General features: G+C 70.9%; 415 protein-coding genes, 1 tRNA gene, 3 rRNA genes, 8 pseudogenes and 1 riboswitch (2 of these 428 running past the window's edge). Of the genes and pseudogenes, 255 read left to right on the forward strand and 172 right to left on the reverse strand.

The window, feature by feature from the left end:
- The 6 genes in view from sufD to EDD90_RS40490 are tightly spaced (at most 18 nt apart) and all read left to right on the forward strand, a layout consistent with a single transcriptional unit that may run on beyond the window.
- Window positions 1-223: the 3' end of a Fe-S cluster assembly protein SufD gene (gene sufD, locus EDD90_RS40465; RefSeq protein WP_123978057.1), read on the forward strand. Its footprint begins 962 nt before the window's first position; only the last 223 of its 1,185 coding nucleotides appear in the window; its start codon lies beyond the left edge, outside the window; it ends in the stop codon at window positions 221-223.
- Window positions 220-549 carry a non-heme iron oxygenase ferredoxin subunit gene (locus EDD90_RS40470; RefSeq protein ID WP_123978058.1) on the forward strand — a complete coding sequence of 110 codons (330 nt, stop codon included), beginning with the start codon at window positions 220-222 and terminating at the stop codon, window positions 547-549. Before sufD ends, EDD90_RS40470 begins: the two co-directional genes overlap by 4 nt.
- 7 nt (window positions 550-556) lie before the next feature.
- Window positions 557-1,321 carry a Fe-S cluster assembly ATPase SufC gene (sufC, locus tag EDD90_RS40475; protein ID WP_123978059.1) on the forward strand — a complete coding sequence of 255 codons (765 nt, stop codon included), beginning with the start codon at window positions 557-559 and terminating at the stop codon, window positions 1,319-1,321.
- Window positions 1,318-2,574, forward strand: a complete 1,257-nt coding sequence (locus tag EDD90_RS40480) for a cysteine desulfurase (protein ID WP_123978060.1) — start codon at window positions 1,318-1,320, stop codon at window positions 2,572-2,574. Before sufC ends, EDD90_RS40480 begins: the two co-directional genes overlap by 4 nt.
- 18 nt (window positions 2,575-2,592) lie before the next feature.
- The gene (gene sufU, locus EDD90_RS40485) at window positions 2,593-3,063 is read left to right on the forward strand and encodes a Fe-S cluster assembly sulfur transfer protein SufU (protein ID WP_123978061.1); all 471 of its coding nucleotides are present in this window, start codon (window positions 2,593-2,595) and stop codon (window positions 3,061-3,063) included.
- A complete protein-coding gene (locus EDD90_RS40490; protein WP_123978062.1) occupies window positions 3,060-3,392 on the forward strand; it encodes a metal-sulfur cluster assembly factor in 333 nt (110 codons plus the stop codon). Before sufU ends, EDD90_RS40490 begins: the two co-directional genes overlap by 4 nt.
- Before the next feature lie 60 nt (window positions 3,393-3,452).
- Here the strand turns inward: EDD90_RS40490 and EDD90_RS40495 are convergent, their stop codons facing one another.
- Window positions 3,453-4,364 carry an AbfB domain-containing protein gene (locus EDD90_RS40495; protein WP_123978063.1) on the reverse strand — a complete coding sequence of 304 codons (912 nt, stop codon included), beginning with the start codon at window positions 4,362-4,364 and terminating at the stop codon, window positions 3,453-3,455.
- A gap of 341 nt (window positions 4,365-4,705) precedes the next feature.
- Here EDD90_RS40495 and EDD90_RS40500 point away from each other — a divergent pair, with 341 nt between their 5' ends.
- The 5 genes and pseudogenes from EDD90_RS40500 to EDD90_RS54975 all read left to right on the forward strand — a co-directional run bounded on the left by EDD90_RS40500 (window position 4,706) and on the right by EDD90_RS54975 (window position 7,952).
- Window positions 4,706-5,026, forward strand: a complete 321-nt coding sequence (locus EDD90_RS40500; protein ID WP_185149403.1) for a multidrug efflux SMR transporter — start codon at window positions 4,706-4,708, stop codon at window positions 5,024-5,026.
- Entirely contained in the window at window positions 5,026-5,589 is a 564-nt protein-coding gene (locus tag EDD90_RS40505; protein ID WP_123978065.1) for a TetR/AcrR family transcriptional regulator, read from the forward strand. Before EDD90_RS40500 ends, EDD90_RS40505 begins: the two co-directional genes overlap by 1 nt.
- 45 nt (window positions 5,590-5,634) lie before the next feature.
- On the forward strand, window positions 5,635-6,621 hold the full coding sequence (dapD, locus tag EDD90_RS40510; protein WP_123978066.1) for a 2,3,4,5-tetrahydropyridine-2,6-dicarboxylate N-succinyltransferase: 987 nt from the start codon (window positions 5,635-5,637) through the stop codon (window positions 6,619-6,621).
- Between the two features lie 862 nt (window positions 6,622-7,483).
- Window positions 7,484-7,843: pseudogene (locus tag EDD90_RS59170) on the forward strand (ATP-binding protein); the annotation flags it as partial.
- Complete coding sequence (locus EDD90_RS54975; RefSeq protein WP_148098576.1) at window positions 7,791-7,952, forward strand: ATP-binding protein; 162 nt, start codon at window positions 7,791-7,793, stop codon at window positions 7,950-7,952. The pseudogene EDD90_RS59170 and the gene EDD90_RS54975, both read left to right, overlap by 53 nt.
- A 29-nt stretch (window positions 7,953-7,981) precedes the next feature.
- On the opposite strand, the gene EDD90_RS40520 is transcribed toward EDD90_RS54975, so the two are convergent.
- Together EDD90_RS40520 and EDD90_RS40525 are read right to left on the reverse strand one after the other, a co-directional pair.
- Window positions 7,982-9,616: a PQQ-binding-like beta-propeller repeat protein gene (locus EDD90_RS40520; RefSeq protein ID WP_123978068.1), complete on the reverse strand. Its 1,635-nt coding sequence runs from the start codon at window positions 9,614-9,616 to the stop codon at window positions 7,982-7,984.
- 109 nt (window positions 9,617-9,725) lie between these two features.
- The gene (locus EDD90_RS40525; protein WP_185149404.1) at window positions 9,726-10,739 is read right to left on the reverse strand and encodes a glycoside hydrolase family 26 protein; all 1,014 of its coding nucleotides are present in this window, start codon (window positions 10,737-10,739) and stop codon (window positions 9,726-9,728) included.
- A 222-nt stretch (window positions 10,740-10,961) separates the two neighbouring features.
- Between EDD90_RS40525 and EDD90_RS54980 the strand changes: the two genes are divergently transcribed.
- The 4 genes from EDD90_RS54980 to EDD90_RS40545 all read left to right on the forward strand — a co-directional run bounded on the left by EDD90_RS54980 (window position 10,962) and on the right by EDD90_RS40545 (window position 15,975).
- Window positions 10,962-11,342, forward strand: coding sequence for a hypothetical protein (locus tag EDD90_RS54980; RefSeq protein ID WP_148098577.1), 381 nt, complete (start codon window positions 10,962-10,964; stop codon window positions 11,340-11,342).
- Window positions 11,343-11,367: 25 nt separating this feature from the next.
- The gene (locus EDD90_RS40535) at window positions 11,368-13,542 is read left to right on the forward strand and encodes a bifunctional polysaccharide deacetylase/glycosyltransferase family 2 protein (RefSeq protein ID WP_123978070.1); all 2,175 of its coding nucleotides are present in this window, start codon (window positions 11,368-11,370) and stop codon (window positions 13,540-13,542) included.
- The gene (locus EDD90_RS40540; RefSeq protein WP_123978071.1) at window positions 13,539-14,816 is read left to right on the forward strand and encodes an acyltransferase; all 1,278 of its coding nucleotides are present in this window, start codon (window positions 13,539-13,541) and stop codon (window positions 14,814-14,816) included. Before EDD90_RS40535 ends, EDD90_RS40540 begins: the two co-directional genes overlap by 4 nt.
- A gap of 340 nt (window positions 14,817-15,156) precedes the next feature.
- Entirely contained in the window at window positions 15,157-15,975 is an 819-nt protein-coding gene (locus EDD90_RS40545; protein ID WP_123978072.1) for a sugar nucleotide-binding protein, read from the forward strand.
- A gap of 10 nt (window positions 15,976-15,985) precedes the next feature.
- Here the strand turns inward: EDD90_RS40545 and EDD90_RS40550 are convergent, their stop codons facing one another.
- Together EDD90_RS40550 and dapA are read right to left on the reverse strand one after the other, a co-directional pair.
- The gene (locus EDD90_RS40550) at window positions 15,986-16,486 is read right to left on the reverse strand and encodes a hypothetical protein (protein WP_123978073.1); all 501 of its coding nucleotides are present in this window, start codon (window positions 16,484-16,486) and stop codon (window positions 15,986-15,988) included.
- Between the two features lie 123 nt (window positions 16,487-16,609).
- Window positions 16,610-17,527, reverse strand: a complete 918-nt coding sequence (gene dapA / locus EDD90_RS40555) for a 4-hydroxy-tetrahydrodipicolinate synthase (protein ID WP_185149405.1) — start codon at window positions 17,525-17,527, stop codon at window positions 16,610-16,612.
- Window positions 17,528-17,697: 170 nt separating this feature from the next.
- Between dapA and EDD90_RS55910 the strand changes: the two genes are divergently transcribed.
- The 5 genes from EDD90_RS55910 (at window position 17,698) to EDD90_RS40575 (ending at window position 20,588) form a co-directional block, all read left to right on the forward strand.
- Window positions 17,698-17,835 (forward strand): hypothetical protein, encoded by a 138-nt coding sequence (locus EDD90_RS55910; RefSeq protein WP_185149406.1) that lies wholly within the window; start codon window positions 17,698-17,700, stop codon window positions 17,833-17,835.
- Complete coding sequence (locus EDD90_RS40560; protein ID WP_123978075.1) at window positions 17,832-18,515, forward strand: hypothetical protein; 684 nt, start codon at window positions 17,832-17,834, stop codon at window positions 18,513-18,515. The genes EDD90_RS55910 and EDD90_RS40560 overlap by 4 nt, the downstream gene beginning before the upstream one ends.
- Before the next feature lie 73 nt (window positions 18,516-18,588).
- Entirely contained in the window at window positions 18,589-19,110 is a 522-nt protein-coding gene (locus EDD90_RS40565; RefSeq protein WP_123978076.1) for a circumsporozoite protein, read from the forward strand.
- Between the two features lie 114 nt (window positions 19,111-19,224).
- Window positions 19,225-19,833, forward strand: coding sequence for a helix-turn-helix domain-containing protein (locus EDD90_RS40570; protein ID WP_123978077.1), 609 nt, complete (start codon window positions 19,225-19,227; stop codon window positions 19,831-19,833).
- Window positions 19,834-19,850: 17 nt separating this feature from the next.
- Complete coding sequence (locus EDD90_RS40575) at window positions 19,851-20,588, forward strand: SRPBCC domain-containing protein (protein WP_123978078.1); 738 nt, start codon at window positions 19,851-19,853, stop codon at window positions 20,586-20,588.
- Between the two features lie 28 nt (window positions 20,589-20,616).
- Here the strand turns inward: EDD90_RS40575 and EDD90_RS40580 are convergent, their stop codons facing one another.
- Window positions 20,617-22,443 carry an endonuclease/exonuclease/phosphatase family protein gene (locus EDD90_RS40580; protein WP_123978079.1) on the reverse strand — a complete coding sequence of 609 codons (1,827 nt, stop codon included), beginning with the start codon at window positions 22,441-22,443 and terminating at the stop codon, window positions 20,617-20,619.
- Between the two features lie 360 nt (window positions 22,444-22,803).
- Between EDD90_RS40580 and EDD90_RS40585 the strand changes: the two genes are divergently transcribed.
- The 5 genes from EDD90_RS40585 (at window position 22,804) to EDD90_RS40605 (ending at window position 29,762) form a co-directional block, all read left to right on the forward strand.
- A complete protein-coding gene (locus EDD90_RS40585; protein ID WP_123978080.1) occupies window positions 22,804-24,234 on the forward strand; it encodes a hypothetical protein in 1,431 nt (476 codons plus the stop codon).
- A 212-nt stretch (window positions 24,235-24,446) separates the two neighbouring features.
- Window positions 24,447-25,919, forward strand: a complete 1,473-nt coding sequence (locus EDD90_RS40590; RefSeq protein WP_123978081.1) for an alkaline phosphatase PhoX — start codon at window positions 24,447-24,449, stop codon at window positions 25,917-25,919.
- A gap of 451 nt (window positions 25,920-26,370) precedes the next feature.
- Window positions 26,371-27,954, forward strand: a complete 1,584-nt coding sequence (locus EDD90_RS40595; protein ID WP_123978082.1) for a TROVE domain-containing protein — start codon at window positions 26,371-26,373, stop codon at window positions 27,952-27,954.
- Window positions 27,955-28,066: 112 nt separating this feature from the next.
- Complete coding sequence (locus EDD90_RS40600) at window positions 28,067-28,723, forward strand: GntR family transcriptional regulator (protein ID WP_123978083.1); 657 nt, start codon at window positions 28,067-28,069, stop codon at window positions 28,721-28,723.
- 22 nt (window positions 28,724-28,745) lie between these two features.
- Complete coding sequence (locus tag EDD90_RS40605) at window positions 28,746-29,762, forward strand: 1-aminocyclopropane-1-carboxylate deaminase (RefSeq protein WP_123978084.1); 1,017 nt, start codon at window positions 28,746-28,748, stop codon at window positions 29,760-29,762.
- A gap of 73 nt (window positions 29,763-29,835) precedes the next feature.
- On the opposite strand, the gene EDD90_RS57840 is transcribed toward EDD90_RS40605, so the two are convergent.
- Window positions 29,836-30,318: an alpha/beta fold hydrolase gene (locus EDD90_RS57840; protein ID WP_260328445.1), complete on the reverse strand. Its 483-nt coding sequence runs from the start codon at window positions 30,316-30,318 to the stop codon at window positions 29,836-29,838.
- Between EDD90_RS57840 and EDD90_RS40615 the strand changes: the two are divergent.
- Window positions 30,293-30,715, forward strand: a pseudogene (locus EDD90_RS40615) (carbohydrate ABC transporter permease); the annotation flags it as partial. The gene EDD90_RS57840 and the pseudogene EDD90_RS40615 overlap by 26 nt on opposite strands.
- Before the next feature lie 62 nt (window positions 30,716-30,777).
- On the opposite strand, the gene EDD90_RS40620 reads toward EDD90_RS40615, so the two are convergent.
- Window positions 30,778-32,217 (reverse strand): MFS transporter, encoded by a 1,440-nt coding sequence (locus EDD90_RS40620; protein WP_123978085.1) that lies wholly within the window; start codon window positions 32,215-32,217, stop codon window positions 30,778-30,780.
- Between the two features lie 171 nt (window positions 32,218-32,388).
- Here EDD90_RS40620 and EDD90_RS40625 point away from each other — a divergent pair, with 171 nt between their 5' ends.
- Window positions 32,389-32,955, forward strand: coding sequence for a TetR/AcrR family transcriptional regulator (locus EDD90_RS40625; protein WP_123978086.1), 567 nt, complete (start codon window positions 32,389-32,391; stop codon window positions 32,953-32,955).
- 31 nt (window positions 32,956-32,986) lie between these two features.
- On the opposite strand, the gene EDD90_RS40630 is transcribed toward EDD90_RS40625, so the two are convergent.
- The 7 genes from EDD90_RS40630 to EDD90_RS40660 form a co-directional block, all read right to left on the reverse strand.
- Window positions 32,987-34,156: a TerD family protein gene (locus tag EDD90_RS40630; protein ID WP_123978087.1), complete on the reverse strand. Its 1,170-nt coding sequence runs from the start codon at window positions 34,154-34,156 to the stop codon at window positions 32,987-32,989.
- A 52-nt stretch (window positions 34,157-34,208) separates the two neighbouring features.
- Window positions 34,209-35,198 carry a zinc-dependent alcohol dehydrogenase family protein gene (locus tag EDD90_RS40635; RefSeq protein ID WP_123978088.1) on the reverse strand — a complete coding sequence of 330 codons (990 nt, stop codon included), beginning with the start codon at window positions 35,196-35,198 and terminating at the stop codon, window positions 34,209-34,211.
- Complete coding sequence (locus EDD90_RS40640) at window positions 35,195-36,040, reverse strand: carbohydrate ABC transporter permease (protein WP_123978089.1); 846 nt, start codon at window positions 36,038-36,040, stop codon at window positions 35,195-35,197. The genes EDD90_RS40635 and EDD90_RS40640 overlap by 4 nt, the downstream gene beginning before the upstream one ends.
- Window positions 36,037-36,972: a carbohydrate ABC transporter permease gene (locus tag EDD90_RS40645; RefSeq protein ID WP_123978090.1), complete on the reverse strand. Its 936-nt coding sequence runs from the start codon at window positions 36,970-36,972 to the stop codon at window positions 36,037-36,039. Before EDD90_RS40645 ends, EDD90_RS40640 begins: the two co-directional genes overlap by 4 nt.
- Window positions 36,969-38,336, reverse strand: coding sequence for a sugar ABC transporter substrate-binding protein (locus tag EDD90_RS40650; protein WP_123978091.1), 1,368 nt, complete (start codon window positions 38,334-38,336; stop codon window positions 36,969-36,971). The genes EDD90_RS40645 and EDD90_RS40650 overlap by 4 nt, the downstream gene beginning before the upstream one ends.
- 77 nt (window positions 38,337-38,413) lie before the next feature.
- Window positions 38,414-39,184, reverse strand: coding sequence for a DeoR/GlpR family DNA-binding transcription regulator (locus EDD90_RS40655; protein ID WP_123978092.1), 771 nt, complete (start codon window positions 39,182-39,184; stop codon window positions 38,414-38,416).
- A 333-nt stretch (window positions 39,185-39,517) separates the two neighbouring features.
- Window positions 39,518-40,327, reverse strand: coding sequence for an NAD(P)-dependent oxidoreductase (locus tag EDD90_RS40660; RefSeq protein WP_123978093.1), 810 nt, complete (start codon window positions 40,325-40,327; stop codon window positions 39,518-39,520).
- A gap of 224 nt (window positions 40,328-40,551) precedes the next feature.
- On the opposite strand from EDD90_RS40660, the gene EDD90_RS40665 reads away from it, so the two are divergent.
- Window positions 40,552-41,493 carry a 5-dehydro-4-deoxyglucarate dehydratase gene (locus tag EDD90_RS40665; RefSeq protein WP_123978094.1) on the forward strand — a complete coding sequence of 314 codons (942 nt, stop codon included), beginning with the start codon at window positions 40,552-40,554 and terminating at the stop codon, window positions 41,491-41,493.
- A gap of 20 nt (window positions 41,494-41,513) precedes the next feature.
- Entirely contained in the window at window positions 41,514-42,674 is a 1,161-nt protein-coding gene (locus tag EDD90_RS40670; protein ID WP_123978095.1) for a hypothetical protein, read from the forward strand.
- Here EDD90_RS40670 and EDD90_RS40675 read toward each other — a convergent pair.
- Window positions 42,617-43,846 carry an MFS transporter gene (locus tag EDD90_RS40675; protein ID WP_123978096.1) on the reverse strand — a complete coding sequence of 410 codons (1,230 nt, stop codon included), beginning with the start codon at window positions 43,844-43,846 and terminating at the stop codon, window positions 42,617-42,619. The two genes, EDD90_RS40670 and EDD90_RS40675, sit on opposite strands and share 58 nt — an antisense overlap.
- 144 nt (window positions 43,847-43,990) lie before the next feature.
- Between EDD90_RS40675 and EDD90_RS40680 the strand changes: the two genes are divergently transcribed.
- A complete protein-coding gene (locus EDD90_RS40680; RefSeq protein WP_123978097.1) occupies window positions 43,991-44,434 on the forward strand; it encodes a DUF6010 family protein in 444 nt (147 codons plus the stop codon).
- An 89-nt stretch (window positions 44,435-44,523) separates the two neighbouring features.
- The gene (locus EDD90_RS40685) at window positions 44,524-45,276 is read left to right on the forward strand and encodes an MBL fold metallo-hydrolase (protein WP_123978098.1); all 753 of its coding nucleotides are present in this window, start codon (window positions 44,524-44,526) and stop codon (window positions 45,274-45,276) included.
- A 13-nt stretch (window positions 45,277-45,289) separates the two neighbouring features.
- On the opposite strand, the gene EDD90_RS40690 is transcribed toward EDD90_RS40685, so the two are convergent.
- A complete protein-coding gene (locus EDD90_RS40690; RefSeq protein WP_123978099.1) occupies window positions 45,290-45,967 on the reverse strand; it encodes a hypothetical protein in 678 nt (225 codons plus the stop codon).
- A 185-nt stretch (window positions 45,968-46,152) separates the two neighbouring features.
- On the opposite strand from EDD90_RS40690, the gene EDD90_RS40695 reads away from it, so the two are divergent.
- The 16 genes and pseudogenes from EDD90_RS40695 (at window position 46,153) to EDD90_RS40770 (ending at window position 63,028) form a co-directional block, all read left to right on the forward strand.
- Window positions 46,153-46,809, forward strand: a complete 657-nt coding sequence (locus EDD90_RS40695) for a GntR family transcriptional regulator (protein ID WP_123978100.1) — start codon at window positions 46,153-46,155, stop codon at window positions 46,807-46,809.
- A complete protein-coding gene (locus tag EDD90_RS40700) occupies window positions 46,806-47,717 on the forward strand; it encodes a dihydrodipicolinate synthase family protein (RefSeq protein ID WP_123978101.1) in 912 nt (303 codons plus the stop codon). Before EDD90_RS40695 ends, EDD90_RS40700 begins: the two co-directional genes overlap by 4 nt.
- The gene (gene araD, locus EDD90_RS40705) at window positions 47,714-49,465 is read left to right on the forward strand and encodes an L-arabinonate dehydratase (RefSeq protein WP_123978102.1); all 1,752 of its coding nucleotides are present in this window, start codon (window positions 47,714-47,716) and stop codon (window positions 49,463-49,465) included. Before EDD90_RS40700 ends, araD begins: the two co-directional genes overlap by 4 nt.
- Before the next feature lie 104 nt (window positions 49,466-49,569).
- Window positions 49,570-50,505: a carbohydrate ABC transporter permease gene (locus EDD90_RS40710; RefSeq protein ID WP_123978103.1), complete on the forward strand. Its 936-nt coding sequence runs from the start codon at window positions 49,570-49,572 to the stop codon at window positions 50,503-50,505.
- Entirely contained in the window at window positions 50,502-51,389 is an 888-nt protein-coding gene (locus tag EDD90_RS40715; RefSeq protein WP_398927063.1) for a carbohydrate ABC transporter permease, read from the forward strand. Before EDD90_RS40710 ends, EDD90_RS40715 begins: the two co-directional genes overlap by 4 nt.
- Window positions 51,390-51,495: 106 nt before the next feature.
- Window positions 51,496-52,635, forward strand: coding sequence for a Gfo/Idh/MocA family protein (locus EDD90_RS40720; RefSeq protein ID WP_123978104.1), 1,140 nt, complete (start codon window positions 51,496-51,498; stop codon window positions 52,633-52,635).
- Complete coding sequence (locus EDD90_RS40725) at window positions 52,632-53,516, forward strand: PmoA family protein (RefSeq protein ID WP_123978105.1); 885 nt, start codon at window positions 52,632-52,634, stop codon at window positions 53,514-53,516. The genes EDD90_RS40720 and EDD90_RS40725 overlap by 4 nt, the downstream gene beginning before the upstream one ends.
- A pseudogene (locus EDD90_RS40730) lies at window positions 53,513-53,719 on the forward strand (family 43 glycosylhydrolase); the annotation flags it as partial. The gene EDD90_RS40725 and the pseudogene EDD90_RS40730, both read left to right, overlap by 4 nt.
- Window positions 53,720-53,835: 116 nt before the next feature.
- On the forward strand, window positions 53,836-55,170 hold the full coding sequence (locus EDD90_RS40735; protein ID WP_123978106.1) for a sugar ABC transporter substrate-binding protein: 1,335 nt from the start codon (window positions 53,836-53,838) through the stop codon (window positions 55,168-55,170).
- Window positions 55,171-55,267: 97 nt separating this feature from the next.
- Window positions 55,268-56,041 carry a rhamnogalacturonan acetylesterase gene (locus tag EDD90_RS40740; protein WP_123978107.1) on the forward strand — a complete coding sequence of 258 codons (774 nt, stop codon included), beginning with the start codon at window positions 55,268-55,270 and terminating at the stop codon, window positions 56,039-56,041.
- Window positions 56,042-56,058: 17 nt separating this feature from the next.
- A complete protein-coding gene (locus EDD90_RS40745) occupies window positions 56,059-57,375 on the forward strand; it encodes a polysaccharide lyase family 1 protein (protein ID WP_398927070.1) in 1,317 nt (438 codons plus the stop codon).
- A 120-nt stretch (window positions 57,376-57,495) separates the two neighbouring features.
- On the forward strand, window positions 57,496-58,632 hold the full coding sequence (locus EDD90_RS40750) for a pectinesterase family protein (RefSeq protein WP_123978109.1): 1,137 nt from the start codon (window positions 57,496-57,498) through the stop codon (window positions 58,630-58,632).
- Window position 58,633: 1 nt separating this feature from the next.
- Entirely contained in the window at window positions 58,634-59,662 is a 1,029-nt protein-coding gene (locus tag EDD90_RS40755) for a pectinesterase family protein (protein ID WP_123978110.1), read from the forward strand.
- Between the two features lie 36 nt (window positions 59,663-59,698).
- Window positions 59,699-60,811, forward strand: a complete 1,113-nt coding sequence (locus tag EDD90_RS40760) for a right-handed parallel beta-helix repeat-containing protein (RefSeq protein ID WP_123978111.1) — start codon at window positions 59,699-59,701, stop codon at window positions 60,809-60,811.
- A 130-nt stretch (window positions 60,812-60,941) separates the two neighbouring features.
- Window positions 60,942-61,739 (forward strand): HAD family acid phosphatase, encoded by a 798-nt coding sequence (locus EDD90_RS40765; RefSeq protein ID WP_123978112.1) that lies wholly within the window; start codon window positions 60,942-60,944, stop codon window positions 61,737-61,739.
- A gap of 134 nt (window positions 61,740-61,873) precedes the next feature.
- Entirely contained in the window at window positions 61,874-63,028 is a 1,155-nt protein-coding gene (locus EDD90_RS40770; protein ID WP_123978113.1) for a right-handed parallel beta-helix repeat-containing protein, read from the forward strand.
- A gap of 238 nt (window positions 63,029-63,266) precedes the next feature.
- On the opposite strand, the gene EDD90_RS40775 is transcribed toward EDD90_RS40770, so the two are convergent.
- A complete protein-coding gene (locus EDD90_RS40775; RefSeq protein WP_123978114.1) occupies window positions 63,267-64,118 on the reverse strand; it encodes a hypothetical protein in 852 nt (283 codons plus the stop codon).
- Window positions 64,115-64,684 carry a SigE family RNA polymerase sigma factor gene (locus EDD90_RS40780; RefSeq protein WP_123978115.1) on the reverse strand — a complete coding sequence of 190 codons (570 nt, stop codon included), beginning with the start codon at window positions 64,682-64,684 and terminating at the stop codon, window positions 64,115-64,117. The genes EDD90_RS40775 and EDD90_RS40780 overlap by 4 nt, the downstream gene beginning before the upstream one ends.
- Before the next feature lie 272 nt (window positions 64,685-64,956).
- Between EDD90_RS40780 and EDD90_RS40785 the strand changes: the two genes are divergently transcribed.
- Window positions 64,957-66,408, forward strand: coding sequence for an NCS2 family permease (locus EDD90_RS40785; RefSeq protein ID WP_123978116.1), 1,452 nt, complete (start codon window positions 64,957-64,959; stop codon window positions 66,406-66,408).
- A 112-nt stretch (window positions 66,409-66,520) separates the two neighbouring features.
- Here EDD90_RS40785 and EDD90_RS40790 read toward each other — a convergent pair whose 3' ends face one another.
- Window positions 66,521-67,978, reverse strand: coding sequence for a penicillin-binding protein 2 (locus EDD90_RS40790; protein ID WP_123978117.1), 1,458 nt, complete (start codon window positions 67,976-67,978; stop codon window positions 66,521-66,523).
- Between the two features lie 81 nt (window positions 67,979-68,059).
- Window positions 68,060-68,833 (reverse strand): IclR family transcriptional regulator, encoded by a 774-nt coding sequence (locus tag EDD90_RS40795; protein WP_123978118.1) that lies wholly within the window; start codon window positions 68,831-68,833, stop codon window positions 68,060-68,062.
- A gap of 140 nt (window positions 68,834-68,973) precedes the next feature.
- Between EDD90_RS40795 and EDD90_RS40800 the strand changes: the two genes are divergently transcribed.
- From EDD90_RS40800 to EDD90_RS40815, 4 genes are all read left to right on the forward strand, one after another.
- A complete protein-coding gene (locus EDD90_RS40800) occupies window positions 68,974-70,503 on the forward strand; it encodes an aldehyde dehydrogenase (NADP(+)) (protein WP_123978119.1) in 1,530 nt (509 codons plus the stop codon).
- A 153-nt stretch (window positions 70,504-70,656) separates the two neighbouring features.
- Window positions 70,657-71,265 (forward strand): DUF1349 domain-containing protein, encoded by a 609-nt coding sequence (locus EDD90_RS40805; RefSeq protein ID WP_123978120.1) that lies wholly within the window; start codon window positions 70,657-70,659, stop codon window positions 71,263-71,265.
- Window positions 71,266-71,427: 162 nt separating this feature from the next.
- Window positions 71,428-72,144, forward strand: a complete 717-nt coding sequence (locus EDD90_RS40810) for a DsbA family oxidoreductase (protein ID WP_123978121.1) — start codon at window positions 71,428-71,430, stop codon at window positions 72,142-72,144.
- A gap of 98 nt (window positions 72,145-72,242) precedes the next feature.
- Window positions 72,243-73,304, forward strand: coding sequence for an aminotransferase class V-fold PLP-dependent enzyme (locus tag EDD90_RS40815; protein WP_123978122.1), 1,062 nt, complete (start codon window positions 72,243-72,245; stop codon window positions 73,302-73,304).
- 56 nt (window positions 73,305-73,360) lie between these two features.
- On the opposite strand, the gene EDD90_RS40820 is transcribed toward EDD90_RS40815, so the two are convergent.
- Window positions 73,361-73,861 carry a MarR family winged helix-turn-helix transcriptional regulator gene (locus tag EDD90_RS40820; protein ID WP_123978123.1) on the reverse strand — a complete coding sequence of 167 codons (501 nt, stop codon included), beginning with the start codon at window positions 73,859-73,861 and terminating at the stop codon, window positions 73,361-73,363.
- A 153-nt stretch (window positions 73,862-74,014) separates the two neighbouring features.
- On the opposite strand from EDD90_RS40820, the gene EDD90_RS40825 reads away from it, so the two are divergent.
- Complete coding sequence (locus tag EDD90_RS40825; protein WP_123978124.1) at window positions 74,015-75,076, forward strand: alkene reductase; 1,062 nt, start codon at window positions 74,015-74,017, stop codon at window positions 75,074-75,076.
- A gap of 55 nt (window positions 75,077-75,131) precedes the next feature.
- On the opposite strand, the gene thpD is transcribed toward EDD90_RS40825, so the two are convergent.
- The 6 genes from thpD to EDD90_RS40855 all read right to left on the reverse strand — a co-directional run bounded on the left by thpD (window position 75,132) and on the right by EDD90_RS40855 (window position 80,262).
- Window positions 75,132-76,019: an ectoine hydroxylase gene (gene thpD, locus EDD90_RS40830; protein ID WP_123978125.1), complete on the reverse strand. Its 888-nt coding sequence runs from the start codon at window positions 76,017-76,019 to the stop codon at window positions 75,132-75,134.
- A 2-nt stretch (window positions 76,020-76,021) separates the two neighbouring features.
- The gene (locus EDD90_RS40835; RefSeq protein WP_123978126.1) at window positions 76,022-76,420 is read right to left on the reverse strand and encodes an ectoine synthase; all 399 of its coding nucleotides are present in this window, start codon (window positions 76,418-76,420) and stop codon (window positions 76,022-76,024) included.
- A gap of 31 nt (window positions 76,421-76,451) precedes the next feature.
- Window positions 76,452-77,705: a diaminobutyrate--2-oxoglutarate transaminase gene (gene ectB, locus EDD90_RS40840; protein ID WP_123982160.1), complete on the reverse strand. Its 1,254-nt coding sequence runs from the start codon at window positions 77,703-77,705 to the stop codon at window positions 76,452-76,454.
- An 86-nt stretch (window positions 77,706-77,791) separates the two neighbouring features.
- Window positions 77,792-78,307, reverse strand: coding sequence for a diaminobutyrate acetyltransferase (gene ectA / locus EDD90_RS40845; protein WP_123978127.1), 516 nt, complete (start codon window positions 78,305-78,307; stop codon window positions 77,792-77,794).
- A 239-nt stretch (window positions 78,308-78,546) separates the two neighbouring features.
- Window positions 78,547-79,095 (reverse strand): DinB family protein, encoded by a 549-nt coding sequence (locus EDD90_RS40850; protein ID WP_123978128.1) that lies wholly within the window; start codon window positions 79,093-79,095, stop codon window positions 78,547-78,549.
- A gap of 66 nt (window positions 79,096-79,161) precedes the next feature.
- Window positions 79,162-80,262: an alanine--glyoxylate aminotransferase family protein gene (locus EDD90_RS40855; protein ID WP_123982162.1), complete on the reverse strand. Its 1,101-nt coding sequence runs from the start codon at window positions 80,260-80,262 to the stop codon at window positions 79,162-79,164.
- A 198-nt stretch (window positions 80,263-80,460) separates the two neighbouring features.
- On the opposite strand from EDD90_RS40855, the gene EDD90_RS40860 reads away from it, so the two are divergent.
- The 6 genes from EDD90_RS40860 to EDD90_RS40885 all read left to right on the forward strand — a co-directional run bounded on the left by EDD90_RS40860 (window position 80,461) and on the right by EDD90_RS40885 (window position 85,817).
- On the forward strand, window positions 80,461-81,315 hold the full coding sequence (locus EDD90_RS40860; protein ID WP_123978129.1) for a transporter substrate-binding domain-containing protein: 855 nt from the start codon (window positions 80,461-80,463) through the stop codon (window positions 81,313-81,315).
- Window positions 81,312-82,145, forward strand: a complete 834-nt coding sequence (locus tag EDD90_RS40865; RefSeq protein WP_123978130.1) for an amino acid ABC transporter permease — start codon at window positions 81,312-81,314, stop codon at window positions 82,143-82,145. Before EDD90_RS40860 ends, EDD90_RS40865 begins: the two co-directional genes overlap by 4 nt.
- Window positions 82,142-82,933, forward strand: coding sequence for an amino acid ABC transporter ATP-binding protein (locus EDD90_RS40870; RefSeq protein ID WP_123978131.1), 792 nt, complete (start codon window positions 82,142-82,144; stop codon window positions 82,931-82,933). The genes EDD90_RS40865 and EDD90_RS40870 overlap by 4 nt, the downstream gene beginning before the upstream one ends.
- A gap of 295 nt (window positions 82,934-83,228) precedes the next feature.
- On the forward strand, window positions 83,229-83,612 hold the full coding sequence (locus EDD90_RS57845) for a hypothetical protein (protein WP_260328446.1): 384 nt from the start codon (window positions 83,229-83,231) through the stop codon (window positions 83,610-83,612).
- Window positions 83,613-83,617: 5 nt separating this feature from the next.
- Complete coding sequence (locus EDD90_RS40880; RefSeq protein ID WP_123978132.1) at window positions 83,618-84,709, forward strand: amidohydrolase family protein; 1,092 nt, start codon at window positions 83,618-83,620, stop codon at window positions 84,707-84,709.
- A gap of 142 nt (window positions 84,710-84,851) precedes the next feature.
- Window positions 84,852-85,817, forward strand: a complete 966-nt coding sequence (locus tag EDD90_RS40885) for an SCO1860 family LAETG-anchored protein (RefSeq protein WP_123978133.1) — start codon at window positions 84,852-84,854, stop codon at window positions 85,815-85,817.
- Between the two features lie 102 nt (window positions 85,818-85,919).
- Here the strand turns inward: EDD90_RS40885 and cobC are convergent, their stop codons facing one another.
- From cobC to cobM, 6 genes are read right to left on the reverse strand one after another with little or no spacing between them, the layout of a single operon-like run.
- Window positions 85,920-87,011 (reverse strand): Rv2231c family pyridoxal phosphate-dependent protein CobC, encoded by a 1,092-nt coding sequence (gene cobC, locus EDD90_RS40890; protein ID WP_185149658.1) that lies wholly within the window; start codon window positions 87,009-87,011, stop codon window positions 85,920-85,922.
- Window positions 86,986-87,912, reverse strand: coding sequence for a sirohydrochlorin chelatase (locus EDD90_RS40895; RefSeq protein WP_123978134.1), 927 nt, complete (start codon window positions 87,910-87,912; stop codon window positions 86,986-86,988). The genes cobC and EDD90_RS40895 overlap by 26 nt, the downstream gene beginning before the upstream one ends.
- The gene (locus EDD90_RS40900; protein WP_123978135.1) at window positions 87,909-88,493 is read right to left on the reverse strand and encodes a precorrin-8X methylmutase; all 585 of its coding nucleotides are present in this window, start codon (window positions 88,491-88,493) and stop codon (window positions 87,909-87,911) included. The genes EDD90_RS40895 and EDD90_RS40900 overlap by 4 nt, the downstream gene beginning before the upstream one ends.
- Window positions 88,490-90,190, reverse strand: coding sequence for a precorrin-3B C(17)-methyltransferase (gene cobJ / locus EDD90_RS40905; protein WP_123978136.1), 1,701 nt, complete (start codon window positions 90,188-90,190; stop codon window positions 88,490-88,492). Before cobJ ends, EDD90_RS40900 begins: the two co-directional genes overlap by 4 nt.
- Window positions 90,187-91,470: a precorrin-6y C5,15-methyltransferase (decarboxylating) subunit CbiE gene (gene cbiE / locus EDD90_RS40910; RefSeq protein WP_123978137.1), complete on the reverse strand. Its 1,284-nt coding sequence runs from the start codon at window positions 91,468-91,470 to the stop codon at window positions 90,187-90,189. Before cbiE ends, cobJ begins: the two co-directional genes overlap by 4 nt.
- Entirely contained in the window at window positions 91,467-92,327 is an 861-nt protein-coding gene (cobM, locus tag EDD90_RS40915) for a precorrin-4 C(11)-methyltransferase (protein ID WP_185149407.1), read from the reverse strand. The genes cbiE and cobM overlap by 4 nt, the downstream gene beginning before the upstream one ends.
- 84 nt (window positions 92,328-92,411) lie before the next feature.
- On the opposite strand from cobM, the gene EDD90_RS40920 reads away from it, so the two are divergent.
- Window positions 92,412-93,143 (forward strand): ZIP family metal transporter, encoded by a 732-nt coding sequence (locus tag EDD90_RS40920; protein ID WP_123978138.1) that lies wholly within the window; start codon window positions 92,412-92,414, stop codon window positions 93,141-93,143.
- 11 nt (window positions 93,144-93,154) lie between these two features.
- Here the strand turns inward: EDD90_RS40920 and cobI are convergent, their stop codons facing one another.
- From cobI to EDD90_RS40975, 10 genes are all read right to left on the reverse strand, one after another.
- On the reverse strand, window positions 93,155-93,901 hold the full coding sequence (gene cobI, locus EDD90_RS40925) for a precorrin-2 C(20)-methyltransferase (RefSeq protein WP_123978139.1): 747 nt from the start codon (window positions 93,899-93,901) through the stop codon (window positions 93,155-93,157).
- The gene (locus EDD90_RS40930; RefSeq protein ID WP_123978140.1) at window positions 93,886-95,448 is read right to left on the reverse strand and encodes a cobyrinate a,c-diamide synthase; all 1,563 of its coding nucleotides are present in this window, start codon (window positions 95,446-95,448) and stop codon (window positions 93,886-93,888) included. The genes cobI and EDD90_RS40930 overlap by 16 nt, the downstream gene beginning before the upstream one ends.
- A gap of 4 nt (window positions 95,449-95,452) precedes the next feature.
- Window positions 95,453-96,052, reverse strand: a complete 600-nt coding sequence (gene cobO / locus EDD90_RS40935) for a cob(I)yrinic acid a,c-diamide adenosyltransferase (protein WP_123978141.1) — start codon at window positions 96,050-96,052, stop codon at window positions 95,453-95,455.
- Window positions 96,052-98,040 (reverse strand): putative cobaltochelatase, encoded by a 1,989-nt coding sequence (locus tag EDD90_RS40940; RefSeq protein WP_123978142.1) that lies wholly within the window; start codon window positions 98,038-98,040, stop codon window positions 96,052-96,054. The genes cobO and EDD90_RS40940 overlap by 1 nt, the downstream gene beginning before the upstream one ends.
- Window positions 98,037-101,693 carry a cobaltochelatase subunit CobN gene (gene cobN / locus EDD90_RS40945; protein ID WP_123978143.1) on the reverse strand — a complete coding sequence of 1,219 codons (3,657 nt, stop codon included), beginning with the start codon at window positions 101,691-101,693 and terminating at the stop codon, window positions 98,037-98,039. The genes EDD90_RS40940 and cobN overlap by 4 nt, the downstream gene beginning before the upstream one ends.
- Window positions 101,690-103,198: a cobyric acid synthase gene (locus EDD90_RS40950; RefSeq protein ID WP_123978144.1), complete on the reverse strand. Its 1,509-nt coding sequence runs from the start codon at window positions 103,196-103,198 to the stop codon at window positions 101,690-101,692. Before EDD90_RS40950 ends, cobN begins: the two co-directional genes overlap by 4 nt.
- The gene (locus EDD90_RS40955; RefSeq protein WP_123978145.1) at window positions 103,195-104,145 is read right to left on the reverse strand and encodes a cobalamin biosynthesis protein; all 951 of its coding nucleotides are present in this window, start codon (window positions 104,143-104,145) and stop codon (window positions 103,195-103,197) included. Before EDD90_RS40955 ends, EDD90_RS40950 begins: the two co-directional genes overlap by 4 nt.
- A gap of 99 nt (window positions 104,146-104,244) precedes the next feature.
- Window positions 104,245-104,387, reverse strand: a riboswitch (cobalamin riboswitch).
- Between the two features lie 153 nt (window positions 104,388-104,540).
- Window positions 104,541-104,768 (reverse strand): hypothetical protein, encoded by a 228-nt coding sequence (locus tag EDD90_RS40960; protein WP_123978146.1) that lies wholly within the window; start codon window positions 104,766-104,768, stop codon window positions 104,541-104,543.
- 19 nt (window positions 104,769-104,787) lie between these two features.
- Complete coding sequence (locus EDD90_RS40965) at window positions 104,788-106,029, reverse strand: inorganic phosphate transporter (protein WP_123978147.1); 1,242 nt, start codon at window positions 106,027-106,029, stop codon at window positions 104,788-104,790.
- Between the two features lie 144 nt (window positions 106,030-106,173).
- Complete coding sequence (locus tag EDD90_RS40975; protein ID WP_123978148.1) at window positions 106,174-106,962, reverse strand: lysozyme; 789 nt, start codon at window positions 106,960-106,962, stop codon at window positions 106,174-106,176.
- A 196-nt stretch (window positions 106,963-107,158) separates the two neighbouring features.
- Here EDD90_RS40975 and EDD90_RS40980 point away from each other — a divergent pair, with 196 nt between their 5' ends.
- The 3 genes from EDD90_RS40980 to EDD90_RS40990 all read left to right on the forward strand — a co-directional run bounded on the left by EDD90_RS40980 (window position 107,159) and on the right by EDD90_RS40990 (window position 110,778).
- Window positions 107,159-107,893, forward strand: a complete 735-nt coding sequence (locus EDD90_RS40980) for a class II aldolase/adducin family protein (RefSeq protein WP_123978149.1) — start codon at window positions 107,159-107,161, stop codon at window positions 107,891-107,893.
- An 82-nt stretch (window positions 107,894-107,975) separates the two neighbouring features.
- Window positions 107,976-109,103 carry an alpha/beta hydrolase gene (locus EDD90_RS40985; RefSeq protein ID WP_123978150.1) on the forward strand — a complete coding sequence of 376 codons (1,128 nt, stop codon included), beginning with the start codon at window positions 107,976-107,978 and terminating at the stop codon, window positions 109,101-109,103.
- A gap of 286 nt (window positions 109,104-109,389) precedes the next feature.
- On the forward strand, window positions 109,390-110,778 hold the full coding sequence (locus tag EDD90_RS40990) for a hypothetical protein (protein WP_123978151.1): 1,389 nt from the start codon (window positions 109,390-109,392) through the stop codon (window positions 110,776-110,778).
- Between the two features lie 22 nt (window positions 110,779-110,800).
- On the opposite strand, the gene EDD90_RS40995 is transcribed toward EDD90_RS40990, so the two are convergent.
- A complete protein-coding gene (locus EDD90_RS40995; protein WP_123978152.1) occupies window positions 110,801-111,214 on the reverse strand; it encodes a VOC family protein in 414 nt (137 codons plus the stop codon).
- A 761-nt stretch (window positions 111,215-111,975) separates the two neighbouring features.
- Between EDD90_RS40995 and EDD90_RS41000 the strand changes: the two genes are divergently transcribed.
- From EDD90_RS41000 to EDD90_RS41010, 3 genes are all read left to right on the forward strand, one after another.
- Window positions 111,976-113,574, forward strand: coding sequence for an ABC-F family ATP-binding cassette domain-containing protein (locus tag EDD90_RS41000; RefSeq protein WP_123978153.1), 1,599 nt, complete (start codon window positions 111,976-111,978; stop codon window positions 113,572-113,574).
- A gap of 361 nt (window positions 113,575-113,935) precedes the next feature.
- Window positions 113,936-114,154, forward strand: coding sequence for a helix-turn-helix domain-containing protein (locus tag EDD90_RS41005; RefSeq protein WP_046727957.1), 219 nt, complete (start codon window positions 113,936-113,938; stop codon window positions 114,152-114,154).
- Window positions 114,155-114,282: 128 nt separating this feature from the next.
- Complete coding sequence (locus tag EDD90_RS41010) at window positions 114,283-115,086, forward strand: enoyl-CoA hydratase/isomerase family protein (protein WP_123978154.1); 804 nt, start codon at window positions 114,283-114,285, stop codon at window positions 115,084-115,086.
- Between the two features lie 70 nt (window positions 115,087-115,156).
- On the opposite strand, the gene EDD90_RS41015 is transcribed toward EDD90_RS41010, so the two are convergent.
- Complete coding sequence (locus EDD90_RS41015; protein ID WP_123978155.1) at window positions 115,157-115,855, reverse strand: nucleopolyhedrovirus P10 family protein; 699 nt, start codon at window positions 115,853-115,855, stop codon at window positions 115,157-115,159.
- Window positions 115,856-115,942: 87 nt separating this feature from the next.
- On the opposite strand from EDD90_RS41015, the gene EDD90_RS41020 reads away from it, so the two are divergent.
- From EDD90_RS41020 to amaP, 5 genes are read left to right on the forward strand one after another with little or no spacing between them, the layout of a single operon-like run.
- Window positions 115,943-116,407, forward strand: coding sequence for an Asp23/Gls24 family envelope stress response protein (locus EDD90_RS41020; RefSeq protein WP_123978156.1), 465 nt, complete (start codon window positions 115,943-115,945; stop codon window positions 116,405-116,407).
- A gap of 36 nt (window positions 116,408-116,443) precedes the next feature.
- Window positions 116,444-116,638: a hypothetical protein gene (locus EDD90_RS41025; protein WP_123978157.1), complete on the forward strand. Its 195-nt coding sequence runs from the start codon at window positions 116,444-116,446 to the stop codon at window positions 116,636-116,638.
- A gap of 8 nt (window positions 116,639-116,646) precedes the next feature.
- On the forward strand, window positions 116,647-117,006 hold the full coding sequence (locus tag EDD90_RS41030; protein WP_123978158.1) for a hypothetical protein: 360 nt from the start codon (window positions 116,647-116,649) through the stop codon (window positions 117,004-117,006).
- On the forward strand, window positions 117,006-117,611 hold the full coding sequence (locus EDD90_RS41035) for a DUF6286 domain-containing protein (protein ID WP_123978159.1): 606 nt from the start codon (window positions 117,006-117,008) through the stop codon (window positions 117,609-117,611). Before EDD90_RS41030 ends, EDD90_RS41035 begins: the two co-directional genes overlap by 1 nt.
- A gap of 4 nt (window positions 117,612-117,615) precedes the next feature.
- Window positions 117,616-118,194, forward strand: a complete 579-nt coding sequence (amaP, locus tag EDD90_RS41040) for an alkaline shock response membrane anchor protein AmaP (RefSeq protein ID WP_123978160.1) — start codon at window positions 117,616-117,618, stop codon at window positions 118,192-118,194.
- A gap of 107 nt (window positions 118,195-118,301) precedes the next feature.
- Here amaP and EDD90_RS41045 read toward each other — a convergent pair whose 3' ends face one another.
- The 5 genes from EDD90_RS41045 to EDD90_RS41065 form a co-directional block, all read right to left on the reverse strand.
- Complete coding sequence (locus EDD90_RS41045; RefSeq protein ID WP_123978161.1) at window positions 118,302-119,057, reverse strand: SDR family oxidoreductase; 756 nt, start codon at window positions 119,055-119,057, stop codon at window positions 118,302-118,304.
- Between the two features lie 5 nt (window positions 119,058-119,062).
- On the reverse strand, window positions 119,063-120,847 hold the full coding sequence (locus EDD90_RS41050) for a glycoside hydrolase family 15 protein (protein ID WP_123978162.1): 1,785 nt from the start codon (window positions 120,845-120,847) through the stop codon (window positions 119,063-119,065).
- 90 nt (window positions 120,848-120,937) lie between these two features.
- Entirely contained in the window at window positions 120,938-121,732 is a 795-nt protein-coding gene (locus tag EDD90_RS41055) for an SURF1 family protein (RefSeq protein WP_123978163.1), read from the reverse strand.
- 95 nt (window positions 121,733-121,827) lie between these two features.
- On the reverse strand, window positions 121,828-122,061 hold the full coding sequence (locus EDD90_RS41060) for a hypothetical protein (RefSeq protein ID WP_123978164.1): 234 nt from the start codon (window positions 122,059-122,061) through the stop codon (window positions 121,828-121,830).
- A gap of 92 nt (window positions 122,062-122,153) precedes the next feature.
- Window positions 122,154-123,146: a DEDDh family exonuclease gene (locus EDD90_RS41065; protein ID WP_123978165.1), complete on the reverse strand. Its 993-nt coding sequence runs from the start codon at window positions 123,144-123,146 to the stop codon at window positions 122,154-122,156.
- 160 nt (window positions 123,147-123,306) lie between these two features.
- On the opposite strand from EDD90_RS41065, the gene EDD90_RS41070 reads away from it, so the two are divergent.
- From EDD90_RS41070 to EDD90_RS41105, 8 genes are all read left to right on the forward strand, one after another.
- A complete protein-coding gene (locus tag EDD90_RS41070) occupies window positions 123,307-124,101 on the forward strand; it encodes an acetoacetate decarboxylase family protein (RefSeq protein ID WP_123982168.1) in 795 nt (264 codons plus the stop codon).
- Window positions 124,101-124,985 carry an SDR family NAD(P)-dependent oxidoreductase gene (locus EDD90_RS41075; protein WP_123978166.1) on the forward strand — a complete coding sequence of 295 codons (885 nt, stop codon included), beginning with the start codon at window positions 124,101-124,103 and terminating at the stop codon, window positions 124,983-124,985. Before EDD90_RS41070 ends, EDD90_RS41075 begins: the two co-directional genes overlap by 1 nt.
- 13 nt (window positions 124,986-124,998) lie before the next feature.
- Window positions 124,999-126,285 carry an amidohydrolase family protein gene (locus EDD90_RS41080; RefSeq protein ID WP_123978167.1) on the forward strand — a complete coding sequence of 429 codons (1,287 nt, stop codon included), beginning with the start codon at window positions 124,999-125,001 and terminating at the stop codon, window positions 126,283-126,285.
- Entirely contained in the window at window positions 126,282-127,505 is a 1,224-nt protein-coding gene (locus EDD90_RS41085) for an amidohydrolase family protein (RefSeq protein ID WP_123978168.1), read from the forward strand. The genes EDD90_RS41080 and EDD90_RS41085 overlap by 4 nt, the downstream gene beginning before the upstream one ends.
- A gap of 45 nt (window positions 127,506-127,550) precedes the next feature.
- Window positions 127,551-128,264, forward strand: coding sequence for a VIT family protein (locus EDD90_RS41090; RefSeq protein ID WP_123978169.1), 714 nt, complete (start codon window positions 127,551-127,553; stop codon window positions 128,262-128,264).
- A 123-nt stretch (window positions 128,265-128,387) separates the two neighbouring features.
- A complete protein-coding gene (locus EDD90_RS41095) occupies window positions 128,388-129,254 on the forward strand; it encodes a sterol desaturase family protein (protein ID WP_123978170.1) in 867 nt (288 codons plus the stop codon).
- Entirely contained in the window at window positions 129,251-129,916 is a 666-nt protein-coding gene (locus EDD90_RS41100) for a lysoplasmalogenase (protein WP_123978171.1), read from the forward strand. Before EDD90_RS41095 ends, EDD90_RS41100 begins: the two co-directional genes overlap by 4 nt.
- A gap of 36 nt (window positions 129,917-129,952) precedes the next feature.
- Window positions 129,953-130,999, forward strand: a complete 1,047-nt coding sequence (locus EDD90_RS41105; RefSeq protein ID WP_123978172.1) for a zinc-dependent alcohol dehydrogenase family protein — start codon at window positions 129,953-129,955, stop codon at window positions 130,997-130,999.
- Window positions 131,000-131,058: 59 nt separating this feature from the next.
- Here the strand turns inward: EDD90_RS41105 and EDD90_RS41110 are convergent, their stop codons facing one another.
- From EDD90_RS41110 to EDD90_RS41125, 4 genes are all read right to left on the reverse strand, one after another.
- Window positions 131,059-132,066, reverse strand: a complete 1,008-nt coding sequence (locus EDD90_RS41110; protein ID WP_260328449.1) for a CopD family protein — start codon at window positions 132,064-132,066, stop codon at window positions 131,059-131,061.
- A 120-nt stretch (window positions 132,067-132,186) separates the two neighbouring features.
- Window positions 132,187-133,563: a CoA transferase gene (locus tag EDD90_RS41115; RefSeq protein ID WP_123978174.1), complete on the reverse strand. Its 1,377-nt coding sequence runs from the start codon at window positions 133,561-133,563 to the stop codon at window positions 132,187-132,189.
- 61 nt (window positions 133,564-133,624) lie between these two features.
- On the reverse strand, window positions 133,625-135,151 hold the full coding sequence (locus EDD90_RS41120) for a S8 family serine peptidase (protein ID WP_123978175.1): 1,527 nt from the start codon (window positions 135,149-135,151) through the stop codon (window positions 133,625-133,627).
- 65 nt (window positions 135,152-135,216) lie between these two features.
- The gene (locus tag EDD90_RS41125; protein ID WP_123978176.1) at window positions 135,217-136,743 is read right to left on the reverse strand and encodes a S8 family serine peptidase; all 1,527 of its coding nucleotides are present in this window, start codon (window positions 136,741-136,743) and stop codon (window positions 135,217-135,219) included.
- A 334-nt stretch (window positions 136,744-137,077) separates the two neighbouring features.
- Here EDD90_RS41125 and EDD90_RS41130 point away from each other — a divergent pair, with 334 nt between their 5' ends.
- From EDD90_RS41130 to moaA, 3 genes are all read left to right on the forward strand, one after another.
- Window positions 137,078-137,434 (forward strand): DUF485 domain-containing protein, encoded by a 357-nt coding sequence (locus EDD90_RS41130; protein WP_123978177.1) that lies wholly within the window; start codon window positions 137,078-137,080, stop codon window positions 137,432-137,434.
- Complete coding sequence (locus EDD90_RS41135; protein ID WP_123978178.1) at window positions 137,431-139,059, forward strand: cation acetate symporter; 1,629 nt, start codon at window positions 137,431-137,433, stop codon at window positions 139,057-139,059. Before EDD90_RS41130 ends, EDD90_RS41135 begins: the two co-directional genes overlap by 4 nt.
- 156 nt (window positions 139,060-139,215) lie before the next feature.
- Window positions 139,216-140,205: a GTP 3',8-cyclase MoaA gene (moaA, locus tag EDD90_RS41140; protein ID WP_123978179.1), complete on the forward strand. Its 990-nt coding sequence runs from the start codon at window positions 139,216-139,218 to the stop codon at window positions 140,203-140,205.
- 13 nt (window positions 140,206-140,218) lie between these two features.
- Here the strand turns inward: moaA and EDD90_RS41145 are convergent, their stop codons facing one another.
- Both EDD90_RS41145 and EDD90_RS41150 read right to left on the reverse strand, forming a co-directional pair.
- Window positions 140,219-140,446, reverse strand: coding sequence for a hypothetical protein (locus tag EDD90_RS41145; RefSeq protein WP_123978180.1), 228 nt, complete (start codon window positions 140,444-140,446; stop codon window positions 140,219-140,221).
- A gap of 216 nt (window positions 140,447-140,662) precedes the next feature.
- Complete coding sequence (locus tag EDD90_RS41150) at window positions 140,663-141,061, reverse strand: DUF3099 domain-containing protein (protein ID WP_123978181.1); 399 nt, start codon at window positions 141,059-141,061, stop codon at window positions 140,663-140,665.
- Between the two features lie 245 nt (window positions 141,062-141,306).
- On the opposite strand from EDD90_RS41150, the gene EDD90_RS41155 reads away from it, so the two are divergent.
- A complete protein-coding gene (locus tag EDD90_RS41155) occupies window positions 141,307-141,585 on the forward strand; it encodes a GlsB/YeaQ/YmgE family stress response membrane protein (protein ID WP_123978182.1) in 279 nt (92 codons plus the stop codon).
- 161 nt (window positions 141,586-141,746) lie between these two features.
- Here EDD90_RS41155 and tyrS read toward each other — a convergent pair whose 3' ends face one another.
- Genes tyrS through EDD90_RS41170 form a run of 3 tightly spaced genes read right to left on the reverse strand, consistent with a single transcriptional unit; the run spans window position 141,747 to window position 145,987 of the window.
- Window positions 141,747-143,015, reverse strand: coding sequence for a tyrosine--tRNA ligase (gene tyrS / locus EDD90_RS41160; RefSeq protein ID WP_123978183.1), 1,269 nt, complete (start codon window positions 143,013-143,015; stop codon window positions 141,747-141,749).
- Between the two features lie 57 nt (window positions 143,016-143,072).
- Window positions 143,073-144,467: a metallopeptidase TldD-related protein gene (locus EDD90_RS41165; RefSeq protein WP_123978184.1), complete on the reverse strand. Its 1,395-nt coding sequence runs from the start codon at window positions 144,465-144,467 to the stop codon at window positions 143,073-143,075.
- On the reverse strand, window positions 144,464-145,987 hold the full coding sequence (locus EDD90_RS41170; RefSeq protein WP_123978185.1) for a TldD/PmbA family protein: 1,524 nt from the start codon (window positions 145,985-145,987) through the stop codon (window positions 144,464-144,466). Before EDD90_RS41170 ends, EDD90_RS41165 begins: the two co-directional genes overlap by 4 nt.
- A gap of 377 nt (window positions 145,988-146,364) precedes the next feature.
- On the opposite strand from EDD90_RS41170, the gene fabG reads away from it, so the two are divergent.
- The 3 genes from fabG (at window position 146,365) to EDD90_RS41185 (ending at window position 148,407) form a co-directional block, all read left to right on the forward strand.
- Complete coding sequence (fabG, locus tag EDD90_RS41175; protein WP_123978186.1) at window positions 146,365-147,084, forward strand: 3-oxoacyl-[acyl-carrier-protein] reductase; 720 nt, start codon at window positions 146,365-146,367, stop codon at window positions 147,082-147,084.
- Window positions 147,085-147,089: 5 nt separating this feature from the next.
- On the forward strand, window positions 147,090-147,857 hold the full coding sequence (gene fabI, locus EDD90_RS41180; protein WP_046727988.1) for an enoyl-ACP reductase FabI: 768 nt from the start codon (window positions 147,090-147,092) through the stop codon (window positions 147,855-147,857).
- Window positions 147,858-148,056: 199 nt separating this feature from the next.
- Window positions 148,057-148,407 (forward strand): hypothetical protein, encoded by a 351-nt coding sequence (locus EDD90_RS41185; RefSeq protein ID WP_123978187.1) that lies wholly within the window; start codon window positions 148,057-148,059, stop codon window positions 148,405-148,407.
- Here EDD90_RS41185 and EDD90_RS41190 read toward each other — a convergent pair.
- Window positions 148,385-149,077: a FadR/GntR family transcriptional regulator gene (locus tag EDD90_RS41190; protein WP_123978188.1), complete on the reverse strand. Its 693-nt coding sequence runs from the start codon at window positions 149,075-149,077 to the stop codon at window positions 148,385-148,387. The genes EDD90_RS41185 and EDD90_RS41190 overlap by 23 nt on opposite strands.
- 88 nt (window positions 149,078-149,165) lie before the next feature.
- Between EDD90_RS41190 and EDD90_RS41195 the strand changes: the two genes are divergently transcribed.
- The 4 genes from EDD90_RS41195 to EDD90_RS41205 all read left to right on the forward strand — a co-directional run bounded on the left by EDD90_RS41195 (window position 149,166) and on the right by EDD90_RS41205 (window position 151,638).
- Window positions 149,166-150,464 (forward strand): CynX/NimT family MFS transporter, encoded by a 1,299-nt coding sequence (locus tag EDD90_RS41195; protein WP_123978189.1) that lies wholly within the window; start codon window positions 149,166-149,168, stop codon window positions 150,462-150,464.
- Window positions 150,465-150,549: 85 nt separating this feature from the next.
- Entirely contained in the window at window positions 150,550-150,666 is a 117-nt protein-coding gene (locus tag EDD90_RS57850; RefSeq protein WP_260328452.1) for an SGM_5486 family transporter-associated protein, read from the forward strand.
- A gap of 167 nt (window positions 150,667-150,833) precedes the next feature.
- Entirely contained in the window at window positions 150,834-151,040 is a 207-nt protein-coding gene (locus EDD90_RS41200; RefSeq protein ID WP_123978190.1) for a hypothetical protein, read from the forward strand.
- A gap of 79 nt (window positions 151,041-151,119) precedes the next feature.
- Window positions 151,120-151,638, forward strand: a complete 519-nt coding sequence (locus tag EDD90_RS41205) for a histidine phosphatase family protein (protein WP_123978191.1) — start codon at window positions 151,120-151,122, stop codon at window positions 151,636-151,638.
- A gap of 119 nt (window positions 151,639-151,757) precedes the next feature.
- Here EDD90_RS41205 and serB read toward each other — a convergent pair whose 3' ends face one another.
- Both serB and EDD90_RS41215 read right to left on the reverse strand, forming a co-directional pair.
- Complete coding sequence (serB, locus tag EDD90_RS41210; protein ID WP_123978192.1) at window positions 151,758-152,966, reverse strand: phosphoserine phosphatase SerB; 1,209 nt, start codon at window positions 152,964-152,966, stop codon at window positions 151,758-151,760.
- Window positions 152,967-153,174: 208 nt separating this feature from the next.
- Window positions 153,175-155,322: a streptophobe family protein gene (locus EDD90_RS41215; protein WP_123978193.1), complete on the reverse strand. Its 2,148-nt coding sequence runs from the start codon at window positions 155,320-155,322 to the stop codon at window positions 153,175-153,177.
- A gap of 232 nt (window positions 155,323-155,554) precedes the next feature.
- Between EDD90_RS41215 and EDD90_RS41220 the strand changes: the two genes are divergently transcribed.
- Window positions 155,555-158,089 (forward strand): FHA domain-containing protein, encoded by a 2,535-nt coding sequence (locus tag EDD90_RS41220; protein ID WP_260328454.1) that lies wholly within the window; start codon window positions 155,555-155,557, stop codon window positions 158,087-158,089.
- Between the two features lie 89 nt (window positions 158,090-158,178).
- On the opposite strand, the gene EDD90_RS41225 is transcribed toward EDD90_RS41220, so the two are convergent.
- The 3 genes from EDD90_RS41225 to EDD90_RS41235 all read right to left on the reverse strand — a co-directional run bounded on the left by EDD90_RS41225 (window position 158,179) and on the right by EDD90_RS41235 (window position 160,981).
- Window positions 158,179-158,910 carry a transglycosylase SLT domain-containing protein gene (locus tag EDD90_RS41225; protein WP_123978194.1) on the reverse strand — a complete coding sequence of 244 codons (732 nt, stop codon included), beginning with the start codon at window positions 158,908-158,910 and terminating at the stop codon, window positions 158,179-158,181.
- Window positions 158,911-159,206: 296 nt separating this feature from the next.
- Window positions 159,207-160,289 carry an S-adenosylmethionine:tRNA ribosyltransferase-isomerase gene (locus EDD90_RS41230; protein WP_123978195.1) on the reverse strand — a complete coding sequence of 361 codons (1,083 nt, stop codon included), beginning with the start codon at window positions 160,287-160,289 and terminating at the stop codon, window positions 159,207-159,209.
- Window positions 160,286-160,981 carry an SDR family oxidoreductase gene (locus EDD90_RS41235; protein WP_123978196.1) on the reverse strand — a complete coding sequence of 232 codons (696 nt, stop codon included), beginning with the start codon at window positions 160,979-160,981 and terminating at the stop codon, window positions 160,286-160,288. The genes EDD90_RS41230 and EDD90_RS41235 overlap by 4 nt, the downstream gene beginning before the upstream one ends.
- Before the next feature lie 225 nt (window positions 160,982-161,206).
- Between EDD90_RS41235 and EDD90_RS41240 the strand changes: the two genes are divergently transcribed.
- The 4 genes from EDD90_RS41240 (at window position 161,207) to EDD90_RS41255 (ending at window position 163,880) form a co-directional block, all read left to right on the forward strand.
- Complete coding sequence (locus EDD90_RS41240; RefSeq protein ID WP_123978197.1) at window positions 161,207-162,352, forward strand: GAF domain-containing sensor histidine kinase; 1,146 nt, start codon at window positions 161,207-161,209, stop codon at window positions 162,350-162,352.
- Window positions 162,345-162,986 carry a response regulator transcription factor gene (locus EDD90_RS41245; RefSeq protein ID WP_123978198.1) on the forward strand — a complete coding sequence of 214 codons (642 nt, stop codon included), beginning with the start codon at window positions 162,345-162,347 and terminating at the stop codon, window positions 162,984-162,986. Before EDD90_RS41240 ends, EDD90_RS41245 begins: the two co-directional genes overlap by 8 nt.
- 169 nt (window positions 162,987-163,155) lie before the next feature.
- A complete protein-coding gene (locus tag EDD90_RS41250) occupies window positions 163,156-163,404 on the forward strand; it encodes a chaplin (protein ID WP_123982172.1) in 249 nt (82 codons plus the stop codon).
- Window positions 163,405-163,640: 236 nt separating this feature from the next.
- Window positions 163,641-163,880, forward strand: coding sequence for a chaplin (locus tag EDD90_RS41255; protein WP_123978199.1), 240 nt, complete (start codon window positions 163,641-163,643; stop codon window positions 163,878-163,880).
- 41 nt (window positions 163,881-163,921) lie between these two features.
- Here EDD90_RS41255 and EDD90_RS41260 read toward each other — a convergent pair whose 3' ends face one another.
- Window positions 163,922-164,707, reverse strand: a complete 786-nt coding sequence (locus tag EDD90_RS41260; protein ID WP_123978200.1) for a hypothetical protein — start codon at window positions 164,705-164,707, stop codon at window positions 163,922-163,924.
- Between the two features lie 150 nt (window positions 164,708-164,857).
- Here EDD90_RS41260 and EDD90_RS41265 point away from each other — a divergent pair, with 150 nt between their 5' ends.
- The 3 genes from EDD90_RS41265 to EDD90_RS41275 all read left to right on the forward strand — a co-directional run bounded on the left by EDD90_RS41265 (window position 164,858) and on the right by EDD90_RS41275 (window position 167,220).
- Complete coding sequence (locus EDD90_RS41265; protein ID WP_123978201.1) at window positions 164,858-165,649, forward strand: ABC transporter ATP-binding protein; 792 nt, start codon at window positions 164,858-164,860, stop codon at window positions 165,647-165,649.
- Window positions 165,650-165,710: 61 nt separating this feature from the next.
- Window positions 165,711-166,142 carry an NfeD family protein gene (locus EDD90_RS41270; RefSeq protein WP_123978202.1) on the forward strand — a complete coding sequence of 144 codons (432 nt, stop codon included), beginning with the start codon at window positions 165,711-165,713 and terminating at the stop codon, window positions 166,140-166,142.
- A gap of 130 nt (window positions 166,143-166,272) precedes the next feature.
- Window positions 166,273-167,220 carry an SPFH domain-containing protein gene (locus EDD90_RS41275; RefSeq protein ID WP_123978203.1) on the forward strand — a complete coding sequence of 316 codons (948 nt, stop codon included), beginning with the start codon at window positions 166,273-166,275 and terminating at the stop codon, window positions 167,218-167,220.
- A gap of 109 nt (window positions 167,221-167,329) precedes the next feature.
- On the opposite strand, the gene EDD90_RS41280 is transcribed toward EDD90_RS41275, so the two are convergent.
- From EDD90_RS41280 to EDD90_RS41290, 3 genes are all read right to left on the reverse strand, one after another.
- On the reverse strand, window positions 167,330-167,839 hold the full coding sequence (locus EDD90_RS41280) for an HNH endonuclease (RefSeq protein WP_123978204.1): 510 nt from the start codon (window positions 167,837-167,839) through the stop codon (window positions 167,330-167,332).
- 167 nt (window positions 167,840-168,006) lie between these two features.
- Entirely contained in the window at window positions 168,007-168,546 is a 540-nt protein-coding gene (locus EDD90_RS41285) for a YbhB/YbcL family Raf kinase inhibitor-like protein (RefSeq protein WP_123978205.1), read from the reverse strand.
- A 44-nt stretch (window positions 168,547-168,590) separates the two neighbouring features.
- Window positions 168,591-169,373 carry a sporulation protein gene (locus tag EDD90_RS41290; RefSeq protein WP_123978206.1) on the reverse strand — a complete coding sequence of 261 codons (783 nt, stop codon included), beginning with the start codon at window positions 169,371-169,373 and terminating at the stop codon, window positions 168,591-168,593.
- 136 nt (window positions 169,374-169,509) lie between these two features.
- Here EDD90_RS41290 and EDD90_RS41295 point away from each other — a divergent pair, with 136 nt between their 5' ends.
- The 4 genes from EDD90_RS41295 (at window position 169,510) to rrf (ending at window position 175,886) form a co-directional block, all read left to right on the forward strand.
- Complete coding sequence (locus tag EDD90_RS41295) at window positions 169,510-170,160, forward strand: DNA-3-methyladenine glycosylase (protein ID WP_123978207.1); 651 nt, start codon at window positions 169,510-169,512, stop codon at window positions 170,158-170,160.
- 598 nt (window positions 170,161-170,758) lie between these two features.
- A 16S ribosomal RNA gene (locus tag EDD90_RS41305) occupies window positions 170,759-172,282 on the forward strand.
- 280 nt (window positions 172,283-172,562) lie between these two features.
- Window positions 172,563-175,666, forward strand: a 23S ribosomal RNA gene (locus EDD90_RS41310).
- 103 nt (window positions 175,667-175,769) lie between these two features.
- Window positions 175,770-175,886: ribosomal RNA gene (gene rrf / locus EDD90_RS41315) — 5S ribosomal RNA — on the forward strand.
- Together the 16S, 23S and 5S rRNA genes form the textbook arrangement of a ribosomal RNA operon.
- Window positions 175,887-175,916: 30 nt before the next feature.
- On the opposite strand, the gene EDD90_RS56465 is transcribed toward rrf, so the two are convergent.
- On the reverse strand, window positions 175,917-176,744 hold the full coding sequence (locus EDD90_RS56465) for a hypothetical protein (protein ID WP_221305233.1): 828 nt from the start codon (window positions 176,742-176,744) through the stop codon (window positions 175,917-175,919).
- On the opposite strand from EDD90_RS56465, the gene EDD90_RS56470 reads away from it, so the two are divergent.
- Window positions 176,707-177,339 (forward strand): hypothetical protein, encoded by a 633-nt coding sequence (locus tag EDD90_RS56470; RefSeq protein WP_221305234.1) that lies wholly within the window; start codon window positions 176,707-176,709, stop codon window positions 177,337-177,339. The two genes, EDD90_RS56465 and EDD90_RS56470, sit on opposite strands and share 38 nt — an antisense overlap.
- Window positions 177,231-178,046, forward strand: a complete 816-nt coding sequence (locus EDD90_RS56475) for a tetratricopeptide repeat protein (protein ID WP_221305219.1) — start codon at window positions 177,231-177,233, stop codon at window positions 178,044-178,046. Before EDD90_RS56470 ends, EDD90_RS56475 begins: the two co-directional genes overlap by 109 nt.
- Before the next feature lie 101 nt (window positions 178,047-178,147).
- Here the strand turns inward: EDD90_RS56475 and EDD90_RS41330 are convergent, their stop codons facing one another.
- On the reverse strand, window positions 178,148-179,431 hold the full coding sequence (locus EDD90_RS41330) for a DUF1015 domain-containing protein (RefSeq protein ID WP_123978208.1): 1,284 nt from the start codon (window positions 179,429-179,431) through the stop codon (window positions 178,148-178,150).
- Between the two features lie 85 nt (window positions 179,432-179,516).
- On the opposite strand from EDD90_RS41330, the gene EDD90_RS41335 reads away from it, so the two are divergent.
- From EDD90_RS41335 to EDD90_RS41350, 4 genes are all read left to right on the forward strand, one after another.
- Window positions 179,517-180,545 carry an HAD-IIA family hydrolase gene (locus EDD90_RS41335; protein ID WP_123978209.1) on the forward strand — a complete coding sequence of 343 codons (1,029 nt, stop codon included), beginning with the start codon at window positions 179,517-179,519 and terminating at the stop codon, window positions 180,543-180,545.
- A gap of 91 nt (window positions 180,546-180,636) precedes the next feature.
- The gene (locus tag EDD90_RS41340; protein ID WP_123978210.1) at window positions 180,637-181,680 is read left to right on the forward strand and encodes an iron ABC transporter permease; all 1,044 of its coding nucleotides are present in this window, start codon (window positions 180,637-180,639) and stop codon (window positions 181,678-181,680) included.
- A complete protein-coding gene (locus EDD90_RS41345) occupies window positions 181,677-182,714 on the forward strand; it encodes an iron chelate uptake ABC transporter family permease subunit (protein ID WP_123978211.1) in 1,038 nt (345 codons plus the stop codon). The genes EDD90_RS41340 and EDD90_RS41345 overlap by 4 nt, the downstream gene beginning before the upstream one ends.
- Complete coding sequence (locus tag EDD90_RS41350; RefSeq protein WP_123978212.1) at window positions 182,711-183,577, forward strand: ABC transporter ATP-binding protein; 867 nt, start codon at window positions 182,711-182,713, stop codon at window positions 183,575-183,577. Before EDD90_RS41345 ends, EDD90_RS41350 begins: the two co-directional genes overlap by 4 nt.
- Here the strand turns inward: EDD90_RS41350 and EDD90_RS41355 are convergent.
- On the reverse strand, window positions 183,561-183,908 hold the full coding sequence (locus tag EDD90_RS41355) for a sterol-binding protein (protein WP_123978213.1): 348 nt from the start codon (window positions 183,906-183,908) through the stop codon (window positions 183,561-183,563). The two genes, EDD90_RS41350 and EDD90_RS41355, sit on opposite strands and share 17 nt — an antisense overlap.
- 42 nt (window positions 183,909-183,950) lie before the next feature.
- Between EDD90_RS41355 and EDD90_RS41360 the strand changes: the two genes are divergently transcribed.
- The 5 genes from EDD90_RS41360 (at window position 183,951) to EDD90_RS41380 (ending at window position 189,383) form a co-directional block, all read left to right on the forward strand.
- Window positions 183,951-184,274 (forward strand): hypothetical protein, encoded by a 324-nt coding sequence (locus EDD90_RS41360; RefSeq protein ID WP_123978214.1) that lies wholly within the window; start codon window positions 183,951-183,953, stop codon window positions 184,272-184,274.
- A gap of 7 nt (window positions 184,275-184,281) precedes the next feature.
- Entirely contained in the window at window positions 184,282-185,097 is an 816-nt protein-coding gene (locus EDD90_RS41365; RefSeq protein WP_123978215.1) for a TlyA family RNA methyltransferase, read from the forward strand.
- Window positions 185,094-185,999: an NAD kinase gene (locus tag EDD90_RS41370; protein ID WP_123978216.1), complete on the forward strand. Its 906-nt coding sequence runs from the start codon at window positions 185,094-185,096 to the stop codon at window positions 185,997-185,999. Before EDD90_RS41365 ends, EDD90_RS41370 begins: the two co-directional genes overlap by 4 nt.
- Window positions 186,000-186,247: 248 nt before the next feature.
- The gene (gene recN / locus EDD90_RS41375) at window positions 186,248-187,975 is read left to right on the forward strand and encodes a DNA repair protein RecN (protein ID WP_123982176.1); all 1,728 of its coding nucleotides are present in this window, start codon (window positions 186,248-186,250) and stop codon (window positions 187,973-187,975) included.
- Between the two features lie 271 nt (window positions 187,976-188,246).
- Entirely contained in the window at window positions 188,247-189,383 is a 1,137-nt protein-coding gene (locus tag EDD90_RS41380; protein ID WP_123978217.1) for a glycosyltransferase family 4 protein, read from the forward strand.
- On the opposite strand, the gene EDD90_RS41385 is transcribed toward EDD90_RS41380, so the two are convergent.
- The 3 genes from EDD90_RS41385 to EDD90_RS41395 all read right to left on the reverse strand — a co-directional run bounded on the left by EDD90_RS41385 (window position 189,380) and on the right by EDD90_RS41395 (window position 194,353).
- The gene (locus EDD90_RS41385; RefSeq protein WP_123978218.1) at window positions 189,380-191,023 is read right to left on the reverse strand and encodes a PucR family transcriptional regulator; all 1,644 of its coding nucleotides are present in this window, start codon (window positions 191,021-191,023) and stop codon (window positions 189,380-189,382) included. The genes EDD90_RS41380 and EDD90_RS41385 overlap by 4 nt on opposite strands.
- Before the next feature lie 43 nt (window positions 191,024-191,066).
- Complete coding sequence (locus EDD90_RS41390; RefSeq protein ID WP_123978219.1) at window positions 191,067-192,449, reverse strand: FAD-binding oxidoreductase; 1,383 nt, start codon at window positions 192,447-192,449, stop codon at window positions 191,067-191,069.
- A gap of 101 nt (window positions 192,450-192,550) precedes the next feature.
- Window positions 192,551-194,353, reverse strand: coding sequence for a glycoside hydrolase family 15 protein (locus tag EDD90_RS41395; RefSeq protein ID WP_123982178.1), 1,803 nt, complete (start codon window positions 194,351-194,353; stop codon window positions 192,551-192,553).
- A 515-nt stretch (window positions 194,354-194,868) separates the two neighbouring features.
- On the opposite strand from EDD90_RS41395, the gene EDD90_RS41405 reads away from it, so the two are divergent.
- The 12 genes from EDD90_RS41405 (at window position 194,869) to EDD90_RS41460 (ending at window position 208,467) form a co-directional block, all read left to right on the forward strand.
- Window positions 194,869-196,539, forward strand: coding sequence for a CTP synthase (locus EDD90_RS41405; RefSeq protein WP_123978221.1), 1,671 nt, complete (start codon window positions 194,869-194,871; stop codon window positions 196,537-196,539).
- Between the two features lie 86 nt (window positions 196,540-196,625).
- On the forward strand, window positions 196,626-197,252 hold the full coding sequence (locus tag EDD90_RS41410) for an NUDIX hydrolase (RefSeq protein WP_123978222.1): 627 nt from the start codon (window positions 196,626-196,628) through the stop codon (window positions 197,250-197,252).
- 196 nt (window positions 197,253-197,448) lie between these two features.
- Window positions 197,449-199,515, forward strand: coding sequence for a tetratricopeptide repeat protein (locus EDD90_RS41415; RefSeq protein WP_123978223.1), 2,067 nt, complete (start codon window positions 197,449-197,451; stop codon window positions 199,513-199,515).
- Window positions 199,516-199,649: 134 nt separating this feature from the next.
- Complete coding sequence (ald, locus tag EDD90_RS41420; protein WP_123978224.1) at window positions 199,650-200,774, forward strand: alanine dehydrogenase; 1,125 nt, start codon at window positions 199,650-199,652, stop codon at window positions 200,772-200,774.
- Window positions 200,775-201,166: 392 nt separating this feature from the next.
- Entirely contained in the window at window positions 201,167-202,294 is a 1,128-nt protein-coding gene (locus EDD90_RS41425; protein ID WP_123978225.1) for a ParA family protein, read from the forward strand.
- Complete coding sequence (locus EDD90_RS41430; RefSeq protein ID WP_123978226.1) at window positions 202,279-202,896, forward strand: hypothetical protein; 618 nt, start codon at window positions 202,279-202,281, stop codon at window positions 202,894-202,896. Before EDD90_RS41425 ends, EDD90_RS41430 begins: the two co-directional genes overlap by 16 nt.
- Window positions 202,897-202,914: 18 nt before the next feature.
- Entirely contained in the window at window positions 202,915-203,985 is a 1,071-nt protein-coding gene (locus EDD90_RS41435) for a ScpA family protein (protein ID WP_123978227.1), read from the forward strand.
- The gene (scpB, locus tag EDD90_RS41440; protein WP_123978228.1) at window positions 203,982-204,632 is read left to right on the forward strand and encodes an SMC-Scp complex subunit ScpB; all 651 of its coding nucleotides are present in this window, start codon (window positions 203,982-203,984) and stop codon (window positions 204,630-204,632) included. The genes EDD90_RS41435 and scpB overlap by 4 nt, the downstream gene beginning before the upstream one ends.
- An 11-nt stretch (window positions 204,633-204,643) precedes the next feature.
- Window positions 204,644-205,768: a pseudouridine synthase gene (locus EDD90_RS41445; RefSeq protein WP_123978229.1), complete on the forward strand. Its 1,125-nt coding sequence runs from the start codon at window positions 204,644-204,646 to the stop codon at window positions 205,766-205,768.
- Between the two features lie 203 nt (window positions 205,769-205,971).
- Complete coding sequence (locus EDD90_RS41450; RefSeq protein ID WP_123978230.1) at window positions 205,972-206,691, forward strand: NUDIX domain-containing protein; 720 nt, start codon at window positions 205,972-205,974, stop codon at window positions 206,689-206,691.
- Entirely contained in the window at window positions 206,688-207,710 is a 1,023-nt protein-coding gene (locus EDD90_RS41455) for an ADP-ribosylglycohydrolase family protein (protein ID WP_123978231.1), read from the forward strand. Before EDD90_RS41450 ends, EDD90_RS41455 begins: the two co-directional genes overlap by 4 nt.
- Before the next feature lie 4 nt (window positions 207,711-207,714).
- Complete coding sequence (locus tag EDD90_RS41460) at window positions 207,715-208,467, forward strand: DNA polymerase beta superfamily protein (protein WP_123978232.1); 753 nt, start codon at window positions 207,715-207,717, stop codon at window positions 208,465-208,467.
- On the opposite strand, the gene EDD90_RS41465 is transcribed toward EDD90_RS41460, so the two are convergent.
- Genes EDD90_RS41465 through EDD90_RS58675 form a run of 5 tightly spaced genes read right to left on the reverse strand, consistent with a single transcriptional unit; the run spans window position 208,393 to window position 210,610 of the window.
- Entirely contained in the window at window positions 208,393-209,136 is a 744-nt protein-coding gene (locus tag EDD90_RS41465) for a DNA polymerase beta superfamily protein (protein WP_123978233.1), read from the reverse strand. The genes EDD90_RS41460 and EDD90_RS41465 overlap by 75 nt on opposite strands.
- Before the next feature lie 22 nt (window positions 209,137-209,158).
- Window positions 209,159-209,644, reverse strand: a complete 486-nt coding sequence (locus EDD90_RS41470) for a Rieske (2Fe-2S) protein (RefSeq protein WP_123978234.1) — start codon at window positions 209,642-209,644, stop codon at window positions 209,159-209,161.
- Entirely contained in the window at window positions 209,641-210,222 is a 582-nt protein-coding gene (locus tag EDD90_RS41475) for a DUF6529 family protein (RefSeq protein ID WP_123978235.1), read from the reverse strand. Before EDD90_RS41475 ends, EDD90_RS41470 begins: the two co-directional genes overlap by 4 nt.
- On the reverse strand, window positions 210,219-210,428 hold the full coding sequence (locus tag EDD90_RS58670) for a hypothetical protein (RefSeq protein WP_311737241.1): 210 nt from the start codon (window positions 210,426-210,428) through the stop codon (window positions 210,219-210,221). The genes EDD90_RS41475 and EDD90_RS58670 overlap by 4 nt, the downstream gene beginning before the upstream one ends.
- Entirely contained in the window at window positions 210,425-210,610 is a 186-nt protein-coding gene (locus tag EDD90_RS58675; protein ID WP_311737242.1) for a hypothetical protein, read from the reverse strand. Before EDD90_RS58675 ends, EDD90_RS58670 begins: the two co-directional genes overlap by 4 nt.
- Before the next feature lie 158 nt (window positions 210,611-210,768).
- Here EDD90_RS58675 and EDD90_RS41485 point away from each other — a divergent pair, with 158 nt between their 5' ends.
- From EDD90_RS41485 to der, 6 genes are all read left to right on the forward strand, one after another.
- Window positions 210,769-210,963: a hypothetical protein gene (locus tag EDD90_RS41485; protein ID WP_123978236.1), complete on the forward strand. Its 195-nt coding sequence runs from the start codon at window positions 210,769-210,771 to the stop codon at window positions 210,961-210,963.
- A 97-nt stretch (window positions 210,964-211,060) separates the two neighbouring features.
- A complete protein-coding gene (gene aroH, locus EDD90_RS41490; protein WP_123978237.1) occupies window positions 211,061-211,423 on the forward strand; it encodes a chorismate mutase in 363 nt (120 codons plus the stop codon).
- A complete protein-coding gene (locus tag EDD90_RS41495; RefSeq protein ID WP_123978238.1) occupies window positions 211,420-212,511 on the forward strand; it encodes a prephenate dehydrogenase in 1,092 nt (363 codons plus the stop codon). The genes aroH and EDD90_RS41495 overlap by 4 nt, the downstream gene beginning before the upstream one ends.
- 91 nt (window positions 212,512-212,602) lie before the next feature.
- Window positions 212,603-213,289 carry a (d)CMP kinase gene (gene cmk, locus EDD90_RS41500; protein WP_123978239.1) on the forward strand — a complete coding sequence of 229 codons (687 nt, stop codon included), beginning with the start codon at window positions 212,603-212,605 and terminating at the stop codon, window positions 213,287-213,289.
- Between the two features lie 53 nt (window positions 213,290-213,342).
- Window positions 213,343-213,930: a 1-acyl-sn-glycerol-3-phosphate acyltransferase gene (locus EDD90_RS41505; protein WP_123982180.1), complete on the forward strand. Its 588-nt coding sequence runs from the start codon at window positions 213,343-213,345 to the stop codon at window positions 213,928-213,930.
- Window positions 213,931-214,007: 77 nt separating this feature from the next.
- On the forward strand, window positions 214,008-215,492 hold the full coding sequence (gene der, locus EDD90_RS41510; RefSeq protein ID WP_123978240.1) for a ribosome biogenesis GTPase Der: 1,485 nt from the start codon (window positions 214,008-214,010) through the stop codon (window positions 215,490-215,492).
- A 69-nt stretch (window positions 215,493-215,561) separates the two neighbouring features.
- Here der and EDD90_RS41515 read toward each other — a convergent pair whose 3' ends face one another.
- Together EDD90_RS41515 and EDD90_RS41520 are read right to left on the reverse strand one after the other, a co-directional pair.
- Window positions 215,562-215,969 (reverse strand): hypothetical protein, encoded by a 408-nt coding sequence (locus EDD90_RS41515; protein WP_123978241.1) that lies wholly within the window; start codon window positions 215,967-215,969, stop codon window positions 215,562-215,564.
- Window positions 215,970-216,132: 163 nt separating this feature from the next.
- On the reverse strand, window positions 216,133-216,915 hold the full coding sequence (locus EDD90_RS41520; RefSeq protein WP_123978242.1) for a hypothetical protein: 783 nt from the start codon (window positions 216,913-216,915) through the stop codon (window positions 216,133-216,135).
- 541 nt (window positions 216,916-217,456) lie between these two features.
- On the opposite strand from EDD90_RS41520, the gene EDD90_RS41525 reads away from it, so the two are divergent.
- Together EDD90_RS41525 and EDD90_RS41530 are read left to right on the forward strand one after the other, a co-directional pair.
- Window positions 217,457-218,131, forward strand: coding sequence for a transglycosylase family protein (locus tag EDD90_RS41525; protein ID WP_123978243.1), 675 nt, complete (start codon window positions 217,457-217,459; stop codon window positions 218,129-218,131).
- A gap of 439 nt (window positions 218,132-218,570) precedes the next feature.
- On the forward strand, window positions 218,571-218,786 hold the full coding sequence (locus EDD90_RS41530) for an I78 family peptidase inhibitor (protein ID WP_123978244.1): 216 nt from the start codon (window positions 218,571-218,573) through the stop codon (window positions 218,784-218,786).
- A 107-nt stretch (window positions 218,787-218,893) separates the two neighbouring features.
- On the opposite strand, the gene EDD90_RS41535 is transcribed toward EDD90_RS41530, so the two are convergent.
- The gene (locus tag EDD90_RS41535; protein ID WP_123978245.1) at window positions 218,894-219,928 is read right to left on the reverse strand and encodes a phosphatase PAP2 family protein; all 1,035 of its coding nucleotides are present in this window, start codon (window positions 219,926-219,928) and stop codon (window positions 218,894-218,896) included.
- 238 nt (window positions 219,929-220,166) lie between these two features.
- Window positions 220,167-221,426, reverse strand: coding sequence for a mannosyltransferase family protein (locus EDD90_RS41540; RefSeq protein ID WP_123978246.1), 1,260 nt, complete (start codon window positions 221,424-221,426; stop codon window positions 220,167-220,169).
- A 260-nt stretch (window positions 221,427-221,686) separates the two neighbouring features.
- On the opposite strand from EDD90_RS41540, the gene EDD90_RS41550 reads away from it, so the two are divergent.
- Both EDD90_RS41550 and EDD90_RS41555 read left to right on the forward strand, forming a co-directional pair.
- A complete protein-coding gene (locus EDD90_RS41550) occupies window positions 221,687-223,294 on the forward strand; it encodes an MFS transporter (RefSeq protein WP_123978247.1) in 1,608 nt (535 codons plus the stop codon).
- Window positions 223,295-223,618: 324 nt separating this feature from the next.
- A complete protein-coding gene (locus EDD90_RS41555) occupies window positions 223,619-224,812 on the forward strand; it encodes an acyl-CoA dehydrogenase family protein (protein WP_123978248.1) in 1,194 nt (397 codons plus the stop codon).
- Window positions 224,813-224,849: 37 nt separating this feature from the next.
- On the opposite strand, the gene EDD90_RS41560 is transcribed toward EDD90_RS41555, so the two are convergent.
- On the reverse strand, window positions 224,850-225,293 hold the full coding sequence (locus tag EDD90_RS41560) for a cell division protein SepF (RefSeq protein ID WP_123978249.1): 444 nt from the start codon (window positions 225,291-225,293) through the stop codon (window positions 224,850-224,852).
- A gap of 255 nt (window positions 225,294-225,548) precedes the next feature.
- On the opposite strand from EDD90_RS41560, the gene EDD90_RS57855 reads away from it, so the two are divergent.
- The 12 genes from EDD90_RS57855 (at window position 225,549) to EDD90_RS41625 (ending at window position 241,877) form a co-directional block, all read left to right on the forward strand.
- Entirely contained in the window at window positions 225,549-226,787 is a 1,239-nt protein-coding gene (locus EDD90_RS57855; RefSeq protein WP_260328458.1) for a DUF5685 family protein, read from the forward strand.
- 590 nt (window positions 226,788-227,377) lie between these two features.
- Window positions 227,378-229,135, forward strand: coding sequence for an FAD/NAD(P)-binding domain-containing protein (locus EDD90_RS41575; RefSeq protein ID WP_123978250.1), 1,758 nt, complete (start codon window positions 227,378-227,380; stop codon window positions 229,133-229,135).
- 87 nt (window positions 229,136-229,222) lie between these two features.
- Window positions 229,223-230,065, forward strand: coding sequence for an LLM class flavin-dependent oxidoreductase (locus tag EDD90_RS41580; RefSeq protein ID WP_123978251.1), 843 nt, complete (start codon window positions 229,223-229,225; stop codon window positions 230,063-230,065).
- A gap of 44 nt (window positions 230,066-230,109) precedes the next feature.
- Entirely contained in the window at window positions 230,110-230,886 is a 777-nt protein-coding gene (locus EDD90_RS41585; RefSeq protein WP_123978252.1) for a DUF1684 domain-containing protein, read from the forward strand.
- A gap of 218 nt (window positions 230,887-231,104) precedes the next feature.
- Window positions 231,105-232,004, forward strand: coding sequence for a S1 family peptidase (locus EDD90_RS41590; protein WP_123978253.1), 900 nt, complete (start codon window positions 231,105-231,107; stop codon window positions 232,002-232,004).
- A gap of 122 nt (window positions 232,005-232,126) precedes the next feature.
- Window positions 232,127-232,954, forward strand: a complete 828-nt coding sequence (locus EDD90_RS41595; protein WP_123982185.1) for a slipin family protein — start codon at window positions 232,127-232,129, stop codon at window positions 232,952-232,954.
- Window positions 232,955-233,185: 231 nt separating this feature from the next.
- On the forward strand, window positions 233,186-234,265 hold the full coding sequence (locus EDD90_RS41600) for a S1 family peptidase (protein WP_123978254.1): 1,080 nt from the start codon (window positions 233,186-233,188) through the stop codon (window positions 234,263-234,265).
- Between the two features lie 316 nt (window positions 234,266-234,581).
- The gene (locus EDD90_RS41605) at window positions 234,582-235,391 is read left to right on the forward strand and encodes an ABC transporter ATP-binding protein (RefSeq protein ID WP_123978255.1); all 810 of its coding nucleotides are present in this window, start codon (window positions 234,582-234,584) and stop codon (window positions 235,389-235,391) included.
- Window positions 235,388-236,149, forward strand: a complete 762-nt coding sequence (locus EDD90_RS41610; protein WP_123978256.1) for an ABC transporter permease — start codon at window positions 235,388-235,390, stop codon at window positions 236,147-236,149. The genes EDD90_RS41605 and EDD90_RS41610 overlap by 4 nt, the downstream gene beginning before the upstream one ends.
- Window positions 236,150-236,164: 15 nt before the next feature.
- Window positions 236,165-236,956 (forward strand): MerR family transcriptional regulator, encoded by a 792-nt coding sequence (locus EDD90_RS41615; RefSeq protein WP_123978257.1) that lies wholly within the window; start codon window positions 236,165-236,167, stop codon window positions 236,954-236,956.
- Window positions 236,957-237,468: 512 nt separating this feature from the next.
- Window positions 237,469-240,906, forward strand: coding sequence for a DNA polymerase III subunit alpha (locus tag EDD90_RS41620; RefSeq protein WP_123978258.1), 3,438 nt, complete (start codon window positions 237,469-237,471; stop codon window positions 240,904-240,906).
- Window positions 240,903-241,877, forward strand: a complete 975-nt coding sequence (locus tag EDD90_RS41625; protein WP_123978259.1) for a DNA polymerase thumb domain-containing protein — start codon at window positions 240,903-240,905, stop codon at window positions 241,875-241,877. Before EDD90_RS41620 ends, EDD90_RS41625 begins: the two co-directional genes overlap by 4 nt.
- A gap of 17 nt (window positions 241,878-241,894) precedes the next feature.
- Here EDD90_RS41625 and EDD90_RS41630 read toward each other — a convergent pair whose 3' ends face one another.
- Window positions 241,895-242,269 carry a cupin domain-containing protein gene (locus tag EDD90_RS41630; protein WP_123978260.1) on the reverse strand — a complete coding sequence of 125 codons (375 nt, stop codon included), beginning with the start codon at window positions 242,267-242,269 and terminating at the stop codon, window positions 241,895-241,897.
- A 95-nt stretch (window positions 242,270-242,364) separates the two neighbouring features.
- On the opposite strand from EDD90_RS41630, the gene EDD90_RS41635 reads away from it, so the two are divergent.
- The 3 genes from EDD90_RS41635 (at window position 242,365) to EDD90_RS41645 (ending at window position 244,494) form a co-directional block, all read left to right on the forward strand.
- Window positions 242,365-242,811 (forward strand): MarR family winged helix-turn-helix transcriptional regulator, encoded by a 447-nt coding sequence (locus tag EDD90_RS41635; RefSeq protein ID WP_123978261.1) that lies wholly within the window; start codon window positions 242,365-242,367, stop codon window positions 242,809-242,811.
- Window positions 242,812-242,984: 173 nt separating this feature from the next.
- Window positions 242,985-243,845, forward strand: a complete 861-nt coding sequence (locus tag EDD90_RS41640; RefSeq protein WP_123978262.1) for a triacylglycerol lipase — start codon at window positions 242,985-242,987, stop codon at window positions 243,843-243,845.
- 199 nt (window positions 243,846-244,044) lie between these two features.
- Window positions 244,045-244,494, forward strand: coding sequence for a GNAT family N-acetyltransferase (locus EDD90_RS41645; RefSeq protein ID WP_123978263.1), 450 nt, complete (start codon window positions 244,045-244,047; stop codon window positions 244,492-244,494).
- Window positions 244,495-244,519: 25 nt separating this feature from the next.
- On the opposite strand, the gene EDD90_RS57860 is transcribed toward EDD90_RS41645, so the two are convergent.
- A complete protein-coding gene (locus EDD90_RS57860; RefSeq protein ID WP_123978264.1) occupies window positions 244,520-244,654 on the reverse strand; it encodes a hypothetical protein in 135 nt (44 codons plus the stop codon).
- Between the two features lie 141 nt (window positions 244,655-244,795).
- Here EDD90_RS57860 and EDD90_RS41655 point away from each other — a divergent pair, with 141 nt between their 5' ends.
- Window positions 244,796-245,410: a class I SAM-dependent methyltransferase gene (locus tag EDD90_RS41655; protein ID WP_123978265.1), complete on the forward strand. Its 615-nt coding sequence runs from the start codon at window positions 244,796-244,798 to the stop codon at window positions 245,408-245,410.
- A gap of 8 nt (window positions 245,411-245,418) precedes the next feature.
- Here EDD90_RS41655 and EDD90_RS41660 read toward each other — a convergent pair whose 3' ends face one another.
- Window positions 245,419-245,922: a DUF402 domain-containing protein gene (locus EDD90_RS41660; RefSeq protein ID WP_123978266.1), complete on the reverse strand. Its 504-nt coding sequence runs from the start codon at window positions 245,920-245,922 to the stop codon at window positions 245,419-245,421.
- Window positions 245,903-246,832: a GNAT family N-acetyltransferase gene (locus EDD90_RS41665; protein WP_123978267.1), complete on the reverse strand. Its 930-nt coding sequence runs from the start codon at window positions 246,830-246,832 to the stop codon at window positions 245,903-245,905. The genes EDD90_RS41660 and EDD90_RS41665 overlap by 20 nt, the downstream gene beginning before the upstream one ends.
- Window positions 246,833-246,901: 69 nt before the next feature.
- On the opposite strand from EDD90_RS41665, the gene EDD90_RS41670 reads away from it, so the two are divergent.
- On the forward strand, window positions 246,902-247,270 hold the full coding sequence (locus tag EDD90_RS41670) for a GntR family transcriptional regulator (RefSeq protein WP_185149410.1): 369 nt from the start codon (window positions 246,902-246,904) through the stop codon (window positions 247,268-247,270).
- A gap of 103 nt (window positions 247,271-247,373) precedes the next feature.
- On the opposite strand, the gene EDD90_RS41675 is transcribed toward EDD90_RS41670, so the two are convergent.
- Together EDD90_RS41675 and EDD90_RS41680 are read right to left on the reverse strand one after the other, a co-directional pair.
- Complete coding sequence (locus tag EDD90_RS41675) at window positions 247,374-248,144, reverse strand: DUF72 domain-containing protein (protein WP_123978269.1); 771 nt, start codon at window positions 248,142-248,144, stop codon at window positions 247,374-247,376.
- 41 nt (window positions 248,145-248,185) lie between these two features.
- Window positions 248,186-249,280, reverse strand: a complete 1,095-nt coding sequence (locus tag EDD90_RS41680) for a DUF5925 domain-containing protein (RefSeq protein ID WP_123978270.1) — start codon at window positions 249,278-249,280, stop codon at window positions 248,186-248,188.
- A 175-nt stretch (window positions 249,281-249,455) separates the two neighbouring features.
- Here EDD90_RS41680 and EDD90_RS41685 point away from each other — a divergent pair, with 175 nt between their 5' ends.
- Entirely contained in the window at window positions 249,456-250,877 is a 1,422-nt protein-coding gene (locus tag EDD90_RS41685; RefSeq protein WP_123978271.1) for a GH39 family glycosyl hydrolase, read from the forward strand.
- A 56-nt stretch (window positions 250,878-250,933) separates the two neighbouring features.
- Here EDD90_RS41685 and EDD90_RS41690 read toward each other — a convergent pair whose 3' ends face one another.
- From EDD90_RS41690 to EDD90_RS41715, 6 genes and pseudogenes are all read right to left on the reverse strand, one after another.
- Complete coding sequence (locus EDD90_RS41690) at window positions 250,934-254,749, reverse strand: lipopolysaccharide biosynthesis protein (RefSeq protein ID WP_123978272.1); 3,816 nt, start codon at window positions 254,747-254,749, stop codon at window positions 250,934-250,936.
- A complete protein-coding gene (locus EDD90_RS41695) occupies window positions 254,742-255,542 on the reverse strand; it encodes a polysaccharide deacetylase family protein (protein WP_185149411.1) in 801 nt (266 codons plus the stop codon). The genes EDD90_RS41690 and EDD90_RS41695 overlap by 8 nt, the downstream gene beginning before the upstream one ends.
- Window positions 255,535-256,524, reverse strand: coding sequence for a glycosyltransferase family 2 protein (locus EDD90_RS41700; protein WP_123978273.1), 990 nt, complete (start codon window positions 256,522-256,524; stop codon window positions 255,535-255,537). The genes EDD90_RS41695 and EDD90_RS41700 overlap by 8 nt, the downstream gene beginning before the upstream one ends.
- Entirely contained in the window at window positions 256,521-257,342 is an 822-nt protein-coding gene (locus EDD90_RS41705; protein WP_123978274.1) for a glycosyltransferase family 2 protein, read from the reverse strand. The genes EDD90_RS41700 and EDD90_RS41705 overlap by 4 nt, the downstream gene beginning before the upstream one ends.
- 427 nt (window positions 257,343-257,769) lie before the next feature.
- Window positions 257,770-258,204, reverse strand: a complete 435-nt coding sequence (locus EDD90_RS41710; RefSeq protein WP_260328465.1) for a hypothetical protein — start codon at window positions 258,202-258,204, stop codon at window positions 257,770-257,772.
- A gap of 182 nt (window positions 258,205-258,386) precedes the next feature.
- A pseudogene (locus EDD90_RS41715) lies at window positions 258,387-259,366 on the reverse strand (S8 family peptidase); the annotation flags it as partial.
- Window positions 259,367-259,495: 129 nt separating this feature from the next.
- Between EDD90_RS41715 and EDD90_RS41720 the strand changes: the two are divergent.
- On the forward strand, window positions 259,496-260,296 hold the full coding sequence (locus tag EDD90_RS41720; protein ID WP_123978275.1) for an SGNH/GDSL hydrolase family protein: 801 nt from the start codon (window positions 259,496-259,498) through the stop codon (window positions 260,294-260,296).
- Between the two features lie 3 nt (window positions 260,297-260,299).
- On the opposite strand, the gene EDD90_RS41725 is transcribed toward EDD90_RS41720, so the two are convergent.
- The 4 genes from EDD90_RS41725 to EDD90_RS41740 all read right to left on the reverse strand — a co-directional run bounded on the left by EDD90_RS41725 (window position 260,300) and on the right by EDD90_RS41740 (window position 266,705).
- Window positions 260,300-261,919, reverse strand: coding sequence for a serine/threonine-protein kinase (locus EDD90_RS41725; protein ID WP_123978276.1), 1,620 nt, complete (start codon window positions 261,917-261,919; stop codon window positions 260,300-260,302).
- A gap of 26 nt (window positions 261,920-261,945) precedes the next feature.
- Window positions 261,946-263,640 (reverse strand): nickel transporter, encoded by a 1,695-nt coding sequence (locus EDD90_RS41730; protein WP_123978277.1) that lies wholly within the window; start codon window positions 263,638-263,640, stop codon window positions 261,946-261,948.
- Window positions 263,637-265,046, reverse strand: coding sequence for a lipopolysaccharide assembly protein LapB (locus EDD90_RS41735; RefSeq protein WP_260328467.1), 1,410 nt, complete (start codon window positions 265,044-265,046; stop codon window positions 263,637-263,639). The genes EDD90_RS41730 and EDD90_RS41735 overlap by 4 nt, the downstream gene beginning before the upstream one ends.
- A gap of 129 nt (window positions 265,047-265,175) precedes the next feature.
- The gene (locus EDD90_RS41740) at window positions 265,176-266,705 is read right to left on the reverse strand and encodes a DUF4331 domain-containing protein (RefSeq protein ID WP_123978279.1); all 1,530 of its coding nucleotides are present in this window, start codon (window positions 266,703-266,705) and stop codon (window positions 265,176-265,178) included.
- Window positions 266,706-266,912: 207 nt separating this feature from the next.
- Here EDD90_RS41740 and EDD90_RS41745 point away from each other — a divergent pair, with 207 nt between their 5' ends.
- The 3 genes from EDD90_RS41745 (at window position 266,913) to EDD90_RS41755 (ending at window position 268,651) form a co-directional block, all read left to right on the forward strand.
- A complete protein-coding gene (locus EDD90_RS41745; protein WP_123978280.1) occupies window positions 266,913-267,455 on the forward strand; it encodes a sigma-70 family RNA polymerase sigma factor in 543 nt (180 codons plus the stop codon).
- Window positions 267,452-268,255: an anti-sigma factor domain-containing protein gene (locus EDD90_RS41750; protein WP_123978281.1), complete on the forward strand. Its 804-nt coding sequence runs from the start codon at window positions 267,452-267,454 to the stop codon at window positions 268,253-268,255. Before EDD90_RS41745 ends, EDD90_RS41750 begins: the two co-directional genes overlap by 4 nt.
- 126 nt (window positions 268,256-268,381) lie before the next feature.
- Window positions 268,382-268,651, forward strand: a complete 270-nt coding sequence (locus tag EDD90_RS41755; RefSeq protein WP_123978282.1) for a hypothetical protein — start codon at window positions 268,382-268,384, stop codon at window positions 268,649-268,651.
- 24 nt (window positions 268,652-268,675) lie between these two features.
- Here the strand turns inward: EDD90_RS41755 and EDD90_RS41760 are convergent, their stop codons facing one another.
- The 3 genes from EDD90_RS41760 to EDD90_RS41770 are packed head-to-tail and all read right to left on the reverse strand — an operon-like array spanning window position 268,676 to window position 271,641.
- Window positions 268,676-269,872, reverse strand: coding sequence for a CaiB/BaiF CoA-transferase family protein (locus EDD90_RS41760; protein ID WP_123978283.1), 1,197 nt, complete (start codon window positions 269,870-269,872; stop codon window positions 268,676-268,678).
- Window positions 269,873-269,932: 60 nt separating this feature from the next.
- Window positions 269,933-270,709 carry an ABC transporter permease gene (locus EDD90_RS41765; protein WP_123978284.1) on the reverse strand — a complete coding sequence of 259 codons (777 nt, stop codon included), beginning with the start codon at window positions 270,707-270,709 and terminating at the stop codon, window positions 269,933-269,935.
- A complete protein-coding gene (locus EDD90_RS41770; RefSeq protein ID WP_123978285.1) occupies window positions 270,706-271,641 on the reverse strand; it encodes an ATP-binding cassette domain-containing protein in 936 nt (311 codons plus the stop codon). The genes EDD90_RS41765 and EDD90_RS41770 overlap by 4 nt, the downstream gene beginning before the upstream one ends.
- A 63-nt stretch (window positions 271,642-271,704) precedes the next feature.
- Here EDD90_RS41770 and EDD90_RS41775 point away from each other — a divergent pair, with 63 nt between their 5' ends.
- Complete coding sequence (locus EDD90_RS41775; RefSeq protein ID WP_123978286.1) at window positions 271,705-272,415, forward strand: TetR/AcrR family transcriptional regulator; 711 nt, start codon at window positions 271,705-271,707, stop codon at window positions 272,413-272,415.
- A gap of 51 nt (window positions 272,416-272,466) precedes the next feature.
- On the opposite strand, the gene EDD90_RS41780 is transcribed toward EDD90_RS41775, so the two are convergent.
- From EDD90_RS41780 to hmgA, 3 genes are read right to left on the reverse strand one after another with little or no spacing between them, the layout of a single operon-like run.
- Complete coding sequence (locus tag EDD90_RS41780) at window positions 272,467-273,621, reverse strand: type ISP restriction/modification enzyme (protein ID WP_185149412.1); 1,155 nt, start codon at window positions 273,619-273,621, stop codon at window positions 272,467-272,469.
- Between the two features lie 12 nt (window positions 273,622-273,633).
- Window positions 273,634-274,383: a GntR family transcriptional regulator gene (locus EDD90_RS41785; RefSeq protein WP_123978288.1), complete on the reverse strand. Its 750-nt coding sequence runs from the start codon at window positions 274,381-274,383 to the stop codon at window positions 273,634-273,636.
- A gap of 27 nt (window positions 274,384-274,410) precedes the next feature.
- The gene (hmgA, locus tag EDD90_RS41790) at window positions 274,411-275,766 is read right to left on the reverse strand and encodes a homogentisate 1,2-dioxygenase (protein WP_123978289.1); all 1,356 of its coding nucleotides are present in this window, start codon (window positions 275,764-275,766) and stop codon (window positions 274,411-274,413) included.
- A 168-nt stretch (window positions 275,767-275,934) separates the two neighbouring features.
- Here hmgA and EDD90_RS41795 point away from each other — a divergent pair, with 168 nt between their 5' ends.
- From EDD90_RS41795 to EDD90_RS41825, 7 genes are all read left to right on the forward strand, one after another.
- Complete coding sequence (locus EDD90_RS41795; RefSeq protein WP_260328470.1) at window positions 275,935-276,510, forward strand: hypothetical protein; 576 nt, start codon at window positions 275,935-275,937, stop codon at window positions 276,508-276,510.
- A 248-nt stretch (window positions 276,511-276,758) separates the two neighbouring features.
- Window positions 276,759-277,373 carry a TetR/AcrR family transcriptional regulator gene (locus EDD90_RS41800; protein WP_123978290.1) on the forward strand — a complete coding sequence of 205 codons (615 nt, stop codon included), beginning with the start codon at window positions 276,759-276,761 and terminating at the stop codon, window positions 277,371-277,373.
- A 107-nt stretch (window positions 277,374-277,480) separates the two neighbouring features.
- A complete protein-coding gene (locus EDD90_RS41805; protein WP_123978291.1) occupies window positions 277,481-279,721 on the forward strand; it encodes a molybdopterin oxidoreductase family protein in 2,241 nt (746 codons plus the stop codon).
- Window positions 279,722-279,908: 187 nt separating this feature from the next.
- Window positions 279,909-281,246, forward strand: coding sequence for an ABC transporter ATP-binding protein (locus EDD90_RS41810; protein ID WP_123978292.1), 1,338 nt, complete (start codon window positions 279,909-279,911; stop codon window positions 281,244-281,246).
- A gap of 51 nt (window positions 281,247-281,297) precedes the next feature.
- Window positions 281,298-281,750 carry a DUF3574 domain-containing protein gene (locus tag EDD90_RS41815; protein ID WP_123978293.1) on the forward strand — a complete coding sequence of 151 codons (453 nt, stop codon included), beginning with the start codon at window positions 281,298-281,300 and terminating at the stop codon, window positions 281,748-281,750.
- 166 nt (window positions 281,751-281,916) lie between these two features.
- The gene (locus tag EDD90_RS41820) at window positions 281,917-283,305 is read left to right on the forward strand and encodes an aldehyde dehydrogenase family protein (protein WP_123978294.1); all 1,389 of its coding nucleotides are present in this window, start codon (window positions 281,917-281,919) and stop codon (window positions 283,303-283,305) included.
- A gap of 13 nt (window positions 283,306-283,318) precedes the next feature.
- On the forward strand, window positions 283,319-284,407 hold the full coding sequence (locus EDD90_RS41825) for a Zn-dependent alcohol dehydrogenase (RefSeq protein WP_123978295.1): 1,089 nt from the start codon (window positions 283,319-283,321) through the stop codon (window positions 284,405-284,407).
- 13 nt (window positions 284,408-284,420) lie between these two features.
- Here EDD90_RS41825 and EDD90_RS41830 read toward each other — a convergent pair whose 3' ends face one another.
- Window positions 284,421-285,365 carry a DMT family transporter gene (locus EDD90_RS41830; protein ID WP_123978296.1) on the reverse strand — a complete coding sequence of 315 codons (945 nt, stop codon included), beginning with the start codon at window positions 285,363-285,365 and terminating at the stop codon, window positions 284,421-284,423.
- Between the two features lie 291 nt (window positions 285,366-285,656).
- On the reverse strand, window positions 285,657-286,313 hold the full coding sequence (locus EDD90_RS41835) for a TetR/AcrR family transcriptional regulator (protein WP_123978297.1): 657 nt from the start codon (window positions 286,311-286,313) through the stop codon (window positions 285,657-285,659).
- A 63-nt stretch (window positions 286,314-286,376) separates the two neighbouring features.
- Between EDD90_RS41835 and EDD90_RS41840 the strand changes: the two genes are divergently transcribed.
- The 3 genes from EDD90_RS41840 (at window position 286,377) to EDD90_RS41850 (ending at window position 288,655) form a co-directional block, all read left to right on the forward strand.
- On the forward strand, window positions 286,377-287,528 hold the full coding sequence (locus tag EDD90_RS41840; protein WP_123982200.1) for an acyl-CoA dehydrogenase family protein: 1,152 nt from the start codon (window positions 286,377-286,379) through the stop codon (window positions 287,526-287,528).
- Window positions 287,529-287,610: 82 nt separating this feature from the next.
- Window positions 287,611-287,898, forward strand: coding sequence for a YiaA/YiaB family inner membrane protein (locus tag EDD90_RS41845; protein WP_123978298.1), 288 nt, complete (start codon window positions 287,611-287,613; stop codon window positions 287,896-287,898).
- A 133-nt stretch (window positions 287,899-288,031) separates the two neighbouring features.
- Window positions 288,032-288,655, forward strand: a complete 624-nt coding sequence (locus EDD90_RS41850; protein ID WP_123978299.1) for a TetR/AcrR family transcriptional regulator — start codon at window positions 288,032-288,034, stop codon at window positions 288,653-288,655.
- Window positions 288,656-288,667: 12 nt separating this feature from the next.
- Here EDD90_RS41850 and EDD90_RS41855 read toward each other — a convergent pair whose 3' ends face one another.
- Window positions 288,668-289,129, reverse strand: coding sequence for a MaoC family dehydratase (locus EDD90_RS41855; RefSeq protein WP_123978300.1), 462 nt, complete (start codon window positions 289,127-289,129; stop codon window positions 288,668-288,670).
- Between the two features lie 122 nt (window positions 289,130-289,251).
- On the opposite strand from EDD90_RS41855, the gene soxR reads away from it, so the two are divergent.
- Entirely contained in the window at window positions 289,252-289,713 is a 462-nt protein-coding gene (gene soxR, locus EDD90_RS41860) for a redox-sensitive transcriptional activator SoxR (RefSeq protein ID WP_123978301.1), read from the forward strand.
- 188 nt (window positions 289,714-289,901) lie between these two features.
- Here the strand turns inward: soxR and EDD90_RS41865 are convergent, their stop codons facing one another.
- Both EDD90_RS41865 and EDD90_RS41870 read right to left on the reverse strand, forming a co-directional pair.
- Window positions 289,902-290,969, reverse strand: coding sequence for an RNA ligase (ATP) (locus EDD90_RS41865; RefSeq protein WP_123978302.1), 1,068 nt, complete (start codon window positions 290,967-290,969; stop codon window positions 289,902-289,904).
- A gap of 140 nt (window positions 290,970-291,109) precedes the next feature.
- Window positions 291,110-291,712 (reverse strand): hypothetical protein, encoded by a 603-nt coding sequence (locus EDD90_RS41870; protein ID WP_123978303.1) that lies wholly within the window; start codon window positions 291,710-291,712, stop codon window positions 291,110-291,112.
- 269 nt (window positions 291,713-291,981) lie between these two features.
- Between EDD90_RS41870 and EDD90_RS41875 the strand changes: the two genes are divergently transcribed.
- A complete protein-coding gene (locus EDD90_RS41875; RefSeq protein WP_123978304.1) occupies window positions 291,982-294,765 on the forward strand; it encodes a penicillin acylase family protein in 2,784 nt (927 codons plus the stop codon).
- A 47-nt stretch (window positions 294,766-294,812) separates the two neighbouring features.
- Here the strand turns inward: EDD90_RS41875 and EDD90_RS41880 are convergent, their stop codons facing one another.
- Window positions 294,813-296,156, reverse strand: a complete 1,344-nt coding sequence (locus tag EDD90_RS41880; protein ID WP_123978305.1) for a serine-threonine protein kinase — start codon at window positions 296,154-296,156, stop codon at window positions 294,813-294,815.
- A gap of 80 nt (window positions 296,157-296,236) precedes the next feature.
- Window positions 296,237-297,472, reverse strand: a complete 1,236-nt coding sequence (locus tag EDD90_RS41885) for an exo-beta-N-acetylmuramidase NamZ domain-containing protein (protein ID WP_123978306.1) — start codon at window positions 297,470-297,472, stop codon at window positions 296,237-296,239.
- A gap of 181 nt (window positions 297,473-297,653) precedes the next feature.
- Between EDD90_RS41885 and EDD90_RS41890 the strand changes: the two genes are divergently transcribed.
- From EDD90_RS41890 to EDD90_RS41915, 6 genes are all read left to right on the forward strand, one after another.
- Window positions 297,654-298,418, forward strand: a complete 765-nt coding sequence (locus EDD90_RS41890) for an SDR family oxidoreductase (protein ID WP_123978307.1) — start codon at window positions 297,654-297,656, stop codon at window positions 298,416-298,418.
- On the forward strand, window positions 298,415-300,091 hold the full coding sequence (locus EDD90_RS41895) for a class I adenylate-forming enzyme family protein (protein WP_123978308.1): 1,677 nt from the start codon (window positions 298,415-298,417) through the stop codon (window positions 300,089-300,091). The genes EDD90_RS41890 and EDD90_RS41895 overlap by 4 nt, the downstream gene beginning before the upstream one ends.
- 29 nt (window positions 300,092-300,120) lie before the next feature.
- Window positions 300,121-300,714: a TetR/AcrR family transcriptional regulator gene (locus EDD90_RS41900; protein ID WP_123978309.1), complete on the forward strand. Its 594-nt coding sequence runs from the start codon at window positions 300,121-300,123 to the stop codon at window positions 300,712-300,714.
- A 153-nt stretch (window positions 300,715-300,867) separates the two neighbouring features.
- Window positions 300,868-305,235, forward strand: coding sequence for a LamG-like jellyroll fold domain-containing protein (locus EDD90_RS41905; RefSeq protein ID WP_311737244.1), 4,368 nt, complete (start codon window positions 300,868-300,870; stop codon window positions 305,233-305,235).
- Window positions 305,236-305,350: 115 nt separating this feature from the next.
- Window positions 305,351-312,235: a polymorphic toxin-type HINT domain-containing protein gene (locus EDD90_RS41910; protein ID WP_123978311.1), complete on the forward strand. Its 6,885-nt coding sequence runs from the start codon at window positions 305,351-305,353 to the stop codon at window positions 312,233-312,235.
- Window positions 312,220-313,104: a hypothetical protein gene (locus EDD90_RS41915; protein WP_123978312.1), complete on the forward strand. Its 885-nt coding sequence runs from the start codon at window positions 312,220-312,222 to the stop codon at window positions 313,102-313,104. Before EDD90_RS41910 ends, EDD90_RS41915 begins: the two co-directional genes overlap by 16 nt.
- 82 nt (window positions 313,105-313,186) lie before the next feature.
- Here EDD90_RS41915 and EDD90_RS41920 read toward each other — a convergent pair whose 3' ends face one another.
- From EDD90_RS41920 to EDD90_RS41930, 3 genes are all read right to left on the reverse strand, one after another.
- A complete protein-coding gene (locus tag EDD90_RS41920; RefSeq protein ID WP_123978313.1) occupies window positions 313,187-314,401 on the reverse strand; it encodes an acyl-CoA dehydrogenase family protein in 1,215 nt (404 codons plus the stop codon).
- A 6-nt stretch (window positions 314,402-314,407) separates the two neighbouring features.
- Window positions 314,408-315,430, reverse strand: a complete 1,023-nt coding sequence (locus EDD90_RS41925; RefSeq protein WP_123978314.1) for a phosphotransferase family protein — start codon at window positions 315,428-315,430, stop codon at window positions 314,408-314,410.
- 169 nt (window positions 315,431-315,599) lie between these two features.
- Entirely contained in the window at window positions 315,600-315,896 is a 297-nt protein-coding gene (locus EDD90_RS41930) for a hypothetical protein (RefSeq protein ID WP_123978315.1), read from the reverse strand.
- 129 nt (window positions 315,897-316,025) lie between these two features.
- On the opposite strand from EDD90_RS41930, the gene EDD90_RS41935 reads away from it, so the two are divergent.
- Window positions 316,026-316,319: a zinc-binding dehydrogenase gene (locus tag EDD90_RS41935; protein ID WP_123978316.1), complete on the forward strand. Its 294-nt coding sequence runs from the start codon at window positions 316,026-316,028 to the stop codon at window positions 316,317-316,319.
- 44 nt (window positions 316,320-316,363) lie between these two features.
- Here the strand turns inward: EDD90_RS41935 and EDD90_RS41940 are convergent, their stop codons facing one another.
- The 4 genes from EDD90_RS41940 to EDD90_RS41955 all read right to left on the reverse strand — a co-directional run bounded on the left by EDD90_RS41940 (window position 316,364) and on the right by EDD90_RS41955 (window position 318,653).
- Window positions 316,364-316,678 carry a DUF202 domain-containing protein gene (locus EDD90_RS41940; RefSeq protein WP_260328471.1) on the reverse strand — a complete coding sequence of 105 codons (315 nt, stop codon included), beginning with the start codon at window positions 316,676-316,678 and terminating at the stop codon, window positions 316,364-316,366.
- Entirely contained in the window at window positions 316,675-317,067 is a 393-nt protein-coding gene (locus EDD90_RS41945; RefSeq protein ID WP_123978318.1) for a YidH family protein, read from the reverse strand. The genes EDD90_RS41940 and EDD90_RS41945 overlap by 4 nt, the downstream gene beginning before the upstream one ends.
- A 116-nt stretch (window positions 317,068-317,183) precedes the next feature.
- On the reverse strand, window positions 317,184-317,699 hold the full coding sequence (locus EDD90_RS41950; protein WP_123978319.1) for an NUDIX hydrolase: 516 nt from the start codon (window positions 317,697-317,699) through the stop codon (window positions 317,184-317,186).
- Between the two features lie 42 nt (window positions 317,700-317,741).
- Window positions 317,742-318,653 carry a DMT family transporter gene (locus tag EDD90_RS41955; RefSeq protein WP_260328472.1) on the reverse strand — a complete coding sequence of 304 codons (912 nt, stop codon included), beginning with the start codon at window positions 318,651-318,653 and terminating at the stop codon, window positions 317,742-317,744.
- A 372-nt stretch (window positions 318,654-319,025) separates the two neighbouring features.
- Here EDD90_RS41955 and EDD90_RS41960 point away from each other — a divergent pair, with 372 nt between their 5' ends.
- From EDD90_RS41960 to EDD90_RS41970, 3 genes are all read left to right on the forward strand, one after another.
- Window positions 319,026-319,997, forward strand: a complete 972-nt coding sequence (locus tag EDD90_RS41960; RefSeq protein WP_260328473.1) for a hypothetical protein — start codon at window positions 319,026-319,028, stop codon at window positions 319,995-319,997.
- Window positions 319,998-320,070: 73 nt separating this feature from the next.
- Window positions 320,071-320,811: a molybdopterin-dependent oxidoreductase gene (locus tag EDD90_RS41965; protein WP_123978321.1), complete on the forward strand. Its 741-nt coding sequence runs from the start codon at window positions 320,071-320,073 to the stop codon at window positions 320,809-320,811.
- A complete protein-coding gene (locus EDD90_RS41970; RefSeq protein ID WP_123978322.1) occupies window positions 320,795-321,418 on the forward strand; it encodes a cytochrome b/b6 domain-containing protein in 624 nt (207 codons plus the stop codon). Before EDD90_RS41965 ends, EDD90_RS41970 begins: the two co-directional genes overlap by 17 nt.
- A 229-nt stretch (window positions 321,419-321,647) precedes the next feature.
- On the opposite strand, the gene EDD90_RS41975 is transcribed toward EDD90_RS41970, so the two are convergent.
- From EDD90_RS41975 to EDD90_RS41990, 4 genes are read right to left on the reverse strand one after another with little or no spacing between them, the layout of a single operon-like run.
- The gene (locus EDD90_RS41975) at window positions 321,648-322,655 is read right to left on the reverse strand and encodes an L-idonate 5-dehydrogenase (protein WP_123978323.1); all 1,008 of its coding nucleotides are present in this window, start codon (window positions 322,653-322,655) and stop codon (window positions 321,648-321,650) included.
- A gap of 14 nt (window positions 322,656-322,669) precedes the next feature.
- A complete protein-coding gene (locus tag EDD90_RS41980) occupies window positions 322,670-323,428 on the reverse strand; it encodes an SDR family oxidoreductase (RefSeq protein WP_123978324.1) in 759 nt (252 codons plus the stop codon).
- Between the two features lie 11 nt (window positions 323,429-323,439).
- A complete protein-coding gene (locus EDD90_RS41985; RefSeq protein ID WP_123978325.1) occupies window positions 323,440-324,837 on the reverse strand; it encodes a gluconate:H+ symporter in 1,398 nt (465 codons plus the stop codon).
- A 47-nt stretch (window positions 324,838-324,884) separates the two neighbouring features.
- Complete coding sequence (locus EDD90_RS41990; protein ID WP_123978326.1) at window positions 324,885-325,406, reverse strand: gluconokinase; 522 nt, start codon at window positions 325,404-325,406, stop codon at window positions 324,885-324,887.
- 182 nt (window positions 325,407-325,588) lie between these two features.
- Here EDD90_RS41990 and EDD90_RS41995 point away from each other — a divergent pair, with 182 nt between their 5' ends.
- Window positions 325,589-326,290 carry a FadR/GntR family transcriptional regulator gene (locus EDD90_RS41995; protein WP_123978327.1) on the forward strand — a complete coding sequence of 234 codons (702 nt, stop codon included), beginning with the start codon at window positions 325,589-325,591 and terminating at the stop codon, window positions 326,288-326,290.
- A gap of 3 nt (window positions 326,291-326,293) precedes the next feature.
- Here EDD90_RS41995 and EDD90_RS42000 read toward each other — a convergent pair whose 3' ends face one another.
- The 5 genes from EDD90_RS42000 to EDD90_RS42020 all read right to left on the reverse strand — a co-directional run bounded on the left by EDD90_RS42000 (window position 326,294) and on the right by EDD90_RS42020 (window position 333,067).
- Window positions 326,294-326,716, reverse strand: a complete 423-nt coding sequence (locus EDD90_RS42000) for a YchJ family protein (protein WP_123978328.1) — start codon at window positions 326,714-326,716, stop codon at window positions 326,294-326,296.
- A gap of 48 nt (window positions 326,717-326,764) precedes the next feature.
- Window positions 326,765-326,926, reverse strand: coding sequence for a hypothetical protein (locus EDD90_RS42005; RefSeq protein ID WP_311737245.1), 162 nt, complete (start codon window positions 326,924-326,926; stop codon window positions 326,765-326,767).
- Between the two features lie 46 nt (window positions 326,927-326,972).
- Window positions 326,973-328,346, reverse strand: coding sequence for a M1 family metallopeptidase (locus tag EDD90_RS42010; RefSeq protein ID WP_123982202.1), 1,374 nt, complete (start codon window positions 328,344-328,346; stop codon window positions 326,973-326,975).
- Window positions 328,347-328,423: 77 nt separating this feature from the next.
- The gene (locus EDD90_RS42015) at window positions 328,424-332,290 is read right to left on the reverse strand and encodes a Pls/PosA family non-ribosomal peptide synthetase (protein ID WP_123978329.1); all 3,867 of its coding nucleotides are present in this window, start codon (window positions 332,288-332,290) and stop codon (window positions 328,424-328,426) included.
- 333 nt (window positions 332,291-332,623) lie between these two features.
- A complete protein-coding gene (locus EDD90_RS42020) occupies window positions 332,624-333,067 on the reverse strand; it encodes an ATP-binding protein (RefSeq protein ID WP_123978330.1) in 444 nt (147 codons plus the stop codon).
- Window positions 333,068-333,308: 241 nt separating this feature from the next.
- Between EDD90_RS42020 and EDD90_RS42025 the strand changes: the two genes are divergently transcribed.
- Both EDD90_RS42025 and EDD90_RS42030 read left to right on the forward strand, forming a co-directional pair.
- On the forward strand, window positions 333,309-334,175 hold the full coding sequence (locus EDD90_RS42025; RefSeq protein ID WP_123978331.1) for a helix-turn-helix transcriptional regulator: 867 nt from the start codon (window positions 333,309-333,311) through the stop codon (window positions 334,173-334,175).
- A gap of 3 nt (window positions 334,176-334,178) precedes the next feature.
- Window positions 334,179-334,406, forward strand: a complete 228-nt coding sequence (locus EDD90_RS42030; protein WP_123978332.1) for a DUF397 domain-containing protein — start codon at window positions 334,179-334,181, stop codon at window positions 334,404-334,406.
- An 83-nt stretch (window positions 334,407-334,489) separates the two neighbouring features.
- Here EDD90_RS42030 and EDD90_RS42035 read toward each other — a convergent pair whose 3' ends face one another.
- Entirely contained in the window at window positions 334,490-335,353 is an 864-nt protein-coding gene (locus tag EDD90_RS42035; protein WP_185149415.1) for an aminoglycoside phosphotransferase family protein, read from the reverse strand.
- Between the two features lie 98 nt (window positions 335,354-335,451).
- Window positions 335,452-335,539, reverse strand: a tRNA-Leu gene (locus EDD90_RS42040).
- Between the two features lie 198 nt (window positions 335,540-335,737).
- On the opposite strand from EDD90_RS42040, the gene EDD90_RS42045 reads away from it, so the two are divergent.
- The 3 genes from EDD90_RS42045 (at window position 335,738) to EDD90_RS42055 (ending at window position 338,507) form a co-directional block, all read left to right on the forward strand.
- On the forward strand, window positions 335,738-337,063 hold the full coding sequence (locus EDD90_RS42045) for a M20/M25/M40 family metallo-hydrolase (RefSeq protein ID WP_123978333.1): 1,326 nt from the start codon (window positions 335,738-335,740) through the stop codon (window positions 337,061-337,063).
- Window positions 337,064-337,208: 145 nt separating this feature from the next.
- Window positions 337,209-337,442, forward strand: a complete 234-nt coding sequence (gene chpH / locus EDD90_RS42050; RefSeq protein WP_123978334.1) for a chaplin ChpH — start codon at window positions 337,209-337,211, stop codon at window positions 337,440-337,442.
- Between the two features lie 144 nt (window positions 337,443-337,586).
- The gene (locus tag EDD90_RS42055) at window positions 337,587-338,507 is read left to right on the forward strand and encodes a chaplin (protein ID WP_123978335.1); all 921 of its coding nucleotides are present in this window, start codon (window positions 337,587-337,589) and stop codon (window positions 338,505-338,507) included.
- A gap of 85 nt (window positions 338,508-338,592) precedes the next feature.
- Here the strand turns inward: EDD90_RS42055 and EDD90_RS42060 are convergent, their stop codons facing one another.
- A complete protein-coding gene (locus tag EDD90_RS42060; protein ID WP_007380901.1) occupies window positions 338,593-338,781 on the reverse strand; it encodes a DUF5703 family protein in 189 nt (62 codons plus the stop codon).
- A gap of 47 nt (window positions 338,782-338,828) precedes the next feature.
- Here EDD90_RS42060 and EDD90_RS42065 point away from each other — a divergent pair, with 47 nt between their 5' ends.
- Window positions 338,829-339,548 carry a hypothetical protein gene (locus EDD90_RS42065; RefSeq protein ID WP_123978336.1) on the forward strand — a complete coding sequence of 240 codons (720 nt, stop codon included), beginning with the start codon at window positions 338,829-338,831 and terminating at the stop codon, window positions 339,546-339,548.
- Window positions 339,549-339,649: 101 nt separating this feature from the next.
- On the opposite strand, the gene EDD90_RS42070 is transcribed toward EDD90_RS42065, so the two are convergent.
- Window positions 339,650-342,088, reverse strand: a complete 2,439-nt coding sequence (locus tag EDD90_RS42070) for a helix-hairpin-helix domain-containing protein (RefSeq protein ID WP_260328474.1) — start codon at window positions 342,086-342,088, stop codon at window positions 339,650-339,652.
- Complete coding sequence (locus EDD90_RS42075; protein ID WP_123978337.1) at window positions 342,085-343,068, reverse strand: aldo/keto reductase; 984 nt, start codon at window positions 343,066-343,068, stop codon at window positions 342,085-342,087. The genes EDD90_RS42070 and EDD90_RS42075 overlap by 4 nt, the downstream gene beginning before the upstream one ends.
- Window positions 343,069-343,230: 162 nt before the next feature.
- On the opposite strand from EDD90_RS42075, the gene EDD90_RS42080 reads away from it, so the two are divergent.
- Both EDD90_RS42080 and EDD90_RS42085 read left to right on the forward strand, forming a co-directional pair.
- A complete protein-coding gene (locus EDD90_RS42080; protein ID WP_123978338.1) occupies window positions 343,231-344,286 on the forward strand; it encodes an LLM class F420-dependent oxidoreductase in 1,056 nt (351 codons plus the stop codon).
- Window positions 344,287-344,521: 235 nt separating this feature from the next.
- Window positions 344,522-345,310 (forward strand): ferritin-like domain-containing protein, encoded by a 789-nt coding sequence (locus EDD90_RS42085; protein ID WP_123978339.1) that lies wholly within the window; start codon window positions 344,522-344,524, stop codon window positions 345,308-345,310.
- A gap of 24 nt (window positions 345,311-345,334) precedes the next feature.
- On the opposite strand, the gene corA is transcribed toward EDD90_RS42085, so the two are convergent.
- Window positions 345,335-346,339 (reverse strand): magnesium/cobalt transporter CorA, encoded by a 1,005-nt coding sequence (gene corA / locus EDD90_RS42090; RefSeq protein ID WP_185149416.1) that lies wholly within the window; start codon window positions 346,337-346,339, stop codon window positions 345,335-345,337.
- 62 nt (window positions 346,340-346,401) lie between these two features.
- Here corA and EDD90_RS42095 point away from each other — a divergent pair, with 62 nt between their 5' ends.
- The 4 genes from EDD90_RS42095 (at window position 346,402) to mshC (ending at window position 349,897) form a co-directional block, all read left to right on the forward strand.
- Window positions 346,402-347,088, forward strand: coding sequence for a histidine phosphatase family protein (locus tag EDD90_RS42095; RefSeq protein ID WP_123978340.1), 687 nt, complete (start codon window positions 346,402-346,404; stop codon window positions 347,086-347,088).
- A gap of 96 nt (window positions 347,089-347,184) precedes the next feature.
- On the forward strand, window positions 347,185-347,775 hold the full coding sequence (locus tag EDD90_RS42100) for a DUF3090 domain-containing protein (protein WP_123978341.1): 591 nt from the start codon (window positions 347,185-347,187) through the stop codon (window positions 347,773-347,775).
- Window positions 347,739-348,554: an SCO1664 family protein gene (locus EDD90_RS42105; protein ID WP_123978342.1), complete on the forward strand. Its 816-nt coding sequence runs from the start codon at window positions 347,739-347,741 to the stop codon at window positions 348,552-348,554. The genes EDD90_RS42100 and EDD90_RS42105 overlap by 37 nt, the downstream gene beginning before the upstream one ends.
- A gap of 113 nt (window positions 348,555-348,667) precedes the next feature.
- Window positions 348,668-349,897, forward strand: coding sequence for a cysteine--1-D-myo-inosityl 2-amino-2-deoxy-alpha-D-glucopyranoside ligase (gene mshC, locus EDD90_RS42110; RefSeq protein ID WP_123978343.1), 1,230 nt, complete (start codon window positions 348,668-348,670; stop codon window positions 349,895-349,897).
- A gap of 137 nt (window positions 349,898-350,034) precedes the next feature.
- On the opposite strand, the gene EDD90_RS42115 is transcribed toward mshC, so the two are convergent.
- From EDD90_RS42115 to EDD90_RS42160, 9 genes and pseudogenes are all read right to left on the reverse strand, one after another.
- Entirely contained in the window at window positions 350,035-351,063 is a 1,029-nt protein-coding gene (locus EDD90_RS42115) for a PAC2 family protein (RefSeq protein ID WP_123978344.1), read from the reverse strand.
- A gap of 162 nt (window positions 351,064-351,225) precedes the next feature.
- The gene (locus EDD90_RS42120; protein WP_123978345.1) at window positions 351,226-351,897 is read right to left on the reverse strand and encodes a FadR/GntR family transcriptional regulator; all 672 of its coding nucleotides are present in this window, start codon (window positions 351,895-351,897) and stop codon (window positions 351,226-351,228) included.
- A 42-nt stretch (window positions 351,898-351,939) separates the two neighbouring features.
- Window positions 351,940-353,253, reverse strand: coding sequence for an amidohydrolase (locus tag EDD90_RS42125; protein ID WP_123978346.1), 1,314 nt, complete (start codon window positions 353,251-353,253; stop codon window positions 351,940-351,942).
- Window positions 353,250-354,002: a nucleoside phosphorylase gene (locus tag EDD90_RS42130; RefSeq protein WP_123978347.1), complete on the reverse strand. Its 753-nt coding sequence runs from the start codon at window positions 354,000-354,002 to the stop codon at window positions 353,250-353,252. Before EDD90_RS42130 ends, EDD90_RS42125 begins: the two co-directional genes overlap by 4 nt.
- Window positions 353,999-354,805: pseudogene (locus tag EDD90_RS42135) on the reverse strand (ABC transporter permease); the annotation flags it as partial. The gene EDD90_RS42130 and the pseudogene EDD90_RS42135, both read right to left, overlap by 4 nt.
- 285 nt (window positions 354,806-355,090) lie before the next feature.
- The gene (locus tag EDD90_RS42145) at window positions 355,091-356,707 is read right to left on the reverse strand and encodes a glycerol-3-phosphate dehydrogenase/oxidase (protein WP_123978348.1); all 1,617 of its coding nucleotides are present in this window, start codon (window positions 356,705-356,707) and stop codon (window positions 355,091-355,093) included.
- Between the two features lie 44 nt (window positions 356,708-356,751).
- Entirely contained in the window at window positions 356,752-358,293 is a 1,542-nt protein-coding gene (glpK, locus tag EDD90_RS42150; RefSeq protein WP_123978349.1) for a glycerol kinase GlpK, read from the reverse strand.
- A 76-nt stretch (window positions 358,294-358,369) separates the two neighbouring features.
- Window positions 358,370-359,164: an MIP/aquaporin family protein gene (locus EDD90_RS42155; RefSeq protein WP_123978350.1), complete on the reverse strand. Its 795-nt coding sequence runs from the start codon at window positions 359,162-359,164 to the stop codon at window positions 358,370-358,372.
- A 397-nt stretch (window positions 359,165-359,561) separates the two neighbouring features.
- A complete protein-coding gene (locus EDD90_RS42160) occupies window positions 359,562-360,326 on the reverse strand; it encodes an IclR family transcriptional regulator (RefSeq protein WP_123978351.1) in 765 nt (254 codons plus the stop codon).
- Between the two features lie 361 nt (window positions 360,327-360,687).
- Here EDD90_RS42160 and metH point away from each other — a divergent pair, with 361 nt between their 5' ends.
- From metH to EDD90_RS42175, 3 genes are all read left to right on the forward strand, one after another.
- Complete coding sequence (metH, locus tag EDD90_RS42165; protein ID WP_123978352.1) at window positions 360,688-364,203, forward strand: methionine synthase; 3,516 nt, start codon at window positions 360,688-360,690, stop codon at window positions 364,201-364,203.
- A gap of 127 nt (window positions 364,204-364,330) precedes the next feature.
- Complete coding sequence (locus tag EDD90_RS42170; protein WP_123978353.1) at window positions 364,331-365,032, forward strand: HAD family phosphatase; 702 nt, start codon at window positions 364,331-364,333, stop codon at window positions 365,030-365,032.
- Window positions 365,033-365,454: 422 nt separating this feature from the next.
- Window positions 365,455-367,059 carry an ABC transporter substrate-binding protein gene (locus EDD90_RS42175; protein WP_123978354.1) on the forward strand — a complete coding sequence of 535 codons (1,605 nt, stop codon included), beginning with the start codon at window positions 365,455-365,457 and terminating at the stop codon, window positions 367,057-367,059.
- A gap of 103 nt (window positions 367,060-367,162) precedes the next feature.
- Here EDD90_RS42175 and EDD90_RS42180 read toward each other — a convergent pair whose 3' ends face one another.
- Both EDD90_RS42180 and EDD90_RS42185 read right to left on the reverse strand, forming a co-directional pair.
- Window positions 367,163-367,834, reverse strand: coding sequence for a response regulator transcription factor (locus EDD90_RS42180; protein WP_030608351.1), 672 nt, complete (start codon window positions 367,832-367,834; stop codon window positions 367,163-367,165).
- A 15-nt stretch (window positions 367,835-367,849) separates the two neighbouring features.
- A complete protein-coding gene (locus tag EDD90_RS42185; RefSeq protein ID WP_123978355.1) occupies window positions 367,850-368,794 on the reverse strand; it encodes a RecB family exonuclease in 945 nt (314 codons plus the stop codon).
- A gap of 139 nt (window positions 368,795-368,933) precedes the next feature.
- Between EDD90_RS42185 and EDD90_RS42190 the strand changes: the two genes are divergently transcribed.
- The 3 genes from EDD90_RS42190 (at window position 368,934) to EDD90_RS42200 (ending at window position 372,592) form a co-directional block, all read left to right on the forward strand.
- Window positions 368,934-370,772 carry a site-2 protease family protein gene (locus tag EDD90_RS42190; protein WP_123978356.1) on the forward strand — a complete coding sequence of 613 codons (1,839 nt, stop codon included), beginning with the start codon at window positions 368,934-368,936 and terminating at the stop codon, window positions 370,770-370,772.
- 71 nt (window positions 370,773-370,843) lie between these two features.
- Window positions 370,844-371,746: a tRNA (adenine-N1)-methyltransferase gene (locus EDD90_RS42195; RefSeq protein ID WP_089103073.1), complete on the forward strand. Its 903-nt coding sequence runs from the start codon at window positions 370,844-370,846 to the stop codon at window positions 371,744-371,746.
- Between the two features lie 264 nt (window positions 371,747-372,010).
- Window positions 372,011-372,592 (forward strand): hypothetical protein, encoded by a 582-nt coding sequence (locus EDD90_RS42200; protein ID WP_123978357.1) that lies wholly within the window; start codon window positions 372,011-372,013, stop codon window positions 372,590-372,592.
- A 44-nt stretch (window positions 372,593-372,636) separates the two neighbouring features.
- Here the strand turns inward: EDD90_RS42200 and EDD90_RS42205 are convergent, their stop codons facing one another.
- Window positions 372,637-372,942: a ferredoxin gene (locus EDD90_RS42205; RefSeq protein ID WP_123978358.1), complete on the reverse strand. Its 306-nt coding sequence runs from the start codon at window positions 372,940-372,942 to the stop codon at window positions 372,637-372,639.
- A gap of 525 nt (window positions 372,943-373,467) precedes the next feature.
- On the opposite strand from EDD90_RS42205, the gene arc reads away from it, so the two are divergent.
- From arc to prcA, 6 genes are all read left to right on the forward strand, one after another.
- Complete coding sequence (arc, locus tag EDD90_RS42215) at window positions 373,468-375,234, forward strand: proteasome ATPase (protein WP_123978360.1); 1,767 nt, start codon at window positions 373,468-373,470, stop codon at window positions 375,232-375,234.
- A 245-nt stretch (window positions 375,235-375,479) separates the two neighbouring features.
- On the forward strand, window positions 375,480-376,991 hold the full coding sequence (dop, locus tag EDD90_RS42220; protein WP_394365595.1) for a depupylase/deamidase Dop: 1,512 nt from the start codon (window positions 375,480-375,482) through the stop codon (window positions 376,989-376,991).
- A 189-nt stretch (window positions 376,992-377,180) separates the two neighbouring features.
- Window positions 377,181-377,399, forward strand: coding sequence for a ubiquitin-like protein Pup (locus tag EDD90_RS42225; RefSeq protein ID WP_123982212.1), 219 nt, complete (start codon window positions 377,181-377,183; stop codon window positions 377,397-377,399).
- Window positions 377,400-377,448: 49 nt separating this feature from the next.
- A complete protein-coding gene (locus tag EDD90_RS42230) occupies window positions 377,449-378,054 on the forward strand; it encodes an endonuclease VII domain-containing protein (protein ID WP_123978361.1) in 606 nt (201 codons plus the stop codon).
- Window positions 378,006-378,851: a proteasome subunit beta gene (prcB, locus tag EDD90_RS42235; RefSeq protein ID WP_123978362.1), complete on the forward strand. Its 846-nt coding sequence runs from the start codon at window positions 378,006-378,008 to the stop codon at window positions 378,849-378,851. Before EDD90_RS42230 ends, prcB begins: the two co-directional genes overlap by 49 nt.
- A 70-nt stretch (window positions 378,852-378,921) precedes the next feature.
- The gene (gene prcA, locus EDD90_RS42240) at window positions 378,922-379,683 is read left to right on the forward strand and encodes a proteasome subunit alpha (RefSeq protein ID WP_123978363.1); all 762 of its coding nucleotides are present in this window, start codon (window positions 378,922-378,924) and stop codon (window positions 379,681-379,683) included.
- Between the two features lie 74 nt (window positions 379,684-379,757).
- Here the strand turns inward: prcA and EDD90_RS42245 are convergent, their stop codons facing one another.
- On the reverse strand, window positions 379,758-380,774 hold the full coding sequence (locus EDD90_RS42245; protein WP_123978364.1) for a LacI family DNA-binding transcriptional regulator: 1,017 nt from the start codon (window positions 380,772-380,774) through the stop codon (window positions 379,758-379,760).
- 89 nt (window positions 380,775-380,863) lie between these two features.
- Between EDD90_RS42245 and EDD90_RS42250 the strand changes: the two genes are divergently transcribed.
- From EDD90_RS42250 to EDD90_RS42280, 7 genes are all read left to right on the forward strand, one after another.
- Window positions 380,864-382,123, forward strand: a complete 1,260-nt coding sequence (locus EDD90_RS42250; protein ID WP_123982214.1) for an MFS transporter — start codon at window positions 380,864-380,866, stop codon at window positions 382,121-382,123.
- A gap of 9 nt (window positions 382,124-382,132) precedes the next feature.
- Window positions 382,133-383,494: a Pup--protein ligase gene (gene pafA, locus EDD90_RS42255; RefSeq protein WP_028801611.1), complete on the forward strand. Its 1,362-nt coding sequence runs from the start codon at window positions 382,133-382,135 to the stop codon at window positions 383,492-383,494.
- A gap of 115 nt (window positions 383,495-383,609) precedes the next feature.
- Window positions 383,610-384,611: an FKBP-type peptidyl-prolyl cis-trans isomerase gene (locus tag EDD90_RS42260; RefSeq protein ID WP_123978365.1), complete on the forward strand. Its 1,002-nt coding sequence runs from the start codon at window positions 383,610-383,612 to the stop codon at window positions 384,609-384,611.
- Between the two features lie 74 nt (window positions 384,612-384,685).
- Complete coding sequence (locus EDD90_RS42265; protein WP_123978366.1) at window positions 384,686-385,057, forward strand: FKBP-type peptidyl-prolyl cis-trans isomerase; 372 nt, start codon at window positions 384,686-384,688, stop codon at window positions 385,055-385,057.
- A 206-nt stretch (window positions 385,058-385,263) separates the two neighbouring features.
- Window positions 385,264-386,217, forward strand: a complete 954-nt coding sequence (locus EDD90_RS42270; RefSeq protein ID WP_123978367.1) for a YafY family protein — start codon at window positions 385,264-385,266, stop codon at window positions 386,215-386,217.
- 19 nt (window positions 386,218-386,236) lie between these two features.
- Window positions 386,237-387,244 (forward strand): YafY family protein, encoded by a 1,008-nt coding sequence (locus EDD90_RS42275; protein WP_123978368.1) that lies wholly within the window; start codon window positions 386,237-386,239, stop codon window positions 387,242-387,244.
- Window positions 387,241-387,546: a hypothetical protein gene (locus EDD90_RS42280; RefSeq protein ID WP_123978369.1), complete on the forward strand. Its 306-nt coding sequence runs from the start codon at window positions 387,241-387,243 to the stop codon at window positions 387,544-387,546. Before EDD90_RS42275 ends, EDD90_RS42280 begins: the two co-directional genes overlap by 4 nt.
- A gap of 67 nt (window positions 387,547-387,613) precedes the next feature.
- Here EDD90_RS42280 and EDD90_RS42285 read toward each other — a convergent pair whose 3' ends face one another.
- Window positions 387,614-387,889, reverse strand: a complete 276-nt coding sequence (locus EDD90_RS42285; protein ID WP_123978370.1) for a hypothetical protein — start codon at window positions 387,887-387,889, stop codon at window positions 387,614-387,616.
- 295 nt (window positions 387,890-388,184) lie between these two features.
- On the opposite strand from EDD90_RS42285, the gene EDD90_RS42290 reads away from it, so the two are divergent.
- The 4 genes from EDD90_RS42290 to EDD90_RS42305 all read left to right on the forward strand — a co-directional run bounded on the left by EDD90_RS42290 (window position 388,185) and on the right by EDD90_RS42305 (window position 392,845).
- Window positions 388,185-388,379 (forward strand): hypothetical protein, encoded by a 195-nt coding sequence (locus tag EDD90_RS42290; RefSeq protein WP_123978371.1) that lies wholly within the window; start codon window positions 388,185-388,187, stop codon window positions 388,377-388,379.
- A 257-nt stretch (window positions 388,380-388,636) separates the two neighbouring features.
- The gene (gene tatA / locus EDD90_RS42295) at window positions 388,637-388,921 is read left to right on the forward strand and encodes a Sec-independent protein translocase subunit TatA (RefSeq protein ID WP_123978372.1); all 285 of its coding nucleotides are present in this window, start codon (window positions 388,637-388,639) and stop codon (window positions 388,919-388,921) included.
- Between the two features lie 48 nt (window positions 388,922-388,969).
- A complete protein-coding gene (gene tatC, locus EDD90_RS42300) occupies window positions 388,970-389,911 on the forward strand; it encodes a twin-arginine translocase subunit TatC (RefSeq protein ID WP_185149417.1) in 942 nt (313 codons plus the stop codon).
- A gap of 81 nt (window positions 389,912-389,992) precedes the next feature.
- Window positions 389,993-392,845 carry an RNA helicase gene (locus tag EDD90_RS42305; RefSeq protein ID WP_123978373.1) on the forward strand — a complete coding sequence of 951 codons (2,853 nt, stop codon included), beginning with the start codon at window positions 389,993-389,995 and terminating at the stop codon, window positions 392,843-392,845.
- Between the two features lie 95 nt (window positions 392,846-392,940).
- Here the strand turns inward: EDD90_RS42305 and atzF are convergent, their stop codons facing one another.
- From atzF to EDD90_RS42325, 4 genes are read right to left on the reverse strand one after another with little or no spacing between them, the layout of a single operon-like run.
- A complete protein-coding gene (atzF, locus tag EDD90_RS42310; RefSeq protein ID WP_123978374.1) occupies window positions 392,941-394,596 on the reverse strand; it encodes an allophanate hydrolase in 1,656 nt (551 codons plus the stop codon).
- Between the two features lie 17 nt (window positions 394,597-394,613).
- Window positions 394,614-398,123, reverse strand: coding sequence for a 5-oxoprolinase/urea amidolyase family protein (locus EDD90_RS42315; protein WP_123978375.1), 3,510 nt, complete (start codon window positions 398,121-398,123; stop codon window positions 394,614-394,616).
- Window positions 398,120-398,734, reverse strand: coding sequence for an urea amidolyase associated protein UAAP2 (locus EDD90_RS42320; protein ID WP_123978376.1), 615 nt, complete (start codon window positions 398,732-398,734; stop codon window positions 398,120-398,122). Before EDD90_RS42320 ends, EDD90_RS42315 begins: the two co-directional genes overlap by 4 nt.
- Complete coding sequence (locus tag EDD90_RS42325) at window positions 398,731-399,555, reverse strand: urea amidolyase associated protein UAAP1 (protein ID WP_123978377.1); 825 nt, start codon at window positions 399,553-399,555, stop codon at window positions 398,731-398,733. Before EDD90_RS42325 ends, EDD90_RS42320 begins: the two co-directional genes overlap by 4 nt.
- Before the next feature lie 176 nt (window positions 399,556-399,731).
- Here EDD90_RS42325 and EDD90_RS42330 point away from each other — a divergent pair, with 176 nt between their 5' ends.
- The 6 genes from EDD90_RS42330 to EDD90_RS42355 all read left to right on the forward strand — a co-directional run bounded on the left by EDD90_RS42330 (window position 399,732) and on the right by EDD90_RS42355 (window position 405,253).
- On the forward strand, window positions 399,732-400,358 hold the full coding sequence (locus EDD90_RS42330) for a TetR/AcrR family transcriptional regulator (RefSeq protein ID WP_123978378.1): 627 nt from the start codon (window positions 399,732-399,734) through the stop codon (window positions 400,356-400,358).
- 322 nt (window positions 400,359-400,680) lie between these two features.
- Entirely contained in the window at window positions 400,681-402,303 is a 1,623-nt protein-coding gene (locus EDD90_RS42335) for an ATP-binding protein (RefSeq protein WP_123978379.1), read from the forward strand.
- Window positions 402,300-402,707: a roadblock/LC7 domain-containing protein gene (locus tag EDD90_RS42340; protein WP_123978380.1), complete on the forward strand. Its 408-nt coding sequence runs from the start codon at window positions 402,300-402,302 to the stop codon at window positions 402,705-402,707. The genes EDD90_RS42335 and EDD90_RS42340 overlap by 4 nt, the downstream gene beginning before the upstream one ends.
- Window positions 402,704-403,129, forward strand: coding sequence for a DUF742 domain-containing protein (locus EDD90_RS42345; RefSeq protein WP_123978381.1), 426 nt, complete (start codon window positions 402,704-402,706; stop codon window positions 403,127-403,129). Before EDD90_RS42340 ends, EDD90_RS42345 begins: the two co-directional genes overlap by 4 nt.
- Window positions 403,110-403,730 (forward strand): ATP/GTP-binding protein, encoded by a 621-nt coding sequence (locus tag EDD90_RS42350; RefSeq protein ID WP_123978382.1) that lies wholly within the window; start codon window positions 403,110-403,112, stop codon window positions 403,728-403,730. The genes EDD90_RS42345 and EDD90_RS42350 overlap by 20 nt, the downstream gene beginning before the upstream one ends.
- Before the next feature lie 23 nt (window positions 403,731-403,753).
- The gene (locus tag EDD90_RS42355; protein ID WP_123978383.1) at window positions 403,754-405,253 is read left to right on the forward strand and encodes a cytochrome P450; all 1,500 of its coding nucleotides are present in this window, start codon (window positions 403,754-403,756) and stop codon (window positions 405,251-405,253) included.
- On the opposite strand, the gene EDD90_RS42360 is transcribed toward EDD90_RS42355, so the two are convergent.
- Window positions 405,250-406,206, reverse strand: a complete 957-nt coding sequence (locus EDD90_RS42360; RefSeq protein ID WP_123978384.1) for an RluA family pseudouridine synthase — start codon at window positions 406,204-406,206, stop codon at window positions 405,250-405,252. The two genes, EDD90_RS42355 and EDD90_RS42360, sit on opposite strands and share 4 nt — an antisense overlap.
- Window positions 406,207-406,313: 107 nt before the next feature.
- On the reverse strand, window positions 406,314-407,840 hold the full coding sequence (locus tag EDD90_RS42365) for an amino acid permease (RefSeq protein ID WP_123978385.1): 1,527 nt from the start codon (window positions 407,838-407,840) through the stop codon (window positions 406,314-406,316).
- Between the two features lie 265 nt (window positions 407,841-408,105).
- Between EDD90_RS42365 and EDD90_RS42370 the strand changes: the two genes are divergently transcribed.
- The 3 genes from EDD90_RS42370 to EDD90_RS42380 all read left to right on the forward strand — a co-directional run bounded on the left by EDD90_RS42370 (window position 408,106) and on the right by EDD90_RS42380 (window position 410,734).
- Entirely contained in the window at window positions 408,106-408,759 is a 654-nt protein-coding gene (locus EDD90_RS42370; RefSeq protein ID WP_123978386.1) for a PadR family transcriptional regulator, read from the forward strand.
- A 194-nt stretch (window positions 408,760-408,953) separates the two neighbouring features.
- The gene (locus EDD90_RS42375) at window positions 408,954-409,961 is read left to right on the forward strand and encodes an ATP-binding cassette domain-containing protein (RefSeq protein ID WP_123978387.1); all 1,008 of its coding nucleotides are present in this window, start codon (window positions 408,954-408,956) and stop codon (window positions 409,959-409,961) included.
- A complete protein-coding gene (locus EDD90_RS42380; RefSeq protein ID WP_123978388.1) occupies window positions 409,958-410,734 on the forward strand; it encodes an ABC transporter permease in 777 nt (258 codons plus the stop codon). Before EDD90_RS42375 ends, EDD90_RS42380 begins: the two co-directional genes overlap by 4 nt.
- A gap of 59 nt (window positions 410,735-410,793) precedes the next feature.
- Here the strand turns inward: EDD90_RS42380 and EDD90_RS42385 are convergent, their stop codons facing one another.
- Both EDD90_RS42385 and EDD90_RS42390 read right to left on the reverse strand, forming a co-directional pair.
- A complete protein-coding gene (locus EDD90_RS42385) occupies window positions 410,794-411,642 on the reverse strand; it encodes a siderophore-interacting protein (protein ID WP_123978389.1) in 849 nt (282 codons plus the stop codon).
- A gap of 136 nt (window positions 411,643-411,778) precedes the next feature.
- Entirely contained in the window at window positions 411,779-412,708 is a 930-nt protein-coding gene (locus EDD90_RS42390; RefSeq protein ID WP_260328796.1) for a 5'-3' exonuclease, read from the reverse strand.
- A gap of 678 nt (window positions 412,709-413,386) precedes the next feature.
- On the opposite strand from EDD90_RS42390, the gene EDD90_RS55920 reads away from it, so the two are divergent.
- Complete coding sequence (locus tag EDD90_RS55920) at window positions 413,387-413,542, forward strand: hypothetical protein (protein ID WP_185149418.1); 156 nt, start codon at window positions 413,387-413,389, stop codon at window positions 413,540-413,542.
- Between the two features lie 151 nt (window positions 413,543-413,693).
- Window positions 413,694-414,266, forward strand: coding sequence for a helix-turn-helix domain-containing protein (locus tag EDD90_RS42395; protein WP_123978391.1), 573 nt, complete (start codon window positions 413,694-413,696; stop codon window positions 414,264-414,266).
- Between the two features lie 23 nt (window positions 414,267-414,289).
- Here the strand turns inward: EDD90_RS42395 and EDD90_RS42400 are convergent, their stop codons facing one another.
- Window positions 414,290-415,408 carry a TDT family transporter gene (locus tag EDD90_RS42400; protein ID WP_123978392.1) on the reverse strand — a complete coding sequence of 373 codons (1,119 nt, stop codon included), beginning with the start codon at window positions 415,406-415,408 and terminating at the stop codon, window positions 414,290-414,292.
- Window positions 415,409-415,479: 71 nt separating this feature from the next.
- Between EDD90_RS42400 and EDD90_RS42405 the strand changes: the two genes are divergently transcribed.
- Window positions 415,480-416,400 carry a LysR family transcriptional regulator gene (locus EDD90_RS42405; RefSeq protein ID WP_123978393.1) on the forward strand — a complete coding sequence of 307 codons (921 nt, stop codon included), beginning with the start codon at window positions 415,480-415,482 and terminating at the stop codon, window positions 416,398-416,400.
- A 150-nt stretch (window positions 416,401-416,550) separates the two neighbouring features.
- Window positions 416,551-417,507, forward strand: coding sequence for a phosphotransferase family protein (locus EDD90_RS42410; protein WP_123978394.1), 957 nt, complete (start codon window positions 416,551-416,553; stop codon window positions 417,505-417,507).
- Here EDD90_RS42410 and EDD90_RS42415 read toward each other — a convergent pair.
- Together EDD90_RS42415 and EDD90_RS42420 are read right to left on the reverse strand one after the other, a co-directional pair.
- Window positions 417,491-418,177: a gamma-glutamyl-gamma-aminobutyrate hydrolase family protein gene (locus EDD90_RS42415; protein ID WP_123978395.1), complete on the reverse strand. Its 687-nt coding sequence runs from the start codon at window positions 418,175-418,177 to the stop codon at window positions 417,491-417,493. The genes EDD90_RS42410 and EDD90_RS42415 overlap by 17 nt on opposite strands.
- A gap of 70 nt (window positions 418,178-418,247) precedes the next feature.
- Entirely contained in the window at window positions 418,248-418,982 is a 735-nt protein-coding gene (locus EDD90_RS42420; RefSeq protein WP_123978396.1) for a FadR/GntR family transcriptional regulator, read from the reverse strand.
- A 134-nt stretch (window positions 418,983-419,116) separates the two neighbouring features.
- On the opposite strand from EDD90_RS42420, the gene EDD90_RS42425 reads away from it, so the two are divergent.
- Genes EDD90_RS42425 through EDD90_RS42440 form a run of 4 tightly spaced genes read left to right on the forward strand, consistent with a single transcriptional unit; the run spans window position 419,117 to window position 423,521 of the window.
- A complete protein-coding gene (locus EDD90_RS42425) occupies window positions 419,117-420,475 on the forward strand; it encodes a glutamine synthetase family protein (protein WP_123978397.1) in 1,359 nt (452 codons plus the stop codon).
- An 8-nt stretch (window positions 420,476-420,483) separates the two neighbouring features.
- Window positions 420,484-421,863 carry an aldehyde dehydrogenase gene (locus tag EDD90_RS42430; protein WP_123978398.1) on the forward strand — a complete coding sequence of 460 codons (1,380 nt, stop codon included), beginning with the start codon at window positions 420,484-420,486 and terminating at the stop codon, window positions 421,861-421,863.
- A 35-nt stretch (window positions 421,864-421,898) separates the two neighbouring features.
- Window positions 421,899-422,678 carry a 3-oxoacyl-ACP reductase gene (locus EDD90_RS42435; RefSeq protein WP_123982218.1) on the forward strand — a complete coding sequence of 260 codons (780 nt, stop codon included), beginning with the start codon at window positions 421,899-421,901 and terminating at the stop codon, window positions 422,676-422,678.
- 39 nt (window positions 422,679-422,717) lie between these two features.
- Entirely contained in the window at window positions 422,718-423,521 is an 804-nt protein-coding gene (locus EDD90_RS42440) for a DUF2510 domain-containing protein (protein WP_123982220.1), read from the forward strand.
- 20 nt (window positions 423,522-423,541) lie between these two features.
- Here EDD90_RS42440 and EDD90_RS42445 read toward each other — a convergent pair whose 3' ends face one another.
- Window positions 423,542-424,744 (reverse strand): amino acid deaminase/aldolase, encoded by a 1,203-nt coding sequence (locus EDD90_RS42445; protein ID WP_123978399.1) that lies wholly within the window; start codon window positions 424,742-424,744, stop codon window positions 423,542-423,544.
- 1,689 nt (window positions 424,745-426,433) lie between these two features.
- On the opposite strand from EDD90_RS42445, the gene EDD90_RS42450 reads away from it, so the two are divergent.
- Both EDD90_RS42450 and mycP read left to right on the forward strand, forming a co-directional pair.
- Entirely contained in the window at window positions 426,434-427,396 is a 963-nt protein-coding gene (locus tag EDD90_RS42450; RefSeq protein ID WP_311737246.1) for a hypothetical protein, read from the forward strand.
- Entirely contained in the window at window positions 427,393-428,565 is a 1,173-nt protein-coding gene (gene mycP / locus EDD90_RS42455) for a type VII secretion-associated serine protease mycosin (protein WP_123978400.1), read from the forward strand. The genes EDD90_RS42450 and mycP overlap by 4 nt, the downstream gene beginning before the upstream one ends.
- A gap of 130 nt (window positions 428,566-428,695) precedes the next feature.
- On the opposite strand, the gene EDD90_RS42460 is transcribed toward mycP, so the two are convergent.
- Window positions 428,696-429,712, reverse strand: coding sequence for a serine hydrolase (locus EDD90_RS42460; RefSeq protein WP_123978401.1), 1,017 nt, complete (start codon window positions 429,710-429,712; stop codon window positions 428,696-428,698).
- Between the two features lie 150 nt (window positions 429,713-429,862).
- On the opposite strand from EDD90_RS42460, the gene EDD90_RS42465 reads away from it, so the two are divergent.
- Window positions 429,863-430,597, forward strand: a complete 735-nt coding sequence (locus EDD90_RS42465) for an SseB family protein (protein ID WP_123978402.1) — start codon at window positions 429,863-429,865, stop codon at window positions 430,595-430,597.
- A 13-nt stretch (window positions 430,598-430,610) separates the two neighbouring features.
- On the opposite strand, the gene EDD90_RS42470 is transcribed toward EDD90_RS42465, so the two are convergent.
- Window positions 430,611-430,985 (reverse strand): DUF1844 domain-containing protein, encoded by a 375-nt coding sequence (locus EDD90_RS42470; RefSeq protein ID WP_123978403.1) that lies wholly within the window; start codon window positions 430,983-430,985, stop codon window positions 430,611-430,613.
- Between the two features lie 376 nt (window positions 430,986-431,361).
- Between EDD90_RS42470 and infC the strand changes: the two genes are divergently transcribed.
- The 3 genes from infC (at window position 431,362) to rplT (ending at window position 432,862) form a co-directional block, all read left to right on the forward strand.
- Window positions 431,362-432,048: a translation initiation factor IF-3 gene (infC, locus tag EDD90_RS42480; RefSeq protein WP_185149419.1), complete on the forward strand. Its 687-nt coding sequence runs from the start codon at window positions 431,362-431,364 to the stop codon at window positions 432,046-432,048.
- Window positions 432,049-432,183: 135 nt separating this feature from the next.
- On the forward strand, window positions 432,184-432,378 hold the full coding sequence (rpmI, locus tag EDD90_RS42485; protein WP_046726698.1) for a 50S ribosomal protein L35: 195 nt from the start codon (window positions 432,184-432,186) through the stop codon (window positions 432,376-432,378).
- 100 nt (window positions 432,379-432,478) lie between these two features.
- Complete coding sequence (gene rplT, locus EDD90_RS42490; RefSeq protein WP_053658616.1) at window positions 432,479-432,862, forward strand: 50S ribosomal protein L20; 384 nt, start codon at window positions 432,479-432,481, stop codon at window positions 432,860-432,862.
- 92 nt (window positions 432,863-432,954) lie between these two features.
- Here the strand turns inward: rplT and EDD90_RS42495 are convergent, their stop codons facing one another.
- Window positions 432,955-433,518, reverse strand: coding sequence for an alpha-L-rhamnosidase C-terminal domain-containing protein (locus EDD90_RS42495; protein WP_398927262.1), 564 nt, complete (start codon window positions 433,516-433,518; stop codon window positions 432,955-432,957).
- A 67-nt stretch (window positions 433,519-433,585) separates the two neighbouring features.
- Here EDD90_RS42495 and EDD90_RS59175 point away from each other — a divergent pair.
- From EDD90_RS59175 to EDD90_RS42540, 10 genes and pseudogenes are all read left to right on the forward strand, one after another.
- Window positions 433,586-434,110, forward strand: a pseudogene (locus EDD90_RS59175) (transketolase family protein); the annotation flags it as partial.
- Window positions 434,111-434,205: 95 nt separating this feature from the next.
- A pseudogene (locus EDD90_RS59180) lies at window positions 434,206-434,358 on the forward strand (sugar-binding transcriptional regulator); the annotation flags it as partial.
- A 76-nt stretch (window positions 434,359-434,434) separates the two neighbouring features.
- The gene (locus EDD90_RS57865; protein WP_260328476.1) at window positions 434,435-434,932 is read left to right on the forward strand and encodes a sugar-binding domain-containing protein; all 498 of its coding nucleotides are present in this window, start codon (window positions 434,435-434,437) and stop codon (window positions 434,930-434,932) included.
- Window positions 434,933-435,032: 100 nt separating this feature from the next.
- Window positions 435,033-435,893: an RNA methyltransferase gene (locus tag EDD90_RS42510; protein ID WP_123978404.1), complete on the forward strand. Its 861-nt coding sequence runs from the start codon at window positions 435,033-435,035 to the stop codon at window positions 435,891-435,893.
- Window positions 435,894-435,947: 54 nt separating this feature from the next.
- Window positions 435,948-437,093 (forward strand): ATP-binding protein, encoded by a 1,146-nt coding sequence (locus EDD90_RS42515; protein WP_123978405.1) that lies wholly within the window; start codon window positions 435,948-435,950, stop codon window positions 437,091-437,093.
- 127 nt (window positions 437,094-437,220) lie between these two features.
- A complete protein-coding gene (pheS, locus tag EDD90_RS42520; RefSeq protein ID WP_123978406.1) occupies window positions 437,221-438,342 on the forward strand; it encodes a phenylalanine--tRNA ligase subunit alpha in 1,122 nt (373 codons plus the stop codon).
- Window positions 438,342-440,855 carry a phenylalanine--tRNA ligase subunit beta gene (gene pheT, locus EDD90_RS42525; RefSeq protein WP_123978407.1) on the forward strand — a complete coding sequence of 838 codons (2,514 nt, stop codon included), beginning with the start codon at window positions 438,342-438,344 and terminating at the stop codon, window positions 440,853-440,855. Before pheS ends, pheT begins: the two co-directional genes overlap by 1 nt.
- Before the next feature lie 293 nt (window positions 440,856-441,148).
- Window positions 441,149-442,285: a PP2C family protein-serine/threonine phosphatase gene (locus tag EDD90_RS42530; protein WP_123978408.1), complete on the forward strand. Its 1,137-nt coding sequence runs from the start codon at window positions 441,149-441,151 to the stop codon at window positions 442,283-442,285.
- 212 nt (window positions 442,286-442,497) lie between these two features.
- Window positions 442,498-443,838 carry a transcriptional regulator gene (locus tag EDD90_RS42535; RefSeq protein WP_123978409.1) on the forward strand — a complete coding sequence of 447 codons (1,341 nt, stop codon included), beginning with the start codon at window positions 442,498-442,500 and terminating at the stop codon, window positions 443,836-443,838.
- A 67-nt stretch (window positions 443,839-443,905) separates the two neighbouring features.
- A complete protein-coding gene (locus tag EDD90_RS42540) occupies window positions 443,906-444,442 on the forward strand; it encodes an NUDIX hydrolase (protein WP_123978410.1) in 537 nt (178 codons plus the stop codon).
- On the opposite strand, the gene EDD90_RS42545 is transcribed toward EDD90_RS42540, so the two are convergent.
- Window positions 444,439-444,696 carry a hypothetical protein gene (locus tag EDD90_RS42545; protein WP_123978411.1) on the reverse strand — a complete coding sequence of 86 codons (258 nt, stop codon included), beginning with the start codon at window positions 444,694-444,696 and terminating at the stop codon, window positions 444,439-444,441. The two genes, EDD90_RS42540 and EDD90_RS42545, sit on opposite strands and share 4 nt — an antisense overlap.
- A 265-nt stretch (window positions 444,697-444,961) precedes the next feature.
- Here EDD90_RS42545 and EDD90_RS42550 point away from each other — a divergent pair, with 265 nt between their 5' ends.
- On the forward strand, window positions 444,962-446,452 hold the full coding sequence (locus tag EDD90_RS42550) for an FGGY-family carbohydrate kinase (RefSeq protein ID WP_123978412.1): 1,491 nt from the start codon (window positions 444,962-444,964) through the stop codon (window positions 446,450-446,452).
- A gap of 156 nt (window positions 446,453-446,608) precedes the next feature.
- Here the strand turns inward: EDD90_RS42550 and EDD90_RS42555 are convergent, their stop codons facing one another.
- Complete coding sequence (locus tag EDD90_RS42555) at window positions 446,609-447,466, reverse strand: 3-hydroxybutyryl-CoA dehydrogenase (protein WP_123978413.1); 858 nt, start codon at window positions 447,464-447,466, stop codon at window positions 446,609-446,611.
- Between the two features lie 186 nt (window positions 447,467-447,652).
- Here EDD90_RS42555 and EDD90_RS42560 point away from each other — a divergent pair, with 186 nt between their 5' ends.
- Complete coding sequence (locus EDD90_RS42560; protein WP_123978414.1) at window positions 447,653-448,882, forward strand: glycoside hydrolase family 10 protein; 1,230 nt, start codon at window positions 447,653-447,655, stop codon at window positions 448,880-448,882.
- Between the two features lie 33 nt (window positions 448,883-448,915).
- On the opposite strand, the gene EDD90_RS42565 is transcribed toward EDD90_RS42560, so the two are convergent.
- Both EDD90_RS42565 and EDD90_RS42570 read right to left on the reverse strand, forming a co-directional pair.
- On the reverse strand, window positions 448,916-449,116 hold the full coding sequence (locus tag EDD90_RS42565) for a DUF1918 domain-containing protein (RefSeq protein ID WP_123978415.1): 201 nt from the start codon (window positions 449,114-449,116) through the stop codon (window positions 448,916-448,918).
- A gap of 13 nt (window positions 449,117-449,129) precedes the next feature.
- Window positions 449,130-450,071, reverse strand: a complete 942-nt coding sequence (locus EDD90_RS42570) for a DMT family transporter (RefSeq protein WP_123978416.1) — start codon at window positions 450,069-450,071, stop codon at window positions 449,130-449,132.
- On the opposite strand from EDD90_RS42570, the gene EDD90_RS42575 reads away from it, so the two are divergent.
- The 3 genes from EDD90_RS42575 to EDD90_RS42585 all read left to right on the forward strand — a co-directional run bounded on the left by EDD90_RS42575 (window position 450,070) and on the right by EDD90_RS42585 (window position 452,715).
- Window positions 450,070-451,515, forward strand: coding sequence for a PLP-dependent aminotransferase family protein (locus EDD90_RS42575; protein WP_123978417.1), 1,446 nt, complete (start codon window positions 450,070-450,072; stop codon window positions 451,513-451,515). The genes EDD90_RS42570 and EDD90_RS42575 overlap by 2 nt on opposite strands.
- Window positions 451,516-451,558: 43 nt before the next feature.
- Window positions 451,559-452,005, forward strand: a complete 447-nt coding sequence (locus tag EDD90_RS42580; RefSeq protein ID WP_123978418.1) for a GNAT family N-acetyltransferase — start codon at window positions 451,559-451,561, stop codon at window positions 452,003-452,005.
- Between the two features lie 116 nt (window positions 452,006-452,121).
- On the forward strand, window positions 452,122-452,715 hold the full coding sequence (locus EDD90_RS42585) for a histidine phosphatase family protein (protein ID WP_123978419.1): 594 nt from the start codon (window positions 452,122-452,124) through the stop codon (window positions 452,713-452,715).
- A 109-nt stretch (window positions 452,716-452,824) separates the two neighbouring features.
- Here EDD90_RS42585 and EDD90_RS42590 read toward each other — a convergent pair whose 3' ends face one another.
- On the reverse strand, window positions 452,825-453,271 hold the full coding sequence (locus EDD90_RS42590) for a DUF6314 family protein (RefSeq protein WP_123982229.1): 447 nt from the start codon (window positions 453,269-453,271) through the stop codon (window positions 452,825-452,827).
- A gap of 2 nt (window positions 453,272-453,273) precedes the next feature.
- Window positions 453,274-453,537, reverse strand: a complete 264-nt coding sequence (locus EDD90_RS42595; protein ID WP_123978420.1) for a hypothetical protein — start codon at window positions 453,535-453,537, stop codon at window positions 453,274-453,276.
- Window positions 453,538-453,624: 87 nt separating this feature from the next.
- Here EDD90_RS42595 and EDD90_RS42600 point away from each other — a divergent pair.
- Window positions 453,625-454,614: pseudogene (locus EDD90_RS42600) on the forward strand (alpha-L-arabinofuranosidase C-terminal domain-containing protein) (its annotated part continues 959 nt past the right edge of the window); the annotation flags it as partial.

Consider the following 454,614-nt stretch of genomic DNA (forward strand, 5'->3'; position numbering starts at 1 on the left):
CGAGACCGGCGAGATCGTCGGCGCCGGCCACGCCTCCGCCACCGGCCGCTTCGACGACGAGCAGCTCTTCTACCTGATGGCCCGCGGCATCCCGGAGCAGGACGCCCGCCGCCTGGTGGTCCGCGGCTTCTTCGCCGAGCTGGTCCAGCAGATCGGTGTCGCCGACATCGAGGAGCGCCTGCTCGCCAAGATCGAGGAGGAGCTGGAGGCCTCGGTCGCATGACAGCCCCGACCGCGTTCGTACGCGCCTGCGCGCTGAGCGAGCTGGAGGAGGACACCCCCAAGCGGGTGGAACTCGACGGCACGCCGGTCTCGGTCGTCCGCACCGAGGGAGAGGTGTTCGCGATCCACGACATCTGCTCCCACGCCAACGTCTCGCTCTCCGAGGGCGAGGTGGAGGACTGCCAGATCGAGTGCTGGCTGCACGGCTCCAGCTTCGACCTGCGCACCGGCAAGCCGTCCGGCCTCCCGGCCACGCGCCCCGTCCCCGTATACCCCGTAAAGATCGAAGGGGACGACGTGCTCGTCTCCCTCACCCAGGAGTCCTGAGGCACCCATGGCAACGCTTGAAATCCGAGACCTGCACGTCACCGTCGAGGCCGACAACGCCACGAAGGAGATCCTCAAGGGCGTCGACCTCACCGTGAAGCAGGGCGAGACGCACGCCATCATGGGCCCCAACGGCTCCGGCAAGTCGACCCTCGCCTACTCCCTCGCGGGTCACCCGAAGTACACGATCACCGAGGGCACCGTGCTGCTCGACGGCGAGGACGTCCTGGAGATGTCCGTCGACGAGCGCGCCCGCGCGGGCCTGTTCCTGGCGATGCAGTACCCGGTCGAGGTCCCCGGTGTCTCGGTCTCCAACTTCCTGCGCACCTCCGCCACCGCCGTCCGCGGCGAGGCCCCCAAGCTGCGCACCTGGGTGAAGGAGGTCAAGGAGGCCATGGAGCGCCTCAACATGGACTCCTCCTTCGCCGAGCGCAACGTGAACGAGGGCTTCTCCGGCGGTGAGAAGAAGCGTCACGAGATCCTCCAGCTCGAACTGCTCAAGCCGAAGATCGCGATCCTCGACGAGACCGACTCCGGCCTCGACGTCGACGCCCTTCGCATCGTCTCCGAGGGCGTCAACCGCGTCCGCGAGACCGGCGAGGTCGGCACCCTGCTGATCACGCACTACACGCGCATCCTGCGCTACATCAAGCCCGACTTCGTCCACGTCTTCTCCGCCGGCCGGATCGTGGAGTCCGGCGGCGCCGAGCTCGCCGACAAGCTGGAGGACGAGGGCTACGAGGCATACACGAAGGGTGGCGTATCCGCGTGACGCAGCTGCCGGGCCTCCTCGACACCGAGGCGATCCGCAAGGACTTCCCCATCCTGGACCGTCAGGTCCACGACGGGCGGAAGCTCGTGTACCTGGACAATGCGGCGACCAGCCAGAAGCCGCGCCAGGTACTGGACGCCCTGAGCGAGTACTACGAGCGCTACAACGCCAACGTCCACCGCGGTGTGCATGTGCTCGCCGAGGAGGCCACGGCACTGTACGAGGGCGCGCGCGACAAGGTCGCCGAGTTCATCAACGCGCCCAGCCGCGACGAGGTGATCTTCACCAAGAACGCCTCCGAGTCGCTGAACCTCGTGGCGAACATGCTGGGCTGGGCCGACGAGCCCTACCGGGTGGACCATGAGACCGAGATCGTCATCACGGAGATGGAGCACCACTCCAACATCGTGCCGTGGCAGCTGCTCGCGCAGCGCACGGGCGCGAAGCTGAAGTGGTTCGGCCTCACCGACGACGGCCGCCTCGACCTGTCCAACATCAACGAGGTCATCACCGAGAAGACGAAGATCGTCTCCTTTGTGCTGGTCTCGAACATCCTGGGCACGGTCAACCCGGTCGAGACCATAATCCGCCGCGCCCAGGAGGTCGGCGCTCTCGTCTGCATCGACGCCTCCCAGGCCGCGCCCCACATGCCGCTGGACGTCCAGGCCCTCCAGGCCGACTTCGTGGCCTTCACCGGCCACAAGATGTGCGGCCCGACCGGTATCGGCGTCCTCTGGGGCCGCCAGGAGCTCCTGGAGGACCTGCCTCCGTTCCTCGGCGGCGGCGAGATGATCGAGACCGTGTCGATGCACTCGTCGACGTACGCCCCGGCGCCCCACAAGTTCGAGGCGGGCACCCCGCCGATCGCCCAGGCGGTCGGCCTCGGCGCGGCCATCGACTACCTCAACGCCATCGGCATGGACAGGATCCTCGCCCATGAGCACGCGCTCACCGAGTACGCGGTGAAGCGGCTGACCGAGGTCCCGGACCTGAAGATCATCGGTCCCACCACGGCCGAGGACCGGGGCGCCGCGATCTCCTTCACCCTCGGGGACATCCACCCGCACGACGTGGGCCAGGTCCTCGACGAGCAGGGCATCGCGGTCCGGGTCGGCCACCACTGCGCCCGTCCCGTCTGCCTGCGCTACGGAATTCCTGCGACCACCCGAGCGTCGTTCTATCTGTACTCCACGCCGGCCGAGATCGATGCTCTGGTCGAGGGCCTGGAGCACGTTCGGAACTTCTTCGGCTGAAGGGCGTGAGCTGAAACCGTGAAGCTGGATTCGATGTACCAGGAAGTCATCCTGGACCACTACAAGCACCCGCACGGGCGCGGTCTCCGGGATGGCGACGCCGAGGTGCACCATGTGAACCCGACGTGCGGCGACGAGATCACCCTCCGAGTGAAGTACGACGGCACGACGATCGAGGACGTCTCGTACGAGGGCCAGGGCTGCAGCATCAGCCAGGCCTCGGCCTCCGTGCTGAACGACCTCCTCGTCGGCAAGGAGCTGGCCGACGCGCAGCGGATCCAGGAGACCTTCCTGGAGCTGATGCAGTCCAAGGGCAGGATCGAGCCCGACGACGCGATGGAGGAGGTGCTGGAGGACGCGGTCGCGTTCGCTGGTGTCTCCAAGTACCCGGCCCGGGTCAAGTGCGCCCTCCTGAGCTGGATGGCGTGGAAGGACGCGACGGCCCAGGTGCTGGGTGGCGCGGTCGACGCCGAAAGGAAGACGGCATGAGCGAGACCGTTGAGATGAAGCCGGCCTCGGAGGAGGAACTCCGCGAGGCGCTGTACGACGTCGTTGACCCCGAGCTGGGCATCGACGTCGTCAACCTCGGCCTGATCTACGGCATCCACATCGACGACGCGAACATCGCGACCGTCGACATGACCCTGACGTCGGCGGCCTGCCCGCTGACGGATGTCATCGAGGACCAGGCCAAGTCCGCCACGGACGGCCTCGTCAGCGAACTGCGCATCAACTGGGTCTGGATGCCCCCGTGGGGTCCCGACAAGATCACCGACGACGGCCGTGAGCAGCTCCGGGCGCTCGGTTTCAACGTCTGAGCATCCCGCGTACGTGAAAGCGGCGGCACCCGGCTCGGGATGCCGCCGCTTTTCTGCGTCTCAGCTCAGTCCGTCCACCAGGTCGAAGTAGAAGTCCTGGCGGTTGGTGGTGTTGTAGCCGTACGGGTCCAGGTACAGCTGGAAATTCTTGTGACGCAGGGCGTAATTGGGGTAGTTCACCGACTGGAACAGCACGTCGTTCGAGAACGCCATCTTCTGGGGGCAGAAGGTGGCGTCCTGCTGGAACAGGCCGCTGCCGTCGTTGCGCTCGGCGCGCAGCACGAAGTTCTGGTGGCGCAGGTACAACCCGTCGTGCGTGGCGAAGGAGTAGCAGGAGCTGTTCGCCAGGCCCTTGACCAGCGAGAAAGTGGAGTCCGCTCGGGACTCGGAGCCGCGGGGCTGGTCCAGTTTGACGTAACTGCCGCTCACGTGCCAGTAGCGGTCCGGGTAGTTGACCGAGCGGACCGAGGTGCCGTTGGCGCCGGTCTGCGTACTCGAACCGCCTGAACCACCAGAGCTGCTGGAGCCGCCTGAACTGCCGGAGCCGCCCGCGCCGCCGGAACCTCCTCCGGCCGCGGTTGACTTGGAGGGCTTCGCGGCGGACGGTGAGGCCTTCGCGCCGCCGGCGCCGTGCTGCGCGCCGGTCGCCTCGGGGGACGGGCTGTCGGCCGCGGTGGCCGACGACATGCCCGAGGTGCCCTTCGGCTGGGTGGCCCCGCCCGAGGTCGTCGGAGAGGCGAAGGAGAGCAGGCCGGGGCCGTTGTCGGTGTTCGCGTCGGCCGCCGGGGCGGCCGACGCCCGGTCAGGAGTGGTGTGGCTGACGGCTATCGCCGTGACACAGGCGACGACCGTGGCGATCGCCAGCGTGCCGGCCAGCCAGAGTCTTCGGGTTCCGGGAGCCCGGGAGGTGTCGGGGACCCAGCCGTTCTCCCACTGGGGATGGGGCGGGGGTTGGGGGGTGGTTTCTGGCATGCGCATTTCCTCCAGCGGCGCCAAGGCAGCGGCAGCCGGGGGTGTGAAGGGGAGGTGAGTGAAATGTGAATCAGTGATGGATCACAGAGGTGCACACACTAGTGGAGTTGCGGGGCTGCTGGGAGCCGTTTCTGCTAGCGGTTTCTATGAGCATTAAACATCTTCGTGTGGCGGATGGGAGTTCGAACGCCGTACTCGGTCCCCGCCGGGTGCTGTCTGACGCCGGATCAGATGTGGGTGGCCGACGCCGAGTCGGCCGCACGCGCCGTTCAGGATCTGTCGGCGCTCCGTGCGGCCGCCGTTATGTACGCCAGTACACAACGTTGCGTACACTCGTACACATGGGATACCTGACGCTCGCCGGCGCCATAGCCGCCGAGGTCGCCGCCACGACGGCGATGAAGTACAGCGACGGCTTCAACAGACTCTGGCCCTCGCTGCTGACGGCACTGGGATATGTCGTCTCGTTCCTGCTGCTGGCCCGCACACTGAAGACCGTGCCGATCGGCACGGCGTACGCGATCTGGTCCGGCGCCGGCACCGCGACCGTCGCCGTCATCGGCCTGATGCTGTTCGGGGAAGGGCTGAACCTCGTCAAGGTCGCCGGGATCGTGCTGATCGTCGGGGGAGTGGTGGTCCTGAACCTGGGGGGCGCGCACTGATGCCACGCCGTTACGACCCCGAGCGCCGGCAGCGGATCATCGAGGCGGCGATCCGGGTGGTCGGGGAGAAAGGGCTTGCCGGCCTGACCCACCGCTCCGTCGCCGCCGAGGCCGATGTACCGCTCGGCTCGACGACGTACCACTTCAAGACCCTCGACGAACTGATGGTCGCCGCACTGCGCCAGGCCAACGAGGGCTTCGCCAAGGTGATCGCCTCGCGCGGCGGCCTCGCGGACCCGCGCACCGACCTGGCCGCGGAACTGGCGGGCTGGATGGGCGAGTGGCTCGCGGGCGACCGCACGGGCGTGGAGCTCGAGTACGAGCTCTACCTCGCCGCTCTCCGCCGCCCCGCCCTGCGCCCGGTCGCCGCCGAGTGGGCCGACGACCTCGCCCACCGCCTCGCCCACCGCACCGACCCCGTCACGGCGCGGGCGCTGGTGGCGCTGATGGACGGGATCTGTCTGCAGGTGCTGCTGACGGGGGCGGAGTACGACGAGGGGTATGCGCGGGAGACGCTGCGAAGGGTGATCGGAGGGAACCGGGTTTCCGATACCGGCACCTGAGACGCGGTTCGCCCTGGAAGGCCCGCTCACGTTAGGTTTCTGTGCATGACCGACACGAACGTTCGCACCACCGGCGCCGTGGCCGCCGGGCTTGCCACCATCGCCGCCGACGGCACCGTTCTCGACACCTGGTTCCCCGCTCCCGAGCTGGTCGCCGAGCCCGGCCCGGCCGGCACCGAGACGCTCTCCGCCGAGCAGGCCGTCGAGTTCCTCGGCGAGGGTGCGGCGGCAGCGATCGGCCCGGACCCCCGCCGCAATGTCGAGGTCGTCGCGGTCCGTACGGTCATCGCCTCGATCGACGAGAAGCCGATCGACGCACACGATGTCTACCTGCGCCTCCACCTGCTCTCGCACCGCCTGGTCAAGCCCCACGGCCTCAGCCTGGAAGGCCAGTTCGGCTTCCTCGCCAACGTCGCCTGGACCTCTCTCGGCCCGGTCGCCGTCGACGAGATCGAGACCGTCCGGCTGAACGCCCGCGCCGAGGGCCTGCACCTCCAGGTGACCTCGATCGACAAGTTCCCGCGGATGACGGACTACGTCGTCCCGAAGGGTGTCCGCATCGCCGACGCCGACCGGGTCCGCCTCGGCGCGCACCTCGCCGAGGGCACCACGGTCATGCACGAGGGCTTCGTCAACTTCAACGCCGGTACGCTCGGCACCTCGATGGTCGAGGGCCGTATCTCGGCCGGTGTCGTGGTCGGTGACGGCTCGGACATCGGCGGCGGCGCCTCCACCATGGGCACGCTGTCCGGTGGCGGCAACGTGATCATCTCCATCGGTGAGCGCTGCCTGATCGGCGCCGAGGCGGGTGTCGGCATCGCGCTCGGCGACGAGTGTGTGGTCGAGGCCGGCCTGTACGTCACCGCGGGCACCCGGGTCACCATGCCCGACGGCCAGATCGTCAAGGCCCGCGAGCTGAACGGCGCCTCCAACATCCTCTTCCGCCGCAACTCGGTCTCCGGCGCCGTCGAGGCCCGCCCGAACAACGCGGTCTGGGGCGGGCTGAACGAGGTCCTGCACAGCCACAACTGACCGACGGCGGCCGTGATCTGCGGTCGCCTGTCCGGTGAATGCCCTGACCTGCCGCCGAGCGGTCGGCAGTCGTCGACGTGTTGACGTCGCCGACGCAGGTCATCGCTGAGCGCCCTTCCACGGCCCGAGGACGGCCCGGGGAGGGCGCTCACTCGTTTCCTCCCCACCCTCGGTCCGGCAACCGAGAGCACGCCCTGCCGTACGGACTGTGACCGCCGGTCAAGCGGCCGGGCCCGTGCGATTGACTCCCTGTCGTCGTAGAGCAAACTTGCCCGAAGTGCACTATAGGAAGAAAGCGGACATATCCGCGGACGGTTGCTCGGGGCGAAGCCTCTGCCCGGACCCGGCAGGAACGAGGGTGTGCTGCCATGGCCAGCGACGGAGCGTTCATGCTGGTCTCCGATGAGGGGCGGGTGATCGAGTGGTCGGCCTCGGCCCAGGAGACATTCGGACTGTCCCCGCAGGAGGCCGTGGGCGGGCGCGTCGGCGAACTGGTGCGCGATGGCGGTGGCGTACCCGGGGCCGGGGTGCATCGCGGAGCCTCGGTGTCCCTGGCCGTGAGACCGGTTCTCACCGGTTCCGCCCTGGTGTGGGAAGTGGGTACGGGAGGCGGCCCCGACGACGGGTGGACCTCGGCCGTGCTGCAGACCCTGTCCACCTGCTCACCGATGAGCAGAGCGGCCTTGGTGCCCGTGCCCGAAGGCCCGGTGCTCGCCGGCAGTGATCACGCCCCGCGTTTCCCGCGGCCACGGTCGAGCTCCCCGAGGGAAGCATCCTCGCACTCGGCAACGAGGACCTGCTGGCGTCGTCCGGCCTGGTGTGCCCACTCCTCGCCGAAGGGGTGGACCAGTCGCTCGAGGACGTGTGCGACAGGATCGCGTACGCGCTGAGGGACCGCCATGAAACCGAGAAGCTCCTGTTGCTGGCCCGCGTCCGGGCCTTCCCCGCCGATCGGGTCCTGGTCCTGCCCCTGCCCGCGGAGGAGCAGGCGGCGCCCCTGGCCCGTGCCGCGACCCGACGGCAGCTGGAAGCCTGGAACATCGGGGAGGAAGACGCCTTCACCGCCGAGATCATCGTCAGCGAGCTCGTCGGCAACGCGGTCCGCTACGGTGCCCCACCCCTCGGGCTGCGTCTCGTCCTGGACCACCACCTGACCTGTGAGGTCAGCGATGCGGCGCAGTGCGCCCCCCCACCTCAAACACGCCCGCACCGTCGACGAGGACGGGCGAGGCCTGTTCATCATCGCCGGCCTCGCCGGCAGCTGGGGCACCCGCTATTGCGGCAACGGCAAGAAGGTGTGGGCCCAGCAGTCCATGAGCCCGGCACCCTGATCGACGCGAGGCGCTACCGGAGGGAGGCGCTACCGGTAGAGCCGCACGCCGCCGTTCGACCCGAGGGCGTTGAGTTCCAGCACGCCGCCGTCCGAGGTGACGTACACCGTGCCGGAGGTGAAACTCCACTTGCCGGTGCCCACGGGCAGGCTCGCGACCGGGGTGGCGCGACCGGTGCGCGGGGCGATGGTGATGAGCTGCGGGGAGCCGGAGGTGGTGACGGCGTACACCTTGTCGTCCGCGTCGGACGCGGGGACGGCGAGCGCGGCGGAGCGGTAGGTCCAGAGTTTGGCGCCGGTGGTGGTGTCGAAGCCGTCGATCACCGTTCCGCCCGAGGTCGAGGCCGGCGTGACCAGGACGTTGCCGTAGAGCCGGGCGGAGTGGTCGGCGTTGGTGTTGTTGCCGGTCGTGAGCTCGTCGTCGCCCACGGCCAGTTTGCGGCCGGTCCCGGTGGAATCGAAGACCCGCACGGCGTCCTGGCTCGCCGTGTGGACGGCGGCGACCAGCGGTGAGCCGGACAGTATGTGCGTCACGTCCGAGTGGGCCTTTTCGGCCTTCCGCCAGATCACGTGCCCGGTCTTGCCGTCGTATGCGGTCAGGGTGAACCTGGTCTTCTCGTCGAGGCAGAAGTCGTCCACCAGCACGGTGCCGTCGGTGCCCCAGTCGTAGGCGTTGCAGTAGTGACCGCGGGCCTTGTAGCCCCAGACGCGGCTGCCGGTGCGGATGTCCACACCACCGAGGAAGTTCTCGCTGACGACGGTGGCGACATTGCCCTGCAGATACGTTCCTGCGGTCGCTGACGTGGGGTGCTTGGTGTTGGTCAGCGGTATGGACCAGAGGATCTTGCCGGTGGACGCCTTGACACCGGCCAGCCAGGTACAGGTGCTGCCGTCCGTGCCGAAGGCGACCGTGCCGATGCCCTGGGCACCGAGCGTCGGCGACATCGCGCAGGGGACGGTGCCGTGCTTGGCGTCGGTGGCGGAGGACGTGGCGCGCCACACCTGCTTGCCGTCGGTGAGGTCGTAGGCCCGCAGGCCGCCCCGGCTGCTGGCCCGGACGAGCAGCTTGTCGGTGAACCAGCTGCCGATCAGCGCGTCGTCGGCGGCGGGCGCCGGTGTCTTCCACACCTGCGTCAGCTTCGTCGAGGCGGTGGTGGCGTCGTCCTGCTGCTTGAGCACGACGGCGGCGGTCCCGCCGGCGGCGAGGACGGCGAGGGCGAGCGCGATCCTGCCCGACCGCCTGGTCTTTCGGGCCCGTTTGCCGCTCGCGTCCGCAGGGGGCTGCGGCTGCGCGGCGACCGGCTCGGGCCGGTGGCGGGCCGCCCGGTCGAGGACGGCGGTCGCCGCCGGCGGGTATCCGGACTCCTGGTCCGCCGATTCGCCGCCGCGCCGGGTGTGCGGGGGTGTCCGGCGACCCGGCTCGCGCATGGCCTCGTGGGCGTCGGCGCGGGGCCCGGGGACCCGCAGCGGCATGGTGGCGTCCCACCGTGTGCCGGAGGGCCTGCCGTACGGCTCGGTGGGCGACCGGCCGTCCGACGACGTGCCGGGCTCCGTCCGCTGCTGCTCCCGGTACGGCCGCGGGGCGGCGGCCGGCCTCCGGGGCCGGAAGGCCCAGCCGTCCTCCTCCTGAGGAGCCCCCTGGCCCGGCGACGATTCCGTCGTCATCTCCGTGATCTCCCCTGATCGGGCATCCGCATGCGCCAGCCGCGGTGATGCGCCATGGTAAAGGTCGTTCTTGGCGGGCTTTCGCCCGGCTTCCCCTGACCGTCCTGGATCAGCCGTTCTTGAACGAATGACCGAAGGTGTTCCGGGCCGACTCCACCCGGAACGCGGCCAGTGCACCCACCGAGGTGCTGATCCGCCAGTCCATCAGCTGCTTGCTGCCCGGCCAGTTCTTGCGCTGGTCGTACCAGACCAGCCCGATGACGCCGGACTTCGCGGCGCCCTTGAACAGGTCACCGATCTCCGCCTCCTTGTGCCTGCTCTGCGCCACCCCGGTCTCCGCGATCAGCACCGGCTTGCCGGAGAACTCCGCGATCTGACGCATGGTGGGGGTGAACAGACTGGAGAAGGCGACGCCGTCGATCGGCCCGTAGTAGCCGATGAGACCGACCCAGTCGACGTAGGCGTCGCCCGGGTAGTAAGGGCGCAGCGCGGCGGTGGTGCCCGAGTCGACCACGTGCGGAGTCCACACCCAGATCACGTTGGTGACGCCCTGCGCGGTGAACAGGTCGTGCACATGCTTCCATGACGCGACGAAGTCGGCGGGCCTGGTGTGCTCGGGGCCCCAGGAGTTCCACGGGCCGTTCATCTCACCGGCGAAGGAGAGGGCCAGTGGGCCGTCGTAGGCGGCGATCTGGCCCGCCAGCCGGCGGATGTAGGTGTCGTCCTTGCCCTTGGCGATGTCGGCGAGCGAGGTGTCGGAGGGCACCAGCGCCATCATGGGGAGCTGGCCGTGCTGCCACAGGAAGGCGTTGCCCTCCGTGTCGAAGTCGTCGCCCCAGGAGCTGTAGTACTCGCGGATGTCAGGGGCCCGCCCGGCCTCCTTGGTGAAGGTCCTGGCGATGCCGTACTGCCAGGGGGTCTTGTCGTCGATGACGCCCAGCGCGCGGCCGGACGGCTTGAGCAGGGACGACGGGACCCGGAAGCGCGTGGCCGAGGCGCCGGCCGTACCCGCCCTGGCGCTGCCCCCGTTTCCCCCGCCGCCGCAGGCGTCCACCAGGAACAGGACGGCAACCATGAGGATCGCGGCGGCCGTCAGGCGGCTGCGGCGACGGGGTACGGCCATGCGCGAGGGTCCGATCGAGGCAGGAGGCAAGCTACTTCGCCGGGACTCTACGAGACCCATGCTACTTTCACCGAATCTTCATATTAATCTTGTTACAAGATCGGGAGTCGGTCGAATAATCTCCCTTTCCTTGCACATGCATCACTTTTCCGCACTACCACCTGCTTGCGGCAGCGCCGAACCGGCAGATGCGACACGACGATGGAAGGCTCGAACCTCTCGATGACCAGTACCTCCACGGAGGTCGAGCCGGCTCCCGTCTTTGTGGACCAGACCGGTCTGCGCGGCCGCCGCCTGCGCGGTCTCGGCTGGCTGCTGGGCATCATCTGTACCGGGTGTGTGGTGGCGATGATCTCCGGCCTGGTCGGAACCCAGTCCCAGGCGCCCGCGCTCACCGTGCCCGGCACCGCGGACACCACACCGCCCAGCCAGTACCTGAACGCGCCGCTGCCCGCGGCTCCCGGCGCCGCCGGGCCCGGAAAGAGCAGCACCGCCACACCGACCGCCGCCGCAGCGACCGCATCCGACGCCACCGCGCCGGTCACCGCGGCGACGGCGGCCGGTACGGCAGCGTCAAGCTCCGTGACCGGCACCGCGCAGTAGCCAGACGCGATCGACCAGGAAGACCATGTCCCGCTCCCGCCACCAACGCCCCCGGCAGTCCATCGCGCGGCCGCGCCGACTCGCCGCACCTCCCCTGCGTTTCTTCCTCCCGGTGACCGTGCTGGCGACCCTGCTGGCGCTGATGGTGCTTCGGGGCATGGCGAACAACGAGGTCTTCCACGACGAGCGCATCGCCGTCTCGGTGGACAAGGGCACCGTCCCGACCAGCGTGCTGGAGGGCGGCCCGGTCGTCGACGCACGCGGCGACAGGAACAGCCAACCGGTCAACTACACCATCCCGGACAAGACCGTCGTCCTCTCCTTCGACGACGGGCCGTCCACCCAGTGGACGCCGAAGATCCTCAAGGTGCTGAAGCAGGAGAACATCAGCGCCGACTTCTTCGTCACCGGCTCGATGGTCACCCGCAACCCTTCGCTGATCCGCCGGATCGTGGCCGACGGCCATGAGATCGGTGTGCACACCTTCACCCACCCCGACCTCGCGCTGCACTCCGGCACCCGGCTCACCTGGGAGCTGGGCGAGACCCAGCTCGCGCTGGCCGGTGTCGCCGGCATCCACTCCAGCCTGTTCCGCCCGCCCTACTCCTCCACCGTGGACGCGCTGGACGACTGGTCGTGGCCGGTGACGAAGCAGGCCGGGTCGGAGGGGTACCTGACCGCCTTCATCGACAAGGACACCGACGACTGGAAGCGCCCCGGGGTCGACTCCATCGTCAAGTCCGCCATGCCCGACCTCCCGGGCCAGGGCGAGATGGTCCTGCTGCACGACGCGGGCGGCAACCGGGCGCAGACGCTGGCCGCGCTGCCGGTCATCATCGAGAAGCTCAAGGCCCAGGGCTACACCTTCAAGACCGTCGGCGAGGCGCTCGGCACCGGCTCCGCCAACACCAAGGTCACCAGCTACAGCCTGTGGCTCGGCAAGGCGTTCCTGTGGTCCACCACCTTCTCGGTGTGGCTGCTGCCGTGGCTGGTCGGCCTGCTCGCGGTCGTCGGTGTGCTGGTCATGGCGCGGTTCGCGCTGATGCTGGTGCTCTCGGCCGTCCATGTGCGGCGCACCCGCAGACCGGGCTTCTCCTGGGGCGACCCGGTCACCGAACCGGTCACCGTGGTGGTACCCGCGTACAACGAGCAGGAGACCATCACCAACACCCTGCTCTCCCTGGCCAGAAGCGACCATCCCATCGAGGTGATCGTGGTCGACGACGGGTCGACGGACGACACGGCCGCCATCGTGGCGCAGCTCGACCTGCCGATGGTCCGGCTGATCCGGCAGCAGAACGGCGGCAAGCCGTCCGCGCTCAACACCGGTGTGGCCGCCGCCTCGTACGAACTGATCGTCATGATGGACGGCGACACGGTCTTCGAACCCGCCACCGTCCGCGAACTGGTGCAGCCCTTCGGCAACCCGCGCGTCGGCGCGGTGGCCGGCAACGCCAAGGTCGGCAACCGCGACACGCTGATCGGCGCCTGGCAGCACATCGAGTACGTGATGGGCTTCAACCTCGACCGCCGGATGTACGACGTGCTCGACTGCATGCCGACCATCCCCGGCGCCGTGGGTGCCTTCCGCCGTACGGCGCTGCAGCAGGCGGGCGGCATGAGCGACGACACCCTCGCCGAGGACACCGACGTGACCATGGCCCTGCACCGGGCAGGCTGGAAAATCGTTTATGCCGAGGACGCCCGCGCCTGGACCGAGGCGCCCGCCAGCATGAAGCAGCTGTGGTCGCAGCGCTACCGCTGGAGCTACGGCACCATGCAGGCGATGTGGAAGCACCGGCACGCGGTGCTGGAGCGCGGTGCGGCCGGCCGCTTCGGCCGGGTGGGGCTGCCGTTCGTCGCCCTGTTCATGGTGGTCACGCCGCTGCTCGCGCCCGCCATCGACATCGGCATGATCTACGGCGTGGTCTTCGTCGACGCGTACAAGACCCTGGCCGCCTGGTTCGCGGTGATGGCCCTTCAGGCCGTCTGCGCCTGGTGGTCCTTCCACCTGGACAAGGAGAAGGCGTGGCATCTGGTCACGCTGCCGGCTCAGCAGGTGGTCTACCGGGTGCTCATGTACATGGTGCTGCTGCAGTCCGCCATCACCGCTCTGACCGGAGGCCGGTTGCGCTGGCAGAAGCTGCGCCGCACCGGCGAGGTGGGGCTCGATGTCACAACGGGGGCGACGTCTTCATGAACACCGCTGAACGAGGTGCCTTCGGCATCCCGGACTCTTCCGACACCGTCGCCCTGCGGGTGGTGGACCCTGCTGCGCTTCCCACGGTTCCCGGGCAGCGCGCCCCGCAGCCCGAGGAGGCCGCCCCGGCGCCCGCGCAGAAGCCCGGCCGCGACCGCTACCTCGACCTGCTGCGGGCGCTCGCCCTGGTCCGCGTGGTGGTCTATCACAACTTCAGCTGGACCTGGCTGCCGATCGTCTTCCCCTCCATGGGTGTCATGTTCGCGCTGGCCGGGTCGCTGATGGCGCGGTCCCTCAACCGGCCGGCGCTGAGCGTGATCCGCGGCCGGCTGCGCCGTCTGCTGCCGCCGATGTGGCTGTTCGGCGCGGTCGTGGTGCCGCTGATGCTCCTGGAGGGCTGGCGGCCCGACCCCCACCACCACCCCAACTGGTGGTGGGCCGACCTGGCCTACTGGGTCCTGCCGCTCAGTGAGCCGCCGTTCGGGGCCACGCTGCACACCTTCGGCGGGCACCTGCCGAGTTCCTGGGCCGAACAGATCTCCGTGCCGCTGTGGTACCTGCGCGCCTACCTCTGGTATGTACTGCTGTCGCCGCTCATGCTCAAGGCGATGCGGAAGCAGCCCTGGGTCACCCTGCTGGTGCCGATAGCACTCGCGTTCCTCGTCAACTCCGGACTGGTCGACCAGTCCGGCCGGCTGATGGAAGCCGTCACCGACTTCACCACCTTCGGCTCCTGCTGGCTGCTCGGCATGGCCCACCAGGAGGGGCTGCTCCGCAAGATCCCGCAGTACGTCGTGCCGTCCCTCGCCCCGCTGGTGCTCATGTTCGGCTACTGGTGGCTGATGCGGTCGCCGGTGGACAACCCCCGGACCGGGCACGATCTGGAAGCGGTACCGGTCGCCCAGGCGATCTGGTCGTTCGGCGCGGTACTGCTGCTGCTCCATCTGAGCCCGTCCTGGGAGCGGTGGCCCAAGCCGCTGGAGCGGTTCAACGGCGTGATCAGCCTGCTCAACTCCCGCGCGGTCACCGTCTACCTGTGGCACTCCTTCGCACTGGTGCTGACCGAGCCGCTGATCGACCCGCTGTGGAGCAACTCCTTCTTCTACGACCACGCGCAGTGGCTGCTGGCCAGCCAGTGGACCCCGCTGGTGATCGCCGTCCCGCTGATCTGCCTGGCGATCCTGCTCTTCGGCTGGATCGAGGACGTCGCCGCCAAGCGCCGCCCACGGCTCTTCCCCTACCCTCGCCGCGCCAAGGGGGTTCGCGGCCGCTAGCAACTGGACACCCGCCGGGACTCTGGCGCCTGCATCCACGGTGATGCCCCGCTGTTCCCCGCTCGATCCGGTGCGGTTGCGGTGCGGCCGTTGAGACATGGCGACGAGGTCAGTGCTCGCGGCGGCCGCACTCGGCCGGGCACAGGGTCGACCCCGGAAGGGGCTCGGACTGCGTTCGCGGAGGACTTGGAGGCTGCTCGACCGTCCCGAGGTGTCCAGTACCCGATTCGTCTGGCGCACCTGGCTCGCCGACTCCGGCGGCCGGTGAGTACGAGACCTGGGACCCTGCTTCGCCAGGAGCCGATCCGCCATCGTGCCCTCTCCGCTACCGTGGCGGCCCATGACGGTCCTGATCATCGGCGGCAGCGGCTTTCTGGGAACTGAACTGGTCCGCCAGGCCATCGCGGCGGGGCACGAGACGGCCGCGACATTCACCTCCCGGCCCGGCAGAACCCCGGGTGTCGCCTGGCAGCCGCTCGACGTCCGGGACCCTGCGCGTATCGCCGGGCTGATCACCGACGTCGCGCCCTCGGTCGTCGTCAACGCGTCCAGCGGTCACTCCGACTGGGCGGTCACCGCCGACGGCGCGATCCGCGTGGCGCTGGCCGCCGCCGAGCAACGCTGCCGCCTGGTCCACGTCTCCAGCGACGCGGTGTTCTCCGGCACGCACGTCCACTACGACGAGAGCAGCCTGCCCGACCCGGTCTCCCCCTACGGCGCCGCGAAGGCCGCCGCCGAGACGGCGGTGCGGCTGCTGCTGCCGGATGCCGTCGTCGCCCGCACCTCGCTGATCCTCGGACACGGCAGGTCCGGGCACGAGCGGATGGTGCATGCCCTGGCCGCCGGCACCCGTGACGGGGTCCTGTTCACGGACGACATCCGTTGCCCGGTACATGTCGAAGATCTGGCCGCAGCCTTGTGGGAGCTCGCGCTGTCCGACACGGCCGGTGTGTTCCACCTCGCCGGGCCGGATGCCCTGAGCCGCTACGACCTCGGTGTCCTCATCGCCCGGAACCAGGGACTTGACGGTGCGCGCCTGCCCGCCGGGCGACGAGCCGACACCGACCTGCCCGGGCCCCTCGACGTACGCCTCGACAGCCACGCGACGCAGGAGCGGTTGCGGACCAGGCTCCGGGGCGCCCACGAGTTCCTCCGCTGAACCGCCCGCATCAGGGGAGAGACGCCCTGAACTCCGCCAGTGCCGTGAAATCGTCCTCCCGCAGCCCCACCCGGGGGCTGACGTGACGCAGCAGGGCCGGGCCGGGATGGTGGGCGCGGACGTACAGGGTGTCCGCCGGGCTCTGCTCGTCGTCCACCCACGCGAACGGCCGTCCCGCGGCGTACTCGACGATCGCCTCGGTCTTCCAGTGGACCCCGTCCGGCCGTTCCGCCAGCAGGCCCCGGCCGAAGTCGACGTAGGGCAGCTCGGGCAGGCCCACGACCGGGGCGATCCAGCGGTTGGCCTCGGCCATCCAGGTGGTCGCCCAGCACAGCTCGTAGCCGAGGGCGAGCAGCGCCGGGCCGTGGCCCGGGTTGAGCCAGACCCGCAGTGGGCGTCCGGGGCGGACGGTCGCCCGGATCGTCGTATAGCCCTCCGGCCGTCGTTCGGGCTGCGCCGCGTAGGGGTTGAGGGGGCCGTCGACGTCCAGGAACAGCAGAGGGCGGCTCATGGGGACAACGTAGGGCAGCGGAACCGGTCAGCGCCGCCGAGTTCTCCGCGCCCAACCTGACGAGCGCCAAGCGGCGAACGCCAAGCGGCGAACGCCGAACGGCGAACATCGGCGTTGTCGCCGTCATGCCGCCATGAAGTGCTCATATACCGCCCCCAGCCCGTCGACCGCCTCCCGGCCGGCGGGCCGCAGCGGTGCCCGCACCGGTCCGGACGGCAGGCCCAGCACGGTGAGCAGTGCCTTCGAGGTGACCGTGCCCGGCAGCCCCGCGGCCATCATCGCCTCGATCAACGGCGTGATCCGCAGCTGGAGTTCGGCCGCGCCGGCGGTGTCACCCGCGTCGAACGCGTCGAGGATCGCGGCGACCCGTCCCGGTACGACGTTCGCCACCGTACTCACACACCCCGCCGCGCCCACCGCGTACAGGGCGAGAACATGCTCGTCGCAGCCCGCGTAGTACGCCAGCTCCGTGCGTGCCAGCACCTTCTGGGCGCCGAGGAAGTCATACGAACAGTCCTTCACGGCCACGATCCGGGGGTGCGCGGCGAGCCGGACCAGCGTCTCCGGCTCGATACGGGTGCCGGTGCGGCCCGGGATGTCGTACAGCATCACCGGCAACCCGCTCGCCTCCGCCACCTCCAGGAAGTGCGCCTCCAGCGCGTCCTGCGGCGGCCTGCTGTAGTACGGCGACACCACGAGGACGCCGTCCGCGCCCGCCTTCTCCGCCGCCAGCGCCAGTTCGACGGTGTGCCGGGTGTCCGCGGTGCCCACGCCCGCCACCAGCGACACCCGCTCGCCCACCGCCTCCCGGACGGCCGCGATCAGTTCGGCCTTCTCCGTGTCCGACGTGGTCGGTGACTCGCCGGTCGTGCCGTTCAGCACCAGGCCGTCACAGCCCTCCGCCACCAGGTGCGCGGCCAGCCGCCGGGCACCGTCGAGGTCGAGCGCCCCGGAACCGGTGAAGGGCGTGACCATCGCGCAGAGGGTGCGGCCGAAGGGACGGGGCCGGGGTGAGCGGGCGGTGTCGCGTGCGTTCGTCATGGGGGTAGTCTCGGCAGCGCGACGGCTTAGCTCCACTTAATTCTTCTACCTACTACGTCTTAGGATTGCTAAGACGTGGCCTCCGGTGCGCCGAGGCCCTATGTCCAACTCGGCCACTCATGGGCCACTATGGGCCGGACGGTCACCGACGGCAAGTCATGGGAGGCGTCATGAAGCTCGGCAGGGCACTGGCCACCGGGGTCGCTGAGGAGCGGCCATTCGTCCACGACGAGGAACCCGAACTCCCCGTAGAGATCCACCAGCCCCAGGCGGTGTCGGTGCCCGAAGAGGTTCCGGCCGTCCGATGAGGCTGCGGCTCCCGGCGGAACGCCCGACGGAGCCGCCGACCGGCTACAAGATCGCCCACCCGATGCTGTCCCAGGACGGCGCCCGGGCCGGGTTCACCGGTGTGTCGCTGGGCGGTGCGCTGCCGTACGGGGTCCTGGACGACGCGTCCTGCGTCTACGGCCGACGGCACCGCCCGCCCGCGCGGCTGTGCGACTGCGGATTCCACTGCGTGCACGAACGCCGGGCCGCCGAGGCCCTGTTGTGCACCGCCGAGCACCGGGCGGCCGTACTGCTCGAAGTCTCCGTCCTCGGCGCCTACATCCGCTTCGAACGCGGCTTCCGCTACGCCCGGCAGCGGGTCCGTACGGCCACCGTCGGGCCCTGTGCCTGCGGCGCTCCGGCCGTCGCGCTCGCCGACGCGGGCTGGGGCAGGCCCGGGTGGCGTGCGTTGGCGGCCACCTGTGCGGGATGCGTCCGTGCGCGTACGTCCGTCTCGCTCGCCGGGTTCGCCCGGCTGTCCGGGCAGGGGCTGCGGGTGATCGCCGGGGGCGAGGGTGAGGGCGGGGCTGCTGGTGGGCGGGTGCCGGGAGAGGAGTACGGCGTGCCCGAACTCGTCGCCGAGGCCGCCCTGTTGCAGGCCCGCCTCGACTGGTTCCAGAGCCAGTTGGCGAAGCTCGGCGAACGGGGGGAGCCGGGCTGACCGCCGCCGACCTGGGTACTCGGAATGTACGCAAGCACAGCGGACGCCGACGAGACCAGGAGGGGTAGCACCGATGACGAAGAGGACCGCACACGGAACGGGGGCTCGACCGGCCGGTACCGCCGGCGCGTTCGCGGCGAAGGCCGGTCTCAAGGGGCGCACCCGGGCCCGCGCCGCCGACCTCAAGGACAAGGCCGGAACACTGACCGTACACCTGCGCGCGGGCGCCGCCAGGACCGGACACCGGGTCCAGGACCGGGCGGTGAGGAGCGGCCACACGGCCCAGGAGCAGGTGCTGAAGGCGCGGCATGTGCTTCAGGAGCGGTCGTTGAGGGCCGGACACGCTGTTCAGGAACGGTCGCTGAAGGCCGGGCACACCGTTCAGGAACGGGTCGGGCGGGCGGGGCGGCCGACGGCCGGCAGGGCGGCCGAAGCGGGGCGTGGCGCCGAGGGGAGTCTCCCGCAGCCCACGCGCATGGTCGTCAGGGCCGTCGTACGGCACCCCCGCCCGGTGCTGATCGCGGGCGCCGCCCTCGCCGCCGCGGGCATCGCGGCCGTGGTCAGGGGCGTGCTGCGCCGGAGCCGTCACCACTGAGATCCGCCGAGGTCTGCTGAGGTCCGCCGGGGTCCGGTGAAGGGTCCGTTCGGCCGGCTCACCGAAAATTCCAGCCTCCTGGACAAAAAAAGTTTTCGGTGAGACGGTGGAGCCATGCTGGACGTGACCGTGATCGAGGACCCCGAGGCGGCGGCCGTATCGCTGGACCCCATACGGGCCAGGCTGCTCGCCGAACTGGCCGCCGCGCCCGCGTCGGCCACCATGCTGGCCGGCAAGGTCGGGCTGCCCAGACAGAAGGTGAACTACCACCTGAAGGCGCTGGAACGGCACGGCCTGGTCGAGCTGGCGGATGAGCGGCGCAAGGGCAATGTCACCGAGCGGCTGATGCGCGCGACCGCGGCGTCGTACGTCATCTCGCCGGCCGCCCTGCCCGCCGTACAGCCGGACCCGGACCGCTTCCGCGACCAGCTCTCCGCGCGCTGGCTGCTCGCGCTCGGCGCCCGGCTGGTGCGCGATGTCGGCACGCTGATCACCGGCGCCGCCAAGGCCCGCAAACGCCTGGCGACCTACGCCCTGGACGGCGAGGTCCGTTTCGCCTCCGCCGCCGACCGGGCGGCCTTCGTGCAGGAGCTGACGGCGGGCGTGAGCGCGCTCATCCGCAAGTACGACGCACCGGAGACGGAGGGCGGCCGGGAGCACCGGATCGTCGTCGCGGTGCACCCCACGGTCAAGGACCAGCCCGTACCCGAACTGGATCATTAGGCAGCAGGAGCTCCATCATGTCCAAGGAATTCGAGATCGTCCGCGAGTTCGAGGTCGACGCCACGCCCGCGGAGGTGTGGGAGGCGATCACGAACGGCACCGGTGGCTATCTGTGGCCGATGCAGCCGCCCGAGCCCAGGGTCGGCGGTGCGGCGGCCTTCGGCTCCACCGTCACCGCGTACGACCCGCCGCACCACCTGGTCACCCGCAGTGAGAACGTCGGCTTCCCGACCCAGAGTGTCAACCAGCTGGAACACGTCATCGAGGAGCGCGAGGGCGGCCGCCGCGCCTGGGTGCGCTACGTGCACAGCGGGATCTTCACCGACGACTGGGACAACCAGTACGACGGCGCGAGCCGGCACACCGACTTCTATCTGCACACCCTGCGCGAGTACCTCACCCACTTCGCGCCCCGCCCGGTCGCCTTCGCCCAGCTCAACGGCCCCGAGGCGGCCCAGGCGCCGGACGCCTTCGACGCCGTGGGCCGGGCCCTCGGACTGCCGGACGACACGGCCGAGGGCGCCAAGGCGAGCGTCCGGGGGCCCGGCGGACGGGCCCTGGACGTGGTGGTCGACTACCGCAACCCGTACTTCATCGGGCTGCGCACCGACGACGCCCTCGTCCGGTTCTTCGGACGCAACCACTGGGGCGCCCCGGTCGGCATCAGCATCCACGACTTCGCGCCGGACGCCGACGCCGACGCGGACGAGACCGCCTGGCAGGACTGGCTGAACGGCGTGTTCGGCCAGTCCTGAGCCACCTGCGGTCCCGCTGCTCTGCCGCTTACGGGCGGAAGCGCAGCACCTGCGGGTCGTGGTCGCTGATCTGGTCGTGGAACTCCGAGTTGATGTGCACGCTGTCGTACTCGAAGTCGCAGCCGCGCCGGATCGCCGGGCTCACCAGGATCTGGTCCAGGACCTGCTCGTTGCCCTGGTAGTCGTAGGTGTAGCGCTCGCTCCTGGGCAGCGACTGGATCGCCGACCACAGCTCGCCGTCACCCTGGAGGATCTTGGTGGTGTCGGAGAAGTCGAAGTCGTTCATGTCGCCGAGCGCGATGACCTCGGCGTTCTTCTGAACGTCCAGGATGTTCTTGACGAACGCGTTGACCAGCGTCGCCTGCGCGTGGCGCTGGATCTCCGAGCTGCGGGTCGGGGGCTGGTACTGCGCGGTCAGCCCCTGGTCGCCGCCCTTGGAGTTGAGGTGGTTGGCGATCACGAAGACCGTCTTGCCGTGGAAGACGAACTCGCCGGCCAGCGGCTTGCGGCTGCTCGTCCACGCGGCGTCGGACGGGGCGATACGGCCCGGGGAGGCCGTCAGCTGGGCCTTGCCGTGCACCTTGGTGACGCCCACCGCGGTGGTGGAGTCGCCGCCCGCGCGGTCCACGAAGGACACCCGCTCGGGGTTGAAGAGGAAGACCTGGCGGATGTTGCCGCCGGGCTCGCCGCCGTCCTGGTCGTTGACCGGGTTGATGGAACGCCAGTCGTACCTCGGGCCGCCGGCCGCGACGATCGCGTCGATCAGCTTGTTGACGGTCACGCTCGCGTCGACCGTGCCGTCGTCCGTCGCGCCGTTGTTGTCCTGGATCTCCTCCAGGGACACGACGTCGGGCGACTGCAGGTTGTTCACGATCGCGGCCGCGTGCTTGTCGAACGTGGCGTCGGACGGGTCGAGGTTCTCGACGTTGTACGTGGCGACCGCGAGCTCGCTCCGCGACTGCTTCTTCGTCGTCTCGCGCTCCAGGCCGCCGCTCTTGAGGGTGCCGAGCCGGCTCGCGACGAGGGTGTAGCCGCCGTACTGGTTGTAGTCCATCGGGCCGGTCGTGGTGCCGGTCAGGGTGTCGCCGACGTTCGCCACCGGGAAGTCGGCGGTCGAACCGAGGGACTGGATCTGCAGACGGCCGGTGTTCTGGTCGTCGTAGGAGGCGTACAGCGAGCCGCCGCGGCGGGTGCGGTTCTCGTGCGGCTTCACCGTGACCCACAGCTCGCTGTAGGGGTCGGTGGCGGTGACCACACGAGTGTCGGCGACCTGGACGTTCATGCCCTCCAGGGACTCGTAGTAGTCCAGGGCGTACTTCGACGGCTGAAGGGCCAGGCCGTTGACCGAGCCGCTCGCGGCGGTGTCGCCCGCGGGGGAGTACTCGGCCGGCACCGACTTCGCGTCGATCACGACCGGCGCCGGGACCGCGTTGCCGGTGGAGACCGTGGTGATCGTCGGCTTGGTGATCTCGGTCAGCGACTGGTTGCCGGTGGAGGCACCGCCCGGGACGTACTCGGAGACCGTGCCGCTCACGGTGACGGAGTCGCCGACGGCGACCTTCGGGGTGGAGCTGGTGAAGACGAAGATGCCCTCGCTGGTGGCCGGGTTGTCGTCCGGCGTCGGATCCTGGAGCCAGAAACCTCTGGAGGAGCCGTAGGTGCGGGTGGCCGTGACGATGCCGGGGACGTCCGCCACCTTCTGGCCGGCGTACGGCGATACACGGGTGGTGCCCTGGATGTCGTGGATGCGCAGGCTGTCGGCCTGGGCGGGCGAGGTGAGGGCGACGGTGGAGGCCGCACTGCAGACGGCGGCGACGGTGAGCGCGGCGAGACGCGCGGAAGACCTGCTCGGCAAGGGAATCCCTCCGGGGACATGCAACGGTGCCGGGACGAGGGTGGCGTATGTGGAGCGTATGTATGGCGCGGGCATGACATCTGGATGTCTTGTGGACGACGCGGATGTGACACGCGTAGAAAGGGAGTGAACAGTTGTCCCCCCAGCTTCTACGCGCGTCAATCTCCTGCCTGCTCGGGGCAGTTGTCAAGGTTTCAGCCATGGACCGGACCCGGCGGGGAGATGAACCGGGCGGCATGGGTGGAAATCCGTCTAGGCTGAGCGGCTGAGTCGTACGGCCCCCAGGCGGTGGTCGTACGGTCGTCCGTACGGCGTCCATGTCGCCGTACGACCGCCCAGGCGTCCGAGGAGAACCAGCCGATGTCAGACAGCGCCCCCCTGCCCCCGGTGCGGCTGCGTTCCGAAGCGGAGCTGGCGCTCGCCGCGCTGTCCACGCCATTGCTGTCCCGGGCCGCCCGGCTGGCCCGCTGGGCCGGCCCCGACACCCGCGTCGACGCAGGCGGCGAACTGGTCGAGGAGCAGCTCCCGGCCGCCGCCGAGCTGCTCGGCCTCACCGGGGACGACTCGGCCGCATACGCCGACGAGGCCTGGCGGGTCGCCCTGGACGCCGGGCTCGTCGAGATCGCCGACGAGGAGACCGGGACCGTGGCCGCGGGGGAGGAGCTGACGCTGCTCACCGGGGGCTCCCCGCACGACGTCCTCGCGGTCTGGCAGGCCGCGCTGGAGACCGTGATCGCCGACGCGAGCGTGCCCGACCTGGACGGAATTGTCGACGCGCTGGACGAGGGCGGAGAGGTCGATTTCTCGTCACTCGGCTGGGACCCCGAAGCGGAGGCGGACTTCCTCGACGGCGTCCTCGGCAACCTGTATCTGCTGGCGGTGAGCGAGGGCGGCCCCGGCGCGGCTCCGGTGCCGCTGCCCGCGCTCGCCGCGTCGATGATCGTGCCCAGTGACATGGGGGAGCCGACCAACGACGTTCTCGAACAGGTCTCCGACGCGATGATGCGGCTCGACGACCAGTTCCGGGCGCTGGAGCCGATCGGACTGGTCGAGTACCAGCCGGTCGACGAGGCGCTCATGGGCGACGCGGAGGAGGAGCCGGCGGCGGGGCCGGTCGGCGAGGCCGATGTCGCCCGGTACGGCATGGTGCGGCTCACCCCGCTCGGCGCGTACGGACTGCGGGCGCGACTGCTGGAGGCGGGCTTCGAGGCGCCGGCGGTGGGAGAGCTCGCCGACAAGGGCGCGGACGCGCTGCTCGACGGGACGTCCGGGTTCCCGCAGGGCGCCGCGCAGGCCGAGACCGAGCAGTGGCTGGCACGTCGCGAACCGCTGCCCGCGGCGCGGGAGCTGCTCGCCGCGGCGCGCGGGGAGGACGCCGGCGCGCCACTGCGCCGGCTCCGCTGCCAGCAGGCGCTGTCCCTGGTCGGCCCCGAGGCCGAACCGGCGCTCCGCGAGGTCCTCGACGACCCCGAACTGGGCGGTCTGGCCAGGGTGTGGCTGACCGAGGGCGGCGCCGTGGACGTGCCGGCGCCCTCCCAGGACATGATCTTCTGGCTGACCATCGACACGGTCGCCGCGCAGCTGGCCGCCGAAGGCAACTCCGTGGAACTCCAGGCCCTGGTGGAGGGGTTGGCCCGGCAGCACGCCGGGTTCTTCGCCGAGGCATGGCGGGTGGACCACCCGGACACGGCCGATGTCCTGGAGGCGATGGGCCGCCTGCACCCGGACAAGAAGGTGGCGAAGGAGGCCAGGAAGGCGGCCTTCAAGGCGCGCTCGCAGCACGGGGGTTAGCGGCGCGCAGGCCCCGTCGGCAGAACGCCGCCCTCCGTGGGGTGTTCTTGGGCGGGGCTTTTGGCTGTCGTGGGGCGGTGCATACGGATTCATGGAACTGGTGAATCCGAAGTCGCCCGTTGTTCAACCGGTGTTCAGGGACGGCCGGGAACGTGTGCGCCGGATCGAGGCCCGCCACCCTCCACGGCACTCCCACCGTCACAGGAGACACCATGTCGCTCACCCGCAGGGATTTCGCCGGCAGAACCGCGATCACCGGCGCCGGTGTCGCGCTGGCGGGCAGCGTCGGCGCCCTTGCCACCGCCCCGAACGCCCTCGCCGCCACCGAGTCCGCCGCCACCGGGTCCGCCGCCACCGGGTCCGACGAGGCCGGGCGGGCCGACGCGCACGGCGGTGTCGGCTACGGACCGCTGATCGCCGACCCCGACGGCATCCTCGCGCTCCCCGCCCACTTCAGGTACGAGATCATCACCTACAGCGGGAAGACCCGGCTGGAGTCGGGCGAGTTCACCCCCTCCAACCACGACGGCACCGCCACCTTCGACGGCCCGCGCGGCGCCACCCTCCTCGTCAACAACCACGAACTGAAGGGCCCGCGCGCCGACTGGGCCCACCCCGTGCCGCTCACCGAGGGCCTCGTCTACGACCCCGCCGCCGCCGGTGGCTGCACGGTCGTCGAGGTCCGCCCCGGCGGCCATGTCGCGGAGTGGGTCGGCATCGCCGGCACCTCCACCAACTGCGCGGGCGGCCACACCCCTTGGGACACCTGGCTGACCTGCGAGGAGACCGAGGACAAGGCCGGGGCCAACGGCATGACCAAGGACCACGGCTATGTCTTCGAGGTCGACCCCGAGGACCGCCGGGCCAACCGCGACCCCAAGCCGGTCAAGGCGCTCGGCCGGTACGCCCACGAGGCCGTCGTCGTCGACCCCAAGCGCGGCCACCTCTACCTCACCGAGGACGCCTCCGGCCCCAACGGCCTGCTCTACCGCTGGACCCCGCCGACGGGCTTCCACCACGGCCGCGGCCGGCTGCGCACCCTCGCCGACGACGCCGGCGTGCTCCAGGCCTTCAAGTGCTTCGACTCCGGCGGCCAGTTCGTCGACGACCTCTCCCGTGCCACGAAGACCGGCACGGTCTACGGGGTCGACTGGGTGGACGTCCCCGACCGCGACGCGAGGACCACCTCCGTCCGCAAGCAGTTCGGCACCGGCCAGGTCACCCGCGCCCGCAAGCTGGAGGGCATGTGGTGGGGCGACGGCGGCGCTTACATCGTCTCCTCCTATGCCCGCGGGGAGAGCCCGGTCCAGCACGACGGCGCCGTCTGGTTCTACGACCCGAAGCGCCGCACCCTCACCCTGAAGGTCCTCATCGGCGTCAACCCGGACCCGTCGGTGGAAGGCAACTTCGACGGCCCCGACAACATCACCGTCTCCCCGTACGGCGGTCTGGTCATCGCCGAGGACGGCGAGGGCCTCCAGCACCTGTTCGGCGCCACCGACACCGGCCGTACCTACCCCATCGCCCGCAACGAACTGAACATCGGGACCGAAGACGAGCCGGAGTACAGCGAGTTCACCGGCGTCACCTTCTCGCCCGACGGCCGGACCCTGTACGCCAACATCCAGACCCCGGGCATCATGCTCGCCATCACCGGGCCCTGGAAGCGCCAGAAGCGCTGCTGAGCTTAATTCGTTCGCTCGATTCGCGGCCGTCCTCCTAAAGTGATGCACGTCCAGGTGCGAAGGCAGGACCTACTTCCACTCTTAATGGGGCGGCCGCGGGTTCGAGTCCCGCCACCGGTACAACGTGCCGGTGTAGCTCAGGGGTTAGAGCACCTATGTCGGTTCCGCCGACTTCGATCTCTGGACACCGAAAACTTCATGCACCTCCCGGTGCGTGTGCTCTTGAACTCGGGAGGCGCAGCTCATGGTGGGTGTCCGGTGCGCAGGCAGCGGTTACTTCAGGTCTTGGTCCCCGACAGGGGGTGCGGGTTCGAATCCCGCCATCGGCCCAGGCCGGTGTGGCGGAATGGCAGACGCGCCAGGTTATGGTCCCGTCGCCGATCCCTGAACTCGGACATCCTCCTTCTGTTGCGCCTCCTCCGAAACTCCAATGAATTCGGGGGAATTCACCATGGCGCGATTCAACACCAAGGCGGCCCGGGCGCAGCCCACTTCCCGTGTCACGTCGACGGGACGGGTGCTCCGTACCTACCAGGGCGGCCGCGGCCGGGAGCGGGACGCGCGTTCCGAGCTCTTCCTGCTCGCGATCTCCAACTTCGTCTCGCAGCAGACCTTCTACGAGTCCGGTGCCGACCGCGACGACCGGTTCGCGGGGCTCGTGCGCGAGCTCGCCGTCACCGACCCGGACTGGACGGCCGGCCTGCTCGGCTGGCTGCGCGGCGAGGGCAACATGCGGACCGCGTCGCTCGTCGGCGCCGCTGAGTACGTGCACGCCCGCCTGGCGGTGGGCGCCACCGGCGGACCGTCGAACCGGCAGGTCGTCGCCTCCGTGCTGCAGCGGCCCGACGAGCCCGGCGAGCTGCTCGCCTACTGGACCGCCACCTACGGCCGCGCCGTCCCCAAGCCCGTCAAGCGCGGGACCGCGGACGCCGTACGGCGGCTCTACCACGGCAGGTCGCTGCTCAAGTACGACACCGCGTCCAAGGGCTACCGGTTCGGCGACATCCTCAACCTGGTGCACGCGGCGCCGGACCCGGACAAGCCGTGGCAGGGCGAGCTGTTCCGGTACGCGCTGGACCGGCGGCACAACCCGGACACTGCCGTACCGCCCGGGTCGAGCCCGGTGCTCGCCGCGCACCGCGAGCTGATGGGACTGCCCGTCGAGCGGCGGCGCGCGGTCGTCACCGCGCCCGGCGGCGCCGAGCGGCTCGCCGCGGCGGGACTGACCTGGGAGGCGCTGGCCGGCTGGCTCCAGGGGCCGATGGACAAGGCGGCCTGGGAGGCCGTGATCCCCTCCATGGGGACCATGGCGCTCGTCCGCAACCTGCGGAACTTCGACGAGGCCGGAGTCTCGGACGAGGTCGCCGCCGAGGTCGCGGCCCGGATCAGCGACCCCGCGGAGGTGGCGCGGTCGCGGCAGTTCCCCTTCCGCTACCTCGCCGCGTACCGGCACGCGCCGTCGCTGCGCTGGTCCTACCCGCTGGAGCGGGCGCTCGGCCACTCGCTGGCCAACGTGCCCGCGCTGCCGGGCCGGACCCTGGTGCTCGTCGACCGTTCCGGCTCGATGTTCTACTCGCCGCTGTCGGAGCGCTCGCAGCTCAACCGGGCCGACGCGGCGGCGATCTTCGGCACCGCGCTCGCGCTGCGGGCGGCGGACGCGGACCTCGTCGAGTTCGGCACGACGAACAAGCGGCTGGACTTCGACCGGGCCGAGTCGGTGCTGAAGATCCTCGGCCGCTTCGGCGACCTGGGCGGCACCGACACCACCTCGGCGATCCGCGCCCACTACCGGGGACAGGACCGGGTGCTGATCGTCACCGACGAGCAGTACACGTACAACCGGCACGGCGACCCGACCCAGCAGGTCCCGGCGCACATCCCGGTCTACACCTGGAACCTGGCCGGCTACCGGGCGGGCCACGGCCCGTCGGGCAAGGCCAACCGGCACACCTTCGGCGGCCTCACCGACGCGGCCTTCCGCATGGTGCCGCTGCTGGAGGCGGCCCGGCACGCCGACTGGCCGTGGGCGGCCTGACCGGCCGACCGCCGGCTCTGAACGTGACCCGCACCTTCACGGGGGGTGCGGGTCACACCCATGCCCGCCGCACTCTTGTCCTCGTCCCCACTGATATCTAACATTTCAGTTCATGGAGGCCCTGCGACCCCTGCCCCGCACCCTGCTCCGGGACCGCGCGTACACCGCGATCCGGGACGCGATCGTCACCGGGGAGATCGAACCCGGTGCGGTGGTGCGCGACGCCGAGTTCGCGGAGCGGCTCGGGCTGTCCCGGGCGCCGGTGCGGGAGGCGTTCGCCCGGCTCGTCGACGAGGGGCTCCTGGAGAGCAAGCCGCAGAGCTACACCCGGGTCACCCCGGTCGTGGCCGCCGACGTACGGGACGCGGCGGCCGTGGTCGGCGCCATGCACGAGTTGGCCACCCGGGCCGCCGTACCCCGGCTGCAGGACGCCGACCTGGCGGGGATGCGCACGGCCAACGACCGGTTCGCCGCCGCCGTACGCGCCGGCGACGTGGACGAGGCCCTGCGCGCCGACGACGAACTGCACGACGTGCTGGTCCGGGCGAGCGGCAACCGCGCGGCCGCCGCCACCGTCGCCCGCTACACCCCGCTCATCCGCCGCCTGGAGCGCCGCCGCTTCGGCGAGGGCGGCTCCTGCCGCTCGGCAGGTCTGCACGAGCGGCTCATCGAGGCCTGCGCGGCCGGTGACACGGAGGCAGCGGTCCGGGTCACGGCCGACATCTGGAACACCCTCGCAGAACTGGCCGACGACGACACCACCGACTGAACCGCTCCTCCAGGAGGCCCCCATGTCCCTTTCCTCGTACGACCGTTACCCCCTCCTCTTCGGCCCCTCGCCGGTGCACCCGCTGGAGCGCCTCACCGCTCACCTCGGCGGCGCCGCGCTGTGGGCCAAGCGGGAGGACTGCAACTCGGGCATCGCGTACGGCGGGAACAAGACGCGCAAGCTGGAGTACCTGGTCGCCGACGCCCTCGCCAAGGGCTGCGACACCCTCGTCTCCATCGGCGGGGTGCAGTCCAACCACACCCGCCAGGTCGCCGCCGTCGCCGCCCGCGCCGGACTCAAGTGCGTGCTGGTGCAGGAGAGTTGGGTGGAGTGGCCGGACTCCGTGTACGACAAGGTCGGCAACATCCTCATCAGCAGGCTGGCCGGGGCCGATGTACGCCTCGTCCGGGCCGGGTTCGGGATCGGCTTCAAGGAGAGCTGGGAACTGGCGCTGCGTGAGGTGGAGGAGTCGGGCGGCAAGCCGTACGCCATCCCGGCCGGCGCCTCCGACCACCCCTTCGGCGGCCTCGGCTTCGCCAACTGGGCGTACGAAGTCGCGGAGCAGGAGCAGCAGTTGGGCGTCTTCTTCGACACGGTGATCGTCTGTTCGGTGACCGGCTCGACCCAGGCCGGCATGGTCGCCGGGTTCGCCGCGCTGGAGGAGGCGGGCGGTCGCGAGCGCCGGGTCATCGGCATCGACGCCTCCGCCAAGCCCGCCGAGACCCGCGAACAGGTGGCCAGGATCGCCCACCGCACCGGCCGGCTCATAGGCGTCAAGCGGGAGCTGACCGTCGACGACGTCGAACTCGACGAGCGCTACCACGCGGGCATCTACGGCGTCCCGGACGACACCACCCTGGAGGCGATGCGCCTCGCGGCCCGCACGGAGGGCATGGTGACGGACCCGGTGTACGAGGGGAAGTCGATGGCGGGGATGGTCGACCTGGTCGAACGGGGCGAGATCGGCACCGACTCCACGGTCCTCTACGCCCACCTGGGCGGCCAGCCTGCACTGAACGCGTACAGCGCGGTGATCTAGCCGCGGGCTCGGCTCGGCGGGGAAGGTGCCCCGGTCGGTCCGTGCCGGTGGACCGGGGCACCTGTCGCGAGCGTCAGCTGATCGCCTCGGCGGCGTCACCGATGAGATCGGCGACGACCTTGGGGTGGCTGATCATCACGACGTGGGACGAGTTCGGCACTTCGACGACCTTGCGCGCGCTCGCACGGCTGTACATCCAGCGCTCGCAAGCCGGCGGAATCGCCTTGTCCCGGCCGGCGACCAGGCCCCACGACGGGATCGTCTTCCAGGCCGCGGCCGTGGTCGGGTGGATGAAGGAACCGGCGTCGAACGGCCGCTGCGTGGCCTGCAGGACCCGGAAGTCAGCGGTCGGTATCCGCCGACGGTTCGCCGAAGCGGCTCGCAGTGGCTGTGGAGTCTGCTGGAGCGGTTCGACTTGGGGCTCGACCGCGTGGCCGTGACCAGCCCCCACCCACCCGCAGCCGACACACGACCCCACAGCGACAAGGTGCACTTCGTGCGGGCCGACGATCAACAACGCGAGACGCGCGCCGGGCGGCCAACTCCTGCACGACATGCGGGAGGTGATCCACCGGATCGACTTCTTCACCTCGCTCTTCCACACGGTCGTGGTGGCCACGGTCGGCACCCTGCTCGTGCTGTTCTTCGACTCCCTGGCCGCCTTCGTGTTCGCCAAATACGCGTTCCCGGGCCGGAAGATCCTGTTCGGCGTTCTGCCGGCCACCTACATGATCCCGGCGCAGCTGTCGCTGGTCCCGCAGTTCGTCACCATGGCCCACTTCGGCTGGGCCGGCACCCTGAAGGCGCTGATCGTCCCGGGGGCGGCCAACGCGTTCGGCATCTTCTGGATGCGCCAGTACGCGCAGAACTCCCTGCCCGACGAACTCCTCGACGCCGGACGTATCGACGGGGCCGGCTTCTTCCGCCTGTACTGGCAGGTGGCGATGCCGCTCTTCGGAGCCCGGCGGTTCCTGCGGGACCTGGCGGCGGGGGCGACGAAGATGTAGCCGGCCTCCTAGGCCTCCTGTCGGCGTGGGCTCGTGATCACGAACGCCGCCACCAGGAAGGCGGCCAGCGCGACCAGCGATCCGATGCCGAAGGCGCGGGCGGCGCCATGGGTGAGGATCTCGGCGGGCGTGCCGGTCGTGTGCCTGGTCACGGTGCCGTACACCGTGACCAGGACGGCGAGTCCCAGAGTCCCGCCCAGCCACTGCAGGGTCTGCAGCAGTCCGGAGGCGGCGCCCGCCTCCCGGGGCTCGATGCGGGCGAGGATGGTCGCGTTCAGGGGCATGAAGCTCAGGCCGACGCCCGCGCCCAACAACAGCAGCGGGCCGAGCAGCCCGGTGGCGTAACCGTCGCCGGGCCGCAGCCGCCACAGCCAGCCGCCGGCGACGGCGAGCAGGGCGATGCCGGTGAGCAGCAGTGGCTTGGCCCCGAAGCGGGCCAGCAGCCGCGGCAGCACCCGCACCACCGCGAACATCGTCAGGGTCATGGGAAGGAACGCGAACCCGGCGCGCAACGGGCTGTACTCCAGGACCTGCTGGCAGATGAGGGTGAGGAAGTAGAAGGCGCCGAACATGCCCGCGGGCAGCAGCATGACGGTGAGGTAGCCGCCCGCCCGGTCGCGGTCGGCGAACAGCCCGAGCGGCATGACCGGTTGACCGGCCCGGGACTCGATCAGGGCGAAGCCGAAGAGCAGCGCGACCGCGCAACTGAACCCGAGCAGGGCCTGGGTGTCGCTCCACCCGTCCTCGGAGACCCGGATGAACGCGTACACCAGCGAGGTCGTCCCGGCCGTCCCGGTCAGCGCGCCGGCCAGGTCGAAGCGGCCCGCGTGCCGCGGGGTCTCGGTCACGAAGCGGGGCAGGGCCAGGAACAGGCCGATGCCGATGGGCACGTTGATGAGCAGGGCCCAGCGCCAGGACGCCCACGAGGTGAGCATGCCGCCCAGGACCAGACCGACGGAGCCGCCGATACCGGCCATGGAGGAGTAGACGCTCAGGGCGTGATGGCGGCGCGGTCCCTGGGGGAAGTTGGTGGTGATCAGGGCCAGGGTGCTGGGGGCGATCAGCGCCGCGCCGACGCCCTGCAGCGCGCGTGCCGCGAGCAGCCAGCCGCCCGCTCCGGCGATTCCGCCGAGCAGCGAGGAGAGCGCGAACAGCAGTGCGCCGGTGCCGAGCGTACGGCGGCGGCCGACGATGTCGCCGACCCGCCCGCCGAGCAGTAACAGACCGCCGAAGGCGAGGGTGTAGGCGTTGAGCACCCAGGAGAGGCCGGTGCGGCTGAACCCCAGGTCCTGCTGGATGTCGGGCAGTGCGACGTTGACGACGGTGGAGTCGACGCCGACCATCATGTACGCGGTGACGATGACGAGGAGGGCGGAGCGGAGCCTGGCGGGGTGCGCGGAGGCCGGCGGGGTACCTGCGGTGGTGGACGGGCTGGACGGGGCTGACATGAGCTTCTCCCGTTCTGGACGTCCCCGGATACCGACACCGACGCGGGCACGGGCATGGGCGCGTATGGGCAGGCGGACTGCCCGGGGAGCACACGGCGATAACCGGGGACTGTCTCCGTTTGGTGCTCGATAAGATACGGAGACGGTCCCCGGTTTGCAAGGAGTAACTGGATGACGCAGGTCAGGCCGATGCGCGCGGACGCTCGTCGCAACTACGAGCGATTGCTCGAGGTGGCCGTCGAGGCCTTCGCCGAGCATGGGGAGAACGCCTCGCTGGACGACATCGCCAAACGGGCGGGCGTCGGCTCCGGCACGCTCTACCGGCACTTCCCGACCCGGCAGGCACTGCTGGAGGCCGCGTTCGTGGACCGGCTGGAGGGACTGGCGGCGAAGGCCGACGAGTTCGCGGCGGAACTTCCTCCGGCCGCGGCGCTGACGGAGTGGCTGAACGAACTGTGCGTCGCCACCATCCAGGTGCGCGGTCTGAAGGCCCTGCTGGGCTCGGCCGTCACGGACGGCAGCTCGGCCACGGTCACGGCCTGCGGCGTCACGGTCCGCGGCGCGGCGACCCGGCTGGTGGACGCGGCCAAGAAGGAGGGCACCTTGCGCCCCGACATCGAGCCGATCGAACTTCTGCGCCTGGCCCATGGACTGGCCACGGCCTCGGAACTGGCCGACGGGCAGGGCAGGGAGATCCGGCGCTATCTGTCCCTGCTCACGGAGGGGCTGCGGCCGTAGCGCCCACGGCCGCGCACCCGCTCCTGAGCGCCTACAGCGCCTCCGCCCCCGGCTTCACCATGTTCCGTACCGTCCGGGCCTTCACGAACTGTCCGATCGCCGTCATGTCCCACTCCCCGGAGAACTGCCGGACGAGCTTGGCCATCATCACGCCAGTCTGCGCTTCCGCGTTGGTGAGGTCGAAGCGCACCAGTTCCTCGTCGGTCGAGGCGTCCAGGAGGCGGCAGTAGGCCTTGGCGACCTCCGTGAACTTCTGCCCGGAGAAGGAGTTGACCGTGAAGACCAGGCCGGTGACCTCCGGGGGGATCCGGCCGAGGTCGACCACGATCACCTCGTCGTCGCCGCCTCCCTCACCGGTGAGGTTGTCGCCCGAGTGCTTGATCGCGCCGTTCAGGATGGACAGTTTGCCGAAGTAGCAGCTGTCGACGTGGTCGCGCTGCGGGCCGTACGCGATGACCGACGCGTCCAGGTCGATGTCCTTGCCGCGGAACGCCGGCTCCCAGCCCAGGCCCATCTTCACCTGGGCGAGCAGCGGGCGGCCGCCCTTGACCAGGGACACGGTCTGGTTCTTCTGGAGGCTGACCCGGCCCTTGTCGAGGTTGATCTTCCCGGCGCCGGGGGCGGGAGGAGCGGGCGGGGCGGCCGGCATCGGGGGAGCGGCGGCCGGCGCCGGCTGGACCGCCGGGGCCTCAGGTGCCGCCGCGGCCGGTTCCTCCACCGTCACGCCGAAGTCCGTCGCGATGCCGGCCAGGCCGTTCGCGTACCCCTGGCCGACCGCGCGGGCCTTCCACGCGCCGCCCCGCAGATAGATCTCCACGACCACCAGGGCCGTCTCCGTGCCCAGGTGCGGAGGCGTGAACGTGGCCAGCACCGAGCCGTCGTCCGCGTTGCGGATCGTCGCCGTCGGCTCGATGCCCTGGAAGGTCTGCCCTGCGGCGTCGGGGCTCGCGGTGACGACGATCTTCTCGATGCCGGGCGGCACGGCGGCCGTGTCGACGGTGATCGCGTCCGGGGACGCACCGCCGCCGGAGCGGTACGTCACACCCGGGCCGTTCGGCTGGTTGTAGAAGATGAAGTCGTCGTCGGAGCGCACCTTGCCGTCGCCCGTGAGCAGCAGGCCCGACACGTCGAGCCGCACCGGGGCGGCGACGTCCACCGCCACCCGGGAGACGGGGAGAGGGATGTTCGAGCCAGGGGTCATAGCTGTCATGCCGGGTGAACGAACCACCTCGCTTTACCGTTCCCTTAAACTTCTACGGCACCACGACGACCTTCCGTCCCACGCCCGCCGCGAACTGCTCCAGTGCCTGCGGATAGCTGTCGAGCGGCAGCCGGTCGCTGATGAAGACCTCCGGGTCCAGGACCCCGTTCGCGAACAGCTCCGCCGCCCGTTCGTAGCTGTGCAGCACGGCCATGGAGCCGGTGATGGTGATCTCCTGGTTGTAGATGCGGTACGGGTCGATCGTCACCCGGGCCGCGTAGTTGGCGACGCCGAACTGCAGGAACGTGCCGGCCTTCGACACCCGCTCCAGGCCGTCCTGGATCGCCGCCGCGTTGCCGGTCGCGTCGATCACCACGTCCCAGCCCTGCGGACGGTCCAGCTCGTCGGCGTTCGCCGCGGACGCCGAGACGCCGAGCCTGCGGGCGGTCTCCAGCCGGGCCGGGTTCAGGTCGACCACGTCGACGCTCGCCGCGCCGGTCCGCTTGGCCAGCTCCAGCATCATCAGGCCCATGGTTCCCGAGCCGTAGATCAGGACGTGGGTGCCGAGGCGGGACCGCAGGACGTCGTAGCCGCGCACCGCGCACGACAGCGGCTCGACCAGGGCCGCGTCCTGGGTGCGGACGTGCTCGGGGAGTTTCACGCAGTTGGCGACGGGGGCGACGGCGTACTGCGCGGCCCCGCCCGGGACCGTGACCCCGATCGCGGCCCACCGCTCGCAGAGGTTGTTGTGGCCGGCCCGGCAGTAGCGGCACTCGAAGCAGTACAGGGACGGGTCGACCGCGACCCGGTCGCCGATCGCCACCTCGGTCACCTGGGAGCCGACGCCCACCACCTCGCCGGCGAACTCGTGTCCCGGCACGATCGGCAGCTTGGGCGCGAACTCGCCCTGGAGGATGTGCAGATCCGTGCCGCACAGGCCGCACGCGGCCACCTCCACGACGACCTCGCGGGGGCCCGGTGTCGGGTCCGGGACCTCGGTGACGACGGCGCGGCCCACGGACTCGATGACGGCGGCCTTCATTTGACGGCTCCCAACGACAGGCCCTGGACCAGCTTGTCCTGGGCGGCGAACCCCGCGGCGAGCACCGGCAGGGAGACCACGAGCGACGCGGCGCACACCTTGGCCAGGAACAGGCCCTGGCTGGTGATGAAGCCGGTCAGGAAGACGGGGGCGGTCTCGGCGACCACGCCCGTCAGGACTCGGGCGAAGAGAAGTTCGTTCCAGCTGAAGATGAAGCAGATCAGGGCGGTCGCGGCGATGCCGGGCAGGGCGATCGGGGCGACCACGCGCCACAGGATCGTCGGCAGCCGGGCGCCGTCGATCTGCGCCGCCTCGATCACCGCGACCGGGACCTCGGCGAGGAAGGACTGCATCATCCACACCGCGATCGGCAGGTTCATGGAGGTGTAGAGGACGACCAGGAACCAGATGTTGTCCAGCATCCCGGTGTTCTTCGCGAACAGGTAGATCGGCAGCAGCCCGGCCACCACCGGCAGCATCTTCGTGGAGAGGAAGAAGAACAGGACGTCCGTCCACTTCCTCACCCGCCGGATCGACAGCGCGTAGGCCGCCGGGAAGGCCAGGACGAGGACGAAGAGGGTCGAGACGATCGACGCGACCGCCGAGTTGATCAGCGCCGGCCAGGGGCTCGCGCCGCCGCCGGCCCCGAAGAACTCGCGGTAGCCGTCCAGGGTGAGGGCGGCGCCGAAGGACGGCGGGTTGGCCGCCGCGTCCGCCTCGGAGTGGAAGGACGTCAGCGCCATCCAGGCGATGGGGAAGAAGAAGACGATACCGGCCAGCCAGGCCACCAGGCCGATGCTCAGGCCCCGGTGCTTCCTGACGCGTAGGGCGAGGCTGCTCATGCGCGGGACGCCTCCTCTCGGAACAGGGACGACACCACGCGCAGGGCGAAGGTCGCGATGATGATCGAGCCGATGACCACCAGGACTCCGGCGGCCGAGGCGAGGCCGTTCTCGTGGGCCTGGTAGAAGCTCTGGTAGACGGTGTAGGGGAGGTTGGCGGTGCCCAGGCCGCCGGACGTGATGGTGAAGACCGCGTCGAAGTTCTGGACGATGTAGATGCAGCCCAGCAGGGCGCCGAGTTCGAGGTAGCGGCGCAGGTGCGGAAGCGTCAGATGGCGGAAGATCTGCCACTCGCCCGCGCCGTCCACCCGTGCGGCCTCGATCTGTTCGGGGTCCCGGCTCTGCAGTCCGGCGAGCAGGATCAGCATCATGAACGGCGTCCACTGCCACACCAGGGCGGCCTCGACCGCCAGCAGCGGGGTGTTGGAGATCCAGTCGGGCTGCGGACCGCCGACGTAGTGCAACAGGCCGTTGAGCAGGCCGTATTCGGGGTTGTAGAGGACGTGCTTCCAGAGCAGCGCCGCGGCCACAGGGACCACCAGGAAAGGGGCGATCAGCAGGGTGCGGACGATGCCCCGGCCGCGGAACCTGTTGTCCAGCAGCAGCGCGAGCGCGAGGCCCAGCACCAGGCTGACCAGCACCACCGTCACGGTGAGCAGCACGGTCGTCCAGACCGAGTGGCGCAGGTCCGGGTCGGTGAGGACCTGGCGGTAGTTGTCGACGCCGGTGAAGTGACGGGCCTTCGGGTAGAGGGCGTTCCAGTCGAAGAAGGAGATGACCACCGTGGCCACGAACGGCAGCTGGGTCACGACGATCATGAAGACCAGGGCGGGCAGCAGAGGGGCCCGGGTGGCCCAGGCGCGCAGACGGGCCGAGGGCGGCCGCGAGGCGCGTGCGGGGGTTGCTGCGTAGGGGGCTGTCGTCGCGGTCATCGTCCCTCGTACTCCTTGGAGATCTTCTCGGCGAGCTGCTGGGACTTCTTCAGGGCCGAGTCGACGGACTGCCGTCCGGCGATGGCCGAGCTGATCTCCTGGGAGACCTTGGTGCCGAGATCGGTGAACTCGGGGATGTCGACGAACTGGATGCCGGGTGCGGGGCGCGGCTGGACGCCCGGGTCGTTCGGGCGGGCGCTCTCGATGGCCTCCTTGGTCATCTCCTGGAACGCTGCGGCCGACTTCACGTAGTCGGGGTTGGTGTACGTCGACGCCCGCTTGCCCGCCGGGACGTTGGACCAGCCGCTGGTCTGGCCGACCAGGTCCTCGTACTGCTTGCTGGACGCCCAGGACACGAACTTCCAGGCCTTGTCGGGATTGCGGGAGGCCTTCTGGATGCCCCAGGCCCAGGTGTAGAGCCAGCCGGCGGACTTGGTCCGTTCGACGGGGGCGGGGACATAGCCGAGCTTGCCCTTGACCGGGGAGCCGTTCGCTTCAAGGAGGCCGGCCGCTGAGGTCGCGTCGTACCACATGGCGACCTTGCCCTGGGTCATGTTGTTGAGGCACTCGGCGAAGCCGGACTGCGGGGCGCCCGACTCACCGTGCTTGCGGACCAGGTCGACATAGAACTTCGTCGCGTTCTCGAACCCGGGCGAGGTCAGCCGGGCCTTCCAGTTCTTGTCGAACCAGGTGCCGCCGAAGGTGTTCACGACCGTGGTCAGCGGCGCCATCATCTCGCCCCAGCCGGGCAGCCCGCGCAGACAGACGCCGCGCATGCCGGGCTGCGCGCCGTCCACCTTGGCGGCGAGGTCGGCGACCTGCTGCCAGGTGGGGTGCGCGGGCATCGTCAGGCCCTTCGCCGCGAACACGTCCTTGCGGTACATCAGGAAGGACGACTCGCCGTAGAAGGGCTGGCCGTAGAGCTTGCCGTCGCTCGCGGTCAGGGACTCGCGCATCGGCTGGAGGATGTCCTGCTCGTCGTAGCCCGGGTCCTTGGCGACATACGAGTCCATCTCGTGCAGCCAGCCGTTGCGGGCGTAGATCGGTATCTCGTAGTTGGACAGGGTGGCCACGTCGTACTGGCCGGCCTGGTTGGCGAAGTCCTGGCTGATCTTGTCGCGGACGTCGTTCTCGGGCAGCACGGTGAAGTTGACCTTGATGCCCGTCTCCTTGGTGAAGCGCGGGGCGAGCTTTTGGAGTTCCGTCATCTGAGGGTTGTTGACCATCAGCACATTGATCGAGTCGCCGCCGGAACCGGACCCGCCCGCACCGACCCAGCAGCCGGAGAGCAGCGGGGCGAGCAGCGTCCCTGCGGCGGCCATGGCGAGGGTGACTCGCGGCCTCCGTCGGCTCGGGGTTCGCATGGATCGCTCCTGGGTGAATCGGGATATATGGGGCAGTGCGGGGTGTGGAAAGGCCTTCAAGGGGTGAGGGTGGCGGGTCAGACCCGGATGACCTGTGGGCCCAGCAGGGAGTAGCGGTGGGCCTCGGCGCTGGGGAGCAGGGTGCTCGTCACGATCGCCTCCAGGGCGCCGACCTCGGCGAAACGGCAGAAGCTGACGGCGCCGAACTTGGTGTGCACGCCCGCGAAGACCGTCCGGCGTGCGGCGCGGATGGCCTGGGCCTTGACCTCGCCGACGGCGGGGTCCGGGGTGGTCAGCCCGTGCTCGCGCGAGATGCCGTTGGCTCCAATGTAGGCGAGATCGAGAACGAAACCGGCGAGCATCTTCGTCGTCCAGTGGTCGACGGTCGCCAGTGTGCCGGCCCGCACCCGTCCGCCGAGCAGCAGGACCGACATGTTCTCGGTCTCGGCGAGCGTGCCCGCCACCGGCAGCGACGCCGTGACCACGGTCAGCGGCCGGTCCGTCGGCAGCGCTTCGGCGATGAGCTGGGGGGTGAAGCCCTCGTCGACGAAGACGGTCTCGGCGTCGCCCAGCAGCTCGGCGGCGGCCGACGCGATCCGCCGCTTCTCCGGGACATGGCTGGTCGAGCGGAAGGCGAGCGTGGTCTCGAAGCCGGCGCTCTCGACGGGATACGCGCCCCCGTGGGTGCGGCGCACCAGGCCGTGGTCCTCCAGCGCGCGCAGGTCGCGGCGGATGGTCTCCTTGGCCACGCCCAGGGCGTCGGAGAGGGCGGTGACATCGACGGAGCCCGTGGCCCGCGCGACCCGCACGATCTCGCGCTGGCGCTCTTCCGCCGTGTTCGTGCTCATCCCGTCACCCACTCCCTCGTGGAAACGCCGTGCAACCGCCCGTGGAACCGCCCGTGGAACCGGCCGTGGGACCGCTTGGGGCTGCCCGCGGAACTGCCCGTTCGGGCCATGCAGCAAGTTCTACAGCGGGTGTGCGACGCTGACCAGGCCTGTTGCGGGCCCGATACTGCCCGTGTGTGCCCGTTTGCCGGGCGGAGTGCCCGCCTCGGACCTGCGCGGCTGCCGGGGGAGGGGTGGGAGCGGGCGGCCCGGATGCCCGAATACGACGGCGGGCGGGCCCGTTCGGTGCCCGCCCGCCGTCGTACGTGACCGTTTTCCGCCGCCGCGTGTCTTTCAGTACGGCCAGATCGGCGGGTCGTTGACGAAGCGGCCGCCCAGGTGGGTGTGGGCCGGGTTCTCCGGGTCCAGTTCGCCGTGCTCGGCGATCAGCTTGTCGGCGTACTGCTCGGAGTCGTCCTGGGGCTCGTAGCCGAGCGCCCGTGCGCCGGTCAGGTCCCACCACAGGCGGGTGTTGGCTGAGGAGCCGTAGACGACGGTGTGGCCGACCTCCTCGGCGGTCAGGGCCGCGTGGAAGAGCCGGGCGCCGTCGGCGGGGCTCATCCACACCGAGAGCATGCGCACGTCCGTCGGCTCGGCGAAGCAGGAGCCGATGCGGACGGAGACGGTCTCCAGGCCGTGCCGGTCCCAGTACAGCTGGGCGAGGTCCTCGCCGAAGGACTTGGACAGGCCGTAGAAGGTGTCCGGGCGGTGCGGGGTGTCGACCGGGATGAGCGGGTCGCCCGCCCGCGGGGCGGGGGTGTAGCCGACCGCGTGGTTGGAGGAGGCGAAGACGATGCGCGGCACACCGGCCTCACGGGCGGCCTCGTACAGGTTGTAGGTGCCCTCGATGTTCGAGCGGAGGATCTTCTCGAAGGGCGCCTCCAGGGAGATCCCCGCGAGGTGCAGGACCGCGTCCACACCCCGCACGGCCTCTCGCAGCGCTTCCTTGTCGGAGAGGTCGGCGGTGATCGCGTCCGGCTCGCCCTCGACCGGACGCACGTCGAACAGGCGCAGTTCATAGCCGTACGCCGGGAGCAGGGACCGCATCAGGGTGCCGAGCCCGCCTGCGGCGCCGGTCAGCAGTAGCGTGCGGGGAGTGGGCATCCACGGTCTCCTTGACTCGGCGCCGGTCGCGTACATGCATGATATTCACATTCATGGACACGCTAAGGAGCTGGGGTGTATGGCGTCAAGTGTGCCGTGGAGTGCGGAAATCCGCTCGCATGTTGCTCGTTTGTCTCCTTGACCGGCCCTCGCGGGGGCTCGTAACGTGGTCGCGTTCATGAATATGGACGCCGATCAGAGACATGCATGGACAGGGAGCGCCCGTGACGCCAGCCCCTCTCGCCGCCCGGCTTCGTGACCCGCGCGGGCCGCTCTTCTTCCCCGTCACGGCCTACGGCCCCGACGGCTCCCTCGACCTCGACGCCTACCGCGAGCACGTCCGCCGGGGTGTCGAGGCCGGTGCCGCCGCCGTCTTCGCCTGCTGCGGCACCGGGGAGTTCCACGCGCTGCTGCCGGAGGAGTACGAGGCCTGCGTGGCCGCGGCCGTGACGGCGGCCGAGGGCCGGGTCCCGGTGGTCGCGGGCGCCGGATACGGCACCGCGCTCGCCGTGCGCTACGCGCGTCTCGCCGAGGCCGCGGGCGCCGACGGACTGCTCGCCATGCCGCCCTACCTGGTGGTCGCCGGCCAGGAGGGACTGCTGCGCCACTACCAGGAGGTGGCCGCGGCCACCGACCTCCCGGTGATCGTCTACCAGCGGGACAACGCGGTGTTCACCCCGCCCACGGTCGTCGAACTCGCCCGCACCGAGGGCATCATCGGCTTCAAGGACGGCCTCGGCGACCTGGACCTGATGCAGCGCATCGTCAGCGCCGTCCGCACCGAGGTCCGCGGCGACTTCCTCTACTTCAACGGCCTGCCCACCGCCGAACAGACCCAGCTCGCCTACGGGGCCATCGGTATCACCCTCTACTCCTCCGCCGTCTTCTGCTTCGTCCCGGAGATCGCCCTCGCCTTCCACGCGGCCCTGCGCGACGACGACCGGCCCACCGTGGAACGCCTCCTGGACGGCTTCTACCGCCCGTTCGTCGAACTCCGCGCGCAGGGAAGGGGATACGCCGTCTCGCTGGTCAAGGCGGGCGTACGGCTGCGCGGCCTGGACGTCGGCGAGGTCCGCCCCCCGCTGCACGAGCCGGGCGAGGACCATGTGAAGCAGCTCGCCCAGCTGATCGAGCGCGGGTACGCACTGCTGGAGGGGGACGCGTGAAGGCGTCGGAAGAAGGGCGAATGAACGCGTCGGCGTTCGTCTACCCCTGGGACGTCAACGGGGACCCGGAGGCCGCGGACCGCATCGCCGCGCTCGGCGTGGACCAGGTCACCCTCGCCTCCGCCTACCACTCCACCCGCGCACTGACCCCCCGTCACCCCCGCCGCCGTATCGTCACCGCCGAACACGCGGCCGTGTACTACCCGGCGGACGGCGACCGCTGGACGGGCCGCCGGCTCCGCCCGTACCCGGCGGGCGACTGGGCCCCCGGCGACGCCTACGCCGAGGCGGCCGAAGCCCTGCGCGGCGCCGGCCTCGAAGTGCACACCTGGGTGATCCTCGCGCACAACTCCCGGATGGGCGCCGAACATCCGGACACCTCGGTCGTCAACGCCTACGGCGACCGCTACCCCTGGGCCCCCTGCATCGCCCAGCCCGCCACGCGCGCGTACCTGACCGACCTCGCCGCCGAGGCCGCCGTACGCCCGGGCGCGGCCGGCACCGAACTGGAGTCCCTCGGCTGGTACGGCCTCCAGCATCTGCACGCCCACGACAAGACCGCGGGGATCCCGCTCGGCGACGCCGGCCAGTACCTGATGGCACTGTGCTTCTGCCCGACCTGCCGGGCCGGATACGGCGATCAGGGCCTGGACGCCGACGAGTTGGCCGCCGCCGTACGCGAGGCCCTGGAGCCGCTGTGGCGCGGCGCGGGTGACGACGCCGGCTGGCCGACCGTCGAGAAACTGCTCGGCGAGCCGGTGGCGGCGGCCACGCGCGCGTGGCGGGACGGACGGGCCCGCACGCTCCAGGAGACGGCCGTCGCCGCGGTGCGGGCGGCGGCCCCCGAGGGTTTCCAGGTGCTGCTGCACGCCGACCCGGTGACCTACCACTGCGGAGCCAACGCGGGCGTGGACCCCGCACACGTGCTGTCGGTCGCCGACGGAGTCGTGGTCCCCTGCGCGGGCGGTACGGCCCTGCTTGCGCCCTTCGCCGAGCACACGCGCCGGGACACGGTCCTGGCCGCCAACTTCACAGTCGTCTCCGGGATGGGCGGCAGCCCCGGCACCCTCGCCGCGGACGCGTCCCGGGCCCGCGAGCTGGGCGCGACCGAACTGCGGCTCTATCACGCCGGGTTGGCGTCCGACGGCGACCTGGCGGAGGTACGGGAGGCGTTGCGCTGAACCAGTGACCCGGCGGTGGCGAGCAGCGCACCGCCGAGGACCGCCAACAGCGGGCGAAGGTCGACGAGTTCGACGAGCGCGGCCCCGACCGCCAGCCCGATCACGTTCGGTGTGAACATCAAGGTGTCGGCGGTCGCGGTCGCCCGGCCCAGCGCGGCGGCCGGGATCTCCCGCTGTACGGCGGTGTAGGCGGCGATCAGCACACAGGGGAGTCCGAGGCCGCCGGCCAGGCTGCACGCCAGCAGTGCGATGTCACATGGCACGGCCCGCCCCGCCACCGCCACCCCCGTCAGCGCGATGCCGTACGTGGCGAACCGCCGCTCACCGAGCCGCCGTAGCGCGGGCCCGGAGACCAGCCCGACCGCGACCGAGCCGACGCCCTGCACGGCGTACATCACACCGACATAGGCGGGGGAGCGGCCGAGCGCGGCGACCACGGCGTAGTTCAGGCTGCTGCCGAGCGAGGCGAGACACAGCGTGGCGCCACCGGCGCGGACCAGCGGGCGTACGGCCGGGTGCGCCCAGAGCAGGCGGGCGCCCTCGGCGGTCTGCCGCCGCCAGTTCCCGACAGCCGGCCCGGGGCGCTCCTCGCGCACCCGGAGCAGCGCGCACAGCCCCGCCGCCAGTACGAAGGTCAGCGCATCCAGCAGCGCCACGCTCGGCCCGCCGTACGCCGTGTACAGCGCGGCGCCGGTCAGCGGGGCGACCAGCTTCATGCCCTCCCGGGCGGTCATCCGCAGCCCGTTGAAGTCGCCGAGCAGGGCGGGGTCGACGGCGGCGGCGACGAGGGCGGAGCTGGCCGCGTCCTCCACGACGCCCGCGGCGCCGTAGAGGAAGAGGACGGTGAGGAGCAGCGGGACGGAGCCGGGGGAGCCGACCGTCCAGAGGGGGAGAAGGAGGACTGCGAGGGCGAGGTTCGTGCAGATCAGCAGGGGCTTGCGGCGGACGCGGTCGGCGAGCGTGCCGAGGACGGGGCCGGCGAGGGTGGGGGCCCAGAGGGTGGCGGTGCACAGGGCGGCGAGGCCGTTGGATCCGGTGAGGTCCTTGACCCAGACGCCCGACACCAGCCAGAGCGCGGAACTGCCGAAGCCGGACACCACGACACCGGTGAGGTAGAGGGTCGCGTTGCGGTCGCGGAGAAGACGGGTCACGGACCAGGAGGTGGTCGTCATGCCTGGTCATCGTGGGCCTAAGGCGGGGGCGCGGGGATCGGGAAGGTGCCCTATCAGGGGCGGCGGGGACGGCGGCGGGAATCCGTCGGAACCTGTCGGCAATGCCCGTGGGACGTACACGGCGGCCACCCTGGCGTCGGCCCCATGCGCTGCATCGCACCGATTCTCATCGGACTCGTCTACGTCCTTGTGATGTCCCTCATCCGTGAACCGCACCGGCGCCGCTTCAACGCGGTCATGGTGGCCGGCGCGGGCGCCGCGTACCTCAGCGGCGGCGGCCTCGGCGGCTGGGAGTTCGTGTTCACGTCCGTGGCCACGTACGTCGCCTGCCGGGGCCTGGACTCCTGGACCTTCATCGGCATCGGCTGGCTGATGCACACGACGTGGGACATCGTGCACGACATCAAGGGCTCACCGCTGATCCCGTTCTTCCTCGACTCGTCGTTCGGATGCGCGATCTGCGACCCGGTGATCGCGCTGTGGTGCTTCCTGGGCGGGGTGTCGGTGTGGCGGATCGACGAGTTCCGGCGGTCGCTCAGGTCCACCTTCCGACGGCTGCGACCGAATCGGCAGGAGGCACCGCAGTGACCGGCACGACCATGAGGGATCCGGGCCGGAAGCCGTGAAGGGGCTCGAACGGTGAGCGGGCGGGGACCCGGATCCGTACTCTCCTCGCCATGCCACTGAGTCTCACCGTCCTCGGCACCGCCTCTCCGCACCCTCGTCCGGGCCGCCCGTGCTCCGGCTATCTGCTGCGGGGCGGCGGTGCCGAGGTATGGGTGGACGCGGGCACCGGGACCTTCGCGGAATTGCAGCGGCACACGGATCCCGCACGGCTGACGGCGATCTGGATCTCGCACCTGCACGCGGACCACAGTGCGGACCTGCTGGCCGCCGCCTACGCGTACGCCTTCGGCGGGATGGCACCGGCCGCACCGATCGCGGTGTACGCGCCGCAGGACTGCGCACAGCGACTGGCGGCCTTCTTCGGCCGGCCGGACGTGGGCTTCCTGCGCGGAGTGTTCGACTTCCGGCCCCTGTACGACGGCCACATCGTCCAGCACTGGAACCTGCGGCTCGCCGCGCGGGCGGTCGCGCACGGCACGGAGGCGTACGGCCTGCGCGCCGAGTGCCAGGGAAGCGTGCTCGCGTACTCCGGGGACACCGGACCGTGCGACGCACTGACCGAACTGGCCGCACGCGCGGACGTGTTCCTGTGCGAGGCCGATCTCGACGAGCATCGCGACGGCGAACAGGTGCATCTGACACCGGAGGACGCGGGGCGGGTCGCCAGGGAGGCCGGGGTACGGGAGTTGCTGATCACGCATGTGGGCCCGACGCTGACGCGGGAGATGGCGGCGGCCCGGGCGGAGGCGGTCTTCGGGCGGGGGACGAGTGCGGCCCGGGAGGGGGAGGCCAGGGGGATCTGATTCCCGGGGGCGGTCAGAGCGGCGCGCCTGCCGGGCCCAGCCACGGCCGCAGGCCCCGTTGATCCCTCTTCAGCACCTCGACCGGGGGCAGTTCGTCGGCTCGCTCGATCACCACGAGGTTCCAGTCCTTCCGGGCGGCCGCGTCAAGGGTCACCTCACGTTCGCGCCGCAGGTACGTCACCGCCGACGCGAGATCTGTCACCGGAGGCCGGACCTCGTACCGGGCGAGCTTCCCGACGTACCAGTCCAGCCATTGCTCCCCCTCCCTCCCGACGGCCCGGGACAACGCGGCCACGGCATCACCGTCGAGAAAGACCATGACCGGGGAGACGGGCGCGAGCACGGTCGTCAGGTCGGTCATGAACGCGTCGATCGTGTCTTCGCCGTGCCCCATGGCCAGCAGCGTCGGCACGAACGGCACCAGGGCGTCGGCGATCACCACGTCGTCGCCGCCCGCCCGGACCGAATCGACGAACTCGGCGGTCGCCGCGATCAACGTCTCCGGACCGACGGCGCCGGTCGTCCTGAAAGCCCCGGCCACCGCGGCGAACTGCGGCCGGGTCAGGATCTCCTCCTCGCGGAAGTGGTCCACCCGCAGTCCGGCTTCGGCCGGCCGTCGGGCCAGTCCGCCGCACAGCGTCGACTTGCCCACCCCGGGAGCCACTCCCCACACGGCGATCAGAACCGTCATGGCCGCCCAGCCCAGGAACTCCGGCCGTCCCCGCCAACCAGCTTTGTCAGAAGCATTGACGAAACACAGCCGTCCTCCTACCTTCATCCGCGTCGTACTTCGTACGTCATATATGAGACGCGATACGCGAGATCAGATACGTCAGACCAGGTCCCGGACCCGGTACGTGACCCCGAGAGGCGCGCATGACCTCTGTGCCCATGCCGATCCCGTCCCGCACGCAGTTCGTGCTGGACGCGATCAAACACCGCATCCTCACCGGACAGCTGACGCCCGGTCAGGCCCTGGTGGAGACCGAGCTCGCCGCTCAGTTCGGGGTGTCCAAGACCCCCGTGAGAGAGGCGCTCAAGACCCTCGCCGGGACCGGGCTGGTCGTGATGAACCAGTACAAGGGCGTCACGGTGCGCATGGTGGACGCGGACATGGCACGCGAGGTCTACGACGTCCGGCTCCTCCTCGAACCCGAGGCGCTCCGGCGGGCCGTGCAGCGAGGCGCCTCCCTCGACGCCGCCCGCGACGCCCTCACCCGCGCCGACGACGCCACCGACACCGCCGAACGCTCCCTCGCCAACCGGGACTTCCACCGCGCCCTCTACCTCCCGTGCGGCAACCCGCTCCTCGGCCGGATGCTCGACGAGGTCCGCGACCAGGCCGCCCTCGTCTCCGCCGTGGCCTGGGCCGCGTCCCCGTCCTGGGAGCGCGAGGCCGACGAACACCGCGAGATCCTTCGGCTCGCCCTGGCCAAAGACGCCGACGGCGCCGCCCGCACCCTGCACGCCCACATCGCGTCCTTCGTCGAGCGCGCCTACCCCGAAGCCCAGGCAAAGGAAGGCCAGGAATGAGCAGCGTGGCATTCGAGACCCAACGGGCGGCCCTGGCCGACGTCGTGGCCATCCCGGTGACCCCGTTCGCCGAGGACGGCAGCGTCGACCAGACCGCCCACCGGGCCCTGCTGCGCCGCCTCCTCGACGGCGGGATCCGCACCCTCACCCCCAACGGCAACACCGGCGAGTTCTACGCCCTCACCCCCCAGGAGCGGCAGCTCGTCACCGAGTCGACCCTCGACGAGGCCGGGGAGCGGGCCACGGTCCTCGTCGGCGTCGGGCACGACGTGCCGACCGCCGTCGCCTCCGCCCGGCACGCCCGTGAGCACGGCGCCCACATGGTCATGGTCCATCAGCCCGTCCACCCGTACGTCGCGCAGTCCGGCTGGGTCGACTACCACCGCGCGATCGCCGAGTCCGTTCCCGAACTCGGCGTCGTCCCGTACGTCCGCAACGCCCAGCTCGCCGGCGCCCGCCTCGCCGAACTCGCCGACGCCTGCCCCAACGTGATCGGCGTCAAGTACGCCGTCCCCGACGCCGCCAAGTTCGCCGCCTTCGCCCGCGACGCGGGGCTCGACCGCTTCGTCTGGGTCGCCGGACTCGCCGAGCCCTACGCCCCGTCCTACTTCTCGGCCGGCGCCACCGGCTTCACCTCCGGTCTGGTGAACGTCGCCCCGGCCGTTTCGCTGAACATGATCGAAGCGCTTCGATCCGGGGACTACCCGGCCGCCATGAAGGTCTGGGAACAGATCCGCCGCTTCGAGGAACTCCGCGCCGCCAACGGCTCCGCCGACAACGTCACCGTGGTCAAGGAGGCCCTCGCCGCACTCGGCCTCTGCCGCCGCGACGTCCGCCCGCCCAGCAGGCAGCTGCCCGAGGAAGAGCGCGCCGAGGTCGCCGCCATAGCCGCCGGATGGTCGATATGAACGCGCCGCGAGAGACGGGCAGTCCTCGCAAGAAGCCCGAGGAGCTGCGCAGCCACCAGTGGTACGGCACCGACGGCCTGCGCTCCTTCAGCCACCGCGCCCGTACCCGCCAGCTCGGCTACCTCCCCGAGGAGCACCTCGGCAAGCCCGTCATCGCGATCCTCAACACCTGGTCGGACATCAACCCCTGTCATGTGCACCTCCGTGACCGGGCGCAGGCCGTCAAGCGGGGTGTCTGGCAGGCCGGCGGTTTCCCGCTGGAGTTCCCGGTCTCCACCCTCTCCGAGACCTTCCAGAAGCCGACCCCCATGCTCTACCGCAACCTCCTCGCCATGGAGACCGAGGAACTGCTGCGGTCGTATCCCGTGGACGGCGCCGTCCTCATGGGCGGCTGCGACAAGTCCACCCCGGCCCTGCTCATGGGCGCCGCCTCCGTCGACCTGCCCACTGTCTTCGTGCCCGCGGGACCCATGCTCCCCGGCCACTGGCGCAACGAGGTCCTCGGCTCCGGCACCGACATGTGGAAGTACTGGGACGACAAGCGCGCCGGTCTGATCGGCGACTGCGAGATGACGGAGCTGGAGAGCGGCCTCGCCCGTTCCCCCGGCCACTGCATGACCATGGGCACGGCCTCCACGCTCACCGCCGCCGCCGAGGCCCTCGGGGTCACCGTGCCGGGCGCGTCCAGCATCCCGGCCGTCGACTCCGGGCACGACCGGATGGCCGCCAAGGCGGGGCTGACCGTCGTCGAGCTGGTGCACAAGGGCCGGATGCTCTCCCAGCTCCTCACCCCCGACGCCTTCGGGGACGCGGTCACGACCGTCCTCGGACTCGGCGGCTCCACCAACGCCGTCATCCACCTGATCGCCATGGCCGGGCGGGCCGGTGTCCGTCTCACCCTCGACGACTTCGACCGCATCGCCCGCACCGTGCCCGTCCTCGCCGACGTCAGGCCCGGCGGCCGGACCTACCTCATGGAGGACTTCCACTTCGCGGGCGGCCTGCCCGGCTTCCTCTCCCGCATCCCCGACCTGCTCCACCTCGACCGGCCGACGGTGTCGTACGACACCTACCGCGAACAGCTCGCCGGCGCCCAGGTGCACAACGACGACGTCATCCGGCCCCGCGACAACGCGGTGGCCGCCGAAGGCGGAGTCGCCGTGCTGCGCGGCAACCTCTGCCCGGACGGCGCCGTCATCAAGCACATCGCCGCCGAACGGCACCTGCTCAGGCACACCGGTCCCGCCGTCGTCTTCGACGACTACCGGACCATGCAGCGCACCATCAACGACCCGGACCTCGGCATCACCGCCGACACCGTGCTCGTCCTGCGCAACTCCGGGCCCAGGGGCGGGCCGGGCATGCCCGAGTACGGCATGCTCCCCATCCCCGACCATCTGCTGAAGCAGGGCGTGCGGGACATGGTGCGGATCTCCGACGCCCGGATGAGCGGCACGAGTTACGGCGCCTGTGTGCTGCACATCGCGCCCGAGTCGTACATCGGCGGACCCCTCGCCCTCGTCCGCACCGGCGACTCCATCACCCTCGACGTCGAGGCACGCACCCTCCGGCTCGACGTGGACGAGGAGGAGCTGGCCAAGCGCCGGAGCGAGTGGACGCCGCCGCACCCGCGGTACGAGCGCGGTTACGGGGCGCTCTACGACCAGCAGATCACCCAGGCCGACACCGGCTGCGACTTCGAGTTCCTGGCCCGGCCGGGAGAAGTCCCGGACCCGTACGCGGGCTGACACCCCACTTCCTCTGCCGATCGTCGAAGCGCTTCAACCATGTGCACTTAGCAAGCGCTTCCTGTACCCGCTGTGCATGTCCCATCGCGAACGGAGAACAGGTCATGGCCCAAGCCGCAGCCGTGGCGAAACCGCCCGCGCCACCCCGGCGGCGCCGTGCCTCCGCGACGCCGCGCAGGCTGCCGTATCTGCTGATCGCCCCGGCGGCCCTGCTGATGCTGGGCTTCATCGCCTACCCGGTGCTCAGCGTCTTCTACTACAGCCTGCAGAACTACAACCCGACCAAGCCCTGGCGGAACGGCTTCGCCGGCCTCGGCAACTTCACACAGGCCTTCGCCCACGACCCGCAGTTCTGGGACACGCTGACCTTCAGCGCCAAGTGGGTCGTGGTGGAGGTCGGGTTGCAGCTGCTGTTCGGGCTCGCGCTCGCGCTGATCGTCAACCAGACCTTCGTGGGGCGGGCGCTGGGGCGCGCCCTGGTCTTCTCACCGTGGGCCGTCTCCGGTGTGCTGACCTCCGCGATCTGGGTGCTGCTCTACAACTCCCAGACGGGCATCACACGGTACCTCGCGGACGCGGGGATCGGGTCGTACGGCACCAGCTGGCTCTCCGACACCTCGACCGTCTTCCCGGCCGCCGTGGTCGCCGACCTCTGGCGGGGCGTGCCCTTCTTCGCGATCCTCATCCTCGCCGACCTCCAGTCCGTGTCGAAGGACCTGTACGAGGCCGCCGAGGTCGACGGGGCGAGCCGGCTCAAGCAGTTCTGGCACATCACACTGCCGCACCTGAAGGACGCCATCGTCCTGTCCACGCTGCTGCGCGCGGTCTGGGAGTTCAACAACGTCGACCTGCTCTACACCCTGACGGGAGGCGGTCCGGCGGGGGAGACGACGACCCTTCCGCTCTACATCGCCAACACCAGCGTCGACGCCCACAACTTCGGCTACGCCTCCGCCCTGACCACGGTGGCGTTCGTGATCCTGCTCTTCTGCTCGGTCGTCTATCTGCGGCTGAGCAAGTTCGGAGGCGAGGCGAAGTGATCACCGAGATCGCCCCCGCGGAGGAGAAGCGCATGGCCGGCGCACCCGCCCGGCCGGGGAAGAAGCGCCGCGCCTGGGACGAGGTCCCGCGCTGGCAGATCTACCTCCCCCTGGGGATCTACCTCCTCTTCACCCTGATCCCCTTCTACTGGATCCTGCTCTTCGCCCTCCGCCCGGCCGGCTCCACCTCGCTCGTCCCGTGGCCGGTCACCTTCGGCCACTTCCAGAAGGTGTGGACCGAGCGCAGCTTCGCCACCTACTTCACCAACAGCGTCTACGTCGGCATCGCGACCCTCGTCCTGACCACCGTCGTCGCGCTGGCCGGCGGCTACGCCCTCGCCCGGTTCGACTTCAGGCTCAAGCGCGGCTTCATGCTGGCTCTGCTCTGCTCCCAGTTCGTGCCGGGCGCACTGCTGTTGGTGCCGCTCTTCCAGATCTTCGCCAACCTGCGGATGATCAACTCCCTCGGCAGTGTCGTCATCGCCGAGACCGTCTTCCAGCTCCCGCTGTCGATGATCCTGATCAGCGGCTTCATCCGGAACGTGCCGTACTCCCTGGAGGAGGCCGCCTGGGTCGACGGCTGCAACCGGTTCACCGCCTTCCGGATCGTCGTACTCCCGCTGCTGCGGCCCGGGTTGATCGCGGTCGGCTCCTTCGCCTTCGTGCACGCCTGGAACCACTTCCTCTTCGCCCTGATGTTCCTGTCCGACCAGAGCAAGCAGACCATCCCGGTCGGCCTCAACACCCTGATGAGCGCGGACAGCGTCGACCTGGGCGCGCTGGCAGCGGGCGGGATCATCGCCGCCGTACCGGTCGTGATCGTCTTCGCCTTCATCCAGAAGTGGCTGATCACCGGCTTCAGCGCGGGGGCGGTGAAGGGATGAGTGCTCCCGTGCGACACCCCGTGCGACACCCCATGAGACACCTGCCTGGCCGACCGGGCCGGACGCTTACCCTGCACGCAAAGATCGACAATGCAGGGGAGACCTCATGACCATCGACATCGTGCTGGCGGGAGCACGCGGCCACGGCCGCTGGCACCTGGAGAACATCCGGCGATTGCAGGAGAAGGGGGCCGTACGCCTCGCGGGCATCTGCGAGCTGACCCCGCTGGGCGCGGACGAGCTGCCGGAGGGGCTCGGGCAGCCCGTCCAGTCCGGCGACTTCGGCGCGCTGCTCGACGAGACCGGTGCCCGTGTCGCCGTGATCTGCACACCGATCCCCACCCACACGGACCTGGCCCTGATCGCCGCCGAGCGGGGCGTGCACCTGCTCCTGGAGAAGCCCCCGGCGCCGTCGTACGCCGAGTTCCGGCGGATGGCCGACGGGGTCGCCAAGGCGGGCGTGGTCTGCCAGATCGGCTTCCAGTCGCTGGGTTCGCACGCCGTGCCCGCCATCCGGAAGCTGATCGCGGAGGGTGCCATCGGTGACGTGACGGGTGTCGGCGGGGCCGGCGCCTGGGCCCGGGCCGAGTCCTACTACCGGCGGGCGCCCTGGGCCGGCAAGCGGCGGCTGAACGGCGTGGACGTGGTCGACGGGGTCCTCACCAACCCCCTCGCGCACGCCGTCGCCACCGGTCTCGCCCTGCTCGGCACCGTCCGCGCCGAGGACGTCACCGGCATCGAGACCGAGCTGCTGCGCGCCAACGACATCGAGTCCGACGACACCTCCTGCGTCCGCGTCAGCACCCCGCGCGGCCCGGTCACGGTCGCCGCCACGCTCTGCGCCGAGGAGCCGGGGGACCCGTATGTCCTGGTGCACGGTGCCACCGGCCGGATCACCTTCTGGTACAAGCAGGACCGCGTGCTCGTGCAGCGGGCGGGCCACGGCCCGGAGGAGAGCGAGTACGGCAGCACGGACCTGCTGGAGAACCTCGTCGACCACCTCACCACCGGCGCCGAGCTGCTGGTCGAGCCGGACGCGACCGGCGCCTTCATGAAGGTCGTTGAAGCGATTCGACTGGCCGGCGACCCGGTCGCGCTGCCCGCCGGCGCCTGGACCTTCCTGGCCGCGGAGGAGCGCCGGGTCGTGACCGGCATCGACGCACTGGTCGCGGCCTCCGCCGACACCCTCGCCCTCTACTCCGAGCTGAGCGCCCCCTGGGCCCCGCCGAAAGAGGTGAGCACATGACGGACAGCGAGACGAAGCGCCTGGTGCTGAAGGTCGCCGGGCGGCCGGTGGCGTGGTACGTGACGCACCACAGGCTCCCCGCCCGGCTCTCTCCGCGCCCCTACCTCCACCCCGTCACCACCCTGGCCGGCACGGGGGTCACCGAGCTGACCCCCGCCGACCACCTCCACCACCTCGGCGTCGGTGTCGCCGTTCCCGACGTCGAGGGGCACAACTTCTGGGGCGGCCGGACCTACGTCCGGGACCAGGGGCCGACCGAGCTGGACGACCACGGCACCCAGCGCCATGTGGCCTTCCAGCTCGGCGACCCGGACGGCTTCGTGGAGGAGCTGCGCTGGGTCGCCGCAGGCACCGACCTGCTGCGCGAACGGCGCACCGTCGCCGCCGTCGAACTCACGGACACCGCTTGGGCGTTGGACTTCACCTTCTCCCTCACCAACGTCACCGGCGCCCCGCTCTCGATCGGCAGCCCCGCCACCAACGGCCGCCCCGGAGCGGCCTACGGCGGTTACTTCTGGCGGGCCCGCAAGGAGGCCTCGGCGCCGGACGTCTTCACGGCGGACCGGGCGGGCGAGGAAGCGGTGCACGGCAGGACCGCGGACTGGCTGGCGCTGGCCGGCGCCGACTGGACACTCGTCTTCGCCGGGGCCACCGAGGACACCCGCCGCGACCCCTGGTTCGTCCGCACCGCCGAGTACCCGGGCGTCGGCTCCTCGCTGGCGTCCGCCGAGCGGCTGCCGGTCCCTCCCCCACTGCCCGAGAGGCGTGGGAGGTGCCCCCATGGCGAGACCGTCGTACGCCGCGTCGTCACCGTCGTCGCCGACGGCCGCCTCGGACGCGGTGAGGCGACCACGCTGGTCCGGAAGGCGGTGACCCAGTGACGACGTACACCAACCCCGTCCTGAACGCCGACTGGTCCGACCCCGACGTCGTCCGTGTCGGCGACGACTTCTACCTCACCGCGTCCAGCTTCGGCCGCGTCCCGGGGCTCCCGCTCCTGCACTCCCGCGACCTGGTCGACTGGACCCTGGTCGGCCACGCCCTCGAACGCCTGGAACCGGAGGAGCGGTTCGCCTCCCCGCGCTGCTCCAGTGCTTCTCCGGTCCGCAGGCGCGGATCGGCCACTGACTCCCCCCACGACTTCATATCTCGATATCTCGCTGGATCCCGAAGAAGAGACCCAAAGAAGAGAGCCGATCAATGAAGAGCAGCATCCGCAGAAGCAGGCGTGCGGCCGTCGCCGTCGCCCTGGGCTCCGTGCTCGCGCTGACCGCCACCGCCTGCGGCGACGACGGCAGCGGCAGTGCGGGGGACAAGGGCGACGAGGGCTCCGGCAAGGGCACGATCACGTTCTGGGACAACAACGGCGGTGTCCGCACCGACGTCTGGAAGCAGATCATCTCCGACTTCGAGAAGCAGAACCCCGACATCAAGGTCAAGTACGTCGGCGTGCCCGCCGCCAGCGTCCAGTCCAAGTACGACACCGCCATCCAGGGCGGCGGACTGCCCGACGTCGGCGGGGTCGGCACCGCGATGCTCGCGGAGGTCGCCGCGCAGGGTGCGCTGGAGCCGCTGGACAGCAGGCTCTCCAAGAGCTCGCTGAACGGCAAGCTCAACGACAAGTTCCTGGACAGCGTCAAGGCCGCCGGCGGTGACGGCAAGACCTACTCGGTGCCGACGTCCGCGAACAACGGCACGCTCTGGTACCGGACCGACCTGTTCGCCGCGGCCAAACTGGCGGCGCCGACCACCTGGACGAACTTCTACGCGGCCGCCGACAAGCTCACCGACCAGGCGAAGAACAGGTTCGGGTACACGATCCGGGGCGGTGAGGGGTCGATCGCCCAGGCGCTGGACGCCACTTACGGGCAGAGCGGGATCACCTCGTTCTGGAACGGCGACAAGACCACCGTCAACGATCCGAAGAACGTGGCCGCACTGGAGAAGTACGTCGGGCTGTACAAGAAGGACACCCCGTCCGCCGACGTCAACAACGACTTCACCAAGATGGTCGCGCAGTGGGACTCCGGCACGATCGGGATGCTGAGCCACAACCTCGGTTCCTACGCCGACCACGAGAAATCGTTGAGCGGGAAGTTCAAGGGGATTCCGAACCCGACGCTGGACGACGGGACGCGGGTGCAGGTCTCCAACCCCGTCGACGGTCTCGGGCTGTTCAAGTCCAGCAAGAACAAGGCCGCCGCCTGGAAGTTCATCGAGTTCGCGGCCTCCCATGAGTCCAACAGCAAGTGGAACGAGTCGGCGGGGCAGGTGCCGGCGAACAACGAGGCGGCGCAGGACTCGTGGGTCCAGGCGTCCGAGCCGACGAAGCTGGCCGCCGAGGCGCTGGGCGGGGCCACGACGAAGATCGTGCAGCTTCCTTACTATCTGCCGGACTGGAACACCATTTCCAAGGCCGACAACGAGCCGAACTTCCAGAAGGTGCTGCTCGGGAAGATGACGGCGAAGGAGTTCCTGGACACGCTGGCCGATCAGATCGACAAGGCGCAGGCGGACTGGAAGAAGAACCACTGAGGTCGGGTGGTTTCGGTTTGCGGGGGACTGCAGGTCGGTTGTGGCTGGTCGCGCAGTTCCCCGCGCCCCAAGAAAAAGACCTGAAAGGTGCACCCTCGTGTCCCTTACGCGCAGACAGGTGACATCCGCGGCTCTCGCTGCCGTTCCGCTCGTCGGTCGCGGTCCTGAGAGAAGCCGTCGCACCCTCTGCATCGCCGGTGATTCCACCGCCGCCCGGAAGACCGCCGACGAGGCTCCCGAGACCGGGTGGGGAATGGCGCTGCCGTTCTTTCTCCGGAAGGACATCACCGTCTCCAACCAAGCCGTGAACGGCCGGAGTTCCAAGAGTTTCGTCGAAGAGGGGCGGCTGGACGCCATCCTCGCCACCCTCCGGCCGCACGATCTGCTGCTCGTCCAGTTCGCGCACAACGACGAGAAGAGCACCGATCCCACCCGGTACACCGAGCCCTGGACCACGTTCCAGGAGTACCTGCGGATGTACATCGACGGTGCCCGGGCGCACGGTGCCCGGCCCGTGCTCGCCACCCCGGTCGAGCGTCGCCGGTTCGACGCCGACGGCAACGCCGTGCCGACCCACGGCGACTATCCGGCAGCGATGCGCGCTCTCGCCGAGCAGGAGCACGTGGCGCTGCTCGACATCGAGGCGCTGTCGCTCGCGCTGTGGCAGTCGCTCGGGGTCGAGGCGACCAAGACGTACTTCAACTGGACCGCCACCGAGCAGGACAACACGCACTTCAACCCGCCGGGGGCCATCGCCGTGGCCCGGCTCGTGGCGCAGGAGCTGCTGCGCACCCGGGTGCTGGCCCGGCACGACATCATCCGGCTGCACAAGGACATACCGACCTCCTGGATCACCTGGCCACCCGCATAGCCGAGGAGAACCGCACAGTGCGTACACAGATATGTCATGGACGCGTCATTGGGGCGCTGGCCGGCTGCACGGCCCTAGTGCTCGCCATGACCGGGACCGCCCGGGCCGCCGCCCCGCACCGGACCGCGCCCGACCGGCAGGTACTGGCCGCGAACGACGGCTGGGGCTCGGCCACGACCGGAACCACCGGCGGGTCCGCCGCCGACTCCGCGCACGTCTACACCGTCACCACCTGGGACGAGTTCAAGGCCGCCCTCGCCGACGGCGGCAGCGCGCCGAAGATCGTCAGAGTCGTGGGGACCATCGACGCGGACGGGCCGAGCTGCGACTCGTTCGCCGTGCCCGGCTACGACTTCGCCGCCTACCTCGCCAAGTACTCACCGGAGGCCTGGGGGCACTCCACCAACCTGGACAACGAGCCCGACGACAGCCCGGAGGGGCTGCGCCGCGCCTCCCAGGCCCTGCAGGACGCCTACATCAAGGCCTATGTCCCGGCCAACACCACGATCGTCGGCGTCGGCAAGGGCGCCGGCTTCAAGGGCGCCAGCCTGCAGATCAAGGCCGTGGACAACGTCATCGTCCGCAACCTGGACTTCGAGAGCCCCCTCGACTGCTTCCCGCAGTGGGACCCGACCGACACCGCCGACGGCAACTGGAACTCCGAGTACGACAGCGCGGTGATCTACGGGTCCACGCATGTGTGGATGGACCACAACACGTTCACCGACGGCGACCACCCGGACAGCACCCTGCCCTACTACTTCGGGCGGATCTACGAGCAGCACGACGGTGAGCTGGACATCGTCAAGGGCGCCGACTACGTCACCGCCTCCTGGAACGTCTTCGAGGACCACGACAAGACGATCCTCATCGGCAACAGCGACAGCGCGTCGACCGCCGCCGTCGACCGGGGGCACCTCAGGGTCACCTTCCACCACAACCTGTTCCGGAACCTGGTGGAGCGCGCGCCGCGGGTGCGGTTCGGGCAGGTCGACTCCTACAACAACCACTTCGTCGCCGAGACCGGCTACGGCTACAGCTACGGCATCGGCATGGAATCCCAACTCGTCGCCGAACACAACGCGTTCACCCTCGCGGACGGGGTCAGCGCCGGCTCGATCCTGAAGAAGTGGAAGGAGTCGCCGCTCACCGCCGACGACAACTACGTCAACGGCGAGCTGACCGACCTCATCGCCGTCCACAACGCCGACGTCCCCGGCGAGATCCTTCAGTCCGGCACCGACTGGACCCCGGCCCTGCGCACGAGGATCGACCCCGCCCAGGCCGTGCCGCGCATCGTCGACTGCGGCGCGGGCGCCGGCCGACTGCGCTGACGCACGACCGCTCGGGCCGGGGCCCCCGCAGGAACCCGCCCCGGCCCCCACCCCCCCCACACAGCAAGGACGTACCGCCACCCACCTCCGTCTCTGTCTCCGTCGCCAAGGAGCACCCGCATGTCCTCGCCCCACCTCCCTCTGTCCAGACGGGGTTTCCTGCTCGCGGGCTCCGGGGCGGGCGCCGCGCTCGGCCTGACCGCCCTGCCCGCGTACGCCAGTGCCCGCCCCGCGTACGCCACCGGTCGCCCCTTCGGGCGGTACGGGTCGCCCGAGCACCGCCGCACCCCGCAGACCCTGTACGTCGACCCGGACGGGCGCGGTGACTTCACCACCGTCCAGGCCGCCGTGACCGCCGCCACCGGCAGCGGCTGGACCCTGGTCCTCGCCCCGGGGGTCTACCGGGAGACGGTCGCCGTCGACACCACCCGCACCGGGGCCACCTGGATCGGCGCCTCGGAGAACCCCCGTGACGTCGTCATCGTCTACGACAACGCGGCCGGCACCCCCAAGCCCGGCGGCGGCACCTACGGCACCACCGGCTCCGCCACCGTCACCGTGCAGGGCGACGGCTTCACCGCCCGCTGGATCACCTTCGCCAACGACTGGCTGCGCGCCGACCATCCGGACATCAGCGGGACCCAGGCCGTCGCCGTCAAGGTGCAGGGTGATCGCAGCGCCTTCCACCACTGCCGGTTGCTCGGCCACCAGGACACCCTGTACGCGGACTCGATGGCGCTCGGCGTCTTCGCCCGCCAGTACTTCGCGCACTGCTACGCCGAAGGTGACGTCGACTTCGTCTTCGGGCGGGCCAGGGCGGTGTACGAGCACTGCCACTTCCGCACCCTGAACCGGACCGACCTGGCGGCCGCCCCGTACGGGTTCGTGTTCGCGCCGTCGACGGCGGGCGCCAACCCGTACGGCTACCTGGTGTCCCGCAGCCGGGTCAGCAGCGAAGCTCCGGACGCCTGCTACAAGTTGGCCCGGCCCTGGGTGCCCAGCTCCGACACCACCGCCCGGCCCTCGCTCGTCGTCCGGGACTCGTGGCTGGGCTCCGGCATCGACGCCGTCGCGCCCTACACCGACATGTCGGCGAGCTTCCCCTGGCAGAACCAGCGCTTCGCCGAGTACCGCGACCTCGGCCCCGGTGCCGAGATCACCGTCGCCGGGAACCGGCCCCAGCTCACCGACGAACAGGCCGGGTCCGCGACCCGGGAGACCTACCTCGGCGACTGGACCCCGTGGAAGGAGTGCTGACATGCCCACCCGACGCGCACTTCTCGCCGCCGGAGCCGCGGTGGCCATGGGGTCGGTCACGGCCTTCGGCCGCGACCGCCGGGTCCTGCACGTCCGGCCCGGTGACTCCGTCCAGGCGGCCGTGGACGCGGTGCCCGGGCCGGGCTGGACGATCGTCGTGCACCCGGGGACATACCGCGAAGTCGTCAACGTGCCAGCCGACAAAGCGGAGTTGACCCTGCGCGGGGCAGGCCGCGATCCGCGCGCCGCCGTCATCGTCCACGACAACGCCAACGGGACGCAGAAGCCGGACGGTTCCGGGACCTACGGCACCGCCGGCTCCGCCACCTTCACCTCGGCGGCGGCCGGGCTACGGGTCCGCGACCTCACCCTCGCCAACGACTGGCTGCGCGCCAACCACCCGGACATCACCGGGACCCAGGCCGTCGCCGCGTATCTGACCGGGGACCGGACGTACTTCGAGAACGTACGGCTGCTCGCCCACCAGGACACCCTGTTCGCCGACACCACCGAACTCGGCTCCTTCGACCGGCAGTTCTTCCACCGCTGCCACATCGAGGGCGACGTCGACTTCGTCTTCGGGCGGGCAAGAGCGGTGTACGAGCACTGCCACTTCCGCACCCTGCAACGGGACGTGACCTTCACCCCCAAGGGCATGGTGTTCGCCCCCTCGACCGCCCGTGCGAACCCGTACGGGTTCCTCGCCGTCCGCTGCCGGTTCTCCTCCGGCGCGGAGGACGGGGCGTACAAGCTGGCGCGGCCCTGGGTGCCGACGTACGAGACCTCCGCCTGGCCCTCGCTGGTCGTGCGGGACAGTCTCATCGGCCCCGGGATCGACCCCGTCGCGCCCTACACGAACATGCGGGACGCCTATCCCTGGCAGTCCATGCGGTTCGTCGAGTACCGCAACTCCGGGCCGGGCGCGGTGATCACCGTCCCCGAGAACCGGCCCCAGCTCACCGACGCCGAGGCGCTGTCGCACACCCCCGCGGTCTACCTCGGCGACTGGAAACCCGTCCGCTCATCCTGATCGACTCACTCTGATCGACGAAAGGACCCGCACGTCATGCGTCGACTCAGCACCTTCACCGCACTCGCCGTGACCACGGCATCGCTCGGACTCGCCGTCGTGGCCACCCCGGCCCACGCGGCGACCGTCGTGGTCAGCAACACCACCGACCTGACCAGCGCGATCAAGAACGCCACCGCAGGCGAGGTCATCCAGGTCCGCGGCGGCACCTACTACCCGACGGCCACCCTCCAGTCCACTGTCAACGGCACCTCCTCGTCGCCGGTCACGCTCACCGCGTACGGCTCGGAGACGGTCAAGATCGACGGTGGGTCGCTGCCCTCCGGCCAGTGGATCTTCAAGCTGACCGCGGACTACTGGAATGTCTCCAACATCACCTTCCAGAACTCCCCGGACAGCGCGGTCGTCTGCCAGTCCTGCACCGGGACGAACTGGACCAACATCAAGACCATCGACGGCGGCGACTCCGGCTTCACGCTCACCGGCGACGGCACGGTCAACAACACCGTGAAAAACCTGGACAGTTACGGCAACTACGACGCTGCCACGCACGGCCAGAACGCGGACGGCGTCGCCATCAAGTTCGGCTCCGGCACCGGCAACCTGGTCACCGGTGCCCGCCTCTACAACAACTCGGACGACGGCATCGACCTGTGGTCGTTCTCCTCGCCGGTCACCATCGAGCACACCTGGTCCTTCGGCAACGGCGTCAACCGCTGGGGCGACTCCGCCTTCGAGGGCAACGGCAACGGCTTCAAGCTGGGCGGCAACGGTGTGACCGTCGCCCACGTGGTCAACAACTCCGCCGCCTGGGGGAACGCCGGCAACGGCTTCACCGAGAACTCCAACACCGGCGCGATCGTCATCAACCGCACCACCGCCTACGCCAACTCCAAGTGGGGCTACTACTTCGCCACCAGTGCGGCCCGCCTCGGCAAGAACCTTGCGGTGAGCAACGGCAGCGGCTCGGTCACCAAGGGTTCGTCGGTGGTCTCGGCCGGCAACAACTGGGACTCCGGGATCTCCACCCCGTCCTTCGTCTCCACGGACGCGTCCACGACGTACAACTCCCGCAATTCGGACGGCTCCCTGCCCGCGACGACCTTCCTGACGACGGGCAGCACGACCATCGGCGCGACGATGAACTGAACCGGGGACCGAAGGGGACAACCGGAATCCCTCAGTCCAGGGTGCTTGACCCGGTTTTTGCCTGCCGATGAGATATCGATCGGGCAACGGGTCTCGCGCCCACCCCGGTGACGCGCGTAGAACTCCTGTCATGCATAAGTCACTTCGGATCACGGCGATCGCGGCCGCCTGTGCCGTCGCCGGAGGCGTCGTCTACGGCGCCGGTGCGGCCACCGCCGGTCAGTCGACGGCGAACTCCACCCATGAGCCGTACAACATCGGACTCCTGGTGAAGGACATCGACACCTACTACGGCACCACCGCCGACGCCAACGGTGTGTACCAGGCGTCGCCGGACAGCCTGTACGCCAAGGACCTGGCGCGGATGGACGCGGCGGCCGAGCGCCAGATCGACCAGGCCGCGCGCAAGGCCCACCACCGGGGCGAGAGGCCCGCGGTCGTCTTCGACATCGACGACACGCTGCTGCTCAGCCTCGACTACGAGAAGCGTTACAACTACACGTACAACTCGACCACGTGGGCCGACTACGTCAACAAGGCGGACCGGCCGGGCGTGTTCGGCAGCGCCGAGCTCGTGCGGTACGCGGCGAGCAAGGGCGTCGAGGTCTTCTACAACTCCGGGCTCAGCGAGGCGCAGCGCACCGCCGCCGTCGAGAACCTGAAGAAGATCGGCGCCGACGTCAACCTCGACACCGCGCACATGTTCCTCAAGGACAAGGCCAACCCGCCGTCCTACCTGAACGCCTGCGCCACCCCGGGCACCTGGACCTGCACCACCGTGCAGTACAAGTCCGGCACCCGCAAGCACATCGAGGACGACCTCGGGTACGACATCGTCGCCAACTTCGGCGACCAGTACTCGGACCTCGACGGCGGTTACGCGGACCGCACCTACAAGCTGCCGAACCCGACGTACTTCGTGTCGTAGTCGCAAGGACGGCAACCCTTTCCGGCCACGGCGGCGACTGGGAGACAGAAACGGGCCGGGGCGGCCCCCTCCGGCCCGTTTCGCTCTCTCTCGTCAATACGTTCCGCCAGGGGCGTCAAGGAAAGGAACGGCCAGTGCGCTTCAGCACCGGACGCCACCGCAGGACGCGTACCCTCTCGATCGCCGCCGCGGTGGCCGTCGCCGCGGGCGCGGGCGGCGTCTACCTCGGCCTGTCGAACGGCGGTGCCCAGGCCGCCACCAGCACGGTCACCGTCTCCACCACCGCACAGCTGGAGTCGGCCGTCGCTCGCGCCGCCGCCGGCACCGTCATCCAGGTGCGCGCGGGCACGTACTACCCGACCGCCACCCTCAAGTCGGCGGCCAGCGGCACCAGTTCCGCCCGAATCACCCTTGAGGCCCACGGCAGCGAGAAGGTGAAGATCGACGGCTCCAAGCTGCCCGCCGGCTCCTGGCTCACCGGGATCTACGGCAGCTACTGGACCGTGCAGAACCTCACCTTCCAGAACTCCCCGGCCCAGGGCTTCGTCGCCACCTCGTCGACCGGCGGTGTCTTCAAGAACCTGGTGACCGCGAACAACGGGGACTCGGGGTTCACCCTGCGCGGCGACAACACCGTGAACAACCTCGTCCAGAACCTGGACAGCTACGGCAACTACGACAAGGCCGGGCACGGGCAGAACGCCGACGGGATCGCCATCAAGTTCGGCTCGGGCACGGGCAACAAGGTGACCGGTGCGCGCCTGTACAACAACTCGGACGACGGCCTCGACCTCTGGCAGTTCTCCTCCCCGGTCACCATCGAGCACAGCTGGGCCTTCGGCAACGGCAAGAACCGGTGGAACGACTCCGCGTTCGAGGGCAACGGGAACGGGTTCAAGCTGGGCGGCGGCGGTGTCGCCGTCGCGCATGTCGTCAACGACAACGCGTCCTGGGACAACACGCTGAACGGGTTCACCGAGAACTCCAACACCGGGGCGATCGTGCTGAACCGGAACACCGCGTACTCCAACGGCGGGTCCGGGTTCTTCTTCCGGACGAGCAAGTCGCGACTGGCCCGGAACCTCGCCGTCGGCAACAAGGGCGGCCTTCGCACGCTCGGCTCCGCCACCGTCTCCGCCGCCGACAACTGGGACAGCGCGGTGGCCACGCCGGCGTTCAGGTCGACGGACGCGACGACCGCGTACGGGGCCCGCGGCGCCGGCGGTTCGCTGCCCGCCACGACCTTCCTGACCACGGGGTCCAGCACCATCGGGGCGACCATGAACTGAGGCGGCGGTAGCCGCACATCGATGCAGCCCCGCGCCCCCGCCGCTTCTTCTGGGGGTGCGGGGCTGCATCTGTTCGGACGGCCGTTCCGGGCGGCATGTTCCCGGACCTCACCACCGGGGTCGTGCCGCCGCCCACGCGGCCGCCGGGCCGAGCCGGTTCGCAGCCGTGCGGCCGGGCTCGCCCGTCAGTACCTGGTCGCCGCCGCTCGGGAGAAGGTTGCCGTGTTCCGGAACTTTTTTACGAGTCGCCGTCGGTTGTCGTGTGGGTGGCGAAGTCGCCGGTCACCGTGTACTGCTTGCCGTCCGCGCTGCCCGTGATCGTGTAGCTGTCGTCCTTGGCGTCGCGGCCGCCGCGCTCGTGGTTGTACTGGCCCGCGAACACCCACTGGCCGACCACGACCTTGGCGTCCGGCTTGAGCGTCCATGTGTAGACCAGGAAGCCGTCCTGCTCGGCCACGGTCTGCGTGAAGTCGGTCTCCGGCAGCGAGCGCCAGGCTCCGGTGTTGGACACCCCGCCGGTCTGCGCCACCTTCAACTGCACGGTGAGCGCGGTCAGTTGCTGAGAGACCTTCAGTGTCACGTCGGACTGCGCCCAGAAGTCGTTGCTGTGCGGGTCCACCGAGCCGTCCGACCACAGCGGACCGTCCTGCTCGCCCTTCGCGACCGGAGCCGTCGGGGTGGCGGAAGCCGTCGGAGATGACGAGGGCGCCGAACTCGCCTTGGGGGAGGCGGACTTCGAGGGCGTGTGCGCGGGCGGGGCGGCGGAGTGGGACGGTGCGGGGGTGGCCGCGTCCGGTGTCCCGGAGGGCGTCGGCGACACCGCGACCGTCTTCTCGGTGTGCGTGTCCTTCACGGCCGAGGCGACCGCGTAGCCGCCGACCCCGAGGACCGCGGCGACCGCGGCCGTGGCGCTGACCACCCGGACCCAGCCGAACACGGCCGGAAGGGTGGCGCGATGGCCGGGGCGGGCCGCCTGCGGGGCCATGCCCCGCTCGACCCGGGCCAGGATGCGGGCGCGGTCGGGTTCGTGCGCCTCGGCCGCCTCGTGCAGCCGGGCGCGCAGCTCGTCGTGCACGTCCTGCTGCCTCATCGGTTCCTTCCTCCGCTCTGACCGGCACGCGGCGCCATCGCCGCGTGCACCCGCTGCGGAACACCCTGCTCGCCGAGGAGCTTCTGCAACTCGGCCATGCCCTTCGACGTCTGGCTCTTAACCGTACCCACCGAGATCCCCAGGGCGAGAGCGGTGTCCTTTTCCGACAGGTCGAAAGCGTGCCGAAGCACCACACACGCCCGTTTGCGGAACGGCAGGCGGCGCAGCGCCCCCTGGACGTCGACCACTCCGGCGATGTCGGGGTTCTCGGTGCTCTCCTCGCGGTGCGACCAGAACAGGGCGATACGGCGCCGCTCGCGCACGGCGCTGCGGATGCGGGTGCGGGCCAGGTTGGCGACGACACCGCGGGCGTAGGCCACCGGGTGGTCGGCCGCGCGCACCCGGTCCCAGCGGTGCCACAGCGCCAGCAGGGCGTCGGCGGCCAGGTCGTCGGCGGCGTCCGACTCGCCGGTCAGCATGTACCCGAGACGGGAGAGTTCGGCGTAGTGGCGTTCGAAGAAGGCATGGAACTCCACGGAGGCGGCGTCGTCGACGACTGTGCCCACGGGTGACCTCTTCTGTCCGGGTGTATGTCATGCAGATGACATGCGACGGCCGGGGGTGCGCCCCGGCGGGAATCCGGAGCGTAGCAGTGATCGTTTCGTGTGCTTCGTACGGGGGTTCGGTGGTGGTGTGTCCGAGAGTACGACGATGGTTCGGTCCCTCGGAGCCGGTTGCGCCTGATTCCGTAACACGGGGAAAACCTGAAACAGGTTCAACGCGGGAACAATCCAGCCAGCATCCGCACACGTTCGATCAGGCAACGAGGAGTACGACCATGTCCGAGACGCAGAAGGTGGACCGGCCCCAGGGCGCCGCGCCACCCGCCGGGAACAGCGTCGACCGGTTCTTCAAGATCTCCGAACGGGGGTCCACCTTCGGCCGGGAGATACGCGGCGGCTTCGCCACGTTCTTCACCATGGCCTACATCCTTGTCCTGAACCCCATCATCCTCGGCAGCGCCAAGGACAAGTTCGGACACAGCCTCGACACCGGCCAACTCGTCACCGCCACCGCGCTGGTGGCCTGTGTGATGACGGTCATCATGGGCGTCGGCGGCAACCTGCCCCTCGCGATCGCGGCCGGACTCGGTCTCAACGCGGTCGTGGCCTTCCAGTTGGCGCCGCTGATGAGCTGGTCCGACGCGATGGGCCTGGTGGTCCTCGAAGGCCTGCTGATCTGTGTGCTCGTTGTGACGGGCCTGCGCGAGGCGATCATGAACGCGATCCCGCAGCAGCTGAAGCAGGCGATCGGGGTCGGCATCGGCCTGTTCATCGCGTTCATCGGCTTCGTCGACGCCGGTTTCGTCAGCCGTATCCCGGACGCCGCGGACACCACCGTGCCGGTGCAGCTGGGTGCCGTCGGCAGGCTCACCGGCTGGCCCGTGCTCGTCTTCTGTCTTGGCGTGCTCCTGACCATCGCGCTGGTCGCGCGGAAGGTGAAGGGCGCGATCCTGATCAGCATCGTCACGATGACCGCCGTGGCGATCGTCATCGACTCGGTGGCCGACATCAAGAGCTGGGGCCTGACCACGCCGAAGATCCCGGACAAGATCGTGGCCGCGCCCGACTTCGGACTCGTCGGTCACTTCAACCTGTTCGGCGGCTTCGGCAAGGCCGGTGTCCTCACCGCCGTACTGCTGGTCTTCACCCTGATCCTGTCCGACTTCTTCGACGCCATGGGCACGATCGTGGGCATCAGCGCGGAGGCCGGACTGCTCGACGACAAGGGGCAGGTGCCGGGCATCGGCCGGGTCCTGTTCATCGACGGTGCGGCGGCCGTGGCCGGCGGCATCGGCTCGGCCTCCTCCAACACGGCCTACATCGAGTCGGCGGCGGGTGTCGGCGAGGGCGCGCGGACCGGCTTCGCCAACCTGATCACCGGCGGGATGTTCGGGCTGGCCCTCTTCCTCACCCCGCTGCTCACGATCGTCCCGCTGCAGGCGGCGGCGCCCGCGCTGATCGCCGTGGGCTTCCTGATGATGACCCACGTCAAGCACATCGACTGGGACAAGTACGAGATCGCGATCCCGGCGTTCCTCACCATCGCCGCGATGCCGTTCACCTACTCGATCACGGACGGCATCGGGGCGGGCTTCCTGGCGTACGTGGTGATCAAGGCGGTGCTGGGGAAGGCGAAGGAGGTCAACTGGCTGCTGTGGGCCGTGTCGGCGTTGTTCCTGGTGTACTTCGCGATTGATCCGGTGGAGCAGATGCTGGGTGTGAAGTAGGAAGCTGCGCGATCGGCTGCGGGTGATTCGTGGCTGGTCACGCCCGCGCGGCGGTAGCCGCAAATCGACTACCGCCCCGCGCTTCCCGACGGGGCGCTTCAGCTCGGGGCGCTTATGTGAGAGCCGCCTGCATCATCGCCTTGGCCACCGGTGCCGCCAGGCCGTTGCCGCTGACCTCCGACCTCGCCGCGTCGGACTGCTCGACCATCACCGCCACGGCGACCTCCTTCCCCGTGCTGTTCGACTTGCCGAAGGACGTGAACCAGGCGAACGGCGTCTTGCTGTTGTTCTCGCCGTGCTGGGCCGTGCCCGTCTTGCCGCCCACCGTGACGCCGGAGATCCGCGCGTTCGTGCCGGTGCCCTGCTCGACGACCGTCTGCATCGCGGACTGGAGCTGCTCGGCGGTGGAGGAGCTGACGATCTCCTTGCTGCTCGCGTCGTCGTCGTAGTTCTTGAGCACATCGCCGCCGCTGTCGGTGATCTGGGAGACCATATGCGGGGAGACCAGCTTGCCGCCGTTGGCTATGGCCGCCGAGACCATGGCCATCTGGAGCGGGGTCGCCGTGACGTCGAACTGGCCGATGCCGGAGAGGCCGGTCTGGGCCTTGTCCATGTTCTTCGGGTAGACGCTGGCGTAGGCCCGTACCGGGACGTCCAGCTTTTCGTCGTTGAAGCCGAACTTCTCGGCCATCGCCCGCACCTTGTCCTGGCCCAGGTCGACGGCCATCTTGCCGAAGACGTTGTTGCAGGAGTACTGGAGAGCCACCCGGATGGGGGCGTTCTCGCAGGGCGCCGAGGTGCTCTCGTTCCTCAGCGGGGTCGTCGAGCCCGGCAGGGTGTAGGGGTTGGGGCTCACCGTCTTGTCGTCGACGTTCTTGTAGAGCCCGTCCTCCAGCGCGGCCGCCGCGACCACCAGCTTGAACGTCGAACCCGGCGGCAGCGGCTGGCGCAGCGCCCGGTTGGTGAGCGGCTTGTCCGAGTCGGCGTTCAGCGACTTCCAGGCCGAGCCGGCGGTGTTCGCGTCGGTGAGCGCGGAGGGGTCGTACGACGGGGTCGACACGACCGCCAGGATCTTGCCGGTCTTCGGGTCGATCGCGACCGCCCCGCCCTTCTTGCCGCCGAGGGCCTGGTACGCCGCCTTCTGGACGGCCGGGTCGATCGTCGTGATCACATTGCCCGGGGCGGCACGCTGGTCGGTGATCGTGTTCATGACGGTCTTGAGCTGGTTGTCGGTGCCGTTGAGCAGGTCCTGGTAGACGCCCTCCAGCTGGGTCGGTGCGTAGGCCTGTGAGGCATAGCCCGTCACCGCCGCGTACAGCTTGCCGTTCGTGTACGTGCGCTTGTACTTGAGATCGCTGCTGCCCGACGTCCGTCCCGAGCCGGTGATCGACTCACCGGCCACGATGATGTTCCCCAGCGGCTCTGAGTACGTCTCGATGACGTTGCGCCGGTTGCTCTTGTCGTCCGCGAGGGCCTGGCCGTCGTAGAACTGCACCCATGTCGCCCTGACCAGCAGGGTGAGCACGAGCAGCAGCGCGAAGACGGACGCCCGCCTGATCGTCTTGTTCATCCCACCCGGACAGACGAACGAAGGCGGGGCGTGCGTTCCCTGCGAACGGATTTCTCATCGTCCGTTCATTCGGGCGCGAGGTCAGAGCCGGCGGGTCGCCAGCGTCAGACGGTCCCGCGCGTCGAACAGGGCGTCCTTGATCATCTGCTCGTGGGCGGGGGTGAGGCGGGCCACCGGGACCGAGCAGCTGATCGCGTCGCGGGCCGGGGTGCGGTAGGGGATCGCCACACCGAAGCAGCGCAGCCCGAGCGTGTTCTCCTCGCGGTCGATCGCGAAGCCCTGCTCGCGGATCTGGTGGAGTTCCTCGATGAGCTTCTCGCGGTCGGTGATGGTGTGCTCGGTGAGCGCGGGGAGGGTCTCCGGCAGCAGCTTGCGGACCTGCTCGTCGGTGTGGGTGGCGAGCAGCGCCTTGCCGAGCGAGGTGGAGTGCGCGGGGAGGCGGCGGCCCACGCGGGTGAAGGGGCGCAGATAGTGCTGGGACTGGCGGGTGGCCAGGTAGACCACGTTGGTGCCGTCGAGACGCGCCAGGTGGATGGTCTCCGTGGTGTCGTCGGAGAGCCGGTCCAGGGTCGGGCGGGCCGCCGCGACCACCTCGTCGCCGTCGATGTACGACGTGCCGACCAGCAGCGCCCGCACCCCGATGCCGTACCGGGTGCCGGTCGCGTCCGTCTCCACCCAGCCCAGCTCCACCAGCGTGCGCAGCAGCATGTAGAGGCTGGACTTGGGATATCCGACGGCCTCCTGGACCGCCGCGAGGGAGTGCATACCGGGCCGGCCGGCGAAGTATTCGAGCAATTCCACGGTCCGCACCGCGGACTTGACCTGCGCCCCGCCGCCTGTCTCGCCTGCCGACATCGCCCTTGACCCCTTCGTTGGACGGGAAATAGTCTCCAACAGCATATTCATCATCAGAGACAGCGTTCAGTATATCGAACACCCCTGGTGAATGACCCGGATACTGCGGCAAGAAAACGCAACTCATGGAGGGACCCGCGGTGGCAGCAGCACCAGTCTGGAGTGTCGACCCGCGCACCGGGAAGCAGCGTGAACAGGTTGCGGTGGAGGCCACAGCCGAAGAGGTGGACGCCGTCGTCACGGCCGCGCACGCCGCACGCGGCTCCCTCGCCGACCGCACCGTCCGCGCCGCCTTCCTGCGCTCGGCCGCCGCCGGACTCGACGCGGCCAAGGACCGGCTGGTCGAGGCCGCCGACGCGGAGACCGCGCTCGGCCCGGTCCGGCTCACCGGCGAACTCGCCCGCACCGTCTACCAGCTGCGGGCCTTCGCGGACATCGTCGACGAGGGCGCCTTCCTCGACGTCATCATCAACCACCCCGACGCCACCGCCACCCCGCCCATCCCGGACCTGCGCCGCTACAAGGTCCCGCTGGGTGTCGTCGCCGTCTACTCGGCCTCCAACTTCCCCTTCGCGTTCTCCGTCGCCGGCGGCGACACCGCGAGCGCGCTGGCCGCCGGCAACCCGGTTGTCGTGAAGGCCCACCCCGACCACCCGGCCCTGTCCGAGCTGGTCGCCAAGGTGCTGCGCCGGGCCGCCGCGGAGCACGGCATCCCGGAAGCCGTGCTCGGTCTCGTGCACGGCTTCCAGGCCGGCATCGAGCTGATCAACCACCCGCTGGTCGCCGCGGCCGGGTTCACCGGTTCCGTCCGGGGCGGCCGGGCACTGTTCGACGCGGCCGCCGCGCGGCCGGTCCCGATCCCCTTCCACGGCGAACTGGGCTCCCTCAACCCCGTCCTCGTCACGGAGGCCGCGGCCGCCGAGCGGGGCGAGGAGATCGGTGCCGGGCTCGCCGGGTCGATGACCCTGGGCGTCGGTCAGTTCTGCGTCAAGCCGGGCCTGGTCCTGGTGCCGGCCGGCGCGGGCGGTGACGGCCTGGTCAAGTCCCTCACGGACGCGGTCAGCGACACCGACCCCGGTGTTCTGCTCGACCACCGGATGCGCGACAACTTCATCGCCGGGGTCGCGGAGCGCGGCGAACTCCCCGACGTGGAGAGCCCGGTGACGCCGGGGGCGGGCGGCGAGCACACCGTCAGCGCCGGGTTCCTCTCGGTGGCGGCCAGCCGGCTGGCCGAGGCGGGGGCGTACGACCTGCTCCTGGAGGAGTGCTTCGGGCCGGTGACCGTGGTGGTCCGTTACGAGGACCGGGACGAGGCGACGGCGGTGCTCTCGCGGCTGCCCGGAAACCTGACGGCGACGGTTCACGTCTCCGACGGCGAGGCTGCGGGGGAGGGGCTCGGGGCGGAGATCCTCGCGGAGCTCACGCCGCTGGCCGGTCGTGTGCTGGTCAACGGCTGGCCGACGGGGGTGGCTGTGGCCCCGGCCCAGCAGCACGGCGGGCCGTACCCGGCGACGACGTCCACGTCCACCTCCGTGGGCGGTACGGCGATCGAGCGGTGGCTGCGGCCGGTGGCCTATCAGGGGGCGCCGTCGGCTCTGCTGCCGGCCGAGTTGAAGGATGCCAATCCGCTGGGGCTGCCTCGGAGGTTCAACGGGGTTTTGGAGCGGTAGCGCCGTGGGGGGCGTGGGGTGCGTTGCGGAGTGCCGGTTCGATGTGGCTGGTCGCGCAGTTCCTCCCCCGGCCTCGGCCGGGGGTACCCCCAGCGCCCCTTCAAGTTGGCCACCCCTGACCACGGCACATGGTTCTGCTGACACAATCCGACCATGGACGTCGAACTTCCCGAACTTCCTTTCCCCCTCCGCACCTACGGGCCCGACGGGCACTGGTTCTACGAGGACGGTGTGCTCACCGGGTGGGCCGGGGCCCGGCAGGACCGGTTTGTGTCGCCCACCGGGGAGGCGCTGGATCCCGCCTCCGACGCGCCCCGGCTGCTGGGGGCGCCCGAAGGGGACTTCCAGCTGATCGCCCGGGTCACCGTCGGGTTCGGTGCCGCCTTCGACGCCGGAGTGCTGTACGTCCACGTCGGCGACCGGGCCTGGGCCAAGCTCTGCCTGGAGAACTCCCCGGACGTGCCCACCGTCTGCACGGTGGTCACCCGCGGTCACTCCGACGACGCCAACTCCTTCACGGTGGAGGGGAGTTCGGTCTGGCTGCGGATCAGCCGGACCGGGCGGGCGCTGGCCTTCCACGCCTCCCGCGACGGCAAGAAGTGGATCTTCGTGCGGCTGTTCACGCTGGGCGGCGAGAAGGAGACGGAGGACGCGCTGGTCGGCTTCATGACCCAGTCGCCGATGGGGGAGGGGTGTGTGGTGACGTACGACCACATCGAGTTCAGGCCCGACTGGCCGGCCGATCTGCGCGACGGAAGCTGAGCGGCGGAAGCCGAGCGGCGGAAGCTGGGCGGCGGCGCGGCCGGCACGGAACCGGTGCGGGCCGGTCCGTACCCGCGGTACGCGGTGCGGGGGAATGAAACGGGCTGGTTGAAGGTTCAGGTAGTTGAGAGACGTCTTATCACTACCTGGAGAGCCGAAGACATGCGCGTCGAGATCTGGAGCGACATCGCCTGCCCCTGGTGCTACGTGGGCAAGGCCCGCTTCGAGAAGGCCCTTGCCGCCTTCCCGCACCGCGACGAGGTCGAGGTCGTGCACCGCTCCTTCGAGCTGGACCCCGGCCGCGCCAAGGACGATGTGCAGCCGGTGCTCGCCATGCTCAGCAAGAAGTACGGCATGAGCGAGGCACAGGCCCAGGCGGGCGAGGACAACCTGGGCGCGCAGGCCGCCGCCGAGGGCCTTGAGTACCGCACCCGGGACCGCGACCACGGCAACACCTTCGACATGCACCGGCTGCTGCACTTCGCCAAGGAGCAGGGCCGGCAGGACGAGCTGATCCAGCTCCTGTACCGGGCGAACTTCGCCGAGGAGCGGTCCGTCTTCAGCGAGGGCACCGAGCGGCTCGTCGACATCGCCGTGGCGGCCGGACTGGACGCGGCGGCCGTGCGCGAGGTGCTCGCCGACCCGGCCGCCTACGCCGACGCGGTCCGCGCCGACGAGCGCGAGGCCGCCGAGCTCGGTGCGAACGGGGTGCCGTTCTTCGTCCTCGACCGGAAGTACGGGGTCTCCGGCGCCCAGCCCGCCGAGGTGTTCACCCAGGCGCTCAGCCAGGCGTGGGGTGCGCGCTCTCCGCTGAAGCTCATCGACGAGGGCGGGGCGGAGGCCTGCGGGCCGGACGGGTGCGCGGTCCCGCAGCACTGAGAAAGGCGCAGGTCGGGGCGGTCGTATAAGCGTCGCTTAGCGGTTCCACGTAAAAATCCGCAATGGACGGGGGGTTCCGTGGGCCGCAGAGTGGACCCATGGAGACCACGGAGACGTTCGAGAGCCTCGTCCGCGCCGAGTTCACCCCGAAGAGCATCTTCCTCAACACCGCAAGCAACGGGCTGCTGCCCGCCCGTGCCGTGGCCGCCCTGCACCAGGCGGCGCTGCTGCGGGCCGAGGGCCGGCCACTGACCGCTCTGTACGAGGACGTGGAGGCCTGCCGGGCCGGGTACGCCCGGCTGGCCGGCGTCCCGGCGAGCCGGGTCGCCGCGGGTGCCTCGGTCGCCGCGCACACCGGTGTGATCGCCGCCTCGCTGCCGGCCGGCGCCGAAGTGCTCACGGCCGAGGACGACTTCACCTCCGTACTGAACCCGTTCCATGTCCGCGGCGACCTCAAGGTCCGCTCGGTGCCGCTGGAGCGCGTCGCCGAGTCCGTCCGTCCCGGCACCGCCCTCGTCGCGGTCAGCGCGGCCCAGTCGGCGGACGGGCGGATCGCCGACCTGCCCGCGCTGCGCGAGGCCGCCCGTGCGCACGGGGCGCGCACCTACGTCGACTTCTCCCAGGCCGCCGGCTGGCTGCCGATGGACGCCGACGCCTACGACTTCACCGCATCCGTCTCCTTCAAGTGGCTGCTCGGCCCGCACGGCGCGGCCTTCCTCGTGGTCCCCGAGGACTTCGGCGGGCTCACTCCGATGCTCGCCGGCTGGGTCGCGGGCGAGGAGCCGTGGGACAGCTGCTACGGCCCGGTCGCCGAACTCGCCCACTCGGCCCGGCGGTTCGACCTCACCCACGCCCTGTTCACGTTCGCAGGCCTGCGCCGCTCGCTCGACCTGATCGAGGAACTCGGCGTGGCCGCCGTCCACGACCACGACGTGGCCCTCGCCGACCGGTTCCGCGCCGGGCTCGCCTCCCTCGGTCACGAGCCCCTGCCCGCCCCGGGCTCGGCGATCGTCTCGGTCCCCGGGCTCGGCGCCCGCCAGCCCGATCTGAGCCGGGCCGGCATCGAGGTCTCCAACCGTTCGGGCAACCTGCGTGCGGCTTTTCACCTCTACAACACGCCCGCCGACGTGGACCGCCTGCTGGACGCCCTCGGGGGCTGACCAGCCGATCCCGGCGGATCCGCCCCGGTCGGGCCCGCGCCGGCGCCGCGGACCGGTCAGGCCCGCGCCGTGTTCGCCGGGCACAGGTTGGCCTCGACCCGGCCGAGCAGGCGGAGCAGCTGCTCGCGCTCGGCCGGGTCGAGGCCGGCCAGGCTCTCCTCCTCCAGCGCGGTCCACACCCGCTCCACCTCGGTCAGCAGCCGGGTGCCGCACTCCGTGGCCTCCACCAGCACCGCGCGCCGGTCCGCCGGGTCCGGCAGCCGCCGCACCTGCCCGGCCTGCTCCAGCCGCTGGAGCATCTTGGTCACCGTGGACGGGTCCAGGCCGAGCATCCGGATCAGGTCCGACTGCCGGGCCGGGCCGTTCTCCCACAGATACATCATCACCAGCTCCTGGCCCGGATAGAGGCCGAGCCCGCGCAGCAGCCCGGCGGCGGCGGTGCGGTGCAGCCGCGCCACCCGGCTCAGCGCATGGCTGACCGGACCGCCCTCGGCGGAGGCCGGCAGCGTACAGCCCTGTCCGGCCGCGTCCGCCGCCGGTTCCCTGGTGGCGTCCATCACCGCTCCCGTACCTCTCCGACTTCCGGTAACCGTCCTGAAAGCCTACTCAGACCTTCCCGGAGGAATTTAATTGGTCGACCAATGATTGGGGTAGGGTGACTGCGGTCGCATTACTTGGCCGACCAATTAAAGCTACCTCCGGGAGTCACCGTGACCACCGCCTTCGATCCGATCGACCTGCCGGGCCACCGCCTCGCCAACCGCATCGCCATGGCCCCGATGACACGCGGCCGTGCCGCCGAGGGCGGTCTGCCCACCGCCCTCACCGCGGAGTACTACGCCCAGCGTGCCTCCGCGGGCCTGATCGTGACCGAGGGCATCCAGCCCTCCGCCGTCGGCCAGGGCTACCCGGACACCCCCGGCCTGCACAGCGCCGAGCAGATCGCCGCCTGGCGCACGGTCACCGACGCGGTGCACGCCGCCGGCGGCCGGATCTTCGCCCAGATCATGCACTCCGGCCGGATCGGCCACCCCGACCTGCTGCCGGACGGGCTGGTCAACGTCGCCCCCTCCGCGGTCGCCGCCAGCGGCCAGGTGTACACCCACGAGGGACCGAAGGACTTCGTCGAGCCCCGCGAACTGACCGAGGACGAGATCCACGCGACCGTCGCCGACTACGCGGCCGCCGCCCGGGCCGCTGTGGAGGCCGGCTTCGACGGCGTGGAACTGCACGGCGCCAACGGTTACCTGATCCACCAGTTCCTGGCCCCGGGCAGCAACCGGCGTACCGACGGGTGGGGCGGCTCCCCGGCCGGCCGCATCCGCTTCGCCGTGGAGACCGTGAAGGCGGTGGTGGAGGCCATCGGCGCCGAGCGCACCGGCCTGCGCCTGTCCCCGGGCAACCCGCTCAACGACATGGACGAGCCCGAGCCCGAGCCGACGTACACGGCGCTGGTCGACGCGCTGGAGCCGCTGGGCCTGGCGTATGTGCATGTGATGGAGGTGCCGGGGCACCGGGAGCTGACCACCGCGCTGCGCAAGCGGTTCAGCGGGGTGTTCGTCCTCAACCCGGCGACCGAGGGCCCGACCGGCCCGGAGGCCCTCGAACTCGTCGAGGACGGCACGGCCGACGTCATCTCCTACGGCCAGCTGTTCCTCGCCAACCCGGACCTCCCGGCCCGGCTGAAGGCGGGCGGCCCGTTCAACGCCGCGAACCCGGCGACGTTCTTCGGCGGCGGGGCCGAGGGCTACACGGACTACCCGGCACTGTGACACGGGACGGGGGCCGCCACACCAGGTGTGGCGGCCCCCGGGATGTACGACACGCTCAGCGGACGGGCGTGAAGTCCCTCGCGCCGATGAACTCGGGCCTGCGCACCGGTGCCGCGAACGGCTCCACCGCCGCGTTCTCCACGCTGTTGAACACGATGAAGACGTTGCTGCGCGGGAACGGGGTGATGTTGTCGCCCGAGCCGTGCATGCAGTTGCAGTCGAACCAGGTCGCCGAACCGGCCCGGCCGGTGAACAGCTTGATGCCGTACTCGCCCGCCATGGCGGTGAGCGCCTCGTCGGAGGGCGTGCCCGCGTCCTGCATCTGCAGCGACTTCTTGTAGTTGTCCCTGGGCGTGGCGCCGGCGCACCCCAGGAACGTCCGGTGCGAGCCCGGCATGATCATGAGCCCGCCGTTGGTGTCGTGGTTCTCGGTCAGCGCGATCGAGACCGACACGGCCCGCATGTTCGGCAGGCCGTCCTCGGCGTGCCAGGTCTCGAAGTCCGAGTGCCAGTAGAAGCCGCTGGCACCGAACCCCGGCTTGACGTTGATCCGCGACTGGTGGACGTACACGTCCGAGCCGAGGATCTGCCGGGCCCGGCCGGCCACCCGCTCGTCGCGCACCAGGTTCGCGAACACCTCGCTGATCCGGTGCACCTCGAAGACGGACCGGATCTCCTGCGACTTCGGCTCCACGATGGAGCGTTCGTCGGCCCGGATCGCCGGGTCGGCGATCAGCCGCTCCAACTCCTGCCGGTACACGGTGACTTCGTCGTCCCCTATCAACTGCTCGACGGCGAGGAAGCCGTCGCGCTCGAACGCCTCCAGCCGGTCCGTGGGGATCGGCCCGGGCGCGCCGGGCGCCGACCAGACGACCGGGTCCTTGCGGGGTGCGGAGACCTCGACCGGGCCACGGCTCGGGTACAGGTCGGTGATCGCGGTCATGGTCAGCCCTCCTCCGTCAGCAGGGGATAGACGCCGTTCTCGTCGTGGTCCTCCCGCCCGGTGACCGGCGGGTTGAACACGCAGATGCAGCGGAAGTCCTCCTTGACGCGAAGCGTGTGCCGCTCGTGCCCGTCGAGGAGGTACATGGTCCCGGGCATGATCGTGTACGACGTCCCGGTCTCGCGGTCGGTCAGCTCGGCCTCGCCCTCGACGCAGACGACGGCCTCGATGTGGTTGGCGTACCACATCGACGTCTGCGTGCCCGCGTACAGGATCGTCTCGTGCAGCGAGAAGCCGACCCGCTCCTTCGCGAGGACGATGCGCTTGCTCTCCCAGGTCCCGGACGCGGACCTCACATGCCGGTCGGTGCCTTCGATTTCCTTGAACGATCGGACGATCACGGTGGTGTACAGCCTCCTTGCTCGATCTTGGTCAGGCGGTTTCCCGGACGGCCCGGGCGAGGATGCTCAGCCCCTCGTCCAGCTCGTCCGGGGTGACGGTCAGGGCGGGCAGCAGCTTGACGACCTCGCTCTCCGGCCCCGACGTCTCGATGAGCAGCCCGAGTTCGAAGGCGCGCCCCGCGATCCGCCCGGCCCGCCCCTTCTCGTGGAACTCCAGGCCCCACACCAGGCCCCGCCCCCGGTACTCCTTCACGTCGGCGAGGTTCTCCTCGACGATCGCGATGAGCCCCTGCTCGATCTGCTCGCCCTTGGTCCGGGTCTGCTTCTCCATCGCCGGGCCGTCGCTCCAGTAGGTCTCCAGCGCGGCGGTCGCGGTGACGAAGGCGGGGTTGTTGCCGCGGAAGGTGCCGTTGTGCTCGCCCGGCTCCCACACGTCCAGCTCGGGCCGGAACAGGCACAGCGACATGGGCAGCCCGTAGCCGCTGATGGACTTGGAGACGGTGACGATGTCGGGGACGATCCCCGACTCCTCGAAGGAGAAGAAGGCACCGGTGCGCCCGCAGCCCATCTGGATGTCGTCGACGATCAGCAGCATGTCCTGCCGCTCGCAGAGCGCCTTGAGCGCGCGCAGCCATTCGGGCCGGGCCACGTTGATGCCGCCCTCGCCCTGCACGGTCTCCACGATCACCGCGGCGGGCTTGTTGAGCCCCGACCCGTGGTCCTCCAACAGCCGCTCGAACCACAGGAAGTCCGGCACGGTCCCGTCGAAGTAGTTGTCGAACGGCATCGGCGTCCCGTGCACCAGCGGGATCCCGGCCCCGGCCCGCTTGAACGCGTTGCCGGTGACGGCCAGCGAGCCGAGGGACATCCCGTGGAAGGCGTTGGTGAACGACACGATCGCCTCGCGCCCCTTCACCTTCCGGGCGAGCTTGAGCGCCGACTCGACGGCGTTCGTCCCCGTCGGCCCCGGGAACATGACCTTGTACGGCAGGTCGCGCGGCTGCAGCACCAGCTCCTGGAACGTCTGCAGGAACGACCGCTTGGCCGTGGTCGACATGTCGAGGCCGTGGGTGACCCCGTCGCGTTCCAGGTAGTCGAGCAACGCCCGTTTCAGCACCGGGTTGTTGTGGCCGTAGTTGAGCGACCCGGCACCGGCGAAGAAGTCCAGGTACCCGTGTCCGTCCTCGTCGTACATACGGCTGCCCCGGGCCTGGTCGAACACGGTCGGCCAGCCGCGGCAGTAGCTGCGGACCTCGGACTCCAGGGTCTCGAAGACGCTATGAATGTCGGTGGTGCGGCCGGAGGCCGCTCCGTTGAGGGCGGTGGTGGGCGACGGGTGGGCAGGCTGGGTGATGGTCACGGCGGGGCTCCTCAGTGCGATGTGGGGGTCAAGGGGCCGATGCGGTACAGGACTTCGGGGTCGTGCGGACCGTCGGGGAACTCCCCGGCCTCGAACAGCACCGAGCGCTCCACGGTGGCGCCGTGCCGGGCGGCGTACGAGGTGAACAGGCGCTCGGAGGCGGTGTTGCCGGGGGTGATGGTGGTCTCGACGGCGGTGAGCGGCCGTTCGGCGGCCACCCGCGCCGTCAGCCCGTCCAGCAGCCGCGCCGCGATACCGCGCCCGCGCTGCGCGGCGTCCACGGCCACCTGCCAGACGAGCAGGGTGTCCGGCCGGTCCGGCCGGCTGTATCCGGTCACGAACCCGACGGGCTCGCCGTCCGCGCCGCGTGCCACCGCCGAGGTGTCGGCGAAATCCCGGCACCACAGCAGATAGCTGTACGAGGAGTTCAGATCGAGGCTCCTGGAATCCTTTGCGATACGCCAGAGAGCGGCGCCGTCGGTCACCAGCGGGCGCTCGACGGTCAGGTCTGCTTGTGGGGCAGTCATGCGGATTGAATTTAGCGAGGCAAATGCAAAAACGCACGGCGGGAGGTGTTGCCACCTCGACTCACCGTGCCCTTATGTGCCGATATATGGCACCACAAACCGGGCAAATGACCCGGTTATGTGGAGTGTGTCACAGGGTTGAAATCCGGATGAAATTCCGTCGGTTTAGCTCCGCAAAAAGCGGGCAGAAGAACTCGGGTAAGCCATCCGCCGAAAGGGAATTCGGAATTGCCGTGAATTCAGGCTCCGGTCACGCCGTCGATACGCTCCCGCAGGATGTCGGCGTGTCCGTTGTGCCGGGCGTGCTCCTCGACGAGATGGACGAGAACCCACCGCAGACTGACCTCGACACCGTCCATCGGACCGCCGGTGATCCGTCCGGTGTCGTCGAGCGACCGCCCCGCGCACAGCTCCCGCCCCCGTGCGATCTCCCGCCGCCACACATCGAGCGCCTCGCCGAGCCCACGCCCGGGATCGAGGGCGTACCCCGTCTCCTCCTCGTACACCGGAGGCACATCGAGTCCCGCGAACACCCGCTGGAACCAGTTCCGTTCCACCTCGGCGAGATGCTGCACCAGCCCCAGCGGCGTCAGGGCGGACGGCTCAGCCGACGCCGTCCGCGCCTGCGCGTCGTCCAGGCCCGAGCACTTCAGCGCGAGTGTGGCCCGGTGGAAGTCCAGCCGGCTTTCCAGCATGGGGCGTTCGGCGCCCGTCGTGAGCGGGACCGGACGGCCGTCAGGGAGCGTCCGGGGTGCGTCGGGGAGGGAGCGGGGCGCGTCGGCGGTCATGGGGCGAGGGGGGCACGGTGCCCTGTGCCACCCACCGCTTTTCGGCCTCCGCCGGCTTCTGCGCCGCTACCGCCAGGCGGACTCCGCCGCCCGCCGAGCCCCCTCCAGGTCCACCGTCAGGCCCTTCTTCGCCAGCTCCGCCCCGAGCGCGGCCAGGCTCGACTGCACCACATCTGCCGTCGCGTCGACCCCGTAGTGGTTGACCCGGATCATCTCCTTGGCCAGTGCGCCCCCGCCCGCGGCCAGCGGCAGCGTGCCGTCGCCCGCCAGGGCCCCGGCGACCAGCTCCGACGCCACCACACCCGACGGCACCCGCAGGGTCGTGGCCACCGGTGCCGCGTCGGCCTCCTCGTACACGTACGGCTCCAGGCCGCCGCCCAGGGCCACCGCCCCGGCCCGGGTGGCCAGCGCGGCCGTGCGGTGCCGGGCCGTCACCGTCTCCAGGCCCTCCGCCTCGATCCGCTCGACGCACGCCTGAAGCGCCAGCATCTCCAGCTGCGCCGGCGCGTGCAGCAGCGCCTTGCGGCCGCCGTCGACCCAGTGCTCCTTCCAGTCCAGCAGGGAGAGGTAGGAGCGGCGCGGGGCGTGCGGGTTCGCCGCCATCCGGGCCCACGCCCGCTCGCTCACCGACACCGCCGAGACACCCGCCGGGCCGCCCATCGCCTTCTGTGCCCCGATCACGCACAGGTCCACGCCCCACGCGTCCGGCAGCACCGGCTCGGCACCGACCGAGGCCACCGCGTCCAGATAGAAGAGGGCGCCCTGCTCCCGTACCGCCTCGCCGATCTCCGCGACCGGGTTGGTGTTGCCGGTCGCCGCCTCCGCGTGCACCAGGGAGACGAAGTCGATCTCCGGGTGCTCGGCGAACGCCTCCCGGATCTGCGCGGCCGTCACCGCCGTGTGGAACGGCACGGCGAGATCGATCACGGTCGCGCCGCAGTCCCGCAGCCAGTTCCCGAAGGTCTGCCCGTACGGGCCGGTGATCACGTTCAGTGCGGTGGTCCCCGGTCCCGCCGCTGCCCTGATCGCGCCCTCCAGCGGCAGCAGCGCCTCGCCCTGCATGATCACGACGTCCTGACGGGTATCCAGCAGGCGGGCCACCCGGTCCTCGATCGCGGCGAAGTGCGCGGCGCTCAGCGGGGGCAGGTCGAGGAAGGGGTGGGTCACGGCGGTGCTCTCTTCGCTCACGGAGGGGTGGATCAGAACGAGCGTAACCGGCACACCCCCGACGCCTCTGACCGGCGACTTCTTAGGCCGGACGGCCGTCCGGCCATCGGTTTGGTTTGAGAGACCCAAACATCTCCTTATAATCGGAACCCGCAGAAACGGAATCCACAGCTCCACCACAGACTCACGGGAGGTCTTGTGACCACGCTCCTCGGGCGCCGCCGGGCTCGCGCCCTGGCCGCCGCCACCGCCGCGGCCGGGCTGGCACTCGTGGCCGGCTGCACGTCGAGCGGCAACGGCTCCAGCGCCTCCAGGACGGCCGCGGGCGGGGTCGAACTCGTCAAGGCCGGCCGGCTCACCACCTGCACCCACCTGCCGTACCCGCCGTTCCAGTCGGAGATCGACGGCAAGGTGCAGGGCTTCGACGTGTCGATGATCGACCTGGTCGCCAAGAACCTCGGCGTGAAGCAGCAGGTCCTCGACACGCCCTTCGAGAACTTCAAGACCGGCGCCTTCCTCAACTCCGGCGAGTGCGACCTGGCCGCGGCCGGCATGACCATCACCGCCGAGCGCAAGAAGAACGTCGACTTCTCCGACCCGTACTTCGAAGCAACCCAGGCCCTTCTCGTCGACAAGAGCACCGGCATCACCTCGCTCGCCGACGCCAAGGCCAAGAAGGTCCAGCTGGGCGCCCAGGCGCAGACCACCGGCGAGGACTACGCCAAGGAGCAGGGCTTCGACCCGGTCTCCTTCGAGTCCTCCGACGCCGTCCTGGGCGGCCTGCGCACCGGCCAGGTCAAGGCCGTCATCATCGACTACCCCGTGGTCCAGGGCTGGCTCAAGGACAAGGCCAACGCCAGCGACTTCCAGCTCGCCGGCAACATCAACACCGGTGAGCAGTACGGCTTCACGGTGAAGAAGGGCAACACCAAGCTGCTCGCCGCCGTCAACAAGGCGATCGCCGACGCCAAGGCCGACGGCACGTACAAGAAGCTGTACGAGAAGTGGATCGGCCCCTACGACCGGTCCGCGGCCTCTCCCTCCGCCTCATGACCGCCACGGACGCGGAACTCCAGCCCCGCAAGAAGGGTCTGACCCGGCGTCAGAAGCGCGGACTGTCGCGAGGGGTGCAGTACGTCGTCTTCGTCGCCGCCGTGATCGCCTTCGCGGCCGGCGCCGACTGGGGACGGCTGCAGAACCAGTTCGCCCAGTGGGACATCGCCAAGCAGATGTTCCCGGACGTCATCACGCTGGCCCTGAAGAACACCGTGCTCTACACGCTGTCCGGCTTCGTCGTCGGACTGGCCCTCGGCATGGTGATCGCGCTGATGCGGCTGTCCTCGGTGGGTCCCTACCGCTGGCTGGCCGGCATCTACATCGAGATCTTCCGCGGCCTGCCCGCCCTGCTGATCTTCATCTTCATCGGGGTCGCCGTACCGCTCGCCTTCCCCGGCACGGAGATCGTCGGCGGCACCTACGGCAAGGTCGCGCTCGCGCTCGGCCTGGTCGCCGCCGCCTACATGGCCGAGACGATCCGCGCGGGCATCCAGGCGGTTCCCAAGGGCCAGATGGAAGCGGCCCGTTCGCTGGGCTTCTCGCCCGCCCGCGCCATGATATCGATCATCATCCCGCAGGCGTTCCGCATCATCCTCCCGCCGCTGACCAACGAGTTGGTGCTCCTCTTCAAGGACTCCTCCCTCGTCCTGTTCCTCGGTGTCACCCTGGAGGAGCGCGAACTGTCCAAGTACGGCCGCGACCTGGCCAGTACGACCGCCAACTCCACGCCCATTCTCGTCGCCGGCCTGTGCTACCTGCTGGTCACGATCCCGCTCGGCTTCGTCGTGCGCCGCATGGAGGCGAAGGCCCAGGAGGCCGTGAAGTGAGCGAGAAGTCTTCCACGGGGCGTCCCGAGATCCAGGTGAAGGGCCTGCACAAGTCCTTCGGCGACAACGCGGTGCTGCGCGGTATCGACCTGGAGATCGGCCAGGGCGAGGTCGTCTGTGTCATCGGCCCCTCCGGCTCCGGCAAGTCCACGTTGCTCCGCTGCGTCAACCTCCTCGAAGAGCCCACCGAGGGCCAGGTGTTCGTCGGCGGCACGGAGCTGACGGACCCGGACGTCGACATCGACGCCGTACGCCGCCGGATCGGCATGGTCTTCCAGCAGTTCAACCTGTTCCCGCACCTCACGGTCACCGAGAACCTCACCCTGCCGCAGCGCCGGGTGCTCGGGCGGGACAAGGCGCGAGCGGCACGGGTGGCCGCCGAGAACCTCGAACGCGTCGGCCTGTCCGAGAAGGCGAACGCCTACCCCGCCTCCCTCTCCGGCGGCCAGCAGCAGCGGGTGGCCATCGCCCGCGCCCTCTCGATGGGCCCCGAGGTGATGCTCTTCGACGAGCCGACCTCGGCGCTCGACCCGGAGCTGGTCGGGGACGTGCTGGCGGTGATGCGGATGCTGGCGCGGGAGGGCATGACCATGATGGTGGTCACCCATGAGATGAGCTTCGCCCGCGAGGTCGCCGACCGGGTGGTCTTCATGGACGGCGGAGTCGTGGTCGAGGACGGCACACCGGACCAGGTGATCGGCAACCCCGCCCACGAACGCACCCGCCACTTCCTCTCCCGCCTGCTCGACCCGGCCATGGCCCAGGTGGAGGAGGAGACCTCGGAGTAGCCGCGCGGGGCCGGCTGTCAGTGCCGTGTGCGAGGGTTCGGTCATGGACGCACAGCACGTGGCACGGAGTCGGGACGAGACCGTCGCCCTCTTCGGGAGGCGGGGGCTGCCCGAGTCGTCGTACGAGAACCTCGACGAGGAGTAGTCCTACGACGTCCACCCCGGCCCGGTCGCGATCGCGGGCGATCTCGACCTGGACCTGGACGCGAGGGCACCCTCCGGCGCCGGCATCGTCGTCGACGGTGACCTGACCGTCGAGGGCAGCATCGTCAACGCCGACGACGGCTGCCCGGCGGTGGTCGTCCTCGGCGATCTGCGGGCGGCCAACGTCTATCTCGAAGGCGACGCCAAGCTGCTGGTGCTGGGCAGCGTCACCGTGGACGCCTTCGTAGGCAACATGACCGACAAGCTCGTGATGATCCACGGCGATCTGCGCGCCAAGGTGACCGTCCTGTCGGGCGAGTTCGGTCCCGACCTCGTCGGCGGCACCCTGCACGGCGCGGTCGTCGCGCCCGCCTGTCTCGACCTCGCCCAGGACGTCGACCCGGCCTCGGTCCTCGTCCCCGAGGTGCTGCGCACCGACGGCGAGGACGACTGGCGCTCCTTCGACGCCCCGCGCGTACACGGCGGCCGGCTGCTGAACCGTATCGATGAGGGGCTCCCGGTCGTCCTAGGCTGAGGCCCATGAGCGATCAAGCGGTGCTGCACGTGAAGGGCCGGGTCCTTGTGGGACCCGAGGACGTCCGCGACGAGCTGTGGGTGGTGGGCGGTCGGGTCTCCTACGACCGTCCCGCCGGTGTACGTGACATCCGGACCGTCGAGGGCTGGGCGCTCCCCGGCCTGGTCGACGCCCACTGCCATGTCGGCCTCGGCCCGCACGGCCCGGTCGACGCGGCGACCGCCGAGAAGCAGGCCCTCACCGACCGCGAGGCCGGAACCCTCCTGATCCGGGACGCCGGTTCACCCTCGGACACCCGCTGGGTCGACGACCGCGAGGATCTCCCGAAGATCATCAGGGCCGGCCGGCACATCGCGCGCACCCGCCGCTACATAAGGAACTTCGCCCACGAGATCGAGCCGGAGGACCTCGTCGCCTACGTCGCCCAGGAGGCCCGGCGCGGCGACGGCTGGGTCAAGCTGGTCGGCGACTGGATCGACCGCGACCTCGGCGACCTGGCGCCCAGCTGGCCCCGCGACGCCGTCGAGGCGGCCATCGCCGAGGCCCACCGGCTCGGCGCCCGGGTCACCGCCCACTGCTTCGCCGAGAACTCCCTCCAGGACCTCGTCGAGGCGGGCATCGACTGCATCGAGCACGCGACCGGCCTCACCGACGACCTGATCCCGCTCTTCGCCGAGCGCGGTGTCGCGATCGTCCCGACCCTCGTCAACATCGCCACCTTCCCGCAGCTCGCGGCGGGCGGCGAGAGCAAGTTCCCGCAGTGGTCCGCCCATATGCGCCGGCTCCACGAGCGCCGCTACGACACCGTCCGCAGCGCCTACGACGCCGGTATCCCGGTGTACGTCGGCACCGACGCCGGCGGCTCGCTGGCGCACGGCCTGGTCGCGGGCGAGGTCGCCGAGCTGGTCACCGCCGGGATCCCGCCCGTCGACGCGCTCGCGGCGACCAGCTGGGCGGCCCGCGCCTGGCTCGGCAGGCCCGGCCTGGAGGAGGGCGCGCCAGCGGACCTGGTGGTGTACGAGAGCGACCCGCGTGCGGACGTACGCGTCCTCGCATCCCCCCGGAGGGTGGTGCTGAACGGGCAGGTCGTGGAGTAAGGGAACTCCTGTGCCTGCCGGTTCGAATACATTCGCGGAATCTCCACTATTGAGTGAAGTAACGCGGGATTGCTGCCCGTTCACCCATAGTGCGTAATTCTTGGCGGGTCCCGAGCACGTTTCCTCTGGGGGTCCCACCACCTTGAACAGCGACACCTTCCGCATGCCCGCACGCCGTCTCGCGACCGTCGCGGCGGCCACGGCCCTGGCCGCCGGTCCCGCGGCCCTGGCCGGCGCGGGCGCCGCACACGCGACCACCGACCACGGTCACGCGAGTGCGGTCGTCCTCCGTACCGGTCTGGACGTCTCCCTCCTCAGCAAGACCGTGAACGTCCCGCTCGCGCTCACCCTGAACGAGGTCCAGGCACCGCGCAGCGCCGACCGGACCGCGCTGACCGCCACACTCGACGGAGTCGACGGCGGCAAGCCGTTCAGCGTCCTCGGCGCCACCGCCGCCGGCGCGAAGGCGACGGTCTCCGGCGGCCGGGCCGAGGCCTCGGTCCACCTCGCCCACGCCCGGCTGCACGTGCCGGGCCTGCCCCTGCTGTCCCTCGTCGAACTCGACGCGGTCACGTCCGAGGCCACCTGCGAGACCGGCAAGCTGCCGGAGGCCTTCACCCATGTGCCCGGCGCCGTCACGGTGCTCGGCAGGCGGGTGACGCTGAGCGCGGTCGGCCCCACCGACGTCAAGGTCCCCGGCGTCGGCGAGGTCCGCCTGGACCTGGCCAAGGCGGAGACGACATCGGGCAGGGCGGCGGCCAGCGCCCTCGTGCTCAAGGTCGCCGTCAACCCGCTGAAGCTGAACGTGGCGCAGGTGGAGGGGACGCTGACCCTGGCGAAGGTGACGTGCGAGACGCCGCCGGATCCCGGGAACCCCGCGGCCCCTGCGGACCCCTCGGATCCCGCGGCCCCCGCGAACTCCGCGGACCCGGTGACCGACGTGAAGGTACAGGGCGCCCCGGTGGACGAGGCGAAGCCCACCCCGACGAAGGCGACGAAGCTGGCGGAGACGGGCGGCGGTTCGGTGACGCCGTACATGGTGGGAGGCGCGCTGGCGCTGGTCGCCGCGGGCGGCGGAGCGGTGACTCTGGTCCGACGTCGTCGATAGCGCCCCGCCAGGGGCGCGGGGCGGTAGCCGATCTGCGGCTACCGCCGCGGGCGTGACCAGCCACAACGCACCCGCAGCCGCGAGCCGGCCCGCAGTTCCCCCTCAGCCGCGTATCAACACCAGTGCCTGATCGAACGCCTGCAGGAACCGATTCACAACCCCCCGGTCCCGCACCGCGATCCGCACCCACTCCTCGCCCAGCCCGGGAAACGTGTCCCCCCGCCGCACCGCATACCCCAACGCCCGCAGCTGTCGGCGCACGGCGGCCGCCCCCCGGACCCGGACCAGCACGAACGGTCCCTCCGCGGGCCCCACCACCGACACCCCCTCCGGCGCGAACTCCTCGAGCCCCGCCACCAGATGGGCCCGGTCGGCCGCCCCCCGGTGCGCCGCGTGCGCCGCCTCCGCCAGCGCGCGCGGCGCCACACACGCCTCCGCTGCCGCCAGCGCCGGTGTCGACACCGGCCACAACGGCTGCGCCCGCTCCAACTCGGCGATGACCTCCGGCGCGGCCAGCACATAGCCGATCCGCAGCCCGGCCAGCCCCCACGTCTTCGTCAGGCTCCGCAGCACCACCAGACCCGGCACGTCGGTCCGCCCGGCCAGCGCCTCCCGCTCAGCTGGCACCGCGTCCATGAACGCCTCGTCGACCACCAACGTCCGCCCGGGACGGGCGAGTCGGGCGATCGTCTCGGCCGGGTGCAGCACCGACGTCGGGTTGGTCGGGTTGCCGATCACCACCAGGTCGGCGTCCTCCGGCACGGCCGCCGGATCGAGCCGGAACCCGTCCGCCTCCCGCAGCAGCACCCGGTCCACGGTGTGCCCGGCGTCCCGCAGCGCCGCCTCCGGCTCCGTGAACTGCGGGTGCACCACCACCGGCCGACGCACCTTCAGCGCCCGCGCCAGCAGGACGAACGCCTCCGCCGCGCCCGCCGTCAGCAGCACCCGCTCCACCGGCAGCCCGTGCCGCGCCGCCACCGCCGCCCGCGCCGCCCGCCCGTCCGGGTAGGTGGCGAGAGCGCCCAGCGACTCGGCTATCCGCTCCCGCAGCCAGGCCGGGGGAGTGTCGGCACGCACATTGACCGCGAGATCGACGAGCGCGGAACCGTCGTCGCGGACCTCCGCGTCACCGTGGTGCCGCAGATCGTGCGCCGGTCCGGAACCGTCCTCAGTGCGCATGGGCATGCCCGCCATGATGGTGGTGCCCATGGCCGTGCGGGTGGCCTTCGTCGTCCGGGTGGAAGTGCGGCTGCTGCGGCAGGCCGACCTTGTCCTCGAAACCCGGCAGCGCGATCCGGTACACGCACGAGTCGCAGTTCATCCGCAGATCACCGGCGACCGCCTCCCGGTACCGCTCCATCACCAGGTCGAGCAGCTCCGGCTCCGGCCCGATGACGTCCGCCGAACGCACCTCGACCTCCGGGTGCGCGGCGGCCCAGCCCTCGGTCTGCTGCCGCACCCGGTCCGGCAGGATCCCGGTGAACAGGAAGTACGGGAGAACGACGATCCTGCGCGCCCCCAGTTTCAGACACCGGTCGAGCCCGCCCGGCACGTCCGGCGCGGCCAGCGACACGAACGCCGTTTCCACTCCGGCGTACCCGCGGCCCTCCCAGAGCAGCCGGGCCGCCTTGTGCACCTCGGCGTTGGCGTCGGGGTCCGTCGAACCCCGGCCCACCAGCAGCACGGTGACATCGCCGCGGTCCTGCGCGGCCCGAGCGGAACCGCCCAGCGCCTCGTCCAGCCGCCGCTCCAGGACCGACAGCAGCGCCGGATGCGGGCCCAGCGGACGCCCGTAGGTGTACGAGATACCCGGGTGCCGCTCCTTCTCCCGCGCCAGCGCGGCCGGGATGTCGCCCTTGGCGTGCCCGGCGGAGACCAGCATCAGCGGAACGGCCGCGAACCGTCGTACCCCCTGCTCCACCAGCTCGGTGACGGCATCCCCCAGCGGCGGCGGGGACAGCTCGATGAAGCCGCCGGCGACGGGCAGTTCGGGGTGGCGGCGCCCCAGCTCCCGTACGAAGTCACGGAACGCCTCGGCCCCGGCGTCGTCCCGGGTGCCATGGCCGGCGATGAGCAGGGCGGGCGGGGTGGTCACAGGGTCTCCTCGGAAGTGGGGTGGTACAGCAGGGCGTTGAGCGCGGCGGCGGCGACCGCCGAGCCGCCCTTCTCGGACACGTTGCTGACGGCGGGCAGCCCGCTCTCGCGCAACGCGGCCTTGGACTCGGCCGCGCCGACGAAGCCGACGGGCAGACCGATGACGAGCGCGGGCGAGGCGTCCAGCGTCAGCAGCTCCTCCAGGGCGGTCGGCGCACAGCCGATCACCCAGAGGGCACCGGGCCCCACCTGCTCGTAGGCGAGCCGGATCGCGTGCGCCGAACGGGTAAGGCCCGGACCGGACTCGGCATCCTTCAGCCGGCACACGGTCTCCCGGCGCGTGATGCCCGCCGCGACCATCTCCACGTCCACGACGACCGGCGCCCCGGCGTGCAGCGCCGCGTGCGCCTTCGCCAGGTCGCCCTCGTCGGTCACCAGGTCGGTCGCGTACTCCAGGTCGGCCGCGGAGTGGATGACCCGCTCCACCACCGCCCGGGTCAGCGGCGGGAAGTGCGAGGTGTCCAGGCGGGACCGCAGCCGCCGGAAGGACTCCTGCTCGATGGGGTGGACCACACGGTTCACTTGGCGCCCTCCTCGGACGTCTGCCAGCGGTAGCCGCGCGGGGTGACCATACGCCCGGCGATGTTCCGGGTCGCCGTGTTGCCCACGGTCACGACCGTCATCATGTCGACCCACGCCGGGTCGAGCGCGCCCAGGGTGGTCAGCCGGCTCGACTCGTCGGGGCGCGAGGCATTGCGTACGACACCGACGGGCGTCGTCGGCTCCCGGTGCCCGGCGAGGATCGCGAGCGCCTTGGGCAACTGCCAGTCGCGGCCCCGGGAGCGCGGGTTGTAGAACGTCACGACGATGTCCGCCTCGGCCGCCGCCCGCACCCGGCGCTCGATGACCTCCCACGGCGTGTGCAGGTCGGACAGGCTGATGGACACATGGTCGTGGCCCAGCGGCGCACCCAGGATCGCCCCGGCGGCGAGCGCCGCGGTGACACCCGGGACACCGATCACGTCGATGTCGTCCGACGCCTCGGCGAGCGCGGGGGAGGCCATGGCGTACACCCCCGCGTCCCCGCTGCCGATCAGCGCGACGGCCTGCCCGGCACGCGCCTCGGCGACCGCGGTCCGCGCCCGCTCCTCCTCGGCCCCGAGCCCCGACTCCAGGATCCGGGTGCCCGGCCGGAGCAGGTCACGGATCTGGTCGACGTACTGATCGAGACCGACCAGCACGGAGGCGCGCCGGAGTTCGGCCCTGGCCCGCGGGGTGAGCAGATCGCGGGCGCCGGGACCGAGCCCGACGACCGCGAGCCGGCCGCGCGCGGGACGCCGTACGACGGCGCAGGTCGCCATGGCGGGACGGCCGTCCGCCCGCTCCGACTTCCGCTTCGGGACGAGGAGTTCGCCACCGCCGACGAGCGCGGCAGCCTCGGCGACGGACGGGGTGCCGACGGCGGCGAGAGGAGCGTCCGACGGGTTGGGGACCTGGACCCCGGCCAACTCCTCGGCGGAGTGCGTCACTACGGGCACCCCGAGCCGTGCGGCCGCTTCGACGATCCCGGGTTCCCCGGCCTTGGCGTCCACGGTGGCGAGTTCGGCGACGCTACGAGGGGACAGCCCCGCGTCCCGCAAGGTCTCCTCGACGAGCCCGAGCACCTCGTCGGCGGGGGCACCCCGGGACGCACCGACGCCCACGACCAGCGACGGCGGGCGCAACAGCACCTCGTTCCCGGCGGGTTCGACGGCGCGGTCGGTCAGCCGGACCGCGTACGCCCCCTCCTCGGCGAGCGGCAGCGGCGGCAGTGGCCACGGCAACTCGGCACGCAGCGCCACCGGTTCGCCGTCCAGCAGCGCCCGCGACACGGTCGCCACCGAGCCCTCGACGGGGAAGCCGAGGGTGTCCAGGCCGGGGAGTCCGACGGAGTCGGTCGCGGTGGTCACCACGGGCTGCGCGGCCAGCAACTCGCCCACCTCCCGGGCGAGTTCATTGGCGCCGCCGCCATGTCCCCCGACCAGCGACACGGCGAACCGTCCGGCCTCGTCGACGCACACCACACCGGGATCGGTCGACTTCTCGCCCAGCAGCGGGGCGATCAGCCGTACCACCGCACCCGTGGCCAGGAAACACACCAGCTGCTCGCACTCCGCGAACGCGGACCGCACAGCGTCCCCGACGGGACCTTCGTACACCCGGGTACGGTCCGGCCACGCCACGGCCAGCCGGTCGCGCGCCGCCGCCCCCGCCGCGGTGGCGGAAATGAGGCCGATCACTGGTCAACTCCTTCGTCAGAAACGGGGATTCGCGTCCCCCACAGCAGGAACACGGGATTGGCCGCCGCCAGCCGGGTCACATCACCCGGCAGCGGCGCGAGGCGGGAGGACTGCAGCAGCACCCCGTCGCAGGAGAACCCGCCCCCGGTGAGCGCCGCGCGCGCCGCCGGTACCCGGTCCAGGGCGGCCATCGCCACCACCACCGTCCGCCGGGCGCGCAGCGCGCAGGCGGTGACGACGGCGGGCAGCTCTGCCCCGCCGCCTCCGATGAACACGGCGTCGGGGTCGGGGAGTCCGGACAGCGCCTCCGGCGCCGATCCGTGCACCACATCCACGTGGACGCCGTGCGCCAGGGCGTTGGCGGCGATCCGCTCCACCCCGTCCGCGGCCTTCTCCACGGCGACGGCGGCGGCGCCGAGGCGCGCGCACTCCACCGCCACCGACCCGGAACCCGCGCCGACGTCCCAGACCAGGTCGCCGAGCCGGGGCCCGAGCCGGGCCAGCGCCAGCGCCCGTACCTCGAACTTGGTGATCATCGAGTCGCGGTGCGCGAACTCCCGCTCGTCCAGGGCCCACCCGGCGGGCCCGGCCGGCGCCCCGGCGACCGTGCGCACACCGCCGAGCACCCGTGCCTCATCGAGGCACAGCACCACGCTGACGTCCGGTCCCCAGTCCCGGGCGGCGGCTTCGGCGGGCGTGACCCACTCCACCCGCTCGACCGCGGACCCGAGCGCCGAGGCGACGACGAGAACACGCGCACCGGACGCAGACGCCGGCACCGGCAGGGACCCGCCCGGTGGCTTGCCGAAGGCGTGCCGCAGTGCCGCCCCCAGCTCCGCCGGACCCGACCCCGGTCCCGTCAGTACCGCCACCTTCGGATGCGCCCGGCACACGTTCACGGCCGTACGCGGGTCCCGCCCGTGCGCGCTCACCACCACCGCGTCGTCCCAGGGCAGTCCGACCCGCGCGAAGGCGGCGGCGACGGACGACACTCCGGCCCGCACATCCAGCCGGTCCGCCCCGAACCGCTCCGCCAGCACCCGCACGATCCCGAAGAACCCGGGGTCGCCGGAGGCCAGCACCACCACGGGCCGGTCCTTGCCGACGTACTCCTCGATGGTGTCGAGCGCGGGTGCCAGCGGCCCCAGGACGATCCGCTCGGCCTCCGCCGGCAGCCGTACGGCGTCCAGATGCCGCCGCCCGCCGACCACCAGCTCGGCCCCGGCCAGCGTCTCCGGCGGAAGCGGCGCCCCCGTCCCGGTACCGACGACGGTGATCATGTACTCGCCCCGCGCTCACGCAGTGCCCGCCTGGCCTCGGGGTCGGCCTTGCGGAAGCCGTGGAAGTGGCCGGGGTGGTACAGGTGCGAGCGGGTGCCCTGGGCGTCCAGGGCCGGGCCCACCAGGAAGAGGGTGTGCTTCCAGAGCTTGTGCTCCTTGACCGTCTCCTCCAGCGTCTCGATCGTGCACCTCACGACCAGCTCCTCCGGCCAGGTGGCCTGGTACGCGACGACGACCGGCGTGGACGTCGGATAGCCGCCCTCCAGCAGCTCGCGCACCAGCTGCCCGCTGCGCGCGGCGGACAGGAAGACCGCCATGGTGGTGCCGTGGCGGGCGAACTCCCGCACCTCCTCGCCCGGCGGCATGGGGGTCTTGCCGCCGCCCAGCCGTGTGAGCACGACGGACTGCGCGACCTCGGGAATGGTCAGCTCGCGCTGGGCGAGCGCGGCGACGGCCGAGAAGGAGGAGACACCCGGCACGATCTCGACCTCGACACCGATCCCGGCACACCGGTCGACCTGCTCCTGCGTACCGCCCCAGAGCGCCGGATCCCCGGAGTGGATCCGGGCGACCCGCAGCCCGTGGGCATGGGCCCGCTCGTACACGGCGACGACGTCTTCGAGGGACATCGTCGCGGAGTCGAGGATCTCCGCGCCCTCACGCGCGTGCTGAAGGACCTCCTCCTGGACCAGGCTCGCCGCCCAGATCACCACGTCGGCCTCGGCGATCGCGCGCGCGGCCCGGAACGTCAGCAGATCGGCGGCGCCGGGGCCGGCACCGACGAAGGTCACCTTGCCGGTGGCAGCGGCGCCGGAGGCAGTGGCTGCAGCGGTGGCGGAGGCGGCGGCATCGGCCATGAAATTTCGGTCCTCTCTGGACAAAGGGTGCTACGGGTGCTGCTGGATGTGCGCTGAGGCGGGTCGATCGGATACCAAGGCCCCATGGCGGTCTTCGTCGCGCTCGGCGCGTTCCTGATGACGCTGGCCGGCGGCTGGACGGCACAGCGCGTGACCGACCGTCGTCACCTGGTCCTGGGCCTGGCCGGCGGTCTGATGCTCGGGGTGGTCGGCCTCGATCTGCTGCCGGAGGCGCTGCGCGCGGCCGGCCGCGAGATCTTCGGCGTGCCGGCCGCCCTGCTCCTGTTCGTGGCCGGCTTCCTCCTGGCTCATCTGGTCGAACGGACCCTCGCCGCCCGCCAGGCCGCCCACGGCGGGGACGAGCACGAGCACCACCGTGCGCCCGAGGTGGGCCTGACGGCGGCCGGCGCGATGGTCGGCCACAGCGCGATGGACGGCGTGGCGATCGGCGCGGCCTTCCAGGTGGGCGGCGGCATGGGCACGGCGGTCGCGCTGGCCGTGATCGCGCACGACTTCGCGGACGGCTTCAACACGTTCACCATCACGAGCCTGTACGGCAACGCGCGCCGCCGGGCGATAGGCATGCTGGTCGCGGACGCCTTCGCACCGGTCGTCGGCGCCCTGTCCACGATCTTCATCACCATCCCCGAGACCGTTCTCGGCGGCTATCTCGGCCTCTTCGGCGGCGTCCTGCTCTACCTGGCCGCCGCCGAGATCCTTCCCGAGGCCCACCACGAACACCCGGCCCGTTCGACGCTGCTGTGCACGGTGGCGGGCGCGGCCTTCATCTGGCTGGTGGTGGGCATCTCGGGCTGACGTACGGCCGCTCACAACTTCCCGCCTCTGCCGCCGTCCCGGCGCGGCGGCGCGATGAGCGTGGACAGGTACGGCAGCGGGGAGCCGTCGAGCTCGCCGGCGGGCCGGATGGACTCCTCGTCCAGTCCCAGCGCCGACCCCCACACGGCCTCCTCGATCCGTCCGGTCTCCCGCAGCGCCTCCACGACCGCACCGGCCTGCCGCCCGAACTTGTACGCCACGACCGTCCCCGGCCCGCTCAGCGCGTCCTTGAGCACCGCGGCACCCGCCGTCACCGGGACGAGGGTCAGCGGCTCGGTGCCCTCGGTCAGTACGGCACCGGAGCGGGCGGCGAGATCCTGCATGGCGGTGATACCGGGCACGGTCTCGACGACCAGGTCCGGCACCAGCTCGGCGATGGTCTGTGCGAGGTAGGTGAAGGTCGAGTAGACGTTCGGGTCCCCGATCGTCGCGAAGGCGACCGACCCATGAGCCCGCAGCAACTCGGCGACCTTGGCACCTGCCGCGTCCCAGGCGGCCTCCCGCCGCCCCCGGTCACTGCGCTCGTTGAGCGCGAACACGACCCGTACGACCTTCTCCCGGCCGACGTAGTGCAGCACGGTCGCCTCGGCACGCCCGCGCTCGCCCGTGTCCATCACCGGCACCACGACGACATCGGCCGCGCGCAGCGCATTGACCCCCTTGACGGTCACCAGCTCCGGGTCACCGGGCCCCACGCCGACTCCGACCAACCTGTTGCTGCTCATGACGTCCGGCACCTCTCCACGAACCTTCGGGCCACACCGGGCTCGGACGCCCAGTGCGTGTGCAGATAACTCGCGTGCACACCCTGCTGTACAAAACCTTCGACATGCGGCCGAGGTGTACGCACACCCCACGCGGGTGCCGCCCCCGCCCCCGGCTCCACCACGGTCCGATGGAACTCGTGCCCCCGCATGCGCGTCCCGGCGACCGCCAGCACACTGTCCCCGACGGCGACGGCGTCCCGGTACCCGAGAGTCAGCCGCTCCGACATCCGCGCACTCGCGTCGAGCACACCGCACATGGGCAGCCCGTCCAGTTCACGGCACAGATAGAGCAGCCCGGCACACTCGGCGGCGACGGGAGCGCCGCGCTCGGCGAGTGCGGCGATGTCCTTCCGGAGCGCCTCGTTGGCCGACAGCTCACCGCCGTACACCTCAGGGAACCCGCCCCCGATGACCAACCCGCGCGTCCCTTCGGGGAGTCGCTCATCCCGAACCGGATCGAACACGGCGACTTCGGCCCCGGCAGCGACAAGCAACTCGGCCTGCTCGGCATAGGAGAAGGTGAAAGCCGCCCCACCCGCCACCGCGATCACAGGCCCGCTCCGCACCCCGTTCAGCCCGTCCGGCGTTCGAGGATGACGGCCGGTCCGCACCCCCTCCAGCCCGTCTGGGGGTCCCCCCTCTGGGGGAGTTTGAGGACGAGGCCGTTCAGGCCGAAGCGGGGGTCCGGGGGCGGCAGCCCCCGAAGGCGGGGTCGAAGGGGCAGCAGCGCCCCTGGAGGATGGGACGGGTAGGGGCGGCGGGGGCGAGGAAACCAAGGCCTCAGCCGCATCCCAGGCCGCCCCCGACAACGCTCCCGCCCCCCGCGCCAGCCCCAGCAGCCCCTCCAGATCACACCCCCGCTCCACCTGCGCAGCCATCGCCGCCACCGCCTCGACCGCATCCCCCCGCCGCTCCGCCACCGGCACCAACCCCAGATGCCGCGACGGCGTATCCACCTGGGCCACCCGCCGCAGCACCCCGAACACCGGCACCCCGGCGGACTCCAGCGCCTCCCGCAGCAACTCCTCGTGCCGGTCCGACGCCACCTTGTTCAGGATCACGCCCCCGACCCGCGCCTCCGGATCCCACGACGCGAACCCGTGTACCAACGCCGCCACCGACCGCGACTGCGACGATGCGTCCACGACCAGCACCACCGGCGCGCGCAGCAGCTTCGCCACATGAGCCGTGGAGGCCAACTCGCCTTCGCCCGCGGCCCCGTCGTACAGCCCCATCACACCCTCGACGACGGCCAGATCGCAGCCGTGCGCACCGTGCGCGAACAGCGGGCCGATCAACTCCGGCCCGCACAGGTACGCGTCGAGGTTCCGCCCCACGCGCCCGGTGGCGAGCGAGTGGTACCCGGGGTCGATGTAGTCCGGCCCGACCTTGTGCGGAGACACGGCGAGCCCCCGCGCGGCGAACGCGGCCATCAACCCCGTGGCGACGGTGGTCTTGCCGCTGCCGGACGACGGCGCGGCGACGACCAGCCGTGGGACGGAAAGGGAACTCACCACGACCTCACCACTCGATGCCCCTCTGCCCCTTCTGCCCCACGTCCATCGGGTGCTTGACCTTGGACATGTCGGTGACGAGGTCGGCGAGGCCGACGAGCTTGTCGGGCGCGTTCCGCCCGGTGATCACGACATGCTGCGTCCCCGGCCGGTTGCGCAGCACCTCCACGACCTCATCGGTGTCCACCCACCCCCAGTGCATCGGGTACGCGAACTCGTCGAGCACGTACAGCTGGTACGTCTCGGCGGCGAGGTCCCGCTTGACCTGCTCCCAGCCCTCTCGGGCCTTCTCCTCGTTGTCCATCTGCGCGTCGCGCTGGACCCAGGACCAGCCCTCGCCCATCTTGTGCCAGTCGACGGTCCCGCCCTCGCCGGAGGCGCCCAGCACCCGCAGCGCGTTCTCCTCGCCGACCTTCCACTTCGCCGACTTGACGAACTGGAACACCCCGATCGGCCACCCCTGGTTCCAGGCCCGCAGCGCGAGCCCGAAGGCGGCGGTCGACTTCCCCTTCCCGATCCCCGTGTGCACCACGACGAGCGGCCGGTTGCGCCGCTGCCGGGTCGTCAGACCGTCGTCGGGCACCACACTCGGCTGTCCCTGCGGCATTACGCGGCCCTCCTCTGTACGTCCTTCACCAGTCCGGCGATCGAGTCCGCCCGCAACTCGTCCAGCGTCACCGCGGTCCCGCCCAGTTCGCCCGCGAGCTGCCCGGCGAGCCCCAGCCGTACCGGCCCCGACTCGCAGTCCACGACCACCGAGGCGACCCCCTCGGCCGCGAACAGCCGGGCCGCCCGCCCGGCGAGCGCCACGGGCTCAGGACCGCCGGTGGCCCGCCCGTCCGTCACGACCACGACCAGCGCCCGCCGTGCGGGATCCCGCAGCCGCTCCACCCGCAGCACGTCGTGCGCCTTCAGCAGCCCGGCGGCGAGCGGGGTACGCCCGCCGGTGGGCAGCGACTCCAGCCGGGCCGCCGCCGCGTCCACGGACGAGGTCGGCGGCAACGCGACGTCGGCGGCCGAGCCCCGGAACGTCACCAGCCCCACCTTGTCCCGCCGCTGGTACGCGTCGAGCAGCAGCGACAGCACGGCCCCCTTCACGGCGCTCATCCGCTGCCGGGCCGCCATCGACCCGGACGCGTCGACCACGAACAGCACGAGGTTGCCCTCGCGGCCCTCCCGGGCCGCCTGCCGCAGATCGTCCCGCCGGATCACGAGCCCGGGACCGGACCGGCCGCGGGCCCGCTGGTGCGGGGCGGCGGCCTGCACGGTCGCCGCCAGGTGCAGCTTGGTCAGGGCACCGCGCGGCCGGCGCGCACCCGTGGTCCGTCCGTGCTCGGTCCGGGCCCGGGACCGCCGCCCGGCGGCCCCCTCACCGATCCCGGGCACGCTCAGCACCTTGGTCCGGAACGGCTCGGCGGCCCGTACGGCGGACTGCTCGCCCGCCCCGGAGGCCTGCGGCTCGCCGCCCTCGCCCTCCTCGGGCCGCGCGCCGGTGTCCCCGCCCCGCGGACCGTCGTCCGGCGTCGGCTGCCCGCCTCCACCGCCCGGCCCGCCGGGGTCGGGATCCGTGTCGTCCTCGTCCTCCCCGGAGAACTCCTCCAGAGTCTGGTCCAGCTTGTCCTCGTCGAGTCCCGGCGCGTCGAAGGGGTTGCGGCGCCTGCGGTGCGGAAGCGCGAGCAGCGCGGCCTGCCGTACGTCCTCCGCCAGCACATCCGTCCGCCCGGCCCACGCGGCCAGCGCCGTCGCCGTCCGCGCCATCACGATGTCGGCGCGCATCCCGTCGACCTCGAAGGCCGCACAGGTCGCCGCGATCTGCCGCAGCGCCCCGTCGCCCAGCCGTACCGACGGCAGCAACTCCCTTGCCGCCACGATCCGTTGCCGTACGGCGGCCTCCTCGTCGGCCCAACGCGCCGCGAAACCGGCCGGATCGTCGTCGTACGCGAGCCGCCGCCGTACGACCTCCACCCGCAGGTCGGGCTCGCGGGAGGCGGCCACCTCCACCGTCAGGCCGAACCGGTCGAGCAACTGCGGCCGCAGTTCGCCCTCTTCGGGGTTCATGGTGCCGACGAGCAGGAACTTCGCGGCGTGCCGCACCGACACGCCCTCGCGTTCCACGTACGACGCGCCCATCGCGGCCGCGTCCAGCAGCAGGTCGACGAGGTGGTCGTGGAGGAGGTTGACCTCGTCGACGTAGAGGATGCCCCGGTGGGCGTCGGCCAGCAGGCCCGGCTCGAAGGCCTTCACGCCCTCCGCCAGGGCCCGTTCGATGTCCAGCGCGCCGACCAGCCGGTCCTCGGAGGCGCCCACCGGCAGTTCGACCATCCGGGACGGGCGGGACTCGAAGGCGCCGGGCTCGTGCGGACCGTCCGGGCAGGACGGGTCCGGAGCGGCCGGGTCGCAGGAGAAACGGCAGCCGGCGACCACGTCCACGGCCGGCAGCAGCGCCGAGAGGGCGCGTACGGCCGTGGACTTGGCGGTGCCCTTCTCGCCGCGCACCAGCACTCCGCCGACCGCCGGGGAGACGGCGTTCAGCAGCAGCGCGAGCCGCAGGTCGTCCTGGCCGACGACGGCGGTAAAGGGGAAGGGGGTGCTCACTGGTCGTCGCCCTCCAAGTCGCCTTCCAGCTCCAGATAGGTGGCGCGCAGCCGCTCCAGGGTGTCCGCGTCCGGCTCGGCCCACAGGCCCCGGTCGGCGGCCTCCAGAAGCCGTTCGGTGATCCCGCGCAGCGCCCACGGGTTGGACTTCTTCATGAAGTCCCGGTTCTCCGCGTCGAAGACGTACTCCGCGCTGAGCTTCTCGTACATCCAGTCGTCGACCACGCCCGCCGTGGCGTCGTAGCCGAAGAGGTAGTCGACGGTCGCCGCCATCTCGAAGGCGCCCTTGTAGCCGTGCCGGCGCATGGCCGCCATCCAGCGGGGGTTCACGACCCGCGCCCGGAAGACCCGGTGCGTCTCCTCGCCGAGCGTGCGGGTCTTCACCTGGTCCGGCGTGGCCGAATCACCCACGTACGCCTCGGGGTTGGCGCCGGTCAGATGGCGCACCATGGCGACCATGCCGCCGTGGTACTGGAAGTAGTCGTCGGCGTCGACGAGGTCGTGCTCGCGGGTGTCCACGTTCTTCGCGGCGACGGCGATCCGCTTGAACGCGGTCTCCATGTCCCCGCGCGCCGCCCGCCCGTCGAGCCCGCGTCCGTAGGCGTAACCGCCCCACACCGCGTACACCTCGGCGAGGTCGGCGTCGGACCGCCAGTTGCGCGCGTCGATCAGCGGCAGCAGACCGGCGCCGTAGGCCCCCGGCTTGGAGCCGAAGACCCGGGCGGTCGCGCGCCGCCGGTCGCCGTGCTCGGCGGTGTCCTCGTCGGCGTGGGCCTTCACGTAGTTCCGCTCGGCGGGCTCGTCCAGTTCGGCGACCTTGCGCACCGCGTCGTCGATCAGCCCGACCACGTGCGGGAACGCGTCCCGGAAGAAGCCCGAGATCCGGACCGTGACGTCGATGCGCGGCCGGCCCAGTTCCTCCAGGCCGATCACCTCGAAGCCGGTCACCCGGCGCGAGGCCTCGTCCCACACCGGACGGCAGCCCAGCAGCGCCAGGATCTCCGCGATGTCGTCGCCCTGGGTGCGCATCGCGGACGTGCCCCAGACCGTCAGGCCGACGGACTTCGGGTACTCGCCGGTGTCCTGGAGGTAGCGCTGCACGAGCGAGTCCGCGAGCGACTGGCCGACCTCCCAACTGAGCCGGGACGGAATGGCCTTGGGGTCGACCGAGTAGAAGTTCCGGCCGGTCGGGAGGACGTTGACCAGGCCACGGGTCGGGGAGCCCGACGGACCGGCCGGGACGTAACCGCCGTCGAGGGCCTTCAGGATGTGCCCGATCTCGTCCGTGGTCCGGGCGAGGCGCGGTACGACCTCGTTGCAGGCGAACTCCAACACCGCGACGGCGTCCGGGAGTTCGCTGCCGACCACCTCGCGCACGAGCGCACGGCTCTCGGTGGCGGCCCACTCCCGCTGCTCCATGCCCTCCGCGACCCGGCGGCACAGCTGCTCCAGCAGGTCGATCGCGTCGGCCGCCGTACGGGACGGACCCTCGACGAGATCCGACAGCTCGACCGGCACCTTCACCGGCGCCCCCGGCTCGGCCAGCAACTCCTTCTCGACCAGACCGAAATGCGTGGCGAAGGCGGCGCGCAGCCCGGGCAGCGCGTTCGCCTGCCCGCCCCACACCTGCGAGGCACGCAGCACGGCCAGTACGAGGTTCACGCGCGGCTCGCCGACCGGCCCGCCGCCGAGAATGTGCAGGCCGTCGCGGATCTGCACGTCCTTGATCTCGCACAGATAGCCGTCGATGTGCATGACGAACTCGTCGAAGTCGCCGTCGTCCGGCTGCTCGTCCACATGCAGGTCGTGGTGGAGCTCGGCCGCCTTGACCAGCGTCCAGATCTGCGCCCGTACGGCCGGCGCCTTGGCCGGGTCCAGGTCGGAGACGAGCGCGTACTCGTCGAGCAGCTGCTCCAGCTTGGCCAGGTCGCCGTAGGTGTCGGCACGGGCCATCGGCGGCACCAGGTGGTCGACGACCGTCGCGTGCCCGCGCCGCTTGGCCTGGGTGCCCTCACCGGGGTCGTTGACGATGAACGGGTAGATCAGCGGCAGCTCGCCGAGGACCGCGTCCGGCGCGCAGCCGGCGCTCAGCCCGAGCCCCTTGCCCGGCAGCCACTCCATCGTGCCGTGCTTGCCCATGTGCACGATCGCGTCCGCGCCGAAGGAGTTCTCCAGCCAGCGGTAGGCGGCCATGTAGTGGTGCGACGGCGGCATGTCCGGGTCGTGGTAGATCGCGATCGGGTTCTCGCCGAAGCCGCGCGGCGGCTGGATCATGACGACGACGTTCCCGAACTGGAGGGAGGCGAGCACGATGTCGTCCCCGTCCACGTACAGGTTGCCCGGCGGCTCGCCCCACGCCTCCGTCATCGCGTCCCGCAGTTCCGGGTCGAGCTTTTCGAACCACGCCCGGTAGTCGGCGAGCGGCACCCGGGCGGGCGCGGAGGCCAGCTGCTCCTCGGTCAGCCACTCGACGTCGTGCCCGCCGGCCTCGATCAGGCGGTGGATCAACTCGTCGCCGCCGGAGGGGTATTCGGTGACGCCGTACCCGGCGTCCCGGAGGGCGTCCAGTACCCGCACCGCCGACGCGGGCGTGTCCAGGCCGACCGCGTTGCCGACCCGGGAGTGCTTGGTCGGGTACGCGGTGAAGACCAGCGCGACCTTCTTCTCCGCGTTCGGCTTGTGCCTGAGCCGGGCGTGCCGTACGGCGATTCCGGCGACGCGTCCGGCCCGCTCCGGGTCGGCGACGTACACCGGGACGTCGTCCGGGCCCTGCTCCTTGAAGGAGAAGGGGACCGTGATCAGCCGTCCGTCGAACTCCGGGATCGCGACCTGCATCGCCGCGTCCATGGGGGAAAGTGCGGCGTCGGACTCGTCCCACGCGGTGTGCGAGGAGGTGAGGCAGAGCCCTTGCAGGACGGGGATGTCGAGATCGGCGAGGGCGCCGATGTCCCAGGCCTCCTCGTCACCGCCGGCCGATGCCTGGGAGGCGTGGGTGCCGCCCGCGGCCAGGACGGTGGCCACCAGCGCGTCGGCGCCCGCGAGGATCTCGTACAGCCCGGCGTCCGCCCCGCGCAGTGAACCGCAGTACACCGGGAGGGCGTTGGCGCCGTGCGCCTTGATCGCGTCGCACAGGGTGTCCACGAAGGCGGTGTTGCCGCTGAGTTCATGGGCCCGGTAGAAGAGCACGCCGACGGTCGGGCGGCCTGCGACCAGGGGACGCTCGCCGTGGACGCCGTACTCCGGCATCTTCTGCGGCTCGTCGAACCCCTCACCGGTCAGCAGCACGGTGTCGGACAGGAACCGGGACAGCTCCAGCAGGTTGGCGGGCCCGCCCTCGACGAGGTACCTGAGGGCCTCGGCCACCACACCGGCCGGCACCGACGACTCCGCCATCAACTCGGCGTCCGGCACCGCCTCGCCGCCCAGCAGCACGGTCGGGATCCCGGCGGCCTTCAGCACGGCGAGCCCGTCCTCCCAGGCGCGCTTGCCGCCGAGCAGCCGTACGACGGCGATGTCCGCGCCCTCGACGAGCGCGGGCAGCTCCTCCGTGACGTCGACGCGCGTGGGATTGCCGATCCGGTAGTCGGCACCGGAGGCGGCCCGGGCCGCCAGCAGATCGGTGTCGGCGGTCGACAACAACAACACTGTGCTCATGCGGGCGCTCCCGGTGGAATGAAAGGCAGTCCTTGTGGCGCGCCCGACTCGATGAGCCGCCAGAGCGCGTCCGTGTCCGCGTGCTGTTCGATCAGGTCGCCGAGCCGGTCGAGCTGCTCCTCGCGCAGCGCGGCGAACGAGGTGTCGGGGGCCGGCACGAACCGGCGGCCCGCGGCGGCCGCCACCTCGCGCAGAAAGGCCCGCCGGAAACCGTCCGACTCCAGGGAGCCGTGCCAGTGGGTGCCCCAGGTCTGCCCGACCCGGCACCCGTCCAAGAAGGCTTCGCCTCCGGTCACTTCGGCGACGCCATGATGAATCTCGTACCCCGCGACCCGTTCCCCGAGTGCCTCCCCCTCCGGCCGGGCAAGGATCTTCTCGGGGGCGAATCGCACCCTTAGGGGAAGCACCCCGAGCCCCTCCACCCGCCCCCGCCGGCTCTCGACCTCGTCCTCGATGTGCTCGCCGAGGATCTGGAAGCCACCGCAGATGCCGAGGACCGGCCGCTGCTCGGCGGCCCTGCGCCGCAGCGCGTCCGCGAGGCCGCGCTCCCGCAGCCACTCCAGGGCCCGGACCGTCCCCCGGGTCCCCGGGATCACCACGAGATCGGCGTCGGCCAGCTCCTCCGGCCGGTCCACGAACCGCACCACGACACCGGGTTCGGCGGCCAGCGCGTCCACGTCCGTGAAGTTGGACATCAGCGGGATGGCGCACACGGCGACCCGCAGCACGTCCTCGCCGACGGGCGGGGCGGTGTTCGACTCACGTACGGTCCCGCGCAGGGAGACCCGGAGTCCGTCCTCCTCGTCGATGCCGAGGCCGTGCCGGAAGGGGAGCACGCCGTACGTCTGTCGTCCTGTCAGCCCGTGCAGCATGTCGAGGCCGGGCTCCAGCAGGGAGACGTCCCCCCGGAACTTGTTGACGAGGAACCCTGCGACGAGTTCCTGGTCCTTTGGCGAGAGCAGTGCGACGGTCCCGAAGAACGACGCGAACACGCCCCCGCGGTCGATGTCGCCCACCACCAGCACGGGGAGCCGCGCGTTGCGCGCGATCCCCATGTTCACGATGTCGGTCCGGCGCAGATTGATCTCGGCCGGACTGCCCGCCCCCTCACAGATCACCGCGTCATACGTGCCCCGCAACTCGGCGAGACAGTCGAGCACGGTCCCGAGCAGCTTCTGCTGCCGCCCGCCGTGGTACCCGCGCGCGCTCAGCTCACCGACCGGCTTGCCCAGCAGCACGACCTGACTGCTCTGCTCGCCACCGGGCTTGAGCAGCACGGGGTTCATCAGCGCGGTCGGCTCGACCCGGCAGGCCTGCGCCTGCATGGCCTGTGCCCGCCCGATCTCGGCGCCCTCACGCGTCACGAAGGAGTTGAGGGACATGTTCTGCGCCTTGAAGGGTGCGACCTTGACGCCCTGTCGCACCAGCCACCGGCAGATACCGGCGGTGACGACACTCTTGCCGGCGTCCGAGGTGGTGCCGGCGACGAGAAGACCACCGTTCATGACGTACGTCCCTTCCGTCCCGTCGCGGCGAGGCGCGCGGCGACGGTCACGCCGAGCGCGAGCAGACCGACACGACGGGAGAGCCGTACCGCCCGCCGGATGTCCGCGACCTCCACGGCCCGCCCCTGCGTGTTCAGCACGGGCCGGTGCTCGACCCGTCCCGCATACGACAACGTCCCCCCGAGCCGCACCCCCAACGCCCCCGCGAACGAAGCCTCCACGGGCCCCGCGTTGGGACTCGGATGCTTGGCCGCGTCGGCCCGCCAGGCCCGTACGGCTCCACGGGCATCCCCACCGGCGGCCGTCGCCAGCACCGCCGTCAGCCGTGCTCCCGGCCACCCCGCCATGTCGTCCAGCCGCGCGGAAGCCCATCCGAACCGCCGGTACCGGGCCGACTTGTGCCCGACCATGGCGTCCAGGGTGTTGACGGCCCGGAACCCCACCAGCCCCGGCACACCGGCCACGGCTCCCCACACCAGCGCGCCCACGACCGCGTCACTGGTGTTCTCGGCGACGGACTCCACGACGGCACGGGCGATCCCGTCGGCGTCCAGGGCCTGCGGATCCCGTCCGCACAGATGCGGCAGCCGGGCACGGGCGGCCTCGACGTCGCCGGCCTCCAGGGCACGCCCGATGGTCCGCGCCTCGCGTGCGAGCGACGTCCCGCCGACAACCACCCATGTGGCGGCGGCGGCCAGCGCGACGGAAGCGGTGGTCGACGGTCGTACGACCCGCTGGGCCACGGCCCCCAGAGCCACGGCGCCGCCGGCGCACACGGCGGTGTGCAGCGCGCCCCACCCGCGATCGTCCCGCCACAGCACCCGTTCCACGGCCCCGGCCGCCCGTCCGAACACGGCGACCGGATGCCCCCGGCGCGGATCGCCGAGCAGCAGATCACCGAGAAGGCCGGCGGCGGCGCCGTACGCGAAGACGCGATCGGCACCCATCGGCTCAGCCGGCCGTGGGGTCGGGGACGGGCCGGGTACTGAACCTCGATCGGCAGCCGCACATGGCGTTATGTCCTCACTCAGGGTGTCCGCGCCCTGGTTCGACGAGACCGGCGGTGAGAGTTCCTGGCTCCCGGGGCTACCTACCCCGGTGACAGTGGCGGGACCGCGCCGGATTCACACCGGCTTCCTCTCTTGCCGCCGTACATGGCTCCGGCAGTCCACCATGCCCCCGGAAGACCCGTCAACTTGCCGTTGACCTGCGAGGGGAGAGTGTGCGAAGGCCCACATCGGGTGCCCTGCGGGGCTTCTGAGACATGCCGAAGGCTCCTTCCCGAGCGGGTCGGGGAGGAGCCTTGTCGGTCGCGTTCGGGCCTCGGCGGCGACGGTCCCGGTCAGGCCTTCGCCACGATCAGGTGGATGCCGTACGCCACGGCCACCGCGCAGGCCGCGAAGCAGACGTAGGCGGCTGTCACGGCCAGGGCCGCGGAGTTGCCCTGGGCCGTGGCGCGGGCGCGGGCGGAGAGGCCCTTGATGCCGAGGGTGAAGAGGGCCACCAGGCCCACGGTGGCCACGAGGCTGACGCCGAAGACGGAGCCGATGGCTGCCCAGTCGATGCTCATGTTGGTTCTTCCTCGGAGGTCAGACGGTGGCGGCCGGGTCGGTCGCGGCAGCGGCGGCGGGGGAGGGGATGGTGGCCGTGAGGCCGTCGGTCACCGGGCCCGCGGGCGGGGGCGTGACCGCGGCGATCGCCGTGGTGACCACGCCGGCCGGCTCCTCGGCCGCGGTGTCGTTGACGTTGGCGCTGTCCACGACCTCGCGGCGGGAGAGCTTCCAGATCGCCGCGCTGGCGGCCACCAGGAAGACGCCGACGGCCGCCGTGCCCCAGTCGCCGAGGTCCGTCACGGACTCGGCGAGCGCGCCGACCAGTGCGGCCGCCGGGAGGGTGAGCACCCAGGCGACGAGCATGCGGGTCGCGGTGGACCAGCGGACCGTGCCGCCCTTGCGGCCCAGGCCCGCGCCCATCACCGAACCGGAGACGACGTGCGTGGTGGAGAGGGAGAAGCCGAGGTGGGAGGAGGCCAGGATGGCGGTGGCCGCGCTGGTCTGGGCGGCGAAGCCCTGCTGCGGCTGAAGGTCGGTCAGGCCCTTGCCCATGGTGCGGATGATGCGCCAGCCGCCGATGTAGGTGCCGAGCGCGATGGCCAGACCGGCGGAGAGGATGACCCAGGTGGGAGGGTTCGAGCCGGGGGCGATGGAACCGCCCGCGATCAGCGCGAGGGTGATGATGCCCATCGTCTTCTGCGCGTCGTTGGTGCCGTGCGCGAGCGAGACCAGGCCGGCGGAGGCGATCTGGCCGGCGCGGTAGCCCTTGCGGGTGGCTTCGTCGTCGGCGTTCTTCGAGAGCGCGTAGGAGAGGCGGGTGGAGAACATCGCCGCGAGACCCGCGACGACGGGGGCGGCGACCGCCGGGAGCAGGACCTTGGCGACGAGCACGTCGCCGTGGACGGCGCCGAACCCGGCGGAGGCGACGGTGGCGCCCACCAGACCGCCCATCAGGGCGTGCGACGAACTGGAGGGCAGGCCCACCAGCCAGGTCACCAGGTTCCAGAGGATGGCGCCGACCAGGGCGGCGAAGATGACCTCGGGACGAATGCCGTTCTCGTCGACGAGGCCCTTGGAGATCGTGTTGGCGACCTCCACGGAGAGGAAGGCGCCCACCAGGTTGAGCGCGGCGGACATGGCCACCGCGATCTTGGGCTTGAGCGCACCGGTCGAGATGGTCGTGGCCATCGCGTTGGCGGTGTCGTGGAAACCGTTCGTGAAATCAAACGCGAGTGCGGTGACAACCACAATCGCGAGGATCAGCGAGAAGTTTTCCATTTACCCAGGCAATCGTTCGAAGTCATTGGTTGTTGGACCGTAGGCAACCTGGGTGAACGGAAGATGAACTGGGGTGGACTTGGGGGTGTCTATGGCGGAGGGCCGTCATTCCGCTTACGGTCCGACGGCCCGGTCGCCGCTTGGCTAGTGGCCCTTGGCGAACGACCTCAGCCGGCTCGCCGACCCGTTGAAGAGATTCTGGTCACCCGGCAGGCTGCCGCTGTTGTCGTACTGCCAGAAGGTCCAGGACGACCATCCGGCCGGCAGCGCCCCGGCGTCCGCCGAGCCGTGCCTAGCGATCCACAGCGCATGGTCGGCGGCGAAGGCGCTGCTGCCGCCGGTGCACAGGTTCCACCAGTGGGTGGTCGTGTAGATCACCGGCCGCCGGCCGGTCTCCCGGTGCAGTTCGTCGCTGAAGGACCTGATCCAGTCGACCATCCTGGCGCTGCTCATGCCGTAGCACTTGTGCTTCTTGTCGTACGGGTCGTACTCGACGTCGAGCGCGGGCGGCAGCGTCCAGCCGTCCGCGGTCCAGGTGCCGCCGTGGCTCACGAAGTACGCGGCCTGCTCGGCGCCCGACGACTTGTCCGGCAGGGCGAAGTGGTACGCGCCCCGCATGATCCCGGCGTCGCGTGCGCCGGCGTACTGCTGGTCGAAGTACGGGCTCTGGTAGGTGGTGGACTCGGTCGCCTTGATGTAGACGAACTTGGCGCCCTTCGCCTTGACGCTCGGCCAGTCGACGTCCTTCTGGTGCGAGGAGACGTCGTGCCCCCTCGGCAGGCTCCCGGCGGGCGCCGGTGTCCCGGCGAACGCGATCGCGGTCCCCGCGGACGCGAGGGTGAGCGCCGCCACGGACGCGGCGAGGGTGCGGACGCGGACGCGATGGCGATGGCGCCGACGGTGGTGGCGGGACGGAATGCGGTCACGGGCCATGTTTCCCCCCGGAATGGCGGCGTGTGCGAAAAATCGTCCAGAGAGTATTGGAAGATCGGCGTATGATCGGCGATCTTCAGCCAAGGGTGGAGACGGAGCGTTTTGTGGCGATTTGCTCTCTACTGATCTCGAGATGTCCGGCCTAAAGTGCCCTCCCGTGCGGACCGGTTGGAGCGTCGGCTGACAGGATCGGGCCATGGGTGAGCAGTGGCGGGACGAGCGTGGCGGACGGGCCGGCCGGGGCGGCGAACAGGGTGTGCCGGAGCCGCGAAGGCGGGATGTGCGCGCGGAGGAGGCCGACGCCTGGCGGGAACTCGTCGCCACGGCCCGCCGCACGGTGACCGACGGACTGGTCGTCGGCACCTCCGGCAATGTCTCGGTCCGCGTCGGCGACACCGTGCTGGTCACGCCGTCGGGCGTGCCGTACGACCGGCTCGGCGCGGACGACGTGACGGGCGTGGACCTCGCCGGCCACCAGGTGCTCGGCGCCCTGGTGCCGACCAGCGAACTGCCCATGCATCTCGCCGTCTACGGCAGTACCGACGCCGAGGCCGTCGTCCACACCCACGCCGTCCACGCGACGGCCGTCTCGACCCTCGTCCCCGAGCTTCCGGCGATCCACTACATGTCCGCGGCCCTCGGCGGCGCCGTCCGGGTTGCCCCTTATGCGACGTATGGCACCGACGAGTTGGCCGAGAACATGCTCCGCGCCCTGACCGACCGCTCCGGCTGCCTCCTCCAGAACCACGGCACGATCACCTACGGCACGACCCTGACCCAGGCCTATGACCGCACCGCCCAGCTGGAGTGGATGTGCCGCCTGTGGCTGACGGCGTCCTCGGTGCCCGTCCTGACCCCGACCCTGCTGTCACCGGAACAGCTGGCGGAGGCTCGGGAGAAGCTGCTGGGATACGGACAGAAGAAGGGGTGAGTCCGGGGGCGTGCCCTCCTGCCCGGTGCGCCCCGGGTTACCTCCACTGGCCACCGCCCCGCTCCGCCCCGACACTGGACAGGTGCGCCCAGTCAAAGTCACGGCCGCCGCCGTCGGTGCCGTACTCGCCGCCGGCGCGGCCAGTGTGGCCGCCGGACGGTTCGCCAGTGGCGCCGCGCTCAAGGCGCCGCCGGGCCGGCCCCTGCCCACCGAACCCCGGCTCACCGTGCACGGCACCGCGGCCGGCCGCATCACCCTCACCCGGGACCTGGCCTCACTGCGCCCCGGCGTCTACGGCCTGGCCGGCGACGGCTCGCACGCGGTCGTCGGCGCCGTCCTGGAGTCCGCCGCGAACACCGCCGACACCGTCGTACGGCGGCTGGAACGCGTGACCCACGGCACCCTCGAGACCGGCGACCAGGTCTGGCTCACCCCCAACGTCCACATCGGCGACCCGGGCGCGGCGCTCGGCCTGGAGTGCGCGGACATCGACATACCCGGTGAACTGGGCCCGCTGCCCGCCTGGTTCGTGCCCGGCTACCGGGACACCTGGGTGATCGCGGTGCACGGCCTCGGCACCACCCGCGAGCTCGCCATGAACGTCATGGAGTTCCTGCACGCCCGCCGACTGCCCGTGCTCGCCCTCGCCTACCGCGGCGACCTCGGCGCCCCGCGCGCTCCGGACGGCCTGAACCACCTCGGCGAGAGCGAGTGGCGCGACCTGGACGCGGCGATCCGCTACGCCGTCCGCTACGGCGCCCGCCGCGTCGTCCTGTACGGCTGGTCCACCGGCGCCACCATGGCGCTGCGCGCCGCCATCCACTCGGCGCTGCGCGACCGTGTCTCCGGGCTGGTCCTGGACTCCCCGGTACTCAACTGGGAGGCCACCCTGCGCGCCCTCGCCCAGGCCCGGCACACCCCAGAACCCCTGCTGCCGCTCGCGGTGCGCGCCGCCCAGGGCCGGGCCGGCCTGCACGCCGATCACGTGGGCGACCCCGTCGACCCGGCGCAGCTCACCGTGCCCACCCTGATCGTCCACGGCCCGGACGACACGGTGGCCCCCTGGACCTACTCCCGCCGGCTCGCCGCCCGGCGCCCCGACCGCGTGGCCCTGCACACCGTGCCGGACGCGCCGCACGGTGCGATGTGGAACGCCGACCCCAAGCAGTACGAGGAGCGGCTGCGCCGGTTCCTCACCCCGCTGATGTGATCCTCACCGCATCCCCGGCCCTTCCCGGGCGCCTCCTCGGCACGGGCCGGAAGCCCTGGTTCCATCCGGTTCCAGAGGTTCCGTTTAAGGCTGTATCACTGGCCTGAACATGTCTCTCCGCCTCCCGTCGGCGCCCGTGCGTTGGCCAGCCCCGTAGCCCGCCGTGACATTCCGTTTGGGTTTTCGGACCGTCAACCGGAAGACTGCACCCGTGACGTCCCGTATCCCGCGCGACTCAAGGCTTCGACTCGTCCGAACGCGACCCCTGGCCGCCGCCCCCCGAGCGATGAACCAGCGGCCCGCGCGCCGCCCCGCACCCCGCCCGCCCGAGGGCACCCCGGCCCCCGCCGAGCTGGCCAGAATGGCTCGCTCCGGGCTGGCCGGAGCGGCCCGCGTCGCCCACTGGGCCGACGCCGCCCTCGGACCCGGCAGCGACGGCGCGACCGCCGACGGCAAGGCCACCCTCTCCGAGGCGACCGCCGAACGCGCGGCCGGCGATCTGGGTCTGACCGCGGCTCAGGTGCGTGCCGACTGGGACACCGCCCGGCTGGCCGGCCTGGTCGAGGTGCACGGCGAGACCGCGCGCCCCGGCTGGCGCCTGCGCGCCTGGGACCGCGACGACAGCGCCGTGCTGCGCGGCTGGGTCGCCCTCTTCGACGCCTGGTCGCTCGCCCACCCGGAGCCCGCCGAATTCGAGGCCGCCGCCGTCGCCGAGGTCGTCTCGGCCATGCCCCAGGTGCTCTCCTTCCTCCAGCTCTCCGCCGGGCCCGTCCCGGTCGAGCAGCTCCTGGACCTGCTGCGGCAGCGGGTCACCGAACTGCGCACCGAGCGTTGTGAGGTGCCCTACGAGACGGAGAACGGGTCCGGGTCCGCCGGTCCGGTCGCCGCGCTGCGCTCCGCCGACGCCGACCCGGCGGACCGCGCACCGGCCGAGGACCCCGCGCCCGCCGAGGACGCCGAACTCGCCCCCCTCCTGGACTGGTCCCTGCACGCCCTGGCCTCCGTCGGCGCGCTGACCTGCGGCGACGCCCAGGCCACCCTCACCCCGCTGGGCAGCTGGGCGGTGTGGGTCAAGCTGGAGCAGATCTGCGTGGCCGCGCAGAGCCCCGCCGGGAACATCGAGGTCGCCGCCGAGGAGATGCTCCGCGGCTGCGCCCAGCTCCGCCCCAACGCGGCCCGCGCCGAGTACCGTGCCTGGCTCGCCGCCCGCCCCGTCGGCAGCGCCGTCGGCGAACTCGTCGACGCCGCCCGCGGCGAGGACGCCCTGCTGCGCGGCCTCGCCTTCGAGGCGCTGCGGGTCGTCGGCGCCCCCGCCGAACCGGACGTCCGCGCGGTCGTCGAGGAGCCGACCCTGCGGCCGTACGCCCTGCTGTGGCTGGCCGAGCACGACGGGGTCGACCCGGAGGACGCCCACGAGGTCCTCACCCGCGAAGAGGCCACCTGGCTCTGGGTGGACACCGCCGCCGCGGTCGCCGACCACGGCGAGGCGCCGATGCTCGTCCGCCACCTGGAGTCGGCGCTGCAGCCGACCGTCCCCGCGCTGCTCGACGAGGTCCGTGCCGTCGGCCACCCGCGCACCGTGCAGGTCCTGGTCGCCCTCGCCGCCGCCCACCCCGACCCCGCGCTGGCCAAGGCCGTCCGCCGGGCCGCCTTCCAGGTGCACACCGGCGGATGAGCGCAGGCGCGGGGACGGCGGGTCAGCCGGCTATCTCCGGGGCGTAGGTGCCGAAACTCCAGACGTTGCCCTCGACGTCCCGGGCCATGTAGTCCCGCGAGCCGTAGTCCTGGTCCGTCGGGGGCATCAGGATCTCGGCGCCGTGGTCCACGGCCCGCTGGTGGTGAGCGTCGACGTCGTCCACGACGATGTACACCCCGGTCGGGCCCGCGCCCTCCATGGCCGCGTCGAAACGGCCGCCGCGGCCGCTGGAGCCCAGCATGATCGCGCCGTTGCCCTGCACCAGCTCGGCGTGGAGCACCCTGCCGTCCTCGCCCTCGTACACCGACAGCTCGGTGAAGCCGAAGGCCTCCGTCAGCTGCTTGATCGCCGCCTTCGCGTCCGCGTACAACAGCGACGGATAGATGCTCGGCCGACCGCCGGTCGTGCCTGCCATACCGATCACTCCCTCGTGTGCCGGTCCCCCCGAAAGCCGTCGTTCCGGCCTGCTGCACAGTTTTGCACCCGCCACCGACAACGCCCCGGGCCCGCGCGGCCCGTGCGGGCCGACGGCCCACCCGGTCCCCCGGGCAGTGGAACGGCCCCACCGCCGGGGCCACCGTCCCGCACGCGGTGCCGACCTGACCGTCGAAGAGGACGGCGTGGCCATCCCGGCCCGCATCGCCGCCCACCACACCGTCGACGGCGACCTGCGCCGCCCACCACACCGTCGACGGCGACCTGCGCTGGGTGCAGCACCGTCGACGGCGACCTGCGCTGGGTGCAGCACCGTCGACGGCGACCTGCGCTGGGTGCAGCACCGTCCACGGCGACCTGCGCTGGGTGCAGCACCGTCGACGGCGACCTGCGCTGGGTGCCGCCCGCTCGCGAGGGCTGCGTGTTCCGGCCCGGACGTGCCGTATCTCACGGCCCCGCCCTGCTCGTCGCCCGGCCCCGCGCACACGTCGCCCGGCCCCGCGCACACGGCGCCCGGACCGCGCAGCTCGGCGCCGTGGACGACCTGCGCGGGACCGCCCCGCACCGCGCATCCCTGGGCAACGACCGCCCCGTCACGGGCCCCCTCGAACGCCCGCACACAGAAAAAGCGCTTGCGCCGCCCCGTTAGACTTGGCCCATGGCCATTCTCCTCGCGCATTAGACGGCGGGAACGTCCTCAGCCGCCCACCCGTCAATTTCCGTACGCCCAGGAGTCTGTCCGTGATCTCCGCCTCCGGTATCGAGCTGCGCGCCGGTGCCCGCATCCTCATCGAGAGCGCCACCTTCCGCGTCGCCAAGGGCGACCGCATCGGCCTGGTCGGCCGTAACGGCGCCGGCAAGACCACTCTCACCAAGGTGCTGGCCGGCGAAGGCATCCCCGCAGCGGGCACCGTCACCCGCTCCGGCGAGGTCGGCTACCTCCCGCAGGACCCCCGCACCGGCGACCTGGACGTCCTCGCCCGCGACCGCATCCTCTCCGCGCGCGGCCTCGACGTACTGATCCGCAAGATGCGCGAGAACGAGCAGCGCATCGCCAACGGCCAGGGCGCCACCCGCGAGAAGGCGCTGAGGCAGTACGAGCGCCAGGAGACCGAGTTCCTCACCAAGGGCGGGTACTCCGCCGAGGCCGAGGCCGCCACCATCGCCGCCGCGCTCAACCTGCCCGACCGGGTGCTCGGGCAGCCCCTGCACACGCTCTCCGGCGGTCAGCGCCGCCGTATCGAGCTGGCCCGGATCCTGTTCTCCGACGCGGACACGCTCCTGCTCGACGAGCCGACCAACCACCTCGACGCGGACTCGATCGTCTGGCTGCGCGACTACCTGAAGACCTACCGCGGCGGCTTCATCGTGATCTCCCACGACGTCGACCTGGTCGAGACGGTCGTCAACAAGGTGTTCTACCTGGACGCCAACCGTTCCCAGATCGACGTCTACAACATGGGCTGGAAGCTCTACCAGCAGCAGCGCGAGGCCGACGAGAAGCGCCGCAAGCGCGAGCGGGCCAACGCCGAGAAGAAGGCCGCCGCGCTGCACTCGCAGGCCGACAAGATGCGCGCCAAGGCCACCAAGACGGTCGCCGCGCAGAACATGGCCAAGCGTGCCGACAAGCTGCTGGCCGGCCTGGACGCCGTCCGTGTCTCCGACAAGGTCGCCAAGCTGCGCTTCCCGGAGCCCGCGCCCTGCGGCAAGACCCCGCTGACCGCCGAGGGCCTGTCGAAGTCATACGGCTCGCTGGAGATCTTCACCGACGTCGACCTCGCCATCGACAAGGGGTCGAGGGTCGTCATCCTCGGCCTCAACGGCGCCGGCAAGACCACCCTGCTGCGGCTGCTCGGCGGTGTCGAGCGGCCCGACACCGGCGAGGTGATCGAGGGCCACGGCCTCAAGCTCGGCTACTACGCCCAGGAGCACGAGACCCTCGACCCGGACCGCACCGTCCTGGAGAACATGCGCTCGTCGGCCCCCGACATGGACCTCGTCGAGGTCCGCAAGGTGCTGGGCTCGTTCCTGTTCTCCGGCGACGACGTCGACAAGCCGGCCGGGGTCCTCTCCGGCGGCGAGAAGACCCGTCTCGCCCTCGCCACCCTGGTGGTCTCCGCCGCGAACGTCCTGCTCCTGGACGAGCCCACCAACAACCTCGACCCGGCCAGCCGTGAGGAGATCCTCGGCGCCCTGCGCACCTACAAGGGTGCGGTCGTCCTCGTCACCCACGACGAGGGCGCGGTCGAGGCGCTCCAGCCGGAGCGGATCATCCTGCTGCCGGACGGCGTCGAGGACCTGTGGGGCGCCGACTACGCGGATCTGGTGGCCCTCGCCTGAGAACCGATCTCGTCGTCCTCGCTTGATCGAATGCCTGATCCACTGGCTATGGATCATTCGGCCTATCGGTGATCCATCATCTGTGTGAGATCTCCTCGTACCGAGGTGTGTCCTACATCGATTTCGCGGCCGATCCCTTTGTCGACAAGGGATCGGCCGCTCTCCATGTCTGACCTGGTACTTCACGGAAGAGCCCGTTCGGCCCTATGGGCAACCCTCATCGGAATCACAGATTCCGTATGTGGGGATGCGCTCCTGTCGTCACAACGATGTCTCACGGACCTTGCCGAATGGGTGGCCATCACGCCCCGGAGGGGTGATCATGAGGGGACCAGAGCGCACTTCCCATGAGGAGGCACGGGTGGCCGAGACTCTGAAGAAGGGCAGCCGGGTGACCGGCGCCGCGCGCGACAAGCTCGCGGCAGACCTGAAGAAAAAGTACGACTCCGGTGCGAGCATCCGGGCACTGGCCGAGGAAACCGGCCGCTCGTATGGCTTCGTCCACCGGATGCTCAGCGAGTCGGGTGTCACGCTGCGTGGGCGTGGCGGGGCGACGCGGGGCAAGAAAGCCGCGTCCTGACCCCGGGCGGCCCATCGGCTTCGATGGTGGCCACCCGGTCGGTCGTGTGATCGGCCGGGTGGTTACTGTGCAGTCACTTAGCATGCCGTACGGCACTGCATGATGACCGCACCCACCGGAGGCGCCCCATGGCTTCGCCCGACCAGGACCTCGCTCCTGCACTCGACAAGGACGGCGTACGGCTCACCGTCGACGACGCGCTCGCCACGGTGACGCTGACCAACCCGGCCAAGCGCAACGCCCAGAGCCCCGCACTGTGGCGGGCGTTGGCCGAAGCCGGGCGGTCACTGCCGGGGTCGGTCCGGGTCGTCGTGCTGCGCGGTGAAGGCCAGTCCTTCTCCGCGGGCCTCGACCGGCAGATGTTCTCGCCGGAAGGGATCCCGGGCGAGCCGACCTTCATCGAGCTCGCGCGCCGCGACGACGCCGGGCTCGACGCGACCATCGCCGAATACCAGGAGGCGTTCACCTGGTGGCGGCGCAACGACATCGTGTCGATCGCCGCCGTGCAGGGCCACGCCATCGGGGCCGGCTTCCAGCTGGCCCTCGCCTGTGACCTGCGCGTCGTTGCCGACGACGTGCAGTTCGCGATGCGCGAGACCAGCCTGGGCCTGGTGCCGGACCTGACCGGCACGCACCCGCTGGTCTCGCTGGTGGGCTACGCCCGTGCGCTGGAGATCTGCGCGACCGGACGCTTCGTCCAGGCCGAGGAGGCGGTGGCTTCCGGGCTGGCCAGCGTGGCGGTGCCGGTGGGCGAACTCGACGCGGCCGTGCGCGACCTGGCCGGGGCGCTGCTGGCCGCGCCGCGGGACGCGGTGGTGGAGACCAAGGCGCTGCTTCGGGGTGCCGGTGATCGTACATATGACGAGCAGCGGGCTGCCGAGCGGCAGGCGCAGGCCCGGCGGCTGCGGGATCTGGCAGGGGTGGGTGAGTAGCGCCCCGTAAGAGGCGCGGGGAACCGCGCGACCGGACCCCACCGGCCCGCGCGTTCTGCACGGTGGGCAGCTAACCCACCGCTGTCACCACCACGGCCACCGTCGGCTGGTCGTCCAGCGCCGCGCCGACCGCCGTACGGACCTGCCGGGCCACCTCCACGGCCCGCAGGCCGTCGTCGGCCAGCGCCACCTCCACCCGCACATGCCGGCGCAGCAGCGCGGCGTCGAAATGGATCTCACGGCTCAGCGCGCCCGTGACCCGATCCACCCCCGGCACCGCGAGTGCCGCCGCCGTCACCCGTGCGCCCTCCGGGTCGGCACCCTCCCGGACCGACGGCGGCCGGGGCGCATGTACGACCGCCGCCTCCGCCGCGTCCTCCTCCAGCAGGTCGGTCACCCGCAGGTCGATCTCGGTCACCGCCAGCCCGAGCCCCACCGCAGCCGCCGCCAGGGCCCGGCGCAGCCCGGCCGCCGTCGTCGGCAGCGGCTCCGCGGCCGTCGCCGAGAAGTCCGCCGACAGACGCAACGCTCCTGGCGGCACGGCACCGGGCGGTGGCGGTACGACGGACTCCTGCACCGCTTCCGGATCCGCCGGCGCGATGCGCACCGCACCCAGCCGCACGCCCGGTACCTCGGCTGCCGCCCGCCGCACCGCCGCGTCGGCCGCCGCCTCCGTGAGCCACGCCCCGTCGCCCGGCCCGCCCAGCGGAAGCAGCCTGCCGAAACCCAGGGGGTGCCGTACCGCGTCTGTCCATCGGTCCGCCGTCATTGCTCCAGCCTGCCGCATCCCCGGGGCATGGCAGGGCATCCGCACTTACGGTGGTCGCAGGACGACGACCGGAAGGGACGCACGGCGATGAGCGAGACGGCGGCCGAGGCAGAGAAGGACCCCACGGCAATCACCCGCAAGACCACCAGGCGCGGCGGTGGCGATCCGTCAACCCGGGGGCGGACGACGATCGCCGACGGGGTCGTGGAGAAGATCGCCGGGCTGGCCGCCCGGGACGTGGTCGGTGTGCACGCGATGGGCAGCGGACTCGCCCGCACCTTCGGCGTCGTGCGCGACCGGGTGCCCGGCGGCTCCAAGTCCGTGACCCGGGGTGTGAAGGCCGAGGTCGGCGAGGTGCAGACCGCGCTCGACCTGGAGATCGTCGTGGACTACGGCGTGTCGATCGCCGACGTGGCCCGCGCGGTGCGGGAGAACGTGATCGCGGCCGTGGAGCGGATGACCGGCCTCGAAGTGGTCGAGGTCAACATCGCGGTGAGTGATGTGAAGCTGCCGGAGGAAGAGGAAGAAGAGCCGGAGTCCCGGCTTCAGTGACCGTTGGGCTTCAGTGACCTTCGAGGGGAGCGCACCATGGGTTTGGCCGTGGTCGGCATGATCGCCGGCATGGCGCTGGGCTTCGCCGGGTACTTCGGCGGGTTCGGCGCCTTCCTGCTGGTGGCGGCGCTGGGGGCGATCGGATTCGTCGTCGGCCGGTTCGCGGAGGGGGACCTGGAACTCGGCGAGTTCTTCCGCAGCCGAGACGACCGGCGTGACCGGCGGCGATGACCTCCGCGATGACCTCCGCGAGCAGTGAGACACCCGGCGGCCCGGCGGTCGTGGCGCCCGGCGGGCGGGGCGCGCTCCGGATCGCCGACCGGGTCGTGGCGAAGATCGCCGCACAGGCGGCCCGCGAGGCGCTCGGCGCCCTCCCGAAGGACGCCGTGCCCCCGCACGCCACGGTCGTCATCCACCATGACATCGCACGCGTCCGTGTCCACCTCGAACTGGACTACCCGTCGGACATCGGCGCCCGGTGCGCGGCCGTGCGTCGGCATGTGGTCGAGCGGGTAGGCGCGTTGGTGGACATGGAGGTGCCGGAGGTCGTCGTCCACGTCGAACGGCTGCACCCGGCCCAGACCCAGGGGAGGGCGTGATGAGCACCGAACAGACACCGGTCATCGACAAGCCACCACCGGCGGACGCGCCCGCGCACACCCACGAGGCCCGCTTCTGGTCCCCGCGCCGCGCCCCCGCGGCCCTGGTCGCACTGCTCAGCCTCGTCGTCGCGGGCGCCTTCCTGTACGACATCACGGCCGTCCGGGCCCACCACCCCGCGATGCACTGGCGCCGCGAACTGGCCCGCCAGCTCGCCCGGCGGCCCCTCGACGACACCTGGGTCCTGGTCGGTGCCGGCATCGGCTTCGCCCTGGGCCTGTGGCTGCTGGTCCTGGCCGTCACGCCCGGACTGCGGAACCTCCTGCCCATGCGCCGCACCCACCCCGACATCCGCGCCGGACTGCGCCGCGACGCGGCCGCGCTGGTGCTGCGCGACCGGGCCATGGACATCTCGGGCGTACGCCGGGTACGCGTACGGCTGCACCGCTCCCGCGCCCATGTCCTCGCCATCTCGCACTTCCGCGAACTCGACGAGGTCCGGGCCGACCTGGAGACGGCCCTGACCGAGGCGATCCGCAGCCTGGGCCTCGCGCATCCGCCCAAGCTGACACTGCTCGTGCTGCGACCCGGCAAGAAGGGGTGACGTCATGCTCAGCGCGGTCAACCGCGTACTGACCGGCCTGGCAGGCCTCCTGCTCCTCGCCCTGAGCGGCTCGGTCCTGGCCGTCGGCCTCGGCGCCCCGGCCCCGTCCTGGTGGATCCATCACAGCCGTCACGACGTCCTGCTCACCACCGCCCAGCGCACCCACTGGCGCGCCGCGAGCTGGTGGTGGCCGACGGTCCTGGCGGCACTGGCTGTCGTGGTCCTGCTCTCCCTCTGGTGGCTCACCGCGCAACTGCGCCGGCGCCGCCTGACGGAGGTCCTGGTGGACACGGGAGACGGCGAGGTCGCGCTGCTGCGCGGCAGGGCCCTGGAGACGGTCCTGGCGACGGACGCGGCCCACCAGCAGGGCGTGGCCCACGCCCAGGCGGTCCTCAGGGGCACGCGGACGGCACCGCAGGTGAGGGTGTGGCTCCAACTGGAGCCGGACGTGCCACCGGGTGAGGCGCTGGACGACCTGACGGCCCAGGCTCTGGCACACGCCCGGGACTCGGCGGCTCTGAAGAGACTCCCGGCGGAAGTACGGCTGACGTCGGTCGGACACCGCGCGGAGAGGGTGACTTGAACCGCCGCTCAGGGGGCCGACCTGTTCGGGGGGCGGGGCTGTAGCGATATGCGGCTCCGCCGCGTGGGCGCGACCGGCCCCCACACCCCGCACCCGACGAGCGACCGTCAGAACCCGTGCCTCAGCCCCCCGTCGACCGGCACCATGATCCCCGTCAGATAGGACGCCGCCGGAGACATCAGGAACGCCGCCACCCGCCCGAACTCCTCCGGCGCCCCGTACCGCCGCAACGGAATCCGCGACTCGTTCGCGACCCGGGTGGCCTCCGGGTCCGCGGACAGCGCATCCAGCTCCCGTACCCGATCCGTGTCGATCCGGGACGGCAGCACCCCCACCACCCGGATCCCGCGCGGGCCCAGCTCGTCCGCCAGCGACTTGGCGAACCCGGCCAGCCCCGGCCGCAGCCCGTTCGAGATCGTCAGCCCGGGAAGCGGCTCGTGGACGGACGCGGACAGCACGAACCCGATGACACCGCCCTCCTCCAGCTCCTCGGCCGCCGTGCGAGCGAGCCGCACCGCTCCCAGGAACACCGACTCGAACGCGGTCCGCCACTGCTCGTCCGTGTTGTCGGCGACGAACCCGGCCGGAGGCCCGCCCACGCTCACGAGAATGCCGTCGAAGCCCCCGAAGAGATCACGCGCGACCGCGATCAGCCGCGCCGGCGCATCCGCGTCCGCGTTGTCGACGGCGACACCGACCGCGTTCGGCCCCAGTTCGGCCGCCGCCTCGGCGACCCGCTTCTCGTCCCGCCCGGTCACCACGACCTTCGCCCCGTCGGCGACCAGCTCACGCGCGGTCGCGTTGCCCAGTCCACGGGTCGCTCCGGTGACGACGTACACCCGGTCCTTCAGTCCAAGATCCATGGTCCCTATCCTGCCTTCTCGCCACCGAACAGCGTGAGGGCGGTGTTCACCAGCCCGATGTGACTGAACGCCTGCGGGAAGTTGCCCAGCTGACGCCCCGTCTCCGGGTCGTACTCCTCGGACAGCAGGCCCACGTCGTTGACGAGCCCCACCAGCCGTTCGAACAGTTCCTTCGCCTCGTCGGTGCGGCCCGTCATGTGCAGCGCGTCGGCGAGCCAGAACGAGCACGCCAGGAACGCGCCCTCGCCGCCCGGCATCCCGTCGACGCCGATCGCGTCCGTGTCGTAGCGGCGCAGGAACCCGCCGTGGCCCAGGTCGTCGCGGATCGCGTCCACCGTGCCGACCACCCGGGGGTCGTCCGGGGGCAGGAAGCCGACGCGCGGGATCAGCAGCAGCGAGGCGTCGAGTTCCCGCGATCCGTAGTACTGCGTGAAGGTGTTGCGCTTCCGGTCGAACCCCTTCTCGCACACCTCGCGGTGCACCTCGTCGCGCATCGTGCGCCAGGTCTCCAGCTCGCCGCTGAGCTCCGGGTAGTCCTCCAGGGTCTTCACCGCGCGGTCGGCGGCCACCCACACCAGCACCTTGGAGTGCACGAAGTTGCGGCGTCCGCCGCGCACCTCCCACAGGCCCTCGTCCGGCTGCCGCCAGGCCTTCGCCAGGAACTTCATCAACGCGCACTGGATGGACCACATGTGCGGCTCGGTGGACAGGCCGGCGCTGCGGCCCAGCGACAGCGAGTCCATGACCTCGCCGTACACGTCCAGCTGGAGCTGGTCGACCGCGTTGTTGCCGACGCGCACGGGGCTGGAGCCGACGAAGCCGGGCAGCCAGTCCAGTTCGAACTCGGGCAGCCGGCGCTCGCCCGCCAGGCCGTACATGATCTGCAGGTCCGCCGGGTCGCCGGCGACCGCGCGGACCAGCCAGTTGCGCCAGGCCTCCGCCTCCTTGTGGTAGCCGACGGACAGCAGGGCCCCGAGGGTGAGCGTGGAGTCGCGCAGCCAGCAGAAGCGGTAGTCCCAGTTGCGCACCCCGCCCAGTTCCTCGGGCAGCGAGCTGGTGGCGGCGGCGACGATGCCGCCGGTCGGCGCGTAGGTGAGAGCCTTGAGGGTGATCAGGGAGCGCACGACCGCGTCCCGGTAGGGGCCGTCGTAGGTGCAGCGGGCGGTCCAGCGCCGCCAGTCGGTGACGCTGGTGCGCAGCGCCTCGTACGGGTCCACGAGCGGCGGCCGCTGCTGGTGCGAGGGGTGCCAGGTGAGCACGAACGCGACCCGCTCGCCCGCCGCGACGGTGAACTCCGAGTGTGTGCCGAAGTCCTCGCCCCAGGTCCGTACGGAAGGATCGCTGCGCAGCCACACCGAGTCCGGCCCGGCGACGGCGACCCGGTGCCCGCCGGAGCGCCGCATCCAGGGAGTGACCGAGCCGTAGTCGAAGCGCAGCCGGAGCAGGCTCTGCACGGTGACGCGGCCGCTGACGCCTTCGATGACGCGTACGACGTCGGGGGCGCGGTCGCGCTGGGGCATCAGGTCGGTGACCCGGACCGTGCCCTCGTCGGTCTCCCACTCCGTGTCCAGGACCAGGGTGCCGGTCCGGTAGGCGCGCCGGGTGCAGGTGGTGGCGCCCATGGGGGCGATCCGCCAGTGGCCGTGGTTCTCGTCGCCCAGGAGCCTGGCGAAGCACGCGCCGGAGTCGAAGCGGGGCAGGCACAGCCAGTCGATGGAGCCGTCCCGGCCGACCAGAGCCGCGGTCTGTTCGTCGCCGATCAGGGCGTAGTCCTCGATGCGTCGGTCCACGGGACCCGGTTTCCCGGTCGGCCCGGGGGCCAATCAGGGGGTGGACCGGGGGAGTGACGCGGCACTCGCGTCACGGCCGGCCTCGCGGCCTCAGACGGCGGCCGGTTCCGCCTCCTCGGCCGGCTCCTTCTCCGCCGCCTCCGCACGCGCGCGTGCCTCGCGGCGGACCAGCACGAAGAAGCCGTAGGGGACGCCCGCGGCGAACAGCCACCACTGGATCATGTACGCGTAGTTCAGCGGGGCGTCTTCCTTGCCCGGGTCGGAGATCTGCTCCGGGGTGTCGCCCTTGGGCTGCGGCGCGGTCTGCTCGATGTAGCCGCCCAGCACCTGCTTGCCGAGCCGGCGCGCCTGCTCCGCGCTGTTGATCAGCATGATCTGCCGGTCGGGCAGGCCCTTGATGTCCTTGATGCCGCTCGCCGCGGTGGTCTCGTCGGGCATCAGCCGGCCCTGGACGGTGACCCGGCCGGCGGGCGGCGCGGGGACCTTGGGGAAGGCTGTCTGGCTCGGGCCGTCCGACGAGATCCAGCCCCGGTTGACCAGCAGCACCTTGCCGTCGGTCAGCACGAAGGGGGTGAGGACGTGGTAGCCGACCTCGTCGTCGGAGTTGGTACGGCGGCGGACGACGACCTCGTCGGCGGTGTCGAAGGTGCCGGTCGCGGTGACGGTGTGGTACCGCTCCTTGCGGGTCACCGCGTGCCCCGGCTCGGTCACCTGCTCCACGGGCACCGGCTTGGCGTTCAGCGCCTCGGCCACCAGCTGGTTACGGGCGCTGCGCTCCTCGTACCGGTGCTTCTGCCAGAACCCCAGTCGGATCATCGTGGGGATGAGAAGCAGCGAGACCAGGGCGAGGATCACCCACTGCCGGGTCAACAGGAAGCGGTACACGAAGAAAGACCGTACCCCTCATGTGCCGGCCCGCTGCGGGAGGGTCCCCCAGAGGGCCGGCACATCTCCGCCTCGGCGGTCACGCGTGGCGCCGGTCACACGCGGTCGACGATGCCCGCCTTCCCCGCCTCGCGGGCACAGTGGGCGCCGCAGTACCACTGGTTGTCGGCCTCGACGCCCTGGCCGATGATCGACACCTTGCAGTGCTCGCAGAGCGGGGCCATGCGGTGGATCGCACAGGAGAAGCAGTCGAAGACATGGACCGCGCCCTGGGCGTGCACCTCGAAGGTCATTCCGTAGTCATTGCCGCAAACTTCGCATTTAGCCATGCGTCACAGCGTGGGCGGTCGTCCTCGCGCGGGCGAGTGGGCGCGGGGCGAGTCGCACGGCAATCACCCGTCCGTACGGTCCTGACGCCCGGTCACTTCTCCGCGGCCGGCGCCACGTCCCGCAGCAGCTGCCCGAAGGCCGCCTCGTCCATGACCGGGGTGCCGAACTGGCGGGCCCTGACGACCTTCGACGTACCCGAGTCGGGGTCGTTGGTGACGAGCAGGCTGGTGAGCCGGGAGATGCTCGTCGACACGTGCAGACCGGCCTCGACGGCCCGGTCCTCCAGGAGCTCCCGCTCGGTCGAGGTGTCCCCGGAGAACGCCACCCGCATGCCCTGCCTGAGCGGCTTGCCGTCCTCGTACCGCCCCGGGTTCGGGTACGGGCACGCCGGCCGCTTGCGGGACGGGCGCCAGCTGCTGGGCCGGTAGCCGCCGCCGTAGCCCCCGCTCGCCTGCTGCCCGATCCGGGGCGTCTGCGACCACTCCGTCAGCGGCCGGCACTCCAGGAGCGGCAGCCGTACGTTCCCCGCCGCCGCGGCCCGCAGGCTCGGGCGGAACGCCTCCGCGAGCACACGCGCGTCGTCCAGCGCGTGGTGCGCCCGCTGCTGTACGACACCGAAGTGCGCGGCCAGGGTCTCCAGCTTGTGGTTGGGCAGCGGCAGGCCCAGCTCCTTGGAGAGCGCGATCGTGCACAGCCGCTGCCGCACCGGGGCCTCGGCCTTCGCGCGCGCGTACTCCCGCGCGATCATCTGCCAGTCGAAGACCGCGTTGTGCGCGACCAGCACCCGGCCGTCGAGCCGCGCCGAGAACTCCTCGGCGATGTCCGCGAAGAGCGGCGCCCCTTCGAGCGTCTCGCTCGTCAGCCCGTGGATCCACACCGGACCCGGGTCACGCTCGGGATTGACCAGCGTGTACCAGTGGTCCTCGACCTCGCCGCGCTCGTCCAGCCGGTAGACGGCCGCGGAGATTATCCGGTCGTCCCGGGCCAGTCCGGTGGTCTCCACGTCAACGACCGCGTACCCCTTGGGATACGCGGCCGGCCACGGGGTGCCGGGGGACACTGCGGTCGTACGGTCTTCGAGCATGGTCATTGAGGATACGGGCCCCGGCCGACAGTCCGGCCCGTCAGGTCGCCCGGTGCAGCCGCCCGTTCGAATGTCCTGATTGCCCTTCGCGTGGCTATGGACCTTTTCGCCGCCCGGTGCAAGCGTGCGGGCGGTGGCCGACGGAAGGGCGGTACGGCGGATGGCACGCGTACGGTACGGCGCTCGGACCGGGGCGGAGATCGCGGCCGCGCGCACCACGAAGCTCCCGGACGTCTGGTCCACCGGCGTGGTGGCCGTCTGGGAGACCGACCCGGACGCGGTCGCGGCCGTACTGCCGCCTCCGCTCAAGCCCTCCGGCCGGCCGCTGGCCCGCGTCAACATCAGCAAGGTCGAACTGCCCGGATACCCGCTCGGCGCGGGCTCGTTCGCGGTCACCGCCGCGCACGGCGCGGTCGAGGGCTGGTACCCGCTGGTGATGCCGATGACCCATGAGCGCGCCCTCACCGGCGGCCGCGAGGTGTTCGGCGAGCCGAAGAAGCTGGGCGAGGTGACGGTCGAGCGGACCGGCCCGGACATCCGTGCCGCCCTCGCCCGGCACGGCGTCGCCTTCGTGGAGGTGCGCGGCACGGTCGACGGCCCGCTGCCGCTGCCCGAGCCCGCCCCGAAGACCGACTTCTACTTCAAGTTCCTGCCGGCGGTCGACGGTTCCGGCTTCGACGGCGACCCGCTCCTGGTGCACTGTGTCCGCGCGGAGAAGGTCCGCCGGCTGGAGCGTGTGACGGGGGAGGTGATCCTCCGCGAGTCCGCTTACGACCCGGTCGCCGACCTCCCGGTGGTGCGTCTGCTGGACATCACCCTCGGCGAGAAGACCAGCGACCAGCGCGGCCGGGTCGTCGAACGGGTCGACGCCCAGGCCCTGTTGCCGTACGTCCACCAGCGCTACGACGACCCGCGCCAGATCCATGACGCGCCCCCGGAAGGGAGCGAGAGCTGATGGAACTCCGTGCCGGACAGGTCGCCGTCGTCACCGGCGCGGCGAGCGGGCTGGGGCTCGCGATGGCCCGGCGGTTCGCCGCCGAAGGGCTGAAGGTGGTCCTCGCCGACGTCGAGGCCGCCGCGCTGGACAAGGCCGCCGACGGCCTGCGCGCGGAGGGCGCCGACGTGCACGCGCGCGTGGTCGACGTCGGCGACCGCGAACAGGTCCAGGAACTCGCCGAGTCGGCGTACGAGACGTTCGGCGCGGTGCACGTGCTGTGCAACAACGCCGGGGTCGGCTCGGGCGCCGAGGGCCGGATGTGGGAGCACGAACCGAACGACTGGAAGTGGGCGTTCGAGGTCAATGTGTGGGGTGTCTTCCACGGCGTACAGGCATTCCTGCCCAGGATGATCAAGGCCGGTCAACCCGGTCATGTGGTCAATACGTCCTCCGGCGACGGCGGTATCGCACCGCTGCCGACGGCCTCCGTCTACGCGGTCACGAAAGCGGCCGTCGTCACGCTCACCGAGTCCCTGTACGCCCACCTGAAGGCGGAGCACGCGCGCGTGGGCGCCTCGGTGCTCTTCCCGGGGCCGCACATGCTGCGCACGGGCCTGTGGGAGTCGCACCGCAACCGGCCCGCCCGGTACGCCAAGGAGCGGCCGCGCAGGACTCCGTACCGCAGCCTCGACCAGTGGGAGGCGGCGATGCGCGCGGCGGGCAAGGAGGTCCGCTTCACGCCCGTCGAGGAGGTCGCGGAGTTCGTCGTGGCGGGCATCCGCGCGGACCGCTTCTGGCTGCTGCCGCCCGGCGGGCACAGCGACGCCCAGATCCGGGCGCGGGCCCGCTCCATGCTGGACCGGACGAACCCGTCGTACCTCGAAAGCTTCATCCTGGACTGAACAGGGGGCAGTGGTGACCGCCTACGACGACCCGTATCTGATCATCTCCTCCGACTGCCACGCCGGGCTGCCCACCGAGGAGTACCGGCCCTATCTGGACGCCCGGTTCCACCGGGACTTCGACGAGTTCCTCGCCGGGCGCGACCGCCGCCGGGAGGAGATGACCCGGCTCGGCATCCGCAACGAGGCGTTCGCCACCAAGTGGTTCGAGGACAACGAGGAGGGGCTGCGCGGGGGCTGGGACACCGCGCAGCGCCTGAAGGAGCTGGACGGCGACGGGGTGGCCGCCGAGGTGGTCTTCCCGGACGCCGACGCGGTCGACAGCCGGACCGCCGCTCCCTTCGGCGTCGGCCTCGGCCTGTCCGGCGACCAGGACCCGGAGCTGGGCATGGCGGGCGCCCAAGCCCACAACCGCTGGCTGGCCGACTTCGTGTCCGAGCACCCCGAACGGCACTGCGGGGTGGCCCTGCTGCCGGTCACGGCACCGACGGACCGTGTGGTCGCCGAGGTGTACCGCGCGAAGGAGTCCGGCCTCGGCGCCCTCATGATCCCCTCCATGTGGGTCGACAAGGAGCCCTACCACGACCGCCGTTACGACCCGGTCTGGGCCGCGGCCGCCGAGTGCGCGATGCCGGTCCTCACCCACTCCGGGGCGGCCCCGCGCCACGAGTACGGCGACCATCTCGGCATCTACGTCAGCGAGGTGACGTGGTGGCCGGCCCGTCCGCTGTGGTTCCTGCTCTGGTCCGGCGTCTTCGAACGCCATCCCGGACTGAAGTTCGGTGTCGCCGAGTCGGGCTGCTGGTGGCTGCCGAACCTGCTGTGGTTCATGGACCGCCTCTACCTCGGCGCGCACGGCGGCAAGAAACTCTCCCCCTTCGAGGAGCTGAGGCGCCCGCCGCACGAGTACCTGGACCGGCAGGTGTTCGTCTGCGCCACCAACACCAAGCGCCGGGAACTCGCCCAGCGCTACGAGATCGGCGTCGACAACATCCTCTGGGGCAGCGACTTCCCGCACCCCGAGGGCACCTGGCCCGACACGCGCGCGTGGCTGCGCCGCACCTTCCACGACATCCCGGTGACCGAGACCCGCCGGATGCTCGGCCTGGCGGCGGCCGACGTCTTCGGCTTCGACGTGGACGGCCTGACCCCGCTGGCCCGCCGTATCGGCCCCACCCCCGCCGACCTCGGCCAGCAGGCCGACCAGGCGGCGGTGGAGGCCTCCTGGGCCCGCTCGCGCGAGGTGGGCCGCCACTGGCTGACGGACAACGACTTCCCGACCCTGGGGGTGACGCGGTGACCGACCGCTACACGGTGATCTCGGCCGACTGCCACGCGGGCGCGGACCTCCTCGACTACAAGCCCTACCTGGACAAGCGCCACCACGACGACTTCGACGCCTGGGCGGCGACCTACGTCAACCCCTACGAGGACCTGCTCGCCGACTCGGCCGACCGGAACTGGAACTCCGCGCGGCGGCTCGCGGAGCTGGAGGAGGACGGGATCGTCGCGGAGGTGATCTTCCCGAACACCATCCCGCCGTTCTTCCCCTCAGGCTCCCTGATGGCCCCCGCACCGACGGCGGCCGAGTTCGAGCGGCGGTGGGCCGGCCTGCGCGCCCACAACCGCTGGCTGGCGGACTTCTGCGCCGCCGCGCCCGGCCGCCGGGCGGGTGTCTTCCAGATCCTCCTCAACGACGTGGACGAGGCCGTAAAGGAGATCCGCTGGTCGGTCACGGCGGGCCTGAAGGGCGGCCTCCTCCTGCCCGGAACGCCCCCCGGCTCGGGCCTTCCCGAACTCCACGCGCGCGTGTACGACCCGATCTGGGCCGTCTGCGCGGAACTCGGCGTGCCCGTCAACCACCACGCGGGATCGGCGTCCCCGCCGCTCGGCGACGAACCCGCCGCCCGCGCGGTCTTCATGGTGGAGACGACCTGGTTCTCGCACCGCGCGCTGTGGCACCTGATCTTCGGCGGCGCCTTCCGTCGTCACCCGGACCTGAGACTGGTCCTGACCGAACAGGGCTCGGGCTGGATCCCGGGCGTCCTGGCCATGCTGGACTACTACCACGGCCGCATGCTGGCGGCGGCGAAGGCGACGACCGCGGAGTCCAAGTTCGGAGTCGGCCTGGCGGAGTCGATGGGCGCACCGCCGTCGGCGGTGTGGCAGGACAACTGTTTCGTCGGCGCCAGCTTCATGCGTCCGCACGAGGTGCCGCTGCGCGACCGCATCGGCCTCGACAAGATCATGTGGGGCAGCGACTACCCGCACGACGAGGGGACGTATCCGTACACGAGGGAGGGCCTGCGCTTCGCCTTCGAGGGCGTCCCACGCGCGGAACTCGCGGCCATGCTGGGCGGCAACGCGGCCCGCGTCTACGGCTTCGACCTGGACCTCCTGGACCCGATCGCGGCGAAGGTGGGACCGACGGTGGCCGAGATCGCCGAGCCGTTGCCGGACCCGCCGGCGGACGCGACGAGCCCGGTGTTCGCACGGGGGGCCTCGGTACGGGTCTGGTGACGTCGGTGCGACGGAAGGACACCTCGGGGTGCGATCCTCCCTGCTGTGACGGAACCGACGCACGACAACGAGGCCCATGGGGGAGCCCTCGGCTCCCGGCTCAACTGGCTGCGGGCGGCCGTACTGGGTGCGAACGACGGCATCGTCTCGACGGCGGGGATCGTCGTGGGTGTGGCAGGGGCGACGGGCGACCGGAACGCGCTGCTGACGGCGGGCCTGGCGGGGCTGCTCGCCGGGTCGATGTCGATGGCGGCGGGCGAGTACGTGTCGGTGTCCACCCAGCGCGACTCGGAACTGGCCGCACTGGCGTTGGAGAAACGCGAACTGAAGGAGCAGCCGGAGGCGGAGCTGGAGGAGCTGACCGAGCTGCTGGAGCGGCGGGGCCTGTCGCGGGAGGTGGCCCGGGAGGCGGCCGTCCAGCTGACGGAACGGGACGCGCTGAGAGCACACGCGCGCGTGGAGCTCGGCATCGACCCGGACGAGCTGACCAACCCATGGCATGCGGCGCTCGCCAGCTTCCTGGCGTTCACGGTGGGGGCGCTCCTGCCGCTGCTGGCGATCGTGCTGCCACCCGCCGACTGGCGGCTGCCGGTGACGGTGGTGTCGGTACTGGCGGCGCTGGTCCTGACGGGATGGAGTAGCGCGCGGTCGGGCGCGGCGGCGGTGGGCCCGGCGGTCCTGCGGAACGTCGCGGGCGGGGCGCTGGCCATGGGGGTCACTTATGCGGCGGGGAGCCTGCTGGGGGCGGTCGGGGTCTGAGGGAGATCCCCGCGATGTGCCCGCTCATTGGCGGAGATGGCCAACAAGCAAGCGCATACCGCAGGAAATACTTGTGGGTAACAACCTCTAGCCCCAGCCGACCAGCGGTTCTACGGTGCCTGCATGCCGAACCTGCCCGATGTCGTGCTGTGGTCGATACCCGCCTTCGTGCTGCTCGCCGTGATCGAGGTGATCAGCTACCGCATCCATCCCGACGACGACGCCGAGGGATACGAGGCCAAGGACGCGGCCACGAGCGTCGGCATGGGACTCGGGTCGATCTTCTTCGACTTCGTCTGGAAGATCCCGATCGTCGCGATCTACACGGCGATATACGAGCTCACCCCGCTGCGCGTCCCCGTCCTGTGGTGGACGGTCCTGCTGATGCTGTTCGCACAGGACTTCTTCTACTACTGGTCCCACCGCGGCCATCATGTCATCCGCCTCCTGTGGGCCTGCCATGTCGTCCACCACTCCAGCAAGAAGTTCAACCTCACCACCGCGCTGCGCCAGCCCTGGACCTCGCTGACCGTCTGGCCGTTCTACGTCCCGCTCGTCGCCGCCGGTGTGCACCCGGCCGCGCTTGCCTTCTGCTCCTCCGCGAACCTCGTCTACCAGTTCTGGATCCACACCGAGCGCATCGACAAGATGCCCAGGTGGTTCGAGTTCGTGTTCAACACGCCGTCCCACCACCGGGTGCACCACGCCTCCCAGGGCGGCTACCTGGACCGCAACTTCGGGGGGATCCTCATCATCTGGGACCGGCTGTTCGGGTCCTGGGTGCCGGAGCTGGAGCGGCCCGTGTACGGGTTGACGAAGAACATCGACACGTTCAACCCGATCAAGGTGGCCACTCATGAGTACATGGCCATCGGCAGGGACCTGAAGGCCGCCCGCAGCTGGCGTGAGCGGGCCGGGCGGGTGTTCCGGGGGCCGGGCTGGGCGCCGGCGGCCGTCGTGGAGCAGACCGAGGAGTCAGTGGCCGCGTGAGAGCGCCCCGGGTGCTGCTGGGCGCGTTCGTCCTGGCCACGGCCGTCGACCTCGTCTCCCTCCTCGTCGGCTTCCGCGCCGGGCATCTGGCTGCCAAGCCGCTGCTCATGCCCCTGCTCGCCGCGTACGCCGCCCGCGCGGGCGGCCCGCGGCTCCTCGTCGCCGCCCTGCTGTGCGGCTGGGGCGGCGACGTCCTGCTCCTCTCCGACACCGGTCCCGCCTTCATGGCGGGCATGGCCTCCTTCGCCGCCGGACACGTCTGCTATCTCGTCCTCTTCCGCCGTCACGGCCCGCCACACGCGCGTGCGCGTCTCCTCGCCGCCGTCTACGCCGCTGCCCTCGTCACCCTGGTCGCCCTGCTGTGGCCGGACCTGCCCGCGGGCCTCCGCGTCCCCGTCGCCGGCTACAGCACGCTCCTCACCGCGACGGCGTACACCGCGGCCACCCGGCTCCGCCCGGCCGCGGCGCTCGGCGGCGCGCTCTTCATGCTCTCCGACACCCTCATCGCGACCGGCGTCGCCGACTGGCCGCAGCTGCCGAGGCCCGACTTCTGGATCATGCTCACCTATGCGGCCGCACAGTTCCTGCTGGTCCGCGGCACCCTCGACGCGCGACCGGCACCGGTCACGGCGTACCGTGAAGTGCGCTCCACCACCCCTTGAGCGCACTCACGACACCGCACGAGAAGGACCCTCGCCATGCGCGCCACCACCATCCACGCCCCGTACGACATGCGCGTGGAGGACGTACCCGAGCCCGTGGTGCAGCTGCCCACCGACGCCGTCGTACGGGTGCTGCGCGCCTGTATCTGCGGCAGCGACCTGTGGGCCTACAAGGGCGAGTCGGCCCGGCAGCCGGGCCAGCGCATCGGACACGAGTTCCTCGGCGTCGTCGAGGGCACCGGCTCCGAGGTGGGCACGGTGAAGCGCGGGGACCTCGTGGTCGCCCCCTTCATGTGGTCCGACGGCGTCTGCGACTACTGCCGCGAGGGTCTGACGACCTCCTGCGAGCACGGCGGCTTCTGGGGCGCCGTGGGCTACGACGGCGGCCAGGGCGAGGCCGTGCGCGTCCCGTTCGCCGACGGCACCCTGGTCCGGCTGCCCAAGGACGCGGCCTCCGACGACCACCTGCTGTCCGCCCTGCTGACCCTCTCCGACGTGCTCGGCACCGGCCACCACGCGGCCCTCGGCGCGGGCGTCCGTCCCGGTGCCACGGTCGCCGTCGTCGGGGACGGCGCAGTCGGTCTGTGCGCCGTGCTGGCCGCCAAGCGGCTGGGTGCCGAGCGGATCATCGCGCTCGGCCGGCACGAGGTCCGTACCGACATCGCGCGCCGCTTCGGCGCCACCGACGTCGTCGCCGAGCGCGGGGACGCGGCCGTGGAGGCCGTCCGCGCGCTCACCCGCGGTCAGGGCGCGCACTGCGTCGTCGAGGCCGTCGGCACCGAGCAGTCCATGCGGACGGCCGTCGACATCGCCCGGGACGGCGGGGCGATCGGTTTCGTCGGCGTGCCGCACGGCAGCGGCACCGGACTGGACCTCGGCGTCATGTTCGACCGGAACATCGCCCTGCGCGGCGGTGTCGCCCCGGTCCGCACCTACATCCCCGATCTGCTGCCCGACGTCCTCGACGGCACCATCGACCCGTCGCCCGTCTTCGACCTGACCGTCGGCATCGAGGGCGTGCCCGACGGCTACAAGGCGATGGACGAACGCACCGCCCTGAAGGTGCTCGTCACCAACGGCTGAATCACGGCCGGATCAACGGCTTGATCAAGAGCCTGGTCAACCTCCGGCTCAATACTTGATCAAGTCCATCTGATCGGCAGCGGCAGCGCCGTCAGCACCCCCGACACCGCGACCACCACCCCCAGCACGGCCACCTCGGCCCGCGCCGGGACGTACGCGGTGAGCGGGTCGGCCGCACGGCGCAGCCGGAACCGTGCCCACAGGGCGAGCGCGGCGACGCCGGCGACGAGGACCACCTTGGCCAGCAGGGTGCGCCCGTACGCCGTCGTCGTCAGCTGGTCCAGGATCGTGCCCGCGGGCATCCGCCGCAGCGAACTCCACACGCCCGTCGCGGTGATGGCCGCCAGCAGCACGGCGGCCACGCGCGCGTAGAGCCCGAGCAGCGCGGCCCCGGCCTCCCGGCCGCCCCACCGCCGCAGTGTGCGCAGCGCGTGCAGCAGACCGCCCGCCCACAGCGTCGCGCACGTCAGATGCACCAGCGTCAGCGCCGAGCCGAGCAACGGGCTGTGCTCCGGCGTCGGATGGGCGCGCAGCGCCTCGGCGACGGCCACCGCGGCCAGCGGCCACACCTGGGAGGCCGGGCGGCGCGAGCGGGCGCACAGCCCGGCCAGCAGAAAGGCGTTGACCTCCAGCAGCGCCAACCTGCCGTCGCGCGACCGGTACAGGCCGCCCACGTCGATGTCGGCGAGACCGTGTGGCACCAGGTTGCCCGTCGACACGACCGAGGCCAGCCCCAGCGCGGCCGCGAAACCGGCGGCGGCCGCGAACACCGCCCAGCTGTAAGGACGTTCGGCCGGGGCGTCCGGCAGCCGGCGGGCCAGCCGGTCCACGAACAGCTCGCCCGACGGCACACACAGGGCGGCGAACAGCACCCCGCGCAGCAACGCGATGCCACTCACCCCCGGCGCCGCCGCCTCCCCGGTGTCGTGCAACGCGACGGACGGCCCGAGCAGTGGCACCAGCGCGGCCAGGGCCACCAGGACCAGGACGGCGACGGCCCGGCCGGTCCCGGGACGTCCGGCGGGGCCGCGCGCGGCCACCTCGGCGGTCGGTCGTGTCACCGTCACCCCATGATCTCCACCAGCCATGACAGAACCGGGCAAGTAAAGGAAAACAGCTGACGGTACGGCAATCCACCTATTCGTACGTTTCCGGCCACACCGGAGTGCGCGGTCGTCCCTGGGCGGCTACGCCCAGCGCGCCGGATCCGAACCCCACGGCACGGGCGGTCGTGCCCAGTCCGACGGGCCGCCCATGAAGGACAACGGCGGCCGCGCGTACCGCAGTCGCCCGAGCGCGCTGTCCGTCTCGGCGAGCCAGGCATCCGGCCCCTCGTACGGCTCACCGGCCGCGGAACCCGGTTCGAGCTCCGCCGTGAGCCACCGCGCGGTGCGCGCCAGGGCCAGCCGCACGAACCTGCCGCCACCGTCGTACGACTGCTCGGTCAGCGCCCGCAGCACCCCCGCCGCCAGCAGATACCCGGTGCCGTGGTCCAGCGCCTGCGCAGGCAGCGCGCCCGGACGCTCCGCCGAACCCTCGACCTCCGCGATACCGGAGGCCACCTGGACCAGGCTGTCGAAGCCGCGCCGCCCGCCCCACGGCCCGTACGCGCCCCACGCCGACACCTGGGCCACCACCAGTCCGGGCCGCCGCCCGGCCAGCGCCTCGGGGGAGAGCCCGAACCGGTCCAGGGTGCCCGGCCGGTAGCCGGTGACCACGACGTCCGCCGCGGCCAGCAGTTCCTCGAAAGCCGCCCGGCCGGTCCTCAGGTCGAGCGTCGCCGACCGCTTCCCGAAGCCCGTGTCGGCGTGCTGGTCGGGGAGTTCGGGCAGCCATGGCGCGTCCAGGCGCAGGACGTCCGCGCCCAGCAGCCCCAGCGTGCGTGTCGCGACCGGGCCGGCCAGCACCCGGGTCAGATCCAGGACGCGCAGCCCGGCCGCGGGCAGCAGGGGAGAGGCGCCGGCGTCGAGCGGCGCGAGCACGCGCGCGTGCGCGGCGTCCAGCCTGCCCCGCTCGATCAGGGGACGCGCGGCCACCTCGACGGCCTGCTCGTGCCCGGACCACTCCTTCGGCGAGCGCAGCGCCACGGCGAGCCCGCCGGCGCCGTGGACCGCGTCCTCCACCTCCCGCGCGGGCCGCTCGGCGATCCGCGCCGCCACGTCCTCGGCCGCGGCATCCTCCGGCAGTCCCAGCGCGCTCAGCAACCGGGCCCTGTGGTGCGGGTAGTTGGCGTGTGTGCGCACCCACCCGTCGGCTGTGCGCCAGAACCGGGACAGCGGGGCGAACTGCACGGGAGCCCGCCCGTCGACCAGTACCTGCCGCTCACTGGTGAACGCGGCCGCCACGGCCCCGTCATCCACCCGGACCTCCGGCACCTCCGCCGTCCCGGTCCGCCGCGCCCCCAGTTCGGCGGCGGCCAGCGCGCACACGCCGACACATGCGCGTGCGAGCTGCCGTACCGGAAGGCGTGCTTGGAGTGTGCCCTCACGTGCCACGGTCGTGATCCGCGCGGGCAGCGACGGATCGCCGCCCAGCGCGGACCACGCGTAGTTGATTCCAGTCATGACTGCACTATGCATTATTGACTGAATCAATATGTTGAGCGCGTGCTGCGCGTGCCCTGCGCTACCGGGTCACCGCGGCCAGCGCGTCGGCCGTGCCCCAGCCGTAGAAGCCGTTGTGGTTCTTCGACCCCTGGCACACCGCGTCGATCTTGCCGTCACCGTTGATGTCGTAGGGGTCGGTGCACGGGGTGGCGGTCGCCTCGGCGTACAGCAGGGCCTTCACCAGGGCGGGGGAGGCATGCGGATGGGTTGACTTGATCAATGCGGCGACGCCGACGACATGCGGGGTCGCCATCGACGTACCCGCCATGTATCCCCACTTGCCGCCCGGCAGCGGACCCAGGATCAGACCGCTGGTTGCCGGGGGTTCCGGCTGCTGGTAGGCCGTCGCGTCGCCGCCGGGCGCGGCGATGTCGATGACCCCGAGGCCGTAGTTGGAGAAGGACGACTTGAGGCCCTTCGCGCCGGTCGCCGCGACCGTGACGACGCCCGGCAGCTGGGTCGGTATGTCGAAGCACTTGTGCGGGTCGATCACCCGGTCGCGCGGTGTGCCGTCGTTCGGCGACACCGGGTCGGTGATCGAGTCGGAGGCCAGGTCGTAGCTCTCGTTGCCGGCCGCGGCCACATTGACCGTGCCCTTCTTCTCCGCGAACAGGGAGGCCCGGGTGATGGCGTCGACGAGTGCCTTCTGGTCCGGGTCGTCGACGCAGTTGAAGTACCAGGGGTCGGTGTAATAGCTGTTGTTGGTGACGTCGATGTGGTGCTCGGCCGCCCAGACGAAACCGCAGACCACGGCCTCGGTGTAGAAGTAGCCCGCCGACGTGGCGACCTTGATGCCCGCCACCTTGACGCCCGGCGCGACACCGGTGATGCCGATCCCGTTCTTGGCGCCCGCGATCTCACCCGCCACGTGCGTGCCGTGGGGACTCTCCGTCGAACTGGGCCGCCAGGCGCCGTACGTCGTGTCCGGCTTGCCCGAGACACAGTTGGTGGACGCAGCCGCGTCGAAGTTGGGGGCGATGTCCGGGTGGGTGTCGTCCACGCCGGTGTCGATGACGGCGACGGTGACCTTCGGGCTGCCCAGGGTCACCTCGTGCGCCTTGTCGGCCTTGATGGCGGGCAGATCCCACTGCAGCGGCTCCAGCGGGTCCTGCCCGTCGGTCGCCTGTGCGTCCGCCTGCGCCACCTGCTCGGAGCTGAGCACCTGGGGCGTGCCGACGTCCGTGGTCGACTGGGCCGGGAGCGGCGCGTTGCGGGTGGCCCCGGCCGAGTCCACGCCGGGCACCTTGCGGATGAGCATGGCGAAGTCGGCGTTCGACGAGTGGACGACGATCACGCCGATCTCGTCGTACGCGATCACCACCGAGCCGCCGGCCCGCTCGATCGCTCTCTGGACGCGTTCCGACGTGCCGTGCCCGGGGCGGACGTTGACCACATAGCTGAGCGATGTCCCGTCGCCGCTGCCGGCCGACGGCGAGACGGCGGCCGCGGACGCCGAGACGTTGGGCAGGAACGCGAGGGCCGCGGCCATGGCCATGCCGAGCGGGACGGCGAGGACGCGGCGGTGGCGGGACTGGAGCACTGTCATCTGTGGGAGCCTCCGGTTCGTTCGCGAAACGGGCATGCCGTGCGGGAAGTCCTGCTGGGCGATGGTCACTTGACCGCGCGGAGCGCGTCGACGACACCGGCGCCGTAGAAGCCGTTGATGTGTTTGCCGCCCGCACAGGTGGCGTCCACGACGCCGTCGCCGTCCCCGTCGTAGGGGCCCGCCGGGCAGCCCGGGTTGTCCGCCTCGGCCTTGAGCAGGGCCTGCAGCTGGGCCGGGCCCGCGTGCGGGTGGGCGGACTTCAGCAGCGCGGCCACCGCGGCCACGTGCGGGGTCGCCATCGAGGTGCCCTGGAGGAAGCCGTACTGGTCGTTCGGCAGGGTGGACAGGATGCGGCCGTTCTTCGACGGCGTGTCCGGGATCTGGTACTTGTCGCCGCCGGGACCCGCCACGTCGATGACGCCCAGTCCGTAGCTGGAGTAGTAGGACTTGGTGTCGTTGACGCCGACCGCGCTCACGGTGACCACACCGGGCAGCTGGGTCGGCACGTCGAAGCACTCGTGCGGGTCGACCGTCCGGGGCGTGGCCGTCGAGTCGTCGGGGCTGGAGTCGTCGACGAGGGCGTGCGAGTCGAGGTCGTCGTTCGAGTTGCCCGCCGCGGCCACATTGAGTGTGCCCCTGCTCTGGGCGTACAGCTGTGCCCTGTTGACCGCGTCAACGATGGCACGTTGATCCGGGTCGTCCATGCAGTTGTACAGCCATGGATCGACGTAGTAGCTGTTGTTGGTGATCTGGATGCCGTGGTCGGCGGCGAACACGAAGGCGCAGACGACGCTCTCCGGATAGAACAGCTGCGTCGAGTCGGGCTGTGCGACGGTGATGCTCGCGACCTTCACCCCCGGTGCCACACCCGCCACGCCGATGCCGTTGCGGGCGGCGGCTATCTCACCGGCGACATGTGTGCCGTGGTAGTGCGCGGCGTCCGCCGGCCGCCAGGCGCCGTACGTCGTGTCCGCCTTGCCGCTCACGCAGTTCGCGGACTGGAAGGCGGAGAAGTTGGGGGCGATGTCCGGGTGGGTGTCGTCGACGCCGGTGTCGATGATCCCGACGGTCACCGAGCGGCTCCCCGGATTGACCGCGGCGGCCTTGTCGGCGCCGATCGCCCGCAGGTCCCACTGGTCGGCCTCAAGGGGCTCCTGACCCGTCGTCGACCTCTGCTCGACCTTCGCGGCCTCAGCCTTCGACAGGACCTGCACGGCACCCTCGTCCGTGGTCCCCGCCGCGCTCAGCGGAGCCGTCCGGGTGGCCCCCGCCGACTGCACCCCGCGCACCGCGCGCATCGCCACGCCGAAGTCCGGGTTCGCCGAGTGCACGACGATCACCCCGATCCTGTCGTACGACACGACGACCGTGCCGCCGTTGCGGGCGATCGCCCGCCGCACCGACTCGATCGTGCGGTGATCCGTCCTGGTGTTGACGACGTAGGCCAGGTTCGGCCCGTCCGCCGACCGCGCAGCCGGGGCCGTCATCGGTGCCGCGGAGGCCGTCGTCGGCAGCAGGCCGAGCGAGGCGGTCAGCGACAGGGCGACCGGGACGGCGAGCGCCAGCCCGCGTCTGGAACGCAGATGAGCCATGGGGTCTCCACATCATCCGGGACATCAACCGAAACCGAAACCGCCCAAGACGCGAGTGGCGCTTGGGCAGGTACATGACGGGTGGTGCAGGGTGAAGCTATCTCCCGCACTCGCCGGCCAGCAATGAGCAAAGGCGACTCACGCGGACGACTTCCGAAAGAACCCGGGCGTGTTGAACCCGCCCACGCGTGGCGCCGTGACCTTGAGCAGGGAGCCGCAGCAGGATCGAGGCCCCCCGTCGGTATCACTTACGGGAGTCGCTCCATTACTCCCGGTGGGTGAGCCAAGTGTCTGTGAGGTCAGAATCCGCATGTCCGTATCGCGAGGAGACTCCGTGGCTACCGAGACACCACCGCCCTCGAACACGCAGACCCGGCACCCCTCCAGCGAGGAGTTCGCCGGGGTGCAGCAGAGTCCGGAGTTCGCCGAACTGCGGCACTCCTACCGCTCCTTCGCCTTCCCGCTGACCTTCGCCTTCATCGCCTGGTACCTGCTGTACGTCCTGCTCTCCAACTACGCGGACGGGTTCATGGGCACCAAGGTCGTCGGCAACATCAACGTGGCCCTCGTCCTCGGCCTCGCCCAGTTCCTCACCACGTTCCTGATCGCCTGGTGGTACTCACGGCACGCCGCCGCCAAGCTCGACCCCAAGGCCGAGGCCATCAAGTCCCGGATGGAGGGCGGCGCATGAGCCCCGCACAGCACACCACCCTGCTCGCCGCCGGCGAGGCGAGCCAGCACCGGGCGCTGATCATCACCCTGTTCTCGGTGTTCGTCGCCGCGACCCTCGTCATCACCGTCTGGGCCGGCCGCCAGACCAAGGACGCCGCCGACTTCTACGCGGGCGGCCGCCAGTTCACCGGCTTCCAGAACGGCCTCGCCGTCTCCGGCGACTACATGTCCGCCGCGTCCTTCCTCGGCATCGCCGGCGCCATCGCCCTCTTCGGCTACGACGGCTTCCTCTACTCGATCGGCTTCCTGGTCGCCTGGCTCGTCGCGCTCCTCCTGGTCGCCGAACCGCTGCGCAACTCCGGCCGCTACACCATGGGCGACGTCCTGGCGTACCGCATGCGCCAGCGTCCCGTCCGCACGGCCGCCGGCACCTCCACGATCGTCGTCTCGATCTTCTACCTCCTCGCCCAGATGGCTGGAGCGGGCGTCCTCGTCTCCCTCCTCCTCGGCATCACCAGCGACGGCGGCAAGATCGCCATCGTCGCCCTGGTCGGCGTTCTGATGATCGTCTACGTCACCATCGGCGGCATGAAGGGCACCACCTGGGTCCAGATGGTCAAGGCCGTGCTCCTCATCGCGGGCGCCCTGCTGCTGACCCTCATGGTCCTGGCCAAGTTCAACTTCAACGTCTCCGACCTGCTCGGCAAGGCCGCCGACAACAGCGGCAAGGGATCCGCCTTCCTGGAGCCCGGCCTCAAGTACGGCGCCACCGGCACCAGCAAGCTGGACTTCCTCTCCCTCGGTATCGCCCTGGTCCTGGGCACCGCCGGCCTGCCGCACATCCTGATCCGCTTCTACACCGTGCCCACCGCGAAGGCGGCCCGGAAGTCGGTCCTCTGGGCGATCGGCCTGATCGGCACCTTCTACCTGATGACCCTCGCCCTCGGCTTCGGCGCGGCCGCGCTGATCAAACCGGACGAGATCATCGCCTCCAACAAGTCCGGCAACACCGCCGCCCCGCTGCTCGCCCTGCACCTGGGCGGCGTCGACTCCAACTGGGGCGCGATTCTGCTGGCCACCATCTCGGCGGTGGCCTTCGCGACGATCCTCGCGGTGGTCGCCGGCCTGACCCTCGCCTCGTCCTCCTCCTTCGCCCACGACATCTATGCGAACGTCATCAAGAAGGGGCAGGCCACCGAGAAGCAGGAGCTGGGCGCGGCCCGCTGGGCCACCGTCGGCATCGGCGCGGTCTCGATCGTCCTCGGCGCCCTCGCCCGCGACCTGAACGTCGCCGGCCTGGTCGCCCTCGCCTTCGCGGTCGCCGCCTCCGCCAACCTGCCGACCATCCTCTACAGCCTCTTCTGGAAGCGGTTCACCACCGCCGGGGCCCTCTGGTCGATCTACGGCGGCCTGGTCACCGCGGTCGGCCTGGTCCTCTTCTCACCGGTGGTGTCCGGCAAGGAGTCGTCGATGTTCCCGGGCGTCGACTTCCACTGGTTCCCGCTGGAGAACCCGGGCATCATCTCGATCCCGGTCGGATTCCTTCTCGGCGTCCTGGGCACTCTGTTGTCCAAGGAGGTCCCGGACACCGCGAAGTACGCAGAGCTGGAGGTGCGGTCCCTGACCGGCACCGGGGCGCACTGAACCTTCGTACGACTGGCCGCGTCGACGGGATCGTAGGGTCCTACGACGCGGCCGCGTCGTACCTCGTGGCATCGGGCCCCTCCCGTTGTCGGCGCCGTCACGTAGGCTCACAAGTGACGGCGGAGAACCGGTCAGGAACGAGGGAGGGGGCCCACAGTGCTCATCGACACATACGGCCGAGTGGCCACCGACCTGCGAGTGTCGCTGACCGACCGGTGCAATCTGCGCTGTACGTACTGCATGCCCGAGGAGGGTCTGCAGTGGCTGGCCAAGCCCGACCTGCTCACGGACGACGAGATCGTCCGCCTCATCGACATCGCCGTGCGCCTGCTGGGCATCGAGGAGGTCCGCTTCACCGGCGGCGAGCCGCTGCTGCGCCCCGGTCTGGTCGGCATCGTGGAGCGGGTGGCGGCGCTGGCCCCTCGCCCCCAGATGTCCCTGACGACCAACGGCATCGGCCTGCGCCGCACCGCGACGGCCCTGAAGGCGGCCGGCCTCGACCGGGTCAACGTCTCCCTGGACACGCTCCGCCCCGATGTCTTCAAGACCCTCACCCGCCGCGACCGCCACGGGGACGTCCTCGCCGGCCTCCAGGCCGCCCACGACGCCGGCCTCACCCCGGTCAAGGTCAACACGGTCCTGATGCCGGGCCTGAACGAGGACGAGGCCCCCGACCTGCTGGCCTGGGCGTTGGCGCACGGCTACGAGCTGCGTTTCATCGAGCAGATGCCCTTGGACGCCCAGCACGGCTGGAAGCGCGAGAGCATGGTCACGGCGGGGGACATCCTGGCCTCGCTCCGCACCCGCTTCGACCTCGCCCCCGAGGGCGCGGACGACCGTGGCTCGGCCCCGGCGGAGCGCTGGCTGGTCGACGGCGGACCGCACCGCGTCGGCGTCATCGCCTCGGTCACCCGCCCGTTCTGCGCCGCCTGCGACCGCACCCGCCTCACGGCCGACGGCCAGATACGGACCTGCCTGTTCGCCAGGGAGGAGACGGACCTGCGCGGCGCGCTGCGCTCGGGCGGCTCCGACGAGGAGATCGCCCGCATCTGGCGGCTGGCGATGTGGGGGAAGAAGGCAGGGGCGGGTCTGGACGATCCCACGTTCGTCCAGCCGGACCGGCCGATGTCCGCGATCGGAGGCTAGAGCGGCCTGCCGCTCAGTCCCCCTGCTCCTCCCACTCCCTCAACAACACGACGTCCTTCAAGAACCCCCGCACGCTCAGGAACTGCGACAGATGCTCCCGGTGCTCCTCACAGGCGAGCCAGGTCTTGCGCCGCTCCGGGGTGTGAATCTTGGGGTTGTTCCACGCGAGCACCCACTCCGCGTCGGCGTGGCACCCCTTCGCCGAACAGACAACAACGTCACTCACTGCTTCGTCTCGCACTGCTTCGTCCTGCAGAAAAGCCCCGCAAACAAGGCGACGCCGAGCAGCCACGGGGGGAGCTGCCCGGCGTCGGTCCGTCGCTCCGACGGGGGATGCGGAGCGCGTACGCAGTATGTCATGGGTCACCCTTGGCCCGGCACTGGAACAGCACGATTGATCTGAGCTTTTCTTGAGCATTGTCCGGAGCCGCCGTCCGTTTACGCAGCGTCCCCGTACTCAGACCGCCTCCGGCCGCTCGCCGCGCACCCCCGCCGCCGGATCCGCCACCACGTCTTCCGGGGCGGACTCCGTGTGCGGGTCCTCAGCGCGCGGCGGTGCGATCATCGGCCTGGTCGGGGCGATGCCGAACGTCGAGGGAAGCGAGGGCGGCCGTTCCCGGCCCGCGTTGGCGATGACGACCGCGACATAGGGGAGCAGCGCCCCGAGCACCAACGCCACGACGGCGACGTACCGTTCGACGTTCCACAACGTGGCCGCGAGGATCACCGACACGGTCCGGACACTCATCGAGATGACGTACCGACGCTGCCGGGCGCGCACATCCTCCGCCAGGCCGGTCCGGGCTCCGGTGATCCGGAACACCTGGACGTTGCCGCCGCCGCGCTGCTTCCGCATCACATTCCACCATCCGCCTGCATCGGACTCTCCCCGGCCCGTACCCTGTCCGCACCCGTTCGGGGAACCGGGCCAGGACTGATTCCACGTTACGCCGCGCCTGCGCCGCCTTCGAGACCGGGTCGCCCTCCCGCCTGCGTGAACGCCCCGCGCCGTACCGCGTACGGGCGTACCGACATGCGCCGTACGGAGGACGGACCGAGACTTGGCGTAATGCTCACGTCGAGCCGTACCAGGAGGCAGCCATGGGTTGGTTGTGGGCGATCATCGTGGGATTCGTGCTGGGCCTGATCGCGAAGGCGATCATCCCCGGCAAGCAGCACAGCCCCCTCTGGCTGACGACGATCTTCGGCATGCTGGGCGCGATCGCCGGAAACGCGATCGCCCGCGCGGTGGGCGTCGCGGCGACACCGGGCATCGACTGGACCCGTCATCTGTTCCAGCTGGTCGCCGCCATCATCATCGTGGCCCTGGGCGACATGGCGTACGTGTCGACCGTGGGCAAGCGAAGGCATCGAGTCTGAGCTGGAGCGCCCCGAACTTCAAAACGCCCCGCACCGAAGCGCCCGTCAGGGGCGCGGGGAACTGCGCGACCAGCCACGACAGACCGGCACTCCGCAACGCACCCGCACCCCTACGGCGCCTACGAACCGGCGCCTACGAACCGGCGCCTACGAACCGGCGCTTATGAACCCACGACCTCGACAGCCGCCAGGTTCTTCTTCCCCCGCCGCAGCACCAGCCACCGCCCGTGCAGCAGCTCGTCCCCGGAGGGCACCGCGTCCTCGGCGGTCACCTTCACGTTGTTCACGTAGGCCCCGCCCTCCTTCACGGTCCGCCGGGCGGCGGACTTGCTGGCCACCAGCCCGACCTCGGCGAACAGGTCGACCACCGGCCCCAGCTCGGTGACCTGGACATGCGGCACCTCGGCCAGCGCGGCGGCCAGCGTCCGATCGTCCAGCTCCGCCAGCTCACCCTGACCGAACAGCGCCTTGGACGCGGCGATCACCGCGGCCGTCTGGTCGGCCCCGTGGACGAGCGTCGTCAGCTCCTCCGCCAGCGCCCGCTGTGCGGCCCGCGCCTGCGGCCGCTCCTCCGTCTGCTTCTCCAGCTCCTCAAGCTCCTCGCGGGACTTGAAGGACAGGATCCGCAGGTAGGTTGAGATGTCCCGGTCGTCCACGTTCAGCCAGAACTGGTAGAACGCGTACGGCGTCGTCATCTCGGCGTCGAGCCAGATGGCGCCGCCCTCGGTCTTGCCGAACTTGGTGCCGTCCGCCTTGGTCATCAGCGGCGTCGCCAGCGCGTGCACGCTCGCGTGCGGCTCCAGGCGGTGGATCAGGTCCAGGCCGGCCGTGAGGTTGCCCCACTGGTCGCTGCCGCCCTGCTGGAGGGTGCAGCCGTACCGCCGGAAGAGCTGGAGGAAGTCCATGCCCTGGAGGATCTGGTAGCTGAACTCCGTGTAGCTGATGCCCTGGTCGGACTCCAGGCGGCGGGCCACGGAGTCCTTGGTCAGCATCTTGTTGACGCGGAAGTGCTTGCCGATGTCCCGCAGGAACTCGATGGCGGAGAGGCCCTCGGTCCAGTCGAGGTTGTTGACCATGACGGCCGCGTTCTCGCCCTCGAAGGACAGGAACGGCTCGATCTGGGCGCGGAGCTTGCCGACCCAGCCCGCGACCGTCTCGGGGGCGTTCAGCGTGCGCTCGGCCGTCGGGCGCGGGTCGCCGATCAGACCCGTCGCACCGCCCACCAGCGCCAGCGGCCGGTGCCCGGCCTGCTGGAGCCGGCGCACGGTGAGCACCTGCACCAGGTGTCCGACGTGCAGGGACGGCGCGGTCGGGTCGAAACCGCAATAGAACGTGACGGGACCGTCCGCGAGAGCCTTGTGCAAAGCGTCCTCGTCAGTGGACAGGGCGAACAGCCCCCGCCACTTCAGCTCGTCGACGATGTCCGTCACGGTTCTCGTATCTCCTTGGATGATCTTCGGGCAGTCGTGCGACCACCGGCTACGAGGTTATACGCCCTGACTGACAGAGCTCATATTGAAGTCGGGCACCCGCAGCGCGGGCATCGCAGCCCTAGTGAACCAGTCGCTCCACTCCCTCGGCAGCGTCTTTTCCGTGCGCCCGGCCTCCGTGGCCCGCCCCAGCAGGTCCACCGGCGACTCGTTGAACCGGAAGTTGTTCACCTGCCCGGTGACCTGACCGTTCTCCACCAGGTAGACGCCGTCCCGGGTCAGACCGGTGAGCAGCAGGGTCGCCGGGTCCACCTCGCGGATGTACCAGAGGCAGGTCAGCAGCAGCCCGCGCTCGGTGGCGGCGACCATGTCCTCCAGGGAGCGGTCCTCGCCGCCGTCCAGGATCAGGTTCCCGCCCGCCGGGGCGACCGGCAGCCCGGTGAGACCGGCACTGTGCCGGGTGGTCGTCAGGTGCTTCAGCTCGCCGCCCGAGACCCACTCGGTGGCGGTGACCGGCAGCCCGTTGTCGAAGACGGACTGGTCGCCGCCGGAGGAGTGCGCGACGACGAAGGGCGCGGACTCCAGACCCGGCTCGTTCGGGTCGGTGCGCAGGGTCAGCGGCAGATCGGTCAGCTTCTCGCCGACGCGGGTGCCGCCGCCCGGCTTGGAGAACACCGTCCGCCCCTCGGCCGCGTCCCGCCCGGACGCCGACCACAGCTGGTAGATCAGCAAATCGGCCACGGCGGTCGGCGGCAGCAGCGTCTCGTAGCGTCCGGCCGGCAGGTCCACGCGCCGCTCGGCCCAGCCGAGCCGTACGGCCAGCTCCGCGTCGAGCGCGCCCGGGTCGACGTCCTTGAAGTCCCGGGTGGACCGCCCGGCCCAGGCCGACCGGGTGCGGTCCGGGGACTTGGCGTTCAGTTCCAGCGTGCCGGTGGGCTGGTCGTGCCGCAGCCGCAGCCCGGTCGAGGTGCCCAGGTACGTCGAGACCAGCTCGTGGTTGGCGAAGCCGTACAGCTCGCGGCCGCCCGCACGCGCGCGTGCGAAGGCCTCACCGAGCGCCGGGGCGAAGTCCGCGAACACGGCGGAGGAGGTCTCTGCGGGCGCGTCCTTGAAGTCCGGCGCCTCCGGGACGCCCGTGACCAGCGGCTGGGCGTCCTCGGCGGCACCGGCGCCTCGCGCGGCGGCCTCGGCGGCCCGCACCAGCGGCTCCAGCTCGTCGGCGGTCACGGCCGAGCGGGACACCACACCCGAGGCCATGCCCTCCTTGCCGTCGACGGTGGCGACGACGGTGAGCGAACGCCCGCGCGTGACGCCGTTCGTGGTCAGCGCGTTGCCGGCCCAGCGCAGGTTGGCGGTGGAGTGCTCGTCGGCGATCACCACACAGCCGTCGGCCCGGGACAGTTCCAGGGCCCGCTCGACGATCTCGTGCGGCTTGCTGCTGCGGGCGCTCATCGACCGGCCTCCTGCGTGGTGTTGAGGATGTTGACGCCCTTGAAGAGGGCCGAGGGACAGCCGTGGGACACGGCGGCGACCTGTCCGGGCTGGGCCTTGCCGCAGTTGAAGGCGCCGCCGAGGACGTACGTCTGCGGACCGCCGACGGCCGCCATGGAGCCCCAGAAGTCGGTGGTCGTCGCCTGGTAGGCGACATCGCGCAGCTGCCCGGTGATCCGGCCGTTCTCGATCCGGAAGAACCGCTGGCCGGTGAACTGGAAGTTGTAGCGCTGCATGTCGATGGACCAGGACCGGTCGCCGACGACGTAGATCCCGCGGTCCACCCCGCCGATCAGGTCCTCCGTGGCCAGCCCGGCCGGATCCGGCTGAAGCGACACGTTGGCCATGCGCTGCACGGGCACATGCCCGGGGGAGTCGGCGTACGCGCATCCGTTGGAGCGGTCGAAGCCGGTCAGCTTCGCGATCCTGCGGTCCAGCTGGTAGCCGACGAGCGTGCCGTCCTTGACGAGGTCCCAGGACTGGCCCTCGACACCTTCGTCGTCGTACCCGATCGTCGCGAGACCGTGCTCGGCGGTGCGGTCGCCGGTGACGTTCATGAGCTCGGAGCCGTACTTCAACTTGCCGAGCTGGTCGAAGGTGGCGAAGGAGGTACCGGCGTAGGCGGCCTCGTAGCCGAGCGCGCGGTCCAGCTCGGTGGCGTGGCCGATGGACTCGTGGATGGTCAGCCACAGGTTGGACGGGTCGACGACGAGGTCGTACAGCCCCGCCTCGACACTGGGCGCCCGCATCTTCTCGGCGAGCAGCTCCGGGATCTGCTCCAGCTCGCTCTCCCAGTCCCAGCCGGTGCCGGTGAGGTACTCCCAGCCGCGCCCGACCGGCGGCGCGATGGTCCGCATCGAGTCGAACTCGCCGCTGGACTCGTCGACCGACACGGCCGTCAGCTGCGGATGCAGCCGCACCCGCTGCTGCGTGGTCACGGTGCCCGCCGTATCGGCGTAGAACTTGTTCTCGTGCACGGTGAGCAGCGAGGCGTCGACGTGATTGACCCCGTTCGCCGCCAGCAGTTGCGTGCTCCACTCCGTGAGCAGAGCCGACTTCTCCTCGTCCGGCACGGAGAACGGGTCGATCTCGTACGACGAGACCCACGTCCTCTCCGCGTGCACCGGCTCGCCGGCCAGCTCCACCCGCTCATCGGAACCGGCGGCCTTGATGACCTGCGCCGAGAGTTTCGCCATGGCCACCGCCTGTGAGGCGACCTTGGCGGCCGCGTCGAGGGTCAGGTCCACCCCCGACGCGAAGCCCCACGTACCGCCGTGCACGACCCGGACCGCGTACCCGAGGTCGGTGGTGTCCGAGGACCCGGCGGGCTTGGCGTCCCGCAGCCGCCAGGACGCGCTGCGCACCCGCTCGAACCGGAAGTCCGCGTGCGTGGCCCCGAGTGCACGCGCGCGTGCCAGCGCGGCGTCGGCCAGGGCCCTCAGTGGAAGTGCCAGAAACGACTGATCGATTTCATGGGGCACGGGTGGGAATCCCTTCGAGGTGCTTCTGTGGTGACCGTCACAGGCAGTGAATCATGTCCCGGATACGGGATTCCCGGGAAAAATTTCGGGGGCGGAGAGGGCGGCGGGAAGGCTCGTGGCCGACCGACGCGGGACACCCTCCGTGAAGTACGACCGCCGGGTACCCGACACGGCACGCAGGGCGGGTTTGCCCGCCCGCGGTCCCGGAACGGCGGACCGACCCGGCCGCCGACTGTAGAAACCCGACAGCGACACCCCCGAGCCACTGTCGGTGCCCGCTTGCCCGTGGAGATGACGGGACCGATAGGTTTTCGATGAAGCCGCCTGTCATGCCAGCTGTTCGGGCGGGTCGTCAGACCGAACGAAAGGGTGATCCGTTGAGCCGCTCGGTTCTCGTCACTGGAGGCAACCGGGGCATCGGCCTCGCCATCGCCCGCGCTTTCGCCGACAACGGCGACAAGGTCGCCATCACGTACCGCTCGGGTGAGCCGCCGGCCGTCCTCAAGGAACTGGGCTGCCTCGCCGTCAAGTGCGACATCACCGACTCCGAGCAGGTGGAGCAGGCCTACAAGGAGATCGAGGACGCGCACGGCCCGGTCGAGGTCCTGATCGCCAACGCCGGCATCACCAAGGACACGCTCCTGATGCGCATGTCCGAGGAAGACTTCACCTCGGTCGTCGACACCAACCTCACCGGCACCTTCCGCGTGGTCAAGCGCGCCAACCGCGGCATGCTGCGCGCCAAGAAGGGCCGCGTCGTCCTCATCTCCTCGGTCGTCGGCCTCTACGGCGGTCCCGGCCAGGCCAACTACGCCGCCTCCAAGGCCGCCCTGGTCGGCTTCGCGCGGTCCCTCGCCCGTGAACTGGGCTCGCGCAACATCACCTTCAACGTCGTCGCGCCCGGCTTCGTCGACACCGACATGACCAAGGTGCTCACCGACGAGCAGCGCGCCACCATCGTGTCGCAGGTGCCGCTCGGCCGGTACGCGCAGCCCGAGGAGGTCGCCGCGACGGTGCGGTTCCTCGCCTCGGACGACGCCTCGTACATCACTGGAGCCGTCATCCCTGTTGACGGCGGACTGGGAATGGGTCACTGATCACCATGAGTGGAATCCTCGAGGGCAAGCGCATCCTGATCACGGGTGTGCTGATGGAGTCCTCCATCGCCTTCCACGCGGCCAAGCTGGCCCAGGAGCAGGGCGCCGAGATCATCCTCACCGCGTTCCCGCGGCCCACGCTGACCGAGCGCATCGCCAAGAAGCTCCCCAAGCCCACCAAGGTCATCGAGCTCGACGTCACCAACGACGAGCACCTCGGCCGCCTTGCCGACCTCGTCGGCGAGGAGCTCGGCGGCCTCGACGGCGTCGTCCACTCCATCGGCTTCGCCCCCCAGGACGCGCTCGGCGGCAACTTCCTCAACACCCCGTTCGAGTCCGTCGCCACCGCCATGCACGTCTCGGCGTACTCCCTGAAGTCGCTCACCATGGCCTGCCTGCCGCTGATGCAGAACGGCGGCTCGGTGGTCGGCCTCACCTTCGACGCCCAGTACGCCTGGCCGCAGTACGACTGGATGGGCCCGGCCAAGGCCGCCCTGGAGGCCACCAGCCGCTACATCGCGCGCGACCTGGGCAAGCAGAACATCCGCTGCAACCTCATCTCGGCCGGCCCCATCGGCTCCATGGCCGCCAAGTCCATCCCGGGCTTCAGCGACCTGGCCGCGGTCTGGGACCACCGCTCCCCGCTGGAGTGGGACCTCAAGGACCCCGAGCCGGCCGGCAAGGGCATCGTCGCCCTGCTGAGCGACTGGTTCCCGAAGACCACCGGCGAGATCATCCACGTCGACGGCGGTCTGCACGCCATCGGCGCCTGACCCGCAGCGCTCAGGAGCCGGCGTTCCATTGCCGGCGCTTCGGCGTTCGACAGCCGGCGCTCAAGAGGCCCGTTCCCTTCGCAGGGGGCGGGCCTCACCCGTTCGGCCCGTCGGCCGGGCCGTCGCCGCCGCCACGGCGCACGCTGGATTACGCGTTCACCGCGACGTCCCTCCCCAGCCCGGCCGAGGAGGTCCCCTTGTGCGTCTGTCCCGCAGCGTGGCCCCTCTGACCCTGGCCCTGGCCCTCGTACTCTCCCTGCCGTACGACGCGATGTCCCACGCGCGCGTGCCGAACGGCCACAGCCCGGCGCCCGACCTGTTCGGCGCCGAGTGCCGGACCACCGTCCACGGCTCCCGTGTGGTCGCCTACTGCCACAACCCCTACGTCGACACCGACCGGGTGCAACTGCACATCGAGTGCGCCCAGTGGTGGGACATCGACACCGACGGCTCCCCGGCCGACACCGGGCCCGCGATGACCGTACGGCTCAGCGGCCGCTGCTGGAAGAACGTCCGCGCGGTGTGGATCAGCCACCAGAAGGTGGGCTGAGCCTGCCCGGACGGCACTGGAAGGGGTAGCTCGCCGCCTCCTTGGCGGCCGCGTCCGCGTCGCCCGCGCGGATCGCCTCGACCAGCCGGGCGTGGTCCATGTACGTCTCCGGCGTCAGCTCGGCGCCCACGTCGGCGCGCAGCCAGTCCCGCAGCACCTCGCCCAGGTCCGCGTACATCGCCGTCAGCACGTCGTTGTGCGAGGCGGCGACCACGGCCAGGTGGAAGGTCGCGTCCGCGGTCACGAAGGCCTCCGCCTCGCCCGTCCGCCAGGCCTGCTCGCGGCGCTCCAGGTGGGCGTCGAGCTGCCCGAGGTCCTTCTCGGTGCGCCGCGCCGCGGCCAGCCGGGCCGCCGACGACTCCAGCGTGGAGCGCAGCTCGGCGATGTGCCGGGGGTCGGCCTCGGCGAACCGGCGGTACATCACGCCCGCCAGTTCACTGGTGGCCACGACGTACGTGCCGGAGCCCTGGCGGATGTCCAGCAGGCCGTTGTGCGCCAGCGCGCGGACGGCCTCCCGGACGGTGTTGCGGGCCACCCCGAGCTGCTCGACCAGCTCCGGCTCGGTGGGGATGCGCGAGCCGACCGGCCACTCGCCCGAGGTGATCTGGTTCCGCAGCTCGGCGATGACCTGCTCGGACAGCGCCGATCGGCGCGGGTGGCTCAGAGGCATGACACACCTTCGCACGGGAGGGCCGGGCGGGAGCGTACGGGGCCGCCTGGTCCGCCCGGGACTGGACAACCAATCATCCCATGATTCTATGATGGGTCTCATGGCGAGCGAGGAAACCACGACGGCATCCATGACGGCACGACCGACGGCACCCGGCCGGACCCCCGCGAACGCCACGCGCGCGTGGACGGTGCGGCTGGCGGTCCTCGGCATCCTGCTGGCCGCGGTCAACCTCCGCCCCGCCATCACCAGCCTCGGCGCGCTCCTGGAGGAGGTCCGCGACGGGCTCGGCATGAGCGGCAGCGTGGCCGGACTGCTCACCTCCGTACCCCCGCTGTGCTTCGCCGTCTTCGGTGTGATGGCCCCCCGTCTCGCGCGCCGCTTCGGCCCGGCGGCGGTGGTCTGCGCCGGCATGGTCGCCATCACGGCCGGCCTGCTGATACGGCCGTACGCCGGGGGTACGGCCGGCTTCCTGGCCGCCAGTGCGCTCGCGCTCATGGGCATCGCGGTCAGCAACGTGCTGATGCCGGTCATCGTCAAGCGCTGGTTCCCCGACCGGGTCGGCTCCATGACCGGCCTGTACTCGATGGCCCTCGCCGCCGGCACCTCGGTCGCCGCCGCGGTGACCGTGCCCATGACCGATGCGCTGGGCGGCAGTTGGCAGTCCGGGCTCGCCGTGTGGGCCGGGCTCGCGGCGGTCGCGGTGCTGCCGTGGATTCCGTTGGTACGGGGCCGGGGGATGCCGGAGCCGCCGGCCGGGGCACGCGCGCGTGCGGACCGGCAGCCCCCCGCCCTGAAGATCACCCGCAGCCGCACCGCCTGGGCGCTCGCCGTGTTCTTCGGACTGCAGGCCACCGCCGCCTACATCACGATGGGCTGGATGCCGCAGATCTTCCGGGACGCGGGCGTGCCCGCGAGCACGGCCGGAGTGCTGCTGGCCGTCACCATGGTGATGGGCGTGCCGCTGGCCTTCGTCATCCCGCGCGTGGCCACCCGGCTGCCGCACCAGGGCCCGATCGTGATCGTGCTGGGCGTCTGCGGCCTCGCCGGGTACGCCGGCCTGTACCTCGCCCCCGCCGGCGGCGCCTGGGCCTGGGCCCTGCTGCTCGGCGTCTCCAACTGCTCCTTCCCGCTCGCCCTCACGATGGTCGGGATGCGGTCCAGGACCGGCGCGGGCGTCGTCCAGCTCTCCGCCTTCGCCCAGAGCACCGGCTACCTCATCTCCATCCCGGGCCCGCTGCTGGTGGGCGTGCTCTACCAGCAGGGCGGCGGCTGGGGTCTGCCGATCGCCCTCATGGTCGGCCTGATGATCCCGCAGATGGCGGTGGGCGTCCTGGCGGGCCGCGACCGCACGGTGGAGGACGAGGCGGCCTCCGCGACCGGCTGACTCCGCCGCCCGGCGGACGCCCACGGCGACGCGCCGGGGCCACCCCGCCCGATCCGTCCCCCTCGGCGGGTGCCACACTGACCTCATGCCAGTGCTCGAACCGAACCCCCAGAACGGTCAGAAGAAGATGCTGATCGTCTTCGGCTCGTTCTTCGCCATCTTCATCGTCATCGCCGTCATCGCGACCCTCGCGTCACCCTGACCACCGCCCCGGCGGCCGATGGTGGGGCTAGCCCCCCATCCCCTAGGGGGCGAGGGTCAGGGTCAAGTGGGTGGATCACCGGATGGGTCGGCGACCGCGGATTCCGTAGTTTCGAGGTGTGGCCGCGAGGGGCGGCCAGCAGACCCCGGAGACCAGCGGAGGCGATCATGCCGGCCCGAACGCACACCCGGCCCCACCCGGCGACCCCGGGCCGCGTCGACATCCGGCTGCCCTGGTGGGCCCTCGCCCTGCCCGCGCTCGCCTTCGTCTCCCTGTTCGTGCTGATACTGAACCCGGCGGACGCCCACGCGGCCACCGGCGACCCGGCCGTCACCCACCTCTTCGAGCGCGTCCAGCAGATCTTCACCCGCTGACGCCGGTGCCTGCGGACCCGGTAAAGCCGCATGTCAACTCCCTGCGCCCGATGGCCTGTTTCATGCGAAGCTGGGTGCCATGAGCGTCGCAGAACCCCGCAGGATTGTCTTCTTCCGCCATGCGAAAGCCGACTGGCCACAGGTGACCGATCACGAGCGACCGCTCGCTGACCGGGGCCGTACGGACGCCGCCGTCGCCGGACGCAAGCTGGCGGACAGCGGCATCACCTTCGATCTGGCCCTGTGCTCCACCTCCGTGCGCACCCGGGAGACCTGGAAGCTCGCCGTCCATGAACTTGCGCACCGGCCGAAAACCATCTACGAGGAGCGGGTGTACGAGGCCTCGCCGGGCGAGCTGATCGCCGTGCTCAACGAGGTGCCCGACGACGCGCAGAACGTGATCCTGATCGGTCACAACCCCGGCGTGCACGGCGTGACCGAGATCCTGGCCGGCACCGCCGAGGGCGACGCCCGTGAGCGGATGAACCGCCGCGGCTTTCCCGCCGCCGCCTTCGCGGTGGTGACGTACGAGGGCTCCTGGAAGACCCTGGAGCCCGGTGCGGCCACGCTTGCGGACTACTGGGCACCCTCCGAATGAGACCGCCGCACGGCCGCCGTACGACGACTGCCTTCTGAAGCGGGACGACAAGGGCCCGGCACCGATCTCCCCGGTGCCGGGCCCCCGTACTGCGCTCGGCCTGCGACCGGCCGGGCAGGTCAGCTCTCGTCGTGGGTGTCCGCCGCCTCGACCTCCTCGCGGGTGACGCCCAGCAGATACAGCACCGTGTCCAGGAAGGGGAAGTTCACCGCCGTGTGCGCGGCCTCGCGCACCACCGGCTTGGCGTTGAAGGCGACACCGAGCCCGGCCGCGTTCAGCATGTCCAGGTCGTTGGCGCCGTCACCGATGGCCACCGTCTGCGCCAGCGGCACACCCGCCTCGGCGGCGAACCGGCGCAGCAGCCGCGCCTTGCCCGCCCGGTCCACGATCTCGCCGGTCACCCGGCCGGTCAGCTTCCCGTCGACGATCTCCAGCGTGTTGGCCTGGGCGAAGTCCAGCCCCAGCCGCTCCTTCAGATCGTCGGTGACCTGGGTGAAACCGCCCGAGACGACCCCGACTTGGTAGCCGAGCCGCTTCAGCGTGCGGATCAGGGTCCGGGCCCCCGGCGTCAGCCGCACCTCGGCGCGCACCTTCTGCACGACCGACTCGTCCAGCCCCGCCAGCAGCGCCACGCGCGCGTGCAGCGACTGCTCGAAGTCCAGCTCGCCGCGCATCGCGGCCGCCGTCACCTCGGCGACCCGGTCCTCGCAGCCGGCGTGCGCGGCGAAGAGCTCGATCACCTCGTCCTGGATGAGCGTCGAGTCGACGTCCATGACGACCAGCCGCTGGGCGCGCCGGTGCAGGCCCGCAGCGACGACCGCCATGTCCACGCCGAGCTCGGCCGCGTCGGAGGCCAGAGCGGTGCGCAGCGGCTCGGTCTCCACACCGGACACCGCGAACTCGACCGCCGTCACCGGGTACTTGGCGAGCCGGAAGATACGGTCGATGTTGCCGCCGGTCTTGGCGATCCGGGCGGCGATGGCGGCCGTCGACTCGGCGGTCAGGGGGTGGCCGAGGACGGTGACCAGGGAGCGGCCGAGACCGCGCGGCCGGTTGTCGCCGAGGCCGGAGATGATCTCCGCCTGCATCTTCATCGACTCGGCCCAGCTGTGCACGGTCGCCCTGAGGTCGCCCTCGAGCCCCGCCGGAGGCTGGGTCACGAGCGCGCACAGCACCAGGCGGCCTCGCGTGACGACCTGCTCGATGTCGACCACGTCGACCATGTAGGCGGCAAGGGTGTCGAAGAGGCCGGCCGTGATGCCCGGCCTGTCCTTGCCGAAAATCTTGACGAGGAGAGTGGGGACCTCGGAGGTCTGCGGATCGCTCATGGTGTAACCACCGTAACCGGCGCCTTGTGGCCGCGGCGCAGGTGGTCCGCCTGACGGACACGGAACAATAAGTGTCGGGCCGGTGTCGGAGGCCTTGCTTCTGGACTACGGACGAACGCGCGTGCGATGCCGACGCGGGGAAGCGGGGTGCCCCCGGCCGCGACTTCACACACGGTTCGGCGTCCGGTCACCCACGCGGCGACCGGCCTCACCGATTGGGCCGCCTGGGGGGAGGCGGTGGCGGGGGAGGTGGGGGAGGTGGCGGCGGAGGTCCGGCGTTCGGACCACCCGGGGATCCGTCACCCCGCCGTGCCCCCGGCCGCCGAGGGGAGCGGGGCGGCGGGTCGAACGGCCGGGCCATGGTGGGAGCGCCGTACACATCGCCGGGGTCGGACGGTACGTCGGGGGGGTCTCCGTCGTCACCGGTCCGGCTCTCCTGCGACGACCGCCGGCCGTCGGTGTGCCCCGCCTCGGCCGGGGGCGGCGCGGCCGGTGGCCCCCGGTGGCCCGGGGCGGCCGCACCGCCCGCCGGTGCCGCACCCCACCCCGGCACTCCCTCGGCCCTCGGCGCCGAGCCGCCGTACCGCTCCGGTCCCTGCCGCCTGTCGTACGACTGCTGGGCCTGCGGTTCGGCATAGGGCTGACGGTTCGACGATTCCCCGTATGCGTCCTGGGCATGTCGTCCGTCGTACGGCGACGGCCATCCCTCCGCCTTGTCGGGCCGGGCCCCTCGGTCGTGTCCCGGTTCCCGCAGTTCCTCCGGCACCTGGAGATACGGATTCGTGTGCGGATTCGGCGGACGGTGCGGTGTACCCGGCGCGTAAGGCCCCGCAACCCCGCTCCCGGCCCGCTCCGGAGCCCGGGCGCCTCCCGGACGCACCGGCCCGTCGCCCGCGCCGCCGGTTCCCACCTCACCCAGCGCCAGCGGCGCCGCACGTGATCCGGCCGCGCCGGTCGCCCACGCCAGCAGCGCCCCCGCCGCTCCCGCCGCCGCACCCCAGGCCGCCCCGAGCAGCAACGCCATGCCCAACTGCCCGTGCAGTTGGATGCCCGCGCCGAACGCGTCGAAGCCGAGCACCGACAGCGAGGCGTCCACGGACACGCCCGCCAGCCAGGCCAGCAGCGGCAGCGTGAGCGCGGTCGCGACCCCCAGCCGCACGGCACACCGCCCGGCGAAACCGAGCGCCCCGGAACGGGGGCCCCGCCCGTCGGCACCACCCGCCCCGGCCCCCCGCCCCACCGGTGTCCGAACCGCCATGAACACCCCGGCCAGCAGCATCAGCAGGGCCGCCGCGACCCCCAGCAGCCACACCCGTCCGTCCAGGGCGGCCAGATGGCCCAGCGTCACCGACTGGTCGGACTTGGAGTTCAGGAGGTCGTCCAGGGGGTGGGGCAGGAACGCGGTCAGAACGCCCGTCGCCCTGCCGTCGAACGGCACGAGAAGGCCGATCGGGATGCCGAGCCAGACTCCGTTCGGAGCGCCGAGCAGGGCCGCGCCCATGATCCGCGCCGGGTGCGGGTCGCCGATCGCGGCGTAGGCGGCCGCCGCCCAGCCCGCCGCGACCGCCACCAGCAGCACGGTCACCAGCGCCGAGGCCGCCGGCCGTACCACCCGGTGGACGACCTCCCAGCCGCGCGGCAGCGGAGTGCGGCGCGAGGCCAGCAGGGCGATCAGCAGGATGCCCGCGCACCAGCCGAGGCCGCCGAGCAGGGTGGCCGCCGTGTCCACGCTGAAGCCGACCGCCGCGTTCGCGTGCACGAGGTCGCCGAGGTGGTCCGGCAGCAGTCCGCCGATGTCCCCGATGCCGGGGATCGTCAACCCGCCGCTGCCCGCGCCCGCTCCAGGGATCTTGTCCAGCCCGAGGGCACCGCCGTCGATGGTCACGACCGAGTGCCCCGCCCATGCCAGTCCGCCCAGCGTCGCCACGAACAGCACGACCACCGCGCCCGCGCGGGCGAGCAGTTCGGCCGGTGCGATCACAACTCCGGCCGTACGCAGGGACCGTAAGAAGAGCCATGACAGAAGGAGCGCACCGACCAGGCTCACGCCCAGTGGCGTGATCTCGATGGCCGTCGTGGCCTCCGCGCCCTTCAGGCCGAAAGCGGACAGATCTCCGTTCGGTGTGACCGCACCACCCGCCCCGAGCGCCACAACCGCCGCGGTCATCGGGCCCAGTGAGCCCGCCGCGTCGGCCCGCAGCAGATGCAGCCCCAGCGCGGCCGTACCCGCCATGCCGATCAACGCCCAGCTCACCGCGGCGATCGCGGACAGCAGGATGTCGGCCCACGGCAGCCGCACGCCGTCCCTCGCGTTCTCGACTCCCGTGCCAGACGTGCCAGATGTACCAGAACTCATGGCAGACCCCCCGATCCGCAGACGCCCCGGGCCGCTCCGTCGCGCTTGTCCCCCTCGCGTGGATTACCACTCTCCGGCCCGGTTTCAACCCCGTCAACGGAAAGAGTTGAAGCGCTCGCACGGGCCCTCCACAAGGCCCGACTTTCGGTCAGAGGGCCGAGCCTGAAATAGTTCCCGACGATGTTCGACATCCCTAGACTCCCTGTGATGGGGGTAACTCGGGGGACTACTCATGGGGCTTGGAGTGCCGGAACTCGTACTGGAATCAAACGGACGTACCTGGACGCTCGATACGGCCAGGTCATACACCCTCGGACGCGACCCGCAGGGGGACATCGTGTTCGACGACGCCAGGGTCTCCTGGCGGCACGCCACGATCAGCTTCGACGGGCGCAGTTGGGTCATCGAGGACCATGGCAGCACCAACGGCACCTTCGTGGAGAGCCGGCGTGTGCAGCGGACGGAGATCGGCCCGGGTGCGGCCGTGCACCTCGGCAACGCGAACGACGGACCGCGCCTGAGTCTCTCCGGCACCGCGGCCGCCGTCGCACAACCGCAGCCCCAGCAGCAGCCGTTCGCGGCGCAGGGCGCGGGCGGCGCGGGCTGGTCCCAGCCGCCGGCCGCACAGCAGCAGCCGGCTTCCCAGCAGGGCTGGCAGCAGGCTCCGCCGGCGATCCCGCAGCAGCAGGGCGCCCCGGCCATGGCCTCCGGCGGTGGCGCGGGGGTGCCGCCGGTCTACGGGGACCGCAGCCCGACCACGTTCCACCAGTTCTCCATCGGCCGCGTGATGCGTATCGGCCGTGCCCTGGACAACGAGCTGGTCGTCTCCGACCTGCAGGTCTCGCGCCACCACGCCGAGTTCCACTCGACGCCCGACGGCCGTATGGAGATCCGCGACCTGGGCTCGCACAACGGCACGTACGTCAACGGTCAGCCGATCTCCAAGGGCGGCACGGCGGTCCTCGATGCGAACGACATCGTCGGCGTCGGCCACTCCACCTTCCGGATCGTCGGCGACCGGCTGGAGGAGTTCGTCGACACCGGTGAGGTCTCCTTCTCCGCACGCCACCTGACCGTCACGGTCGACGGCGGCAAGCAGATCCTCAAGGACGTCTCCTTCGGCGTCCCGGAGAAGTCCGTGATCGCGGTCATCGGCCCGTCCGGCTCCGGCAAGTCGACGCTGCTCAAGGCGCTCACCGGCTACCGCCCCGCCAACGAGGGCGAGGTGCTGTACGACAACCGCAACCTGTACAAGCAGTTCGCCGAGCTGCGCCAGCGCATCGGTCTGGTCCCGCAGGACGACATCCTGCACAAGGAGCTGACCGTCAAGAAGGCCCTGAAGTACGCGGCCAAGCTGCGCTTCCCGGCCGACACCACGGGCGAGGAGCGCGAGGCCCGCATAGACGAGGTGCTGCGCGAGCTGAAGCTGGACATCCACAAGGAGAAGAAGGTCACCTCCCTCTCCGGCGGCCAGCGCAAGCGGGTGTCGGTGGCCCTGGAGCTGCTCACCAAGCCGTCGCTGATCTTCCTCGACGAGCCCACCTCGGGCCTCGATCCGGGCATGGACCGCGATGTCATGCAGCTGCTGCGGGGCCTCGCCGACGACGGCCGCACCGTCCTCGTCGTCACCCACTCGGTGGCCGAGCTGGCGCTGTGCGACAAGCTGCTGGTGATGGCGCCGGGCGGCGCGGTCGCCTACTTCGGCCCGCCCGAGGAGGCGCTGAACTTCTTCGGCTACGACAGCTGGGCCGATGTCTTCTCCGCCTTCGAGAACTACCGCGACTACGACTGGGCGGGACGCTGGAAGGGCTCGCAGCACTACCAGATGTACGCCGCGGACATCGACGCGATTGCGCCGCAGTCCGTACAGATGCCTCCGATGCAGGTGATGAAGCCGAAGAAGCCGCAGAGCTGGGGGTCGCAGCTGCTGACCCTCGTCCGGCGGTATGTGTCGGTCATCGCCTCCGACAAGGGCTTCCTGGCGCTGACGGTGATCCTGCCGGCGGTGCTCGGCGCGGTCAGCCTGCTCATCGACAGCGACAAGACGCTGCTGGTGAACCCGGTCAACCACAAGACCGGTATCCCCGTGCCCAACGGCACGGCGACCACGGTCCTGCTGATCCTCGCGGTCGGCGCCTGTTTCGCGGGTGCCGCGAACTCCGTGCGTGAGCTGATCAAGGAACGGGTCATCTACGAACGGGAGCGCGCGGTCGGCCTGTCCCGGTCGGCGTACCTGATGTCCAAGGTGGTCGTGCTCGGTGTGATCACCGTGCTGCAGGGCCTGATGGTCGGCCTGATCGGCTTCTCCAGCCGCACGATCCCCGACCAGGGCGTGATCCTCGGCCACTCCACCCTCTTCGAGCTGTGCATCCCGATCATGGGGCTCGGCTTCACCTCGATGATGTTCGGCCTGGTCATCTCCTCGCTGGTGAAGACGTCCGAGAAGACCATGCCGCTGCTGGTGATGTTCGCGATCGTCCAGGTCGTGTTCACCGGCTGCCTGTTCAACCTGAACGGCGCGGTCGGCGTGAACCAGGTCTCGTTCCTGATGCCGTCCCGCTGGGCGGTGGCCGCCGACGGCGCCACGCTGGACTTCAACAACATCGCGCCCAACACCGACGACCCCACCAGCAAGGACCCGCTGTGGAGCCACACGGCCGGCGCCTGGACCATGGACATGGCCGCGCTGATCGTCATCGGTGTGATCTGCGGCTTCCTGGTGGCCCGCTTCCTGCGCCGCCACGAGCCCGAGGTCATGCGCAAGTAGCGCATCCGGAGTCCGTACGACGCCGAAGGGCGGCACCCCGCAGTGGGGTGCCGCCCTTCGGCATGCCGGTGCTGAGGTCCGCGTCTGCCTCAGTACGCGCTGTTGACGTTGTCGATCGAGCCGTACCGGTGGGCCGCGTAGTTGGCGGCGGCGGTGATGTTGGCGACCGGGTTGTAGATGTTCCAGGACGTGCCGGAGACGTGGTACGCGCTGAAGGTCGGCGGGATCACCTGCAGCAGGCCCTTGGAGGGGATGCCGTTGATGGCGTTGATGTCCCAGTTGTTGATGGCCATCGGGTTGCCGGAGGACTCCCGCATGATGTTGCGGTGCAGGCCGTTGTAGGAGCCCGGGATGCCCTTGGCCTTCATGATGTCGAGGGCCTGGCGGATCCAGCCGTCGAGGTTGTTGGCGTAGGTCGTCGCGGCGACCTGCTGGATCTGCGGGCGCTCGGCGGACCGGTTGGCGGCCTGTGCGGCGGCACGCACCTGGGCGGCCTGCTGCTTCGCCTGGACCGCGACGTGCTGGACGTGGGCCACGTGGGCGAGGCTCGCCGTGGCCACGGCCTGCTTGGCGGCGATGGCCTCGACCTTGACGTTCTGGAGCGCGAGCTGGTCGGTGACCGTGCCCTTGACGTCCTTGATCTGCTGCGTGCCGTAGGCCACGTTGGCCGCGGTCTGGGGTGCGCCGGTCACGATCGTCTCGGCGCTGCTGGGCACAGCGGAGAAGGCGATGGCGGCGGCACCGAGCGCGGCTACACCGGCGAGCGCGACCTTGTGGTGCTTGGTCAGCGCGGGACTGGGACTGTGGGCGTGCTTGGGCATGGCAGTGGACCTCTTCGAATAGCGCGGAGGTCGCTCGTTGTCCGTGGGGGAGACCGGCTCCTCCGGCACGAACACCGCGGGGGAACCCGCCGTGCTGAGCGACGAGAGCAATTCTTAGCGGCCGCAAAATTCCCTGGCAAAGGTGTGACCTACGATCCCGGGTAGTGGAGCCGGGATGGGCAAAACGGGACAGACTAGGTCGTCTGCCCCGTTCATTCGGGGACCCTTTATCTCCTATGTCCGTTCGTACGTGATGTGCACCCTATGTGCGGGCTCACATCGTCCGTACATCAATCTCACAAGGAGTTGCTGGCGCAATGCTCTGTGTGAGGCTCCTCCTCCGGGAGGACGAGGTGCACGTCCCCGAACTCGTGCCACAGGTAGAGCCCGCGCAACGCCTCCTCATAACCGCGGTCGACCGCGGCCCGTCCCGCGACCGCCTCCAGCATCAGCAGATGCGAGGCCTCCGGCTCGTGCAGCCCGGTCAGCAGCCCGTCCACCACCCGCACCCCGCGACCGGGCGTCACGACCAGCTCCGTCCATCCCTCGGCCGCCCGCACCACTCCATCGGCCCCCGCGGCCGACTCCACGGCCCGCACGGCGGTCGTCCCCACGGCGACCACCCGCCCTTCTCCCGCTCTCACGTTGTTGATCAGCCGGGCCGACGCCTCCGGCACGGCGAACCGCTCCGCGTACGGCGGCTCGTGCGCCTCCGCCGACGACACCCCCGTGTGCAGCGTGATCGGCGCGAACTGCACACCCCGGCTCACCAGCTCCGCCACCAGCCGCGCGGTGAAGGGCCGCGCCGCACTCGGCATCTCCGCGCTCCCCGCCCCGTCCGCCGAAGACAGTGCGAACACCGTCTGGTAGACGGACAGCGGCTGGTCCCGCTCCGTATAGGAGTAACGAATGGGCCGCCCGTATTCCCGCAGCACCCCGCGTACGTCCGCCGCAGTCCGCGCCCACCACAGCCGCTCGCCCGCCCGGCTCAGCGGCTCCTCCAGGACCAGCCGTCCGCCCCCGGGCAGCCGCACCCCAGTCCCCGTGCGCGTACCCGCACGCGCGCGTGCCGTGCCGTCCCCGTCCGGCTCCCGCAGCTCCACCGCCCAGCGCCCGTCGTCCCCGCGCGTCGAGAAATGCACCACCACGCGCGCGTGCCCGATACGCCCGTCCACGGCGGCCGCCAGCGTCGGCGAGGTGTTCACCACCAGCAGGTCCCCGGCCCGCAGCAGCCGCGGCAGCTCGGCGAAGGCGTGGTGCGACACCGCCGTCCCCCGCGACACCAGCAGCCGAACGGCATCCCGGTCCAGCCCCGGCCCCCGCTGCTCGGCCGGCACCCGCGCGGACAGCTCCTCCGGCACCCTCAGAACGGTCGTCATCGCCCCTCCACCAGCGCGGGCGCCCCGTACCGCCCGCTGGCCGGCCGCTCGTCGAGCAGCCGCAGGAACGCCGGTACGACGGACTCCGGCGCCGGCCGTGGACCGTCGTCGTCCGGTACGGCCGCCGCGTACAGGCCGGTCGCCATGTCCCCGGGATCCACCGCCCACACCCGCAGCCCCGGCTCCTCGACGCCCAGCACGGCCGCCAGCTGGTCCAGGGCCGCCTTGGAGGCGCCGTAACCGCCCCAGGTCTCGTACGCCTCGGCGCCCGCGTCCGAGGTGACCGCGACCACCGCCCCGGCCGCCGACTCCCGCAGCAGCGGCAGCGCCTCCTGGACCAGGCCCAGCGCGGCCACCACGTTCACCTCCAGCGCCCGACGCAGCCCCGCCAGGGGCAGCTCGTCCAAGCGCACCAGCGGCTCGGCCCCCAGCGCGCTGGCGTTGCTCACCAGCAGGTCGACCCCGCCCAGCCCACGCGCGGCCGTCACCAGCTCGGCCCGGTGCCCGGCGTCCGTGACATCCCCGGGCAGCGCCGCCACCCGCGTCCCGTGCCCGGCGACGGCCTCCGCCGCCTCCTTCAGCGCCCCGGCGCCCCTGGCGTCCAGCACCAGGTCCCAGCCGCGCGCGGCCAGCGTCTCGGCCAGCGCCCGCCCCAGCCCCTTCGAGGCCCCCGTGATGATCGCTACCGGCATGACAACCGTCCCCTCGGCTCCGTCCGCCTCCGTCGGCGGTGCCCTCACCGTAGGAACGGGCCCGCCCCGGCCGCCTCGGACGCGGGCCGCAATCCGGCGGGGCCCTTCGGCCTACGCCGCAGGTCCGGCCGCGCGCCCTAGGTCTCCGGGCCTACGGCCACCGGCCCGTGCCCCGCCGCCATCGGTCCGATCCGCGTTGTCGGACCCCGCAGGTACCGTGAGGACATGAGTCAAGGTCCCCGGTCCGGCCTCGCCGCGGTGAGTTCCGCGCTGCTGGCCATGAGCAGGCATCTGGAGGTGCGCGACGTCCTCAAGACGATCGTCGCCTCCGCCCGTGAGCTGCTCGACGCGCAGTACGCCGCACTCGGGGTCCCCGACGACCACGGAGGCTTCGCCCAGTTCGTCGTCGACGGCGTCACCGACGCCCAGTGGAAGGCCATCGGCCCGCTCCCGCGCCAGCACGGCATCCTCGCCGCGATGCTCCGCGAGGCCAAGGTCGAGCGGCTGGCCGACGTCCGCAAGGACCCCCGCTTCGAGGGCTGGCCGTCCGCCCACCCCGAGATGTCCGACTTCCTGGGTCTGCCGATCCGCGACGGCGAGGAGATCATCGGTGCCCTGTTCCTCGCGAACAAGAACTGCCCCAAGCCTGAAGGCAGCTGCGGCTTCACCGCCGAGGACGAGGACCTGCTCTCCATCCTCGCCCAGCACGCGGCCATCGCCCTCACCAACGCCCGCCTCTACGAGCGCAGCCGCGAGCTGACCATCGCCGAGGAACGCTCCCGGCTCGCCCACGAGCTGCACGACGCGGTGAGCCAGAAGCTGTTCTCCCTGCGGCTGACCGCGCAGGCCGCCGCCGCCCTGGTCGACCGCGACCCCTCCCGCGCCAAGGGCGAGCTGCAGCAGGTGGCCGTGCTCGCCGCTGAGGCCGCCGACGAACTGCGCGCCGCCGTGGTCGAGTTGCGGCCCGCCGCCCTCGACGAGGACGGTCTGCTCGCCACCCTGCGCACCCAGGTCCAGGTCCTCGACCGCGCCCACACCGCGCGCGTGACCTTCGCCAGCAGCGGCTTCCGCGCCCTGCCCGCCGCCCAGGAGGAGGCGCTGCTCCGGGTGGCCCAGGAGGCGCTGCACAACGCGCTCCGGCACTCCGGGGCCGACCACGTCGACGTGACCGTCAACCGGCGCGGCGGCGGTGCCGTGCTGCGGGTCGCGGACGACGGCAGCGGCTTCGACCCGCACCTCACCCGCCGGGTCGGGCGCCATCTCGGCCTGGTCTCCATGCGGGACCGCGCGAGCGGTGCCGGCGGCACACTGACCGTGGAATCGGCGCCCGGCAAGGGCACCACGATCGAGATGGAGGTCCCCGGTGGCTGATGCGATCAGGGTGCTGCTGGTCGACGACCACCAGGTCGTCCGCCGGGGCCTGCGCACCTTCCTGGAGGTACAGGACGACATCGAGGTCGTCGGCGAGGCCGCCGACGGCGCCGAAGGGGTCGAGCGCGCCCAGGAGCTGGGCCCCGACGTCGTCCTCATGGACGTCAAGATGCCCGGTATGGACGGCGTGGAGGCGCTGCGCAGACTCCGCGAGCTCGACAACCCCGCGCGCGTGCTGATCGTCACCAGCTTCACCGAACAGCGCACGGTGGTACCGGCCCTGCGCGCGGGCGCCGCCGGTTACGTGTACAAGGACGTCGATCCCGACGCCCTTGCCACCGCCATCCGCTCGGTGCACGCCGGGCACGTCCTGCTCCAGCCCGAGGTGGCCGGCGCCCTGCTCTCCCAGGAGGAGGCCAACTCCGGTCAGGGCAGAGGCGGTTCGCTCACCGAGCGGGAGCGCGAGGTGCTCGGGCTGATCGCCGACGGCCGCTCCAACCGCGAGATAGCCCGCGCCCTGGTGCTCTCCGAGAAGACCGTCAAGACACACGTCTCGAACATCCTGATGAAACTCGACCTCGCCGACCGCACCCAGGCCGCCCTGTGGGCCGTTCGCCATGGCGTGACCGGCTGAAACGCCCTCCGCAACGCTTCACCGACGGCAACATGGAGGGTCGCCTTCCGGGCTGAGATTCATACCGTCGTGGGAATGTCACCCGGACGGCGCATCCTCTCCCGGCCACCGCCGTTCTTCAGTGCGTGCTGCGGCGACCGCCGCGGCGATCGCCAAGGAGGCTCAAGAAGTGAAGAACCTGAAGAAGGCAGCGGCCGTGACGATGGTGGCCGGCGGGATCATGGCCGCAGGCGCCGGGATGGCCTCCGCCCACACCGGCGGCGCCCACGCAGCCGGCGGCGCTCAGGGCTCTCCGGGCGTCGTCTCCGGCAACGTCATCCAGGTCCCGGTGCACATCCCGGTCAACGTCTGCGGCAACAGCGTGAACGTCGTCGGCGTACTGAACCCCGCGTTCGGCAACGTCTGCGTCAACCACTGACACGGCGCCGTACGACGGCATCCACCTCCGGCCTTCCGGGCGCCCCCGGAAGGCCGGTCGGGTTTTCGCGTCGGCGCCTTTCAGGCCCAGTAGTTCTTGGGGCCAGTGGGTTTTACGCCCAATGATCCGAACGGGCAGTGCGGCCCGCGGTCCCGTGCCGCCACGGTCCCTCCGGCGTTGACCAGCGCACGACCCACGGCCGGGTCGGACCCGCACACGCGGGAGGAACCCTTCCCATGAACATCGCCAAGAAGGCCGCCGTCGCCATGACGGTCGCCGGTATCGCCGCGGGCGCCGCCGCCGGTTCCGCCGCCGCCGACGCGGACGCCGGCGCCGCGGCCGTGAAGTCCGCGGGTGTCGGTTGCGGCCTGGTCGCCCAACTCCCGGTCAACGTCCCGGTCAACGCCACCGGCCTCTGCGTGAACGTGATCGGCCTGCTGAACCCGGCCTTCGGCAACACGTCGGTCAACAAGTAGGACCGGCAGGACCGTCGAGGGCCACGCCGACGGGCGCAGCCCTAACGCCCCCGCTCGCGCTCCTCCACCACGGAGTTGTAGGCCGCCACCTGCGCCCGCCGGGCCGTCCGCTCCACCGGGCGCAGCGCCACCGACCGCGCCGCCATCTCCGACGCGCTCACCGCACCCCCGTGCCCGTTCTCGTACGCCAGCGAGATCAGCAGCCCCACCCGCTGCGCCAGCTCCAGCACCCGCACCGCCCGCGGCGGATACCCGGGCGCCAGTACCTCCCGGCCTCGCTCGGCCCGCGCCCGGTACGCGTCGATCGCCGCCTCGGCCACCGGCCCCGACCCGGCCACGTCCAGCTTCGCCAGCACCTCGGTCGCGTCCCGCAGCGCCTCCGCCAGCTCCCGCTCGGCCTCGCCGAGCGACGGCACATCGGCGGGCGGCGCCTCCCGCACCGGCAGCACATGCCAGACCACCTCGACATGCACATCACCGGCCGGCCCGGCCTCGGACGCCTCCGGTACGAGCCCGAACGCGGCGCCGTGACAGATCACCGCCTCCTCGGCTTCCATGGCCCGCGCATTGAACTCCGGCGGCCCGCTCAGCCCCAGCGGATGCCCCGGCGCCGGCAGCGCGACCCGCAGCCCGGTCGCCCCCAGCGTCCGCAGCCGCCCGAGCGCCAGCGTGAGCCCGACCGGAGCGGACTCACCCGGTAGCCCCTCCACCCGGTGCACCGCGTCCTCGCCGACGATGGCGAGCACGGCGTCATCCGGAGAGACAAGTCCGGCCAATAGGGCATTTCCCCAAGCGGCGAGGCGTCCTGAACGCGGTTCCGAGAGCATGCCCCCACCCTAAGGACCGGACCGATGGAATGGAGCGCCGCACTCGTGGCGTAGATTTCGTAGGGGCTGCGCCCACCGGCGCCGCCGCCCGAGCCACAGGCGTACGCGACAGCCGAGACCGGCCACACTGCAAGGGGAGACAACGCGCTCATGAGCGATGTTCTGGAGCTTCAGGACGTATCTGTGGTCCGTGAGGGCCGGGCTCTGGTGGACCAGGTCTCCTGGTCGGTGAAGGAGGGCGAGCGCTGGGTCATCCTCGGCCCCAACGGCGCCGGCAAGACCACCCTCCTGAACATCGCCTCCAGCTACCTCTTCCCCAGCAAGGGCACCGCCACCATCCTCGGCGACACCCTCGGCAAGGTGGACGTCTTCGACCTGCGCCCCCGCATCGGCATGGCCGGCATCGCCATGGCCGAAAAGCTCCCCAAGCGCCAGACCGTCCTGGAGACCGTGCTCACCGCCGCCTACGGCATGACCGCCCACTGGCAGGAGGAGTACGACGAGGTCGACGAGCAGCGCGCCCGCGCCTTCCTCGACCGCCTCGGCATGACCGAGTACGTCGACCGTCGCTTCGGCACCCTCTCCGAGGGCGAGCGCAAGCGCACCCTGATCGCCCGCGCCCTGATGACCGACCCCGAACTGCTCCTCCTGGACGAGCCCGCCGCCGGCCTCGACCTCGGCGGCCGGGAGGACCTGGTCCGCCGCCTCGGCCGGCTCGCCCGCGACCCGATCGCCCCCTCCATGATCATGGTCACCCACCATGTCGAGGAGATCGCCCCCGGCTTCACCCATGTCCTCATGATCCGCCAGGGCAAGGTCCTCGCCGCCGGCCCGCTGGAGCTCGAACTCACCTCCCGCAACCTCTCCCTCTGCTTCGGCCTCCCGCTCATTGTCGAGCAGCTCGGCGACCGCTGGACCGCCCACGGACTGCCCCTGTCCTGACGGGCCTTGGCCCGGTAAAGCACCCTGTCGGGGGCGGCACCCCCGGCCCTACCATGACGATGTGAACAACATCGACGCATGGGTGTGGTGGCTCGTCGTCGCGGCGGCACTCGGCATCCCGCTCGTGGTGACCGCGATGCCGGAGTTCGGCATGTTCGCGGCCGGCGCTGTGGTCGCCGCCGGCACCGCCGGACTCGGCGCGGGCGTCGTGCTCCAAGTACTCGTCTTCGTCGTCGTCTCGGTCGCCCTGATCGCCGTGGTACGGCCCATCGCGAACCGGCATGCCCTCCAGCGCCCCCAACTCGCCACCGGCGTCGATGCGTTGAAGGGCAAACAAGCGGTCGTACTCGAACGCGTCGACGGCGCGGACGGACGGATCAAGCTCGCCGGCGAGATCTGGTCGGCGCGCTCCCTCCACCCGGACCGCGCCTACGAAGTGGGCCAGGAAGTGGATGTCGTGGAGATCGAGGGGGCCACGGCGATCGTCATCTGACCTCGTAAGACTCAACTGAACAGAAGAGTCCCCGAGTTGCGCGTGCGTCTGTCAGACTCATCCAGCAAGATCTTCAACAACCATAAGATCTGCCGAAGCGCCGAGGCGGAGAAGGGTACGGGGAGCGACGATGGAACCGGTCATCATCGTCCTGGTCATTCTGGTGGTGTTGGTCTTCATCGCCTTGATCAAGACGATCCAAGTCATCCCACAGGCGAGCGCCGCCATCGTCGAGCGCTTCGGCCGCTACACGCGGACACTGAACGCCGGACTCAACATCGTGGTCCCGTTCATAGACACCATCCGCAACCGCATCGACCTGCGTGAACAGGTCGTCCCGTTCCCGCCCCAGCCGGTGATCACCCAGGACAACCTGGTCGTCAACATCGACACAGTCATCTATTACCAGGTCACCGACGCCCGCGCGGCCACCTACGAGGTCGCCAGCTACATCCAGGCCATCGAGCAGCTGACGGTCACCACGCTCCGCAACATCATCGGCGGCATGGACCTGGAGCGCACCCTGACCTCCCGCGAGGAGATCAACGCGGCCCTGCGCGGCGTCCTCGACGAGGCCACCGGCAAGTGGGGCATCCGCGTCAACCGCGTCGAGCTCAAGGCGATCGAGCCGCCGACCTCCATCCAGGACTCGATGGAGAAGCAGATGCGCGCCGACCGTGACAAGCGCGCCGCGATCCTCACCGCGGAAGGTACGCGCCAGGCCGCCATCCTCACCGCGGAGGGCGAGAAGCAGTCCCAGATCCTGCGCGCCGAGGGTGAGGCCAAGGCGGCCGCCCTGCGGGCCGAGGGCGAGGCCCAGGCGGTCCGCACGGTCTTCGAGGCGATCCACGCCGGCGACCCCGACCAGAAGCTCCTCAGCTACCAGTACCTCCAGATGCTCCCGAAGATCGCCGAAGGCGACGCCAACAAGCTCTGGATCGTCCCCAGCGAAATCGGCGACGCCCTCAAGGGCCTCTCCGGCGCGATGGGCAACTTCGGCTCCCTGGGCGGCGGTTCCAACGGCGGCGGCAACAACATCCCCGCCCAGGAACGCCGCGAGAAGCCCAGCATCGACTGACGGCCACCGGACAACAAAGGTTCCCCGCACCCCCGTCAGGGGCGCGGGGAACTGCGCGATCAGCTACCAACAACCTGTACTCGCGCGACAAGCTCAGCCAAGCAGACGACTAGGCGGCCACATCCCCCGCCAACCACTCAGGCAACGCCGCGTAGTCCTCGGCCCCCAAAGCCAACAGCATCGCATCCCGCGGAGTGGGCTCGAACGGCTGCCGAAGCAACGGCATCCCCGCCTCCTCCGGCGTCCGGTCCGCCTTGCGGTGATTGTCCTCCGCGCACGAAGCCACCGTGTTCAGCCACGAGTCGGTCCCACCCTGCGCCCGCGGCACCACGTGGTCCACGGTCGTCGCCCGCCGCCCGCAGTACGCGCACCGGTGCCGGTCCCTGACCAGCACCCCCCGCCGCGACCAGGGCGCCTGTCTCCGGAACGGCACCCGTACATACCTGCAGAGCCTGATCACCCGGGGCGCGGGTATGTCCACATCCGCACCGCGCATGCGCAGTTCGGGGTGGGCCTGCTCGACGACGGCCTTGTCCTGGAGCACCAGGACGACAGCGCGGTTCAACGTCACCGTGGACAGCGGCTCGAAGCTCGCGTTCAGCACCAGCGTGTCACGCATCCAGCCCACCTCCTTTGTGCACCGTGCCCACCGCCGGCGGGCTTGGATCAACTCTGGACGGGCGCGCCGAGATGGACAACGCAATAAAAACTGCCCGCCCCTGATCACTTCCAAGACCAGAGGCGGGCAAACGTTCAATGAACGCTCGACTGATTTCGCGCGGTGCGTCAGCCCTGTTCGGGGTTCTCGTACTCGCCGATCAACTGCGCACGTGCGATCGCGTGGAACCGCAGGTTGAATCCGACGACGGCGGGCGAGACATCGGCGTCCGGGCCGAGCTTCTCCTGGTCCACCGCGTACACCGTGAAGACGTACCGGTGCGGCCCGTCCCCGGGCGGCGGTGCGGCACCGCCGAAGTCCTTCGACCCGTAGTCGTTGCGTACCTGCACCGCACCCTCGGGCAGCCCCTCGAACTTGCCACTGCCCGCGCCCGCCGGCAGCTCGGTCACGGAGACCGGGATGTCGAACAGGACCCAGTGCCAGAACCCGCTGCCCGTAGGGGCGTCCGGGTCGTAGCACGTCACGGCGAAGCTCTTGGTCCCCTCCGGGAAGCCCTCCCACCGCAGCTGCGGTGAGGTGTTGCCCTTCGCGTAGACCTGAGCGTCCTTGAGCGTCCCCCCTTCCTCGATGTCCTCGCTCGTCACCGTGAACGACGGGACGGGCGGGTGGAAGTCATGGGGGAGAGGCCGCCGCTTCAGCTCGGTCACCTCGGTACCTCCTGATCGATTACCGGAAATCAGCAGTCCCGAGCCTAGAACCAGTTGCGCTTGCTGCCGACCTCGGACAGCCACTGGTTGAGATAAGCCGCCCAGTCGGTCCCGTGGAAGTCGTGCAGACCCACCTGGAACGACCGGAAGGTGTCACTGCCCTCGCTGAACAGCCCCGGCTTCTTGTCCATTTCGAGGATCACGTCCATGCCGTGCCCGTCCGCCACGAAGCTCAGCTCGACCTGGTTCAGCCCCCGGTACTGCGACGGCGGGTAGAACTCGACCTCCTGGTAGAACGGCAGCGTCTGCCGTGTCCCCCGGATGTGCCCCTTCTCCAGGTCCGCGTTCTTGAAACGGAACCCCAGCCGGATGAAGGCGTCCAGGATCGCCTTCTGCGCCGGCAGCGGATGCACGTTGATCGGGTCCAGATCCCCGGAGTCCACGGCCCGCGCGATCTCCAGCCCGGTCGTCACCCCGATGTGCATCCCGCGCAGCGCCTGCCCGTCGATCATCGTGACGGGCGTCTCCCACGGGATCTCCAGCCCGAACGGCACCGTGTGCACCGCCCCGGCCTGAAGCTCGAAGGCACCACCGAGCCGCAGCTTGGCGAAGTCGATGTTCTGCTTGTACTCCTCGTCGCCGCTCTCGACCTCGACGCGCGCCTGCAGACCCACGGTCAGACCCTGGATCTCCTGGTTCACCGAGCCGCCCTGGATCCGTACCTCGCCCTGGACGACGCCACCGGGTACGACATTGACCTCGGTGAGCACCGTCTCCACGGACGCCCCGCCGGCACCCAGGCTCGCGAGCAGCTTCTTGAAGCCCATGACTCTCCTTTACTTACGGACCTTTGATCCCTACAAACGCGATCCGGTCACGACCGGTTCCGGTCCACACCCTGGCAAGCAGACGATTCCTTGACCAGCCCTTGGCATCCCCCGGCCTGGACTAGGCTCGGACGCCATGATCGCGCGCCCGGACCGCAAGCCACTCCCCAGGGACTTCTTCGACCGCCCTGTACTGGAGGTCGCCCCCGACCTCCTCGGCCGCGTCCTCCTCCGCACCACCCCGGACGGTCCGATCGCCGTGCGCCTCACAGAGGTGGAGGCGTACGACGGCCCGAACGACCCCGGCTCGCACGCCTACCGTGGACGGACCCCCCGTAACGAGGTGATGTTCGGTCCGCCCGGACATGTGTACGTCTACTTCACCTACGGCATGTGGTTCTGCATGAACCTCGTCTGTGGCCCGGAGGGTCGGGCGAGCGCGGTGCTACTCCGCGCCGGCGAGATCGTCGAGGGTGCCGAGCTCGCACGCAAACGTCGACTTTCGGCCCGATATGACAGAGAACTGGCCAAAGGTCCGGCCCGCCTGGCCACCGCCCTGGGCGTCGACCGGGCCCTGGACGGCACGGACGCGTGTGCCTCCGGTGAGACCCCGCTGCGGATACTGACCGGCTTCCCCGCACCCTCCGACCAGGTACGGAACGGTCCGCGCACCGGAGTCGCCGGGGAGGGCGGCGACGGTGACGTCCACCCGTGGCGCTTCTGGGTGGCCAACGACCCGACGGTGAGCCCCTATCGGGCCCATGTACCCCGGCGTCGCTCAAGTTGACGCGTCCCTGGAAGGTGCGTAACGTAGCCCGAGCCGCTGAACCGGGTACGGCAATCGCCAGCAGCCGGAAGTGGCCACCCACTACCTACGACTTCCCCTGACGGGGTCGAATTCATCATGCCCGCATGCCTGAATTCGAACTCGCGGAGCTCGATTATGAGTCTCGACGGGAATCGGCTAGCGTAGTGAATGTCGAAAGGCCGACGGACGAGAGCCGGAAAGCCTTACGACAACCCGCCGACCGGGAATCGGACGCCGAAAGGATCTGATAGAGTCGGAACCGCCGGAAAGGGAAACGCGAAAGCGAGAACCTGGAAAGCACCGAGGAAATCGGATCGGAAAAAGATCTGATAGAGTCGGAAACACCGAAGGGAAGCCCGGAGGAAAGCCCGAGAGGGTGAGTACAAAGGAAGCGACCGTTCCTTGAGAACTCAACAGCGTGCCAAAAATCAACGCCAGATATGTTGATACCCCGTCCGTCGGAACATTCCGATGGTCGAGGTTCCTTTGAAAAAACACAGCGAGGACGCTGTGAACGGTCGGATCATTCCTCCGACTGTTCCGCTCTCGTGTGTGTGCACCGGATTACCGGTAAACATTCACGGAGAGTTTGATCCTGGCTCAGGACGAACGCTGGCGGCGTGCTTAACACATGCAAGTCGAACGATGAACCACTTCGGTGGGGATTAGTGGCGAACGGGTGAGTAACACGTGGGCAATCTGCCCTTCACTCTGGGACAAGCCCTGGAAACGGGGTCTAATACCGGATAACACTTTCACGGGCATCTGTGAGGGTTAAAAGCTCCGGCGGTGAAGGATGAGCCCGCGGCCTATCAGCTTGTTGGTGAGGTAATGGCTCACCAAGGCGACGACGGGTAGCCGGCCTGAGAGGGCGACCGGCCACACTGGGACTGAGACACGGCCCAGACTCCTACGGGAGGCAGCAGTGGGGAATATTGCACAATGGGCGAAAGCCTGATGCAGCGACGCCGCGTGAGGGATGACGGCCTTCGGGTTGTAAACCTCTTTCAGCAGGGAAGAAGCGAGAGTGACGGTACCTGCAGAAGAAGCGCCGGCTAACTACGTGCCAGCAGCCGCGGTAATACGTAGGGCGCAAGCGTTGTCCGGAATTATTGGGCGTAAAGAGCTCGTAGGCGGCTTGTCACGTCGATTGTGAAAGCCCGAGGCTTAACCTCGGGTCTGCAGTCGATACGGGCTAGCTAGAGTGTGGTAGGGGAGATCGGAATTCCTGGTGTAGCGGTGAAATGCGCAGATATCAGGAGGAACACCGGTGGCGAAGGCGGATCTCTGGGCCATTACTGACGCTGAGGAGCGAAAGCGTGGGGAGCGAACAGGATTAGATACCCTGGTAGTCCACGCCGTAAACGGTGGGAACTAGGTGTTGGCGACATTCCACGTCGTCGGTGCCGCAGCTAACGCATTAAGTTCCCCGCCTGGGGAGTACGGCCGCAAGGCTAAAACTCAAAGGAATTGACGGGGGCCCGCACAAGCGGCGGAGCATGTGGCTTAATTCGACGCAACGCGAAGAACCTTACCAAGGCTTGACATACACCGGAAACGTCTGGAGACAGGCGCCCCCTTGTGGTCGGTGTACAGGTGGTGCATGGCTGTCGTCAGCTCGTGTCGTGAGATGTTGGGTTAAGTCCCGCAACGAGCGCAACCCTTGTTCTGTGTTGCCAGCATGCCCTTCGGGGTGATGGGGACTCACAGGAGACCGCCGGGGTCAACTCGGAGGAAGGTGGGGACGACGTCAAGTCATCATGCCCCTTATGTCTTGGGCTGCACACGTGCTACAATGGCCGGTACAATGAGCTGCGATACCGTGAGGTGGAGCGAATCTCAAAAAGCCGGTCTCAGTTCGGATTGGGGTCTGCAACTCGACCCCATGAAGTCGGAGTCGCTAGTAATCGCAGATCAGCATTGCTGCGGTGAATACGTTCCCGGGCCTTGTACACACCGCCCGTCACGTCACGAAAGTCGGTAACACCCGAAGCCGGTGGCCCAACCCTTGTGGAGGGAGCTGTCGAAGGTGGGACTGGCGATTGGGACGAAGTCGTAACAAGGTAGCCGTACCGGAAGGTGCGGCTGGATCACCTCCTTTCTAAGGAGCACATAGCCGACTGCAGGCGAATGACCTGCACGGTTGCTCATGGGTGGAACGTTGATTATTCGGTCTGACTCTCGGGTCGGAGGCTGCAAGTACTGCTCTTCGGAGCGTGGAACGCATGATCTTCGGGCGGGGTTCGGCCGGGCACGCTGTTGGGTGTCTGAGGGAATGATCTTCCTTCAGTCGCCGGCCCCAGTGAACTCCAGGCTCTGGCTTGGGGGTGATGGGTGGCTGGTCGTTGTTTGAGAACTGCACAGTGGACGCGAGCATCTGTGGCCAAGTTTTTAAGGGCGCACGGTGGATGCCTTGGCACCAGGAACCGATGAAGGACGTGGGAGGCCGCGATAGTCCCCGGGGAGTCGTCAACCAGGCTTTGATCCGGGGGTTTCCGAATGGGGAAACCCGGCAGTCGTCATGGGCTGTCACCCACTGCTGAACACATAGGCAGTGTGGAGGGAACGAGGGGAAGTGAAACATCTCAGTACCCTCAGGAAGAGAAAACAACCGTGATTCCGGGAGTAGTGGCGAGCGAAACCGGATGAGGCCAAACCGTATGCGTGTGAGACCCGGCAGGGGTTGCGTATACGGGGTTGTGGGATCTCTCTTTCACGGTCTGCCGGCCGTGAGACGAGTCAGAAACCGTTGATGTAGGCGAAGGACATGCGAAAGGTCCGGCGTAGAGGGTAAGACCCCCGTAGCTGAAACATCAGCGGCTCGTTTGAGAGACACCCAAGTAGCACGGGGCCCGAGAAATCCCGTGTGAATCTGGCGGGACCACCCGCTAAGCCTAAATATTCCCTGGTGACCGATAGCGGATAGTACCGTGAGGGAATGGTGAAAAGTACCCCGGGAGGGGAGTGAAATAGTACCTGAAACCGTGTGCCTACAAGCCGTGGGAGCACTTCGGTGTGACTGCGTGCCTTTTGAAGAATGAGCCTGCGAGTTTGCGGTGTGTTGCGAGGTTAACCCGTGTGGGGTAGCCGTAGCGAAAGCGAGTCCGAATAGGGCGTATGAGTAGCACGCTCAAGACCCGAAGCGGAGTGATCTAGCCATGGGCAGGTTGAAGCGGAGGTAAGACTTCGTGGAGGACCGAACCCACCAGGGTTGAAAACCTGGGGGATGACCTGTGGTTAGGGGTGAAAGGCCAATCAAACTCCGTGATAGCTGGTTCTCCCCGAAATGCATTTAGGTGCAGCGTCGTGTGTTTCTTGCCGGAGGTAGAGCACTGGATAGGCGATGGGCCCTACCGGGTTACTGACCTTAGCCAAACTCCGAATGCCGGTAAGTGAGAGCACGGCAGTGAGACTGTGGGGGATAAGCTCCATGGTCGAGAGGGAAACAGCCCAGAGCATCGACTAAGGCCCCTAAGCGTACGCTAAGTGGGAAAGGATGTGGAGTCGCAGAGACAACCAGGAGGTTGGCTTAGAAGCAGCCACCCTTGAAAGAGTGCGTAATAGCTCACTGGTCTAGTGATTCCGCGCCGACAATGTAGCGGGGCTCAAGCGTACCGCCGAAGTCGTGTCATTGCAGCATATAGCCCCAACGGGTGCTGTGATGGGTAGGGGAGCGTCGTCTGCCGGGTGAAGCAGCACCGGAAGGTAGTTGTGGACGGTTGACGAGTGAGAATGCAGGCATGAGTAGCGATTCACACGTGAGAAACGTGTGCGCCGATTGACTAAGGGTTCCTGGGTCAAGCTGATCTGCCCAGGGTAAGTCGGGACCTAAGGCGAGGCCGACAGGCGTAGTCGATGGATAACCGGTTGATATTCCGGTACCCGCTGTGAAGCGTCAAACATCGAACCAGGCGATGCTAAGTCCGTGAAGCCGTTCCGGACCCTTCGGGGAAAGGAAAGTGGTGGAGCCGACGGACCAGACTTGTAGTAGGTGAGTGATGGGGTGACGCAGGAAGGTAGTCCATCCCGGGCGGTGGTTGTCCCGGGGTAAGGGTGTAGGACGCTGTCTAGGCAAATCCGGACAGCACATAGTCTGAGACCTGATGCCGAGCCGATTGTGGTGAAGTGGATGATCCTATGCTGTCGAGAAAAGCCTCTAGCGAGTTTCATGGCGGCCCGTACCCTAAACCGACTCAGGTGGTCAGGTAGAGAATACCGAGGCGTTCGGGTGAACTATGGTTAAGGAACTCGGCAAAATGCCCCCGTAACTTCGGGAGAAGGGGGGCCACACCTGGTGAGAGAGTTTTCCTCTTGAGCTGGGGGTGGCCGCAGAGACCAGCGAGAAGCGACTGTTTACTAAAAACACAGGTCCGTGCGAAGCCGTAAGGCGATGTATACGGACTGACGCCTGCCCGGTGCTGGAACGTTAAGGGGACCGGTTAGCTCTGATTCGTCGGGGCGAAGCTGAGAACTTAAGCGCCAGTAAACGGCGGTGGTAACTATAACCATCCTAAGGTAGCGAAATTCCTTGTCGGGTAAGTTCCGACCTGCACGAATGGCGTAACGACTTCTCGACTGTCTCAACCATAGGCCCGGTGAAATTGCACTACGAGTAAAGATGCTCGTTTCGCGCAGCAGGACGGAAAGACCCCGGGACCTTTACTACAGTTTGATATTGGTGTTCGGTTCGGCTTGTGTAGGATAGCTGGGAGACTTTGAAACTCGGACGCCAGTTCGGGTGGAGTCGTCGTTGAAATACCAGTCTGGTCGTGCTGGATGTCTAACCTGGGTCCGTGATCCGGATCAGGGACAGTGTCTGATGGGTAGTTTAACTGGGGCGGTTGCCTCCTAAAGAGTAACGGAGGCGCCCAAAGGTTCCCTCAGCCTGGTTGGCAATCAGGTGTTGAGTGTAAGTGCACAAGGGAGCTTGACTGTGAGACCGACGGGTCGAGCAGGGACGAAAGTCGGGACTAGTGATCCGGCGGTGGCTTGTGGAAGCGCCGTCGCTCAACGGATAAAAGGTACCCCGGGGATAACAGGCTGATCTTCCCCAAGAGTCCATATCGACGGGATGGTTTGGCACCTCGATGTCGGCTCGTCGCATCCTGGGGCTGGAGTCGGTCCCAAGGGTTGGGCTGTTCGCCCATTAAAGCGGTACGCGAGCTGGGTTTAGAACGTCGTGAGACAGTTCGGTCCCTATCCGCTGTGCGCGTAGGAGTCTTGAGAAGGGCTGTCCCTAGTACGAGAGGACCGGGACGGACGAACCTCTGGTGTGCCAGTTGTTCTGCCAAGGGCATGGCTGGTTGGCTACGTTCGGGAGGGATAACCGCTGAAAGCATCTAAGCGGGAAGCCTGCTTCGAGATGAGGACTCCCACCTCTATAAGAGGGTAAGGCTCCCAGTAGACGACTGGGTTGATAGGCCGGATCTGGAAGCCAGGTAACTGGTGGAGGTGACCGGTACTAATAGGCCGAGGGCTTGTCCTCAGTTGCTCGCGTCCACTGTGTTAGTTCTGAGGCAACGACTGTTGCCGGCTAGAGCTGAACACACAATTGAAGAGTGTGCTTGTTCGCTCGAAACCATTAGGGTTTCGGTGGTCATAGCGTGAGGGAAACGCCCGGTTACATTCCGAACCCGGAAGCTAAGCCTCACAGCGCCGATGGTACTGCAGGGGGGACCCTGTGGGAGAGTAGGACGCCGCCGAACAATCTTTGGAGGACCCCTGGTCACCAGCGTTCAGCTGGGACCGGGGGTCCTTTTGTTTTTACAATGCTTGCGGTACCGAAGACAGGAGTCACCATGTCCACCAACTCGCCCGACGACCGACCGGAGCGCGACCAGCGGCGACGGGACAGTGGTGACCGCGGCGATCGTGGCGGATACCGCGGGGACCGCAACGACCGTGGGGACCGCGGCGGTTACGGCCGTCGTGATGACCGTCGGGACGACAACCGCAGCGGTGGCGGCGGCGGTTACGGCCGGCGTGACGACAACCGTGGCGGCGGTGGCGGCTATGCCCGCCGTGACGACCGGCGCGACGACAACCGCGGTGGCGGTGGCGGTGGCGGCTATGCCCGCCGTGACGACCGGCGTGACGACAGCCGTGGTGGCGACCGTCCCCCCTTCCGCCGCGACGACCGCCGTGACGACAACCGGCGTGACGACAACCGGCGTGACGACAACCGCGGTGGCGGCTACGGCCGTCGGGACGACAACAGGGGCTCCCGTCCGTCGTTCCAGCGCGATGACCGTGGCGACCGGGGCGGTTTCCGCCGTGATGACCGCCGTGATGACCGGCGCGACGACAACCGCGGTGGCGGTGGCGGTGGCGGCTATGCCCGCCGTGACGACCGGCGTGACGACAGCCGTGGTGGCGACCGTCCCCCCTTCCGCCGCGACGACCGCCGTGACGACAACCGGCGTGACGACAACCGCGGTGGCGGCTACGGCCGGCGTGATGACAACCGTGGCGGTGGCGGTTACGGCAGGCGCGACGACAGCCGTGGCGGCGGCTACGCTCGCCGCGATGACCGCGATCGTGGTGACCGGGACCGCGGGTTCCATCGTGACGACCGTGGTGGCGACCGTCCTCCCTTCCGCCGTGACGACCGCGGTGACCGTCCGGCTCCCGCTTTCCGGCGCGACGACCGCGGTGACCGTCCGGCTCCCGCCTTCCGGCGCGACGACCGTGACGACCGAGGCGGCTACGGCCGCAGGGACGACCGTCGCGATGACAACCGTGGTGGCGGCTACGGTCGCCGTGACGACCGCCGTGACGACAGCCGGGGCGGCGACCGCGACACCCGCGGCGGCTTCCGTGGCCGTGACGACCGCGGCCGTGACGACCGTGGCCGTGACGACCGTGGCCGCACCCCCCGCCGTGACGACAGCCGTGGTGGCGGTTACGGCCGGCGTGACGACAGCCGTGGCGGCGGTGGCGGCTATGCCCGCCGTGACGACCGGCGAGACGACCGCCGCGATGACCGGCGCGGCGGCGGCCGCTTCCGTGACGAGCGGGAGCGGGACCGCGATCGCGAGCCGATCAAGCGGCTGCCGATCCCGGAGGACGTCACCGGCGACGAGATCGACAAGGACGTACGGCAGGAGCTGCAGAGCCTGCCCAAGGGGCTCGCGGAGGACGTCGCCAAGAACCTGGTGATGGTCGCGCGGCTCATCGACGAGGACCCCGAGGGTGCCTACGGCTACTCCAAGGTGGCCCTGCGGCTGGCGTCCCGTGTCGCCGCCGTGCGCGAGGCGGCCGGGTTCGCCGCGTATGCGAACCAGAAGTACTCCGAGGCGCTCGCCGAGTTCCGGGCCGCGCGGCGGATGACCGGCACCGTGGACCTGTGGCCGGTGATGGCCGACTGCGAGCGTGGGCTCGGCAGGCCGGAGAAGGCGCTGGACATGGCCGGCGCCCCCGAGGTGCACAAGCTCGACAAGGCAGGCCAGGTCGAGATGCGGCTCGTCGCGGCCGGTGCCCGGCGTGACATGGGGCAGCTGGACGCGGCGATCGTGACGCTGCAGAGCCCCGAGCTGGCCTCCAGCTCCGTACAGCCGTGGACCGCGCGACTGCGGTACGCCTATGCCGACGCCCTGCTGGCCGCCGGCCGTACCGACGAGGCGCGGGAGTGGTTCGCCAAGGCCGTCGAGGCCGACCGGGACGGCAGCACGGACGCCTCCGACCGGCTGGCCGAGCTGGACGGGGTCGAGTTCGTCGACGCCCTGGACGAGGACGACGAGCCCGGGGAGACGACGGAAGAGGCCGAGGCCGACACCGACATCGACACCGACATCGACACGGACACCGAGAAGGACACCGAGAAGGACACCGACAGCGACACGGACACGGACACCGAGAAGGACTGATCTCGGCGCGTGACACAGAGGGCAGGCTCCCATCGGGGCCTGCCCTCTTTCGCTTCCAGAGCCCCTTAGGAGCCTTCGCAGGCTCTGGAGGCTCGGAGCATTCACACGTCGAGCGCCCGCAGTACCAGTCCCGACGCCGGTTTCGGGCCGAAGGACGTCGACTTGCGGGGCATCGTCACGCCCTGGCGGGCCAGGTCGCGTACGACCTCCTCGCGGACCGGGTGCAGCAGGACCGCCGTACCGCCGTCGCGTTCGGCTTTGGCGACCGTCGCGGCGGTGTCGTGGATGTACGCGATGTGCGCGTGCGAGTCCTCGGGGATGTGCCAGAGATGTTCCAGGAGCGTGGTGTGCAGGACGGTGGCGTCCAGGGTGCGCCAGGCGGCCGGGCGGTCGGCGGGGACCGTGCGGGCCAGGAGGTCCGGGTCGGGGCGGTCCAGCAGGTGGAACGTGCCGTCACCGGCCAGCAGGAACGCGTTGCCGGCACAGGCCGCGTCCGCGAGCGCCTCCTGGGCCTTCGGCAGCGGGACGTCGAGCCGTCGTACCCGGAAATGGCCCTCGACGGCCGTCAGGGCGTCCGCGACCGGCAGGCCGTGCAGCAGACGGTGGATGGCGCGGACCCGCAGCGGGTAGCGGGCGGTGTCGACGAGGAGGACCAGGCCGTAGTCCCAGGGGCTGGGGGAGGCGTGCTCCGCGCGTAGACGAAGGTATGTGGCCCAGCGGTGGTGGCCGTCGGCGATCAGGGCCTGGTGGTGGGCCAGGTCGGACTGGACGCGGGCCACCTCGGCGGGGTCGGTGATCGACCAGAGTCGGTGGTGGAAGCCGTCCTCGGTGGTCGTGGCGAGGAGCGGGGGGCGGTCGGCGACCGTCTCGACGATCTCGGCGGTCGTGCCGTTGCCGCGGTAGGTCAGCAGGAGGGGTTCGAGGTTCGCCGAGGTGGCGCGCATCAGGGCCGCACGGTCGGCGACGACCGGGGGCATGACCTCCTCGTGCGGCAGCACCACGCCCTCGGACGGCTCGGAGACCCGCAGGGCGCCGATGACGCCCCGTTGGAGCATGCCGTTGCCGTCGTGCTGCTCGTACACGTACAGACCCGGTTCGGGATCCGCGGTGAGGATGCCCTCGGCCTGCCAGCGGTGCAGGGTGTCGGCCGCCTGCTCGGTGCCGGCGCTGGGGGTGCCGGCCTGCGGAAGGATGAGGCGGACGATGTTGTGCGGGTCGGCGGACTGGAGGTGGTGCACGCCATCGGGGCGTACCACGACGTCGTACGGCGGGGAGGTGACGGCGGCCAGACTGCCGACCCGGTCGGGGTCGTAGCGAAGGCCTCGGAACGGGTTGAGTTCCAGGCCTCGGCGCTCCGTTGCTTCCGGGTGACCTGCAGTGTTCATCCCGGCATCGTACGTGTGTCAGTGGCGTGCGGGATGATCGGTGGGGAAAGGCGGGTCGACGAAGAGTGACAAGGAGCGATGGGGAATGAGCCAGGGCGTCAGGACTGGTCCCGAGGGCAGCGGACAGGCCCTGAGCACGGCGTATGACACGGCGCTGCTCGATCTGGACGGGGTGGTGTACGCGGGCGGCAGCGCCATCGCGCATGCCGTGGAGTCGCTGGAGGTGGCCCGGTCGGGCGGCATGCATCTGGCGTACGTCACCAACAACGCGCTGCGGACACCGGACGCGGTGGCCGGGCATCTCACCGAGCTGGGGATCCCGACGGACGCCGGTGATGTCATCACCTCGGCGCAGGCGGTGGCGCGGCTGATCAGCGAGCAGGTGCCGGCGGGGGCGCGGGTGCTGGTGATCGGCGGGGAGGGGCTGCGGGTCGCACTGCGGGAGCGCGGGCTCGAACCGGTGGAGTCGGCGGACGACGATCCGGCGGCGGTGGTGCAGGGATTCGGTGGTCCCGATCTGACGTGGGGGAGGTTCGCCGAGGCGTCGTACGCGGTCGCGCGCGGGGTGCCGTGGTTCGCGTCCAACACCGATCTGACGATTCCCAGCGGGCGGGGGATCGCGCCGGGCAACGGCGCGGCGGTCGAGGTGGTCCGGATCGCGACGGGGGCCGAGCCGCAGGTGGCCGGGAAGCCGCTGCCGCCGATGCACCGGGAGACGATCCTGCGGACGGGCGCGAAGCGGCCGTTGGTGGTCGGGGACCGGCTGGACACCGATATCGAGGGCGCGTTCAACGGCGGGGTCGACTCGCTGCTCGTGCTGACCGGTGTCACCGACGGGCGACAGCTGCTCGCCGCGCCGCCGCAGCACCGGCCGACCTATGTCGATGCCGATCTGCGCGGGTTGCTGACCGGGCAGCTCGAGGTCACGGCGGACGGTGACGGGTTCCGGTGCGGTGGCTGGACGGCGACCGCGGGGGCCGACCGGCTGGAGCTGGAGGGTGACGGCGAGGCGCTCGACGGGCTGCGGGCGCTGTGCGCGGCGGCCTGGACTGCGGCCGGCGAGGGCTCCTGCGGGCTGGACGGAGGCAAGGCGCTGGCGCGGCTCGGACTCTGACAAGGTCTCGGCCCCGCCGGGGCTCTGCGTCGCAGCGGTTCACAGGGACCAGGCATCGAGCGCGCATGCGAGGGTAGGCTAACCTAACTTTGTGTTGGTCGACAGTCCTCCCGAACCGCGCGCGGAGACCGCCCCCGCGCCCCCAACCCGCCGGGCGATACGGGCCCTTGGGCTCCTCGGCTCCGTCGTGATCCTGGTGCTCGTCGCCCTGGCGAGCATCGCGATCGGGGCGAAAGAGCTGCCGCTGGACCAGGTCTGGCACGGTCTGTTCCACGACACGGGGACATACGGCGATGTGGTCGTCGGCGAGCGGCTGTCGCGGACCGTCCTCGGACTGCTCGCCGGGGCCGCCCTCGGCCTGTCCGGGGCGGTGCTCCAGGCGCTCACCCGCAACCCGCTCGCCGATCCAGGACTGCTCGGCATCAACGCGGGCGCGTCGGCCGCCGTCGTCACCGCCATCACCTTCTTCGGCGTCACCACGCTGAACGGCTATGTGTGGTTCGCCTTCTTCGGCGCGGCCGCGGTGGGTGCGCTGGTGTGGTTCCTGGGCGGCAGCCGGGGTGCCACGCCGGTACGGCTCGTGCTCGCCGGTACGGCGGTCAGCGCCGCGCTCTACGGCTACCTCCAGGCCGTGATGATCACGGACGACGCCGCGCTCGGCAAGATGCGTTTCTGGACGGTCGGTTCGCTGGCCTCGGCCTCCGACTCCACGATCCTCCAGGTACTGCCCTTCCTCGCGGTCGGTACCCTGCTCGCCCTCGGGCTCGCCCGGCCGCTGAACGCCGTGGCGATGGGCGACGACACCGCGCGCGCCCTCGGCGCGAACCTCACCCGTACCCGGGGCCTGGCCATGCTCGCCGCCACCGTGCTGTGCGGCGCGGCCACCGCCGCCTGCGGCCCGATCGCCTTCGTCGGCCTGATGGTCCCGCATGTGGTGCGCTCCGTCACCGGCCCCGACCTGCGCTGGATCCTGCCGTACGCGACGGTCCTGTCACCCGTGCTGCTGCTCGGCGCCGATGTCTTCGGCAGGGTCGTCGCCCGTCCCTCGGAGCTCCAGGTCGGCATCGTCACCGCGATCATCGGCGGCCCGGTCTTCATTCTTCTCGTGCGACGGCGGAGGACGGCCCAGCTGTGAGGAACACCCGTACTCTGCGCACCCCCGGCGGGCTCTCCCTGCGGACCGACGTGCGCGCGTTCGTCGTCGTGGTCGCGCTGCTGCTGGCCGCGTCCGCCGCGAGCGTCGTGCTGATCGGCACCGGCGATTTCCCGATCTCCTTCGGAGACGTGCTGAAGACGCTGGCCGGCAACGGCACGGCCGGGCAGGACTTCATCGTCAACGAACTGCGGCTGCCGCGCGTCCTGGTCGGCCTGCTGGTCGGCGCCTCGCTCGGCCTCGGCGGCGCCCTCTTCCAGGCCGTCTCCCGCAACCCGCTGGGCAGTCCGGACGTGCTCGGTCTGTCCCAGGGGGCGACCTCCGGCGCGCTCGTCGTCATCGTCCTCATGTCCGGGAGCGCCGCCCAGGTCACGATCGGCGCGCTCGCGGGCGGACTGCTGACCGGGCTCGCCATCTACCTGCTCGCCTGGAAGCAGGGTGTGCACGGTTACCGCCTGGTCCTGGTCGGTATCGGCGTCTCCGCGATCGTCACCGCGGTCAACGGCTATCTGCTCACCAAGGCCGATCTGGTCGACGCGACCCGCGCGGTCGTCTGGATGACCGGCTCGCTCAACGGCCGTGACTGGAGCCAGGTCTGGCCGCTGCTCGCGCTGTGCGCCGTCCTTGTCCCGCTGGTCCTCGCCAACGCGCGCGGCCTGCGCATGATGGAGATGGGCGACGACGTGTCGTACGCCCTCGGGGTGCGGGTGGAGCGGGTGCGGATGCTGCTGTTGGTGTCGGCCGTCCTGCTGACCGCGGCGGCCACCGCCGCCGCCGGTCCGGTCACTTTCGTGGCGCTCACCGCCCCCCAGCTCGCCCGCCGCCTCACCCGCTCGCCCGGCCCCAACCTGCTGCCCTCCCTCTGCATGGGCGCCGCCCTGCTGGTCACCGCCGACTGGGCCTCGCAGCGCGCCTTCGGCGCCGACCAGCTGCCGGTCGGTGTGGTCACCGGCGTCCTGGGCGGGGTCTACCTGCTCTGGCTCCTGGTCACCGAACGCAAGGCGGGCCGGATATGACATCCCGAATCGGGCCGGACACGCGCGCGGTCCCCGAGTCAGACAGCAAGAGGAGCACTGTGAACCGCCTGTCCGCCGAGAACGTCACCCTTGCCTACGACCAGCGGGTCATCGCCGAGCAGCTGTCGGTGGAGATCCCGGACAACTCCTTCACGGTGATCGTCGGCCCCAACGCCTGCGGCAAGTCGACGCTCCTGCGCGCACTGTCCCGGATGCTCCGGCCCAGTCAGGGCCGGGTGCTGCTGGACGGGCAGGTCATCCAGTCGATGCCCGCGAAGAAGGTCGCCCGCACCCTCGGTCTGCTGCCGCAGTCGTCCATCGCGCCCGACGGCATCACCGTCGGCGATCTGGTCGGCCGCGGCCGCTACCCGCACCAGGGCATCCTGCGCCAGTGGTCCGCCGAGGACGAACGGGTCGTGCGGGAGTCGATGGCGCAGACGGGGGTCGCCGAACTCGCCGACCGGTACGTGGACGAGCTGTCCGGCGGTCAGCGGCAGCGCGTCTGGATCGCCATGGCCCTCGCCCAGCAGACCCCGCTGCTGCTCCTGGACGAGCCGACCACCTATCTGGACATCCAGCACCAGATCGACGTCCTCGACCTGTGTGCCGAGCTCCACGAGGAGCAGGGGCGCACGCTGGTCGCCGTGCTGCACGACCTCAACCACGCGGCCCGGTACGCCACCCACCTGATCGCGCTCAAGAGCGGCCGGGTCGTCGCCGAGGGCACCCCGAACGACATCGTCACCGCCGAACTGGTCGAGGAGGTGTTCGGGCTGCGCTGTCAGATCATCGACGACCCGGAGACGGGGACGCCGCTGGTGGTGCCGGCGGCGCGGAAGGCCAGGGTCACAACAACTTCCTGAGCCGGAACAGGTCCAGCAGGTTCGCCTCCAGGCGCACCCGGCCCGAGCCCCAGGCCCCGGCGAAGTTCAGCTCGCCGTCGACCAGGGCCACCAGGTCGTCGCCGGCCATGGCGAGTCTGATCTGTGCCTTCTCCCGAGGCGGCCCGGGGAAGGTCTCCTCCACCTCGATGCGGCCCCCGGTCAGCCGGCCGGCGAAGGTGACGTCCAGGTCGGTGATGTGGCAGCTCACCGAGCGGTCCATGGCGGCGGCCGCGCGGACATCGCCCTCGGCGCCGCCCATGCTGTGCGAGAGCTTGTCGAGTGCGGCGCGGCACTCCTCGATCGTGGCCATCGCGATCGACGGTACCCCAGCGGTTCGGGGTAGCGTCGGGGCATGACCGACTCTGTGCCCGAGGGCCAGGTGGCGGAGGCGGCGGAAACGGACCCGGTCGCGGTACCGGTCGAACCCGGGTACGACCCCGCCGCCCCCGCCCCGATCGACATCCCCCGCACCCCCACCGGCAACGCCGAGGTCGACGCCCAGCTCGACCGGCTGGGCGACGCCGACCACCTCGCCACGGACGGGCATCTGGAGGTGTACGAGGATGTACACCGGGGGCTGCGCGACGCGCTCACCGCGCTCGACGCCCGCCCGGGACCTGCGGGACCCCCGGGGCCCCCGGTGCCTTCACCGTCGTACCACCAGAGCAGGAGCTGAACCCACCGTGGCAGGAGTCGCACGTCGCCGTCTGGACGCGGAACTGGTCCGCCGGAAGCTGGCGCGCTCGCGCGAGCACGCGAGCCAGCTGATCGCTGCCGGGCGGGTCACCGTCGGCAAGACCGTCGCGACCAAGCCGGCCACCCAGGTGGAGACCGCCGCGGCGATCGTCGTGCAGAGCGACGACAGCGATCCCGAGTACGTGTCCAGGGGTGGGCACAAGCTTGCGGGCGCGCTGCAGGCGTTCGTACCGCAGGGGCTGAAGGTGGCCGGGCGGCGGGCGCTGGACGCCGGGGCGTCGACCGGCGGGTTCACCGATGTGCTGCTGCGGGCGGGGGCCGCGCATGTCGTCGCCGTCGACGTCGGATACGGCCAACTCGCGTGGTCTCTGCAGAGCGATGAACGCGTCACCGTCAAGGACCGTACGAACGTACGCGAGTTGACGCTTGAAGCGATCGATGGGGAGCCTGTGGATCTTGTCGTGGGTGATCTGTCCTTCATCCCGCTCGGGCTGGTGCTGCCGGCCCTGGCGCGGTGTGTGAAGCCGGACGCCGACCTGGTGATGATGGTCAAGCCGCAGTTCGAGGTGGGCAAGGAACGACTGGGCAGTGGTGGTGTCGTACGGAGTCCGCAACTGCGGGCGGAGGCCGTACGGGGGGTTGCCGAGAAGGCGTGGGGGCTGGGGCTCGGGGTGAAGGGTGTCACCGCCAGTCCGCTGCCCGGGCCGTCCGGCAACGTCGAGTACTTTCTGTGGCTGCGGGCCGGCGCACCCCAGTTGGATCCGGCCGACGTTGACCGTGCAGTGGCGGAGGGGCCGCGTTGACACAGAACCGAGCTCGTACTGTTTTCCTGCTGGCCCACACCGGGCGGCCCGCGGCCATCCGCAGCGCCGAACTCGTGGTCAAGGGGCTGCTGGCGGCCGGGGTCGGCGTACGGGTCCTGGATTTCGAGGCCGCGGACCTGCCGCTGCCCGACGAGGTCGAACTCGTCGAGGAGGCCTCGCCGCACAGCCTCGACGGCTGCGAGCTGCTGATCGTCCTCGGCGGTGACGGGACGCTGCTGCGCGGCGCCGAGTTCGCCCGCGCCTCCGGGGTGCCGATGCTCGGCGTCAACCTCGGCAGCGTCGGCTTCCTCGCGGAGGCCGAGCGGGACGACCTGGACAAGGTCGTCGACCGGGTGGTGAGCAAGGCGTACGAGGTCGAGGAACGGATGACCGTCGACGTCGTCGTGCACCGCAACGGGGACATCGTGCACACGGACTGGGCGCTGAACGAGGCGGCCGTCCAGAAGGCGGGCGCCGAGAAGCTCCTGGAAGTGGTGCTGGAGATCGACGGGCGGCCGGTGACGGGCTTCGGCTGCGACGGCATCGTGCTGTCGACGCCGACCGGGTCCACGGCGTACGCGTTCTCCGCGGGCGGGCCGGTGGTGTGGCCGGAGGTGGAGGCGCTGCTGATGGTGCCGATCTCCGCGCATGCGCTGTTCGCGAAGCCGCTGGTGACGTCGCCGGACTCGGTGCTGGCGGTGGAGGTGCTGCCGCACATCCAGCCGGGGGTGCTGTGGTGCGACGGGCGCCGGACCGTCGAGCTGCCGCCGGGGGCGCGGGTCGAGGTGCGGCGGGGAGCTGTGCCGGTGCGGCTGGCCCGGCTGCATCACGCGTCGTTCACGGACCGGCTGGTCGCGAAGTTCGCGCTGCCGGTGTCCGGATGGCGGGGTGCGCCGCACTAGCGGTCTGTGGGGGGTGGCCGGGGAGCTTCGGCGGCTGCGGGTGATTCGTGGTTGCTCGCGCAGTTCCCCGCGCCCCTGGGTGGGTCCGCTCGCCGGGGTGTCGAGGTGGTCGGTCGCGCCCGCGCGGCGGTAGCCGCACATCGATACAGCCCCGCGCCCCTTTGGGGCGCACCTCCACTCGCCCGGGTGACAGGGTGCCTCGCGCTTCTCCTGCCCTACCTCGTAAGGTCTTCCCCGTGCTGGAAGAAATGCGGATACGGTCCCTCGGAGTCATCGACGATGCCGTCGTCGAGCTGTCGCCGGGGTTCACCGCCGTCACCGGTGAGACCGGTGCGGGCAAGACCATGGTGGTCACCAGCCTGGGGCTGCTGCTCGGTGGGCGGGCCGATCCCGCGCTCGTGCGGATCGGCTCCGAGAAGGCGGTCGTCGAGGGACGGGTGACCGTGCCTCCGGGCACCTCCGCGGTCGTACGGGCCGAGGAGGCCGGTGCCGAGCTGGACGACGGGGCCCTGCTGATCAGCCGTACCGTCTCCGCCGAGGGGCGCTCGCGGGCGCACCTGGGCGGGCGGAGCGTGCCCGTGGGGCTGCTCGCCGAGCTCGCCGACGACCTGGTGGCCGTGCACGGGCAGACCGACCAGCAGGGTCTGCTGAAGCTGAACCGGCAACGGCAGGCCCTCGACCGGTACGCGGGCGACGGGGTCGCCGTACCGCTGGCCAAGTACGGCGAGGCCTACCGGCGGCTGCGGGCCGTCGCGGCCGAGCTGGAGGAGATCGTCACCCGCGCGCGTGAGCGGGCCCAGGAAGCCGACATGCTGCGCTACGGGCTCGACGAGATCGCCGGTGTGGAGCCGAGGGAGGGCGAGGACGTCGAGCTCGCCGAGGAGGCCGAGCGGCTCGGTCACGCCGAGGCGCTCGCGTCGGCCGCCACCGCCGCGCACTCCGCCCTCGCGGGCAACCCCGAGGACCCCGAGGGCATCGACGCGGCCACCCTCGTCGCGGGCGCGCACCGGGCCCTGGAGGCCGTACGGTCGCACGATCCGGCGCTGGCCGCGCTCGCCGACCGGCTCGGCGAGATCGGGATCCTGCTGGGCGATGTGGCGGGGGAGCTGGCGGGCTACGCCGACGACCTGGACGCCGATCCGCTGCGGCTCGCGGCCGTGGAGGAGCGGCGCGCCGCACTCACCGCGCTCACCCGCAAGTACGGCCGGCACGGCGACGGTGTCGACTCCGTGCTGGCGTGGGCCGAACAGGGCGCCGCCCGGCTGACCCAGCTCGACGGCGACGACGAGCGGATCGAGGAACTCACCGCCGAGCGGGACGCCCTCCGTGCCGAACTGGGCGGGCTCGCACAGGCGTTGACCGACGCGCGCACCGAGGCCGCCGACCGGTTCGCGGCCGCCGTCACCGCCGAACTGGGCTCCCTCGCGATGCCGCACGCGCGCGTGTCCTTCGTCATCCGGCAGACCGAGGACCCGGAGGGCGTGGAGGTCGGCGGGCGGACCGTGGCGTACGGGCCGTCCGGTGCCGACGAGGTCGAGCTGCTGCTCGCACCGCACCCCGGCGCCCCGCCCCGCCCGATCGCCAAGGGCGCCTCCGGGGGTGAGCTGTCCCGCGTGATGCTCGCGGTGGAGGTCGTCTTCGCGGGCACGGACCCGGTACCGACGTACCTCTTCGACGAGGTCGACGCGGGCGTCGGCGGCAAGGCGGCGGTGGAGATCGGGCGACGGCTGGCGAAGCTCGCCAAGTCGGCGCAGGTGGTCGTGGTCACCCACCTCCCACAGGTCGCCGCCTTCGCGGACCGGCAGCTGCTGGTCGAGAAGACCAACGACGGCACGGTGACAAGGTCCGGCGTCAAGGTCCTGGAGGGCGAGGAGCGGGTCAAGGAACTGTCCCGCATGCTGGCGGGCCAGGAGGACTCGGAAACGGCACGGGCACACGCGGAAGAGCTCTTGGCAGCGGCACGGGCTGACGACTGACGTGGGGGCTGGGCGCCCCGAAGGGGCGCGGGGAACTGCGCGACCAGCCCCCACTCAGCCGCACTCGACATGGCGCCGTACCACCCCCACGGCCGCCCCGCCTCCGCACTCATCTCAGCATTTTCATCACTCTCCCGGGTGACACACTCCGGCGCATGCCCCGCCCCGCCCCGGTATGCCCCACCCGGAGCTCCGCACCGGCCCCCTCGGCCCGATACCTTCTGTACGTACCCTCGTGACCGCCCCGAAGCCGAACCAGGAGCCCGGCCGCGTGAGCCTCGTGAGCAGCAACGCACCGCTCGGTCAGTCGCCCCTGCGCACCGTTCAGGTGCTCGGCGGCGGCAACGCCGGCAGCAGCGCGCACGTGCGTTCGCTGACCGCCGGCCTTGTCGCGCGGGGCGTGCGGGTCACGGTGTGCGCCCCCGCCGAGGCCGACCGGGCCTACGACTTCTCCGGCGTCGGCGCCGACCATGTGCACGTGCCCCGCAGCAGCGACCCCGGGTCGGTCGCCGCGCTGCGCGCGGCCTGCACCGACGCCGACCTGGTGCATGCCCACGGCCTGCACGCCTCCTTCCGGGCGGTGCTGGCCCTGAGCGGCCGCAGTACCCCCCTCATCGTCACCTGGCACAACCGCGCGCACGCCGAAGGCGCCCGGGCGCATCTGCTGAGGATGCTGGAGCGGCGGGTGGTACGGGCGGCCGCCGTGGTGCTCGGGACGACCTCCGACCTGGTGGACCGGGCCCGCCGTACCGGCGCCCGGGACGCCCGTCTCGCCGCGATCGCGCTGCCCGGCCTGCGGCGGCCCGTGGAGCAGGACGAGGCGGAGCTGCTGCGCCCCAAGGTGCGGGCCGAACTCGGTGCGACCGGACGGCCGTTGCTCATCGCCGTCGGCTCCCTCGAACGGCATCGCGGCTACGACGTCCTGCTGGACGCGGCGCACGCCTGGTGCCGGCTCGATCCGGTGCCGCTCCTGGTCATCGCGGGGGAGGGGCCGCAGCGCGCGGAGTTGCAGCGACGGATCGAGGACGAGGATCTGCCCGCCCGGCTCATCGGGCGCCGCGACGACGTCGCCGAGCTGCTCGCCGCCGCCGATCTGGCGCTGCTGCCCAGCAGTTGGGAGTCCCGCTCGGTCCTCGCCCAGGAGGCCCTGCACGCAGGCGTGCCCCTCGTCGCGACGGCCGTCGGCGGGGTCCCCGACCTCGTCGGCGACGCGGCCGAACTCGTCCCGTACGGCGACGCGCCGGCCCTCGCGAGCACCGTCGTACGCCTGCTCGGCGACCCCGAGCGCTGCGAGGAACTGCGTGCCAAGGGCGCCCGGCAGGCGGCGAGCTGGCCGACGGAGGACGAGACCGTGGCCCAGGTGCTCAGCGTGTACGACGAGTTGACGCAGCCCCGGCCGCTTCCCTAGGGGGCGTGCCTGCGGGCCCGCAGCGCCAGGCTCAACGCCAGTACCACCTGCGGGTCGTCGAGGTCCGTGCCCAGCAACTCCCCGATGCGGGCGAGGCGGTTGTAGAGGGTCTGGCGGTTGAGATGGAGTTCCCGGGCCGTCTCCGCCTTGCGGCCCGCGTGCGCCAGATAGGTCTCCAGGGTGGGCAGCAACGGCGGCCTGGAGCGGTTGTCGTGGTCGCGGAGGGGGCCGATCGCGCGGTCCACGAAGGCCGCGAGGTCGGGGTGGTCGCGCAGCCGCCACAGGAGGAGGTCGATGTCGAGGCTGCGGGCGTCGTACCAGGGGCGTTCGGAGAGGCCCTGGGCGGCCGTCGCCGTCTCGGCCGCGTGCCGCAGCCCCGCGGACGCCGCCGCCCAGCCGCCGGCCGCCCCGACCACCACGACCGGGGGAGCGGCCCCGGGGCGCTGTATCCCGGCGCGCTCCACCCCCGCCCGCAGCGCCGCCGCGACCCGGTCCGCGACCGTCGCCCGCTCCGTCTCCGAGCGCAGGCCCAGCAGCAGGGGCACACGGCCCTCGACCGGTCGTACGCCGAGCAGGACGGGGACGCCCACGGCCGCCAGCTCCTCGCCGACCGCACGGGCCAGCACCGCCCAGCCCCCGCCGGGGGAGAGGGAGTCGCCGACCCGCATGACCACCGGCAGCAGCGGGCTGTTGCCCGGCTTGAAGCCGAGGACGCGGGCCTGGGCCGGGGCGTCCTCCGCGCTGATACGGCCCTCGGCGAGGTCGGTCAGGAAGTCGCCGCGCCCGCGGGCCGCCAGCTCCTCCTCCTGGCGGGCCTGCATCAGGACGACGGCCAGGATGCCCGCGGCCCGCTCGGCGGCGATGCGGTGGACGGGCGCGAGGGGCGCCCTGACCGGCAGCAGGACCAGCCGGCCGCGTACCGATCCCGTCCCCGGCCCGCCGCCCGGCACGTCCACCAGGACCGTCCCGGCCGGCGGCGGCGCGTCCTTGTGCTGGCCACGCATCCCCTCCCACACCTGGAGCGGGTCCGCGCCCTCGGGCCCTGACCCGGCGGCGTACAGCAGCTGGCCGTCGGGCGTCTCCAGGAACACCGGGTTGCCGCTGAAGTCGGCCAGGATGGCGAGCACCTGGGGAATCCCGCCGCCGCCCAGCAGGGCCCCGGTGCAGCGGCGGTGCACCTCCTCGGCACGCTGGAGGAGCGTGTAGTGGTGGTTGACGATCTCGGTGTGGATCTCCTCCGTCACCGTCACGAAGGGCACCTCGCGGTGCAGCACGACGAGCGGCAGCCCGGTCGCCCGGGCGGTGTCGACGAGGGTGGCGGGCAGCCTGGAGAAACGCGCGCCCAGCTCCACCACCAGGGCGGCGATGCCCCGCTCGGCGAGCGTGCGCACGAACGCCCGCTGGTCGGTGGGCCGGGTACCCAGGCCGTAGCCGGTGGTGAGCAGCAACTCGCCGCCCTTCAGCAGCGAGGCGATGTTCGGCACCTCGCCCGTGTGCACCCAGCGCACGGTCCGGCCCAGCCGGTCGGCGCCCGCCAGGATCTCCGGGAGCCCACTGCGCAGCCCGGGCAGCTCCAGCGCCCGCTGCACGGTGATCCCGGCGCCCTGAGACTCGAATCCGCTGCCCGTACCGCTGTCCATGGAGCGGACGCTACCTGGGCGAACGCTGTCACGGCACCTTCCGTCACACCGGTTCGATGTTGTGGTTGAAGCGGAACACGTTGTCCGGGTCCCACCGCCGCTTCACCTTGCCGAGCCGCAGCGCGTTCTCCACGCCCAGACCGGCCCGCACCCGCTCGGGACCCTCGTCGCCGACGAGGTTGAGGCAGACCGTGCCGGTGGACCACGGCCGGACGCCGGCGCGGACACCCCGTACCCAGGCGATCGCCCGCTCGTCGTCGCCCGGGTCCGCCCAGCTGCCGAAGGGGTGCACCACCCAGGGCGCGCCGCGGTACGCCACCGGGTACTCTGCCGGTCCCGAGGCGATCGCCCCGCCCTGCGGGAACAGCAGCAGCCGGGTACCGGTCGGCACCGGCATACAGTCCGCGCGTTCGCAGCAGACGTCCACCGCCGCGTCGGGCAGCGCGGCCAGACACTCGGCGGACCAGTGATCGCGCAGCCCGGAAGGACTGTCGAGCAGGCCCTGCACCTCGGTGTACGGCATCGGGCCGACGGCCTCCGCCTCGTGCGGCAGCGCGAGCAGCGGCCCGGCGAGCCCGCGCAGGCCCTCCTCACCGCCCGCATACGTGACCAGTGCGGTGCACAGCAGCCTGCCCACCAGGTGCTCGGGTACGGAATCCGCAGGCGGGCCCGTCCCGAACAGGACCGCGCCGCCGACCTCGTCCGGGCCGGTGCTGATCACCTCACGGAAGGCGCGGACGACGTCAGGGCCGAACGACGGCGGGTACAGCAGCAGCGCGACGCAGAACACCGGCAGTTCGTGCAGCTCCAGGGTGAGCGCGGTGGCGACACCGAAGTTCCCGCCACCGCCGTGCAGGGCCCAGAACAGCTCCTGGTTCTCGTCCGCGTCGGCGTGGACGCGCTCGCCGTCGGCGGTGACCAGCTCGACGCCGATCAGGTTGTCGACGGCGGGCCCGAAGGCACGGTCCAGCCAGCCGGAGCCACCGCCGAGCACAAACCCGGCGACCCCCGTGCCGGCGGCCCGGGCGCCGGTGGTGGCGAGGCCGTAGGGCCGGGTGGCACGGTCCAGACGGCCGATGGCGGCCCCGCCCTGCACGCGTACCGCTTCCGCCGCCGGGTCGACGGTCACCTCGTGCATCCGGCGCAGGTCCACCACGAGCGCGCCGTCGGCGACCGCCGAGCCCGCCACGCCGTGCCCCCCACCGCGCACCGCGATCTTCAGATCCAGCTCCCGCCCGAACCGGACGGCACGGACCACGTCGGAGTCACCCGCGCACTGGGCGATCACGGCCGGCCGTCGATCGACCATGCCGTTGAAGACGGCGCGGGCTTCGTCGTACCCCGGGTCCCCCGGAGCGAACACATCGCCGACCAGATCCTCACGGAGCACGGCGAGAGCCATGTGTGCCTTGGAGGGGGCACCCATGACTACGAGCCTAAGCTGGAGCGCCCCAAAGGGGCGCGGGGAACTGCGCGACCAGCCACGACGAACCCGCAGCCGAGAACCGGTCGCACATCCCCCATCGGCTACCCCCCGTACGCGCCGGACGCAGTCAACCGCAGCGCCGTATCGATCAACGGCACATGACTGAACGCCTGCGGGAAGTTCCCCACCTGCCGCTTCAGCCGCGGATCCCACTCCTCCGCCAGCAACCCGAGGTCGTTCCGCAGAGAGAGAAGCTTCTCGAACAGCTTCCGCGCCTCGTCGACACGCCCGATCATCGCGAGGTCGTCGGCCATCCAGAACGAGCAGGCCAGGAAGGCCCCCTCGTCCCCGGGAAGCCCGTCCACGCCCTCCTCGCCGCCCGAGGTCGGGTAGCGCAGGATGAAGCCGTCCGGCGTGGACAGCTCCCGCTGGATCGCCTCGATCGTGCCGATGACCCGCTTGTCGTCCGGGGGCAGGAACCCCATCTGGGGGATCAGCAGCAGCGACGCGTCCAGCTCCTGCGAGCCGTACGACTGCGTGAACGTGTTCCGCTCCTTGTCGTAGCCCTTCTCACAGACGTCCCGGTGGATGTCGTCGCGCAGTTCCTTCCAGCGCTCCAGCGGCCCGTCCGCGTCCCCGGACTCGATCAGCTTGATGGTGCGGTCCACCGCGACCCAGGCCATCACCTTGGAGTGCACGAAGTGCCGGCGCGGGCCGCGCACCTCCCAGATGCCCTCGTCGGGCTCGTCCCAGTGGTCCTCCAGGTAGCGGATGAGCTTCAGCTGGAGCAGGGACGCGTAGTCGTTGCGGGCCAGGCCGGTCATGTGGGCCAGGTGCAGGGCCTCGGTGACCTCGCCGTAGACGTCCAGCTGGAGCTGGTGTGCCGCGCCGTTGCCGACCCGGACCGGGGCCGAGTTCTCGTAGCCGGGCAGCCAGTCCAGCTCGGCCTCGCCCAGCTCCCGCTCGCCGGCGATGCCGTACATGATCTGCAGGTTCTCGGGGTCGCCGGCGACCGCGCGCAGCAGCCACTCGCGCCAGGCGCGGGCCTCCTCGCGGTAGCCGGTGCGCAGCAGCGAGGACAGGGTGATGGCCGCGTCGCGGAGCCAGGTGTAGCGGTAGTCCCAGTTGCGGACACCGCCGATGTCCTCCGGCAGGGAGGTCGTCGGGGCCGCGACGATACCGCCCGTGGGGGCGTACGTCAGCGCCTTGAGGGTGATCAGCGAGCGGACCACCGCCTCGCGGTACGGGCCGTGGTACGTGCAGTGCTCGACCCAGTCCCGCCAGAAGTCCTCGGTCGCCTGCAGCGACTGCTCCGGTTCCGGCAGCGCCGGCGGCTCCTTGTGCGAGGGCTCCCAGGAGATCGTGAACGCGATCCGGTCACCCGGGGCCACCGTGAAGTCCGCGTACGTGGTCAGCGCCTTGCCGTAGGTCTCGGCCTCCGTGTCGAACCACACCGAGTCGGGGCCCGCGACGGCGACCGTACGCCCGTCGTGCTTGTGCACCCAGGGGACCACCCGGCCGTAGGAGAACCGCATGCGCAGGACCGAGCGCATGGGGACCCGGCCGGTGACGCCCTCGACGATGCGGATCAGCTGGGGCGCGCCGTCACGCGGGGGCATGAAGTCGGTGACCCGGACCGTGCCGCGCGGGGTGTCCCACTCCGACTCCAGGATCAGCGAGTCGCCCCGGTAGGTGCGGCGGGCCGCGGTCGGCGGCTGCGAGTCGGCCGCGTGTGCCGGGCCGAGCCGCCAGAAACCGTGTTCCTCGGTGCCCAGCAGACCGGCGAAGATGGCATGCGAGTCGAAGCGGGGCAGGCACAGCCAGTCCACTGTGCCGTCCCGGCAGACCAGGGCGGCGGTCTGCATGTCTCCGATGAGTGCGTAGTCTTCGATGCGCCCGGCCACGTGCAACTCCAGTCGAACGGCCACGTCACCCCCCAGGCAAAAGGGGGGCTGTCGCTAGTGCGGTCAAGGGGGTTGTTGTTGTGCGTCGTTGAGCGGTGAAGCAAAGCAGTCCGCCGTGCCCTGAGGCAAAACGACAGTCATAGCTCAACGAACTGCCAAGCTCTCGTTGTTCCGGGAGTGACGGGCGGGGGTGTGCCGTGTATTCCGGCCGGGCTCGGCAGCGAGTGTCCGAGCAGGATACGACGCACGTAGATGATCTGCGTGCCGCTCCGGGCAACCCGTGTGGGCCGAACGAGTGAGCTGTGCGTGAGATCCACGTTAACCGGGAGCGTCTGTGTGCCGACGTGTGCACGGAGCGTGGCCGGGGGCCATCTCTCCGAGGCGCTGATACCCTGGTAGCCCGTGGACCGGTGGGCACGAAACCCCCGAACCGCAGCGACGGCACCACCCCGGAAACTCCAGGACGGCAGCCGTACCGCACGACAGATCGCGACCACGGGAGCCCCCTCTTGGCCATGCCGCCGAAATCTACGACGACCAAGCACATCTTCGTCACCGGGGGTGTCGCCTCCTCGCTCGGCAAGGGCCTCACCGCCTCCAGCCTGGGCATGCTGCTCAAGGCCCGTGGCCTGCGCGTCGTGATGCAGAAGCTCGACCCGTACCTGAACGTCGACCCGGGCACGATGAACCCCTTCCAGCACGGTGAGGTGTTCGTCACCAACGACGGCGCCGAGACCGACCTGGACATCGGCCACTACGAGCGCTTCCTCGACCGCGACCTGGACGGCTCCGCCAACGTCACCACAGGTCAGGTCTACTCCACGGTGATCGCCAAGGAGCGGCGTGGCGAGTACCTGGGCGACACCGTCCAGGTCATCCCGCACATCACCAACGAGATCAAGCACCGCATCCGCCGTATGGCCACCGACGAGGTCGATGTCGTCATCACCGAGGTCGGCGGCACGGTCGGCGACATCGAGTCGCTGCCGTTCCTGGAGACCGTCCGCCAGGTCCGGCACGAGGTCGGCCGGGACAACGTCTTCGTGGTGCACATCTCGCTCCTGCCCTACATCGGCCCGTCCGGCGAGCTGAAGACCAAGCCCACCCAGCACTCCGTGGCCGCCCTGCGGAACATCGGTATCCAGCCCGACGCGATCGTGCTGCGCTGCGACCGCGAGGTCCCCACCGCCATCAAGCGCAAGATCTCGCTGATGTGCGACGTCGACGAGGCCGCCGTGGTGGCCTGCCCGGACGCCCGCTCGATCTACGACATCCCGAAGACCGTGCACGGCGAGGGCCTGGACGCCTATGTCGTCCGCAAGCTGGACCTGCCCTTCCGCGACGTGGACTGGCGGACCTGGGACGACCTGCTGGACCGCGTCCACAACCCCGACCACGAGATCACCCTCGCGCTGGTCGGCAAGTACATCGACCTGCCCGACGCCTACCTCTCGGTCACCGAGGCGCTGCGCGCCGGCGGCTTCGCCAACAAGGCCCGCGTGAAGATCAAGTGGGTGACGTCGGACGACTGCAAGACCCCGGCGGGCGCCGCCGCGCAGCTCGGTGACGTCGACGGCATCTGCATCCCGGGCGGCTTCGGCGACCGCGGTGTGCTCGGCAAGGTGGGCGCCATCCGCTACGCCCGCGAGAACCGGATCCCGCTGCTCGGCCTCTGCCTGGGCCTGCAGTGCATCGTGATCGAGGCCGCGCGCAACCTGGCCGACATCCCGGACGCCAACTCCACCGAGTTCGACTCCGCCACCGGCCACCCGGTCATCTCCACCATGGCCGAGCAGCTGGACATCGTCGCCGGCGAGGGCGACATGGGCGGCACCATGCGTCTGGGCATGTACCCGGCGAAGCTGGCCGAGGGCTCCATCGTGCGCGAGGTGTACGACGGCAAGGAGTACGTCGAGGAGCGGCACCGCCACCGCTACGAGGTCAACAACGCCTACCGCGCGGAGCTGGAGAAGAAGGCCGGCATCCTGTTCTCCGGCACCTCCCCGGACGGCAAGCTGGTCGAGTACGTCGAGTACCCGCGCGACGTCCACCCCTACCTGGTCGCCACCCAGGCGCACCCGGAGCTGCGTTCCCGCCCGACCCGCCCGCACCCGCTGTTCGCGGGCCTGGTGAAGGCCGCCGTCGAGCGTCAGCAGGCCGACGGCGAGCAGTCGAATTCGAAGTAACACACCGGCTTGTACGGTGGCCGGGGTGCATACCTTCAAAGGGTGGGCACCCCGGTTTTCCTCGTGTACGTCTGGAAGGGCCAGTCATGACGATCAAGGACACCCCCGAGGAGTGGGAGATCCGCGCGACGGAGACCCCCTTCGTGGGCAACAAGACCTCCGTCCGTACGGACGAGGTGGTCATGCCCGACGGGACGGTGGTCCGCCGTGACTACCAGGTCCACCCGGGCTCGGTCGCGATCCTCGCCCTCGACGAGGCGGACCGCGTGCTGCTCATCCGCCAGTACCGGCACCCGGTCCGGCAGAAGCTCTGGGAGATCCCGGCCGGCCTGCTCGACGTCCCCGGCGAGAACCCGCTGCACGCGGCCCAGCGCGAGCTGTACGAGGAGGCGCACGTCAAGGCCGAGGACTGGCGGGTGCTGACCGATCTGTACACCACCCCCGGCGGCTGCGACGAGGCCGTACGGATCTTCCTGGCCCGGAATCTGTCCGAGGCCGAGGGGGAGCGCTTCGAGACCGAGCACGAGGAGATCGACCTGGAGTACGCGCGCGTACCGGTCGACGAACTGGTGCGCCTGGTGCTCGCCGGCGATGTGCACAACAACTGCCTCGTGACGGGTGTCCTCTCCCTGGTCGCCGCCCGCACCGGCGACGGCCTCGACGCGCTGCGCCCGGCCGACGCGCCCTGGCCGGCCCGCCCCTTCGCGGCCTGAACCCACCGGATCCGCCCACCGGATCCGCCCTTCGGGGGTGCCGGTATGACCATCGCCTGATCCGATCGGGCGATGTGCCCGCCGTGCTCCGCCAGGAACGTCCTCGCACGTGAACTAGGCTCGATGCGATTGAGCCGAAACGCCCGAACCGGAGTCCCGGCGGGCTTGCGTGTGCGGTGGGACGGGAGTGTGGCCCGTGGCGGATCAGGCGGTGGACACAGGCGGTGCACGACTCGCGACGCCCGCGGCCCCGGACGACCAATTCCTGGGCCGCACAAGGGAGTTGAAGGAACTGCGCGCCGACATCGAGCGCGCGGGCCTGGACACCATCGCCGGCCGCAAGGCCCCCCGCGCCCGGGTCCTGCTGATCGCGGGCAGACCCGGATCCGGACGCACCGCCCTCGCCGGGGAACTCGTCCGGCGGGTCGCCGCCGACTACCCCGACGGGGTGCTGCGCGCCCGCCTCGCCGAGCCCGACGGCACCCCGGTCCCCGTCGAGCGCACCGCCCGCGACCTCCTCGCCGCCCTGCGGCTGCCCACCCCGGCCGGCGCCGCCGAGGACGACCTCACCCACACCCTGCGCACCGCCCTCGCCGAACGCCGCATGCTGCTCCTCCTCGACGACGCGCCCGGCGCCGAAGAGGTCGACGCGCTGCTCCCGGACACCCCCGACTGCCTGGTCGTCGCCGTCTCCGGCGGGCCGCTCACCGGGATCTCCGACGTCCGCCCGTGCACCCTGGGCGGCCTCGACACCAAGTCGGCCGTGGAGCTGCTCACCCGCTACACCGGCTCGGTCCGCATCACCGTGGACCCGCGGTCCGCCGAGTCACTGGCCGAGGTGTGCCTGGGGCAGCCCGCCGCGCTCACCCTGGCCGGCGGCTGGCTCGCCGCGCGCCCCCAGATGGCCGTCTCCGACCTCGCCAAACGCCTGCACGCGGACACCGAGGAGGGCACGGCCCTGTCCCGGGTCTTCCGGTTCGTGCACGACCAGTTGCCCGGTCAGGCCGCCCGGATACTGCGACTCCTCTGCCTGGCCCCGGCCGGCCTGGTCGACCCGCACACCGCCTCCTCGCTGGCCGGCTGCTCGGTCGACTCCGCCCGCACCGTCCTGGACGAGCTGGTCCGCCTCGGCGTGCTGCGCCCCGTGGACTCCCCGCTTCCCCAGTACGAGGTACCCGGCTGTCTGCACCCGCTGCTCAGGTCGCTGGCCGAGTCCCAGGAGCGGGCCGGTGAACTCCAGCTGGCCCGCGCCCGGATGCTGGAGCGCACGGTACGGCTGCTGCAGTCCTGCCGGGCGATCACCGAGACCGACAACCCGCAGGCCCGCGAGAAGCTCCAGGCCCTGCCCCGCGAGCTGCGCTTCCCCACCCCCCGGGCCGCCGCCGACTGGCTGCGCCTCCGGCGTCCGGCCCTGCTGGCCGCGGCCCGCGCCGCCGTCGCCGACGGCGAGCTCGACACGCTGGCCAGGCGGCTGATGTCCCAGCTGGTCAAGGCCATGGTGGCGCACTTCGGCACCCGGGCCGCCGCCCCCGACCTGTACGGGATCCACCGGCTCGTCCTCGATGTCGCCGAGCGCCGCCGGCTGCCCCGCGAGCAGGCCGCCGCGCTGCTGAACCTGGGCGACCTCGACGCGCAGACCGGGCGAACGGCAGACGCGCTGGTGCGCTATCGGGCTGCGTTGGACGCCGGACGCAGAGCAAATGACCCGTACGCCACCGGACGCGCGATGGAATCCGTAGGTGGCGCGCATCTGGAGCTGGGGGACTACGACCGGGCCGCCGACTGGTTCGGCCGCGCCCTCGCCCAGCGGCTGGCCCGCGACGAGCGCGCCGAGGCCGCCCGGCTCTACGGCCGTATCGCCGGCGCGCACACCTATGCGGGCCGCTACGGCGAGGCGCTCAGGGCGTGGCGGGCGGCCGTTTCCGGCCACCGCAAGAACGGTGATGTGGCCGCGCAGGCACGGGCGTTGAGCGAGCTGGCGCGGGTCCAGGAGTACGCCGGACGCCCCGAGGAATCGCTGCGCACCTGCCAGGAGGCGGTGGAGTGGGCGCGCCGCGCCGACGACGCACGACTGCAGGCCGCACTGCAGTTGCGCCTCGCCGACACGCTGGAGCGCCTCGGCGACTCCACCGCCGCGAGCCTGCACCGTTCGGTCGCCGAGCGCATGCTGGGTGAGGAGGCCCAGGAGCCCTCTGCCCCTGACTCCGACCCGGAACACGGAGCTAACGCCTGCGAAATCCGTAGTGCATCCGACGAAGATTGATGCAATGAAAGGCTAGACACGCGGAACGCCTTAATTAAACTGGCTCTGCCGCCGGTTCTCCTGCGGTGTCTCCTGGTGTACCCCGTATGCCGGGAATGTGCAGCTATGCCCCCACACCCTCTGAGCCAAGGACCGTGATCGACGTGAAGGTCGGCATCCCCCGCGAGGTCAAGAACAACGAGTTCCGGGTGGCCATCACCCCGGCCGGCGTGCACGAGCTGGTGCGTAACGGCCACCAGGTCGTCATCGAGCGCGGCGCCGGTGAGGGCTCGTCGATCCCGGACGACGAGTACATCTCCGCCGGTGCCACGATCCTGGACACCGCCGACGAGGTGTGGGCCACCGCCGACCTGCTGCTCAAGGTCAAGGAGCCCATCGCGGAGGAGTACCACCGGCTCCGCAAGGACCAGACCCTCTTCACCTACCTGCACCTGGCCGCCTCCAAGGAGTGCACCGACGCCCTCCTGGAGTCCGGCACCACGGCCATCGCCTACGAGACGGTCGAGCTGCCCAACCGCGCGCTCCCGCTGCTCGCCCCGATGTCCGAGGTCGCGGGCCGGCTCGCCCCGCAGGTCGGCGCCTACCACCTGATGCGCGCCAATGGCGGCCGCGGTGTGCTGCCCGGCGGTGTCCCGGGTGTGCTGGCCGCCAAGGCCGTCGTCATCGGCGGTGGCGTCTCCGGCTGGAACGCCGCCCAGATCGCCATCGGCATGGGCTTCCACGTCACCCTGCTCGACAAGGACATCAACAAGCTCAAGGAGGCCGACAAGGTCTTCGGTACCAAGATCCAGACCGTCGTCTCCAACTCCTTCGAGCTGGAGAAGGCCTGCCTGGAGGCCGACCTCGTCATCGGCGCGGTGCTGATCCCCGGCGCCAAGGCCCCGAAGCTCGTCACCAACGAGCTGGTCTCCCGCATGAAGCAGGGAAGTGTCCTTGTCGACATCGCGATCGACCAGGGCGGCTGCTTCGAGGACTCCCGCCCCACCACCCACGCCGAGCCGACCTTCAAGGTCCACGAGTCGGTCTTCTACTGCGTCGCCAACATGCCCGGCGCGGTCCCCAACACCTCCACCTACGCCCTCACCAACGCCACGCTGCCGTACATCGTGTCGCTCGCGAACAACGGCTGGGCCGAGGCGCTGCGCCGCGACGCCGCGCTCGCCAAGGGTCTCAACACCCATGACGGCAAGGTGGTTTACAAGGAGGTCGCCGAGGCGCACGGCCTGGAGCACGTGGACCTCGACACGCTGATCGGCTGAGTTAAGTCACCTTTTCGTAAAGGCGATACGTCAACAAGCCGCGTCAATCGCGTACGTCCGGCCGGACCTTGCCCGACAAGGTCCGGCCAGATGTGTGTATGGTCACTTTGCGACTCTCGGTCAACTCGCCTCGAACGTAACCCTTCGACCGATTCGCACACCGGCGAAACCTGCCGTGCGACGGCCGTACGCCCTTGACAGAGGGATGTTTCATTGCCGACACATCCTGCCGGGTCCGGCGGATTGTGTTGCTGCGGACGCCCGACACGCCATAGAGTCGCCAACCGTCGGCATGGTGCCACGCTGACCTATCTAGAAGTTTCCTGGTCACCAAGGAGGTAAGACGACTTGTGAATGAGTCGACATTTTCTCCCGGGGGTGGTCAACCAGGAATGCCGGTACGGGACCAGGGTTCCGCGGGGTTCGAGGCTGTCGGCTCCGTCGCGGTGCGCACCTTCACAGCAGCCCGGACTCCGCTGACCACGCGGACAGCACACCAGAGCATGGATGGCCATCACGTGAACGCCAGGGCCGGCGACGGAAGTGGCGCGCCCCACAACCAATTCGCCGTCTACGACGAACTGCCCGACGGGCACTTCTACGACCCCGACGCCGAGTACGAGCCGGATCCCGAGTACGCGGCCACGCTCGCGCCCGACGCGGCCCGCCAGCGCCGTGAGCGCGTCGGCCCGACCGGACGCCCGCTGCCGTACTTCCCGATCCCGGGCCCGCTGACCGACCACGGCCCCGCGAAGATCATCGCGATGTGCAACCAGAAGGGCGGCGTCGGCAAGACGACGTCGACCATCAACCTGGGTGCCGCGCTCGCGGAGTACGGCCGGCGTGTACTGCTCGTGGACTTCGACCCGCAGGGCGCGCTGTCGGTGGGTCTCGGTGTCAATCCGATGGAGCTCGACCTCACCGTCTACAACCTGCTCATGGAGCGGGGCATGTCGGCCGACGAGGTCCTCCTGAAGACCGCGGTCCCCAACATGGACCTGCTGCCCTCCAACATCGACCTGTCGGCCGCCGAGGTCCAGCTGGTCTCCGAGGTCGCCCGCGAGTCGACGCTCCAGCGGGCGCTCAAGCCGCTGATGGACGACTACGACTACATCGTGATCGACTGCCAGCCCTCGCTCGGCCTGCTCACGGTCAACGCGCTGACCGCCGCCCACAAGGTGATCGTGCCGTTGGAGTGCGAGTTCTTCGCCCTGCGTGGTGTCGCCCTGCTGACCGAGACCATCGAGAAGGTCCAGGAGCGGCTCAACCCGGAGCTGGAGCTCGACGGCATCCTCGCCACCATGTACGACTCCCGCACCGTGCACAGCCGTGAGGTGCTCGCGCGTGTCGTCGAGGCGTTCGACGACCACGTCTACCACACGGTCATCGGCCGCACGGTCCGCTTCCCGGAGACCACGGTCGCCGGTGAGCCGATCACCACGTACGCCTCCAACTCCGTCGGTGCCGCCGCCTATCGCCAGCTCGCCAGGGAGGTGCTCGCCCGGTGTCACGCCGAGTGAGTCTGCCCGGGGCCGACGAACTGTTCCGTACGACCGGGGGGATGGCGCTGCAGCCGTCCACCCCCAGGCGCCCGGCCAACGGCGAGGCCCGGGTGCCGGCTCCCGCGACTCCCGCGGGGGAGAACGACGACACGGCGGCCGAGGCCGCGGAGGACGCGCCGCACGCGGTGCCCGTGCAGGGCGGCGACGGCGAGGGTGCGGAGCACGTGGCGGCGGACGCCGAGCCGGCCGACGCCGGCGAGTCCCGCAACCGCGCCGCGCAGTCCGCCACGGTCGCGCCGTCGGCCCAGCGGGCCGTGCGGCAGCAGCCGGCGCAGGAAGGTTCTGCCGGAGTCGCCGCCGACGCCCAGCCCCGCAAGCGCGGTGGCAGGGCACCCGCCCGGCGGCCCAGCGGACGCGAACGCCACGACGAGAAGATCACCGTCTATGTCTCCGCCGAGGAGCTGATGGACCTGGAGCACGCGCGACTCGTGCTCCGCGGCGAGCACGGACTGGCCGTCGACCGGGGCCGGATCGTCCGCGAGGCGGTCGCCGTGGTGCTGGCGGACCTGGAGTCCCGGGGAGACGCGAGCATCCTCGTACGACGACTGCGCGGCCGGTAGAGGTAGCCTGCGGGGGCCATGACCTCGACCGACGCCCCCCACTCCGGTGCCTCCGGCGGCCGTCGGCGTGCGCTGGGGCGGGGACCGGGGGCGGTGCCGCCCGAGGTGGCCGCGGAGCCGGAGCCCGAGGTCGCAGCACCCGAGTCGGAACCGGCACCCGAGCCGGAATCCGGGCCCGAGTCGGAACCCGCACCCGAGCCGGAATCCGGGCCCGAGCCGGCTCCCGTCGCGGCAGCCGAAGCTCCCGTCGAGGCCACGGAAGCTGAACCCGAACCGGTCCCCGACGGTGTCTTCAAGGTCCGTCTCGCCAACTTCGAGGGCCCCTTCGACCTCCTCCTCCAGCTGATCTCCAAGCACAAGCTGGACGTCACCGAGGTCGCCCTCTCCAAGGTCACCGACGAGTTCATGGCGCACATCCGGGCGATGGGGCCGGACTGGGACCTGGACCAGACGACCGAGTTCCTCGTCGTGGCCGCCACGCTGCTCGACCTGAAGGCCGCCCGGCTGCTGCCCGCCGCCGAGGTCGAGGACGAGGCCGACCTGGCGCTCCTCGAAGCCCGTGACCTCCTCTTCGCGCGGCTGCTGCAGTACCGCGCGTACAAACAGATCGCCGACATCTTCAACCGGCGCCTGGACGACGAGGCCCGCCGCTGGCCGCGTACCGTCGGCCTGGAACCGCACCTCGCCGAGCTGCTGCCCGAGGTCGTCATCAGCATCGGGCCGGAAGGGTTCGCCAGGCTCGCGGTCAAGGCGATGCAGCCCAAGCCCAAGCCGCAGGTCTACGTCGACCACATCCACGCCCCGCTGGTCAGTGTGCAGGAGCAGGCCGGGATCGTGGTGGCGCGGCTGCGCGAGCTGGGCGAGGCCAGCTTCCGGGTGCTCGTCCAGGACACCGACGACACGCTCACCGTCGTGGCCCGGTTCCTGGCCCTGCTGGAGCTGTACCGGGAGAAGGCCGTCGCCCTGGATCAGGAGATCGCGCTCGGCGACCTGATCGTGCGCTGGACCGGCGGGGACGGCGAGACCCGGCCGATGGTGACCGACGAGTTCGACCGACCCCCCGAGCCGGCCAAGGAGGAGAAGGCGTGAGCGAGGACACCACGGAGCTGCCGGCCGGGCTGCGCCCGGTCGCCGAACTCGACCTCAAGCCGGCCCTGGAGGCGGTCCTCATGGTCGTGGACGAGCCCGCCACCGCGGAGCACCTGTCCAAGATCCTGGAGCGGCCCAAGCAGACGATCACCAAGGCGCTGCGGGCCCTCGCCGACGAGTACACCGCGCAGGGCCGCGGCTTCGAGCTGCGGTTCGTCGCCGGCGGCTGGCGTTTCTACACCCGCGCCGAGTTCGCGCCCGCCGTCGAACGGCTGGTCCTGGAGGGCCAGACCGCCCGGCTCACCCAGGCCGCGCTGGAGACCCTCGCGGTCGTCGCGTACCGCCAGCCGGTGAGCCGCAGCCGGGTCTCGGCCGTACGGGGAGTCAACTGTGACGGTGTGATGCGCACCCTGCTCCAGCGCGGTCTGGTCGAGGAGGCGGGCGCGGAACCCGAAACAGGTGCGATCCTGTACAGGACGACGAACTACTTCCTGGAGCGGATGGGCCTGCGCGGCCTGGACGAGCTCCCGGAGCTCGCGCCCTTCCTCCCGGAGGCGGAGGCGATCGAGGCCGAGACCCAGGAGGGCGTACCGTCGTTCGATCCGGACGCACCCGATGCGCCGGGTGCAGACGACGCAGACGACTAGACGGAACTTTGATGCGAAGCAGCAGCGGCAGGAACAGCAGCGGAAACAACGGCGGGAGCCGTGGTGGCAACAGCGGCGGCCGCGGCGGGAGCAGCGGTGGGCGCGGTAACTACCGCGGCGCCGGGAACGCCCGCGACGACAAGCAGGGCGCCGGCCGGCCGAAGAAGCCGCGCCCGGAGGAGCGGCGCTACGACGTAGGCCCGGGCGCCACCCAGGACGGCCCGAAGTCGGGCCGCGGCGCCTCGGCGCGCGGCGGCGCCAAGGGCGGGCCCCGGCAGGGGCAGAGCACCGGGCGCGGCCGTTGGGCTCCGGCGAGTTCCCGTGAGTACGACGCCCGTGCCGAGGAGCGCAACCGCGAGCGGTACGCGGGCAAGAAGGACGTGAAGCTCCCCAAGACCTTCCCGGGTGCCGAGCAGGAGGGCGAGCGGCTGCAGAAGGTCCTCGCCCGCGCGGGCTACGGCTCCCGGCGCGCCTGCGAGGAGCTGATCGAGCAGGCTCGCGTCGAGGTCAACGGCGAGATCGTCCTGGAGCAGGGCAAGCGGGTCGACCCGGAGAAGGACGAGGTCCGCGTCGACGGGCTGACCGTCGCCACGCAGTCGTACCAGTTCTTCTCGCTGAACAAGCCGGCCGGTGTGGTCTCCACCATGGAGGACCCGGACGGGCGGCAGTGCCTCGGCGACTACGTCACCAACCGGGAGACCCGGCTCTTCCACGTGGGGCGTCTGGACACCGAGACCGAGGGCGTCATCCTGCTCACCAACCACGGCGAGCTGGCGCACCGGCTGACCCACCCCAAGTACGGCGTGAAGAAGACCTACCTCGCGCACATCGTGGGCCCGATCCCGCGCGACCTGGGCAAGAAGCTCAAGGACGGCATCCAGCTGGAGGACGGGTACGCGCGCGCGGACCACTTCCGGGTCGTCGAGCAGACCGGCAAGAACTACCTCGTCGAGGTGACCCTGCACGAGGGCCGCAAGCACATCGTCCGCCGCATGCTGGCGGAGGCCGGCTTCCCGGTCGACAAGCTGGTGCGGGTCGCCTTCGGCCCGATCACCCTCGGCGACCAGAAGTCGGGCTGGCTGCGCCGGCTCTCCAACACCGAGGTCGGGATGCTGATGAAGGAAGTCGACCTCTAAGACCTGCAAACCCCGCGAAGGGGCTTGTGCGGCTTCCTGACGGCCGGTTCCGGGTGCTCCGGGACCGGCCGCCGTCGTTCCCGCGAAAGGGGCCCCAGCGGCCGCCGGTCGCCTCGGGGCCAGGGCTTGTGTGGCGACCCGCGGACTCTTTATAGTCGTGAAGACTATTAGTCGGTTCGATCATCAAGGAGGTGGACGGGCGCATGCAGGGCTACGACAAGTACGCCTTCGAACCCTTTGCCGTCACCGTCGACCTCGCCGTCCTCACCCTCCGCGCGGGGGCCCTGCACGTGCTGCTCGTGGAGCGCGGACAGGAGCCGTTCGCCGGCCGGTGGGCGCTGCCCGGCGGCTTCGTGCTGCCCCGGGAGTCGGCCGAGACGGCGGCCCGGCGTGAACTCGCCGAGGAGACCGGCCTGTCGGACGTGTCGGGGCTGCATCTGGAGCAGCTGCGCACCTACAGCGACCCGGACCGCGACCCCAGGATGCGGGTCGTGTCCGTCGCCTTCACCGCGCTGCTGCCCGACCCGCCCGAGCCGCACGGCGGCGGCGACGCGGCCCAGGCGCGCTGGCTGCCGTACGACCAGGCCCGGCCGCTCGCCTTCGACCACGACGGGATCCTGGCCGACGCGCACGACCGCGTGGGCGCGCAGCTGGAGTACAGCTGTCTCGCCACCGCCTTCTGCCCGCCCGAGTTCACCCTCGGCGAGCTGCAGAACGTCTACGAGACCGTGTGGGGCGTCGAGCTGGACCGCCCCAACTTCCGCCGCAAGGTGCTCGCCACGCCCGGCTTCGTCGAACCGGTACCGGGCGCCGCCCGGCTGACCGGGGGCCGCGGTAAACCGGCCGCGCTCTACCGCGCGGGCACCGCCACCACGCTCCACCCGCCCCTGCTCCGCCCGTCCCGGGAAGGACGCCCCGCATGACCGCGACCACCGTGCAGAAGCGCGCCGCCACCGGATCCCTGATCGGACTCGCCCTCGGGGACGCACTCGGCTTCCCTACCGAGTTCAACGACGTGCCCGCCATCCTCGCCAAGTGCGGGCCGTGGCGGGAGATGGAACTGCCTGCGCGTGCCTTCGTCTCCGACGACACACAGATGACGATCGCGGTCGGGCGCGGGCTGCGGACCGCCATGGACCGGGGGGTGCTCGCGCCCAAGCGGCTGGCACGGCCGCTGCGCGAGGAGTTCGTGGACTGGTACCAGTCGCCCGAGAACAACCGGGCGCCGGGCCGGACCTGTCTGCGCGCCTGCAACCTGCTGAAGGAGGAGGGGCGGGTCTGGCAGGACGCCAGCCAGATCGACTCCAAGGGGTGCGGGGCCAACATGCGGGTCGCGCCCATCGGGCTCGCACCCGGGCTGAGCGACGAACAGCGCGCCGGTGCCGCCCAGTTGCAGTCCGCCCTCACCCACGGCCACCCCACCGCCCTGGCCGCCTCCGACCTCACCGCGCGCGCCGTACGGCTGCTCGCGCAGGGCACCGGACCGGCGGACCTGGTCGACCGGCTGAGGTCCTACGCCGTCGAGAACCGCACCCGCTACCACCACACCTGGCTCGGCGACCTGTGGACCCGCAGCCAGGATCCGGACCCCGAGCACTTCATCGCACGCGGCTGGGACGACTGCCTGGCGATCCTCGACCGCCTCCGGGACGCCGTGCGGACCGCCTCCCCGGAGGCCGACCCCTGCCTGGCCACCGGCGCCGGCTGGATCGCCGAGGAGGCCCTGGCAACCGGTCTGCTGTGCTTCCTGCTCTTCCCCGACGAGCCCCTGCTCGCCCTGCGCCGGGCCGCCTGCTCCTCCGGCGACTCGGACTCCATCGCCTGCCTGACCGGGGCCTTCGCGGGAGCCCGGCTGGGCGAGGACGCCTGGCCGGCCGAGTGGGCCGACCGGATCGAGTACCGGGGCGACCTGATGACCCTGGGGGCGCTCTGGGACGCTTGATCTCATGATCGACGACCTGGACATCGACCTGACGCCCATAGTCGAGGAACAGCCCGACCCCCTGCTGTTCGCGACCGTCTCCGGGGCGCACCTGTACGGCTTCCCGTCCCGGGACTCCGACGTGGACCTGCGCGGCGTCCATCTGCTGCCCGCCGCCGACCTGGTCGGGCTGCGGGAGCCGGAGGAGACCCGCTCGCGGATCTGGGTGCACTACGGCGTCGAGATGGACCTGGTCACCCACGACCTGCGCAAGTTCGTACGGCTGATGCTGCGCCGCAACGGCTATGTGCTGGAGCAGCTCCTGTCGCCGCTCGTCGCGCACACCGGCGACACACACCGCGAACTGGCCGCGCTCGCCCCGGGCGTGCTCACCAGCAACCACGCCCACCACTACCGGGGCTTCGCGGTCACCCAGTGGCGGCTGTTCGAGAAGACCGACGAACTCAAACCGCTGCTGTACACGTTCCGGGTGCTGCTCACCGGCATCCATCTGATGCGCAGCGGTGAGGTGCAGGCCCATCTGCCCACCCTGGCGGGCGAGGTCGCCGAGGCGCCCGCCTACCTGCCCGAGCTGATCGCCGCCAAGGCCGAGCGGGAGCACGGCAGGGCCGGTGTCGAGCACGCGCGCGTGGCGGCCGACGTGGAGCGGCTGCACATCCTGCTCGACGAGGCGCAGAACACCTCAGCGCTGCCCGAGGCCCCCGCCGCGTACGACGCCCTGCACGACCTCGTGGTCCGGGCCCGCCTCAAGGGCTGAGGCGCGGCGGACCCGGAACAGGAAGTCCGCCACGCGCGCGTGGTCCGGCTCCGCCGGGAGCGGGCTGCCGTGGAGCGCCGCGTCGGTCTCCTCGCCGAGCCGGGCCATCCGGGACTCGACCTCCGCCCAGGAGACCTCGCCCCCCTTCACCGCCAGGAACTCCGCACGCCGGTCGCCGACGTCGATCGTCAGCTCACCGGTGCGCAGCAGCTCACGGGCGCTCGTCAGCAGCCGCAGCAGATGCATCGCGTGCTTCCAGCGCGGGGCGCCGTGCGTACGGATGTCGGCGTCGAGCTTCCTGCGCTGGCCGAGGGCGTAGCGGGTGAAGGTGCTGTACACCTGCCGGGAGAGAAAGGCGCCGCGCAGCGAGAGCAGCTCGCGGCCCGTCTCGTCGAGATGCTCGACCAGGGGCGAGTGCAGACACTCCAGGACGTTCGGGTTGCCGCGCAGCGCCAGCTCGCAGAACCGCTCCAGCTCCCAGGAGAACCGCTCCTCGCCCGGCCCCTCGACATGCGTCGGCGGCTTCTCGAAACGCCAGAACAGGGGAGTGGGGGCGAGGAACACGCCCCGGCGGTCGGTGTCGCTGTCCTCCGTGGCCAGACCGAAGGCGCGTGACCCCATGACACAGGCGTAGATCGTGTGGTCGCGCACCAGGTTCTCGGGCTGCATGCCCGGGAGCGTACGCGGCGGCTCACGCCAGGGTGATCGAATTTCCGCTCACGGTGATGGACTTCGGCGGCAGCGGTTTCGTCGCCGGGCCGTGGGCGACGGCGCCGTCGGTGATGTCGAACTTGCTGCCGTGGCAGGGGCAGTCGATGGTGCCGTCCGCCACCTGGCTCACCGTGCAGCCCATGTGGGTGCAGATCGCAGAGAAGCCCTTGAACTCGCCCGCCTTCGGCTGCGTCACCACGACCTTCTCCTCTTTGAAGATCATGCCGCCGCCCTCCGGGATCTCACTCGTCTGCGCCAGCACGGTCCCGGTCGCCGAGCTCGCCGGCCCGGACGCGGACGATCCGGCGGTGGCCGACTCGGACGCGGTGGCCGCTTCGGACGCGGTGGGCGTCTCGGTCGAGCTGGAGGAGCTGCTGCCCTTGTTGTTGCCGCAGCCCATGCAGGTCGCGGCGAGCGCCGCGGTACCCGTCGTGAGCATGGTGCGCCGAGTGGAGCCGTCGGTCATGTCGTCACTCCGAACGTGCGGAAGAACCAGAATGCGGACGTCAGCCAGACGAGCGTGAGCACGGCGAACACCAGCCCACCGACGATCGGCAGCAGCCAGCCAGGAAGTCGCTCCCAGCGGAGCAGCAGCATCTTGGCACTGAAAACACCGAAGAAGAAGCAACCCAGGATGGAGTGCCACAAAACGCGTGTTTCGTACGTCTGATAGCCCAACGCGTACAGGCAGTGCACCGCCACGGGGACGGCGACCAGGAAGGCGATCCGCCCCGACCAGCGGTGCAGGCCCGAGGACCAGCGCGGTCCCGGCAGCCTGCCGTACAGCATCAGTGCCGAGACCAGCTGGACGAGCGCGAAGAAGACCGCGACCGAGGCCAGCCACGTCTTCCCCGCGAACGTGCTGCTGAAGGCGCCGAGGCCGAAGACGGCCCCGGTCGGGTGGTGGACCCTGCCGTACACGCCGAGGGCGACCGCGACCGCGCCGGCCACCAGGACGGGGACGAGATAGCGGGCGGGGTGCGGGCGGCGGTCGTTGGGCTCGGGCGGCCGGCTCTGGGGGGCGGCGTTCGGGTCGACGGTCATGGTCGGCTCCCTCGGGTCACGGCCGGATGCCAGGGGAGGTCCGGGTTCGCCGTCGGCCGCTGTCCGTCCACCGTCACGGCACCGGTCTGCGGGGCGCTGCGGGGTGCGGACGAAGGCGTGCCCTCGCGGCCGACGCTGCCGACCCGGCCGCCGTCCAGGTCGACGCCCCCGCGGATACGGCTGTCGTCCTGCGGCGTGCCGTTCAACGCGGCGCCGGTGACGGGGACGGGGCCGTGGGCGCCGTGCTGCTCGTCGGCGCCGGACTCGGTGACCGCTCCTGGTACGACGACGAGGAGGTCCTCGTCCCCGCCGTCGAGTCGAGCGCCAGGGTGAGCAGACCGAGCAGCAGACCCGCGAGGAGGGTCAGCAAGGGACCGGGACGTTTCATGGCGGACCTCCCCCGAGGCGGGTCTGGCTGCCATCAGAGCGGACGAGCGGGTCACGCGTAAAGCGTCGTACAGGCGTGTTTCACCCCAAGTAGCGGAATGGGGTAATTCGGGTGACATTGGCGACGGGGTGCACTCGCGGCGTCCGAAAGGCATCGTCATGGAAGGCAGTGACCTCGAAGGCATGCTCGGCAGCCTCCTGGGCCGGCACGGCGAAGACGGGCAGGACGACGGACGCGCCGGGCACCTGCCCACGCTGATCGGCGCGATGAGCCACGGCCGCGGCGGCGGCTCGGTGGGCCCGTTCCTGGAGACGCTCGCCAGGTCCGCCCGCGCCCGGCGGCAGTCCCGGTGAGGCGCCGTCTCAGCGGGCGGGCGGCGTGCGCGGCGCCGGGTCCGGGCTGACTAGGCTGGACGGGCGAAGAGGCCGACGTCAGAACAGGAGCAGCGCCGTGGCGGTACGAGCGGTCCGAGGGGCCGTCCAGCTGGAGCGGGACGAGGCCGGTCACATGGACGAGCAGGTCGGAGCATTGCTTACCGCCGTCCTGGAGCGGAACGACCTGACCGCCGACGACCTGATCAGCATCTGGTTCACGGCCACGCCCGACCTGCACAGCGACTTCCCGGCGGCCGCCGCGCGCAAGCTCGGCATCGTCGACGTACCGCTGATCTGCGCCCAGGAACTGGACATCGAGGGCGCCATGCCCCGGGTGGTCCGGATCCTCGCGCACATCGAGTCGGACCGGCCCCGCGCCGAGATCAGCCACGTCTACCTGGGCGCCGCGGCAGCCCTGCGCAAGGACATCGCCCAGTGAGGACCGCGCTCGTCATCGGCACCGGCCTCATCGGTACGTCGGCCGCGCTCGCCCTCTCCCAGCGGGGCGTCGTCGTCCACCTCGCCGACCACGACCCGGAGCAGGCCCGTACCGCGGCCGCGCTCGGCGCCGGCACCGACGAGGCGCCCGAGGGCCCGGTCGACCTGGCGCTCGTCGCCGCCCCGCCCGCCCATGTGGCCGTCGTTCTCGCGGACGCGATGAGCAGGGGCCTGGCGCGCGGCTACGCCGACGTGGCCAGCGTCAAGGGCGGCCCGCGCCGCGAGCTGGAGGCGAGGGGCCTGGACCTGTCGTCGTACATCGGCACGCACCCCATGTCCGGCCGGGAGAAGTCCGGGCCGCTGGCGGCCACCGCCGACCTCTTCGAGGGCCGTCCCTGGGTGCTCACCCCGACCCGGGACACCGACACCGAGGTGCTGAACCTCGCCCTGGAGCTGGTCTCGCACTGCCGGGCCGTCCCGGTCGTCATGGACGCCGACGCCCACGACCGTGCCGTGGCCCTGGTCTCCCACATGCCCCACCTGGTCTCCAGCATGGTCGCCGCCCGCCTGGAGCACGCCGAGGAGGCCGCCGTACGACTGTGCGGGCAGGGCATCCGGGACGTCACCCGGATCGCCGCCTCCGACCCCGGGATGTGGATCGACATCCTCTCCGCGAACCCCGGGCCGGTCGCCGACCTGCTCGCGGACGTCTCCGCCGACCTCGACGAGACGGTCAGCGCGCTGCGCGCCCTGCAGTCCTCGGACGAGGACAAGAGGGCCGAGGGCGGGGCCGGTATCGCGGACGTGCTGCGGCGCGGCAACGCCGGTCAGGTCCGGGTGCCCGGCAAGCACGGGTCGGCGCCGCGGGCGTACGAGGTCGTGGCGGTGCTCATCGACGACCAGCCCGGCCAGCTGGCCCGGATCTTCGCGGACGCCGGCGCGGTCGGGGTCAACATCGAGGACGTGCGCATCGAGCACGCGACCGGGCAGCAGGCCGGTCACGTCCAGCTGTGGGTGGAGCCGAAGGCGGTCCCGGTACTGACGGCGGCGCTGCAGGAGCGGGGCTGGGCGCTGCGGCAAGAGCGCTGAATCCGGCGCTCCCGGGGGCCGGTAACCTTGTGCGGGGCGCGACGGCGTCCCGCACACCACCCACCACCCCGTACCCGGAAGGTGTCCCCCCGTGGAAAACGGCGCCGCCCAGCCCGTGATTGTCGCCATCGACGGCCCTGCCGGCACCGGCAAGTCGAGCACCTCCAAGGCCGTCGCCGCGCAGCTGGGCCTGAGCTACCTGGACACCGGCGCCCAGTACCGGGCGATCACCTGGTGGATGGTGACCAACGGGATCGACATCGCCGACCCGTCCGAGATCGCGGCCGCGGCCGGCAAGCCCGAGATCGTCTCCGGCACCGACCCGGCCAACCCGACGATCACGGTCGACGGCACCGACGTGTCCGGCCCGATCCGCACCCAGGAGGTCTCCTCCGCGGTCAGCGCCGTCAGCGCGGTGCCGGAGGTGCGGACCCGGATCACCGAGCTCCAGCGCTCGCTGGCCGCCTCGGCCCAGGTCGGCATCGTCGTCGAGGGCCGGGACATCGGTACGACCGTGCTGCCCGACGCCGACCTCAAGGTCTTCCTCACTGCCTCCGCAGAGGCCCGCGCCGCCCGGCGCAGCGGTGAGCTCAAGGGCGCCGACGTCAACGCCACCCGCGAGGCCCTGATCAAGCGGGACGCGGCCGACTCCTCCCGCAAGACCTCGCCGCTCGCCAAGGCGGACGACGCGGTCGAGGTGGACACCACCGAGCTGACGCTGGCCCAGGTCATCGAGTGCGTCGTCACCCTCGTCGAGGAGAAGCGGGCAGGGAAGTGAGTCTTCCGTCGCAGCGGGGCGCCGAGACCGGCCGGCGCATCGGGGTCGGCCTGATGTACGGGCTGTGGAAGCCGCGCGTGCTCGGTTCCTGGAAGGTGCCCGCGCACGGCCCGGCGATCCTCGCCGTGAACCACTCGCACAACATCGACGGTCCGATGGTCATGGGCGTGTCGCCCCGGCCGACGCACTTCCTCATCAAGAAGGAGGCGTTCGTCGGGCCGCTCGACCCGTTCCTGACCCGGATCGGCCAGCTGAAGGTGGACCGCCAGTCCGCCGACCGTACGGCAGTCACCCGGGCGCTCGGCGTCCTGGAGGCCGGGGGAGTGCTCGGCATCTTCCCCGAGGGCAGCCGGGGCGACGGCGACTTCGCCGCGCTGCGCGCAGGCCTTGCCTACTTCGCGGTCCGCTCCGGGGCGCCGATCGTCCCGGTGGCCGTACTGGGAAGCTCCGAGCGGCAGGGACGGTTGATAAAGGGGCTGCCCCCGCTGCGCTCCCGCGTCGACGTCGTCTTCGGCGACCCCTTCGAGGCGGGCGACGGCAGCGGCCGACGCACCCGCACGGCCCTGGACGAGGCCACCGAGCGCATCCAGAAGCAGCTCGCCGGCCACCTGGAAAACGCCAGGCGTCTGACCGGACGCTAGGCGACACTAAGTAGTGGATCTGCCCGGTATGCGGCCGATCCACCGATCACCACGATGAACGACGAGGTACGGACTTCATGAACGACCACAGCCAGCCCGGCGACTCGGCTGAGCACGAGTACGACCACGGGGCGCTCGGCGACGCCGAGTACGCGGAGTTCATGGAGCTCGCCGCGGAAGAGGGCTTCGACATCGAGGATGTCGAGGGTGCCATCGAGGAGGCCGGTCACGGCCCGCTGCCCGTCCTCGCCGTCGTCGGCCGCCCGAACGTCGGCAAGTCGACTCTGGTCAACCGCATCATCGGGCGCCGCGAGGCCGTCGTCGAGGACAAGCCCGGCGTCACCCGCGACCGCGTGACCTACGAGGCCGAGTGGGCCGGCCGCCGCTTCAAGGTCGTCGACACCGGCGGCTGGGAGCAGGACGTCCTCGGTATCGACGCCTCCGTGGCCGCCCAGGCCGAGTACGCGATCGAGGCGGCCGACGCGGTCGTCTTCGTCGTCGACGCCAAGGTCGGCGCCACCGACACCGACGAGGCGGTCGTACGGCTGCTGCGCAAGGCCGGCAAGCCGGTCGTGCTGGCCGCGAACAAGGTCGACGGCCCCAGCGGCGAGGCCGACGCGGCCTACCTCTGGTCCCTCGGCCTCGGCGAGCCGCACCCCGTCTCCGCCCTGCACGGCCGCGGCACCGGCGACATGCTCGACGCCGTCCTGGAGGCCCTGCCCGACGCGCCCGCGCAGACCTTCGGAGGCGCCGGCCTCGGCGGCCCGCGCCGGATCGCCCTCATCGGCCGCCCGAACGTCGGCAAGTCCTCCCTCCTCAACAAGGTGGCGGGCGAGGAGCGCGTCGTCGTCAACGAACTCGCCGGCACCACCCGCGACCCGGTCGACGAGCTGATCGAACTCGGCGGCATCACCTGGAAGTTCGTCGACACGGCGGGCATCCGCAAGCGCGTCCACCTCCAGCAGGGCGCCGACTACTACGCCTCGCTGCGCACCGCGGCCGCCGTCGAGAAGGCCGAGGTGGCGGTCATCCTGATCGACGCCTCCGAGTCCATCTCGGTCCAGGACCAGCGGATCGTCACCATGGCCGTCGAGGCGGGCCGCGCCATGGTCATCGCCTACAACAAGTGGGACACCCTCGACGAGGAGCGCCGCTACTACCTGGAGCGGGAGATCGAGACCGAGTTCGGCCAGGTCGCCTGGGCGCCCCGGGTCAACGTCTCCGCGTACACCGGCCGGCACATGGAGAAGCTGGTCCCCGCCATCGAGACCGCCCTGGCCGGCTGGGAGACCCGCGTCCCCACCGGCCGCCTCAACGCCTTCCTCGGCGAGCTGGTCTCGGCCCACCCGCACCCGGTCCGGGGCGGCAAGCAGCCGCGCATCCTGTTCGGCACCCAGGCCGGCACCAAGCCGCCGCGGTTCGTCCTCTTCGCTTCCGGCTTCATCGAGGCCGGCTACCGCCGCTTCATCGAGCGCCGGCTGCGCGAGGAGTTCGGCTTCGAGGGCACCCCGATCCATATCTCCGTGCGGGTCCGCGAGAAGCGCGGCGCGAAGAAGAAGTAGGCGCATGCAGAAGTAGGCGCACGCCTGAGGGGCGGCCACCGTCCGCGGTGGCCGCCCCTCAGGCATGTGTCACAGACCCCGGCGCGGGCCCGGCGGAAGCGCCGCGGGGAGGGGGCTCATCCCGGTGTCCTGGGACCGCCCGAGCGTCCCGATCCGCTGCCACTGCGGCGGCTGCGGCTGATCGCCGCCGTGCCGGGCGCTGTAGGCACCCGCGCTGTACGCGCTGTACGAGCTCCCCCCGTACGACCCCAGGCCGTAGGTGCCGGTGCTGAACGGGGTGTTCCCGAAGGCGACGAACCCCAGTTCCTCCTCGCCGCTGCGGTCACCCGGCAGCGTACGGAAGTTCTTGACCCACTCCGTGTAGAGCGAGTCGTAGATCGGCGTGGCCGAGACCCTGCTTGAGGCCTCCTGAGCCGTCCGAGCGGGCGGAATGACGGAGAAGGACGGCCGGCGGGGGGGAAGGTCGTATGCGTGCACGTATGTCCAAACGACCGGGTTCGTGAAGAGATGCGGCTTGTTGACGCCCCTTTAGGGGCGCGGGGCTGCATTGGATTTGCGGCTACCGCCGCGTGGGCGCGAGAAACCACGACGGCGCCGCACCCGCCACCGAACCGCAGCCCCCCACCCCATTGGGTGAACCTCAAAGCCCCGCAAGTGGAAGTGCCGCCGCCACCAGCTTCCCGTTCGCGGCCGCTTTGTCGATCGCATCCCGCAGCAGGTCCTCGCGCGGCTGCCGCCCGATCGACCCCACCGGCGCCGCGAACATCAGCACCTGCTGGTGCTTGTTCGCCGCCGCCCGCCATCCGTCGGTCACCTGCAACGGCTGGTGCGCCTGCCACCAGGCGACCGGCTGGCCGCCGGTCGGCCCCGGCTGCAGCACCGCGTGCAGCTGACCCACCGCCAGCAGCACCGACCACCCGTGCAGCACCGGCGGCACCGCGGCCAGCTGGGTCATCGGCATGAAGCCCTGCTCGATGAGGAGCGGCAGGAAGTCGTCGCCGACCCCGTCCGTGCCGGGCCGCGCGATCGGCGAGGTCGGCTCGACCACGAGCGCGGGGTGCAACTCACCGGCGATCAGCACCAGTCCGCTGGTCACCCCGAGCACCGCCTGCTCGGGCACGGACTTCTGCGGCCCGCCGGGCGCGCTGTCGCCGCTGATGGAGCGGACCGCGCCCTGCAGCTGCTCCTCGGTGACCTGGACGACCTGCGAGGGCAGACAGCTGGCATGGGCGAAGGCGAGGACGGCGGTCTCGTCCCCGATGAACAGGACGGTGCTGGTGCGCTCCTGTTCGGAGTCGCCCGGGGTACGGCACGACGTGCAGTCGTAACTGCCGGGGGCGTTGTCTCCGGCGAGCAGCCGGTCGGCTTCTTCGTCGCCGATCTCGGCGCGTACCTCGTCGCTGACGTCGAGCATGCGCGGCACGGTGGCTCCCTCGGGATGCGGTGCGTGAAGGCCCGGGTGGCTCCCGGTCCGTGAGCCCCCGGGGTTGCGGGCTCATGAAGAAGACAACGGGTGATCTGTGGTGGGGGTCACGCACCGAGGGGATCGGGATCGAACCATCCACTGCGCAGGGTCACACTCGGTGCGGAATCCCGCACTCATCGTCAACTCTTCGCAAGCCAAAGGGATTTGACGCGGTGAAGTGAATCACAGATTCGTCGAACCCATGGTCGACAAATCATGAAATCAGGGAATGAAGTGGGTGGCCGAAAATCGATGCTACCACGGGTAACGCGGAACTGGCCTGGCCTGACGGGCAGTTGGTTGATTTCGGGCGTTCCCGGTCCCTAGATTCCTCCGCCGTGTGCAACTAGCACCGCTCGGGTACGTCCGCCGGCCGGCACCAGGCAGAGCACCACCGCAGGGACCGGCCGCGGCGGACGGGGCGAGCGCGACCGACCGCGTCCATGCGCGGGGGCCGCGCCTCGCCCGGGGGAGCCCGGGTACGTGGAGAGGGAAATACATGTCCGAGTGTGCCGATACCACCCGTGAGACCGTCGCCAAGAACGGCTCCCGCAAGGGCCGTACGACGGCGGCCCTGGCCGGAGCGGCGCTGCTCGCCCCGCTGGGCCTGCTGGCCGCGACCGGCAACGCCGCGGCGGCGGACAACGGAGTGTGGGACCGCATCGCCCAGTGCGAGAGCGGCGGCAACTGGCACATCAACACCGGCAACGGCTACTACGGCGGACTCCAGTTCTCCGCCTCCACCTGGCGCGCGTACGGCGGCACCGCCTACGCGGGGACGGCCGACCAGGCCTCCAGGGAAGCGCAGATAGCCGTCGCCACCAAGGTTCAGCACGCCCAGGGCTGGGGCGCGTGGCCGGTCTGCTCGGGGCGGGCCGGAGCGACCGGCTCGGCGCCCGAGAGCGCCTCGGTGACCACGAAGAGCAGCACGGAGTCGGCGACGAAGTCGACGCCGGTCAGGAAGTCGACCCCCGCGGCGAAGACGCCGCAGCGCTCGACGCCGCACACCGGCCGCAGCTCGTCCCGGGGCGACTACACCGTCCGCGAGGGCGACACCCTGAGCCAGATCGCCGAGCGACACGGCACCACCTGGCAGCATCTCTACGCCGCCAACAAGGCCGTCATCGGCGGCGACCCGAACCTCATCATGCCCGGGCAGCACCTCGCGCTCTGACGCGCACCCCTGCTCCGCACCGCCCCGCCCGGTCCGACCGGGCGGGGCGTGGTGTGTTGTGCGGGGGCGGCGGGTGCATGCTCCAAAACGAGGCCGTGCGTTCCGATGTGATGCCGATTCACGCACGGGTCGGCCCGCCGCCGCAGGGGGGTTCTGTGCCGAAGCCGTGAAACTCTTATGCGGTGTCAGCTGCCGCGACGGTCTGTGGATTCGGAATGAATTGGGCCCAGGCGGCGCCCTTGTCCCCGGCTTCCGGTCCTTGCTCCCGGTCCTTTCCGGCGGCTTTTCGGAAGACCCTACCGGCTTCAGGGAATTGCGTTCGAATGCGCCAGGAAGGCGTACGGAACCGCTCGTACGTGTGACTGGCTTCGGCACAAACGTGTGTCGTGATTCTGTGACAGAAGTGTGACCGGGGCCGGACTCGGGATAGCGTGACCGCATGGCACCGAATCCGACTCCGCCGACGGAGCCCCAGGACAGCCCGGAAGGGTACGTAGGCCTCGACGCGGGCGACGCGGAGCGGCTCGCCCGGGATCGCGGGTGGCCGACGGTGCGTGCGCTGCCGCCAGGCGCGATCATCACCATGGAGTACCGGGCGGGGCGGCTCAACTTCGAGGTACGGGACGGTGTCGTGGCGCGCGCCTGGAAGGGCTGACCGTACGACGGCGAAGGCCCCGGTTCCCGCAGGGGGAACCGGGGCCTTTCGCTGTGCGGGGCTGGTTCGTGCGTACCGGACCCCGCCGTGCTTCCGTGATCCGTCCGTCAGCCGCCGGTCAGCGGGCGGGCCGCCGGGGTGGCGGTGCCGCGCGGCAGGCGGTCGGAGTGCGGTGGCCGGCGGCTGCCCGCCGGCGTCACCGGGGTGCGCTCCGAGCGGGCCGTGTGCGGGCCGGGCGCGAGATGGATCGGGGCCCGGGGCTGGCGGCCCGAGGGGACCGGTTCGAGCTCCGGGGCCGGCGAGTCCCCGGCGGGCGCCGGACGCGGCTTGAGCGCCACCGGCACCGGGACCGGCGCGGGCACCGTGCTGCCGCGGCGGGAGCGCCGGCGGTCGCGCAGACGGTCGCGCAGGTCGAAGATCTGGGTCTCGGTGCGGTCGATGAACGGTTCGCACCACGGCAGCGCCAGCAGGATCAGCAGTCCCGCGGCCCAGCCCAGCAACACGTCGCTCAGCCAGTGCGTACCGAGGTAGACGGTGGACATGCCGACGCCGAGGGAGGTGATCGCGGAGGCCGCGGACAGCCAGCGGCGGGCTCTCGGGGTGGAGGCCAGATACGCCAGAATTCCCCAGGTCAACACCGCGTTGGCGGTATGGCCGCTGGGAAATATATCGCCGCCCAGGCCCATCTCGTTCGAGCCGATCACGGTCGCGTAGTGCGGTCCGAGGCGCCCCATGCCGAGCTTGGCGGCGCCGACCGTGATGTTGAGCAGCAGCAGGGAGACACCGAGCGTCAGCAGCGGACGCAGGGTGTGCTGCCGCCACGAGCGCCAGCCCAGCCAGGACGCGACCATCACGGCCGTCGGGCCGCGCTGGCCGAGGACCACGTAGTAATCGACGAACCAGTGGATCCCCGCCCACTGCTGGTACGGCCGGAAGAACATGACCTGCCAGTCGAGCCGGACCAGCCACGACGTGATCACGACGGCCCACACGATCGCCAGGTAGAAGGCGAGGGTCGCGGTGAACAACACGACCCGGTGCCGGCTCATCTTCGGCACATCAATGTGGGCCGGCCGTTCCGGCTCACGGTCCAGCCTGGCGAACACCCGGTCCAGACGGGTCAGGTTTCGTTCGGTACGCACTCAATCGACGTTACAGCGAGTGAGCTCTGTTCCCGGTCGAAACAGCGGCTTTGTGATGACGATGTGATGTGGGAAACCTCTCAGGAGGTCTCCGAATTCTAAGGATTCCGTAATCCTCGGCGTGTCTGCCCTTCAATTCCTTTGATCATGCCGGGTCGCCGTTTTATGCCGCTTATGAATTCGTTAACCAAGGCATGGGGCGGAATTCTCCGGCTGCTCATCGGCGCCACCGAAATGATCATGGAGGCCCGGAGCCGTTCAGCCAGAACGCGCCATACACCGCCGCCACCACCGCGATCCCAGCGGTGACCAGCGCCGTTCTGCCGGTGCGCAGCCGTGCGAGGGCCAGGGCGAGGGGCAGCAGCACCGGGAAGGCCGGCATCAGCAGCCGCGGCTTGGAACCGAAGTAGCTCGACGCGCACAGTGCCAGTGCGAGGACGACACCGGTGTAGACCAGCAGGGGAAGCGGCTGCCGCTGGCGGACGCCGGTCACGTAGAGCCACAGCAGGAGGCCGACGCCCACGATCAAACCCGCTCCGGCCGGAGCGGACGGAAATGACGTGAACTTGTCGCCGACGAAGCGTGCGAACGCATAGCCGCCGTCGAAGCCGTTGCGCCAGCCCGCCTGGACGTCCAGATAGCCGAGCGGGCCCTTGCCGGTGCGGTGGCCGACCCACAGGACATAGGCGGCGGTGCCGACGGGGGCGAGGAGCATGCCGAGGGCGCGCCGCCAGGGCGGTGCGCCGGTCGTCCACACCATGCGCCGGGCGCGGGCGGCGCTGGACAAGGAGGGGGCGTGTTCGTTCTCATACGCGCCGCCCACATCATCCGTACCCCGGTCCCGCACGCCCCCGCTCCGATCCCGCACGAACGAGACCGCCCCCGCCGTCCACACCGCCGCCACCACGGCAAGACCCACCGGCCGGGTCAGCCCCGCCAGCGCCGCCAGCGCCCCGGCGGTCACCCAGCGACCGGTCAGCACGGCGTACAGCGACCACGCGGCCAGTGCCGTGAACAGCGACTCGCTGTACGCCATCGACTGCACGACCCCGACCGGCAGCACGGCCCACAGCAGCACCGCGCAGACCCCCACCCGTCGGCCGTACACGAAGTCCGCGACCGCGAAGATCCCCCAGGCCGCGGCGAGCGAGGCGAGCAGACTGACCGTGAAGCCCGCGCCGGCGTACGTGAAGGGCGTGCACGCGTGCAGCAGGCGCTCCAGCCAGGGCAGCAGCGGGAAGAAGGCGAGGTCGGAGTGGACGTCGCCGTTCGGCAGCCGCACCTCGTAGCCGTACCCGAGCTCGGCGACCCGCACGTACCACAGCGAGTCCCAGCGCGCCGTCAACAAGTGGTACGCGCTCTTGCCGCGCGCCCCGCTCCACACGGCCAGCGCGACCAGGCCCAGGGCGCGCACGGCCACGTACCCGAGCAGGGCCGGCGCCGCCCGGCGCGGGGCCGGGGCGCGCGGTGGAGCAAGGGGCGTTCCAAGATCGGTCACGGGCTCGATTATCGACGGGCCGCGGAACCGGAGGCCTCGCCGGGGCGTGGTGCACAGCGGGGCCAGTGGCGTACGCCACATGAGTTCTGTGGAGAGTGTGAGAGGTCCGCCACGTGCCCCCGGAACGAACTCGCGTACGCTGACGTGTCACTCGCGTTCGTATGCGCGGGCCGGAGACCCCGCTCCTCTCCGGCCGTACGACGGGGAGTCCCCACCCCGCCGATCCGCCGCACGCGAGGGATCATCTGGGAGGTTCGTAGATGTCCGGGACGACCACGGCGGCCGCACGGCCGCACTGTCGGGCGCCCGTGGCCGGTGCCGGTGCCAACCGCTGGGTCGTCCTCGTCGTTCTCTGCGTCAGCCTGCTGCTGGTCGCCCTCGACGCGACCGTGCTGCATGTCGCGGTGCCCGCCGTCACCGCGGACCTCAAACCCGGCGCCATGGAGCTGCTCTGGATCGTCGACGTCTACCCGCTGGTCTGCGCCTCGCTGCTGATCCTCTTCGGCACGCTCGGCGACCGCGTGGGCCGGCGGCGCGTCCTGCTCCTCGGCTATGCCCTGTTCGGCGTCGCCTCCGCGGCGGCCGCGGTCGCGCCGAGCGCGGCGATGCTGATCATGGCGCGGGCGCTGCTCGGTGTGGGCGGTGCGATGATCATGCCCGCGACACTGTCGATCCTCCGGCAGGTCTTCCCCGACCGCCGTGAGCGGGCCCTCGCCATCGGCATCTGGAGCGCGGTCGCCGCGGTCGGCGCGGCCGTCGGCCCCCTCCTCGGCGGCTTCCTCCTCGAACACTTCTGGTGGGGCTCCGTCTTCCTGGTCAACATCCCGCTGATGCTGGTCAGCCTCCCGGTGGGCCGCCTTCTCCTCCCCGAGTCCCGCGGCGACCGCGACGGCCCCTGGGACGTGGTCGGCGCGCTGATGGCGGCGGCCGGTCTGTTCGGCGTGGTCTTCGCCGTGAAGCGGCTGGGCGGCGGCGAGCCGGCGGGCAGTGCGCTGACCGTGGTGCCGTTGGTGCTGGGGGCGCTGCTGCTGTTCCTCTTCGTACGACGGCAACGACGCCGTACGTTCCCGCTGGTGGACCTGAGGATGTTCGGGCGGCCCGCGTTCAGTACGGCGGTCGGCTGCATCGTGCTGGCGATGCTCGCGCTGGTGGGTCTCGAACTGATCGCCGCGCAGTACCTGCAGCTGGTCCTGGGCCTGTCGCCTCTGCAGACGGGTCTACGACTGCTGCCGCTGACGCTCGCCGCGATGGCGGCGGGGCTGGCCGGGGCGCGGATGCTGCGGCGCTTCGGGCCGCGCCGGATGGTGTGCTTCGGCTTCTGCCTGACCGCGGCGGCGGTGCTGACGCTGACGGCGATGGGCGGGACGGACAACGCGGCCCTGCTGCTGGTCGGCTTCCTCCTGCTCGGGTTCGGGCTGGAGACCACGCTCTTCGGGGCGTACGAGTCGATGCTGAGCGAGGCGCCGGCGGCGCAGGCCGGCGGGGCGGCGGCGATCGGCGAGACCTCGTACCAGCTGGGCGCGGGGATCGGGATCGCGTTGCTGGGCAGCGTGATGAACGCGGCGTACACGCCGGGGCTGTCCCGGGTGCCGGGCGTACCGGCGTCGGCGTCGGCCGCGGCGGGGCACTCGCTGGGGGAGGCGTACGAGGTCGCCGGGCGGCTGGGCGGAGCGGCGGGCGCGGCGCTGCGGCATGCGGCGCGGGACTCCTTCGTGCACGGTCTGCATGTGACGCTGCTGGTGAGCGCGGGGCTGCTGCTCCTGGGGGCGGTGATGGCGCTGCGGTTGCCGCGGGCCATGCAGTGCGAGGACAGACCGGTGGAGGTCCCAGCCCCCCGGGAACCTTCACGCTCCCGCGTCTCGGCCTGACGCTGCGTTCTCCCGTGTGCGGGTCAGGGCTTTCCCCGCCCACGCACCGCCCGTGCGGGTCACCAACAAGGTGGACCTCTCCCGTGGGGGCCGTTCGCCGTTGGCGGCTGCGGCCTGCGGGCCGCAGGCCGCGGGGTGCGGGGTGAGGCGGGTGCGATGGGGATCCGTGGGTTGCGTCGGAGACCGGCGGCCGCCGGCGGTGAATGCGCCCCACGGGCGACGTCCACCTTGTTGGTGACTCGCACGGGTGGTGCGCAGGTGGGAGAACAGGGAGACTGCACATAGCCGATGTAACTAGCGGTGCTAGTTTTTGGGAGGGTTCTCATGTCCGCGTCCGTGAAGCTGCCTCCGTTCGATCCCGGTGACCCGCTCGGTATCGACGATCTCCTGGAGCCGGAGGATCTCGCCGTGCGGGACACCGTGCGGAGCTGGGCGGCGGACCGTGTGCTGCCGTACGTCGCCGAGTGGTACGAGAGCGGTGAGCTGCCCGGCATCAGGGAGCTCGCCAAGGAGCTCGGGTCGATCGGGGCCCTCGGGATGTCGCTCGACGGGTACGGGTGCGCGGGCGCGTCCGCCGTGCAGTACGGGCTCGCCTGCCTGGAGCTGGAGGCCGCCGACTCGGGCATCCGGTCGCTCGTCTCCGTGCAGGGGTCCCTCGCCATGTACGCCATCCACCGCTTCGGCAGCGAGGCGCAGAAGCAGCGCTGGCTGCCGGGCATGGCCGCCGGTGACGTCATCGGGTGCTTCGGGCTCACCGAGCCGGATCACGGCTCCGACCCGGCCGCCATGCGGACGCACGCCAGGCGCGACCCCGGCGGCGACTGGGTGCTCAACGGGCGGAAGATGTGGATCACCAACGGTTCGGTGGCGGGCGTCGCCGTCGTCTGGGCGCAGAGCGACAACGGCATCCGCGGGTTCGTCGTGCCCACCGACACACCCGGGTTCTCGGCGCCCGAGATCAAGCACAAGTGGTCGCTGCGGGCGAGTGTCACCAGCGAGCTGGTGCTGGACGACGTACGGCTGCCCGCCGATGCCGTACTGCCCGAGGTCACCGGGCTCAAGGGGCCGCTCAGCTGTCTGTCGCACGCCCGGTACGGGATCGTGTGGGGCGCCATGGGCGCGGCCCGCACCTGCTTCGAGACCGCAGTCGGCTACGCGAAGTCGCGGGAGCAGTTCGGTCGGCCCATCGGCGGCTTCCAGCTCACCCAGGCCAAACTCGCCGACATGGCGGTCGAACTGCACAAGGGGATCCTGCTCGCCCATCATCTGGGGCGGCGGATGGACGCCGGCCGCCTGCGTCCCGAGCAGGTCAGCTTCGGCAAGCTCAACAACGTACGGGAGGCGATCGAGATCTGCCGTACGGCGCGGACGATTCTCGGGGCGAACGGGATCTCGCTGGAGTACCCCGTGATGCGGCACGCGACCAACCTCGAGTCGGTGCTCACCTACGAGGGCACCGTCGAGATGCACCAGCTCGTGCTGGGCAAGGCGCTCACCGGACTCGACGCCTTCCGGTGAACCCTGCGCGGGGGCAGGGCCGGTGAGCGGCCCTGCCTCAGCTCTGGTTGAAGAAGCCGTCCTCCCGGCGCCTGGCCGGCTCACCGTTGACGATCTCGGTGTTCGAGGGGGTCAGCAGGAAGACCCGGTTGGCGACCCGCTCGATGGTGCCGCGCAGACCGAAGGTCAGCCCGGCCGCGAAGTCGACGACACGCTTGGCGTCGCCCGGCTCCATGGCCGTGAGGTTCACGATGACCGGCACGCCCTCGCGGAACAGCTCACCGATCGCACGGGCGTCCCGGAAGCTGTCCGGGGTGACCGTGCCGATCCGGCGGCCCTTCTCCTCGGCGGTGTCCGAGGCCACCCTGACCCGAGGGTCGGTGACCCAGGCATCCCCGTGGGGCTGCTCGGTCCCTTCGGAGTAGTCGTCGTCGTAGTAGCGCTCGTCATCGTTGTCGTCGACGAGGCCAAGCCAGGCACTCGCCTTGCGTACCGATCCCATGGACGCCTCCTCTCACAGCGGTCTTTCATGCTTCCGCATCCCTATGGTCGTCCATGATGCGGATGGCGCGCCAAGTGGATAGACGCCGCGCGGGGGGTTTGTGACGGTACTGGTGCAGAGCGAATACGTCGAGAGCCCAGTTGTGCCAAGGGCCTTAGCTCACACGGCTGCTGACTGTGAGTGAAATATGATTGTTCCGGGCGTATGGGTGACGAACCGTACGTCCGGGTGAACCGGTTGAGGGGGATTTCGGACGTGTTCGGGATGGTCAGACCGTGTGGTCATCGGCTCGGTAAGAGATTCAGGGACCAGTGGATGGCGCACCTGTGCGGGCTGTGTCTCGCGCTGCGCGGTGACCACGGTCAGTTCGCACGGCTCGTGACGAACTACGACGGACTGCTGATATCCGTTTTGACGGAGGCTCAGGCACCGCGGCCGGACGACTGGCGGCGTACGGCCGGGCCGTGCCCCCTGCGCGGGATGCGCACCGCCTCCGTCGCGCGGGGCGAGGGCACGCGGCTCGCCGCCGCCGTCTCGCTGGTGCTCGCCTCGGCCAAGGTGCGTGACCATGTCGCCGACGGGGACGGTCTGCTGGCGCGCCGTCCGGTCGCGGCCGCCGCCCGCCGGGTCGCCACCGGCTGGGGGCGGGCGGGGGCCCGCGGGGGTACGGCGGTCGGGTTCGACACCGGGATCCTCGTCGACGCCGTCGACCGGCAACTCGGCATCGAGGCGCTCGCGGGACCGGGGACGCCCCTGCTGACGGTGACCGAACCCACCGAGACGGCCACCGCCGCCGCCTTCGCGCACACCGCAGTCCTGGCCGGCCGGCCAGGCAACGCCGGACCGCTCGCCGAGGCCGGGCGCTACTTCGGCCGGCTCGCGCATCTGCTGGGGACCATGTCCGGGCGCTCTGACAGGGGCGTGCCGCTCGCCGTGAAGATCGTGGTGAGCGGAGGGCTCGGGGTCGGCAAGACGACGTTCATCGGCGCGATCTCGGAGATCGAACCGCTGGACACGGAGGCGGCGATCACCCAGGTGTCGGTGGGCATCGACTCCCTCGCCGGGGTCGAGTCCAAGACGACGACCACCGTGGCCCTCGACTTCGGCCGGATCACGCTGGATCCGTCCATCGCGCTGTATCTGTTCGGGACTCCCGGGCAGGACCGGTTCTCGTTCCTGTGGGACGACCTGGTGGAGGGCGCGCTGGGCACGGTGGTCCTCGCGGACACACGCCGGATCGAGGACTGCTTCCCCGCCGTCGACTACTTCGAGGCCCACGGGGCGCCCTTCGTCCTCGCCGTGAACCGCTTCGACGGCGCCGAGCGGTTCGAGCTGGAGGAGGTCCGGGAGGCGCTGGGCCTGGGCGCCGATGTCCCGGTGCTGGAGTGCGACGCGCGGGAGCGCGGGTCGGTGCGGGATGTGCTGGGTGCGTTGATGGACCGGGTGATCGGGGTGAGGTCCGGGTCGAGGAAGAGGGCGATGGCCGTGCGCTAGTCGCCGCGGGGCGTGGGGCGAGTGCGGGTTGTGTCTGGTTGCTCGCGCCCACGCGGCGGAGCCGCATATCTGTGCAGCTCCGCGCCCCTTGGGGCGCGTGAATCCGGCGTCTGTTCTTGAGTGCGGGGCGCGAGGGGAGGGGTGCGCGTGTGAAGGCGGAGGGTGAAGCGCGAGGAAGAACGCGAAGAGTCCCCGCCGTCGGCGGGGCGCGCAGGGGGTCAGCTCAACAGGAACAGGACCACACTCGACCGAAGTCGATGTGGGAGCGGGTGACCAGCCACTGCTGCGGATGCATGAGCCAAGTGGAACAGGTCTCCGGTTTTCCGTCAACTGACATGAGACGCACCGCTCACACTCTGGACAACCTTGACAGTGAGGGGAAACGGCACCGTAGAGTCGACGGACGGCCCTGCTGAGGGGCTCGGCCGTAAGAGCGCCGCGCGGCGGCGCTCCGTGTGAAGGCATCCACCGCACCCACCGTGCTCGATTGATCTGTCACGGAGCCTTCGCATGTCATCCGGCACCCTTGCCACAGCCCCCGCCGTCCCCCGTATACCCGAGCTCGCCGTCTCCTCGGTGGAGACGGCCCGATGAAGCCCCAGCTGGTGATCGTGGGGGCCGGGCCGCGGGGGACCGGTCTCCTGGAGCGCATCGCCGCCAACGCGCCCGAGCTGTACGCCGGTTCGGGCCTCGACATCCATCTGGTCGACCCGCATCCACCGGGCGCGGGACGCATCTGGCGGGCCGCCCAGTCGCCGCTGCTGTGGATGAACTCGCACGCCGAGGACGTCACCATGTTCACCGACGAGACGGTGACCATGGCGGGGCCGGTACGCGAGGGCCCCACCCTGCACGAGTGGGCCGGCCTGGCCGGCACCACCTTCGCCGACCGGCAGATCCAAGGCCGCTACCTGCGCCACGTCTACGACCGTGCCGTCGCCGACCTGCCGGACGGCATCACCGTCCACCACCACCCGCGCCGCGCCCTGCGGGTGAGCGGGCCGCGCGAGGGACGCCAGCAGGTCTGGCTGGAGGGCCGCCCGCGCCCGCTCCTCGCCGACCTGGTCGTCCTCGCCCTGGGTCACCTGGACGCCGAACTCGATCCGGAACAGGCCGCGTTGGCCGCGTACGCCGACGCACACGGCCTGGTCCACCTGCCGCCCGACTTCACCGCCGACAGCGACCTGTCCGCACTGCGGCCCGGCGAGCCGGTGCTCGTCCGTGGGTTCGGTCTCGCCTTCGTCGACCTGATGGTCCTGCTCACCGAGGGACGGGGCGGGCGGTACGACGGTGACACCTATGTGCCGTCCGGGCGGGAACCGGTGCTGTACGTCGGGTCGCGGCGCGGGGTGCCGTACCACTCGAAGATCGGTTACGACTGGACCGGCGAACGCCCGCCGCTGCCCCGCTTCTTCGGGCCCGGCGAGGTCGCCGAGCTGCTCGCCCGGCCGGACGGCTTCGACTTCCGGCGGGATGTGTGGCCGCTGGTGGCGAAGGAGCTGGGGTTCGCCCACTACCACCGGCTGTTCACCGTCCATCCCGAGCGGACGGCGGTCGCCTGGCGCGACTTCGAGGAGAAGTACGCCGCCGCCGAGGGGGACGCCGAACTGCGGGCGCTGGCCGCAGCCGCCGTACCCGACCCGGCCGACCGGCTCGATCTCGCGGCGCTGGACCGGCCGCTGGACGGGGTGCGGTACGCCTCGCACGAGGAGTTCCAGGAAGGGCTGCGCGAGTACGTCGAGGCCGATCTGGGGCGCCGGCACGACCCCGGGTACAGCCCCGACCTGGCGGTGTTCCTCGGACTGCTCTCCGTCTACGGGCAGTTGGTCCGGCTCGGGAACATCGGGCCCTGGTGGCACGGGTTCTTCAGCTATCTCGCCTCCGGGCCGCCCGGGCCCCGGCTGCGGCAGCTGCTCGCGCTGTCCCGGGCGGGGGTGCTGAAGTTCGTCGGCGCCGGGATGACCGTGGCGGCGCAGGACGGCGTGTTCCGGGCGTCCGCCGACACCGTGCCCGGGTTCGTCGTGGAGGCGCGGGCCCTTGTCGAGGCCCGGCTGCCCGAACCGACCGTGGGACGGGCCCGGGACGCGCTGCTGCGCGAGTTGCAGGGCGACGGCGCCGCCGAGACGCCCGACGGGCTGCTCCGGGTGGACCCCGCCGACGGGCGGATCCTCGACGGGGGCGGGCGTCCGCATCCCCGGCGGTTCGCGCTCGGGCCGTTCACCGACGGCCGTACGCCCGGCGCGTTCACCCGGCCGCGCACCGGAGGGCCCGCGTTCCGGCAGAACGACGCCACGGCGCGCACGGCACTGGCCTTCCTGCGCGAGCTCGCGGACCGGGCCGCCGCGTAGTCCGTCGCCGTCCGGTCCCGGTGTTTCTGTCCAAGGTGCTGTGAGGAGGAGGGGTTTGCGGATGTCTTTCGGAGAGGTTGGTGTCTTATGACCGGCTCGTACGGCCGGGGGCTGTTGCATCTGGCCGCCGCCGTGGACCAGGTCGGCGCGTTCGACGAGGAGCGTCACGTCGAACTGGTGCGGCTCGCCGAGAGCGGGGGGCTGGACTTCGTGACGCTCGACGGCCGGTTCGGGTGGGCGGAGACCGACGCGCTCGCCGTGCTGGCTCTGGTGGCCCCGGCCACCCGGCGGATCGGTCTGGTGCCGGTGGGGACGTCCCCCCGGACCACCGTCGCCCACCTCGACCAGGCCGGTCTGGGCCGGGTCGGCTGGTGGAGCGACGAGAGCGACGGGAGCGACGGGAGCGATGCTCCGGGTCCCTCGCAGGGGTACGCGGTGCGGGTGGCCGACGCCACCGAGGGGACCGCCCGGCGGACCGTGGCCCGGTACGCCGATGTCGCCGTCGTGCGGGCCGCCAGCTCCGCGCAGGCCGCCGCCGTACGGGACGAACTGCGGGCGGAGGCCGTGGCGGCGGGCAGGGACCCGGACGCGCTGCGGGTACTGGTGAGCCTCATGGTGGATCTGGGCGACGGGGAGCGCGCGGCCGAGCCGGGGCACGGCGGCGGTGGGCCCCGGCAGACGGTCCAGGGCCCGCTGTACCGGGGCGGTCCCGTCGATCTGGCGGAACTCATCGCCACCTGGCACGGCGAGGGCGCCACCGACGGCTTCCACCTCGTCCCCGCCGAGCCGCGCCGGGACCTGGAACGGCTGGTCAACGGCACCGTGGCGCTGCTCCAGCACCGCGGCCTGTTCCGCACCTTCTACCCGGGCAGCACCCTGCGCGAGCACCTCGGTCTCGCCCGGCCCGCCGACCAGTTGGCGGCGCCGTGAAAAACGATGCGCATCATGAAGAGAACCGTGAAAGGACTGATCGTATGACCGCGGACGCGTTCGAGGACTGGAAGCGCTGGCACGAACACCGCGTGGAGACCGTCTCGGACCCCTACGGGCCGCTCGCGCTGGTCGGCACCCACTGGATCGAGGACCATGCGGACGGCCGGCTCCCCGGCGTCCCCGGCGCCTGGGCGGTCGACGGTGACACTGTCGTGCTCACCGCGGTGGCGGCTGACGGCCTGGCCGTGGACGGCGAGCCCTTCGCCGGTGAGATCCGGCTCGACGCCGACCGCGAACCGGCGGCCCGGGTCACGCTCGGCGAGCGGCGGCTGGTCGTGCTGATCCGCGAGGGCGTCTGGGGCGTACGGGACTACGACCCGGCCGCCGGGACACGCCGCGCCTTCCGGGGCATCGACGCCGTCCCCTACGACCCGGACTGGTCGGTGCCCGGGCGCTTCACGCCGTACGACGAGCAGCGCACCGTCCGCGTCCCCACCGCGGACGGAGTGGAGCGCGGGCTGGCGCTCGCCGGGGAGCTGACGTTCACGGTGGCGGGCGAGGGGCGGACGCTCCGGGTCGCCGAGCAGGTCGACGGGCGGCTGTGGGCGGTGTTCGCCGATGCCACCAGCGGCCACAGCAGTTTCCGGTTCAGGTTCCTCTATTCGGCCGCCCCGGCCGCCGACGGTTCCACCACCGTCGACTTCAACCGCGCGCAGCTGCCGCCGTGCGCCTTCGCGGACCACTTCATCTGCCCTTTCCCGCCGCCCGGGAACACGCTGGACCTCGCTGTCGAGGCGGGGGAGCGCCGGCTGGGCTGAGAGGTACGGCGGGGGCGAAAGCCTATAAAGCAGCCACAGTTCATTCACAGTCGCACGGCCGAAAGGCACCCTTGCGGTCACCTGTCGTTCGCCCGAATACTCCCCCACAGCGCTTGTCAGGGGCACTGCGTGTTCGGAATCCGGGCGTCTCCCCTGGCTGCGCCTCACGGGCCCCGACCCCACGCGGGCCCCCGACTTCCCCTGGGAGGGAACGACAAGTGAGGATCAAGCGCACGACCCCCCGCAGCGGTATCACGAGACGGACCCGGCTGATCGCCGTGGGCACCGGTTTCCTGGCCGCGGCAGCGTTCGCCGTCCCCACCGCGAACGCGAGTGACGCTCACACCTTCAGCGCGACCCAGTTGAAGGCCGTGAACGGCTCCGTTCTGAAGGCGGACATCCCCGGCACCGCCTGGTCCGTCGACAGCAAGACCAACCGTGTCGTCGTCACCGCCGACTCCACGGTCTCCAACGCCGAGATCGCCAAGATCAAGCGGCAGGCGGGCGCGAACTCCGGCGCGCTCACCATCAAGCGCACCCCCGGCACCTTCAAGAAGCTGATCACCGGCGGCGACGCCATCTACGGTGGCGCCTACCGCTGCTCGCTCGGCTTCAACGTGCACAGCGGCAGCACGTACTACTTCCTGACCGCCGGGCACTGCGGCGAGGTCGCCTCGACCTGGTACAGCAACTCCGGCCACACCACGGTCCTGGGCACCAACGTCAGCTACAGCTTCCCGACGAACGACTTCGCGCTGGTGAAGTACACCAACTCCTCGATCGCGCACCCGAGTGCGGTCGGCAGCCAGACCATCTCCAGCGCGGCCACGCCCAGCGTCGGGACCACGGTGTACCGCCGCGGTTCGACCACCGGCACCCACAGCGGCCGGGTCACCGCGCTCAACGCCACCGTCAACTACGGCAGCGGTGACATCGTCTACGGCATGATCCAGACCACGGTCTGCGCCGAGGGCGGCGACAGCGGCGGCCCGCTCTACGGCGGTTCCGTCGCCTACGGTCTGACCTCCGGCGGCAGCGGCGACTGCACCTCCGGCGGTACGACCTTCTTCCAGCCGGTCACCGAGGCGCTGAGCTACTACGGCGTGAGCGTCGGCTGACGATCCGTACGGATCAGCTCCCGGCAGTGGCCCCCGTACGCAACCGGCGTACGGGGGCTCCCCTTTGCCCGGGGGCGGGGTTACCGTCGAAGGATCCTGGAAGTCACCCCTTGGGGGACGGCATGGTCGAGGCGCTGGTGGCGGCGGGAGCCGCTCTCGTGTCCGTCGGAGCGGTCTACGCGCTGGCCGCGGCACGGGTCGTCAGACAGTACGAGCGGGGCGTGGTGTTCCGCCTCGGCCGGCTCCGGCCGGAGGTGCGCGGACCCGGGTTCACCATGGTGGTCCCGTTCGTGGACCGGCTCCAGAAGGTCAACATGCAGATCGTCACGATGCCCGTGCCCGCACAGGAGGGCATCACCCGGGACAACGTGACCGTACGGGTCGACGCGGTCGTCTACTTCAGGGTGACCTCGCCCGCCGAGGCGGTCGTCCGGGTCGAGGACTACCGGTTCGCGGTCTCGCAGATGGCGCAGACCTCGCTCAGGTCCATCATCGGCAAGAGCGAGCTGGACGACCTGCTGTCGAACCGTGAAAAGCTCAACCAGGGCCTGGAGTTGATGATCGACAGTCCGGCCGTGGAGTGGGGCGTCACCATCGACCGCGTCGACATCAAGGACGTCTCGCTGCCCGAGACCATGAAGCGGTCCATGGCCCGGCAGGCCGAGGCCGACCGGGAGCGCCGGGCCCGGGTCATCAACGCCGACGCCGAACTGCAGGCCTCCAAGAAGCTCGCGGAGGCCGCCAAGGAGATGTCGGAGCAGCCCGCCGCGCTGCAACTGCGGCTGCTGCAGACGGTGGTGGCGGTCGCCGCGGAGAAGAACTCGACCCTGGTGCTGCCGTTCCCGGTGGAGCTGCTGCGGTTCCTGGAGCGGGCTCAGCAGCAACTGCCCCCGGCAGCAGGGCCTGATGGTGCGGGCGGGTCTGCAGGGGCGAATTCCGGCCAGGGGTAGAGGTCACTGTCCGCCGCCCGTTACTCGCACGTGGTGTTTGCAGTGCAAATCCTCCTGGGGCGACTGTGAACGGCTCGGGCACCGGGGCGCACAACATCCGCGCACGCGCGTCCTGAAGTCGACCTTGTGTGCTCCCTGTGGGTCTCGGAATAGTAGGCGCCCGTCAACCAGCCTTCCGGTCCCAGAGGTCCCCACAACCTCACGGACCGACCCCCCACAGGAGGACGCGAGTTGAAGCACCGACGCATACCCGGGCGCCGGGCGGTCATGGCAGGCGCGGGCGTAGCCGCGCTCGTCGCCGCCGGAGTGACCTTCCAGACTGCGAACGCGAGCGAGCCCGCCAAGGACGCCCTGCCGCAGATCCTGTCCGCCCCGGCGGCCGGAAAGCTCGCCTCGACGCTCGCTGCCGACCTCGGTACCGACGCGGCCGGCACGTACTACGACGCGCAGTCGAAGAACCTCGTCGTCAACGTGCTCGACGACACCGCCGCGAAGGCCGTCGAGGCGGCCGGGGCCAAGGCGAGACTCGTCGCCAACTCCCTCGCCGAACTCGACGGCGCGCGCACCACGCTGAAGCAGGACGCCACCATCCCCGGCACCTCGTGGGCGACCGACCCGGTCGGCAACAAGGTCGTCGTCACCGCCGACAGGACGGTCACCGGGGCCGCGCTGGCCAAGCTCACCAAGGTCGCCGACGGGCTCGGCGAGAAGGTCGAACTGCGGCACTCGAAGGGGGAGTTCAAGCCCTTCATCGCCGGCGGCGACGCGATCAGCGGCTCGGGCGGGCGCTGCTCGCTCGGCTTCAACGTGGTCAAGGGCGGCCAGCCGTACTTCCTGACCGCCGGGCACTGCACCCAGGCGATCTCCACCTGGTCGGACTCCTCCGGCAACGTGATCGGCCAGAACGCCCAGTCCAACTTCCCGGGCACCGACTTCGGCCTGGTCAAGTACACGTCCGAGGTGGACCACCCGAGCGAGGTCGACCTCTACAACGGCTCCACCCAGAAGATCACGGGCGCGGCCGAGGCGACCGTGGGCATGAAGGTGACCCGCAGCGGCTCCACGACCCAGGTCCACGACGGCACGGTCACCGGTCTCAACGCCACGGTGAACTACTCCGAGGGCACGGTGAGCGGGCTCATCCAGACCGATGTGTGCGCCGAGCCCGGCGACAGCGGCGGCTCGCTCTTCTCGGGCAGCAGCGCGATCGGCCTGACCTCCGGCGGCAGCGGCGACTGCACCTCCGGCGGGGAGACGTTCTTCCAGCCGGTGACGAAGGCGCTGTCGGCCACCGGCACCCAGATCGGCTGACGCACGCGGCAACCCCGCGCGGCCCCGCCCCGAGGGGGCGGGGCTTTCGCGTGCCCCACGGCCCGGGTCGGCTGTGACCGTTCGCGGTTGTCGGTGACTGAGGCCGGGCTGCTTCGCTGCTCACGCGGGTTGGCGGGTTGTGTTCGCGACAGCTGGCGAGAGAAGGGGCTCAGCCGGTCACGAAGAGTGCTTGACGGGGTTGCCCCCGTGGCTGGTCGGAGCCGGCTTGACCTTGACGCCGGGTCAACCCTCCATCCTTCCGGCAAGGGCGTCCTCGCAGTCGCGTGGGGCAGCCCCGCAAAGGAGGCAGATGACCATGACGACCCAAACGATCGCCGGTCCGGCGATGCGCGTGCGGGGTCTGGAGAAGTCGTACGGGAAGCTCGAAGTGCTGCGCGGAGTGGACTTCGACGTGGCGCCGGGCAGCATCTTCGCTCTGCTCGGTTCCAATGGGGCGGGCAAGACCACGACCGTGAGGATCCTCGCCACGCTCCTGAAGGCCGACGCGGGGACGGCGAGCGTCAATGGTTTCGACGTCGCCACGCAACCGGCGAACGTGCGGGAGTCCATCAGCCTCACCGGGCAGTTCGCGGCCGTCGACGAGATCCTCAGCGGTTGGGAGAACCTCGTACTCGTCGCCAGGCTGCGCCACCTCAAGGACCCGGGCTCGATCGCGGACGACCTGCTGAGGCGTTTCTCGCTGACCGACGCCGGACCGCGGAAGGTGTCCACGTATTCGGGTGGGATGCGCCGCCGGCTGGACATCGCGATGAGCCTCATCGGAAATCCTTCCGTGATCTTCCTGGACGAGCCGACGGCCGGACTCGACCCCGAGGCGCGCATCGAGGTGTGGCATGCCGTCAAGGAGCTCGCCGAGTACGGCACGACGGTGCTGCTCACCACGCAGTACCTGGACGAGGCTGAGCAGCTCGCCGACCGGATCGCGATCCTCCACCAGGGGCGGATCATCGTGAACGGCACCCTCGCCGAACTCAAGCGGCTCTTCCCGCCCGCCAAGGTCGAGTACGTCGAGAAGCAGCCGACTCTGGAGGAGATCTTCCTCGCGGTCATCGGCAGCGGCGAAAAGAGCGACGCCACTGGCACGACAACTGGGGGACAAGGATGACCGCGTACTTCTTCAGCGACACTGCCGCGCTCACGGGGCGGACCCTGCGCCATGTCACACGCAGCATGGACACCATCATCACGACCGTCATCACGCCGGTCGCCATGATGCTGATGTTCGTCTACGTGTTCGGAGGCGCCATTGATACCGGGTCGGTCTCGTACGTGAACTACATGCTGCCCGGCATCCTGCTCATGACCATCGCATCGGGCATCTCCTACACGGCGTACCGGCTGTTCACCGATGTGAAGAGCGGGATCTTCGAGCGATTCCAGTCCATGCCGATCGCGCGGTCGGGTGTGCTGTGGGCGCATGTCGTCACCTCTCTGGTCGCCAACCTGATCGCGCTCGTGCTCGTCGTGGGCGTCGCGCTTCTCATGGGCTTCCGCTCGGGGGCAGGCGTGTCGGCATGGCTCGCGGTCGCCGGCATCCTGCTCTTGTTCACGCTGGCATTGACCTGGCTCGCCGTGATCCCCGGGCTCTCCGCGTCGTCGGTCGAGGGAGCGGGCGCGTTCGCCTACCCGCTCATCTTCCTGCCGTTCGTCAGCTCGGCGTTCGTGCCCACAAAGACGATGCCCGGCCCGGTGCGCTGGTTCGCCGAGAACCAGCCGGTGACGTCGATCGTCAATACGATCCGCGACCTGTTCGCCCAGCGGCCGGTCGGCAACGACATCTGGACCGCCCTCGCCTGGTGCGTCGGCATCCTCGTCGTGGCGTACGTCTTCGCGATGGCCGCCTATCGCCGGAAGATCGCCTGAGGCAGGCTGAGACCCATGCTCACCATCAGCCAGCTTGCGGCGTACGCCGGGGTGACGGTACGGGCGGTACGCCACTACCACCACATCGGGCTGCTGCCCGAGCCCGAGCGCGACCGGTCCGGGTACCGGACCTACGATGCCGCCGCGGTCGTGCGACTGATCCGGATCCGCACCCTGGCTGATGCCGGCGTGCCGCTCGCCAGGGTGGAGAAACTCCTCGACGCCGGCCCGGAAGAGTTCGCCGGCGGCGTCCAGGAGATCGACAAGAATCTGCGCGCCGAGATCCGGCGGCTGCAGAACACCCGCAGCCGACTCGCCCGGCTCGCCGCCGGAGAGCACCTGGCGCTCCCGCAGAGCGTCGTGGACTACCTCGACCGGCTGCGCGGTCTCGGCGTCGGGGAGCGGTACATCGCGATGGAGCGGGATGCCTGGATCATGATCGCCGCCCAGGTGCCGGACCTCATCGACTCCGTGATCGCCAAGAAGCACGAGGAGCTGGACAACCCCGACATGGTGAGGCTCTACAGCTTCTTCACCGGGGAGCTCAACTGGCGGGCCGGCGATCCACGGATCGTCGAGGTCGCCGACATCCTGGAGCGCCTGATGATTCGCGCCGTGGAGGCCGGCGAGGTGGGTGACGACGGCTTCGATGATCAGTTCGTCGCCCTGATGGACTCAACCATGCTTGAGTCCGCACCGGGCGCCGAACTGGTGCTGGCGATTCTGAAGGAGCGTGGCTGGAGCGGCTGGACCCGCATCGAGCGAGTGCCTGCCGACAGACTCGACACTGAGCTGCCGCCTCCTTGACCTGGGCAAGCTGCCGGTCGTCCCACTCCAGCCAGCCTCTGATCCGGACGAAAACACCCATGACGATCGCTTTCCCGTGCCCTGAGCACTGTCCTGTTCCACGTTCGCGATGACGCCGAATCGAACGATAGACGGGATCCGGCGGCCTGGCGCGAGGCTCAGGAGCCCCCGTCCGGTCCTCACTGCCTGCGCCCCATCGCGGCAGGGCCTGGCCCTCCAGGGACTCGAACCCGCGATGCCGCCCCGTGCAGACCACGCCACGGACCCCGAATGCGACCTTCGTCATGGGCCGCGATCACTGCTTCAGCGGGAGCTCGCCAACTCCGATGAACAACCGCCAACAAGCCTGAACAGTCACAGTCGGCAGGCGTTTCCGCAGGTGAGGGGCGTTCGAACAGGTGTCGTACATACGTTCGAGAATAGGGGTATGGTGGAGGTGGGGAAGTTGGGAACTGATGTTCGATAGTTCTGTTCGGGCAGTCCTGCGGGGCTCATGAGTGCGGGAGGTGCGGATGCCGGGCTTCACCCATCTGCACACCGTCTCCGGGTACTCCCTGCGCTACGGCGCCTCGCACCCGGAGCGGCTCGCCGAGCGTGCCTCCGAGCGGGGCATGGACGCCCTCGCCCTCACCGACCGCGACTCCCTCGCCGGCACCGTCCGCTTCGCCAAGGCCGCCGCCAGGGCCGGTGTCCGCCCGCTCTTCGGGGTGAACCTCGCGACCGTTCCGGCGGAGGCGCTACGACAGGAGAAGCGCCGTGCCCCGGTCCGCGGCGGTGCCTTCATCGACGAGTCGACACCCCGGGTCACCTTCCTCGCCCGCGACGGTGCCCGGGGCTGGGCCGACCTGTGCCGCCTGGTCACGGCCGCGCACCGGAGTGAGGGCACCCCCCTGCTGTCCTGGCCCGACAACCATGGCGACGGTCTGACCGTGCTGCTCGGACCCGGGTCGGACGTGGGGCGTGCCCTGGCCGCCGGGCGCCCCGACCGCGCCGCGAGGCTCCTCGCCCCCTGGCGCGAGGTCTACGGCGACGCCCTCCGCCTGGAAGCCGTCTGGCACGGCCGCACGGGGACCGGACCCGGCTCCCTGCGGCTGGCCGCCCGCACCGTCGGTTTCGCCGCCGAGCAGCGGATCCGCCCGGTGCTCAGCAACGCCGTCCGCTACGCCGACCCCGGCCAGGGGCCGGTCGCCGATGTCCTGGACGCGGCCCGCCGCCTGGTGCCGATCGACCCGACGAAGGAGCTGGACTCCGGGGAGGCCTGGCTCAAGGACGCGACCGTCATGTTCCGGGCGGCCGAGCGGATCGTGGAGGCCGCGGGCTACCGGCGCGACACCGCGCACCGGCTGCTGGAGCAGACCCGGGCGACGGCCGCGGAGTGTCTGGTCGACCCCGAGGACGACCTCGGCATCGGCACCGTCCACTTCCCCGAACCGCATCTCGTCGGCGCCGGCCGGCGCACCGCCCAGCGGGCGCTGGCCTCGCGGGCGGCGGCCGGGATGGTGCTGCACGGCTACGCGGGCAAACGTGTGTACTGGGAGCGGATGCACCACGAGCTGGACATCATCGCCCACCACGGTTTCGCCTCCTACTTCCTGACGGTCGCCCAGGTCGTGGACGACGTGAAGCGGATGGGCATCCGGGTGGCGGCGCGCGGCTCCGGCGCGGGCTCCCTGGTCAACCACCTCCTCGGCATCGCCAACGCCGACCCGGTCGAGCACGGGCTGCTGATGGAGCGCTTCCTGTCCAGGGAGCGGGTGGTGCTGCCCGACATCGACATCGACGTGGAGTCCGCGCGCCGTCTGGAGGTCTACCGGGCGATCATCGGCCGGTTCGGCGAGGAGCGGGTCGCGACCGTCTCCATGCCGGAGACCTACCGGGTCCGGCACGCCGTCCGGGACGTGGGCGCGGCCCTGTCCATGGACCCGGCCGACATCGACCGCATCGCCAAGTCCTTCCCGCACATCCGCGCGCGTGACGCCCGCGCGGCCCTGGAGGAACTGCCCGAACTGCGGGAGCTGGCGGGGGAGAAGGAGAAGTACGGCCGGCTCTGGGAGCTGGTCGAGGGTCTTGACGCCCTCCCGCGCGGAATCGCCATGCACCCCTGCGGAGTGCTCCTCTCCGACGCCTCCCTGCTCTCCCGTACACCGGTCGTGCCGACCAGTGGCGAGGGTTTCCCCATGTCGCAGTTCGACAAGGAGGACGTGGAGGACCTCGGGCTGCTCAAGCTCGATGTGCTGGGCGTGCGGATGCAGTCGGCGATGGCGCACGCGGTCGCCGAGGTGGCACGGGCGACGGGCACCGAGGTCGACCTGGACTCCGTCCCGCCGGGCGACCCGTCGACATATCGACTCATCCGGTCCGCCGAGACGCTGGGCTGCTTCCAGATCGAGTCGCCGGGGCAGCGGGACCTGGTGGGGCGGCTGCAGCCGGCCACCTTTCACGACCTGGTCGTCGACATATCGCTGTTCCGGCCGGGGCCGGTCGCCGCCGACATGGTGCGGCCGTTCATCGAGGCGCGGCACGGACGGGCCCCCGTCAGGTACCCGCACCCCGACCTCGAGGAGGCGCTGAAGGGGACGTACGGGGTCGTCGTCTTCCACGAGCAGATCATCGACATCGTCGCCGTCATGACCGGCTGCGGGCGGGGCGAGGCCGACCGGGTGCGGCGCGGGCTCTCCGACCCGGAGTCGCAGGGGCGGATCAAGGTGTGGTTCGCGCAGCACTCGGCGGCCCGCGGCTATGACGCGGAGACGATTCAGCGGACCTGGGAGATCGTCGAGGCGTTCGGGTCGTACGGCTTCTGCAAGGCGCACGCGGTGGCGTTCGCCGTACCGACGTATCAGTCGGCGTGGCTGAAGGCGCATCACCCGGCCGCCTTCTACGCCGGTTTGCTCACACACGACCCCGGGATGTACCCGAAGCGGCTGCTGCTGGCGGACGCCCGGCGGCGCGGGGTGCCGATCCTGCCGTTGGACGTGAACAGGTCGGCGGTCGCACACCGGATCGAACTGGTGTCTGAATCTCCATCGGTGTGGGGGCTGCGGCTGGCCCTCTCCGACGTGCACGGCATCAGCGAGGCCGAGGCGGCCCGGATCGCGGACGGGCAGCCGTACGCCTCGCTGGTGGACTTCTGGGAACGGGCACGCCCGAGCCGGCCCCTTGCGCAACGACTCGCCCAGGTCGGTGCGTTGGACGCCTTCGGCGCCAACCGCCGTGACCTGCAACTGCACCTCACCGAGCTGCACCGGGGCGGCCGGGGCGCGGGCGGCGGCCAACTCCCGCTGGCGGGCGGCCGGAAGACGGCGCCGACCGGACTCCCGGACCTGTCCTCCGCCGAGAAGCTGAGCGCCGAACTCGGCGTGCTGTCGATGGACACCTCGCGCAATCTGATGGACGACCACCGGGTCTTCCTCAAGGAACTGGGCGTGGTGTCGGCACGGCAGCTGCGCGAGACCCGGCACGGGGAGACCGTGCTGGTGGCCGGGGCCAAGGCGGCCACCCAGACCCCGCCGATCCGGTCCGGCAAGCGGGTCATCTTCACCACCCTGGACGACGGCACCGGCCTGGTCGACCTGGCCTTCTTCGACGACTCGCACGACGCCTGCGCGCACACCGTCTTCCACTCCTGGCTGCTGCTGGTGCGCGGAGTGGTGCAGCGGCGCGGCCCGCGCAGCCTCAGCGTGGTCGGCTCGGCCGCCTGGAACCTCGCCGAACTCGTCGAACTGCGTGCCGAGGGCGGCCTGGACGAGGTGGCGGCCCGGCTGGCGGAGCCGGTGCCGGCTCCCGAGGGGGCACCGGCCGGGGATCCGACGCACGGTCGCCGTATCCACCTGTCGACCGGATATGAACTGCACCCGTGGGCCGATCTGCGCCCCGCGGGTGGGGAGGCCTCACAAGGGCCTTCCAGAACAAGGAAGTTGTGGCACCAAAGTCCGGGGAGTGCGGGATGACCATCCTCTGCGTACGTTTCCAGCTGCCGCCGATGTACGAGGCCGCCCTGCCCGGACTGCTCGGGCTGTTGGAGGAGTTCACCCCGGTCGTCGAGGCCCTGCCACCGGACGGGGCGCTGGCCGATCTGCGGGGCGCCGAGCGCTACTTCGGGCGCAGCGCGGTCGAGTTGGCGTCGGTGATCCGGGTCCGCGCCCTCGCGCTGCACGGCGTCGACTGTGTGATCGGCGCCGGCCCCGGCCCGACGCTGGCCCGGGTGGCACTGGGCGCGGCCCGGCCCGGGGTGACCTGCGAGATCCCCGCCGACCCGGAGGGCATCGCGGAGTTCCTCGCGGACCGGCCGGTGACCGCGCTGCCCGGGGTCGGCACGGCGACGGCCCGCACCCTGTGCGCATACGGCCTGGACACCCTCGGCCTGGTCGCCGCCGCACCGCTCTCCACGCTCCAGCGGCTGATCGGCGCGAAGGCGGGCCGTGAACTGCGCGAGAAGGCGAACGGCGTCGACCGCGGCCGGGTCGTCCCGAACGCGGTCTCCCGCTCCCTCGCCACGGAACGCCCCTTCGAACGCGACGAGCTGGACCCGGACCGGCACCGCCGTGCCCTGCTCTCCGCCGCCGAGGAACTGGGCGCCCGGCTGCGCGCCCTGGAGAAGGTCTGCGGCACCCTGACCCTCAGCGTCCGCTACGCCGACCGCTCGTCGACGACCCGCAGCCGCACCCTCAAGGAACCGACCGCGCACTCGTCGGCGCTGGCCAGGACGGCGTACGGCATGTACGACGCGCTCGGCCTGCAGCGCGCCCGGGTCCGTGCGCTCGTCCTGCGCGCCGAGGGGCTCACCCCCGCCGAACAGGCCTCCCACCAGCTCACCTTCGACCCCGTCGACGAGAAGGTCCGCCGTATCGAGGAGGTCGCGGACCGCGCGCGGGCCAAGTTCGGCCCGCGCGCGGTGATGCCGGGCACGCTGGCCGCGTAACCCCTTTTTCGTATACGTCAGTTGGCCCACGGCGGCACGATCCGGCTGCCATCGGCCAGCTCGGCCTCCAGGCCGATGGAGGTGGTGACCCAGGAGAGCGCGGTGTGGTCGGTCGGGTTCTCGACGGCGAGGGTGGCGCCGGGGTTGACGATGACGGTGTCGCCGGCCCGGATGCGGTCGGTGCGGCCGTCGAGGGTGATCAGCAGCTCGCCGACCAGCAGATGGAAGATCTCCTCCCGGGTGACGGTGTGGGCGGGGGCCCTGGTCCCGGCCGGGATCTCCCCGCGCCACGCGCACAGTTCCTTGCTGCCGGTGAGGGGAGTGGCGTACGAGACGAAGCGGGCGCCGTGGATCTCGTGGGTGGTGGCCTCGGCGGAGCGGATGACGGGCATGGGAGCCTCCGTTGTCGATTTGGTCAAGCTGCTTGACCACTTTCCATCTATGGTCAAGCTGCTTGACCATCTGGTCAAGGGTGTTTCAATGCCTCGTGCAGAACTCCGAGGCCATGGCCCTGTCCGCAGCCCTGCTCGCCGCAGCCGGCGAGCTGACCCAGCGCATCAACGAGGGTGTCGTCGCCCGTGGTTTCGAGGGGATGAGGCCCGCCCACGGCTTCGCCTTCACGCGGCTCGCTCCCGACGGGGCCACCGTCACCGAACTCGCCGCGCACCTCGGGGTGACCAAACAGGCCGCGAGTCAGCTTGTCGACGAAGTCGTCCGGAAGGGCTATGCCGAGCGGCGGGATCACCCCGGGGACGCCCGGGCGCGACTGATCGTGCTCACCGAGCGGGGCTGGGCCTGTACGCGGGCGGCGGAGGAGGTGGCCGCCGAGGTCGTGGGGGAGTGGGTCGAACTGTTGGGCGAGGGTGAAGTGCGCGTGTTGGGGCGGCATTTGGCGCGGATCGCTCCCTATGGTCCGATCAGGCCTGCCTGGTGACGGTTCGTCAAGGGTTCGGTTGAGCCACTGGTTACCACTGGAAGTTTTTACTGACGCGTAACTTCACGCTTGCACTACTCGTCCGTAACTTGATGAGTGAACAGCATCCTCGTGATCCGGATCACAGGGCGTAAGGCCGTCGCATCCCCCTTGAGCCGCAAGGAGATCACACGATGCTGCCCTGGAAGCGAGTGCTCAGACCCCTGACCGCGCTGCTCGTAGCCGCCGCAGTCGCCACCGTTCCCGCCGCCACCGCCCATGCGTCCAGCGCCCCCAGCACCGGCTGGAACGACTACTCCTGCCACCCCTCCGCCGCCCACCCCCGCCCCGTCATCCTGGTCCACGGCACACTCGGCAACTCCGTCGACAACTGGCTGTCCCTCGCCCCGTACCTGGAGGGCCGCGGCTACTGCGTCTTCTCCCTCGACTACGGCCAGCTGGACGGCGTCCCCGTCTTCTACGGCCTCGGCCCCATCGACAAGTCGGCAGAGCAACTCTCCGCCTTCGTCGACAAGGTGCTCGCCGCCACCGGCGCCGCCAAGGCCGACCTCGTGGGCCACTCCCAGGGCGGCATGATGCCGCGCTACTACCTCAAGTTCCTCGGCGGTGCCGCCAAGGTGAACGCGCTCGTCGGTCTCGCCCCCGACAACCACGGCGCCACCCTCAGCGGCCTCACCAACCTGCTGCCGTACTTCCCCGGCGCCGAAGACCTGATCAAGGCCACCACCCCCGGCCTCGCCGACCAGATCCCCGGCTCCGCCTTCCTCACCAAGCTCAACGCGGGCGGCGACACCGTCTCCGGAGTGCACTACACGGTCATCGCCACCAAGTACGACGAGGTGGCCACGCCCTGGCAGAGCCAGTACCTGAGCGGTTCGGACGTCGACAACGTCCTGCTCCAGGACCTCTGCCCGCTCGACCTCTCCGAACACGTGGCGATCGGGCTCTTCGACCGGATCGCCTTCCACGAGGTGGCCAACGCGCTCGACCCGGCCCACGCCACCGCCACCACCTGCGCGTCGGCGTTCAGCTGAGCCGCTGCCCAACTGAACGCCGCCGGGGCCTGTCCGACCTGAGCCGCCGGTCAGGCCCCGGAGTCTGGATCCCATGGGGCTGATCAGAAAGCTAGCCCCAAGAAACCGTGAAATCGCCTGTTGGGAGCGGGTGAAGGGGATCCTTATGGTCGCCTTAAGGGAGTGCTCAGGCTGCGCTGAGGTAACTAGCGTTCGCACTATGACGAACGACGAGATCCGGCCCGCCGGGGCAGCCGATGTGCCGGCCGTGAAGGCCGTGACCGATATGGCGTACCACCACTACATCGCGCGCATCGGGGTGGTGCCGCAGCCCATGGAGGCGGACCACGCGGCGAATGTGGCCGCGGGCCGGGTGTTCGTCGTCGGGGACCCGGTGGTCGGGCTCGTCGTCATCGAGGCGCACGAGGACCATCTGTTCCTCGACAGCATCGCCGTCCATCCCGACGCACACGGCCAGGGGATGGGACGGCGGTTGCTGGAATTCGTGGACGCACGCGTGCGTGCGCTGGGCCTGCCCGAGGTCAGGCTCTACACCAACGCGCTGATGTGGGAGAACCAGAAGATCTACCCGAAGCTCGGCTACGAAGTCGTCGAGCGGCGCGTGGACGGGCCGTACGACCGCGTCCACTACCGCAAGCGGCTGAACTGAAAGGGGCGCCGGGAAACCGGCGCGGTCAGCCGTCCGGCCACCAGGTGCGGGCGATGTCCTTACGCACCTCGGGGCGTCCGCTGGGGCGCTCGTCCGCCTCTTCGCGGATCCGGCGGCTGTCGTTCTTCTTCAGGGGCCTCTGCACGGTTGTGCGGCGCATGGCTGCCTCCTTCAGTGCCTACCGAGCTTCCGTGATGTCACGGAGGTAGGCCCTTTCGGCGAGAGTTCCTCATCGATGCCGGTCTGTCAGTGGTCGCAGTCACAGGGACCGGCTGTCAGTGGCGGGTGTCACTCTTGGGGCATGACGAACGAGAGTGATCGGACGGTTGCGGTGGGTGTCGACTGGGATGCGGAGGCCGCCGGTTTCGACGAGGAGCCGGACCACGGGCTGCGTGCTCCCGAGGTGCGGCTGGCCTGGGCGGAGCGGCTCCGGGCCTGGCTGCCCGAACGCCCCGCCGATGTGCTCGACCTCGGCTGCGGCACCGGCAGCCTGGCCCTCCTCGCCGCCGAGCAGGGCCACCGTGTCACCGGGGTCGACAGTTCCCCGGCGATGCTGGAACGGGCCCGGGCGAAGCTCGCCGGCCGTGACGCGGTGTTCCTGACCGGCGACGCGGCGGCACCGCCGGTGGGAGAGCGGCTCTTCGACGTCGTCCTCGTCCGGCATGTGCTGTGGGCGCTGCCCGACCCCGCGCGCGTGCTGCGGCACTGGCGTGGGCTGCTGCGGCCCGGAGGACGGTTCGTGCTGGTGGAGGGCGTGTGGGGGATCGTCACCCCGGTCGGCATACCGGCCGACCGGCTCACCGCCCTCCTGACGCCCCTCGCCGGGCACGTACGCGTGGAGCCGCTGTCGGCACAGACGGTGCTGTGGGGGAAGGAGGTGAGCGACGAGCGGTACGCGGTGGTGGCGACGGTGTGACGACGCCGTCAGGACAGCAGGGCCGCGAAACCGCGGCCCTCGCGGGCCAGGGCCTCCAGGGCGTCCAGCGCGGCCACGGCCGCCGCTGCGGCGGCCGGGTCCCGCTCCGCCAGCCCGCTCTCGGCGAACTCGTCCTCGTCCAGGCGCCGTACGTCCGTGCCGTCCGCGGAGCGCCACAGGTCCAGGTCGAGGTCCTCCACGACCAGTTCGCCGCCGGTGAGCGTCGCGGGGCGGGCGATGTCGCAGTACCAGCCCTTCAGAGTGCCGTCGGCGGCGCGGACCTCCTTCACCGCGTACCAGCGGTCTCGCCAGTAGAACTCGGTGAAGACATCGCCCTTCTCGAACCGGACGAAGCCGAAGTCGCGGGTCACGTCACCGGCCCAGGGTGCTCGCACGGCGATCCGGGTGCCGTCGTCGTGCAGCAGCCCGGCGGGATAACGGATCTTCGTGCGACCCGCCTTGACCAGAACGACGTCCACCGTGGCCGTCGGCTCAGCCGAGTTCGCGGACATACCTGACCTCCGTCGCGCAGATGTCGTACCCGAACCACTTGTTGATCGCCAGCATCGGGCCGTTGCCGCTGTCGTTGCCCGTGAACGCCTCCGTACAGCCGGCGGCGCGGGCGCGGTGCAGGGAGTCGTTCTTGGCGAGTTTGGCCAGGCCCCGGCCGCGGAAGACACGGGCGGTACCGGTCATGACGGTGCCGTAGCGCGCGCCGCCGTCGGTGCGGGCCGCGCTGAACGCCGCGGGGCGGCCGTCCACCAGGACGACCGAGGTCAGCTCGTGGCTGAACAGAGGATGCCGCCAGGTCTCCTCCAGCCACGCCTCGTAGTCGGAGAACTCGTAGTCGATGTCGCTCGGCTCGTCCGACATCGTCTCCGCGTCGAGAGCGAAGAACGGATGCGGATCGTCGGCGAAGTCGGCGCCGGTGCGGAGTTCGACGCCCGGGGGCGGGGTCCGGAGCGGAGGGAGCGTGCCCTGCGCGAGGTCCAGGCGGAGGAAGTGGGCGGAGCGGCTCGCGGTGTAGCCGCGCCGCTCGGCGAAGGCCCGGTTGGCCGGGGCGTCCAGCACCCAGGCGTACGACGTGGTCGCGCCCACCGCCGACAGGTGCTCCTCCGCCATACGGAGGAGGAGGGCGCCGGCGCCTCGGCCGGTGCGCTCCGGATGAACGTACACGTTGGCGAAGCCCTGGCCCGGCTCCGCGCTCTCGTGGGCGAGGCCGACCTGGGCCGTGCCGATGACCTCGCCGTCCTCCTCCGCGATCAGCTGACGGAAGCGGGCGTCGGGGTGGGTGTGTGTCAGGTCGTGGACCAGGGATTCCGGGGTGAACAGCATGAAGGGGAGGGCGAGCTGCCGGACCCGTGCGAAGCCCTCGGCATCGGACCGGACGTCGGGGCGCAGATCACGCACGATCACTGTCATGGGGCGCACGCTATGCGGGACGAGTGCTGGATGCCTCTCAATTTCCGGCGGGTGCGGGAGAATCGGGCCGTGACCTTGAAGATCCACATCGATGACAGCGCGCCGCCGTACGAGCAGGTACGGGCGCAGATCTCCGAGCAGGCGCGAGGCGGGGTGCTGCCGGTGGGGTACCGGCTGCCGACGGTCAGGGGGCTGGCCGAGTCGCTGGGCCTGGCGGTGAACACGGTGGCCAAGGCGTACCGGGCGCTGGAGACGGACGGGGTGATCGAGACGCGGGGGCGCAACGGAACGTTCGTCGCGGCGGCGGGGTCGGCGGCGGAGCGGGAAGCGGCGGTCGCCGCGCAGGCCTATGCCGACCGGGTCCGGCGGCTGGGGTTGCCGGAGGAGGAGGCCCTGTCCGCGGTGCGGGACGCCCTGCGGGCGGCTTACGGGGGATAGGGAGTTGCCGGTCGGTTGCTGAGCAGGGCTCGGCACCGCCGGATTGCGCCGCGGCGGCTGATCGCCGTTGCGGCGGAAAAAGATCAAGCGGCTGGGAAGCATCTCAGCCGCTCGTGGCCGGCTCCGGCGTCCTCGTCACCGTCAGTCCCGCGCGCTCCGCCGCCTGCCCGAACGCCGCCGCGTCCCGCACCGCCGCTCCGCCCGGGTCGTTGTTGAAGTACGTGTAGATGTCGGCGCTCTCGGGGTACGCCGTGGCGATGCGGTCGATCCAGGTTTCCAGGGAGCGGCGGCCGTAGCGCGGCCAGGGTGTGGCACGGCCCTCGTGGAAGCGGACGTAGGCCCAGTCGGTGGTGCGCCAGAGCGGGGTCATGGGGTGGGCCTGGATGTCGGCCCAGCACAGGGCCGCTCCCCGGGACTCCAGGACCTCGCGGGTCTGCCGTGTCCACCAGGAGTCATGGCGGGGTTCCACCGCGACGCGCGTGCCGCGGGGGAAGCACGCCAGGCACGTGTCCAGCAGGGCCGGGTCCGCCTTGAGCGTCGGCGGGAGCTGGAGGAGGACCGGGCCCAGCCGGTCGCCCAGGCCCGCCGCGTGGGTCATCAGGCGGTCGACCGGCTCCTCGGGGTCCTTGAGGCGTTTGATGTGCGTGAGATAGCGGCTCGCCTTGACCGCGATCACGAAGTCCGCAGGGACCCGCTCCCGCCAGGACGCGAAGTTCTCCCTCGACGGGAGGCGGTAGAACGCGTTGTTCAGCTCCACCGTCGTGAAGCGCGCCGCGTACTCCTCCAGCCACAGCCGCATGGGCACATCGGCCGGGTACAGGACGCCCCGCCAGTCCTTGTACTGCCAGCCCGACGTTCCGATGAACAGGGGCATACCCCCATCAAAGCACTACAGGTGCCGCCCTGCTCCAGGCGCTACAGGTACAGCCCCGCGTCCGCGCCCTCCCGCGCCCCCGGTACCGACGTCGGTGACGTGCCCCGGCGCAGTGCGTACAGCTCCGCCAGGGTCGCCCCGTCCCGGCCCACGCCTTCCTCCGTGCCGAGCCAGTTCACCGCCTCGCTGTGGGTCAGCGGGCCCACCTCGATCCGGGCCAGGCAGCGGCCCGGGCGGACGACGGCCGGGTGCAGACGCTCCAGGTCCTCGTTGGTGGTGACGCCGACCAGGACGTTGCGGCCCTGGCCGAGCAGGCCGTCCGTGAGGTTCAGCAGCCTCGACAGCGCCTGGCCCGCCGTGTGCTTGGCCTCGCCGCGGATCAGTTCGTCGCAGTCCTCCAGCAGGAGCAGCCGCCAGCGGCCCTTGCCGGCGCCGTCCTCCTCGCCGATCGCGATGTCCATCAGATAACCGACGTCGGAGAAGAGCCGTTCGGGGTCGAGGACGCAGTCCACCTGGCACCAGTCCCGCCAGGAGCGGGCCAGGGTGCGCAGCGCGGAGGTCTTGCCGGTGCCCGGCGGGCCGTGCAGGAGCAGCAGCCGGCCCGCGATGTCCTCCGGCGTCGTCTTCATCAGGCGGTCCATCGCGTCCGCCACCGGCGCCGTGTAGTTGGCGCGGACCTCGTCCCAGGTGCCGGCGGAGATCTGCCGGGTGGTGCGGTGCGGGCCGCGGCGCGGCGAGACGTACCAGAAGCCCATCGTCACGTTCTCCGGCTGCGGTTCCGGCTCGTCCGCCGCGCCGTCCGTCGCCTCGTTCAGCACCTTCGAGGCCAGCTCGGCGGTGGTCGCGGTGACGGTCACGTCCGCGCCCCGGTTCCAGCGGGAGACGAGGAGGGTCCAGCCGTCGCCCTCCGCCAGGGTCGCGCTGCGGTCGTCGTCGCGGGCCACCCGCAGTACCCGCGCCTCCTTCGGCAGCAGGGTCGCCCCGGTCCGCACCCGGTCGATGTTGGCCGCGTGCGAGTACGGCTGCTCGCCCGTCGCGAAGCGGCCGAGGAACAGCGCGTCGACGACGTCGGACGGAGAGTCGGAGTCGTCGACGTTGAGCCGGATCGGCAGCGTCTCGTGCGGCTTGGCAGACATGCCGCCATGATCCGCCACCGGGGCCCGCAGCGCACCCGTTTTCCGAAGTGGGCGGGGAGTGTCGGGTGTGCACCGAGCTTCCGGAGTATCCGAAGTGCCCACCCGGCTCTGTTACAGAGCTGTCGATCCGCGATACCTGCCCCCGGGGCGATTTCCGCCATTAATGTTGTCCTTGATGGGACGTCATGGGTGGAATTCGGGGGCTCGGCGGTGGCGGCTCACCGCCCTGCTCGGTGTGGGCGTGGCCGCTCTCGCCCTGATCGTGGCACTGGTCAACACGCTTCCAGGGGGCGGCGGCACCGCGGGCACGACCCGCGACGGCGACAAGGTGCACGGCACCCCGGGCACCCCGCCGGACAAGACGGAGCCGTACGTGGGCTGGGGCTTCACGCACACCCAGTACAGCGCCGACGAGGGCAGCGGGGCCGCCACCGAGCGGGTCGAGAGCCTGCTGGCCAAGGACGCCGGGATGCCGCAGGACCAGGCCATCATGGGCTGGGGCGCCGACAACCCCGAGCCGGTGAAGGGCCGTTACGACTTCGGCGCCCTGGACCGCCGGGTCGACTTCATGCGCAAGTCGGGCGGCACCCCGGTGATCACCCTGTGCTGCTCGCCGGACTGGATGAAGGGCGGCAAGGCCGGCGTCGACAACACGAACTGGAGCCAGGCCGCCCTGGAGACCGCGCCCACCCCCGACCACTACCAGGACTACGCGGACCTCGCCGCGACCGTCGCCAAGCGCTACCCGGACGTACGGCACTTCATCGTCTGGAACGAGTTCAAGGGCTTCTGGAACAACGCGAAGGGCCGCTGGGACTACGAGGGCTACACCGAGCTCTACAACCTCGTCTACAAGGCGTTGAAGGCCGTGAACAAGGACATCATGGTCGGCGGGCCGTACCTCGTCATGGACAGCTTCGACCCGCGCCAGACCGAGAACGCCTCCACCACCCTCAAGGGCGACTGGGGCGTCCTGGACCAGCGGGTCGTCGACGCCTTCGACTACTGGAACACCCACAAGGCGGGCGCCGACTTCGTGGTCGTCGACGGGTCCAGCTACACCAACGACGACGACCTGCTGCCCGACGAGTTCGCGGCCACGCAGAAACTGACGTACGTCAGCGAGTGGATCCGGAAGCAGACGCACGACCTCCCGCTGTGGTGGGCCGAGTACTACGTCGAGCCCGCCGACGGCAACGACCGGCGCGACGGCTGGACCGAGGAGCACCGGGTCGCCGTCCAGGCCACCGGCATGATCGCCCTGGTCGAGGGCGGCGCCGACTCCGGCTTCTACTGGAACCCGGAGGACGAGAAGGGCGGCGACTGCCCCGGCTGTCTGTGGACGACGACCGACAGCGGGGACGGCGGGCAGGAGCTGCCCATGTACGACCTGGTGTCGAGGTTCGGGAAGGCGTTCCCGCCGGGGACCACATACGAGACGGTCTCCGTCGCCAAGGACGACGTACCCAACGTCCGCGTCCTCGCCAGTGCCAGGACGATCCTGGTCGTCAACACCCTCGACCGGGCGATCAGCGCCCAAGTGGACGGCAAGCGGTTCGACATGCAGCCGTACGAGGTGAAGTGGCTCATCAGGTGACCCGGGAGAACCGGGAGCACCGGGTGAGCCACTTCGGACCCCTCACCTGAGGTCGGTCACTTGAGGGTCAGGAACCGCTGCGCCAACGACGCCAGCAGCACCGCCAGCAGCGGCAGCGAGAACCAGAAACTGCCCTGCAGCAGACGGATCTGACGCACCCCGGGCCGTACCGAGACCCGGACCACCTCGCGTGCCGTCAGGAGCAGGATCAGCGCCACGGCGGCGAGACCGCCGATCACCGACCACGGCGTCCAGGTGATCCGCGGCCCGATCGGCCCCGGATCCGGCTTCGCGACCGCGCCCGCGGGCTGCTTGCGCAGCGCGTACATGGTCACGTCGTCGTTGACCAGGACCTTCTTCAGCCCCTGCCGGTTGTCCAGGTTCTCGACCAGCCGGCTCTCCCAGGTCGCCGAGTACCCGGCGTCCATCTGGAGATAGGTCACCTGACTCCTGTTGATCATCAGATACGAGTTCGGGCCGGCGTCCTTGAGCGCCTTGACCAGGCTCGACACCAGGACCGGGTCGGTCGGCGCGAGAGTCGGCACATAGTCGACCCGCTCCATGTCCTTCGCGCCCCACGGAATCGCCGGGGTGACGTCGTTGACCGTGTCGTTGCTCAGCCACAGCAGCCGTACCGTCGGCTTGTCGTGGGCGTAGACATAGTCCATGGCGGCGACCTCGCCGGGCCGCACCCGCTCGAAGGACTCGTTGCCCCAACGGGCCACCAGGAAGCCGCCCATGAGCAGCAGGCCCGCCAGCAGCGCGGCCACCGGGGCCAGACTGACCCGGTCCTTCTCGCGCTCCTTCTCGGTGGCACCGGTGCGCGGGAACAGGGCGAGCGCGGCGAGCAGGGCCGCGCCCGGCAGCGCGAACATGAAGACGCGCAGCGCCATCTCGCCGCCGTACGACTGCATGCCGAAGCCCAGGAACGGGACGAAGGTCAGGACCAGCAGGGAACGCTCGCGGTACCGGTGGAAGCGGCGGCGCCACCAGCCCCAGACCGCGAACGCCATCATGCTGCCGGCCAGCAGGACCCGGACGTACAGGACCAGTTTGTGGGTCGAACTGCCGCCCTGGATACGGCCGGAGACGGACGTGGTGACATTGTTGCCGACCCCGCCGACCCCGCCGAACAGCTCGTTGAAGTGACCGGACCAGTACGGCTCGGCCATGAAGCCCAGCCAGACGGCCGCGACCACCCCGAACAGGATGGGCAGGCCGCGCAGTTCGGACCTGCCGATCAGGACCAGGGCGGCCAGTACGCCCAGCATCACGAACGGGGTGAGCTGGTGCGCCGGGACGGTCGCCGCGAACAGGCCGATCAGCACCATGAGGAGCACGGCCTGCTGGCGGCGGTCGGCCGGCTCGACCTCCGCCTCGCCCGGACGGTACTTCGTCCAGATCACGTGCGGGGCGCGGAACCAGACGAGCAGGATCGCCACGAACACCAGATAGAGCAGATAGGTGAAGCCCTGCGGGGAGAAGTAGTCCTGGCCGACCCAGCCGCACAGCACGAAGATCCAGATGCCGGTCCACTTCGCCCGCCAGCTCGCCCGCAACGACCGTACGAGCAGGAACATCGGTGCCAGATAGGCCAGTTGGATGAAGGTCGGCCACCAGCGGATGACCTCGGTGAAGTCCGTGACCCCGCAGGCCTTGCCGATGAACGCGGCCGCCGCGAAGAACCCGGGCCAGCTCCAGCGGGCGTCCAGGTCGGGTACGGCCGAGCCGGTGCGGTCGATGTAGTCGATGAAGCCGAGATGCTGCCAGGCGGTCGGGAAACGCGGCTCCGTCTCGATGACCGCCGGTAGCGCGTGCAACGACACGACCGTCGCCAGCAGGGTGACCAGCAGCAGCGCCTTGTGCTCCCGGCGCAGCCACAGCAGCGCGGCGAACACCGTGATCAGCAGCGCCGCCCCGACCAGCGTCGGCAGCGGGAGCACCGAGATCAGCCCCAGCCCGCCCATCCGGTCCAGGCCGGCGTCGTCCAGCCGGGCCGCCGGCACCCAGTACAACAGCAGCGCGGCGACGAGGAGGCAGCCGAGGACGACCCCCGGGCGGGTGGGCGTCAGCCGCTCCCGCAGCGAGAGCGCAGGCGCGGACTCCTCGGGAGGCTCGGCCGGCGGATCGCTCTTCCCCTGCGGTACGACCGCCTCCCCGAACGGCGCGTCGACCTCCGCCTCCTTCAGCAGTGAGGCCTCGGCAGGACCGAGCGAGGCCTCCGAGCCCGGTTCACGCTGTTCCACGGGCAACCCCAGGTTCCGCGGTGGGCGCAGTGCCCATGTGGGCCGGTCGGCAGGCCGGGCGTCGGGTCGTACAACGGGCGTCCCCGTGGGCGGAGTTCCCGGACCCGGCCGGACGTCCGGCCGCCGTTCCACGTGGTCGAAGTCGACATGGATGCCGAGGGCGAGGGTGTCGGAGTCCAGCGCCCAGGCCGGACCCCGCCTGCGCGGCGGCGCGGCGGGCGGGGCCTCGCGCGCCCCCAGGTCGGCGAGGTCCCCGTCCGGTGCCGCGCCCTCCGGTACCTCGGCCGCGGCCGCCCGGAGGGTCCTCCAGAGCTTCGGCGCGGCGATCGTCACGATCACCGCGAGGCTGGAGATCTCGGCCACGCCCGCGCCGGTCAGTCCCATCCGGGGCAGCAGCAGCAGGGTCAGGCCGAGCACCAGCACGCACAACAGGCCCTGCAGCCAGGCCAGTCCGCCCGTGCGGCTCTGCGCCCGCAGCACCGCGAAGTACGTCTCCATCACGACCCGGAGCAGCGCGCCGACCGCGAACCAGCGCAGCAGCGGGGTCGCCGCGTCCGCGTAACCGGGGCCGAACACGCCGAGGATCCAGGGCGCCCCGAAGAACAGCACCGTGCAGATGGGAATCATGATCCGGGCCATCCGCTTCAGCGCGGCCCGGGTGTTGGCCGCGAGGCGGGCCGGGTCGTGCGAGCCCTCGACGGTCAGCGAGGCGCCCATGTTGATGGCGAGCAGGTTGGTGGTGCCGCCGATGGTGGTGGTGATGTAGAAGTACGCGTTGTCCTTGGAGCTGACCTGCGAGGCGATGATCACCGGGACCAGGTAGACCACGGCGAGGGAGAACAGCGAGCCGGTGTAGTCGCCGGCCAGGAACCTGCCGATCTCCTTCAGCGTGGGCGGTTTCGCGTGGTCCGCGGTGGTCTTGATGTGCCGGGGCACCAGCCGCCGGAACACCAGCCAGCCCAGCGGTACGAACGAGGTGGCGATCGCGGCGACCCAGGAGACGAAGACACCGGCCATCGGGATCGCCGCCGCGAAGGCGACAAGGAGCGCCAGCTTCACAGCGGAGAAGACAGTGTTGCCGACCGGCACCCAGGGCGCGCTGCGCAGCCCGGTCAGCACGCCGTCCTGGAGTGTGAGCAGGTTCCAGGCGATCACGGCGACGACGAACCCGAGCCCGGGCAGCGGCCCGTGCAGGAAGCGGTACGACGGTCCCCACACGCCCAGGGTCATCAGGAAGACGCCGGCGGCCAGTGCCACGATCAGCGAACTTCCCGCGTAGGTGCGGAAGATGAGTCGTCCGGTGGCTTTGCCCGCGACCGGTATGAAGCGGGCCAGGGCGCCGGTCAGGGTGACCGCGGTCAGGCCCGCGAGGAGCTTCATGGCGGCGATGGCGGCGGAGCCCTGGCCGACCGCGGACTCCGAGTAGTAGCGGGCCGCGGCCAGCCAGAAGCCGAGGCCCAGCACGGCGGAGATGCCGGTGTTGAGCATCAGCGCATAGGCGTTCCGGAAGAGCGGGCTGCCGCCGGACGGGCCTTTCCGTCCGGGCAGGCGAAGACGGCGCCCCGACTGCTCGGGCGCCGGCGTCTGGGTGGTCGCGGCCTCGGTTGTGGTGGTCGTGTCAGACACGGGAACGGCTGGCCTTCCGGCGGACCTGGCGGGCTCTGCGGAGAACGGCGTACCCCTTGGTGAGGGCACGGTCCCTGGCGAAGTTGCGGGCGATCGCTCGGCCTTCGAGCAGTCGCGTGAACTCCTCGGCGTCGGTGCTGCGGCGTACGGTGACGCGTTGCAGCGCGTACGGACCCTGGTGGCGGCGGGCGAGGCCGTTGCCGACCGCGAGCGCCTGGGCGAACCCGCACTCGCGCACGGCCCGCCGGACCCGGCGGCTGGAGTAGCCGTACGGGTAGGCGAACGAGGATGGTGCGGCGCCCAGTTCCTCGGTGACGATCTCCCGGCACCCCACCAGCTCCGTGCGCAGCCGGTCGTCGTCCAGCTGGTCGAGCTGCGGATGGGTGTGGCTGTGGCCGCCGATCTCGCAGCCGGCGCCCGCGAGTTCGCGCACCTGGTCCCAGTCGAGCATGGTGTCCAGGCCGCATCCGGTGTCGTACGCGCCCCTGATCCAGCCCGTCGAGACGAACAGGGTGGACGCGAAACCGTGCTTGGCGAGGACCGGCAGGGCATGGCGGTGCACGCCCTCGTAGCCGTCGTCGAAGGTGATCAGGACGGGGCGGTGGGGGAGTGGGCCTCCCGAGCGCCAGTTCGCCGCCAGGGCGGCCGTGGTGACCGGGGTCAGCCCCAGGTCGCCGATGAGCGCCATCTGCTCGGCGAACGCCTCCGGCGCCACCGAGAGCGCGCGGGTGGCGTCGTTCGGTGCGGTCGCGACCGAGTGGTACATGAGGATCGGCACCGGTGCCTCAGCCATGGGTTCCCCCCTCGATCTCGGCGACGGAGAAGGTCGCCCCGCCCCGCCGTGCCCGTACGCTGCCCACCACATAGCCGCCGGCCGCCGTCAGCACCCCGGCGACGATCGCGCCGGCCCGGCCCGCGCCGCCCGGCCGGGCCAGCAGTGCGTCCCGCAGGCCACGAGCGACCCCGGCGGGCAGCACACGCGTGGTGTACCGGCGTTCGGACTCCAGGCCCTTGTCGGCGCCCACGCTGCGGGCGACGAGGGCCTTGGAGAGGCCCTCGGCGTAGGCGCGGGTGCGGAAGTAGCCGAAGTGTTCGCGGGCTTCCGGGACCCGGTGGTGGATCACCGCGCGGTCGTCGATGAGCAGTACGGCGTCCGGGCGGGCCCGGGTGAGGCGGATGCACAGCTCCGTCTCCTCGCAGCCCAGCGGGCGCTTGTCGCCGTCGCGGCCGATGCCGGTGGCGAAGCCGCCCGCCGCGTCGAAGGCCGTACGCCGGAAAGAAGCGTTTCCCCCGAGGACGTTGCGGACCCGGACCCGGCCGGCGGGCAGGCCCTTGTAGGTGCAGCCGACCACCCAGTCGAACTCCTCCGGGAACCAGTCCGGCCGGCGGCCCGAGGCCCAGATCGGCATGGTCCGGCCGCCGACCGCCATCACCCTGGGGTCGGCGTACCCCTCGGCGAAGCGGCGCAGCCAGTCCCGCTCGGCCACGGCGTCGTCGTCGAGGAAGGCGATCACCTCGCCGTAGGAGGCGGCGATGCCCGTGTTGCGGCCCGCGGACAGGCCGCGGGGGCCCGCGTTGGCGAGCACCCGCACCTCCGCGCTCTGCTTGTACTCCTTCGTGAGCCGTTCCAGGAGCGCCGGGTTGTGGTCGACGACCAGCAGGGTCTCCAGCGCAGGGTACGACTGGGCGTGCACCGAGGAGACCGCCGCGAGGATGTCCTCCCAGCGGTCCTCGGTGTAGACGCAGATCACGACGGAGATGTCGGGATCGCTCAAGACGACTCTCCCCGGCCCGTGGTGGTCATCGGGGAGTGCCGCACCTGCCGGCGCAGGTCACGCCGGTTGGAGCGTTCCTTGAGGATCACCTTGAGCACCCGCAGTCCGTCGCGTACGGCGCGCAGGTTGCTGGTGCCGTGGATGCGGAGGTACTCGTAGCTGGGTATCTCCTGCACCTTCAGGCCCGCCTTGACGACCCGGATGTTGATCAGGGTCTCGATCTCGAAGCCGGTGCAGTCGAGGTCGATCTTGTCGAGGCAGTGCCGCCAGAACGCGTTGTATCCGTAGCAGAGGTCGGTGTAGCGGGCGCCGAACTTGCGGTTGACGACCGTGCACAGCGCCCAGTTGCCGAGCTTGCGGATGAAGGTCATGTCGTCCGTGCCGCCGCCGTTGGCGAAGCGGGAGCCCTTGGCGAAGTCGGCGCCCGAGACCAGGGCGGAGACATACGAGACGATCTCGTGGCCGTCGGCCGAGCCGTCCGCGTCCACCATGACGATGATGTCGCCGGTGCACGCCTCGAACCCGGTGATCAGGGCATCTCCCTTGCCCTTGCCCCGCTGTTCGACGACTTTCACCTCGGGCCACAACTCCCGTGCCACTGCCACGGTGTTGTCGGTGGAATTGCCGTCGACAAGAACTACTTCGTGTATCCAGCCCGGAAGTGTCTTGAAGACGTAGGGGAGATTCTCCGCCTCATTCATGGCGGGGATCACCACGCTCACCGGCGGTGTGATCGCCAGGTGAGAGGAGATCGGCCGGTATTCGGCCGCCATTAAAGGATCTTGGCCCGAAGTCGGCGGGCGCAGAACAGAACTCATGAGTCTTGTCCCTCTCGTCCGGTGGACCGCCCGCCCCTGGGCGGCCCGGCTTGGTATCCGGTTCGAAAGGGGGGTTCTCACCCGTGGCGTGGAGAACGGATCTCCGTACCCGCAGGTGAGCTGGCAAAGCTGGCCGGGCCGCCGGGAAACGGCGGCCGGTCGCGCGGCACGACTCGGAAACGACAGTGGTCACACGCGAAACTGCTGTGGTCACACATATTGCGGTCACCGAGCACGGCACCCCCCTACCGCGCCCCGCTCCGGAAGATCGCGGTCCTTGAGCCCTCCCCTAGAGCCGCTTGATGATGATCCGGTGCGGGTTGTGAGATGTACGACGATATTGACGATTGGACCAGTATGGCAAGTCCCGGAACTGACCCTCACGTTTTTGTTGGTTTGGCCGTTACACAACTTTGGCCGACCTTGTTCATTGCCTCGAACGGATTTTCCTGATCCGTTCGAGAATTCGCTCCACTGGTCGCATTCGCACCAGCAGGAGCAGCAGGAGGCTGATCACGGACACCGCGACGATTCCGCCGCGCCACGACCAGCGATGGGTGGCGAGCATGCCCTGGGCCACCAGCATGTCCAGGGCGACGGCGCCCGCGAGAGCGGTGAGGGCGCGCGCGAACGGATCGAGTCCGCGCAGAGCCAGTGCGATCGCCGCGGCCGGCGCGGCGAGCAGGAAGAACAGCGCCGACGGCCCGCGCAATGCCGAGTCCGAGTCCGTCAGGGCGAGCAGTGCGCCGGCCGCACCGATGGCCGTCGCGGCTCCCGCGAGCAGCGGTCCCAGGTCCCTCCCCGGTCCTGGCCGTGCCCGTTCCTCCGCCGTTGATGATGTCTTGAGTCGTATGGACTGCATGGCCGACTTTGCCCCCCAAGGCGTCGGATGCCGGGCTTCAATGTCGCGCAGCCGAACGGGAGGCGTCAAGCGGGTCTCCGGACATGACCGTTCCCCGGAGACACCTGTTGTCTCCGGGGAACAAGTCGCTCGATTTCGGTCCGTACCGGTGATCGGTTACGACACGGACCTCAGGGGCCCGGCTACGACGCGAGCTTCAGGAGCTTGTTCGGTGAGCCGGTGCCCACGCTGGTGAGCACGTTGGACGTCGCTCCGCCGACCAGGGCCGTGGCGACCTGGGCCGGGGTGGCCGAGGTGTGGCCCGCGAGGTAGACGGCGGCGGCGCCGGCCACGTGCGGGGTGGCCATCGAGGTGCCCGACAGGGTGGCGGTGGCGGTGTCGCTGGTGTTGTAACCCGCCGTGATGGAGGAGCCGGGCGCGAAGAGGTCCAGGACCGAGCCGTAGTTCGAGTAGCTGGCCCTGGCGTCGGAGCCGGTGGTGGCGCCGACGGTGATGGCGGCGGCGACCGGGCCGGGGAGTACGAGGAGGCGTTGGCGCTGCTGTTGCCCGCCGCGATCGCGTAGGTCACCCCGCTGGCTATGGAGTTGGAGACCGCGGTGTCGAGCGAGGTGGACGCCGAGCCGCCGAGGGACATGTTGGCGACCGCCGGGGTGGTGTGGTTCGAGGTCACCCAGTCGATGCCGGCGATGACTCCGGCGGTGGTGCCCGAGCCGCTGTTGTCCAGCACCCGCACGGCCACGATGTTCGCCTTCTTGGCCACACCGTAGGTCGAGCCCGCGATGGTGGTCGCCACATGGGTGCCGTGGCCGTTGCCGTCGGAGGCGGTGGTGTCGCCGTCGACCGCGTCATAGCCGTAGGAGGCGCGGCCGCTGATCTGGGTGTGGGTGATCCGCACACCGGTGTCGATGACATAGACGGTCACACCACTGCCCGCGGTGTCCGGGTAGGTGTAGGTGCCGGACAGCGGGAGGCTCGCCTGGTCGATGCGGTCCAGGCCCCAGGGGGCACTGGACTGCGTGGTGTCGGTCAGCCGGACGGTCTGGTCCTGCTCGACGGTCGCCACCGCGGGGTCGGCGGCGAGTCTCGCGGCCTCGCCCGCCGAGAGCTCGGCCGAGTAGCCGTTCAGCACCTTGCCGAACGTCTTCCTGACCGTACCGCCGTACCGAGAACGCGCAGGATCGGTCCGGTTGGGGCCGGTTGAGACCCTGAAAAGTTTTGGCATGGACACTTCCCGTCAACACGCGTAGTTGCTACGACAGTTGTGGCAGAGATCCTGCTAAAGGGAGGTTCCATGAGACGTTCCCGAATTACGGCATACGTGACTTCACTCCTCCTCGCCGGCGGCCTCGCACTCACCGGGGCCGCAACGGAAGCGCAGGCCGCAACCGGGGGCTATGTGGCGCTCGGCGACTCGTACTCATCCGGTGTCGGCGCCGGCAGTTACATCAGTTCGAGCGGCAGCTGCGACCGCAGCACCAACGCCTACCCGTACCTGTGGAACGCCGCCCACAGCCCGTCCTCGTTCTCGTTCCTCGCCTGCTCGGGCGCCACCACCGACGACGTGCTCTCCGGCCAGCTCGGCACGCTCAGCTCGTCCACCGCCCTGGTCTCCATCACCATCGGCGGCAACGACGCGGGCTTCGCCGACGTCATGACGACCTGTGTGCTCAGCTCCGACAGCACCTGCCTGTCCCGGATCAGCACCGCCGAGGCCTACGTCGACTCCACACTCCCCGGCAAACTCGACAACGTGTACGACGCGATCACCGCCAAGGCCCCCAACGCCAAGGTGGTCGTGCTCAGTTACCCCCGCTTCTACCTGCTGGGCACAACCTGCCTCGGTCTCTCCGCGACCAAGCGCTCCGCCATCAACGGCGCCGCCGACTACATCGACGCCGCGATCGCCAAGCGCGCCGCCGACCACGGCTTCACCTTCGGCGACGTCCGCAGCGCGTTCTCCAGCCACGAGATCTGCTCCAGCAGCTCCTGGCTGCACAGCGTCAACTGGCTGGACATCACCGAGTCGTACCACCCCACCGCGGCCGGCCAGTCCGGCGGCTATCTGCCGGCCCTGACCAGCAACGCGTCCTGAGCCTCACTGAGAGTTCGAGGGCGAAGGCGATTCGGAGGCCCCGCCGGTCGGGGTCTCCGTCGTCTTGGTGCAGGTCACCGAGAACGGCACCGAGTTGGACGTGGTCTTCACGGGGCTGCGCACCTCGACGGCGATCGAGTCGTTGAGCGTCCCGCTGTCGGACCAGGTCGTCACGGTCACCCTGGTCTGCCGGTTCTTCCCGCCACCGTCCGGGAAGGACAGCGTCTTCCAGCCCTTGTCGTCCAGCGACCCGTTCTTCAGCACCCACCGGTACTGCACGTCCACCGGCACGCTCCCGACCGTGAACGTCGCGGTGAACGTGGGCGCCTGCGCGGTCGGCGGCGGACAGGATCCCGAGTAGTCGGTGCGCGACCCGGCCACGCTGACCTGCACGCTCTGCGCGGGCGCGCTGCTGCTCGCGGACGCCGACGGCGAGGTGGATCTGGTGCTGCTGCTGTGGCTGGGCGCCGGGGAGCTGAGGTTGCTCGCCGACTGGCCGGCGCCGGAGTCGTTGCCGTTCCCCTTGCCGTTGTCGTGGTTGAGCAGGGCGTACGTCAGCCCGCCCAGCGCGAGGACCACCAGCACCAGGCCGATGAGCAGGACGGTACCGGCGCGGCGGTTGCCTTCACGCTCGGGAGCGGGTGGCCGGGTGCCCGTCGGAGTGGGGAAAGGGGTGGGCAGCGGGGGCGTGGGGGAGTTCGGCCGAGGCTGCGGGGCGACCAGTGTCGGGGTCTCGTAGGGCGCCGGGACCGGGACCGTGACGGCCGTGCCGGGGGTGCCTCCGGCGGCGATCAACCGCAGGTCCCGCTCGGCCTGTTCGGCCGGCAGCCGCGCCCCCGGGTCCTTGCGGAGCAGGCCCTCGATGACGGGGGTGAGAGGTCCGGCGTGGTATGGCGGCGGCAACTCCTCGTCCACCACGGCCCGCAGGGTGCTCAGCGGGGTGTTCTGCCGGAACGGGGAGGTGCCCTCCACCGCCGCGTACAGCAGCACGCCGAGCGACCACAGGTCGGACTCGGCGCCGAACGCCCGCCCCAACGCCCGCTCCGGGGCCAGGAACTCGGGCGAGCCGATCACCTCGCCGGTCATGGTCAGCGCCGAGCTGCCCTCGACCGTGGCGATCCCGAAGTCGGTGAGCACCACCCGGCCGTCGTTCGACAGCAGCACATTGCCAGGCTTCACGTCCCGGTGCAGCACCCCGGCGGCATGCGCGGCCCGCAGCGCGGACAGCACCTCGGCGCCGATGCCGGCGGCCCGCTGCGGGGACATCGGCCCTTCCGTGTCCAGGACGTCCGCGAGGGACACCCCGGGGATCAACTCCATGACGATCCAGGGCCGTCCGCCCTCCATCGCCACGTCGTACACCGTCACCACATTGCGGTTCGCGACCCGGGCCGCGGCCCAGGCCTCGCGCTCCAGACGGGCGTACATCCGCTCGACGTCGGAGCCGGGCAGCCCGGCGGGAGCTCGCACCTCCTTGACGGCGACGTCACGGCCCAGCACTTCGTCACGGGCCCGCCACACGGTGCCCATACCGCCCTCGCCGAGCGGGGACAGCAGTCGGTAGCGGTCCGCGATCACTCGCTCACGACCCGGCTCTTCGGTCACGGGTGCCCCCCACGGCATCTCGCGTTGTTCATCACAAACGTAGCTCAGAGCAGTGCGGACGCGGCTCCCTTGAGCACCAATCCGACGCCCAGGGCCACGACGACCAGCGCCGAAGTCAGCGGAATGGTCCGGCGGACCAGGGTGGCCATGGGGTGGGCGGTCCAGCGAGGGCGTTTGTCCAGCACCCGGGTCATTCCCGTACCCAGCTTGACGACGGCGAACCCGGCGGCGGTCAACGTCAGCGCGAGACCGATGCCGTAGGCGACGACGAGCAGGAGCCCGAACCAGGCCTGCCCGAGGGCTGCGGCGCCGACCAGCACGACGACGGCGGAGGGGCTGGGGACGAGGCCGCCGGCGAATCCGAGCAGGATCGTGCCGCGCAGGGTGGGGGCGGTGCTGTGCGTGTGCGTGAAGCCGCCGTGGGAGTGGGTGTGGCCGTGCGCATCGTCGTGGTCGTGGTCGTGGTCGTGTGTGTGGCCATGGTCGTGGTCGTGGCTGTGATCGTGCGCGTGCCCATGGTCGCGCTCGTGGCCGTGCTCGTGCTCGTGGTCGTGTCCGTGGGTGTGCGCGTGCCCGGCGCCATGGCCGTGGGAGTGTCCGTCCGCATGTCCGTCGGCGTGTTCGTGGGCGTGTCCGTCGGTGTGTGCCGCGCCCACCAGGGCAAGTTGGCGTTGCTCGGTCTCCGCGGGGCCGTGCTCGTGGTGCTGGTGCTGATGCGCCCTGCTCCGCCAGGCCCGCCGCGTCAGGTTCACGCCCGCCGCCAGGACCATGAGGCCGCTCGCGATGCCCAGCCAGGCGATCACCGACGGCGTGGCCGCCGAGCCGGCCGTGACGAGGATGCCCAGGGCCACCACGCCCAGGGTGTGGGTGACCGTCACCGACGCGGCCAGCGGGAGGACGTCACGCAGGCGGGCGCGGCCGCCGCGGGCCGCTGCCGTCGCCGCCATCAGCGTCTTGCCGTGGCCCGGGGCGAGGGCGTGCATCGCGCCGAGGGCGATCGCGATGAACAGCGCGAGCGTGGCGAAGCCGAAGGTGAGGTGGTTGCGGGCGACCAGGTCGGTCAGGGCCTGGGTCCAGCGGTCGATGCCCCGGGGCAGGATCGCGGCGCCCGGGGTGTCCTGCCGTTCCTCGGCGAGGGCCGGGCCACCGGGCCGTACGTGGACGGCGGCGGTCGTGATGTCCGCCGGGGAGGACAGCAGGTCCTTCGGATAGCTGGTGAGTTCGTGGGAGAGGGACGTCTTCGGTACGTCCGTCTTCGTCAGCGTCATCCGGTCGCCGCGCGCCGTGATCTCCCGCCAGCCGGGACCGGTGTCGGTGCCCGCGCTGTGGAAGCCGAGGGTGACGCCGGCGCCCTCAGGGAGCGGCGCGGTGAAGCGGCACTCGACGCGCAGGGTGTTCAGCCCGGCCTGTCCGGGACGCAGTTCGGCGTGGCTGGTCCGGACGGTCAGGGGCGTCGCCGTGCCGTCGACGGTGAGCTTGCTGCCGTCCGCCGCCGTAGCGCAGCGCTGCTCGGCCCACTTGGCCGTGCCGAGCCGCTTCAGGTCGGGCTTGGCCTGGGTCGCCGGGATCTCGGCGAGGTCCTCGAAGTGGTCGACGCGGAGCTGTCCGGGGGCGGCGACCAGACCGTCGTACTTGTTGACGGTGAAGTTGCCGAGCGGGTGGGCGCTCGCGGCGGCGGCCGGCAGGAGGGTCAGGGCACAGGCCGCGGTGAGGACGGCGGCGGCACGGCGGAGGTTCACTTCGAGTCCTCCAGCGCCTTGCGGGCCGTGCGGGCGCCCAGCGGGGAGAAGCCGGGGTTGAGCTTGAGGGCCTTGGTGAGCGAGGCCCGGCCGGCCGCCTTCTCGCCGTTCGCCAGCTCGATCATGCCCAGGTGGTAGGTGAAGGAGGCGTTGTGGTAGCCGGTGGCGGTGGCCTGCCGGGCGTAGGGCAGCGCTTCCTTGTCCTTGCCGTTGACGTGCAGGGCCCAGGCCAGCGCGTCGGCCGTGTGCACGGTGTGGCGGCGGGCCCATTCGGCGCGGGCGGCCTTCAGCGCCTCGGCCTTGTTGCCGTGGTCGGCGGCGGCGAGGGCGGTGTCCAGGTCGGCGTTCACGCCGTTCGCACGGGCGAGTGCGATCCAGGCCTCGACGAGGGCGTACTGGTCCTCGGCCTTCGCCTTGTCACCCTTGGCCCCGCGGTCCTCGTACAACTCACCGAGTTCGACGAGCGGTTGGGGCAGCGGATAGCGGGAGACGACCAGTTCCATGCCCTTGATGGCGTCGGCGCGGTCGCCCATCGCCGCCTGGGTGCGCGCCCGGCCCTCCAGCGCGGGAAGGTAGTTCTCGTCGGCGGTCAGGGCGCGGGCGTAGTAGTCGGCCGCGTTCTTGTAGTCGCCCTGGTTCCAGGCGAGCAGACCGAGCTGCGCGGACACATAGGCGATGTCGCCCTTCGCCGTGGCCGTGGACAGTGCCTGCTGCAGTACGCGCTGCGCCGTCTTCACATCGCCCCGCAGCTCCCGCACATACGCGTACCGGGTGAACACCGGGACGCCCGGCTTGCGCTGGTCGGCGAGGTCGGCCGCCTTGGCCGCGTCGTCGTACCGGCCGAGCTCGACCAGGGCGTCGATACGGGAGGACAGGGCGTCCGCGCTGTACGGGTTCTCCTTGAGGGCCTGGTCCGCGTAGGTGAGCGCCTGCGCGAACTCGTGCCGGGCGGCGGCCAGCGCGGCCTCGCCGGCCAGCGCCTGGTCGTTGCCCGGGGTGATCTGCAGCGCGCGCTTCAGGGACTTCTGGGCCTGCGGGTAGCGGGACGGGTCGCCCTTGGTGCGCGCCTGCTCGACATAGGCGACGGCGAGGGTGGCCCAGCTGTCGGAGTCCTTCGGCTGGGTCCGGAGATGGGCCTGGAGCGCGGCGATGCTCGCGTCGAGGCTGCCGCTGGCGAGCAGCGCCGGCGATACGGCACTGGACGTGGCCACCGGCGTCGTACCGTCGTTCCCGGTGGCCCCGACGGCGATCGCCCCGCCGGTCAGCGCGATCGCCAACAGCACGGCGGAACCGGCGAGTCGGGTCCGCCGCCAGTTCCGCCCCGCGGCGGCGAACCGGCGCAGGGCGGTGACGCGCTCGTCGTCCTTCGTGTCGGCGGGCTGCTTCTCGTTCGTACCCGGGGCCATGCCCTCTCCTAGTACATGTCGCATGGGGCGGCGCGGCCCGCTGCCGTGGGGGATTGGGTGGGAGCGGGCCGCGCCAGTTTGTGATGTGGGGGGAAGGGGTGGGGGATGGGTTGGGGGGAATCCGCCGTCTTAGTAGGGCCGCTGCATCCGGCGGCGCCACCGGCCGAACGCCGTACCGATCAGCAGGACGCCCGCTGCACCCGCGGCCGCCGACCCGGCGATCAGCATCGTGTTGTTGCCGCTGGAGCCGGTCAGCGCATCACCCAGCGCGCTCTTCGTGGTGCTCCCGGAAGCCGTGCCCTTGGCGAGCGCACCGCGCGAACCGGACGTCGGCTCGGCCACGTACGGGAAGTACTTCTCGAAGCTCTTGTCGTTCTTGTCGACCGCGTCGCCCAGGTCGTTCTTGGAACCGACCAGTTCGCCCTCCACGACCTGGAGCGCCTCGTCGATCACGTCATCGGTGAGCCGACGGCCGTTCGGGAAGCCCGCGTTGTCGCCGTCCAGGACACCGAGCCGCTTCGGCTTGGCGGTGGGCTTGATGGAGGTGTTCAGACGGAGCATCTCCGACGGCTGCGCGTACGGCTGCAACGTGTTGAGGCCCTTGACGCCCGTGAGGAACACGCTGACGAGGTCGTTGCGGGGCTCGGACGGCGCCTTGATGTTGTAGATCGCCTGGATGAGCTTCGGCAGTTCCGGGTTGGTGACGTTCTTCAGGAACTGCGCGTCGTCCTTGGGCTGGGACGCGTTGAACTTGTCCTTGTCCTTCTGCGGGTTGACGACCTCGTTGACCAGCGGGTTGCCGAGGCGCGAGACCTGCGTGTAGTAGCCCTGCGCGTTCCTGCGCTGGGTCGTCGCGTAGATGCCGACGGTCGGGTGCTTCGCCGACTGCCGGATCAGGTCGTTCGGCACCTGGAGGGCCATCGTGTTGACGTTGTAGCCCTTGAGGGTGTCGTTGCCGACCTCGGAGAGGTTGCCGCCGTACAGCAGGTCGAAGACGCGCAGGTCCGCGAAGAACGGGTCGTCGGCCTGGCCGGCGAAGGTCACGGCGCCGCCCGCCGTCTTGTAGATGGCCTGGGAACGCAGCTTCGCGTAGTCGGGCATCGACGCCTTGCCGACGTTCGACGGAGCCGCCGGGACGTCGCTGGCGATCCTCGTCTTGTACTGCTCCTTGCCCTTCTTCAGCTTGATGAGGTCAAGGTTGTACGACTGCGTGACGTTCAGGTCGGGGTCGGTCAGATTGTTGACCACACCCGTGTTGTAGAGGAACGACTTCTTGTTCTTGATCTGGGTCTTGAAGGTGTAGCGGAAGATCAGGTCGTCCAGCGCATCACCGTTGTTGTCGATGTGGATGTCGTACTGGGCGTCGTCGGCGAACTGGTAGAAGTTCGGTCCGCCGGCCGGCTCCTCGAAGGGGATGACGTCCGACACGATCGTCGTGGTGTCGGGCTTGTCCGGGCTGACGAACGCGTACAGGTCCGTGTTGTCGTACTGCGGAGTGCCCGAGATGAGCGGGGCCTCCCGGTGGGAGGAGGCGGAGGCCGCCCCCGGTTCCAGCGCGGCGACGCCGACGGCTGTGATCCCGCCGGTCGCCAGTGCCCCGCAGATGAGCGTGACAAGGCCCTTGCGCCCCATACCGCTCCTGGAGATTAGAGGTGTCATGCCGTCCGTCCCTCGGTCCCAACTTGCTTGACGGACGGGTATACGGAGCGGGAGGGCCGTTTGGATTGGTCCGAAGAAAAAAATCTTTTCTTCCTGCTCGACCCGCGTTTTTGCCTTCCGCATACGTACCCATGCCGGAGGTGCGTCCAGTTGCGAATGCCTGGTGTGGGAGGACGGGCCGGGTGCGGCCGGAGAAGGAGGGACGGGGTGGAGGCGGACGAACTGCTGGTGCTTGTCGCGGCCGGCGACCAGAAGGCGTTCGAGGACCTCTACGCTCTGGTGTCCGGGCCGGTGTTCGGGCTCGTACGACGTGTGGTCCGCGATCCCGCCCAGTCCGAGGAGGTGTCCCAGGAGGTGCTCCTCGAACTCTGGCGCTCCGCGCCCAAGTTCGATCCCGGCCGGGGCAGCGCCCTCTCCTGGATCCTCACCCTCGCCCACCGCCGCGCCGTCGACCGGGTGCGCAGCGCCCGCGCGGCCGGCGAGCGCGAACAGCGCGAGGCCCTGCGCGCGGGCGAACCCGCCTTCGACCAGGTCGCCGAGACGGTGGAAGCCGGCCTGGAACGCGAATGGGTACGCCGCTGCCTGGACCGCCTCACCGCCCTCCAGCGCCAGTCCGTCACCCTCGCCTACTACGACGGCTACACGTACCGTGAGGTCGCCGAGCGGCTCAAACTGCCGCTGGGCACGGTCAAGACACGGATGCGCGACGGACTCACCCGGCTGCGTGACTGCCTGGGAGGCGTGGCATGAGCCTGGTCGGCCGGCTGCTGCACCGCGAGGACCTGCACTCGCTGGCCGCGCCCTATGCCCTGGACGCCCTGGAACCCGGTGAGCGGCGCCGCTTCGAGAAGCACCTGGGGGGCTGCGACCGGTGTGCCGCCGAGGTCCGGGCGCTCACCGAGGACGCCGTACGGCTCGCCTGGTCCACGGCCGCTCCGCCGCCCCTGGCGATGCGCGACCGGGTGCTGGCCGCCGTACGCGCCACCCCGCAGGAGCCGGCCCCCGGCCAGGAACACGTCCCCAATCTGCCGCCGCACGTCTGGGGCGTGCAGCCTCCGCCGCAGCGCCGGCGCCCGCGCCCCCTGTTCGTACCGTTCGCCACGGTCACCGCGGCCGCCGCGCTGGTCGTCGCCTCGCTCTTCGCGGTGCAGGCCAACCGGACGCAGGATCAGCTCGACGCCGAGCGGACCCAGTCGCGTGAGATCGCCCACGTTCTGGCCGCGCCCGACGCGCTCGCGACCAACGCCAAGGACGCGCAGGGCCGAAGTATCGGAGCGGTGGCCTCCGCATCGGAGGGGCAGGCTGTCATCACGCTCAGCGGATACGGCACCCCGTCGAACGGCCGGGTGCACCAGCTCTGGCTCATGCGCCCCCATGTGCAACCGCGCTCCCTCGGGCTTTTCAAGGCCGACACGCCCCTGGTCGCCACGGGTCTGACCAGATCCGCGACGTCACTCGCGGTGACTGTCGAACCTGCGGGCGGATCAGCACAGCCCACCAGCCAGCCAGTTGTCCAACTCGCCCTGAAATCGGTTGGATTCGGAGAGTAATCGAAGAGGGGTCGTCAACACCCTTGCGGGGAAGGTGAATCCTGTGACCGCGATACACGAGTGCCCCATCGGGGCGATAGGGTTACCCTGCCCGGGCCGGGTGGACTCGTACGGGTGGGGAGTGACATGGATCAGATAACACGCAGCAGGGCGAGGGTTCCTGCGATCACCTGCGGGAGCAACGCGACCAGTTCGCGTCTCGACCGCCATCTGTCGGTGCTGGCGGGACCCGCCATACCGCAGCAGCAGGCGGTCGAGGCGACGTCACTGATGCGTGAGCTGACCGCGCGTGAACCCGCGCAGCGCAGCGACCGGGTCGCACGGGTCAGCCGTGTCTCCCTCTTCGCACCGCTGCGCCGGCTGCGCCGTTCGCTGTTCGGCGGCAGCAAGCACTGACCGTCTGAACCGTCAGGCCCGCGCTCAGGCGATCACACCGTCCCGGCGCAGCGCTGCTGTTTCGGCGTCCGTCATCCCCACGGCACGCAGCAGCGCCTCGGTGTGCTGTCCGAGCGCGGGCACATCCCCCATCCGTGCCTCGTCCCCGCCAGGCAGCGTGATGGGCGGCAGCAGCGCGCGCAACGGCCCCACCGGCGACCCCACTTCCCGCCACCGCTCCCGGGCCGCCAGCTGCGGATGCCCGGCCAGCTCGTGCAGATCCCGCAGCCGCGCGCATGCGATGCCCGCGGCTTCGAGCCGTGCCACCGCCTCGTCCGCGTCGAGCGCCCCGAGGGCCTTCCCGACCAGCTCATCGGTGCGCGCCCGGTTCGCCACCCGCGCCGCGTTCGTCGCGAACGCCGGATCCGAACCCAGTTCCGGCCGTCCGACGACCTGTTCGGCCAGCCGCCGCCACTCCCGGTCGTTCTGCACCGACAGCAGCACCCGCCCGCCGTCCCCCGTCGGATAGGCGTCGTACGGCGCGATCACCGCGTGCGCCAGCCCGGTGCGCTCCGGAGGTTTACCGCCGTGGATCGTGTGGTGCAGCGGATGCCCCAGCCACTCCGCCAGCGCCTCCAGCATGGACACCTCCACCGGACCGCCCCGCCCGGTCGTCGCGCGCCGCAGCAGCGCCGCGAGGACACCCGAGAAGGCGTACATGGCCGCCGCGATGTCCGCCGCCGGGATCCCGGCCTTCACGGGCTGCTCCGGCGTCCCGGTGACCGAGACCAGGCCCGCCTCGCACTGCACGAGCATGTCGTACGCGCGTTTGCCGGCGTACGGCCCCGACGCGCCGTATCCGGAGATGTCCACGGCGACCAGCCGGGGGTGCGCGGCGCACAGCGTGGCCGCGTCGAGGCCCAGCCGGGCGGCGGCCCCGTGTGCGAGGTTCTGCACGAAGACGTCCGCGTCCGCGATCAGCCTCTTCACGATCTCCAGGCCGCGCGGGTCCTTCAGATCCAGCGCGATGGACTCCTTGCCCCGGTTGCACCAGACGAAGTGCGAGGCGAGGCCGCCGGCGGCGGTGTCGTAACCGCGTGCGAAGTCGCCGCCGTCGGTCCGTTCGACCTTGATGACCCGGGCGCCGAGATCGGCCAGCTGCCGGGTGGCGAACGGAGCGGCCACTGCCTGTTCGACGGCGACGACGGTGATGCCCTCCAGGGGCGGCGGGAGACGGTCCATGAACGGGATCATGTCCCGTGACCGGCGGGTTTGTCAGCAGTGCCGGTACGACCGGGTCCGTCAGCCGCGCCCGTACCGGTGGACGGCGAGGGGCAGGAAGACGGCGATCAGGAGCGCGCTCCAGGCGAGCGAGCCCGCCACCGGGTGGGCCACCGGCCAGGCCGCGCCCTCGGGGACCGGCGCGTTGCCGAAGAGCTCGCGCAGGGCCGTCGTCACCGCGCTGATCGGGTTCCACTCGGCGAGCGTGCGCAGCCAGCCCGGGAGGTTGCCGGTGGGGATGTAGGCGTCGGAGAGCAGCGGCAGCACGAAGGAGGAGGCGCCGAGCTGGCCGGCCGCGTCCTCGCTGCGGGTGAGCAGGCCGAGGAAGATGCCGACGGTCGTGCAGGCGAACCGGAAGAGGAGCAGCAGGCCGACGGCGCCGAGGGCCCCGGCGGCCGACCCCTCGACGCGCCAGCCCACGGCCAGGCCCACCAGGAGCAGCGGCACGGTACCGAGCGCTGTGACGACGAGGTCGGCCACCGCCTGTCCCAGCGGTACCGCGGCCCGGCTCACCGGCATGGTCCGGAAGCGGTCCGTCACACCCCGGTGCGTGTCGGCGGCGGCCTGGAACATCCCGGTCATGAGCCCGCCTGCCGCGGTCGCCACCAGCAGCCCCGGGACGAGGAAGGAGCGGTACTCCGGGCCGGGCATCGCCAGTGCGCTGCCGAAGACATAGCCGAAGAACAGCAGCATGTTGACCGGCATCAGCTGGGTGAGGACCGCGAGGCCCGGGCTGTTGCGGACCCGGCGCAGCTGCCGGCCCACCATCGCGGCACCGTCGTACGCGAGCGCGCTCATGCGGCACTTCCCGTCAGCCGGAGGAAGACGTCGTCCAGGGTCGGCGGTCTGAGGCTCGCGTCGAGCAACGGCACACCCGCCGCGTCGAGTTCGCGCACCAGACGGGGGAGGGTGAGCGTCGGATCCGTGGTGAGGGCGCCGACGGTGTGCCGCTCGTGGTCGAACCGCGGCTCGGTTCCGGTGAGTCGGTCCAGCACGGCGGCCGCCTTCGACAGCGCGTGAGGGCCGGCGACCACGGCCTCCACGTGCCGGCCGAAGAGCGCCTTCAGCTCGGCGGGGGAGCCGGTCTGCGCCACCCGGCCCCGGTCCATCAGCACGATGTCGTCGGCGAGCTGGTCGGCCTCCTCCAGATACTGCGTGGTCAGCAGCACGGTCGTGCCGTCCGCGGTCAGCTCCCGCACCGCCTGCCAGATGCCGTTCCTGCTGACCGGGTCCAGACCGGTGGTCGGCTCGTCGAGGAACAGCACCTCGGGCCGCCGGACCAGGCTCGCCGCGAGGTCGAGGCGGCGGCGCATGCCTCCGGAGTAGGTGGCCGCCCTGCGGTCGGCGGCCTCGGTGAGGCCGAAGCGGTCGAGGAGCTCGGCGGCCCGGTCGTTCGGCCCCCGCACCCGGTGCAGCCGGGCGAAGAGACGGAGGTTCTCGCGGCCGGTGAGGTCGCCGTCGACGGATGCGTACTGGCCGGTGACGGCGATGCCGCGGCGGACGGCCGCCGCGTCCCGCACGAGGTCGTGCCCCGCGACGCGGGCAGAACCCGCGTCGGGCCGGAGGAGGGTGGTCAACACGCGTACGGCCGTCGTCTTGCCCGCCCCGTTCGGACCGAGCAGCCCGCAGACCGAGCCCTGCCGTACGGCCAGGTCGAGACCGCGCAGCGCGGGTACCGAGCCGAAGCGCTTCTCCAGGCCTTCACTAAGTACAGCGTACGTAGTTGTCATGGGGCGACCATAGCGCACTACGTACGTCGTACGTAACTAGCATGGTGGGCGAGGTGATGACCTATGGCAGTCCGAGGGGCCGAACCCGAGGTGATCTGGGCCCGCCCCGAGCGGGCGGGGCGGGGGCCGAAGCCGGCGTTCACGCGCGCGGACATCGCGGCGGTCGCGGTGCGGATCGCCGACGCGGAGGGGCTGGACGCCGTGTCGATGCGGCATGTGGCGGCCGGGGTGGGGTGCGGGACGATGTCCCTGTACAACTACGTCCCCCGCAAGGAGGACCTGTACGAGCTGATGGTTGACGCGGTCAGCTCGGAGCACGAGTTGTGGGAGCCGACGGGGGACTGGCGGGCCGACATGATGCGGGTCGCCGAGCAGACGCGGGAGTTGATGCGGCGGCATCCTTGGGTGCCGCGGCTCATGTCACCGGTGTACGGCTTCAGCCCCAACGCGCTGCGGTATCTGGAGCACTGTTTGGCTTGTCTGGATCCGCTCGATGCGTCTTACGGTACGAAGTTCGAGCTCATCGCCATGCTGAACGGTGTGGTGACGACCTATGTGCGCAACGAGATCGACAGCGCCGAGCGGGTTCGGAATCTGCCGTGGTCGCAGGAGCGGGAGCAGGCGGTGCGGATCGCCTATCTCGGGGGGCAGGTTGCCTCGGGGGCGTATCCGCGGATGGCGGAAGCGTTCGCGGAGGATGCGGGGCCGATTGACATGGAGGCCGTTTTCCGGCGGGCGTTGGAGAGGGTTCTGGATGGGTTCGCGCCGTCGTAGTCTCACGGTTTGCGGGGGCTGGTCGCGCGGTTCCCCGCGCCCCTGAGTCGGTCACATCAGCGTTAGTTGACCCGCTGGGCCTTCTTCGGCGTGCTCCAGGACCGACGCCGGTTTGCGGGACGTCTCCGGGGGCGGGAGTACGTCCGCCGCCCTCAGGTCTGTTGCTGTGATCCGGGCCTTGATCTCCAACTCGGACTGCTGGGAGCGCACTTCCGCCAGGAGGGCCAGGACCGTGATCAGTTCCAGCAGTTCCGAGGTCCAGGGCTGGGACCAGGTCGCGGGGGTGATGGCCGCCAGGGTTCCCGGGTCCGCCGTCTTTGCCGTTCGGGCTGTGAACCACGCCTCCAGGACACGCACCTCGCCCGTCCTGAAGTCCCATGCCTGCGGCGGGACCGGGGAGATACGGCCCTCGTCGAGGTGGAGGGTCTCCTCCTCCGTGTCGTAGAGGATCGTGAGGGGGCTGGTCGGGAGCGGGGCCCGGACGTACGGGCGGCGGCCGCCGGGGAGCTTGGGGCGTTCACCGTCCCGGCGCAGGAGCCACAGGGCCCGGTGGCCCAGTTCCACGCCCCGGGACCAGAGGTCGGGGTCCTCGGTGAGCGGGACGGTGTGGTCGGGGCGGATCGTCGCCAGGGTCCAGGCGAGGACGTCCGGGGGAGTGGGAGTCAGGCCGAGTCGGTCGGTCAGATGGTCCAGCAGGCCGGGGGCCAGGTTCGGTTCCTTGCCGCCCGGGCGGCGGTACAGCGGGCGGATACGGCCCGCGCGCAGTGTGGGCAGCAGGGAGGTCGCCAACAGCGGCATGCCCTCCGCCGACTCCACCGCGAAGATCTGATGGTCGTCGGCCACCCGCCACAACTCGGGGCGGGCCGTGTCGATCAGGCGGTGGTCCGGGATCAGCCACTGTTCGTCGAAGGGAGAGGACAGGACGCGTACCGGGTCCGGGAACGGGTCCGTGGCCTGTGCCAGCCTCTCCGTGCCGGTCGGCTGCCCGGGGAGCTGGGGCACCGCCGAGTGGACCGTCCGGGCCCGCGTCGGCTCGAACAGGGCCTCGCGGTCAGGTCCGTCGGCCTTGAGCAGGGCGTCCCAGCGGGTCTTCAGGGTCGCCGGGTCGGGAGCCGTCGGCCACCCCCGGCCGAGCCGTAGTGGTGCGACGGACCACGGCATGAGGTCCGCGAGCAGCGGAGCGTCGTCGTGCGTCACGCCCGGCATCGTACGACGAGTTCAGGTGGCGTCGAGGGTGACCGTGAAGGAGAAACGGTCGCCCCGGTAGTGGATCACCGCCAGGTCCAGGACCCGGCCGGCGGTGTCGTAGGTGACCCCCGTGTAGTGCAGGATCGGGCTGAGGAGCGGGACCTCGAGCAGCCGGGCGGTCTCCGGGTCGGCCAGCCTCGCCTCGACCGTGTCCGTGATGCGGCTGATGTCCGCGCCGACGACGTCCCGGAGCACCTTGGTCATCGGCTGCCGGGCCAGGTCCTCCGGGTCGATGCGTTCGGCCAGTTCGGGGCGGACGTGGTTGCGGGCGTGGTTGGTCGGCTCGCCCGTCTGCTCGTCGCTGCGCAGGCGGTGGTACGTCGCCACCTCGGCGAGATCGGGGAAGTACTCGGTGAGTTCGCCGGTCACGGGCGCCGTGCCGTGGTCCAGCAACCGCGCCGTCATCCCGGACTGCTGGGCCACGATGGCGTCCACCGAGCCGAGCAGCCGTACCGGGGTGCCCCGGCGGGCGTCCGGCTCGATGAAGGTGCCCCGGCGGCGGTGCCGGCTGATCAGGCCCTCGTCCTCCAGCTCCTTCAGCGCCTGCCGCATGGTGAGCACGCTCACGCCGTAGTGCTCCGCCAGCTGTTCCTCGGTGGGCAGCCGGAGCGGGTCCCGGGGCGAGCGGCCCAGTATCGAGGCGCGCAGCGACTGCGACACCTGATACCAGAGCGGCAGTTTGCGGTTCAGGACGATCGAGTCCGGGGCGAAGGAGGTCACGGGCCATCCGTACCGTCGGGGGGATCTTCAGGGCAAGGGGCGGAAGTGACGTTCCAGGCCCCGCCAGACGTCGTCGTAGCCCTGCTGGAGGTGCTCGGCGGTCGCAGCCTGCGGGGTGAGCATCACCGGCCAGCGGGTCTCGAACATGAACGCCAGGCCGTCGTCCACCTTCTGCGGCCTCAGCTCGGCCGCGCTCGCCCGGTCGAACGTCTCCCGGTCCGGGCCGTGCGCCGACATCATGTTGTGCAGCGAACCCCCGCCCGGCACGAAGCCCTCCGCCTTCGCGTCGTAGGCGCCCTCGATCAGGCCCATGTACTCGCTCATCACGTTCCGGTGGAAGTACGGCGGCCGGAAGGTGTTCTCGCCCACCAGCCAGCGGGGGGCGAAGACGACGAAGTCGACGCCGGCCAGGCCGGGGGTGTCGGACGGGGAGGTCAGCACCGTGAAGATCGACGGGTCGGGGTGGTCGTACGAGATGGTGCCGATCACATTGAAACGACGGAGATCGTAGATGTAGGGCACATGTGTGCCATGCCAGGCGACCACGTCCAGCGGGGAGTGGTCATAGGTGGCGGTCCACAGGTTGCCGCAGAACTTGTTGACCACCTGCACCGGGCCCTCGATGTCCTCGTAGGCGGCCACGGGGGCCCGGAAATCCCGGACGTTGGCGAGGCCGTTGGCACCGATCGGGCCGAGGTCGGGGAGCCGGAAGGGTGCGCCGTAGTTCTCGCACACATAGCCGCGGGCGGAGGCATCCAGCAGCTCCACACGGAAGCGGACCCCACGGGGGATCAGCGCCACATGTCCAGGCTCCACATGCAACAGGCCGAACTCCGTGTGCAGCAGCAGCCCGCCGCGCTCCGGGACGATCAGCAGTTCGCCGTCCGCGTCGGAGAAGACCCGCTCCATCGAGGTGTCGGCGTGGTACAGGTGCACGGCCATGCCGGTGCGCTGCGTCGCGTCGCCGTTGCCGCCCAGGGTCCACAGGCCGGCGAGGAAGTCCGTGCCGGGCGGCGGCTCCGGCAGGGGGTTCCAGCGGAGCCGGTTCGGGTCCGGGGTGATGTCCGTGAAGGGGCCGGTGCGCAGCCCGCCGTTGTCGACGGCGCGGGTGAACGCGGGGTGGGCGGCCGAGGGGCGGATCCGGTACAGCCAGGAGCGGCGGTTGTGGGGCCGGGGTTCGGTGAAGGCGGAACCGCTGAGCTGCTCGGCGTACAGGCCGAGGGGGGCACGCTGCGGGGAGTTGCGGCCTTCGGGCAGGGTGCCCGGTACCGCCTCCGAGGAGTGCTCGTTGCCGAATCCCGAGAGGTACGCCAGTCCCTCGGCGGTCTTCCGCGCTTCCCCGTGCTCGAACACGCTCGCGCGGGAGGTGCCCCCATCGCTCATGATCGCTCCCTGAGCCTGTCGAGTCCAAGTGAGTCCCCGATTCCTATGCATCACCGTAGGATTGCGCGGGGGCGGGTGCAAGGGGGCCGGGAACATCCTGGGGAGGTATGACGAGAACCCGACTCCAGGGGGATCCGGTCGGCGGGGCGCTGTTCTACGCTCCCGGGCATGTCGTGGACGCGGGGACTGCCGAGCGCCCTCGCAGCCTGTGTACTGCTGCTGGTCGCGGCGGCGGGGTGCGGGACGGGGGAGACGCACGGGAAGCGGGGGACGGGGGTCCCCTCTCCGGTGGGCAAGATCCTCGACGGCACGGACGAGGGCGGGCGCCACTACCGGGAGCTGGACAAGAAGCAGGCGCCCGAAGTCGGCACGGAGGTCACCCCCGACGCGGCCGGCGGCTGGGACGTACGGCTCGAAGTGCACCGTTTCCGCTTCTCCCCGGCCGGTACCGCGGCGCAGGCGGTCGCCGGGCGCGGCCTCGCCTACCTCTTCGTGGACGGCCGTCTGGTGACCCGGCTGCGCACCTCCGCGTACCACCTCCCCACGGAACTCGTTCCGCAGGGCACCCACCACATCACCGCCCGGCTCTACGCGGACGACGGCACGGTGTGGGCGGTCCACGGCAAGCCGGTCGAGAGCACGGCGGACGTCACGGCGTCCGGCGCGGAGACGACGACACCGACGGCGCCTGCCTCGGCCGCGGTCACTTCGACTGCTGCCGCCGGCGACACGATGGCACGGTGACTTTCGCGGTGTCCGCCGCTTGCGCCGTGCCTTCGGCGATGCTCGCGGCACGCGCGTCCGCCGCATGCGCGGCGACCTCACACCGCCCGCCGCAGCCGCAGCCGCCGCGGACTCGGCAGTGCCCTCCGCGGCCATGGCGCCCATTCCCTCTGCGGTCGGTGCGAGCGGCGCACCGGCGGGGTGAGTGTATGAGCCATCCGTCTCCGTACTGGGGGGTGAGGTTCACCTGATCCTTACGGAAGGGCATCATGAAGCCCGTGCCCCAAGCGACCTCGCTTCGCAAAGCGCCCGTGCAGCGCCGTAGTGCCGAACGGCTGACCAGGATCCTCGACGCCTGCGCCGACCTCCTGGACGAGGTGGGCTACGACGAGTTGAGCACCCGGGCCGTCGCCGCCCGCGCCGGGGTGCCCATCGGCTCGGTCTACCGCTTCTTCGGCAACAAGCGGCAGATGGCCGACGCCCTCGCCCAGCGCAACCTGGAGCGCTATACCGAGCGGGTCGCCGAGCGGCTGAAGGACGCGCCGAAGGGCGACTGGCGGGCGGCGATGGACGCGGTGCTCGACGAGTACCTGGCCATGAAGCGCACCGCCCCCGGTTTCTCGCTCGTCGACTTCGGCAACCAGATCCCGGTCGGTGCGCGCTCCGAACCCAACCGCAGGGTCGCCGACCGCCTCACCGACCTGCTCTCCGGCTATATCGGCCGCACTCCCGACGAGGATCTGCGCCGTACCTTCCTCGTGGCCGTGGAGACCGCCGACACCCTGGTCCACCTCTCCTTCCGGATGGACCCGGAGGGCGACGAGACGATCATCGCGGAGACGCGGGAGCTGCTGCAGGCGTATCTGGCGCGGGTCCTGGACTGACGCCACCGGGATCACGCGGGTTTGCGACCTCATCCCCGGGAGGGACTCCCCACGCGACATACCGCTCGGTATGCTCGGCGCGAGTTCCCTGACCCCGGGAGGCCCCCATGTCCCGCACCGCCCTGCGAATCTGCCCCCTGTGCGAGGCGACCTGCGGGCTGACCCTCACCATCGAGGGCACCCGCGTCACCGGCGCCCGCGGTGACCGTGACGACGTCTTCAGCAAGGGTTTCATCTGCCCGAAGGGCGCCTCCTTCGGAGCCGTCGACGGCGACCCCGACCGGCTGCGCACCCCCCTCGTGCGCAGGGACGGCGAGCTGCGCGAGGCCACCTGGGCGGAGGCCTTCGACGCGGTCGCCGCCGGGGTCCGGGGCGTCGTCGAGCGGTACGGCGCGGACTCCGTCGGCGTCGTGCTCGGCAACCCCAACGTCCACACCGTCGCCGGCGGCCTCTACCCGCAGGTGCTGCTCGGCGCCCTCGGCAGCCGAAGCATCTTCACCGCGTCCACGGTCGACCAGATGCCCAAGCACGTCTCCAGCGGACTGCTCTTCGGCGACGCCAACGCGATACCCGTGCCCGATCTGGACCACACGGACCACCTGCTCCTCATCGGCGCCAACCCCCTGGAGTCCAACGGCAGTCTGTGCACCGCCCCCGACTTCCCCGGCAAGCTCAAGGCGCTCAAGGCCCGTGGCGGCACCCTCACCGTCATCGACCCGCGCCGCACCCGCACCGCGAAGCTCGCCGACCGGCACATTGCCATCCGGCCCGGCGCGGACGCCCTGTTGCTCGCCGCGATGGCCCAGGTCCTCTTCGAGGAGGGCCTGGTGAACCTTCGCGACCTCGCCCCGCACATCGAGGGCCTCGACGGGCTCCGCGCCGAGCTGGGGGACTTCACCCCGGACGCGGTCGCCCACGCCTGCGACGTGGACGCCGACACCATCCGCGTCCTCGCCCGTGAACTGGCCGCCGCACCGACCGCCGCCGTGTACGGCCGGATCGGCAGCTGCACCGTCCCGCACGGCACCCTCGCCAGCTGGCTCGTCGACGTCCTCAACATCCTCACCGGCAACCTCGACCGGCCCGGCGGCGCGCTCTTCCCGCAGGCCGCCACCGACCGGACCCCGCGACCCGCCGGCCCCGGCCGCGGCTTTGCGCTCGGGCGCTGGCACTCCAGGGTCAGCCGGCACCCCGAGGCGAAGGGCGAGTTGCCGCTCTCCGCGCTCGCCGAGGAGATCGACACCGCGACGGCCGAGGGCGAGCCGATCCGGGCGCTCATCGCCGTCGCCACCAACCCCGTGCTCTCCGCGCCCGACGGCGCCCGGCTGGACAAGGCCCTGGCCTCCCTCGACTTCATGGTCAGCGTCGACCCGTACCTGAACGAGACCGCGCGCCACGCCGACGTCGTACTGCCCCCGCCGCCGCCCTCGCAGAGCCCGCACCACGACTTCGCCTTCAACACCCTCGCCGTCCGCAACCAGGTCCGCTACACCCGCCCCGCCGTCCCGCTGGAGCCCGGCCGGATGGCGGAGACCGAGATCCTGGCCCGGCTGATCCTGGCGGCCGGCGGAATGCACGGCGCCGAACCGTCCGCCGTGGACGACATGGCCATCGGTCAGACCCTCGGCAAGGCGGTCAACGACCCCCACTCCCCGGTGCACGGCCGCGACCCGCAGGAACTCACCGCCCTGCTCGCCGGAGACACCGGCCCCGAGCGCCGGCTCGACCTGATGCTGCGCCTCGGCCCCTACGGCGACGGCTTCGGCGCACGGCCCGACGGGCTCACCCTGGAGCGGCTGCTCGCCCACCCGCACGGCATCGACCTCGGGCCCCTCAGGTCCCGCCTCCCGCAGCCGCTGAAGACCAGGAGCGGCAAGGTCGAACTGCTGCCGCGGCCGATCGCCGACGACCTGCCCCGGCTGCGCGCGGCCCTCGACACCAGCCCCGCGGCCCTGGTCCTCGTCGGCCGCAGGCACCTGCGCTCCAACAACAGCTGGATGCACAACGTCCCCGCTCTCACCGGCGGCACCAACCGCTGCACCCTGCACATCCACCCCGAGGACGCCGAACGGCTCGGCGTGCGCGACGGCGCCGACGTACGCGTCAAGGGCGCCGGGGGAGAGGTGGTCGCCCCCGCCGAGGTCACCGACGGCGTCCGCCCCGGCGTCGTCAGCCTTCCGCACGGCTGGGGCCACGACCGCCCCGGCACCCGCCTCAGCCACGCCGCGACCGCGCCCGGCGTCAACGTGAACCAGCTCCTCGACGGCAGCCTGCTCGACCCGCTGTCCGGCAACGCCGTCCTCAACGGCATCCCCATCGAGGTGACCGCGGCAACCCTGTGGGCGTGAAGGCGACGTCGCGGCTCTGCGCTCCTTCGGGGGCGCATGGTCGCGCCGCATGCTGAAGAGATCAGTCCGTTTTTTTGCTTTCCTGGTCCCTTGCTGAGTATTCGGGCACGTGTCTTCCCCCTCCCCCACACATTCCGTTAACTTCCGTGACCCACAGGCCCGTACGACCGCCCCGGAAGCGACCGCCATGACACGCGCCATCTCCCTGCACAACGTGAGCAAGGCCTTCGCGCGAGGTGTCCGCGTGGTGGACCGGTTGTCCCTGGACATCGACCCCGGCGAGTTCCTCGTGCTGCTCGGGCCGTCCGGCTGTGGCAAGTCGACCGTGCTCAGGATGATCGCCGGACTGGAGGAGATCGACGAGGGCGAGCTGTTCCTGGACGGCGAGTACGGCAACGACCTCCTGCCGTCCGACCGGGACATCGCGATGGTGTTCCAGAACTTCGCCCTCTACCCGAGCATGACCAGCCGCGACAACATCGGCTTCCCGCTGCGCATCGAGACGCCCGGCGCGGACCCGCGCCCCCGCGTGGACGCCACCGCCCGCATGCTGGGCATAGAGGACCTCCTCGACCGCTTCCCCAGCCAGCTCTCCGGCGGCGAACGCCAGCGGGTGGCGATGGGACGGGCGATCGCCCGGCACCCCTCGGCCTTCCTGATGGACGAGCCGCTCTCCAACCTCGACGCCAAGCTCCGCAACCACTTACGTGCCGAGATATCGAAGCTGACCAGAGAACTGGGCGTCACCACGGTCTACGTCACCCACGACCAGGCCGAGGCCATGTCCCTCGGTGACCGGGTCGCCGTGCTGCGCGGGGGAGTCCTCCAGCAGGTCGACACCCCGCGCGCGGTCTACGCCCTGCCCCGCAACGTCTTCGTCGCCGCCTTCATCGGCACCCCGCGCATCAACCTCCTGCGCGGGGTGATCCGCGCCCCGCTCGACGGCGCGATGACGGTCAACCTCGGCAAACAGGCCCTGCCCCTGCCCGAACCCCTCTCCCTGGACCACAAGTTGCTGCGGGTGCAGCAGGGCCGCGAGGTGATCGTCGGGCTGCGTTCGGAGGCGGTGCGGATCGCCAGGCACTCCACGGCCCGGCCCGGCGAGGTGCCGCTCACCGGCCTGGTGGAGCATGTCGAGTTCCAGGGGCACGAGGTGCTCGTCCACTTCAATACCGGCTCCCGGTCCGCCGTCGTACCGGATCTGGAGGCCCCGCGACCGGTCGCCCGGCCGTCCCGGCGCCGGCGGGAGGGGCCGACGATGCTCGATCGTCTGCGGGACCGGGCCGGTTCGAAGCGAGCGGGACCGGTCGTCGTACTGGAGCATCCGGCGGACGCCGAGCCCGAGCCCGCGCCCCCGGAGGGGCGGCTGCCCGGCGATCTGGTCGTGCGCACCACGCCCGACATCCAACTCCGGCACGGCATGCAGATCCCCCTCCTGGTCGACCTCGCCCACCTGTTCGTCTTCGACCAGCACGGCGAACGGATCAGCCCGTCCCCGGCGCGGCTGCCGGACCTGGACGAGTGAAACCCGCCGGAAACCGGGACCAGGAAAGGCGGAAACCCGTAGGAAGGGGGCATGCGCACTCATTCCCTCCGTAACGGGTCGACCCTCGCCGTTGCCGGGCTGCTGCTCGCCGGTGCCCCGGCGGCCTACACGGCGGTGGCCGACGGGCGGCCGCCCGCCGCGTCGGCGCACGGAAAGCCGTACGTCGAGACCACGCTGTTCTTCGGCACCGCCCGCCCCGACGGCGGTCCGGCCGTCACCGACCGGCAGTTCATGGCCTTCGTCGACAAGGAGGTCACCCCGGACTTCCCCGACGGGCTCACCGTGCGGAACGGGCGCGGGCAGTGGCGGGACGCGCACGGCACGATCGAGAAGGAGCGGTCGTACGAGCTGATCCTGCTGTATGCGGAGTCGGCGGCGACGGGCAGCGACCGGAAGATCGAGGAGATCCGGCGGGCCTACGAGAAGGCCTTCGCGCAGGAGAGTGTGGGGAGGGTGGACGAACGGGCGCAGGTCGACTTCTGACCGTGTCGACTTCTGACGGTGTCGACTTTCGGCCGTGTCGACTCCGGCCGTGTCGACTTCCGGCCCGGTCTGCCTCTGATCCTGGAGGGGCACGTCTGGTGCATGAAAACTATCGCCGCTAGTTTGTGAGTCGGACGACGACACAGCCCCGCCGGGAGGAAGCAGCATGAAGGCACACGACGGCCTGTACATCGACGGCGCCTGGCGCGCCGCCGAGAGCCAGGACGTGATCGAGGTCGTGAACCCGGTCGACGAGCAGGTGATCGGCCGGGTCCCGGCGGGCGGCGCGCTGGACGTCGACACGGCCGTACGTGCCGCTCGTGCCGCCCTCCCGGCCTGGGCGGCCACCCCGCCCGCCGAGCGGGCCGCCCGCCTCGGCGAGCTTCGCGACGTCCTGGGGGCCCGCAAGGACGAGATCGCCGAGACGGTGACCGCGGAACTGGGCTCACCCCCGCAGTTCTCCCAGGCCGTCCACGCGGGCGTGCCGATCGCGGTCGCGGGCTCGTACGCCGAACTGGCGGCCACCCATCCCTTCGAGGAGAAGGTCGGCAACTCGACCGTCTACCAGGAGCCGGTGGGCGTGGTCGGCGCGATCACGCCCTGGAACTACCCGCTGCACCAGATCGTCGCCAAGGTCGCCCCGGCGCTCGCCGCCGGCTGCACGGTCGTGCTGAAGCCCGCCGAGGACACCCCGCTCACCGCCCAGCTGTTCGCGGAAGCGGTGCACGAAGCGGGCCTCCCCGCAGGTGTGTTCAACCTGGTCACCGGCCTCGGCCCGATCGCCGGGCAGGCCCTTGCCGAGCACCCGGGTGTCGACCTGGTCTCCTTCACCGGCTCCACGGCCGTCGGCAGGCAGATCGGCGCGACCGCCGGGGCGGCCGTCAAGAAGGTGGCCCTGGAACTGGGCGGCAAGTCCGCGAACGTCATCCTCCCGAGCGCCGACCTCGCCAAGGCGGTCAACGTCGGCGTGGCCAACGTGATGTCCAACTCGGGCCAGACGTGCAGCGCCTGGACGCGGATGCTGGTGCACACCGACCGGTACGAGGAGGCGGTGCAGCTGGCGGCCACGGCCGCCGCCAAGTACGGCGAGCGGATCGGCCCCGTCGTCAGCGCCAAGCAGCAGGCCAGGGTGCGGGGTTACATCGAGAAGGGCGTCGCGGAAGGCGCCCGGCTGGTCGCCGGCGGCCCCGAAGCCCCGCGCGAACAGGGCTACTTCGTCAGCCCGACGGTCTTCGCGGACGTCACCCCCGAGATGACGATCGCCCAGGAGGAGATCTTCGGCCCGGTCCTTTCGGTCCTGCGCTACGAGGACGAGGAGGACGCCCTCCGCATCGCCAACGGCACGGTCTACGGCCTCGCGGGCGCCGTCTGGGCCGGGGACGAGACGGAGGCGGTGGCCTTCGCCCGGCGTATGGACACCGGGCAGGTCGACATCAACGGCGGCCGGTTCAACCCCCTTGCCCCGTTCGGCGGTTACAAGCAGTCCGGCGTGGGCCGCGAACTCGGCGCGCACGGCCTCGCCGAGTACCTCCAGACCAAGTCCCTGCAGTTCTGAGGAGGTTGCTCTGATGGTTGTCAGGGTCCGCGCCGCCGTACTGCCCGCCGTGGGCGCGCCGCTGTCCGTCACCGAGATCGAACTCCCGGACCCCGGGCCCGGCCAGGTCCGGGTCCGGCTCGCCGCCGCCGGGGTCTGCCACTCCGACCTCTCCCTCTCCGACGGCACCATGCGGGTACCCGTCCCGGCGGTCCTCGGCCACGAGGGCGCGGGCACTGTGGTGGCGGTGGGGGAGGGCGTCACCCGGCTGTCGCCCGGTGACCCGGTCGTCCTCAACTGGGCGCCCGCCTGCGGACGATGCCACGCCTGCTCGCTGGGCGAGGTATGGCTGTGCGCCGACGCGCTGACCGGCGCCGCCGGCGTCCACGCCCGCACGGCGGACGGCACCGACCTTCATCCCGGTCTGAACGTCGCCGCGTTCGCCGAGGAGACGGTGGTCGCCGAGTCCTGCGTGCTGCCGCTCCCGCCCGGCATCCCCCTCACGGACGCGGCCCTCCTCGGCTGCGCGGTCCTCACGGGCTACGGCGCCGTCCACAACTCGGCGCGGGTCCGCGAGGGCGAGACCGTCGCGGTGTTCGGCGTCGGCGGGGTGGGCCTGGCCACCGTGCAGGCGGCCCGGATCGCCGGCGCGTCCCGGATCATCGCCGTCGACGTCTCCCCGGAGAAGGAGGAACTCGCACGGGCGGCGGGCGCCACGGACTACGTCGTCGCCTCCGACACCACCCCCCGCGCGATCCGCGCCCTCACCGGCAAACAGGGCGTCGACGTCTCCGTGGAGTGCGTCGGCCGCGCGGTCAGCATCCGGGCGGCCTGGGAGTCCACCCGCCGGGGCGGCCGTACGACGGTGGTCGGTATCGGCGCCAAGACGGAACAGGTCACCTTCAACGCCCTGGAGCTCTTCCACTGGGGCCGCACCCTCTCCGGCTGCGTCTACGGAAACTCCGACCCGGCCCGCGACCTGCCGCTGCTCGCCGAGCACATCCGGGCGGGCCGCCTGGACCTGAGTGCGCTGGTCACGGAACGGATCGCCCTCGAAGGCATCCCCGACGCCTTCGAGAACATGCTGGCGGGCAAGGGCGGCCGGGCGCTGGTGGTGTTCTGAGCGGGCGGCGTCCTCATGCCGACTCCCGCGCCTCCTCGGGCCGTGTCTCGTTCGCGGCCACGACCCGGGAGGCCCGGGTCCGCGACCGGGACACCGCCACACCGGCCAGGCACAGCACCCCGCCCGCGAGCGTCAGCGCACCGGGCACCTCGCCGAGCGCCAGCCATGACATCAGGACGACCAGCGCGGGCACCGCGTAGGTGGTCGCGCCCATCCGGCTGGCGGTCGTACGGGCGAGCGCGTACGCCCAGGTGGTGAAGGCCAGCGCCAGCGGGAACACACCCAGGTAGAGCATGTCGAGGGTTGCGGAGAGCGGGGCCGCGGCCGCCTCGTGGGCGAGCTGCCCGGTGAACGGCAGACACGCGAGGGCGCCGACGAGACACCCGTAGGTCGTCACCTGGAGCGCGCTCGCCTGCCCGAGCGCCGGCTTCTGCGCGACGACCCCGCCGGCGTACGCGACGGCCGCGAGCAGGCACAGCACCACGCCGAGCACCGAGGAACCGCCGCCGCCCGACATCGACAGCCCGACGGTCACCGCACCCGCGAACGACACGGCCATCCCCGCGAGCAGCCGCGGAGGCATCGGATCGCCGAGCAGCCGGGCGCCGAGCAGCGCGATCAGGATCGGGCCGATGTTCACGACCAGGGCGGCGGTGCCGGCGTCCACCTGCTGCTCGCCCCAGTTCAGGACGACGCTGTAGAAGCCGAACCAGAGCAGACCGGATATCACGATGCCCCGCCAGGCGGACCTGGGCGGCAGGCCTTCCCGCCGTACGGCACAGAGAAGCCCGAGCACAAGGGTTCCGGAGAGCAGCCGGCCGAGGGCGAGTGCGCCGGGGGAGTAGGAGTCGCCCGCACTGCGGATCGCCACGAAGGCGGAGGCCCAGAGCACGACGGTGACGACGGCAGCGCCGGTGGGGAGGAGGTGGCGAGGAGTACGAGCGGCGGGGTTCTTCATGGGGTCGAGAGTAAGGAGTGGGGGAGGACGGGGGCTGGCGGATTTCGGACGGGTGGCCGGGCGGGGGTGTCGCTTACCGGCGCCGGCAGGGTGCCGCTGCGCCCACCCGTGCCGCCCTGGGGGTCCCCCCCTCTGGGGGAGGCACGCATGCCCGCAGCTACCCGGACTGAAAAGACACGGCGGCTGCAGCGCCCCTTAGGGGCGCTGGGGGGTACCCCCGGCCGAAGGCTGGGGGAGGAACTGCGCGACCAGCCCCACCGGCCCGCAGCCGACGCACGGCCGAAGCGCCCCCTACGCCGTCTCCTTGACCCGCGCGAACTGCTCGGCCAACCCGTCCAGCAGCGCCCGCAACCCCGTCTCGAACGCCCGCTCGTCGATCTTCTCCTGGCGCTCCGACAGGAGATGCGCCTGCCCCAGATGCGGATAGTCGGCCGGATCGTACGCGCTCGCGTCGTCCACGAACCCCCCGGCGAACGACCCCAGCGCCGACCCCATGATGAAGTACCGCATCAGCGCCCCGATCGACGTCGCCTGCGCCGCCGGCCACCCCGCGCCCACCATCGCGCCGTAGACCGCGTCAGCGAGCCGCAGCCCGGCCGGGCGCCGGCCGGGGCCCCGTGCGAGGACCGGGACGATGTTCGGGTGGTTCCGGAGCGCCGCCCGGTACGACACCGCCCAGTCGTGCAGGGCGGTCCGCCAGTCCCGGCCGGCGCCGTGCCCGAGGTTCTCGAACATCGACAGGTCGACCTGTGCGCTCACCGAGTCGGCGACCGCCTCCAGGATCTCGTCCTTGGTGCGGAAGTGGTTGTAGAGCGAGGGCCCGCTCACCCCCAGCTCGGCCGCGAGCCGGCGGGTGGAGACGGCCGCCAGCCCCTCCGCGTCCACGAGTTCCCGGGCCGTCGTGACGATCCGGTCGGTGCTGAGGAGGGGCTTGCGCGGTCGGGCCATGGCGCACATAGTAGGGCTGCAGCAAGAAACTAGCAGTGCTAATTTAAATGGGGTGATCGCATGGTGAACCTGGGGCTCAGCGAGGAGCAGTCGGCTGTCCGGCAACTGGCCCGCGACTTCGTCGAGCGTGAGGTCACCCCGAACGTGATCGCCTGGGACCGTGCCGAGGAGGTCGACCGGGGCATCGTGAAGAAGCTCGGCGAGGTCGGCTTCCTAGGGCTGACCGTCGACGAGGAGTACGGCGGCTCGGGCGGCGACCATCTGTCGTACTGCCTGGTGACGGAGGAACTCGGGCGCGGGGACTCCTCCGTGCGCGGGATCGTGTCGGTCTCCCTGGGGCTGGTCGCCAAGACCGTCGCCGCCTGGGGGAGCGAGGAGCAGAAACGGCGCTGGCTGCCGGGGCTGACCTCCGGCGCGTACGTCGGCTGCTTCGGCCTCACCGAACCCGGCACCGGCTCCGACGCGGGCAACCTCACCACCCGTGCCGTGCGCGAAGGCGACGAGTACGTCGTCAACGGCAGCAAGATGTTCATCACCAACGGCACCTGGGCCGACGTCGTCCTCCTCTTCGCCCGCTCCACCGACGCCCCCGGTCACAAGGGCGTCTCCGCGTTCCTGGTGCCGGCCGACACGCCCGGTCTGACCCGCCGGGCCGTCCACGGCAAGCTCGGCCTGCGCGGGCAGGCCACCGCCGAGCTCGTCCTGGAGGATGTCCGGGTACCGGCGTCCGCGATGCTCGGACCGGAGGGCAAGGGCTTCTCGGTCGCCATGTCGGCGCTCGCCAAGGGACGGATGTCGGTCGCGGCCGGCTGTGTCGGCATAGCCCAGGCGGCGCTCGACGCGGCCGTGAAGTACGCCGGGGAGCGGGAGCAGTTCGGGACCCCGATAGCGGGCCACCAGCTGGTCCAGGAACTCATCAGCGACATCGCCGTCGACGTCGACGCGGCCCGGCTGCTGACCTGGCGGGTCGCCGACCTGATCGACCGCGGGCTGCCGTTCGCCACCGAGTCCTCCAAGGCCAAGCTCTTCGCCTCCGAGGCCGCCGTGCGCGCCGCCAACAACGCCCTCCAGGTCTTCGGCGGCTACGGCTACATCGACGAGTATCCGGCCGGCAAACTCCTGCGTGACGCCCGGGTGATGACCCTCTACGAGGGCACCAGCCAGATCCAGAAACTGCTCATCGGGCGGGCGCTGACGGGGGTTTCGGCGTTCTGAGCACTCCCGGGGCCGGGGGGATGAGTACGTGCTGAGTACTTCGGCGGATGTGGCGCGGCCCACAGCCGCCGAGACTCGACCCATGAGCGACACACCGGTCAGAAACCAGAACACGGCCGCCTTCTACGGCCAGGCCGTCCTCTCCTTCGGTATCGCCATGGCGGCCACCGTCATCGGCATCTTCCAGCTGCACGCCGACGCCTGGGTGCGTGGCTTCCTCGGCATCGCCGTGCTCTATCTCGTCACCTCCGCCTTCACACTCGCGAAGGTGATCCGTGACCGCCAGGAGGCCGGGCAGATCGTCAGCCGGGTCGACCAGGCCAGGCTGGAGAAGCTGCTCGCCGAGCACGACCCCTTCGAGAAGCTCTGACCGGCGGGCCACGTGAAAAACCGTGTGAAAAGCCGCGCCGAAGCCGCGTGAAAAGCTCTGAGCGGGCACACTAAGCGCTCGCTCAGCTTCGGCGGTATGGTGGAGCTCCTGTATCGAGAGGGGCGAGCGAGCGATGAGTACGGCGGAGGAGACGACCGGCGGCGAGATCGAGCCGTGGGAAGAGGTCACCCCTGACGCGGCCAGGCGACTGCTGGTCGCCGCCGTGGAGGCCTTCGCCGAGCGCGGCTACCACGCCACCACCACCCGCGACATCGCGGGCCGCGCCGGTATGAGCCCGGCCGCACTCTACATCCACTACAAGACCAAGGAAGAGCTGCTCCACCGGATCAGCCGCATCGGTCACGACAGGGCCCTGGAGATCCTCCGGACCGCCGCCCGCCGCGAGGGCACCGCCGCCGAGCGGCTCGCCGACGCCGTCGGCTCCTTCGTCCGCTGGCACGCCGGCCGGCGCACCACGGCCCGGGTGGTGCAGTACGAACTCGACGCCCTCGGCCCCGACGCCCGCGCCGAGATCCTCGCGCTGCGCCGTGAGGTCGACGGCGAGGTGCGCGGGATCATCGAGGAGGGCGTCGCGTCCGGCGAGTTCGACGTCCTCGACGTGCACGGCACCACCCTCGCGGTGCTCTCCCTCTGCATCGACGTCGCCCGGTGGTTCAACGTGGGCGGCCCCCGCACCCCCGAGGAGGTCGGCGCGCTCTACGCCGACCTCGTGCTGCGGATGGTGGGGGCCAAGTAGCCCGCGGGCCGCTCAGAGGTAGTAGCGGGAGACCGACTCCGCGACGCAGACCGGCTTGTCGCCGCCCTCGCGCTCCACGCTGAAGGCGACGGTCACCTGGACGCCGCCCGTGACGTCCTCCACGCCGGTGATCGTCGCGGTGGCGCGCAAGCGGGAGCCGACCGGGACGGGGGCGGGGAAGCGGACCTTGTTGGTGCCGTAGTTCACGCCCATCCTCACGCCCTCGACCTTGATCAGCTGAGGGCCGAAGAGCGGGAGCAGCGACAGGGTCAGATAGCCGTGCGCGATGGTCGTCCCGAACGGGCCCGCGGCCGCCTTCTCCGGGTCGACATGGATCCACTGGTGGTCGCCCGTCGCGTCCGCGAACAGATCGATCCGCTTCTGGTCGACCTCCAGCCAGTCGGTGTGGCCCAGCTGCTCGCCCACGGCCGCCTTCAGCTCGTCGGGGGAGGTGAAGATCCTCGGTTCTGCCATGTCGCCGGCCCTCTCGCACTCGCACGGTCACACACACATTGTCTAAGCAACTGCTTAGCATGCTCGGATGAGAGGCCCCTGTCAACGGACCCCGGCCCGGGCGGGTCGGTAGGGTCTGAGGGGTGCCGCAGATTCCCGAGAAGATCCAAGAGCTGAGCGTCGGCCAGCTGGCCGCGCGCAGCGGCGCCGCCGTCTCCGCGCTGCACTTCTACGAGTCCAAGGGCCTCATCAGCAGCCGGCGGACCACCGGCAACCAGCGCCGCTACACCCGTGACACACTGCGCCGCGTGGCCTTCGTCCGGGCGGCACAGCGCGTCGGCATCCCGCTCGCCACGATCCGCGAGGCCCTCACGGAACTCCCCGAGGAGCGCACCCCGACCCGGGAGGACTGGGCGCGGCTCTCCGAGGCGTGGCGGGCGGAACTCGACGAACGCATCCGGCAGTTGAACCGGTTGCGCGATCACCTGACCGACTGCATCGGGTGCGGCTGTCTGTCGCTGGACACGTGCGTGCTGTCCAACCCGGACGACGTGTCAGGGGAGCGGAGGGCGGGGTCCAGGCTGATGCCGGAGAGAGGGCAGTAGTCCGGCTGCGGGCCGGTGGGGGCTGGTCGCGCAGTTCCTCCCCCAGCCTTCGGCCGGGGGTACCCCCAGCGCCCCTGAAGGTGCTGCAGTCGCCGCTTCTTCCCAGCGGCCGCCTTTTCTCCAGTCGCGGGCAGTCGTGCCTCCCCCAGAGGGGGACCCCCAGGCGGCACGGGTGGGCGGCGCGACGGCTACTCGAACTCCGTCCCGCCCTTCCGGGTCAGATAAGCCCCGCTCACTGCCTTGGCGATCGCCCGTCCCCCGGTCACCGTGCTGTAGCGCTCCACCATCGGGCGTATCACCACGCCCTCGCGCAGGTGCAGCCCCTGCCCGGACACGGTCTCGCGTCCGCTCGCGACCTCCAGTACCCGCTCGATGGCGTAGGGCCCCTCGAACAGCCGGGGTGCCAGCGGCAGTTCCGCCTCCAGGAACTCCGCCGCGTCCAGCCACCGGACCGCCCCGTCGATCTCCGCCGACACATCGAACGCGGCGTACCCGAGGGACTCCCGTCGGCCGTCGGCGCCGTAGGTCAGGTCCTGGACGCCCGCGCCGTACACCTCGCCGAAGATCCCGACCCGGCGCGCGCCCAGCCGGGCGGCGAGACGGGCGGCCGTCTCGGCGACGCCGTGGGCCCGCACGGCCCGCCAGTACAGGTTGCGCGGGTCCTCCTTCAGCGCCAGCGACTTCGCACCGAAGCCCTTGGAGGAGACGTACACCCGGTCCTCGTCGGCGAGGTAGGTGAGCAGGCAGGCCGAGCCGTGGATCTTCTCGGTGAGGACCACCGGTTCGCCGGGCTCGAAGATGCCGGGGTAGCGCTGGATGTTCTCGATGTCGACCCACGGCATCAGCTCGGGCGCCGCTTCGACCTCGCCGTCCATGGTCGGCGGGACCGGCGGCACCCACTTGGTGATCCCGAGCGCCGCCGCGAAGTCGGTGCCCTCGGTCGCCGCCCGCGCCAGGTCCACGTCCGCCAGCGCCTTCGGCCGGCACACGATCCCCTGGGACAGCTCACCGCGCAGCCGCACCGCCCGCACCCGGTCGGAGCCGCTGCCCGCCAGTCGCCCGGTCAGCCCCAGTTCCTCGATCAGCCCGGCCGGGAGCACGGACTGCTCGGGGATGTAGACGGCGGCCTCGCCGGTGCGGTACGCCCCCTTGGCCACGACCGCGCGGTACAGGCCCACCTGGGCCAGCTCCAGCGCGTCGGCGTTCGGGTGTTCGTGGACGGTCAGGACTTCGGCGGTGACGCGCAGCGTCGACATCGGTGCTCCTGCGGTTCCTCAGACGGGTGTCATCGCCCCCAACTCTCCGCACGGGAAAGGGGTGGAACCAGCGGTTTACCGACTGCTAGCGTCGCCCGGGCAGTTGGGGGGTGCGGCATCCCCGGCGCACCCCCAGGTGGTCAGGCCGACATGAGCAGCCGCCCGCGCCTGGCGTAGGCCAGTGCCTCGGGGGTGAGCACCGGACGCGGCACCAGGATCCCGCAGTCCGCGCAGACCGGACCGGCGGAGGGCTCGTGGTCCAGGTCGTACTTCCAGATGAGGCGCTCCCCTTCGCACACCGGGCAGCCCGTGCCCGGTTCGCGCTCCAGGGCGGCGATCAGCCGTCGCAGCACCTCGGCGAGTGGTTCGTCGGGATGGACCCGGGGGTCGTCGCACCAGGCCACTCCGAATCCGCCCCAGGTCAGCCGGTGCCAGTCGTCCACGCTGCCGGGACGGCGCAGCCCGTCGTGCTTCTCCTTCTTGCGACGCTCGGCGAACTCGACCTCATAGGCCAGCCAGACCGCCCGCGCCTCTTCCAGCTCCTCCAGCGCGCCCACGAGACGCGCCGGATCGGGGGACCGGTCCTCGGGACCGAACCCGGCCCGCGCACACAGATGGTCCCAGGTCGCGCGGTGCCCGTAAGGAGCGAACCGCTCCAGGCACTTGCGCAGCGAGTAACGCCGTAGCGCCAGATCGCACCGTGGGTCTCGCACCTGTCTCGCCAGACTCCGGAAACCGGCCATCGCCCTGCACCTCCGTCACACCTGCACCTGTACTTCGGTCACTTCGGCGTCGTCGCACGGACTTCGCGCGACGTTGCCGTATAGACGTATCGACACTCGAATCGGCTCCATCCGATTTCCGATGCCGTCCATAAGGCCGCCCGCCTTGACCGACGGCCGTTGGCACCGGACGCTCCGGTGACCACTCCAAAACTTGACGCATGTTCATCTTCAATCCCGGGGATACCGGCGGTAACGTCCGGCACCACCCCTCGTCCAGAGGAGATGTCATGCAACGACGCACCAGACATCACGCGTTGTTCGACAAGTTGAGAACTCCCCGCAAGCTCCCCGGGTTCCTGAAAGCCGCATCCGTATGCGCGCTGATAGCCGGGCTGCTCTCCCCGCTCGCCCAGGCCCCGGCCGCCGCGGCCGCCTCCAACGACTACTGCGGCGGCCAGTGCTCGGACATCCTGCCGCCCGGTGAGAACGGCAATGCCACCCTCGCCCAGATCCTGCTCAACCAGGCCTTCGGTACCGAGCCCAGCCATGCCGAGGACCAGCTCGGCCCTTACGCCAACCTGGCCACGGGTGCCTCCACCCTCACCGACGCGAAGATCAACACGTTCTTCAACGACGCGTCGTTCGGGGTCGCTTCGAGTCAAGTCGCCTCCACGGAGAGCCCGGCCGGCCGAAGCGACGTCACCATCGTCCGCGACAAGGCCACCGGGGTGCCTCATATCACCGGTACCACCAGATACGGCACGGAGTTCGGCGCGGGTTATGCGGCCGCTGAGGACCGGCTGTGGCTCATGGACGTGTTCCGGCACGTCGGCCGCGGCCAGCTCACCACCTTCGCCGGCGGCGTCGCCTCCAACCAGGGCCTTGAACAGGAGTTCTACCGGAACGCCCCGTACACCGAGGCCGACCTCCAGGCGCAGATCGACAACGCCGTCGCCAACAACGGCGCCCGAGGCCAGCAGGCGCTCGACGATGCCAACGCCTATCTCGCCGGTATCAACGCCTATATCGACGCCTCGGACAGCGGCCGTTACTTCCCCGGCGAGTATGTGCTGACCGGTCACAAGGACTCGATCACCAACGCCGGTACGATCGACCACTTCAAGATCACCGACCTGGTGGCGTTGGCCTCCGTGATCGGCACGCTGTTCGGCTCCGGCGGCGGTGGCGAGGTCAACAACGCCATCTCCCTGCTCGCCGCCCAGGAGCAGTACGGCGTGACCGAGGGCACCAAGGTCTGGGAGTCGTTCCGCGAACGCAACGACCCCGAGGCCGTGCTCACCGTCCACAACGGCGAGAGCTTCCCGTACGGCACCAAGCCCGACAGTCCCCAGGGCGAGGCGCTGCCGGACGCCGGATCGGTGACCACCGAGCCACTGGTCTACGACGCCACCGGCACCGGCGCCGACCAGAGCGCCAGCGCCGCCTCCGCCACGGCGACCGCGACGGCCCTCAGCTCGGCCAAGCGCGGGATGTCCAACGCCCTGGTGGTCAGCGGCAAGTACACCGCGAGCGGACATCCGATCGCCGTCTTCGGACCGCAGACCGGCTACTTCGCCCCGCAGCTCCTCATGCTCCAGGAGATCCAGGGCCCGGGCATCAGTGCCCGCGGCGCCTCGTTCGCCGGCCTGAGCATGTACGTCGAACTCGGCCGCGGCCAGGACTACTCGTGGTCCGCCACGACGTCGGGCCAGGACATCATCGACTCCTACGCCGTCGAACTCTGCCAGGACGACTACCACTACCTCTTCCACGGCACCTGCACCGCCATGGACGAGGTCGAGCAGAAGAACTCCTGGACCCCGACCACGGCCGACAATACGGCCGCGGGCTCGTACACCATGCGCGTGTGGAAGACGAAATACGGGCCGGTCGAGTACCGGGCCACCGTCGGTGGGAAGAAGGTCGCCTACACCACCCTGCGTTCCTCCTACATGCACGAGGCCGACTCGATCATCGGCTTCCAGATGCTCAACGATCCCAGCTTTGTGAACAGTCCGCAGACCTTCCAGAGCGCGGTGCAGCACATCAACTACACCTTCAACTGGTTCTATGCCGACTCCTCGCACACCGCGTACTACAACAGCGGCAACAACCCGGTGCGCCCGAGCGGTGTCGACCCCGAGTTCCCGGTCTGGGGCCAGGCCGCCTACGAGTGGCAGAACTGGGACCCGACCACCAACACGGCCGACTACACCCCGGCCTCCGCGCACCCCCAGTCCATCGACCAGGACTACTACATCTCCTGGAACAACAAACAGGCGCTCGACTACACGACCGCCAGCTGGGGTGACGGCTCGGTCCATCGAGGCAACCTCCTCAACGACCGGGTGAAGAAACTCGTCGCGGCGGGCGGGGTCACACGATCTGCTCTTGTCAAGGCCATGTCAGACGCATCTTTGACCGACCTGCGCGCCGAGGACGTGCTGCCGAACCTGCTGAAGGTGATCAACAGCAGTACGGTGACCGACTCCACGGCCGCAGCGGCCGTCACCAAGCTCCAGACCTGGCTGACGGCGGGCGGCAAGCGCACGGAGACCTCGGCGGGCTCGAAGACCTATGCCAACTCCGACGCCATCCGGATCCTCGACGCCTGGTGGCCGCTGCTGGTGAAGGCCGAGTTCCAGCCCGGCCTCGGCTCCGACCTGTACACCGCGATCACCGCCAACCTGCCGATCGACGAGGCCCCGTGGGCCGCGCACGGGCCCACCGGCTCGCACGCGGGAAGCTCCTTCCAGTACGGCTGGTGGAGCTACGTCGACAAGGACATCCGGTCGGTGCTCGGTCAGACCGTGTCCGGGCCGCTGGCCGAGCGGTACTGCGGCGGCGGCAGCCTCAGCTCCTGCCGGAACATCCTGATCAGCACGCTGGACACGGCGGCGGGTACGAGTGCGTCCACCGTCTACCCCGGGGACTCCCTGTGCTCGGCGGGCAACCAGTGGTGCGCCGACTCGATCGTCCAGCGCACCCTGGGCGGCATCAAGCACTACAACATCAGCTGGCAGAACCGGCCGACCTTCCAGCAGGTGGTGGAGTTCACGTCCCACCGGTGAAACGCCCACCGGTGAAACGGTAGATCAACGGGTGCCGGCGGCCGGGGTCATGCGATCCGCCCCGCCGCCAGCACCACCCGCGCCAGCTCGGGGTGCACGATGTCGCTGTGCGCCCCGGCCGGCGGGCCGCCGTTCTTCACGACCGCCGCCGCGTCGACGTTCACACAACCCGCCGCGGCGAGCGGGCCGCGCAGCGCACCCGCCAGGTCCAGCGACTGGGTGTCCGGCACCGCCTGGACCCCGTCGTGGCCCATTGCACCCCACTTGACGCCGAGCAGCCGCCCCACGTCGAGCATTCCCTCCGCGTCCGTGCCCGCGATCGACTGTGAGTCGTCCGCCATCCGTGAGGCCAGCGGATACAACGTGCCGAGCGCCTCGTCGAAGTGGGAGTAGCAGCACACCAGCGGGCCGTCGATCCGGTTCTCCTGGCCGTGCAGCACCCCGCTGGTACGCCCGTCCTGGGGCAGCCGGGCGGCGAACGCGTAGTGCGAGAAGGCCCCCTGCAGCAGCGTCACGGACTTCACCGTGTGCACTCCGTCCGGCAGCCCGCGCAGCGCGAACGACACCAGCCGGCCGCCGAAGCTGTGCCCGACCAGATGCACCCGCACCGCCGGTGCCGCCCCGGCCAACTGTCCGATCACCGGCCCGAGCCCCCGCTCCCCGACGGTTCCCCCGCGCCGCTTCATCGCGTAGTACGTCGCCTGCCGCAGCAGTTCCTTCGCCCCGTCCCAGGGATCCGCCAGCGCGAACTCGGCGGCGCCGGCGCCCTGCCGGAGGGCGGTCAGCGTATGCGCGAACTCCTCGCACAGGGCCGTCGTGCCTCCCGTGAACAGCACGGGCTCGCTCTGCGGGACGCCCTCCGCGAGCGTGTCCGCCGCGAACAGCGGCTGCGGACCGCCGGGCACGACCTCGACGAGCTGCCGCACAAGCCGCCCGAAATGCTCCAGTTCGTTCGCCGGCCGCTGGTCCAGCATCCGGGCGATCTGGTCGACCACGGTGGCCCGTCCCGGGAACGTCTCCAGCAGCGCGTGCCGGGTGTCCTTGTCGAGGGCGGGTACCGGTGTCGCCCCCGGCTCCGCCGCCACGGCCGCCGTGGGCCTGGGGAAGTCGGGGATCGGCTCGTCGCAGAACCGCATCGACGGCCAGATCACCCCGACGTACCCGATCCGCGCCTTCGGTGCGAGCTCGGGGATCGGGGCGAAGAAGTGCCGGTACAGGGCGGTCGCGCCCGAACGGTCGTTGTTCCAGCCGTGCGCGAAGACGATCAGGTCACGGACGCCGTGACCGGTCACCTCGCGCAGCAGCCGGTCGCGTTCGGCGCCGTCCGGGTCGCCGTCCGCGTCGAAGGTCAGCTCCCAGTAGGGAGTCACGCTCATCCCAGGATCGGCCATGCCGGGCTCCTCGTCCCCCGAAACGGTGCGATGTGCGCGCATCGTCCCGCCACCGGGCAACATTGGCCATACAACGCGCCTCACCTATAGAGCAGAAACTCCTTTCGGACGCGTCGGAATGCGGACAGTTCGTCCTGCCAGGCCCCGGCGATCCCGTCCGGGTCCGCACCCGCGTCGATCATCGTGCGCACGGTCGTGGATCCGGTGAGCGTGTCGATCCAGTTGTCCGGCCGCCACGCGAAGCCGCTCCACACCTTCCGGGCGGTGACGAGGAGTCCGATTCCGGTGCGTACGGGGTCGTAGACGTCCCGGTCGTGCACATGGATCTGCACCCCGCCGACGGTCCGGCCCTGGAACTTCGAGAAGGTCGGCGCGAAGTACGCCTCCCTGAACCGCACGCCCGGCAGCGCGAGCGCGTCGGCCGCGGCCGCCCAGCGGGCGTCGACGCCCTCCGCGCCGAGCAGTTCGAAGGGGCGGGTCGTGCCCCGGCCCTCCGACAGGTTCGTGCCCTCGAAGAGGCAGGTCCCCGAGTACACCAGCGCCGTGTCCGGGGTCGGCATGTTCGGGCTCGGCGGCACCCACGGCAGGCCGTAGGCGTCGTAGAAGCGGGAGCGCTGCCAGCCCGCCATCGTGACGACGTCCAGTGCGACCGGTGCGGTCAGGAACTCCGCGTTGAACAGCCGGGCGAGCTCGGCGACGGTCATGCCGTGCGCCTGTGCGACCGGCTGCCGGCCGACGAAACTGGCGAACTCCTTGTGGAGGACCGGTCCCCGGGCGTCGCGGCCGGTCACCGGGTTGGGGCGGTCCAGGACGACGAAGCGCTTGCTCGCGAGCTGGGCGGCCTCCATGCAGTCGTACAGCGTCCAGATGTACGTGTAGAAACGCGCGCCGACGTCCTGGATGTCGAAGACGACGGTGTCCACGCCGGAGGCGGTGAAGATGTCGGCGAGGGGCCGGCCGCTCTTGAGGTACGTGTCGTAGACGGGGAGGCCGGTCGCCGGGTCGTCGTAGCGGCCCTCGGAGCCGCCGGCCTGGGCGGTGCCGCGGAAGCCGTGCTCGGGGCCGAAGACCGCCGTCAGCCTGACCCTGGGGTCGGCGTGCATGACGTCGACGATGTGGCGGACGTCGGGGGTGATGCCGGTCGGGTTGGTGACGATGCCGACCTTCTGGCCGCCGAGGAGGGCGTAGCCGTCGGCGGCCAGACGGTCGAAGCCGGTCCTGAAGCGGGCGGGGGCGTCGGTGACGGATGCCGTGGGTACGGGGGACACGGCCGCTGCCGTTGTCGCGGCGAGCAGACTTCGTCTGGAAAGGTGCATGGGTGACCTCCACGTGATTGCTCCCGCACGCAGTGTGCAACCTGCGGGTCGTGCGTGGCTGGTCGCGCAGTTCCCCGCGCCCCTTTGGGGCGCGTTGCAGTCACCCTTTCCTCTCAACATACCGACCGGTTAGTGTGTCGTTGCTGAGCCGAGTCTGGTCGCGTCGTGTCGAAGGAGACCGATGGTGGGAGCCGTGCAAGATGCCCGAGTCGTCGTCACCGGGGCGGGGGGTGGCATCGGGGCCGCCCTCGCCCGCCGGTTCGCCGCCGAGGGCGCCCGCGTCGTCGTGAACGACCTGGACGGCGACAAGGCCGCCGCCGTCGCCGAGGAGATCGGCGGGATCGCGGTTCCCGGGGACGCGTCCGGCATCGTCGGGGCCGCCCGGGACGCGCTCGGCGGCAGCGTCGACGTCTACTGCGCCAACGCCGGGCTGGGCTCCGGCGGGTCCGAGGCGGCCGACGAGGCCGTGTGGGCCGCCGGCTGGGACGTCAATGTGATGGCTCATGTACGGGCCGCGCAGGAGCTGGTGCCGGAGTGGCTGGAGCGGGGGAGCGGGCGGTTCGTGTCCACCGTGTCCGCCGCCGGGCTGCTCACCATGATCGGGGCCGCGCCCTACAGCGTCACCAAGCACGCCGCGTACGCCTTCGCCGAGTGGCTGTCGCTGACATACCGGCACCGTGGCCTGAAAGTGCACGCCATCTGCCCACAGGGCGTCCGTACCGACATGCTCGCCGCCACCGGCAGCGCGGGCGATATCGTGCTGCAGCCGACGGCCATCGAGCCGGACGCCGTCGCGGACGCGCTGTTCAAGGGGATGGCGGAGGACCGGTTCCTGATCTTGCCGCATCCCGAGGTCGCCGGCTTCTACCAGGCGCGGGCCACCGACCCGGACCGCTGGCTGACGAACATGAACCACATCCAGCAGAAGTGGGAGGCCACCAGGTGACCGAGTCGGAGACCGAGTCCCGCTATGCCGCCAGGCCCTGGGTGGCGCTGCTCAACGAGGCCCAGCGCGGGCCGGTCGATCCCCCCGACTCGCTGGTGCACGCCCTGCGCGCCGCCGTCGCCGAGGCGCCCGACCGGACCTTCCTCGCCTACTTCGACGCACGGCTCAGCTTCCGCGAGGTCGACGAGCTGAGCGACTCCGTCGCCGCGTACCTCGCCGAGCGCGGCCTGGAGCGCGGTGACCGGGTCGCCGTCATCCTGCAGAACTCGCCGCACTTCGTGCTCGCGCTGCTCGGCGCCTGGAAGGCGGGCGCCACCGTCGTGCCGGTCAACCCGATGTACAAGTCGGGGGAGGTCTCCCACGTCCTGCGGGACGGCGAGGTCGCCGCACTGGTCTGCTCGCAGCGCGCCTGGGAGTCGTACCTGCGCGACACGGCCGCCGACTCGCCCGTGCGGATCGTGCTCACCGCCAGCGAACTGGACTTCCAGACACGCGACGACGCGCGCGTGCTGACCTTCGAGCGGCTGCCGCAGGCCGCCGACGCCGAGGACCTGGTCGCCGTCGCGCGCAGGGGCGGCAAGGCCCCCGAAGGACGGGAGCCGGCGCCCTCCGGCATCGCGCTGATCAGCTACACCTCGGGGACGAGCGGCGCTCCCAAGGGCGCCACCAACCTCCACAGCAACATCATGTACAACGCCGAGCGGCAGCGGACCGGGCTCGCGCTGCCCGACGCGCCGGTCTACTACGCCCTCGCGCCCCTCTTCCACATCACCGGCATGGTCTGCCAGCTCGGCGCCTGTCTGACCAGCGCGGGCACGCTCGTGCTGACGTACCGCTTCGAGCCGGGCCTGGTGCTGGAGGCGTTCGCCGAGCACCGCCCGCAGTACACGGTCGGTCCCTCCACCGCCTTCATGGCGCTCGCCGCCCACCCCGACGTCACCCCGGAGCACTTCGCCTCCTTCGTGAACATCTCGTCGGGCGGCGCGCCGCTGCCGCCGGCGCTGGTGGAGAAGTTCCGGGCGGGCTTCGGGCCGTACATCCGCAACGGCTACGGGCTGACCGAGTGCACCGCGCCCTGCGCCTCCGTACCGCCGGGGCTGGAAGCGCCCGTCGACCCCGTCTCCGGGACCCTCGCGGTCGGGGTGCCGGGGCCCGACGGCGTCGTACGCATCATCGACGACCAGGGTGAAGAGGTGCCCTTCGGCGAGCAGGGCGAGATCGCGGTGCGCGGGCCGCAGGTCGTGCCGGGGTACTGGCGGCGGCCCGAGGCCACCGCCGAGACCTTCCCGGACGGCGAACTGCGCACCGGCGACATCGGGTTCATGGACGCCGAGGGCTGGCTGTACGTCGTCGACCGCAAGAAGGACATGATCAACGCGTCCGGCTTCAAGGTCTGGCCCCGCGAGGTCGAGGACGTGCTGTACACGCACCCGGACGTGCGCGAGGCGGCCGTCGTCGGGGTCCCGGACGGGTACCGCGGGGAGACCGTCAAGGCCTACATCAGTCTGCGCCCCGGCGCTGCAACCGATCCGGACGATCTCGCGCTCTATTGCAAGGAGAGACTGGCGGCCTACAAATATCCGCGCCAGGTGGAGATCCTGCCCGACCTGCCGAAGACGGCAAGTGGGAAGATCCTCCGACGGGAACTGCGTTCCCGACCGCAACAGGGTTAGTGGATCTACGAGAAAGGCAGGTGGCGGCAGTGCCCAGGACGACGGACGGAGACGGGGCTCCTGTTCCGCAGCGGCTTCTCGCCGCCGCCACCCGGCTCTTCGCGGAGCAGGGCTACGACCGGACCTCCGTGCAGGAGATCGTGGAGGCGGCAGGCGTCACCAAGGGGGCGCTCTACCACTACTTCGGCTCCAAGGACGACCTCCTGCACGAGGTGTACGCGCGCGTGCTGCGCGTCCAGCAGGAGCGGCTCGACGCCTTCGCGAACGCGGACGAGCCGATCGAGAAGCGGCTGCGGGGCGCGGCCGCCGACGTCGTCGTGACGACGATCGAGAACCTCGACGACGCGTCGATCTTCTTCCGGTCCATGCACCATCTGAGCCCGGAGAAGAACAAGCAGGTGCGCGCCGAGCGCCGGCGCTATCACGAACGCTTCCGGGCGCTCGTCGAGGAGGGCCAGCGCGAGGGTGTCTTCTCCACCGCGACCCCGGCCGACCTGGTCGTCGACTACCACTTCGGCTCGGTCCACCACCTGTCGACCTGGTACCGCCCCAACGGCCCCATGACCCCCCAGGAGGTCGCCGACCATCTGGCCGACCTCCTGCTGCGGGCACTGCGGCCCTGACTGTCGGCCATCTGACGTTCATCTCTCGTTCAACGGAATTCGCCCTTCCGTCATGTTTTGACCTTAACTTTGCCTTTCCTGTGAACTGATCATGCCAATACGGGGGGGCGGATGTCGCGTCATGGTGGGGAACGACCGAGACCCGGTCGAGGGGTGGCGCTCGCTCTGAGCGCAGCCCTGACGGCGGCGCTTCTACAGCTGGGGGCAGTCCCGGCCGCGGCCCAGGCCGTGCCCGCCGGTACCGGGGAAAGGCCCGCGACGGGCACGAGCACCGCCGGGGCCGCCACCGAGGAGGAGGCGCTCGCGGCCGCCCGGCGGAGCGGCAAGAGCGTCGAGGTGGTCTCGCTGCGCGGCGAGAGCAGCGACACGTTCGCCACTCCGGGCGGTCATCTGGAGGCCCGGGAGTACCTGCGCCCCGTCCGCACCCGGATCGACGGCACCTGGCGGCCCGTCGACACCGCGCTGGCCAAGGCCGCCGACGGCATGGTCGCGCCCAAGGCCGCCACCGTCGAACTGGAGTTCTCAGGCGGCGGCGCCGACCGCCCCCTGGTCCGGCTGGAGCGCGCGGGCCGCACCCTGGAACTCTCCTGGCCCGGCGCCGTGCCCGCCCCGACCCTCGACGGTGACACCGCCGTCTACCCCGACATCCTCCCCGACGTCGACCTGCGGCTCGGCGCCCGGGCCGACGGCTTCACCCAGCTCCTCGTGGTGAAGTCCGCCGAGGCCGCGAAGAGCGACGCCCTCGCCCAGCTGCGGCTGAAGCTGGACGCCGACGGCATGGCGGTCGACGAGACCGCGACGGGCGGACTCCAGGCCGTCGACAAGGGCGCGGGTGGTGTCGTCTTCGAGGCGCCGACACCGGTGATGTGGGACTCCAGCACGGGCCCGTCCGGTACGGCCACCTCCGGTACGGGCGCCTCGGGAACCCCGGCCGCGGGGCAGGCCGACCCCGCCGTGGCACGGCTGATCTCGTCCGCCGTGACCGCGGCCGCCGACACCGCCGCCGCCGACACCGCCGCCGCCCCCGACGGCGACGAGCCCACCGCCGCCGAATCCGCACGCGTCGCGCCGGTCGGCGTCGACGTCTCCGACAGCGGTGACACCCTCGTCCTCACCCCGGACAAGAAGCTGCTGACCGGCGACGAAACCCGCTACCCCGTCTACATCGACCCGCAGTGGTACTCGCCCAAGGCCACCTCCTGGACCATGGTGTCCCGGTACTGGGCGAGCTCCCCGCAGTGGAAGTTCAACGGCGACTCCGACGCCGGCCTCGGCTACTGCGGCTGGGACTACTGCGCCCCGTACGACGTGAAGCGGCTTTTCTACCAGATCCCGACCACGAGGTTCGCCGGCCGCTCCATCCTGTCCGCCGAGTTCGTCGTCCACGAGACCCACGCCGCCTCCTGCGACAAGCGCGAGGTGCAGCTCTGGCGTACCAAGCCGATCTCCTCGTCCACCACCTGGAACAGCCAGGACAACTCCGACTTCTGGATCGGCCGGCTCAAGACCCTCAGCTTCGCCTACGGCTCCGACGGCTGCGCCGCCGCCGACGCGGAGTTCGACGTGAAGGACGCCGTCGCCACCGCCGCGGCCAAGAAGTGGCCGACCATCACCTTCGGGATGAAGGCCAGCGACGAGGGCGACCGCTACACCTGGAAGCGGTTCTCCGACGACGCCTACCTGCGCGTGCAGTACAACCGCGCCCCCGACAAGATTGGCCTCTCCCAGCTCACCATGAGCCCGGGCGGCCCCTGCGTGGCCGCCGACAAGATGCTGCGCATCCGCTCCGCAGCGACCATCCGCGCCAACGACGTCACCGACCCCGACGGCGACGCGGTCTCCGTCCAGTTCCAGGCGTCCTGGGACGCGGGCGACGGCGCCGGCTGGAAGGCCCGCTGGACCTCGGCCCGGACCACCAGCAAGAAGAGCGGCTCCGACTTCTCCCTGCCGCTGCCCAGCTCCATCCCCAAGAACAAGCACGTGGAGTGGCACGTCCGCTCCTACGACGGCGCCCAGTGGTCCGCCTGGAGCTACACCGGCTCCCACGGCTGCCACTTCATGTACGACACCAGCGTCCCGGCCGGGCCGGTGATCAGCTCCGCCCAGTACGGCGCCTCCGACTCCGAGAACCCCGACGACCCCTGGTGGGACGGCGTCGGCCGATACGGCACCTTCTCCATCGACACCAGCTCCACCGACGTCACCAAGTACTGGTTCGGCGTCAACTCCTCGCCCACCAGCGCCAACACGCTGACCACCTCGGGCGGCGGCGCCAAGACGATCAAGTTCATGCCCACCAAGCCTGGCATCAACTTCATCACCGCGCAGGCCTTCGACGCTGCCGGCAACGGCTCCGAACCCACCACCTACACCTTCCGCGTGCGCTCCGGACAACCCGACCGGCTGTCCTGGCAGCTGGACGAGAACACCGGGGCGGCCGCCGTCTCCGGAGCGGGCGGTGACTGGCCGGCCGACCTGCACGGGGCCACGCCCGGCGCGGCCGGAGTCTCCGGCAGGAGCCTGACCTTCGACGGCACCGACGACTACGCCGGCACCGACTCGCCCGTCCTCAACACCGGCAAGAGCTTCTCGGTGTCCCTGTGGGCCAAGCTGCCGGGAACCGACCCGGGCCGGCCGGTCGTCGCACTGTCCCAAGGCGGCCAGAACCACAGCGGCTTCGAGGTCTACTACTCGTCGGCGCTGGGCGGCTGGGTCTTCCTGCGGCACACCGACGACGCCTCCTCCGGCGGCGACGCCGCGCGTGCCGTCCAGCCCGCCTGCACCGCCGGTGACACGGCGTGCACCACCGCCCGGCTGGGCGGCTGGACGCATCTCGTCGGCGTCTTCGACAACCCCAACCACGTGGTCAAGCTGTACGTGGCCGGCAAGCTCGTCGGCACCGCGCCCTTCACCACCCCCTGGGACGCCCGGGGCGGCACCGTCCTCGGCGCGACCCGCCTCTACGGCACCCTGTCCAACTACTTCCCCGGCTCGCTCGACGATGTCCAGCTCTTCGACTACCAGCTCACCGACGCCCAGGTGACCCAGCTGGCCGCCCGGCAGCCGGTCGGCACCGGCCGCCCGGCCAAGCTGGTCTGGCCGCTGGACGAGCCCGCCGATGCCACCGCGGTGACCGGCCGCGGCCAGCCCGTCGACGCCGTCCTCGAGGGCGGTGCCACCGCGGGCACCACCGGGGTGAACGGACGTGCCCTGACCTTCGACGGCGTCGACGACTACGCCACCGCGGGCCGTCCCGCCCTGGACACCTACCAGAGCTTCGCGGTGTCCGCCTGGGTCCGGCTGCCCATGGACAAGGAGGCCCGGTCCATGATCGCCGTCTCCCAGCTCGGGTCCGTACGGCGCAGCTTCGAGCTCTACCACTCCTCCGCGCTGGGCGGCTGGGTCTTCACCCGGCCCGAGTCCGACACCGCGGACGGGGCCCTGGTCCGGGCCACCCAGACCGCCTGCCCGGCGAACACCAACTGCGCGGCCGGCCGGTTCGGCGAGTGGAATCACGTGGTGGGCGTCTACGACGCCGACGCCGCCCAGCTCCAGCTCTACGTCAACGGCGTCCTGCAGGCCAGCACGCCCTACACCTACCGCTGGTCCGCCGACGGCCCGCTGACCATCGGCACCGGCCTCACCACCGCCGGCGCGGTCACCTCCCCGCTCAAGGGCGACGTGGACGACGTACGGCTGTACGACCGTGCCGTCTCCGGTGACGAGGTGCGGCAGCTGTTCAAGCAGCGCCCGCTGATCGGCGCCCGCTGGAAGTTCGAGTCGGCCACCGGTACCCCGCCGGTCACCCCGGACGCCTCCGCGACCGGGGCGGGCATGACCCTCTACAACGGGGCCGCGACCGGATCCGGCTGGGTCGACGGCGGACTGACCCTGGACGGCGTCGACGACTACGCGGCCACCGCGACCGGTGTCCCGACCGTCGACACCGGCGCCAGCTTCACCGTCAGCGCGTTCGTACAGGCCGCCGCCCAGCCCACCGGGAACGTCACCCTGCTCAGCGCCCCCGGCACCAGCAAGAGCGCGTTCGCCGTGCGGTACGTGCCCGGCACGACCGACACCGATCCGGGCCGCTGGCGTATCGAGACCGCCGACGCGGACACCACGACCGGCGCCACCACCCAGGTGGAGAACGGACAGTTCTTCAGCGTCCAGGACTGGACCCACCTTGCCGTCGTCTACGACGGCTTCGCCCATGACCTCAGGCTCTACGTCAACGGTGAACTCCAGGACGTGGCCTGCGCGGACACCGACGGGGACGGCGATCCGGACGTGGCCGGCTGCACGGACATCGACTCCTCCGGCGAGAACGTCGTGACCTTCAAGGCCGCACAGAACCTCCAGCTCGGCCGCGCCAAGACCGGCAGCACCACCTGGGGCGAGTACTTCCCGGGCACGGTGTCGGACCTGTGGACCTTCCAGGGGGCACTGAGCGACAGCCAGATCAGCCACCTCGCCGTCGGCATGCCGGGCGTCGACACCACCGTACCCAGCGGCGACTGACCTCGCCCGGCCCGTCCGGCCCAGGCTCGTTCGACATGCGCTCACCGGGTGCCGTACCGCACCGACCGCGGACCGGCACCCGGTGGCGCGCTACAGGGGACCACGAGGGATGACCATGAGACCCGAAGCACGCGGGCTTGCCCGCCTGTTCCTGTTCCGTACACCACGACGCAGAATCGCCCTGGCCACCGCCTCGGTGCTGACCGCCACCCTGCTCCAGGGCGTCACCGCCCCGGCCGTCGCCGAGGGCTGGCACCGGCCCGCGGTGCCCGCCTCCGAACCTCCGGTCGCCGGCGGCCCGGCCGCCAAGGCCAAGCCGCGCAAGGTCATGAAGACCCCGCGCACCCCGCAGCGGCCGCCGGCCGCCGCCTGGCCGAAGCCGGGCGCGGCGACGGTCACACTCGGCTCGAAGCCGGCCCGTGCGAAGGGCCTGCCGCTCACCCTCGCAACCGGGGACGCCACTGCCAAGGGCGCCCGTGCCAAGGCAGCAACCGGCAAGGGGGCCGGTGCCAAGGCCGCCACCGGCAAGGTCGCCGCCCGTGTTCTCGACCGCGCCTTCGCACGGAAGGCCGGCCTGGACGGCCCTGTCTTCACCCTGCGCGCGGGCCGCGCCGAGGACGCCGGCAAGGTCCGCGCCGGGCTCGACTACGCCTCCTTCGCCGGCGCCTTCGGCGGCGGCTACGCCGACCGGCTTCGCCTCGTCGAGCTGCCCGCCTGTGTGCTGACCAGTCCGCAGAAGCCGCAGTGCCGCACCACCGAGCCGGTGGCCACGGTCAACGACCCGGAGACGAAGACCCTCACCGCGAAGGCCGTCACCCTCAGCGCCTCGTCGGCCACCGTGCTCGCCGCGGTCGCCGGCTCCGGCAGCGGTCTCGGCGACTACCAGGCCACCTCCCTGTCCGCCTCCGCCACCTGGAGCACCGACCTCAACAGCGGTTCGTTCGCCTGGTCGTACCCCCTGGCGGTGCCCCAGGTGTCAGGCGGTCTGGTCCCCAACCTCTCCCTGTCCTACTCCTCCGGAGCCGTCGACGGCCGTACCGGCAACACCAACAACCAGTCCTCCTGGGTCGGCGACGGCTTCGACCTGTCACCCGGGTACATCGAGCGCCGTTACAAGGGCTGCTCCGACGACGACGTCAAGAACGCCGACGGCAACGTGCCCGGCGACCTGTGCTGGGGCTACGACAACGCAGTGCTCCAACTCAACGGCACCGGCGGCGAGCTGGTGCCGAGCGGCACCGACACCTGGAAGCTGAAGGACGACGACGGCACCAAGGTCGAGCGGATCTACGGCACTTCCTCCGACGTCCGCTCCAACGGCGCCCGCAACGACGAGTACTGGCGGGTGACCACCCCCGACGGCACCCAGTACTACTTCGGCTACAACCGGCTGCCCGGCTGGGCGACCGGCAAGGCGACCACCGACTCCACCTGGACCGTCCCGGTCTACGGCGACGACTCCGGCGAGCCCTGCCACGCGGCCGCGTTCGCCGACTCCTGGTGCCAGCAGGGCTGGCGCTGGAACCTGGACTACGTCGTGGACACCCACGGTGACGCCGTCGCCTACTACTACAACAAGGAGACCAACTCCTACGGCCGCAACCTCAAGCCGGCCGACGACACCCCCTATGTGCGCGGCGGCGCCCTGGACCACATCGACTACGGGCTGAAGAACACCTCCGTGTACTCGGCGAAGGCGCTCGCCCGGGTCGACTTCACCAGCTCCGAGCGGTGCATCCCGGACAGCTCCACGGACTGCTCCTCGATCACCAAGGACGCCTCCCACTGGTACGACACCCCCTGGGACCTGAACTGCGACGCGGGCACCGACTGCGACAAGGGCCGGGTCTCCCCGGCGTTCTTCACCCGCAAACGGCTCACCGGCGTCAGCACCAAGGTCCTGGGGTCCGGCGGCGGCTACAGCGAGGTCGACGACTGGAAGCTCGCCCACCGCTGGGGCCAGGCCGACATCGACTACCAGCTGCTGCTCGACTCCGTCCAGCGGACCGGACACGACGGCACCAGCTCGGTCACCCTGCCGAAGGTCACCTTCGCCTACACCCAGCTCGCCAACCGGCTCGACAAGACGGGCGACGGCTGGGCGCCCTTCATCAAGGCCCGCCTGTCCACCGTCGACGACGAGTCCGGCGGCCAGATCGACGTCGGCTACTCCGCCCCGGCCTGCGACTTCGCCGCACTGCCCACCCCGGAGACCAACACCACCCGCTGTTTCCCGCAGTACATCGGCGGTGACGCCACCACCGACCCCGAACGGCAGTGGTTCAACAAGTACGTCGTCGACACGGTCACCTCGACCGACCGCACCGGCGGTGCCCCCGACCAGGTCACCATGTACGACTACCTGGACGGCGCCGCCTGGCACTACGACGACACCGACGGGATGACCAAGGACAAGTTCAAGACCTGGTCCGACTGGCGCGGCTACGGCCATGTCCGCGTACGCACCGGCGGCCAGGGCGGCGCCCCGGCGATGCGGACGCAGACCGACAGCTACTTCCTGCGCGGCATGGACGGCGACCGCAAGAACACCACCGGCGGAACCAAGGACGTCAGTGTCACCCTGGACTCCGGCGAGGGCGACCCGATCACCGACCACGCCTCGACGGCCGGGTTCGGCTACAAGACCGTCACCTACTCCGCGCCCGGCGGGAACGTCCTCGCCAAGACGGTGAACCGCCCCTGGCACCAGGAGACCGCGAAGAAGGTCCGGGACTGGGGCACCGTCACCGCCGACCTCACCGGCACCGAGAACACCAGGACCTGGACCTCCCTGGACGACGGCGCCGGCGCCAAGTGGCGCACCACCTCCCTCACCAACACCCTCGACCCGGTGACCGGCCTGATCACCCGGATCGACGACGCCGGTGACACGTCCACCACGGACGACGACCAGTGCACCCGCTCCACCTACGTCTCCGGCAGCGCCGTCCTGAACACCCCGGTGCGCGTCGAGACCGTCGCCAAGGCGTGCGACGCCGCCACCAGCCGGCCCGCCGACGTCGTCTCCGACACCCGCACCGCCTACGACGGCGGCGCCTACGGGGCGGCGGCCACCAAGGGCGACGCCACCCGGGTCGCCAAGCTCAAGAAGTACGACGGCAGCACGGCCGTCTACGTGGAGTCCGGCTCCGGCTACGACGGCTACGGCCGCGTGCTGACCACCACCGACCTGACCGCGGACGTCACCGTCACCGCTGCGGGCACACTCACCCGCACCGCGCGTTCGGACGGCCGTACCACCACCACCGCCTACAACCCGACCTCGGGCTTCGCCACCTCCTCCTCCGTCACCAACCCGCCGGTCACCCCCGGCGACAGCACCACCGCGACCACCACCACCCAGACCTTCGACCCGCTGCGCGGCCAGACGCTGACCCAGACCGACACCAACGGCAAGGTCACGACGTACGCCTACGATCCGCTGGGCCGCACCACCAAGGTCTGGCTGGCCGACCGGACCACGAGCCAGACCCCGAGCTACGAGTTCACGTACACCATCACCGACGCCAAGCCGGTGGCCGTAGGCACCAAGATCATCGGTAACAACGGCGCACAGGACACCTCGTACGCCTTCTACGACGGCTTCCTGCGCCCCCGCCAGACCCAGGCGCCGGGCCCCAGGGGCGGCACCCTCCTCAGCGACACCTTCTACGACGAACGCGGCGAGGTGGCCAAGGAGTTCGCCTCCTACTACACCGACACCACCGCGCCGTCCACGACGATGTTCAAGCCGGAGAACGCGCTGAGCGTGGAGACCCAGAACCGCTACACCTACGACGGTCTGGGCCGGCCGACCGAGCTGCGGCAGATCGCCGGCAACGGCGACGGCGGCACGGTCCTCGGCATCACCAGGACCGTCTACGGCGGCGACCGCACCACCGTCATCCCGCCGGTCGGCTCCACCGCCACCACCACCCTCAACGACTCGCGCGGCCAGACCACCGAGATCCGCGAACTGCACGCCCGCGCCCCCGAGGCCGCCTTCGACACCACCGCCTACCACTACAGTCCGCGCGGTGAGCTGACCAAGGTCACCGATCCGGGCGGCAACTCCTGGACCTGGACGTACGACCTGCTCGGCCGGCTCACCGACACCACCGACCCGGACAAGGGCGCCACCCACACCGAGTACGACGACCGCGGGCTCGTGACCACCACCAAGGACGCCCGTGGCACCGTCCTCGCCTACGTCTACGACGGCCAGGGCCGCAGGACCGAACTGCACGACACCTCGGCCACCGGCACCCTGCGCGCCAAGTGGGTCTACGACACCGTCAGCGGCGCCAAGGGCCAGCTGGCCGAGTCCGTCCGCTACAGCGGCGGGCAGGCGTACAGCACCAAGGTCCTCGCGTACGACCGGCTCTACCGCCCGCAGCGCACCCAGGTGACGATTCCCTCGATCGAGGGCTCCCTGGCCGGCACGTACCTGTCGACGACCACCTACAACCTCTCCGGCACGGTGCAGGGCGTCGGCTACCCCAAGGCCGGTGCGCTGGCGGCCGAGACGTTCGCCTACACCTACGAGAGCGGCACCCAGCGGCCGATCGCGGTCAGCGGCCCGAAGAACCTGAAGGGCTCGACGTCCTACAGCGACACGGGCAAGCCGCTGCAGTACGTCCTCACCGCGAACGGCGGCAAGGAGACGGTCGAGAACAACACCTACCAGTGGGGCACACAGCGGCTCGCGACCTCGGAGGTGAGCCGGCAGGACGTGACCGGTGTCGACCAGCACAACACGTACACGTACGACGAGGCCGGCAACGTCCTGTCCGTCTCGGACACCTCGCGCTCCGGCACCGACAACCAGTGCTTCGACTACGACTACCTGGGCCGGCTGACCGAGGCATGGTCACAGCCGACCACCGGCTGTGCCGCCGACCCGTCCTCGGGGGTCCTGGGCGGTCCGGCGCCGTACTGGACCTCCTACTCCTACGACGTCGTCGGCAACCGGCTCACCGAGACCCAGCACGCCACCGCCTCCGGGGCCTCGGACGCCCAGCGCGTCTACCACTACCCGAAGCCCGGCTCGCACAAGCTGGACTCGGTGGACACCACGGCAGGCACGGTCAAGTCCACCGACAGCTTCACCTACGACGACATCGGCGACACCCACACCCGGCTGCTCGGTGACGGCACCTCCCAGACCCTGGACTGGGACGCGGAGGGCCATCTGGCCAAGGTGACCCAGCCGGTGGCGGGCGGCAGCGACAAGGTCACCGAGTACCTGTACGACGCCGACGGCGACCGGCTCATCGGCCGCACCCCGACCGAGACCACGCTCTACCTCGGCTCGACCGAGATCACCCTGGCCAAGGGCGCGAGCACGGCGAAGGCCACCCGGTACTTCGACCTCGGCGGCGGCCACCAGGCCGTCCAGCAGGACGACGGGACGATCTCCTTCACCCTGGCCGACCACCACGGCACGGCCCAGCTCTCCGTCAACGCCGACACCCAGGCCCTCGCCCAGCGCCGCACCGAGCCCTTCGGCGACACCCGAGGTACCGAGCCGGGCAACTGGCCCGGCACCAAGGGCTTCGTCGGCGGCACCACGGACAAGGCGACCGGCCTGACCCATCTCGGCGCACGCGAGTACGACCCGGCGACCGGCCGCTTCCTGTCGGTCGACCCGGTCTTCACGGCCGACGACCCGCAGCAGATGAACGGCTACAGCTACGCCGACAACAACCCGCTCACCTACTCCGACCCGGCGGGCACGGAGATCGGCTCCAGGCCCAACTCCTGCCAGTACGACGTGAAGTACTGCAGCAAGCACGAGCAGCAGGAAGTCGGCTACGACCCGAAGACGGGCACCAGCGACTACCACCGCGGCAACATCTACAAGCGCGCCCATGCCCGGCAGAAGGCCTGGACGGCCGCCAACACCCCCGTCACCAACGACATCGACAAGCTCCAGAACTACTGGGCGAGCATGATGGACGGGGAGTTCACGGACGACTTCTGGGACAACCCCGTCTACGAGTCCAAGAAGGCCGGCTCCGCCTGCTACGGGCGGGAGGGCTGCCGTCAGGCCTACCTCTACGTCCTCCACAACGGCGACGACGCCGATGTGGCGACGGCGAAGGAGATCGCGGCCACCTACTGCGTCTACAACGCCCAGCAGTGCGCGGACGAGGACAAGGAGGTGGCGCGGGGCAAGGTCATCGAGGGCATGGTCAACGACGCCCTGCTCGCCTACATCGGCGGCGCGGCCGGCGCGGAACGCCCACGACCCTGCAACAGCTTCGTCCCGGGCACCGCGGTCCTCATGGCCGACGGCACGACCAAGCCGATCGAGGACGTGAAGACCGGCGACAAGGTCCTCGCCACCGACCCGAAGACCGGCCGCACCGAGGTCAAGACGGTCACCGCCGAGATCACCGGCAAGGGCCTCAAGCACCTGGTCAGGATCACTCTCTCCGTCGACGACGGAAAGGGCGGGAAGCGGACCGTCTCGGTCACGGCGACCGACGGCCACCCGTTCTGGGTCCCGGAGCTGGGCAGGTGGATCGACGCCACCGACCTCACCACGGGCGAGTCACTGCGCACCTCCGCCGGCACCGGGGTACGGATCAGCGCGCTCCGGCGGTGGACCCAGCAGGCCACGGTCCACAACCTCACCGTGGCCGACCTGCACACGTACTATGTGCGGGCCGGGTCGACTTCGGTCCTCGTACACAACGACAACTGCAACTCGCTCACCCGGGCACAGGCCGACGACGTCGCGAACTACCTGGGATACAAGAAGACCAAGATGCGGTCCGCGGGCGGAGCCCAGATCTGGGAGAACAAGAAGGCGACGGGCGGTCAGCCGCGGTACATCACCTACGACCGGACCGGCCACAACAAGCAGGCCATATTCAAGGGAGCCAGTTTCAAGAACCCCTTCCAGTCGACCAAGGACTCGGCTCGGGACGGGACGTACGGACTGGACATATCCCCGACGGGAGACGTGCTGGGGCTCAAATGGCTGGCGAAGTGAACACCGAGGTCGTCGTCGGCCCGCGCAGTGGGCTCGTGCGCGACGAGCTGGCGGACGCGCCCGACTGGAGTGCGTATGCGGCGGAACTGCGCAGCGTGCTCGAAACGGTCGTCGAGAAGAGCGCCGTTGATCTCCTGGAGGTCGGCGAGCTGCTGGTGAACCAGCCCCTGCCGGACAGGTACTCGGGCCTCCGTAACGGAGTCCGGGTTCCTCCCGCGGAGGCGCTCGACCTCGTCCGGCGGATGGTCGCCGGAGACGGACCGTACTGCCGTCTCTCCGCGCCCGGACGGCTTCACATCCAGTCCGGGTGGGACGGGGCCGTACACCTCTGGGTCACGCCGGAGACGGGCGCCGCGCTGGCGGGATACCTCGGCGCGGAGGTCAGTCTCGAGTTCCGCAGCACGTTCCCGGAGTCCGCGGACGTGCCGGACCCGGTCGAGGCCGTCGCGGACGAGGGCTTCTGGGACGCGGTGCGGAAGGTGTCGGACGGAACCACGCTGTTGTGCGAGCGCTGGGCGCACGGCTCCTACGGTTCCAGATGGTTCCGGGTGACCCGGGAGAACGCGGCCGAAGTGGCCCGACTGGTGTCGCCGCGTTCTCTCCTGTGCGTGGTCGCCGAGCCGGACCTGCGGGCCACCACCGAGGTGCCGGACGACGCCGAGGTGCTGGACGACGGCTTCACCGCCTTCGTGTCCCCGCTGCTGCCTGGCGCACTGGCCCACCGGGAATATCCCGGTGGGGCCGACAGCCTGTCCGACGTCGTGGGCGCGGGCTTCGATCTGTTGCTGACGGACGGCGCCATGGGCCGCTGGTGTGCCGTGGTGCCGGACCCGGACGGGGTGAACAGGGCGCAGTGGGAGAGCCCGTAACAGCCACCCCGTAGACACCCCGTAGCACCGAGGAAGGCCCCGGCGTCGTTACAGCCGGGGCCTTCCGCGTTCTTCCGGTGTCCTACAGGTACTTCTTCAGCTCCCGGCGCGCCAGCGACCGCTGGTGGACCTCGTCCGGGCCGTCGGCGATCATCAACGTGCGTGCCGCCGCGTACAGTTCGGCCAGCGGGAAGTCCTGGCTGACACCGCCCGCGCCGTGCAGCTGGATCGCCCGGTCGATGATGTCGACGACCGCACGCGGTGTGGCGATCTTGATGGCCTGGATCTCGGTGTGGGCGCCCCGGTTGCCGACGGTGTCCATCAGCCAGGCCGTCTTGAGGACCAGCAGCCGCAGCTGCTCGACGGTCACACGCGCGTCGGCGATCCAGTTGTGCACCACGCCCTGCTGGGCGAGCGCCTTGCCGAAGGCCTGGCGGGAGACGGCCCTGCGGCACATCAGCTCGATCGCCCGCTCGGCCATGCCGATCAGCCGCATGCAGTGGTGGATGCGGCCCGGGCCCAGGCGGGCCTGGGCGATGGCGAAGCCGCCGCCCTCCTCGCCGATCAGGTTGGCGACCGGCACGCGCGCGTGGTCGAAGACCACCTCGGCGTGGCCGCCGTGGGAGTGGTCCTGGTAGCCGAAGACCTGCATCGCGCGCTTCACCGTGACACCGGGGGTGTCGCGCGGGACCAGCACCATGGACTGCTGGCGCCGGACGTCGGCGCCGTCCGGGTCGGTCTTGCCCATCACGATGAAGATCTTGCAGTCCGGGTTCATCGCCCCGGAGATGTACCACTTGCGGCCGGTGATGACGTAGTCGTCGCCGTCCCGCTCGATGTACGTGGTGATGTTGGTGGCGTCGGAGGAGGCCACCTCCGGCTCGGTCATGGCGAACGCGGAGCGGATCTCACCGGCCAGCAGCGGCTCCAGCCACTGCTTCTTCTGTGCCTCGTCGGCGAACTGGGCCAGCACCTCCATGTTGCCGGTGTCCGGGGCCGCGCAGTTCAGCGCGGTCGGCCCCAGGTGCGGGGAGCGGCCGGTGATCTCGGCGAGCGGCGCGTACTGGAGGTTGGTGAGGCCGGCGCCGTACTCGGCGTCGGGGAGGAAGAGGTTCCACAGGCCCTGCCTGCGGGCCTCGGCCTTCAGCTCCTCGACCACGGCCGGGGTGTCCCACGGCGAGGCCAGCGCGGCGCGCTGCTCCTCCGCCACCGACTCGGCCGGGTACACGTACTCGTCCATGAAGGCGAGCAGCTTGGCGCGCAGTTCCTCGGTGCGCGCGTCGAACGCGAAGTCCATGGCCGGTCAGCCTTCCTGAAGAGTGGTCAGTCCGTGGTCGATGAAGACGGGGACGAGTTCGCCGATGCGGTCGAAGCCCTGCCCGAGCGTCTGGCCCAGCGTGTACCGGTAGTGGATGCCCTCCAGGATCACGGCGAGCTTGAACCAGGCGAACGCCGTGTACCAGGAGATCTGCGAGACGTCCCGGCCGGAGCGGGCCGCGTAGCGCTCGACCAGTTCCTGCGGGGACGGGTGGCCGGGTGCCTCGGCGGTGGTAGACACCGGCGAGTCGGGCGTGCCGAGCGGCTGGCTGTACATCACCAGCAGGCCCAGGTCGGTCAGCGGGTCGCCGAGCGTGGACATCTCCCAGTCGAGGATCGCCTTGATCCGGTCGTCGTCGCCGATCAGGACGTTGTCGAGGCGGTAGTCGCCGTGGATGACGGTGGGCGCGGGGGAGTCGGGCAGCCGGCGGCCCAGGGTCGCGTGCAGCTCGTCGATGCCGGCCAGGTCCCGGTTGCGGGAGGCGTCCAGCTGCTTGCCCCAGCGGCGCAGCTGGCGGTCCAGGAAGCCCTCGGGCCGCCCGAAGTCGGCGAGGCCGACCTCCTCGGGGTCCACGGCGTGCAGCTCGACCAGCGTGTCCACGAGGGACAGCACCGCGTTGCGGGTGCGCTCCGCACCGAGCGGGACGAGCTGGTCGGCGGTGCGGTACGGGGTGCCCTCGACGAACTCCATCACATAGAACGGCGCGCCGAGGACCTCCTCGTCCTCGCACAGCAGCACCGGGCGCGGCACCGGCACCTCGGTCGGGTACAGCCCGCTGATCACCCGGTGCTCGCGCTTCATGTCGTGCGCGGTGGCCAGGACGTGGCCCAGCGGCGGCCGTCGTACGACCCACTTCGAGGTGCCGTCGGAGATCGCGTAGGTGAGGTTCGACCGTCCGCCCTCGATCAGCCTTCCGGTCAGCGGACCGGTCACCAGGCCGGGGCGCTCGTGGTCGAGCAGACCGCGCAGCCGGTCGAGATCCAGTCCGGGCGGGTGGTCGGGGCTCATGCATCGCTCCTACGAACGAATGAACAGGACCCGACTTATGATGCCGACCAGTCGGTATGTCGTCCAGCGGGTGAGCCAAACGTGACCGGGACCACCCTACGACCCGACCGGCGGGTGACGGCTCCCCGCGCACGCAGAGCGGGGAGCCGTCACGGATGCGGGGGCCGGCTCAGTGGTCGTCCCAGTGGCCGTCGTGCTCGGCGTGCCGGTGGCCGTCGTGCAGGTAGTCGATGTGATCGCCGTGCAGTACGCCGGTGTGTCCGCAGCCGTCGCCGTGCCGGTGGTCGTGGCCGTCGTGGGTGACATGCGCGTCGGGCTCGCACTCGTCCCAGTGGCCGCCGTGCTCGCGGTGCAGATGCCCGTTGTGCGCGTAGTCGACGTGGTCGCCGTGCGGCACCTGGTCGTGCCCGCAGTCCGGTCCGTGGCTGTGGCCGTGCGTGGTGTGTTCCTGATGAAGGGTGGTCATGCTGCTCACCTTCAGGGTGTGCGGGGTTCAGGAGTGTGGCGTGATGCCGACGGACAGGCTGCCACGCAAACGGTGCATATACGGGTATCCCGGTTGCGTGGCGCCCGAGTACCCCGGAGGGTCGTGTGCATGAAGGGCATCAGCTACAGCCGGTACGGCGGACCCGGGGTACTGGAGTACGGCGAGGTCAGGGACCCCAAGATCGGCCCCGACGCGGTGCTGGTGAAGGTGCGGGCGGCGGCCGTCGACCCGGTCGACTGGAAGGGCCGCGAGGGCCATCTGGACGGCGTCCTGAAACGGCTCTCCGCGCTCGCGGAGCAGGGGGCGGTGACCGTCCATGTCGACGGGACGTTCCCGCTGGAGCGGACGGCCGACGCGCACCGGCGCAGCCAGGAGGGACGGACCCGGGGAAACCGGTGGTGACGGTCGACCCGCCGGAGGCGGGGTAGGCCTTCAGGAGCAGGTGCTCATACGACCAGTGCGGCGGCGCAGACCGCGATCGCGACCGTGCACAGCACCGCCGCGGTCGCCTGCCGCGGGGGCAGCGCCCGGGGGCGGTCAGTGGTGGCGAGGGCGCGGATACGGCGGTTGGCGACCAGGAGGAAGCCCAGCCAGAGCAGACCGCACGCGGCGCAGGCGGCCACTCCCACGGCCGAGGCGGAGCCGTGCAGCGCGGTCTTCGCGGCGAGTATGGCGGCGACGGTCGCCGACAGCGTCGTACGCCGCCAGGCCAGCCGGGTCCGCTCCGGCTGCAGCCCCGGGTCGCGGCGCGGCTCGGTCACCCTTCCCACCCGACGAGCACGACGAGCACCATCGCGACGGCGACCACGGCGACGACCACGCTCAGCAGGGCCGGGAACCGGGACACCGGCAGATCCTCACCGCGCCGCATCGCCCGCTCGCAGCGCATCCAGTGGTTCACGGCACGCAGCGAGCACAGCACGCCGGCGGCGAGGAGCGCGAGCGCGAGGCCGACGCGCCAGCCCCAGCGGAGGTCGGGCAGGAACTGGTCCACGGCGAAGCCGCCGCCGATCAGGGCGAGGGCGGTGCGCAGCCAGGCCAGGAAGGTCCGCTCGTTGGCGAGGGAGAAACGGTAGTCGGGCGTCGTGCCCTCCTGCCGGACGACCTCGGGGGCGAACCACAAACGGACGTTCCGCGCGAATTCGATCACGTACAGGAAGACTACCGGGGTGTGTCGGCCGTGCGTCGGCTGCGGGTGGGTGGGGGCTGGTCGCGCCCACGCGGCGGAGCCGCATATCGACACAGCCCCGCGCCCCTGAAAGGGCGCTACAGCCGAGGGCGCCTCGTCCGCAGCCGCTCCCACGCCGCCAGCCCGTCCGGCACCCACTCCCACTCACCGAGCCGCCCGGCCAGCTCCTCCTCGGTCAGGAAGTCGTGCCAGGCCACCTCCTCCACCTGGGGCTGGACCGGCAGCTCGCAGCGCACCTCGTACACCGCCGACCACCAGCTCTGGCCCGCGCCGTTCTCGTACAGGAACTTGAAGAGGAACGTCGGCCGGGGGAGCCCGCTCACGCCCAGTTCCTCCTCGGCCTCGCGCAGCGCCGCGTCGTCGTAGGACTCGCCGGTGCCGACCACGCCCCCGACGAACATGTCGTACAGGGAGGGGAAGACCAGCTTGGTCGCGGTGCGGCGGTGGACGAAGAGGCGGCCGGCGGCGTCCCGGGCCTGGATGAAGACGCAGCGGTGGCGCAGGCCCCGGGCGTACGCCTCGCCGCGCGGGGACTGCCCGATGACCTGGTCGTTCTCGTCGACGATGTCGAGGATTTCGTCAGCAGCGCTCATGCCGCCATCCAAGCAGCCGACGGCCGCGGGTGTCAGCGGGCGTCAGCGCGGCTGGAGGTCCAGCGAGGGTTCCCTCGGCGCCGTACCGCGCGGCATCGCCGGATGCAGCCCGAGCAGCACGATGCCCGCCACGATCGCCGCCAGTGCCGCCGCCTCCCAGGCCAGCGCCCCGGTGTCGGTGCGCAGCCTGTCCCCGAGGAAGCCGACACCGCACAGGATCCCGGCGAGCGGCTGGGCCGCGGTGAGCGCGGGCAGCGACATGCGCAGCTCCGCCGTCTCGAAGGCGCTCTGCACGAGGATCAGCCCGGTGACCCCGAGGGCCAGCACGCCGTACGGCTGCCAGCCGGTCAGCACCTCCATGATGCCGCCCTCGGAGAAGCGCGTGCCGGTGACCCGGGTCAGCGCGTCCTGGACGCCGTACAGCAGGCCGGCGGCGAGGGCGAGCAGCGTCGGTCCTGCGCTGAGGCGGGAGCGTTTGGCGTAGGTGGTGAGCACGAGGGCTATGCCGACCGTCACTCCGATGATCAGCCAGTGGCGCAGCGGGTCGGCGATGGCGTGGCCGCCGCGTGGCTCGCCCGCCACGATGAACGTGGTGACGCCGCCCGCGAGCAGGATGAGGCCCGCCCAGCCCTGGTGGCTGAGGGGGTGCTTGGTCTGGTGCCGGGAGAGCGCGAGGGCGAACAGGAGGTTCGTCGCGAGCAGCGGTTCGACCAGGGAGATCTCGCCCTTGCCGAGGGCGACCGCGCCGAGGATCATGCCGGCGACCATGAGGCCGATGCCGCCGAGCCAGCGCGGCACCTTCATCAGGTCGAGCAGCAGGCGGGGCGAGAGGAAGTCGCTGAGCGGGGCCTTCTGTGCGACGTTCTGCTGGAGCACGAACCCGAAGCCGAGGCAACAGGCGGCACTCACGGCGAGAACCAGAACCAGAACGGACACGCTGCGTACCTCGATCATGCGGCCGGGTTACGGGGGTGCGTAGTGGCCGACTGTAGCGCTGCCGGATGGGGATTGCTCCGGGAGTACCGGAACCGGGTGACGGACTCGGACACGTTGCCCGGGCCGATCACGGACGGTGGGTCGGGGCGGCACCGGAACGTACTGCCATGGTCCGACGCGCGAGCGGCCCGCGCCATGGCGCACGCCACAGCCGGAACCGGAAGCCCTACGGTCACGGTACGCCAACCGGACCCCGGCGCGCGTCAAGTTCCGTTCTGCCGACGGTAGTTGAACGCCGGACCAGCAGTGTCCAGCTTGACGCAAAGTCTTGGCTGGGGGTTTGCTGTGCGTGATCGGCCGATGGCAGCCCGACAACCAGGAAGTTCCGCGGTGCCCCCAACCCCGCCCCTCTTAGGCCCAGGCCGGGCCGTCGCCGAAGGTTCCCGCGCGGCAGCGCACCCCGGGTGCGAACACTGTCCCGACGACGCTCTCGACGACGCCGAACTCATCTCCGCCCGTGCCGCGTTGGCCCAGGGCCGCTGGCAGTCCGCCCGCTCCCTGCTGCTCCATACGGGTGAGGACTGGGACCGCCGCGGCCACCGGGCCACCGTCCTCGCCCGCGAGCCCTACGCCATCGCCTGGGCCCGCGAGTGGCTGCTGGCCGAGCCCGGCTCCGCCGGCGCCACCACCCTGTACGCCCTGACCCTGGTCCGGCGCGCCCTGCGCGGCAAGGAGCGGCCCGAGCGGGCCCGCGAGGCCTGCGGCAGCGCCGCCGCGCTCGCCCCCGCCGACCCCACCCCATGGCTCGGCCGCCTGCTGCTGGCCCGGTACCTGGGCACTGACGACGAGACCCGCCGGGCCTTCGGCGAGGTGCGCCGCCGCCATCCCGAGCACCACCACGCCCACCACCTGATGGCCGCCCGTCTCGCCGAGACCGAGGCCGAAGGGACGTACGAACTGTGCGCCTTCGCGGAACGCTCGGCCGCCGAGGCCCCGGCCGACTCACCGCTCGCCGTCCTCCCCGTCGTCGCGTACGCCGAACGCCATCGTGTGCTGGCCGTCACCGGCCGGGCCCCCGCCGACCCGGCCGCCGCCGGCCACTGGGACGAGCCGTCCGCCCGGCGCGCCCTGACCGCGGCCTTCGACTGGTGGGTGGAATGGGGCATCGAGGAGCATCCGCGCCGCCATGTCGACCTCAACCACCTCGCCCACGCCACCTCCGGCGCCGGCCGGTACGCCGAGGCCGCGGCCCTCTTCCAGCGCATCGGCCGCCATGCCACCCCGACACCCTGGTCGTATCCGGACCGCGACCCGTGCGAGGCGTTCCGGGCGGCCCGGGAACGCGCGCTGGGAGGTTCATGAGAAGAGGTTGTGGATTCCTTACGGACGGCCGATTCCGTGGCCGCGCCCGCCCCGGGAGTGTTCGAATGAGTACGTGAACTCTGAACAATCCGAGGAGCCACGGCGTACCGAGCAGGGCAGCCCGATCGGCCGCCGGGTGTTCCTCGGCACCATCGGCCTCGGCGCGCTCGGTGTGGTGACCGCGCCGGTGCTGCAGCGCGTCACCGAGTCGGTGCTCGGCACCTTCTCCGGGAAGGACCCCACGGGCCTGACCGGGCTTCTCCCGAACGGCGGCGGCTTCCGCTACTACTCGGTGACCGGGTCGGTGCCGACCAAGACCGCCGCGAACTACCAGCTGAAGATCGACGGACTGGTCGACAAGCCGCACACCTACACCCTGGACGACCTGCGGACCCTGCCGCAGAGCAAGCTGGTCAAGGACGTCCAGTGCGTCACCGGATGGCGGGTCCCCGACACGCCCTTCGAAGGTGTCCGCCTCTCGCACCTCCTGGACCTTGCGGGCGTCCGGGACACCGCCAAGGCGATCCGCTTCACCTGCTTCGACGGCGCGTACACCGAGAGCCTCACCCTCGACCAGGCGCGCCGGCCGGACATCCTGGTCGCGCTGCGTATGCAGAACAAGGAGATCAGCCACGACCACGGCGGCCCGGTCCGCCTCTATGTGGCGCCCATGTACTTCTACAAATCGGCCAAGTGGCTCTCCGGCATCACGGTCACGGACAAGGTCCAGCCCGGATACTGGGAGAAGCTCGGCTACGACGTCGACGCCTGGGTCGGCCGCTCGAACGGACGCGACGATGACCCTACGAGCTGAGGCACCGGCCGCGACGGAGCGGCTGCACCGGTTCACCGCCGCCGAGCGCTGGATCCACCGCACGACGGCCGCGCTGATGGGCATCTGCGTGCTGACCGCCGCGTGCCTCTACATCCCGGAGCTGGCGGTTCTCGTCGGCCGCCGTGAACTGGTCGTCCGCATCCACGAGTGCGCGGGCCTCGCCCTACCCGTCCCGGTGCTCCTCGGCCTGGCCTCCCGCGCCTTCCGCGCCGACCTGGGCTTCCTCAACCGCTTCGGCCCCCACGACAGACTCTGGCTGCGCGCCGCCCTGGCCCGCGACAAGCGCCCGTCCTCCCGGCCGGCGGGCAAGTTCAACGCCGGCCAGAAGATCTACGCGAACTGGATCGCCGGCGCGACCCTGGTCATGCTGGCCACGGGCCTCATGATGTGGTTCACCCACCTCACGCCTCTGATGTGGCGCACCTCGGCCACCTTCGTCCACGACTGGCTGGCACTGACGATCGGCGTCGTCCTGGCGGGCCACGTCGGCATGGCCATGGCCGACCCGGAGGCACGCCGGGGCCTGCGGACGGGCAAGGTGAGCCGGGAGTGGGCGAAGCGTGAGCATCCCCTGTGGCGACCGTAGCCCTGCGGGGCGAGAGCCGACGGGGCCTGCTGAACGAATACCGACGGGAGCGAGACATCGACGGCCGGTTCAGCACCGCCGAACACCACCGCCGAACACCACCGCCGTGGCTGATCGCCGTCGCGGCGGAGAAGACCTGCCGCAGCCGCGGCAACGGCGATCAGCGCCGGGACGGCGATCAGCCACGGCGGTGCCGGGCCGGCCGTACCGGCGGACTCCGGCGACTCCCTCAGCTCTCGAAGTCCAGCAGCACCTTGCAGGACATGCTTCGGTCGGCGGCCAGCCGGAACGCCTCCTCGGCCTTCCGTACCGGAACGACCGCGCTGATCAGGCCGTCGAACGCGGGCTCCCGGGACAGCAGCTCCAGTGCCTCGTCGAACTCCCCGTCGAAGCGGAACGCGCCCCGGAGTTCGATCTCCCGGCTCACCACCAGGTTCCCGGCGAACGGGGACCGGCCCGGCGGCAGCATGCCCAGCTGGACGACGACGCCACCGCGGCGTACCAGCCGTAGGCACGTGTCCAGGCCCGCCGCCACCCCCGACGCCTCGATCGCCACATCGACCTCCGCCGGCCATCCGGAGTCGGCGGGATCGTCGGCCCGTACGACCGTGCCGGCACCGGCGACCGCTGCGTAGCGCAGCGCCTCCGGGAGCAGATCGGTGACCGTGACATGGGCCGCGCCCGCCGCACGGAGCGCCGCCACCACCAGGCAGCCGATCGGGCCGGCCCCGGTGACCAGCACATGCTTTCCGGCCACCGCCCCGGCCCGGCGTACCGCGTGGAGCGCGACCGACAGGGGTTCGGCGAGTGCGGCCCGCCGCAGACCGAGCCCCTCCGGCAGGGGCCGCAACTGGCCCGCCGGTACGGCCAGCCGCGCCGCGAACCCGCCCTGGACGTGCGGGAAGCGGGCCGCGCTGCCGAGGTAGCGGGTGTCCCGGCAGACGTTCGCCCGGCCGTCCGCGCACTCCGGGCAGACCCCGCACGGAGTCGCCGGGTGCACCGCGACCGGCAGGCCCGCGAGCGGCCCGGTGACGGCGGTGCCCACCACCTCGTGGCCCAGCACCATCGGTTCGCGCAGCCGGAAGTCACCGACCCCGCCGTGCCGCCAGTAGTGCAGGTCCGAGCCGCAGACACCGCCGTAGCGGACGTCGACCAGGACCTGGCCGGGGCCGGGCTGCGGGGACGGCAGTTCCGCCACCCGCAGGTCACCCTCGCCATGGATCACACAACCCAGCATCCGCCCGGCCCCCTTCACAGCACGCTCGTCATGCCGCCGTCGACGTACAGCACCTGTCCGCTGATGAAATCCGCGGCGGGGGAGGCGAGGAACAGCACCCCGCCCACCAGGTCCTCCGTACGGCCCCACCGGCCGGCCGGGGTGCGGCGGCGCACCCAGGCGCTGAACTCCTCGTCGTCGACGAGGGGCCGGGTCAGCTCGGTCTCGATGTAGCCGGGGCCCAGGCCGTTCACCTGGACGCCGTGCGGGCCCCAGTCGGCGCACATGCCCTTGGTGAGCATCTTCAGCGCGCCCTTGGTCGCCGCGTACGGCGCGATGCCGGGGCGGACCACCTCGCTCTGCAGCGAGCAGATGTTGACGATCTTGCCGTGGCCGCGGGCCGTCATGTGCCGGGCCGCCTCCCGGCCCACCAGGAACGCGCTCGTCAGGTTGGTGTTCAGGATGCGGTGCCAGTCCGTGTCCGTGAACTCCAGGAGCGGGGCGCGCAGCTGCATGCCCGCGTTGTTGACCAGGATGTCGAGCGGGCCCACCCGCTCCTCCACATCCGCGATGCCGGCGGCCACCGACGGCCCGTCGGTCACGTCGAACGCGGCCGCATGGGAGCCGGGGATCCCGGCGGCCGCCTCGGCCAGCCGGTCCGGGTCCCGGCCGTTGAGGACCACCGTGCAGCCGGCCTCCGCCAGGCCCCGGGCCAGCGCGCGGCCGATGCCCCGGCTGGAGCCCGTGACCAGGGCGGTCCGGCCGCTGATGTCGAAGAGGGGGTGAGCCGTCATCGTCGCACCGCCTAGATCACGAGGGACAGGAGGAGGACCAGACCGCCCGCGACGACCGAGATGATCGTCTCCATGACGGACCAGGTCTTGAGGGTCTGGCCGACGCTCAGGCCGAAGTACTCCTTGACCAGCCAGAAACCGGCGTCGTTGACATGGCTGAAGAAGAGCGAGCCGGCGCCGATGGCGAGGACGAGGAGGGCGGTGTGGGCGGTCGACATGTCGGCCGCGAGGGGAGCCACCAGGCCCGCCGCCGAGACCGTGGCGACCGTCGCCGAGCCCGTCGCGAGCCGGATCGCCACCGCGATCAGCCAGGCCAGCAGCAGCGCCGGTATCGACCAGTCCCTGGAGATCTCCAGGATCATCTGGCCCACACCGCAGTCGATCAGCGTCTGCTTGAAGCCGCCGCCCGCGCCCACGATGAGCAGGATGCCCGCGATGGGCATGAGGCCCTTCTCGACGGTCTGCGAGATCCGCTCCCGGGAGAACCCGGCCGGGCGGCCCAGCGTGAAGATGCCGACGATCACGGCCGCGAGGAGAGCGATCAGGGGGGAGCCGATGACGTCGAAGACGCGCTGGACGGTGTGCGTCGGGTCGTCGACGACTATGTCCACCAGCGCCTTGGCCAGCATCAGGACGACGGGGAGCAGGATCGTGACGAGGGTCGCGCCGAAGCCGGGACGCTTCTCCAGCTCCTCCGACGGGCGCTGCGGGAGCATCCGGTCGGGCGCCTGGACGTCCACCCAGCGCGCGGCGACCTTGGAGAACAGCGGACCGGCGACGATCACGGTCGGGATCGCGACCAGCACGCCCAGGGCCAGGGTCACGCCCAGGTTCGCGTGGACCGCGTCGATCGCGACCAGCGGGCCGGGGTGCGGCGGCACCAGGCCGTGCATCACGGACAGGCCCGCGAGGGCCGGGATGCCGATGCGCATCAGGGAGTAGTTCCCGCGCTTGGCGACCATCAGCACCACCGGGATCAGCAGCACGATGCCGACCTCGAAGAACAGCGGCAGGCCGATCACGGAGGCGATCAGCACCATCGCCCACGGCATGGCGCGCCCGCCGGCCTTCGCGAGGATCGTGTCGACGATCTGGTCCGCGCCGCCGGAGTCGGCCAGCAGCTTGCCCAGGATCGCCCCGAGCGCGATCAGGACACCCACGCCGGCGACCGTGGAGCCGAGGCCGGTGGTGAAGCTGGTGATGACCTTGTCGAGCGGCGCCCCGGCGAACGCGCCCAGCGCGAGCGAGCCGATGGTCAGCGCCAGGAAGGCGTGCAGCTTGAACTTGGTGATGAGCAGGACGATGACCGCGATGCCCGCGAGCACGGCGATGCCCAGCCGGGCGTGTCCGGCCGAGGTGATGGGCGCGACGGCGTCCGCTGCCAGCATCTCGACGTTGAGTCTGGTCACGGGGGTTCCTTGGAGTTATGGGGACGAAGGGGGAGTGGGGCGTTCGGTTACCGCGGGGTGAGGCCGGGCAGCGCGTCCAGCGCCCGTACGGCGCGGGCGGTGATCTCCTCGGGGGTGCCGGAGACGTCCACGGCGACGCCGGGTTCGTCCGCCGCCAGCGGCTCGAGGGTGGCGAACTGGGAGTCCAGCAGCGCCGTCGGCATGAAGTGACCCTGCCGGTGCGACATCCGGTCCTCGATGAGCTTCCGGTCGCCGGTGAGGTGCACGAACACCACACCGGGGGCGGCGGCGCGCAGCCGGTCGCGGTACGACCGCTTCAGCGCGGAGCTGCTGACCACCCCGCCCAGCCCCTCCCGCCCGTGCGCCCAGGAGCCGATGGCGTCCAGCCACGGCCACCGGTCGGCGTCGTCGAGCGGGTGCCCGGCCGACATCTTGGCGATGTTGGCGGGCGGGTGGAAGTCGTCGCCCTCGGCGTACGGGACGCCGAGCCGGGCGGCGAGCAGGGGACCGATCGTGGTCTTGCCCGTACCGGCTACGCCCATCACCACGACGACGTGGGGGGTCCGCATCGCTGCCTCGCTGTCTACCTCGGAGGTTCCTCGACGAGACGGCGCATGCCCTCGACGAGCGACACCGGCCTACGACATCCGGTGTCGGCCTCACTGAAACCCATTAGGTACGACGAATTCAAGGGTGTGTGACATATAAGTCTGACTTTTTGGGTCTGTGATCCACTCGGTACGCTGAGTGCATGAGCACACCGGGCCGGGGGCTGCACGGCCGCGTACTGGACTCCCTGGGCCCCGCGATCACCGCGGGCGAGTACCCGCCGGGCAGCGTCCTGCGCACGGACGAACTGGCCCAGCACTTCGCGGTGTCCCGCTCCGTGATGCGCGAGGCGGTCCGGGTGCTGGAGTCCATGCACCTGGTCGAGTCCCGCCGCCGGGTGGGCGTGACGGTCCGGCCCAAGGCCGCCTGGAACCTCTACGACCCGCAGGTCATCCGCTGGCGGCTGGCGGGCGCCGACCGCCCGCACCAGCTGCGTTCGCTCACGGTGCTGCGCTCGGCGATCGAGCCGGTGGCGGCGGGCCTGGCGGCGAAGCACGCCACGGCGGAGCAGTGCGCCGAGCTCACCGAGTGCGCGCTCGGCATGGTGGCGAACTCACGCGGCCACAAGCTGGAGGGATACCTCGTCCACGACATGGCGTTCCACCGGGTGATCCTGGTCGCGTCCGGCAACGAGATGTTCGCCCGGCTCGGTGACGTGGTGGCCGAGGTCCTCGCGGGCCGTACCCACCACGAGGTGATGTTCGAGGACCCCGACCCGGCCGCCGTCACCCTCCACGTCCAGGTCGCCGAGGCGGTACGGGAGGGCGACGCGGCCCGCGCGGAACAGCTCACCCGGGAGATCACGGTGGGCGCCCTGCAGGAACTGGACATCCTCGCGCCCTAGGCCCTAGTCCTGGAACTCCCCGTCCACGTACACCCAGGCCCCGTCCAGCCGCTCGAACCGGCTGCGCTCGTGCAGTGAGCCGCCCTTGAAGGAGGCACGGAAGGTCACGGTGCCGGTGGTGTGGAAGGCCGAACCGTCGGTCGTCTCCAGGATCTCCAGACCGGTCCAGCGCATCCCCGGCTCGAAGTCGATCCGGGGCGGGCGCGTCCGCGGATGCCAGGTCCGCAGCAGGTACGCCTCGTCGCGCCTGACGAAGGCGCTGTAGCGCGAGCGCATCAGCCGCTCGGCCGTGGGCGCCACGGCCGCTCCCCGGAGGAACCGGCCGCAGCACTCTTCGTACGTCTCCGCGAGACCGCACGGGCAGGCGGGGGTGTGGACCGGGGCGGAGCCGTGCTGCCGCTTGGACTGCGAGGTGCGTCGGGACATGGGCCCCATTCTCGGCGATCCGCCCGCCTGCCCCGACGACCGGCCCGCCTAGGCCGACTCGGCGTTGGTGGGCGGCTGGGCCGGACGCGCCGGGACGGCCTGGACGGGCAGCGCGGGCAGCGCCGTACGGTGCACCCAGGCGTCGAGGAGGCCGTCCAGCGGCTCGTCCGCGAACCGGTTCACATGGGCCGTGAACATCGCCGTGGTCACGGCCCATTCTCGGCGATCCGCCCGCCTGCCCCGACGACCGGCCCGCCTAGGCCGACTCGGCGTTGGTGGGCGGCTGGGCCGGACGCGCCGGGACGGCCTGGACGGGCAGCGCGGGCAGCGCCGTACGGTGCACCCAGGCGTCGAGGAGGCCGTCCAGCGGCTCGTCCGCGAACCGGTTCACATGGGCCGTGAACATCGCCGTGGTCACGGCCCCGCCGCGGTGCAGCCCCGCCCAGGCGCGCAGCATGTGGAAGAACCGCTCGTCGCCGAGCGCGCAGCGGATCGCGTGGATCGTGACCCCGCCGCGTTCGTAGAGCCGGTCGTCGAACATCGCCTTCTTGCCGGGGGCGGCGATCCGGATGTCCTGCGGCATCCCGGACAGCAACCGGTGGGCCACGGCGGCCAGTTGCTGGGCGCTACGGCCGCCCGACCGTTCCGACCACAGCCACTCCGCGTACTTGGCGAGCCCCTCGTTCAGCCAGATGTGGCGCCAGTCGGCGATGGACACGCTGTTGCCGAACCACTGGTGGGCGAGTTCGTGCGCCACCAGCCGCTCCGAACCCCGCGCCCCGTCCACGTGGTTGGCGCCGAACAGCGACAACCCCTGGGCCTCGACGGGGACATCGAACTCCTCGTCGGCGACGACGACGGCGTACTCGTCGAAGGGGTACGGCCCGAACAGCCGCTGGAACAGGTCCATCATCGCGGGCTGCCGCGCGAAGTCCCGGGAGAACTCGGGGAGTAGATGGGCCGGTATGTGACCGTGCATCGGCACCCCGCCGAAGCCCGGGTCGCCCAGCAGCACGGTCTGGAACTTGCCGATCGCCAGGCTCACCAGATAGCTCGACGTCGGCGCCGCCTGCTCGAACACCCAGGTCGTCGTGGACGCCTTGGTGGTACGCGTGAGCAGCCGGCCGCCGGCCACCACCGAGTACGCCGACGGGCAGGTGACCGAGATCAGGTACGACGCCTTGTCGGCCGGCCGGTCGTTGCACGGGAACCACGAGGGTGCGCCGGTCGGCTGGCTCGCCACCAGCGCGCCGTCCGTCAGCTCCTCCCAGCCGATCCCGCCCCAGGGGCTGTTCACCGGCTTGGGGTTGCCCGACCAGTGGATCTCCACGGTGAACGCGGCCCCCGCCCGCAGCGGCTTCGCGGGCTTGATCCGCAGCCTGCCACCCCGGTGCGTCCAGTGCGGCTGCCGGCCGTCCACCCGGATCCGGCCGATCTTGAAGTCGGCCAGGTTCAGCTGGAACTCGGGCAGCGCGGCACGGCCCGCGATCGCGTTGATGCGGGCCATGCCGGAGAGGCGATTGGGTCCGGGCCGGTAGTCCAGCATGAGCTCATAGCGATGCACCCGGTACCGGGAATCGCCGTTGTCCGGGAAATACGGGTCCGGACCCGCTGACTGCTGCACTGCCACTTCCGCGTTCGCTCCCTGCGCCTTGCTGGAACCGTCTCTCGGTGCGCCGATGCCCGCGGCAACCGAGCGGCCCGCGCTCAGGGACGCCATGCCTCGATCGGATTGCCGAGCCAGCGGGTGTCGTCGGGAACCGACTCCGCCGCCATGACGAGCGACGCGGGACCCAGGGTGGTACGGGCCCCGATCATGCTGCCGGGCAGCACGATCCCGCCAGGACCCAACGTGGCGCCCTCACGGAGAACAACAGTATCCGTCCGCAAGATCCGGTCGTGGAAGAGGTGAGTCTGCAGCACACACCCGCGGTTCACGGTCGCCGCGTCCTCCAGGGTCACCAGATCCGTCTCCGGAAGCCAGTAGCTCTCCACCCAGACACCCTTGCCGATGCGCGCCCCGAGGCCGCGCAGCCAGGCCGTCATCAAGGGTGTACCCGGAACCGAGCCCGCCAGCCACGGTACCGCCAGCACCTCCACGAAGGTGTCCGCCAGCTCGTTGCGCCACACGAACGAACTCCACAGCGGGTGCTCCCCGCTGCGGTGCCGTCCGACCAGCAGCCACTTGGCCAGCACGGACACCAGACCCGCGGCCGCACCGGCGCCGAGCAGCACCAGCCCGGAGAGCAACGGCGCCCAGGCACCGAGCGCGCACAGCGCGGCGACCGTCAGTCCGGCCAGCGCCACCGAGCACAGCACCGGCACGATCCGGCACGTCTCCACGAGGGCCCGCGCCCACAGCAGCCGCGCCGGCGGCTCGTAGGTCCGGCTCTGGTCGCCGTCGGCCGCGCTGCGCGGCAGCTTCACCGGCGGCAACCCCAGGTACGAGGTGCCCTTCTTGGCCTTCTTCGGCGTCGCCGACAGCACACCCACCAGACCGCCGTCCGGCACGCTGCGGCCCGGCGCGGTCATCCCGGAGTTCCCGAGGAATGCCCGCCGCCCGATCTCCGCGCGCCCGATCCGCACATAACCGCCGCCGAGCTCGTACGGCGCGGTCAGCGTGTCGTCGGCCAGGAACGCGCCCTCGCCGACCGTCGTCAGGCTCGGCAGCGCGAGCACGGTCGACACCTCTGCACCCCGCCCGATCCGCATCCCGAGCAGCCGCAGCCACACCGGCGTGACCAGACCGGCGTACAGCGGGAACAGGGTCTCGCGGGAGCGGTCCATCAGCTGGGACACGGTCCACGCCTGCCAGCCGATCCGGCTGTGCGTGGGATGCGTGCCGACCCGCAGGCGCAGGCTGAGCAGTCGTACGAAGACGAGGATGAGCAGGGCGTACGCGAGGCCGAAGGCCAGCGTCGCCGGGACCAGGGCCAGCGTCGCACCCCGCAGGGCCTCGGCCAGGCCGTCCCCGGGGGCCACGAAACGACCGGCGACCAGCAGCGCGACGGCACCGGCGAGCACCGGCAGCGCACTGAGACCGAGGCCCGTCAGGCCGTACATCACCCGCCAGTACGTGCCGCGCTGCGGCCGCTGCTTGGGCCAGTTCCGCTTGGCCTTGCCCAGCTTGACCGCCGGGGCGCCGGCCCAGCGCTGACCGGTCGGGATCTGCCGGGTGACCGCCGAGCCGGGGGCCACCTCGGCGCGCTTGCCGACGCGGGCGCCCGGGAAGAGCATGCTGCGCGTGCCGACGACCGCGTGGGCGCCGATCCGGACCGCGCCGATCTCCAGGCGGTCGCCGTCCAGCCAGCAGCCGGACAGGTCCACCTCGGACTCCACGGCCGCGCCGCGCCCCACCCTGAGCAGGCCGGTGACCGGCGGCAGCGAGTGCAGGTCCACCTCGGCACCGATCTTGGCGCCCAGCGCCCGCGCGTACCGCTCCAGCCAGGACCCCGTCAGCGTGGTCGCCCCGCTGAACTCGGCCAGCCGCTCCGCCGCCCACAGTCGCAGATGGACGGAGCCGCCGCGCTTGTACCTGCCGGGCTTCACACCGCGCAGCAGCAGCCGTGCGCCACCGGCCGCGATCGCGATCCGGCCGGGCGGGGTGAACAGGGCCAGCGCGCCGACGCCGACCAGCCACCAGGGCGCGGTGGGCAGCCAGCCGTAGCCGCTCAGCACATTGCCGAGCGCGGCGAGGACGACCGTCCAGCGCAGCCCGAGGAGGGTGAACAGCGGGAGCAGCAGCAGGAGCTGCACGAACTGGGCGGAGCGCGGCACCGGGGCGATGGTGCGCTGCGCGCCGTCGTCGTGCGCGGACTCCTCCAGCCGGCGGGCCAGCTTGCGCAGCACCGGCTGCTGGTAGATGTCCAGGACGGCCGCGCTCGGGTAGCGGGTGCGCAGCCGGGTGGTGAGCTGGGCGGCGGACAGGCTGCCGCCGCCGATCGCGAAGAAGTCGTCGGCGGCGCTGCCCACCGGGATGCCGAGGACCTCGGTCCACTGTTCGGCGAGCCAGGCCTCGGTTCCGTACAGCTGCTCGGCCGGGCCGCCGGTCTCCAGGCCCTCCAGGGGCCAGGGGAGGGCGTTGCGGTCGACCTTGCCGGAGGTACGGGTGGGCAGCTCGGCGACGGGCGCGATAAGCGGGACGAGGGCGGCGGGCAGCTCGGCGCGCAGCTTCTCGACGGCGGTGGCGTGGTCCCAGCCGTCCTGGGTGACGACATAGCCGACCAGGAGCTGGTTGCCGCTGCGTGCGGTCCGTACGGCCGCCGCGGCGCCCGCGACGCCGGGGAGCGCCTGGAGGGCCGCGTCGACCTCGCCGAGCTCGATACGGCGGCCGCCGAGCTTGATCTGCTCGTCGGCGCGCCCGAGGAAGACCAGTCCCTCGCGGTCGGCCCGCACCAGGTCTCCGCTGCGGTACGCCCGCTTCCAGCCCAGCGACTCCAGGGGCGCGTACTTCTCCGCGTCCTTCTCGGCGTCGAGGTACCGGGCGAGGCCGACCCCGCCGATCACCAGCTGGCCGCTCTCGCCCAGGGCCACGGGCTCGCCCGCGTCGTCCACGACGGCGAGCTCCCAGCCGTTCAGGGGCAGCCCGATGCGGATCGGCTCCTCGCCGGTCATCAGGGCGGCACAGGCGACCACGGTGGCCTCGGTGGGCCCGTAGGTGTTCCAGACCTCGCGGCCCTCGGTCACCAGGCGCTGCGCCAGCTCGGGCGGGCAGGCCTCGCCGCCGAAGATCAGGAGGCGGACGTCGTTGAGGGTCTCGGGCTCCCAGAGCGCGGCCAGGGTCGGCACGGTCGAGACGACGGTGATCTCCTGCTCGACCAGCCAGGGGCCGAGATCGGCGCCGCTGCGGACCTGGGAGCGGGGCACGGGCACCAGACAGGCCCCGTAGCGCCATGCCAGCCACATCTCCTCGCAGGAGGCGTCGAAGGCCACCGAGAGACCCGCCATGACCCGGTCGCCGGGTCCGATCGGCTCCTCGGCCAGGAACAGGGCGGCCTCGGCGTCCACGAAGGCGGCGGCGCTGCGGTGGGCGACGGCGACGCCCTTGGGCTTGCCGGTGGAACCGGAGGTGAAGATGATCCAGGCGTCGTGCTCGGTGCCGGGGCGTCCGGCGGTACGGCCGTCCGCGCGCCGGACGTCGATGTGCAGCCCCTCGCCGAGGACTGCCGCGACCTCCGCTTCCCCGAACACCAGTGCGGCCCGTTCGTCAGGGTCCTCGGCGTCGACGGGCACGTAGGCGGCACCGGCCGCGAGGGTGCCGAGCACGGCGATGTACAGATCGTTGGTACCGGACGGCACCCGCACGCCCACCCGGTCGCCGAGCCCGATCCCCGCCGCGGCGAGCCGCCGCCGCAGCAGCTCCACCTCCACCGCGAGCGCGCGGTAGGTGAGCTGGGTGGTGCCGTCGTCCAGTGCGGGCTCATCGGGGTGAGTCCGTACACTTGCTTCGAAAACGTCTACGAGCGTGCGCGGCGACGCTGCCGCCCCGGCCGAAAAGCGGGCCGTGTCCCCGAACTCCTCGCGGATCTCTTCGTCGAGCAGGCCGAGAGCACTGCTCTCGTCTATGGCTGCCATCCGGTCCTCGCGTCTCGTTCCCGGAACCCTCCGGGGCGCCGGCGGGCCCGCAGGTGTGCCTGGGGTTGTCCGGGTCCGGCTGGGTAACAAACCGGAAATGTTAGTACGACGCTAGGCTTCCGTTCATCTGACGGCCACTCGAAAGCCGCCGTTCGGGCTAGTCATTTGAAACTTAACAAACCTCTGACCAGGCATTATCCGCCTGTGGCGAGAGATGGGCCACACAGCGTGAGACGGGCCAACTCCGCGTGTCCGAAGGTGCGTACGGCGACGGCCGGTGCCGTGGCGGGGAGGGGAGTGGGTCGCCACGGAACCGGCCGTCGCGGTGAGCGGTCAGGCGGCGCTGACCTCGGCCCAGATGGACTTGCCCCAGGGCAGATTGCCCACGCCCCAGCGGCCCGAGCACAGCGCGTCCAGGATGAGCAGCCCCCGCCCCCGGTCCCGTTCGACGGAGATGGGCCGCAGCCGGGGGTGGCGGCTCAGCGGGTCGTGCACCTCGACCCGGGTCCGGGAGCCGTCGGAGTCGATGAGGAGCCGGACCGGGTCGTCCGGGTCGGTCTCGTAGCGCAGCGAGTTGGTGACCAGCTCGCAGGTGACCAGGGCGACCGCGGCGATGTGGTCACGGGAGGCGTCCGGGGCGTGGTGTGTGATGAAGTCGCTCACGAACAGCCGTGCCGCCCTGGCCGACTGAGGCTCGCTCGCCAGTAACAGGACCGGCGGCGGGGCGACTTGCAGTGCACGGATTTCGGTCGTGGTGCTCCGCTGGCGTTCGATCATGTGGATCCCCTCACGGGCATGTCCCAACGCAGGCACGGTGCTTCGCCATGCGAGTGCGGTCTCTTTCGTATTTCCCGGATTCATGGTGCCTTCACGGCACAGTCGATCGCAATACGTCCCGCATGATGTGAAAAATTGCGCATCTCCTTGGGGGACTTGCGGCACAAGTCGTCAGCCGGTGGCGAGGGTCGGGGCGGCCACGGCAGACTGTCGGGCAGTTCACCGGACAGAAGGGGGATCCGTGAGCACGCCCACGGTGCGCCGACGACGGCTCGGTGCGAAGTTGCGCGAACTGCGCGGCGAACTGACCCTCGACGAGGTCGCGGAGCACTCCGAAGGAGCCTTCGTCTCCTCGAAACTGTCCCGGATGGAGACCGGCAAGACGGCCCCCAAGGCAGCGGACATCCAGGCGCTGCTCACCCTGTACGCCGAACTCGGCCGTGACGTCAGCGACGAACTGCGCGCGGCCCTGATCACGCTCACCAAGGAGGGCGGCCGGCGCGGCTGGTGGCACTCGTACCGGGGTGTCCTCACCCCGGTGTACGAGGACCTGATCAGCCTGGAGGCGGAGGCCGAGACGGTCTCCACCTGGCAGTTGGGAATGGTCCCCGGACTGCTCCAGACCGCCGAGTACGCCCGGGAGATCATCCGGGCGACCGCCATGTCGGAGGCGGTCGAGGCACGGGTCGACGCGCTCGTCGAGGTACGGCTCGCACGCCAGGCCGTCCTCACCCGTGACAGCGACCCGCTGGCGCTCTGGGCGATCGTCTCCGAGCAGGCACTGCGCTCCACCACCGAGGATCCCGCCCTGATGTACGAGCAGTTGGGGCGCCTGCTTACGATGGGGCGGCGGCCGAACATCAACATCCAGGTGTTGAGATCGGACGCTCCCCTCCACGCCGGGCTGACCGGCACCTTCAGCATCCTGGGCTTCGGTCCGCACACGGACCTGGACGTCGTCCACCAGGAAGGGCTGACTTCCGCCCTGTACATCGAGGAACGTGATCGGGTCTCCACGCACCGGGCCGCGTGGCAACGCCTCACGTCTGCCGCCGAGTCCGTCGAGGCGTCGGTGGAACTGATCACCCAGATAAGGAAGAACGAATAGCGAATGAAGCACGTTGACGACGCGTCGACTCTGCCGGTGACCTGGTGGAAGTCCTCGGCGTCCGCATCACAGTCCGACTGCGTGGAATGCGGGATCGTCGACGGGGCGACGGTCGCCGTCCGCGACAGCAAGCGGCCCGACGGGCCCGCCCTGCTGGTCGGCCGGGCGGCACTCTCCGCGTTCACCTCCGCCGCGGCCCTCGGCCACGGCCGAATAGGCCGCGCCGGCTGAGCGGGCCGCAGCGACCGGGTCGCCCGTACCCCTTCCCCGGAAAACCAGAAACCCCTGCCCGGCAGGGGTTTCTTTCTCGCCCGCTACGCCAGCACCGCGCGGAAGGCGCGCTCGCCGATACCGTGCATCAGCGGGTTGTCCGCCGAGTGCGACAGGAAGACCAAGGACAGGGCGAGCGCCCACCCCCGGGCCCGCTCCCACGTCGCGTCGTCCGCGCGGCCGTACGCCCGCCGAAGAACGGCACGCTGCTCCGCGGTGAACAGCATCCAGGCCACGGACAGGTCGGTGGCAGGATCACCGGAGGTGATGTCACCGAAGTCGATCACGGCGTTGATCCGGCCGCGGTCGACCAGGATGTTGGCCGGGTGCAGGTCCCCGTGCAGCCACACCGGCGGCCCGTCCCAGACGGGCGCCGCGGCGGCCTTCTCCCAGATCCGCAGTGCGGTTGCGCGATCGTCCGGGTCGACATGCGTCAGCCCCGTCAGGACGCCCCCGGCGCGACCGGCCAGCGGAATCCCGCGAGCCGGGTTGACCGGCGCCTGCGAAGAGGCCGGGGCGTGCAGCGCATCCAGGAAACCGCCGATCGTCGCCGCGGCCGACCAGGGGTCGTCGGGCTCCGACCGCGCCGCGATCCGGCCCGCGAAGAACGGCACGACGCTCCAGGACCACGGGTACCGGGCCGTCGGCCGCCCGACACGCACCGGCGCCGGCACCGGCAACGGCAGACGGTCGGCCAACTCCGGCAACCAGCGCTGCTCGTGCGCGACGAGCTCGGCGGCCATGGCACGCCGCGGCAAGCGGACGAGGAACTCCTCGCCGAGCCGGCACACCAGGTTGTCCCAGCCGTTGGCCAGTACCTCGACCGGCAGCTCCGCCAGGTCGGGGTGCTGCTCGTCGAGCAGCCGGCGCACCAGACCGGCGGAGACCGAAACCTCGGCGGCAGGCATGCGGCGAACTGTCACAGCGAGAACTCTACGGCGGTGACCCGGCGGGCTCGGCGGCCGCAGGGGAAAGCAAAAGACCCCTGATCGACAGGGGTCTCAGCTGGTGTCCGAGGGGGGACTTGAACCCCCACGCCCGATAAAGGGCACTAGCACCTCAAGCTAGCGCGTCTGCCATTCCGCCACCCGGACAAGGTGTCTGTCGTGCGGGGTTTCCCTCGCGGCGACGGAGGAAACACTACCAGGCTTTCAGGGGCGGCCGATCACACCCTGTACCGGGGCCGCCGGGCGTGAACGGCGTGTGACGGGCCGGGACCGGTCTTGGGCTCGGAGCAGGAAGGGAGAGAGGATGGCGGGGACCGGCCGGCAGTGACAGCAGGAGGAATCGACGTGAGCGAGACGGACACGGCCAAGGGCGTCACCGGCGAGGACGAGGTCGTCGACCTCTGCCGCGAGCTGATCCGGTTCGACACCAGCAACTACGGCGACCACTCCGGGCCCGGCGAGCGCAAGGCCGCCGAGTGGGTCGCGGAGAAGCTCGCCGAGGTCGGCCTCGAACCGGAGATCTTCGAGTCCCACCCGGGCCGCGCCTCCACGGTGGCCCGCATCGAGGGCACAGACCCGTCCAGGCCCGCCCTGCTGATCCACGGCCACCTCGACGTCGTTCCGGCCAACGCCGACGACTGGACCCACCACCCCTTCTCCGGCGAGGTCACGGACGGGTGCGTGTGGGGCCGGGGCGCCGTCGACATGAAGGACATGGACGCCATGACCCTCGCGGTCGTGCGTGACCGGCTGCGCAGCGGGCGGCGGCCGCCCCGGGACATCGTGCTCGCCTTCCTCGCCGACGAGGAGGCCGGCGGCACCTACGGCGCCCGGTACCTGGTCGACAACCACCCCGGCCTCTTCGAGGGCGTCACCGAGGCGATCAGCGAGGTGGGCGGCTTCTCCTTCACCGTGAACGAGCAGCGGCGGCTCTATCTGATCCAGACGGCCGAGAAGGGCATGCACTGGATGAAGCTGAAGGTGGCCGGCACCGCCGGGCACGGCTCGATGATCCACCGCGACAACGCGATCACCGAACTCTCCGAGGCCGTCGCCCGGCTCGGCCGGCACACCTTCCCGGTACGGGTCACCAAGACCACCCGGGCCTTCCTCGACGAGCTGGGCGACGCGCTCGGCACCGAGCTGGACCCCGAGGACATGCAGTCCACGCTGGCCAGGCTCGGCGGTATCGCCAAGCTCATCGGCGCGACGCTCAGCAACACCGCCAACCCGACCCAGCTGAACGCCGGTTACAAGGTCAACGTCATCCCAGGCGAGGCCACCGCGCACGTCGACGGCCGCTTCCTGCCCGGCCACGAGGAGGAGTTCCTCGCCGACCTCGACCGGATCCTCGGCCCGAACGTGGTCCGGGAGGACGTGCACTCCGACAAGGCCCTGGAGACCAGCTTCGACGGGACGCTGGTGGAGGCCATGCAGTCCTCGCTGCTCGCCGAGGACCCGACCGCCAAGGCCATCCCCTACATGCTCTCCGGCGGCACCGACGCCAAGTCCTTCGACGACCTCGGCATCCGCGGCTTCGGCTTCGCGCCGCTCAAGCTGCCGCCGGAGCTGGACTTCGCGGGCATGTTCCACGGGGTGGACGAGCGGGTGCCGGTGGACGGTCTGCAGTTCGGTGTGCGGGTGCTCGACCGGTTCATCGACGCGTCGTGAAGCCATGGCTTCGGCTAATCGGGCGGCTGTGCGAGGCGGACTGAAAAGAGTGAATGCGACGATAAGCTCGTAGCTCCATTACTCCCTCCTCGTTACAGGTAATGCGATCCGCTACTTGGGACCGCATTGCCAACAAGGAGGAATAATGCTCAAGAAGGTCGTCGCTGCTGCGGCTGCCACTGGTGGTCTGGTTCTCGCGGGTGCGGGCCTGGCTGTCGCCGACTCGGGTGCTCAGGGTGCCGCCGTGGGCTCCCCGGGTGTCGTCTCCGGCAACGTGATCCAGGTTCCCGTGCACGTCCCGGTGAACGTCTGCGGCAACACGATCTCGGTGATCGGGCTGCTGAACCCCGCCTTCGGCAACACCTGCATCAACAAGTGACGCCGACTCCCTGAGGGGCGTCTTTCCGTCGGCCCCGGAGCGCGCGCCGTGCGCTCCGGGGCCGACCGGTTTTTCCGCGGGTATGCCGCACGGAATGTTCGCGGAATACAAAGGTCAGGATCCGAGGCAGGGGGGAATTCAGAAATGCGACAAGGAACCCGTAAGGGGCTCATGACAATGGCCGCGGCGACCGGCGTGATCGCCGCGGCGAGCGGCTACGCCCACGCCGACTCGGGGGCCGTCGGCTCGGCCACCGACTCACCCGGCGTGCTGTCCGGCAACACGGTGCAGGCGCCGGTGCACGCGCCGGTGAACATCTGCGGCAACACCGTGAACGTGATCGGTGCCCTCAACCCGTCGGTGGGCAACAAGTGCGCCAACCACGGTGGCGGAGGCGGTGCGACGGGCGGCTACGGCGGACAGGGCGGTGGACAAGGCGGCGGACACGAGGCGCACGGCGGCTCACACGCCGGCGGGCACACCGGGGGCTCGCCCGGTGTCGGGTCGGGCAACACGGTGCAGGCGCCGATCGACGCACCGGTGAACGTGTGCGGCAACAGCGTCAACGTGATCGGCATCGGCAACACCGCCGTGGGCAACGACTGCGCCCACGGCGGGGGCCACGGAGACCACGACGGCCCCGGCGGCGACCACCACACGCCTCCGCCGGGTCATGGCGGGCACGGTGGCCATGGCGGGCATGGCGGGCATGGCGGGCATGGACATGGGACGCCGCCCGGTCACGGCGGGCACGGAAGCGTCCCGCCCGGAACTCCGGGTCAGCCGGGTACGCCAGGTCACCCCGGAACCCCGGGGCAGCCAGGTGGGCCGGGGCAGCACCCGGGGGCGCCCGGTCACTCCGGGAGCGGGGCCGGCCCGACCGGCGGCGGGGTCTCCTCCTCCGTCGGCACCCTCGGCAGCAGCTCGGTGACCCAGCCCGGTCCGGCCGTCGCGCAGCTCGCGCACACCGGCAGTGACCTCCCGCTGGGCCTCGCCCTCCCGGCGGGCGCAGGCGCGGTGCTCGCGGGCGCGGTGCTGTACCGCAGGGCGCGCGCCGCGGCGTAAGCACACGGAAGGTGACGCTCCCGCGGCGATGCGTGGAACGGAACGGGCCCCGTCACAGCGGGGCCCTTCCGTCATTCGGCCGGTCTCACCATGTGGCACGCACCTGGCGGATGATCCGCCGGCGCAACCGCACCCTGCGGCTGCCGTCACGCATGAGGCTCAGTCGGTCCAACTCCCAGTGTCCGTACTCGGCATGGTCCGTCAGCAGACGTGTGGCGTCCTTGCGGGAGACCCCGCGAGGTACGTACACGTCGACAAATTCGTATTCCGGCATCGCATCTATTGTGCGGGCTGGTGCCCGGTACGGATAGCGTCTGCACTATGTCTGATGCTGCGCAGCCCACCGCTGCCGAGGTACGCGCCGCCGCCGAGGCGGTCAAGACCGCGCTCGACCGCCATCTGGCCGCGGTCGAACGCAGGTCGGGGGAGGACGACCCCGCTGTCTACGAGGCGTTCAACCAGCTGGCCGCGGCCGCCGAGGTCTACGACGAGCTGCTCTACGACCGCTACGATGAGGTCACACCCTTCGAGATCCCCGGTACGGAGGACTCGCTGCCCCCGTACGCGGGCCCCGAGGAACCGAACGCGATCAGTGTGCTGATCCGCCGCGACTACGCCGTGGCGGAACCGCAGCGGCTGCTGGCGCAGGCCCAGCGGGTCGAGGCGGCGGAGTACGACGACGGTCCCGGCGCGGACCAGGACGCCGCCGGCACGATCCACGGGGCGCTGGGGATCCTGTTCGGAGAGTTCGAACCGGACGAGATCGCCTCCCGGCACAAGGAGTTCGGCCTGGAAGAGGGCGACTCCACGCTGTGGGTGACCGCGGCGGACGAGCCGGCCGAGCCGGGGGAGTGGCTGGAGGCACCGTTCGAGGCGGTCGATCCGCAGCGGGTGGTGTGCAGGTTCGACGTGAGCGCAGTCTTCGACGACGAGGACGACGAGGACATCGAAGACGCCGAGGACGTCGAGGACACCGACGAACTGGACGAACTCGACCTCGAGGAGGACGGGGAGCTGGAGCCGTTGGACGCCGAGCGCTGACCGCTGGTTGAACGGCCGGCCGGTGGTGCCTTCCGGGGGTGAGGCCGGATGGGCACCGCCTGCCCCGGCGGCACGCCGGGGCAGGCCCCCCGGCGTGCCGTTCAGTTCCCGGCCGGGACCTGTGTCTTGAGCAGGAGCGGGAGGCGGGTCGTCCGGGGCTTCGGCAGGGCTTCGGACACCGCTCTCGTCAGGGCCTGTTCCACGCCGTGGACCACCGACAGATGCCGCTCCGCCCTGCTGAACGCCGTGTACACCCAGGGGCGGCTGAGGGACTGGGCCGCGTCGCCGGGGAGGACCACGACCGCCGCCGGCCACCGGCCGCCCACCGCCTGGTGCGCGGTCAGGGCCCAGCCGTGGCGGACGGACTGCTCCACCCGCTCCTTCGGTACGACGACGGTCACCCCCGCGCACGACAGGTGCAGTCCGTCGGCGTCGGCCGTCACCACCTGGCCCGGGACCGAACGGCCCGGGACGGGGGAGTAGGCGATCCGGTCACCGGGGTCGAAGCCACCGAAGCGGCCGGGGCCCGGATTGAGCCGTTCCTTGAGGACGGTGTTGAGGGCGCGGGTGCCGGCCGCGCCGCCATGGCCCGGGGTGATCACCACGGTCTGTTCGGCGGGGACGCCGATCGCACGCGGCACGGAGTCGGCGACCAGCTGCACCGTCCGGTGCACCGCCTCGCCCGCGTCCCGCACCGGCACGATCACGATCTCCTTGCCGGGCGCCTCGACCTGATGGAGTTCGCCGACGCCGATCCCGGAGACCAGCTCGCCCAGCGGACCGGGGTCGGGCGTGCGGGAGGCGATCTGCGGGCAGACCCGGGCCGCCAGCAGATCGGCGAAGACCCGCCCGGCGCCCGCCGACCACAACACCGCCGGATCGCCGCTCAGCACCAGCCGGGCCCCGTCGGGCAGCGCCTCCACGAGGATCGCCGCGTCCTCCACGTCCAGCTGGGGCGCGTCCAGCACGATCAGCAGGTCGAGGGCGAGCGCACCGTCCGCGTCCCGGCCGGGACCCTCCGCACCGGAGAGGAGACCGGCGACGGTGCCGACGGCTTCCCCGCCGTCCGCCAGCAACGCGGTGGGACGGCGGCGTCCGTCGGGGGCGTGCGTGGCGGCGAAGGCGCGCAGCCCCGCGGCGCGGGCGGCGGTCAGCAGGGCCGCCGGTTCGGCGCGGGCCGCCTCGCCGCCCGTGTGCAGGACGAGGCCGTGTCCGGCGACTGCCCTGGCCAGCTCGGCCGCGCCGCCGGCGGCCGCCGCGGCGGCCGCCTCCCAGGGCTCCGAGGCGTCCTTGGACAGGGAGTTGACCAGCCGGGCCAGTCCGTCGGCGAGGCTCTCCTCGGCCAGCGCGTATCGCTCGAGACCGACCAGGACCCGGACCGGCCGCTCCTCCTCGTCGTCCTCGGGCTCGGGGGCGCCCGGATCCAGCGCGTCCTGGAAGACCAGCGCCTCGCCCTCGGCGATCGCGTCCTGTACAGCCGCCTCCGGGTCGCGCACCGCCCGCTGGGCCAGCGCCGCGGTGAGCGCGGGCATCTCCAGCGCGGTGTGCCCGGCCACGGCGGCCTGCTCCAGGAGCCAGCCGGTCACCGCCCGGCCGCGTCGCTCGTCGTCCGGACCGCACTCCGCGCCGAGCAGCGCCCGCGCGAACCCGTCGGCCTGGTCCGGCCGTACCCCGGAGACCCGGAGCAGGTGCCAGGGGTCCTCCCGCAGCAGCGCGTCGGCTCCCTCGCCGAGGGCGGCGGTGACCTGGGGCGCGAGCGACTCGGGCGCACCGCCGTCGGCGAGGACACGGCGTACCGCAGCGACCGTCTCCGCGGCGGGTGCGACGGCGGCAGGGGCGGCGGGCTGTGGCCGGCGGACCGGCTCCGGGGCGGGGGCCGCCCGGCGCGGGGCCGGCTCCGGGTCGCCGAACACGGTGGCCACCGGCTTCTCGCCGCCCTCCACCGCCCGGATCGCCGCGAGCAGATCGGCCGCCTTGCCGCTCAGCTTGCCCCCGCTCTCGATGGGCCCCGTCCGCTCGGCCTTCCGCCGCTCGATCCGCTCCCGCTCGACCTGCTGAGCAGCCAACTCGGCCTCGGCCTCGGACCGCTGGGGGCTACCTGCCGAGGCGCCGTCACCCGACCCGGATCCGCCGCCCTCCACGGAGCCGCCGGAGGCCTCCTCGCCCAGGGCCCCACTCGCTCCACCGACGCCGCCCGGGCCCACCGCGCCGGCCTCGTCGCCCTCAGGAGCTGCGACGGCCGCATCGCCGCCCTCGGTCGCATCGTCCCCGGTCGCGTCGCCGTCGTCTCCGTTGCTCCCCGGGTCCCCGGCCGTGACTGCGGCAGCCGCATCGCCGCCTCCGATCGCATCGTCCCCGGTCGCGTCGCCGTCGGCTCCGCCGGCCCGGTCGCCGCCCCGGCCGCCCGTGCGCGCGTCGGCGTCCGGCGAGTCGCTCGTCCCGGTCGTGCCGGCGGTGAGCTCTGCGGCCTCCGTCGCCCCGTCGGCCGTCGTTCCCCCGTCGGCCTCGGGCTTGGCGCCCAGCCCCGGCTCCGTGCTCACAGCGTGCTCCAGTCGTGATCGGGATAGCGGTGCACGGGCGCCGACACATCGTCCAGCGCCCGGCAGATCTCGTCAGGAAGACTAAGGGCCTCCACTGACAATGCCGCCGTGAGCTGCTGCGCGTTGCGCGCGCCGACGATCGGCGCGGTCACGCCCGGCCGGTCCCGCACCCAGGCGAGGGCGATCTGCAGCGGTGTCACCGCGAGCCCGTCCGCCGCCGTCTGCACCGCGTCCACGATCCGGCTCGCGGTGTCGTCGAGGTACGGCGCGACGAACGGCGCGAGGTGTTCGGAGGCGCCGCGCGAGTCCGGGGGAGTGGCGTTGCGGTACTTCGCGGTCAGCACGCCGCGGCCCAGCGGGGAGGACGGCAGCAGGCCGATGCCCAGGTCCAGCGCGGCCGGCAGCACCTCGCGTTCGACGCCCCGCTGGAGCAGCGAGTACTCCAGCTGGGTGCTGCACAGCCGGGTGCGGGTGCCGGGCGCCGCGAGCTGCCAGGTCGCCGCCTTCGCGAGCTGCCAGCCGCAGAAGTTGGAGACCCCGGCGTAGCGCGCGCGGCCGCTGCTGACGGCCAGGTCCATGGCCTGGAGGGTCTCCTCCAGCGGGGTGTCCGGGTCGTAGGCGTGCACGTGCCAGACGTCCACGTAGTCCGTGCCCAGGCGGGCGAGGGAGGCGTCGAGCGCGGCGAGCAGATGGCCGCGGGAGCCGTCGAAGCGGCGGTCGGGGTCGGGGACGCTGCCCGCCTTCGTCGAGATGACGAGGTCCCGGCGTGGCACCAGGCCTTCCATGAGCTGTCCGAGCAGATACTCGGCCTCTCCGTCGCCGTACACGTCCGCGGTGTCGACGAGGGTTCCGCCGGCCTCCCAGAACGCCTTCAGCATGTCCGCGGCGTCGTGCTCGTCGACGTCCCGGCCCCAGGTGAGGGTGCCGAGTCCGATTCTGGACACGCGCAGGCCGGTCCGGCCGAGATGCCTCTGCTCCATGCCCGCGAGATTACTGGCCAGAGTTGCTGCGTTGGGTTGCCTGTGGATAACCGATTTTCCCCAGCACGCGCCGCTCTGCCGCGCCTGGTACGCCCGCACCGGAATTCTCCGCGCTAAGGTCTCTCGCAACAGCGACGTTACTGATCGGTAAGGGGAACGGCCATGCAGCTCGGGATCAACCTCGGCTACTGGGGCGCCGGGATGGACGGGGACAATCTGGCCGTGGCGCAGGAGGCCGAGCGGCTCGGGTACGCCGTGTGCTGGGCCGCCGAGGCCTATGGCTCCGACGCCGCCACCGTGCTCAGCTGGGTCGCCGCGAAGACCGAGCGCATCGACGTCGGCTCGGCCATCTTCCAGATCCCGGCCCGGCAGCCGGCCATGACCGCGATGACCGCCGCCACCCTCGACTCCCTCTCCGGCGGCCGCTTCCGGCTCGGCCTCGGCGTCTCCGGACCCCAGGTCTCCGAGGGCTGGTACGGCGTCAAGTTCGACAAGCCGCTGTCCCGCACCCGCGAGTACGTGGAGATCGTGCGCAGGGCGATGTCCAGGGAACGGCTGACGTTCGAGGGCGAGCACTGGACGCTGCCGCTGCCGGGCGGCCCGGGCAAGCCGATCAGGCTGACCGTGCACCCGGAGCGCGAGCACATCCCGGTCTACATCGCCGCCATCGGGCCGAAGAACCTGGAGCAGACCGGCGAGATCGCCGACGGCGCCCTGCTGATCTTTCCGTCCGCCGAGCATCTGGAGGAGACGGCCGTCACATACCTGCGTGCGGGGCGGGAGAAGGCCGGGAAGACCCTCGACGGGTTCGACGTCTGCCCGACGCTGCCGCTCGCCGTCGGCGACGACAAGGACGTGGCCAAGCTCGCCGACACCTTCCGTCCCTACACCGCCCTCTACGTCGGCGGTATGGGCAGCGCCAAGCAGAACTTCTACAACCAGCTCGCCCGGCGCATGGGGTACGAGCGGGAGGCCGCCGACGTCCAGGACAAGTACCTGTCCGGGGACAAGAACGGGGCCGCTGCCGCCGTACCGCACGAGCTGATCGACCAGACCACGCTGCTCGGGTCCGTGGACCGGATCGCCGACCGGATGAAGGCCTACGCGGCCGCCGGGGTCACCACGCTGTCCCTCGCCCCCGCCGGCTTCACCCTGGACGAGCGGCTCGCCTCGCTGCGGGCCGGGGCCGAGGCGGTGGAGCGCGCCGGGCTCGCGTAGCCACAGGGCCCGCAGCGGGGGAGAGGTCCGCGGCCGTGGTGGGGGCTCGGGGGGTCTTCCCCGCCACGGCCGTCACGGAGAACAACGCGCCCGTGCCCGCGCGGTTACGCCCCCGGTGCGACCCTGGTGCTCCTCCGTTCGGCCGAGTCGGCCCGCACAACTGTTGCCATGGTCCCGATGCAGCATTTGACTCGTTTTTTGCGGGTTCGGTGAGTCCTCCAGAGAGGTGCCCACGATGCTGTCGGCCAGGAGTCTGTTCCAGGAGATCCTCGACAACGACGAGTCCTTCCGGCTCTTCTGCTCCGTCGCGGCCAGCGGGGAGTCCCAGGGCGGCTGGGAGAACGCGCGGATCGCCGCGCTCGTACCGCGGAGCGAACGCGACCTGGCCTCCAAGATCACCCGCCATGGAGCCGACGAGGACAAGCACGGCCGCATCTTCGACGCCCTGCTGAAGAAGCGCGGGCTGACGCCCGTTCCGGTACCGCCGGACACCGACTACACGATGCTCCTCGAACGGCACGGGATCGGGCTCGCCCACCACAGGCTCCGGTCCGACCGGCCGCTCACCGTGCCGGAGATCGTCACCTACCTCGCCCACAGCCGGGTCACCGAACAGCGCGCCGCCGAGCAGATGGAGCTGCTGCACCGGCACTTCGCCGACCACCCGGACCTGGGCCGCGCGGTGAAGACGATCTCCCACGACGAGGACAACCACCTCGCCTACTGCCAAGAGGAACTGCTGCGCTTCGCGTACGCCGGACACGGCCACGCCATCCAGCGCACGCTGCGCGAGTGCGCCCTCGCCGAGATCCGGATCCACCGGGACGTCAGCCTCGCCGTCATGGCCCGCATGGGCCGCATCCTCGGCTGGCCGAAGGCCAGGACCGCGCTCCTCGCGGCCGGCATCCACGCCGTCTACGCCTACGAGCGCGCCGCCGGCTGGCGCCGCATGGTCACGCTGCGGATGCCCGAGCGCAGGAACGCCCTGGGCGGCCCCGCCGCCCCCGCCCCCGAGTCCGCCTGACCGGGGGCCGGCGGTCGGCCGCGCTCACATCCAGCCGCGGTGCTTGAACAGCCGGTACAGCACCCACTCCAGCACGGCCATGACCATGATCACCGTCGGGTACGACCAGTACCAGTGCAGCTCGGGCATGTGGTCGAAGTTCATGCCGTAGATCCCCGCGATCATCGTGGGGACCGCGGCCATGGCCGCCCATGCGGAGATCTTCCGCATGTCGTCGTTCTGCCGCACGCTCATCTGCGCGAGATGGGCGCTGAGGACGTCAGACACCAGCCGGTCCAGGGCCTCCACCCCCTCGTTCACCCGCAGCAGATGGTCGTTGACGTCCCGGAAGAACAGCCGCGACTGGTCCTGCACGAAGGGCACCGTCATCGCACCGCCGTACTGGCCCACCCCCGCCAGCTTGGTCATGGGCAGGGCCAGCGGCACGGTGGCCCTGCGGAACTCCAGGATCTGCCGTTTGAAGGTGTAGATCCGCGACGCGGTGTACCGGGAGCCGCCACTGCCCGGTGAGAACACCTCGGCCTCCAGCTCCTCCAGGTCGCTCTGCAACTCGGTCGAGACCTCCAGATAATGGTCGACGATCGCGTCGGAGATCGAGTACAGCACCCCCGTGGGCCCGTGCCTGAGCAACTCGTGCTGCTCCTCCAGGTGCCGCCGGATGTCCCCGAGCGGCGACGGTGTCCCGTGGCGCACGGTGACCACGAAGGAGTCCCCGATGAAGACCATCAGCTCGCCGGAGGTCACCGTGTCGCTCTTCGGCTCGTAGTTCACCGGCTTCAGGACGACGAACAGCGAGTCGTCGTACACCTCCAGCTTGGGCCGCTGGTGGGCGGTCAGGGCGTCCTCGACGGCCAGCGGATGCAGCCCGAACTCGTCGGTGACCAGGTCGAACTCGCGCTCGGTCGGCTCGTACAGGCCGATCCACAGAAAACTGTCGCCACGCGCGCGTGCCTCCGCGAGGGCGTCGGAGAAGTCCTGCGGGGTCTCCGTCCGCTCCCCGTCCCGGTAGATGGCGCAGTCGACGATCACGGAGCGTATTCTCCCGTCGGTCGCCCGACCGCGCACCTCGGCGTGCGCCTACCCTGGGCCGCATGCCCACGCTGATCCTCGTAAGGCACGGACGGTCCACCGCCAACACCTCGGGCGTGCTCGCCGGCTGGACGCCGGGCGTCGCCCTCGACGAGCGCGGCGCCGCCCAGGCCGCCGCGCTGCCCGGCCGGCTCGCCGGGCTGCCGATCTCCGAGGTCGTCACCAGTCCGCTGCAGCGCTGCCAGGAGACGATCCGCCCCCTCCTGGAGGCCAGGCCCGAACTCACCGCCCACACCGACGAGCGGATCGGCGAGGCCCACTACGGCGACTGGTCCGGCCGCAAGCTCGCCGAGCTCAAGGACGAGCCGCTGATGGAGGTCGTCCAGGTCCACCCGTCGGCCGCCGCCTTCCCGGGCGGCGAGTCCATGCGGGCCATGCAGACCCGCGCCGCCGAAGGCGTTCGCGAGTGGAACGCGCGCGTGGAGCGCGACCACGGCGCCGACGCCGTCTATCTCATGTGCTCGCACGGTGACATCATCAAGTCCCTCGTCGCGGACGCGCTCGGTCTGCATCTCGACCTCTTCCAGCGGATCTCCGTCGAACCGTGTTCCATCACCGCGATCCGCTACACCCGCCTCAGGCCGTTTCTCGTTCGTCTCGGCGACACCGGGGATTTCGCCTCCCTTGCCCCCCGCGAGGAACCTCCGGGGGAAGACGCCCCGGTCGGTGGCGGCGCCGGCGCGCCGTGATCGTCAGCCGCAGTAGGGTGAAGCGATCCACGTAAACGCCGCGGTAGCCGCCGCTCGCCCGAGCCCACGCACCCTCGATTCCCATGGAGACAGGACGTGTCCCGTCAGGTGTTCCTCTACGATCCGCCGGACCGCTTCGTGGCGGGCACGGTCGGACTGCCCGGACGCCGTACGTTCTTCCTCCAGGCCACGGCCGGCCCCCGGACGACCAGCGTGGCCCTGGAGAAGACCCAGGTGGCCGCTCTCGCCGAACGCATGGACGAACTCCTCGACGAGGTCGTACGGCGCAGCGGCGGCAACGCGGCCGTGCCCGCCGTCGCCCCCAACGAGATCGCCGACAGCGCCCCGCTGGACACCCCCGTCGAGGAGGAGTTCCGCGTCGGCACCATGGCGCTCGCCTGGGACGGCGAGGACGAGCGCATGATCGTCGAGGCCCAGGCCCTCGTCGAGCTGGACGCCGAGTCCGAGGAGGACCTCGCCGAGGCCGAGGAGCGCCTCCTCCAGGACGAGGAGAACGGGCCTCCGATGCTGCGGGTCCGGCTGACCGGCGCGCAGGCCAGAGCCTTCGCCAAGCGCGCCCTGGACGTCGTCAACGCCGGGCGGCCGCCGTGCCCGCTGTGCAGCCTCCCCCTCGACCCGGAAGGACACGTATGTCCGCGCCAGAACGGATACCGCCGCGGAGCGTGACCGCCGCCGACCTGCTCGCCCAAGGTGAGCTGAAGGTGCGCGGCCGGATCCGCGACGCCTCCAACGCGGCGCTGTTCTGCACGGTCGCGTACGACGGCGAGGAAGCGTCCTGCGTCTACAAGCCGGTCGCAGGTGAGCGCCCGCTGTGGGACTTCCCCGACGGCACCCTCGCCCAGCGCGAGGTCGCCGCCTACGAGGTCGCCGCGGCCACCGGCTGGGACCTGGTCCCGCCCACCGTGCTGCGGGACGGCCCGTACGGCGAGGGCATGGTCCAGCTCTGGATCGACGTGGCCCCCGACGGCGCCGAACTGCTCGCCCTGGTGGACGCGGAGGAGCCCGAGCCCGGCTGGAAGGCCATCGGGCCGGCCGACGTCGGCGAGGGGAAGACCGCGCTGCTGGTGCACGCCGACGACGAACGGCTGCGCCGGCTCGCCGTCCTCGACGCCGTCATCAACAACGCCGACCGCAAGGGCGGCCATCTGCTGCCCACCGCCGACGGCCGGCTGTACGGCATCGACCACGGAGTCACCTTCAACGTCGACAACAAGCTGCGCACCCTGCTGTGGGGCTGGGCGGGCGAGTCGCTCACCGCCGACGCCGTGGAGGTCCTCCAGGGCCTGCGCGGGGCCCTCGGCGGGGCTCTGGGGACCCGGCTCGCCGAACTGATCACCGCCGCCGAACTCGACGCCACACGCGCGCGTGTGGACGCGCTGCTCGCCGCTGGGAAGCACCCGGAACCGAGCGGCGAGTGGCCGGCCATCCCCTGGCCGCCCGTGTAGAGCCCCTGTAGCGCCCCGCGGCACATCCGGGACGCAAGATCAAGAGTGCCTTTCCGGCCGTCCGGCCTGATCCGGTTCGTATACCGAACTCTGGTCCGGTTACGCTCATGTACATGCATGCCTGGCCCGCTTCCGAGGTCCCCGCCCTGCCTGGTCAGGGCCGCGACCTGAGGATCCACGACACCGCGACCGGTGGTCTGGTCACCCTTGACCCCGGTCCCGTCGCCCGTATCTATGTCTGCGGCATCACGCCGTACGACGCGACCCACATGGGTCACGCGGCGACCTACAACGCGTTCGACCTGGTTCAGCGCGTGTGGCTCGACACCAAGCGGCAGGTGCACTATGTCCAGAACGTGACGGACGTCGACGACCCGCTGCTCGAACGCGCGGAGCGCGACGGCGTCGACTGGGTCGCCCTGGCCGAGCAGGAGACCACCCTCTTCCGCGAGGACATGACCGCCCTCAGGATGCTGCCGCCGCAGCACTACATAGGCGCGGTCGAGGCGATACCCGGCATCGTGCCGCTGGTGGAGCGGCTGCGCGACCTCGGCGCCGCCTACGAGCTCGAGGGCGACATCTACTTCTCCGTCGAGGCCGACCCCCACTTCGGCAAGGTCTCGGGCCTCGACGCGGCCGCCATGCGGCTGCTCTCCGCCGAGCGCGGCGGCGACCCGGACCGCCCGGGCAAGAAGAACCCGCTCGACCCGATGCTCTGGATGGCCGCCCGCGAGGGCGAGCCCAGCTGGGACGGCGGCTCCCTCGGCCGCGGCCGGCCGGGCTGGCACATCGAGTGCGTGGCCATCGCCCTCGACCATCTCGGCATGACCTTCGACGTCCAGGGCGGCGGCTCCGACCTGGCCTTCCCGCACCACGAGATGGGCGCCTCGCACGCCCAGGTGCTCACCGGCGAGTTCCCGATGGCCAAGGCGTACGTGCACGCCGGTATGGTCGGCCTCGACGGCGAGAAGATGTCCAAGTCCAGGGGCAACCTGGTCTTCGTCTCGCAGCTGCGCCGCGACGGCGTGGACCCGGCCGCGATCCGCCTGGCCCTCCTCTCCCACCACTACCGCTCCGACTGGGAGTGGACCGACCAGGTGCTGCGGGACGCCGAGGATCGCCTCGCCCGCTGGCGCGCGGCGGTCTCCCGCCCCGACGGCCCGCCGGCCGAGTCCCTGGTGGAGGAGATCCGCCAGGCCCTCAGCAACGACCTGGACGCGCCCGCCGCGCTGGCGGCCGTCGACCGCTGGGCGGCGCTGCAGCAGGACCAGGGCGGCACGGACACGGGCGCACCCGGGGTCGTGTCACGAGCGGTGGACGCCCTGCTGGGCGTGGCCCTCTAAGCGAACGGCAGCACCCGCGCCCCGTCTTTCAGGGGCGCGGGGAACTGCGCGCTCAGCCCCCACCGGCGCGAGGCCGGCAATCTACGGTCGGCCCCCGACAGACAGGGGCGGTACGCACTGTGCGTACCGCCCCTGTCTCAGTCCTCGGAGGTGTCCTCGCCGTCCGAATCCGGGTCCTCGGTGTCCCCGACGTCCCCGGCATTCCCGGGCGCGTCCGGCTTCGGCGGCCGCGGCGGCCGTGCCTTGCCGCCCGGGTTCCCCGGGCTGTCCCGCAGATACGACGCGCTGTCGCTGCCGTCCGCGGTGGCGTGCCCGCCCGGCGGGCTGACGTCCCGGCGCCGCAGATACCGCTCGAACTCACGGGCGATCGCCTCGCCGGACGCCTCCGGCAGCTCGGCGGTGTCCCGGGCCTCCTCCAGCGTCTGAACGTACTCGGCGACCTCGTTGTCCTCCGCGGCCAGCTGGTCCACCCCGACCTGCCAGGCGCGCGCGTCCTCGGGCAGCTCGCCCAGCGGGATCCGCAGGTCGAGCAGGTCCTCCAGGCGGTTGAGCAGGGCCAGCGTGGCCTTCGGGTTGGGCGGCTGGGAGACGTAGTGCGGCACCGCCGCCCACAGCGAGACCGCCGGAACGCCCGCGTGCGTGCACGCCTCCTGGAGGACGCCGACGATCCCGGTCGGACCCTCGTACTTGGTCTCCTCCAGGTCCATCCGCTGGGCCAGGTCGGAGTCGGACGTGACCCCGCTGACCGGCACCGGACGTGTGTGCGGGGTGTCACCGAGCAGTGCGCCCAGGACGACCACCAGCTCGACGCCCAGCTCATGGGCGAAGCCGAGCAGCTCGTTGCAGAACGAGCGCCAGCGCATGGACGGCTCGATGCCTCTGACCAGTACCAGGTCGCGCGGCTTCTCGCCGCCGACCCGGACCACCGACAGCCGTGTGGTCGGCCAGGTGATCTTGCGCACGCCGGCGTCCATCCACACCGTGGGGCGGTTCACCTGGAAGTCGTAGTAGTCCTCGGCGTCGAGCGCCGCGAACACCTCGCCCTTCCACTCCCGCTCCAGGTGCGCGACCGCGGTGGAGGCGGCGTCGCCGGCATCGTTCCAGCCCTCGAACGCGGCCACCATGACTGGGTCGATCAGCTCGGGAACCCCCTCCAGCTCGATCACCCAGTGCCTCCTTCCGACGTGCCCTCGCGTACGCCCCAACCTTACGGCGTCCAACGGGGGCGCCCGCAGCCCCCTTGCACGGGGGAGTGAACGGATCACTGCCCCGTTCGCCACCCTCGAACACCCCGCTTCGCGGAGGAACCGCGCCCGGCAGCAAGGGCTTCACAGGCTGCTGCGCAGCCACTGCTCCACGCTCGCGATGTGCACGGTCGCCCAGGAACGGGCCGCCTCCGCGTCCCGGTCGCGCAGTGCGGCCAGGATCGCCCGGTGCTCGCGCAGGGTGCGGGCGACCGCGTCCTCCTGGGTCAGTCCGCGCCAGATCCGGGCCCGGGTGGTCGGTCCGGACAGCCCGTCAAGAAGCGAGCAGAGCACCGAGTTCCCCGAGCTCTGCACGATCCCCCGGTGGAACTCCAGGTCGCAGGCGACCAGTTCCTCCACCGAGGGCTCCGCGCCCAGTGCGTCCAGCTGGGCCGCCAGCGCGTCCAGTTGCTGCTCGCTGATCCGGGACGCGGCCATCGCGGTCGCGGCCGGCTCCAGGATCCGGCGTACCGCCAGGAACTCCAGGACCGTGTCGTCGCGGTGGAAGTCGACGACGAAGCTCATCGCCTCCAGGAGCAACTGCGGGTCCAGACTGGTGACATACGTGCCGTCGCCCTGCCGGACGTCCAGGATCCGGATCAGCGACAGGGCCCGCACCGCCTCCCTGAGCGAGTTGCGGGACAGGCCCAGTTCGGCGGCGAGTTCGCTCTCCTTGGGCAACCGGTCACCGGGGCGCAGCGCACCGGAGACGATCATGTCCTTGATCTTCTCGATCGCCTCATCGGTGACTGCCATACCGGCCTCCCTGTCGCTCAGACATCCGATGTCTCAGCCACATTATGCGACCCGATCAGGACATGAGAGGTCTTCGATGCCGGCGAGGACGGCCCGCTCGTCCAGCGTGAGCAGTTCCCGCCCGCGCATCAGCACCCGCCCGTCGACCACGGTGTCCCGCACGTCCGCCGAGTGCGCCGCGTACGCGAGCGTCGACCAGGGATCGTGCGGCGGCCGCAGATGCGGCGCGTCCAGATCGACCACGATCAGGTCCGCCCGCTTGCCGACCTCCAGCGACCCCAGCCGGTCGCCGAGCCCGAGCGCCCGCGCACCCCCGATCGTCGCCATCCGTACGGCCTGCTCCGCGCCGACCGCCGTGGGGTCGCCGCCCGCCTTGTGTACCAGCGCCGCCTGCCGAACCGCCCCCAGCACGTCGAGCGAGTTGGAGCTGACCGCCCCGTCCGTGCCGAGCCCCACGGTGACACCGGCGCCGAGCAGCCGGGGCACCGGCGCGATCCCGCAGCCCAGCTTGAGATTCGACACCGGACAGTGGGCGACCGCCGTACCCGAGCGGGCGATGGCCGCGATCTCCGGGCCGGTCAGATCGACGGCGTGCGCGAGCAGCACATCCGGGCCCAGCAGCCCGAGCGAGTCCAGCAACTCCACCGGCCGCTTGCCGTGCTTGACCTCGACGGTGGCCACCTCGGTGGCGTTCTCGGCCGCGTGGATGTGCACCAGCGCACCGAACTCCCGGGCCAGCGCGAACACTTCGGTCAGCTGGGCGGGGGAGAGGGTGTAAGCGGAGTGCGCGAAGACCACCGGCCGCCGGCCGGGACCCGCGTCCCCGCGCGCCTCCAGGTCCCGCCGGGCCCACGCCAGCCGCTCCTCGTACCCGAGCCCGTCCGGCGGCTGCGGCACGTCCATGAAGGTCGGCCCGCTGTGCAGCCGCCAGCCCGCCTCCCGGGCCGCCGCCTCGGCCGCCTCGTGGAACCAGTACATGTCCAGCGCCGAGGTGACCCCGGCCCGTACGCTCTCCGCGACCGCCAGCCGCACCCCCGCCGCCACGTTCCCCGGCGCCAGCAGCTCGGCCTCCCAGGCCAGTACCTTCTCCAGGAAGCCCTGGAGGGTCACGTCGTCGGCACGGCCGCGCAGCAGGGTCATGGCGAGGTGCGTGTGCGCGTTGACGAACCCGGGACGGACCAGACAGCCCTCGGCGTCGATCGTCTCGCGTGCGGTGTACCGCCCGGCGAGCTCCGCGGCCGCCCCCACCGCCACGATCTCACCCTCGTGCACGGCGACGGCCCCGTCCCGTACGACGGTCGAGGCGTCGTCGACGGTGAGCACGTCCCCGCCCCGCACCAACAGGTCGATGCTCACGCCTCGTTCCCCTCCGCCAGCATCCGCAGCGCCTCCAGCGACACCACCGCACCGCGCTCGACACCGGCCGCGACGACGTCCCGGTGCGGGTCGTACCCGCCGGTCCCCTCCTCGTCGACCAGTTCGTCGGCGTTGACCCCGTCCACGACCAGTACCCCGCCCGCGACCAGGCCGCGCAGCGACGCCGTCACCAGCAGCGCGGACAACTCCATCTCGATCGCGGCCAGTCCGGCCCCCTGGTACGAGAACAGCGGCAGCAGCCCCGGCTGGAAGGCCGCCCGTGTCCACACCACGCCCCGGTGATGCGGGGCGCCCGACTCGCGCGCGGCCCGCTGCAGCGCGAACACCACCTCCGGGGCGGAGTACGCCGGGTACTCCGGCGGCAGCAACTGCTGCGTCACCCCGTCGTCCCGCACCGCCGCCTCCGCGATGACCAGGTCGCCGTCCGCGATCCCCGGCTTCATCGCCCCCGCGGTACCGAACCGCACAAAGGTGCGCACCCCGGCATCGGCCAGCTCCTGGAACAGCAGGACCGCCCCCGGCGCCCCCACCCCGTGCGAGGCCACCGTCACCGGCAGCCCCTTCCAACTCCCGCTGAACACCCGGTACTCGCGGTGGTACGACACCTCCTCCGCGCCGTCGAGCAGCCCGGCCACCGCCGCCGCCCGCGCCGGGTCCCCGACCACGAGCGCGTGCGCCGGCAGCCCCGTGCGCGGTATTCGGGTGATGGGCAGCAGATCCTGGGTCATGCGGCAACTCCGGGAGAAGGGGTACGGGGACGGCGGCGGGCCGTCGAGAGGGAGAGGGCACCGAGCGTCACCACGTACGGCGCGGCACCGGTCGCCTGCTGCGGCAGACCGAGGTCCTGAAGACGGAAACCGGCCGCCTCGGCGAGCCCGAACAACAGCGCGGCGAGCAGCACACCGAGCGGCGCGGCGCGGCCGAGCGGCACGGCCACGACGGCGATCCCACCGCGCCCCGCCGTCATGTTCTCGGAGAACAACGTGACGTTCCCGAGGGCGAGTTGGGCCCCGGCCAGTCCACGCAGCACACCGGAGACCAGCACGGCCCCGTACCGGTACATCACCGGGCTCACGCCGAGCGAGGCCGCCGCGTCCGGGGCCTCGCCGACCCCGCGCAGCCTGAGCCCCCACACATGCCGGGACAGCGGCAGCGCGGCCACGGCGACCAGCACGAACGCCAGATAGGCGAGCGGCGTGAAACCGCCGACGAGCGGCAGCCCAGCCAGGGTCGGATCGTCGAAGGTGCCCTGCACACCGAAGACCGTACGCAACAGAAAAATCGTCAGACCCACCGCCAGCAGGTTCATCGCGATGCCCAGCACCACCGCGTCCCCCTTCAGCGTCACCGCACCCACCGCCAGGATCAGCGAGTAGGCGGCCGCGGCCAGGGCGGCGGCCAGCACCCCCAGCCACGCGCTGCCGGTGAACCAGCTCGTCGCCACCGAGGTGAAGCAGCCGAGCAGCATCATGCCTGCGAGGCCGATGGTGAACACCCCCGCCCGCTCGCACAGGGCACCGCCCAGCGCGGCCGGACCTCACGACCCTGCCGGAGCCGGCCCCGGCGTCCCGGCGGGCCCTGCTGCTCGGGCGCGAACTGACCGTGCGCCGTGCCGAGTTGACCACGCCCGGCGCGGTACGGGACCTGGCCGGCCAGCGGGACCGGCCGTCCCGTACAGATAGGCGAAGAGGCGGCTCCCTAGGGGATGGGAGCCGCCTCTTCCGTGCCCGCCCCCGGTACGGCGGGGCCGGGTCTTCAGCGGTTGCCGGGCCGGTCAGGGAGGACCCGGCAACCGCCTGCTTCTTCTGCTCGCCGGTTACTTCTTGTCGAGCAGGTCCTGGACCTTGGCCCTGACGTCGTCCGTGGCCAGGCCGCGGATGGTCAGGGTGGTGCGGCGGCGCAGCACGTCGTCCGCGGTCTCGGCCCACTCGTGGTCGCGGGCCCAGACGACCTGCGCCCAGATCTCCGGGGCGTCCGGGTGGACGCGCTCGGCCAGCTCCGGCTGCTCGTTGGCGATCCGGGCGATGTCGAAGGCCAGCGAACCGTAGTGGGTGGCCAGGTGCCTGGCGGTGTCGGCGGCCATCCGCGGGCCGGGCGCCGGGTTGTCCACCAGCAGGCGGTGGGCGACCGCACGGGGGTTGGCGACACCGGGCAGCGGGAGCTTCTTCGGCAGCGAGGCGATCGGCTCGAAGTCGTCGCCGAGCGGGTGGCCCGGCAGCGCCTCCAGCTTCTGCATCACGGTGCGGCCGATGTGCCGGAAGGTGGTCCACTTGCCGCCCGCGACGGACAGCATGCCGCCCCGGCCCTCGGTGACCACGGTCTCCCGCTTGGCCTTGGCGGTGCTGCCGGGGCCGCCCGGCAGCACGCGCAGGCCGGCGAAGGCGTAGGTGATCAGGTCGCGCTGGAGCTGCTGGTCCCGGACGGAGAACGCGGCCTCGTCCAGGATCTGGGCTATGTCCTTCTCGGTGACGGCGACATCCGCCGGGTCGCCCTCGTACTCCTCGTCGGTGGTGCCGAGCAGCAGCATGTCCTCCCAGGGGAGGGCGAAGGTGATCCGGTACTTGTCGATGGGGGTCGCCAGCGCGGCCTTCCACGGGGCGGTCCGCTTCAGCACCAGGTGCGCGCCCTTGGAGAGACGGATGGAGGGGGCCGCGTTCGGGTCCTCCATCTTGCGCAGGTGGTCGACCCAGGGGCCGGTGGCGTTGAGCACCAGGCGGGCGTTGACGCCGAACTCCTCGCCGGAGACGGCGTCCTTGAGGTCGGCGCCGGTGACCCGGCCCTTGGTGAAGCGCAGGCCGGTGACCTGGGCGTGGTTGAGGACGACCGCGCCCGCCTCGACGGCCGCGCGGACCGTCATCAGCGCCATGCGGGCGTCGTTCATCTGGTCGTCGCCGTACACCGCGACGGCCTTGAGGTTCTCGGTGCGCAGCTCGGGCACGTCCTGCGCGGCCTTCGCCGGGCTCAGCAGGTGCCCCACTCCGTCACCGAACGCGGAGAGCGCGGAGTAGGCGAACACGCCCGCCCCGAGCTTCGCGGCGCCGTGCGGCCCGCCCTTGTACACGGGGAGGTAGAACGTGAGCGGGTTCGCCAGGTGGGGGGCCACCTGGCGGGAGACCGCACGGCGCTCGAAGTGGTTCTCCGCGACCAGCTTCACCGCGCCGGTCTGCAGGTAGCGCAGACCGCCGTGGAGGAGCTTGGAGGACGCGGAGGAGGTGGCGCCGGCGAAGTCGCCGGCGTCGACCAGTGCCACCCGCAGCCCGGACTGCGCGGCGTGCCAGGCGGTGGAGATGCCCAGGATGCCGCCGCCGATCACGAGAAGGTCGTACGACGCCTTGGAGAGCTGCTCCCTGGTTTCGGCCCGGCTCGGGTTGGAGCCGGAGGCCGGGTGCGTCCCCAGGGCAGGCACGGACTGCAGGGTGGACTGACTGGTCATGTCGGGTTCTTACTCCTCGTCAGAGCTGGTGAGCTCTCTTCGGCTCAGCTCTCGTCGTCGTCGATCCAGCCCATGGTCCGGTCGACGGCCTTGAGCCAGTTCTTGTACTCACGGTCGCGGACGTCCGCGTCCATGCGGGGGGTCCACTCGGCGGCCCGGCGCCAGTTGGCGCGCAGTTCGTCGGTGCTGGACCAGAAGCCGACGGCGAGGCCGGCGGCGTAGGCGGCGCCGAGGCAGGTGGTCTCGGCGACCATCGGGCGCACCACGGGTGCGTCGAGGACGTCGGCGAGGGTCTGCATCAGCAGGTTGTTGGCGGTCATGCCACCGTCGACCTTGAGGGCCACCAGCTCGTCGCCGGAGTCCTTCACCATGGCGTCCGCGATCTCGCGGGTCTGCCAGGCGGTGGCCTCCAGGACGGCGCGGGCCAGGTGCGCCTTGGTGACGTACCGGGTCAGGCCGGCGATCACACCGCGGGCGTCGGAGCGCCAGTGCGGGGCGAACAGGCCGGAGAAGGCCGGCACGAAGTAGGCGCCGCCGTTGTCCTCGACCGAGAGCGCGAGCGTCTCGATCTCGGCCGCGGTGGAGATCAGGCCCATCTGGTCGCGCATCCACTGCACCAGCGAGCCGGTGACGGCGATCGAGCCCTCCAGCGCGAACACGGTCGGCTGGTCGCCGATCTTGTAGCCGACCGTGGTCAGCAGGCCCGCGTAGGAGTTGATGATCTTGTCACCGGTGTTCATCACCATGAAGGTGCCGGTGCCGTAGGTGGACTTGACCTCGCCCTCGGAGAAGCAGGTCTGGCCGAACAGGGCCGCCTGCTGGTCGCCGAGCGCGGAGGCGACCGGGATGCCGCCGAGCAGGTCGCCCAGCTTGCCGCCGGTGACCTCGCCGTAGACCTCGGCGGAGGAGCGGATCTCGGGCAGGATCTGCAGCGGCACGCCGATGGATTCGGCGATCTTCTCGTCCCACTGCGTGGTGTGCAGGTTCATGAGAAGGGTGCGGGAGGCGTTGGTCACGTCGGTGACGTGCTTGCCGCCGTTGACACCGCCGGTCAGGTTCCAGATGACCCAGGTGTCCATGGTGCCGAAGAGGATGTCGCCCGCCTCGGCGCGCTCCTTGAGGCCGTCGACGTTGTCGAGCAGCCAGCGGGCCTTGGGACCGGCGAAGTAGGAGGCGAGGGGGAGACCGGTCTCGCGGCGGAAGCGGTCCTGGCCGACGTTGCGCCCGAGCTCCTTGCAGAGGGCGTCGGTGCGGGTGTCCTGCCAGACGATCGCGTTGTGGACGGGCTCACCGGTGTTCTTGTCCCACAGCACGGTGGTCTCGCGCTGGTTGGTGATGCCGATGGCCTTGATGTCGTCACGGGTGATGCCGGCCTTCTGGATGGCACCGGCGACGACTTCCTGGACGTTGGTCCAGATCTCGTTGGCGTTGTGCTCGACCCAGCCCGGCTTGGGGAAGATCTGCTCGTGCTCCTTCTGGTCGACCGAGACGATCCGGCCGTCCTTGTCGAAGACGATGCAGCGGCTGGAGGTGGTGCCCTGGTCGATCGCGGCGATGAAGGGGCCTGCGGTGTGGGCGTCGGTCACTGTGTGCTCCTCGAAGTTCCGTGGTGTTGGGGCTGAACGTACGGCGCGAGTCGGCTTTTTCAGCGGAGGTTGCTGTTTAGGCGAAGGCGACGTTGTAGATGCCTGCGGCGATCGCGGCGCCGACCAGCGGGCCGACCACCGGGATCCAGGCGTAGCTCCAGTCGGAACCGCCCTTGTTGGGCAGGGGGAGGAGCGCGTGCACGATGCGCGGACCGAGGTCACGGGCCGGGTTGATCGCGTAGCCCGTCGGGCCGCCGAGCGACAGACCGATCGAGACGACCACCAGCGAGGTGATCAGCGCGCCGAGGGTGCCCAGGCCGTTGCCCTTGTCGTTCAGGCCCTGGGTGAGGACGGCGAGCACCAGCACGATGGTGCCGATGATCTCCGTGGCGAGGTTCTGCACCACGTTCCGGATCTCCGGACCGGTGGAGAAGATGCCCAGGACCGGCCCGGCGCCCTTCTCCTCGGCCTCGACGGCCTTGGCCGCCGTGGCCTGCGCACCCGGACCGCCGACGATCTCCTTGTCGGTGAGGTGCGCGTGGAACTGGCCGTAGTAGGCCACCCAGACCAGGGTGGCGCCGATCATGGCGCCCAGCAGCTGACCGCCCCAGTACTCGGGGAGCGTGCTGTAGTCGTGGTTCTTGATCGCGAGTGCGAGGGAGACGGCCGGGTTCAGGTGGGCGCCCGAGAGGGGCGCCGAGGTGTAAACGGCCGTCAGAACGGCGAAACCCCACCCGAAGGTGATGGCGAGCCAACCGGCGTTACGGGCCTTGGAGGCCTTGAGCGTAACGGCAGCGCAGACGCCACCGCCGAGCAGGATGAGTATGGCGGTACCGATGGTCTCGCCGATGAAGATGTCGGAGCTGGACACCCGCGACTCCTTTGTCCTTCGTCCAGGGGACCGAACCCCGGGTCCCTCCGGGAGTTCGAGCTGCCCTCGGGGGTGAGAGCGATGCCGGCCCTTGGCGTTGTCACACTCTAGCGCGTATTGCCGGTAGGTGTTCGACAATGCCGACCGATGGACGGGAGTCTTGCTCCGGCGTTACGCGTGCGTCAAGGGTTCTGTTATCGAAAGTGCGATCGTTATTGATTGCTGTGGGATATCGATCTTTGTCCGGGTCGCACCCGGCCGGGCCGAGGCCCGGGGGCCGCTCTCGCTCCTGGGGTCCTGAACTGCGGTTTTATCCCGCTTTGTTCATCTCAGGGTACGGCTGAGGCCGGTTCGCCGACATGCGAACCGGCCTCGGTCGTCGATCAGCGGCGAGGGGTCAGAACCGCCCCGCGCCCAGGTCCCGCGACACCGCGCGGGCACAGTCGCGCACCGCGGCGATCAGCTCGGGCCGCAGTTCCCCGTCCCGGCACAGCCGCTCCACCGCGCCCGTGATGCCCACCGCGCCCACCGGCATACGGCGCCGGTCGTGGATGGGCGCCGCGACGGAGGCCACGCCCTCCCAGGTCTCCTCCACATCGGCCGCGTACCCACGCGCGCGCGTGATGTCGAGGATGTTCTCGAAGGCGTCCTGGTCGCAGGTCGTGCGGTCGGTGAAGGGCTTGCGGTCGGCCTCCAGGGCCTCGCTGTGCGCGACCGGGTCGTAGGCCGACAGCACCTTGCCCAGGGCCGTGGAGTGCAGGGGTTGCATCGCCCCGATCTCCAGCACCTGCCGGCTGTCGTCGGGCCGGAAGACGTGGTGCACGATCAGCACGCCCTGTTGATGGAGAACGCCCAGGTAGACGCTCTCCCCGCTGGAGCGGGCCAGGTCGTCCGTCCACACCAGCGCCCGCGCCCGCAGCTCGTGGACGTCCAGATAGGTGGTGCCGAGCCGGAGCAGCTCGGCGCCCAGCTGGTACCGCCCGGAGGCGTCGTCCTGTTCGACGAACCCCTCCTGCTGCAGGGTGCGCAGTATGCCGTGGGCGGTGCCCTTGGCGAGACCCAGTGACGAGGCGATGTCGGACAGGCCGAGCCGTCGCTCGCCGCCCGCGAGCAGCCGCAGCATCGCGGCCGCCCGTTCGAGCGACTGGATGTTCCGTGCCATCGCCGTTCTGCCTCCGTCCCTACGACCCTCGCCGTCACGGCCGCCATAACCACCGTTCGGCAATGTCGAACACTACCGGTCCATGTCGACTCTCCGCTAATGGTCGGTCGACACCTGTTACATCACGCGTGGCCCAACCTTGGTCACCCGGCCACACTCGTCCGCCCCGCACCATGGCCGGTACGCGACCAGGAAGCCAGAGCCCGCGACATACTCCCCCACCAGCCGACTCACTCGTCCGCCACATGGACGCCCTGCCCATCCAAGCCCACACCCGGTTAGGCTGACGCAGTGCGTCCCGGTCCGGGCCCGCCCGGGGGGACCGCATAGCCGACAGCCGTCGCATCCAAGGGAGCCCTTCATGGCCTCGTCGCCGCCGTCCCCTTCCACCGACAGCCGGACCCGCGTGTCCGCGCTCCGAGAGGCACTCGCCACCCGTGTGGTGGTCGCCGACGGAGCCATGGGCACCATGCTGCAGGCGCAGGACCCCACCCTGGAGGACTTCGAGAACCTCGAGGGCTGCAACGAGATCCTCAACATCACCCGCCCCGACATCGTCCGCTCCGTCCACGAGGCGTACTTCGCCGTGGGCGTCGACTGTGTCGAGACCAACACCTTCGGGGCCAACACCGCGGCCATGGCGGAGTACGACATCGCCGACCGCGTCCACGAACTGTCCGAGGCCGGCGCCCGCATCGCCCGCGAGGTCGCCGACGAGCACACCGCCGCCGACGGCCGGCAGCGCTGGGTGCTCGGCTCCATCGGCCCCGGCACCAAGCTGCCCACCCTCGGCCATGTGCCGTACGTCACCATCCGTGACGGCTTCCAGCAGAACGCCGAGGGTCTGCTCACCGGCGGCGCCGACGCACTGATCGTCGAGACCACCCAGGACCTCCTGCAGACCAAGGCCTCCGTCCTCGGCGCCCGCCGCGCCATGGAAGCCCTCGGCACCGAGGTCCCGCTCCTGGTCTCCATGGCCTTCGAGACCACCGGCACCATGCTCCTCGGCTCCGAGATCGGCGCCGCGCTCACCGCGCTGGAGCCGCTCGGCATCGACATGATCGGCCTGAACTGCTCGACCGGCCCCGCCGAGATGAGCGAACACCTGCGCTACCTCACCCGGCACTCCCGCATCCCGCTGCTGTGCATGCCGAACGCCGGTCTGCCGGTCCTCACCAAGGACGGCGCCCACTTCCCGCTCGGCCCCGAGGGCCTGGCCGAGGCCCAGGACAACTTCGTCCGCGACTACGGCCTCTCCCTCATCGGCGGCTGCTGCGGCACCACCCCCGAGCACCTGCGCCAGGTCGTCGAGAAGGTCCGGGGCGTCACCCCGCCCGAGCGCAGCCCGCGCCCCGAGCCCGGCGCCGCCTCCCTCTACCAGACGGTCCCGTTCCGCCAGGACACCTCCTACCTGGCCATCGGCGAGCGCACCAACGCCAACGGTTCCAAGAAGTTCCGCGAGGCCATGCTGGCCGCCCGCTGGGACGATTGTGTGGAGATGGCCCGCGAGCAGATCCGCGAGGGCGCCCACATGCTCGACCTCTGCGTGGACTACGTCGGCCGCGACGGCGTCGCCGACATGGAGGAACTGGCCGGCCGCTTCGCCACCGCCTCCACCCTGCCGATCGTCCTCGACTCCACCGAGGTCGACGTCATCCAGGCCGGCCTGGAGAAGCTCGGCGGCCGCGCGGTCATCAACTCCGTCAACTACGAGGACGGCGACGGCCCCGAGTCCCGCTTCGCCAAGGTCACCAAGCTGGCCCGCGAGCACGGCGCCGCCCTGATCGCGCTGACCATCGACGAACAGGGCCAGGCCCGCACCCCCGAGCACAAGGTCGCCATCGCCGAACGGCTCATCGACGACCTGACCGGGAACTGGGGCATCCACGAGTCAGACATCCTCATCGACACCCTGACCTTCACCATCTGTACCGGCCAGGAGGAGTCCCGCAAGGACGGCATCGCCACCATCGAGGCGATCCGCGAACTCAAGCGCCGCCACCCGGACGTCCAGACCACCCTCGGCCTGTCCAACATCTCCTTCGGCCTCAACCCGGCCGCCCGCATCCTGCTGAACTCCGTCTTCCTCGACGAATGCGTCAAGGCCGGCCTGGACTCGGCGATCGTGCACGCCAGCAAGATCCTGCCGATCGCCCGCTTCAGCGAGGAAGAGGTGCAGACCGCCCTCGACCTCATCCACGACCGCCGCGCCGAGGGCTACGACCCCCTGCAGAAGCTCATGCAGCTCTTCGAGGGTGCCACCGCCAAGTCCCTCAAGGCCGGCAAGGCCGAGGAGCTGGCCGCCCTTCCGCTGGAGGAGCGCCTCAAGCGCCGCATCATCGACGGCGAGAAGAACGGCCTGGAGGCCGACCTCGACGAGGCGCTGACCACCCGCGCCGCCCTGGACATCGTCAACGAGACCCTCCTGGACGGCATGAAGGTCGTCGGCGAGCTGTTCGGCTCCGGCCAGATGCAGCTGCCGTTCGTCCTGCAGTCCGCCGAGGTCATGAAGGCCGCCGTCGCCCACCTCGAACCGCACATGGAGAAGTCCGACGCCGAGGGCAAGGGCACCATCGTCCTCGCCACCGTCCGCGGCGACGTCCACGACATCGGCAAGAACCTCGTCGACATCATCCTGTCCAACAACGGCTACAACGTCGTCAACCTGGGCATCAAGCAGCCCGTCTCCGCGATCCTGGAGGCCGCCGACGAGCACCGGGCCGACGTCATCGGCATGTCCGGCCTGCTGGTCAAGTCCACGGTGATCATGAAGGAGAACCTGGAGGAGCTCAACCAGCGCGGCCTCGCGGCCTCCTACCCGGTCATCCTCGGCGGCGCCGCCCTCACCCGCGCCTATGTCGAGCAGGACCTGCACGAGCTCTACGAGGGCGAGGTCCGCTACGCCCGCGACGCCTTCGAGGGCCTGCGCCTGATGGACGCCCTCATCGGCGTCAAGCGCGGGGTGCCCGGCGCCGTCCTGCCGGAGCTGAAGCAGCGCCGGGTGCGGCCGGCCGCCACCGCCGAGGTCGAGGAACGGCCCGAGGAAGGCCATGTCCGCTCCGACGTCGCCGTCGACAACCCGGTGCCCACCCCGCCGTTCTGGGACAGCCGCGTCATCAAGGGCATCCAGCTCAAGGAGTACGCCGGCTGGCTCGACGAGGGCGCCCTCTTCAAGGGCCAGTGGGGCCTCAAGCAGGCCCGCACCGGCGAGGGACCGTCGTACGAGGAACTCGTCGAGACCGACGGCCGCCCCCGGCTGCGCGGCCTGCTCGACCAGCTCCAGACCGAGAACCTGCTGGAAGCGGCCGTGGTCTACGGCTACTTCCCGTGCGTCTCCAAGGACGACGACCTGATCATCCTGGACGAACAGGGCAACGAACGCACCCGGTTCACCTTCCCCCGCCAGCGCCGCGGCCGCCGGCTGTGCCTCGCCGACTTCTTCCGCCCGGAGGAGTCGGGGGAGACGGACGTGGTCGGCCTCCAGGTCGTCACCGTCGGCTCCCGCATCGGCGAGCAGACCGCCAAGCTCTTCGAGGCCAACGCCTACCGCGACTACCTGGAACTGCACGGCCTGTCCGTCCAGCTCGCCGAGGCCCTCGCCGAGTACTGGCACGCGCGCGTGCGCTCCGAGCTGGGCTTCGCCGGCGAGGACCCGGCCGATGTCGAGGACATGTTCGCCCTGAAGTACCGGGGCGCCCGCTTCTCCCTCGGCTACGGCGCCTGCCCCGACCTGGAGGACCGTGCCAAGATCGCCGACCTGCTCCGGCCCGAGCGGATCGGCGTCCACCTCTCCGAGGAGTTCCAGCTCCACCCCGAGCAGTCCACCGACGCGATCGTGATCCACCACCCGGAGGCGAAGTACTTCAACGCACGCTGAGCCCCGCCACGACCCGAGACGTGTCCCACACGGCACACTGATCGGATAAGTCGTACACTGGTCGGTCCACAGCAGGCCGGTTCCCCGCATGGGAACCGGCTTGATCGTCCCTCAAGGAGGTACGTGGATGACCAGCACGGTCCCCGCGCTCGGAACCCGTACGGCCGAAGGATCGGCCCTTCAGGCGGTGCTCCTCGACATGGACGGCACCCTGGTGGACACCGAGGGCTTCTGGTGGGACGTCGAGGTGGAGATCTTCGCCCGCCTCGGCCACACCCTCGACGAGTCCTGGCGCCATGTCGTGGTCGGCGGCCCGATGACCCGCAGCGCCGGGTTCCTCATCGAGGCCACCGGCGCGGCCATCACGCTCGCCGAGGTCAGCGTCCTGCTCAACGACGGCTTCGAGGCCCGCATCGGCAGCGGCCTGCCGCTGATGCCGGGCGCGCAGCGGCTGCTCGCCGAGCTCTACGAGCAGCAGATCCCCACCGCCCTGGTCTCCGCCTCGCACCGGCGCATCATCGACCGTGTCCTGTCCCGGCTGGGCGCCCACCACTTCGGCCTGTCCGTCGCCGGTGACGAGGTCTCGCGCACCAAGCCCCACCCGGACCCGTATCTGCTCGCCGCCGCCGGCCTCGGCGTGGACCCGGCCAGATGCGCGGTCGTCGAGGACACCGCGACCGGGGTCGCCGCCGCCGAGGCCGCCGGCTGCCAGGTGGTCGCCGTACCCTCCGTCGCGCCCATCGCCCCTGCCGAGCGGCGCACCGTCGTCACTTCGCTGGAAGAGGTCGACCTGGCATTCCTGCGCGGACTGATGACGGAAATGCGCTAGCCGTTCACCCAGCGTGCAAAGATCATTGGGTGAAATCGCGGCGGAGATCGGGCGAGGAATTCGCAACTGTTCAACCGGCTGAATTGCGGTGGCGGCGCCGCCCCTCACGCGTGTGACGTTCCCCACGTGCAGGAGAGTCGACAACGTTGCCGAGGTGTGCCATCCACCCCCGATCGGGGGGATTCGGGGTGACCTTGTGTCCCGATTGGGGAGAGGCTGCACTAATCCTGCCGCTGTCGGGTTTTCGGACTGTCCACGCCCGGTTCCACTGCGTGATGGGATCTCAACTCACGCTCCTGTGAACCCTCCTGCAGGCGCCGACTAATCTCGTCGCGAGAACATCGCCGTAACCCCCGTGATCCGCTTCGACACCCCATGTATGCGGGATACACGGACACGAACAGCTCTGGAGAACTTCGAGCATGAACCGCAAGACTTTGGTGCTGCCGGCCGTGGTCGGCCTGCTCACTCCGGTGCTCGCCGCGTGCGGTGGATCCGACAGCGGGAGCAGCAGCAACGACGCGATCGTCGTAGGCACCACTGACCAGTTCACCGCCACGAAGGACGCTCCGGCGCCGGTCGACCCCGCCTACTCGTACGACGTCGGCGGCTGGAACATCCTGCGCCAGACCGTGCAGACCCTCATGTCGCAGCCCAAGGGTGAGGGCGACCCGGTCCCGGACGCCGCCGAGAGCTGCTCCTTCACCGACAGCGGCAGCGAACGCTACGCCTGCAAGCTGCGCGAGGGCCTCAAGTTCTCCAGCGGCGACGCCGTCACCGCCCAGGACGTCAAGTACTCCATCGAGCGCGCCCTGCGCGTCAAGGCCGACACCGGCGTCTACGCCCTCCTCTCGAACATCGACACCATCGAGACCCAGGGCGACCGCGAGGTCATCTTCCACCTCAAGTCCGCCGACGCCACCTTCCCGTACAAGCTGTCCACCCCGGTCGCGGGCATCGTGAACCCGAAGGACTACGAGAAGGACAAGCTCCGCGACGGCTTCGACATCGACGGCTCCGGCCCCTACACCTTCAAGGCCGACGTCCAGAACGACGCGCTCGTCTCCGCCACCTTCACCAAGAACCCCAGCTACAAGGGCGCCGTGAAGGTCAACAACGAGCAGGTCGTCCTGCGCTCCTACGCCGACGCCGACGCCATGGGCAAGGCGATCGACAAGGGCGACATCGACGTCATGACCCGCACCATGTCGCCCGCGCAGATCAACAAGCTCGACACCGGCGACGACTCCAACGTCGACCTCGTCGAGATGGCCGGCCTCGAGATCCGCTACCTCGGCTTCAACACCAACGCGCCCACGGTCAAGTCCAAGGCCGTCCGCGAGGCCATGGCCCAGATCATCGACCGCGCCGCCCTCGTCTCCAAGGTCTACGGCTCCCAGGCCGAACCGCTGTACTCGCTGGTCCCGGCCTCCATCACCGGCCACTCCAACTCCTTCTTCAACAAGTACGGCGACCCCAGCGTCCCCAAGGCCAAGACCCTGCTGACCGCGGCTGGCATCACCACCCCGGTGAAGCTGACCATGCACTACACGACCGACCACTACGGCTCGGCCACCAAGCAGGAGTTCGAGGTCCTCCAGAAGCAGCTCAACAGCAGCGGCCTGTTCGACGTCAGCATCCAGGGCACCCCCTGGGACAAGTACCAGACGGCCGAACGCAAGGGCGCCTACGACGTCTACGGCATGGGCTGGTTCCCCGACTTCCCCGACGCCGACAACTTCCTCGCGCCGTTCCTCGACAAGGACAACTTCCTCAAGTCGCCCTACGTCAACAACAAGATCATCAACACGCTGATCCCCGAGTCCCGCCGCGAGGCCGACCGGGCCAGCGCCACCAGCAGCCTGACCACCATCCAGGACACCGTCGCCGACGACGTCCCGGTGCTGCCGCTGTGGCAGGGCAAGGAGTACGTCGCCGCCCGCAACGACGTCACGGGCGTCGCCTACGCCCTCAACTCCTCCGCCAGCCTCCAGCTGTGGGAGCTCGGTCGCGGCTCCAGCAGCTGACACCCCGCCGCACGGCACGCACACGACGCGAAGGGCGCCCCTCTCCGATCGGAGAGGGGCGCCCTTCGCGTCGTAGCGTCTCCCGCTGCGTCCGTGTCGTCCCCTACTGCGCGCCGGGACGCACCAGACCGCTCTCGTACGCGTACACCGCCGCCTGCACCCGGTCCCGCAGCCCCAGCTTCGTCAGCACATGCCCCACATGCGTCTTCACGGTGGTCTCACTGACGAACAGGTCCGCAGCGATCTCCGCGTTCGACAACCCCCGCGCCACCAGCTTCAACACCTCCACCTCACGGTCGGTGAGCGTGTGCAGGGTGTCGGGCACCGGCTCCTCGCCCGACGGCAGATGCGTGGCGTACTTGTCCAGCAGCCGGCGCGTGATGCTCGGCGCCAGCATCGCCTCGCCGTTCGCCACCACCCGGATCGCCTGCACCAGCTCGTTCGCCGGGGCGTCCTTCAGCAGGAAGCCACTGGCCCCCGCGCGCAGCGCCTCCACCACGTACTCGTCCAGATCGAACGTGGTCAGCACCAGCACCTTCGCCGGACCGTCCCGGCCCGGCCCGGTGATCTGCCGGGTCGCCTCCACACCGTCCATCCGCGGCATCCGGATGTCCATCAGCACGACATCGGGCTGCAGCGCACGCACCTGGTCGAGGGCCTGCAGACCGTCTCCGGCCTCGCCCACGACCGCGATGTCCTGCTCGGCCTCCAGAATCATCCGGAACCCGGTTCGCAGCAGCGGCTGGTCGTCGACCAGTAGGACGCGGATGGCCACGGTAAGTCTCCTTCGCTAGTCCGCGCCCATTCTGCCCTGCGCCAGGTCCCCGGACCCGGCCGACCTCACCGGCAGCGGATACGGCGGGGGAGTACCACCGAACTCCGGGCAGTGCGCCTGATGATCGCACCAGCCGCACAGCTTCGTCGGACGCGGCCGCCACACACCCGACTCCGTCGCCTCCCGGATCGCCTCCCACAACGCCAGCAACTTGCGCTCGACCCGCTGGAGATCGGCCGGCACCGGGTCGTACGTCAGCACGTCACCACTGCCCAGATACACCAGCTGCAGCCGCCGCGGCACCACGTTCTTCAGCCGCCACACCACCAACGCGTAGAACTTCATCTGGAACAGCGCACCCTCGGCGTACTCCGGCCTCGGCGCCTTGCCCGTCTTGTAGTCGACGATCCGCACCTCACCGGTCGCCGCCACATCCACCCGGTCGATGATCCCGCGCAGCCGCAGCCCAGACTCCAGCTCGGTCTCCACGAACAGCTCCCGCTCCACCGGCTCCAGCCGGGACGGATCCTCCAGCGTGAACCAGCGCTCCACGAGCTGCTCCGCCTCACCCAGCCAGCGCGCCAGCCGCTCGCCCTCGGGATCGTCCGCGAACAGCTCACCGACCTCCGGCCTGCTCTCCCGCAGCCGGTCCCACTGCCCCGGAACCAGCGATCTGGCCCACGGCACCGTCCGCTCCGCCGCAGGCGCGTCGAACAACCGCTCAAGCACCGCGTGCACCAACGTCCCTCTGGTCGCCGCCTCGCTCGGCTTCTCCGGCAGCCGGTCGATCACCCGGAACCGGTAAAGCAACGGACACTGCATGAAGTCACTGGCCCGCGAGGGCGACAGCGAGGCGGGCGGCACCGCCGCGGACGCCTGCGCCGCCCCCACCGGCGACTGTGCCTGCGCGACGATGTCCGCGCCCCGAGCCTGTGAGGCGTCCTCGATGCTGCTGTCCATGCCACAGACCATACGGCCCGCCACTGACAGTCACCCAACCCGCACGACAGCCGCACCAACACAAGGGGTGCCGGGGAGAAACGCGTCACGACGGCCGCATACCATCGACCGGAGACGACGCTTCTAACGAGGGGACACCGTGGACGTGAGCGGCGGCAGCGGGCAGCCCCGGTCGGACAACACCGAACCGACCGAGCACCCCGCAGGTCCTACGGCCCCCACCAACGACGCAGGCCCGGCCCCCACCGACGCCCGCGCCAAAGACCCGGACCGGCAGCCACCCGCCGACGCCCCGGCACCCGAACCGGCCACCGACACGCCCCCGGCCCCTCACGAGGCCTCCCAGGAGCCGACGACCGCCGCCCCCACTCCGGAGCCCGGCCCCGAGCCGCCCACGGCCGTCCCCGCACCCCAGGAACCCACCAGCGCCCCCCACCGCGAGCCGGCCACCGATCACGCTCCGGCCCCCGGGGCCGGCCCGGAGCCGACCGCCGGGGTGCGCCCGGCGGACGAAGCCCACCGGGAGCCGGGCGCCGAACCGAGCGCGGCTCCGGAGTCCCGCCCGCAGCCGACCACCGGTCCCCGCGCGGACGGCGAAGCGCACCGGGAGCCGGCCACCGGCCCCGTCCCGGAGCAGGAGCCGCGGCGGCAGCCGGGCGCCGGTGTCACCCCGGCCCCCGACATCCGTGCCGAAGCCGCGTCCGGACCGCGTCCCGCCTCGGTACCCGAGGCGCGCAAGGACTCACCCGCCGAGAGCCCCGAGGGCGACGGACGGGCCCACGCACAGTCCGGGATGGCCAAGGGACGGCCGCCGCAGCGGCCCAAGGAGCCCGGCGGCGGACTGCTCATGGGACGGCCCTTCGGCGTACCCGTGTACGTCGCCCCCAGCTGGTTCCTCGTCGCCGCACTCATCACCTGGGTCTTCGGCGGCCAGCTCGACCGCGTACTGCCCGAACTCGGCGCCGCCCGCTACCTCGTTTCCCTCTTCTTCGCCGTCGCCTTCTACGCCTCCGTCCTGGTCCACGAACTCGCCCACACGGTCGCCGCGATCCGCTTCAACCTCCCCGTCCGCCGCATCCAGCTCCAGTTCTTCGGCGGCGTCTCCGAGATCGAGAAGGAAGCCGAGACCCCCGGACGGGAGTTCGTGCTGGCCTTCGTCGGCCCCCTGCTCTCCCTGATCCTCTCCGGCGTCTTCTACCTCGCCATGCAACCCGTCCAGCCCGGCACCGTCCCCGGCGTCCTGCTGGCCGGCCTCATGGTCTCCAACCTCATCGTCGCCGCCTTCAACCTCCTGCCCGGCCTCCCCCTCGACGGCGGCCGCATGCTCCGCGCCGTCGTCTGGAAGATCACCGGCAGACCCATGAGCGGCACCGTCGCCGCCGCCTGGGTCGGCCGCGCCCTCGCCATCTCCGTCCTCGTCGGCCTCCCGCTGCTCAACCAGTCGGGCGCCTTCGGAGGCGGCGGCGAGGACATCAACGGCATGGACACCGTCACCGACGCCCTGCTCGCCGCCATCCTCGCCGCCATCATCTGGACCGGCGCCGGCAACAGCCTGCGCATGGCCCGCCTGCGCGAACACCTCCCGGAACTACGCGCCCGCACCCTCACCCGCCGTGCCGTCCCCGTCGAGACCGACACCCCCCTCTCCGAAGCCCTGCGCCGCGCCAACGCCGCCGGCGCCCGCGCCCTCGTCGTCGTCGACGCCGACGGCACCCCCCTCTCCCTCGTCCGCGAGGCCGCCATCGTCGGCGTACCCGAACACCGCCGCCCCTGGGTCGCCGTCAGCGGCCTCGCCCAGGACCTCACCGACGGCATGCGCGTCTCCGCGGAACTGGCCGGAGAGGACCTCCTGGACGTCCTGCGCGCCACCCCGGCCACCGAATACCTGGTGGTGGAGGAGACCGGCGAGATCTACGGCGTCCTGTCCGCGGCGGACGTCGAACGGGCCTTCGTCAGGGCCATGGCCCGCCCCAGCTGAACCCCGCCCACCCCGACCGGCGCCCCTTCCCGATGGTCGGAGGCCTCCACAAACCCCGGTAGGCTGGTCACATGTCCGAACCGACCGGTGCCGCCCGCAGGCGCGGGCCCTTCAAGGTCGGGGACCAGGTACAGCTGACCGACCCCAAGGGCCGCCACTACACGTTCACGCTCGAAGCCGGGAAGAACTTCCACACCCACAAGGGCTCCTTCCCGCACGACGAACTGATCGGCGCTCCCGAGGGCAGCGTTGTCCGCACCACCGGCAACGTCGCCTACCTCGCGCTGCGCCCCCTGCTCCCCGACTACGTCCTGTCCATGCCCCGTGGGGCAGCCGTCGTCTACCCCAAGGACGCGGGGCAGATCCTCTCCTTCGCCGACATCTTCCCCGGCGCCCGCGTCGTCGAAGCCGGCGTCGGCTCCGGATCGCTCAGCAGCTTCCTGCTGCGCGCCATCGGCGACCAGGGCATGCTGCACAGCTACGAACGCCGCGCGGACTTCGCCGAGATCGCCCAGCAGAACGTGGAACGCTACTTCGGCGGCCCCCACCCGGCCTGGCAGCTCACCGTCGGCGACCTCCAGGACAACCTCTCGGACACCGACGTCGACCGCGTCATCCTCGACATGCTCGCCCCCTGGGAATGCCTGGAGGCCGTCTCCAAGGCACTCGTCCCCGGCGGCATCCTGTGCTGCTACGTCGCCACCACCACCCAGCTCGCCCGGACCGTCGAGTCCATCCGCGAGATCGGCTGCTTCAACGAGCCGACCTCCTGGGAGACGATGATCCGCAACTGGCACGTAGAAGGCCTCGCCGTCCGCCCCGACCACCGGATGATCGGCCACACCGGCTTCCTGCTCACCGCCCGCCGCCTCGCCGACGGCGTCGAACCGCCCATGCGCCGCCGCCGCCCCGCCAAGGGCGCCTACGGCGAGGACTACGACGGACCCAACGCCGACGGCGGCGCCGGCCGCTGAGCCTGCCCCCTCGGCCGCGCCCGAGGGGCGGTACCCGCACCGCCGACCGACCAACGTACGAGCGCCGCCGCCCAGTTCCCCGGACCCCGCCGGAACTCGGCCGCGGCGCTCACGCGTTGACCGGACAGGCTCACCCGCCGACCGGACAGCAGGCCCGAGGAACCCCACCGCAGCGGAAGCCCACCCCGCCGTTCCCTCCCACTGTGACGTGTGGCACGATGCAGGCCATCCCCCCTGGCACAGGCCTCACAGGAGACACTCCTAGTGCAGCAATCCGTGGTCCCGGAGCTCGCTCACACCGACACCCGCCCCATGCACTGGCTCGCCACCGCCACCGCAGTGGCCGGCGTCGTGGCCCTCTCGTCCTTCCTCCAGCCGGGCTCGGCCAAGGCCGCCCAGCCCACCGCGGGAACGGAGACGAAGCCCGCCGCCGCGGCCGCCGCGCCGCCCAGCACCACCGGCGTGGACTTCCCCCTCGACTGCGGGCCGGTGAAGGAGAAGGTCGTCAAGAAGGCCACCGGCGACCTCGACGGCGACGGCAGACCGGAAACGGTCGCCGTGGTCCACTGCGACTCCGCCATGGGCACCCCGCCCGACGGCGTCTACGTCCTCACCCAGGCCGCCGGAGCCACCCGGCCCCGCGTCGTCGCCACCCTCGTCGAGCCCAAGGACCGGCTCACGGTCACCGACTTCGCCGTCGCCGACAAAACGGTCACCGCCACCATGCTCGGCTATTCATCGGACAATGTGCCCAGTTGCTGTCCGGATGTGAAGACCAGCGCCGGCTGGCAGTGGAACGGCCACGCGTTCGTACGCTCCACCCCCGTGGCCGCCCACAGCGTCTGACGGCCACCCCCGCACCACACAGGCCACGCGGGGTGGCCGGAAAGTCACTCCGCGTCCGGCCCGTACACCTCGACCCCGTCCGCGACCCGGCGCACATGAATGCACTCGCCCGGACACTCCCGCGCCGAGTCCACCACATCCGTCAGCAGCGGCAACGGCACCGGCGCCGTCGCCCCCTTCGCGAGCAGCAGCTCGTCGTCCGAGCCCTTCACATAGGCCAGACCGTCGATGTCCAGCTCGAACACCTCAGGGGCGTACTGGGCACAGATCCCGTCCCCCGTACACAGATCCTGGTCGATCCAGACCTCAAGCGCCTCACCGCCGGCCAGGGCCTCCTGCTGCACGGTCATCTCTCCTGCCCTCGAAAGCGCCGGACCGCAGGATCCGGGGGTCACCCGGTCCCACCCCGGCGGGTGTTGAACGCCCTCGACCCTACCTCCGTCCGGAGCGCACCCACCCGACCCCTCCGCCCCCGCACCGGCCCCGCCCGCCCGCGCACCACCGCGCGTCCGCCCGCGCGGGACAACGGCGCCCGGCCACCGCACCGATCGACTTCAGCCATCCCGAAACCGACGGCAACGATCACGGACACAACTCGGCCGGTCGCTCTGTGTAGGGAACGCGCCACCGGGGCACAACCCCAGAACCGGCATCGGATCGGACAACTCCGGTCAGGTACGACGGGTTTTGACCATGCCAGGCTCGGAACACGCCGCTTCTGAATCGCGTTGAGTGGGTATCCACCCCGCACGAGTAAGAACGCAACGGGTGACCGACGACACACCTTGACAGTCTTTGTGATCTAGGGGTTTCAATCGACACCCACCCAGGTAGGGTCTGGAAGCGTCCAGCTCCCCTTGGAGGAGGTGAGGACCGTGGCAGCCCACGACGACGACATGAACCGCGGCATCCGCCCGGGACGAGGGTCCGACGACCCGGCCGGGCAGATCGCCTACCTTGAGCAGGAGATCGCCGTCCTGCGACGTAAGCTCGCCGACTCTCCGCGACACACGAGGATTCTCGAAGAGCGGATCGTCGAGCTGCAGACGAACCTGGCCGGCGTGTCCGCCCAGAACGAACGACTCGCGAACACCCTCCGCGAGGCCCGCGACCAGATCGTGGCCCTCAAGGAGGAAGTCGACCGACTCGCACAGCCGCCCGCCGGCTTCGGCGTCTTCCTGCAAGCCAACGAGGACGGCACCGCAGACATCTTCACCGGCGGCCGCAAACTGCGGGTGAACGTCAGCCCAAGCGTTGACCTGGACGACCTCAGGCGCGGCCAGGAAGTCATGCTCAACGAAGCGCTCAACGTGGTCGAGGCCATGGAGTACGAGCGCGTCGGCGACATCGTCACCCTCAAGGAGATCCTCGAGGACGGCGAGCGCGCCCTCGTACTGGGGCACACCGACGAAGAACGGGTGGTACGGCTCGCCGAACCACTCCTCGACGTCACCATCCGCCCCGGCGACGCCCTGCTCCTCGAACCCCGCTCCGGCTACGTCTACGAGATCGTGCCCAAGAGCGAGGTCGAAGAACTCGTCCTCGAAGAAGTACCCGACATCGGCTACGAGCAGATCGGCGGCCTCGGCGGCCAGATCGAGGCCATCCGCGACGCCGTCGAGCTCCCCTACCTCTACCCGGACCTGTTCAAGGAGCACGAACTGCGCCCGCCCAAGGGCGTCCTGCTCTACGGTCCCCCCGGATGCGGCAAGACGCTCATCGCCAAGGCCGTCGCCAACTCGCTGGCCAAAAAGGTCGCCGAGGTCACCGGCCAGGCCGCCGGCAAGAGCTTCTTCCTCAACATCAAGGGCCCCGAACTCCTGAACAAGTACGTCGGCGAGACCGAGCGGCAGATCCGCCTCGTCTTCCAGCGTGCAAGGGAGAAGGCCAGCGAGGGCACCCCCGTCATCGTCTTCTTCGACGAGATGGAATCCCTGTTCCGGACCCGCGGCTCCGGCGTCAGCTCGGACGTGGAGAACACCATCGTCCCCCAGCTGCTCGCCGAGATCGACGGTGTCGAAGGCCTCCAGAACGTGGTCGTCATCGGCGCCTCCAACCGCGAGGACATGATCGACCCCGCCATCCTCCGCCCCGGCCGCCTCGACGTGAAGATCAAGATCGAGCGTCCCGACGCCGAGGCAGCCAAGGACATCTTCGGCAAGTACCTCACCGAACGCCTCCCGCTCCACTCCGACGACCTCGGAGAACACGGCGGCAGCAAGGCCACCACCGTCGAAAGCATGATCCAGACGGCAGTGGAACACATGTACGCCGAATCCGAGGAAAACCGCTTCCTGGAAGTCACCTACGCCAACGGCGACAAGGAAGTCCTCTACTTCAAGGACTTCAACTCCGGCGCAATGATCGAAAACATCGTCGGACGCGCCAAGAAAATGGCGATCAAGGACTTCCTCGACCACAACTCCAAGGGTCTCCGCGTCTCCCACCTCCTCCAGGCCTGCGTGGACGAGTTCAAGGAGAACGAGGACCTCCCCAACACCACCAACCCCGACGACTGGGCCCGAATCTCCGGAAAGAAGGGCGAACGGATCGTGTACATCCGTACCCTCATCACCGGAAAGCAGGGCGCGGACACCGGACGCTCCATCGACACGGTGGCGAACACCGGACAGTACCTGTAAAACACAGGGCGGCTGCGGGTGCCCTCACCGGGTACCCGCAGCCGACTGTTTTTCCGGCCAAAACCGGAACCGAGGGCGAGCAAGGCAATGACGCAAATGATCTCCCCACCAGCGCAAAGGCGTTCTAGGCTCTTTCCTACCGCCGAGTCGCGCAGTGCGGGGACGGGCACCGCACACGCACCGGAGCGCCAGCGGTACGCGAGCGCAGCCCACGACCGAGGGCTCCGCCGGGCAAGGAGGGCCGCATGACCGTACGGCGAGTAATGGGCATCGAGACGGAGTACGGCATCTCCGTCCCCGGCCACCCCAACGCCAATGCCATGCTCACCTCATCCCAGATCGTCAACGCCTACGCGGCGGCGATGCACCGGGCCCGACGCGCCCGCTGGGACTTCGAGGAAGAAAACCCCCTGCGGGACGCCCGAGGCTTCGACCTCGCCCGCGAGGCCGCCGACGCCAGCCAGCTCACCGACGAGGACATCGGCCTCGCCAACGTCATCCTCACCAACGGCGCCCGCCTCTACGTCGACCACGCCCACCCCGAATACAGCGCCCCCGAGGTCACCAACCCCCGCGACGCCGTCCTCTGGGACAAGGCCGGCGAACGCATCATGGCCGAAGCCGCCGAACGAGCCGCCGCACTCCCCGGCGCCCAGCCCATCCACCTCTACAAGAACAACACCGACAACAAGGGCGCCTCCTACGGCACGCACGAGAACTACCTGATGAAGCGGGAAACCGCCTTCTCCGACATCGTGCGCCACCTCACCCCCTTCTTCGTCTCCCGCCAGGTCGTCACCGGCGCCGGCCGCGTCGGCATCGGCCAGGACGGCCACGAACACGGCTTCCAGCTCAGCCAGCGAGCCGACTACTTCGAGGTCGAGGTAGGCCTGGAGACGACGCTGAAGCGCCCCATCATCAACACCCGCGACGAGCCCCACGCGGACGCGGAGAAATACCGCCGCCTCCACGTGATCATCGGCGACGCGAACCTGTCGGAGATCTCGACGTACCTGAAACTGGGTACGACGGCACTGGTCCTCTCGATGATCGAGGACGGCTTCATCGCCGTCGACCTAGCCGTCGACCAGCCCGTACGCACCCTCCACCAGGTCTCCCACGACCCCACGCTCAAGCGCCTCGTCACCCTCCGCAGCGGACGCACACTCACCGCCGTCCAGCTCCAGATGGAGTACTACGAGCTGTCGCGCAAATACGTGGAGGAGCGCTACGGCGCCGACGCCGACGACCAGACCAGGGACGTCCTCGCCCGCTGGGAGGACACCCTCAACCGCCTGGAACACGACCCCATGAGCCTCGCCGGAGAACTCGACTGGGTTACCAAACTGGAGCTCATGGAGGGCTACCGGCGCCGCGACGGCCTCGACTGGGACGCCGCCAAGCTCCACCTCCTCGACCTCCAGTACGCCGACGTCAGGGCCGAGAAGGGCCTCTACAACCGCCTCGCGGCCCGCGGCCGCATCAAGCGGCTCCTGGACGAGAGCGACGTCGACAGGGCCCGTACGAGCCCGCCGGAGGACACCCGGGCCTACTTCCGCGGCCGCTGCTTGGAGCAGTACGCCGACGACGTCGCCGCGGCCAGTTGGGACTCGGTGATCTTCGACCTCCCCGGCCGCGACTCCCTCCAGCGCGTCCCAACCCTGGAACCGCTACGCGGAACGCGAAATCACGTCAAGGAGCTCCTGGACCGCTGTCGCACCGCAGAAGACCTGGTCAGGGTCCTCTCCGGCGGCTGAGCGAGCACTCGGACGACACCGGGCGGGCGGGGTCAAAATCCCGCCGCCCGGGAATCATCGAGGTGGCCCCCGTACGTTGGAGAAACTGCGGGGCCGATGTCGGACCCGGCTTGTAGGGTCTGATCATCACCGATCGGCAGGAATGCCGACCTGACGACCATGTCGGGCGAACTGAGCGGGGTGAGGGTTGTGGCAACCAAGGACACCGGCGGCGGACAGCAGAAGGCGACGCACTCCACCGAGGAGGTCGAGGAGCAGGCGGCAGAGTCGCAGGCTTCGGGGGACCTCAAGGAACGGCACGAGAAGCTGAGCGACGACGTCGACTCGGTTCTTGACGAAATCGATGACGTACTTGAGGAGAACGCCGAGGATTTCGTGAGGTCCTTCGTGCAAAAAGGTGGAGAGTAAAGGCCGATTGGCCACATCGCCTTCGAAATGAAGGATTCGGGGGGGTTGGGTGGCTGAGGAGCCGAGCGCGAAGCACTGCAGGAAATGCGGGCGGGATCTGCCTCCTGCGGCGTTCGCTCGCGACAAGAACCGGCGCGATGGCCTCCAGGTGCGCTGCCGGGAGTGCGTGGCGGAGTACGGTGCCGCGCACTACCGGCGTCGTCGGGAGGCCATTGGGAAGACCGTCCGAGAGAAGGTGGATGTCCCGGCCGGGCACAAGCGGTGCCCGCAGTGCGAAGTCGTGAAGCCACACTCCGAATGGGAGCGCAACAAGTCTTCGTCGGACGGCTGGGCAAGCTATTGCCGTGCGTGCCGCGCGGAGCGGAACCGGGTCAGTTACGTCAAGCGCAAGTACGGCCTCACCGAAGTCGAGCGTGACGCGCTGATCGCCTCGCAACGGGGCGTCTGCTGTATCTGTCTATCCGCCCCCGCCGCGCATGTGGATCACTGCCATGAGACGGGTAGGGTCCGTGGCGTACTGTGCTTCAGCTGCAATGCCGCGCTGGGGCAGTTCAAGGATCAGCCCGAGGTCATAAGGCGGGCTGCAGCATACGTGGAAGGAAACGCGTGGAAGCCAACACTCGTAGCACCGGGCGTCTACCAGCTGCCTTCCTGACGCCTGGGTCCTCTTCGTTCATGGACTTTCTCGGTGAGCACCAGCCGGAGTTGCTGCCCGGCAAGCGGCAGTTGCCGCCCACGCAGGGGGTGATCGAGGCGCCGCACGGGACGACGATCGTCGCGGTGACCTTCCCCGGGGGCGTGGTGCTCGCCGGTGACCGTCGGGCCACGATGGGCAACGTGATCGCTCAGCGGGACATCGAGAAGGTGTTCCCGACCGACGAGTACTCGGCCGTCGGTATCGCCGGCACCGCCGGTCTCGCCGTGGAGATGGTGAAGCTCTTCCAGCTGGAGCTGGAGCACTTCGAGAAGGTCGAGGGTGCTCAGCTGTCGCTGGAGGGCAAGGCGAACCGGCTGTCGACGATGATCCGCTCCAACCTCGGCATGGCCATGCAGGGGCTGGCGGTTGTGCCGTTGTTCGCCGGGTTCGACGTGGACCGGGCCAAGGGGCGGATCTTCTCGTACGACGTCACGGGTGGCCGTTCCGAGGAGCACAACTTCTCCGCGACGGGCTCCGGCTCGATCTTCGCGCGGGGTGCGATGAAGAAGCTGTTCCGTGACGATCTGACCGAGGAGCAGGCGACCACACTGGTGGTGCAGGCTCTGTACGACGCGGCCGACGACGACTCCGCGACCGGTGGTCCGGATGTCGCGCGCCGGATCTACCCGATCATCACCGTGATCACCGAGGACGGGTTCCGTCGGCTCACCGACGACGAGTCCGCCGAGCTCGCCCGTGCGGTACTGGCGCGCCGTCTGGAGCAGCCGGACGGCCCGCGCGCGGCGCTGCTGTAGGGCGCTCGGCGCTCTTTTCAAGGTGATCCCAGTGACTTCGACGGAACCCTAAGGAAGGGGACGGATACCGGTGTCGACGCCGTTCTATGTCTCACCTCAGCAGGCGATGGCGGACCGTGCCGAGTATGCCCGTAAGGGCATCGCGCGTGGCCGCAGCCTGGTTGTGCTTCAGTTTGCCGACGGCATTGTGTTCGTCGGTGAGAACCCGTCCCGTGCGCTGCACAAGTTCAGCGAGATCTATGACCGGATCGGTTTCGCGGCCGCCGGCAAGTACAACGAGTACGAGAATCTGCGGATCGGTGGTGTGCGGTACGCGGATCTGCGTGGTTACACCTATGACCGTGACGATGTGACCGCGCGTGGTCTTGCCAACGTGTACGCGCAGACGCTGGGCACGATTTTCTCGAGTGCGGCGGAGAAGCCGTACGAGGTGGAGCTGGTTGTCGCCGAGGTGGGGGAGACTCCCGAGGGTGACCAGATCTATCGGCTGCCGCACGATGGTTCGATCGTGGATGAGCATGGTTCGGTCGCGGTGGGTGGCAATGCGGAGCAGATCAGTACGTATCTGGACCGTGAGCATCGGGAGGGGATGACTCTTGCCGAGGCTCTGAAGCTGGCTGTGACGGCTCTGTCGCGGGAGCCGAACGGGACGCAGCGGGAGATTCCGGCGGAGCGGCTTGAGGTCGCGGTGCTGGACCGTACGCGTCCGCAGCAGCGGAAGTTCAAGCGCATCGTGGGTCCGCAGCTGGGCCGGTTGCTGGAGGCCGATGGTGCGGCGACGGCGGCCGAGGCGGAGGCCGATGCGGAGGAGTCCGGCGGGGACGTCGAGTAGTCCTGTTCTTGTCTCACCCGCTCAGCGCGCCCCGTCCGGGAGTTTCCGGGCGGGGCGCGGGTGTTTTCGTGGTGTCAGGGGCGTGGCGGGGGTGCTGTGGAGCCTCGTACGACGAGTTCGACGGGGATGTCCCCGGCTTCTGGTTCCCGGCCTTCCAGGACGGCGAGGAGGGCTCGCATGCCGTGTTCGCCGAAGAGTTCGGCGTCGAGTCGTACGGTGGTGAGTTCGGGGTCGATGGCGGTGGCGAGGGCGAGGTCGTCGAGGCCGGTGACGGAGATGTCGTCGGGGATGCGGAGGCCGAGGCGGCGGAGGGCTTTGTAGGCGCCGGCGGCGAGTTTGTCGTCGTCGCAGACGAGGGCGGTGGGGCGGGGGCCGGGGGTGGTGAGGGCGGTTTCGGTGGCTGCGAGGGCGCCTTCGATGGAGATGGGGGCGTGGACGGTGCGTACCGTGGCGTCGGGCACCCCGGCCGTGCGTGCGGCCAGTTCTCGGGCGCGTACTTCGAAGGTCCATGAGGCGACGTCCGCGGCCAGGTGCAGGAAGTGCCGGTGGCCGAGGTCCAGGAGGTGTTCGGCGACCTGGCGTACGCCGTCGGCGATGTCCAGGTTGACGGTGGCGGCGCCGTGGCTGCCTTCGGGGTCGCTGTCGAGCATGACGAGGGGGAGTTGGTCGCCGCGGATGGTGGTGAGGGCGTCGGCGGCCATGGAGGAGGCGATGACGCCGTCGAGGGCGGCCTGGGCGGAGGCGAAGGGGTCGGGGGCGGGGCCGATGCCTTCGGGGGAGGGGTAGAGGACGACGCCGAAGCCGTGTTCGGAGGCGACGCGGGCGGCGCCGGTGTAGACGCCTGCGAAGAACTCGGTGGTGAGGGCGGGGACGACCAGGAGGACGGTCCGGGTGTGGCCGAGGCGGAGGTTGCGGGCGGCGAGGTTGGGGCGGTAGCCGAGGGTGCGGGCGGCTTCGCGGACGCGTTCGGCGGTGGTTTCGGAGACGCGGCCGCGCCATTTGTCGCCGAGGACGAGTGACACGGCTGCCTGGGAGACGCCGGCGGCCTGGGCTACGTCGCGGCTCGTGGGGCGCGTGTTGCTGCGTGCCACCGGGGGTGTGCTCCGTTCGTGTGGACGTGTGAACAGCGCACATGGTACGTATGGGCGGCGACGTTATACGTAACACTTGGAGGCGGGTCATGGCCGCGGGGTATCTGGAGATCCTCAGGGCGAGGCACGCGGCCCGGTTGCTGGCGGGCACTCTGGTGGGGCGGTTGCCCAATGCGACGGCCGCCATCGCGATCGTGCTGTTCGTGCGTACGGAGGGTGGTACCTACAGCCTGGCGGGGGCGCTCGCGGCGGCGTACGGCGTGGCCAATGCGGTCGGTCAGCCGGTGCTCGGCCGGCTGGTGGATCTGCACGGTCAGCCGCGTGTCCAGTTGCCTGCGGCGCTGGCGTCGGCGCTCGCCATGGCCGGGTTCGCGTTCGCCGGTACCGATCCGCTGCCGCTCGCCTACGTGTGCGTGGCGGCGGCCGGGCTGTTCACTCCTCCTTTGGAGGGCGGTCTGCGTGCCCTGTGGCCGAGTGTGCTCGGCAGGGAGGACCGGGTTCACACGGCGTATGCGATGGATGCGGTGGCGCAGGAAGTGATGTTCACCGTGGGGCCGTTGCTGGTGACGTTGTGCGTGTCGTTGTGGTCGGCGCGGGTGGCGTTGCTGGTGGTGAACGTGGTGGGGGTGCTGGGGGCGCTGTCGGTGGTGGTCTCGCCGCCTTCGCGTGGGTGGCGTTCGGCGCCGCGTGAGGCGCACTGGCTCGGTGCGCTGCGGTCGTCGGGTCTGCTGGCTCTGCTGGCCGCGTTCTTCTTCGTCGGGATCGCCCTGGGTTCGATCACGGTGGCGTCGGTGCCGTATGCGGACGACCACGGTGGTGACGTGGTGTACGGCTGGATGATGGCGGCCCTGGGGCTGGGTGCGCTGTTCGGGGGGACCGTGTACGGGGCGCGGCAGTGGCCGGGGGAGCCGGCGCGGCGACTGCGGGGACTGGTGGCGCTTCTGGCGGTGTGTTATCTGCCGCTGATGGTGATGCCCGGTGCGGTGGCCATGGTGTTGCTCACGGTTCTCGCGGGTGTGTTCCTCGCTCCTGCCATCGCATGTGCGTTCGTGCTGGTGGACCGGCATGCGCCGAGCGGGACGGTCACCGAGGCGTTCTCGTGGATTGTGACGACGTTCACAGTGGGGGCGTCGGTGGGAACGGGCCTTGCGGGCCCGGTGGTCGAGGCGGGCGGGGCGCTGTGGGGGTTCGCGGTGCCGGGGGCGGCGGGGGGTGTGTCGTTGCTGGTCCTGGTGGTCACGGGGCGGGTCCTCGCAGCTCCCGGTGGGGGTGCGGTGGTTGCTGCCGGTTCGGAAAATGATCCAAATCGTGCTGCCGAACCCCGTTTCAGCTCAGGGGATCGGGCGTAATGTTCAGTCATGGACCGCCGCATTTTCGGGCTGGAGAACGAGTACGGCGTCACGTGCACGTTCAGGGGACAGCGCCGCCTGTCGCCTGACGAGGTGGCGCGGTACCTCTTCCGCCGTGTCGTGTCATGGGGCCGTAGCAGCAATGTCTTTCTGCGGAACGGCGCCCGGCTCTATCTCGACGTGGGCTCACATCCGGAATACGCGACACCCGAGTGTGACAATGTGACCGAACTGGTCACCCACGACAAGGCCGGCGAGCGCATTCTCGAAGGGCTGTTGGTGGACGCCGAACGACGCCTGCATGAGGAAGGAATCGCGGGCGACGTCTACCTTTTCAAGAACAACACGGACTCGGCGGGCAACTCCTACGGTTGCCACGAGAACTATCTGGTGGCGCGGCACGGGGAGTTCTCCCGCCTCGCGGACATCCTCATTCCGTTCCTGGTGACCCGGCAGCTGCTGTGCGGCGCCGGCAAGGTGCTGCAGACGCCGCGCGGTGCGGTGTACTGCGTGAGCCAGCGGGCGGAGCACATCTGGGAGGGCGTCTCCTCGGCGACGACGCGTTCCCGGCCGATCATCAACACGCGCGACGAACCGCACGCGGACGCCGAGCGCTACCGCCGGCTGCACGTCATCGTGGGCGACTCGAACATGTCCGAGACGACGATGCTGCTGAAGGTCGGCGCCACCGACCTGGTGCTGCGCATGATCGAGGCGGGCACGGTGATGCGGGACCTGACCCTGGAGAACCCGATCCGGGCGATCCGCGAGGTCAGCCACGACATCACGGGCCGGCGCAAGGTGCGCCTGGCCAGCGGCCGGGAGGCCTCCGCCCTCGAGGTGCAGCGGGAGTACTACGAGAAGGCCGTGGACTTCTGTGAGCGCCGCGGTATCCGCACCGGCACGGTCGAGCAGGTGCTGGAGCTGTGGGGCCGGACGCTGGACGCGATCGAGGCGGAGGACCTGGACCGGATCGGCACCGAGATCGACTGGGTGATGAAGTACAAGCTCATCGAGCGGTACCGGGCCAAGCACAACATGACCATGTCTCATCCGCGCGTGGCGCAGATAGACCTCGCTTATCACGACATTCACCGTCGTCGGGGTCTGTATTACCTGCTGGAGAAGAAGGGGCAAGCCGCGCGGATCTGCAATGACTTGAAGATCTTCGAGGGCAAGTCGGTGCCGCCGCAGACGACTCGGGCGCGGTTGCGCGGTGACTTCATCCGGCGGGCCCAGGAGCAGCGCCGGGACTTCACGGTCGACTGGGTGCATCTGAAGCTCAACGACCAGGCGCAGCGCACTGTGTTGTGCAAGGACCCGTTCCGTTCGGTCGACGATCGGGTGGAGAAGCTGATCGCCGGTATGTGAGCCGGTATGTGAGCGAACGCCACACGGGCGCCGTACTTTCCGGTACGGCGCCCGTGTCACGTCGTAGAGTTGCGCGCACGCCATCCGCAAGATCGACCGATTACGAGGCTCTTCCGTGCGCCGACGCTCTCTTCTCCTTGCCGCTGTTCCCGTAGGACTGGTCACGGTCGCCGGGTGTGGTGACAACTCGTCCTCTTCCAGCAAGGTCAGCGCGTCGCCGCAGGCGTCGGCTTCCTCGGTGCCGCCGCCGAAGATCGTGGACGGGCCGTTGCCGGCGATCACGGCGGGGACGAAGTTCGACGAGAAGCCGACGGTCGCGAAGGGTTCGGGGGATCCGTCGAAGAACCTGGCGGTCAAGACGGTGATCGCGGGCAGTGGCAAGGCGGTCGCGGAGAACGATTTCATCCAGGCCAACTACCTGGGGCAGATCTGGTCCACGGCGAAGGTCTTCGACCAGTCGTACGACCGTGAGCCGCTGCTCATGCAGCTTGCCGCGGGCAGCATCATCGACGGCTGGCGGTACGGGCTGGCCGGGAAGAAGGTCGGCAGCCGGGTGCTGATGGCCGTGCCGCCGACCTGGGGGTACGGCAGTTCGGGCAATGCGCAGGCGGGGATCAAGGGCACGGACACGCTGGTGTTCGTGGTGGATGTGCTGAACTCGTTCAACTCGAAGAGTTCCAGCACGGGCAAGGAGGTCGCGCAGAGCGACTCCGCGCTGCCGAAGGTGGGGACGAACACCGACGGCAAGGCTCCGTCGATCGACATTCCGAAGGTCAACCCGCCGAAGAAGCTGGTGTCGAACTATGTGCTGGAGGGTGACGGCGCGGAGGTGAAGGCGTCGCAGACGATCCTGTGCCAGTTCAAGGGTGAGGTCTGGGACAGCGGCAAGGCCTTCGAGCAGACGTATGAGAGCGGGCGGCTGGCCCAGTTCTCGATCGAGCAGATGCAGCAGGTCCTCAAGGGGCTGTCGCAGGGGCTCACCGGCAAGAAGGTGGGCAGCAGGGTGCTGGTCGTGGTGCCGCCGGATCTGGCCTATGGGAACAACCCGCCGAGCGGTGGTGTGGTGAAGAAGGGGTCCACGCTGGTGTTCTCGGTGGACATCCTGGCGGCGATGTAGTCGGGCGGGCGTGAGCGGGGCGGGGATGAAAGAATGTCCGGGTTCCGTGTCGTACACAAGCAGGAGCTAGAGACGTGAGCATCGACAAGCCCGAGATCGACTTCCCGGAGGGCCAGCCCCCGGCGGATCTGGAGATCAAGGACATCTGGGAGGGCGAGGGCGAGGTGGCCCAGGCGGGCCAGACCGTCACCGTGCACTACGTGGGTGTCGCGTTCAGCACCGGCGAGGAGTTCGACGCCAGCTGGAACCGGGGCGCTCCGTTCCGCTTCCCGCTGGGCGGTGGCCGGGTCATCAAGGGCTGGGACCAGGGTGTGCAGGGCATGAAGGTCGGCGGTCGTCGCCAGCTGACCATCCCGGCCCACCTCGCCTACGGTGACCAGAGCCCGACGCCGGCGATCCAGCCCGGTGAGACGCTGATCTTCGTCGTGGATCTGCTCGGGGTCTGATCGTCGTTCCCGGTCGGCGCCGTCGGGTGCCGGCCGTTCCCGGTCGGACACCGGCCGGCCGAGGGCTCGTGCCGTGCGCACGGGCCCTCGTTGTTTGTCATGTCCTGCCCGCTTCGGTCCTCGTTGTTTGGACTGGCTTTTGCCGTGACACTCCGGAGCGGTACGGTCATCGGTCAGGAGCACCATAGGGAAGGCGAAGGGCGTCGATGGCCATTGCCAAGGCCGAGCGGCTGATGAACCTGGCGCTGTGTCTGCTGGGGACGCGACGGCCGCTCAGCAAGCGTGAGCTGCGGGAATCCATTGAGGCCTACCTCGAAGCGGGCAGCGACGACTCCTTCAACCGGATGTTCGAGCGGGACAAGGACGATCTGCGCGAGCTCGGGCTGGTGATCGAGACCGTGGAGAACCTGGACGGCGAGGTCGGCTATCTGGCGCGCCGTGACAGCAACCGGCTGCCGCCGATCACCCTGGACGCCGAGGAGGCCGCCGCCCTCGGGCTGGCCGCCAAGGTCTGGCAGCAGGCCCGCCTCGCGGGTGCCGCCAGCGGTGCGCTGCAGAAACTGCGGGCGGCCGGGCTGCCGGAGGACGTCGACCCGTACGAGGTCCATGGCGCCCTGGAACCGCGGATCCCCGTGCACGAGGCCGCGTTCGAGCCGCTGATGCTGGCCTGCCGCGACCGCCGCCCGGTCCTCTTCGACTACCGCAAGGCCACCGCCGCCCACCCCGAGCCCCGGCATGTCGAGCCGTGGGCCCTCGAGTGCTGGCGAGGCCACTGGTACCTGGCGGGCTGGGACCGCGACCGGGGCGCCGAGCGGGTGTTCCGGCTGTCCCGGATCACGGGGAAGGTCCGCTCCCGGGGCACCGGCTTCACCGCGCCCGTCCCGGACGTCGTCACCGTCCGCGAGACGGTCGCGAGCTGGGCCGGGGAGATCGCCGACCGCTCCGCGCTGATCCGGCTGCGTTCCGGGTCCGGCTACCCCCTTCGGGCGAAGGCCACGGCGGTGCGGGAACTCGGTGACGGCTGGGACGAGTTGGAGATTCCGTACGGGCACGGGCTGGACGCCTGGCTGGTGGAGTTCGGGCCGGACGTGATGGTCCTGGAGCCGGCCGAGCTGCGTGCGGACGTGGTGGACCGGCTGCGTGCCGTGGCCAAGGGCTGAGGGGGAGCGGGACAAGACAGTGGCAGGCAAACCGGTCAGGCCCGTGAACGCCATCGACCAGACCCGGCGGATGCTCTCCCTGGTGACGTATCTGCGCGAGCGCCCCGGCGCCCGGATCGCGGACGTCGCCCGCGCCTTCGGGATCACCGAGGACGAGCTGGTCTCCGACCTGGACGTGCTGCCCATGTGCGGCACCAGCTTCCGGGGCGGCGATCTGCTGGACATCGACACCGACGGCGAGCGGATCTGGTGGCACAACGCGGCCGCGCTCGGCGAGGAGGCCGCGGAACCGCTCAGGCTGGCCGCCGACGAGGCGACCGCGCTCCTGGTCGCCGCCCGTGCGGTGGCCACCCTGCCCGGACTGCGCGAGGGCGACCGGCAGGCGCTGTTGCGGGCCACCGCCAAGGTGGAGACCGCGGCCGGCGAGGCGGGCGACGCCAGTGCCCGCCTTTCGGTGACCTTCGAGGCCGAGGGCGGCGTCTTCGCCGACGTCGACCGGGCGATCGCCGAGCGCCGCCGGCTGTGGATCCGCTACTACTCGCCGGCCCGGGACGAGGTCACCGAGCGCGAGATCGACCCCATCCGCCTGGTCAGCGTCGGGCACACCTATGTGGAGGCCTGGTGCAGGCGCTCCGAGGCCCGGCGGACCTTCCGGCTCGACCGGGTGGCGGAGATCAGGATCCTGGACGAGCCCTCCGCGCCCCCGGAGATCGAGCTGCGCGACCTGTCCGAGGCGCTGGTGCAGCCGGCCGCCGAGGATCCCGAGGTGGTCGTCGAGGTCGGCCCGGCCGGCCGCTGGGTCGCCGAGTACTACCCGCACGACAGCGCGGATGAGCTTCCCGACGGCGGGCTGCGTATTACCCTGCGCACCCCCGATCCGGCCTCCCTGCGCCGGCTGGCGCTCAGGCTCGGCGGCGACGGCCGGATCGTGTCACCGCCCGAGCTGGCCGACAGCGCCCGCCGGGCGGCTCGCGAGGCACTGGCGGCGTACGACCACGACGTGGAGAGGCAGGGGCGAGGGATTTGAACGAGTCTTCGGGTTCCGGTGTCGCAGGCGCGGGGGAGATCACGGTTGCGGCCGCATTCGCAGGGATGAGAAGAGTGGTCCCCGTGGTGTTCAGGGCCGGCTGCCCGGACTGCCGGGGCAGTTTCGAGCTCACCGCGAGCGCCCTGCGCCTGGCCATCGGAGCCACCAGCAAGACGACGTTCTACTCCTTCACCTGCCCCGACTGCGGGGCCGCCGTCCGCAAGCCCGCCGGCGAGCGGATCGTCGAGCTGCTCACCGGCGGCGGGGTCAGGACACTGCGGCTGCATTCCGCTGTCCAGTAGCGCGAGACAAGAACAGCCGGGTCACGTCACCATGACCCGGCTGCCGCTCAGCGCGTCGCGGGAATGCTCAGCAACGGCCTCCCTTGGCGGACGCGAAGGTCATCGGCTTGGCGTACACCACGACGTGGCCCTTTCCGTCCGCATCCACGTTCGCGCACCACTTGTTGTCGACCAGCGCGTTGGTGGTGCCGGCGAAGGCCGATTTTTCGGAACAGGTGTTGTGGTAGTAGATCGTGTAGGTGACGTCCCCGTCCCCCCAGGAGTAGTTGAAGCAACCCACGCTGCCGCGGTGAACGGAGTCGGCGTCGAGGGAGGCTGCGCCAGCCGGAGCGGCGGACCCCATGACCAGAAGTGCCGCTGAGCCAACGGCCATGACGCCGAAACGCTGCCTGAGATTCACTTTTCCCCCTTGGGAATTTCAATGGATGAGGGCGAGGGGAAGAGGCAGCCGCCTGGTACCCGCGCGATTGCGTGAATGGTGACTCTCTGTAATCCCCAGGCCTCAGGTCGGTCACGAGAATACCGGGGTGTGATCTTCCCTTGTCAATGTCATTTGCAGGCGTCGAGTCGCCATGCATGGACGCGCCCGCCCGCTCCCTGGGTCCCGACCGTCCCCAGGGCCGTCTATGCTCGGTGGCATGTTCTGGCCGATGTTCGCGGTAGCTGTGGGTTTCCTGGGGCTCGCCGTCCTCGGTGTGCTGGCCGTCCGGGTCTTCCTGGAGGCGCAGCGTCTCGGCAGGCAGGTCACGGACTCCGCGCGCCGTATCAACAGGGCGGCCGAGGACCTGGAGCGGGCGTCCATGAGCGCCACTCGCGCTGTCGACTCGCTGTGAAGGTTGCTTTGGCGGTCCTGTGAGTCTTGGGGTGGGAGCGTTTTGGGTCACTTCGCCCTGTCACGCGGGACGCTGTGGCAGGTACGCTGCTGTTCGCGGTGCGGAGAACGAGGCGCGTACCGCTGCCCGGGAGTACGCACGGGGATTGCTCCACGTTCACCCCTGAGCGTTACGATCGCTGTCAGCACGACGTTCGGACAAGTGTCTGACTGGTCGGGCAGGCCCGTCGCCCCGCCTCGGTGAGAAGGTGAAGATTTATGTTTCGCAACGGACTTGAGCCGTGGCACCTGCTGATCCTCGTTGTGGTGATCCTCCTCGTTTTCGGATCCAAGAAGCTGCCGGACATGGCGCGTTCGCTCGGCAAGTCCGCCCGGATCCTGAAGAGCGAGGCGAAGGCGATGAAGGAGGAGGGCAAGCAGGCCTATACCGCCGAGTCGTCCGCCGAGGAGCCCGCTCCCGCTCAGCGCACGATCCAGTCCTCGCCGGGCGACGTGACCAGCTCCCGCCCGGTCAACGAGCCGTCGGACACGACTCAGCGCTGACGTGAGGACCGGGGCTCTCCGGTCCGCTGCACGAGATGAGGATGTGGGTTGCCCAAGTCTGCCCGCAAAAAGGAGAGGGATCCCGAGGGCCGGATGCCGCTCGCGGATCACCTGCGTGAGCTGCGCAACCGGCTTGCCAAGGGTGTCCTGGCGATCCTCGTGGTCACGATCGTCGCGGCCTTCTTCTACAGGGACATCATCGAGGTCGTCACCAGGCCGATGCTCGACCAGATCGGCTGTTCCCAGTCCTTCGGGGAACTGGCCAAAACCAAGAACGCACACTGCGCGCACATCACCGTCAGCGGTCTGCTGGCCCCGTTCACCCTGGCGCTGAAGGTCGCCCTGATGGCCGGTGTCGTGTTCGCGTCGCCGGTGTGGCTGTACCAGCTGTGGGCGTTCGTCGCGCCGGGCCTGCACCGCAACGAGAAGAAGTACGCCTACGGCTTTGTCGGCTTCGGCTTCCCGCTCTTCCTAACCGGTGGCTACATCGCGTTCCACGTGCTGCCCACCACGGCCAAGCTGATGATCGGCCTCACGCCCGCCGGTGCCGAGAACCTGTTGCCGCTTGACGATCTGCTGGACCTGGTCACCCGCATGATCGTCGTCTTCGGTCTCGCCTTCGAGATGCCCTTGCTGCTGGTGATGCTCAACCTCACCGGTGTGCTGTCCGGGCGGCGCATGTGGGGCTGGTGGCGCGGCATGGTCGTTGGCATCACCATCTTCGCGGCCGTGGCCACACCAACCCCCGACCCGATGACGATGCTGGCGCTGGCCGCGCCGATCTGGGGGCTCTACTTCATCGCCGTGGCCATCGGGCTGCTCAACGACCGGCGCCGGGCGCGCCGCGAGGCCGAGGGACCGGGCGACAACGAGGCCTCCGAGCTGGACCTCACTCCCGAGGACATCGGCGAGGTCGAGACCGTCTCCGCCAGCCGCGCGCTGCCCGAGGCCGGTCCTGACCGGGTCAACGGCTACGACGACGTGACCTGACCGGACTCCACGTCACAAAGAGGTGCCCGCGTCCCAGGACGCGGGCACCTCTTTGTCGTCCGTCGTCCCATCTTCCGGATAATGATCGTCCTGTTGTCAGTGGGGACCGGTACGCTCGAAAGCACGATGACAGAGGACCTCTCACCGGCCGAGCGGTATGCGGCGGCCCGCAGGCGGGCCGCCGAGCAGGCCACCGCGCTCGCGTCTTTCCGCGAGATGTATGACTTCGGCCTCGACCCCTTCCAGATCGAGGCCTGCCAGGCGCTCGAAGCCGGAAAGGGCGTTCTGGTGGCCGCCCCCACCGGCTCCGGCAAGACGATCGTGGGCGAGTTCGCCGTCCACCTCGCCCTCATGCAGGGCAAGAAGTGCTTCTACACGACACCCATCAAGGCACTGTCGAACCAGAAGTACGCCGACCTCTGCCGCCGCTACGGCGACGGCATGGTCGGCCTCCTCACCGGCGACAACAGCATCAACCCGGACGCCGCCGTGGTCGTCATGACCACCGAGGTCCTGCGGAACATGCTGTACGCGGGCTCCCAGACCCTCATCGGCCTCGGCTATGTGGTCATGGACGAGGTCCACTACCTCTCCGACCGCTTCCGCGGCGCCGTCTGGGAAGAGGTGATCATCCACCTCCCGGAGTCCGTGACCCTGGTGTCCCTGTCGGCCACCGTCTCCAACGCCGAGGAGTTCGGCGACTGGCTCGACACCGTCCGCGGCGACACCGACGTCATCGTCTCCGAACACCGGCCCGTCCCGCTGTTCCAGCACGTACTCGCCGGACGCCGGATGTACGACCTCTTCGAGGAGGGCGAGGGCCACAAGAAGGCCGTCAACCCCGACCTCGCCCGGCTGGCCCGGATGGAGGCACAGCGTCCGTCCTACCAGGACCGCAGACGCGGCCGCGCCATGCGCGAGGCCGACCGGGAACGCGAGCGCCGCCAGCGGTCCCGCGTATGGACACCGGGCCGCCCCGAAGTCATCGAACGGCTCGACAACGAGGGCCTGCTGCCCGCCATCACCTTCATCTTCAGCCGCGCCGCCTGCGAAGCCGCCGTACAGCAGTGCCTGCACGCGGGACTCCGGCTCAACGACGACGAGGCCCGGGAAGAGGTGCGCGCGATCGTCGAGGAGCGCACCTCGTCGATCCCGCCCGAGGACCTGCACGTCCTCGGCTACTACGAGTGGCTGGAAGGCCTGGAGCGCGGCATCGCCGCCCACCACGCGGGCATGCTGCCGACGTTCAAGGAAGTCGTCGAGGAACTCTTCGTACGCGGCCTGGTGAAGGCCGTGTTCGCCACCGAGACCCTCGCCCTCGGCATCAACATGCCCGCACGCTCCGTGGTGCTGGAGAAGCTCGTCAAGTGGAACGGCGAGCAGCACGCCGACATCACCCCGGGCGAGTACACCCAGCTGACCGGCCGGGCCGGCCGGCGGGGCATCGACGTCGAGGGCCACGCAGTGGTGCTGTGGCAGCGCGGGATGAGCCCCGAACACCTCGCCGGCCTCGCCGGCACCCGCACCTATCCGCTGCGGTCCAGCTTCAAGCCGTCGTACAACATGGCGGTCAACCTCGTCGAGCAGTTCGGGCGGCACCGCTCGCGCGAACTGCTGGAGACGTCGTTCGCGCAGTTCCAGGCCGACAAGTCGGTCGTCGGGATCTCCCGCCAGGTCCAGCGCAACGAGGAAGGACTCGCCGGCTACAAGGAGTCCATGACCTGCCACCTCGGCGACTTCGACGAGTACGCGCGGCTGCGGCGCGAGCTGAAGGACCGGGAGACCGAACTGGCCCGCCAGGGCGTCGCCCAGCGGCGCGCCGAGGCCGCCGTGGCACTGGAGAAGCTCAAGCCGGGGGATGTCATCCATGTCCCGACCGGCAAGTACGCCGGTCTGGCGCTCGTGCTGGACCCCGGGCTGCCCGCCGGGCGGTCCAACGGCCACCGCGGCTTCGAGCAGCACGACGGGCCGCGGCCGCTGGTGCTGACCGCCGAACGGCAGGTCAAGCGCCTCGCCTCCATAGACTTCCCGGTACCCGTGGAGGCGTTGGAGCGGATGCGGATCCCCAAGTCCTTCAACCCCCGCTCCCCGCAGTCCCGTCGGGACCTCGCCTCCGCGCTGCGCACCAAGGCCGGGCACATCCCGCCGGAGCGGGCCCGCAAGAAGCGGTCCCAGGCGGCCGACGACCGCGAGATCGCACGGCTGCGCACCGCGATCCGGGCGCACCCCTGCCACGGGTGCAACGACCGTGAGGACCACGCCCGTTGGGCCGAGCGCTACCACCGGCTGATGCGGGACACCTCGCAGTTGGAGCGGCGCATCGAGGGGCGGACCAACACCATCGCCCGCACCTTCGACCGGATCGTGGCCCTCCTGACCGAACTGGACTACCTGCGCGGCGACGAGGTCACCGAGCACGGCAAGCGGCTGGCCCGGCTGTACGGCGAACTCGACCTGCTCGCCAGCGAATGCCTGCGCGCCGGAGTCTGGGAAGGGCTCGGCCCCGCCGAACTCGCCGCCTGCGTCTCGGCGCTGGTGTACGAGGCCCGGGTCGGGGACGACGCGATGGCACCGAAGCTGCCGTCCGGGAACGCCAAGGCCGCGCTCGGTGAGATGGTCCGGATCTGGGGGCGGCTGGACGCCCTCGAGGAGGAGTTCCGGATCACGCAGACCGAGGGCGTCGGGCAGCGCGAACCGGATCTCGGCTTCGCCTGGGCCGCGTACATGTGGGCCTCCGGCTTGGGGCTGGACGAGGTGCTGCGGGAGGCGGAGATGCCGGCCGGGGACTTCGTGCGGTGGTGCAAGCAGGTGATCGACGTACTCGGGCAGATCTCGGCGGCTTCTCCGGTGGAGGGCTCGACCGTGGGGAAGACCGCGCGGAAGGCGGTTGATCTGGTGCTTCGGGGGGTTGTGGCCTACTCGTCGGTGGGGTGACCGCTGTACGGCGGGCGCGGGTGGGGTGTGGCTGGTCGCGCCCGCGCGGCGGTAGCCGCACATCGATACCGCCCCGCGCCCCTGGGCAGGGTGCGTCACCCTTGGTTCAGATGGTTCCGCCAGCCTCCGTACCGTGTGATGTCCTCGGTGCCCGTCAAAGCGCTCGGTTCGCACAGGAAGCCGGGGACGCTTGTGCCGTCCGCCAGGTCCACGCTGCCCAGTGTCATCGGGTGGGGGAGCGTGGCGAGCAGGCGGCCCAGGCCCTCGGGCGGGAGGCTCCACACCTCCGCCTCGATCGCCGCCCCGCCCTCGCCCACGTGGACCAGACCCGGCTTCGGCGGGGTCGTCCGCAGCGCGTGCAAGCGGTACGTGGGTGCCGTCGTCGTGGTCCGTTCCAGTACCGCCCCCAGCGCCAGGAGCTGCGGGTTCAGGGGCTGACCCGTGAGGTGGGCGCCCAGTACCGCCAGGCTCACCCTCGGTTCCAGTGAGCGGGCGATCGTCGCCAGGCGTTCGTCCGTGAAGGCGGGGCCGATCAGCATCACGCCGAACGGGAGGCCGTTCACCTCGCCCGCCGGGACCGCCACCGCGGCCAGGTCGAAGAGGTTCGTGGAGTTGGTGAAGCGGCCCAGGCGGGCGTTGGAGCCCAGGGGGTCGGCCGCCACCTCGGCCAGGGTGGGGTGGCCGGGGGCCGTGGGGAGCAGCAGGGCGTCCGCGTCTCCCAGCGCGGCCAGGGCACGGGTGCGCAGGTCCGCCAGGCGGTCCTGGTCCGAGAAGAGCCGGTGCGCGGGGATGTCGCGGGCCCGGGTGATGATCCCGGCGACCGTGGGGTCCAGGCCCTCGCCGCCGGATGAGAGCAACTTGTCGATGAAGGGGCCCACCGCCGTGTAGCGCTCGGCCACGAACGCCCCCTCGTAGAGCATGGCCGCCGCCTCGGTGAAGGGGGTGAGGTCGAGAGGGCGGACCGAGGCGCCCGCGGTGATCAGGCGGGCCACCGCCGCCTCGTAGGCCTCCGCCCAGCCCTCGTCCAGTTCGCCGAGCTGGGAGAGGGGCGGGACGGCGATGCGCCAGGGGCCCGGGGGGCGCTGGGGGAGGGGCGGGAGGGGACGGGCCGGGGGGTTTGTGACCTGGCACAGTACCTGCTCCGCCTCCGCGAGCGTGCGGGCGAACACCGTCACGCAGTCGATCGACGCGCACGCCGGGACGACACCGTCCGTCGGCACCAGGCCCCGGGTCGGCTTCAGGCCGACGATGCCGTTGAAGGCCGCCGGGATCCGGCCCGAGCCCGCGGTGTCCGTGCCGAGGGCGAGGTCGACGATCCCCAGGGCCACGGCGACGGCCGAACCGGAACTGGAGCCGCCGCTGATCCTGGCCGGGTCGATCGCGCCCCGCACCGCGCCGTACGGGGAGCGGGTGCCCACCAGGCCCGTCGCGAACTGGTCGAGGTTGGTCGTGCCGAGGGCGATGGCGCCGGCCGCGCGCAGCCGGGCCACCACCGGGGCGTCGGCCTCCGGTTCGTAGGCGTACGCCGGGCAGCCCGCCGTCGTCGGCAGCCCCCGTACGTCGATGTTGCCCTTGGCGGCGAACAGGCGCCCGGCCAGCGGGAGCCGCTCGCCCGCCGCCACGCGCTCGTCGATCGCACGGGCCTCCGTCTCGACCTCCTCCCGGGGGCGCAGGTCGATCCAGATCTCGGGCCGGTCGACCGCGTCGATGCGCGCGTAGGCGGCACGGACACGGGAGAGGGTGCTGGACATGGTCTTGCTCCTGTCGGTCAGTTCGTGGTCGGCGCCAGGACGAGCAGTGCCGTCCCCGCCTCCACCTGGTCGCCGGGCCTCGCCAGGATCTCCGTCACCACGCCGGTCATCGGCGCGTGCACCCTGGACTCCATCTTCATCGCCTCCAGGGCGATCAGGGGCTGGCCGGTGGTCACCTCGTCGCCGGGCCGTACGTTCAACTGCCATACGGAGGCGGCGAACTCGGCCTCTATCAGGCGGCCGCCCGGCGGGACCGCCACCTCGGCCGGCGGCGCGGCCGGGGCCGTGGCCGCGTCCGCCCTCGCGAACTCGCCCGCCGCCTCCCACGCGTCGCGCTCCGCCGCGAAGGCCGCCTGCTGCCGGGTCCTGAACGCGGCGATCGACTCCGCGTGTTCGGCGAGGAAGGACTCGTACCCGGCCAGCGAGAAGGTCCCTTCCTCGATCCGCGGTACGAACCGGCCGGAGGTGATGTCGGCGCGCAGGTCCAGGAGTTCGTCCGCGGACACCGGGTACCACCTGATCCGGTCGAAGAAGCGCAGCAGCCACGGCGAGCCCGGCTCGAACGCCCCGCGCTGTTGCCATCCCGACCACACCTGGGTCGTACGGCCCACGAACTGGTAGCCGCCCGGGCCCTCCATGCCGTAGATGCACAGGTAGGCGCCGCCGATGCCGACGGAGTTCTCGGCGGTCCAGGTGCGGGCCGGGTTGTACTTCGTGGTGACCAGGCGGTGGCGCGGGTCGAGCGGGGTGGCGACCGGGGCGCCCAGATACACATCGCCCAGGCCCAGGACCAGGTACTCCGCGTCGAAGACCGTGCGGTAGACGTCCTCGACCGAGGCGAGGCCGTTGATCCGGCGGATGAACTCGATGTTCCACGGGCACCAGGGGGCGTCGTCGCGGACGCCCGCCATATAACGGGCGATCGCCTCACGGGTCGCCGGGTCGTCCCAGGAGAGGGGGAGGTGGACCGTGCGGGAGGGGACGACGAGTTCGTCGGTGGGCGGGAGGGCGGTGACGATCTCCCTCACGGCGGCCAGGAGTTCGTCCTGGGGGAGGGCGGCCGGGTCCGTCCGGATCTGGAGGGAGCGGATGCCGGGGGTGAGGTCCGTGACCCCGGGCAGGTCAGCCGCCGTCACCGCCTCCATCAGGGCGTGGACGCGCATCCGGAGGGCCAGGTCGAGCTGCATCGGGCCGAACTCGACCAGCAGGTTGTCGTCGCCGCTGCGGCGGTAGGTGACGTCCCCGTCGCGGGCCAGGACGCCGCCGTCGAGGATCTCGGGGCGGGGCGCGCCCGTCACGTCGACCGGGGTGAAGCGGACCGTGTCGCCGGGGCGGAGCTGGCCCAGCTTCCAGCGCTCGCCGCTCAGGACGGTCGCCGGGCACACGAAGCCGCCGAGGGAGGGGCCGTCGGGGCCGAGCAGGACCGGCATGTCGCCGGTGTAGTCGACGGCGCCGACCGAGTACGGGGTGTCGTGGATGTTGGACGGGTGCAGGCCGGCCTCGCCGCCGTCGGTGCGCGCCCAGCGCGGCTTGGGGCCGACCAGGCGGACCCCGGTGCGCGCGGAGTTGAAGTGCACCTTCCATTCGGCCGCGTAGAAGTCGTGGATGTCGTCCTCGGTGAAGAACTCCGGGGCGGCATGGGGGCCCTCGGCGGCGGCGAGCTGCCATGAGGCGGTGAACTGCGGGCGTTCGGCGCCGGGTTCGCCCCCGGTCACGGCTCCGCCGTGCAGGACGTCGCCCGTCCGCAGCGCCCTGCCGCCGTGGCCGCCGAAGCGGCCCAGTGTGAAGGTGCTCGCGCTGCCGAGGAAGGCGGGGACGTCCAGGCCGCCGCCGGCGAAGAGGACGTAGGTGCGCAGACCGTGCTCGGAGGGGGCGCCGATCTCCAGCAGCCCGCCCGCCGGGACCGTCACCGGCTCCCACTGAGCGATCCGGATGCCGTCGAGGGTCACCGGGGCCGGGGCGCCGGTCACGCAGACGGTCGTGGGGTGGGTGAAGCGCAGGGACGGTCCCTGCAGGGTGCATTCGAGGCCGGGCGCGCCCTCCGGGTTGCCCAGGGCGCGGTTGCCGAGCCGGAAGGAACGGTCGTCCATGGGACCGCACGGGGGTACACCGACCTGCCAGTATCCGGTGCGGCCCGGCCAGTCCTGGACGGTGGTGAGCGTGCCGGCGGAGACGACCTCGATCCGCGGGGTGGGGTCGGTGACCGTGGCCAGGGTCGCCGTGGAGTGGGCGGCGGCGCGGAAGGCCGGCTCGGCGAGCGCGGCGCGCACCAGGCCCAGGTTGGTCTCGATGCCGTCCACGCGGGTGCCGGCGAGCGCCTCGTCCAGCCTGCGCAGCGCCTGGGTGCGGTCGGGGCCGTACGCGATCACTTTCGCGAGCATCGGATCGTACGACGTCGTCACCTCGGTGCCGGACTCCACCCAGCCGTCGACCCGCACCCCCTGCGGGAACTCCACACGGGTCAACAGGCCTGCGCTGGGCCGGTGTTCGCGGGAGGGGTCCTCGGCGTAGACGCGGGCCTCGACGGCGTGACCGCGGGGGGCGCCCGGGTCGCGGACGACGTCGGTCTCGCCCTGCGCGAGGCGCAGCATCCAGGCGACCAGGTCGACGCCGTAGATCTCTTCGGTGACCGGATGTTCCACCTGGAGACGGGTGTTGACCTCCAGGAAGTAGGCCTCCTCGCGGGCCGCGTCGTACACGAACTCGACCGTGCCGGCCGAGCGGTAGCCGACCGAGGCGCACAAGTCACGGGCGGAGTCGGCGAGTTGCCTGCGTACATGGGAGGGCAGGCCGGGAGCCGGGGCCTCCTCCACCACCTTCTGGTTGCGGCGCTGCAGCGAGCAGTCCCGGTCGCCGAAGGTGACGACCCTGCCCGCGCCGTCCCCGAAGACCTGGACCTCGACATGGCGGGCGTGCTCGACCAGGCGTTCCAGGAAGACCCCGGCGGAGGAGAAGGAGGCGGCGGCGACCCGCTGGACGCGTTCCCAGGCCTCGGTCAGTTCACCGGCCGACCGACATGCCGACATGCCGATGCCACCGCCACCGCCGGTCGCCTTGAGCATGACGGGATAGCCGATGGCGGAGGCCTCGACCAGGGCCACGTCCAGGCCGGGGAGGAGCCCGGTCCCCGGTGCGAGGGGTACTCCGGCCGCTTCCGCCGCGGCCCGTGCCGTGTGCTTGGCGCCGAACAGCTCCAGCTGCTCCGGGGCCGGGCCGACGAACACGATCCCGGCCTCCTCGCAGCGCCGGGCGAACCCGGCGTCCTCGGACAGGAAGCCGTAGCCGGGGTGGATCGCGCCCGCGCCGGTGTCCTTGGCGGCCTTCAGGACCAGGTCGGCGTCGAGGTACGACTCCTTCGCGGGCGCCGGGCCGAGCCGGACCGCCTCGTCGGCGAGGCGTACATGGGGTGCCGAGCGGTCGGGGTCGGAGTAGACGGCGACCGTGCGCAGGCCCAGTTCGCGGGCGGTGCGGATGATGCGGACGGCGATCTCGCCGCGGTTGGCGACCAGCAGGGTGTCGAAGGTCATCCCGCGGCTCCGGTGATCGTCATCTCCACGGCCGTGGGCTCGAAGCCGTTGCACGGGTTGTTGATCTGGGGGCAGTTGGAGACGAGGACGAGGACGTCCCGTTCGGCGCGCAGGGTCAGTTTCAGGCCCGGGGCGGAGATGCCGTCGACGATGCCGAGGGTGCCGTCCTTCTCGACGGGCACGTTCATGTACCAGTTGATGTTGGAGACCAGGTCGCGCTTGCCGAGGCCGTGCCTGGCGCCCTCGGCCAGGAAGTTGTCCACGCAGGCGTGCTGGGACCAGGTGTGGTGGCCGTAGCGCAGGGTGTTGGACTCCTTGGAGCAGGCGCCGCCCACCGTGTCGTGCCGGCCGACCTCGTCCTCGACGACGGTCATGAGCGGGGTGTGTTCGTTGGAGAGGAGCACGCTGCCGGTGGTGAGGAAGATGCCGCCCTGGGCGTGGACGGTGTCGGGGGCGCTGTAGCGGACGGATGTGTCGTGGGCGTCGTAGACGAGGAAGTCGACGGCCTGGTTGCCGTGCAGGTCGGTGATGGTGAGCGTGCCGCCCTCGCGGATCACGGAGGACCAGGCGGCGCGGGCCGGGACGACGGCGGTCTGCGTGCTCGTGCTCATGCGAGCCCCCTCGCGGCGAGGAATCCGGCGGTGTTGAGGAAGGCGCGGCGGCCTTCGGGGGTGGCGTCCCAGAGGGGGTCGCCGGGTGGGGTGGGGGCGGCGCGCCAGGCCAGGACCTCCAGGGGGGTGCTGACGTAGTCGGGGCGCGGGTCGGCCGGGTGCGGGACGTTGGCGATCAGTACGGTCAGGTCCTGCTCGGCGCGGAGCGTGACACTGCCGCCGGGGCCGGCCGAGCCGGTGAAGTCCAGCGTGCCGTCGTCGCGCACCTCCACGCCCTGGAAGAACGACAGGGACGGCGGCAGGTCGCGCGGTTCCAGACCGTTCTTGGCCGCCGCCAGCTTGAACAGCTCGCGGCCGGCGGGGGAGGGCGACTGCGGTGTGCCGTCGCCGTAGCGGTCGGTGTTGCGGACGAGGGTGGAGGTGCCGCACAGCGCGTCGTGCCGGCCGGAGGTGTCGGCGACCACCGAGGCCAGCACCCGGCCCTGGTCGGAGAGGAGCAGTACGCCCTCGCCTAGGTAGGCGTTCCACTGGACCTTGACCGTGTCGGCGACGTTCAGCCGCTCCCAGGGGCGGCCGTCGGCGTACAGCAGGAGATGGGCGCAGGCGTCGCCGCGCAGGTCGGTCAGGCGCAGCTCGGTGCCGCGGGCCAGGACGCGGTGCGTGTAGTTGCCGCCCGCCACCGTCTCGGCCCACACCAGGTGGCCCGCCTCGCAGGGCGGGTCGGGCCAGTCGGCGGCCGGTACGACCGGCATCGCTTCGGCGCGGGTGCCCTCCTGGGCGCGGGCGTGCGCCCGGGCTCCGTACGTGGTCGCTGTCGCCATCGCCTGCCTCCGGTTTCTCGGCCTCAGGGTTGTTTCTGTCGCCCGACAGAAATTAGGTGCGGGGCGGGTCGCGGGCGTTGCCGCCGCGTTCCGGCCCGGTTACCGAGGGCTCACCGGGTTGCGGCACGGGCGCACGCCGAGATCGTCGTGCGACGTCGTGTGCGAGGATCGAACGCATGGGAACGAGCAGTGGCCGTCGGGTCGGCCGGCCGCGGGCCGCGCAGCGGCCGGACAGCGGTCTCGAACCGCGCGCCGAACTGCTCGTGGCGGCAGCCGAGTTGTTCACCACCCGTGGCTACGCGGCCACCACCACCCGGGCCGTCGCCGAACGGGCGGGCATGCGGCAGGCTTCGATGTACCACTACGTCTCCGGCAAGGAGGAACTCCTCGCCGAGCTGCTGGAGTCCACCGTCACGCCGTCGCTGTCGTATGCGCGTGAGCTGCTCGCGGACGACGTGACTCCGGCCGAGGAGCGGCTGCGGGCCCTGTGCCGGGCCGATGTGGAGCTGCTGTGTGCCGGCCCGCACAATCTCGGCGCGCTCTACCTGCTGCCCGAGGTGCACGAGGAACGGTTCGCCGGCTTCCGCGCCGTACGGGCCGAACTCAAGGACGCCTACCGGCAGTTGATCGCCGCGACGGCCGCCGGCGGGGTGCTCGCCAAGGGGGAGCTGGAGCTGCGGACCGATCTCGTCTTCGGTCTGATCGAGGGTGTCATCCTCATCCACCGCTCCGAACCGGAGCGCCGGATCGACGAGTTCGCCCGCGCGACGGCCGACGCGGCGCTGCGGATCGCCGGGGTCTGAACCCGGCGGAGGTTCCGGCTCGGAGAGCCGTTTCACCCGTCCGGTGGATCGCACCCGTACATCCGTTCGTCGTGACGCACCGTGTGCGAACGAACGCCCGGCGTGCAAAACGACCGAGGCTACTCCAGTCCTTCGGGCGTTTTCAGGTGCTTGCCGAATATGACACGGCGTTGATCCGGTCGGACTAAGCTCGCCCGCGGCGCACCGAGTTGAGATGAATTCGTGCGCCTGTTCCCAAACATACGGAAGATCCCGACTGCTCCATGAACCTTCCCCCCACGAACTCTCCCGACACCCAGCCGATTCGTCTCAGAAGGCATACATGGTGAGTGTGCAACCGCCTCCCAATGGCCGTGAACTTTCCCTGGCGCGGGTGCTGTTGCTGCCCGCCATACTGATGGCCGCGGCGACCGCCGCCGCCGTGGTCCTGGTGGCGGAGCCCGCCCGGACCGCTGTCGGCGTGTGCGGGGCCGTCGGCATGCTGCTGGTCCTCGTGACGGCGGCGGAAGCGGTGCGCCGCGGCCGTAAGCTGCGGGACGCCCGTGCCGAGCACGCCCGTCACAGCGCGTATCTGGAACGGAGCCTCGCCGCCGGCGACGAGGAGATCGACCGCCTCGGCAAGGAGGTCTTCCCGACCGCGCTGTACCGGCTGAAGGCCGGGGAGTCGCCCAAAGAGGTGATTCGTCAGGTCTTCGACCTGGACCCCCGGATGCGCCACGCCCCCGAGTCGCAGCGCCGGCTGATCCGGATCATGCTCGACATCGTCGACGAGGAGGACCTCCAGCGGGACTCCCTGGAACGCTCCTTCGTCAGCGTCGCCCGGCGCGTCCAGGCCATCGTCCACCAGCAGGCCCACGAACTGCGGGAGATGGAGGAGGACCACGGCCGCAACCCCGAGGTCTTCGACGACCTGCTGCGCATCGACCACGGCACCGCGCTGATCGGACGCCTCGCCGACTCGGTCTCCGTCCTCGGCGGCGGCCGCCCCGGCCGCCAGTGGCCCAACCCCGTCGCCCTCTACAGCGTGCTGCGCGGCGCCATGTCCCGGATCCTGGAGTACCGGCGCATCGAGCTGCACTCCATCTGCCAGGTCAACATCAAGGGCACCTCCGTCGAACCGCTCATCCACGCGGCCGCCGAACTCCTCGACAACGCCACCCGCTACTCGCCGCCCTCCACCAAGGTGCACGTCACCGCGGTCGAGGTGCAGTCCGGTGTGTGCATCGAGATCGAGGACGCCGGCGTCATCCTCAACGAGGAGGCCCGCGCCCGCCTGGAGGGCCTGCTGGAGAAGGCCAAGCAGGGCAAGGACATCCAGGTCCTCGGCGAGAACCCGCGCCTGGGCCTCTCGGTCGTCGGCCGCCTCTGCACGACGTACAACATGGACGTCTCGCTGCGTGCCTCGGCGTACGGCGGTGTCCGGGCCGTGCTCATCGTGCCCAGCGACATGATGACCACCGACCCCGCCCCCGGTATCGCCCACGGCATCGGCGCCACCGGTATCCCGAAGCCCGAACTCGGCGCCCTCGAAGGACCCAAGCGGCCGCCCAAGAAGCGCCGGCCCACCAGCCCCCGCATCCCCGCCGGCATCTCCATGGAGGACGACGTCCCCGAGGTCACCGAGTGGACCGCGGGCGGACTGCCGCAGCGGCGCAGCCGGATGAAGATGCCGCTCAGCCGGCGGCTCGCCGAACAGGCCGCCATCGAACGCGCCGAACGCGAGGGCACCCCGACCGTCTGGTCGCAGCACAAGGAGCCCGAGCCCGAGCAGCCGGAGCCGGAACGCCGCGAACCCGGCCTCTGGGTCGAGGCCTTCTGGGAGGGGCTCAAGAAGAACAACCCGGGTGTCCACCCCACCGACTTCACCCGGAACCCCACCAAGTACCTGCACCTGATCAACGATCCGGCCGGCACCGAAGCCGACGACGAGGGGGACCTCAAGTGATCCAGCAGCGAGGCAACTTCGACTGGATGCTCAAGCAACTCGCCGACGGGGTACCGGGCGTCGAGATGATCGTCGTGCTCTCCGCCGACGGCCTGCGCATCGCCCGGCACGGCGGCGACCCCGACGCCGCCGACCGGCTCGCCGCCGCCTGCGCCGGCGTGCAGAGCCTCGCCGGCGCCGTCGCCCAGGAACTCCCCATCAGCAACGGGGAGATGAACCTCGTCCTCATCGAGATCGACAGAGGCTACTTCTACCTGATGTCCGCCGGCGCCAACGCATACCTCGCCGTACTCGCCGACGTGACCTGCGAACCCGGCCGGATGAGCGAGATGATGCGCGACCTCGTCGTGCGCATCGGCGCCCATCTCACCAGTCCGCCCCGGCGGAACGGGCAGACCGTATGACTCCTCCGCAACGCAAACGGCGCCAACCCGACCAGGATCACCTGCCGCCTCTTCCGTCCGTGCCGCCGGCCCCCGAACACGGCGGCGAGGAGGGAGACAACAAGAACCCCGAGCGGCTCTACGTCATCAGCGGCTCGGACGGTGCCCGGGCCGAACTCGACCTGGTCACCTTAATCGTGGCGCGCGCCGACCCACCGCCCTCCGTCACGCCCGAACAGACGGTGCTCCTCCGGCTCTGTACCGCGCCCTTGTCCGTGGCCGAACTCTCCGCCTATCTCAACCTGCCGTTCAGCGCGATGACAGCGCTGATCACCGAGCTGATCACGGCCGAACTGGTGCAGGCGCGCGCCCCGATCGTCCGCCAGGCACTTCCCGACCGTTCACTCCTCGAAGCGGTGATGCATGGACTTCAAAAGCTCTGACACGATCCCCGGCCCCCGCACCGAGGACCATCTGCCGCACACCGCCCAGGCCGCGGTGAAGATCGTGATCGTGGGCGGCTTCGGAGTCGGCAAGACCACCATGGTCGGTTCCGTCAGCGAGATCAGACCGCTGACCACCGAGGAGACCATGACCCAGGCCGGCATCGGCGTCGACGACAACTACGGCTCCGAGTCCAAGACCGCCACCACCGTGGCCATGGACTTCGGCCGCATCAGCATCACCGACCAGCTGGTCCTCTACCTCTTCGGCACCCCCGGCCAGGAACGCTTCTGGTTCCTGTGGAACGGCCTGTTCGAAGGCGCCCTCGGCGCGGTCGTCCTCATCGACACCCGGCGCCTGGAGGTCAGCTTCGACGTCATGGGGCGCCTGGAGGAGCGCGGAGTGCCGTTCGTCGTCGCCGTCAACTCCTTCCCCGACGGCCCCCGTTACCCCATCGAGGAACTGCGCACCGCGCTGGACCTGTCCCCCGAGATCCCCATCATCGAGTGCGACGCCCGCCGCCGGGCCTCCAGCCGGGACGTCCTGATGACCCTGATGCGCTTCCTGCACTCGCTCGCCATGTCCGGCGCGCTCACCTGACACCTCTCCCCGGAGCGATCACTGTGACGCCTGAATCCCCCTTCCCGACCGGCGCCGGCACGGACGCGGCCCCACCACCCGGCTGCCCGGCCCACGACCGCGGACCCGGCGGACTGCAACGGCTCTACGGCGCCGACGCCGACCACCTGGGCGAGCTGTACGAGAGACTGCGCGAGGAACACGGCGCCGTGGCACCCGTGCTGCTCCACGACGACGTACCGGTCTGGGTCGTCCTCGGCCTCACCGAGAACCTCCAGATGGTGCGCACCCCCGCCGTCTACACCCGGGACAGCCGCACCTGGACCCCGCTGCGCGAGGGCATGGTCAAGCCCGACCACCCCCTCATGCCGCATATCGCCTGGCAGCCCATCTGCTCCCACGCCGAAGGCGACGAACACCAGCGGCTGCGCGCCGCCGTCATGGGCGCCATGACCACCATCGACAACCGCAGCATCCGCCGCCTCATCGGCCGCTACACCCAGCTGCTGGTCAACGAGTTCTGCGAGAAGGGCCGCGCCGACCTCGTCTCCCAGTACTCCGAGCACCTGCCGATGGCGGTCATGTGCGAACTGCTCGGCATGCCGGAGGAGTACAATGACCGGATCGTGGAAGCCGCCCGCGACATGCTCAAGGGCACCGAGACCGCCATCGCCAGCAACGAGTACGTCATGGGCTGCCTGACCCGGCTCACCGCCCGCCGCCGGGTCCGCCCCGAGGACGACTTCACCAGCCACCTCATCAACCACCCCGCCCGGCTCAACGACGACGAGGTCGCCCAGCACCTCAGGGTCGTCCTCATCGCCGCCTACGAGACCACCGCCAACGTCCTCGCCAACGCCCTGCGCATGGTCCTCACCGAACCGGGCTTCCGTGCCCAGCTCAACGGCGGCCAGATGACCGTGCCGGAGGCGATCGAGCAGTCCCTGTGGGACGAGCCGCCGTTCAGCACGGTCTTCGCCTACTTCGCCAAGCAGGACACGGAACTCGGCGGCCAGCGCATCCGCAAGGGCGACGGACTGCTCTACGCGCCCGCCCCGGGCAACGTCGACCCGCGCGTCCGCCCCGACCTGAACGCCAACATGCAGGGCAACCGCTCCCACCTCGCCTTCGGTGGCGGCCCGCACGAATGCCCCGGCCAGGACATCGGCCGTGCCATCGCCGACGTCGGGGTCGACCAGCTGCTGACCCGCCTCTCCGACATCCAGCTCGACTGCGAAGAGGAGGAACTGCGCTGGCGGGCGTCGATCGCGTCCCGGCACCTGGTGGAACTGCCGGTCCGCTTCGACCCGAAGCCGAAGCAGGACGTGACCCTCATGCCGAGCCCGGCCCTCGTCCCGCCACAGCGCACGGACTGGCAGCTCGGCCTGGCCCGCCCGACGGCGCCACCGGCCGCCCCGGAGCCCATGCCGCCGATGCCGCCGATGGAGCCCCGCCCGGCACCCGCCGCCCCGGTCGCGCCGGAACCGGCGGCCGAGCCGCGCGGCATCTGGCCGCGGCTGCGCCGCTGGTGGCTGGGCCGTTAGCGGAACTCCTGGCCGGCCCACTCCTCGTACGACTCCCAGGCCCGCAGCGTCCGCCCGCTGCGCAGCCGATGCTCCACCCCCGTGACCGGATCGGTGAACTCCAGCCGCCGCGCCAGCAGTTGCAGCGGTCGCCGGAAGTCACCGTCCGGCACGGGGCCGGTCACCACCGGATACAGCGGATCGCCGAGGATCGGCACCCCCGACACACTCATATGGACCCGCAGCTGATGCGTCTGCCCGGTGCGCGGCGTGAGCCGGTACCGCCCCAACCCGCCCCTGGTCTCGGCCAGTTCGACAACGGTCTCCGCATTGACCGGCCCCTCGACCTCGCCGGCCGCGGGCACCCCACGCTCCTTGAGGATCCGGCTGCGCACGGTCCGGGGCAGGGCGAGCGCGGGGTCGTACGGCGCGATCGCCTCGTACTCCTTGCGCACCCGCCGCTCACTGAACAACGTCTGATAGGCGCCCCGTTCCTCGGGCCGCACCGTGAACAGCACCAGCCCGGCGGTGAGCCGGTCCAGCCGGTGCGCGGCCCCCAGCGTGGGGATCCCCAGCTCCCGCCGCAGTCTTGCCAGGGCGGACTCGGTGACATGACTGCCGCGTGGGGTGGTGGCGAGGAAGTGCGGTTTGTCGGCGACGACGATGTGGGAGTCGCGGTAGACCACGTCGAGGGGGAAGGGGACGGGGACCTCGGGGGGCAGATCGCGGTGGAACCAGAGGTAGAGGCCGGGCGTGTAGGGGGTGCGGGCGGCGACGGGGTGTCCGTCTGCGCCCACGACCAGTCCCGAGTCCAGTAGCTCGGCGACGACGCCGGGGGCGGCTCCGGAGAGCCGTTCGATCAGATAGTCGCCGACCGTGGCCCAGTCGCCGGCATAGGGCAACCGCACCCGAACGGGGTCCACCCCTTGCCGCTGGGGCAGGGGTGAGGGCGGGGCGGGGGTCTTACGTCTCATTTGCAGCCAAGGGTAAGCGGAGCGCTCCGTCAGGGGCGCGGGGCTGTGTCGATATGCGGCTCCGCCGCGTGGGCGCGACCAGCCGCCACGCACCCGCACCCGACGAACTACGCCACAGCCTCCGGCACAGCGACCGCACTTCGTGACTCCGCCCGGGCGAACCTCCAAGCACCACCCACCACCACAGTTCCGATCAGGAACAGCACGGTGAACCACCGGAAGTACCAGTGACCCCCGGCCGGGTCGTACACCGCCCCCCGAGGCCACGCCAGATTCACGGTCATCACCAGCCCGTACAGCAACGCGACCGCGTTCACCGGCACCCCCCACCGCCCCAGCGAGAACAACGGCGCCCCGGTCTCGTCCGTCCCCTCGACCCGGAACTCACCCCGCAGCCGCCGCACCAGCAGCGGCCCGGTGACCATCGCGTACGCGAGGTACAGCATCACGATGCACGTCGTCCCGATCGCCAGAAACGCGTCCGGCGAGGCAAAGTTGAGCAACAGCAGCAGCGCGGCCAGCACCCCGACCACCACGGCCGGCGCGCTCGGCATCCCGGTGCGCGGATTCACCCGCGCCAGCGCCCGGGCGAACGGCAGCTGCCCGTCCCGCGCCATGGAGAACAGCATCCGGGAGGCGGCCGTCTGGATCGCCAGCGTCGCCACCGCGATCGCCACCACCACGTCGGCCAGCAGCACCCGCCCCACCCCGTCCCCGAGGCTGCTGGTCAGGACGTAGCTCAGCCCGTCGACGCCCAGGTGCCCGTCGGTGAGGCTCGGCGCGGCGAGCAGCCCGCCGAGGACGACAAGGCCGCCGAGCAGTCCGGCGGCGCCCAGCGCCGTGAGGATCGTCCGCGGCGCCGTCCGCCGCGGAAGGTGCGTCTCCTCGCTCATCTCACCCGCACTGTCGAAGCCGATCATCACGTACGCGGCGGTGAACGAACCGACCAGCAGCGCGCCCAGCAGGCCGCCCTCGGCGGCCGTCCCGGTGTGGAACGTGATGCCGGGGGAGCGCTTGGAGTGGGTGAGGAGCAGTACGACGATCAGCACCGCGCCGATGATCTCGGCGGTCACTCCGACCCGGTTGATCACGGACATCACCCGGTTGTCCAGGACGTTCACGAGGGTGGTCAGCACCAGGAGTGCGACGCCGAGGACGGCCGCGTTGGCAGCGCCGTCGGCCGAGGTGGGCGCGGCATCCGTGCCGATCAGCTGGAAGCCGGACCAGAGCGCGGGCAGCACCATCTGCAGGGCCAGCGCGGCCGCCGCGACCACCACGATCTGCCCGATCACCATGATCCAGCCGGCGAACCACCCGAAGGACGGGTTCGAGAGGCGTGAGGACCACTGGTAGATCGCGCCGGAGATCGGATAGCGCCCGGCCAGCTCGGCGAAGCAGGCGGCCACCAGCAACTGGCCGACGAGCACGGCCGGCCAGGCCCAGAAGAAGACCGGGCCGCCGAACGCGTACCCGAAGGCGAAGAACTGGAAGACGGTGGTCAGTACGGAGATGAAGGAGAACCCGGCGGCGAAGGAGGCGTACCGGCCGAGGCTGCGATGCAGCTCCTGGCGGTAGCCGAACTCTTCCAGGGAACGGTCGTCGGGCTCCACGGAGCGGTCGTCGAGTGTCGTCACGGCGGCACCTGCCTGTCAGGCGGACTTCCTGTCGGAGACGGAAATCGCGGACTTCCTGTCGAGCGACAGAAATTAGGGATGCGCTGTTTCGCGCGCGTCACGCAGGCGTGTCCGGGGCGGGCCCAAGTCCTCACGCCCTTGCGGACCAGGGTCAGACGCGATACATCGTGTGTATTGACGGCTGCTGTCGACTCGCGATATGTTCGGTCACGGATATTCGGTGACGAGGCGTATGGCAGCGACGGAGAGGGCGGGGTGGGTGTCGATGGCGGCCAGGCGTCGCAAGCTGAGCAACCCGCTGGCGCTCGCCGTGATGGTGCTGCTCGCCGAGCGGCCGATGCATCCGTACGAGATCGCCCAGACCCTGCGCAGACGCGGCAAGGACACGAGCCTGAAGATCAACTACGGCTCGCTCTACACCGTCGTGCAGAACCTGGAGAAGCACGGCTTCGTCCAGGTGACCGATGTGGAGCGGCAGGGCAACCGCCCCGAGCGCACGCTCTACGGCATCACCGACGCCGGGCGCGAGGAGACGGCCGAGTGGCTCTCGGACCTGGTCGCCGTGCCCGCGCGGGAGTACCCCGTCTTCGAGGCGGCGCTGTCGCTGATGGGGGCGCTCCACCCGGACGAGGCCGCCCGGCTGCTGGAGGAGCGGCTCAAGACGCTCGACGTGCAGGCCGCGAGCCTGCGCGGGGCCCTCGACAAGCTGCGTGAGACCCTGCCCCGGCTCTTCGTGATAGAGGCCGAGTACCAGTTGCACATGATCGAGGCGCAGGCCGAGTGGGTGCGCGGCTTCCTGGCGGAGCTGACGGAGGGCAGTTTCCCGGGTGTCGTGGACTGGCGGCACTTCCATGAGACAGGGGAGATCCCCGAGAAGTACCTGGAACTGGAGGCCGAGTTCGAGCAGAAGCAGAACTAGCGGGCAGACCCCGGCTGAGCTGTTGCAGCAGCCCGGCCGGGGTCTCGAACCCCGAACCGAACCCGCCGTGCGGCGGCTCCGGGCCATCGAGGTGCGGCACACCCAGGATAGCCCGGTGCTCATCGCGCGGATCATTCGCGACCATCCGTCGATCATCCGCGATCACTCGCGTTTTCCCCAGGAGAGCAGCCGACATGAGCACCCGTGCGCCCGCAGTGCAGGCGCGCCAGCTGATCAAGACCTACCCCGGTGACGTCACCGCACTGAACGGCATGGACGTCACCGTCGAACCCGGCACCGTCTTCGGGCTCCTCGGGCCCAACGGCGCCGGCAAGTCCACCACCGTCAAGATCCTCACCACCCTGGCCCGTCCCGACTCGGGCACCGCCACCGTGGCCGGCCACGACGTGCTGCGCCACCCCGACCGGGTGCGCCGGGCGATCGGAGTGGTCGCCCAGAACTCCGGCGCCGACCCGGTCGCCACCGGCCGGGAGAACCTCCGACTCCAGGGCAGGCTCTACGGTCTGAGCGGCGCCGCGCTGAACCGCAGGGTCGACGAACTGCTGGCCCGCTTCACCCTCACCGACGCTGCCGCCCGTCCGGTCAAGGGCTACTCCGGCGGCATGCGCCGTCGCCTCGACGTGGCCCTCGGCCTGGTGCACCGCCCCGAGGTGCTCTTCCTCGACGAACCCACCACCGGCCTCGACCCGGAGGCCCGCACCGCGATGTGGGACGAGATCGGCCGGCTGGCCGGCGAGGAGGGGCTCACCATCCTGCTCACCACGCACTATTTGGAGGAGGCCGACCGGCTCGCCGAGCGGATCGCGATCGTCGACCGCGGCCGGGTCGTGGTCGAGGGCACCCCCGACGCCCTCAAGGGCGAACTGCGCGGCGACGCCGTCCATGTGGAGCTGCGCGAGGCACCCGGGGAAGCCGGCCGCACCCTGCTCGCGGGCGCCCTGACCGGACTGCCGGGTGTGCACGAGGCGCTCTTCGACGGGCGCCGGATCAGCGCCCGCGCCGACGACGGGGCCGGCGCCATGCCCGCGCTGCTCGCCGCCCTGGAGCGGGCCGGGGTGACCGTGGTGGCCGCGACCGTCGCCCGCCCCTCCCTCGACGACGTCTATCTGCGCTACGCGGGCCGCCGGTACGCGGAGGCCGACACCGTCGATGCGCTCGCCCTGTCCGGAGGTGCGCGATGAGCAACGCCCTGTCTCAGACCTGGTACATGACCCAGCGTCAGCTGCTGGTGTTCGCGCGGCAGCCCGCCTACGCGATCATCACCCTGATCCAGCCGGTGATCTGGCTGTTCTTGTTCGGCAGCCTCTTCAAGAAGGTCGTCGAGCTGGGCGGCTTCGGCACCACCTCCTACCTCGACTACCTGGTGCCGGGCGTGGTCGTGATGAGCGCCCTCAGCTCCAACATGTGGGCCGGCATGGGCACGTTGGAGGAGATCCAGCGCGGCACCCTCAACCGCTTCCTGACCACACCGGTCAGCCGGGCCGCGCTGATGAACGGCAACGTGGTGAACAACGGCCTGATCACCGCCGGCCAGTCGCTGATCATCGTGCTGCTCGGCCTGCTGGGCGGCGCCGACTGTCCGGGCGGGGTCGCCGGCACAGCGGTCCTGGTGGTGGCCGCCGTCCTGCTCGGCACGATCTTCGGGGCGCTGTCCAACGCGCTCGGCATGCTGGTCCAGGAGCGGGAGTCGATCATCGGGATAAACACCTTCCTGCTTCTCCCGCTGACCTTCCTGTCCAGTGCCTTCATGGCGCCGTCCCAGATGCCGGGGTGGATGCGGCACATCGCCGACTTCAACCCGCTCAACTGGGCGATGGTCGCGGGCCGTTCCGCGATGTCGGCGGATCCCGACTGGAGCGCGGTGCTGGGCCGCGGCGGGGCGCTGCTGGCGCTGGCGGTCGCCGCCGTGTGGCTGTCGATCAGGACGTTCCGGTCCTACCAGCGATCGGTGTGAACGGCGCGGGACCGGCGGCACCTCGCGGTGTTGCCGGTCCCGGTGGGCTCACGGATTTCTCAGGCGGCGACCGGGCCGCCGCCTTCCTGCTCCGCCTCGATGCGGGCGTTCCAGTCGCGCTTGGAGGCCTGCCAGCCGTCCTCGTTGTGCCCGAGGCGCCAGTAGCCGGAGATCGACAGGTCCTCGCGCGGGATCTGGCGCTCGACACGCAGCATCGCCCGCAGCTCCTTCACGAAGCTCGCCTCGCCGTGGACAAAGGCGTGCACCCGGCCCTCCGGGAACTCCAGCGCCCTTACGGCGGCCACCAGGGCCTCGCCGACCGGCCGCTCGCCCCGGTGCAGCCAGACGACCTCCACATCGGAGTCGATCTTCTGCACCTCCTCGGGGCCGGACACCTCGATGAAGGCGAAGACCTTCGCCCCGCCGGGCAGGGACTCCAGGGCGCGGGCGATCGCGGGCAGCGCGCTCTCGTCACCGGCGAGCAGATGCCAGTCGGCATCCGTGTCCGGGGCGTAGGCGCCGCCAGGGCCCATGAAATGGACGGTCTCGCCGGGCTGGACGCGGCACGCCCACGGTCCGGCGAGCCCCTCGTCGCCGTGCACGACGAAGTCCAGGGCCAGCTCACGGTGTTCGGGATTCCAGGAGCGCACCGTGTAGGTCCGCGTCACCGGCCAGTGCTCACGGGGGAACTCTGCGCGGATCCGCTCCGGGTCGAAAGGCTCGGGGTAGGTGACGCCCGCCGGGCCGAACAGGAGCTTCACGTAATGGTCGGTGCAGGTGTCCGCCGCGAAACCGGCCAGTCCGTCACCGCCGAGGACCACGCGCTGCATGTGCGGGGTCAGCCGCTCGGTGCGCACGACCTGGGCGGAATGGGGCTTGCGCGGCTTACGTCCCGGACGCTCTGCCATGACGGCCTCCCTGCTCCACTGGTTAGGTTTACCTAAGTTAGCACCCCCTCTTTAGTTAACACCTCTTCCATGAGCATTCGATGAGTGTGTTTTGCCGGAACAATTCCTTGCCGGCCGTCCCTATAGTGTGGGTCGGTCACCCGCCGAGTGTCACGAGCAGCCGGTGCAGCGAACCGCCCAGCCCCCACCGCGCCGACAGCGCGTCCAGCCCGGCCGCGTCGCGCGGGGCCTTCGGCAGCGCGGTGTCGACATCCGGCAGCGGTACGTCATCGGCGACCCGGACCACCTTGGGTGCGACGGCGACATACGGACGGGCCTCGTCCAGCCGCTTGCGCTGCGACGGCGTCAGCTTCGCCTTCGGGTCGTCGACCGCTGCCATGATCCCGGCCAGGTCCCCGAACTCGGCGAGCAGCTTGGCGGCCGTCTTCTCGCCGATGCCCGGCACCCCCGGCAGGCCGTCACTCGGGTCGCCGCGCAGCAGCGCCAGATCCGCGTACCCGCCCCCGTCGACCCCGTACTTCGCGCGCAGCCACGCCTCGTCGGTGGTCTGCAGCGTGCCGACGCCCTTGAGGGGGTACAGCACGCGCACCCCGCGTGCGTCGTCCACGAGCTGGTAGAGATCGCGGTCGCCCGTGACGATGTCCACCGGGCCCTCGGCGCGCACGGTGAACGTGCCGATCACGTCGTCCGCCTCGTAGCCCGCGACGCCGACCCGGGCGATGCCGAGTGCGTCCAGCACCTCCTCGATGATCGGCACCTGTGGGGAGAGGGTGTCCGGCACCTCCTCCTCGTCCGGGCCGCTCTCGTGCTCCGTGGCGACCCGGTGCGCCTTGTAGGAGGGGATGAGGTCGACCCGCCACTGCGGCCGCCAGTCGGCGTCCATGCAGGCCACCAGCCGGTCCGGGCGGTGGTCCTTGACCAGCCGGTCGATGAAGTCCAGCAGTCCGCGCACGGCGTTCACCGGCGTGCCGTCGGGCGCCTTCACGGAGTCCGGGACGCCGAAGTAGGCGCGGAAGTACAGCGAGGCGGTGTCGAGAAGCATCAGTCGTCCGGTCACGCCACGCATCATGCCGTACGGCACTGACGGCGCCGGGGTGCCGCACACCGGGATGCGGGATGCGAGGACCTCGTGGCCTGTCCCGTGTGCACGTCTGCCCCGTGCGCCGTTCTCCGAACGGTGCGCGCTCGGCGCCCGGTTGCCTCATGAGTACTGGAAGAAGTACGGCAAGCAGCTCGGCGACCTCGGCAGATGGTACGGCCCCGCCCGCTCCGCGTCGGTCCCGTGCCGCCGGTGGAGGCGGTCTCGGCTACGAAAAGGATCCGGCCAACCACATAGCGCTACGGCACTGCCCAAACCTTGCCGGGCCACCGTCCGTAACGGCCGACCGTTCGTTCGGCGCGCCCCGTTCCCGGCCCACCTGGGAAGACGGCACCCCGGACGTCACCGCGGTCCAGGGTGACGCCGCGGAACGGACCGGGCCGCTGCCGTCCCGACTGCGCCACCGACCTCCAACTCAGCGCCGCCTAAAGGGACTTCACCGTCCGGTGGCCCCGCCCCGGATAACGCCCCGACCAGGTGCTCCGGGCCCGGTGCGCCGCCGGGAACATCCGCGGCCGCTCGCGCATTGAAACCGTTGGGAGGGCGGCTCGCCCTGATCGGGGTCCGACGCCTGCGGAGCGACTCCGGGAGCCGGCCGGCCCGTGCCCACGACCCTGTATCCGGCCGGGCCGGCGGGCTGCACCCGTGGACCCCGGCGGCAGCCGCGCTGTCGCCGTTCCGCCGGCCGCGCTCCGTGTCGGCCCCGACGGCCGTCCGGCCCTCCTGGTCAGCGTCTTCATCCCGAAGGGGGAGCCCGCGCCCGGCGAGTCCGGCACACTCGTGCAGTGGCGTGAACTGTGAGGGTCGCGCTCACCGGACGTGACAGGGATGTGGCGGCCGCCTGAAACGGTTTGCCGAACGTGCGTAGGGTGCAGAGAACCCATCAGGAGGGGCCCGGCCGCGGCGGGGCACCCGAAGGGCGCAACGACGAGCGAAGGAGGGAGCCGGAGCGATGGGCGACCACAAAGACCAGCAGCCCGTGCGGGTGGGCGCGGCAGTACGGCGGCGCCGCCGCGCGCTGGAGCTCACTCTCGCCGTCGTGGCCGAGCGCAGCGGCCTCTCGGTGCCCTTCCTGAGCCAGATCGAGAACGACAGGGCCCGCCCCAGTCGCACCTCCCTGGAGAAGCTCGCCGACGCCCTGCGCACCACGGCCGTCGAACTCCTCGCCGCCGCCGACCCGGCGTGCAGCGTGGACGTCGTACGGGCCGAGGACGCCACCGAGCCGGACTTCGCACCCAAGGTGCGCTCCCTGGTGCGCGGTCACCACCAGTTGCACGCCTCGGAGTTCACCGGCGACCACGACGCCGGCCGCGAATTCCAGCACCGCAACGACGAGTTGATGTACGTCGCCGACGGCGCCGTGGAGATCGAGGCAGAGGGCAGCGCCTACCGCCTCGGCCGCGGCGACACCCTCTACCTCACCGGTGGAGTCCGCCACCGCTGGCGGGCGACGGTCCCGGACACGAGGGTGATCGTGGTGGCGGTGGCGGAACACATCGAGGCGGTCCAGGACCGCCCCCGCTGAAGCACCACGGCCTCGCGCACGGGTCAGCGGACGGCATCCGACGCGGTACGCCCCGTCACTGGCAGCGGCCCCACAGGGACTGCCCGAGGCGCTGCGAGCAGCGCGCCGGAGAGCAGCCCGCGTACGGTGCCGGAGGCGGCCGCGACCCAGCCGACGACGAGCAGGCAGTACAGCCCCACCGCCAGCCAGTCGTACACGGCGAGCCCGGTGTGCCGCCCCAGCGCCGCGGTGCCGGTGGCACACGTCCCCACCGGGAAGGTGAACGCCCACCACGTCATGGTGAACCGCATGCCCTGCCGCCGGGCCCGCACCAGGTACGAGACGGCCAGCGCCAGCCACAGCAGTGCGAACCCCATGACCGGAACGCCGTACAGCACGGCGAGCAGGCCGAAACCGCCGTCGTACGGCGCCGGTACGACCCCGGGCGCGACGTCGGCGAAGGCGCCCACCGCCGTCGTGGACTGCCCGAGCGGCCCCAGCACCAGGAAGAGCGTCGGCGTGAGCGCGAGGGGCAGCGGGCCGCCGGTGACCAGCCGGGCGAAGACGAGCGGCAGCATCAGCAGCGTGGCCAGCAGGCTCAGCCCGAACATCGCGAAGCAGGCGAGGAGCAGGGTCTCGCGGGGCTGCCCGGCCGGCAGGTGCGGTACGAGCCGCGGCCCGAGCGCGGCCGCCACCATGGGCGCGACCAGCGGCAGCAGCCACACCGGGGTGGCCTGACCGGGTTCGACCCGATGCCGTACGGCCATGAGGTACGGCACGGCGACGGCCGCCGCCAGCCCGACGGCCGTACCGGCGGCGAACAGCACGGCGTCCAGGGCGACGGCCGCCGGTTCACCGATCCAGTCCCGACCGAGGGCCAGGGTCCCGCCGCCGACGGCGAGCAGGGCCATGGAGAGGCAGCCGTAGAAGGGCGCCATGGCGGGGTCGAGCAGGTGGGCGCGGGCCTGGTCGGGGTGGTGGGCCCAGTGCAGGGCGCGGGCGGCGAGCAGGGCCAGGAGCTGCAGCAGGGACAGCGCCCAGACGCCGACCAGGAGTTCGTGTATGCCGCCGACGCCGAGCGCGGCGCCGGCGGTGGCGAGGGCGGCGGTGCCCATGACGGAGGCGTACCAGTTGGGACCGAGATACCGGACTGCGGTGACCATGGAACCAACGGTGCCGCCGGTCCGGGCCCGCGACCAGGGAGCCCGTCCCTATGAGGGCATAAGCTGTGTTTATGAGCGAGACGGAGGACCGGGCGGCAGGCGGCACGCTGGCGCACCGCGTGCCGGACCTCGGTGCGCTGGAACTGCTGCTGGCGGTGGCGCGGCTGGGCAGCCTCGGGGCGGCCGCCCGGGAGGTCGGTATCACCCAGCCCGCGGCCAGCAGCCGGATCCGCTCCATGGAACGGCAGCTGGGGGTGGCCCTCGTCGACCGCTCACCACGCGGTTCCCGGCTCACGGACGCGGGCGCGCTGGTGACCGACTGGGCGCGGCGGGTGGTGGAGGCGGCGGAGGCGTTCGACGCGGGGGCGCAGGCGCTGCGGGACCGGCGGGACTCACGGCTGCGGGTCGCGGCGAGCATGACCATCGCCGAGTACCTGCTCCCGGGCTGGCTGCTCGCGCTGCGCGCGCAGCGTCCCGACACGGCGGTGTCCCTGCTCGCCGGCAACTCGGCGGCGGTGGCCGAACGGCTGCTCGCGGACGAGGCGGACCTGGGTTTCGTGGAGGGCCTGTCGGTGCCGCAGGGGCTGGACTCCACGGTGATAGCCCACGACCGCCTGATCGTCGTCGTGGCCCCCGCCCACCCCTGGGCCCGCCGCCGACGCCCGCTCGCCGCCGAGGAGCTGGCGGCGACACCGCTCATCCTCCGTGAACGCGGCTCCGGCACCCGCCAGGTCCTCGACGCGGCACTGGGCGGCCTGGCCCGCCCGCTGATCGAGCTGTCCTCGACGACGGCGGTCAAGGCGTCCGCGGTCAGCGGCGCCGGCCCGGCGGTGCTGAGCGAACTGGCGGTGGGGGAGGAACTGGCGATGCGGCGGCTGGTGAGCATCCCGGTGGACGGGGTGGCGCTGCGCCGCGACCTGCGGGCGGTATGGCCGACGGGCCACCGCCCGACAGGCCCGGCACGAGAACTGCTCTCCCTGACCCGGGGCTGACAACCCTTCGCCGATCTGCCCCCCGACTCGGTCGCGTGAAAGGGAGCGGTCCCAAAGACAGTCCGGCTGGGGGTGCCCCTGGGGAGGGCACGGCCGGCGGGGGGCGAAAAACCGTGGCGGCACCCCGCCCCCAACCCGCACCATCCCTCCATGCCCATCCCCACCGCCCCACCCGCCGAAGGCGCCCGCACCCCCTGGGAGGCCCTTCCCGCCCCTGTCCGTACCGCCGTCACCGACCTGCTCGGCGGTGCCCCCGTCACCCACGCCGCCACCCAGCCCGGGGGCTTCTCCCCGGGCGTCGCCGCCAGAATCCGCACCGCCGCCCACCGCACCGCCTTCGTCAAGGCGGTCAGCGCCGACGCCAACCCCCACAGCCCCGCCCTGCACCGCACGGAGGCCCGCAACGCGGCCGCCCTCCCCGACACCGTCCCCGCACCCCGCCTGCTCGGCACCTACGACGACGGCACCTGGGTGGCCCTCGTCTTCGAGGAGGTGAAAGGCCGTCAGCCCCACATCCCCTGGCGCCCCGACGAACTCCGCCGCGTTCTCGATGCCGTCACCACCCTCGGCCGTACCCTCACTCCGGCGCCCGTCGACGCCCCACCCGCCGCCGAACACCTCGCCGACACGCTCGACGGTTGGCGCAAGCTGATCGAGGGCCCCGACGCGGACGCCGACCGACTCGACGAGTGGACCGTCGTGCATCTCGCCGACCTGGCCGACCTCGCCGCCCCCTGGCCCGGATCCGTCACCGGCGACACCCTCGCCCACGCCGACCTGCGCGCCGACAACATGCTGTTGACCGACGACGGAGGGGTCGTGTTCGTCGACTGGCCGCACGCGGTGCGGGCCGCACCCTGGTTCGACCTGCTGGTCATGCTGCCGTGCGTCACGGCGCAGGGCGGTCCGGACCCGGAAGGCGTGTTCGGCGCGCACCCGCTCGGCCGGGACGCGGACCCGGACGCCGTCACCGCCGCGCTCGCCGCCCTCACCGGCTACTTCCTGCAGAGCTCGGTCCTGCCCGCCCCGCCAGGCCTGCCCACCCTGCGCCCGTTCCAGCGGGCGCAGGGCGACGCGGCGCTGGCCTGGCTCAGGACGCGGCTGTGATCAGGGCCTGCATGACCCGCAGGTCCTCTCCCATCTCCGGATGCCACTGCACGCCGAGGACCCAGCCGCGCTCGGCGGGGAGTTCGATCGCTTCCACCGTGCCGTCGGACGCGTACGCGGAGGGCGTCAGGCCGTCGCCGAGGCGGTCCACCGCCTGGTGGTGGAAGGTGGGGACGGAGGCCGCCTCCGGGACCGTCTCGGCGTAGCGCGTCCCGGGGACCGGCTTCACCTCGTGCCGGCCGAAGACACCGGGTACGTCCGCGTGGCCGTCGATGTGCTGGACGAGGGTGCCGCCCAGCGCGACGTTCAGGAGCTGCATGCCCCGGCAGATCCCGAGCAGCGGGATGCCCGCCGTCAGCGCCGCGTCGATCAGGGCCAGCTCCCAGGCGTCCCGGGGGCGGTCGGGACGGCCGGTGCGGGGGTCGGCTTCGGCGCCGTAGCGGACCGGCTCGACGTCCGGGCCGCCCGCGATCACCAGGCCGTCCAGACGGGCCACCGTCGCCGCCGCGTGCTCGGGGGCGTCCGGCGGCAGCATCGCGGCCAGGCCGCCCGCCCGCTGGACAAGACGCGGATAGCCGGCCGGCAGCAGCGCCGCCTCCAGCTCCCAGACGCCCCAGCGCGTCCCGGCCTCCAGGTACGTGCTCACGCCGATCAGCGGCCGTCCGGTCATGGGCCCTCCCGTGTCATAAAGGTGTGCGTAAAGGTGCGCCTGCACACCTTTATGACATGCCCATCGGCCGTTACGCCAGAAAGCCCCGTAGCAGCGCCGCAGTCCCGGCGCAGTGCTCCCGCATCATCTCCCGCGCGCCGTCCGCGTCCCCGTCCAGCACCGCCTCCACCAGGGCGATGTGCTGGCGCTGCGAGTGCTCCAGATTGCGCACCAGGAGCGGGATGCAGTCCAGGAGGTCGTTGACCGTCGCCCGTACCGCCGCGTACTGGGCGGTGAGGGAGGGGGAGCCGCACAGCTCGGCGATCGTGAGATGGAGAAGGGTGTCCAGGCGGCGGTAGTCCGCGAGCGGTGCCTCGTGGGTGCGGGCCAGGGCTTCACGGAGCCGGACCGCCTGGTCGTCGGTCAGGCCGTGCGCCGCGCACAGGCCCGCCGCGCCCACCTCCAGCACCTCCCGGAAGCGCAGCACGTCCTCGATGTCCACCTCGGCGATCCGGCGCCGCAGCTCGTCCTCGCCGCCCGCGTCCGCGCGCGGCAGCACGAACGTGCCGCCGTACCGTCCGCGCCGGGACTCCACCAGACCCTGGTCCTGGAGCACCTTCAGCACCTCGCGCAGCGTCACCCGGCTGATCCCCAGCCGCTCGGCCAGCTCCCGCTCGGCGGGCAGCCGTTCGCCGCCCGGAACCAGGCCCAGCCGGACGACCTGGAGGATCTGCTCCAGCGCCTCCTCGAAGCCGTTGCCCGCCCGCACGGGTCGCAGCACAGGCGTCAGCGCGTCGTCGAGGGCGCCGTCCGCGTCCAGTGACATATGGCCGTACCCCCTTCCCAAGCAATGGTTCTCTTCAATACCTTAGAGCCCCCGGCCCGGCCGCAGAAGCGCAGCACCAGCAGTACTGGCAGCACCAGCAGCATCAGCGTGAAAGAAGCCGAAGGAGCTCCCCCGTGGCAGACCGCACACCCCCGCTGAGCGTCGAGGAGCTGCACACCCTCGTCGCGAGCGGTGAGATCGACACTGTCGTCCTGGCCTTCCCCGACATGCAAGGGCGCCTGCAGGGCAAGCGGTTCGCCGCCCGCTTCTTCCTCGACGAGGTCCTCCACCACGGCACCGAGGGCTGCAACTACCTCCTCGCCGTCGACACCGAGATGAACACGGTCGACGGCTACGCCATGTCCTCCTGGGACCGCGGCTACGGCGACTTCGCCATGCACCCCGACCTTGCCACCCTCCGCCGCGTGCCCTGGAACGCGGGCACCGCGATGCTCGTCGCCGACCTCGCCTGGAACGACGGCTCCCCGGTCGTCGCCGCACCCCGCCAGATCCTCCGCCGCCAGCTGGAGCGCCTCGCCGAACTCGGCTACACCGCACAGGTCGGTACGGAGCTGGAGTTCATCGTGTTCAAGGACACCTACGAGGCCGCCTGGGACGCGAACTACCGAGGGCTGACCCCGGCCAACCAGTACAACATCGACTATTCGGTGCTGGGCACCGGGCGGATCGAGCCGCTCCTGCGCCGGATCCGCAACGAGATGGCGGGCGCCGGGCTGACCGTCGAGTCCGCCAAGGGGGAGTGCAACCCCGGGCAGCACGAGATCGCCTTCCGCTACGACGAGGCCCTGGTCACCTGCGACCAGCACGCCGTCTACAAGACCGGCGCGAAGGAGATCGCCGCCCAGGAGGGCGTCTCGCTCACCTTCATGGCCAAGTACAACGAGCGCGAGGGCAACTCCTGCCACATCCACCTGTCGTTGACGGACGCGGACGGCCACAACGTGTTCGCCTCCCACGAGGGCATGTCCGACGTCATGCGGCACTTCCTCGCCGGACAGCTCGCCGCGCTCCGCGACTTCTCGCTCCTCTACGCCCCCAACATCAACAGCTACAAGCGGTTCCAGCCGGGCTCCTTCGCCCCGACCGCCGTCGCCTGGGGCCACGACAACCGCACCTGTGCGCTCAGAGTCGTCGGCCACGGACGTTCGCTCCGCTTCGAGAACCGGCTGCCCGGCGGCGACGTCAACCCGCACCTCGCCGTCGCGGGACTGGTCGCCGCCGGGCTGTACGGGATAGAGCAGCGGCTCGAACTCCCCGAAGCCTGCGCGGGCAACGCCTACTCCGCCGACTTCGCGCACGTCCCCACGACCCTCCGCGAGGCCGCCGAACTCTGGGAGAACAGCCCCATTGCCAAGGCCGCCTTCGGCGACGAGGTCGTCGCGCACTACCGCAACATGGCCCGCGTCGAGCTGGAGGCCTTCGACGCCGCGGTGACCGACTGGGAGCTGCGCCGCTCCTTCGAACGCATGTGAGGCACGACTTGTCGCAACAGTACGAACTCGACATCCTCAACCCGGCCACGGAGGAGGTGATCGCCACCGTCCCGGGCGCCGCGGAGGAGGACGTCGACACCGCCGTACGACGGGCCGCGCAGGCTCAGGAGCGATGGGCCGCCCACGCGCCCGCCGACCGGGCCCGGCTGCTGCGCCGCTTCGCCGTCACGGTCGACGAACACCGCGAAGAACTCGCCCAGTCGGAGGTCCGGGAAGCCGGGCACACCGTCGGCAACGCCCGCTGGGAGGCCGGCAACGTCCGGGATCTGCTCGACTACGCGGCCGGCGGTGTGGAGCGGCTGACCGGCCGTCAGATCCCGGTACCGGGCGGTCTCGACGTGACGCTCCTCGAACCCCTCGGGGTCGTCGGCGTCATCGCCCCCTGGAACTTCCCGATGCCGATTGCGGCCTGGGGCACCGCGCCCGCCCTCGCCGCCGGCAACGCGGTGCTCCTCAAGCCCGCCGAGACGACCCCCCTCACCGCGCTCCGCCTCGCCGAACTCGCCCTGGAGGCAGGGCTGCCCGAGCACCTCTTCCAGGTACTGCCCGGCCGCGGCGACATCGCGGGCGAGGCGCTTGTGAAGCATGCGGGCGTCGCCAAGATCGTGTTCACCGGTTCCACCCGCGTCGGCAAGCGCATCATGGCGCTCTGCGCCGACCAGGTGAAGCGCGTGACCCTCGAACTCGGCGGCAAGAGCCCCAACATCGTCTTCGCCGACGCCGACATCGAAGCCGCCGCGGCCGCCGCCCCCATGTCCTTCCTGGACAACTCCGGGCAGGACTGCTGCGCCCGCACCCGCATCCTCGTCCAACGCCAGGTCCACGACCGCTTCCTGGAGCTCCTCGCCCCCGCCGTCGAGTCCGTCACCGTCGGCGACCCGGCCGACGAGAGCACCGACATGGGCCCGCTGATCTCCAGGGCCCAGCTGGAACGGGTCCGTTCGTACGTCGACGCCGACGCGCCCGGCATCCGGGGCAAGGCCCCCGAGGGCCCCGGCTTCTGGTTCCCGCCGACCGTCCTCACCGGTGTCGACCCGCATGCGCGCGTGGCCGTCGAGGAGGTCTTCGGGCCTGTCGCCGCAGTCATCCCCTTCGACGACGAGGCCGAGGCCGTCCGGCTCGCCAACGACACCGAGTACGGCCTCTCCGGCTCGATCTGGACCCGGGACGTGGGCCGTGCGCTGCGCGTCTCGCAGGCCGTCAAGGCCGGCAACCTGTCCGTCAACTCCCACTCCAGCGTCCGCTACTGGACCCCCTTCGGCGGCTTCAAGCAGTCGGGGATCGGCCGTGAACTCGGCCCGGACGCGCTCACCGCCTTCACCGAGACCAAGAACGTCTTCATCAGCACGGAGGGCCCCGCACAGTGACCGCATCCACCGAAGAGACCGCAGAGACCGCAGGGATCGCAGGGATCGTCTGCCGCCGGCTCGTCGGCCGTACGGCCGTCATCACCGGGGCCGGCAGCGGCATCGGCCTCGCCACCGCACGGCGACTGGCGTCGGAGGGCGCCAACGTCGTCTGCGCCGACGTCGACGAGGCCCGCGGCAAGGCCGCCGCGGAGGAAGTCGGCGGGATCTTCGTCAAGGTCGACGTCACCGACGCCGAACAGGTGGAGGCCCTGTTCAAGACCGCCTTCGACACCTACGGCAGCGTCGACATCGCCTTCAACAACGCCGGTATCTCGCCGCCCGACGACGACTCCATCCTGGAGACCGGCCTGGAGGCCTGGAAGCGCGTCCAGGAGGTCAACCTCACCTCCGTCTACCTGTGCTGCAAGGCCGCCATCCCCTACATGCGGCAGCAGGGCAAGGGCTCCATCATCAACACGGCGTCCTTCGTGGCGAGGATGGGCGCGGCGACCAGCCAGATCTCCTACACCGCCTCCAAGGGCGGAGTTCTGGCCATGTCCCGTGAACTGGGCGTGCAGTTCGCGCGGGAGGGCATCCGCGTGAACGCCCTCTGCCCCGGACCGGTCAACACCCCGCTGCTCCAGGAACTGTTCGCCAAGGACCCCGAGCGGGCCGCCCGCCGCCTGGTGCACATCCCGCTCGGCCGGTTCGCCGAGGCCGAGGAGATCGCCGCCGCCGTCGCCTTCCTGGCCAGCGACGACTCCTCCTTCGTCAACGCCAGCGACTTCCTCGTGGACGGCGGGATCTCCGGGGCGTACGTCACACCCCTGTAGGAGCCGCCCCAACTCCCGTCCTACAGTGCGGGAGTGAGCATGACGCCGCCCGGCTGGTACTCCGACCCGCACGCCCCACACCTGGAGCGCTGGTGGGACGGAGAAGCCTGGACCGAGCACCGGCGCACCCCGTCCGGCCTCCCTGTGCCGCCGACCCCGGCGGCCGGGGCGTCCGGCCGGGCGGGGGCGGTCGCGCTGATCGCGGCCGGGGCCGTGCTGGCGACGGCGATCGTCACCGGCGCGACCGTGGTCCGCACGGACGAGGTACGCAGCACGGGCGACACGACGATCGACACCGCCCCCAGCGGACCGCCCGCCGCCCCGTCCCTCGTCGTCGACCAGCTCAACGGCATCACCCTGCCGGTGCCGACCGGCTGGACCAGCCCGTCCGCCATCGCCCAGGACGACGTCGTGATGACGACCGACGGCACCTACGACTGCCCCGCCCGCACCGGCCGCTGCCGCCACGGCCAGGTCATCAGCCGTACAGCGGACCGGGCCGAGGGCGCCTCACCGCGCACCGTCGCCGAACGCGACGTACCCGACGCGGCCGAGACGGCGTACGGGCACGATCCCGGCGGTCGGCGGCCCTACGGCGGCATCCGCTCCCACCGGGTCGTCAAGGCCGGCCGGGTCGCGGTCGCGGGCCACGACGGGTACCTGGTGCGCTGGCGGGTGAGGACGGCCGAGGGACCGGGCGGTTACGTCCAGTCCCTCGCCTTTCCGTCCGCCTCCGGCATCCCGGCCCCGGTCGTCGTCCGCTTCGTCTTCGACGCGGGCCCGGACGGACCGCCCCTGTCCGACATGGACGAGATCACGAAGGGCATCCGCCCGGCGCGCTAGCAGGCCGGCAGGCCAGAACGTCAGAGGAAGGTGTGACCTTCACCGCGGTACGTCGGTACGGTCGCCGTCACCCGGTCACCCTCGATCAGCTGCAGCTCGGCGAACCGCTCGCACAGCTCGCCCGCCTTTGCATGCCGGAACCACACCTTGTCGCCGATCAGCAGATCGTCCGCCGCGGAGCCGAGCAGCGGGGTCTGCACCTCGCCGGGGCCCTCCTGGGGGTCGTAGGACAGCCCCTCCGGGAGGTACGGCACCGGGAGCCGGTCGGGGCCCGGGGCGCCCGAGGCCGGGTAGCCGCCGCCGAGCACGGTCACCACCCCGACACCGGGCCGCCGCACCACCGGCATGGCGAACAGCGCGGCCGGCCGGCCGGTGAACGACGTGTAGTTGTCGAAGAGACGCGGCACATACAGGCCCGAACCCGCCGCTATCTCCGTGACCGCGTCCTCCGCCGCCGTGGTCTGCACGCTGCCCGTGCCGCCGCCGTTCACGAACTCCAGGTCCGGCGTCACCGCCCGGACCGCGCGCACCACCGCGGCGCGCCGCTCGGCCAGCTCACGGCGGGCGGTGGCCTGCATCAGCCGGACCGCGCGGGACCGCAGCGGCCGGCCGGCGACAGCGTCGCCGACACCGGCGATGTGCCCCTCGTACGCCATGATCCCGACGAGCCTGAAGCCCGGCCGCCGGGCCACGGTCCGGGCCAGGTCGGCGAGCTGGGCGGGGGAGTACAGCGGCGAGCGCCGGGCCCCGACCCGCACCCGCCCGCCGAACATCTTCAGGGAGGTGTCCAACTCCAGGCAGACCCGGACCACTTCGCTCCCGCCGTCGCGGGCGGCGTCGATCAGGTCGAGCTGGGCCGGGTCGTCGATCATCACCGTCACGGCGGCGGCCAGCTTGGGATCGGCGGCCAGCTCCGCGAACCGGGCCCGGTCCGCGGACGGATAGGCCAGCAGGATGTCGTCGAACCCCGAGCGCGCGAGCCACAGCGACTCCGCGAGCGTGAAGGACATGATCCCGGCGAAACCGTCCTTCGCGAGGACCCGTTCCAGCAGGTGCCGGCAGCGCACGGACTTGCTGGCGACCCGCACCGGCTTGCCGCCGGCCCGTCGCACGAGATCATCCGCGTTGGCGTCGAAGGCCTCCAGATCCACGATCGCGAGAGGGGCGTCCAGATGGGCGGTGGCCCGGTCGTAACGGGCCCGGTCGGCGGCGCGCGCAGTCATGAACGAAGCCTGCCAGACAGGATTACCGCAGGGTAGGGGGACGATACGGGCAGATGCCCCGGGGCCGCGGACTGGTTCCCGTTTGCCGTCGCACAACCCGTAGAGTGACGCGCACGTACGGCGGAACGACCTCGGTCGCCTGACCCGCGCCGGGATGCGGATCCGCGCGTGCGGGTATGCGTGCCCGGGGGCGGACGTCTTTGCGCCGGGAAGCACGACGGCCCGTACGAGGAGCAGGCCCGGGTACGAGGAAACGGGGGGCGCATGAGCATGGAAGCGCGGCACGCCCCGATCCCACGACGTCCCGAGTCCGACCAGGCCGCCACGACACCGGCACAGCAGCCCGAGCCGACGGGCGGTGACCGCGGAAACGGTGAGGCCGGCAGGGGTACGGCGCCGGGTACGGCCGGTACGTCCGGCCGAACCGAAGGGCCCGGTTTCTTCGACCGGGTGAGTCGAGTGAATGGGTCGCCCCGGTCCGACGTATTCACCGGTGGGGCCGACGCTACCGGGCAGGACCAGCTGCCGGGACGGTCCGACGGGCAGCAGAGTCGTGATGACCGGACAAGTCGGGGCGGTGCGGTGGGGCAGGGCGAGCAGAGCGCGGGGGACCGGCCGGTCGGCAGCGCGACATCCGCAGACCGAATCACCCGCCCCCGCTATCCCAACCTCCGCCCACCCCAGGGCCCCCCGTCCCAGTCCACGACCACCGCACCACCCTCATCGGCCCGCTTCCCGGACACACCCCCGTCGCCTTCCGCCCGGGGGACCGGTCGCGCCGTGCCGCCGGTGTCTTTCAGCGGGGGGACCGGTCGTGTGGGGCCGTCTGCGTCTTCCGGCGGGGAGTCCGGTCGCTTCGGGCCGTCTGTGGGTTCGGGCCGCGAGGCTGGTCGAGGTGTGCCGCCGGTGTCTTCCGGTGGGGAGTCCGGTCGTTTCGGGCCGTCTGCGGGTTCCGGTCGGGAGGCTGGGCGTGTTGCGCCGGCTGCGGAGTCCGGCCGGGGGGCGGGGCGCGCTGTGCCGCCTGCCGCTCCGGGGCGGGAGTCCGGTCGGGTAGCGCCGCCGTTTCGGCTGCCGTACGGGCCGGGGCCGTCGGTCCGGCGTCCGGAGGGCGCGTCGGAGGCGACCGGATCGTTTCGCCCCCCGCGTGCTTCGGCGGAATCGGAACCGGAATCGTCGTCGGACGAGCGGCGCGGAGCCGACGGGGCGCCGCACCCGTCGCGGCCGTCGGTCGCACGTCCGTGCACCACGTCCACGCCCTCGGCCGATACGACCGCGGGTGGCACCGGTGTGGCCGGGCCCAGGCGGCCCGAGCGGCCCCGCAGTGACTTCCCGACCACCATAGGCACGCCGGAGTCGGGCAGCGCATGGAGCCCGCACATGCGGACGTTCCCGGTGCCGACCGCCCCACCGCGCCCCACGACACCCCCGAGGACCGCACCGCAGCCCCCCGCCATCGGCGTTCCGCCCCGCCCGGCCGAGCCCCCGGCGCCGACCGCTCCACCGCGACCGACCGAGCCCCCGGCGACCGACAACCCCCCGCCCCGCCCGGCCGGACCTCCGGACGCCGCCGCCCCGGCGCGTCCCGCGGCTCCGCCGGCGCCCGGCAGCTCGTTCCCGGCCGCCGAAGGGGCGGCACACCCGACGGCTTCCGCCTCGGCCGGTGCCCCACCGCGCCCTTCGGCCGCCTCGGTGACCGCCCCGGACTCCGGTACCGCGCCGCATCCCGTCGCTCCGCCTCCGTACTACGACGCCCCCTCGCCCTATCGCGGCCCGGGACTGGACCCCGCGATGTCCTGGACCGCCTCCGCGGGAACTCCCGGCCGGGACCGGCCCGTTGTGACCTTCGGCGAGCCGGAGGGATACGACGAGCGAGGCCGGGGACGGTCGTTGATCGGCCGCGTGGCGCCCCGTACCGCCGCGGCCGCCGCCTGCATTGTGCTCGGTCTGGGTCTCATCGGCGGTGCGGTGACCGGGAGTTGGCTCCTCGACGACGGCGGTGACACGGGCGCGGCGAGCACCTTCAGCTCGGCCGCGGGGCTGTGGCACAACGTGCCCGTGGACGAACTGTTCCCGCCCACCGTGCAGGGCACCGGCGCCGGCCCCGGCGGAGCCGACCGCACCTGGACGCGGATCGCCGTCGCCCCGGCCACCGGCTGCGCCGACGCCTTCGACCCGCTGCTGCGCAAGGTGCTCGCCCCCGTCGGCTGCCAGCGCCTGATCCGCGCCACCTACACCGACGCCACCCAGAGCTATGTGACGACCGTGGGGCTGCTGTTCACCAAGGCCGACCCGGCGGGCATGACCGCCCTGGCCAAGCGGTTCCAGACCGAGCACCTGGACCGCCGTACCGACCTGTTGCCCCTCCCGTACGCCGCGAAGGGCACCGCCGCCGAGCGGTTCGGAGCGCACCAGCGCGCCTCCTGGACCATCGCCGTGCTCACCGACGCCCCGGTCGTCTCCTACGCGGTCTCCGGCTGGGCCGACGGCCGTACCGTCGACTCCCCGCAGCCCGCCGCCGACGCCGAGGTGTCCGGCGCCACCACGCCCGCCGCCCAGGCCGGCCTCGGCAACGAGGCGCAGGGCCTCGCCGACCGCGTCGAACGGCGACTGCGCCAGTACATCGTCGGCACGGCAACGGAGAAGCCCTCATGAAGCGCCGCGCAACCGGGGCCGCGGTGAGCCTGCTGCTCGCCGGTTCGCTCGCCCTCCTGCCGTCCACCACCGCGTACGCCGACAGCATCCGCGCCCAGCAGTGGGGCCTGTCCGCCCTCCATCTCGACGAGGCCTGGCAGACCACGAAGGGCAAGGGCATCACCGTCGCCGTCCTGGACACCGGCGTCGAGGCGGACCACCCGGATCTCGTCGGCAACGTCCTCGCCGCCAAGGACATGATCGGCTTCGGTGCCGGTCCGGGCGACCGCGACTGGGCCCGGCACGGCACCGCCATGGCCGGCATCGTCGCCGGTCACGGCCACGGTGTCGGCGACGGCGACGGCGTGATGGGGGTCGCGCCCGAGGCGAAGATCCTCCCCGTCCGGGTCATCCTCGAAGACGGCGACAGCGCCCGCGGCAAGGCCCGCTCCACCCGGGGCAACGCCCTCGCCGAGGGCATCCGCTGGGCCGCCGACCACGGCGCCGACGTCATCAACCTGTCCCTCGGCGACGACTCCGACTCCGCGCACCCCGAGCCCAGCGAGGACGAGGCCATCCAGTACGCCCTGAAGAAGGACGTCGTGGTCGTCGCCTCGGCGGGCAACGGCGGCGACAAGGGCGACCACATCTCCTATCCGGCCGCCTACCCGGGGGTCATCGCCGCCACCGCGGTGGACAAGTTCGGCGCCCGCGCCTCCTTCTCCACCCGCCGCTGGTACGCCACGGTCAGCGCGCCCGGCGACGACATCGTCATCGCCGACCCGGACCACAAGTACTACGAGGGCTGGGGCACCAGCGCCGCCTCCGCCTTCGTCTCGGGGGCCGTGGCGCTGATCAAGGCCGCCCACCCGGGCCTCACTCCGGCCCAGATCAAAAAGCTCGTGGAGGACACCGCCCGCAACGCGCCGAGCGGCGGCCGCGACGACTCCCGCGGCTTCGGCATGATCGACCCGGCGGCGGCCATCAAGGCGGCGGCCAAGCTCAGGACGGAGAACCTGACGTCGGCGTCGTACGGGAAGAGGTACTTCGGCTCGGGCCCGGACGTGGAGAAGAACACGACGAGCGCCTCCGACTGGGCGGCCCCCCTGGCCGGCGGCGCGGGCAGCGTCCTGCTGGTGGCCGCGGTGGTCATGTGGCGAAGTCGCCGCAGACCCTTCGAGACGCCCTGACCTTTTGAAATGCCCGAGGACAAGCGCCCCGTCAGGGGCGCGGGGCTGTGTCGATATGCGGCTACCGCCGCGTGGGCGCGACCAGTCCCCACCGGGCCCGCACCCGCCCGCGAACCCCTGAACCTTCCCCCTACTGCGAAGCCGAAGCCGAAGCCGACGCGGACCCGGAAGAAGAGTCAGCGTCCGTCAGGGAATCGACCGCCGCCTTCGCAGCCGCCTCCACCAGCGAGATCCCCTTGGCCTGACTCACCGTCCCGTTGGACAGCACGGCGACCAGATAGTCGGTCCCGCCCACCGTCACCCGCCCGATGCTGTTGACGTCCCACAGCCCGGTCGTACTCCGGGCCAGCCACCCGTTCTTCAGCGCGAACCCCGAACCGTCGGCGGCGGCCGAAACCCCCCACCGCTGGTCCGACTCGACCGTCTTCATCAGCCCCTGGATGTACGCCTGCGAGGCCTCGCTCAGCTTGGAATCGTCCCCGAACACCTGCTGGAGCAGGGTGAGCTGATCGGCGGCGGTGGTCTGGGTCAGCCCCCACAGCGCGCCGTCGCCGCCCTCCGTCCCCGTCAGCCCGAACCGCTTGTTCGCCGCGTCCAGCCCCGCCGCCTTGCCGATGATGTCCCACAGCTCCGACGCCGACGTGTTGTCGCTGTTCTCGATCATCTTCGTGGCGTACGCCTTCTCCGTCGCCGTCAGATGCCGCCCGGCGTCCTGCGCCTGCAGCAGCAGCGCCGCCAGGATGTCGACCTTGACGATGCTCGCGGTGTCGAAGGCCGCGTCGCCGTAGGCCGCGCTGTCGCCGGAGTCCAGGTCCAGCACCGCCGCCGACACCTTCGCCCCGGACGGCACGGTCACCGTCTTCATCGCCGTGCTCAGCAGGGCGTCCCGGTCCACGGCCGGCTCCGTCACCGGTTCCACCGACGCCTCCCCGTTCGCCGAGGCCGAGGAGGAGGGCGACGGCGACCCGGCCGACGATACGGCGCCGTTGTTGTCGCCCGCGTGCGCTTTCACGTACACGGTCCCGGCCGCCGTGACGCCGACGACGGCGACCAGCGCGAGGCTTGTGTAGAGAAGCGCGCGGCGTCGCGGTGGGCGGGCGCGTCGGCGGCCTCGGCGGGCTTCGGAGGTGGCTCTGGGGGACTCCATGCCCGCGATGCTCGGGGCGGGGACTGTGTGCCCCGTTAGCCCGAAGTTAGAAGTGGGTCAGGGAAACCTGAGATTCCCGTGAAAGCTGTGTCGACGGGGTTTCGGGGGCCGCACAACCGCAGCAGCTTCCCACCGATAGGGTCGGGGACCGTGGCGAACAAGAACATTCCCGACTCTGGCTACTCCGACGACGACGGCACCGCCGACCCCCGGCTGGCCGCCGCGCTGGCCGCCTGGGCCGAGGACCGGACGGCCGTCGCCCCGGTGCTTGAGGCGCTGAAGGGGGCCCGGCTCCTTGTACCGGTCGTCGCCGTGCTCGGCGAGGTCGAGGAGGACGAGAACGGGCTGCGCCGCGAGAAGACCAGCGACATGGCCGTGCCCACCCTGAAGGCCGGCCACCGCACCGCCCTGCCCGCGTTCACCTCCACCGAGTCGCTGGCCCGCTGGGACCCGGCGGCCCGGCCCGTGGCCGTACCCCTGCACCAGGCGCTGCAGGCCGCCGCGCACGAGAAGGCGGACACGGTGGTGCTGGACCTGTCGGGGCCCGTACCGTTCGAACTGACCGGGCCGGCGCTGCTGGCCCTGGCCGAGGGGCGTACGACGGCAGATCCGCTCGCCGACCCGGCGGTGCGGGAAGCCGTCCGCGCCGCGGTGGCCGCCGAGCCCGCTGTCCTGCGCGCGCACCTCGGCCCCGGACCGGCTGACGGGACCCTGGCGCTGGTACTGGACCCGGCCGCCGCGCCGCCCGCCGAGACCGCCCAGGCCGTCGCCGAGCGGCTCGCCGCTGACGGAACACTGAGGGCCCGCCTGGTGCGCGGCCTCGACCTGGCACTGCTGCCGGCCGGAACCACGCCTCCGGGCGAGCCCTTGTACGTGAAGAACTGATCGTCGCCGACTGCTAGCCGTAGACCGGGCCGGTGTACTTCTCGCCGGGGCCCTGGCCCGGCTCGTCAGGGACGATCGAGGCCTCGCGGAAGGCCAGCTGGAGCGACTTCAGGCCGTCGCGCAGCGGGGCCGCGTGGAAGGAGCTGATCTCGGTCGCCGAGGCGTCGAGCAGTCCGGCGAGGGCGGTGACCAGCTTGCGGGCCTCGTCCAGGTCCTTGTACTTGTCGCCCTCCTCGGTCAGACCGAGCTTCACGGCGGCCGCGCTCATCAGGTTGACGGCGACCGTCACGATCACCTCGACCGCGGGGACCTCGGCGATGTCGCGGGTCATCTCGTCGAAGTCGGGCTGCCCGGCGTCATCGGGGCCGGGAAGGGGCGTCTCACTCATGCCCCACACGATAGGCGCAGGGGACCTGGGGCTCTTACTTAGCCCAGGTCGTCTCAATTAGCCCTCCCCCGCCTTTACTGCTAGCCTTGTCTGACGACCGGCCGGACAGGTATGCCACACGGCTAGCTGGACCGGCCCACAAGTGGAGGCTTCGAACTCCCACCTGACCGCTCCACGGGCGGCGGGTCACCGGTCAGACGGTCGCTTCGCCGTTCCACGGCGACGGCGTTCCGTCCGATTCTGCGCCCCGCGATCCTCGCGGCGGTGTTCCGGTAGTTCGAGGAGCCCCGCCTGTGATCGTCCGGGGCATTTTTTCTGCTTCGGTGCGGTTAGGTCTTACGGAAACAGACGTTACGCGGTTGCCCGCCAGGCCGCCGTGTGGTGCTACCGAGGAGGATCCATCAGCACCGAGCCCCGCATCAACGACCGGATTCGCGTTCCCGAGGTGCGACTTGTCGGTCCCAGCGGCGAGCAGGTCGGGATTGTTCCGCTTGCCAAGGCGCTGGAGCTTGCGCAGGAGTACGACCTTGACCTGGTCGAGGTGGCGGCGAGCGCGCGTCCGCCGGTCTGCAAGCTCATGGACTACGGGAAGTTCAAGTACGAGTCGGCCATGAAGGCCCGTGAGGCGCGCAAGAACCAGGCGCACACGGTCATCAAGGAAATGAAGCTCCGGCCGAAGATCGACCCGCACGACTATGACACCAAGAAGGGTCACGTCGTCCGGTTCCTCAAGCAGGGCGACAAGGTCAAGATCACGATCATGTTCCGTGGTCGCGAGCAGTCCCGGCCCGAGCTGGGCTACCGACTGCTGCAGCGTCTCGCGGAGGACGTCCAGGACCTCGGTTTCGTGGAGTCGAACCCGAAGCAGGACGGCCGGAACATGATCATGGTTCTCGGTCCGCACAAGAAGAAGACCGAGGCGATGGCCGAGGCCCGGCAGGCGCAGGAAGCCCGCAAGGCGGACGCGAAGGCCAACCCCGGTCGCTCGCAGAACCCCGCCGAGATCGAGGCTGACGCCGACGTCGAGGTCGAGGCGCCCGCCGAGGAGCATGCCGAGGCGTGATCCCGGGGTAACCCGCCTCCGGGCAGTACCCAGGGGCGAGAGTCCCAGGACGTAACCGATACAAGAGCGACGTTCCGCCGTGCCCGGTTTAACGACCGGGCACCGGAGCGCCACCGACGAGGAGATAACGGCGCTATGCCGAAGAACAAGACGCACAGCGGTGCCAGTAAGCGCTTCAAGGTCACCGGCTCCGGCAAGGTGCTCCGTGAGCGCGCCGGCAAGCGCCACCTGCTCGAGCACAAGTCGTCCCGCGTGACGCGTCGCCTGACCGGCAACGCCGAGATGGCCCCGGGTGACACCGCGAAGATCAAGAAGCTTCTCGGCAAGTGACACGCGGGCGCCGCACGGCGCCCTGAGTCAACCCAACCGGGACCCAGTCGTTTCCGGGCCGCGTGAGTCCAACCGCGGCCCCGCTACAAGGAGTTAACAAGTGGCACGCGTCAAGCGGGCAGTCAACGCCCACAAGAAGCGCCGGGCGATCCTCGAGGCGGCCTCCGGCTACCGCGGTCAGCGTTCGCGCCTGTACCGCAAGGCCAAGGAGCAGGTCACCCACTCGCTGGTCTACAACTACAACGACCGCAAGAAGCGCAAGGGCGACTTCCGTCAGCTGTGGATCCAGCGCATCAACGCCGCTGCCCGCGCCAACGGCATCACGTACAACCGCTTCATCCAGGGTCTGAAGGCCGCGAACGTCGAGGTCGACCGCAAGATCCTCGCGGAGCTCGCCGTCAACGACGCCAGCGCCTTCGCCGCGCTCGTCGAGGTGGCTCAGAAGGCGCTGCCGGCGGACGTCAACGCCCCCAAGGCGGCGTGACGCTGCGCTGGCTTCGGCCGACGTGACTGAAGGACCCGCAGGCTCGATGGCTTGCGGGTCCTGTTGCGTCCAGTGGGCCGCGGCCCATGCCCCTAGGAGATGGTCACCGTCGCCGGTGGTGTCCAGCCGCGGCGGAACGTGTGGCGGCCCGGGCCGATCTCCTGCGGGGGCTCGCCGCTCGGGAAGTGGACCTCGGCGCGGGTGCTCGGAGGGATCAGGACCTCGATCACCAGGACGCGCTCCCCGGGCTCCTCGACGCGCCAGCCCGCCTCCGCCCTGCCGTACGGGGTGAGGTGCGCCGCCTTCGCCCAGGTCAGGTCCCCGCCTGGCACCGGGGCGATCCGCAGGCGCCGCCAGCCCGGTCCGGCGGCCGCCAGACCCGCCACCGTGCGGTGCAGCCAGTCGGCGACCGCGCCCAGCGCGTAGTGGTTGAACGAGGTCATCTCACCCGGATTGACGCTGCCGTCGGGCAGCATCGAGTCCCAGCGCTCCCAGATGGTGGTGGCGCCCATGGTCACCGGATACAGCCAGGACGGGCAGTCCTTCTCCAGCAGCATCCGGTAGGCCAGCTGCGGCTCGCCCGCCGCGCACAGGGCGTCGCAGATCAGCGGCGTACCCGCGAAACCGGTGGCGATACGGAAGGAAGCGCGCCGCACGACGTCGGCCAGCCGCTCCGCCGCGCCCGCCGAGGAACTGGCCGCCCTCGCCCGCCAGGACGAACGCGTGGTCGTCGTCTGCAACGACTCCGTCGGCTCAAGCAACCTCGTCGCCTTCCGCGAGGAGTTCCCCGACCGGCTCGTCAACGTCGGCATCGCCGAACAGAACATGGTCGGCGTCGGCGCCGGCCTCGCCAACGCCGGCTTCGTCCCCTTCGTCTCCGCCGCCGGGCCCTTCCTCACCGGACGCGCACTGGAACAGATCAAGGCCGACTGCGCCTACAGCGGGTTCCGGGTGATCCTGTGCGGCCAGAGCCCCGGCATGGCCTACGGCGAGCTCGGCCCCACCCACCACTCCGTCGAGGACCTGTCCTGGCTGCGTGCCGTGGCCGACCTCACGGTGGTCGTCCCGGCCGACCGCGCCCAGACCCGGGCCGCCCTGCGCTGGGCGTACACCCACGACGGCCCCAGCTACCTGCGCGTCCCCCGCTTCAAGATCCCCGACGTCACCCCGCCCGACGCCCCCTTCGAGCACGGGCGCGCCCAGGTGCTGCGCGACGGCGGCGACGTCACCCTCGTCGCCATCGGCACCCTGGTCTCCCGCGCCCTGGCCGCCGCGGACCGGCTGGCCGCCGAAGGCACCTGGAACTGGAGGACGCGCTCGCCGACCGCTACGACCTCACCGACGTGGTCATCGTCGAGAGCGACGACCTGCCGGACCACCCGCGCACCCTGCTGCGCGCGCTCGGCTCGGCGGCGGCCACCTACCTGGAGACGGCCTTCCGGCCGGGGGACGTGATCGGCGTCTCCACCTGGAGCGAGACCCTCCTCGCGGCCGTCGAGGTCATGCAGCCCGCCCGGGTGCGGGGCGTCGAGAAGGTCGTCCAGCTGATGGGCGGGCGACCCGCAGGGCCAGGTGCAGGCGACCCGGCTCACCGCGCGGCTCGCCGAACTCATAGGCGCCGGACCGCTGTTCGTCCGGGCCCCCGGGCTGGTCGGGTCGGCCCAGGCCCGGCTGTCCCTGCTGCACGACGCGACCGTCCTGGAAGTGGGCCAGGCCTGGGACCGGCTGACCGCCGTCCTCGTCGGCATCGGCAGCCTGCAGCACTCCCCGCTGCTGCAGCTGAGGGGCAACGCGGTCGCCGACGAGGAGCTCACCCGGCTGCGCCGGCTCGGCGCGGTGGGGGACATCTGCCAGCGCTTCTTCGACGAGGACGGCGTGCACGCTGACGCCGGCCTCGGGGAGCGCACCATCGGGGTCTCCGTGGACCAGCTCCGCAGCGCTCCCCGCCGGATCGCCGTCGCGCGCGGCGACCGCAAGTACGGCGCGGTGCGCGGCGCGGTGCGCGGCCGCTGGATCACCACGCTGGTCACCGACATCAGCACGGCCCGCCGCCTGCTCGACGAACCCTGACCCCGCCGCGCCGCACGCCCCGGGTGAGCGAGACTGGTGCGGCGGCGGTGCGGACCCGCCGCGCGCCGTGACCGACCGCCGTTGTGAAGGTGAACCACAGATGCCTCCCGCCACCCCCGAGCTCATCTCCCCCCGCTCTGCCCGTGTCGCCGCCGCCCGGCGGCTGGAGCGGCGGAACTTCCGGGGCAAGGAGCGGCTGTTTCTCGCCGAGGGGCCGCAGGCCGTGCGGGAGGCGGCCGGGCACCGGGTCGATGGCGAGCCGACGCTCGTCGAGCTGTTCGCCACCGTCGAGGCCGCGGAGCGGTACGCCGACATCATCGGAGCGGCTGGAACCGCCGGTGCCCGGATCCACCTGGCCTCCGAGGAGGTCATCGCCGACATCTCCACCACCGTGACGCCCCAGGGGCTCGTCGGGGTCTGCCGATTCCTCGACACCCCCTTCGAGGACATCCTCGCCGCCCGTCCCCGGCTGGTCGCCGTGCTCGCCAACGTGCGCGACCCGGGCAACGCCGGTACCGTGCTGCGGTGCGCCGACGCCGCCGGTGCGGAGGCCGTCGTACTCACCGACGCGTCCGTGGACCTGTACAACCCCAAGGCCGTGCGCGCCTCCGTCGGGTCCCACTTCCACCTGCCCGTCGCCGTCGGTGTTCCCGTCGAGCAGGCCGTGGCCGGGCTCAAGGGCGCGGGCGTCCGGATTCTTGCCGCGGACGGGGCCGGGACCGACGACCTCGACGACGAGCTGGACAAGGGGACCATGGGCGGGCCCACCGCCTGGGTGTTCGGGAACGAGGCCTGGGGGCTCCCGGAGGAGACCCGCGCGCTGGCGGACGCCGTGGTGCGCGTCCCGATCCACGGGAAGGCCGAGAGCCTGAACCTCGCCACCGCCGCCGCCGTATGTCTCTACGCATCGGCCCGTGCACAGCGCGCCTCCGGAGGCTGCCGTTCCGTCACCGAGAGCTAGTAGGGTGACCAGCTCGGGGGCCTGCTGCGCCGTCTGAGAGGTGGAGTACGGGGTATGACTGTCGGCACCAGTAACGCGCCGGGGGGCCGCGGTACCGGCCGGGTGCCCGCGCCCCGGCACGGTGACCTCACCGGGCTCGGCATCGACCCCGACGAACTGCCCGACGGCCTCGTGATCGCCGACGAGCAGGGTCTCGTCGTCTGCTTCAACGCCGCCGCCGCCCGTATCACCGCCACCGCCCCCGCCGACGCCCTCGGACAGCGTCTGGAGAAGGCCCTCCCCTTAGAGGACCTGGAGGGCCGGCGCTGGTGGCAGCTCACCGACCCCTACGGCGGCCTCGCCATCCGGGTCGGCCAGCCCGAGCGCAACCTGCTGCTGCCGGGCGGCCGGGAGGTGCTGGTGTCCGCGCGGTATGTGCGCACCGAGCCCACCGGGCCCGTCCGGCGTGTCGTCGTCTCGCTGCGGGACACCGAGGCCCGCCGCCGTACCGAACGCAGTCACGCCGAGCTGATCGCCACCGTCGCCCATGAGCTGCGCTCGCCGCTGACCTCCGTCAAGGGGTTCACCGCCACCCTGCTCGCCAAATGGGAACGGTTCACCGACGACCAGAAACGGCTGATGCTGGAGACGGTGGACGCGGACGCCGACCGGGTCACCCGGCTCATCGCCGAGCTGCTGGACATCTCTCGGATCGACAGCGGACGCCTTGAAGTGCGCCGGCAACCCGTCGACATAGGCGCGGCCGTCGGACGGCACATCCAGGCCTACGTCGCCGCCGGGCAGCCCGCCGACCGCTTCCTGCTCCGCGTGGAGCAGCCGCTGCCCGCGCTCTGGGCCGACCCCGACAAGGTCGACCAGGTCCTCAGCAACCTCATCGAAAATGCCGTGCGGCACGGCGAGGGAACCGTCACCATCGACATCACGGCCACGGCGTCCCCGCGCGAAGGGGAAGGCCCTGAGAACGCAGCTACGTCGGTCACGGTGAGCGACGAAGGGCCCGGCATCCCGGAGGAGTCCATGAACCGCGTCTTCACCCGCTTCTGGCGGGGCAGCAAGCGCGGCGGCACCGGCCTCGGGCTCTACATCGTCAAGGGCATCGTCGAGGCCCACGGCGGCACCATCACCGTCGGACGAGCCCCCAGCGGCGGCGCCGAGTTCCGATTTACGTTGCCCGTGGGCGCACCGGCGTATCTCGCCTGACGGCCCGCGGGCTCCTCGTACACCTCCACCCCGTTAGACTCGGCCTTTGGCACTTTTGTGTCCTTCACACGGCCCACCACAACGGTCACGGGGACCATCCGCCAGCCAATCGGAAGCACGGGAAGAGATGTCGGCACCGAATAAGTCGTACGACCCTGTAGAGGTCGAGGCCTTGAAACCGGAAGAGATCGAGCGCATGCGGGACGAGGCGCTCGCCGCCTTCGCCGCCGCGGACTCCCTCGACGCGCTCCAGGAGGCCAAGGTCGCCCACACCGGCGGTGCCTCCCCGCTGGCCCTCGCCAACCGCGAGATCGGCGCCCTGCCCCCGCACGCCAAGGCCGCCGCAGGCAAGCTGGTCGGCCAGGCCCGGGGCGCGGTGAACAAGGCCCTCGCCGGCCGCCAGGAGGAGCTGGAGGCCGAGCGTGACGCCCGGGTACTGGTCGAGGAGGCGGTGGACGTCACACTGCCGTACGACCGCGTCCCGGCCGGCGCCCGGCACCCGCTGACCACGCTCTCGGAGCGCATCGAGGACATCTTCGTGGCCATGGGCTACGAGGTCGCCGAGGGCCCCCAGGTCGAGGCCGAGTGGTTCAACTTCGACGCCCTCAACATCGGCCCGGACCACCCGGCGCGCGGTGAGGCCGACACCTTCTTCGTGCAGGGCCCCGAGGGCGGCACCGAGTCCGGCATGGTGCTGCGCACCCACACCTCGCCGGTCCAGGTCCGCTCCCTGCTCGACCGCGAGCTGCCGGTCTACACGATCTGCCCCGGCCGCGTGTACCGCACCGACGAGCTGGACGCCACCCACACCCCGGTCTTCCACCAGGTCGAGCTGATCGCCGTCGACGAGGGCCTGACCATGTCCGACCTCAAGGGCACCCTGGACCACATGGTCCAGTCGCTGTTCGGCGAGGGCATGAAGACCCGGCTGCGGCCGAACTTCTTCCCCTTCACCGAGCCCAGCGCCGAGATGGACATGCTGTGCTACGTCTGCAAGGGCGAGTCCGTCGGCAACCCCGACCGGCCCTGCCGTACCTGCTCCTCCGAGGGCTGGATCGAGCTCGGCGGCTGCGGCATGGTCAACCCGCGGGTGCTCATCGCCTGCGGTGTCGACCCGGAGAAGTACAGCGGCTTCGCCTTCGGGTTCGGTATCGAGCGGATGCTGATGTTCCGCCACAACGTCGAGGACATGCGAGACATGGTCGAGGGTGACGTCCGGTTCACCCGGCCGTTCGGGATGGAGATCTGATGCGGGTCCCGCTTTCTTGGCTGCGGGAGTACGTCGACCTGCCGGCGACGGAGACCGGGCGTGACGTCCAGGCCAAGCTCATTTCGGCAGGCCTCGAGGTGGAGACCGTCGAGCAGCTCGGCGACGGCCTCAAGGGCCCCCTGGTCGTCGGCCAGGTGCTGACCATCGAGGAGCTGGAGGGCTTCAAGAAGCCGATCCGCTTCTGCACCGTCGACGTCGGCACCGCCAACGGCACCGGTGAGCCCCAGGAGATCGTCTGCGGCGCCCGCAACTTCGCCGTCGGCGACAAGGTCGTCGTCGTGCTGCCGGGGGCCGTGCTCCCGGGCGGGTTCTCGATCAGCGCCCGCCAGACGTACGGCAAGACCTCCCACGGCATGATCTGCTCCACCGGCGAGCTGGGCATGGGCGACGACGGCAGCCACGGCATCATCGTGCTGCCGCCGGAGACCGAGGTCGGCAAGGACGCCATCGAGCTCCTTGAGCTGGTCGACGAGGTCCTGGACATCGCCGTCACCGCCAACCGCGGCGACTGCCTGTCCATCCGCGGCGTGGCCCGCGAGACCGCGATCGCCTACGGCCTGCCGCTGAGCGACCCGGCACTGCTCGACGTGCCGGGACCGAACGCCTTCGGCTACCCGGTCCAGGTCTCGGACCCGATGGGCTGCGACCGCTTCACCGCGCGCACCGTCATCGGTCTGAGCCCCGAGGCCCGCTCGCCGATCTGGCTCCAGCGCCGCCTCCAGAAGGTCGGCATGCGCCCGATCTCCCTCGCGGTCGACGTCACCAACTACGTGATGATGGAGCTCGGCCAGCCGCTGCACGCCTACGACCGCAACCTGGTCCAGGGCACCATCGGCGTCCGCCGTGCGGCCGAGGGCGAGAAGATCGTCACCCTCGACGGCGTCGAGCGGAAGCTGCACGCCGAGGACCTGGTCATCACCGACGACCGCGGCCCCATCGGCCTCGCGGGCGTCATGGGCGGCGCCAACACGGAGATCGCCGACCACGAGGACGTGGAGAACGCCACGACCGACGTGGTGATCGAGGCGGCCCACTTCGACGCCGTCGCCATCGCGCGCACCGCCCGCCGGCACAAGCTGTCCTCCGAGGCCTCCCGCCGCTTCGAGCGCGGGGTCGACCCGCAGGCCGCGGCCGCCGCCGCGCAGCGCACGGTCGACCTGCTGGTGCTGCTCGCCGGCGGCACCGCCGAGGCCGGCGTCACCGAGGTCATCACGCCGTCCGCGCCGCACACCATCACCGTCGCGGCCGACCACCCCGACAAGGTCGCGGGTGTCGAGTACGGCCGGGAGACCGTCGTCCGCCGCCTCCAGGAGGTCGGCTGCGACGTCTACGGGCAGGACGAGCTGATCGTCACCGTCCCGTCCTGGCGGCCCGACCTCCTTGAGCAGAACGACCTGGCCGAAGAGGTCATCCGCCTGGAGGGTTACGAGAACCTGCCCTCCACGCTGCCCAAGCCGCCGGCCGGCCGTGGCCTGACCCACCGGCAGCGCCTGCACCGCCGCGTCGGCCGCGCACTGGCCGGGGCCGGGTACGTCGAGGCGCCGAACTACCCGTTCATCGGCGAGGGCGTCTTCGACCAGCTGGGCCTGGCCGCCGACGACCCGGCCCGCCGTGTCGTCAAGCTGACGAACCCGCTCAACGACGAGGAGCCCGCGCTCCGTACGACGCTGCTGCCGGGCCTCCTCGGTGCGCTCCGGCGCAACGACGGTCGTGGTGCGCACGACCTGGCGCTCTTCGAGACCGGCCTGGTCTTCCTCCCGCGCGAGGAGCAGGGCGTCGCCGGTCATCTGCCGGTCGACCGGCGCCCCACCGACGAGGAACTGGTCGCGCTGAACGCCGTGCTGCCCGAGCAGCCGCGCCATGTCGCCGTCGTCCTCGCGGGCGCCCGCGAGCAGGCCGGCTGGTGGGGCAAGGGCCGTCCGGCCGACTGGGCCGACGCCGTCGAGGCGGGGCGCGCGGTCGCACGTGAGGCCGGGGTCGAGCTGATCGTGCGGTCCGGCCAGTACGGGCCCTGGCACCCCGGCCGGTGCGCCGAACTCGTCGTCGTCGCCGACGGCACCGAGCGGGTCGTGGGCCACGCCGGTGAGCTGCACCCGCGCGTGCTCAAGGCGCTGGGGCTGCCCGCGCGCACCTGCGCGATGGAGCTGGACCTGGACGCGGTGGAGCAGGCCGGCGACGGTGTGCCGCAGGCGCCCGGCATCTCCACGTTCCCGGTGGCCACGCAGGATGTCGCCCTCGTGGTCGACAAGCCGGTGCCGGCGGTGGAGGTCGAGGCGGCGCTGCGCGAGGGCGCGGGCGAACTCCTCGAGGCCATCCGGCTGTTCGACGTGTATGTCAACGACGAGCAGCTCGGCGACGGGAAGAAGTCGCTGGCGTACGCGCTGCGCTTCCGCGCGTCCGATCGCACGCTGACCGTGGACGAGGCGTCGGCTGCGCGGGACGCGGCTGTTGCCCTTGCCGGGGAGCGTACGGGAGCGGTGCTGCGGGGCTAGTCGCCGTGAGGGGGTGCGCGCATCGGCCGGGTGCGGGTTCGTCCTGGCTGGTCGCGCAGTTCCTCCCCCAGGCTTCGGCCGGGGGGACCCCCAGCGCCCCTGAAGGGGCGCGTTCCTGCCCGGCGTTTACATGTAGTGCCACCTGCATAAATGCGGGCGGCTCGGTGATCGTCACTCATTCGGGTGAGATCCAACCCGGACATGGGCGTTTCGGGGGATGCCGTCGACAGAATCGGACCGGCCTTTCGGGGTCGGTCCGTCTGTCTGTCAGGGCCTATATGGGGGCCATCGGCATGATCCGCATCAAGGCTGGGGTTCCCCGCAGCGGGCGGCCCCGGACGAACCCACGGCCCAGGCGCCGTGCCCTCGCCCTGGCGTTGCCCACGGCGTGGGGTGCCGTCGCGGTCGGCTACAAATTCGGATGCCCGCTGGCCGAGCAGAACGGGCTCGGTGCGCGGATCGTCACCAGCGCCGTGTTCTTCGCGGTCGGCACCGGGCTCATACTCCACGTCCGCCGGGCTCTGCTCCGGGAGCTGCGGCAGGTCCGCAAGGTCGCCGGCGCCGCGCAGAGCGTGCTGCTGCGACCGCTGCCGCCCCGCCTCGCAGGGCTGAACATCGCCGCCGCCCAGCTCTCCGCCGACCGGGGCGCCAGCATCGGCGGCGATCTCTATGAGGCCGTCGCCACCGAACACGGCGTACGGGTCGTGATGGGCGACGTCCGCGGGCACGGCCTGTCCGCCATCGGCACCGCCGCCGCCGTCCTCGGCAGCTTCCGCGAGGCCGCCCATGACGAACCCGAACTGGGCCGTGTCCTGGGCCGGTTGGACCGTGCCCTCGCCAGGCACCTGCGCGAACGAGCCAGGGCCGAGCACCCCTCCAGCGGCCAGGAACCGGACAGCCCGGTCGCCGAGGAGTTCGTCACCGTACTGCTCCTGGAGATCACGGGAGACGGCGAACTACGGGCCATCAACTGCGGCCACCCATGGCCGTATCTGCTGAGCGGTGCGCGCGTGGAGCCCCTGTCAGCGGCCGACCCGCTACCGCCGCTCGGCCCCTTCCCGCTCCCGACGGACCTCACCGCAGTCGACTGCGGCCGGCTGCGCCCCGACGAGTCCCTGGTCCTGTACACGGACGGTGCGGAGGACGCGAGAGACATGAGGGGCCGTTTCTTCTCCCTGCAGGAGGCACTGGAGAAAGCCGTACGAGACCAACCGGTCTCCCCGCAGGCCGTCCTCCGCACGGTCTTCACGGCCCTGCTCCACCACACGAACGGCCGCCCGACGGACGACATCGCACTCCTGGTCCTACGGAACGACTGCAACACGCGCCACTTCAGCGCCCCTCCAGGGGCGCGGGGCGCTGACAATAGCGGCTCCGCCGCGCGGGCGCGACCGGCCCCCACCCATCCGCAGCCGACAACGCACCGCTAGCTCCCCATCCGTCGGCCAGGCCAACGGCCAGGCCACCGCACTGTACGAGGGGGAGCCGGCGGCCCGGCCGGCCTCTTGCGAGGCAGTTCAGTCAACCGGTACGACACTCTCCGCGACAGTGCGCGCACGCTACGGATTCGCGCACTCCGTTCACACCCCGTGTGAATACGGACGCACTACGCTGACGGCACCAGGCCACTCGGGGGGCATCCATGCAGCCCAACTCACTGCTCGACGCGATCCTGGACGAGGCGGGGATCTCGCACGCCGGTCTCGCCGCCCATGTCAACCAGGCGGGCCGGGCGCGTGGGCTCGCGCTCCGTTACGAACACACCGCCGTCGCGCGGTGGTTGAAGGGGCAGCGGCCGAGAGGCCAGGTGCCGGACCTGATCTGCGAGGTGCTGGCCGGCCGGCTGCACCGCCCCGTGACCCTCGACGACATCGGCCTCGGCGTCCCCGGCGAGCCCAGCGTCCCGCACGCAACCTCGCTCTCCGGATTCGTCGAACGGGCCACCGCCCTGTGGCGGTCCGACGAACAACAGCGCCCGCACATACTCGGCGCCCCCGCCGTCACCGGCACGCCCGCGGTAATGCCGGTGTGGGAGTGGGAGAACCCCCCGGAGGACGTCGACGTCTCGCGCGGCGGGCGGCACCGGGTCACCCATGCAGACCTGGAGATGCTGCGCTCCGCCCGCGCCCACTACGAGCAGATGTACCGCAAGGCCGGCGGCATGGCGACCCGCACCAGGATCGTCGGCTTCCTGAACGCCGAGGCGGCCCCACTGCTGCGCGGCAGCTACACGGATGCCACGGGGCGTCAACTGCACCGCGCGACCGGCGGGTTGGTGGCGATCGCGGGTATCTGCGCCTACGACTCCGACGCCCACGGCCTCGCCCAGCGCTACTTCCACCAGGCACTGCGGCTGGCAAAGGCGAGCGGTGACCGGGGACTCGGCGCCTACGTCATCGCGCTGCTCGTCAACCAGGCGCTGTTCATGAGGGAGTACCGGCAGGCCGTCGCTTTCGCGGAGGCCGCGCTGCGCGCCGCGGGCAAGCACATCACCCCCGCCCTCGCCTCCGACCTCTACGCGATGCAGGCCAAGGCGTATGCCCACCTCGGCGACGGCACGAGCGCGCTGTCCTGCATCCGGCGGGCCGAGACGGCCGCCGAACGCATCCGGCGCGGCCACGAACCCGACGAGACCGGCTATGTCCAACCCGGACTGGTCAATGTGCAGGTGGCCGAGGCGCTGCTAAGCCTCGGTGAGATCGCCGCCGCCCGGGAGCATGCCGCGGCCGCCGTCGACAACCCGGCCCACGACCGGGGGCGGGTGCACCGGCTCGCCATGCTCAGCACCATCGAACTGCGCCAGGGAAACGCGGACAACGCGGTGGCCACGGCCGTGCAGATGGCCGAACAGGCCCGCGGAATGGAGTCCCAGCGTCTGCGCGACAGACTCCGCGCGGTACGCGAGCACCTGGTGCGCAGCGGTGGTGCCGGAACCGCCGAAGCCGCCGAACTCATCGACGGCGCACTGCGCGTACCGCTGTAGAGGCCCGGTAGGCCTGAGGAGTCCCTACTGCGATATTGCCACTTACTCGGCGGAAGGTGGCAGAACCGTGCAGTGGACGAAACAGAACGAACAAACTGTGTATGAAAACCGCTGGTTCAGCGTCAATCTCGCAGATGTCGAGCTGCCGGACGGCCGGCATCTCGACCACTTCCTGATACGGCTGCGGCCCGTGGCCGTGGCGACGGTGGTCAACGAGGCCAATGAGGTACTCCTCCTGTGGCGCCACCGTTTCATCACCGACAGCTGGGGGTGGGAACTGGCCGCGGGGGTCGTCGAGGACGGCGAGGACATCGCGTACGCGGCCGCCAGGGAACTGGAGGAGGAGACCGGCTGGCGGCCGGGGACCCTGCACCATCTCATGACCGTGGAGCCGTCCAACGGCCTCACCGACGCCCGGCACCACATCTACTGGTCCGACGAGGGCGAGTACGTCGGACACCCCGTGGACGACTTCGAGTCGGACCGCCGGGAGTGGGTACCCCTCAAGCTCGTCCCGGACATGATCGCCCGTGGGGAGGTCCCGGCCGCCAACATGGCGGCCGCGTTACTCCTGTTGCATCACATGCGGCTCACTGATGATTAGTGGGCCAGCGCCTGCCAGACGGTGACGACCAGGGCGCCCAGTGCGGTGAGCGCGGAGATCGAGGGCAGGGGCCAGCGAGCGTGCTCCAGCGAGGCAAGTCGGGTGTTCAGGTCGTCCAGTTCCTTGGCCGTCTCCTTGGTGCGATGGCTGAGCAGGTTCAGTCCTCCCTCGACCTGGGCGTAGGCCACATCGAGGCGACGACGTAACTCTGCGAGTTCTCCTTGGACCACGGGATGCTCTGGTTCGGTGGCCACGGGTCCGCTCCTTTGCGTAGTCGAAGATGTCGTTCCGCATCCCATTGCATGCGCATGATGAGTGAACTCGCCTGGTGAACGCGTGGGGAGAGTGTGCGAAGGGCATATGCGTGCCCGGCGCGCACACGGTGTGTGAAAAACCCGGGCCCGGCACCGATGATGGTGCCGGGCCCGTGGGGCATCGCTCCCTGTAACCAAGTACGGCGCAGCCGTCGGACGGCGAGTGCCGGCCGACCCCCCGCACCCTTCCGACCCGAGGAACCTCATGACCCTGCTGCTCGGCATCGACATCGGCACCTCCGGCTCCAAGGGCGTGCTCACCCGCCCCGACGGCGAGCTCGTCGCCCAGGCCGTGCGCGACCACCGCACCTCCAGCCCGCGGCCCGGCTGGGTGGAGCACGACGCGGAGGCCGTCTGGTGGCAGGACTTCCGGGAGCTGGCCGGCGAGTTGCTGGCCCGCGCACCGCACGGCGAGCGGCCGGCCGCGGTCGGGGTCAGCGGTATCGGCCCCTGCCTGCTGCCCACGGACGCCTCCGGCACCCCGCTGCGGCCGGCCGTCCTGTACGGCGTCGACACCCGGGCCGGGCAGGAGATCGCCGAGCAGACCGCCCGCTACGGCGCCGAGGAGGTGCTGTCCCGCTGCGGGTCACCGCTGACCAGTCAGGCGATCGGTCCCAAACTCGCCTGGCTGCGCCGCCACGAGCCGGACGTCTACGCCCGCACCCGGCGCTGGTTCATGGCGAGCTCCTACCTCGCCCACCGACTCACCGGCGCCTATGTCCTGGACCATCACTCGGCCAGCCAGTGCACCCCGCTGTACGACCTGCGCGAGCAGGCGTGGATCGAGGACCGGTGCGAGGAGATCGCCCCCGGACCGGAGTGGCCGCGGCTGGTCCAGCCCGCCGAGGTGGTCGGCACCGTCACCGCGGGGGCCGCCGCCCAGACCGGACTCCCGGTAGGCGTCCCGGTGGTCGCCGGCACGGTGGACGCCTGGGCCGAGGCCACCGCGGTCGGCGTCCGCAGCCCCGGGGACGTCATGCTGATGTACGGCACCACCATGTTCCTGGTGAACGTCACGGCCGACGTGGTGAGCAGCCCGCGGCTGTGGGGCACCGCGGGCGCCTTCCCCGGCACGTACTGCCTGGCCGCCGGGATGGCCACCTCGGGAGCGGTCACCGGCTGGCTGCGCGACCTCACCGGGGTCCCGTACGAGACCCTGACGGCCGAGGCGGCCGAGGTGCCGCCCGGCGCGCAGGGCCTGCTGATGCTGCCGTACTTCGCCGGGGAGCGCACCCCGCTGTTCGACCCGGACGCCCGGGGCCTGCTGCACGGTCTGACGCTGCGGCATCAGCGCGGCCACCTGTACCGGGCCGCGCTGGAGGGCACCGCCTTCGGGGTACGGCACAACCTCGCCGCCATGGCCGAGGCGGGCGGCGACCTCCGCCGGCTGGTCGCCGTGGGCGGCGGCGCCCGCACCCTGTGGACCCGGATCGTCTCCGACGTCACCGGCAGGCCGCAGGAACTGCCGCGCCACACCATCGGCGCGGCGTACGGCGACACGTTCTTCGCCGCGCTGGGCGCGGGGCTGGCCGGCCCCGACGACATCGACGACTGGAACCCGACCGTGGCCGTGGTGGAGCCGGCCCCCGAGGCCGGTGCGGTCTACGACGAGCTCTACCGGCTCTACCTGGACCTCTACCCGGCGACCCGCGAGGCGGCGCACGCCCTGGCGGCCCGCCAGCGGGCGGACTCCTGACGGATCGGATGACGGATCGGACCGGCTGATCCCGACCGCTCGCGTACACGCGCGCTCACGTACACACGCCGAGGGGGCCCGGACCATCGGACGGGCCCCCTCGGTCTCTGCCAGACGCCGGAACAGGGCGGTTCGGCGGTGTCGCCGGACCCGCCGCTAGTACGTGTAGAAGCCCGAGCCGGTCTTCCGCCCCAGCCGGCCCGCCTCGACCATGCGCTGGAGCAGCGGGGGAGCGGCGTACAGCGGCTCCTTGTACTCGGCGTACATGCTGTTCGCGATCGACACGATGGTGTCCAGGCCGATCAGGTCGGACAGCCGCAGCGGGCCCATCGGGTGGGCGCAGCCCATCTCCATGCCGTTGTCGATGTCCTCGCGGCCCGCGATACCGGACTCGAACATCCGGATGGCGGAGAGCAGATACGGCACCAGCAGCGCGTTGACCACGAAGCCGGAGCGGTCCTGGGCGCGGATCGCGTGCTTGCCGAGCACCTTCTCGGCGAACAGCTGGGCGCGGCTGAGGGTGCCCTCGGAGGTGGTGAGCGCCGGGATCAGCTCGACCAGCTTCTGCACCGGGGCCGGGTTGAAGAAGTGGATGCCGATCACGTGGTCGGGGCGGGAGGTCGCGACGGCCAGCTTCACCAGCGGGATCGAGGAGGTGTTGGAGGCCAGGATGGCGTCCGGGCGGGTCATCACCTGGTCGAGCACCTGGAAGATCTCCGTCTTCACCTGCTCGTTCTCCACGACGGCCTCGATCACCAGGTCGCGGTCGGCGAACTCGCCGAGGTCCGTGGTGAAGCTCAGCCGCGCCAGCGTGGCGTCCCGCTCCTCCTCGCTGATCTTGCCGCGCTCGGCGGCCTTGCCCAGGGAGTTGAACAGCCGGGTACGGCCGATCTCCAGTGCCTCGCCGGTGGTCTCGGCGACCTTCACGTCCAGTCCGGCGCGGGCGCACACCTCGGCGATGCCCGCTCCCATCTGGCCGCAGCCCACGACTCCGACCTTCTCGATGTCGGTCACATCGTCCCCTTCGCTGATCTACGGGCGGCCGGCAGGACCTCCGGATCCGGTGCCTGCTCCGTTCGTGCACGTTACCCGTAAGTATCGATGATCGATCGTCCGGGTGGGGCATCCTGCCCGCGGACGAAGATCCGCCAGGGTGCGGATCCCCCTACCGGATCCCCCCGAGCGTAAGAGGGTCTCACGATGGCAGGAGTGTCTCGCAGGGCATTCGCGTTGGCCGCGCTGTCGACGCTGACGCTGGTCACGCCGGGCGCGGCGGCCGTACGGGGACGCCCCCGCCGGGCGGCCACGGAGATGCGGGGCATGTGGCTGGCGACCGTCTCCAACCGTGACTGGCCCTCCCGTACCGGTCTCACCGCTTCGGACCAGCGCAAGGAGCTGACCGCCCTCCTCGACAAGGCGGTCGACCACCGGCTGAACGCCGTGATGTTCCAGGTACGGCCCACCGCCGACGCGTTCTGGCCCTCGCCGTTCGAGCCCTGGTCCGAGTACCTCACGGGCACCCAGGGCGGGGACCCCGGCTGGGACCCGCTGGGCGTGGCCGTCGAGGAGGCCCATGCCAGGGGTCTGCAACTGCATGCCTGGTTCAACCCGTACCGGATCGCCAACAACACCGACCCCGGCAGGCTGGTCGCCACCCACCCCGCCCGCACGCACCCGGACTGGGTGGTGCCGTACGGCGGCAAGCTCTACTACAACCCGGGCATCCCGGCGGTCCGCGCCTTCGTGGAGCAGGCGATCCTGGACGCGGTCGCCAAGTACCCCCTGGACGCCGTCCACTTCGACGACTACTTCTACCCGTACCCGATGGCCGGCCAGACCTTCGACGACGACGACGCCTACGACACCCACGGCGGCGACTTCTCGTCGCGGGCGGCCTGGCGGCGGGACAACATCGACAAGCTGGTGACCGAGACCGCCGCCGGGATCAAGGAGCTGCGGCCCGGGACCCGGTTCGGGATCAGCCCGTTCGCGGTGTGGCGCAACGCCGGCACCGACTCCCGGGGCTCCGACACCAAGGCGGGCGTCGAGACGTACGACGACCTGTACGCGGACACCCGGACATGGGTGCAGGAGAACTGGATCGACTACATCGTCCCGCAGGCGTACTGGCAGATCGGCAACACGGCCGCCGACTACGCCAAGGTCGTCGACTGGTGGGCGGGCGTGGCCAAGGACACCGGGACCCGGCTCTACATCGGCGAGGCCCTCTACCAGGCGGGGGCCGCCGACGCGCCCTCGGCCTGGCAGGACCCGGCCGAGCTCTCCCGGCATCTGACCCTGGCCGACCGGTATCCGCAGGTCGGCGGGCATGTGTACTTCGCGGCCAAGGAGGTGGCCGCCGATCCGATCGGGGCGCTCTCGCGGGTGGTCGCCGACCACTACCAGCAGCCGGCGCTTCCGCCGGGCTGACCTGCGTGCGGCCGGCGACCTGGTCGCCGCGGCCTAACGTTGCGGATGGGTCTCCCGGTGCTTGACCTGGCAGTCGGGGCCGGGGGACATGATGGCCTCGTGGCCGTCCTCGAAGCGGACCCGGTAGGGCGGGGTGCCCTCCGGTCCCAGCACCTTGACGATGGTCGAGACATGGTCGTGCTGACCGACCACCCTGCCGTGCTGGACAAGCTGGTCGCCCTCGGATGCACGCATCTCCAGGGCCTCCTCACGATCGCGATCGTTGGGTGACGGCGATGCACACGAGCACTGCGGCGGCCGTGAGTGGAGCGGCCGCGGAGAGGTGCTCGCCCAGCAGCAGCACCGACCACACCAGTGTGAGCAGCGGCTGGGCCAACTGCAACTGGCTGGCCTTCGGAATGCCGACGGCCGCCATGCCCCGGTACCAGACCACCAGGCCGAGGAACTGCGAGCCCGCCGCCACCCACAGCACACCGAGCACGCCGTGCACGTTCCAGACGACCGGCTCGTACGACAGCGCGACCACCGCGGCCGGCACGGTCAGCGGCAGACAGAACACCAGCGCCCAGCCGATGACCTGCCAGCCCGGCATGATCCGGGCCAGCCGGCCGCCCTCGGTGTAGCCGGCCGCGCACACCACGAGCGCCGCGAACAGGTAGCCGTCGGCCGCCGTGAGTGCCCCGCCGCTCTGCGCGACCGTGAACGTCAGTACGGCCGCCGCACCGGCCAGGGCGGCCGCCCAGAAGGTGCGGGAGGGCCGGATGCCCATGCGCAGGGCGGAGAAGAGGGCGGTGGTGAGGGGGAGGAGGCCCACGACCACGGCCGCGTGCGAGGTGGTGGAGGTCTGCAGGGCGAGCGTGGTCAGCATCGGGAAGCCCAGCACGACCCCGGCCGCGACGACGGCCAGCCCCGCCCAGTGCCGGCGCTCGGGCAGCCGTACCCGAAGAGCCAGGAGGCAGGTGCCCGCCATGGCCGCCGCGAGCACACTGCGCACGGCCACCAGCGACCAGGGGCCGAAGCCCTGCAGGCCCCAGGCCGTGGCAGGGAAGGTGAGGGAGAAGGCGACGACACCGAGCGCGGCCTGCAGGGTGCCGAGCCGCTGGGAGGCGGGAACGGCGCCGCCGGGATCCGCCGGGGAGGTGCTGACCGCTATCGAACTCGAACCGGTAGCGCTACTCTGTACTCTCATGCAAGAGCGTAGCAGCGTCCTTGAACTGGCGGAAAAACTGAGGCGAGACCTCGACCGCTACTCACCCGGAGGAAAGCTCCCATCGAGCCGGGCGCTCGTAGAGCGGTTCCGGGTGAGCCCGGTGACCGTCTCCCGGGCGCTGGCCCAGCTGGTCGCCGAGGGCCTGGTCGTCACCCGGCCCGGCGCCGGTGCCTTCAAGGCCCGGCCGCGCACCACGGCCGAGCCCGCCGGGGACACCTCCTGGCAGGAGGTGGCGCTCAGCGCCGACGGCGCCCTCGACGTGGTGCCGCGCACGGTCGACGCGTCCGGGGTCACGGTGTGCCTCGCCGTCCCGCCGCCGGGTGTCCTGGAGCTCAGCGGCGGCTATCTGCACGCCTCCCTGGAGCCGGAGCGGGCGATGGCGGCGGCGCTGGCGCGGGCCGGCCGCCGTCCCGGCGCCTGGGGGCGGCCGCCCCTCGAAGGGCTGCCGGAGCTGCGCGAATGGTTCGCCCGCGAGATCGGCGGCGCGGTCACCGCGGCCGAGGTGCTGATCGCGAACGGCGGCCAGTCCGCCCTGGCCACCGCCCTGCGCGCACTCGCCCCGCCCGGCGCCCCGATCCTCGTCGAGTCCCCGACCTACCCCGGCATGCTCGCCATCGCCCGTGCCGCCGGCCTCCGCCCCGTCCCGGTCCCCGTCGACCCCGACGGGGTGAAACCGGAGCTGCTGGCCGACGCCTTCCGGGCCACCGGCGCCCGGGTGTTCGTCTGCCAGCCCCTCTTCCAGAACCCGACCGGCGCCGTCCTCGCCCCCGGCCGCCGCCCCGAAGTGCTCCGCATCGCCCGCGAGGCGGGCGCCTTCGTGATCGAGGACGACTACGTACGACGGCTGGTGCACGCCGACGCCGGACCGCTGCCCCGGCCGCTGGCCGCCGACGACCCCGACGGAGTCGTCGTCCACGTCGTCTCACTGACGAAGGCCACCTCGCCCAGCTTCCGGGTGAGCGCCCTGGCGGCCCGGGGCCCGGTCCTCGAACGCCTGCGCGCCATCCAGATCGTCGACACCTTCTTCGTCCCCCGGCCCCTCCAGGAGGCCGCCCTCGAACTCGTCGGCTCCCCGGCCTGGCCCCGCCATCTGCGCAACCTGTCGGCGGAGTTGAAGACCCGCCGCGACGCCCTGACCGGCGCCCTCGCCCACCGGCTCCCCGAACTCGCCCTCCCGCACATCCCCTCCGGCGGCTACCACCTCTGGGTGCGTCTCCCCGAAGGCATCGCCGACGCGACCCTGACCGCCGCCGCCCTCCGGGCGGGCGTCGCCATCACCCCGGGCCGCCCGTACTTCAGCGCCGAACCCCCGGCCGCCCACGTCCGTCTGAGCTTCGCGGCGGTCGCCGGGGCGGGGGAGATCACCGAGGGGGTACGACGGCTGCGGGCGGCCTGCGACGAGGTGCTGAGGACCGGACCGTGAAATCCGATCGACGCCGGTGCCCCCGACCGGTGAGGATCCCCGCATGAGCGATGCACCCGACCTCCCCGAGGGCTACGAATTCTCCGCCGACACCGACCGCGTGGACGTCGAGCGCGTCCACGGCTGGCTGTCGACCGACGCCTACTGGGCGACCGGCCGGCCACTGGAGCAGCAGCAAAGGGCGATGGCGGGTTCCCTGAACTTCGGGGTGTACGACACCGTCACCGGGGAGCAGGTGTCGTACGCGCGCGTGGTGACCGACCATGCGCTGTTCGCCTGGCTCGCCGACGTGTACGTCGACCCGTCGGTACGCGGCAAGGGCGTCGGCACGGCGATGGTCGGGGCGATCCGCGAGCACCTGCGGCCGACCGGGGTGCGGCGCGTGCTGCTGGCCACCAGCGACGCCCACGGCGTCTACGAGAAGGTCGGATTCGCCCCGCTCGAACACCCGGACATGTGGATGGCGCTCTACTACACGCCGCCCGCGTGACATTCCGGCCGACTTGTCGGACACCTCCTGACCTTTGAGTAACATTTCCTCCACCTTGGACGACTCATCACCCCATAGCCCTTGACCTGCGCACACGTGCGTCACACCATCGCCGCATGTCACTTCGGGTCACGTTCGTCGCAGCCGCGCGCAGCTCACCGCTGCTCGCGGAGCGCTTCGAGGACACCCGCCCGCTTGACCAGGCGGGCTGGCAGGAGGTGCAGCATGCCGCGGGTGAGCTGCTGCCCCTCGCGGCGGCTGAGCTGCGCTACTGCTCGCCGACGCCACGCAGCCGTTCGACCGGTGAGGGCCTGGGGTACGCCCCGCTGGTGCAGGTCGCTCTGCGCGACTGCGACATGGGCCGCTGGCGCGGGCTGACCCTCGGCGAGGCGATGGCCAGGGAGCCGGACCAGGTGGACGCCTGGCTGGCCGACCCGCGCGCCATCCCGCACGGCGGCGAGTCGCTGCTGGCGTTCATCTCCAGGGTCGGCGGCTGGCTCGACACCCGGCCGGTGGGCGACGGCGGCCGGATCGTCGCCGTGGCCGAGCCCTCGGTGATCCGCGCCGCCCTCGTCTACGCCCTCAAGGCACCGCCCTCGAGCTACTGGAACATCGACGTCCGCCCGCTGTCGACGACCACGGTGACGGGCATCGCCGGCCGCTGGAACCTCCGCTTCGACGCGGCGTCGGCACAGGCGTCGCGCACGTAGGCGCTCCGCTGGGTGCGCCGGGGCGTGTCCTGCCTCGTCCGCAGCGACGTCGTGGCTGGTCGCGCAGTTCCTCCCCCAGCCTTCGGCCGGGGGTGCCCCCAGCGCCCCTTCAGGGCGCCCCACGCACGTAGTCGGTCGTCAGGACCAGGTCCTTCGCCGGGCCGCCCACCCGCCACACCGTCCGCCAGTGGTCGGCGTCCCGGACCGTGAACTCGCCCCGGTAGAGGTCGGCCGCGCAGGGGTGGTCGGCGACATACCGCCCCGACGTCAGGTCCAGGTCGTGGAAGGGCCGCCCGTCGGCGAACCGCACGTCCGCCGTCCCCGGCCGCGCGCCGGGCAGGAAGCGCAGGGTGCGCTCGGCGGGCCGGGCCACGCCCTGCCAGATGAACGTCCCGGACTCCTCATGCAGCAGTCCGCCCCCGGTCAGCGGGCGGAACACCGTGGCGCCCTCGAAACGCCCCTCGTCCCCGCCCGCCAGATCACGCACGGTCCGCTCGACGCGCCACCGCCCGCTGAGATGGGTCAGTACATCAGGCACCGGCCAGAAGTCGTCCACGGTCACCCCTCCTCCGTGCGCGGGGAGCTGGTCGGCTGCTTCGGCCGGGGAGTCCCGGTCGGCGCCTTGCGCTCGGCCTGCTGCCTGATCTCGTAGTGCGAGGCATGACTGGTCGCCCGGAACGCCTCCTCGTACGCGGCCATCACCCCACCGAGCCCGCAGCCCGCGGCGCCCCGCCGCCGGATGTACCGCGCCAGCCAGGTCAGACATGCCAGGACGGCACCGAAACCGGCGAGCACGATCAGGTACGGCAGCGGCGTCTGCATCCCCAGACCCTACGCCCGCCCCATTGACGCGCTCATGCCCCCTACATATCTTGCCGTTCGAAGTGCTGACAGCTGTTCGATATTGCGAACGGCTGGGCCGAGTACCGGGCGACCTTCACCGCCTCCCGCACCAGCTCCACCGGCCGCCTCACCGTGGCCAGTTCGGACGCCGCCGCGCTCGACATGGTCTCCCTCTCCCGCGCGACACCTACAAGCACGAGCCGAACGGCCTGCGCAAGGACCTCGCCGAGAAGATCGCCGCCCTGCACCCGGGCTTCGTCCGCTTCCCCGGCGGCTGCCTGGTCAACACCGGCTCCATGCAGGACTACAGCGAGGCCTCCGGCTACCAGCGCAAGCGGTCGTACCAGTGGAAGGACACCGTCGGCCCGGTCGAGACCCGCGCCACCAACGCCAACTTCTGGGGTTACAACCAGAGTTACGGCCTCGGCTACTACGAGTACTTCCGCTTCGCCGAGGACATCGGCGCGATGCCGCTGCCCGTCGTACCGGCCCTCGTGACCGGCTGCGGCCAGAACAAGGCCATCGACGACGACGCGCTGCTCAAGCGGCACCTCCAGGACACCCTCGACCTCATCGAGTTCGCCAACGGGCCGGCGACCTCGACCTGGGGCAAGGTGCGCGCCGAGATGGGCCACCCCAAGCCCTTCCACCTCACCCATATCGAGGTCGGCAACGAGGAGAACCTGCCCACCGAGTTCTTCGCCCGCTTCACACAGTTCCGGACCGCCATCCAGGCGAAGTACCCGTACATGCAGGTGATCTCCAACTCCGGCCCGGACGACTCGGGTTCGACCTTCGACACGGCCTGGCAGCTCAACAAGGACGCCAAGGTCGACATGGTCGACGAGCACTACTACAACAGCCCGCAGTGGTTCCTGCAGAACAACGACCGCTACGACTCCTACGACAGGAACGGGCCGAAGGTCTTCGTCGGCGAGTACGCCTCCGGCGGCAACACCTTCAAGAACGGCCTCGCCGAGGCGGCCTACATGACCGGCCTCGAACGCAACGCGGACGTCGTGAAACTCGCCTCCTGCGCCCCGCTGTTCGCCAACG

Origin of the sequence: Streptomyces sp. Ag109_O5-1 (assembly GCF_003814875.1) — a bacterium.
Classification (GTDB): Bacteria; Actinomycetota; Actinomycetes; order Streptomycetales; family Streptomycetaceae; genus Streptomyces; species Streptomyces sasae.

Excerpts from the sequence above, each read along its gene's own strand:
- EDD90_RS42400 (WP_123978392.1), bottom strand. The coding sequence starts at position 415,408 with ATGGTCACCGCAGTCCGGTATCTCGGTCCCAACTGGTACGCCTCCGTC.
- EDD90_RS41980 (WP_123978324.1), bottom strand. The coding sequence starts at position 323,428 with ATGACGGCTCACCCCCTCTTCGACATCAGCGGCCGGACCGCCCTGGTC.
- EDD90_RS40525 (WP_185149404.1), bottom strand. The coding sequence starts at position 10,739 with ATGGCCGTACCCCGTCGCCGCAGCCGCCTGACGGCCGCCGCGATCCTC.
- EDD90_RS42320 (WP_123978376.1), bottom strand. The coding sequence starts at position 398,734 with ATGAGCACGAGCACGCAGACCGCCGTCGTCCCGGCCCGCGCCGCCTGG.
- EDD90_RS42385 (WP_123978389.1), bottom strand. The coding sequence starts at position 411,642 with ATGGCAGAGCGTCCGGGACGTAAGCCGCGCAAGCCCCATTCCGCCCAG.
- EDD90_RS41585 (WP_123978252.1), top strand. The coding sequence starts at position 230,110 with ATGACCGCGGACGCGTTCGAGGACTGGAAGCGCTGGCACGAACACCGC.
- EDD90_RS41465 (WP_123978233.1), bottom strand. The coding sequence starts at position 209,136 with ATGCAGCCCGAGAACCTGGTGCGCGACCACACGATCTACGCCTGTGTC.
- EDD90_RS42560 (WP_123978414.1), top strand. The coding sequence starts at position 447,653 with ATGGCAGGAGTGTCTCGCAGGGCATTCGCGTTGGCCGCGCTGTCGACG.
- EDD90_RS41075 (WP_123978166.1), top strand. The coding sequence starts at position 124,101 with ATGGAACTCCGTGCCGGACAGGTCGCCGTCGTCACCGGCGCGGCGAGC.
- EDD90_RS41665 (WP_123978267.1), bottom strand. The coding sequence starts at position 246,832 with ATGACAGTGATCGTGCGTGATCTGCGCCCCGACGTCCGGTCCGATGCC.
- mshC (WP_123978343.1), top strand. The coding sequence starts at position 348,668 with ATGCATGCCTGGCCCGCTTCCGAGGTCCCCGCCCTGCCTGGTCAGGGC.
- EDD90_RS42075 (WP_123978337.1), bottom strand. The coding sequence starts at position 343,068 with ATGGAGCAGAGGCATCTCGGCCGGACCGGCCTGCGCGTGTCCAGAATC.
- EDD90_RS40650 (WP_123978091.1), bottom strand. The coding sequence starts at position 38,336 with ATGCGAACCCCGAGCCGACGGAGGCCGCGAGTCACCCTCGCCATGGCC.
- EDD90_RS41680 (WP_123978270.1), bottom strand. The coding sequence starts at position 249,280 with ATGTCTGCCAAGCCGCACGAGACGCTGCCGATCCGGCTCAACGTCGAC.
- EDD90_RS41410 (WP_123978222.1), top strand. The coding sequence starts at position 196,626 with ATGACGATCAAGGACACCCCCGAGGAGTGGGAGATCCGCGCGACGGAG.
- EDD90_RS40920 (WP_123978138.1), top strand. The coding sequence starts at position 92,412 with ATGGCGGTCTTCGTCGCGCTCGGCGCGTTCCTGATGACGCTGGCCGGC.
- ectA (WP_123978127.1), bottom strand. The coding sequence starts at position 78,307 with ATGACTGCCCCACAAGCAGACCTGACCGTCGAGCGCCCGCTGGTGACC.
- EDD90_RS41485 (WP_123978236.1), top strand. The coding sequence starts at position 210,769 with ATGGAAGGCAGTGACCTCGAAGGCATGCTCGGCAGCCTCCTGGGCCGG.
- EDD90_RS41125 (WP_123978176.1), bottom strand. The coding sequence starts at position 136,743 with ATGGCTCATCTGCGTTCCAGACGCGGGCTGGCGCTCGCCGTCCCGGTC.
- EDD90_RS42020 (WP_123978330.1), bottom strand. The coding sequence starts at position 333,067 with ATGATCGAACGCCAGCGGAGCACCACGACCGAAATCCGTGCACTGCAA.
- EDD90_RS41725 (WP_123978276.1), bottom strand. The coding sequence starts at position 261,919 with ATGCCGTGGGGGGCACCCGTGACCGAAGAGCCGGGTCGTGAGCGAGTG.
- EDD90_RS42015 (WP_123978329.1), bottom strand. The coding sequence starts at position 332,290 with ATGGCAGCCATAGACGAGAGCAGTGCTCTCGGCCTGCTCGACGAAGAG.
- EDD90_RS40545 (WP_123978072.1), top strand. The coding sequence starts at position 15,157 with ATGACGGTCCTGATCATCGGCGGCAGCGGCTTTCTGGGAACTGAACTG.
- EDD90_RS40950 (WP_123978144.1), bottom strand. The coding sequence starts at position 103,198 with ATGAACGGTGGTCTTCTCGTCGCCGGCACCACCTCGGACGCCGGCAAG.
- EDD90_RS40675 (WP_123978096.1), bottom strand. The coding sequence starts at position 43,846 with ATGACGACCACCTCCTGGTCCGTGACCCGTCTTCTCCGCGACCGCAAC.
- EDD90_RS41675 (WP_123978269.1), bottom strand. The coding sequence starts at position 248,144 with ATGCCCCTGTTCATCGGAACGTCGGGCTGGCAGTACAAGGACTGGCGG.
- EDD90_RS41630 (WP_123978260.1), bottom strand. The coding sequence starts at position 242,269 with ATGCCCGTCATCCGCTCCGCCGAGGCCACCACCCACGAGATCCACGGC.
- EDD90_RS41890 (WP_123978307.1), top strand. The coding sequence starts at position 297,654 with ATGGTGGGAGCCGTGCAAGATGCCCGAGTCGTCGTCACCGGGGCGGGG.
- EDD90_RS54975 (WP_148098576.1), top strand. The coding sequence starts at position 7,791 with ATGCGGCGCAGTGCGCCCCCCCACCTCAAACACGCCCGCACCGTCGAC.
- EDD90_RS41660 (WP_123978266.1), bottom strand. The coding sequence starts at position 245,922 with ATGTCCGCGAACTCGGCTGAGCCGACGGCCACGGTGGACGTCGTTCTG.
- EDD90_RS41820 (WP_123978294.1), top strand. The coding sequence starts at position 281,917 with ATGAAGGCACACGACGGCCTGTACATCGACGGCGCCTGGCGCGCCGCC.
- EDD90_RS40805 (WP_123978120.1), top strand. The coding sequence starts at position 70,657 with ATGGACGTCGAACTTCCCGAACTTCCTTTCCCCCTCCGCACCTACGGG.
- EDD90_RS42350 (WP_123978382.1), top strand. The coding sequence starts at position 403,110 with ATGGACTTCAAAAGCTCTGACACGATCCCCGGCCCCCGCACCGAGGAC.
- dapD (WP_123978066.1), top strand. The coding sequence starts at position 5,635 with ATGACCGACACGAACGTTCGCACCACCGGCGCCGTGGCCGCCGGGCTT.
- chpH (WP_123978334.1), top strand. The coding sequence starts at position 337,209 with ATGCTCAAGAAGGTCGTCGCTGCTGCGGCTGCCACTGGTGGTCTGGTT.
- EDD90_RS42205 (WP_123978358.1), bottom strand. The coding sequence starts at position 372,942 with ATGACCGTGCAGCAGGAGGCCCTGGCCGGCGGTGAGGCGCTTGAGGTC.
- EDD90_RS40815 (WP_123978122.1), top strand. The coding sequence starts at position 72,243 with ATGGAGACCACGGAGACGTTCGAGAGCCTCGTCCGCGCCGAGTTCACC.
- EDD90_RS41445 (WP_123978229.1), top strand. The coding sequence starts at position 204,644 with ATGCGAAGCAGCAGCGGCAGGAACAGCAGCGGAAACAACGGCGGGAGC.
- EDD90_RS42565 (WP_123978415.1), bottom strand. The coding sequence starts at position 449,116 with ATGCGTGCATCCGAGGGCGACCAGCTTGTCCAGCACGGCAGGGTGGTC.
- EDD90_RS42060 (WP_007380901.1), bottom strand. The coding sequence starts at position 338,781 with ATGCCGGAATACGAATTTGTCGACGTGTACGTACCTCGCGGGGTCTCC.
- EDD90_RS41740 (WP_123978279.1), bottom strand. The coding sequence starts at position 266,705 with ATGACACCTCTAATCTCCAGGAGCGGTATGGGGCGCAAGGGCCTTGTC.
- EDD90_RS42325 (WP_123978377.1), bottom strand. The coding sequence starts at position 399,555 with ATGGCGACAGCGACCACGTACGGAGCCCGGGCGCACGCCCGCGCCCAG.
- EDD90_RS41010 (WP_123978154.1), top strand. The coding sequence starts at position 114,283 with ATGGCTTCGCCCGACCAGGACCTCGCTCCTGCACTCGACAAGGACGGC.
- cbiE (WP_123978137.1), bottom strand. The coding sequence starts at position 91,470 with ATGATCACCGTCGTCGGTACCGGGACGGGGGCGCCGCTTCCGCCGGAG.
- EDD90_RS42570 (WP_123978416.1), bottom strand. The coding sequence starts at position 450,071 with ATGAGAGTACAGAGTAGCGCTACCGGTTCGAGTTCGATAGCGGTCAGC.
- EDD90_RS42195 (WP_089103073.1), top strand. The coding sequence starts at position 370,844 with ATGTCCGAACCGACCGGTGCCGCCCGCAGGCGCGGGCCCTTCAAGGTC.
- EDD90_RS41120 (WP_123978175.1), bottom strand. The coding sequence starts at position 135,151 with ATGACAGTGCTCCAGTCCCGCCACCGCCGCGTCCTCGCCGTCCCGCTC.
- EDD90_RS42470 (WP_123978403.1), bottom strand. The coding sequence starts at position 430,985 with ATGAGTGAGACGCCCCTTCCCGGCCCCGATGACGCCGGGCAGCCCGAC.
- EDD90_RS41025 (WP_123978157.1), top strand. The coding sequence starts at position 116,444 with ATGGGTTTGGCCGTGGTCGGCATGATCGCCGGCATGGCGCTGGGCTTC.
- EDD90_RS41350 (WP_123978212.1), top strand. The coding sequence starts at position 182,711 with ATGACATCCCGAATCGGGCCGGACACGCGCGCGGTCCCCGAGTCAGAC.
- EDD90_RS40810 (WP_123978121.1), top strand. The coding sequence starts at position 71,428 with ATGCGCGTCGAGATCTGGAGCGACATCGCCTGCCCCTGGTGCTACGTG.
- EDD90_RS40490 (WP_123978062.1), top strand. The coding sequence starts at position 3,060 with ATGAGCGAGACCGTTGAGATGAAGCCGGCCTCGGAGGAGGAACTCCGC.
- EDD90_RS42315 (WP_123978375.1), bottom strand. The coding sequence starts at position 398,123 with ATGACCTTCGACACCCTGCTGGTCGCCAACCGCGGCGAGATCGCCGTC.
- EDD90_RS41920 (WP_123978313.1), bottom strand. The coding sequence starts at position 314,401 with ATGGACTTCGCGTTCGACGCGCGCACCGAGGAACTGCGCGCCAAGCTG.
- atzF (WP_123978374.1), bottom strand. The coding sequence starts at position 394,596 with ATGTCCAGCACCCTCTCCCGTGTCCGTGCCGCCTACGCGCGCATCGAC.
- pafA (WP_028801611.1), top strand. The coding sequence starts at position 382,133 with ATGGACCGCCGCATTTTCGGGCTGGAGAACGAGTACGGCGTCACGTGC.
- EDD90_RS40865 (WP_123978130.1), top strand. The coding sequence starts at position 81,312 with ATGACCGCCACGGACGCGGAACTCCAGCCCCGCAAGAAGGGTCTGACC.
- EDD90_RS42585 (WP_123978419.1), top strand. The coding sequence starts at position 452,122 with ATGTCACTTCGGGTCACGTTCGTCGCAGCCGCGCGCAGCTCACCGCTG.
- EDD90_RS40820 (WP_123978123.1), bottom strand. The coding sequence starts at position 73,861 with ATGGACGCCACCAGGGAACCGGCGGCGGACGCGGCCGGACAGGGCTGT.
- EDD90_RS41155 (WP_123978182.1), top strand. The coding sequence starts at position 141,307 with ATGGGTTGGTTGTGGGCGATCATCGTGGGATTCGTGCTGGGCCTGATC.
- EDD90_RS41870 (WP_123978303.1), bottom strand. The coding sequence starts at position 291,712 with ATGGCCGGTTTCCGGAGTCTGGCGAGACAGGTGCGAGACCCACGGTGC.
- EDD90_RS41825 (WP_123978295.1), top strand. The coding sequence starts at position 283,319 with ATGGTTGTCAGGGTCCGCGCCGCCGTACTGCCCGCCGTGGGCGCGCCG.
- EDD90_RS41220 (WP_260328454.1), top strand. The coding sequence starts at position 155,555 with ATGGGGCTTGGAGTGCCGGAACTCGTACTGGAATCAAACGGACGTACC.
- EDD90_RS40690 (WP_123978099.1), bottom strand. The coding sequence starts at position 45,967 with ATGACGGTTCTGATCGCCGTGTGGGGAGTGGCTCCCGGGGTGGGCAAG.
- EDD90_RS41885 (WP_123978306.1), bottom strand. The coding sequence starts at position 297,472 with ATGCACCTTTCCAGACGAAGTCTGCTCGCCGCGACAACGGCAGCGGCC.
- der (WP_123978240.1), top strand. The coding sequence starts at position 214,008 with ATGAACGACCACAGCCAGCCCGGCGACTCGGCTGAGCACGAGTACGAC.
- cobC (WP_185149658.1), bottom strand. The coding sequence starts at position 87,011 with ATGGCGGGCATGCCCATGCGCACTGAGGACGGTTCCGGACCGGCGCAC.
- EDD90_RS40735 (WP_123978106.1), top strand. The coding sequence starts at position 53,836 with ATGAAGAGCAGCATCCGCAGAAGCAGGCGTGCGGCCGTCGCCGTCGCC.
- EDD90_RS41435 (WP_123978227.1), top strand. The coding sequence starts at position 202,915 with ATGACCTCGACCGACGCCCCCCACTCCGGTGCCTCCGGCGGCCGTCGG.
- EDD90_RS41765 (WP_123978284.1), bottom strand. The coding sequence starts at position 270,709 with ATGAGCGCGCTCGCGTACGACGGTGCCGCGATGGTGGGCCGGCAGCTG.
- EDD90_RS40550 (WP_123978073.1), bottom strand. The coding sequence starts at position 16,486 with ATGAGCCGCCCTCTGCTGTTCCTGGACGTCGACGGCCCCCTCAACCCC.
- EDD90_RS42415 (WP_123978395.1), bottom strand. The coding sequence starts at position 418,177 with ATGACCGGACGGCCGCTGATCGGCGTGAGCACGTACCTGGAGGCCGGG.
- EDD90_RS41620 (WP_123978258.1), top strand. The coding sequence starts at position 237,469 with ATGCCGGGCTTCACCCATCTGCACACCGTCTCCGGGTACTCCCTGCGC.
- EDD90_RS41610 (WP_123978256.1), top strand. The coding sequence starts at position 235,388 with ATGACCGCGTACTTCTTCAGCGACACTGCCGCGCTCACGGGGCGGACC.
- EDD90_RS42035 (WP_185149415.1), bottom strand. The coding sequence starts at position 335,353 with ATGCCTGCCGCCGAGGTTTCGGTCTCCGCCGGTCTGGTGCGCCGGCTG.
- EDD90_RS41045 (WP_123978161.1), bottom strand. The coding sequence starts at position 119,057 with ATGGATCTTGGACTGAAGGACCGGGTGTACGTCGTCACCGGAGCGACC.
- EDD90_RS41225 (WP_123978194.1), bottom strand. The coding sequence starts at position 158,910 with ATGCCCAAGCACGCCCACAGTCCCAGTCCCGCGCTGACCAAGCACCAC.
- EDD90_RS42335 (WP_123978379.1), top strand. The coding sequence starts at position 400,681 with ATGGTGAGTGTGCAACCGCCTCCCAATGGCCGTGAACTTTCCCTGGCG.
- EDD90_RS40685 (WP_123978098.1), top strand. The coding sequence starts at position 44,524 with ATGCCACTGAGTCTCACCGTCCTCGGCACCGCCTCTCCGCACCCTCGT.
- EDD90_RS40955 (WP_123978145.1), bottom strand. The coding sequence starts at position 104,145 with ATGGGTGCCGATCGCGTCTTCGCGTACGGCGCCGCCGCCGGCCTTCTC.
- EDD90_RS41065 (WP_123978165.1), bottom strand. The coding sequence starts at position 123,146 with ATGCTCGAAGACCGTACGACCGCAGTGTCCCCCGGCACCCCGTGGCCG.
- EDD90_RS41935 (WP_123978316.1), top strand. The coding sequence starts at position 316,026 with ATGAAGGGCATCAGCTACAGCCGGTACGGCGGACCCGGGGTACTGGAG.
- EDD90_RS42420 (WP_123978396.1), bottom strand. The coding sequence starts at position 418,982 with ATGTCACTGGACGCGGACGGCGCCCTCGACGACGCGCTGACGCCTGTG.
- EDD90_RS40655 (WP_123978092.1), bottom strand. The coding sequence starts at position 39,184 with ATGAGCACGAACACGGCGGAAGAGCGCCAGCGCGAGATCGTGCGGGTC.
- metH (WP_123978352.1), top strand. The coding sequence starts at position 360,688 with ATGGCCTCGTCGCCGCCGTCCCCTTCCACCGACAGCCGGACCCGCGTG.
- amaP (WP_123978160.1), top strand. The coding sequence starts at position 117,616 with ATGCTCAGCGCGGTCAACCGCGTACTGACCGGCCTGGCAGGCCTCCTG.
- hmgA (WP_123978289.1), bottom strand. The coding sequence starts at position 275,766 with ATGAGCGATGGGGGCACCTCCCGCGCGAGCGTGTTCGAGCACGGGGAA.
- EDD90_RS57860 (WP_123978264.1), bottom strand. The coding sequence starts at position 244,654 with ATGCGCCGCACAACCGTGCAGAGGCCCCTGAAGAAGAACGACAGCCGC.
- EDD90_RS41955 (WP_260328472.1), bottom strand. The coding sequence starts at position 318,653 with ATGATCGAGGTACGCAGCGTGTCCGTTCTGGTTCTGGTTCTCGCCGTG.
- EDD90_RS41645 (WP_123978263.1), top strand. The coding sequence starts at position 244,045 with ATGACGAACGACGAGATCCGGCCCGCCGGGGCAGCCGATGTGCCGGCC.
- EDD90_RS41735 (WP_260328467.1), bottom strand. The coding sequence starts at position 265,046 with ATGGCCCCGGGTACGAACGAGAAGCAGCCCGCCGACACGAAGGACGAC.
- EDD90_RS42580 (WP_123978418.1), top strand. The coding sequence starts at position 451,559 with ATGAGCGATGCACCCGACCTCCCCGAGGGCTACGAATTCTCCGCCGAC.
- EDD90_RS41830 (WP_123978296.1), bottom strand. The coding sequence starts at position 285,365 with ATGAAGAACCCCGCCGCTCGTACTCCTCGCCACCTCCTCCCCACCGGC.
- EDD90_RS42250 (WP_123982214.1), top strand. The coding sequence starts at position 380,864 with ATGGCCGCGGGGTATCTGGAGATCCTCAGGGCGAGGCACGCGGCCCGG.
- EDD90_RS40765 (WP_123978112.1), top strand. The coding sequence starts at position 60,942 with ATGCATAAGTCACTTCGGATCACGGCGATCGCGGCCGCCTGTGCCGTC.
- EDD90_RS41810 (WP_123978292.1), top strand. The coding sequence starts at position 279,909 with ATGACACGCGCCATCTCCCTGCACAACGTGAGCAAGGCCTTCGCGCGA.
- EDD90_RS41695 (WP_185149411.1), bottom strand. The coding sequence starts at position 255,542 with ATGGCTGAGGCACCGGTGCCGATCCTCATGTACCACTCGGTCGCGACC.
- EDD90_RS42550 (WP_123978412.1), top strand. The coding sequence starts at position 444,962 with ATGACCCTGCTGCTCGGCATCGACATCGGCACCTCCGGCTCCAAGGGC.
- EDD90_RS42290 (WP_123978371.1), top strand. The coding sequence starts at position 388,185 with ATGTTCTGGCCGATGTTCGCGGTAGCTGTGGGTTTCCTGGGGCTCGCC.
- EDD90_RS42175 (WP_123978354.1), top strand. The coding sequence starts at position 365,455 with ATGAACCGCAAGACTTTGGTGCTGCCGGCCGTGGTCGGCCTGCTCACT.
- EDD90_RS40630 (WP_123978087.1), bottom strand. The coding sequence starts at position 34,156 with ATGACCCCTGGCTCGAACATCCCTCTCCCCGTCTCCCGGGTGGCGGTG.
- EDD90_RS40660 (WP_123978093.1), bottom strand. The coding sequence starts at position 40,327 with ATGCCCACTCCCCGCACGCTACTGCTGACCGGCGCCGCAGGCGGGCTC.
- EDD90_RS41720 (WP_123978275.1), top strand. The coding sequence starts at position 259,496 with ATGAGACGTTCCCGAATTACGGCATACGTGACTTCACTCCTCCTCGCC.
- EDD90_RS42375 (WP_123978387.1), top strand. The coding sequence starts at position 408,954 with ATGAGCACCCGTGCGCCCGCAGTGCAGGCGCGCCAGCTGATCAAGACC.
- EDD90_RS41200 (WP_123978190.1), top strand. The coding sequence starts at position 150,834 with ATGCCGGCCCGAACGCACACCCGGCCCCACCCGGCGACCCCGGGCCGC.
- EDD90_RS41530 (WP_123978244.1), top strand. The coding sequence starts at position 218,571 with ATGGCACCGAATCCGACTCCGCCGACGGAGCCCCAGGACAGCCCGGAA.
- EDD90_RS40595 (WP_123978082.1), top strand. The coding sequence starts at position 26,371 with ATGGCGCGATTCAACACCAAGGCGGCCCGGGCGCAGCCCACTTCCCGT.
- EDD90_RS41755 (WP_123978282.1), top strand. The coding sequence starts at position 268,382 with ATGGATCAGATAACACGCAGCAGGGCGAGGGTTCCTGCGATCACCTGC.
- EDD90_RS41705 (WP_123978274.1), bottom strand. The coding sequence starts at position 257,342 with ATGAGTTCTGTTCTGCGCCCGCCGACTTCGGGCCAAGATCCTTTAATG.
- EDD90_RS41580 (WP_123978251.1), top strand. The coding sequence starts at position 229,223 with ATGACCGGCTCGTACGGCCGGGGGCTGTTGCATCTGGCCGCCGCCGTG.
- EDD90_RS42085 (WP_123978339.1), top strand. The coding sequence starts at position 344,522 with ATGCTGTCGGCCAGGAGTCTGTTCCAGGAGATCCTCGACAACGACGAG.
- EDD90_RS41850 (WP_123978299.1), top strand. The coding sequence starts at position 288,032 with ATGAGTACGGCGGAGGAGACGACCGGCGGCGAGATCGAGCCGTGGGAA.
- EDD90_RS41795 (WP_260328470.1), top strand. The coding sequence starts at position 275,935 with ATGTCGTGGACGCGGGGACTGCCGAGCGCCCTCGCAGCCTGTGTACTG.
- EDD90_RS42380 (WP_123978388.1), top strand. The coding sequence starts at position 409,958 with ATGAGCAACGCCCTGTCTCAGACCTGGTACATGACCCAGCGTCAGCTG.
- EDD90_RS42395 (WP_123978391.1), top strand. The coding sequence starts at position 413,694 with ATGGGCGACCACAAAGACCAGCAGCCCGTGCGGGTGGGCGCGGCAGTA.
- EDD90_RS41190 (WP_123978188.1), bottom strand. The coding sequence starts at position 149,077 with ATGCCTCTGAGCCACCCGCGCCGATCGGCGCTGTCCGAGCAGGTCATC.
- EDD90_RS41240 (WP_123978197.1), top strand. The coding sequence starts at position 161,207 with ATGAGTCAAGGTCCCCGGTCCGGCCTCGCCGCGGTGAGTTCCGCGCTG.
- EDD90_RS41975 (WP_123978323.1), bottom strand. The coding sequence starts at position 322,655 with ATGCTGGGTTGTGTGATCCATGGCGAGGGTGACCTGCGGGTGGCGGAA.
- EDD90_RS42410 (WP_123978394.1), top strand. The coding sequence starts at position 416,551 with ATGCCCATCCCCACCGCCCCACCCGCCGAAGGCGCCCGCACCCCCTGG.
- EDD90_RS42270 (WP_123978367.1), top strand. The coding sequence starts at position 385,264 with ATGGCCATTGCCAAGGCCGAGCGGCTGATGAACCTGGCGCTGTGTCTG.
- EDD90_RS41105 (WP_123978172.1), top strand. The coding sequence starts at position 129,953 with ATGCGCGCCACCACCATCCACGCCCCGTACGACATGCGCGTGGAGGAC.
- EDD90_RS40470 (WP_123978058.1), top strand. The coding sequence starts at position 220 with ATGACAGCCCCGACCGCGTTCGTACGCGCCTGCGCGCTGAGCGAGCTG.
- EDD90_RS41275 (WP_123978203.1), top strand. The coding sequence starts at position 166,273 with ATGGAACCGGTCATCATCGTCCTGGTCATTCTGGTGGTGTTGGTCTTC.
- EDD90_RS41455 (WP_123978231.1), top strand. The coding sequence starts at position 206,688 with ATGACCGCGACCACCGTGCAGAAGCGCGCCGCCACCGGATCCCTGATC.
- EDD90_RS40565 (WP_123978076.1), top strand. The coding sequence starts at position 18,589 with ATGACGAAGAGGACCGCACACGGAACGGGGGCTCGACCGGCCGGTACC.
- EDD90_RS41845 (WP_123978298.1), top strand. The coding sequence starts at position 287,611 with ATGAGCGACACACCGGTCAGAAACCAGAACACGGCCGCCTTCTACGGC.
- EDD90_RS42360 (WP_123978384.1), bottom strand. The coding sequence starts at position 406,206 with ATGAGACGTAAGACCCCCGCCCCGCCCTCACCCCTGCCCCAGCGGCAA.
- EDD90_RS41555 (WP_123978248.1), top strand. The coding sequence starts at position 223,619 with ATGTCCGCGTCCGTGAAGCTGCCTCCGTTCGATCCCGGTGACCCGCTC.
- EDD90_RS42330 (WP_123978378.1), top strand. The coding sequence starts at position 399,732 with ATGGGAACGAGCAGTGGCCGTCGGGTCGGCCGGCCGCGGGCCGCGCAG.
- EDD90_RS40645 (WP_123978090.1), bottom strand. The coding sequence starts at position 36,972 with ATGACCGCGACGACAGCCCCCTACGCAGCAACCCCCGCACGCGCCTCG.
- EDD90_RS41405 (WP_123978221.1), top strand. The coding sequence starts at position 194,869 with ATGCCGCCGAAATCTACGACGACCAAGCACATCTTCGTCACCGGGGGT.
- EDD90_RS42440 (WP_123982220.1), top strand. The coding sequence starts at position 422,718 with ATGACGCCGCCCGGCTGGTACTCCGACCCGCACGCCCCACACCTGGAG.
- EDD90_RS40500 (WP_185149403.1), top strand. The coding sequence starts at position 4,706 with ATGGGATACCTGACGCTCGCCGGCGCCATAGCCGCCGAGGTCGCCGCC.
- EDD90_RS41215 (WP_123978193.1), bottom strand. The coding sequence starts at position 155,322 with ATGAGTTCTGGTACATCTGGCACGTCTGGCACGGGAGTCGAGAACGCG.
- EDD90_RS41385 (WP_123978218.1), bottom strand. The coding sequence starts at position 191,023 with ATGGACAGCGGTACGGGCAGCGGATTCGAGTCTCAGGGCGCCGGGATC.
- EDD90_RS41655 (WP_123978265.1), top strand. The coding sequence starts at position 244,796 with ATGACGAACGAGAGTGATCGGACGGTTGCGGTGGGTGTCGACTGGGAT.
- EDD90_RS42530 (WP_123978408.1), top strand. The coding sequence starts at position 441,149 with ATGATCCGCATCAAGGCTGGGGTTCCCCGCAGCGGGCGGCCCCGGACG.
- EDD90_RS42095 (WP_123978340.1), top strand. The coding sequence starts at position 346,402 with ATGCCCACGCTGATCCTCGTAAGGCACGGACGGTCCACCGCCAACACC.
- EDD90_RS41925 (WP_123978314.1), bottom strand. The coding sequence starts at position 315,430 with ATGAGCCCCGACCACCCGCCCGGACTGGATCTCGACCGGCTGCGCGGT.
- thpD (WP_123978125.1), bottom strand. The coding sequence starts at position 76,019 with ATGACCGCGATCACCGACCTGTACCCGAGCCGTGGCCCGGTCGAGGTC.
- EDD90_RS41800 (WP_123978290.1), top strand. The coding sequence starts at position 276,759 with ATGAAGCCCGTGCCCCAAGCGACCTCGCTTCGCAAAGCGCCCGTGCAG.
- EDD90_RS42445 (WP_123978399.1), bottom strand. The coding sequence starts at position 424,744 with ATGACTGCGCGCGCCGCCGACCGGGCCCGTTACGACCGGGCCACCGCC.
- EDD90_RS57850 (WP_260328452.1), top strand. The coding sequence starts at position 150,550 with ATGCCAGTGCTCGAACCGAACCCCCAGAACGGTCAGAAGAAGATGCTG.
- pheT (WP_123978407.1), top strand. The coding sequence starts at position 438,342 with ATGCGGGTCCCGCTTTCTTGGCTGCGGGAGTACGTCGACCTGCCGGCG.
- EDD90_RS40520 (WP_123978068.1), bottom strand. The coding sequence starts at position 9,616 with ATGACGACGGAATCGTCGCCGGGCCAGGGGGCTCCTCAGGAGGAGGAC.
- EDD90_RS40965 (WP_123978147.1), bottom strand. The coding sequence starts at position 106,029 with ATGGAAAACTTCTCGCTGATCCTCGCGATTGTGGTTGTCACCGCACTC.
- EDD90_RS41355 (WP_123978213.1), bottom strand. The coding sequence starts at position 183,908 with ATGGCCACGATCGAGGAGTGCCGCGCCGCACTCGACAAGCTCTCGCAC.
- pheS (WP_123978406.1), top strand. The coding sequence starts at position 437,221 with ATGTCGGCACCGAATAAGTCGTACGACCCTGTAGAGGTCGAGGCCTTG.
- EDD90_RS41425 (WP_123978225.1), top strand. The coding sequence starts at position 201,167 with ATGCCGGTACGGGACCAGGGTTCCGCGGGGTTCGAGGCTGTCGGCTCC.
- cobO (WP_123978141.1), bottom strand. The coding sequence starts at position 96,052 with ATGCCGCAGGGACAGCCGAGTGTGGTGCCCGACGACGGTCTGACGACC.
- EDD90_RS41360 (WP_123978214.1), top strand. The coding sequence starts at position 183,951 with ATGACCGACTCTGTGCCCGAGGGCCAGGTGGCGGAGGCGGCGGAAACG.
- EDD90_RS56470 (WP_221305234.1), top strand. The coding sequence starts at position 176,707 with ATGACCGCGATCGTGGTGACCGGGACCGCGGGTTCCATCGTGACGACC.
- EDD90_RS41865 (WP_123978302.1), bottom strand. The coding sequence starts at position 290,969 with ATGTCGACGCTGCGCGTCACCGCCGAAGTCCTGACCGTCCACGAACAC.
- EDD90_RS40625 (WP_123978086.1), top strand. The coding sequence starts at position 32,389 with ATGACGCAGGTCAGGCCGATGCGCGCGGACGCTCGTCGCAACTACGAG.
- EDD90_RS41640 (WP_123978262.1), top strand. The coding sequence starts at position 242,985 with ATGCTGCCCTGGAAGCGAGTGCTCAGACCCCTGACCGCGCTGCTCGTA.
- EDD90_RS41575 (WP_123978250.1), top strand. The coding sequence starts at position 227,378 with ATGAAGCCCCAGCTGGTGATCGTGGGGGCCGGGCCGCGGGGGACCGGT.
- EDD90_RS40785 (WP_123978116.1), top strand. The coding sequence starts at position 64,957 with ATGTCCGAGACGCAGAAGGTGGACCGGCCCCAGGGCGCCGCGCCACCC.
- EDD90_RS40540 (WP_123978071.1), top strand. The coding sequence starts at position 13,539 with ATGAACACCGCTGAACGAGGTGCCTTCGGCATCCCGGACTCTTCCGAC.
- EDD90_RS41990 (WP_123978326.1), bottom strand. The coding sequence starts at position 325,406 with ATGCGGACCCCCCACGTCGTCGTGGTGATGGGCGTAGCCGGTACGGGC.
- EDD90_RS40495 (WP_123978063.1), bottom strand. The coding sequence starts at position 4,364 with ATGCCAGAAACCACCCCCCAACCCCCGCCCCATCCCCAGTGGGAGAAC.
- EDD90_RS41255 (WP_123978199.1), top strand. The coding sequence starts at position 163,641 with ATGAACATCGCCAAGAAGGCCGCCGTCGCCATGACGGTCGCCGGTATC.
- EDD90_RS41855 (WP_123978300.1), bottom strand. The coding sequence starts at position 289,129 with ATGGCAGAACCGAGGATCTTCACCTCCCCCGACGAGCTGAAGGCGGCC.
- EDD90_RS41880 (WP_123978305.1), bottom strand. The coding sequence starts at position 296,156 with ATGGCCGATCCTGGGATGAGCGTGACTCCCTACTGGGAGCTGACCTTC.
- EDD90_RS41070 (WP_123982168.1), top strand. The coding sequence starts at position 123,307 with ATGGCACGCGTACGGTACGGCGCTCGGACCGGGGCGGAGATCGCGGCC.
- EDD90_RS40980 (WP_123978149.1), top strand. The coding sequence starts at position 107,159 with ATGGGTGAGCAGTGGCGGGACGAGCGTGGCGGACGGGCCGGCCGGGGC.
- EDD90_RS41760 (WP_123978283.1), bottom strand. The coding sequence starts at position 269,872 with ATGGACCGTCTCCCGCCGCCCCTGGAGGGCATCACCGTCGTCGCCGTC.
- EDD90_RS41470 (WP_123978234.1), bottom strand. The coding sequence starts at position 209,644 with ATGACCGACGGCTCCACTCGGCGCACCATGCTCACGACGGGTACCGCG.
- EDD90_RS41595 (WP_123982185.1), top strand. The coding sequence starts at position 232,127 with ATGGTCGAGGCGCTGGTGGCGGCGGGAGCCGCTCTCGTGTCCGTCGGA.
- EDD90_RS41060 (WP_123978164.1), bottom strand. The coding sequence starts at position 122,061 with ATGGCTAAATGCGAAGTTTGCGGCAATGACTACGGAATGACCTTCGAG.
- EDD90_RS40990 (WP_123978151.1), top strand. The coding sequence starts at position 109,390 with ATGAACCAGCGGCCCGCGCGCCGCCCCGCACCCCGCCCGCCCGAGGGC.
- EDD90_RS41335 (WP_123978209.1), top strand. The coding sequence starts at position 179,517 with ATGAGCCAGGGCGTCAGGACTGGTCCCGAGGGCAGCGGACAGGCCCTG.
- EDD90_RS40570 (WP_123978077.1), top strand. The coding sequence starts at position 19,225 with ATGCTGGACGTGACCGTGATCGAGGACCCCGAGGCGGCGGCCGTATCG.
- EDD90_RS40585 (WP_123978080.1), top strand. The coding sequence starts at position 22,804 with ATGTCAGACAGCGCCCCCCTGCCCCCGGTGCGGCTGCGTTCCGAAGCG.
- EDD90_RS41835 (WP_123978297.1), bottom strand. The coding sequence starts at position 286,313 with ATGGCCCGACCGCGCAAGCCCCTCCTCAGCACCGACCGGATCGTCACG.
- EDD90_RS41995 (WP_123978327.1), top strand. The coding sequence starts at position 325,589 with ATGAGCACACCGGGCCGGGGGCTGCACGGCCGCGTACTGGACTCCCTG.
- EDD90_RS41780 (WP_185149412.1), bottom strand. The coding sequence starts at position 273,621 with ATGCCGGGCGTGACGCACGACGACGCTCCGCTGCTCGCGGACCTCATG.
- EDD90_RS41030 (WP_123978158.1), top strand. The coding sequence starts at position 116,647 with ATGACCTCCGCGAGCAGTGAGACACCCGGCGGCCCGGCGGTCGTGGCG.
- EDD90_RS42000 (WP_123978328.1), bottom strand. The coding sequence starts at position 326,716 with ATGTCCCGACGCACCTCGCAGTCCAAGCGGCAGCACGGCTCCGCCCCG.
- recN (WP_123982176.1), top strand. The coding sequence starts at position 186,248 with ATGCGGATACGGTCCCTCGGAGTCATCGACGATGCCGTCGTCGAGCTG.
- EDD90_RS42370 (WP_123978386.1), top strand. The coding sequence starts at position 408,106 with ATGGCGGCCAGGCGTCGCAAGCTGAGCAACCCGCTGGCGCTCGCCGTG.
- cobN (WP_123978143.1), bottom strand. The coding sequence starts at position 101,693 with ATGAGCACAGTGTTGTTGTTGTCGACCGCCGACACCGATCTGCTGGCG.
- EDD90_RS41950 (WP_123978319.1), bottom strand. The coding sequence starts at position 317,699 with ATGAGCGCTGCTGACGAAATCCTCGACATCGTCGACGAGAACGACCAG.
- EDD90_RS40670 (WP_123978095.1), top strand. The coding sequence starts at position 41,514 with ATGAACGCGTCGGCGTTCGTCTACCCCTGGGACGTCAACGGGGACCCG.
- EDD90_RS41710 (WP_260328465.1), bottom strand. The coding sequence starts at position 258,204 with ATGCAGTCCATACGACTCAAGACATCATCAACGGCGGAGGAACGGGCA.
- EDD90_RS41165 (WP_123978184.1), bottom strand. The coding sequence starts at position 144,467 with ATGAGCGCCCGCAGCAGCAAGCCGCACGAGATCGTCGAGCGGGCCCTG.
- fabI (WP_046727988.1), top strand. The coding sequence starts at position 147,090 with ATGAGTGGAATCCTCGAGGGCAAGCGCATCCTGATCACGGGTGTGCTG.
- EDD90_RS41915 (WP_123978312.1), top strand. The coding sequence starts at position 312,220 with ATGGCTGGCGAAGTGAACACCGAGGTCGTCGTCGGCCCGCGCAGTGGG.
- EDD90_RS55910 (WP_185149406.1), top strand. The coding sequence starts at position 17,698 with ATGAAGCTCGGCAGGGCACTGGCCACCGGGGTCGCTGAGGAGCGGCCA.
- EDD90_RS40750 (WP_123978109.1), top strand. The coding sequence starts at position 57,496 with ATGTCCTCGCCCCACCTCCCTCTGTCCAGACGGGGTTTCCTGCTCGCG.
- EDD90_RS40680 (WP_123978097.1), top strand. The coding sequence starts at position 43,991 with ATGCGCTGCATCGCACCGATTCTCATCGGACTCGTCTACGTCCTTGTG.
- EDD90_RS41750 (WP_123978281.1), top strand. The coding sequence starts at position 267,452 with ATGAGCCTGGTCGGCCGGCTGCTGCACCGCGAGGACCTGCACTCGCTG.
- EDD90_RS41095 (WP_123978170.1), top strand. The coding sequence starts at position 128,388 with ATGCCGAACCTGCCCGATGTCGTGCTGTGGTCGATACCCGCCTTCGTG.
- EDD90_RS41930 (WP_123978315.1), bottom strand. The coding sequence starts at position 315,896 with ATGACCACCCTTCATCAGGAACACACCACGCACGGCCACAGCCACGGA.
- EDD90_RS42345 (WP_123978381.1), top strand. The coding sequence starts at position 402,704 with ATGACTCCTCCGCAACGCAAACGGCGCCAACCCGACCAGGATCACCTG.
- EDD90_RS41550 (WP_123978247.1), top strand. The coding sequence starts at position 221,687 with ATGTCCGGGACGACCACGGCGGCCGCACGGCCGCACTGTCGGGCGCCC.
- EDD90_RS42575 (WP_123978417.1), top strand. The coding sequence starts at position 450,070 with ATGCAAGAGCGTAGCAGCGTCCTTGAACTGGCGGAAAAACTGAGGCGA.
- EDD90_RS41035 (WP_123978159.1), top strand. The coding sequence starts at position 117,006 with ATGAGCACCGAACAGACACCGGTCATCGACAAGCCACCACCGGCGGAC.
- EDD90_RS40535 (WP_123978070.1), top strand. The coding sequence starts at position 11,368 with ATGTCCCGCTCCCGCCACCAACGCCCCCGGCAGTCCATCGCGCGGCCG.
- EDD90_RS42120 (WP_123978345.1), bottom strand. The coding sequence starts at position 351,897 with ATGGCAGTCACCGATGAGGCGATCGAGAAGATCAAGGACATGATCGTC.
- EDD90_RS41195 (WP_123978189.1), top strand. The coding sequence starts at position 149,166 with ATGATGGGTCTCATGGCGAGCGAGGAAACCACGACGGCATCCATGACG.
- dapA (WP_185149405.1), bottom strand. The coding sequence starts at position 17,527 with ATGACGAACGCACGCGACACCGCCCGCTCACCCCGGCCCCGTCCCTTC.
- EDD90_RS40620 (WP_123978085.1), bottom strand. The coding sequence starts at position 32,217 with ATGTCAGCCCCGTCCAGCCCGTCCACCACCGCAGGTACCCCGCCGGCC.
- dop (WP_394365595.1), top strand. The coding sequence starts at position 375,480 with ATGACCGTACGGCGAGTAATGGGCATCGAGACGGAGTACGGCATCTCC.
- EDD90_RS40575 (WP_123978078.1), top strand. The coding sequence starts at position 19,851 with ATGTCCAAGGAATTCGAGATCGTCCGCGAGTTCGAGGTCGACGCCACG.
- EDD90_RS42510 (WP_123978404.1), top strand. The coding sequence starts at position 435,033 with ATGCCTCCCGCCACCCCCGAGCTCATCTCCCCCCGCTCTGCCCGTGTC.
- EDD90_RS42105 (WP_123978342.1), top strand. The coding sequence starts at position 347,739 with ATGTCCGCGCCAGAACGGATACCGCCGCGGAGCGTGACCGCCGCCGAC.
- EDD90_RS41875 (WP_123978304.1), top strand. The coding sequence starts at position 291,982 with ATGCAACGACGCACCAGACATCACGCGTTGTTCGACAAGTTGAGAACT.
- EDD90_RS40590 (WP_123978081.1), top strand. The coding sequence starts at position 24,447 with ATGTCGCTCACCCGCAGGGATTTCGCCGGCAGAACCGCGATCACCGGC.
- EDD90_RS42030 (WP_123978332.1), top strand. The coding sequence starts at position 334,179 with ATGAAGCACGTTGACGACGCGTCGACTCTGCCGGTGACCTGGTGGAAG.
- EDD90_RS40760 (WP_123978111.1), top strand. The coding sequence starts at position 59,699 with ATGCGTCGACTCAGCACCTTCACCGCACTCGCCGTGACCACGGCATCG.
- EDD90_RS41150 (WP_123978181.1), bottom strand. The coding sequence starts at position 141,061 with ATGCGGAAGCAGCGCGGCGGCGGCAACGTCCAGGTGTTCCGGATCACC.
- EDD90_RS42130 (WP_123978347.1), bottom strand. The coding sequence starts at position 354,002 with ATGACCCAGGATCTGCTGCCCATCACCCGAATACCGCGCACGGGGCTG.
- EDD90_RS41770 (WP_123978285.1), bottom strand. The coding sequence starts at position 271,641 with ATGACAACTACGTACGCTGTACTTAGTGAAGGCCTGGAGAAGCGCTTC.
- EDD90_RS40790 (WP_123978117.1), bottom strand. The coding sequence starts at position 67,978 with ATGAACAAGACGATCAGGCGGGCGTCCGTCTTCGCGCTGCTGCTCGTG.
- EDD90_RS42535 (WP_123978409.1), top strand. The coding sequence starts at position 442,498 with ATGCAGCCCAACTCACTGCTCGACGCGATCCTGGACGAGGCGGGGATC.
- tatA (WP_123978372.1), top strand. The coding sequence starts at position 388,637 with ATGTTTCGCAACGGACTTGAGCCGTGGCACCTGCTGATCCTCGTTGTG.
- araD (WP_123978102.1), top strand. The coding sequence starts at position 47,714 with ATGAACGCGCCGCGAGAGACGGGCAGTCCTCGCAAGAAGCCCGAGGAG.
- EDD90_RS41015 (WP_123978155.1), bottom strand. The coding sequence starts at position 115,855 with ATGACGGCGGACCGATGGACAGACGCGGTACGGCACCCCCTGGGTTTC.
- EDD90_RS41260 (WP_123978200.1), bottom strand. The coding sequence starts at position 164,707 with ATGCTCTCGGAACCGCGTTCAGGACGCCTCGCCGCTTGGGGAAATGCC.
- EDD90_RS41615 (WP_123978257.1), top strand. The coding sequence starts at position 236,165 with ATGCTCACCATCAGCCAGCTTGCGGCGTACGCCGGGGTGACGGTACGG.
- EDD90_RS41450 (WP_123978230.1), top strand. The coding sequence starts at position 205,972 with ATGCAGGGCTACGACAAGTACGCCTTCGAACCCTTTGCCGTCACCGTC.
- EDD90_RS41775 (WP_123978286.1), top strand. The coding sequence starts at position 271,705 with ATGGCAGTCCGAGGGGCCGAACCCGAGGTGATCTGGGCCCGCCCCGAG.
- EDD90_RS42170 (WP_123978353.1), top strand. The coding sequence starts at position 364,331 with ATGACCAGCACGGTCCCCGCGCTCGGAACCCGTACGGCCGAAGGATCG.
- EDD90_RS40560 (WP_123978075.1), top strand. The coding sequence starts at position 17,832 with ATGAGGCTGCGGCTCCCGGCGGAACGCCCGACGGAGCCGCCGACCGGC.
- EDD90_RS40505 (WP_123978065.1), top strand. The coding sequence starts at position 5,026 with ATGCCACGCCGTTACGACCCCGAGCGCCGGCAGCGGATCATCGAGGCG.
- EDD90_RS41970 (WP_123978322.1), top strand. The coding sequence starts at position 320,795 with ATGACCCTACGAGCTGAGGCACCGGCCGCGACGGAGCGGCTGCACCGG.
- EDD90_RS40605 (WP_123978084.1), top strand. The coding sequence starts at position 28,746 with ATGTCCCTTTCCTCGTACGACCGTTACCCCCTCCTCTTCGGCCCCTCG.
- EDD90_RS41230 (WP_123978195.1), bottom strand. The coding sequence starts at position 160,289 with ATGACGACCGTTCTGAGGGTGCCGGAGGAGCTGTCCGCGCGGGTGCCG.
- EDD90_RS41685 (WP_123978271.1), top strand. The coding sequence starts at position 249,456 with ATGGGACGTCATGGGTGGAATTCGGGGGCTCGGCGGTGGCGGCTCACC.
- mycP (WP_123978400.1), top strand. The coding sequence starts at position 427,393 with ATGAAGCGCCGCGCAACCGGGGCCGCGGTGAGCCTGCTGCTCGCCGGT.
- EDD90_RS40795 (WP_123978118.1), bottom strand. The coding sequence starts at position 68,833 with ATGTCGGCAGGCGAGACAGGCGGCGGGGCGCAGGTCAAGTCCGCGGTG.
- EDD90_RS42285 (WP_123978370.1), bottom strand. The coding sequence starts at position 387,889 with ATGGGGTCCGCCGCTCCGGCTGGCGCAGCCTCCCTCGACGCCGACTCC.
- EDD90_RS42080 (WP_123978338.1), top strand. The coding sequence starts at position 343,231 with ATGCAGCTCGGGATCAACCTCGGCTACTGGGGCGCCGGGATGGACGGG.
- EDD90_RS42065 (WP_123978336.1), top strand. The coding sequence starts at position 338,829 with ATGTCTGATGCTGCGCAGCCCACCGCTGCCGAGGTACGCGCCGCCGCC.
- rpmI (WP_046726698.1), top strand. The coding sequence starts at position 432,184 with ATGCCGAAGAACAAGACGCACAGCGGTGCCAGTAAGCGCTTCAAGGTC.
- EDD90_RS41290 (WP_123978206.1), bottom strand. The coding sequence starts at position 169,373 with ATGGGCTTCAAGAAGCTGCTCGCGAGCCTGGGTGCCGGCGGGGCGTCC.
- EDD90_RS40710 (WP_123978103.1), top strand. The coding sequence starts at position 49,570 with ATGGCCCAAGCCGCAGCCGTGGCGAAACCGCCCGCGCCACCCCGGCGG.
- EDD90_RS42595 (WP_123978420.1), bottom strand. The coding sequence starts at position 453,537 with ATGCAGACGCCGCTGCCGTACCTGATCGTGCTCGCCGGTTTCGGTGCC.
- EDD90_RS40850 (WP_123978128.1), bottom strand. The coding sequence starts at position 79,095 with ATGACCGCCGACGCGCCCCGCTCCCTCCCCGACGCACCCCGGACGCTC.
- EDD90_RS40640 (WP_123978089.1), bottom strand. The coding sequence starts at position 36,040 with ATGAGCAGCCTCGCCCTACGCGTCAGGAAGCACCGGGGCCTGAGCATC.
- EDD90_RS42305 (WP_123978373.1), top strand. The coding sequence starts at position 389,993 with ATGATCGTCCTGTTGTCAGTGGGGACCGGTACGCTCGAAAGCACGATG.
- EDD90_RS41505 (WP_123982180.1), top strand. The coding sequence starts at position 213,343 with ATGTACGGGCTGTGGAAGCCGCGCGTGCTCGGTTCCTGGAAGGTGCCC.
- EDD90_RS42390 (WP_260328796.1), bottom strand. The coding sequence starts at position 412,708 with ATGCGTGGCGTGACCGGACGACTGATGCTTCTCGACACCGCCTCGCTG.
- EDD90_RS40775 (WP_123978114.1), bottom strand. The coding sequence starts at position 64,118 with ATGAGGCAGCAGGACGTGCACGACGAGCTGCGCGCCCGGCTGCACGAG.
- EDD90_RS40635 (WP_123978088.1), bottom strand. The coding sequence starts at position 35,198 with ATGAAGGCCGCCGTCATCGAGTCCGTGGGCCGCGCCGTCGTCACCGAG.
- EDD90_RS42160 (WP_123978351.1), bottom strand. The coding sequence starts at position 360,326 with ATGGCACGGAACATCCAGTCGCTCGAACGGGCGGCCGCGATGCTGCGG.
- EDD90_RS41805 (WP_123978291.1), top strand. The coding sequence starts at position 277,481 with ATGTCCCGCACCGCCCTGCGAATCTGCCCCCTGTGCGAGGCGACCTGC.
- EDD90_RS42405 (WP_123978393.1), top strand. The coding sequence starts at position 415,480 with ATGAGCGAGACGGAGGACCGGGCGGCAGGCGGCACGCTGGCGCACCGC.
- EDD90_RS41235 (WP_123978196.1), bottom strand. The coding sequence starts at position 160,981 with ATGCCGGTAGCGATCATCACGGGGGCCTCGAAGGGGCTGGGGCGGGCG.
- EDD90_RS42460 (WP_123978401.1), bottom strand. The coding sequence starts at position 429,712 with ATGGAGTCCCCCAGAGCCACCTCCGAAGCCCGCCGAGGCCGCCGACGC.
- EDD90_RS41475 (WP_123978235.1), bottom strand. The coding sequence starts at position 210,222 with ATGACCGTCGACCCGAACGCCGCCCCCCAGAGCCGGCCGCCCGAGCCC.
- EDD90_RS40880 (WP_123978132.1), top strand. The coding sequence starts at position 83,618 with ATGAGCGATCAAGCGGTGCTGCACGTGAAGGGCCGGGTCCTTGTGGGA.
- EDD90_RS40995 (WP_123978152.1), bottom strand. The coding sequence starts at position 111,214 with ATGGCAGGCACGACCGGCGGTCGGCCGAGCATCTATCCGTCGCTGTTG.
- EDD90_RS41605 (WP_123978255.1), top strand. The coding sequence starts at position 234,582 with ATGACGACCCAAACGATCGCCGGTCCGGCGATGCGCGTGCGGGGTCTG.
- EDD90_RS41295 (WP_123978207.1), top strand. The coding sequence starts at position 169,510 with ATGATCGCGCGCCCGGACCGCAAGCCACTCCCCAGGGACTTCTTCGAC.
- EDD90_RS42055 (WP_123978335.1), top strand. The coding sequence starts at position 337,587 with ATGCGACAAGGAACCCGTAAGGGGCTCATGACAATGGCCGCGGCGACC.
- cobM (WP_185149407.1), bottom strand. The coding sequence starts at position 92,327 with ATGGCCGATGCCGCCGCCTCCGCCACCGCTGCAGCCACTGCCTCCGGC.
- EDD90_RS54980 (WP_148098577.1), top strand. The coding sequence starts at position 10,962 with ATGACCAGTACCTCCACGGAGGTCGAGCCGGCTCCCGTCTTTGTGGAC.
- serB (WP_123978192.1), bottom strand. The coding sequence starts at position 152,966 with ATGAGCGATCCGCAGACCTCCGAGGTCCCCACTCTCCTCGTCAAGATT.
- EDD90_RS41525 (WP_123978243.1), top strand. The coding sequence starts at position 217,457 with ATGTCCGAGTGTGCCGATACCACCCGTGAGACCGTCGCCAAGAACGGC.
- EDD90_RS40600 (WP_123978083.1), top strand. The coding sequence starts at position 28,067 with ATGGAGGCCCTGCGACCCCTGCCCCGCACCCTGCTCCGGGACCGCGCG.
- EDD90_RS41280 (WP_123978204.1), bottom strand. The coding sequence starts at position 167,839 with ATGCGTGACACGCTGGTGCTGAACGCGAGCTTCGAGCCGCTGTCCACG.
- EDD90_RS42515 (WP_123978405.1), top strand. The coding sequence starts at position 435,948 with ATGACTGTCGGCACCAGTAACGCGCCGGGGGGCCGCGGTACCGGCCGG.
- EDD90_RS41205 (WP_123978191.1), top strand. The coding sequence starts at position 151,120 with ATGAGCGTCGCAGAACCCCGCAGGATTGTCTTCTTCCGCCATGCGAAA.
- EDD90_RS41815 (WP_123978293.1), top strand. The coding sequence starts at position 281,298 with ATGCGCACTCATTCCCTCCGTAACGGGTCGACCCTCGCCGTTGCCGGG.
- EDD90_RS57840 (WP_260328445.1), bottom strand. The coding sequence starts at position 30,318 with ATGTCGTGCAGGAGTTGGCCGCCCGGCGCGCGTCTCGCGTTGTTGATC.
- EDD90_RS40975 (WP_123978148.1), bottom strand. The coding sequence starts at position 106,962 with ATGGCCCGTGACCGCATTCCGTCCCGCCACCACCGTCGGCGCCATCGC.
- EDD90_RS41560 (WP_123978249.1), bottom strand. The coding sequence starts at position 225,293 with ATGGGATCGGTACGCAAGGCGAGTGCCTGGCTTGGCCTCGTCGACGAC.
- EDD90_RS41625 (WP_123978259.1), top strand. The coding sequence starts at position 240,903 with ATGACCATCCTCTGCGTACGTTTCCAGCTGCCGCCGATGTACGAGGCC.
- EDD90_RS41460 (WP_123978232.1), top strand. The coding sequence starts at position 207,715 with ATGATCGACGACCTGGACATCGACCTGACGCCCATAGTCGAGGAACAG.
- EDD90_RS41135 (WP_123978178.1), top strand. The coding sequence starts at position 137,431 with ATGAGCCCCGCACAGCACACCACCCTGCTCGCCGCCGGCGAGGCGAGC.
- sufC (WP_123978059.1), top strand. The coding sequence starts at position 557 with ATGGCAACGCTTGAAATCCGAGACCTGCACGTCACCGTCGAGGCCGAC.
- EDD90_RS58675 (WP_311737242.1), bottom strand. The coding sequence starts at position 210,610 with ATGAAACGTCCCGGTCCCTTGCTGACCCTCCTCGCGGGTCTGCTGCTC.
- EDD90_RS41265 (WP_123978201.1), top strand. The coding sequence starts at position 164,858 with ATGAGCGATGTTCTGGAGCTTCAGGACGTATCTGTGGTCCGTGAGGGC.
- EDD90_RS40725 (WP_123978105.1), top strand. The coding sequence starts at position 52,632 with ATGACGGACAGCGAGACGAAGCGCCTGGTGCTGAAGGTCGCCGGGCGG.
- EDD90_RS40755 (WP_123978110.1), top strand. The coding sequence starts at position 58,634 with ATGCCCACCCGACGCGCACTTCTCGCCGCCGGAGCCGCGGTGGCCATG.
- EDD90_RS40720 (WP_123978104.1), top strand. The coding sequence starts at position 51,496 with ATGACCATCGACATCGTGCTGGCGGGAGCACGCGGCCACGGCCGCTGG.
- EDD90_RS42145 (WP_123978348.1), bottom strand. The coding sequence starts at position 356,707 with ATGACCAGTCAGTCCACCCTGCAGTCCGTGCCTGCCCTGGGGACGCAC.
- EDD90_RS42185 (WP_123978355.1), bottom strand. The coding sequence starts at position 368,794 with ATGGACAGCAGCATCGAGGACGCCTCACAGGCTCGGGGCGCGGACATC.
- EDD90_RS41115 (WP_123978174.1), bottom strand. The coding sequence starts at position 133,563 with ATGACTGGAATCAACTACGCGTGGTCCGCGCTGGGCGGCGATCCGTCG.
- EDD90_RS40960 (WP_123978146.1), bottom strand. The coding sequence starts at position 104,768 with ATGAGCATCGACTGGGCAGCCATCGGCTCCGTCTTCGGCGTCAGCCTC.
- EDD90_RS41020 (WP_123978156.1), top strand. The coding sequence starts at position 115,943 with ATGAGCGAGACGGCGGCCGAGGCAGAGAAGGACCCCACGGCAATCACC.
- EDD90_RS41330 (WP_123978208.1), bottom strand. The coding sequence starts at position 179,431 with ATGAACACTGCAGGTCACCCGGAAGCAACGGAGCGCCGAGGCCTGGAA.
- EDD90_RS41910 (WP_123978311.1), top strand. The coding sequence starts at position 305,351 with ATGAGACCCGAAGCACGCGGGCTTGCCCGCCTGTTCCTGTTCCGTACA.
- EDD90_RS40700 (WP_123978101.1), top strand. The coding sequence starts at position 46,806 with ATGAGCAGCGTGGCATTCGAGACCCAACGGGCGGCCCTGGCCGACGTC.
- EDD90_RS40695 (WP_123978100.1), top strand. The coding sequence starts at position 46,153 with ATGACCTCTGTGCCCATGCCGATCCCGTCCCGCACGCAGTTCGTGCTG.
- EDD90_RS41390 (WP_123978219.1), bottom strand. The coding sequence starts at position 192,449 with ATGGGTGCCCCCTCCAAGGCACACATGGCTCTCGCCGTGCTCCGTGAG.
- EDD90_RS56465 (WP_221305233.1), bottom strand. The coding sequence starts at position 176,744 with ATGGAACCCGCGGTCCCGGTCACCACGATCGCGGTCATCGCGGCGAGC.